This is a genomic window from Lactiplantibacillus paraplantarum (genome assembly GCF_003641145.1).
Classification (GTDB): domain Bacteria; phylum Bacillota; class Bacilli; order Lactobacillales; family Lactobacillaceae; genus Lactiplantibacillus; species Lactiplantibacillus paraplantarum.
Map to the genome: position 1 here is coordinate 2,709,355 of NZ_CP032744.1, position 424,503 is coordinate 3,133,857.

Here is a 424,503-nt window from a genome sequence, read left to right on the forward strand (position 1 = left end):
GCCTTAGCCTGACGATCGACTACCTTAGCCACATCAAGGAAAGTTTGACGCCACGTTACCGTGGTCCCATTTTTGACAACGTAGGTCGGGGCGATTTTATTATATTGCGCATACTTGCCATTGGCAACCGCACTACTCGTGCCCATCAGAATCAAATCTGGTTTGGCCTTGGTTACCGCTTCATATGGCAACGAATAGTCAATTAGCGGCACCCCTTTCAACTGCTTTTTCAAGTAAGCCTGCGTACCACTCCCATTTTTGACTGACCACTGCACGACCGGCTTGATCCCCAGTGCCACCAGATCATCTTCAAGATAACTCGCGACAATCCGCTTGGGGTGCTTAGGAACTTTGACGTGATGTTTCAAATAATCCGTCCGTGTCACCGTAGTACTTGTGGTCTGTTTAGCTCCACACGCCCCCAATAACAAGCTGCCCGTTAAACCTAAAACTAACCCTAACTTTACCATTTGCCACCGTTTTGTCACAACTGTCTCCACCTTTCAAACGCTACCAAAATTATTAGTGAAAACACTATCAATTGTCAACCAAAACATTTAAGATAAGACTATTAATTGCTTACTAATTTATGGTTAGTAACTTTATTTCATTACTAAATCGCCGTTTTCAAAAGTTACATATCGTGCGACTTGATTGTGTACAATTTAACAAATTAATAAAGAACTGAAGATTTCGCAACTTATGACCTGCTAAGCTTCTTGAAAGGACACGTACTCGTGAATACCATTGAAACACAAAATATTAGTATCGGTTATGGCACCAAGGTAATCGTTGACCAATTGTCGATGACGATTCCTCACGGGCAGATCACCACCCTGATTGGTCCTAACGGTAGTGGCAAATCAACCTTGATTCGCGCCATCGCGCACCTGTTGAAACCAACAGCCGGCGTCATTTTACTCGACCACCAAAATATTCAACAAATCAAAAGTAAAACGTTTGCTAAGAAAATCGCCGTCTTGCCACAAACTAATCAAACCGCTAATGACCTTACCGTCGAAGAACTCGTTAGCTTCGGTCGCTTACCCTATCGGCGAGCACTGAGTGGGTTGACTGCCACTGATCATCAAAAGATTGAGTGGGCACTAACCCAGGCTAGTCTGCAAGATTTACGTCAACGGCCCCTCAGCACACTCTCCGGTGGACAACGACAACGGGCGTGGATCGCCATGGCCGTTGCCCAAGATACCGATACGATCATCCTGGATGAGCCCACCACTTACTTGGATCTGACGCATCAATTAGAAGTCATGCAACTCGTCAAACAGCTCAATGAACAGGCCCACCGAACGATTATTATGGCACTACATGATTTGAATCATGCCGCTCGAATCTCCGACCAGCTGATTGCCTTAAAGGATGGCCACGTTTTGGCCCATGGTCCCGTATCAACCGTCATGACAGCTGAAAACTTAAAAACGATTTTTAACATTGACGCGACGCTCGTCGATTATCATGGCACCCCGTTGATTTTAACGTACAACGGCTGTCAGGATGTGGCACCCGTATGAGAGCAACAACTAAATATCTGAGCATTCTCGGTCTCAGTATCGCCATGCTTTTACTAGTAACGTTACTCAGTCTACGGTTCGGGGCTGATCAAATGACAACGACCACCGTCTGGCGTGCTTTGACTAGGGCCCATCCAGCCAATCTGGATCAACAAATCATTCGTCATATTCGCGTCCCCCGTGTGATTGGGGCCGCCTTGATTGGGGCGGCCCTTGCCGGTAGCGGGGCGTTGATGCAAGCCGTAACTCGAAATCCACTGGCCGATTCCGGCCTATTGGGAATCAACGCGGGAGCGGGCCTAATGTTAACCCTGTGTCTCGCTTTTTTTCCGCACCTCTCAACCTTGCAAACAACTGGTTGGGCAATCGTTGGCGCCGCTGCTAGTGCTGGGTTAATTTTCTGCATCAGTACCGCCCGGCACGTCCAACTTGATCCAACCATCTTGGTATTGGCGGGAATTGCAATCAGCAGCTTGCTAACCGCACTTAGTGAAGGGTTAGCCCTCGTCTTGCAACTCAAACAGGACTTGGCTTTTTGGTATTTTGGCGGATTAGGTGCCGTCAGTTGGTCGCAACTGAAATTCCTTGGACCAGGGCTTGCAGTCGGTCTCATCTTGACATTACTACTGGCCCCCCAACTAAACCTCGCCTACCTTACTGATGATAACGCCCAAAGCTTAGGGAAGAGCCTCCCAATACTCCGAGGATTAGCGCTAGCCTGTGCCGTGATTCTATCCGGAATTTCGGTTGCATTAGTCGGTACGATTACCTTCGTTGGCCTGATGATTCCACATATGGCGCACTGGTTAGTTGGGGCCAGTTACCGCTACAGCATGCCATTGACCTTAGTTCTAGGCGCAACTTTGACCGTGGGTGCTGACTTGATTGCGCGTTTGGTCAATCCACCTCACGAGACCCCCTTTGGTATTATCATCTCGCTAATTGGGGTTCCCTGCTTCATCTACTTAGCACGAAAGGAGTCGATGACCGCATGACCATCCACCGACGTGTATGTACTTGGTCCGTCTGCTTAGCAGGTTGTATCCTAGTCCTCGCCCTAATTAATCTCAGTACCGGTACAATGGCAATCGGGTTACCAGCACTCTTCCAAATCATTAGTGGTCACGGCGCTGCTACGGACACACTAGTTCTATTCAACTTTCGGCTTCCGCGTATTATTCTAGCGCTGGTCGTTGGCTGGGCCTTGGCCTTAGCAGGTAACGTCCTACAAACGATTACGAATAACCCGATGGCCGATCCTAGTCTATTAGGGATTAACAACGGTGCTGGTCTCGCGGTGATGCTGCTCATTATTAGTGCCGGTACGAACGCCTCCTTGACGTTTAGTCTACCGATTGTAGCACTGCTTGGCGCGTGGTTGAGTACCGCACTGATTTTTCTATTAGCCAACCAGCCACAGCGGGGGATCTCATCAAAACGGTTATTATTAGTCGGCGTCGCCCTCTCCGGCTGTTTTTCAGCGTTAATGGTCTTGATGACCCTTAAGTTGTCCCCAGATAACTACCAATTCGTCATGAACTGGTTAGCTGGTAGCTTATGGGGCACTGATTGGGCCTATATCGGTTGGGCCTTACCATGGCTCGTGGCCGGTAGTATCATTCTTTTGATTCAATTACCCGTCCTAGATGCATTTACGTTAGGAACGACCACGGCACAAACCTTAGGCCTCAACTTGAAACACCAGCAGCTCGGCCTAATCAGCGTCGCTGCGATGCTCGCGGGCGTCAGCGTTGCCATTAGCGGTGGTATCAGCTTTATCGGTTTGATCACCCCTAACCTAGCCCGCCGAATCGTGGGATCGCGACAACGCTATCAGCTTCCACTAGCAGGGCTACTAGGAAGTACGTTATTACTGGCCGCGGACACTTTAGGCAAACTAATTACCACAACTACAGAATTACCGGCCGGTGTATTAGTCGCGCTAATTGGGGCCCCTTACTTTATTTATTTGTTGGTGCGGGGATAGCCACTTTTCGCTACACACTAACAAACCAACTCATGAGTGCTATTAAGCTTAGTTACTAGTTGGCCGCATTACTTAATCAGACTATCTACGCGGTATTTATTATTATTGGTACCCGAATGTCACAATTCATAATAAAATAACCATCGTCGATCTACCAGTAATCTGATAAGTTGACGGTGGTTATTTTTAAAGTCAAATCACTTTAAGCTGGCTTACCCTGCTGACAGATGCTGGGTCATCACACTTCTTGCTGGGCTGGCCGTACCAACACTTCGCTAATCGCAACGTGCTTAGGCTAGTCAATCGCAAATAAGACAGCGTTGGCGATGTCTTCTGGATTCAAGGCCAATCCTTGACTGTCATCCGCATTCATTAGCTCACTGATGCCCGCCTGAATTTGTGTATTGCCAATCGTATTGACTAACTCAGTTCGCACTGCACCGGGTGACACGATGGTTGACCGAATCCCGTGACCCTTTTCTTCTTGGCGTAAACCCTCCATAATAGCTCGCACCGCATATTTGGTTCCATTATACACAGCCGATGCGGGATAAACGACATGACCGGCTACTGAATCTGTTGCAATAATCAACCCATCGTGTTGTTTTTGCATGATTGGTAAGACTTTTCCGATGCCATTCAAAACCCCCATGATATTGACGTTGAGCATCATCTGCCACTTATCATAATCCCGGTCACTCAAATTACCTTGCGGCATCGTACCAGCGTTGTTGTATAGCACATCGACGCGCCCAAACTTGGCAACGGCTAAGTCAATCAATGCCCGAACTTGTTGGCGATCCGTCACGTCAGTTACTTGATAGAATGCGTTATCGCCAATTGTCTGGCTCAAAGCTTGTAGCCGGTCTTCTCGACGGGCGCCCAAAACGACTTTGGCACCCTTAGCTGCTAGTAACTTAGCGGTTGCCGCGCCAATACCACTAGACGCACCCGTAATAACGACAACTTTATTATCAATACTCATTTGTTAATAACCTCCGTTAACTTGCTTAATCAATTGTTTTAATCACCTTAGCAGGAACTCCCGCCACTACCGTATTTGCAGGCACCGATTTTGTCACGACCGCACCAGCACCCACAACGGCATTTTCACCAACTGTGACCCCGGCTAAGACCTTGGCTCCCGCCCCAATCCAGGCATTTCGCCCAATGTGAATTGGTTGAACTTCAACTGCGTGCCGCTTAGCAGGATCTAACGGGTGATTGACGGATAGTAACATCGCCCCCGGACCAATCAACACGTCATCTGCCAGTTCAATCCCGCCTAGATCAGTAATCTGAACATTGTCATTAATGAAGACGCGGTTACCAATCTTTAAATTACGCCCATAATCCGTCCACAATGGGACGCGAACTTCTACAGAGTCATCAATCGATTGGCCCGTGATTGCGGCTAATAACTGTCGCATTTTACTAGGCTGGTGCGTCGTATTTAATTGTTGAATTCGCTGCTGATTCGCGTCCACGATTGGCTGAATGGCTTGTAAATAAGCCTGATCTAAATACTTTGGTTTGATGATGTCACCCTCCCTCATGAATTAAACTCAGTATACGGGTCTAAAACGAATATGTTAAATACTTATAATTAATAATTATATATAGCGAAAAAGCATAGTTACCCTTTGACTGATTCATAGTGACTCAGGCTCAAAAAAGCGTTCCACAATCTTCTCCAAGATTCCAGAACACTTCATTAGCGTTAATACTTGGCATGGTAACGCCTTTACTAACGATAACCATCGTTATGCGGTTACGCCCATGCCAAGCCTACTTAATCTGATACGACTTGAGTGACTTCTGACAACTCAGCAGCTACCGTATCTTGAACCATTATGCCAGCAGCAATTAACGCTTGAATCTTATCAGCAAATTGTGGTAAATAAGCCTGATGCGCAATCAAGAGTTCATCTAACACTCGCTTGGCAGTTGCACCACTCGGAATTAGTGGATTCATTGTGAAGGCTTGCAGTGCAAGGCCATAGTCACCGGTAACGGCCGCTTCAACGATCACTAACTCCATATTTTTCATTAATTGTAGCCAGCCGCGTTCAGCTGGTTGAAAATGACCAAACGCCATTGGAACAGCCCCAGCAGCACCAATCTGTGCCGAAACTTCCACAACATGATCACTCGGTAAGTCTGGCACGCTCCCTTGATTCAAGGTCGAAACCACCATATGGGTCTTCTTATCTCGGTAAATCGACGCAATCGCCTCACAGGCCGCATCGGAATAGTGCGCACCACCCCGTTCAGCTAATTGCTTAGGTTTATAATCCAATTCAGGATCACGATATAACTCGAACAATTCCTCTTCAATTTGAGTCACTTGTTGTGCTCGCGTCTTATTCTCACGATACTCCGCTAACCCGTGCGCGGTCATTTCTTCCTGTCGGTAATAATAGCGATGATAACCACACGGAATCATCCGCATCGCAGCTAATTGGTCTTTGAAAAATGGCACATCAAAAATATTAGTCGGCAGTCCGGCATCATTATCACCAAATAATTTGTCGATAATCGTCATTGTTACTTCTTGACCCGATTCATCCCAAACGCGGTGCCAATGAAAATGATCAATACCAGCAAATTTATACGTGAGCTGATCTAATGTCTTACCAATCAATTCTGGCTCACTCAACATTGCCATCACTGGGACGTTACATAATCCAATAACCCGGTCCCAATGGCCGTATGTCCTGATTGCTTCTGTAATCATGCCACTAGGATTCGTAAAGTTAATCAGCCAGGCTTGCGGACACAATCTCTTCATATCGGCCACAATGTCTAAGATTACCGGTACCGTCCGAAAAGCTTTAAATATCCCACCAGCCCCATTAGTTTCTTGACCAATCAATCCATAATAATTGGGAATGCGTTCATCTTTAATACGTGCAGGTAACCGCCCTACTCGAAATTGGGTGGAAACAAAGTCTGCGTCCTTCAATGCCGCCTGCCGATCCAAGGTTAAGTGTACCTCCCAATCCAGCCCAGCCGCTTTGACCATCCGTTGAGCCATCGCACCGACAATTTTTAGCTTTTCCATCCCCGCTTCAATATCCACCAACCAAATTTCCTTAATTGGCAATTGCTCGCGCCGTTTAATATAGCCCTCAATCAATTCAGGGGTGTAACTCGACCCACCACCAATGGTAACTAATTTCAATGCATCGTGTGACATAAGCTGACCTCCGTATTAAAGTTATATTGTTTAACACGGTTAGTATAAATTGTGGGAATGTTCCCATGTCAAGTCATAAGTTAACACGAGGATCGAAAAATCAGCCGTGGTGTTAGTTGTTGATACGGCCGACTAGTCTGTTGAATCCGATTAATCAAATAAGTATAGGCGTTTTGTGCTTGACCTTGAAGCTGAGCATCAACCGTTGTAATCGCCATCAATCGTCCAAATTCGCTATTATCAAAACCAAACACTCGGCAATCTTCTGGAACGCGTTTACCATGCAACCGCAATGTTGCAATAAACTCGGCAGCGACATAATCTGCGTACAATACTACGACCTGAGGTGGATTAGGCGTTTGTAACCAAGTTAAAGCCGCTTGCTCACCAGCATGTTGTTGATGTTGGTGTGCTTGTTGCCATTCCTGATCAATTTGAGGATATTTTCGTTTAAAAGCTGCGATTGCGTGCAACCGTGCCTGGGTATTGCTTGCCCGCTTATTGTTTAACACATGGCCAATCCGGGTATATCCTTGGTTGACCAAATAAGTCAGAATTTGAAGATACAAGGGATAATGATCAATGTACGAAGAATAGATTTCATTTGAATCTATTCGCTGCCAAGTGGCAATGGGCCCGTATTTAGTATATGGTTCAATCTTATCCCAACGATTATGGCGTACTGCAATATAAACCGCATCCAATTCATGAGTCATCAATTGATTCAAAACATGTAATTCATCCGCCGCATTGGTTGTTTGATACATGTTAACTCGGTAACCGTCACTTTGAGCAATCTGCGTAAAATAATTAATTAAATCGCCCATCACCGGTGCATATTCATTAACTAAAAAACCAATTGTTTTGGTTCGCTGAGCCTTCAATTGGCGCGCCAATTGGTTGGGAACATAATTAACTTGGTGCATCGCTGCTAACACACGTTTTCGGACCGGTGCGCTAACATAACCGTGCCCACTGACAACTCGTGAAACCGTTGACTTTGATGTTTGGGCAAGCTTCGCAACATCAAAAATAGTCGCCATGCTTCCCACCTCCTCTTAATCCTAGCTTACTCGATTAACACATTAAAATTCAAGCAACTAAGCTGGGTGTCAGCGCTTGTGTTGGGACTGCCCCCCCATGTTATACTCGGTTCAATCGAATACAAGGAGGCTCGTCTCATGAATACCGCCGCATTTTGCCATCACGTTCATACCACTCGTGATACATTACGCTATTATGAACAGATCCACTTATTGGTTCCCAAACGTACCAATAACCGCTACCGTCAATATGATGCCGCTGATCAACAAACATTTCAACTTATTCGCCAGTTGCAACGAGCCGGCCTAACATTGACTGAAATCAAACAAGTGCTATCCTTGCGCCAGCAATCTGTAACACCAAGCTGTCATGATGAAACACTGCTCTTCATTCAACACAAAGCCAGCGAATTCTACCACCAAGCCACATTTTTTCAACAATTGGCCAGCCTGGCTGATCAATTAGCAGATGCACTTGAACATGATGAGTCGCTAAAATTCCAACAATTGTTATCACATTTAGGAGGTACGGATGATCAAACTAATTCATGCTAGTATCCGTTGCTTATTAGAGATGACAACGATTATCCTGTTCTTAATAAGCGGTTTACGGACGGCTAGTTGGCAGCGTATCACCATCTTACTCACCCTTTTACTGCTCATTTTATTTTGGTCACGTTACATGGCGCCACTTTCAGCATCACGATGGCCATCGCACCGGCGATTACTCGTAGAATGTCTGCTCTTCGGTAGTACGATCATCTTAACCTACAGCCTAATTAATCCAATCTGGGCTAGTGTTTATGCTGTCATTGCAATTATCAATACAACTAGTGAACATCTCATTACTACTCCCTCACTTTAAAGCTTAACAAGCCTATTAACACCGGCCAACCTAGCAATGGACAACCAAGCAAAAGCAGCCGCCTTCAAACAGTACCAACAAATTATTCATGGTCGTCTTCAACATTTGAAAGCAATCGATCAGTTATTGGCTACTAAAATCGACTATTTTGAAAATCATTCCACTAATGTTTAAAGTATAAACAAAACGCCTAATATCCTAGTAACAGTATTCTTACCAATACTAGGATGTTAAGCGTTTTTTGTGTGCTATCGTTAGACAAATTCATTACTTCTCATAGTGCTTGCGTTTTAATTCACCAAAGCCCAACAATAACGTCGCTAAGGTTACCCCTAGTATTTCAGTCATCAATTCGGACCGGCGACTTTCACTGGTTTGCGGTAATTGTCTCGACGTAGCTACTCTAGTCTTATTAGTCTGCACCGTTGCTTCGCTTGCCGCTTTAATTATCGGGGTCGCCTTTACAGCGTTAGCACGACTGGTTATTGCCATTTGTGACGGTTCAAGTGCAGATAATTGATTGCTAGTTGTGACGTGATCAGCCTTCACGATTGTCGTTGGCTTTGTTGGTTGCAATAAATGAACTAATTTTGCCGGTGTCGTCGACTGCGCTGGCTTAAGCAAATCATCCGCGCCTGTTGGTTTTGCCGGTTTTACTGGCTTTAATGGCTTTAATGGTTCTACTGGTTTTGTCGGTTCGATTGGCTTTGTCGGTTCTGTCGGTGTTAGGTTATCCAACGCATAGGTTAACGTTTGGACATCATCAACACTATCAGCCGTAATTGTTACAGCCTGCGTAGTTGCTGTCAACGCATAGTACTTCGCAATCGTTGGGGCAGTCAAGGCCGTGAAGTTCAGCACGGTCGGTTCCCAATCGCGATACGTCGCCACGCCAGTCACCGCGTCTTCAATGCCAGAACGTGTAAATGTTAGTGCCCGGATTGTATCGGCTTGAAGCATCTGCCCAGATTGATCCTGATAGTGCACCGTTTGTGTCACCGTTTTAGTGAGTTGATCTTGGTCGGTAATCGCTAGCTTATTATGCGCCAAATACACCGTATATCTCTGAACAACGCCATCTTGATTGAAGACAGCCCCCATTGATGGATAGTCATTACTCATCAAGACGTAACCAGCTTTAACGTATTGTGCAATCACTGACGCTGGTTGATAATCCGCTTGAGTGCCGAACAATCCAGTCAGCGTAACGCTAGCTCCCAGTTGATGCCCCACTGTGACATCGATATAAGTGACCATCGCCGTTTCGATATTCGCTTGGTAAACAACTGTTTGTTGTACATCAGCATCACCAGCCTTGACCGTTATACCATCGACGCGGACAGCACTCGGAGTATAACCTGTAATGACTGGTGAATCGATGGTCGCGTATGCACCCGTCACGATGGATTCAGCTGTATCCCAATCCGTATACGTGACTTTCTTCGTTACTTGGTCAAAGGTCGCCGTTCGATGGAAGATCACCGTTTGCGCCACAGTTGGGGCAGCGTTTTGTCCATCACCATAAACGTAATTGATGATGCGCTTAGAGCGAGTCGTTAGATCCTCAATCCCGGTCCCAACCGGATATTTAGGCCCATCTGGGTTAGTTGGATCAATCGGCTGACCTGGTTTCCCAGGCTTAGTTGGAGTGACGGTCGTCAACTGATGCGTTAGTTTGACCGTATAGACTTTCATCACATCATCCTGGTCAAAGCTAATTCCGGTTATTGGAACATTGTTCGAAGTTAATTGATAGCCTAAGCTTTTATAAGCCGCAATCTGCGAAGCCGGTGAATAGTCACTAACGGTGTCATAATCACCAGTCACCAATCTCGTTGCTAACGTATCGCCACTCGTCACATCAACAAATACAATGGACGCCACCTCTGGTTTAGCTGTATACGTAATCACGACTGGTTGTAGCTCACTTTGGCTAGTGACCGTGATTGCACCAACTTCAGCAGCACTGGCCTGATAGCCAGTAATCGTCGGTGACGTGACCACAGCCAACGATGCAGTCTGACCAGGTGCAACCACCCAATCACTATAGATCAACTGTTTGCCAGTCACCATATCAAAAGTCGCTGTCCGCTCAAAAGTGACCGACTGGTTAACAGCAGCCGCTGCTAACTTGCCAGTCGCATACTGGTACATGATGGTGCGCGTCACCGTTTGCTGCAATGAATCACGGCCGGTATCAGCCGGATATTTAGGTCCACCTGGATAATTAGTATCGATGGGCTGACCGGGCTGTCCCGGATGGTCAACGCTGACCGTTACCCGGCGATGTACTAGTGTAATCCTATAAGTCGGGTCATCCTGATTATATGTCAGCTGATTAGGTAAATCCGAACTGGCTAATTCATAGCCTAACTTTTCATACTTCGCAATATCAGCAGTAGCCGTATAGTTAGCTGAGTCACCATAATTTCCACGAAGCTCAACGGTCGCTAAAACTTGATTGCCGGTGGTTTCATCAATAAATTGAATCTTAATCGTTTCGGGATTGACGGTATAGATCACCGTCTTCGTCATGACTTCACCAACACTAGCGGGCATTGCCGCGGCAACCGTCGCTGTATCTGCCGTGTAACCAGTAATGATTGGCGAAACAACGACTGGATAGCCACCAGTCGCACTCGTTGTCCAGTTACCATATGAAAGCAATGTCCCATCTACCGCATCGACTATTGCCGTACGAGTATACCCCACTGTTTGAATCACATTATCTAATCCAGTTGGTGTTTGGTCGGCATAGACGTAATTAATTATCCGCTGACTAGTGGTCGTTAAGTCACTAACCGTCAAGCTACCTGGATGATCGACCGTGACCGTGGTTGTTCCATGCGTCAAGTACACATAGTAGGTCTGTTCAGTATCTTGATCAAAACGAATCGACGTTGGGACTTGATCCGAAACTAAGACGTAGCCTAATTCTTCATACGCCTCAATGTCATTAGCCGTCGTATAATTTACCGACGTACTAAAGCTACCACTGAGCGGCACCCGCTTTAAAGTCGCGTTATTTTGATCCTGATCGACGTAAACCACAGTGATCTTTTCTGTATTTGCCAGATAGGTGTAAACGACTTGCCCACCAACATCGGTTAAAGTGCCATCCGCTTGATAACCGGTACTTCCTGGTTGCAAGGTATAGCCAATTTTATTGTGAGCAGCCGCGGTATCACTCGTTGTATAGTTCAAATAATCGGTAGCGTTGATATTCACACCGTGCGTCGCAGTTCCGCTGATTGTTGATGTCAGCTTAAAAGTGCCGTCTGCCGCTTGGTACCCATAGTTATAAACAACCGTCACAGCGCCAACCGTCAGCTCACCACTAGCTGGATTGGTTATCTCATAATTATTATTGACCGCCGCACTCGTTAAAGTTACCGTAATCATTTTCGTACCGGGATCCGTTAGCCCCGATGTTAACGTGTAACCGATTGTCTGCCCCGCAACGACACCGGTAATGACTGGTATAATATTCTGCTCCTGACCGTTGGCCCACAGAATCGTATCTGGCAAGGCGATAGTCACTGGCCGTTTAGTAATCGTTAACGTCCCACCAACATTAACATTGCCTGCGATTAGCAAGTTCGGATTAGCGGCAGCTAAAGCAGCCATTCCAGCCGCATTCAGCGTCACCGCGTACGTTCCCACATTTTGATCGATTGTTGTGGTATCGAGATAATTCGTCGAAACATGATACGCCGTTGTGCCACTCACAACCACTGCAGTGTCATCAATGGTCCAATTGCTAGGAGCCACGTATTCTGTGGGCAAGTACACCGTGTAACTACTTGGATCAGTCGTTGCATCGTTGTCATAGACCTTTGAAGCCGGTGCGATGGTTATTCGAGCCGTAGCATCCGTACTGGTAGTAACGTAGCGCTGATAAGTGACCGTGTACACCGTATTCTCATCACCAGAATAGTTCTGCGTTGATGCCACCGTGTTAGTATTCAGATAGTATGTCACACCATCTTGTGTAATTGTCGTTGGCAACTTAGTCATTGGGACATACGTTGCACCACTATCTCCCGTATAGGTCACCGTGCCTAACGCCGCACCATCGTTCCCGACTAACTGATAAGTATCAGTAATAGTCTTAGCTGATAATGTGTAATGATATAAATAATCCGTAAAACCACTACCAATCGTAACCGCATCTGCAATACCTAGGGCATCCGCAACACGATCAATATTAGTATAATTTTGTAAACTTAACGAATAGCTACCATCAGTTTCATTAGGATCATCAGTCACATACACAACTGCCGAGTCAGGACTGGAAACTTGGTTACCAATTAAGCCGCTGGTCACCCCACTACTTTGAACAGCAATGACCGGCAATAGTGTATATTTCAGCGTCGAAAATGAGCCACCATTATAAACACTCGTTTGATCAAAATGAACCTGAAATGTTTGGCGGTCATTATAATCGGTAAGTTGAGTGACCACTAATCCCTGATAAGTCACGTTGTTTTGGGTCATCATCGTTTCAATAGCAGCCGTTAAAGTACTAACCGGATCAGTTGCGACTTGAGCAGCCCCATTACTGGCCGTAGTAGCAACTTTAAAGCCTGATGGCACAATAATATACTCAGTAAGATTGTTCACTGCCGTTTCTGATTGACTGATATTAAGAAGCGGCAAAATCAAGTACAACGCCTGACCATACGATAAATCAATTCCCCTTGTTCGGGCATGAGAAATCGTCAACACTGAAATCGGGGTCTCAACGCTAGCTTGCGCCCCATAATTTGCGGGCGATAAAATGACAGCGGTGCTAGTCTTGACCAACACCACCCCATCACCAACAGTCGTACTATCAAAGGTCGTACTATTAAGATCAGATAAAGTCGTCATCGCAGCATCAGTTAAAGTGATAGTGTATTTACCCACAACGCCAGAATTAACGACTTCTGAATATGTCGTGTATGCAATTGGTACATTATACACAATTGCATCAGTCTGCGTATCATCATAACTAATTGTCCAATCAGCTGGAACTACAAGGGAACGACTATTAATAGTCGCTTGAACGACACTAAGCGTCTTGTTCACCATCACCGTTGTCGCGCCCATTGTAATAAGATCATGGGCAGCAATCACTAACTGACCAGTAATAATCGCATCGGCAGTAATCGCGTCATTCGGATTAGCCTGCTGCAAAGCTACCAGTCCCTGATTTGACAAGGTTAACTGGTAAGTTCCAGATTCCGTTGCTGTGGGAACCACAATATCCCCACTGTCACTGGCTATCATGTACGTATTAGTTGTGCCATCTGTAGCCGAGCTAGCTAGCGTCCACGCACTCGGCACCTTATACTGACTAGGTACCGTGATCGTATACGCACTGGGGGTGGCATCACCATAATTAATACTGGCTGAGCCAATCGTGATTATCGCACTTGGTACCGGAGCCTGCTCAATAGTTAATGTCCCCGTCACCACATTAGCAGCTGTAATATCTGCGCTGTTATTAGCTTCCGATAACTTAGTAATACCAGTTGTCGAAAGTGCGATTGTATATGTCCCGATTTCTGAACTGAACTTAGCCGTATCAACATCTGCTAAGTCCGTCACTGTATAAACATTGGCCGTACTTGTCGCTGCCCAATCTGCAGGCGCCTTAGTTCCATCAGCCAACGTAACCGTATAACGATTTGGTGTATCGGTCTTACCGTCATATGTTTTCGTAGCTGAATTAACTGTTGCAACCGTTGTAACAGCCGCTCGGGACGTGCTTGACGGACTAGCAATTGCGGCCGAAAAACTAGCCACACTGACCGTCTCCGCCACATTAGTTTTAGTCCTTGTTTTGATAAGCGTTGCCGTCGTATCAGGATTTGTCTCACTAATCGCAACACCACTAGTTTTTGTCGAACTACTAGTCGTAGCATCGGCCGCCGTACTGGCTGTTGTTGCTGCACTCGCATTTGCAACACTGGACTTAGTAGCCGTGTTCGCATGACTAGTCGTTGAGCTTGCGTCACCTTCCGCAGCAACAGACACCGAGTTAGCTGAAGTCGTTGCAACGTTATTGTTAGAATCGGTACTCGTTGTTTGCGTTCCATCACTACTATCATTCTGTTTAGTCGCCGTGTCCGATTCAGTACTAGCAGTACTCGTGCTGACCGTAGCTTTAGTTGTTAACGTGGCACTAGTCCCAGTGACTTCTGTCGTTTCGGTCTGACTCGTGGCAGTACTAGTTGTATCCGCCTTCACTTGAAGCTGAGCTAGTCCCGTCCCAATTGTTAGGGTACTGAGCCCAGCAACTAACCACAGCCGTCCCTTCTTATACATTTTATAAGTTCGTTTCTCAACCAAACGAGCTTGTTGCAAGCGCCGTTTCTGCATCTTTAATCACCTCAAAAAGCAGCCATACTTATCACTTTTACGCGTGCCACTAGTTATTATTTAGCATAATTCATAGCGGATTAATGGCCGTAAACCACATTATTTTTATATTAACTAATAATACGTTTTATATTAATAATAAGTATACGCTTTTTATCAATTAGCATTACGCCCTATCTAACTATTTTTAGGTACCAGTATCATACATTTATAGGTTAAACTTCAATTTCATTCCTGAACCCGTTAATCGGATAATACTGAAATAATCGTCTGAGAAGACTGCATATAATCATTAGTCAGTATTTATTCATCATTTTTACTATCTAAACTATACAATGACCGACATGATCCATCATTGTCAGTTACTGCAAACACCATAAAACGACTTCTCAAAACCAGTACTGGTTTTGAAAAGTCGTTTTATTAATCAGAACTATTTATCTTTCTCTGCTAATTGTTTTTCTAATGCTTTGATCTTCTTTTGTTTGCGTCGAATGTACCAAATTACCAGCACCATTAGCAATAGTAGTAATAAGCCAATCCCGATATATAGCCACCAGTTAGGCCCTTGATTCAAGACCGCCGTCTTATTCAAGGTATCGGCCTGCCCCTGCGTAATCACAAAGTTCTGCTTAAACTGCCAGTGTTGCTTCTTGGAAGTGACTTTCACGACCGCTGTGTATTTACCGGCCGCTAGCGCCTTTTCCCCCGTCCGTAATGGCAATTTATAGATTGAATTAGGTGCCATCTGGCCGTTTGCTAACTTTTGATGGTAGACAACTTTACTGCCTCCCCGATGATAAATCTTAATGTTAGTCTGTACTTTATTTAGGTAAGCCGCCGTATGGTTAACCAACGGAAAATTAATGACATTGCGCCCATTAATCTGCTTGACCGCAATCTTATTCATTGTTAGCTGATTGGTTGTTAAATCCTTACTACCATGCAAAATTACGGCTTCAGTATAAGCGTATTGGTTATTGACTGCCACGGCCTTTTTAGTATCAGTTGCCGTGGCCTTTTTCAGGAAAGTTATCCCACCTGCTAAAATACCTTGATAACTTTGGGCCGGCATCTTAATTTGAAACTTGACCGTCTTGATTTGCCCCTTAGCCAGCTTGACTTGTGGTTCATCAGTTGTCACTAATTTGCTAATATCATACGGCAAATTTGCGCTGCGATTATTCGTATGTTTGTATTCCACAACACCATTAATATTTGTCGTGGCCTTAGCGATACCTATATTGATTGTAATGGGCGCACTAGCCGTATTATGAATTTTGACCGCAACGATTTGTGTTTGTCGCGGTTTTAACTTCAAGTCAAAGTAAGAGAGACGCTTATCGACCTGACTGCTAGACTGGACTGGCGTGATTTCAAAGCCGACACCCTGATCAGCGGCCGCTGCTTGTCCCATCATTAATAAACTAACAACACCGGCCAATAATATTCCCAATATACATTGCAATCGTTTCTGCACTTTAACCCCGCCTTTTTCTCAGATTATGTATCGACATTGGCCGTAGCCAACATCGGCTAACTAGTCACCCAGATTAGTTACCTGGTGTGACACTTAAGTTCCAAGTTAACGTAGTGGTATAACCCGTAGCTAACTTAGTCGTTTCTCCAGGAACAACCAACTTAGAATCACTAAATGTCACCGTTGAATCTCCGTTACCAGTACCATTTTTAGCAGAAGCGACGGTCCCCGCTGCACCTGCAGTCTCAGTCGTCCCCGGCACTAACGTAGTACTGCCATTCGTCACTGCCGAATCACTCTCAGTACCAGCAACTGTTAAAGCCGCATTCGTCAAAGCTGATCCAGTCCCATCGGTGGCCGTATTGAATTGTTGCCCCTGAGCAACCGTCAAGGTCCAACCCGCACTAGTCCCACGCAAGTCGCTTACCGTAACCGTTGGGGTAGTCGTAGTATCTAAGGTGGCATTACTTGAGGTAATTGCATTGCTACCGAAAGCCAAATTAGTGGTATCAACGCTCATTGACAGTGTTCCCCCAGTAAACGTTACATCACCTGTCGAAGTATCAGCATTAGCCACAACCGTCGTGGCTCCCAAAAGTCCTGCAGAAATCATTAATCCAAAAACGAATTTTTTCATTACAATACGCTTCCTTTCAAGCTAAGCTGTGTTTTTAACTATGAATCACTAATTAATTATTGGCCACGGTATTATTTAGACTCCACGAAATCGTGCCTTGATATTCGTCGATGGTGGCCGCACCACTCGGAACCTTTAGCAATAGCCCGGCATTATCTGACCAACTACCAGAGATATCGACACCCTCGTGATTAGTCGTTGTTTGTGAATAAACTTGGGCAGCTACTCCCGGCGACAATATTATCTGACTATCACCAGTCTGGTAATACAACGTAGCTCCTAAAGTTCGACCAGTCTCAGTACCGACAAAGCCCGTGCTCCCAAGCTCAGCAGTTAAATTCCATGTCGAATTTAACTTACCATTATTCTGAACTTCCAACAGCTTATCAAGGGTTGGGGCATACGTCTCAGTCGTTCCTGATAACGCATGACTACCAAAATCGAGCGTTGCCGGTGACGAATTAAAGAATAAGTTACCAGCGTAGACGTAAGTTACCGTAATTGCATCGTCACCGTACGTCCCAGTGGCATTATCCGGTGTTACGCTAAGTGTATAACCCGTAATGTCCTCAGAAGTCGTTGTATAATCCTGACCCGCTGTTCCAGATAGCGTTTGCTCAGCCGCAATTTCGGTTCCGTCTTCATCCACATACTTAACAGTCACTGCACCACCAACCTTCGCCCAGTTATAAGTTCCCGCCATTGTGCTACCGTCATAACTTGACATCAAGTCAGCCGAATTATACGTCTTGCCGCTGGTACCTTTTTGCCATTCACCAGTGTAAGGAGCAATACTACTAGGTGATTGCAAAGCCATCGTACTGTCACCATGGAAAGTAAAGTTGCTACCTAGTGTCAGATGCTGAAGCTTAGCATCACCAACAAAGACATTCGTGTACGTGGTTGCCTTACTAGTGTCCCAACTTGATAAATCTAACGTTGTCAGCCCGGTGCAATTCATAAATACTTCCTGCATGTTGGTCACAAGCTTGGTATTCCAACCTGACAAATCCAATTTAGTTAACGCTTTATCATTAGCAAACATATCAGCTACTGTTGTTACGTTACTAGTTTGCCAATTACTTACATTGGCACTCGTCAAGGCAACACAATTATAAAATGTATGATCCATGGTCGTTACCTTACTAGTATTCCAGCTATCAACATCCAATGTGGTTACTTTGCTACAGCCTGTGAAAGTATAAGCTAAGCTAGCCACCGTACCAATATTCCAGCCACTTATGTCGAGATGAGTGAGACTTGAACAATTCTGAAAGGTATTAGCTAGGGTAGTGACGTCGGACGTATCCCAACCACTAAGATTCAGTGTTGTCACCTTAGAACAATTCTGAAAGGTGCTGGCTAAACTAGTAATTACTGGAACAGTCCAATTACTAACATCTAAGGTCGTCACCTTAGAACAATTTTGAAAAGTCCCCGCTAAGGTCGTTACACTTTGAGTAGACCATTTGCTAACATCTAGCGTAGTTACCCCTGAACAGCCACTGAATAAATATGACATATCCGTAACATTGCTAGTATTCCAACCGCTAACATCCAAACTCGTTAGTGCAGCACATCTATAAAATAAATACCGCGCGGAAACTAAGCTATCTGTTTTCCAGGCACTTACATCCACAGTCGCAAGATTCGAACAAGAAATAAACATCGAATTCATGCTGGTCACCTGGCTGACATTCCAACTTTTCGTTCCTACTTTAGTTAAAGCGGTGCAGCTGGCAAACATCCGACTCATATCAGTGACATTTCCCGTCTGCCACTCATCGGTATCACCAATCGATGTCAAGGCTGTACAGCCATCAAACATCCCACTCATATTAGTGACGGTTGAAAAATCAGTTTGACCAAAATCAACTGATGTCAACTTAGCATCCATGTAGAACATCTGTTGGGTACTGGTAACCCCATCCATTGATAGATTACTGAGGCCCGTAATCGTCGTCAAGTTTGTTAAGTTCGAAAACAAATAGGCATAATTTGGCGCTGTTGTAATCGTAATTACGCCCGTTATTTTGATACTCGTAATTGCTGTCGCATAATTCGCCCACGGTGACGCGCTTGCTAGTAAATATTGAAAGCTACCGCCACTTAGCGTTAATACGCCATCACTATCGATGGTCCACGATACCGTTCCCATCGTTCCCGAAGCCGGTAGCTCACCCGTCGTACTCGTTGTATCGTTTGCTGCCGTACTACTGGTTGAGCTAGAACTACTCGAGCCATTGTCAGTCGTACTGCTACTAGAACTGCTTGATACGCTGCTAGTCGTATTGCCACTAGAACTGCTGTCATCAGTCGTGCTCGTCGTATCAGCGCTCACCGCCATCACGTTCGTAGCTGCAACCTTGCTCACAGCAGTGTCGTCAGTCGACGAGGACGAAGCGCTCGTTGGCGTTGTTGTAGCAGCCTGGGTTGCCAATGCAGGCACGATCATACTTAGTGGCGCACTTCCGCCTAAAATAAAACCAACGCTTAAAATCATTAACTTCGAAATTCGCCAACGCACACGATCACCTCCTATTTGGACATTGGTTGTCAGCCCACTTATTCATGTAATACTGAATGCTGATAGCGTTCACATTTATTGCCATAGTATGCCGCCATTAATAATAAAATTAATAGTAATAGTCCCATAATAACTAACAGCCACCGGCAGGCCTGCTCATCTGTTTGTGGTAAGTAGCCTCGCCAAGATGAACCTTGATTAGTTTGACGATCATTTTTCCGATAAGCCCGGCTAGTTCTGGTTGAAATTTTCTTACTATCCGATTGTTTAGTTGCTTTTGTTATGGTGTCATGATGCTTAATCGTTGTTTGCGTATTTGTTGTTGAAGATGAGGTCGTCGTTTGTTGAAACGTCACTTGCGCTGTACTAGTATCATTGGCCCTAGCAATCATTGTTGGGGTAACAATGACACAAATGGCACCTATCATACCAACTAACCATGCTACCCATCGTCTCTTAATAACAATCGCCTCCAAGTAAGGTTTGATTGCTTAATCATTAACCTTTTATGCACAGTTTGGCAAAACACTAACCTGGTATTTTAGCCATTAAGGTTTGCATACAAAAATAGATAACAGCCACTACCATTTCCCCTATTCACTATGTAATTATAGCATTATTATTTTATAATGGTTAATGTTTTTTTAATATTTATTTCAAAAAAATTCACTAGCATAATCAATGCTCAGCACGTCCAAATTGGACATTAGGTTTAGCAGACTGCTGGCCGTTTATTTTCGCCAACTAATTGCTCAATATTACTATGACCAGTCAAGCAATTAAATTGCCACTTATATCTCAGTTTTAAAACTGCTATATCACTACAGCCTATAATGCAAGAAAGTTGCCATCACTAAGAAATGGCAACTGATTTAAGACAAATATTTAATTTGAAGATCACAGCCAACGCTAGTCTTTTTGCCCCCACTTATCCAAGATCAACTGGCCAATTTCCTGCCAATGAGTCTCAAGAACAAAGTGGCCACCATTTAATAAATGAACATCCACATTAGGATCATCCTTAGCAAAGGCTTGCGCCCCTTGATAGACGAAGCTCAGATCATTCTTACCCCACGCCGCAATAATTTCCGGCTGATAAGTACGCACATACTTTTGAAATACAGGATAGTTTTTCACATTATTTTGATAATCAAAGATTAAATCAGACTGGCGCTCCGCATAATCTGGTAAGCTCGTGTAAAAGATGTCCAGGCTGTAGCCATCTGGTGAAACCGAATTCGGTTGCTCGCCACCCTTATATTGTCCAATAATCGTTGCCGGTTTGAAAGCGGCCTGATAACTTTTCCGTAAGGCCGGCGTTGGGTGTTGCCAATAAGCTTCCCGGTCCGCCCACTTAGCACCTAAGCCTTCTTGATAAATATTGCCATTCTGACTCACGATTCCCAAAATTCGTTCGGGGTACTTCACGGCAATGCCAAAACCAATTGGTGCCCCGTAGTCAAAGACATACATATAAAACTTGTCGATATTCATAACGGTTAAGAAAACTTCAACATAGTTAGTCAAATTCTCAAATGTATAATCAAACGTGTCATGCGCCGGTGCAGCCGATTGACCAAAACCAATAAAATCAGGTGCAATCACGTGAAAGTCCTTAGCCAGCATTGGCATCAAATTGCGAAAAAGATGGCTGGCCGTTGGAAAACCATGTAACAACAAGAATACCGGTTTATCTGGTGATCCTGCTTCTCGATAAAACATTTCTAGTCCCTGAACCTTAACCGTTGCAAATTTCATCTTAAGTACCTCGTCTCTTTTATTTAACAAATTCATTGTAAGACCAATTTGACATATAATAAACTACGAGATGACGAAGTTGGCCATCTCAAATCAAGATAGCAAGGAGCTCCTTACCGTGAATACGGATACCCTTAAAATGTTCATCACCATTGCGCAAGCGGGTAGCATTTCAGCTGCTGCTCAGCAACTAGGCTATGCCCAGTCTAATATTTCCACTAAGCTCCAACAACTGGAGCGTGATTTGAATACTCGGCTATTTTACCGTAATAATCGGGGGATCGTCTTAACAGCCACCGGTCAGCAATTACTGCAACGAGCAAGCCAAATCGTGCAGCTAACCGACAGAACCATCACTGACATTCAGCATCCCAATGATGTTCGGGGTAGACTACGATTAGGAACGCTTCAAGCCGCCGCTTCGACCTTTCTTCCCCCAATCTTGTCACACTACCATCAACACTATCCTAAAGTAACCTTGACAATTCAAACAGGTACGACCTTGACTAATACACAAGCAGTCCTAAATTATCAAGTTGATGGTGCAATTATCGGTGGCACCGTCAATGATGACGCCCTAATTTCGATACCATTAATGCAGGAACCACTTTGCCTCATCACTGCTACTTCATCAATGGCTGACATTCACCACACTCCCATCCTCGTCTTTCCAGTCGGGTGTGCTTACCGCAAAACACTGGAACGTTGGCTTGATTCCCAACAGATCACCCTTCATTATCCCGTGGAATTCGACTACTTAAATGCAATCATCGCGAGTGTCAGCGCTGGTCTGGGCATGAGCATTTTACCCACGCGCGTCGTGCAACCGTATGTTGATGCGGGGGTGTTAAATGCCGTGACCTTACCAGCGCCATTTGCAACGCTCCCCGTCACTTTTATTTATCGCCAGGATACCGTGATGAGTGCCCCATTTGACCACTTTATTACTGCAATTAGGCACTACCATGACTAATAATGTGCGCCATTGTGCTAGTGTTTTTAGTCTAAATCATGCCGCATGGTACCAAAACAGTTTTAATTACAGCGTCGAAACCACCGTTACTGGCGGCAACGACAACTTCAATTGATACTCAGTTGACAGCAAGGGGCCTAACGGTTATCCACAGTGGATAACCGTTAGGCCCCTTTAAAGTATTGTGGATAACCCTACCTGTAATCGAGTTCAGCAACCATCCGGCCAACTAATCTTTGACGCCATACTCCAACACCACCATTTCTGCCATCGTAATCTCGTGATAGAGTTGGTTAAAAAGATCCTCACTGATTGCATGGGTCTCATCATATTGTTGCTGCAAATAATCACGTTCGGTTTGAAAGACTTGCCGATAAATTACCATTAGTTCACGCATTTGATTGGCCGTATATTCTGGATGCTGAACCATTCGGCGCCACTCCGCAATGAACTGTCGCATACTCGTATGTCCATTTTGCGACCGCAAGTCAAACGCTACCGCGTCCTTAAATTCTTGTGGTATCGTCATTTGTTGCACTCGGTTAACCCCAGCGTCAATCATCTGTTGACGAATACCAGCTATCCGTACCGTAGCAGTCGGGTCGGTCGGAATACTGGGTAGTAGCCAGCGAAAAATAATGGTTGGTACTAACAAACTTAAAATAATCAATAAACTTTCGGACATCAAAACCAAATTAAAGTCCGCTGTTTTGACTTGCGTTTCGGCGACCGTAAATGCCAAGGCAAAAGTGACAGCTCCATGAATTCCACCCAGCGCAAAAATCCAGGCTTCCCGTCTCGCCAAATGGTGTACTAGCCGAACATAGCCATAACGTGCAAATAAGTTAGCTAAGTACAGCGCTATCCCAATGACGATCCAAATTAACGAGCCGTCATAAGAAACTGAGCGATCTAATGCGGTCCGTAATAGCATGATGCCCAGCACGATAAAGACAATGCTATTCAAAATATCGCTCATCAAGCCAACCAGCTGATGAATATCACTCGCCAGTTGTGGATTAGCTAACGAACTCCGCTCACCCTCAGCATTATGAACTAGTCCAGCGACAACGACCGCAATAATTCCAGAAACGCCTAGTGCCTCAGCACCAAAGTAGAGGACAAACGGGGTCATGACATAAATTATTTTTAATGGCGTCCCATTATTATACGTGTTATTAATAAAATTAAGTCGAGAACGCAGCATTTTCTGCCGAACATAGACAATCAATCCACTGATGGCACCCCCAAAAACGATTCCGCCACCCGCAGCATAGACGAAATCCCACAATGTCTGTGAATAATTAATATACCCATTGACGTACCAGAGCGTTGCCATATTCAACAAGATAATCCCAGAAGCATCATTGAACAGCGACTCCAACTTTAAGCTAGTCTGTTCACGACGTGGTAATATCCTTCCCATCGTGACCGATTCCGTAGCAGTGGCGTCGGTTGGCGTACTAATTGCTGCCAAAATGAATGCGAGCGGCAGTCCCACGCCAGCTAATAACTGCGTTCCAATTCCAGCTGCCACTGCACACAAAACGACCATTCCAACGGTTAAACTAATGATTTCCCGCACATGGCGGCCAACAAGGTTAAGGCGTGTATTTTGGCCCTCAAAATAAAGTAATGGGGCTACAATCAGCCCAATAAAGACTTCCGAATTAAATTGTTCAACTAATCCATTCAAAAATGGCACGACCGCAATCAACGCACCAATTAGCATACTCACGTAATTAACCGAGAGTCGTGGTAACAACTGACGATTGGTCACAATACTGACCAGCGCTGCGACTACCAACACCGCGGTCGAAATAAGTAACGCCATCTTGATTCCCCCTTTTTTAATTAAAATAACTAATATTGATTATTCTCAGTTTAATGCAGTTTGTAAAGCAAGCGCACTTTGCAATGCTCACGGTGATACAGATTCAGTGCAGCATCTGATTAACTTCAATTGTTAATCAACAAGTTTCATCAAGTGATTTTTTCATCATTAACACCATTATCATCTATCTCTCAGGTAGCAGCCACTCGTAGCAAGCGACGCTTTAAACTTCAGTATTAGACCAAACTAGCGCGGCAAGAATGAAAGCTCACATTCTTGCCGCACTAGTTTAATCAATCATTTAAAGCTTGATTCCAACTTTCGACATATTCCAAAACCAAAACTATTTTTCCTGATGATGCCGAAACGCTTCAATCATCGTCCATGTCAAGCTCGTATTCGTATCATTATGCGGAATCTGATCGCGCTGGAACCATTGCGCCTTAGCTAGTTCATCCGTTTCGAGCTCAATAGCCACGTTCTCGTTAAGATCCGCGAAGTACCCCGCCAATAATGAATGCGATGGTGCCCACGGTTGACTACCAAAATACCGAATATTATGAACCTCAAGCCCCACCTCCTCGAAGACTTCCCGCCGAACGGTATCTTCAAAGGTCTCACCAATTTCAGTATAGCCCGAGATCAATGAGAAATGATTATAGCCAGACAAAAACTTGGTCATCAAGATTTTATCACCATTGGTCACCCCGACAATAATTGCCGGCATAATCGTTGGATAGATGGTCTGTCCACATGCCGCACAAACAAGTGAACGTTCAGTCGCCCCCGGATGGAGTGGCTGACCACAATGCCCACAAAATCGTTTCGTATCGTACCACCAAGCCAAATGGGCCGCCGTCGCACTACTGAATGCTAACCAGGCCGGTGTTAGATTACGAAAATCGCGAGTTGTGCCAACCGTATACTGATCCTTAGCCTCGGCCTCAACATCGACCCAGAAAAAGGCTGCTTGGTCTACTGCCAGCAAGTATTGATACTGGTCGGCAGTAAATGCCCAATCTGCGGTGACCGCTTCGTACTTAGGCAAGGTCCCATTGATAAGTAGGACCTGTTGTTGACGCCCAATAAGCACATAGTCGCCAGGACGCGGAGACCGTTGTTGATCATTTTGATTTTTTAAAACGTGTGGTTGAATATCTTGAAACATGTTGGGCCCACTTTCCTGTATAAATTCGTTAAATTAAGAACAATGCTTTCATTATACCGGAAAGCCGCTACTAGGATAATAATTTTATCTCAGCAATAACGCGGCGTACTTTATTAATTAGCACACTCCATAGCCTACTTATACCGATTGATCTAATCCGAAATCAATCAAGGAATGGGCTGTATCAATCACAGTTTCTTCAGGCCGATGCTGTATCCAGCCCAAATCATGTTCAGCCGCTCTAGTAGTATGTCGCGATTGCCGATTAAGCATGGGGACTAATGACCGCATACTTGGTACAAATCGGGCCACTACTTTAGTACCCCAGTTAGGCAACAGTCGAATCTTAATCTTTTTTTCAGGAAATTCATTTTGATAACAACGGGCAACGTCAGCCATCGACATCGTTTGTGAGGCCGCTAAGTAACGCTGATCAATTGCCACATCACTTTCAAATGCTAGCCGGTGTAGATGAGCTAAATCGCGAACATCTGAAATTTCAAGTGGCACATGTGGAATCATTGGTAGGCCATGCAATAATTGGCCTAAGATGCGATCCGAACTAACTGCCCGTGACGACAAAATTGGTCCAAAGATAGCTCCTGGCAAGATGGTGGTTAATGCCAACTGATTAGCCCGTGCATATTGCCATGCGGCCCGCTCAGACTCAACTTTTGAAATGCGATATGGGTCTAAATCTGGATTGTGAATATCTGTCCAGAAACTTTCATCTAATACCGCCGTGCTGCCATGTTCGGGTGTCGACGCGGCCTGCGAGCTTGTCATCACGATTCGTTTCACTCCAGCCTTTTTAGCGGCACGTAATACGGTTAACGCACCGTTTTTAGCAACGCTAACAAGTTCATCAACGGTTTGCGTGCCGTTGCCCATTGGTGAAGCCACGTGGATAACCCCTTGGGCACCACGCATGTTTTCGACCCAACCAGCAGACTGGGTCAAGTCCGCTTCAAAAAAGCTAAGATTAGCCAATTCTTGCGGTGTCACTACTTTTTCAAAAGTCTCAGTTAACTGACTAATTTTACTAGTCGACCGAATACTAGTAGCCACTTGATAACCGGCTTTCAAGAACTCAACAATTACCCAACCTGCAACAAATCCTGTACCGCCCGTAACAATTACTTTTTTCATTGCTATTAATCTCCTAATATTTTTATTTAGACAAATAATACTTTAATCTGTCTAAATAATCAAATATTTGTTATAATTATTTTATGGAGGTATCGACAATGGATCCTAAAAAAGAACTCATCATCAAATTCAACCACATTATTTTAATTCAAGGCTTTACCCGTTTTTCAATGGTCGACCTAGCCAAAATGGCTAATATCAGTCGTGCCAAACTGTACATTTATTTTAAAAATAAAGACGAAATCGTTGCAGCCGTTGTGGAACGTCACTTACGTTTCACCCAAAAGTACCCCGTACCTAGCCAAGCACAAGCTGATAATTTGCTGCCAACAATGCTCAATGCCTGGCTACTGATGGGATCGACCACAACCTTATTCGAACAAGAATTACAACAAACCTATCCCCAACTAGCGCGTCGACTCAACCAAGCCATCACTAAGTACTTTGCCGACGTCCAGCAATACTATCAACAGGCTCAAACGGCTAACCTAATCATCGACACTGTCTCCACAGAATACTTAATGTTCCAAAACAAACTAAATATTCGGGGCATCTTGCAACAAGTTCAATTAGGTGAATTAACACTAGAACAAGGTGAACACTACCTCAAAGAAAGTAGTACCTTTCAATTACAGGCCATGTTCGTTGCGCCAGTTCCACAACCTACACCAGAAGTGTTGGCACTTGAAAAAACGATTATTAATGAATATTACGATACTTATTCACTGACCAACTAACATTGATTAGCCTAATTATTATTGTTGCGCGCCTATAACTAATTGAAATGTCAGTGGCTAGTATTGTCTACGTTATACTTGTACTCAGCATACCGGCGCCATCGTGCATGCACCTTATGATTTTTTACAAGCTCTTTCACCTGCACAACTACAATTAACAAAATAATTTAATTTGCTGACAATCAGTTATCATATCCATCATCAGTAATGATCCAGTGGCAGCCATAAACATACTAAGATTGGGACAAAACTAATTGTGCTCGGCTTTTTGAGAAAAGACCCAAGAAGCCGAGCACAATTTTTCTGTCAATATTGTCGAAACGTGCGCCAAAATTCATCTGTAGTTGGTCATCAAGTCCCAACCAAGCGCATTCCTGCCTGATAACGCACTATTCATTAAACCGATCAAGATGTCATCATTTGGATTAATTGCCGTAATAACAGTGATGACTTAGTTTCATTAAACAATGCCACAATATCATAGCCTTGCTGCACCCCATCCGCAATCGGTAAATAAGCAACCTGCGTATCACTTTCAGGGGACACTAATCCCGCCGGATAAAATGCGAAAGCTTGGTTAAGCGCGACCAACAAGTGCATCTGTTCAGCACTAGCAACCCGTCGGATCTGGTTATAATTGTGAATAAACGGTGTACTTGCTAAAAAGCTCTCCAACAAGAACGTTGAACTTTCTGGACTATAGTATAGGATTGGCAATGTCGTTAACGCTGATGGTGGTAATTCTGCCAACTCACTCAATGGATTTAACCGACTCACCCCGATGACCATCTGATTATGATAAATTGGTACGGCTTTTAACTTAGTTGCAGCCGTAATCGCAGGGCGACCATAACTAATTGATAAAGCCAAATCCAACGCACCATCCGCCACTTGTTGTGTCAAATGTTCATTACTACCTTGGCGAATGATGAGTTGCAATGCCGAATATTTCTTTTTTAATGCGTATAACGCATTCAATAATAGTTATTGCTCAAAGGCCGAGAAATACCCCACCCGTAAAACCTGATTCGTTGGGGTCGCAAATTGATGTAACTCGGTCAAGGCCGTCGTATAATTATTCACAATATCCTGAGCTGAAGCCCAAAACAACCGACCTTGCGGGGTCAACTGAATTTTGTTATGGCCACGTTCAAATAATGTCACTTGTAATTCATTTTCTAATTGTGTCATTTATTTTGACACCGTGCGCTGTGAGCGATACTCATGGGCCGCAACCTGTTGAAAGCTTCCATACTGCACCACTTTTAAAAACGTCTGTAACCGATCAAGATCCATCTCTTCAACTCCATCCGCACGATTGGTTCGCCTGCCGAACCAAATTGTCTGTTTGCTAACCACCAAGCGCTCGTTATGATGAGGGTGTGATAGCGGTTACTTCATTATAATAATGGTGAATTCAACCGTCAAATGCTCAATAGATAACAAATTAGTCTGGAGGAATTGATATGACGCTAACAGAACATACTTCATATGATATTGTCGTTGTCGGTACGGGTGCGGCCGGAACTGCGGCAGCGCTCGAAGCCGCCCAACACGGTGCGACCGTTCTACTACTCGAAAAGGGCCGACATACTGGCGGTAGTAGTAATTATACTGAAGGTTTATTTGCCGTTGATTCATACTTACAGCAAGCTCAAAATATCCACGTCTCAGCGACCGACGTCTTAAAAGAAGAGGTTGACTATTCCAAATATCGCGCTGATTCACGAATTTGGCGACAATATTTAGATGACAGCGCCAATACGGTCCAATGGCTCAAGGACCAGGGAGTAGAATACGAAGGCGTGCAAGCAATGGGTGCTGGTGAAGCCACTTGGCATATTTATAAAGGAATGGGCCAAGCCGTTTTACACGATGCCCTGCAACCTAAAGCACAATCGCTTGGCGTTGAGATGCTCACCTCAACCACGGTCACGGCACTTCATCAAGCCGATGACGGTACAATTACCGGTGTAACGATTCAAGACGCCGGCACTAAGGAGACACAAGCAATTGCAACCAGTGCCGTTATCTTAGCAACTGGTGGTTATTTAAACAATCCAGAAATGATGGCATCACTAACCCACTACGACACTCGCCGACTAATTCCCGTCAGTTCTGGAAAAGGTACCGGTGATGGCTTACAACTAGCTTGGGACGCTGGTGCCCAAAAATATGGGACTGGCATGGCAATGTTATTTGGCGGCTACTTAAAAGATCCCGCTGAGCCTTCCTTCAAATACATGGCATCACAAATGGAAACTGCCGCAGGTCAACAACCGCTACTGTGGCTCAATGAACATGGTGAACGGTTTGTCGACGAAGCGGTCGTCTATAATTTTTCTTATGCCGGCAACGCCCTCTATACTCAAAACCAGGTTTTCAGTATTCTTGACCAAGGGGTAATTGATAGAATGGCGCAAGATGGTAATTTCATGGGCTTAGGTGTCTATGTACGTCGTGGCGAAAAAATGACGAAGCTTCAGTCTGAAATTGATGCAGCCGTCACGGCTAAGAAACCTTTCATTTTCAAAGCCGATACGATTGACGAATTAGCCGCCAAAATGCACCTTCCCGTTGACCAAGTCACAAAATCCGTTCAAACTTACAATCAATATTGTGATAATGGTCAAGATGCTGACTTTGGTAAGAATCCCGACTACCTCGTCAAAGTTGCGACCGGACCATATTATGGCTTTGAGCTGAATGTCGGCGCCTTCTGTACCATGGGTGGCTTAAAAGTCACCACCGCTAATGAGGTGTTAGATACAACTGGTAACACCATTCAAGGCCTTTACGCAGCAGGTAATGATGCGGCCGGCTTAACTGGTGATACTTACGGCCCCAACATGCCTGGGACTTGCGTCGGCTACGCCTTTTATTCTGGTCGTAATTCTGGCCGACACGCGGCGAGCTACGCTAACCACTAGCTAAATATAATGACAAAGCAAAACGACTTTTCTGATAGTACTGATCAGAAAAGTCGTTTTGCTTTATTAACCTAACAGGCCCACCTCTTCACAGCCACTCAAACCAATTACAATCTAGTTTTCTCTTCACTGTTCAATCTTATTGCAACAAGGCGCATCACAATCATCACTTTTTAGTCAAGTTTACCAACTAGCCAGCCTCACCCGCTATGTTTAAAAACCAATCATTTTAGTATGACGACTTAATGTTTCTTAACGACCACCGATGCTGACGCAATCAAGGTCACCTGAAAGCGCCTACAGAAAGCTGCTTTCAGCGTCAATTTTCAAACGCCACCAGTCAAGTTGGGCCACACTAGCAAAAAAACTTCAGTTAAAGCCAACTAGACCAGTTCAAATAATGGTGCTACACTTTAACTAATTTAGTACGTTTATTACTGAATCAATCATAAAAGGAGTATGATTATTTTGAATAAGCAGAAAATCATTACTAATAATCCGCCAAAGTGGCACTTAATCACTGGAATTGCCGCCACGATTCTGGCCGGCGTTATCTTAACCAATCAGCAAGCTTTCGCCGCATCCGAACCATCAACACTAACGATGCCAACCACTAATCAATTGACCACCACTAGTCCACTTTCTGGGCAGCAAGTTGTCTTAGCAACATCGGCCAATAGTCAGCCTACCACAAGTTTGGTTGCTAGCGATGCCCAAGCGACAAGTGCCAGTTCCGACAACCACACTAGTGTGGTTACGGCCGACCAATCAAATCGTCCTACTAGTACGGCTAGCTCAGCCAACAGCACCACTTCAGTCACTACAACAACTGCCAGCAATGCACCGTCTAACGCAACCACTGCAACTGTAGCTGCTGGCAGTAACGCTGGCACAGCCAGTGCTACGACTCACACTAGTGACGGTCCAACTAATATTAGCCCTGACTTGCCTACCACTATCGCAAGTACAGGTCAGAATAGCGATGGTTCAACGGCAAGTCCGTCAACAACGCTAGCCAGTCCTGCCAGCATATCAACTACTAGTTCAACGGTCCCGGCAGCCTCTAGTTCCACTGCCACGGCACCAATTAACGCCACAATATCAACCAGTGTGGCCCCCGCTAGCGGTGCAACGTCCGTCGCTGGTGCCAGTAATGCCGCAATCTCAAGCAGTGCTGCGGCCGACCAACCAGCTAACACCACTAGTATAAGTACAGAACTGGTTAGTGCTGGTAGCGGAACAACGCACCCGGCAACTACCAACACGGCACCCAGTTCGTCAGTACCAGTGACTAGTGCCGTCAATTCTGCCACTAGTTCAGCGATGTCAGCAACCACTAATTTTATCACTAGCGCGGTCAACAGTATTGCCGCCAGCACCGTATCTGAAGTTGCCAGTGCCGCTAGTGCCGAGAGTGCTGCGACAAGTAGTACCAGTGCAACCGCACCAGCTAGCACCGGGACACCAACTACTTTTCAGATTACTAGTGCCGTCAACAGTATCGCTGCCAGCACCTATTCCGAATATGCAGCAGCAGCTAGCGCTGAAGCGGCTTCGGCCGGCACCGTAGCCGAAACACCGGCAACTAGTGTTGGTACCATTATTCCAACAACAGCACCCAGCGAATCAATTGATACTTGGATGCCAAACAAACATCTGCAAACAGCTGTCTTACGCGAATTACAAGCTTTAAAACTCCCCGACCATCAGTTTAATTCCGTCAATGATATTACCAAAGATGATATGCAATTATTAACAAAATTCTATGGCAACGATACTTACATCGATGGTCAAACTGCTTACTCGTTGGAAGGCTTACAATACGCCACTAACTTGACAACGATCTGGCTCAATAATGGTCTCAACGCACTTGGCGGTTACTATAACGGTGATGTTACTGATATTTCACCATTAGCAGGACTGACCAAACTAACCGTTTTAAATATTCAACATAACCGGGTCAGCGACCTATCGCCAATTGCACATCTAACTAATCTAGAAGAGCTAGATGTCGCGTACAACCATATCGCTGATTTATCAATCTTTAAAGACCTGCCAAATCTCAAAACCACGACTTATGTTGGTCAAACTATTTTGGAACCACTGGTCTACGTCGATCAAAATACGGCCAGCGCCACCCTAAAAAATTATTTTTACTTGCCTAATGGTCAACAAGCCACATTTAAATCCCAAGCAGCCATTCTGAAGCCTATCCAACTTACCCCTGACGGTCAGTTTTACTATCGATTCTACTTCAATGGTGCGGGTAAAGCCGTCAATGGCGACTTGAGCAACGTGGTACCTGATGGGCAAGGTGGTTTGACTTTTAATCAATTAGTCCCTCAAATCCCCGGCTTTACGGGTGACGCAAATGGTCAGTTTTCAGTTGGCGGTATTAATGTCAATGTCATGCCAAACGAACGTAATTTCTACTTGGTCGCTCAAGGATTAGACGGGACCGCACCCGTGTTTCACGTCTTTCAGCCATATGTGCTAGCAGCTAAAGCAGCTCCAGTCACCGTCCAACATCTTGACCGCACCGGCGTTGCCTTACGCGAACCGGAGGAATTGACCGGCCTCGTTGGTGAAGATTATCAGAGCACGCCCGCTGATATTCCAAACTACACCCATGTTGATACTCAGGGTGCCCCACAAGGAACTTTCAGCGCAGAGCCTCAAACGGTTGCCTATGTTTACGAAAAGACAGCTGGAGCCCCCGTTACCGTTAGCTATCAAGATGAGCAAGGCCAGACATTGAAACCAGACACGACCTGCAACGGGTTTACAGGTGATGCCTACACCACTGACCCCCTAACAATTGATGGTTATGATCTCGTTAAAACGCCAACCAACGCTACGGGGACTTTCACGAGCGAACCTCAGCACGTTATTTATGTTTATACTAAACAGATTCCACAACCGGTTACGGCTAGTTATCAAGATGAAACTGGACAGACGTTGAAGCCCGACATCACCCATACTGGTGAAATCGGGACAGCTTATCAGACTGAAGCTTTAGTGATTCCCGGTTACGACTTGGTAAAGACTACCGGTGATGCTACGGGGACCTTTACTAAGGAACCTCAACATGTCGTCTACGTTTATACTAAACAAATCCCACAACCGGTTACGGCTAGTTATCAAGATGCAGCTGGACAGACGTTGAAACCCGACATCACCCATACTGGTGAAATCGGGGCAACTTATCAGACTGAAGCTTTAGTGATTCCCGGTTACGACTTGGTAAAGACTACCGGTGATGCTACGGGGACCTTTACTAAGGAACCTCAACATGTCGTCTATGTTTACGCTAAACAGTCAGTACTCCCAGTCACCGTTAGTTATCAAGATGCGGACGGTAAGCCAATCCACGCTGACGTTATTCTAGCTGGCGATTTTGGTCAAAACTATCAAACTGAGCAGCTGGCGATTCCCGGTTACGTTTTCAGTAAGGTCACGGGGCCAATCAGTGGGACTTTTGGCGCAACGGCACAACATGTGATTTACGCCTACACACCTGAACCCAGTGTTCCAGGGACTCCCGCGCCTAAACCGGAACCAGAACCACAGCCAGTACCGGAGCCAATACCACAACCCGGACTAACACCAGTACCAAAACCGCAGCCGAGCCCAGTGCCGGTACCGACTCCTGGTTCAACGTCAAATTCTAGTTCGGCACCACAAGCGAAAACGCCGTTACCACCAGATATCGCTGGTTTACCTGATACTAAGCCGGCTTCGGTTCCAGCAACAACAGCGTCTGAGCCAATCGTTCCAGCAACCGCATCAGCGCAACCGAATGCCAAAACACCCGCCCAGACAAACTCAACGACAGCTGGTCAACTACCACAAACCAACGAACAGTCTGAACACGATGCAACGATCTGGGGCCTACTTGCCGCCTTATTCGCAGGACTAGGCTGGTTGGGACTAGCTGCTAAGTTTAAGAAACACGAATAAACGATATTATTACTGACAAATTACTAAACGACCACTTCAATGGAGTGGCCGTTTTGTTTATGCTTATTACAATTACTGGAAAGTACCAACCCGACGAAAGAATAGTATCCGCTACTTCGCTTTTCTGAATTACAGCTAGCAAGTTTACAATGTATAACGTTTCAGATTAATCAGTATCTAAGCTATAATAAAAGTATTGAAAGGAGATCAATTACTATGAAATATACGAAAACCAAAGAAGTATTAAATCAACTTGTTGCTGATTTGAGTCAAATGTCGATGATTATCCACCAAACGCATTGGTACATGCGCGGGCCTAACTTTTTAAAGTTACATCCATTAATGGACGAATTTATGGCAGAAATCGACAGTCAACTTGACGTTATTTCTGAGCGCCTGATTGCGCTCGACGGTAGCCCCTACTCGACTTTAAAAGAAATGACTGAAAACACTAAGATTCAAGATTGGCCCGGCGAATGGGACAAGACAACGCCGGAACGCCTCGCACATTTAGTTGATGGCTATCGTTACTTGGAAAATCTTTATCAACATGGCATTGAAGTGTCTGATGTTGAGAAAGATTTTAGTACCCAAGATATTTTCATTGGTCTCAAAACTGCGATTGAAAAGAAGATTTGGATGATTCAGGCCGAGCTTGGGGCAGCACCGGAGATTGATAAATAATACCACCGTAAATTCAAAGAGCTTTCTAAGTTTTGACGAAGCAATGTAAAACACCAAGAGTACACCGTAACTATACGGTATACTCTTGGTGTTTTACTACTAAGCTAATCTTTAATTTCAGAAAGTATCAATTGATTAGTCCAAATCCAGCAACAATTCCAGCAACAATAAAAATCAGCCCAAATACAAAACCACTCCACAAAGCCAGCGCTGAAAAGGGAGACGTTTCAGAATTTCCATGTAGTTTTAATTGTCGAAAATATCGGCGTACAGCAATAATTTGAAGCCCACCTAAACCAGTAAATAGCAAGCCAAACACAATTCGTAAAACAATACCCGTCCTCAACGTTATTGCCCCCTTACATTAGCTAGATAACTCCCACTATCACAATTTAAATCAGTAGGTGCTCTAAATCGAAACTTCAAACAAAGCACAACTAAAATAGTACTTATTAGATTATTATAATAACAACTTATTTAGTTCATAAAATAATAGCACTTCAAAATAAACTACTTTACTTTAAATATTAAACCTGGCACATTGAAATTATTACTAACGAACTTCTTCAAAAACAATCATCACATCTAGTTATAAAAAACTGTCAGCACTTATTTTGGCGCAACTTGCTGCCATTCTTACGGACGATAGTCACAACAATCCTAATATTTTAAGATAGTTGCTGTTAATTAGCTTCCGAATAAATTAATGCTAATGAATCACCCGCAGTTTGGTTAGTCGCAAACGCGGCATACGCTGGTGCCATTTGGAATACTTTACCACCATCATTTGACAATGCTATTGAAAATCGATTAACTACCGTATTAGTCATATCTTCGATTGATTCCCCAGTCTGCCAATTTTTTGTAATTTTACGTTCATGGGGCGCAAATAAAACACTCAAATAAACTAATTTAATATGTTCACCCTTGCCGTCATAAGCATTATAATGATAATTTCCATGCATGTTGATGACTAGGCTCTTATCAGGATGGACCATAACTTTGTCAAAATAAAAAATTTGTTGCTTTTGTGGCCCAGTAGTTAGTAACTTCCCAGACGAAAAATCAAGTGAGTAGGTTTGTGTTTCGCTTCCATATTCACCTGAATAAATTGAATATCTTTGATAATTATTAACTACCACCGTTTTTTGTGTATCTTCAGTTGATCTGTGCTCACTAGTAACCGTTTGATTAGTGGAGCTCGTATTTGAATCTTGTCTACTAGTATTTTCCACTGCAGTCGATTGGGAAGACTGGCTCGATCTATCCAATAATGACGTTGCTCGTTTTCCATACCCAATCACTCCGAACAACATGAGAGCTAAGATGATAATCAAAGTAAACAGAATATGACGTTGTCGTTGTGTCCGAGCCTCAAGGTAATCAGCTCGCCAGTTAGGATCATTTCGACGCTGACGATAAAAAGAATAAGTATGTGTTGTACGTGTACGCTGACTAATATATTTTTTCTGTCCCATTATTTAGATTCTCCATTTAATACCCATTTACTTCTATACTAACAATCCAGTTTGCAAATCACCACAGCATGTCGCCACAATCTAGTTACCGCTATTAATAGATGTTGATGATTACATTTTGCGCCATCAACACAAAAACAAGTCATAAATTATCAACAAAAATAATTTATAACTTGTTACTATAGCAGTCATTATTATAAATCGTTAAAAATTCCGATATCAGCTTTTGCAATAGCTACGAATTTACTTTTGACTATCTGCAAAAACTTCTTTAACCACCGTTAACGCGTTCAGCACCTTCGGAAAACCCACGTATGGAATACAATGAATACAAGCTTCCACAATTTCCTTTTGACTAAGTCCAACATTGAGACAACCATTGAGATGCACCCGTAATTGGTCAGCTGTATCGCCCTGCGTTAGTAAGCTAGTAATGGTAATTAACTCCCGTTGTTGCAACGATAGTCCGGAACGCATATAAATATCATTAAACGCAAATTCCAGAATCATCTTGGCCACATCTGGTGCAATTGTATGCAGACTCGCCATTACACTGTCAGCCGCTTCAGCATCCACTCGTTGTAACATCGCTTTACCATCAATTAATCGTTGATTATGTTCCATCATGATCAGCTCCTTCATTTGATTAATCTTAGGTTACAACCTCGGGTACACCCGACATCAAGCTTTATTTTAGGAGGCTTTTACAATGATGCAAATTGGTGAATTTTCACGGAAAACTGACTTAACAATCGACACGCTACGCTACTACGAAGAAGTCGGCCTGATACGCCCAACGCGAACTACTGGCAATCGTCGGCAATATTGTACTGCCGATATAGACTGGGTTAATTTCTTAAAACGTCTAAAAAAGACTGGAATATCAATTCAGCACATGCAACGATATGCACAATTACGCTATGCCGGTAATCAAACGATTCCCGAACGTTTAACTTTACTGCAGGAACAAGAAACACAATTAAATATTATCATGGCAGAAACACAAGGCAACTTGGATTTTCTGCATCGAAAGATGATACTATATCGTGAAATACAAGCAAAATCGTCATCCACTCCTAATCCGCCCAAAAACTAGTTTTTATACAAATATACGCCATCATGATAATAGCTCATAATGGCGTATACTTTTCACTTGTAATTACCTGTCAAGTATATAATAGTGCAGTTATGGTAACACACGTTGAATCTGCATCGCCATCAACATCACTTCTTCATCCGGTAGGGGTGTCTGAAACTTCATATTCAAGTATGCAGCCACCTTTCCAGCAATTGCAAAAGCACGCGGATTTTGACTTCTGACTATGGCTACCATTGCCGGATCTGTATCCTTCAACAACTCTCCTGCAATAGCCCGTTCAACTAAAAATTTCACATGTACCACACATCGCTGATAATTTAAATCATGTTCATTAACTACTCCACCGGCCTGATACTTGATAATATTAATGATCCGTCCAATCAATTGGCCAGCCTTTAATGCATCCTTCCGCTCATCGGTTCCATTTTCTGCATTAATGATGTGTGCAGCAATATTTGCCGCCTCTTGCTCCGAAAATTCAGTTTTAAATGCCCGGTTAACTAATCTAACTGCTAACTGACCAATTTCAAATTCATGGGTATAGTATGTTTTAATTTCCCAATAAACTCGGTTGGTAATGACGATCCCTTTCGCAGCACGTTCAAGGGCAAATTTCAAATGATCCAGCAAAGCAACATATAACGTATCACTTAACTTGCTCCGCAACTGCTCGGTCGCCTCGCTAACGATTGTTTGCGTAATTTCAATCAATTGGGGCGATGATGATGCAATCGTTGCTAGTAATTGTTCTACGTTTGGGTCTGATGATGCTACGAAAACCTGATTAAAATCGCCTTTCATAATCACAGCACCCGGCCTCTTTCCATAACCAATCCCCTTACCTAGCAAGATAAATTCCTGATTATGTTCATCGGTAACCAAGACAACGCTAGAGTTTAACACCTTCTTAATCCGTAGCATTTAATCACCACACCTTCACTAATCTAGATCAATTCCATTTGTCTTGATTACTTTCTGATACCAAGCAAAAGAGTCTTTCCGGTAGCGCTTGAGCGAGCCATTACCTAAATCATCTTCATCCACATAAATAAAGCCATAGCGCTTAGACATCTGTGAGGTTGAAGCACTTACTAAATCAATTGGTGCCCAGCTAGTGTATCCCAACAAATCGACACCCGCGTCCACTGCCTTAATCATTTCTTTGAAATGTGTGCGGAAATATTTAATACGATAATCATCATGGATCTGATGGTCCGCAGTGAGCTCGTCCTTAGCACCCATTCCGTTTTCAACGATCATTAATGGCTTGTGATAGCGATCATATAACTGTAATAATGAAATCCTCAATCCAACTGGATCAACCGTCCATCCCCACTCCGTAACCGGTAGATGTGGATTCTTACCGCCAACAATCGTATTACCGGTCGTCAAGGTCAAGTTATTCTCATCATACGACGAAACCAATGACATGTAATAACTAAAGGTTACAAAATCAACCGTATTTTTTTTCAAAATATCTAAGTCCGCTGAAGTCATATCAATGTGGATTTTCTGTTTCTTGAAGTAATTCAATACTAAGGCCGGATATTCACCAAACACTTGTACATCTGCCGGGAAATAATTCATCGTGTTCTCATTGAATGATGCCAGTACATCCCGCGGATCCGACGAATTTGGATAATCTGTTAATTTTGTCAACATACATCCTACCTGACTACCAGGAATAATCTCGTGACAAGCCTTCGTTACCATAGCAGAAGCCACGAATTGATGATGAAATGCTTGATACTCTACCTGCAACAAATTATCAGTCTGATCAGGAATAATGCCAGCTGAAGTAAACGGATGACGCGTAACACTATCAATCTCATTGAAAGTCAGCCAATACTTCACATCATCCTTGTAAGCCACGAAACAAGTTTTACAGAACCGAACAAATAAATCAATGACTTTGCGATCTTCCCAGCCATTATATTTAGTTGCCAATGCTAGCGGCATTTCATAATGTGATAGTGTCACAATTGGTTCAATCCCTAACTTATGCATCTTATTAAACATTGCCTTATAGTAGTCTAAACCAGCTTGGTTAGGTTCAGATTCCTCACCTGTCGGAAATATTCGTGTCCACGCAATTGACAAACGCAATGTTTTAAATCCCATTTCATGAAACAATTCCAAATCTTCTGGGTAGCGGTGATAAAAATCAATGCCACGTCGTTTAGGGTAATACTTAGTATCTGTATCCTGAATAGCTTGTTCAATGCCAGACATCGTAACGCCAACCTGTTTGCGGTAATCTTTAACATCGACATTAGGCTTATATGTCGCAACATCTGCAACTGATAACCCCTTACCATCAGTATCCCATGCACCCTCTACTTGATTAGCAGCTATCGCGCCGCCCCATAAAAAATCTTTTCGTAATCCCATTAGCTAAACTCCTAACTTTGCAATATTCATAACAGATCGACTATCAAATGTCTCATTTTTTTCGTCCACAGCAACGGCATAACTGTCTTGGTTAGTCACAACCATCATCGTAATAGGGTTATATCCCGCTGCTTTAATCTTAGCTATATCAAAAGTTTCAAGTAACTCACCAGCCTGGACATGTTGACCAACTTGCACGAGGGATTCAAAATACTTACCATTTAATTGAACAGTGTCCAAACCAATATGGAACAACAGCTCTGCGCCATTATCCGTACGCATACCTAATGCGTGTTTGGTCTCATAAACCATCTCAATGGTACCATCTGTGGGTGCAATTAACTTTCCATCACTTGGTTCAACGGCAATTCCTTGACCAATTAATCCTTGTGAAAAGACATCATCAGGAACATCAGATAATGGTAACACCTTGCCAGCAACTGGTGACATTAAGTCCTCAGCAACTACTGCTGTCGCTTTTTCGTCAGTATTGCTTGCAGAACTAGTTTCTTCGTTATTTTTCCAGATAATCAGACTAACGACAAACGAAACAACGAATGAAATTCCAAACCCAATCAAGGCATGAATTAAATTAGATGGATCACTTTTGTCTACAAACATTGGTAGGCTTGCCAATCCGGGACCAACAATCGTAAAACCAGATAAACCAGCAATTCCAACGTAGGCACCTCCAATTACACCACCCGTAATAACACTGATTAGTGCCCGTTTATGTTGTAAGGTAACTCCGTATAACGCAGGTTCAGTAATACCAAATAGTGCTGAAATTCCCGCTGAAAGTGCAACTGCTCGTAATTTGGTATCCTTCGTGCGAAGTGCAATTGCAAAACAAGTCCCACTTTCTGAAATATTGTGTGCCAATGACGCAGGCAAATATAACGACTCTTTACCCACTGTGCTAAACGTTGACACAACATATGGAATCATTGGCTTGTGCATTCCTGTTGCAACCATAAATGGTAGCACACCGGCTAGCAATGCTGTTGCTACCCAACCCAGGTGCGTATTTAAAAATAAAATAACACTAACAAAACCTTCACCAACAACATAACCTAATGGTCCGAGAAACAGTAACGTAATTGGTGCCGTGATCAACATTGACATCATAGGTACAAAGAAGATTCGGATTGGTTTAGGCGAATACTTTGTAAAGAAGCGTTCCATTAATGCATAAAACAAAACACATAAGATTGCGGGAAATACTTGTGAACTATAGGTAACATTAGTAACATGTAATCCAAACAAAGTCGTTCCCTTGGTTAACATTGCTACTAGGTCTGGTAAAATTAACACACCGACCGTTGACACTGCCACCAGCGGATTCACTTTGAGTTTTTGAGCTGTTGTGATTGCCACTAAAATTGGCAATAAGTATAACGGTGCCCCACCAACTAAGTTTAGGACTTGGTAAGTTTGACTCTTATCACTAATCCAGCCAAACATGGCCAACAACATTAATACCGCTTTTAAAATACCACCGCCGGCAATTGCTGGTACTAACGGTTGAAAAACCCCAATAATAAAATCAAGAACAATTTTTCCCCATGATTGCTTAGGTCCCGTAGCAGCACCTTGTTGCGTATTATTGCCCAATAAAATCTGAACCGCATCAAACATCTCAACAACGTCATTACCAATAATCACCTGACATTGACCACCAGCAATTACAGCTCCCAGAACACCATCAATTGTTTTCAATTTTTCCAAATCTACCTTAGCAAAATCATTCAAGGTAAACCGTAACCTAGTCGAACAATGAATCAAAGAATTAATATTTGGGGCTCCACCGACATTTAAAATAATTGCTTGCGCACTATCATTAAAATCCATTTTAATCACTCCTAACGACAAAAAACAGGACCTAAAAAGTTATTCGGACCAAGCCCGTTACTTTTTTAGATCCTGCCTGCATTACCAGTTACATGTCTAATTTATTTATATTTACAAGTAACAATGTAAGCCTTTACATAGCAAAAGTCAAATGTTTTTTCGAAAAATATTACAGCGCTTACAATATAGCCTTATTTTTTCAACATTCAGGTCATCCGAATAATTGACACAATTGAACCCTTCATTAATTTTTTATTTAATTGCTTGTTTTTCGTTTAGCATCGCATAAACTGCTGGCCACCGTTTTTCCATACCGTTATGATTAGCATCAGATTTCAACTAATCACTTGGAGGGATTATTAATGAAAACAGCGGGTATCTGGGGACTGATTATCACAATTATCGTGTTAATTCCAGTTGGCCTTGGTTTCAACTGGTACCACTCAAACTATGGAACCACAGCTTACTACACTCAAATCACAACTAAAGGTGAGCGTAAAACCGGAAAAGATGATTCCGGCAAGGCTTATGTCTACTACCACTACTCACAGCCTGGATACAGTGATAATGGTGCTAAGAAAGATCTTTCTTTTGATAGCGTTCTGCCACGCTCACTAAAGATGGGGGCCTATCTCAAAGTCGGCTATAATGACAAACGCCAACAAGTGATCAACTGGGAAAAAGTTAATCACAAAGACGTCCCGAAAGCGGCCCTCAATAAAATCAATTAATTGTTAAGCCCCAGCAAACTTTAATTTGCTGGGGCTTTATCGTGTTCCGATTATAGTCCAATCACAGATTGCACCGCTAACGGGTCACTTTAATACAGTCAATTTGTATAATACTAATTATCTAGAAATAAGCTATTGATGCCTTAAAATGACATCTGACACCTCATCATTTAGCTACATCAAAGTTGAAAAACAGCTTATAAAGTCTTATTTCAGTTTGAATTTTTCAATAAAACAAGACAATAATTATTTATGTACATTAATGAACAAAATGTGAATTTAATATTAATATTTTGTTAATATTCCCAACTAGTTATGTTATGCTTATTTTCGGCTGTCATAACAACTTACTCGGCCATATAATAAAATTCTACTTATATTCATAATATTTCGCCTAGTATAAGTATTCCAGGAGGAACATCGATGTCCGAAACAAAGTATTGTATTAACTGCGGAAAAGAAATTCCCGTTGACGCGACTTTTTGCCCTTTTTGTGGTGCTACGCAAGGCAAAGCCACTTCCGCTAAAGCTCAGAGTACCAGTGCTCCGGAACAGAACAATGAACCCAATCAGCCGGAACATGTCAATATGTGGATCGCGCTCAAACTAGGCATGCGCCAGACCTTTACTTGGTCACAACGAATCACACGACCCCAGTATTGGTGGCTTTACTTAGATTTAGTGTTAATTACCCTAATTTTAACGATTGTATTTGGCTTTAAAGTATACAGTTACCCAGCATTTATTCTTGATCCATTCCACGTCAATGCTTTACAAACCGTATTATTATTAGTTTACTCGGCACTCATGTCTTGGATCTCAGTGATGCAATTCACAGCTAGCGCCCGGCGTCTCCATGATTCTAATCGCTCAGCGCACTATTTATGGTTCTCGCTGATCCCGCTTGTCGGACCAATTTTAATCATTGTGTTCCTTTGCCAACGCTCTAAAGCTGCTGGTGAACGCTTTGACCGTTCGACCAGCCAACCAAAACACTGGACGCACAAATGGTGGACTTGGTGCCTCCTAGTCTTATTTACATTGGCATACGCTGCACTTGTTAACGTGACAGCTCGTGAAAACGCCATTGATTCTGCTTTGACGACAACTTCCAAGTCAGCTACAACTAGCTCTGATGATAGTTATAGCGATAGTGACAGTGAAGAAGCCAGCGATAGTGATAGCGAAGACTCTGAATCTGACTCTGATTCAGATTCAGACAGTATTACCATTGGTGATGATGACATTGATATTGCCGACCAACAAGCTTATACGGCCTCATTTACTGACAGTAGCTGGGCCGGCTCCACTTTTAAAATCGATAAAGTTACGGTCTACAAAACAGATGGTACTTATACGAGCGGCAGTGGTAGCGACAAACAAGACTTTAACGGAATCGTAAAAGTTCACATGAGCATCCATGCTGGCCGCGACATTTCAGCGTACCCAACCCAAGCTAAACTCAGCACTAACGATGGGCAACAAGTCGATGCTGATGCCGACAGTGATGATTTTGATGGTGATTTAAACAGCGGTACCGATTCTGATGGCAATCTGTATTTCATTTTGCCAAAGCTATCCAGTGTCAAAAACATTACCAGTGTCCGTCTAAAATGGGATGCTAGTTACGATACTGATGACTATGACGATGATAATGACTTTAAAACATTTGACGCTACGCTTAATTTGAACTAGCTTCGAATTAATATCATTTTTATAAGCTATTCCATCCGCAAAAATTAATCACAGGTCGTAACTAAAGCAACGTCAATAAGATTAACATCTAAATTCACCCCCTATCAGACTAGTAAAAATCTAGTTGATCGAGGGTGAATTTATTATTTCTGAAATGTTTAGTACCACTGGAATTACGCTCAATCAACAACTGACATCAATTAACGTCTGAATTGCGCCGCTTTACGCTGTAAAAATCGTGTCACCGCGTCATTAAAGTCAATCCCATTTTCAGTAGCCAAAACACTCAACCACCACACGGATTCACCTATCTTTTCAGTTAACAATTGATGATTTGCATTATCTGGCCAACTACCGGTCTGGGCCATTACCTGACGACCTACTAACGACGCATCTGTCAGAAAGGCCAATGCATCCTGCTCAGTTGTCCAAGAATGCCCATCTTGCTTAATTTCTAACTGATGGTATTGCTCACGAATTTCTGCTGACCGCTGTGCTACTTCTTTAATTTCCAAATCACTGACCTCAATTCATCTTTTCAGTACTTTTAAACTGGTTAGAACCATTGACTTCTCCGTACTTGCTAGCCGTAATTAAGCGATAATTGCCAGCATTCACCGTCAATTCCACCTTCGCTTCGCAACTTCGGATATAATAATTTTTCCCACATCTTTTGACTTCATCCGGCTGTACCAGGATACGATTGACTAGCTCTTTGATTTCAGCTTCACTCAAATTAATAGCTAATTTTTTATTAACACGTTGAAAAACCCGTGGTGTATAACAAATATATGCTCTAATTGAATCAAGTACTACGGATTTTTGGCTCATCTGCCGACCTCCAATATTTAAACATGTGCTCGCTTTTGAGAACATATGTTCGTATAATTAAGGATAACACATTCGATGTCGAAAATATAGCCTTAATCTGTAGGTCACTATGAAGACTGCACTATTTCTAATGCTGGATCAATACGCGGATTGGGAAGGTTCTTACCTGGCTAGCCAAGTAAACCAAAATCCTGACTGGTAAGTTGTCACCCTTACATGTCATTTTACTAATCAACGCGTACTCGTCATCGCTTAAAAAATAGCGGTATCGCTCGGTCCAACGACCTTACGACACCGCTATTATATTCTCCACCAGCTATTGTCAATGTTACGACCATTCATTCAACTTCTTCATATCGCCCTTTAGTGTGCCCCCAAGTGACGGATAGCAGAAATTCAATCGCTTCTCCCAGTTCAACAAAAGGCAATCCATAAACAAATGGCAAGAAATACCAAAAAGCTTCATTAAAGCTAACCATGTTAAACGTTGTTAACAGTAACAGAGTAAAGCACCCTATTAAAAGTAGTAACACCTATACCTTTCGCTTGGCCATCGTCTTAACTGCCAAGGATATTCCGAGTAAGCTTAATAAAACGCCACAAGCCATGTAACCAATCAATTGATTATCATCCAACTTAAAACCAGTATGAACTCCCGTTGAAAAATAGAGTGCCGCTAAATAAGCTATTAAATTAATCCCTGCTATCAACTGAACTCGCCCATATATTTTCATATCAATCCGCTCCCCCTAAAATATCAATACCTAAACCAAACTAAAATACCATTTTATCATTCATAATATTAAACTACCGACCTATTCCTCACTCCGGCAAAAACTGCTTGCCATGCAATTAGCGTTAATAACAACCATGTCATCACAGAGACACCCACTGGTAACCAAATTACTGTCATCATGCTGACCTGTATCCCAACTTGTGTATGCCAAGCAAGGATTGTTAGCACACTGTATAAGGCCATATTAGTAATCAACATCGTTATTAAGAGTGGCATTACTTGGAAACAACTTTCCCAGCTACGCTCGCGTAACAACATGTTAAAACTAAATCCCAATCGCGTTAGCTGTTTAATATCCCGCTGTTGTTGTCGCCCATTTAACATGGCTACAGAAATCACATTAGCAATAACCAATAGTCCCGGTGCTCCGACATAAATAATAAATGAGACAATAACATTTTTGATATCCTGGCCACCAGTTCCACCAAATCCATAAAGTAACATAATGAGTCCATAGATTAATGACTGTAAGACTAATATCGGCACGTTAACACTAGCATTCCCCGTTGAGCGACAACTTGCCACTTTCAGAAGACCAGTTGGTGTCAACTTCATAATCTGTTTAGCACCCCAAGTCATTATTGGGCGCCCCATCTGAATTTGAACCAAAATCAGCCAGAATAGTAGTACTAGGAAAACATTACCATTGTAATCTTCGACCTCATTCATTAGCGCCTGATAATTCGCTATAATCAAACCTACTAACGATATAGCGAATAAAAGGCTCGTCAGGATCCGTCGATGATGGTCCCACAACAACCGTCGCGTATTAATAAAGCCAGATACTACCGCAAGTCCTGTTACGATCAAACTAGTACCTAGTCCCACCTCACCAGATATTCTGAAAGTCACGTTAGGTAGCCAAATATGCCCTATATAAACCTGAAGCAATCCATATAATGGTTTAATGCTCACCACCGCCAAACCGTAGCCAAGCCAACTACTAAAAAAGGCCGTTATCCCTACTTGTACTGCAATTAAAAGTGCCAATTGATGCTGATTAGCTCCCAAAACACCCCATAAACGGTACTCAACTGCTAATTCTTGCAAAATCATTCGAATGATTGTACCTAAAACAAACAGTAACGTTAGCCCACCAAAAACCATCGGCATAATGAAAAGTGGCAATGGATTAATCTGTACATCAAACACCATCTGGTGCAACGCAGCAATTCCTGACAAGCAGAATCCAATCAGCCAGCTTGCAACAATAAAAATAAAGCTTCCCGTCAGCCACGACTTCCAAGAAACTTGAAACTGGCGAGCCCCCAATCTCAACATAATTATTACCCCCTCAAATGATCCATTTGCGTAAACAATTGCTCAACTGATGGTTGCTTCACTTCATTAACAATACAACCGTCACTCAAGATTAGTGCCCGATCCGTTTGGGCCGCCTGTTCAATATCATGAGTCACCATAATGACACAGACACCTTGCTGAGATAGTGCCCTTAATTGGCCAAAAATCACCTGACGCGATAGCGAGTCCAATGCGCCAGTGGGTTCATCTGCAAAAATAATGCGGGCATGCATCATCAGTGCTCGAGCAACAGCAACCTTTTGTTGTTCTCCCCCCGACAATTGACTAGGGACCTGATTCAAATCAGCCTTAAAATTCAATTTTTGGAGTAATTCTGTAATTGCTACTTTACTAGCTCGCTGGTGATTCAAACGCAATGGTAAAACCACATTATCATAAACATTTAATGCTGGTAATAAATTATACGATTGAAAAATCGTACTAATCGAGGTACGCCGTAATTGGGCCAATTTACGTGCCGACAACTTCTGGATGCACTGCCCATCAATATAAACTTCACCAGTTGATGGTTTAACCAGCCCTGACAAACAATTCAACAATGTCGTTTTTCCTGAACCAGAGGGACCAATAATACTGAGGAACTCCCCAGCCTCAGCCGCAATTGTTGTTTCATGCAAAATCTCTACAGACTGATTGGCAAGTTGAATTTGCTTACTGATTTTCTTTGCGATAATCATCATTAGCCCCCCTTGGCACAACCTCATACACAATTGAATTCATATTATACCGATAATAGGCCCTTAAAATACGGCCCATATAACATGTAATCTTCCAAACAATCGGAATAACAACTATCGTAATTCCTAACATGCCACAGCTAATCAATAATCTGCTGACATTAAAACGATGAATACCAACAATAAACTGCCAAATAATTACGAATGGTGCGACCAGACCAGCTCCCAACATTCCCCACAATGTTAGTAGGACTGTTAATAACACAATTGCAATTAGCCAGAAAAATATAAAATTCACAAAAAGACTGCCCACAAAAGCAAAAAAGTTAAACCGGCGCATAATCACTTGATCTTCCCCAAAGAAATAGGCTGTTGGTACGTCAAACAGTTCACTCAGATCCTGAACTGCTTTTACTGGTAACATATGCTTTCCGCTCTCCCACCTAGCAACGGTTTGCTGTGTGACAAATAATTTTTCTGCAACTTGGTTTTGAGTTAACTTCAATTCTAGTCGTTTGGTTTTAATTCGTTGCCCAATTGAATCTTCCATTAGTTCTACCCCCTCTAACTACTTTTATTTACTCACTTTATGAGTTAAATGGCTAACAATTTATTTGATAGGTGTCTCAAAGTACTGATACAATGGTTCTTCTGAACAATAAAAAAACACCAATTCTAATTGAATCAGTGCTTACATTAAAGAATTTCATTGAAATAAATCGTAAGATATTAATCATCTACTTAGCAGGCAAACTTCATCCAATATGGATTGAACGGTTATCTCGCTAGTCAACAAGTCAATTTTAACCAATTCTTGATAGCTATTTTTTTGTCAACGGCATATTGGCAGTTTCTGTGCAATAAAAGTTATACACTGTGGATAATCAAATCTACTCCAGCTCCCTCATTTTCACGATTTATCCTCAGATAATGGTTGCTTTACTCACAACCAAGGTGCTTTATTAACAGCTATTTTCATCAATTTTATCTAATTAACCGCAAACCTGATAACTTATCCACAGACTACGCACCATCGTATCAGGGGGTTAAAAATGATTGCAGCACGCTGAAAAAATAGGCAACTATGCTTGTTTGTCACCATTTTCATGTTGCTGGTAGTCCACCGCAAAGTCCTCCAACGCTTGCAAAACGGGTAAAAATTTTTTCTCCCAGTGCCGTTAGTGAATATTCAACCTTTGGCGGTACCTGTGGATAAACTTTTCGATTCACTAGCCCATATTCCTGTCGTTGGCACCCCCAGTTACTGGTACTTCAAAACAATAAAGAATTCCAATTCTAGTCGAATCAGAGCCTATAGCAATGAGGCTTACTTGAAGTAACTAACAAAATATTAGTTATTTACTAACTAGCTGATTCACATTTGGCATATACTAGCTCAATTGCCATCTATTGATTATTTAATTCTATTTCCACATACTTCTAGAGTACAAATTCAAAGTAGTTTATGTCCAATTATTAATGATTTGATTGTCTAAGAATACCAACGATTGTCTACAAGAAAATCTGTAATGAAAAACGCTTTTAGACGATTGAGGAAGGTATATGAAATACTAAACTTAATATTTCCGAGTCCAGCGAACACACCACTAACGGTTTGATCAATACATTTTTAACTAACCGTTAGTAAATAAACAGGACGAACAACCTAAACCCGGTTGCTCGTCCTGTTTATTTATATTTAGAAGTTATTGTTGGCACAGACCCACCCGAAATTATCGCTTTTTCCAGTTAAGCCTTAACGCTAGTAAGTACTAGCAACTTGGTCAGTAATCATCCACTTACCGGCTTGCTTTTTATAATACATCCGCATTTGCAACGGCCAAGTATTAATGCCGCCACCCCAAATCTTGGCTTGGACCCGGTTTTGACCGATTAGGCTTGCTTTGTCACCGTTGATTTGAATGGCTTTGATAGCTTCTTCTTTGGAAGCAAGGTACTGCATCTCTTCATTCTGAATCTGATCGATCCATTCGAATTTAGGCTGCACGTAGCCAGTCATATGGGTCAGATGCATATCATCGGTCAAAATCTCATTTAGTTTATTGAGATCCTTATTGATCATTGCTTCATTTTCATCACGATATAATTGTACGATTGCTTCTTCATCTGTCATAACTTCCACGTCTCCTTGTTTTGATTACAAAGAAAATGATAACGAAAGTTCCAGATTAAAGCTATTTCACTTTTGCCGACCTTCGATAAGCTCAACTTATGCAAAATTCTGTTTCAACAACTCAGCAAACGTCTCAATATAATAGCCTGAATTATCAGCTTGCCAGTAAGCATAGTAGTTTTGAATCAAATTACGATGCCCCTTGAACAATGGAATCATTTTAACAACATCTTGATCTAACTGGGTTCGCATCCGCTGATTGATGATCAAATACCCTTGATTAGAGGCAACCAACATCTGAGCCTCGTCATAATTTTGGGCACGGACAAACTCACTTTTAACGCCCAAAACATCCCGATAATAAGATTCTTCCGCGGCTTGTTGGCTACCATCAATAATCAATATACAAGGCAGGTCAACTAACGCCGCAATATCGATTTTTTCAGTATCCACTGGTAGCGCATGATTGACAGCAACCATAAATTCACTCGCCGTTAAAAATTCATTTTGGTACTCATTCGACAATGCTCGTCGTTGATCAGATAAGTTTAAATCGATTTGGCCCGTCCTTAATAACTCATAGAGGTCTTCATGGGTCCCACTGCTAATTTTGATTTTAACTTTGGGAAACTCCCGCGTAAACTCAGACACCGTTTGCAAGAACTCAGTGGTTCCAAAGCTTCTTAGATAACCTACCCGTAGTTCAGCTTCATCATTTTTTTCAATCTTAATTGTATTTTCAACGAGTTGCTCAACATCAGCTAAAATATCCTGACTGTGGGTATAAAAGTACTGCCCCGCTTCCGTCACTTCAAAGCTTCGCCCCTGACGCTTGATTAGCTTTAATCCCAGACGGCTTTCTAACTCCTTCATTTGTTGCGAAATCGCGGATTGTGAAATGTGACAATCCACCGCAGCCTGGGTAAAACTATGGTTTTTGACGATTGCGATAAAATACTGCATTTGTTGAAACATTGACTTCACCCTAACCTTTACGTTGCTTTTAACTTATTATGCCACAGAAAAAGGCCACCAGCTGCGCCAATGACCTTAGTATTACTATTTTGAATTTAGACCAACGCTATCGTGTGAATAATAATTGTCATCCGCAATAGCATCCTTCACAAAGTCGGCAATTGAACTGATTGAAACATCGTGACCACCAAAGGGCTCGCCCTTCTTCGTAATCTCATAATCAACGGGTCCCCCAGTGAACCAGCCTGGGCGAATCACGGTGTAGTTCAAATTAGAACCTTCAATAATATCGGCAGCTTCACGGTAAGACCGTAACATTGAATTATGACTTAAATTGCCACTAGCACCAATCGAAGCAGGAATTTCATCATAGATACCCATGGAAGTGATGAACAATAGCCGCGTAACGTGGTTTCGATCCATCGCGGCAACAATGGTTTTAGCAAATCGACCTAAAGCACCACTCAAGGCAACAAAAACAACGTCTTGGCCTGCAATCGCCTTGTCTAGATCGCTATCCTTAGTCACATCGCCAGCGATCACCGTTTCACGCTCAGTAGCGCTTAACCGATTCGCACTTCTAGTAAACAGCGTTAACTGATCATCGGTTTCATTCAAGAGGGTTTGGCGAACGGCACCGCCAATAGTTCCCGTGGCACCAATAATTAAAACTTTTTTCATGGTTTTTCTCCTATCTATCACTGACAACCACCAACGACTTAATTGCAGTCCGTTGATCCATTGCTTCATAAGCTGCTTGAATATCTTCAAGCGCAAACTGTTTCGTAAAGACTTTCCCTGGCTGGATTTTGCCAGTCAAAACGGCATCTAACAACACCTGCTTGTCATCAGTCGTAACCGAAGCGATCCCACCTCGTAATCCAATATTCTTCCAAAAAAGATTATTAGTATTCATTTCGGCCTTTTGTGGCACGCCGACGCGGCCAACAACCGCACCAGGACGGCCAACCTTGATTGCCGTATCAACTGACTGTTCAGTCCCAACACATTCAAGGACAGCATCGGCACCCGTTTTGGTCAGGGCCATCACTTGAGCAACGGCTTCATCGCCCCGTTCAGCGATAATATCTGTGGCACCAAATTCTCTCGCTAGTTTTTGGCGATCTTCATGACGACTCATTGCAATGATACGGTTAGCACCGAGTAGTTTTGCAGAGAGAACCCCGCTCAAACCAACGGCCCCATCGCCCATTACAACGACAGTATCACCTTGTTTGACTTCCGCACTAGTTGCAGCATGGAAGCCTGTTGCCATCACATCGGCTAAGGCTAGGAAGTTATTCAGCATCTCATCGGAATAATCTGCTGGTTGTCCAGGAATCTTAACCAGCGCCCAATTAGCATTGGTAAAGCGCAAGTATTCACCTTGATAACCACCATTACCACCGGCTTCTTGATTCAAGCAATCCCCATCAAAGCCCGCTAAACAAGCGGCACAGTGCCCACAACCGTGAGTAAACGGTGCAATCACAAAATCACCCGCTTGCACATCTTTAACGGCTGAGCCAACAGATTCGACGATCCCGATGGCCTCATGACCAACTGTTGAACCCGCTTGCCGTTGGGAAATACCACGGAACCACCATAGGTCTGACCCACATACACAGGCCCGAAGCACTCTGATAATCGCATCGGTTGGTTTTTGAATGGTTGGTTTTTCGTATTCTTTAACTTCGACTTTTCCTGGTTCAATAAACGTTGCTGCTTTCATAATAAAATCTCCTTAAAAATTTATTTTTGGGCGCCACTGTTACGAACTTCTGCAACGTTGCCATACCAATATTGCGCGGTAATGCCGCCATCAGCCAAAAAGTCACTCCCAGTAATGAAGGCACCGCGACGATCCATTAAGAGTTCCGCCAAATTGGCAATTTCATCGGGCGTCCCTGGACGTTTCGTGACCATTGACTCAAACATCTGTTTGTAACCCGCACCACGGGGACCGTTCAATTCGTCAACCGCTAATGGTGTCATGATGATGCCGGGGCTGATCGTATTGATCCGTGCACCACGGGCTTGCCATTTAACTGATTCGGCAGCGACTCGCAAAACGTTGGTCCGTTTAGCATATTGATAAGCAGCTAACGAATCCTTGATCACGTCTGGTTGTAAGATTGGCAAAGCTAATAATTCTTCCGTCGGTGTCATGGCTAAGGCTTGATTATCTGCTTGTGATAAGGCCGGTAACCGGTGTCCCGATTGTGATGAGATTACGATACCCGCACCACCGGGAGCCATCACTCGACCAAATTCTTCTAGTAAAACGGACGTGCCATAAAGATCCACTTTGAGGACCTGTTCTGGACTAGCCTGTGACGGTGAAACCCCAGCTGCGTTAACCAATCCCATAATACTGCCTAAGGACTGCGCTTTAGCAACGACCGCCTTAATGGAATCTCGCGATGAAAGGTCCGCTTTAATCGTTGCAACGGTAAACCCGGCTTCCATCAAACGTTGTTTCATTTCAACTAATTTAGCTTCATTATAGTCTGCCAATAATAAATTTCTACCGGCAGCGACTCGTCTAACAATGGCTTCGCCGATTGAACCGGCACCAAAAAGCACGATTACTTCGTTATTCATTTATTTACCTCTTCACTTGTTCTGATTTAGCTTACAAGTGATATTTTACAAGCAACCGACCGTTAGACCAATTTCAAATCAAGCACGCATTGATAAGTTTTACTTATGAAAAACAATATCAGCACCCCTGCCATCATGCTGACGACAAGCTTGCTGATATTAACGCTGTTTCTAATCTACTTTCACAAAGGTCAAATGCAAACCGCCATCGGCAAGTTGTTTAACTGCCTTGATTTTGAACGTATCCTGTACCGTGGCACCCAACGTATCAAAGGCCGCCTTTTTCGTGTTATCGCCACTAACGTGTGGTGCAATAACTAAAGAAATCTCATCCACAAAATGCGCTTTTAGAAAGGCTCCGTTGATCACAGCCCCACCACACACGGCCAAGGTGTCAATCTGATAATGTTGTTTTAGTTTCCGCAGCACATCTTCAAAATTAAAATCCGTCTCGCCACTAACAATGTATGGAATCTCTAACGATTGCAAATAGGCTAAGTACGCCTTTTGGACCTGTTTAGTCACAACTTCAATCGTATGCATCCGATGATTATTGTAATCAAAATAATTCACATCCCAGCCATCTTTGCCTTTACGGTCAAAAGCGACGGCCCAAGTCTCTGACTTAATATCAGGTAACCAATCTTGATAATCAATCCCGGTCGTATCGTACTGGCTTAAGTCTGGATGGCCAGTAGCCGCGTACATTTGTATCGTTTCACGACCATTGCCATCAGCATTACTTAAGCGGAATAGTTCGTCTGAATAATATTGGCTCGAATTAGCACTGCCATACGAACCGTCAATTTTTCCATCAATTGAGACGTACATGTGAACAACAACTTTACTACGCTCCATCTTAACTCCGCCCTTTCTTTGGGGAACCTATATCAATAGTTTCATGATATGACTTAAAGCGTGCTTTAAGTCAAGTGCTTTTAAAATGAATAACAGTCCAGCAATTCAGTTAAGTGAACTGCTGGACTGTTATTACCATCTGTCGACTACGGTGTATAAACAAAACTGCTATTTTCCAGCCGGAAAGTCGGTCGATGCTGCCAATTCCTTTTCAGACTTATATTCAGCCAACCGTTTTTCCAAAGTTGCAATCGTATTTTCCAACGCTTGCGACCCTAAGACCATATGCAACGGTGTGTCAGGTTGATCGACGCTTTCAATAATACGGGTAGCCATTTTTTCTGGATCACCAGGTGCTAAGCCATTTGCTGGATCAAGCATCTTCATAAAGGCATGGGCTGGATTTTCATCATAGACCTTCATCAAATTGGCAACGTGGGCACTGCCATACCGGAACTCAGTCCGAGCGCCACCGGGTTCAACAATCGTCATACCAATGTTAAATGGCGCAACCTCTTGGGCGACCGATTCACAGAAGCCTTCAATGCCAAACTTGGCGGCGTGATACATCGAATTACCTGCATAGGCAACTTGACCACCGTAAGACGAAATCTGGATAATTTGACCACGTTGTTGCTCTCGCATGAATGGTAAGATCGAGCGAATCATTTGAATTGACCCCGTCAAATCAGTTGCTAGAATTTTATCAATATCCGTATCATTTAATTCTTCAGCTGCGCCAAAGAGCCCGTAACCAGCGTTGTTAACTAAAACGTCAATTTGGTGTTCGGTCGCAACACGATTAATTAATTCGTGGATTGCCGGCACATCCATGACATCTAAGGTTTCACAAATAAAAGTATTCGGATATTGATCGATTAAATCTTGAACCTTAGTGGTATTTCTAACCGTCCCAATTACCGTATTACCAGCTTCCAATAATTGCGTGGTCATGGCCCGACCAAAACCACTGCTAACACCTGTAATTAACCATGTTTTTTTCGTCATAACTATTTGTCCTCTTTTCATTATTTGTTTTCTGGAATAATTTCATTTAATAAATTCAGCGCGGTTAACGTTCTTGGATAACCAATGAATGGTAACAACACTGTAATCGCAGACAACAATGTCTCTTTATCATTACCCACCGTGACGTTATTGCGTATGTGGCCCTTAACTTGCGGGTCCGCGCCGCCAAGTGAAATCAACATCGCAAAAGTAATCAATTCCCGCGTCTTGGCATCAAGACCGTTACGAGTATAGTAATCGCCGAAGCAATTATCAGCTAGGAACATTGCAAAATGCTTTTCGTTTTCGGGTAAATTTTTCTGCATTTTATCAACAGCATCACCAGCCATCTGTCGAACCGTATCCAAGCCCTTCTCATAACGGGTCGCTGGCGTAGTCGTTGATTGGCCTTCAATCGGTAATGAGATATTTCGTTCTGTAAAGACGGCATTGGTGGCATGCAAGAAATCAAATACCTTCCCCAAACCGACATATGCCGTGGCCTGATAGACGATTTCTTTGACTTCAACGGGTGTCACCCCAACATTCAAAGCGCCATTTAACATGGCCTGATATTCGTTAACGGATTGCATCGCAATTAATGAGGCCAGCGTAATCTTCATTCTCAACTTGAGCTCCAAGTTTTGATGCTGTAGCACTTCATCAAAGTTAAAGTTATCAAAAATTTCAATGAATTCCGGATCAGTGACCTTCAAAGTCGACTTTAAATCTGGAAATAGTTCTTGATGATTTGCCTGTGCGTTTTTACTAATTGCCATAACTGAAGACCCTCTTTTGTTTATATTTGGTTCGTTGCTAATTAACTTACAAGTGCTATCTTACAAGCAAAATGGGGAGGGACCAATTCCAATAACGCCCCTCATTGATAAGTTTTGCTTATCGATGAGAGGCGTTATGACACCGGTTAGCGACTAGCTTCACGGCGACATCGCGACGTTAGTGTTTATCGCAAGCTGTTTAATTACCTTTAGTTAAACTTAGTTATACTTGTTATAACAAGGCTTAGGAGTGCTTAACATCGAGACTACCATCCGTAAAATTACCAACTCTGTCGAGGCGATTATTTCCTGCGAATTAACCGCTAAAGTCGATGTCAAATTTCAGATTATCAAGATTGACGCGATTATTGTCCTGCCCCCTGTTCGTATCACCTTATTCGCACATGCGGCTAATTGGAAGGAACTTCGTGATCGCGTCTCAACCGAATACCAGGATGGGACCAAGTAGACGACTAATGTATTATCCAGCTCAAAGAGACGGGGCGACATTAATTTTAATCCTTCTGGTGGCCACGAAGTTGTTCTCTGATTAACGTTCAGTGAATCGCATACCTTAAACTACTGACCGTTTAGTTATACTTATTTATGATGCCATCCGTACGCACTGCATTGACTTCAAACTAGTCTAGCCCTAGGACCATACTTTTTGAATACCTACCTTGACTTCTTGAGTGATAACGCTTTTAATTAGTGTATAGTTAAAAAATAATTAGAATTTAATTGGCATTCATTCTTGTGATATTAACCTAATACAACAATCTGATTGTCACTTAGATCTATTTCAAACAACGTGGTGAATATAATGGTAAAACGATATGATGATAAAAAAATTGAACAACTGATTTACAATATTTATAAAGGTTACGGCTTTACCGAAGAAGAAAGTCAAGAAGTCGCCCACATGTTGATCTACACCGACTTAATTGGTATTGAGTCCCATGGGGTCCAGCGAATGATCATGTACGATGACTTTATTCGTAATGGTAAGATTCGCGTACATAATCAGCCAGAAGTTGTTAAGGAAACCGATGTTAGTGCGGTCGTTGATGCCCATTTTGGTTTAGGCCAGTTAAACGGCATTTATAGCATGCGCTTAGCTATTGAAAAAGCGAAACAACATGGTATCGGTATGGTTACGACTCGTAACTCCGGTCATTATGGCATTGCGGGTTACTATGCCAACATGGCTGACGAAGAAGGTATGATTGGCCTGTCGTCGTGCAATTCACGTTCAGCGATGTTACCCACTCACGCGACCAAAGCATTAGTCGGCACCAACCCAATTGCCTTTGCCATGCCAGCCAACCCGAACACGTTTATCTTCGATGCGGCCACAACGACGGTGCCACAAGGTAAAATTGAGGTTTATCGTAAATTAGGTAAAGATATGCCCGCATTATGGGTCGCTAAGGATGGCGAAACGCCCGTTAATAGCCATAGCGATACGCAAGACTTAGACGCCCTGCGTGATTTAGATTCCAATGTTGGTTTAGCCCCATTAGGTGGCGTTACCGAAGACACTGGTAGCCACAAGGGCTTCGGTCTCGGCGTCATCGTCGAGGTGTTCACGGCAATCCTTTCAATGGGCAACACCTCTAACGAAATTACTCCGGACGACCTTTCCGTGGGCCCTTGTCAGAGCTTTGTCGCCATTGACCCTTCAATCTTTGGCGATAAGGATGCCATTATTGCTAAGTTTTCAGCTTACTTACAAGCTATTCGCGACCTACCATCCGTTCCTGGCAAACCAGTCATCGTTGCCGGCGATAAGGAAGCGGCCGCGTACCAAGACCGGTCAGCTAACGGTATCGAGATTGATGACAAGACACTCGCAGAAGTTACCGGAATTGCCAAGCGTTTAGGGATCGACTACGCGCAATATGTTGATTAACTAGTTCGATTATTCATCTAATTTAAAAACCAGCAAATACCAATGTCCTGAATCATCAGCGGCGTTGGTATTTGCTGGTTTTTTTTGCGTGGCTTATAACGCGAAAACTCACCAAGCAACCAGTTCGCATTGAACAAGCTCTAATTACCATTGGTTTTATCACTCCACCACCACAAAACATGCGGCGCTTTCTATGGTCACGCGTTGAAGGTGCAAGCAATGGTCGTTAATCCCATTGTGCCTATACGGTCACCGTTTTACTTCCCACAATCACACCACTTGGCGCCCGCCAAAAGGCTGCAACCCTACCTTAATTTGGAAACTTTCCTGACCATGATTTTTCTACACCGTATCGGTCGCAAAAAATCTCACAGTTACCCAAATAAGTCAGTTTACACTCGCTATAATCATCAAGACGAACCCTACTTATAATTATTAATTTAATTTGACGTTTCCAACTCATTGTTATTCGAATAATCAGGTGCTAGGATTCAACTCGTGGAAATAAGCTTGCGGCTGCCGTGATTTTTTCATTTGTCGCACAGAAATTGATCGCTGACTAACAGAATATCTCAAACATTAGTCATACAATTGTCAAATCCCACTTGCGTATCCTGACATAAGTAACCACTCTAGAGTTTGACATTAATACCACCTGGGAAGCCGCTGTAATCAAACGTGGGTTCTAGCAAGCTACGTGCCACTATCGATGCTGTTCTCAAATCCCGGTGCTGGCGTCTTTCGCGATGCAGTACTATTAAGTTAAGGAGTATGAACACGTGCAAACCAAAACAAAGTATATTCTCTATCTAACCTTATCCATTGCCGGAGTAGTACTCCTATTTGGGATTAGAAGTATGATCGTCAATGGCCCCGCTGTTGCAATGACTAGCGCTAAAGCTGCCAGTACTAGTCATATTAATTCAAATCGTTCCAAACTGACAAAGCTTGCTAAAACGCGTAAAAGTAGTACCAGCCATAAAACAGCCGTTGCAATGGCAACCCCGGTTGATTGGCATGGCCCTTCTGAGCCCAACCATCCTTATCCGAATGTTCAAAATTATCCCAACTTGAGGATTGATGTCTCCGTTGCAAAGCAGCGGGTCTACCTGAAAGCTGGCGATAAGCTCCTATACACAATGCTTGCCACTACCGGTAAACCCGGTGTGAATGCGACCCCCAAAGGCGATTTCGTCATCCAACCTGAACGCGGCCTGCATTTTTACAATGCTAGCTTGAACGAAGGTGCTAATTACTGGGTCTCATTTAAGGATCACGGCGTCTACCTCTTTCACTCGGTTCCAGTAGACGCATCCGATCACTATATTGCCAGCAAGGCAGCCTTACTCGGCAAAAAATCCGATTCACATGGCTGCGTCCGCTTATCCATTTCGGATGCTAAGTGGATGTACGAGCATATCCCAGTAAACACACCTGTTCATATCCAGTAATAATGCGAAACATGCCAAACGCGTAACGATTAGCTGAAAACATAATCCCCCCCTGAGTCTGGATTTACTTCAACTCAGGGGGTTACTTTATATAATAGAAATTATGATACAAATCATCCAGAAGTGCTGATAAATAATAAGCATAGAAGAACATTAAAAATGGCGATTTAACTTCAAAGAAAATTTATTTTGCTGTTTGAAATCTTTAACAACTAACTGTCACTGTGAAGATTCGTTCGTTAACCATCTCTTTAAACATTAATGATTGGACTAATATTTCCATCAGCATTAGTGTATGGTAAAACATTTTGGAGGCAATAAAAATGAAATTTAAATTCAAAAAAAATTTTTATCGTAGCTTTAGATTCTGGATTTCTTTACTTCTCTTTATTCCTGTCCTGATGCATTACAGTCATGGCTTTGAATCCACTACCGATATATTTTGGGCCATCTTTATTCTTGGCATCTGCCTTTACGGCATGTTATCAGAACTATTTTTACAGAAAAAGAATGGCTGACATTAGGTACAATCAGATGATCGAGTAAAAAAAATCAGCGCTAATCCAAAGATAAGAATCTCTGGCTGGCACTGATTTTTTAATTATTATTCACACCACGAATTTTATCATAGAAGTATTCAAAATACGTCTTACTACCAGTAATATAATAGACCGTCCCCTGAAGGTCATAACGCAAATTCTTGATTTCAGATTTATTTACTTTAACAACCGAATCGACCTCATAGGCACTCTGATTTTTCAAGCTATCTGTTGCTACACTGATTTCACTTATCTTTCAGTCAACGTAAGCGGCTTTGGGGCTTAGTCATTAATCGATACCTTGTTTCTTGACCCACCTTTACATTAGTTACATCCGTTGACCACCACATAACTTTTTATCGCTTGGACTGACTGCTCAGCTTTGGATATATTTCAGCAATTTTTATTCTTTGAGGAATATATTCTTCTACCATTTTAGGCGGTACTAGTAAATGCAATACACTGTCCTTTTTAACTCGAAAATTATTAACCTTATCATCATTGTCACTAGCATTTATTTTAAGTTTCAAAGTAGCAAGCATCTCTTTTGCTTCAGTTAACTGTTTTTTTGTCGAAGACAATGCGGATGCTCTTAAACTGGCCAACTGTGTCTGACCAACTACTCCTAAATCATCAATGCTCTTTGGTGTTATTAATTGCACCTTCTGACTGTAAGTTTATTATGGACGGTAGCAAAACGTGAAAATGATTTTAACACTGAGACTACCTTTTCTTCCGTCGAACCCCACCTGACCAAGATTCAATCAAAACATAAAAGAAATTCATTTGGACTATCAACACATTCTGCAAAGAAGCCAGCAACCTGTATGTATATCAACTATGATGGTAGATTTTCCTCTTGATAAGTTGATTCTTTAAACTCTACAAGTGGGAATTAAAAAACTCTTTTATTCACATTATTTCTCCAGTTAAACTTACTTAATTTCTTACAGTGAAAAATCATTCGTCAATCTATCGATACCATACTACAGTCATCCCCAACTAATTAGTTTTTAAACATTTAAAATTTTTGCATCGTATTTTTGCTTATTAAACGCACACTCATGATAGACAATGCAACTAGCCCCAAACTACCCGTACAAAAGAGGAAAAGGCCCTGGTAAGAAAAGATTTGAATCATCATCCCACCGATTAGTGGCCCCAAGGCTTTCCCTATTGAAATCCAAGCATTGAGTAGTCCTTGGTACCGGCCCTTAACATTCGCAGGCGTCAGTAAATTGACAATTGCCGGAATTGTTGGAAAAACGGTTATCTCACCCAAAGTTAATATGCCCATTCCCAAAACAAACATGAGATAAGTATGCGACAACATTAAGATTGCAAACGAAAAAATAAACATTAAAACCCCAAAGTACACCAGCCAATAATCATTTGTAATACGACGAGTTAGCCAAGTTATTATTGGTTGAAAAACCATAATCAACACACCATTAATCGTCCATAATAAACTATACTTCATCATCGAAATTCCTTGGCCAGTCATATAAACAGAAAAATTACTCGACCATTGCGAATAAGTCACCCAAATGATTGCAATCGAAATGAATAACATCCAGATACTATAACCATTGTTATTCGGTAATGATGCACGCGGCCCCACCACTTTATGCTTCTCACTTTGTAGTGGCATGGAAGTCAATATAAAGAAGCGCCGGACAATCAGCAAATAAATAAAGTACATTCCAATCGTAATCGCAAATAATATTGAGACTCGATTACCATTGAGCTGATAGAGCGGTCCAGCAACCATTGTTCCAAAAACAACCCCTAAATTATTTGTGAAATAGAGCATATTAAATACGAATCGACTTTTTTGACCCACTAATTGAGTTCCGAAAGCATTTAAAATAGTAATAATCCAACCATTAAAAAAGCCAAATGAAATTAATAATATTGGATAATATGGCCAACTATTATACTTCACTAGAATTCCCATAACACCAATAGCACCAATAAGCCCACCAATCATCATTCGGCGAGGATCATGATGATCAAACCGAATTCCCGCAACATAGCTTCCAAGTACATTGAATCCGGAATACAACATCAAGATAATTCCAGAAATCGTTAGTGATTGATGCAATTGATTATGCATGTAGATGGTTGTTAGCGGCCAGATAAAACTATTTCCAAAACTGCCAAAAAATTCGCCTAACAATAGCCAACGAAGCTTAAGTGTTCTACTCAAAACTTGATTCCCTCTTTCAATAAAAAAAGGGCTGAGAAAAATTTCTCAACCCTTTGGTCTTCTAGCCAACATCAATCGATGTCTGAGAAGCTTGGTTCCAATTTTATAATTTTACCCTATTACCTTAAAATTGCAATCAATTTTCAGAAAAATATTTTTCCGAGTAATCAGTCATACATATTCGACGTCATCTTACTTTATCCACTAGTAGCTTGTATTTAGTTAGTTGTCGTATCTTTATTACTTTGAACTGACGACATGGTCCTCATCCAACATATACTGAAAGGCCACTTCACCAGTCAATAGGTTGGCTTTAAATAGCCCTTGATTCCCATTGTTCTCGTCACCCATGACAACGAAGTACGTAGCACCTTAATCGACGACGTGTTGAAAACTAAGGTAGTTGCCCTTAAACCCTTGCTTCCGGAACAAGCCAATAATTCGAATCATTTCACGTTGTGTTACTTCTGTTGCTTTTTCACTCATATTTAACTATAACTCCAATTCTCTTCTTTAATCTTATTTTGCCGTTTTATTTGTTGGCTTATTGCCAGCGACCACGTAACTATCAGTTAGCGGGGTCGCCCACCAACCGTTAAATCCTAAACTCATTGACTGGGTGATTTGCAAGCCAGCGTCTTGAAAAACCTGACCGTACTCGTTGATATTGCGACCCGTATCAATGATCATGATGTGTCCACCGGGTTTGAGCACCCGAATGGCTTCCTTGACAGCATTGATTCGGGCTTGTTCATTTTTGATATTATGGATGGCAAAGCTGGACGTCACCACGTCAAAACCTGCGTCAGGAAAGTCTAACTTGGTCATATCCCCCGTTACTAAATTAACTCGATTCGTTAATCCTAAATCATCCACGTTCTTTTGTGTTATGGTTATTTTGTTATGTGATTGGTCCCGCGACAACCACAGATCTAATCCGGTTGCTTTGCCAGCTGGTCCCAATTGTTGGGCGATTTTGGTCAACAGTGCTCCCCGACCACAGCCTAAGTCTAAGACCTGACTGTCAGGTGTCAGGTTCAAGTGGCGAATCGCCTCATCAAACAGTCGGTACTTCCCCTGTGCCGTGGTGTGCAAAAATAACAACGCACCCAACAATAATATAATTCCCAGCGTCATTTCGATGCCAATCGGATAGTTCAACCGATTTACGTAGGCATGTAACACTAGCCCCACACCAAAAGCGGTGTAGATCAATAGCGCAAACGGCGCATCGACCCCGTACCTTTTGATATTCATTCAGCTTTATCCCCTTTTAAATCCTCAATTTCCAATCTCCACGTTTGACCGGGAGGATTGGGGGCTTAATTTTACCCGCGTAGCCCCTAATGCTTAATCACTGTTTCATCAAGTAGTGACCAGTTAGCGACCACCACTCTTAATTCATTAATTTAACTGATTAACAATTGCTCGGTCAAGAATCCTCAAACCTTCAAGTGACCATTCACCATCATTGATCATAATTGATTTTATCTAAATATATAAGACCGGTTACTTTCTGAAACAAAAAACTTAGTTTCCATGATGACAACCAGCATCCGTGTTGCCACCAAATACCAACTCAATCCCACGTTATCGGCCCTCAGCGCCCAAAAAAGCACTCCCCTGAGACAGCGGAGTGCTCCAAAAAACTAGTAAATAACTATTAAATTATTTGCCTAACTTTTCCTTACCAAGAACCTTTAACTTTTCATCAAAGTCATAGACAACTGGTTCACCAGTAGCCATTTCAAGGTCCATGATATCATCATCACTGATTTGTTCGATGTACTTGCTTAAGGCACGTAATGAGTTACCGTGGGCAGCAATGATTACATTCTTGCCGTCTAATAACTTAGGTGCGATTTGGTCTTCCCAGAAAGGCGAGGCGGACACCGCCTGCAAGTATTGGTACGTCAACACTTCTAAGTGTTTTCTGAAAACACCGTAGTGTCCACTTTACGTCAACTTCATCTGCCGAAATCTTATGTTAACGGCGTTTCTAGTTAATATTTAGATTTTTAAATATGGTAGATTGTAAAATTTAAGTTGAACATATTAGTGGACAGAAAAACCCATAAAGGTCTTTAATGGTGTCACCACAACATTCCACTAGAAAGAAGGACCTTTATGGGCACCACTATTTTATCATTTGAAGACCGCGTTGTCATCGAAACACTTCATCATGAAAAGCACTCACTTCAATATATTGCTGATTATTTAGGCTTTAGTAAAACCACTATCTTTAATGAGGTTCATCGCTTAGAACCTGTCTAGTATCTGCTGAATCTGGTAGAATTGTGGAAAACCGACTGAGGAGTTTGTCATGCCAGATTATCCAAGCAATATTTCTCGAGCGCAATTTGCGTTAATACAACCTGATTTAGAAAACTTCCGCAAGCATACAAGACCGCGTCGTTATGATCTTTATGACGTATTCAATGCCATCCTTTACTCGCTTACTACAGGGTGTCAATGGCGTGAATTACCGCACGATTTCCCGGAATGGCACACTGTCTACCGCTATTACGATATGTGGCGAGATAAACCAGACCCGACAGCTGATTCGCTATTAGAAAGGCTTTTAAAAAAACTGTTGCATCCTATCGCTTTGCACAGGGCCGATCGGCCCGAACGTCGTTTGTGATTGTTGATGCTCAAAGTGTTAAAACCACTGATTTAACGAAAAATAGTGGCTACGATGGCGGCAAAAAGATTTCAGGGATTAAGCGTCACATGGCGGTTGATATTAATGGTTTACCACAAGCCATTCTCGTGACACGAGCTAATGTATCAGATCGTTCAGGTGCATTGGCTATGTTTAGTTTGGCTAGCCAAAATTTAGAGCTGGTTCAGCATGTCATGGTTGATGGTGGCTACACTGGCAATGACTTTGCGGATCAGGTGAAGCTCATTTTGAATGCTAAAACGACGGTAGCTAAACGCAACGAGTTGCATACGTTCACGGTGTTACCGCAACGATGGATCATTGAACGTTCATGGAGTTGGCTAGACAAATGTCGGCGACTTTGGAAAAACTGTGAACGTGCCCTTAACAGCAGTCTTCAAATGGTTGTATTGGCCTTCCTGAAGATAGTTCTTAAAAGATACTAGACAGGTTCTTAGCTGGTGAGTATCACGCAGTTAAGGCTCAAACTGACCATGAAGTTAAACTTAGTCATCGTGGTCGTAAAACCATCTTAACGACTAACCTAAAGCGATTGATTGAAGAAAAAATCAAGATTCAAAAATGGTCAATTGAACAAGTGGCTCATGTAGTTAGAATTGCCTACAAAACCATCTATAACTGGATTAATCAGGGACTACTGGATATTAATGTGACTGATTTACCTGACCATGGTATTCGTCGCAAACGAGCTAAAGAAAACCGTGGTAGTTTTAGTCATAGACGTTCCATCGAAGATCGTCCAGCTGAAATTTCTGATCGTAATACTTCAGGTCACTTCGAAGCTGATACAGTTTTATCTGGAAAACGTAAAGGTCAAGCAGTAGCTACGTTTGTCGAGCGTAAGAGTCGGCTTACCATCGTTAAACGGCTTAATGGACGAGATAGTACTTCAATGACCAAGGCTATTTTAGAATTGGCTAACCAGTTAGGAGATAATCTCAAGACCCTTACTGTTGACCATGGGAAAGAATTCGCCAACTACAATTTGATTGAAGAACAGACCGGTGTTCAGCTGTACTTTGCGCACGCTTATTCGCCACATGAACGAGGCAGTAATGAAAATCGCAACCGAGTACTACGCCGCTTCATTCCCAAAGGTCAACCGATTGATGAGATTACCGATGATGAATTGATTCAAATTAACTGGTATTTGAATTCCCGACCACTCAAATGTTTAAATTGGCGAACACCGATTGAGATCTTTTTGCGTAATCTGCGTTACTAAATTTGTTCAAGTTATTTCTTGCAATCTGCCTCTTATTTAAAAATTAATTTGAATTTGGCAAATTACAAGTTTAATCCGAACAAGCCCGGAAACTTTCAATGGCAGTTTGTTGATGATGGATTTTTAATGGCCGTTGGTTAATAAGTTCAAGCGCTGCCAGGATTTCATCTGTCGTTACCTGGCCAAAGTTAGTCTTTTTCGGGAAGAACCAACGTAACCGTCGATTGAAATATTCATTGGAACCCCGTTCCCATGGTGAATATGGATGGCAAAAATAAACTTTAATTTGATAGTCTTGTTCTATGGATTGATAATCGGCAAACTCTTTACCATGATCAACAGTTATAGATTTCACTTGGGAACCAAAGGTTCCCATAAACTTTTCAAAGGCGCTATTTAAGGCCTTGGCAGTTCGGTTAGGGGCTTTTATGGCCCATAGAAGTCGCGTCTTACGTTCTACAAAAGTGACCAGGCATGCTCGTGACGCTTTCCGGCCAGAAAGCACTGTATCTACTTCCCAATGACCAAAAGCTAACCGCTGATTAACAATTGTTGGTCGTTGTTCAATCGAAGTCCCACTTGTAAATGTGCCACGGTGTTCATTAACTCGACACTGTCGGATATTTCGATTAGGTAGATCAGCTAATTCGAAAGGTAACCAGCCACGATTAAGCCAATTATAAATTGAAGCGGTACCCAAGTTAAAAGCAGTCGCGACCGCTTCTGGTGACCAGGTTAATCGCAAGTGATTGGTAATTAAAGTCACTAATGATGATGTTAGAATCGAATGGCGACCGCAAGCCCGTCTTTTGCGGTCAGCATCTTGTTGGGCCAATTCAGGGTCATAAGGTTTAACCCGGTTCAATTCATAGTGAATGGTAGATTTGGCAACGCCTAAAGCGTCAGCCATATCTTGGTAAGTATGATGACCTTCACTGACTAGTTGTGCTAGCGCGCCACGTTGAAAACGTGATAAAGTAGAGATACCCAAAGTAATCGCTCCTTATAGTTGGTTGGAATTAGCTACTACCATTGTAAGAGATTGCTTTGGGCTTTTTTTAATTTTTGTTCGGATTAATTATAGAATTTACCATTTAATATTTATTTAAACCATTTTTTAATGATTCCAGACCCTCACTTGCAATAAAATAAACTAGCACTAAAGCAGCAATTGAATCGACCCACCATAAACCAAAGAGAGCAGTTAGAATGGCGCCCAAAAGAACGGTTCCTGCCATGTAGGCGCAAGTAATATTGCACATACCATCCTCAACTAGAGCATCGGAATTAATATTTTTACCTAAAGAACGTTTCTTAAAAGTGAAGAAAGGCATTAGTAGAACTGAAGCAATTGCGATTGAGATACCTGAAATACTGGTATCAGCCGTTTGATGGGTGACCAAATTGAAAATTGATACGGTGATGACGTAAATTGATAGCAGTAATAATACACTACCGACGATCAAAGAAGATTTCTTTTCAGCATTTTCAATTTGTTTGACAGGAGCCTTATTGAATTCTTTTTTTAAACGCCAAATTAGAGTACTTCCAGAAATAATTTCTAAAAAGCTGTCCAAACCGAAAGCAATTAATAGAATTGATCTAGCTTTTATTCCTGAATAGAAACCAACAATAAATTCAAAGGTCATCCAAATTGTTGAAAGATATTCTGTTTGGAGACTCTTTTTAACATAGTCTATTTTATTCTCCATGTTTTTTACCTCGCATAACGTGATCAGCATGTTCCAGAGTTTCATTGATAACATCTAAAATATGAGGATCATCTAATTGATAATAGTTGGCTTTTCCTACTCGATGGGAGCTTACTAGTTGATAATTTTTGAGAAGTGCCAATTGGTGAGAGATGACTGACTGTTCGACTCCTAATAGTTCGACAAGTTCACTGACATTCATTTCTTTTTGCTCTAAAACGTTGAGCATCTGAATTCGAGTTGGATTGCTGAGTAATTTCAGAATTTTTTGTGACTCATTTAAGAGATCAGGAGCAATGATTTTTATTTGTGACATATTCTTTCCTTTACACATGTTATTTTTAACATATTCAAATCATAACATGTGTAAATGGTAGATTGCAAATTTAATCCGAATTTTTTGACAAATTGGTCAGCATGACCTGATAAGGTGTTTGCCAGTCAAGTATTTTAAGTGGTCTCTGATTAATTTCGAGTAAGGTGGTTTTCAAGCCTTGAGCACTAATGTGCTCAAAATAAGTCCCCTTAGGATAAAAATAGCGTAAGTTCCGATTAAATCGTTCATTACTGCCGCGCTCAGCTGGCGTATAAGCATGGCAGTAATAGGTCTTAATACCGTATTGTGCTTCAAGTGATACTAGACCGCTAAACTCAGTGCCACGGTCCACCGTAAAACTATGCACCGGGCCATTAAAAGTTGCTAGAAACTTAGTTAGGGCTTCATTAACAGTTACTGCTGTCCGGTTTTTTAATCGGTAGGCCCAAAGGAAACGTGATTTGCGATCGATTAAGGTTAATAAAACTGCCTTACTATGCCCACGAGGACCAACGACTGTATCTAGTTCAAAATCGCCGATGCGATTACGTTGATTAATCATCATGGGACGCTGTTCAATTGACCGTCCTAATGATTGATTATATTTAGAACGTTGGTCAAGGTTACGCCGTTGGCGCACGCCATGTTCAGGCAAATCATTTAAAGAAAACTCAATTTTCCCTTGATTTAACCAATTATAAATTGATTTAGTCGCTAGTTTAAATTCGTGAGCTATCATTTCTGGTGACCAACTTAGCCGTAAATGGTTTAAAATTATTTGCCTTAATTTGTCATTCAATTTAGTCTTTCGGCCACATCGTGACCGCTTGTATTCGGCATCTGTTTGGGCCACTTCGGCCTGGTAAGGTTCACATCGAGCTAATTCATAAGAAATTGTGGCAGGTGATCGTTTTAGGCGATTGCTCATTTGGATATTGGACAGGCCTAGTTCACAAAAGGTTTCGATTTTAATTCGTTCAGAATAGGTTATACTAGACAAAAGATCAGCTCCTAAAAGATGTGTTTGTGGTAAACACCATTTTAAGGGAAGCTGATTTTTTTTGTCCGAACAGCGTCGGATTAATTTTACAATCTACCATATACCATAAATTACATTTTACTATATTGTCAGCGTTTCGTCGGCAAAAAAAGATAGGTCAGCGACCATTGCTGGCCTATCTTCTCAATCACCCTTCAATCACCTTCAATACTTTTCCAGCTTCAACTTCCACCTGCTCTGGCAACAAGCCAATATAATACTTTTCAGTAATCATCACGCTTGCATGCCCTAGATACCTTGAAACGTACACCATTGAAATATTTTCATTCGCCACCATCAAACTTGCTAGAGTGTGCCTAAACGTATGCGTACTAAACTTGGGTTCCATGCCTAGTCTGATTTGAATTTGATGATACGCAGCGTTGATGCTACTAGCCCTTGGTAGACGACCACGTTTATTCATGAGCATGAACTGATCCGGATTAGCAACACCCTCCCTAAACAAATAACGCCGCTGATAACTCATCCACTGTTCCAAGATGTGCACCACTTGCTTTGGTAAAGGAATAGTCCTCCTAGCATGTTTGGTCTTCGGTTCTTTTAAAATATTATGCTTACTGTCCCACGATTCATCTACGGTGATGGTATTATGCAAACAATCGATGTCTTCATATTTTAGTGCCAAGCATTCCCCAACCCGTAAACCCGATTGTGAAATGATCAGCAAAGCCAACCGGTCAACATCATTAATTCTGTAATGATAGCTTAGCAGAAAGTTCCGGACCCTTTTAAAGTCATGAATCGACATAAATTTCTGATCATCACCTTTCGTGCGGCTAGGGTCCGCCACAATCCTTAAAGTGCCCGCTGCTGGATTATGGGTCAGCACACCGTCACTAACCGCATCACGCAAGCAGCTTCGTAGTTGCATGAGATCCTTCCGAATACTTTCATGGCTTAAGTTCAAACCATTTAAGTACTTCTGAATTCGATTACGAGTCAAATCCTCCAGCCGAACATCGCCTAAGCCTTGTGAAAAATGTTGATAACTGGTCCAGTAAGTGTGCATGGTATTGGCTGAAACAACTGGTTTCTTATACAATTGTACCCACTGCCAATAGTAATCAATAAAGAGCCAACGTGATTTTTCAAAGTCAGTTCCACGGTCAGCCATAATTTCCATTTGGTGAATCCAGATTCTGGCTTCAGTCATATCATTAAAGGTCTTAGTCTTTCTTTTACGCGTAGAACCAGATCCGACACTGACCTCTGCTTTATATTTGCGTCCTTTAAGTGGATTTCGATAAACCCTACTCATTCTTAACCACCCTCATCTTTTCTTCATTAGCAACCACTTTCAATTCAGTATTTACAGGTGACTTCTCTGGCTTAGTTGTATTCTCATCAATAGTAGTCACCGGACCGAACTCCCACGGCGCATCTCTCAACGCCAATGGATGAACCTTCTTACCACCGTCATTCAGTAGCCAAAATAGTTTTCTCTGTTGCTTTTCGGCTTTACATTGATCGATATAATCAGCGAGCCGGACTGTTGCTACTTCATACTTTGTGGATAACGACCCAGTAGCAAGGATCACTTTATCCACATGTTTAGTCGCAGCCATTAATTCTTCAATCCCATCCGGTGCCGAAGCTTCGTCTAAACGCTTATTGCATGGCCACTTAACTTGCGCATTAAATAGGTTTGCAATCACAACACCACCAAAAGTTCCACAATCCACAATCGCATTTCGAATCAAGATACCAGTCAAACTATCCTTCATTACAGAACCGGTCACTGGGTAATTAGCTAATACCATAACTAGTGGTTCATCCTTGTTCCAGACCCACTTCTTCCAGTAGGTGAACTCACCCTTGATCTTTTGTTCCACAGTAACGTTTATTTTCTCCATATGCTTACGGTTCACTTCGGCCATTATTTAATCCCTCCAACTTCATCTAATAACTTAGTGACTGCAACGACTGTTACTTCCAAAGCAACTTTTATCCACATGTTCATTACTTTTCCTCCGATTTTTTTGCACAAAAAATACCAAACAGCTTGTAAACTGTTTGGTATTACATTTGAATATTATTATTTAAGCTATTTCCAACTACCAGTTTCTCCTTCAAATTGCTCAGCTTAGTATTGAGACTCTTTGCACCATTAGTAACTTTTGTCACAGCAGTCACTGTTGTCACAGCTTTTTGAACCTCACCATCTTTAAGCTCAGATTGTGTATCTAAATAAGCCTGGGTCTGGTCACGATAAGCCTTAGCCTTGCTGTCCTTTGGCTTTTGCGTCAATGCATTATCAAAATAAGTTAGTGCCTTATCAAACCTATTTTCAGCAACTGCATTAAGCCCTTTGCTGATAAAGCTATTGTATCCTGAATTCTTATTATCAGCTGACTGTTGGTTACCACATGGCTGCCAGCCCAATCATCATTAATCCAAATAAACTGATAACTCCTACCCTTTTCAAGATTTTCTTCATATTAAGCTTCCCCTTATAGTTAATCATCTGAAGTCAAAGTTAGATCGATTGTCTCACCATCACCTGCAGCCCAAATCCAGTAATCACCTTGCGTATCACCTGATCGTACATCAAAAGTATACTTGCCAGGAAAGAATCCACTGCTTAGCTGTTGCTTAGACACACGTTGATTATCGGCATCCTTCAACTTAATTGTTACCGGACCACCACTACCGGTATAGTCTAAAACTCGGACAGGCGTCCGTCTAGTTGTTAAGTAATAACTGGTAAACATTCCCATTACTTTTTTGCTTTCAACACTGAAATCATACTTAACTTTAGTTCCAGCAACCCGTTGACCATCAACGATAATCCGTCCCGTCTCACCTAACGAATCCCGAGAATGGTTATGAATATCTTTGACAACACTTTTGGCACCGATATCACTAAACTTCAGGTTTTGGTCATCCTTGGAGAATTGCTTCAAGAACAACTTTCCATCCTGGTTCTGTACGGCCTTCGTGATGTTACTTGCAAGTTGGTCGCGTGAGACAACTACTCGCTTTTTCATGAATAAAAATCCGGCCAACACAACCAAAACCAGTAATGCAGCTATGACAATCGTATTATTTCGCGATTTATCCTGTGAACGAGCAGGAACACGCGGCGTTGCTTGCTCTTCTGAATGGACCTTTTCTTCAGTATCAGTTTGGTGATTGACGACTTTCTCCACCTTATGATCAGTTTCACCCTCGTTGTCCGCATTTACCGCATGTCCACAACTAGGACAAAATTTAACCCCCGCTTTCAATTCGTATCCACAATTTGTACAATGTTTCATTTTCTCCCACAACTCCTAAACTTCTTTTGACCCCCGCCAGACCTTTTCAATCCACTGGTCAGAAAAATGATATTGTTGCGCCAACTGATGAATATTGTGACCATCACATTCTCGTTGAACAAGCTCTTTAACCAACTTAACTCCATATAAACGTTTTGGCGCCCACATTTGGCCGCCCCGATATTGATGATAAATCAACAACATCTTTTCAGTACCAATCAATTTATCAAGCTCTTGATAAACAGGATTAAGTACTGACACATCAACATTTTCTTTCAATGGCACACACACCTCAACATCTAATGATGACATCAGAAAAAGTGGTCACTGCTGAAATAGTAATCACCACTTATCCCATCTATTCAAAATCGTGTTGTCCAGTATCACTCTCTACCTGGGCCTTGTTATCAATATGATAACCATTAGCTAGCAATTGATTCTTGAACCAAGTATCAAACATGAAACCATACCAAATAGCGCCTGCGAGATTGATGACCCACGCCAACCCTCTGCCAAGAGTAAGTTCTGCAATAAAGTTGATTAAAATCAGTGCAACAAAAGGAACTGCTGCCTTTTTGAGAAAATCTTTGGTCTTATATTTTTGACTAAACAACGCATAAAAGAACGTGAAAATAAAACCTAGCCAATTAAATGACCCCTTTACTTGTTTAGTGACTGTTCGGCCATCCACTTCTTTCACCAATGTCATATTTTGCTTTACCCGATTATTAAAATCAAACCAATCTGAAAAATCCATGTTTACATTCCTCCAAAATATTTTTTCAAAATCATCTACTGCTTTTCTTTTAAGACCTTCACCACCCAGCGCTGAGAATAACCATACTTATTCGCTAATTCATAGGTGTTTTGACCGTTATACTGCTGCAACACATGGTCAGCGGCTAAATGTCGGTCATACAAGTGAATTGGAATCGTAACCTGCATACCTCGATATTGTTCAAAGACTTTTAACATACCCTCAACGCCAATTAGCTCGCTGATGCCACGATAAAACGAATGCAGTGCTTCCACGTCTACATTTTCATTCATGAATAACCTCCCTTGTTCTACCCAGTTACTCAAATTCTAATGGTGCATGCTTATGATCTTCTTGATATCCATTCTTGATCAGTTGATTATAATACCAAGTATTGAACATTAGCCCAATATAAATGGCTTCAACCAAATTCCATAACCAATCTGAATTATCAAAAAGATACGATAGCCCACAGTTGATCAAAATCAATATAAAAACGTTGACAAACACCTTGGTAACAAATCCTTTAGTCTTATACTTCTTACTGAACATTGCATAAAACACTGTAAAGAAGAACGCCCACCAACAGAAACCACCAAGGACTGTTTTCTCAATCGCCTTGCCATTAACTTGTTTTGACATGATTTTGGTGCCAATAATACGTTTATTAACGGCAAATAAATCTGATAAATCCACTCCAAACTCGCCCCCTATGACATTGCTACCAATTATAATTAATTCGTTAACATTGCCACAGTCACACTTATCATGACAAAGTACATGTCATTCCTACTTATACTTAACACCAGAGATCTCGTTTGCACTGAACTTAATAGCAAATGTACACTTTTCCTCAATGTTCCATATTTCGTAGTATGGCGCGGGTCCATCTCTCTGAATAACCATATAGTCGGGTTAATTCGGCCTGATTTGTACCATCATATCGTTTAACAATTTGCTGCTTTGCGGCCTCACGATTATATAAATGCAATGGTAAAATTACTTGTACACCTCGATAATACTCAAAAATTTTTACCATGTTCTTGCTGCCTACCAACTCATCCAATTGCCGATAGATTGGCTGAAGCGCTTCAATATCCATTGGTTCTACCATTCCACTACCCCCTATTACCGCTAGAAGAATCATTGAGACAAAATGTCCCAAGCCCATAAAGACTTTTTTGCTTCAAATCAACTACTGCATAGCCTGACCAATCTTCAAAAATAAACATGTGCACGATAACCCACTCAGGTAACGTTTCTGGCTCAATGCCTGGGTACTCAATTTCATCCTTGGATAGTCGGATACTCTCAATCCCGACTTGATCAGGTGTCACTGGTTCGCCAAGATTGTCGCTAAACAACTCACAAATCCGACCCAGAATTTCATCAAAAGACACCATTGCTTTGACACCCTTCCTTCCGCTTTTGTACATCATCACCAATTACTATCCGAATACAAAACATTATCATCACCTCACGAATACATAAAAATAGAGATAGCGTTCGGCAACAATTGCCATTACACTATCTCCTCAAGATAATAATATATATTTATAAATCCGGTTAAATCGACTGCATAAATCTACAGAAACAGTATTTACACCCCCATGCCCCCCTAATCCCCCTAAAACAGCAAAAAAGGCACGCCCTCAATGGACGTGCCTACTATTTATAAAGCGATTGTATTTAAAGCAACCGCATCTTCTTTTTGATGTTTGCCAGGAAGCACCCGTAAATAATACCGCTGTGTTATAGCCGGGTTACTATGACCCAGCAACCGAGAAACATAAGTTACGTCAAGTTCAGGTTGTGCTATCAAAAGAGATGCAACCGTGTGGCGTAACGCATGCGGGCTGTGAATAGCCTTTATACCTAGGTGTCTCTGTAATGTATGAAATGCCGAATTAATACTACTAGCCTTAGGCAGACGTTCCTCTTCGTTGGCAAAGACGAAATCGGATTCACATTGCGCATCGTCGTGCCATGAAACGAGCAATCGCAAAACGTCATCGACTAGTGGGATGGTCCGAACAGCACTAACAGTTTTAGTTGTCTTAATCTTTCGTGCTGCCGAATCATAACTTCGTTGAATTTTAATTCGATGCTGGTCAAAATCGATGTCAAACCATTTTAGTCCAATTGCCTCGCCAACTCGAACACCAGTGGCACTAATAACAGCTAAAATTAGGTAATTAGCATCCTTCAATCCATACGATCGGTTGAATAAATGACGTCGAACTTTCAAGAAGTCGTTAATTGATAGGTATTTATCTCTGTCTGTCCGGGAATGCTTTTCGTTACCTGTAATCACAACTCCGTGCATCAAGTTTCGCTGGATCAATCCATCGTACTGAGCATTTGCTAAGCACGCTTTTACTTGGATAGCATGCTTACGACACGTTTCCTTCGAGTACAACTGTCCAAGTTGATTAAACACACTTTGTAACAAGGTCCTATTGAGCTGTACCAGTTTCACAGTTGAAATCAAGGCCTTCATATGCTGATATGTTAACTTATACGTAATCTTAGTGGCCGCTGAAACTATTGGTGCCTTAAAAAGCTTGTACCAAGTCTTAAAATAGTCAACAAAATAACAATTTCGAATCATACGCATATTACCACTACGGTTAGCTTGCTCTTGGTCTAGTAGCCAAGTCTGAGCTAAACGCCTGCTGGTAATAGTCTTAGTATGTCGGATTCTAGATGGTCCACTTCCAGATGTGTATTGAGCACGATACCGGCCATCTAAAAGTTTTTTTATTGTTCCTGCCATTACTCATCACTCCAATCGTCGCTTGGAATTTCTTTATACCAATGAACGGCCTTGTCCTTAAGGTAGGCAAATACGTCTCCTTGTCTAAGCCGTACTTGATGTGAGTTTCCTACTAATATCCGGGGAAACCCCGGGTCTAATAGCCATAGATCAATCGTTTCACGTGCAACCCCTAATAATTTTGCTGTCGCCGGAATCGACATTAATCTATTATATTTAGCAGAATCCATACCAAATACTCGGCAAAGCTCAAGGTATCGATCAATATAAGGCTGTAATTGGCTTAATTCGTTTTGAACGTCTTCAGATATTGCCATTAGGCATCCTCCCGAACTTTATACCCACTTAAACCTTTAACGTGTCCATGAGTATTAACAATCGGGGCTGGTTGTCCCCACAACGACTGAAAGGACTCACTTAACTTTTTAGGAAAGACATGCGAGTTTGTCGTTCCCATATCCGAAATTTCCTCACGTTTCAGCCAATTACCATACTGTTCGCGTAGATATTTAATGGTTAGCGTACTACCAGGTGCTTCTACCAAACAAGCCTTTACAAATCGTTCCACCGGTCGACTATATAGCATGTAGTGCTCCTTAGCCTCACGCATCGAATCTGAAATTGTGAAATTAAAATTATTCTCTCGCAGTTCACTAAGCCCATTCAAAGCCCAGTTAAGAACACCTGGAAGTTCATCAGTCAGCTTATTTTCTAAATCTACATCGATCTTATCTAGCGGGATCTGAACTTGAAATGGTAAAATGTTTAACCGTCGTGAAAATCCATCCGAAGTATCCGTAGTCACTGGCATATTATTAGTCATAAAGATAAATTTAATTTTCAAGATGGTCGTATATTGAGCCTGATTTTTAGCATTGATTGTCACCGCATCCCCGCTGCAAATTGCCTTAATCTCAGCTGTATCAAAACTGACCGCCTGCCCTTCACTGGAAAGGTTGGCACGCTTATTAACCAATGGGGCTAGACCAAAATCAGTTGCCAATGATTCAATTTTACTGCTCGAGATATTTAGTTTACCAAGCAACTTTTTTACTAAATTCAGGTAAACTGACTTACCATTACGACCATCACCCTTGATGACTAGAAACGCATTGGCTTTAAACGATGGTTCCAATAAATACCCAGTGTATTGCTGTAGGAAGGCTTGATCTTTGGGGTCTGGCAAGACATCGTCTAAAAATTGATTAAACAATGGACACGTTGCAGTTGGATCAAATTGAACGTCTGAGTGCATTCGCGTTAACTTCTGAGGGCTAACTGCTCCGCCATCTTGCAAAGTAACCAAGTCAATCAACCGGGTGCCAAACGCAGCGTAATCTACGTCAAATTTATCGCCATCAATTGGTTTTAAGGCACGACTCAATAGTGCGACTAAGTGCGTGTCCAATCCCTGCGACCAGCTATCCGGCACAATCGCGTTAGTAATAACGGTAATAATTTTCCCCAACACTTGATTTTTCTGGGCTTCTTCATAGACACACTTTGTCCAATTATATATGAGCAACGTATTGTCATTAGCAGTCTGCTTTAAATTAAGTGCCCGATTTAAAAACTTGGAAAGTCCCTCACGATTGACTTTTTCTTTGCCTTCATCAAAAATCACATCAGTATTCTCCCGTAATAATTGAACACCAAAACTAGTAACAGTTTGACGCAATGTCATATTGGGCGCATCCTTAACAGTCGCATGTTCGGTTTTCTGATAATTCACCCAGCATTGCCGGATGAACCCACTTAAGAACCCAAATTGTTGCCAGTATGCTTCAATGTTAATATTACTAACCGAAAAACGGGCAATTTTCAACTGATCCCCTAGCCGCTCTGAGCCTTTTAATTTTAATCTGGGGTTAATATAACTTGCCAAGTAAGACAAATTCTGGTTATCTAAGGATAACGTCTGTTTCATTAGTTATCACCGTCCTTATCGAATACACCCTTAAATAAGTCGTCGTCAGGTTCATCTGACCTTTTCTTCACATCTTCTAGCAAGCTTCCCTGACCGGAACCTTGACTTAACTTATCAGTCTGTTTTACTTTTAGTAAGCGTTGCCGGTAAGTTTCTGAGTCCCACTTCCAGTCATGCGTGTGCCAAAACTTACGCTCATTAATTGCATCGTGGGTTAGCCTTACAGAACAAGGCATATTGGACCAAATTTCACTTTCAAGCTTTAAATCGTCTTGAACATTTTGGATAGACGCCACCAATTTTTCGAAACGATCATCTCCATCAACGAAGAAGCGATCTCTGATTTGGTGTCCGTCAATTACAAATTCCGTATCCAGCCATTTCGGATGATCCGGATGATCCTGATCAAATTCAAAATTAATTTTGTTCAAAACAGCATTCGAATAAATGCCCTCTTTTAATGTTTGAAACCGTGATAAATCAATAATTGTCATAATAATTTCCTCCTAATTGTTGTGTTGATAACATGTTTTTTAGTGGTAATGTTAAATCCAACTTATTTGCCGCCATCATAATCGCTACAATGACACATCGGCGGGTTTCATCAACATCACCTTCGTTGCATAAGCATACAAGTTCATCGTGTATAACATTAACAACATTAACCTTATTGCTAAGCTCTACTAACGTTTGTTTCATTAATAGTGCTGTAGCTGATTGGACTGGCAAGTTTTGTTTGGTTGATGATGGCAGCCACTTCGTACCTATTCTTGGCTGAAATTTTGTAGGTTTAAGCCCATAGTATAGAACTCTTCCTTGCCGGAATCGCTGTAATAACGCAGTAACTTCAGGATAAAGTGACTGTAAAATACTCATTGGTTGGCTCCGAACTAGAAGCCCACTCTTAGCCACAATTTTATCTAATCGGCTAACACCGGCTCCATATAGCATGGCATAAATTAATGTCTTAGCCAGTTTACGCATGGCCGGACTAACATTGGACTGGTCGGTCTCAAACAGCTTCGAGGCAAAGTAGCTGTGCAGGTCAATCCCATTCTCAAATTGTTCAATTAGTAGTTTACAATTCGATGCCCCCGCAAGTAGTCTTAGTTCAATCTGATTAGTATCAAAGCTAACATACATTTTTGGAGAACTACGTCTGGATGGAGCAACGAAGTAATTTCTCATGGCCTTTGGTAACGCAGTCATCGCCATATCATGAGCAGTAAACCGCCCTGAATACGATGAGTAAGGATTCCAAGTTCCCGATAACTTTACTATTCCATTGTGATCCTGAAGACTAGCTAAACGATCTCGATACCGTTCTAACAAACTATCCTGATTACGTTTTTTTAGTAGTAACCTAATTACTGGATCATCATGCCGATGTTCCACTAACCAGCTCATACTAAGAGACGCAATGTCAATGCCTTTTAGCCTAGCATAGTTACGAATTTGAACGTTGTTTTCGACTGAGTAAATACCAATCCCTAGGTATTCTTGCAACTCAGATAGAACCATTTGCCGCGTATCTATCCATGGCTTTAAACCATTCTGTAACCAAGCGGCAAAATCTAAGTCTATAGACTTAAATTTTAGCGATCTAATTAATGGCGAAACTCGAAGTTGAACTTCCAATGCCATCCCCATCCCCATTGAATTTAGGTAAGTAGTCCAATCGAATTTACGCTGCTTGGTCATTATCCAACTTTCAGGTAGAAAGGATAGACGCTTCAATTCATCACAAGACACAAAGTCTTCATTCATGTCAATCAGCCCTTTCTTAGGTAACCAATATTTATAAAGATTATGCTTCATGGTATAGACTACAGATAGCCCGACACAAGCTCTATCTTATTCAATTGTAAAAGAACAATTGCAACCCCCAAAATCTGAATATAAATTCAGATCAACTCTTATGGCATTAGGTTGCACCAAATATTACAGTTAGTTATGTTGAATTTAGCATAAGCCCCATTCACCATCCTTTCCATTTGGCCCACGGCACACTCAATACTTTTAATACGTCAACTTATTAATATTACAACCCCTGCTTGAATTGCAAATGGCCTACTAACTTGCTGACGTTTTTTAATATAACTCACACTGGCGACTTTGCCATTCCCTAAAAAAAAGTAAAAAAAACGCGAATCACTCATAACAGTGATTCGCCACATGAAATTTTTATAACTTACTTGATTCATTACCAGAAGTATGACCATAAATGCCAAACATAATAGTACTTAAATCATCCTTATCGTAATCAAAGTCCTTCACTTTTTCTGTTTTTAGCACCATGTTCTCATACTTTTTCACTTTTTTTACTTCACTATCTAACGCATGTTTACGTTTTACCTCAGTGTCTTTAAGTACGCTATCTAACATTTCTGGCACCCCATCACTTTGCACTAGTTCATTTACTTCTAAGTAAATTTGATCTTGTACTCTCTTGTTAGCCTCAAAAAAGTAATCCATATCTTCTCTTAACTTTTCAAGAACCAAAATGGCCACTAAGGGATCAACTTCTATCAGTTTCTTAACTCGCTCAACTAATCTAACTTTAAAATCACATAATATACTACTTGCTAATTTTACTAGTGCAATATGATATGTGCTTTCAAACATTATTTGTGTTATCTCTGGTGACTTCATTTGCATCGGTAATAATCCAACTGTCTTACCATTAATTTTTTTTGATGTGTTTGTTAATTTATGAAGACACTTTATTAGTTCGTCTAACATGTTAGGATTTGTTATAATCTCTTTTTTAGTCTTATTCAAATACTTTTGGTAATCAGTACCTTGAATAGCAAACATGATTGCCAGATATGTTTGTTTATAAACATTCAATTGTGCTTCTTTGTTCATAGTCTTTTCATTTTTACTGTCTTTTACACCACTTCTAGAGAGATCATACATTTTCTTTGTGGTTAACCCAACAAAAGATTCTATTTCAGAGTCAAATTTTTTTATAAAATTAAAAAATTCAGCCTTATTTTTCACTTCACGATCTTGCATTTGCATTTCATTATACGTACTTAATGTTGAATAATATATTTTTTCACTAGCCTTCTTAAGAACTCCATCTTTAGAAATGCGCTTTTCCTTAATATCTATTTCTAAATATTCAGCAAATTGTTGCAAAATTTCGTTTACTTCAACATGTAATCTATTACCTATGCTTTTTTCTTTGATTTTTTTAACAAATGCTTGTTTTGTAACTACCGTCCAGCCTTTACTATTTTCCTGCATATCCATAAATATAGCGAGTACTTTTCTCAGTCTATCTGCATCTGTAGCACCAGCTTTACTCTCATCTGCAAAAATATGCTGTAACAAACTAAGTTTCTCTTTGATGTAATGCGCATTTTTTTCATCTATCATTAACAGGTTATCAAACATTTTCCCACCCTATCTGGTTTCTCAACAATGTAATTCTATCAAACTTTACCTAATAGAGAAGCCATCATCAGTATCCCTCGGCAAGTTATTGTGGCTTAACATGCTATCTAATTATTTACGGTATGATTTTCATCCAACATTTATTGAAAGACAATCTCACCACTTAATAGATCAATTTTAAACAGTCCTTGATTATAATTGTTCCCATCACCCACTACATATTGAAAATTAATATAATTACCCTTAAATCCATGTTTACGGAACTGACTAATAATCCGTATCATCTCACGTTGTGTTATCTCATTAGTTTTTTTTACTCATCATGTCGCCTATTCCTTATACTCGTTTTATATTGATACCCTTACTAATTAATATAAGCTTAACAACCACTGTCGCTTATTCATATTTCCACTTATGGGGGCTGGGGGGTTACGGGGAGATGTTTTCACTTCAGCTAGATTTTTATTTCAACCTACTAAATTTTAAGCAACTCTTCCCAGACAGTGGCCATTTAGCGTCCAAATTGTCACTAATTGCCAACTTGATTTGGCCTTGTCTGATCGTCACGTTAAGTTCTGACCATTTCCATGCAACAGCTAATAAACTAATAGCGCTGACCAATAATATCAACCCGCTACAACTAGTTTGGAAATGCACGGTCAATAATAATTGTGCTAATAACGATAATAGCGTTGGGGAAACCCTTTTAGTGAACACTTTTTTAGGCCGGATTTCAAATTGCCAAAAAGTAGAAGAGGCAACTTTCAAGCTGTGCTAAATAATCATGGACTAGCTTAAACGTGATGCTAAATCATCAATTTTCACAACGTTCACTTGTTTAGCTAAGTCGCCTTTTTCAACTAATCCTGGTCCGCTGACGACACACTGACCTTTCTTCAAAGTTGTCAATTCTTGTTCAAATTTATTCTGCTCAACTCGATCGGAGCTTAGGATTTTTGCAACTGCTTTAGTTTGACTCTCGGGAGGCAAGAAATGAACCTGCTCTGCAGCGTTATAAATTGCATCCACTTCGCCTTTAATACTACTCAAAGACTGTGTCGCAAATAATCCTGAGAACCCAAATTTCCGACCTTCTCGTAGGATCTTAACAGTTGGAGAATCCTTATCAAAGTTTAAATTCTGAACCTCGTCTAAAAAGATTGGATAAATTAACTTTTTGTCAGAATTAAGCTTGGCATAATTAATAAGATCCCATAATAGAAATTCAATCATTGCATTTTGTAATGAAGCTGGATAACCGCTTAGTTGAATAATATTAGTTTTCCCTGTCGTTCCAAAATAATTTGACCAGTCAAAATTCTCTTTGTATGTGAACGGATCTCTCATCAGTAACGCTTGCAGTCTTCCATACAACTTAGTATCAATTGATTCGCCGCTATCCAGAAGCGTCTTTTTCAACGTTGCAAACGTATAGTTAGGATCGCCCTCAAGGCCACTAGTCATGACAGTGACTAATCGACTTTTTTGCTGAATGCCTAGACTAAAGACAAAATCCAAAACCTCAGCAACTCGTTGTGCAATGCCAGATGCGTCCTCCAATTTGTGATAAGTGCCAATATCAAATCGCTGTGGCGCAAATGGGTTAATCGGTAACCCGTCAGCAAGCACAATATGCTGGTTAATTTGATTGACGTTTTCTTTAAATGTCGGGTCTAGTTGATCAGGCATGTAACTATCTGTATAATCAATAACCACTGTATCGATTTTTGCCTTTGAAAACTCTAGCAACAGTGTCTGAATGAAATATGTCTTTCCTTGACCTGATTTACCAGTAATCAGCATATGTCGATTTGCTAGCTTATCACTTCCATACTCCCAGTACACTTTACTAGTAGAACCATCAATTGTTCCAATACGAATACGACGAGTTGCCTCAATTTCTTCTTTCTCATCCAACATATCATTTTCCTCGTCCAATTTATTATATGTGTCTTCGTCCTTAGCAGAAACATGTGATTGATTTTCATTTGGTGACACCTCATTACCCTCAGGTTCGAAGACATCACCAACAGTTTGAAGCGTAGTGTGCTTGCCGGGATAACTAAGCGCTTCTGCTTCTGTCATTTCATTTGCTTCCACTTCTCCATTGTCGGAATCTGGTACTGCTTCATCATTTTCCGTATGCACTTCAGCCTGCTCGGCTTGTATACTTTTAGTTTCAATATCATTAATTAGCATTTCATTTGTTAATAACCGATGTTGATCAAAACCGAAGTGATTATTTTGAATCTCATCAATTATACATTGCGTCTCTTGACCAGCAAATGAAAAGGCATCATCTTCCGGTACTTCAACCGAAGTATAATCGTCCATAATTCGAATTTGCCGGTTCGTATAACCTGTCTTCAATGAGAAGATGAATTTGTTATGGTAGCAACTCAACATTGATTGGTTTACTTCAATGTCTCCTTGGACAATCCGCTGTTTGGCATACATCAGTCCATTAAAACTAGTCAAGTCCATCTCACCGTTGGAGTATAACTTTGCAGCATTTGCAAAGTATAGTTTCATGAAAAAGTCTAAGTAGAACTTTGCTTTAAAATTCTGTTGTTTTACTAATGTCTCATTCAAGACTGCAGCGGTATGCTGAACTTGCTCAATTGCTTTATCAATAACTGTACTGGAATTCACACCAACCTTAACTTCGGTCGGCAAGAACATCACATCATAATGAGCTCCATCTTCCTTTAATCCCATGAATAACAAGTCATCAGATATTTTACCTTTAGCTCCGAGGCTTTTTGCACTAAAGATTGCATCAGAACGACTTTCACCGACAAATGATCCAGAAACACGTAATATTTCTTCTAAGGACAATGGTACCCAGATTACATCATCCCGCTGAAGGATTCCCAACATTTCTTTTGAAACTGCCAGAATGCTCAGTTTTTCTTTGACTGTCGTTTTCTGCTGCCTATGACTGACTAAACGCAATAGCCACTCACCATTGATCATATTAAATGTCTTAATAACATTATCAATATACGAACTACTATTACGTTGCTTGATATTCTGTGGCAAATTCTCAGATAAAATTGTGCGATACTGATCGACTTGCTTTGTTAATGTGATTGACTCATAATTTACTGAATTCGTGTAGTCTGTATAATGAATGACATAAATATCTTGGCTTAACTTATTAAAATAATCCAATTTTACTTCTGGATTTAATACTGTTACCCAATTACTTTTATCAAATTGAGCTTGAAAATCACGACTATCCACTTCTTCAATACTATTCGTCAACGTCATACCATGGGTCATCGCAACATGCTTCTGCGCCGTCGCCACTAATAACTCGTTCCAGGATTCTGCAAAATGAACTACTTGAGCACTATCACCATCATTTAGCCCCTTAGTTCCAAATCCATCTTTTAAACTGTCTTGAATACTGGTGTACTCTGTACCACCAATGACACCATTTAAAGAATAGTTCATCTCTAGATTTGACCTATCGGCACCATCTAATGTTAATTCATTTGCAAATTGATAGAAAGTAATGTGAAAGCCTTCGTCTGGTTCAAAATCATAAAAGACATTGATTTTTTCTTTCATCAGCTCAAGAACTTCTTCATCGGAAACTTCTTTATTTTTCTTCAATGGTTCAGTGAAGAAGTCAGCAAATTCATCTCGGTTACTCAATTGATAAAATCCATTAAAGTCGGAATTAACGGCATCGTGGCTAGCGCGTAACATATAAACATTAACTGGATTGATTTCATTGATAGACTGCCGACGTTTAGTTACTTGTTCAATTTCCGAATACAAATAATCAACTAAACTCTTAATTAACGGCTTTTCATCAGTAACATTAACAAACTTGATATTATAAGTACTCTGAGGATTAATATCAAACAAGTAATTGAAATGCTTCTTAAAATCTTTGAGTCGTTCTGTAATAATCGCTTGCGAAACCCGACTGAACTTTGATCTATTGTTTTCTGAATAGCACAACCACCGTGGCGCATTTTCCGAAGTAAACGCACGATAGTTAAGTTGATTGCGTTTCAAAAACGGTACCAGATGGATTGGGGATAACTTCTGCTCTAAGGTTCTGGAGAGTTTTTCATCATGAACATCGCTTTCCACCTGAAGCTGATAGCTTAATTGCATCGGATTGAGGGGGGAATAACTAACTTCATGGCTACTGTTCCAATGTTCACCGATTCGGCTTATGTTGCGGACTTCTGTCGGTAACTCTACACCGTCTTCAGTATGTGTAATTTCTTGTTCGACTTCAGCCAAAATATCACGTACACTCTCAATGACCTCTTGATCCCAATTAATTAAGCTCATCAATGTCATACGTTTCTTCAAAACACCAAATAAATGCCGATACTTCTCTGTCAATTGCGCTGAAATTTCAGCACCATCTTCAATCAGTGTTTCAGTATTAATTTGTTTCTCTTCTAAATCAAAAAAAGTTTTCTGATTGTTAAAAACACTACTGATTTCACTACCAAAAATGATTCGCTGATTCTGATAATGACCATCATATGAATGTTCGCGACGATAACGTTCAATATCTAGCGCACTTTTAGGCTGAATTTTATTATCATCATTATCAAAGACATTAAAATTGAGTGGAACACTACCTAGTGTTACTGTAAAGCTTTCATTATCATCATCAAGCGATAATTGACTGAGATCGGCCTTTAATTGATCATTTGGACCGAGCATCAGATTATCAAGTTGGCTTGTTTTATCAACATTCAATTTTTTAGATTGAATCCCAGAGCCTAAAATTAGTTCGTCCATATCACTCGGTATCTCTAAGTTAGCCTTTTTCTCCCCTTTAACTTTAACTCTGTAATATGGGCGCAACCCCAATATTTTGTTGTCAGTAAAGGGTAATATCAGTATATTAAAAGTAAAGCCTAGACTACCAATATCATGGTGTCGATATCGTACTTTGACACTTTCAGGTTCATTAGTTTTCAAATCAGAAAAGTCAACCACTAACTGATTCTTATGTGTTCCAACCGTATAGTGCTTATGATTGATTTTGGACTGAGTAATCCATTTATCTTGAACTGTAGCGTCGAAGGGGAATTTAACCGTTAATTTGTTTTGGTGTTTATCATTAAACACGATAATATAACGTGTTCGTTGCCCAGCTTTGCTAGTTCCTTTTGGACGATCCCAAATTAGCATGTCTTCATTGATTCCCTGCATTATTTCTGCATCATACACTAAACTGATTTTCTTATTCTGCTTTAACCGTTCTTTTCCTGCCAAAATTTGCTTATAGTTAACAGATTGCCAATTATTGCCAGATAAATCACTGATGAGCTTCTCACCATCAACAATCTTAGTAATTCGAGAACGTACATCGCCAAAGCCATGTGCCAAGCTAATATTCACGTAATCAGCATGATTTTCCGCTAAGCGTTCTTCCTTAGATGAATATGTGGATAAATCCTGATCTTGAAAATACCCCATTTGAATGTAGTCAGAATCAGACAACTCACCTTTTTCGATGATGCCGTACACATCAGCAAAATCCATTAACGTAAGCTCTTGTTCACCATCATAAATGGTTTTCACCATAAATTTCAGAACATCTTTATCGTCTTTACTGAGTTTTTCACTCTTATCGACAGTAGCTTGCACATTACGTTTAAGCGCGCCCGTATTAAAAGGTCCTCCTTGACGCCCGATGTCCTTAGCACCGCTATTGATACTATCCAAAACTTTATTTGAGACAAACAATAGCGCCGTATTTTCCCAAACACCTTGCTGTTGTCCAATTCTATTTCTCAAATTAACTAAATAATCAGGGGTCACCTCAACTGTGGAAACAACAACTAGTTGCATATGACTATCTGTATCTATGTCAAATGCCAGCGCATTAGGACCAGACTGCTCAGCCATTAACTGAAAATTATGAATGTCATTAAATTCAGATAATACGCTCATAAATTGTCTTACTTGATCATCATTCTCAAAGTTTAAGACATATCTGTCTCCGGCCTGTATAGTGATTGTTTGACTCCAATCAATCAGCCGATTGCCTAAAAATTTATAGTATTCCCTTAACATATTGTGCATCCCCACTATCACTCAGTTTTTCCAAAACATTGACACGTTCAAACAATCTAATGACTCTTTCCCTACTTAAGCGATCAAAATAGACACCGCGTTGTTGCAACTCATTGAAAACATCTTTTAACAACATCTTATGGTTTCCAACTATTGCAGCTGTTAACATCAATACAGTCTGATTACTTAATGAAAAAACGCGCCCTAAACGACCATGCTGCCGAATATATCCTTGTTGCGCAATCTCGTCCAATGACTTAGCGTATCGTGAATCTGGAGCACCCTTTTGTTTTTCCAGGATCATTCTCAGTGTATTAATTGCAGACGGCAAACTTGTATAATTAAACTCGATATCATCTAGCTTTCCCTCTGGAACTTGTTCGCGATATGCTTCTATAAATTGCTTCAAATTATCCATTAGTTCCATACGATATTTGAACGTCTCATCTAAAATTTGTGATTTCCAATAAAAACAATCAGCTGGAATTAACGCATTCAAGTAATTTATAACATCCATATCAACTAATAAATCTTGTCCGTGCTGATAGACTAATTGATAACCTTGCTGAATTGAGAGTCGTGATTGCGACACAGGTTCATTTTCCAACGTAAAGTAGAGCGGTATGATTGTTTCTTGCTCTGTTGCGTCACTAATACGGCTGATTAATTGAATAACATACGTGAAATAATAAAATTCTAGTAGTTCATCGATGTGTTGATAAAAATAGTCTTTGTTCGTTAAGAAATGCTGAATATCTCTAGAAAAACATTTACTAAACCATTCATGATCATAAAAAGTAAAGACCATATCAGTTCCCTGAGTATGTTCATCCGAGTTCGCTAACGATTCGTATAGAATCTTTTCATACAAATTAAACGGTTGCTCGGCCTTAAATGCATTCACAAAGTCTTGGTTATCCTGTAGTTTCAACAGTTGAATCAGAAAAAGGCCTAGCCTAATTTCACCTTTGCTTTGTTGATCCGTTGATAGTGGCTGATACTGTAGTAACTTAGCACTTTGCATTTGTTGATAATTGCTCCGATCAAACAGCTCGGCCACTTTTTCAGTATCGACAGTGGTCTCCAAAGAAGTCGACGTCAGTGCGAAAGGTTTCTGAATCATTTCCACGCTTTCACCATTTAGTTGTCGGGCAATTACTCCTACAATGGCCCCAAACCCTTCAGTGAATTTTACTCGCTCCGGATTTCTTGTATAAAACGGTAGCAACCAAGTACTGATATCATGCTTATACTTCAGTGTTTTATCAAAATTCAGTGCACGGCCAAGCTCAGACACCAAGTTATTCATTAATTCATAGCCTCCATTTCGACTTCAAAGCCATCATCCGTCAGACGATAAAATTCCTTAGTTTCAATATTTCCAATCACAGTTTCCTTGACTGCTCGATTGCTCTTAATAATGTTCTCAATGAAATTAGCAACATTAACAAATTGCCGCTTATCCTTATTCTTCAATAAATACCCCTGATTCACTGTTTCAATCAGCTTGAATAAATCATAATCGACGGACAACGAGTAACTTGTGTTAACATCCGAATTTTTAAGACTCAAAACGACATTATTTCCAACTACTGTAACACCTGTAAAGTTCATATCAAATGGAATTGCAATCCCAAACTTTTTCTCTTCGTTAATAAAAGTATAAACAAAATCACTCTTTGGACTGCCGCACCACTGATAGACAAACGCCTTGATAAGCTTGTATAATTGTCGTACTGACTCAGCCCGTTGTCCATTTTCTCTGGCATCTCTTATAAGTTTCAAATAATCTAGGTAATACTGATCATTAAATGCAGCATCCTGATAATCAACCAAATATTTAATCCGGATCAACAATCCAACTTTTTCACTAAAATCGATTTTTCCACTAGGATCTCCACTTTCCTCACTAATGTAACTCCACAACCATTGGATATTCTGAAGATCATCACGATCTAAAACATCGTGCGCTAAATCACTCAGTTGCCGCTGCGAACTATAGACTTTAGTTGTCAGCCGTTCAATCTGATCATTTTGAAAATCAATTGGATCAAATTCGTTGATTTTCTTAATTAACGGGGAGTCGCCAAAACCTGCAAATAACAAGTATGGTAATGATCCTTCATAATTTATCACTTGATGCTCTTCTAATTTAGCCGGAATCAGGATATCATGAATCAATTCCAATAACGCTCGGGTGGAAATGATCACTTTAGATTCTACTTGCACCTTGATTAATAAGTATTTCAAAGCTTTCTGCGTGTTTTTGTTACTAAAGAATTCATAATTATGGTGTGTCAGATGGACAATGTGTTTTTCTTTATCTTCAAGATATGCATTATAGAATGGATTACTTTCAGACTGCACTGTAACTTTGCTGAATAGCTCATCATAAAAAGCACTGTTGACCCCAGTTTCATCAATTTGAAATACAGGATAAGAACGAAACGACAGTAATTCAAAAAAGTCGTTCTTAGTTATATGGAGACTTGACGATTGTTCTGTAATTCCCGTCTCAGCCAAAAATGACAATAGCTTAGTAAATTGTCCAGATGCTTTCATTCGGTTGATTAGGTTCACCAAAATACCCATATTAATGGCAACGACCCAATTTTCACGATTATTCTCCACATAATTATCAGAAAACGGCTGTAATAATTCCATTAGTGTGTCCATCGCTGTCTTTTGAGGGTCAAAGCTTTCAGTTGCATCGTAATGAATATTTATTTTGTTCAGACTAAAAACATCTGGGTACTGTGACTTCATATACCCAATTAAGTGGGATTTTCCGTCACCCACATTTCCAACCAAAAACGCCAGCTTTCCGCGTTGATTATTGAACTGCATCAATACATCATGAAAATCTTGCTCTAAATTGCCACGGTCCACATGTAAATATTCTTGAACGCGATTTAAATGTTTATCATCAACAATCGCCGTACTTGATTGTCCTGATAACATATTTAAGATATTTTCAAGCTTGCTTTTCTGAAAATAATTTTCATATTTTTTCATTAATTCTTGAATGAATTGGACATCTGCCGAAGTTGCCACATAATTGGGTCGGCAGAGTGGCTCCACACGCTTAGCTAATTCATCTGAATCATACCCTTTAATTTTATCTGAACTTCGAACTCGAATTCGTCCAAAGTTTTGTTCTAACGTACCATTGCTACGTGGAGCATCAAAGGTACTTAATAATATGGAATATAAAGTTTTCAAAGCTCTGCTTAATTGGTCATTCAATAGTTGTTGCTCTCGAGATGGTTCATCATGGGAACCTGATAAAAATTTGTGCTGAACTTTTTTCTCCCCTACAACTGCACGATTATCACTTTCATTTTCTGATTTTGTCGTGCTTACCGTCGTTTCGACAATAGAATTTAATTTTTGTCCACAGTTTGGACAAAAGTTGACCTTATTTGTTATTTTTACACCACAATTTGGACAAAAGTGCATTTTACTTCCCCCGCATTTAATCATTACTAAATATCAATAATTATCGTTCATTATTTACTTATACAAAGTTAATTATATCTTATTTGGAGGTAAAATAACTTACCGGATTTAAAATTGAAGTGCAACATATAAAAAACTAGACCAAAAGGCCATGAAGACCTATTCTTAAATCAACCACGAACTAAGAAAGGAATGTCTTCATGACCCAAAACCAGAATACCACGTCTAGAACTTACCAACAACTCCAACCATGCGAACGAGGCGAAATTATGGCCCTTCACAATGAAAATTGGCCCGCTAGTCAGATCGCCAAAAAGCTTCATCGCGACCGGAGTACTATCACGCGTGAACTCAAGCGTGGCGCCACCCGTCAAATCGGCGCCAACCACAAGCCTACCACCCTTACTACGCCGAGACAGCCCAAATACTTCACGTCGACCGCCGTGCCGCTTGTCATGCGGTTAGCTGGACAGATAAGGCTCCCGAGTTGTTCGATTACTTGACTAGCGAGCTCCATAAAAAGCCTCGGACACAGAGCGTCGACACCTGCGTTCACACGTACAAAATGGCTTGGCCTGATCGTCCTTGCCCGTCAACGCCGACCGTCTATCGCTACATCGATGCTGGACTGCTAGATGTGACGAATAGCGACCTGCCGATGAAGCTTCGACGCCATGTGAAATCAGGTCGCAAAACCCATCAACGTAAGAATAAACGGAGCTTTGGCAAATCCATTGAAGACCGCCCAACTGCCGCTAATGACCGGACTGAAATCGGTCACTGGGAAGGTGACTTGGTCAAGGGGAAAAGGGTTGCCAGTGAACCAGCCCTGTTGACTTTGACGGAGCGTGTTAGCCGTTATGAAATCATTCTCAAGATTTCGAATTATCACGCCGACACTTGTCGCCAAGCTGTTCAAGATGCGATTGATGATTACGGTCCAGAGCACTTTAAAACGCTAACGTTTGACAACGGTGCTGAGTTCGCCGACTTGTCCAAGGTACAAGGGACAACGGTCTATTTTGCACACCCATATTCACCTTGGGAACGAGGGACTAATGAGAATCAAAACCAGTCGATCAGGGAGTTCATCCCTAAGGGCAAGTCAATGAAGTCCCTAACACTCCCGGTAATCCAAGCTATCCAAGATGCACTCAACCAACGACCACGTAAAATCCTAGGTTATAAATCAGCGATGGATATCTTGCCAGACTTTGATTAACTAGACCAATGTTTAGGGATGGGTCAGGTATGTTGCACTTGATTTGACAATTCGGGCAACAATCACATTCTTAAAATGAAATAAGTTTTGATGGTAGATCACAAATTCAACTCGAATTTTTTGCCCAATTAATCACCCTAACCCGATAAGATGTTTAGTCTCCTATGATGTAATTATAATTATTAGAAAATTGTTCAATATAACGTATTAAAAGAGCCGATTAACTCAAAAAACAACGCCCATCATCTAGCCATTTAACTAAGATGATGGGCGTTAATACTAATACTAATCATTACTAACAGCGTGATTCTCATCCAACATATATTGAAAGACAATATCACCACTTAATAAATCAATTTTAAACAGACCTTGATTACTATTATTTTCATCACTCATCACTACAAAATATGATGCTTCTTCGTCTACTACGTGCTGAAAATTAACGTAAGTGCCCTTAAAACCTTGTTTGCGAAACTGGTTAATAATCCGCACCATCTCGCGTTGCGTTACTTCATTAGTTGCTTCACTCATTTTTTACACCTGATCCTTATGCATTATTTATCTGAATACTATTCATGTCTGATATAAAGTTCCAGCCATTGATACAATTAATAAAATGTCAACTGACCTCTCGTATGGGAGCTAAGGGGGGATTGGGGGATAGTAAATTATTTTCTGCTTTTTAATTTCTATTTTCTAGATAGTGTCCATTTAGCGTCCATTTACCACTAAATGCCAACCCTATCCCACGTTATCAGACCTCAGCGCCCAAAAAAGCACTCCCCTGAGACAGCGGAGTGCTCCAAAAAACTAGTAAATAACTATTAAATTATTTGCCTAACTTTTCCTTACCAAGAACCTTTAACTTTTCATCAAAGTCATAGACAACTGGTTCGCCAGTAGCCATTTCAAGGTCCATGATATCATCATCACTGATTTGTTCGATGTACTTGCTTAAGGCACGTAATGAGTTACCGTGGGCAGCAATAATTACATTCTTGCCATCTAATAACTTAGGTGCGATTTGGTCTTCCCAGAAAGGCATAACGCGTTCCAAGGTAACCTTCAAGTTTTCGCCACCAGGGACGATGTTAGGGTCTAAGTCAGCGTAACGACGATCGTTAACAGCTGAGCCTTCATCATCAGCGCTCAATAATGGAGGTAAAACATCATAAGAACGACGCCAGATATGAACTTGGTCGTCACCGTATTTTTCAGCGGTTTCCTTCTTGTTCAAACCTTGTAATGCACCATAATGACGTTCGTTTAAACGCCAAGTCTTGGTTTCTGGAATCCAAAGTTGGTCGGATTCTTCAAGCACATAGTGCAAAGTCTTGATGGCACGAGTCAAAACTGAAGTAAAGGCGTAATCGAATTCTAAGCCTGCTTCTTTAACTTTTTGACCAGCAGCCTTAGCTTCTTCAACACCCTTTTCGCTTAAATCAACGTCAACCCAACCAGTAAATTGGTTAGATAAGTTCCATTCACTTTGACCGTGACGAATCAATACTAATTTTGCCATAGCAGTTAATGACCTCTTTCTTAAGTTATTTACTCACCCTATTTTACACTGAAAAAGCGAAAAATCAAAACAATATCAGCGCTTATTTTCAGAATCCGGGTGGAAAGTAATCGTTTTTTTCAGATTAATGTTAGGCCGTGGCCGGTGAACCGGTTTCACGCCGATAATGTCTAAAATAAAGTTAAAAATCGGCACACCGACGATCAATCCCCAGACACCAAACAGACGCTCACTGACAAGTAACACCACAAACGTATAAAAAATGGGCAGTTCCGTACGACTCGACATAAACTTGGGATTCAGGACGTAAGCTTCTAGGGCGTGCACAACCAAAATCATTAAGAGCATATAGACCACATAGCGCAAGCCACCGACCGAATAAGCAATCAGACTTAGCGGTACGACTGAAATAATCACCCCAGCAACCGGAATCAGACTTAAAATAAAAATCATTAATCCCAAGCTAATCAGTTGAGGCATCTTCAAGATTGCCATAAAAGCCACCGTGATCACCGTATTGACAATCGCAATCAAGAACTGTGCTTCCAAAACAACGCCAAAACTATTCACAAACTTTTTGGCAAAGAACTGAACGTCTTGAAAGAACCACCCAAAGGTACTCGTCAAAAAGCGCTTGGTAAAGACGCGCATTTGATGATCCTCAATGGTAAAGAAGAAGCTTAACACAAACGATAGGAAGAACGTTAACCCCATATTACCGATGTTCGTAATGTATTGAAAGACAACCGAAATGCCACCCTTTAATTGTTTGAGTAAGTCCGATTCTTGGAAATACGACGTGACCCACGTTAACAACTGGTTAGTGTCATGTGACGGATTCTGATAAAAACGATAGACTGATTCAAACGTCAAAAAAGTTTGTTTAATCAGTTGTGGCAAATAAATCGATACGGCAAAGTAAATCCCTAAAATAACTAATGCATAGACGGCAATGACAATGATAGTCGGTGGAATCTTCACCCACCGGCGCACACTACGCACCAATCGTGTCACCAAAAACGTAAAAATAAACGTTAATAAAATAATACTCATCATACTCGAAGCCAAATACAACGTTAAAATGATTAACGCTAACACACAGGCGCGCCGCCAGCGTACATTGTGTATTAACTGTGACCAAAATTCCACAAAATCCACCCCTCTACTATCCCTTCCTTCTATTCTAACGGAAAGCCAGAGTAATAAAAATAAAAAGGGCCGCCGTAATCCAACAAAAAAACACGCGAAATTTATCACTAATCACCTGATAAACTTCACGCGTTCGTTTAGGTTTACACTTAATCGGTTATGAGAATTGCATCTTCAAGCTTTCTAACCCGAGTGCTTGATGAATAATGACCGAAGCCCCACCTAACAAGGCCGCTGATTGCACGTTCTTAGTTGCAATAATTGGTACTTGCCGACTTGGTGACGTTAACTTGCCCGTATTCTCCCGAATATTGGTTAGTAATTGTGGCAAAATCTCCAAAACGGTCGTATTCAAAACAACCACATCGGGTGCAAATGCCGTTGAGACATTGGCAATCACCTTAGATAGGTAGTAGACAAAATCATCAAAGACCTTTGTAACTTCTGGATTGTGGTTAATATAGTCGTGCTTGACGGTTGTTAAATCTAACCGATCAACTTGCTTGATAGCTTTCAACCGTGCCCACAGTGCTGTTTCAGAAGCGTAATCGTTAACTGAGGCTAAGTGGTCTTCAACGTGCCGGTCTTCTAACAAAGCAGTCCCCACTTCGCCTGCTTCACCTTCATGACCGGAGTAAAGCCGTGAGTCAGCTACGATACCAGCATGAATCTGATCTCGAACAACCACCGAAACGACGTTGTCGAAGATTTCATTATCATGGAAGTCACGCTCAAAAACGGCCGTTAAGTTAGCTTTCTTTTCAAGGACGACCGGAATCCGCAGTTTATCACGTAAATACTTCGCTAAGTCAAAGTGAGTTAACCCCTTAATTGGCGTCTTGAGGATCTTATTCTCATAAATAATCCCGTCCAGCGCAATGGCAACCCCCATCAGTCCATGAATCGTGCCATAATCATCAACATTACGTAATTGGTCTTCAATCAAATCAATCACATCCGTCAATGTCATATCACTCGTCTTAAAGCTTTGAAAATGTAAGATTTTACCATTTAACCGTGAATACATCAGCTTAACTGCATCGGCTGACATATCGATACTAGCTACAAAGCCATAATTCACGTTTAACTCTGCCATAACCGGTTTGCGGCCGCCATTTTTCGTGCTGACCCCACACCCAATTTCCTTGATGAATTGAGTTCGCAACAACTGGTTATAAATATCAGAAACGGTGACTTTGTTCAAACTCAAATTCCGTGAAATTTGACTCCGACTAATTGGTCCTTCATTAATAACCTGCTGCAGAACTTGCTTCTCATTCGTACTGCGCATTACATGTTTATTAATAATCATACTGAATTTCGATGCTCACCATTGATGACCAAACTACTTTACCAAATTACATCAACTTGGTCTGCCATTAATTCACTCATCAACGGGCACCTTAACCCCCTAATCTGTTAATATTCTATAGCATCAAACAAAAATAGTACACAAAATAGTCATTTTTATACTCATTTTGACATATCAGCGTTAAAAAAAGGTCAATACCAATATAAAATGACCGCCCCCGTGGATCCAAAATGTTAGGAACGGAAGCTCTCCGTCCTTACTCCTACATTCTATAACAGTTTTTATAAAAAAATCACCGATTGACACCTAAAAGTAGGTGTTTTATCGATGATTGTTAGGTGGGCTTCCATACCACTATTAATTTGCTTATATTACTGTAATGACTTGGCAGCTTGAGCCAGTGACATATGCTGTAAGCTTGCTTGTTGCAAAATGGCTTCAATTTGAGCATCAGTATACTGGTTAGCATTGAAGCCGGCTTGAGCTAATTCGGCACGGGTAGCCTGAATCTGATCAGAACTATAATTCATCGTTTGGGCCGCCTGAGCCAGTGAGAGATGTTGATCAGTCGCACGCTGAAGAATCGCACGAATTTGCGCATCACTATAACTACTGCCATCTAACCCCTGGGCTGTTAATTCTGCACGCGTCGTTTGTACCTGACTATCACTATAACTACTGCTAGCCGCACTGGATGAAGCCGATGAATGATTGGCTGAAGCCGGTGCCGATGATGAAGATGTCGTCGCTTGATTAGTTGCCGGCGTCCGCTGTGTCTGTCGATTGCTACCAGTCATCCCCGTAACAGCTTGTGACGCACTCGGGATGACCGGCGTTGAACCTGTCAGCGTCTTGAGTGACGCCTTGTTTTGTTTCTGTAAATTGAGTACATTTTTCCGAATATCCTGATAGTAACGTTGCTTAAATTGCTTATCCTGCAATAACTTAGCAATCACTACGTTAGAATCTGTAAATTCATTGGCTTTATTCAACTCTGCGGCCTTTTGATATTCCTGCTGATAAACCTTTCGCTTGCGTTGCACTTTTTGAATCAACGTGAGCTGAGCTTGAGCCTGACTAATTAAGGTCGTGGCACCACGTTTCGTATTCTTGACCGTTGTAAAGTTCCGCTTAGCCGCATCAAACTTACGCGCATTCAAGGCTTGTTGCCCATCAACGTAAGTCTGCGTCTGAGTTAGATAACGCTGCGCTTCAGCACTGCTAGCCTTGGTCCGCGTCGCGTGTGTAAAACTCGTTTCCGCTAACGTATAATTGCGCGCTTGCAACGCCTGTTCACCAGTTCGCATTTCAGCCGTGTATGAGTCTTCCTGTAGACGATACCGCGTGTATGAGTAACTACCAACCCCCACAGCGATAATTACCGCAAACACGATCCACATCCATCTTTTCATCACGACACCCCCATCAACTGATTTTGTAATTAGTTTATTATAACATGTTTATGAATCAGGTCGTGATTCGTTGTGCTTACAAAACTGTTTTCATAAGCGTATAATAATTAGTGTATTTTACGAAGAAAGGATCCTTATTGCAATGCTAGAAAAAACCTTTTACCACACCCTTTTAAGCCACTCATTCAATATGCCCGTCACAGTCAACTACTGGGATGGAAGTAGTGAAACTTATGGTGAAGGCACACCAGAAGTCACGGTGACTTTTAAAGAAGCCATTCCCATGCGTGAAATCACTAGGAATGCTTCGATTGCCCTTGGTGAAGCCTACATGGATGGCAAAATTGAAATTGATGGCAGCATTCAAAAGTTAATCGAATCCGCCTATGAATCGGCAGAAAGCTTTTTCAACAATTCCAAGTTCAAGAAGTTTATGCCTAAACAATCGCATTCTGAAAAGAAGAGTCAACAAGACATCCAAAGTCATTACGATGTTGGTAACGACTTCTACAAGATGTGGCTTGATCCAACGATGACCTATTCTTGTGCTTACTTCAAACACGACACTGATACGTTAGAAGAAGCTCAGATTCATAAGGTTCACCACATTATTCAAAAGCTCAATCCACAACCTGGCAAGACTTTGTTAGATATTGGTTGTGGTTGGGGAACATTAATGTTGACCGCCGCTAAGGAATACGGCTTAAAGGTCGTCGGGGTCACCTTATCGCAAGAACAATATAACTTAGTTGCTAAACGCATCCAAGATGAAGGCCTCAGCGACGTTGCTGAAGTCCGGCTACAAGATTACCGTGAACTTGGCGACGAAACATTCGACTACATTACCAGTGTTGGGATGTTCGAACACGTTGGTAAGGACAACTTAGCAATGTACTTTGAACGCGTTAACCACTATCTTAAAGCCGACGGGGTTGCCTTATTACACGGAATCACCCGGCAACAAGGTGGCGCTACTAACGGTTGGTTAGACAAGTACATTTTCCCAGGTGGTTACGTTCCCGGGATGACTGAAAACTTGCAACACATCGTTGATGCTGGCTTACAAGTCGCTGATGTTGAAACCCTCCGTCGTCATTACCAACGGACGACTGAAATCTGGGATGAAAACTTCAATGCCAAGCGCGCTGCCATCGAAGAAAAGATGGGCGTGCGCTTCACTCGCATGTGGGATCTCTACCTACAAGCCTGTGCCGCTTCCTTCCAGTCTGGTAACATTGACGTCATGCAGTACCTCGTAACTAAGGGTGCTTCATCACGGACCTTACCAATGACCCGGAAATACATGTATGCCGATAATCGGATTAATAAAGCTTAACTAACAATAACGAAAACCAACTACTTCAAAGTACGAAGTAGTTGGTTTTTTGTTATTCAGTGACTTAAATTCAACTTTCAGTGGCCGTCGTCCGTACCCAGCTCAAAATCTGCCGGTAAATAAGTAGCGTGCCTAAGAAGAAGGCTGCAGCTAGTCCCGCCGATCGGGGCAGTTTATCAAACATATTCGCTGGTAGCACAAGTGCTAGCAATGGAAAAGCATAGGCCGCCGGTAATTTCAGGTTAAGCATTCGCAGCCAGAGGTACACCAATGGCAGTGCAATAACTGTCGTTAACAGCCATGATGCAAACAATAAGTGGATGCCAACACCAACACTGGCAGCAGCTGACAATGCTAACCATTGTTTAATCGCCATAGTAGCCGAATATTCAGGCTGCTGAGCAGATTCAAAAAAGACAACAATTACGGGTGGAATCGCCGCCATCTGGGGTTGTCCTGCTAACCAAACGAGCCCCACCCAAACGAATACTAAGCTGATAAAACCAAGCATCTGCCAATAATTAACCGCAGTTACCGTCACTTGTCGTAGCTGTTTCGGACGTTGCATCCAAGCCCCCGTCATCAAGCAAAGCGTCCAAAAGAGAATGGCCACGATGAATGACCAGTGCGTCGCGTTAATAATAATTGGCAATAATCCGGTTGCAAAAGCCGGCGCTAAATTTGATTTTAACCCTTTCAATAATAGCAACATCAATAATAGGCCCACCATCACCTTTAACGTGTATGTCCACGACAACTGGTTGACTAAGAAACCAATAATTGCAGTTCCTGATGGCACTAAAAATAGTTTCAATGGTTGCTGGACCCATTCATTTTTGCGATAAACCCACGTTCCGGCGGTCAGCGCCCCAATTTCAGGTAAAATAATCTCCGCATCGTGGCGTAACGTCGCCGTTGCTACCATTAGGAGAATAAAGCTCCACCCAACTAAGTGTCGCCAACCATCGCTTAGTTTCAAATTCATTTCGGCAAAATATTCCTTTCGTACATTAAATTAAATATAATTATATTATCAATCGTCAACGGTTAGCATTGTAACATAAATCCAACGACACCCTCAAATAATCATGAAAATATATCACTGACTTTCATAGTCGCTTTCACCATCTTCCCTTACGCCAAACCACAAATGTAATGAGAATGGAACAAAGGATGGTCTATTTGCAAGCATTAACAGAAATTCGGCGATTATTACGGCACTTGGAATAATTGCTGGAGTTTGATTAGGCGGAGCAAGCAACCTTTTGGCGTAACGTTTCGATAATAAAGACAGAAAAATCGTGCCCAGCTTCTTGAAGTCTTCGCTTAAGAAACTGAACACAATTAGTTTTGTCCCGGACTCGCCACATTTCATAATTTAATGCTTATCTTCTATCTCACAGCCACCAAAATCGTGACTATCAAATTATGCATTTTGCATAAGCCTTTTGCGTACTTAACCGCTATGCTAATTATTGTACTAGCAATTGGTTAACCAGCCTACGTACACTTATCCATCACGGCCCAACACCCAAAATATAAAGATGGCTTCTGCTACTCGTAGCCACCATCGATACCGATGCCAGCGTGATACCGACCAATGACGCTGCAACCACCGATTGGCATAATGCGCAATCAGTGGCGCGCCAATGAGCATAAAACCCGTGACCCAAAAATCAACTCGTGCGTGCCACGTTGTCTGATCAAAACCAGTACTAATCGCCACAATCACGAGCAAACCGTAGAGGCCCCACAACCCGATTTGTAAAATTCGTTTGGCTTGCGGCCACCATTGCTGGACTTGTATTCGCTTAATCACTGATTGATGGTGCGGCCGATAGTGATCATGACCAGGTAATGCAGCTAACATGGCAGTGGCACTTTGATATCGTTGCTGTGGGTCGAGGGCCGTGGCCTTCATAATAATCGGGGCCCATGTTGAATCTTGTGTCAGTGTTGTTGCATCTAACGGCCCGCTCGGCTCTTGACCAGTCAACAAGCAGTTTAGAACAATCCCCAACGAATACAGATCGCTCCGTTGATCCGTTTGGGCGAAGCCATAGTTTTCAGGCGCAGCAAATCCGCTCGTACCTAATAACCGGGTATCACTTTCTTGTTCGGCATGATATTGTCGCGCTGCATTGACGTCAATCAGATAGTAATGGTCCCGATAGTCCATTACGTTACTTAGCTTAAGATCCCGATGCACAATTTGTTGTTGGCCCAACGCCTGTAGCGTTACCAACAATTCTTGCGCGACACGGACCGTCATCTCGGGGGAAAACGGTCCGTGTGCCCGCAATCGATCTGCCAGGGTTTGCCCATTGATCAAAGTCTCGACGCTTACAATGCAATCAGCCGCCGTTAGCAACGCCTCAATGCGGGGCATTCGGGGAATCGGCTGCTGTTTCAAGCGTTGTAAAACCGGGATATTTTCAGGATCTACAAGTTTGGCCACCGAAACGACCTGTTGCTTCTTAACCAGTAACGGAAATTCACGCTGCGCAACTAACGGTCCTAATGGCTCATAGCCGGCCTCGCTTAACAATTGCATGGCTTGAACAATCGGTAACACCCTGCTCCCCCCTTTTTCGAACAAATTATTAACTTTTATCATAACCATACTTTTGGAGGAATTACAATGTCAAAATACGAGAACAATGAAATCACTGTATCCACGTCACGTCCACGAATAGCCGAGTTAGTATTGGGGATCATTGGCGGCATCTTCGGCATTATCGCAGGTCTGTTAGCCATGACCATCGGTGGTATCGGTAGCGCTTTAGAAGCTAGTGGTTCTGCTGGTATTAGTAACCTGGGGATTGGCTGTATTATTGTTTCGATCCTGGCCATTATTTTAAGCATCTTTATTAATCGTAATCATATTTTAATGGGATGGCTAACTATCCTTTGTGGGATTCTCAACTTCGTCTTTGTCGGTTTCTTCGGTATTTTAAGTGGCGTGCTCATTATCATTGCAGGCGGCTTAGCGTTAAGAAAGTAGGTCAATTCATGAAAACAACTAAAGCTTGGTATCAAAAATGGTGGGCCTGGGTTTTAATCATTCTCGGGGCCTTGCTAATTATTGGAATCATTAATACACCCGGAGATACGACGAACACCCAAGCCACTGCCACCAAAAAAGTAGCGAAAAAATCAACAGCGGCTAAGGAATCGGCAACGGCTACCACGTACAAAGTTGGTGAAACAGCCACAATCGACAATGTCCAAGTCACCGTCACAAATGTTAAAACCGCCACCACGCTGAATAGTAATGATCCTAAAACTGGCAATCAGTACTATACGGTCACCGTGTCACTCAAAAATATCGGCAAGGATAAAGTCAGCTATAATCCATTCGACTTTGAAATCAAGGCAGCCGGTAATCAAACTAGCTTAGATGAATTTAACATGGATGAAAACAACCAACTGGATAGTGGCGATTTAACTGCCGGTGGCTCTGTCAGTGGTACTATGACCGGCCAAGCTAAAGCCGATGGTACCGTTGAACTCATTTATAATCCCAGTTATTTTAGCGATCGTCATTTGACCTTTAAATTGCAATAGATTCTGGTACACTAATACTAATCAAATAAGGGTATTAGGGGGCAAACAACCGTGGTAGAACGCGCAACTAGGGAATTGTTTAACGAAATCAAACATGCAAGTGAGGCCGACCAATTTATGACGAATATGGCCAGTAGTTTTATTCGCACCAACCCGGCGGAATATCTCGCCGAACTTATTCAGATCAAGCACGTCACTAAAAGCCAAGTAATTCGGCGCGCCAACCTTACCCCCTCAATCGGCTATCAGTACTTTGATGGCAAGCGCCGCCCAAACCGGGCCCGCATCATCGCCCTCGGATTCGGTTTTCAACTAACCCTAACCGAGCTCAACACGATGCTCAAGCGAACCGGTTACGCCGTCCTTTATGCCAAGGATGAATGGGATGCGCTCATTATCTTCGCACTCAGTCAGCGCTTCACTCTCAATCGAACAGACGAACTGTTATATGAGTATGGTTTAGGGACGATTACCGACGAAGATTAGCAAATTAATTTCAATACTAAACGGGCTTCACAAGATAAAAGTTCTTGTGAAGCCCGTTTAGTATTGAACAACTGTACGAAATGCAGCATCAGCATGAAGTATATGTAGCCTTACCAGTCCATCACAACTAGACCAGTAGGTAATAGCCGCCACTTAGCCCAATGAATAAATAAATTAATCGCCGAACGACCACCATCGGCAACCGTGGTAAAATTCGCGCCGCAATTGCCGTCCCAATCACCGCACCTAACATACCAATCAAAATATGGGGGATCAAGACTGGGGTCAGAATACCGTTTAGTGCCCGGACCGTCGAAATATATATGACATCAATTAAAAAGAAGGTCTGCAAATTACCCAAGTAATCCGCAGTTGTATCAGCAAGTGATAGAAAATATAACGCCATTAATGGCCCCCCGATACCAAACAAACCGTTAAAAAAGCCGGAGACAATCATAAACAGACCAGCTAACCACCACGGATAGCTTTGGGTCGCCGCACGTTTGCTAAAGCTAAAATATAATGCCAATGCTAATAGTAGTGCCCCCAACAAGCGGCGCAACAATTGAACGTCTAGTACCTGACCCAAATGCACCGAATAAGCCGCCACGCTCGCATAAACGATAAATGGGATGATAATTTGCCGCAAATGAATATGGTGCCGATTACGCCAAACGAGAGTCAGGACACTAGCCGCCATAATAACGCCAGCCACCGCCGCACTTTGCGCGATTGGAAAAAGTTGTGGTAAAAAAATCATCATAACGATTGCCGCACCAAACCCGGTCAAACCCTGGACAAGTCCAGCCATTAATCCTGGTAAAAAAACTAGTAACCACGCCATCATTATCCCCCCTTTGGCATAATAAAAAAGAACCGGATCACCCAGTTCCAACTAAAGCTAGATATGAATTAATAACACGAAAACCATCACTGAAACTAAGCCAATCACAACTGACAACGTCATTGAACGGGTTCGATAAGCCACAAACCCAACGAGGATGGCAGAAATAATCATGCCTAAATTACCAGACGTGATCACCGCATACTTACTATCGATAAAGACACTTTTAACAACTAACGCCGTGAATAGCGAGACGGGTACAAACCGCATCCATTCATTAAACCATTCCGGAATTTTGCGCTTCGTAAAGAATAGTAGTGGAAAGAACCTTGGTATAAAGGCCACACACGCACAAAAAATGACCAACCAAAAATGGTCCATACTACTCATTGAGCTGACTGATTGCATAAGAAAAACCCCTCTGTGCCTTACTTGTCAGATTCTTCCATGGCAGCTTGGCCAGTAGGATCGTGAACCTTATAAAGTAAATGACTTTCTGGCTTATGTGCTAACAAGTAACGTTCAATAAAGTAACCGGTCAACGATGCAAGTAACGTTGAGACAACCAGTCCCAATGTACTCTTCATCAAGACCAGAAAACCAATCGTTAGAACACCTGACAACGCGGCAACCAAGATAATCAAGCGACTCTTAGTTTGCATAATTGCCATATAAATGAATAGCGCCGTTAAAGCAAAATCCACTACTTGGAGATTAATCGTCAGTGCACTACCAATCAAGCTACCGATAATATTACTTACCGTCCAAAATAATAACGAATAGTGCTCGACCAATAAGGCTTGCGACGGTTTCCAGTGTTTATCCGTTGCAAACTTCAAGTAATTAACCGCATAATTTTCATCATTCATCGAAAATGCAAACGTAAAAATAAACGGTAACGATTGCCCCTTCAAGTACCGCGATAAGCTGGAACCTAGTAAAGCGTATCGTAACTCCAAGAAAAACATCATCAAAATAATGGTTGTCATCGGTGCGTTAATCGTCAGCATCGATGCAATTAAAAATTGGGCGCCGCCGGAAAAGACCATTACCGAAATTAACGCCGTCAGTAAATGGTTGAACCCGGCCGCATGCAATAGCACCCCACAAGCTAACCCAATGGGAATATAGCTAAGCCCAAGTGGCATTACTGTTCGTAAGACCACTAACCAATTTGGCTCGTTCTTTTTCACCAAGAATGCCTCCAGTACCATACCAGTAAAGAATTCTAGCAACAACAGCAAGCGTCAAACTACTTAGACACTCGACCTCAATTTTAACATGTTTTTTACGGCAATCCTACACTTTGTTAACTTTTTAGCCGTATGTAAGCGGTATCACGGCTATTTTTTAATTGAAATGTTGTCCTAAAATCACTAAATCATTAGGACGACCGCCTAATTCAGCAATCTCAGGCAGAAAGCCCCACTGTTCATAGCCAAATTTTTTGAACAGCTTGATGCTCGGTAAGTTGCTTGAAAAGATGTAAGCAACAATTGTGGTTAATCCCAGTACTGGTAGTTGCTTGGGCACTAATGTCAAAACCTGACTTCCGATTCCTTGGCCCTGCACACTGCGATCCAAGTACACTGAAATCTCGGTAGTCTTTGCATAGGCGGCCCGACCATAGAACGGTGATAAGCTAACCCAACCAACTACTAAGTCATCCTTAATAACGACCCACATTGGATAATGTTCCGGATTATGACTCAAAAACCAGTTGCGCCGCTGATCCACTGTGACCGGTTTAAGATCGGCCGTCACTTGATGACTCGGAATCGTTTGATTATAAATATCCACAATAATTGGTAAGTCTGACATGGTTGCAGTTCGTAATGATACACTCATAGGTGACTTCCACTCCATTCGATTTAACTACTGTTATCAGTCTTATTATACAGTTAATCATTTGAAAACGGGCGCACTTTTCATCTGTTTTTATATAACTCCGGTAAGATCAACAGTCACGGCACAAGTCGAATCGACAATAAACTTATACTTTTTCAAGCACCAATAAAAACCGACAAGGCACTTTTTACCTTTCCTATCAACACAGCCTGGTTCGCTAACTTCCCCACACATCAATATTGCTGCCACAATCGACTGACTAACTTGGTATTTTTACTTTTGCAACTAATTGTTGTAATTGCTGTCGTTCATCAGCCGATAAGTTAGCTAACATTTCTTGATGCACTCGCTGTCGCGTTGCTTTGAACGTCTCAGCAAGCTTTTGCCCATCGTCAGTTACAAAAATATTTTTATTTCGCGAATTATCACTCGGTATTTGACGAATAATCAACCCCTGCTGCTCCATATTTTTAAGCATCACCGATACCGTCGCCGCTTTGCGTCCAATAAGTTCAACAATGTTACGTTGAATAATACCCGGATGGGTAGCAATGTATGTTAAAACCATCAGTTGTTGAGTCGGCACATGGTTGGCCATTTTTTCACGTACCAACACTTCTTCCCCGCGTACGACTTGGTGAAATAATGCAATTGTTGCTTCTATATCTGTCATATTCTCACACTCCATGGTCTTAAGTATACCAAATTTAATTAGTTATTAAAATTGTTTGACAGACTAACTTTAAAGAGTTAGTATTACAAACAGTTAATCAAGCTAACATTAATAAGAAATGAGGTTTTATTATGACCAATGAATCAATCCAATTAACTAATCTCGATCCCCGCATCATCCAATTTCAAAACAATATTCGTGAAAAATATAGCGCTGCTAATCAAACTGCGCTCAAAGGGCAAATTGTCATTACTGGTTCATCGACCGTCGAAATTTTTCCAATCGAAAAACTCCAAACAAAACTGCACCTCAAGCACAAAATCTATAACCGTGGCATCCGCGCAACAACAACTGCTGACGAACTTAACCATATGAATACCTTGATTTTCGATCTCCAGCCCAGTATCCTGTTCCTACAAATCGGTGCCAATGATATGGGCTTCAATCTGTCAGAAAAAACAATGATGCAAAATTACGATCAAATCATGACTCAAGTTGCTAGTAAACTACCGGATACACAGGTCTATATTATGGCTTATTATCCTATCAATACAGTTGCCGACTTTAACACCGCCGATGATCCCCATCCGAATATCGCGCAACATCGGACCAACGCAATGACAAGGGCTGCAAATATTAAAGTTAAAGCCCTGGCTGCAAAGCATAACTTTGACTTCATTGACCTGAATGCCGGACTAGCTGATACTGATGGTAACTTAAAGAAAGAGCTCACTTTTGATGGCCTTCATCCACTACCCGCTGGCTATGACATTATCTTTAATAATATGTCACCTTATTTGAAATAGGTATGCTTAGTTCAGCTGTATGACTTAGCATCAAAAAAAACGCCGCGCTAGAATTACAAGTATCCTAGTACGGCGTTTTTAAACAAGCTTATTCTAATTAATATGATGTGATCAACTTAGCGCTTCGTGCTGTATTCAAATATGGTCGTTTAGTTAAACCAGCTCTTAACCCCACGCCACATCCGAACAAAAATGTTCGCTTTGTCGATCGACTTCTTAGGCGTTACATTAATTGTCAGGTTCTTACTCGTCGTGCCGTCAACTACCTTAATCGCTTTCTTGCTTAGGTTCAAGTTAACGGTACCGACTGTTTTGCCATTCTTAACGGGCGCTTGTAACTTGCCAGCCGTTGTTGCTGACTTCTTCAAGCTGACCTTACCAGTAACAGCACTAGCATCCGTCCCCGTTGGCAAGTAAATCTTAGTCGCACCACTATTTGAAACCAGTTGTGACGTCAACGACTTCCCATCTTGAACGTCAACGGCCTTCACGCCATTGATTTTGCCATTCTTGTTAATGGTCATCGTGGTGTAATTATGATAGACATATGACATAATTTCGGCAGTCTGCGTGAAGCGTTCCGTCCCACTATCATTAGCAGCACCGGCATGCATCACAACGGTAATAATACGGTTACCATTACTGAACTTGACGGTCCCCGTAAAGGCATTCCCAGCCTTAGTGGAAGTCCCCGTCTTTAATCCATCTACTGGCAGTGCTGAATAATGCTTAACCAGCCCTTTCAACATGTAGTTCCGGTTATCCATTTTAGTTGCCGAGCTCGTTCCTTTTTCAAACCAAGCATGGGCAATGCTAGAAGTCTTTAACACTTCTGGATAATCAGATAATAACTTTTGGGCAACAGTGGCCACGTCTTGAGCTGACATTTCATTTTCAGCACTGGCAGCAACGTTACTATAACCAATCGTACTGCCCACTTCTTTGTTGGTTAACCCACTGGCATTAATAATGGTGGCGTCCGTGATGCCCCATGATTTGGCTGTCTTCCGCATCAATTCAACAAACTTATGTGGCGTTCCAGCAACCGCATCACCCAGAGCCGTTACAGCTGCGTTAGCGGAATAAATTTCAGTCGCATTATATAGCTGACGTACCGAATATGTCTTCGTTGATAGTAACGGAACGTTCGCATATTCCGTATTCTGACTCATCTTAGCGACTGCTTTACTGACACTGATCTTCTGATTCCATGATAATTTACCTTCGTGAATGGCCTTGAGAATTAGATAAGTACTCAACATCTTAGTCATCGATGCAATTGCCATTGGTTGACTACTGTTTTTGTCATAAAGAATCTGACCAGTCGACGCGTCTACTGCAATCGCAGCCTTCGCGGAAATCGATGGTGTACTGGCTGCTTGGGCTTGAAGGTCAGCCCCCGCAATTCCCAAACCAGCTGTACTAAACGTAACTGCCGCAACGAGGGCAATCATAACTTTCTTTAACTTTCCCGCAAATCTCATGTCTCAATTATCCCTTTCTTAATTGCTAATGCTAATTTTAGTTTAAATAATTATGTCTGTGGAAACAAGTTAATTTATCATATTCGATTGTTTTTTTGTTAATGGCTGATCATGTTTTACTGGCAAATGAATGACAAAGCTCGTCTGCTCATCATCACTTTGGGCATAAATGTAGCCACCGTGATGCTCAACGATACTTTGTGCGATAGCCAAGCCCAGTCCTGACCCACCAGTCGCCTTAGAACGTGATTCTTCGACCCGGTAAAACCGTTCAAATAAACGACTCAATGATTCAGCCGGAATCCGCTGACCATCATTGGTCACATGAATCACAACTTCTTCACCACGTTGCTCGGCTTGTAACACCACGTTTTTCGCTCCAGTACCATACTTAAACGCATTAGTGATTAGATTACTGAAGACTCGCCCCAGCTTTTCTGCATCCGCTTCAATATAAATCGGCTGCGAGCCACTCTCCACTTCAATCTTCAAATGCTTTTTATTAGCTTCTAATTCAAAACTAGCTGCTAATTGTTCGAGCATCGCCGTCAAGTTCAATCGATTAATGGCTAATGGTGTCTCAGTCTGACGTGACTTTGTATACTCAAACAGGTCTTCAACGAGTGACTTCATTTGGGTCGCCTTCAAATAGGCAATGTGTGCATACTTGACCAAGTCTTCTTCTGACTGGTACTGCTGATTCTCAATTAAACCTAAATACCCGATAATCGAGGTCAATGGCGTGCGGATATCATGACTCACATTCGTGATCAACGCATCCTTAGAACGTTCGATTTCCCGTTCCTCGTCCATTGAGTGGATGGCCGAATCCACTAAGGCGTTAACACTTTCAACGACCCGTTGCGTATCGCCAGTCAGATTAAAGTCAATTCGATGGTCAAAATGCCCCGCGGCAATATAATGCAACTCACTAATAATATGCCGCAACTGCATTTGTTTATAGCGCCGAATCAACCGCCAATATAATACAAAGCCATCCGCAATAAGCATCAGTCCGATAAAGATATTTTCATAGCTCCACAGCTGATAATTATTAGGACCAATCGTAATTGAGCGTTTGATTTGAAAAATACCGCTCTGCAAGCCTGGATTATGGGCAATCGTACTGTTGATCAGTACAACGATCGACAAGTTTAAAAGGAGTAGCAAAATCACCGTCACTACCCCTTCAAAAAACAATTCACTTTTTTCGCGTCCCGTTAATTTCAAAAGCTAGCCCTCACTTTTAACGCGATTCAATCTTATAACCAACGCCCCAAACAGTCTGAATAACCTTTTCACCATCCGTGGCTTCTTCGATTTTATCCCGTAAATGACTCACGTGCACCATCACGGTCTTGGCCGAGACGATACTTTCTTGTTGCCAAACTCGTTCAAAAATATCATCAGCTGAAAAGACCCGGTTAGGATGACTCGCGAGCAGGTACAAAATACCGAACTCTAACGCGGTTAATTGAATATCCTTACCAGTCAACGTCTTCACTTCATGTGAATCCTTATTGATTGTTAGTGGTCCAATGTCCAACACATCTGGTTCCGTGGTGGTCACATTATTTTCAGAACGCCGTAATAATGACTTGACCCGTGCCATAATTTCTAACGGATTAAATGGCTTGGTGACGTAATCATCAGCGCCGGTAATTAATCCTTGAATCTTGTCCATATCGCCCGTTTTTGCAGACAAGACTAAGATTGGCAGTTGTGAATCTTTCCGAACTTCCTTAATTACTTCAATCCCATCCATTTCAGGCATCATGATGTCCAAGATCATTAATGCGATGTCCGGGTTAGTATTTAATTTAGTTAGGGCTTCGCGTCCATTATAAGCGCTAATTGGTTCGTAACCTTCGTTTTTTATATAAATTTCTAATAGTTGTGCAATTTCTTTGTCGTCATCGACTACTAAAATTTTCATAGTGTTTTTCTCCTTAAATAATTCTGTTCTCATTTTACCAAAAAAACGAGTTGACTTGGCAGTTAACCACTGATTTTAGGGAAAACGCAACTATTCCCCACCACCATCGTCATTACGATAAACCAGTAATGACGTATAATAGCCGCCTATTAATTATTTTGAACCGTACGTATGACTTGTGACACGTTTAATAAGTCCATCATAGCGCAACTAGGTCTTAGTACCTAACGAAAACGCGTATCTTAACTCAATGTGAGCTAAGATACGCGTCGATAACCAATTATGATATTCGTCATTCAGTCAATTTGTCATACTTTATGGGTTCTTACTACTCCAACTACCAGATAGCCTCGAAATCAATCGTGTCGGTCTAGTCGTTACGCATTCTTGGCGGTCAAATAATTGCTGAAAGCTGGTACAAAATGTGTATCAACCACCTTAACGTGCGCCGTTTTAAAAAGTGAACGAATTGTAGCAACTTGCACCTGCTTATCCGTCATTCGTTGTTGTTGCAGTTGCGCTCGCAAATAATTTGCCACGGTAACGCGCTTGCCATCATCGTTAGTTACGGTAGCAGCTTTAGATTGCCGACTTATAACTTTAATGATCTCATAGGTTGGCTGGCCTTCCGTATCAGTAGTTGCAACTGCCTTTACCGGTTTCGTGACGTGGTGACCTACTTGCAATTTAGCAGTTGCCTGCACGACTGCTGGCGCCAAAGCTTGAGTATAGCTGTCAAACGGCGCTAACCTTCCAGCAGTGGTGTGTAACTGCCGATTGTGCGCATATTTTTTCACTTGCGAATCAAAGCTGGCACCGGCATTCAGGTCAGCAATAATTTTTTGAGCCTGCTTCTCATTAGTTGTTGCAATATGTTGAACCGTCGTCATCGGCATGTAAGCTGTGCGAGCCTTTTTGAGCTGTGCTTTAGTCACCGGATATTTAGCAGTAATCGCTTTTTCCAGCAATAAATTAGCTTTGATTTGCGTCTTTAAGTGCGCTTCGGTTAGTTGATTGCGCGCTAAGATGGCGTGATAATTTGCCCCGGCCTGCCGTTTGAACGCTTTTAGTTTAGCCGTCACCGCAGCTTGTGAGACATGATAACGTTGATTGAGCACTTTGTTCAGCGTCAGTTCCTGAACTGCCTGCTGCGTCGGTGCTTGATCCTCAATCTGCTTGAACACTTCCGTTTGCGTCACACTACCAGCGTCTGACTTCACTAATGTATTAGCCTTGGCTTGGCACCCCGACAAAATGACCGCCAGCGCTAAACTGGCGCCGATACCTACTAACCGATACTTCATGATATAAATAGCCCCTTCCCTTAAACAGTTAGTACTACGATATCATTAAATTTCTAATAGATTTAATAAGTAACATAATCGTATTCAAAACCAGTATAGGCGTTGTAATCAGCCCAGCAAATAACGGTCAATCTACCTAAACGTTAAGTTCACCCATCTCGTCCCCATCAACACGATGCCACAAAAAAACGTCGAACCCAAGGACAGGTTCAACGCTTACTTGACAATTATGATTAGACCAGATACCAATGGCTAGTCACGCTATTGGTACGGTCAGTTTAACCGTTAACCGAATAGTTAGGCGCATTTTTTGTAATTTGGATTTCATGCGGGTGTGATTCGCGTAAACCGGCACCAGAAATCTCAACAAACTGAGCATTTTCAATCAAAGCTGTAATATCCTTAGCACCTACATAACCCATGCCAGAACGTAAACCACCTAACATTTGGAAGATAATATCATCAACGCTACCCTTGAATGGAACACGTCCTTCAACACCTTCGGGAACTAACTTGTTCGCTTCATTCACGCCACCTTGGAAGTACCGATCAGAAGAACCATGGGCTTGTGACATGGCGCCAACGGAACCCATGCCCCGATAGAACTTGTATTGACGGCCATCGTCAAAGACAACTTCACCAGGTGCTTCGGCCGTTCCAGCTAACATACTACCGAGCATCACGGCATTACCACCGGCAGCTAACGCCTTAACGATATCACCAGAATACTTGATCCCACCATCCGCGATAATCGACTTACCGTATTCTTGAGCAACGCTGGCAGAATCATAAACAGCTGTCAATTGAGGTACACCGACACCAGCAACGATCCGGGTCGTACAGATTGAACCAGGGCCAATCCCAACTTTAACAACATCGACACCAGCTTCAAATAAAGCACGCGTGCCTTCTGCCGTCGCAACGTTACCAGCAATCAGGGTCTGATCAGGGAAGTGAGCCCGAATCTCTTTGATCTTCCGAAGAACACCAGCGGAATGACCATGAGCCGTATCAATCACAATAGCGTCCGCACCAGCGGCAAACAGGGCTTCAGCCCGGTCAAAGGTATCACTAGTGACCCCAACAGCCGCAACGGCCAACAAATGGTTATTGGCATCAACGGCAGCGTGGGGATGATCATCATCCTTAACGACCGCTTTGATCTTCTTAACTTCTTCAGCCTGCGCTTCAATGCTTAAGTTCTTATGGATAACCGCTAAACCACCTTGGTTGGCCATCGCGATTCCCATTGCGGATTCTGAAACAGTATCCATTCCCGCACTAATAATTGGAATATTCAGCTGCAAATTATCGGCAAGTTTAACACCTAAATCGACTTCATTCGGTAAAACATGACTTTCGGCCGGAATTAATAGCACATCATCGAACGTATAACCCTTTTTTCCAAACTTTGTATCCCAATTAGACATTGAACGTTAGCTCCTTATGTTTTTATTTTTATCTGTAAAGGTAACAAAACATCGCGATAAATGCAAGGGGTTACGCCGATTTTCAGGAAGTTCTTATTTTCAGAGTGTGAAGTCCAACCGGGTTGTGGGTGAGGATTAGCGTAGGCGTGTTGCTAGCTAGGTGGTCCTCAACATGTCTGGGCTAACCGGAAGCCTCAGGTCGGCCTGAGCACGTCGCGCCCCTTGCACTTGCGAATTAAGCTATAGCCGCGAGCACGGCTGATCCCCGCCAGTTGACAGGTCAACTGGCGGGGATCAGCCATTCACAACTAGTAGAGAACAAAAAGACAAGCTGACTTAACATCAACTTGTCTTTCAATCCGAACCTAAAACATGCTCGTCGTAATATTAAAGCGCCGCTTCAGCCACATCCGGGCGAAGAAGACAACGACCGCAATAATCAAGTACGCAATTCCTGGTAAGACAGGGTTTAATGGTCCTTGAATCATTGACATCGTGGTAAAGACTAACATCCAGACAATGATGGCCAATACAGACCACAAAATCTTTTTCCACAATGAAACTTTCTTGCCGTCTTTAGCAGGCATCAAGTACTCGAACAGCTTAGCAACCCCTAAACCACCGATAGCCGACGTAATCAAAATAGCTGTGATCCCATTGGCACCAGCCGAATTCTTAGTAGCATTCGTCCCGATAAAGCCCATGATCCCGTACATTAAGCAGAAAATCATGAATAACATCAGACCATTATCCAAGGCCGTAACCCAATAGTTCGCTTTTTGGCGTTCGACAGGAGTCTTCTTCGGATTAACAATTTCTTCGGTCCGTTCTTGAACCGTCCCATATAATTGACGGGCGGTAGTCCCACGACCTTGTTCTGCTAATAACGTAGTCGTCATTTCGTTAAGCACTGCCGTTTTCTTTTCAGCAGTTAATGACGTTCCATCAAGTGACTTGCGCATTTGCCGCATGTATTCGGCATTGCGCTTCGTTAATTCGGTCGCCTCTTGAATGGGCCGTTCTGCAACTTTGGCCTGTTTTGCACCAGCCGCTGCGTTTCTGGGTGTCTTTGAAGTCTCACTTTCACTCACTATACAAATTCTCCTTTCGCCCTAAACGTTGAAGCGGAATTCAACAATGTCACCATCTTGCATGACATAGTCTTTACCTTCCAAACGGAGCTTACCATTTTCTTTAACTTTAGCTTCTGAACCAGCTTCGTCCAATGCATCATAAGACATTACTTCAACCCGAATAAAGCCACGTTCAAAATCAGAGTGAATAATTCCGGCAGCTTGAGGCGCCTTAGTGCCGCGTCTAAACGTCCACGCCCGGGTTTCCTTACCACCAGCCGTGAAGAAGGTTTCAAGGCCTAAGAGCTTATAAGAAGCCCGAATCAGCTTATTCAAACCAGGTTCTTCAACGCCTTCAGCTGCTAAGAAGTCCGCCTTATCATCATCATCTAATTCGGCAATTTCTTCTTCAGTTTCGGCCGCAACACCAATGGCTTGCGCGCCTTCTTGCTTCGCATAGTCCGCAACAACTTGAAAATACTTCGAGTTTTCTGGTTCAGCCATGTCATCTTCGGCAATATTAGCGACATACAGCACCGGTTTTGACGTCAACAAGAATAAGCCCTTGACGATTTGTTGATCATCATCATTGAATTCTAGCGAGCGCACTGGTTTACCAGCTTCAAGGGCAGGCTTGATCTTTTCTAAGACAGCTAATTCAGCTTTAGCTTCCTTATCACTACCCTTGGCAGCTCGTTGTACTTTGGCCAAACGCTTGTCAACAGCTTCTAAGTCAGCCAAACTCAACTCTAAATTAATCGTCTCGATATCGTCTTGCGGATCGACTTTCCCCGTTACGTGGGTGATATTATCATCATCAAAAGCTCGGACCACGTGCACGATAGCATCAACTTGGCGGATATTTTCAAGGAACTTGTTACCAAGTCCTTCACCCTTACTAGCACCCTTGACGATCCCAGCAATATCTGTGAATTCAAAAGTCGTTGGCACGACCTTCTTTGCGGGAATAAGTTCTTGAATCCGGTCTAGTCGTTTATCGGGAACTTCAACCATCCCCACGTTTGGATCAATCGTCGCAAATGGATAATTGGCCATTTCGGCGCCGGCCTTCGTAATCGCGTTAAATAATGTGGATTTACCAACGTTTGGTAACCCAACGATACCTGCTGTAAGTGCCATATCGGTTATTCACTCTTCCTTTTTAATAATTAAGCTTGATCGGCTTTGCTTTCTAATACTTTTTTGAGCTTTTTGTTGAATTCGCGACGCGGCATCATGACCACGTGACCACATCCCGTACATTTAATCTTAATGTCAGCGCCCATTCGGGTAATTTCCCAACGATTAACACCACACGGATGTGCCTTTTTCATCTCGACAATATCACCTAAATCATACATGCGCAACGCCCCTTTATAAATTAATTAATTTAAATCAATGCTGAGAATTTCTAAAATCCGCGTCAAATCTTCATTTGATAAGTACGGAATCTCAATTTTCCCTTGATCAGCCTTATTCGTCTTAGCTTGGATTGAAACCGCTGTTCCAAATTTTTCTTGTAATTGTTCCTCACTTGCACGAATATAGGGCGACTTCTTAGCCACAACTTTTTTAGTAGGTTGCTTCGCTTCACCATTGTAACGCGCCACAATTTGTTCCAACTGACGAACCGTCAAGTTATCCTTAACGACCCGCTTTGCCAAGGGAGCCAATTTGGACTTATCCTTCAAAGACAATAATGTCCGAGCCTGCCCCATTGAAAGTTGACCTTTTTGAATATATTGCTTTACGCCATCTGGTAAGCCTAACAACCGTAAATAGTTCGCAATGTATGGCCGACTCTTACCTAGCCGCTTCGAGACTTCCGCTTGTGTTAGCTTCAGCTTCTTCATCAGCGAATTATAAGCTTCAGCTTCTTCTAGCGGTGTCAAATCTTCTCGCTGCAAGTTTTCGAGAACGGCCACTTCCATCATCTGTTCTTCAGTGACATCCCGAACAATTGCTGGAATCGTTATTTGATGGGCCAACTTAGACGCCCGAAAACGGCGCTCACCAGCAATAATTTCATATTTATTCAACTCGGCATCGGGCTGCCGCACAATGATTGGTTGGAAGACCCCCGACTTTTCAATCGAACTGGCAAGTTCCTTAAGTGCAGTTTGGTCAAATGTCCGCCGTGGTTGGTATGGATTAGCATGGATATCTTGAAGATCGAGATCAACCACAGTCTCTTCACTAGCTGGTTCGTTAACATCGGCAAACAGGGCACCAATACCGCGTCCCAGCGCCTTATTATCTTTATCTTTACTTGCCATGAGCGGCCAACACTTCCTTTGCTAGAGCTAAGTATACTTGTGCACCCTTTGAACGAGCATCGTAATCTACAATTGATAGACCGTGACTAGGCGCTTCAGACAACCGCACATTGCGGGGAATAATTGTCTTGTAGACAGCCTCCTTGAAATATTTACGCACTTCTTCGTTAACTTGTGCGCCAAGATTCGTACGGGCATCATACATGGTCAGTAGCACGCCTTCAATTCGCAACTGTTTATTAAAATGTTTTTGGACAAGCTTGATTGTATTTAATAACTGACTCAACCCTTCCAACGCGTAGTACTCACTTTGGACTGGAATTAAAATCGAATCACAAGCCGTAAACGCATTAATGGTCAGCAAGCCTAACGACGGTGGACAATCGATCAAAATATAATCATAATCATCCTTCACATCATCGATGGCATCACGTAAGCGGGTCTCACGTGCCATCATCGGTGTCAGTTCGATTTCCGCTCCAGAAAGTTGAATTGTAGCCGGAACAATATCTAAGCCCTTATGACTCGTTGGGATAATGGTTTCTTTAATGGGAACGTCATTGATTAAAACGTCATAAATTTCACGTTCGATGGTCGACTTTTGAACCCCTAAACCACTGGTCGCATTCCCTTGCGCATCCGTATCAATTAATAAAACTTTTTGGCCTAATTCGACCAGACTAGCCCCGAGATTAATACTCGTGGTCGTCTTGCCAACGCCACCTTTTTGGTTAGCAAGTGCAATTACGGTTCCCATAATTATTGATCACCCCTTGGTTGTTTTTTTGGAATCTCAATCGTAATCCGATAGCCATCATCCGTATTTTCTTCGTGGGTCTTTACGGGTAAGCCGGCATCGGTCACCATCTTAATTGATTTTTTGATCGTATTCACAGCAATTCGCGTATCACCGGTCAACCCCCGTGCACGTTTGCGTTTGGGCTTCGGCGGCGTTTGGGTCTTCGCCACTAGCTGTTCTGTTTCTTTGACCGTTAATTGATCAGCAAGCACCTGTTTTAAGATTGCTTCCTGCTGGTCAACAGCCAAATTGAGTAACGCCCGACCATGCCGTTCACTAATCTGACGTTGAAGCAACGCCGTTTGAACTGGCTGAGCTAACTTCAGTAATCGCAACTTATTCGCTACTAACGACTGACTTTTCCCCAATTCCTTAGCTAATGCCGATTGCGTTAACTGGTTGAGCTCCATCAATTCTTGATAGGCCCGAGCCTCTTCAATCGCCGTTAAATCTTGTCGCTGCAAATTCTCAATCAACGCCATCGAAGCCGTCTCACCATCGTCCATCTTTTGAATAATCGCGGGCACGTCCGCCCAGTGCAGTGAGGAGATGGCCCGAAAACGCCGTTCACCAGCAATAATCTCGTATTTCTGTGGTTCATATTCCCGTAAGACGATTGGCTGCAACAGGCCATGATCTGCGATGGTGGCCGCTAGTTCAGCAATGCCAGCCTCGTCAAAGACTTGTCGGGGTTGAAACCGATTGGGAATAATAGCAGTGACCGGAATACGGACAATTTGTTGATCCGTTGGTGCTGCAACCGGCTCGGCTTTATGCTTATCACGATTAGAACCAAATAATGAAAATGCCATTGAAATTACCTCCCACCTTACATTGGTGCCGTTAACGGCTGTTTGGCCGGAGTTCCCGGCTTACGTGGATAACGCTTCGGTGACGGCTTCTTCTTATCAATAACAATGATATGACGTAGATCATCGGTAACTGGCAGTGTAAAGGCCTCATCCTGAACGATTTTGCCACCTAATTGCTGAACAGCATAAGTTCCTTCGGCGGTTTCAGTGCGCGCATTAGCAGCCTTCAAGGCAATCATCTGACCGCCAATCTTAGCTAATGGTAGACATAGCTCACTTAAGACTGATAACCGTGCCACCGCGCGAGCCGTCACCACATCGTAACTTTCACGATGCACCGATTTTTTGCCAGCAAAAGTTTCAGCCCGATCATGGAATGTTTGGACACCATCTAATCCCAATTGTTGCACTAGCTCATTCAAAAAGTTGATCCGCTTGTTCAATGAATCAACAATGGTCACCTGTAATTGTGGAAACGCAATTTTCAACGGAATCGACGGGAAGCCGGCACCGGCACCAACATCACAAATCGTGAACGGCTGATCACGTAACGCGGGAACATAAAACGCGGGCGTTAGTGAATCATAAAAATGTTTGAGATAAACTTCTGGTTCGGCCGTAATCGTCGTCAGATTAAACTGCTGATTAGTCGTGACCAACAACTGAAAGTACGTTGCAAACTGTGCCAACTGCTTGGCTGTCAGCGCAATCCCATGTTGGGCCAACGCTTGTTTAAATTCTTCTGGATTCATTAGTAATAGCTCTCCTTAAAAGGGTCACATTCGTCCTCTTTTTGTGAAACAACTCAATGTTTCACGTCACCTCATAACTTTAACGTAAATAGCACTTAAAATCAATGCTCAGCCCCAATGATAAAATCGTAATAATCCTTGAAAAGTCTACCTTTCCGGCTATTGTTGTCCGCATGTTAGTTATCAATTTTTCTGATTACAACTACGCGTCAATTTTGAACTTAGTACTACTAAAAGATTCCTTCAGCATACGTTTTAACTTCATTGTATTGGATCATAAAAAAAGAGGCCAGCCGAATAGCTGACACTCTTACATTTAATTCAAGATAATATTATATCGTCGTCTACCAAACAAATAAGCCAACCACACCAGCTGATAGTAAGGAAACTAAGATACCAGATAATAGCATGTACCCAACGTTCCGTGAAATCAAATCGTTCTTTTCACGATCAACGATTCCCTTGAAGGCCCCAATAATCATCCCAATCGTTGAGAAGTTCGCGAAGGACGTTAAGAAGACCGTTAAGACTGCTCGGAAATGCGGTGCAAAATCGTTAACTTTGCTGGAAACTTCACCCATGACAACGAATTCGTTCGTTACTAATTTCGTCCCCATGTATGACGCCATCTGAAAAGCATCGCTTGGGTTAAAGCCAAGTAACCATGCGAATGGGAACATGACTACCCCAAAGATGTTTTCAAGTGATAAATTACTATTGATCAAGCCTAATAACTTATCAATTAATTTGGCCAACGCCACGAAAGCAATAACGTTAGCAGCAATAATCAAAATCAAGCGACCCGCGCCTAAGATTGAATCACCTAAGAAAGAGAAGAATGGTTCGCGAGCTGGTTTGACTTCCTTAACTTGTTCATTAGCTAATTCTTCAGAGCCACTCGTTTCAGTAGTTGCCGTGGTTTCTTCAACCGCAGCACTACCAGAGATTTTCGCAATGGTATCTTCTTCTGGTTTAACTTCGACCGGATTCAAGATAGCAGCAATAATGGCAGCGTTTAAGACGTTCATTGGTACCGCCGTCAAGATGAATTGCCCAGGCATCATCTTAATATAAGCCCCTAAAATCGACGCCGTCACACAACTCATTGACATCATTGCAATCGTCAAGTTTCGTTGTGCCTTCATCTGCTTCAATTGTAATTGTGAAACAGCGAGGGCTTCCGTGTTGCCTAAGAACATCATTTCAACAACGAAGAATGATTCGAACTTTGGTTGACCCGTAATGTAAGCTAACCCACGGCCAACCCATTTGATAATCCATGGTAATACGCCAATATAAGTTAAAATATCGAATAATGGCACAATCAACAAGATTGGTAATAATGAACTAGTGACGAAGTCCATTGACTTAACGTTAACCCAACTAGCTAACGCAAAGGCGATCCCATCGTATGACACATTGACGAGCCAAGTAAACCCATCGGCCGCCGCTTTGACCGCGTCGACACCAACTTGTGAACCCGTTAAGAACCATGCCAATAAGACTTCTAATACTAACATGACACCAACTGAACGCCAGTTAATGGCGTGCTTTTGCTTGGAGAATAAGTAGGCAATGGCAATAAAAACCACAATCCCAATAATATTAACTACCAAGTTAAAGACCATGTGAATAATCCCTCTTCCCTATGAATGTAAGAAATATGACAAAACTACTTCTATTAATTTACCATTTAATACGCGCTTGCGGTAGCACTTTTTAAAGAAAAGCTTAAGTTCTTAATTAGGCCGTACCAATTTCATAATTGGCTCCGTTCAGATGGTGCTGGTAGCTGCCATAAGTTTAATATCATCAGCCAATTGCATGCCAAGTTTCAGCCGTTTTACCAATTAAAGTTTTAAAAATTAATGCCCGTTTAAATTAACGATCAACTTATTATAACTAGAATTAATTCATTAACTTTCCGGACTAAGTTACCTTTCAACGTTATTTATAACCTTCACAATATAAAAAAAGGGGCCCGACTAATCTGTCGATGCACCCAATTCAACTAAAACTTCAGTTATTAAGAACCCAGCAACTGCTGAGTGCCCCTGCCAAGGAATTCTATTATACCGCGTTTAGTCCGTTTGCGAACTAATTAGTTGACCTGACCATTAAATGGGACTAAACTACGGACAATTAATGAAAGGGGGTGATGCTTTTTGAGTACCATATCTAATCTTAAAGCATCAGTCTCTGCCCTATCTGGAGCACGTGACTGATACCTTTAAGGAGTCCCAGCCAAATATACTTGGCTGGGACTTTTGCTGTCTAAAGACTGTCAGCAGTTGCAAGTTGGCCGCGACTAGCTTACATTAAAAGTGCAGTTTACATTAAAAGCACAGTTTATTTGAAGATATGGAGTAACTGGAATTATGAAAGCAACGACAAAACAAGTATTGACGGGTGCTGCCTGGCTAGCAATTCTACTGGCAATGATCGGTGGCGTAATGCTTTGGCAACATCAAGTTCGTAAAGCTAAACCACTTACCACAGTGACTGTGACTTCGACTGAGCGCATTCCGATGGTGCTCTTACTAGACAGCCACTTAACGCATAATCAAAAACAACAGTTGATCACTAACATTCAGCATACTAGCGCATCACAAAGTATGGTAACCGCTACGATCACCACGACTGGCGCCGTCACGTTTAAGGGCCAACTTCTTAACAGTGACAACCGCCCCTACTTACAAGTCCAATTACCGACCGCTGTGAATGCTGAGCAACAGGCTCAGTTAATCAAACGAGTGCTGACACTCGCGCAACAACATTTTGAATTTCAGCGATTCAACCTTATTGGTTACGGCACCGGTGGCCTGTCAGCCACTAACTATGTTGAGCATACAACGACACACCTAACACCACAACATCTTATACTGATAGCTACACCTTTTAACGGTACTAGTCAACAAAACAATCATCGTCATAAAACAACGCCCGTTGCGTCTAAATCACAAACGACCACACTAGCTAAGTTGATTGCGCACCGCCAGTCCATCAGTCCCAAGCTAAAAGTCCTAATTATCGCGGAAAAAGTGGTCAAAGCTAAGCAATCCTTGCCACTTCAAAGCGCATTAGCTGGCCAATCCGTATTCAAACCAGTCGTAAAGAGCTACCGACAGAAGATCTTGCGTTCATGGCGGACCCAATCTGACTTACTGGACAACCGCCAAATTGGTAATGCGATTCAGTCCTTTACCGATTAATCACTATAACGTCCCACCCATTATTGCTAGTCCACGCCGATTATTCAATAACAGTATCACAACACGTATTGAGTGTTGTGATACTGTTATTTTTTAGTATGACTCATGATTAAAACGTGCCGATTAGGTAGATTACTGTTCGTCAGCAGTTGCGCATCCTATGCCGACCTCCGGGGCTGGGTGCCAATTGCTGGAACGTAGCCGACGTCGATTTGAGCTAACGCCCAACCCGCGTCATCTCAAATACGAGTCTTATTCTAAGCCGGAAGCAGACCACTTCCAGCTAAGAATAATTTGGCTACTGAGCATTGTCACCCAGCCCCTCCAGTCTCAAAAGTGCGAGGGGCCACGGATTGAAGCCGAGCATTGCTACGCCAACGAATTAATGGCACCGAACACGTTTCGGTAAGCCGCTCGAATGTCTAATGAACGACCGCTTAACTTAGTGCAATTAGTTGTTGAATGTCTTGATACTGGAACTTCAATTAAACGTTTAGTTATCATTGACTATTTTTAGACTTCTCAGATAGTTAGTATGGTTATTGAGAAACCTTTAATCTGTCATAATATCAGTGGCAATCTGACAGTCAAACGACAAAATTTCTGTTTGTGAAAAGCAACAATCAGTTTATCAAAAATTGAGTACGCCTATGTCTGCCATTCGAATACTGTCCCGACTGGAAGGCGTTTCTGCCAATGCCAAGTGGTGAAATTCCACTTGGCAAGCGTTTTTGGCTTGGTTAGTGGAAGGCCAGCATTTGAGACGTGCACTTCGGCTCGAATCTGTGCCCACCACGTTCCGGCAATTGGCAGAAATGCCTGGAGGTCGGCCTAGGAAGCACCAACCAAACAGTTCTACGCCAACTAGAACTATTTCCAGCGGGCTTAAGCTGGCCGCTTTTGACCTTAACCAACCGGCACGTTTTAATCATGAGTCATGACAACTGAACTAGTGAAACGCATAATAAACAAACGCCTTCCCTGATAACCAGCACAGTTATCAGGAAAGGTGTTTGTTTTGGTATTTATTTTCTAACTGCTAATGAATCTCTAACTACACAACCTAACATCAGTAAAGCGAAAAACAAGGTATTATTCTTTGAAAATATCATCATATCAATCACCGCTAACACGGTCAGCCCACCCCACCCCCAGATGGAGTTAGTGTAAGCTTTGGCATTATATTTCGGATAGCATTTTTGAATTTGCCACATCAATACATAGACCAGAACCAGGGCGACAATCAAGCCAAATATAAGCTTGCCAGTGAATTTGAATAATGAGCTAAAGACTAAGGGCAACCACCATAAGTTATTGAGCAGACCATACTTGTAGTTGAGCGTCATGCCACCTCATCCTTTCAATCGACGACTTTGATACTAACGTCATGTTGCATCATTGAACGATACTGGGCCTTAGGTTTGTGATTCATGCACATATGTCCATCCTCATCTGTACGCCGAAATTAGGCGCGCAATGAATTGGCAATTTAAAACTACTGTTATCTATCGTCTTACCAATCTTAATTACCACTCACCTTATTCATTGCCACAGCATCTGATCAGGATACTCCTTCGTCAGAAATTGCTTAATAGCACGGATCATCATGGCCGTTGACGGCGCAGTCGCCTGCGTCTTGTTGGCAACCAAAGCAATCTCACGATTATAAGGTTCCGCAAAAGCAAACGTATTAACATCCCCCGTTAGCTTACGTAGTGCCAACTGAGGTAGAATTCCCATTCCTAACCCAGATTCTACCATTGAAATGATGGATTGATCATCGATTGAGAATCGTAAAAAGTTATTGGTAACATGATAATGATCCAATGCCAACTTAGTGTCCCGATCATAGTCACTTTGTTGCAGAATAAAGTTCTTATCGGCAACATCATCAGTCGTGATATACTCGCCATTTTCAGGAATAAAATCAGCGGGGGTCACGCAATAGATTGGATCGTTAATCAAGGAATGCACCAGTAAGTTCTCATTGACCGGCATTGATGTAAACCCAATATCAATTGTGCCAATCTTGGCCCAGTTAGTTATTTCATTAAAGTTACCTTGCATGACTGAAATCTTAATATCAGGATATTGATGATTAAATTCGCGAATGATTCGCGGTAGCCAGTTAATACAAACACTACTAAAACCACCGATTCGTACCGATCCAGAGTGCAATCCTTGGATGTTATCAGCCACCTGTCGCAAGTTACTCTCGGTGTTCAAGATTTCTTGAACATAGGGTAAAACTTGCCGACCATCACTAGTTAATTCAACGCCTGAACGGTTACGAATAAATAATGGAAAGCCTAGTTCTTTCTCTAACTGATTAATTGAATGACTGACTGCACTAGGCGTAACGTTAAGCGTAGCAGCCGCTTGGTAGAATGTATGTTGAGCGACGACCGTTGAAAATACTTCATATGCGAAGTTTGCCATAGTTATTTACCTCTCTTAGATGAACATATTTCACTTATTATTGAAAAAGTTGAGTTTTACTAATCACGAGCTTTATTTTATCATATTAACAATCAAAGAAAACAGTTTAAGTACAAAAACTGAGTGGGGGAAATTATTATGAAAAAATTATTTGCAAATCGCGTGTTGAACAATGACACTTCTGACCTCGATGAAATCTTCAAGAATAGTGCCAACCCGGAAAACATTTCCTTCGCTGGCGGCTTTCCGGATCAGCATTTATTTCCTGATAACGATTTAAAGCAGGCATACCGGGACGCCATTGAACATGATGGCCAAGGTATCTTCCAGTATTCATCAACTCAAGGACTCTTGGCGCTACGTCAAAAGATTGCTGATCGTATGTTGACCCATGCAGATGTCCAAGTTAGTGCCGACAACGTCATGATGACACAAGGGGGCCAGCAGGCTATCGACCTAGTCGCTAAACTATTATTAAATCACGGTGACGCCATGGTCGTTGAAGGACCGACTTACATGGGCGCTTTAGCGGCCTTCGACACTTATGAACCAACTTACTACGAAATTCCAGTTGATGATAATGGCATGAACATTCGTCAACTACGTAAAACACTGAAGGCCCATCCCGAAATCAAGTTAATCTATACGATTCCTGACTTCCATAACCCGACTGGCACCACGATGAGTTCCAAGCGGCGGCAAGCTCTCGTCAGCCTCGCTAATCAATATGACGTTATTATTTTAGAAGACAGTCCTTACCGGGACCTTCGCTATAGTGGTCAAAACATTCCAGCCATCAAGCATTATGATACCGAAGGACGCGTCATCTTCATCTCCAGTTTTTCAAAAATTCTATCCCCAGCTTTACGTACTGGTTGGATTGTGGCTGACGACACCATCATGCACGAATTAATTGGTCTTAAATCCGCAATTGACGTTCAATCACCCAACGTGACACTCGCTGCCATTAACAGCTATCTGGATAGCCACGACATTGACGAACACATCGCTACCATCAGTGCCTCCTACCAGATCAAGCGTGATGCCATGCTAACAGCACTCGACCAATATTTCCCACAAAATGTCCACTACACCCGACCAAACGGTGGCTTCTTCATCTGGGTGACGTTGCCAGAAGGTGTTGATGCTAAAGACTTGCTCAATGACGTTGTTTTACCGCAAGCGCACGTGGCCTACGTTCCGGCAGCTTGCCAATTCGCAAGTCGCAAGGTTAAAAACGGGTTCCGCTTGAACTTTACTAACTTAGACACCGCTACAATTACTGAAGGAATCGAACGGCTCGGCCATATCTTACAACCAGCGCCAATGATCGTTCCAGCAACATCATTTGCACCCCAATTCTAAGTTGATCCAATCAAAAATGCGACTAATGGCAATATTTGCGATTAGTCGCATTTTTTGATTGGATTGGAATTTTTATGCCCATAATAATTATTAATCCCATTAAATTAAGGCCTTTTTTCTGACCTTCAACACATCGCATTTTCCTAACTCAAAAAGGGTTTGACAGCTTCCTTTCAATTCGCTACACTAACGCTATACTAGCCGATTATGAAATAAGCATTGGTCCGTTGGCGACACTCAATGCTTATTTTTTGTTAACAGATTCATTTTCGGATAAACTAGGAGTGTTGTGAAAAATTTCTAGGAGTGTGAATCATGAAGTCATGGATTAAAAAATTAGGCGTTGCGGTTCTCGGGTTAGGTTTAGCAGTTACATTAACCGCCTGTGGTAGTAACACTAGTAGCAGTTCTAAGTCTAACGACCTCGGATTGCAAAAATCGGGGACATTGACAATCGGCTTGGAAGGCACTTTCCAACCTTATAGCTACCGTAAAGACGGCAAGTTAACTGGTTTTGAAGTTGACCTTGGAAAAGCAGTTGCTAAGAAGATGGGATTAAAGGCCAAATTTGTGCCAACGAAGTTTGATTCATTGGTTGCCGGATTGGATACGAATAAATTCGACGTTGTAATGAATAACATGTCCGAAACGGCGGCACGGAAAAAGAAGTATCTCTTCTCGACCCCCTACATCTATTCTAAATCACAATTAGCCGTTAAAAAGAATTCATCGATGAGTAAGATTACTGACATTAAAGGTAAGAAAGTCGCTGAAACGACTACTAGTAACAACGCCACTGATGCTAAACGTTTGGGTGCAACCATCACTCCAACTGACAGTTTCCAACAGTCAATTGATTTAGTCTCACAAGGCCGCGTCGCTGGAACCATTAACTCACGAGAATCCTTCTATGCTTACTTCAAGCAAAATCCGAAGGCTAACATTAAGTTAATTGACTCTGGTGACCATATTGCAGCACAAAAAATTGGCGCCATTGTTACTAAGCAACATCCAAAGATGCAAAAACAAATTTCTAAAGCCATTCAAGAATTACGTAAAGATGGCACGTTAAAGAAATTGTCCAACAAGTATTTTGGTGGTAACGTTACTGATAAGTAAGATACCACTCCCCGCTGTCAAAGCGGGATACATAGCACCAAATTCTAAGCGTTACAGGAGGCTCCTATGGATTCAATCTGGCACATTATTGTCACATCAACGCCGCAAATTGCCGCGGCAGGCTTAAAGTACACCATTCCGATTGCTATCATTTCATTTATTCTTGGCTTGATTCTAGCTATTTTCACGGCACTCGTTAAGATTTCGACCCGCCGTGGCTGGTTTTTAATTCTGAAGGCCATTGCTAACTTCTACGTGTGGCTATTCCGGAGTACCCCATTACTAGTACAACTCTTCATCGTCTACTTTGGACTCCCCTACCTTAAAATCAAGGGAATTTTTCCCAACGGTGTCCAATTAGATCCGTGGACAGCTGGGATTGCCACTTTCTCCTTAAACACTGGGGCTTATTGTGCTGAAACGATTCGAGCAGCGATTCTTTCGATCCCTCAAGGTCAGTGGGAAGCCGCCTACTCTATCGGGATGACTAAATCACAAGTACTTAAACGCATTATTTTGCCGCAAGCAGCCCGAGTATCCTTACCGCCGCTTGCTAACAGCTTCATTAGTTTAGTTAAAGATACATCGTTGGCTGCTTCGATTACCATTATCGAAATGTTTGAAGTTAGTCAACAAATTGCAGCACAAAATTATCAGCCGCTCGTCATGTATTCTTTAGTCGCCGCTCTGTACGCAATCTTATGTACGCTTCTTAGCTGGTTACAAAGCTACTTAGAAAAGCGCACATCCCGTTACTTGCGGCCACTTAATTAGGAGGTTGTCGAATGATCAAATTAGAACACTTAAACAAGACGTTTGGCAATCACCAAGCGTTAACCGATATTAATACTGAATTTAAAGAACACCAGACAACCGTGATCGTTGGGCCGTCTGGTTCTGGCAAATCAACCTTATTACGTTCCCTGAACTTATTAGAGCGTCCCGAAAATGGCCAATACCACTTCAATGACGAGACCATTGACTTTGCCAAACCGTTAACGAACAAGACGATTCTCACCATTCGGCGTAAAACTGGGATGGTCTTTCAAGGTTATAATTTATTTCCCCATCTCAGCGTGGTTAAAAATGTTATGGAGGGGCCGGTACAAGTCTTGAAAAAGGACCCCGCTACTGCTAAAAAAACGGCCTTAGAATTATTAGCGCGGGTCGGTTTGCAAGATAAAGCCGATGCCTATCCTGAACAATTATCTGGTGGTCAACAACAGCGAGTTGCCATCGCGCGCTCATTGGCAATGAATCCCGAATTTATCTTATTAGATGAACCAACTAGCGCGTTAGATCCGGAACTAGAAGCCGGGGTCCTGCGCGTCCTACTCGCACTTGCCCAAGAAGACGACTCCATGATTATCGTCACCCATAACATGGAATTTGCACGCGCCGTAGCTGATAAGATTTTATTTGTTGAGGATGGTAAAATCTTGTTCGATGGCACCCCCGCTGAATTCTTCAAGCAACCAACTCAGCGGATTGCCGACTTCCTAGCCGCAATGACTTTTACAACTATTTCAGATAAAGCCAATCAATAATTGCCGGATTGGGATTACACGGAACAAGCAACCTATTGGCGCACGTTTCGACAATATTGACAAAAAAATTGTGTTCGATTTCTTAAGAAGCAGTCTTTTCTTAAGCGACTGAACACTTTTAATTTGTCCAAATCTCTTATCTCGAACGCTTTGGCGTCAGTTGCTAACGACATTACCGTAACAATTTAATTGTTAGCGGCACTAATAAATCAAAAACGGTTGGCATAAAATGGCTTTTCGATTAACTTAGTATGTGATTTTAGTTTGACAATTTTAATTTAATCTTGTAAACTAGCTTCAATATCTAAACGTTGTGATGAGATGAGTAGTGTGATTGCCACGCATAGCGAGCCGTTGGTTGGTGCAAAACGGTCGGACGGTAACACGAAGATGGTCTCTAAATGGTACTGGCGAGCTCTAGCAAACCAGTGACGTGTCGTACCCGTTAGCGTACCAAGTGAAATTGAGCCAAGCATGGTGCACACGCTTGGAAACTAAGGTGGTACCACGGTCAGCAGTCGTCCTTTTATATTAAGGGACGACTTTTTTTGTCACTAAACACATCTACGGGGGTAATCAATTATGAAGAAATGGATTAAAACATTAAGTTTAGCAATTTTAGGACTCGCACTGACAGTTACATTAACGGCATGTGGTAACTCTAACTCATCAAAAAGTAGTACTTCTAGCGCTAGTAGTCAGCTTGGCCTACAAAAGAGTGGCACGTTGACCATTGGCCTAGAGGGGACTTTTCAGCCTTACAGTTATCGCAAAGACGGTAAGTTGACTGGCTTTGAGGTCGATCTTGGCAAGGCCGTCGCCAAGAAGCTCGGTCTAAAAGCCCAGTTCGTACCAACTAAATTCGATTCACTGATTGCTGGCCTCGATGTTAACAAGTATGACGTCGTGATCAACGATATTGCTGAGACGGCACAACGTAAACAAAAATATTTATTCTCGACCCCTTATATTTACTCTAAATCACAACTAGCTGTTAAAAAATCATCATCAATTAAGAAAATCACCGATATCAAGGGACAAAAAGTGGCCCAAACAACAACTAGCAATAACGCTAACGATGCTAAGCGCTTAGGAGCTACTGTCACCCCCACTGATGGCTTTCAACAGTCAATTGATCTAGTGAATCAGGGCCGCGTTGCCGGCACGATTAACTCGCGGGAAGCTTTCTACGCCTACCTCAAGCAGAACCCCAAGGCGAGCTTAAAATTCATTAGCGGTGGTTCAGAAATCAAGACCCAAAAAATAGGCGCCATTGTCACCAAAAAACACGCCAAACTGCAAAAACAACTTTCTAAGGCCATTCAAGAATTGCGCCAGGATGGCACACTAAAAAAACTATCTATTAAATACTTCGGTGGTAATGTCACTAATAAGTAAGTGATACTTCATCTATGTTCTAAAAAATAGCTTGTTCGCCAAGCTTTATAAAGAAACTACTTACGATTGTTGCAGTCATAACTCGTAACAACATCTGTGCCTCCCAAAGATTTTTTCTACCTTTGGGAGGCTTTTTGGCGCGACAAAAAGCAGTCCACAATCTCTCGTACCAAAATAAGCCCGTTTTATTCCCACCACTATGGAATATGTCTGCCACTAATAATTATGCAAATGTTTAAACGTAACCAGTAACAATCACCCTAACGCTACTATCGGTGCACGTTAGCCTATATTATTTTTTAATATTTATATTTGACAGTCAATTCTTCTTCGCTGTATACTACTCATTGATCAATACTATACGTCGTATAATATAACAGGAGGGATAGTAATGGCCATTCAAATTAGTTCCGAATTGCTTGACGGTTGTGTTTTAGCTTGTCTTAAGCACCAAGACTACTATGGTTATGCGCTGACTCAACGTCTACAAGCCGCCATCTCAGTATCCGAATCAACGCTTTATCCAGTACTTCGGCGACTCAAGAAAAATGACTGGGTCACTACCTATGATCAAGCTTATCAAGGGCGTAACCGCCGCTATTATCAAATTACAGCTAGTGGTTTGACCCAATTAAATACGATTCAGCAAGAGTGGCAGACTTACTACTTGGCCATTAACCAATTACTTCAGGGGGAGGATGAATCATGAACGATTACTTATCCAAATTTGACGCACTACTCGTTCAACTCAACAATGATGAACGCGATGAGGTCGTTGAATTCTATCGCGAATATTTACTTGATGCAGCAATCGATCGTTACGATGATTGTGTCGCCGAACTAGGAACACCTAAGCAGTTGGCACGTAAAGTATTAGCTGACTATTCGATTCGCTTCAATGAAAATCTCAATGCAAATCTATCTAAACGGCAAAAGTCACAGGCCAACGTACGCACAATTTGGCTAATTGTGTTAGCGCTACTATCAACACCAATCACAATTCCTGCACTAATTGCCATTTTAGCCGTTTTCTTTGCCTTAGCTGTTACCGCCTTTGCATTTGTCATCGCGGCAGGCGCCATCTTAGTGGGAGTTACCATTCTCGCATTTGCCATGTTGACAGCCGGCATTGGGGTCTTCAGTCAATCACTATGGGTGGCCCTGTTCTACCTTGGCAGTGGCCTCGCTATTATCGGCGCTGAACTATTAGTATTACCACTATTTATCTGGCTGATCAGTGTTATTCTACAAGGAATTGCAAAAATCGTACAAAATTTATACCACCGATTTGTTAAGAAGAATCGTGCGGAGCGAGGAGGTCGGCACCATGCGAAAGACAATTAGAGTTGGCGTTATCTTATTAGTTCTTGGACTTATTCTGACCATGTTTGGCATTGCAAATAACGGTATTCAGAGTGTCTATTGGGATCAAGGCTTCCATGTCGTTCACCATAAAACCAAGCATTATCATGTTAGCCAAATAAAAGATATCACGATAGCGACTGCTAATAATGTTATTATCAAGCAAGGCACGACCACTAACGTTACCGTCACGGCCGCACGCACCTTACCAACCATTACGACCGACAATGGTCACGTGATCGTTACATCAACATCGCACAACACTAAAACCGTGGGCTTCATGTTCGACAATGTTGGTCAATTTGCTGATACAACAACGATTACGGTTCCTAAAGGGACAACCGTCAATCGAATTACCGCTAAAACGAGTCAAAGCGGCAACATCACGTTACAAAATATCACCGCCAACCATCTACAAAACCTGAGTACCGATAGTAACGTCAGCTTGACTGATGTCAAAATTAATCGTTCATTGACGTTGACCGGTGATAATTTGCGTTTAACACGGACATCAGCACCTAGTCTACAAATCGATGGCGATCCAGACGTCAATATTACTGATAGTCGTTTTACTACGAATGCTTCTAAAATTGTTACTGATGAAGGCGATATTCACCTGAACAATAATCGATTCAAAGCACTTAAAATAACGACTAGTGATGGTGATATTACGCTCAATAATAATCATATTACCGAAAACTTAGCGGCCACAACTAGCGATGGCGATATTCACAGCACCGTATCGCGGACAACCGGTGTCCGAGCAAGTACCGGTGATGGTGATTTACACATCTTTGATCATACCCAATCCGATGGCAGTGGCTATCAAGTTAATCAAGCAGCAGCGGTTCAATACCGCTTGACGACTGCCGATGGTGATATTACTGTCACTAGTAACTAATCTAGCAAACATCCAAAAATCGGTTAATTTCAATCGTCAAGAAAAAAAGAAGCCCTTTAAGAACTCACAATAAGTTCTTAAAGGGCTTCTTTGATCTCGATTATCAACAGGCAACGAAATAATTTACTAGTCACATTTTGAGCTGCTTCACAATTACTCTAGTTCATAACAACGGGTACTAAATCCATTCCTTGAAATTTATCATCAACTGCTTGCATCTGAACTGCATTTGGTCCACCAACATAACTGTAAGTTGTCAACTGAGGCAGGATCTCGCCAAATACTGCACCAGTTAATTGTGCCGTTAGTTCTTCTTGTGAAGCCGCCGTCCCCGTCACGACCAAATATGTGCCACCTGGAAATTCGATGAGTCGGTCAGCAGCAACTTGCTCATTCTTAGGTAAAACGGCCGCATAATGCATCATCTTATTATTAACAACTTCGTTAACTGCATACAAACTACTATCCTTTGCTTGTGACACTAACTTAGCTAACGAGCCATCCGTGTTAATTCGCGTCCAAAAGTCGGTCTTCTCACGATTGATACCTGCAAAATCATTAAATTGACTATTAATCGTCATTTCCAATCCTGCAACAGTAAATTGTTTCTTAGTTTCGATTTGATAAGCTGTCATTATTATTCCTACTTTCTTGGAATTACCTTGGTATTCCGTTTGATTGCTTTTATAATAACGATAAAAGGTTTCAAAAAGTGACACCTTTTGTAAAAAAGAAGGTTACCTGATGAATAAAACAACTAGAATCAACATGATTATGCGCTATATCAACAATCGTTCCCAATTTACACTTAAAGAATTGATGCAAGAATTCAACATCTCACGATCAACCGCTATTCGTTACGTGCGGACAATCGAAGATTTAGGACTACCATTAGTTGCAGAAACGGGCCGCAACGGTGGCTACGCCGTTATGCGTAATCAGGTACTTCCTGCCATCCATTTTACAACTGACGAAATCAAAATGATGTTCATCGCATTTATGGCCACTCGCAACCAGCAGCTCCCCTACCTCACTAGCCGCCGAACGGTGACCGAAAAATTACTCGGTCTCATCCCAATGACTCAACAAGATGATCTGCTCATCCTAAATCAACGAATCATTTTTGATGGCACTCATCCGCAAAATCCCAATTTGCTTGACCGGGCAGACTTGCCGGATCCGCTATTGGAAGCACTCATTCAACAATTGATCATTAACCAGTGTATGCAATTGACAGATAGCCATGAGCATACTTACACCGTGGCTGTTACACATCTCTACCATGAACAAAGTCAATGGTGGCTGGAATTTATTAACTTAGCGACGAACGTTTTAGTGCAATGGCCCTTAACTAAGATTACTCATGTAGAAAACGCTAACGTTAATTTGAATTCCCAGGCCATCGAAGCCAAACTGCAAGCAGCAACCCCAGCGCCAAATGTTGAACTGCACCTAGGTCCTACAGCGGTTAGTCGTTTCAAACGATACCATCCTTTTTCGTTGTCACTATCGTACACTGATCCTTATCAAATGCGTGGTATTTTACGGCACCATTTGCCACTAACCGTTGATGAAATCGCCTTTTTTGGTGATTGGCTGCAATTTCTTGGGCAAGACGTGGTACCTGTTCAGCTACCTGATGAGTTACAAAGATACTTGCGGGAACGATATCAGTAATTTGCAAATAAGGCAGTATTTTATAAATAACTAACCACTGAAAATTGTTCTTAGCCCCACCATTGACCGTACATCGTATAAAAGAAAGTGGGCCAAAAGGTGGTCTTAAATCCGGCGATTATTTCTGGGCTTAAAATAATTACCGGATTTTGGTCAAGCGAAACAAGCAACCTTTTGGCGTACGTTTCGACAATTTTTCTATCCGGCAGCTGATGTTAATCAGTTGGTGAAATATTAGGAGCTAGTATTTCTGGGCGTCCTTGGACTGCAATCAACGCTTTACCAGCTTTAATAGGCTGATTAGGCTCAGACTCAATCTGTTGATAATCTTTACTATTAGTTACAATAACCATAACCGTATCATCTAAATTGGCGGCTGTAATTACTGTTGGATCAAACTCACCTAACAAATCACCCTTTTGAACATTTTGTCCCGGCTTAACCGCAACCTTAAATCCTTGTCCTTTCAGGGACACGGTATCAATGCCAATATGAACTAACAATTCGATTCCACTATCAGTCGTCAAGCCGTAAGCATGTCCCGTATCAGCTACAACATTCATATGACCGCTTTGCGGCGCATAAATTTTAACCGGTTGCTGTTGCTGTGGCTTAATTGCAATACCGTCCCCCATCATCTTAGAAGCAAACACTGGATCATTGACCGTATCCAAAGCGATACTTTCACCAGTAACTGGTGCAAATATCGTATCATCCACAATCGCCGGTTGCACTTGGTCAGCTTTTAAAATATCTTTAGGAATCGCAAACATGTTAGTCGCAACAAAAGCCACAACTACCGTCAGTAATGAGACTATCGTATAGATCAGTAAATCACGGGCATTATAAATATACATCAGGTAAGAGGGTACTACAGCCAACCCATATGAATTGGCAGCAACGCTCAAAATGCTTAGAACGCCGGCACCCAATCCACTAGTTAAAACGGTTACAATCAATGGTTTGAAGTTATAGCGGATTAAGACCCCAAACAAGGTTGGTTCCGAAACCCCAAATAGCTGTGAAGAGAACGCGCCAATAAAATTAGCCTTAGCCTTTTGCGACTTAGCCCGTAAAATCATTGCTAAAGCCACACCTAGATTAGCAAAGCCATACATTGCTTCCAATGTAATTAATGGATTTAGTTTAGTCGCCGCTAATAGTGACGTCTCGATGGCAATCATCATCTGATGGATACCCACTAACACCATCAACGGATAAGCAGCACCAATCAAGAAACCACCAATCCCGAATGGTAGGTTGATCAGGCCTTCCACACCAGCAATCATAATATTTTCAATCCAGTGGACAATCGGCCCTACTCCTAAAATCATAATACCAAAAGTAACCAACATTGTTAAAAAAGGGGTTAATATTTGATCTAGGACGTTAGGCACGTGCTTATGGAAATAACGTTCCAACTTACTTCCTAGAAAGCCAGCAACTAGCGCTGTTAACACGGACCCTTGACTGCCGACAACTGGGATCTTGTCAAATAACATAATTGCTTTAGCCGTCCCACCCGCAACTGAATACGCGTTAGGCAGCGAAGGTGAAACTAGCATTAACCCAATTACAATACCAACAATTGGCGTACCTTTAAAGTAGCGAAATGTTGACCAAACAATTAAAGCTGGTAAAAATGAAAAAACAGTTCCCGTTAAAACTGAAATCACGGTATTGAGACTTGCTGGAATAGCGGCTGAAGAAGTCCCAAACAATTGTAAAACCTGGTCATTAGTCAGTGCACTTTGTAACCCTAGGAAAAGTCCAGTGGCTGCAATCACTGGAATAATCGGAATAAAGATTCCCGAAAGCATCGCCATAAAGCGTTGTAATGCCGTTTTTTGATCATCAGTAGACGTAGTCGTCGTGGCCGCTGTCTCCTGACCATAAATTGCATTAACTAAATGTAGCTTTTCGATTGCATCATACACATCGTTAACGACCCCAGTACCAATAATAATTTGATACTGTCCTGAGCCAAAGAAAACGCCTTTAACTTCATCTAAATCTTCAAGTGCAGCCTTGTCAATCCGCTTAGGGTCTTTAACGACAAACCGCAATCGTGTCTGACAATGGGTGACAGACTCAACATTGTCAACACCAACAATATCGATAATTTGTTTCGCAAGTGCTTGATAGTTTTTACTCATTTGAATTCACCTCAAAAAGAATGGCTTGGTATGGCTCCAACGTATTAGGCTGATAATGGGCGTAATTATTTAATCGTGGTTTGCCATCAGGTAGCGTTAAGCTCAAAAAATCCGTACTTAAATTAACATAAACTTGAACCTTTTGACCACGTTGATAAGCAATCACTTGGTCACAATCACAAGTAATTGGCTGGAAATCACCGACGATTAAATCATGGCTTAAATCCGATACTTGCCGCAACTTAATCAATGATTGATAAAAATGCCAAACTGAATTTGAATCTAATTGTTCGCTTTGCCAATCCACTTTATCATGCAGCTGCTTTGGCGCAATCCACGGTTTGGCCCCCTGATTAAAACCTTGATTGACGGAATCATCCCATGGATATGGCAACCGCGCATTGTCGCGGGAACGAGCATTTACAAAAGCAAGTGCGTCATTCGCTGAGTATCCCTCCTCAATAGCACGATCATAGTTGTCGCGACTACTCAAATCGTTAAACATTGTAATCGAGTCGCGCCGCGCATTCGTAACGCCTAGCTCTTGTCCTTGATAAATAAATGGACAACCCCGTAAGTTGAAATAAAGTAATGCTAACGCTTTGGCACCTATTTCATTACGATATGCTGGTGCCTGGATATATTTATCAATACTACGTGGTTGATCGTGATTTTCAAAAAAGTTGGCTCCCCAACCGACGTTTTGAATCGCCAGTTGACTCTTAAAGATTGCATGTCGCAAATCTGCAGGTGTCCACTTAACACGGCGATACCACTCTGAGCCGGATTCAATATCAATATCTGCATAGTGAAAGTCAAAAATCATTGAAAAGTACCCTGTTTTATCGATGAATTGTCCAAGTTGGTCATAACTAACTCCTGATGCTTCTCCAACTGTCACCGCATTAGCGGGTTTAAAAGTAACAGCATTCAATTCAGTTAAGAATTTTTCAATTCCAGGTCGATTTTCTGATTTACGTTTGACTTTACCTAAACCATCAACACCATCAGGGCTAATGGTGGCAAAATCTTGATCTTTTTTAATGAATGTTATCGCATCAATTCGAAAACCTGCAACCCCCTTGGCCAACCACCAATTAATCATTTGATAAAGTCGTTGTCTTAAAACCGGATTTTCCCAATTTAGGTCCGGTTGTTGTTTAGAAAAGACATGATGATAATACTCGTCGTGACTTCCTGGTAGCAGCGTCCATGACGAGCCTTTACCAAAATTTGAACGCCAATTATTAGGTGGATTACCATGTTGGCCGCGTTTAATAATATAAAAATCACGATACGGACTCGTTGGCGATTTAATTGCGGCTTGGAACCATGCATGTTGGTCAGAAGTATGATTGATGACCAAATCTAAAATCACTTTTAATCCCAAACGTTTAGTTGCCACCATCAATTCATCAAAATCAGCCATCGTTCCAAACCGAGGATCAATAGCTTGATAATCAGAAATATCGTAGCCATTATCGACCATCGGTGATTGGTATATCGGAGACAACCAGATCGTGGTAATTCCCAGCTGCTTCAGCCTAGGTAACATCTGAATAATCCCGCGCAAGTCACCAATACCATCATCATTAGCATCTTTGAATGACGCCGGGTAAATTTGGTAGAAAACTTCTTTTTGCCACCAATTTGTTTGCATTATGAGCACTCCTTATAATTGGAATCGATTCCAAATTTGCTTAAAGAAAAAAGCCTAAGCACTTTTTCTTCTAATTAAATCTAATTTTAAATCAATGGTTAACTCAGGTCGATCTAATCGTCCCAAGTGGTGTAACAGCTGATCGACCGCCATCTTAGCCATCGCCGCTACCGGTTGCCGAACCGTCGTTAACGGAACTTGTGCAACCGCCGCGAAAGGCTGATCATCATATCCCATCACGGCCATATCATCGGGAACCCGAAAATGTTGTCGCTGCAACTCATCGATCACCCCTACAGCCACCTCGTCGGAATTTGTAAATATCGCAGTCGGCCGGTCACTAGGATTTAAGTATGCCAACTGCTTCCCCAATGCCTGTCCATCCGTAATCGTATGTTGTTGTGCAAAAATCCAATCATTATTTACAGCCAGTTGCTGTTCTTCACAAAAATCTAAATAAGCTTGTGTTCGTGAACGTCCATGATGGGTGCTAGGAAAATCCCCACCCGTGGCATAAGCAATTCGCCGATGACCTTGGTGATACAAATATGCCAATGCATCGCTGGTTGCCTGGTAGTGATTTAAACTAATCATTGGAATACCAATGTCAGCCGTTTCCTCATTCAATAACACCATTTGATTAGCATATGTCGCTGCCAACTGCTCTAGTAATCGTTGATTTTCAATAGAAGCTAGAATAACGCCATCAACTTGTTGTTGTTTAAGCTTATCTAGAAAACGCTGTTCTGCCAGCGCATCATCGTGTGTCTGCATTACAATCACTTGAAAACCATACCGGTTTAGTTCCCGTTCCAAAGCATCAAATAGTTGTGCAAAGAACGGGTTGGAAATTCGTGAGACCAGTACACCAATCGTATTGGTACTACGTGCACGTAACTGACTGGCAATGGCATTCGGAGTATAATTTAATTTTTCGATTGCCGCCTGGATCTGCTTTTTCTTAGCAACCGAGACACTAGGCCGATGATTTAAATATCGCGAGACGGTCCCAACGCCTACACCTGCTTCAGCTGCTATTTCACTAATCGTTGTCATTTAAGCACCTCCATTTGGAATCGTTTCCATAATCAATATAACGACCTATTGTTAATTTGTCAAGAAAAATAAATTTATTGGTCTATTAACCGGTTCGCACTAGCACAACGTTTAGCTGAACACACCACCCAACAACCAATTATACCAAGTTGAATAGTCGTTCATCAGCCATCCGAATGCCTTCCTGAAACGCGGCCGGTAAGTTTTCTCAGACTACCTAGAATAAGACACGTATTTGAACTTGCGTAGTAGTTTTATGGAGAATTCAAATACATATCCGCCCTGCTTCCGCCACACTTAGCCCCGGAGATCGGGTTAAGACTGACTGTATTTAATAATTTTAACCATGTTCTATGCTGAGTAATAACTCGTACAATCCAGTAACAACCTAAAAAGATATCCCAAGCCACCATCTAGCTAGCTCAGGATATCTCTAATCAACAATATTGATTATAACGATGCTTGATAAATATCAAACCAGGTCAACAACAACGATACAATCAAGATGCCAACCATCGCTACCGCGTGCCACCACTTATTACGAACGAATATTGCAATATACTCACGAATAATAGCATCCGGCAGAAAGAACCTAGCTGTCCGCGCACCAATACCATCTGCTTTTAGTCCCGCCTGTTTGGCAAACATGCCGGCCCGAAAAGTATGATAATTATTCGTGACAAAAATCGTCCGGGGGTTTTTAACTGGCCCTTGATCAATCAATCGTTTACTAAACTGCATGTTTTGTAAGGTCGTTTTCGACTGCGTTTCCGCCCAGCCATCCTTAACCGGTAAACCATGTGCAATCGCGTATTCCAGCATGGCTTGCCCTTCCGGAACCGTTTCGTCACCACCCTGACCACCAGAAAAAATCATCACGGCTCGATGGTGAGTCTTGCGCTGTTGCTTCTGATAAAAGCGCAATCCACGCATGATACGTTGACCTAGTAATGGTGAGACACGCTTGCCATCCAACAAACCGGCACCCAGCACGATAATATAATCTTGGCGCAGACGTGGCCAATTGAATTGATAAATCGTCAACATCGTCAGGTAGTTATAAAACCAAAAGCCAAGATAAAAAATCACGAGGTTCGGAAAGACCGTCAGAAAATAACTAACTGGTTGCGGGACGTGATTATTTAATAAATTACCTAAAAACGGTAATATCAGAATTGCTAATCCTAAATATAGCGTTAACATATTCGCTAACGTGTGACTTTCATGCCGCCACATAATCCACGCGTTCCATAGTAATAAGAACGCTTGCAACGTGAAGATCAAGCCGATTAATAGTATTAGTAAAACGAACAGCGTCCCACTTACCAATATCAGCCAGTGGATATTACTACCTAAAATCGTTATCGCTAACATTGTTAAAAAAGAATAGAAAAATAGCGAAAACCAAATGCCGTTACCAAGCCGAACCTTATCGCGATGATAACGACAACCAAAAATGACCCCAAACGTGATTGGCACCACCCAGCCCCAGTAAACAATTGCTGGAATTGGCACCCAAACCGCTGAGTTATTCACATCAACACCCCCGCATTAAGTTTTATTCCAGACTCCATCATAAAGGAGTGCCGACTGGACTGCAATCAGGAGCCATTACTTCAACTGTTTTTGTTCATTATAGAAATTGCGATAGGCTAAATAACACGCAATGATGGAACCTAAACTAGTCGCCGACAAGAGCATGAACGTAACCATGATTTGATACTTAATGGCCCGCACCGGATCGACCCCCGCAAAGATCAACCCGGACATCATCCCGGGAAGACTAACTAGGCCCACCGTTTTAGCCGAATCAATCGTTGGCGACATGCCAGTCCGGATTGCCTCACGTACAATTGCAATTGAAGCATCTAGCAACCCAGCACCTAATGCCAGTCGTTCTAGCACACCCTGGCGCTGATCATGAAACTGACTATTGAGACTTCGATAAGCCAATCCAATAGCTACCATTGAGTTGGAAGCAATCATCCCAGAGATTGGAATCATTTGCGATGGTACAAACTTAATCGCTCCCGATAAAACTAGTACGCCCAATGTCACTCCCGTACTAACTAAAATAGCTAGTAGTGAAATTGACAAGGCGTGGTCAATCCCTGGCCCACGTTTTTTCGCATTCCAAGCGGCATTAAAAATAATGAAGCCAATCATCGCTAATGTCAGCCACAAATTATTAACACGGAAAATATATTTTAATAAGTAGCCCACAATAAATAGCTGAACTACGGCCCGAATAACCCCAATCACGATATCCTTGTCTAATCCGAGCTTTTGCCACAAACTAATTCCTAATGCCACCAAAACTAGCATTGCTGCTAAGAATAGCGACGTATTGTTAACCGCTAAATTCATGCGTGCACCTCCAATCGACCCGCAACGACTTTCGCCAATTGATTGGCTGCGGCAATTTCCGTAGCATCATGGGTAATCATAATGGTTGTCACGTGAGCTTGGGTATTTAACTGACGTAACCACCTGTGCACAATTTGTTTATTATCTTCATCCAGACCAGCTGTCACCTCGTCCAGCAACAGCACTTTCGGTAAAAATAAGATATTACGAATCAGGGCGACCCGTTGACGTTCACCACCAGAAAGCTCAGTAATTGGCTGATGGAGTGTCCGTTCTGACAATCCGACGTTATTCAAAGCCGTCACCACCCGTTTCATATCCATCGTTTGTTTGCGAATTTGGTACGGAAAAGCTAAATTATCCGCCACGGTCTCACCAAATAATGTCGGTTGTTGAAAACAATAAGAAACTTGCCGTCGATACATAATCGGATCATAGCTTTCAATGGGCTGGCCATCGAAAATTAAATCGCCACTTGTTTTGGAGATCATCGCCGCAATAATTCGTAATAACGTGCTTTTACCACCACCCGATGGGCCAGTCAACGTAATATGTGCGCCAGTTGGAATCTTCCAATCAATATCATATAAGATATGTTGATCCGCAACTTGATAATTAACCTTTTTGAGTCTAATCAATGAATCCACACGATCCACCCCCCACTGCTAATTTAGAATCATTATAACCTAATAACAAGAAGGCTTTCAACTAATCCTCTCCGGTTATCCTATCAACGACCGCATGCTATAATGGGGGTTAACACAGTTCACAGAAAAACGAGGTCAAAATTAAACTTATGCCACAATCTAATCATTATTCGCACCAATCACGATCACACAATGATCGTCGTCGGCAACCACCGACCGAAAAAGTACAAACGACGGTCACCATTGGTCAACGCTTCCCACTGACTATTCGGCGCCTAGGTATTAACGGTGAAGGTATTGGCTATTACAAACACGTCATTACATTTGTCAAGGGCGCGCTACCCGATGAAGTCGTAGTTGCTGAAGTTACCGCAGTTCACCCACGTTACCTCGAAGCTAATATTCGTAGCATTCGTAAACCTAGCCCCGACCGGGTTGATCCCCGTGATACTTACGCTGGGGAAGTCGGTGGTTTTGAACTCGAACACCTCGACTATCCGGCCCAGTTAGCTTTTAAACAAGATTTGATCAGACAAGCACTTGAAAAGTATCGACCCGCTGGCTACCGCCACTACGATGTCCGCCCAACTATTGGTATGGCTGATCCATATGAATATCGGAATAAAGCCCAATTTCAGGTTCGGATGATCGATGGTCACGTCGCTGCTGGCTTATACAAAGAAAATAGCCATGACCTAGTTGATTTACCAACTTGTTCCGTTCAAATGCCAGCGACCATGACAGTCATGCGCCAAGTCGTTGCTTGGCTTGAAGAACTCCAAGTGCCCATTTATGATGAAGCACATAATTCTGGTATCGTTAAAACAATTGTTGTGCGAGCTGCGGCAGCGACTGGTGAAGTCCAACTTGTCTTCATCACCAATACACCCAAGTTACCAAAGAAACATCAATTATTGATAAAGATTGCTGAAAAATTACCAATGGTCGTCTCAGTCATGCAAAACGTCAACGCAGGTAAAACGTCACTGATTTGGGGTGATCAAACGACCTTGCTGGCTGGCAAGCCAACGATTACAGAGGAACTCGACGGGCTCGTTTTTGACTTATCCGCTCGTGCTTTCTTCCAATTAAACCCGCAACAAACTAAGCAACTCTACCGATTGGCGCGAGAAGCACTAAACTTGGCTCCCAACGAGACACTCGTTGATGCCTATTCCGGTGTTGGAACGATTGGCTTGTCGCTAGCTGATGTTGCCAAAGAAGTCCGAGGGATGGATACGATCCCTGCGGCTGTTGCGGATGCTAATGCCAACGCACAGCGTAATCAGATCACCAATGCCCACTATGAAGTTGGCGAAGCTGAAGTTTTGTTACCACAATGGTTAGCTAGTGGTTTTACACCGGACGCGATGGTCGTTGACCCACCACGGACTGGCCTAGATAACGTCTTGATTGACGCTATCTTGCAAAGCGCACCTGAAAAGCTGGTCTACATCTCATGTAATCCATCGACGCTCGCACAAGATTTACAAGCGTTGACGCGCGGCTATCAGGTGGATTATATCCAGTCAATCGATATGTTTCCACAAACAGCGCGTTGTGAAGCAGTGGTCCGCTTTACCAAACGTCATTAATTATCCATCATCACTGCCAATTAACTTTGAGGGGGAATCATCATGGCAGCTACTGATAGTCAAATTACATTAACAATGACCTTTACTTTACGGCCACCATTTAAGACCCATTTTTTACTTCTAAAAGACTATATTGCAGATGTGCGTATCCCAGCACGTGATGGCATGTTAACCACCATTATTGCCAAAAACATACCATTATCACCGGCACTAGAACAACTCAAAACGATTTTTGATGATGTTCAAAATCCGGTCTACTGGCGACTCCATGATCAGGCAGTGCAAGAATTCTTTAGTGCCCATCCTGATCAGCGGCCCGTTCTCCCAATGGACCTCTTACAGGTCATGCTCAATACTTTGGCCGCCCAGGGATTATCCGATCAACAACTGATGCACATTATGAGGGACGTTTTCGAGCGATTACAAACCAATGACTTTAATGGGCAGGCGGCGCAACGAATCTTAACAGCATTGAAAAACAAATAGATTATATGTGATCTATTTGTTAATATACGGACTCAGGCTATCTCTGAGTGTGCTTTACCTTATTCATACCGAAATACTAAATTAGACGTTTCAGGAATTCAAAGTCACCTCCTGAAGCGTCTATTTTTATCCTATTTAAATCGCCATTCACTTGATTGACAGCAACCATTTTGACCAACCAGTGACATCCAATCTCGTACGACAGGCTATAACAACTTAACTTCTTCATATTATCATCTCAAACCGGCCAACCTACTCCTATTCCCAACGACTTAGAAAGGTTATCATTATTAAATAAAAAACAGTTAACACTGATAGACCCCATCACTGGCTATCAGCGCTAACTGCTGAAATTATTATGCTGAGTTCGCCCGCCTATTTACGCTGACGGAATAATGCGATAGATTTTCTTGGCATTAGCACTTAAAATATTCTCAACAACACTAGTATCAACTTCTAATTGCTTAATCATCTCCGGCCCTGCTGTCATCCATGACGTTTTAACTGGATAGGATGACCCATAAATCACATTGCCTGCTCCCAATACTTTGATGGCTATCTCAAGATTGTCCGTTCCCCACGGTTGGGCATGTGAAACTTCGTAAAAAATATTATGCTCTAAGCGGTGTTTCACACTAACGCTATTTGTTGTATCAAAACGACCATTGCCAGAATCATGTGGTAACAACATGGTCTTATAAGTGAAGAACCCACCACCAAGCATTGAATGGATTAATTGTAATTCAGGTAATTCTACAAATAAATCACTGAAGACCTCACGACCGATTGCCGTTATCTGATCCTCACAACGGCCATATGAGCGCCGTAAATTCTCATAGTCCTTGATTGCACCATATTCCATTGGTACTGGTGAATGGTGGACATAGACTGGGATTTTCTTAGTTGCAACGTATCGGAAAAATTCTCGATAGGCTGGACTATCCAAGTAACCATCCGCATAATGCGTTGATAATTGAATCCCATTCAGCCCAAGTTCATCAATACAATAATCTAGTTCAGCAAGATTAGCAGCAGTAGCATATGGTGGAACAGTAGCCAATGCAACCATCCGCCCCTTACTTTCTTGGACGTGTTTTGCAACTGCACGATTAAAAACTTTGCACAGGTCAAGATCGAGCCATTCCTGACAGCCCGGCAATTTTAAGACGGCCATATCAACTCGACCTTCATCCATATCCTGTAACTGATGCTCAAGCAAATAATCATTTTGAAAATAGTCCAGACTACTTTGGCCAATTGGTTCTTCAATTACGATTTTCTTAGACCCATCAGCGTTAGTGCTAACCGTCGCCTTAGAATCTCGACCATTGTTAACTGCCTGAATAAACTTAGCTTGTAATACTGGATCAGTAAACAACTCATCTGGCAACCAGTAAACATTCGCATCAATAATCATTAAAAATCGCTCCTTATACTATCAATTATTTGTCGCTACCGTGGTACCCGCTTCGACTGAGCTTGATTGTAATTCAACATCTAACACCTTAGTCGCATTGGTTACTGGCCCAAACTGGGTCGGCATGACGCTCTTTAAGTGTTCCGACTTGGTTACAATCATCATTACAGTCGTATCATATCCAGCTGCAGCGATTGCAGCTTCATCAAAATCAACTAATAAATCACCTTTTTTAACTCGCATCCCTTGGGCAACATGCATCTTAAAATGTTCGCCTTCCAGGTTGACTGTGTCAATCCCAATGTGAATCAAGATTTCCTCGCCATCATCACTGGCCAGACCAACTGCATGGCCGGTGGGATAAGCCACCCGAACGATACCACTAACTGGCGCATAGACCTTACCCTCACTTGGCTTAACGGCAATACCGTCACCTAAGACTAACTTTGAGAAAACACCATCATTAACGGTCGTTAGGTCAAAGCTTTCACCTGTAACTGGTGCATAAACATCGCTATGTTCAGCAAGTTGTTGCTTACTTGGTTTCGACTTTGCATCCTTTTTGTCCCCAACGATCAAAGCAGCGATTAGGGCAAAGGCGAAAGCCACGACCCCACTAATACATAGCCCGATAAACCCGGCATCAATCCCCTTTGGATTAATGAAGCATGGTAACCCTAAGATACCGCTGGCACCAAATGAGTAGAGCTTGGAACCTGAGAAACCGGCAATCGCGCCGCCAATCCCAGCAGCTAGAAATGAAGTTAACAGCACCTTTTTCCGTGGAATCAACACACCGTAGAGTGCCGGCTCGTTAATCCCAAAGAAAGCAGAAATGGCAGCAGCCACTGACATACTCTTAACCCGTTCGTCACGCGCTCGAATTGCAATACCGACCGCAGATCCTAACACAGCTAAGCCGCCTGCAAAAATCAACGGATTGATGACGTCATACCCGTAGTGCGCAACGTCAATTGCAAAGAACGGAATAACCGCCCAATGTAGACCGAACATCACTAAGATACTCCAGAAGAAGCCAAGCAAGAACCCTGCAATCCCCTTATTGAGACCAACTAACCATAGTACCGTATCACTCAAAATATTTTGCAAGATCATCGCGATTGGTCCAATGATAATCAAACTAACCACACCAGCAATCAATAGTGTAAAGAACGGTACGAAAACCATTTTTAAAACATCTGGAATCACTTTTTCACAATATTTATAAACGTAACTGGCGAACCAGACAATAATGATGATTGGAATAACCGTACTTGAGTATGACTGTAATGCCACGGGAATCCCTAAAAACGTCATCTTATACTTCAACGCAAAGATGGTCCCTTTAAAAATCGTTGTTACGGCCGTACTACTAGCCGCCGTAACTAGCGTTGGATAGACCAAGAACGCCCCCAACGTGATGCCATAGATTTCTTTCAAACCAAACTTTCGCGCGGCACTCCAACCAATGACGATTGGGAAAAAGTAAAATAGCGTATCACCTAAGGAGGATATACTACCCCTTAGGTACACAGATTAAATAATAAAAAATCTGTGTACCTAAGGGGTTTTTGTATGCGTTCAAATAGAAAGTATTCATTTGATGAAAAGATTAACATTCTTAATCTGATTGATAATAACCATACGGTGCAATCAATTGCCAGGGATCTACAAATAAATAAAAACGTTATTCATCAATGGAAAAGATTGTACGATCTCAATGGAAGTGAAGGCTTAAGGCATCAAAGAAAAAATCGCAGCTATTCTCAAGCATTCAAAGAAAGGATTGTACAGGAACATATCAAAGAAAAGCTGTCTTTTCCAAAATTAGCCACCAAGTATGGTTTGAGTAGCGCCGGGATGGTGTCTAATTGGTTTAGAGATTATACTATTGGAAAGAAAACTTATTCCAATAGAAATCCGAGGAACCGAAAGATGAAAGACGGACGCAAGACAACCCAAATTGAACGCATTGAAATAGCTCAATGGACTATCGCCAACGACTATGCTTACCACGAGGCCGCTAGCCATTTTGAGGTCTCGTATCAACAAGTTTATACCTGGGTCAAGAAGCTAAATAACGGCGGTGTGGACGCTTTAGCCGACCGCCGTGGGAAAAGTAAAGCTACGCCACTTACCGAGTTAGATATCGCTAAACTGAAAATAAAAGAATTAGAAGCTAGAACTAAACATTTGGAAATGGAAAAGGACCTGTCAAAAAAATTGAAAGAGATTCAAAGGAGAGTGAAGTAAGTGGTTGGTCATCAATCGACCGGATCTCAAAATATCAGGCAATTCAAGAACTAGCCGGTAAATATCCCATAAGTTGGTTGTGTCAAGAAGTCGGGATCAAGCGGAGGTCATATTATAAATGGTTGAACCGGACATTAACCGCTAATGAACGACTAAATGATGAGCTAGTTAAATTCATGCTTAAATTAGAAATTAGCCATAATTATATATTTGGTGTTGAAACCTTAGTTATGCACATCAACGAAGAGACTGAGTACCATGTGAATGCCAAACGTATCAGAAGATTAATGCAAGTTAACCATATCAAATCATCGATTCGCATTAGTAAACATGATCGTAAAGCGGAATATAAAGAAATGATGTCAGCCAATATCATCAAGCATGATTTTAATCAGGAAGAATCTAATAAGGTTTGGACAACCGACTGTACTGAATTAAAATACGGTAATCAAAGTCTCAACAAACTACGACTTAGTGCCATCAAGGATTTACACGATCACAGTATCGTTGCCTGGGCGATCGATGATACCGAAACGACAACACTGGTGACAGCAACTGTTAATAAAGCAATGAAAAGTAATGACCTGGCCGCCAACGAATTAATTTTACACACTGACCAAGGTTCGGCCTATACATCATTAGAATTCAATCGGGCCCTTAATAGCTATGGCATTTGCCATAGCATGTCAAGACCGGGGACACCTGGAGACAACGCGCCTATGGAGAGTTTCTGGAGTCATTTAAAAGATGAGGACTTAAGTTTTAAAACCGCATTGACCAAAGAAGAATTACTTCAAAACATTACCAAAGCAATTGACTGGTACAACAACGGTCGACGTCAAAAGTCATTAAAAGGCATGACCCCGACAGAATGTCGAAATCATGCCCTCCGATTTAAAGCATCATAATTTATATTATTTAAACTGTGTACTTGACAGGGTGTAGTGCCTAATGCACTTAAAATAATATAAGTGCCGCTTTTGTCAGTTAATAGTCCTGTCACCGTACATAGTGACAAGATTGCTTTGATCATCCCGGCACCGGACAACAAGCCAAGTACTGGAATAAAAATTGAACTAATCAATCCCAATGCCTTATTTAAAAAGCCTTTTTCCTCAGCATCATCATCCGTTGGTGCAGCTATCTCACCACCATTGACGACATCATCTGGAAAATTAGCGACATCTAAAATGGCATCATACACACTACCCACGCTTGGGCCAATGACGACTTGGTACTGACCACCCTGCTTAACAACATCAAGAACACCGTCGAGATCTTTAACAGCTTCATCGTTGGCTTTTGATTCATCCTTCAAGACGAATCGCACTCTGGTTACACAATGCGTGATACTCTTGACGTTACTCTTGGTCCCAATATTTTTTAGAATGTCTTTGGCAAGCGGTTTATAATCCATGTTTGACAACCCCTTCAATTATTTTCGTTATCGGTTATGACGTAATCGACTTATTCTCAGGGAGTCCCGATTATGACTCGTTGTTAGTTAATGATATTTCTCATAAGTGTCTAAGAGGTGACTGCCGGTCACAAACTTAGCGATAATCTCTTCAAACGTTCCCGCGGGCACCGGATTACCGATTGTTTCAAATGACAGCCCATAGTCTTGTGCTTGCAAAAAGTAGTAATGAAAACCATTGCAATAACCGGCTACCAGCACAGTCTTATCAGTTGAAGCTCGTAAACTTTTCGCCCCTGCCGAAGCGAGCTCGCCGGGAAAGACGAACAGTCTTAGTTCCCCAATATCTAATAACTGGAGACCTAATAAATCGTGAAACTGAGGTTCTTCAAGCTGACTTGTACACTTCTCAATGATGGCATCAATCGGCTGTGAACCAACCGACTTGATTGCACCGCTTTGTAAGTCACCAATCATCGTCCGCAAATCTTGATCATATACTGCTTTATCATTAACGACTTCATGGCTTAACGTCAATGTTCGAATCTTACCAAGCTTTAGCCGTTTAGGGGTCTGAATCTTGGCAATGGCTGTAGCTAATCCCGTACTTGCACGTGCTAATTCCGCAAAATCACGTCCTTGCCGCTCATAACGATTACTAGAATCAGCCGCACAACCAATTAACATTAATGGGAAAAAGCCCCATTCCTCCGCTAGTTTAGTACAAGTGTTACCTGCAAGATCGGCTGTTAAGTATTGATTATCAGGGCCCAAAACTGTCGAATGAACTGCCATATTCACGATTCCCGCAATTGCATGACCATCAGCAATAAACTTAACGACACTAACGGCATTATCTGCCGGTCGATTAGCATGGTTACGATTACTATAAAACCCGAAGATTTCTTGTTGCCCATATTGGACGGTCACATCGGTTAACGTTTCTCGACAATCCTCAAAAGCCTGCACAAAGCTATCTACGAAAAAGTCATAGTAGGACTGACTGAATTCACCAAACTCCCAGGTCCGATGATAATCGCGTACTGAGTGATGATCATGAGTCACGCCAATAATGACATGATCCATGGCAATCCCATATTTACGGCTAATTTTTTGCCGAATATCAGCCGCAACAATATCTTCTAATTCCAATAAGTCGCCAGTTGCCAGAAAGCATTCATTGCCCTGTTCATCATAAAAAAGTAGTGCATTGATAAAGATATGGTCATGAATTCCTTTTGCTGGCTGATTCCTCAGTTCTGTCTTATACCCCAATAAATAAAATGGCTCGGTTGGCGTAATATCTTTTCTAGCATGTCCAACTAACATCTAGCATCCTCCTCACGCATTATTCGTCCAAACCGTACGCAAGCGTCTAACAGGCGTTGATCAGCGGTTTGACCCAACTGCGTATTCATTGATTGATACGTTATTCTGTCGAAATCAAGTTTCTCTGGCAAATACTTGGCAGCGCCATTGACCAATGTTGCAATCATCGTTGTTGCATCACCAGCGATTGCTCGCCGACAACTTTCACCGAACATACTGTTCAACTCTGGTTCAGTTCCCACAGTTCCATACTGGTTGATTCGCACTGCCCACAAATGTAAGGTGGTCATCTGTCCAGTTGGTTCAAACTTATAAGTCTTCGTTGGCTTTATCTCAAACGTACCGTGCTGTTGTACTTGTGTTGGTACCGACACCGGTAATTGGCTACTCCAAAGTCGCTGCAACGGTTGCCAGTCCTGAATTTTCTGAACGGCGCGTTGCAGACTTTCCGTAACAATCACCGCCTGATTAATTAACAAAGTCCTGACAACCGCAAATGACGGCGCTGCTTCACCAGTAAAAAGTGGGCGTTGATCTCCGGCACATCCCGGTATAAAGATTGCTACTTGATCATTCTGCTCATAGCCTTGAATGCCATTCCCCATCAAATCACTGGAAATAACTCGTCGACCACGGTCATCTGTGATGTGATCCATAACACTCTGTTGAATATCATAGTTCACGACTAAATTAACGGTCTGATCTGCCCGTTTGAAAGCTAAGATCCGCAATTGATGATTACTATAGCCTTCAAAGTTCCGCCCTAACCACCAGCCTTGTTCGATCAAAATATTACGGTTGACATTGAGTGGGCAATTAACATTTACTTGTCCAATCTCAACAGTCTGTAAATCTTCCTGCGCTAATTGACAGCTAATCTTCAAGCTTTCAACTAGTTTACGATCAATTAATTGATAGCTCGCCTGCTTAGCCGGTGTCTCAGTCGTACTTGGTAGGTGAGGGGCAGCAAATGTATGGGTCACCGTTACCCACACCTTGCTTGGTGTAATTGCTAATAGCTCGGCAACCAATTCACGATATCGTTTGATTGCAGTCGCTCGTAGCGATGTTAGGTCAAACGAAACGAGTGCCCAATTATCTGGTCCACTAATAAGCAAGACGCGGCAATACAAATCATCTAGTTTAGCTTCAAATTCTCGGATTGGTGCTTCGTCAGGATTAAATTGAATCCTTGCTTTACCAAAACCTGCTTTAAAATTATGCATAACGCTGCCTTCCCTTCTCACAATTAAGAAAGCGTTTTCTATACCCTTATTATGGCTATTTGCCATTTGACACGCAATTCTAAGTCTGACTATACTTATTCCAGAAAAGAATAAAGCGATTTCAATTTTACCAATCAGCAAAACGAGGTGGACTTGCAATGGATTTACAATACTTAAATAATTTCTTAGCACTCGCCCATTACCGGAGTTTTTCCGCAGCCGCAGACGCCTGCTATATCTCGCAATCTTCATTTTCAAAACGAATCATGCGCTTAGAAAGCGACCTCGGTGTAACGCTCTTTGAACGTTCAACCCGTCAAGTATCATTAACCGAATACGGTAAGATTTACTTAAAATACGCGCAACAAATTCACAACTTGTCACAACAAGCAACGGATGAAATCAATCGTCGTCATGCCGAAGATGAAGGAATCGTCATCGGCGGAATTCCGTCTATCAGCGAATACGGCATCTTGGATTTGATTTCTGGATTTATAAAAACAACTCACATCCATTGCCAAGTAAAATCAGCTCCTTCTGAAGACTTAGAACCCATGCTACTCAATCAGACTTTAGATTTTGCCTTTATTAAAGAGGTTCAACATACGAATTTATTTAACCACCTACCATATGCCGAAGATCACTTAGTCGCCGTTCTCCCTATCAGCCACCCATTAGCAAAACAACCCAAAATCAAGCTACAGCAACTAGCAAATGAAGACTTTATTTTCCAACCAGTTAATTCCCGCCCATATGATCTTTGTATGACGATTTGTAAGCAAAGCGGCTTTACGCCTAATGTTATTTATGCCGATCGAATTATTGAGAATATTCTTAACTTTGTAAAAAAAGGACTAGGCATCTCATTGCTCATGAAAAAATTGGTTCCTACAGATACTGATTTAGTTTGTCGTCCAATCCAACCAGCAGTTGTTGCCGATATTAACCTTTGTTATCTAAAAAACGAATCCTTAAATTCATATGGTCAATGTTTTTTAGACTACTTTGCTAGTCAAAACAATGCCCACTGATAAGCAGATGCTAAAACATTTTTAAATCTAGTAAATTTAGATTCGACACAGTTATCTAACACTATTTTCAGCCAGCACATTGACGTAACTTATAAAATCACAAGAAAAAGGAGTAATCATTAATTAATCTAATGATTTTCATATATTATCATTAGTTAATCAACGTTTAAATTATTTTTGCACTAGTCACGCAAAGCATAGTTGTTGACTTTCAAGTTACATGTGTTAAGCTAATCACTGTAATTTTTATTGATACAGCAATTCGAAAGGAAGTCTTCACTATGCAATACGCAATCACTGCCGCTACTGGTAAGTTTGGTCAATCCGCCGTCAATACCCTTAACAACCTGGTTGGTGCTGAAAATGTCATTGTTATCGCACGTAATCAAGAAAAAGCCGCACAGCTTTTTCCCAATAATCAATTTCGAGTCGGCGACTACGATGATCGTGCCTCAATGACTGCCGCTTTTGAGGGTGTGGACCGCGTCCTCTTCGTTTCCTCACAACCTGGTGGTCCCGTTGCTCGTGCTACGGCCCATCAAAACGTTGTTGCTGCACTTCAGACCGCGCACGTTGATTTTGTCGCTTACACTAGCTTTCCTAAAGCTCAAACTTCAATCAGTGCGCTTGCCAGCGACCATCGTGATACAGAAAATGCTATCACCGCAGCCCATATCGCCCACAGTTTCTTGCGCAACAACTGGTATCTTGAAAATGAAATGGGCTTCTTACAAAGCGGTGCTCATAATCAAGAAACATTATATTGGGCCAACAATACCGCTGGTTGGGCGCTAGAACGTGAATATGCTGAAGCTGCCGCCAAGATTCTTGTACTATCTGACCCTAAGGAAATCTATGAATTGGCAGGAGCACCACGCAGCTATGCTGATCTTGGAGCAGCGTTACAACAAGCCACGGATAATCAATTCACAGTGACTCAAGTGAATCAGACGGCATACACGCAATCACTTGAAGCTACGGGCCTAAATCATGATACCGCAGCCTTGTTTGCTTCATTTCAAGCACCAATTAATGACGGTGCTCTGGCTGAAAACACTACGGACTTGACCCACGCCCTAGGACACGAGCCACTGACTGCTAGTGCCGCCATTAAAGAGATTTTGACACGCTAAGCGATTGGTTACTTAAACAACCAATGATAATCTTAGCTGCCTTCTACAATATAAAAAACAGCGAAAGTCCAACGAACATGGCGTTGAACTTTCACTGTTTTGCGTTTTATCACAATCGCTTATTTCATCCGCAATTAACTCGATTTCTCAACTAAAATATCGAGCCAACGTCGCTTGAATCCCATCATGATTATTGTCAGTCGTCACAGTATTAGCTGCATTCTTGACCGCTTGCGGCGCATTTGCCATCGCAATTCCCACACCCACCGTCTGTAACATAGCCACATCATTAAAATTATCACCAAACGCAATCGCTTCGGCAGGCGTGACTTGATCGTCTTGTAATAATTTAATCAGCGCAGCGGCCTTCGTCACACCGGCCGCCACAATTTCTAAATACGTGTCTTTTGACCGGTAAACGGCTAGTTGCTCGAACTCATCTGACATCAGTCGCTGCTCAATTGCTTGAATCACATCCGGATCCGCCATGATCATGATTTTATGCACCGGCGTTGGCGTCCGCTTCAGCCACACAGCCAAATCTGTGACTCGCGGTTGATACCCAATTCCGGCTGCCTCTTGTTGTTCCCATGGGCCATTAGCAGCCACTAACCAGTCATTATTCGTATAAATATTGATTGAGGCGGCCGGCCATTTTTGCGCAATCAAGCTTTGAACAGCCTGGGCCAACGGCGGTTGAATAGCACATTGCTCATAAACCGTCAGTTGATCGTTAACATCAGTGGTCGCTGTTAAGGCGCCGTTGTACGCAATCATCATAGAATTAATGCCAAGTTGTTGTGCAATACCAAACATACCTTTTGGTGAACGAGCAGATGCTAGGACCATCTGGGCACCCTGTGCAACGGCTGCTTGAACACCTTTAATAGTAGCCGGCAGTAACTGGCCCTGATCGTCGACTAAGGTCCCGTCGATGTCGCTTACGATGCGTTTAATTGTTGTCATGTGTTTTTTCCTCCATTAAATTAATCATGACTGTTCCTGGCATAAACCAACTTTGTTCTTCCGTCGTTAATGGTTCATCCGTAATTAACACCTGAATTTGGTCAAGCTGGCCACCACAAAAATGAGCGATCCCAATCTGTCCAAACTTGCGATGCTCACAAACTAACACCCCACATAATGTCTGAGCTAACGCTTGCCTTTTAATAGCTGCATCCCCAGCGTCCACATAGAATATACCACGCTCATTTACTACCGCCGCTCCTAAGAATACTTGATCAAAATAAATTGGTGTCAACTCGGATAGTGTTGCCGATCCTGAAAAGAAACGATTTTCTTGATTAAGTGCCCCACCCAACAAATGCAAATCCACTGCCGGGTTAGTCGCCAAGCTAATTGCATTATCCAATGAGTGTGTGTAAACGGTGGCCTTTTGGGTCATTAACTGTGTTAATTTTAATAGAATAGTCGAGACATCAATAAATAAATACTGGTTAACCTTCATCAAGGGGAGAACCAATTCAGCGAGGCCCGTTTTTACCGCATCAAATTGATGTAAGCGATCCGCATAACTAGGAATTCGGGATCCAAAATTCAGAACTTGCAAACCACCATGTGTTCGTTGTGCCAGCCCCTGATCAGTCAACGCTACAATATCACGACGAGCCGTATCTCGAGAAACACCTAAAGCTGACATGACATCTGCAATACTCATTTGACGTACTTGCTCTAAACGCTGTAATAACTGACGTTGTCGTGTAATCTGATTCATGAAACCGCCTCCTCAGAATACAGTATAGCATATTTTAAGCGTTTTTAAGTATTTAGTCAAAAATAATAAGTGTTTAGTGGTTTATCCAGATCATTAAACAAAATCGACTTAGTATTAGAACTATTATTTCAAGTTCTAATACTAAGTCGACTAAATTAAACTACTATTCATCTGTTTTCGATACCGTTTTTAACTCAAACGTTACCCGGTCCCCCACGAGCTTAGCGTATAACTCCTGATCAGGTTGCGGGTCAAAAGGCCCCAGATCAACTAAAATCTGACCATCGTCCGCCACTTCATATCCTTGATACCGGTCTACTAGCACGTGGTACATCGTTTGCGCCGGTCGCATCCGCTCATCCACCTGAGCCGCAGCCGCTTTTAACGTATAACCGGTTTGTAGCAAGTTACTCATTGCGGCGGCCTTAATAACCATCTTCATGGTATAAATGCGCGCCTGCCCCGGTTCATCCTCATTCTTAGGAATAATGTACCCCTTTTTTTGCCAGTACCGTAACTGTCGTGGTGAGACACCAGTCATTTTACTTAGTTCACTAATACCAATTGTTAATTGTCCCCGATGAAAAAGCTCGCGTAAATCTGCACGCGTCCCGTTTGCCATGCTGGCGCCTCCTTTCCAAAAGTGCTATTTAATGTAAATTATAGCATGGAATTTGGTCACCACCATTAACTCGCATGGAATTTTCCGTGATTAATTAACTTCGTGATAATTTGCCTGTAAGAATGCCGCCAATGATTGTGCAGGATGACCCATAATCGTTTGATAATCATCACTAACCGTTGCTAACAACCCTAAAGCCCCACCTGCATACATCGACGCCAGCATCTGCCCTTCACCATTTTGATCATATAAATCGCCGAACGCTTGCAATGTCACTGGTTGATAACCGATCGATTGACCACTGGCCTGACTCAATACTGCTGCCAACTCGGGCATAGTGTAAGCCTTACTCTGTGTCAGCGTATAAATCCGCCCCGCTTGTAATAACGCGGGAGTTGTTGCAACCTTCGCAAAAGCCGCAGCGCTATCGATCTGACTAATAAAGCTCAGTGCTTGATCACCTACCGGATAGATCACATTATGACGCTCAATCAATTCTGGTAAATAAGGAATCAGTGGATCAGCATACAACGCATTACGCACAATTGTATAATTAATAGTGGTTCCGGCCAATCGCCGTGGCACATAACCATAAAAGGCTGATAGTGCAAACGGGTTGTTGACTTGATCCGCAATAAAGCCCATCACCAAAAAATGCTGGACATTAGCTTGCTGAACCGCTGCCAACACATTTTCAAATTCTTGTACTCGTGAATAACTGTCATGGCTCTTGCTGGGAATATAGATCAACACATCGCTATCTTGAAAAAACGCTCGTAATTGTTCCGGCTGTTGATAATCAATCGCTGCAACGTGCATACCTTGTTGCTGGTAAGCCTGCGCTTTACTAGGCGTATGAACACCTAAGTAAAGTTCCGACGTTTTGACCAACGGCTTCATAGCTGCAACAATTTGTTGCCCTAAATGACCAGTAGCACCCGTAATCGCATATTTCAATTTAATTCGCTCCTTCATGTAACTTTATTAGTTACATTAAACCCGATTTAGATCCACTTGTCAATTAAAGCATCTCCCTAACCGACTTAATCTGCCTTACCAGCAGCTGATTATCCCATCTTTAAAGACCATTTTCGCTATCAAAATGGACGATTCAAGTGATTAAAAATCGCTCGGATCGTCCAAATCAGGGTGTATTTAGTAAATACATCAACACTTATTTAGTTAGCAACCTGCTGACCAAGATGCTTCTTTTCAGGTGCCGTTTTAACATTCTTAACATCATTATCAGAGAACCCAAACATCCAAGTCAACGCGAAAGCGACAATTAAATCCGCTGCTGAAGCAATCAAGAAACCATAGAAGCTAAAGTCGAGCCCCTTAGGATTAAAGAAGGACGTCGCTCCGATCAATGAGCCGGCAAAGCCCCACATATTAACGTTGAAGAGCCCGGTCAAGAAACCACCGACGGCCCCACCAATACTAGCGGTAATAAATGCCCGGCCGTATTTCAAGTTAATCCCGTACATTGCGGGTTCGGTGACCCCACAAAAGGCCGAAATTGTTGCTGGCCAAGCAAGTTCTTTAATATTGGCAACTTTAGACTTCAGTGCAATTGCTAAGACGGCGCCACCTTGAGCGACCATCGTTGCCGAAACAATAGCGTTCAAGTAGCTGTGACCGGTCGTTGTAATATCGTTGACGACAATTGGGATGATTGCCCAGTGTAACCCAAAGATAACCAATACTTGATAGAAGCCACCAATAATCAGGCCAGAAATGGCGGGACTGAGTTTGTAAATAGCGACAATTCCAGCTGCCAATGCTCCTGATAAAGCAGTGATAATCGGGCCTAAAACAATGATGATGACTCCAGAAATAATTACAACTTCAAACAATGGTACGAAAATCATCCGTAAGACTGTTGGAATCACTCGTTTGAGCCACGGCTCCAGCTTACTTGCCAGCCACGCACCCGCAATCATTGGGAAAATCGAATACGTGTAGGAGGCAACGTGGACTGGGATTCCAAAGAAGTTGGCATTGATCGCCATCCCTAACAGATGCCCAGTCACTTTCCCAGTTGTTGCCATACCGACAATTGCTGGATACGTTAGGACCCCACCAATAATCCCCATGATGACCGGATCAGATCCTAACTTCTTAGCCGCGGTAAAACCAACAAAAATCGGTAAGAAGTAAAAGACCGAATCGCCCATCGCATTAATAATGACATAGGTTGGTGTCGTCGCAGATACCAGCTTAAAGTTCGTCAGTAACGACAGAATTCCTTTTAAAATCCCAGAAGCCGCTAACAATCCAATTACTGGAATCATTGAACCGGTAATCACACCAATCAGACTGCTAAAGCCATGTTTAACTTTCTGCCACGGTGTCATCTTCTGCCAAGCTAAGCGGTTAGCTTCTTTTTCTGTGGCAATGGCCGATGCATCCGCATCTCCAAAGCCAGGTCCTAACTGAGCAACGATTGCATCATAGACGTCAGTTACCGCTGGCCCAATCACGACTTGGTATTGACCACCGGCCTTAGCAACGTCAATCACACCTTTAAGGTTTCGAATCCCCTCATCGTTAGCCTGACTTTCATCTTTCAAATAAAACCGAACCCGCGTAATGCAGTGAATTACGCTTTTAATATTTACTGGGCCACCAACTTGAGCAATAATTTGAATTGCTAATTCGGCGTACTTACCACCCTTGCCTTTAACAATCGGTGGCGCATCAACGTGCTCCTTCAATTCAACTACGGCACCCACAACGCCCGCACGAACTTCTCCCACTTCTGGTGTCAATTTAGTGACCATATCCGTAGAATTAGTCACAGCCATAATCACCGTTGTCGCTTTGTTGGCACTGGCAATCGCTGCTAAATCCATCATGGCGATTTTGTCACCAGCCGTAACTGTCTCACCAACTTGCACATTAACTTTAAACGGTGGCTGGTCTGCTAATTCAACCGTATCAATACCAAGATGAACCAACACCTCCAGTCCGTTATCCCCTTTGAAGCCAATGGCATGCAGACTAGCTGCAACCATCGTTACTTTGCCACTGATTGGTGCGACGACCTGGCCATCTGTCGGCTCGATGCCGAATCCTTGCCCCATCATCCCTTGTGAAAACACCGGATCGTGAACCGACGCTAGCGGCACTAACTGCCCTGCAACCGGCGTTAATAAATGCACTTGCTTCATAGCGATTCTCCCCCTTTGACTGAATCAATAATCGCGTTGTTAACAAACTAATTTTGGTCACTGGTTGTTATAAAATTAATAATAATTGCTTTAAACACCCAGTGACTGACCGACAAGTTAACCCAACTCATTAAGCAACGCCCTTAATTATAAAAGCGCTTTCTTTTACAAACATAATAATAGCCGTCCTAATTAGGGCGGTCAATTAAACCCGTTTAATTTAGCCCCATTCACTTCAAATCACAGGCTTGTTTAATTAGTTTGCCGAACCTTGCGAACCAAGTGTTAATCGTTGCGTTGCTAGAAATGATTGTTCAAAGTCAGCCGTTGTTTTAACTTGCTTACCAAAATCAACAACCAATGCATGCCACTCCCAAGCCGTCGTTAAATCATAATGCCACGCTCGCATGACAAGTTGTTGTGCTTGCAAGTAATTGCTCGGTAATGGTTGGTTAAGCCAGCCAAATAGTCGCCGTAAATACGTATCAATAATAATTGTCGGCTGATGAAAAACATACATGCTAAAATAGTCAGCCGTTTCATCGCCAATACCCCGTAACAGCTTTAATTCATGCCGCAATCGTTCGGCCGGTAACGCGCGCATCACTGTTAGGTCGAAATTATATTGCTCACACCAGCCAGCTAAAGCTTTTAATGTCGGAACTTTACGCGTATAGAAGCCCGCGGGTCTAACCAAAGTTGTTAAATCAGCATCACTTAAGGCTAATAATCGTTCGGGTTCAAAAGCAGTTGCCGTTTTTAGATTTGCTAACGCGTAATCCACATTACGCCAGTTGGTATTTTGTACTAGAATGCCACCCCAGAGAATCTCCCATGGTGTCTCAGCAGGTGCCACTCCAGCTTCTAGCCAGTGTCGCGGTCCCATAGCTGTTAGCATTTGTTGATACAGCATTTCAATCGTCATAATAAGTCCCTTCATTTTAATTAATCCTAATAACCAACTATTACAAAAAAATAGCCGTAACGGCAAAAATTCGTTCCGTTACGACTATTGCTTAAGCTTTAATCATCTGCTACTGTACTGCGCTTAACAGCTAACACAATGTCAGCTTGTCGATTTTCAGGTTTGACCTTTTCTTCAAAGTTCAATTCGGCATCTTTAAACAGGTTCTGAATCTCAGTATTGACTAACGACAAGTCGCGCGAATCCCCAGCTTGTTGGCGAATATACACTACGTATTGGTCTGGTAACTCTTCAAGATCATATTCCACATCTTCATCATTTAAAATGACATAAATCAACTTACGTTCTTTATTCATCTGAAATTTCCCCTTATCAATTATTTTTATCCGAATTAGTTGCTAGCAGCTAACTGGTGTGCAAACTTAAGGTAGTCCGCCACACAATGATCCAACCATTCAACCACCTTATCATCCGTAATATCACCAGCCACATTCATCTTATCTTGAACCGTGCTCAATAGGAACTCATCCCCTGGCAAGACTCGTGCACCAATTCCTGGTGAATCTAGGATTTGACGTAAATGGCTTTGTGCACGTACCGTCCCTAGTGGCCCCATGGTAGCACCTAAAATCATGACTGGTTTGCCAATTAGTGGCCGTTCAACACGGGATAACCAATCAATCGCATTCCCTAAGACACCGGGAACGCTATGATTATATTCAGGTGTCACAAAAATGACCCCATCTGCCGCCATAACAGCTTGTTTAAATGCTTGCACATCTGCGGGGGCTTCTAGTTCAATGTCTTGATCATAAAAAGGTAACGCGCCCAAGTCTGGAATGGTAACATCCAGCTGATCAGCATACCGTTTCTGGACAAAGGCTGTCAACTTACGATTATATGAGGAACGCCGAATACTGCCGACGAGTGCGATAATCTTCATCGTGTGAAAAACTCCTTTAAGTTGTAATTACTTTCAGTATACCCCTTTTTCCACAAATAGTCGGAACCGGTTACAAAAAATAGCCTTCTTTCATCAAAAGTTTAGCTTTAATTAATCATAGCGGCATGCTGAGACCATTTTATGCCTTTTATCAGAGTCTAGGAATTTATGCGTATTGCTTTGGCGCCAACTATTATTAACCGCATAAAGCCTCAAAATCAACACGACTAGTCTGAAGCTGTAAAAAAAGGTTGGCATGCAACACGCCGTACTTGTGTGTTGCATGTCATCCCATCCGTACCACATATTATTGCAGCGCTAAAAATTATCATAAATGCTTTTTTAGATCGGAACAGCCAGCGAATATGAATATTGATATTCAGCCAAACAACGAGTTAGCAAGTGGTCGTACGCCCCCCCATTTTTCATCTCACCAATAACCCTCACAATGCGTACCTTAGTCCAAGCAAAGCTTCATCTCAGCTGACAGATATCCACATAATTATTAATTGTCATCAGAATAACGCTCACTGATTGCCGTTGAAAATTAATAAACTTTCACAAATGTTTCTTAACTTTTTTCAAAACCAAACGTCCACTACCATCGCCATCAGTAGAGTCTGCTATACTAAATAATAGAGAAATTGATTGGGGGGTTAATCGTGTATTATCGTGGTGAAGCACTTGACTTTTTGAACATGCTACATACTACTGGCGCCGCGCCATTAATGCGTTCACGGATTGTTTTTTCCAGTCAGATTGATGTCGAACGCTTAAAAGCGGCCGTTCTTGCCTCCGCACAAATCGTGCCCGAGATTTTCGGCCATTACCAAGTTGACCGTAATCGTTTTGTTGTTACTGATCAACCAATCAACCAAGTCATTCAGGAAGTCCAGAGTCCGTACAGTCCTGAAAATACCGATTTTGATTTTACTAATAGTCCGCAACTACGATTATTCGTCATTCATCACGGTGACTATGACGTCCTACAAGCCTTTATGAGTCGACTCCTAACTGACAATCGCGGCTTTAAAGAATATCTTTATTTACTTGCACAGGCATATAATTACGCTGACCTCACGAACTTGCATAACGAACGACGGCTCCGGCCAGTTATTGCCAAACTACAGCGTCAATTCGCTCGTCCGCGGGGCCACACGCCCATCGTTACTGGGATGGTCAAGCTTCCCCATTATCCGGGAATCAACCTACGTCACGGTGGCCATGTCATGCTCAGCAGCACGCAATTCATGCGGGTCCGGCGAGTCGCCAAAGCTCAGGATGTTGGCATTAGTGAAGCAATTCTAGCTGCTTATGCTAAAGCCCTCCAAGTCCTAACTGGACATACCACCGTTACGTTGCCTTGTCCGATTGACTTACGCCGTTTTATGTCCGAAGATGCTAACATTACTCAAGTTGCTAATTTAACAGTTAACGTTTTCTTAACGATCAAAGTTGATATCGATGCTCCTTTTAGTGAACTCGTCAATCAAGTACACGATTTATTAACAGCTGAACGCAACCGGGTCGCTTTCCTATACCGACTCAGTAATTTGCAAAAGATGAACCACACAATGCCTATTACCGTCATGCGTAAAATGACGAATCGCTGGTTACCGCAACCAGCATTACGCTACACCAATTTTGGCGTTGTTGATCAGCAACGGCTGAAATTCCACGATTTGACGGTTGTTAACTGCGTCTTTTCTGGAACTTTTCATCGATCACCCATTATGGAAATCGCCGCTAGCACGTTTGCAGGAACTTGTACATTAAGTTTTAATAGTACTGGCTCAGAGCGTGACTACCAGTTATCCATGAAAATATTGGAGAATATCCAGGCTCAGCTACTTGTTTGGGCACAGGCTGAATCACAGCCGGCTACCACTGATCATTCATCCTTGCGACACCAAGCTTAATCGCCGTAATTCATCACGTTAAAATACACACACTAAAAAACTTTCTCAGCGTAAGTAGCTGAGAAAGTTTTTTAGTATTCTGATCTGATTCAGTCAGAATTACAATCCTCGGATGGCATCCTTAATTACACGCCAATTCAGCGTAATCACCCTAATACTTGCTAGTCATCAGGGTGAGTCGCATGCAAGTACTGGCTTAATTGATAAATCGGCGCTCGTCAGGCTGGTACCGGTGGCAAAATTTGGTCCGACTCTGGACAACTCACTTGTAATTTGGTTGGCGTTTGAATACCATAATTTCGAAAACTAGGCCGAACTGGCACAGTTACCGTTAACGAGCTAATTACACTTTCTAAACTAATGTGAACGGCAATGATGTCAGGCAAAGCTACGCCCGTTAAGTTACTTAAAAAGCCATCATACAGCCGCCATAGCGCCCCTGCTGACGGTACCCACACTGGCTTGCCATTTGGAACTTGTATCATGAATTGCAGCGTAACTTGCCGCCGTGTCACGCTTATTCTGATTGGTTGGACTTTTAAGTGAGCGACAGTTTCTTTAATAGTTGCTACTTGCTTATTTGCGTGCGGAACAGCGTAACTTACCTCAAACACTGGAAACTGATCAGTCAGTGCCTGCTGATCACCTTTACTAGCCACGAGTTGCTGGATAATAGCCATCATTGCTTCTAGTCCCAAAACATAAGCGCGTTCATAGCGGCTACGTTCTAGTGGTAACGCGGGAACAATTAATTGATTCATCTCAGCCACCTCCATGACGATTAACTTAATTATCGTTAGTCTACTCAGGTTAGCCCACCTAGTAAAGCCCTTTCAGCCATTTCGTTAATTAATTTTGTCAAAAGTTTTATTTAGTGACGTTTCTAAATTGGAATCCTTCTAAAAAGTGTGGTTTAATAAGGGTGAATACGATAAAAGGAGGAACCGCGTCGTGGCAGAAGATATGTTAACTCAGGCCTTGCAGCAATTAAAGGACCATAAGATCCGCGTAACACCGCAACGGCAAATTATTCTTAACTACTTAATCACTCATCATAATCATCCATCGGTTGAAACTATCTATCAAGAATTGGCGGCCAAACTGCCTAACCTCAGTCTAGCAACGGTCTACAATACGTTGAAACTCTTTGTTGACTTGGGAATTGTGATCGAATTGCAAAACGGCGATGCCGGGACCCACTATGACTTTTTCGGCCGCCCTCATTACCACGTGGTCTGCGAAAACTGTGGTAAGATTACCGATGTTTTTGAGCCCGACCTCCGTAGTGTTGATGCCAAGGCCGCGGAACTCTCTGGTTACTTGGTCACGGGTCACAATATGGAGGTCTACGGACTATGTCCAGATTGCCAGAAATTACTCAATGTTACTAAAACTACGGATCTGAAACGGTTAAAGTTGACGCATAGTGAATAACGAACAACCAAGAACTTAATACCACTCAATAAGCCATTAAAAAGCACCCGTTTAGCAGCAAACTAATTGCTAAACGGGTGCTTTCTTAACGATTATTTAGGCTTCTAAAGCGCATCCGACACTAATCACATCATTCTCGCACAATAACGGTGGTCATTTTTTTCCAACCACTAATGGCGCGGGATCGTTTCCAGTAGGCCATAAAATTGTGATTTATCAGAATAATCAGCCATGTAAGCACCGTTAAGACCGGCCTTTTGTCCAATACTTCCTAAATCAATCATTAATTTTTCTTCATCATCCGGAAAATGCATACGCCCCTTAATGGCGACGCTGCGAATATAATTTACCAAGCGATTAACTAAGGCTTCTGGATTCTTCACCGTAGCGATTTTCTTATCAACCTGCGTCAAGACGTCCATGATGTCTAACAGTTCCCCGGACTGGTCAGGCCACCCACTTAACCGTACAATTAATCCCCTAATATCCTTTTGCGCCTGTTGTCGCAATTCAACTTCCCGTTTCACAACTAAAATCCCCCTCCATATAACCTAGACTTCAAAATAAGTATCCGTCATTGATTATAATTAATTTTATTCACACTTTTAATTTTACACGTTTCACCTTACCACGACGTATTTTTTCATCAACGCATAAAATCTATTCTTAAACGTCAAAAAAGTCCGGGTTTTCACCCAGACTTACGCTTGTACTTATAACTTTGAGCTACTTATAGCCCTAACGCTGCTGACCAAACGCGAAATACACCCACGGACCAAAGGGCTGAACAAATGCTAATAACAACCAGCCTAGTCGGTGTCCTCGCCGAAATGATTTAGCACGCAAGACATCCGCAACAACAATCGTTGTCGCTGTTAATTCCATCGCCGCAACTGGCAACAACCGCTGCCGTAACCGCCGCTTGGTCTGTAATGGCATTGATCGTGGTGCGTGTTTGTGATGATAAAATAAATGCATGGTCCACGCCTCCTTAATGTTTACTCATATTATAACCCGCCAATTAAGAAAGCGCTATCTTGATTCATATCCTTTGGGCACCCGCTCCACAAAATTCGTGTTCGGAATCGTTAGTTCATCAATAACGGTCTTACCATGCAACAGCTGGCGCGTGGTCACCCCAACTTGGCCACGGTCAATTGTAATGATTTGGTAACTGCTCCCCTCATAAATGTAATGGTGATGCGGATCATGACAGTCAATAGCGTAAGCCGCCGAGCCCGCAACCACATTTAAAATATTGTCGCCGATCAAATAGTTTGATACAAAATGGACGTGTCCGGCAAATACCCCACCCAAATTATGCCCTCGCAACACCGATAATAAGGCTGGCGTATTCTGTAAGATGGCATAGTGCATATTCGTCATCGTCGGCCCATCTAACGGATGATGTAAGAATAGAAATGCCCGCTTAGTTGGTGCTTGACGTAAATGCTTGCCCAGCCACTGGAGTTGAGCTGGCGGCAACCAACCTGCCTCATAGCCACTGACTTTAGAATCCAAGAAATAAAAATCATTATTACCGATCCGCATCCGATTCGCGTAGTACGGTCCTGGATCAGCCGGTAAATAGCCATCATAAAAAGCCGCTCGTCGATCATGATTCCCCAAGAGTACTCTGACATGGCAATCAAATTCTGCTTCCATTGTATGCACAATTGCATGTAACCGCTGGTAATCATCCGTACTGCCATCATGAATCAAATCGCCCGTAAAGACAATCAGATCTGGCGTCGTTGCTAACTGGCGAATATCTTCGATAATATTGGCCAACTTGATCCAAGGATCATACCGTTGTCCATGTACCGGCACTTGCCCCCGCGGTGTAAGATGCAAATCAGAAATCTGAACAACTTGCAATCGTCGCACTTCCATCCCCCCTATACTTTAATCACCACTTGGTTACATCTAATATAGCGAGTCAACGTAAATTTTTATCAAGCTTCGTATAAAGTAACTGTAAAGTTTGTGCTAACATTCCTGATGCTCAGTAAGTTCATGATCAACTAACCTAAATTTCCAGTTGACAAGTTCCCGTTTAGTCGCCACCATAAAGATAAGATTTGATTATATATTGTACTAGTTATTATTTAGTATGAATCATGATTAAAACAGGGCCAGTTAGTTGGATTACTACTCGTCAGTATATGCGCGTTCTATGCCGACCTCCGGGGCCGGGTGCCAATTGCTGGAACAGGGCGGACATCGATTTGAACTCACGCAGAAGCCCGCTGCGCAATTTCAAATACGAGTCTTCTTCTAGCCCGGGAAACTCACCCGGACAAGAAGAACTTCGCCCTTGAGCATTGGCACCCACCCCCTCCAGTCTCAAGTCTGCGCGGAGCCATGAGTTGAGACCGAGCATTGTCTAGCCTACAAATTAATGAGGTTTCCATTAGTCCGTTGGTATGGCATTAGGGCGTGGAAGACCAGTATTTAAGACGTTAACTTCGGCTTAAATCTGGGTCCATCGCGTTCCAGTAATTGGCAGGAACTGCCTGGAGGTCGGCGTAGAAAACACTAATCAAGTGATTTTTCGCTAAATTGCACGCTTTTCAGTGGGATTCAGCTGATAGCTTTTAAACTTAGAAATAGCCATTTTTAATCATGATTCATGACAAATTAACTAGCACAACGCGTAAGATTTGATTAGACAAGTGAGGGATTATTTTGAAAAACATGTTTGTTGGACCCCACGTGGTCCTGGCAGTACCCCAGCCCGAAGATTTCGATGAGATTAGTGACTGGTATACTGATGCCGATTTTGTCCGTAAAATGGATACCGTCGCTGCCAGACCGCTTACTGGCGAAGACCTTGAACGGACTTATCGCAATCTTGATCGTCACACGGAATACTACTTTCATATTCATAGCTTAGAAGACGACCACTTACTCGGGTTCGTCACTCTTTTTAATATTGAGTGGAATAATCAGGTCGCCCAATTAGCAATTGCGATTGGCGATCCAGAAGAACGTGGTCATGGCTACGGCACCGAAGCACTTAACTTGATCTTGAACTATGCTTTTAATGAATTGAACCTCTATAAAGTCTGTTTGGACGTCATCGCAACAAACCCTGCTGCGATCGCTGTTTACCAAAATAGCGGCTTTGAATTTGAAGGTACCAATAAGCGTGCCATCAAGCGTGACGGACAACGGATTGACCTTTACCACATGGGATTATTTGCAGCCGATTTCCAGCCACGCATCACTTTAAACTAATTAATCAGCTCAATTAGTTGCAGCCGATAACTTTTGCAATTATAATAGTCGCAGATTGATAGAAAGTGACCAACTAACTATCGATCCTTAATATTCTTTAGTTTTTTAGATTATTAGGGCGTTGCTGCCATAATGCCTACTAATAATCACTTTCATTCATAGACTCCCCCAAGTCTTATGAATGGGGTTCATCAAAGCCCCCACTTTGATGTTTCCTACTCCTTGACCACTACATCGCTGATGTGGTGGCTTTTTTGTATTCAGTAGCCAAACTAAAAAGCCGCGATGGGAACATCCCACCACGGCTCACTATCACCACATCATAATAGCTAAAATAGGCCAGCTTGCAAACAAACCACCTATTTCAATTAGATCCAACTGGTACCCAATCTACTCGCAAGTAAATTATGTGCCACCAAGATTTAATCTTCCTCAACTTCAATATTAGCATCAGTCCGTCGAGCAATGAACCACTCTTTAACTTGAATCAAAATCCACGCGATGCCAGCTGTAAAGAGCAATAACATCAGCGTTGAAATAATAATCACAATGACGATCTGAACCCCTTCGGCTTTTAACACGTCCAACTTAGTAACCAGCGCGATCCCTGAAGGAATGAAGATCAAACTAATAAATTGGACGAAGAAATTACTAACACCTGCCACCTGTTCTAGCTTAACTACTTTGAACGTTAGCAATAGATATAACATAATCATGCCAATTAATGGTGTTGGCATCGGAAACGCCGGCCAAAGCTTGTTAGCTAAGTTAGCAATTAAACTGCTTGCTAACAAAATCAGACCGTAAATAACAATTTGCTTAATAAATGCGCCTTTTTTCATCGAATCCCTCCCGGACCATCTAACCTAAACCAATCAACTGTGCAAAGCCTGGAACCATGAAATTAACTAAAATACCAGCAATCACAAACGCAATCGCGCCAGTGGCACCAGCGGCTTCGCTGACCTCAATCGCCTTAGTTGCTCCCACCGCATTACCAGCGATGCCAAATCCTAATCCGGCGCCTAGTGGATTCTTGTGTAATTTAAACCAACGGATAAAATGATCACCTAAAGCATAAATCAATACAGAGTTTAGAATCACTGCAAACGCCGCAATAGCTTGATCCCCACCTACTGATTCGGCCACCGGTAAGGCGATCGCCGTCGTGGCTGCTTGCACCAACATGGCACCTAATGCGGCATCCGTCAGTCCGAGTAAACGTGAAACACCGTAAATGCCAAATAATGATAGTCCTAATCCAATGGCTAACGCAATCACGATTACATCCCAATGCTTCTTGAAGATGTCATTTCGCTTATATAGCGGTACTGCAAACGAGACGGTGGCCGGTGCGACAAACCAGAACAGCCAATCACCACCAACCTGGTACGCTTCATATACTTTTTGCACGGGTGCCTTGAGAATCGACGCAATCAATACCAATAAACCAATCCCGAGCAACATTCCAAAGAACAGCGGTTGGAATAGCACAAAGCGATTTGTTTTGTGATACAAATACTCGCCAATCCCATAAACCAAGACCGTCAACCCGATCCCGAAAAACGGATTATTGAGAAGATAACTCACATAAGTTCCTACTTTCTTTTGTTGAAAAAGAGTGACAAAAAAAGGTGCCCCATCCGGGTCTAGTCATCATTAAAATGGTGGTTAGGCTCAGAACAGTGCACCAACACGGTTCTCATTTATTATTAATTAATTATAACACATCAAAGTAATTTTTAATAGTAAGTCTACTTGTCAAATTCAATCAACCGTGTAGAACATCAGGGCATAGGCGCCAACACCAGTATGTGTCGCAATAATTGGACTAGTTCGAGCGACCAGTAGATCTGCCTGCGGAACGACTTTATGAAGTAGCGCTTCTGGAGCGTCCGCAACATTGGGCTCACCAACATACGAAATTCCAGCCGCTTCGACCCGGGTAGCATCCGCTAATTGGTCTAAGATTTGTGCTTGCGCTTTAATCAACGCTTTCTTCCCGCGACCCCGCGTGTAAAGTTTTAATTTGCCATCCACTAATTCAAAGACAAATTTTAATTTAATTAGATTCGTGACCACCCCGGCTAACTTTGGCACCCGACCACCCTTAACCAAATTATCGAGTGTATCAACAAACAAATAAGTCTTAGTGTGTTGTCGAATTACGGCGATTTTAGCTAGAATCGCTGCCATATCAGCACCAGCATGGGCCATTCGGGCGGCCGTTAACACTTGAAAGGCCATGCCACGATCGGCAGCCTGCGTATCAATAACAGTAACGTCACCACTCGCTAACTTAGCTGCTTGCCGGGCGGCGTTAACAGTCCCACTCAACGTCTCCGTCAGGTGTAGTGACAGGACTTGACTACCATCAGCAGTCAAATTATCATAACAACTAACAAAATCGCCAATCGGGGGCTGACTAGTGGTTGGCAAGATTGGACTGACCGCCATTTGTTGATCAAATTCAGCCGCACTAACTGCCGTATCTGCAATTAAGTCACCACCGAACCCCACGAGTAACGGAACAACTTGAATATTATACTGTGTCATTTCGGCCGCCGTTAATTGGACCGAAGAATCGGTGACGATTTTAATTGTCATATTTAGAAAACACCTTTCAATCAATTTGTGCCCAATTATAGCACCTAATAATTTTGAAGCTGCCCAAAGCACTGATACACCGGTGTTTTTTGATTAACTAACGTTTCTGAATACCGTCAATTCATTATAAACTTTGTAAAAATCATCATAATTACACAACTAATATCGCTACTTTTTCGTCAGGAAATCACGCTTTTAAACTTTTCCCGTCATAATTTCTTCATGCGTCGCCGTTATACTATGTTTATAGTCATTAAGGAAATCCCAATCCCTAACGACCCCCTAACTTTAATGATTACTTCCCCAAGTAATGATGTGTGTGTACTTAATTACATTTTACCGATTTACTTCCCTTTTCCTCCGTATTTCCCCGATACGGAGGTTTTTTATTGAGTATTAAATTGCTAAGACGTTTGCAAAGTATTGTCACTGACCGGTTCCTTTCGTTATGCCCATCTTTTTCTACTTATGTCTATCTTAGGGCGCAGCTAATCACCTGACGTGCTTTCACCCAATCCTACCATCATAAAAAACACCCCTCATTCAGAACCGAGTAGATTCCTCATTCGGAGTGCGCTGAGTGCTTTAATTTTATTTCATCTTCTCAAGATCCTCCGGTGCAATAAAAAAGCTGACTTGGCCCGTCTCTAAATCAACATGGGCCTTAACTTCGACCCCTTTCGGGAAAATCCAGCCTTTTCCAGTATCTAACTTTAACGGCATTTCCCCATACGTTTTGGTCCGATACGTCTTTTCCATCAGAAAACTCCTTCACACTTTGCCAATTACAATTAACTGGGTTAATTATATAATCAGCGGATATTTTCCGATAGTAAAGACACTTTTCAATGATTTTCTTCAGTAGGAATGTCCCACCAAATTTGGTAAAATCGGATTAATATCAAATTATATTAGGAGGTCTTGCCCTTGTTTTATTCGTTTTTTGATCCAACTTATCTGTTAGTCATCATCGGTCTGATTATCTCAATGGCTGCTTCTGGCTATGTTAACCGGACTTTCCGGCATTACGATGCCTATCGTAGTCAATCTGGAACAACTGGAACTGATGCCGCCCGTTTCATCTTGAGTCAATCGGGCATTAATAACGTTGGTGTGCAAAAAATCAGCGGTGATCTGACTGATAACTATAACGGTCAGACTAAGATTCTAAGCTTATCAGAAGCGACCGCTGACTCGACCTCCGTTGCCGCCATTGGTGTGGCCGCCCATGAATGTGGCCACGCCGTCCAAGACCACGTTAATTATTGGCCCATGCGTTTACGGACGGCCTTAGTTCCTGCTGCTAATCTCGGCTCGACCTTGTCATTGCCCTTAATTATTGTCGGGGTATTACTCAGTTATAACCAAACATTGATTCACATTGGAATTCTACTATTCTCTCTAGCATTGCTCTTCCAACTCGTGACGCTCCCAGTTGAATTCAACGCATCACGACGCGCTTTGCAGATTTTATCCGATGGGCAAGTCTTAACCCGTGACGAAGTACCAATGGTCCGTAAAGTCCTCGTTGCAGCTGCGCTAACTTATGTTGCAGCCGCATTATCAACATTCTTACAATTGCTTCGACTAATCATTTTATTCGGCGGTAACCGTGACGATAATTAGTGGACCACCATCAAAAACCGCGTGCTGACGCCGTAAAGTCAACCCGTGGTTTTTTTACGTTAAACACTGTTGAATCGCCTATTTGGGAACAATCAGACCAAATTCATAAAATTCTTCATACCTCTTAATAAAGCCTTTCCCTTTTTTTCACGACATTACACATGTTCAGTCACAGATTCTTCACACAACCTCGGTATGATTACATCATAGCAATTGAGGTTAACTCAATCAGCTATAACACAACCTAAAATTTTTCATTTACTCCTCCAAAGTAATGAAATTCATAGTAACATGTGATTCCCCGTCACATGTTTACCCTACTCCTTTTTCCACCGTATTCCCCGATGCGGTGGTTTTTTATTGCGTTTCGCCCCCTAATCACCACGATTAAATCAATTTTGAGCCATAACTTTCGATACTTCTAATGCTAGCAATTAGCTTCTCATAATCATAATTGTTGTACTTTTAACCATCATCATCCAGAATAAAACTAATAACTGACTATGTTATGTAATTATCATTTGTTCAAAAGGGGGAGTTACTGATGAAAACAGTCTCTGTTATTGGCGCCGGCATTGGGGGCTTAGCCGCGGCCGTGCGTCTTCAAAAGTTAGGTTATGACGTAACAATTTATGAACAAGGCGCTCAACCCGGTGGGAAAATGAATCAAATTATCAGTCAAGGATTTACATTCGACGTTGGGCCAACCATTGTCATGATGAAAGATATTTACGAAGAAATTTTTCGATTTTGTGGGGTGGATCCACATGCTTACCTTCCATTTGAAGAAGTCGAACCATTAATGCACCTTGTCTTCGGAGATCAATCCAGTCTGAACCTATCTCGTGACTTACCGACATTGATTGCCGAAATCACACGAGTAGCTCCCGACGATGTCGATGGTATGTTAGGCTTCCTAGCAGATATTTATCATCGCTATGCAATTGCTAAACCCAACTTTTTAGAGCGTTCCTTTCGTAGTTGGCGCGATTTTTATAATCTGCCATCTCTATACGCTGGTTTGCAATTGCGGACATTTAATAACGCTTATCAAAACATCTCCAAGTTCATAAAAAATGAAAATTTGCGAAATTCATTAGCATTTCAAACATTATATATTGGCATTTCACCCTACCAAGGACCGTCGCTATACAATATTATTCCGATGATCGAATTATTTTATGGTGTGCATTTTTTGAAGGGTGGTATGTATACCGTCGTTAAAAGTCTGGTCAAGTTATTTAAAGAACAAGGGGGAACTTTAAAACTAGCCACACCAGTTAAAGAAATTATCATCAAAGATCAAGTCACCATCGGAATTCGGTTAGCTCATCAAACCATTTTAAGTGACTACGTTGTGTGCGATGCTGATTTTCCAACGGCCATGACCACGTTAATTCCTAATGAACAAGCTCGTGGCAAGTACACAGATAAAAAAATTAACCAAATGACTTATTCTTGTTCCTGTTTCGTTCTATACCTTGGACTGAACAAAAAGTATCCAACTGAAGCGCTACACACCATTCACTTTGCTAAAGATTTTAATCAGAACGTGGCCGCCTTATTTGAACAAGGCACTTTACCAGCCGACCCTTCTTATTATGTCTACCTACCGTCAAAGATGGATCCCAAACTAGCACCGGTGAATTGCGAGTCCCTATATATTCTTGTGCCCGTCCCAGAACTCTCAAAATTTAACGATTGGTCCCCAACAACAATCCAGCACTACCGGCAACTCATTATCGACAAGCTAAAACAGACCGCACCATTTAGTGATCTCGAACAACATATTGTGCTTGAAAAACAGTTTACGCCTGTGGATTTCAAAGAACAGTTCGGCGCATATAACGGTGCTACCTTTGGGTTAAGACCGACCTTAAAGCAAAGTAACTATTACCGGCCCCATAATAAATTTGACTATGCCGACCACCTTTATTTCTGCGGCAGCAGTACACACCCCGGCGCTGGTGTTCCAATCGTCATGCAAAGCGCTAAATTAGCCGTTGAGGAGTTGATTAAAGATGATCCAGACCAACCTTAAGTTCGAACAACACCGTGCCGATTTTGATTACTGTCAATCAATTACAAAACAGTCCTCGAATGCATTTTATACCGCTTTTTCAAAATTACCACAGACCCGCGCATGGAGCATTTACGCCGTCTATGCCTTTTGCCGAACAGCGGATGATCTCGTTGATATTCACCACGATATCGCAGGTCTGGTAGCGCTACGGCGATCTCTAACTGACTTTGCCGCTGGCCACATTCCTAATCACCCAATGTGGCGCGCCCTAGCAGTTGTATTTGAGACTTACGATATGAATATCGATGCCTTTTTCGACATGCTTAGCGGTCAAGAACAAGACGCCAACTTTACACAACCGACAACGCAACGAGAACTAGAACGCTATTGTTATTACGTTGCTGGCTCAGTTGGCTTAATGATTCTGCCAATGCTGGCTACTAATCATCAAACCATTACTCAACCAGCTATCCACTTAGGAATCGCCATGCAATTAACGAATATATTGCGAGATATTGGTGAAGATTACCAACATGGCCGCATTTATTTGCCAACTGAATGTCTGCATCATTATCAGCTCCAATCGACAGCTCTAGGGGCACATACTCCTTCCACACACTTTATTGAGCTCTGGGAACATGAAGCACAAATTGCAATGACTAATTATGAATCAGCCTTAACCATGCTGCCGACCATCGATCCCGTCGCTCGGCCATCACTGCTGGCAGCAACGGCCCTTTACCGTGAGTTATTGATAGTTGCTCGTGAACAACAATACCCGGTATTAACACAACGAGTATTCCTAACCACCAACCGAAAAACGCAGGTGCTTCAACAAGTTGCTACCACCATTCAAGCATTAACGATCCACTGATACGCCCCATTCGAAACTAAAATGGTGGTGACAATGGCACATAGTCGTATCGCAATATTGACCACCCACAAGCAATTTTCTGCCTTTTTCTGGACCATGCAGGCGATTTAGTTACCTTTTAACGGTCAAACTACTATACTAAACATATAGTGACTGGACATCTCCTTCAGCCACTTGAACCTTTTTCATTTACTCCTCCAAAGTTAATGAAAAACAAGCTCGCTGGGGATGCCACCTAGCGACCAGTGCAATTCATAGGTCATCGCCCGCCGCGATGGCCTTTTATATTGTCGTGATAAATATTTTCATATTACTTTCAATCGGCGTATCATATTTATGAGAGACTAGGAGTGATATTGAATGAATAGAACACGCATGCTGGCCGGGATTGGTACCCCAGTGGCCATCTTTTCAACTGCCTTATTAGCGAGTGAAAAACTCTATGATTTCGCTTTCAAACGCGTTGATTACGTTCCCGAAACTTCCGCGGATAAGCAAAAATACGCTGATGCCTATTACGCTTATGTCGATTGGCTACATCGGCAGCCCGTACAACAATGGCAATTGAACGTCAATGATGCCGATAACCACCTTGTCGCCCAGTATGTACCGGCCAAAACAGCTAGTGAGCGAACCGTCATTATTTCCCATGGCTACAAGGGTGATGGCGAAACTATGGCTAACTACGCTTACATGTTCCATCAGATGGGTTACAATGTCTTACTTCCTGATGACCGCGGTCACGGTCAAAGCGCTGGTAAATATATTAGTTTTGGCTGGCAAGATCGTCGTGATTATCTTGGCTGGATCGACAAAGTCATCCGTCTTAACGGCGTCCACACTGAAATCATCTTATTTGGCGTCAGCATGGGCGGTGCCACCGTTGAAATGGTCAGCGGCGAACATTTGCCAAACCAAGTTAAGGCAATTATTGCCGACTGTGGTTATACCAGTGTCGAAGAAGAGCTCGCTTACTTATTAAAGCGCCAATTTCACCTACCAAAGTACCCCTTCGTACCGATGGTCAGTTTTATTAATCGTCATCGCATGGGGTATTATCTGAGTGATGTCAGCTCAGTTGAGCAACTCAGGCGCAACCACCGGCCAATCTTTTTCATTCACGGTGAACAGGATATCTACGTCCCCAGTTGGATGCTAAAAAAGAATTACCAAGCAGCTAATGAACCTAAACAAATGTGGCAAGTTCCCAACGCCACTCACGCTGAGAGTTTTTGGATCGATCCCGCTGAATATCAAAACCATATTACAGCATTTTTAGATCACTACGTTCCACACAATTAAACTAATGCAAATCGAAAGTGAGGCAAAGGGTGGTTAAAGGGTGGTTTGCTTGCGAACAACCTTTTGGCGCACGTTTCGACAATATTGACAAAAAAATTGTGCTCGGCTTCTTGAGAAAATACTCAAGAAGCCGAGCACAAATAGTTTTGTTCAGACCCTTGTTTGGTTATCTTAACGGTCAATCTAGTTACTAACTTTATGAGCAACTAATAATCCGTGCTAACCGATCCGCCATCCGTTCAAGATTGGCTGGTCCTTGCGCCATTGCCTGATCTAAAGTCATGACCTGATCGACAATCGGTAATACGGCCGTGACACCTTGCTTAGCAAACGTTTCGTTAGTCCCTTTTTGCCGACCAACTAATAAATAACACGGTTTGCCGGCCGTCTGCGCTAATTGACTGAGCTGTATCGGTACTTTCCCCATAAAACTCTGATCATCCACTTGCCCTTCACCAGAAATAACCAAGTCCGCTTGGGCCACCTTCGTCTTAAGCTGGCTCATTGCAGCCAGTAGTTGAAATCCAGATTGAACTTGGGCGTGTAAAAAGTAGCGCAAAGCAAAACCAATCCCACCAGCGGCCCCATCGCCTTCATGAGCACTTACCGTACCACTTGCGACCGTCATATAATGCGCCAAGGCGCGATCGTGAGTCTGAACGTGATCTGCCGGTAAGCCCTTTTGTGGGCCAAAAATCTTCGCCGCTCCATTCGGCCCTGTTAACGGATTGGTTACGTCCGCCGCACTAATAAATGTCACTCCCGCTAATTGTGGCAAGATATCCTGATCATCAATCCGGGTGATGCGACTTAAATCGGCGCCAGTCATGTCTAATTCCTGACCATCGGCCGCCATAAATCGATACCCGAGGGCCCGCAGTATCCCAGCACCACCGTCAACTGTGCCGCTACCACCTAACCCCAGAATAATTTTACGCGCCCCGCGCTCAATCGCATCCTTGATCAGCATCCCCGTTCCATAAGTATTCGTTACCAACGGGGTTAACGTCGGCGTTACGAACTGAATTCCTGAAGCCGCCGCAACTTCGATCACAGCTATCTTTTCGGCAGCAAAGTAACCGTACATGGCCGTTAATGGTCGTTGTGCCAGATCCACCGTTGACGCTGTGATAGCTTGACCACCAGCATGATTGGCTAACCACGCTGCCACTGTCCCCTCACCACCATCCGCGATGGCTACTTGGGTTGTTGTGATTCCATGAGCTGCGAACCGTTTAGCCACTAGCTGGTTCGCTTGGATGCTAGTGATGGAATTTTTAAATGAATCAATCGCGATTAAAGCGTGCATGTTAACGTCTCCTTATCGACATAATTACTTTTAGTATAGTCATTACGGGTCGTGCCAGCAATTCATATCAGTTGTCAGACTTCATAAAACTCGTTAAGCTTAAGTTATCAAAACTTTAATGGAGGCTGATAAATCATGACAGACAAGTATGATTACGATGTATTATACATTGGTGCGGGCCACGCTACGTTTGATGGGGCTGCGCCGCTCGCTAAAACTGGTGTCCGGGTCGGTGTTATTGAAAGTGATCTAATTGGGGGCACCTGCCCCAACCGCGGGTGTAACGCCAAAATCACCCTTGATGAACCCGTTAAATTAACGCGAGAAGCAGCACGCCTCAATGATATTTTAAGTAGTGCTCCGACCATTAATTGGACGGCCAACGTGGCCCATAAACAAGAGATTATTGATCCCTTACCAACAGGCCTAAAAGCCCGCTTGGAAGATGGTGGCGCAACGATCATCCATGGTCACGCCACGTTCAAGGACACTCACACCGTTGTCATTGATGATCAGCAAACCATTACTGCCGAAAAGATCGTCATTGCGACCGGTCTAAAGCCCCATCGACTGGATATTCCAGGTACCAAACTTGCCCATGACAGTAGTGACTTTATGAATCTCAAGCAGCTGCCACAAAACATCGTGATTATTGGGGCTGGCTATATTGGTATGGAATTCGCTACCATCGCTAATGCAACCGGTGCCAAGGTGACGGTCATGTTACATGGCGACCAGGCCCTCCGTGATTTTTACCAACCATTCGTTGCACAAGTGGTTGCCGATTTAACCGAACGTGGGGTAACCTTCATCAAAAATGCCAACGTACAAGCATTTACCCAGCAGGACAACCAGCTCCAAGTTAGCTATGGTGACCACCAGCAATTGACCACCGATTGGATCTTAGACGCGACTGGTCGGATTCCAAACTTAGATGGTTTAGGCTTAGACCGGATTGGCGTCAAATATGACCGCCACGGCGTTTCTGTCAACGACCACTTGCAAACCAACGTTCCTAACATCTATGCAGCCGGTGATGTCCTTGCCAATGACTTGCCAAAGGTCACACCAGCAGCCTACTTTGAGTCCAAATACTTGATGCGCTTATTCTCCGGCCAAACCAACGACCCGATTGATTATCCAGTAATTCCATCGGTCGTCTTCACTTCGCCACGAATTGCGCAAGCTGGCATGAAAATACCAGCTGCTGAAAAGGCCGGTTTAACCGTCAGTGATAACGACTTAGCTGATTACTGGTATTATCAAGTCTCCAAGGAACCAATTGCCGCTAGCAAACAAGTCCATGATCAGAATGGTCATCTCGTTGGCGTAACTGAAATCAGTGACCAAGCTGAAGATGCCGTCAACGCATTACTTCCGGCCATTGAATACCAGTTAGACCGTGAACAGATCGAACGCCTAATTGGCATTTTCCCAACTATCGGCTACGCAGCTTGGCACCGGGCTTAAACTATAAAATACCACTGTGCCCGACGCTTGATTAATCCTTACTAATAACTGCCGCCAATGAGCAAGATTCATTGGCGGCTCTTTTTATGTCCGTTTCATTACTTTAAAAACCAACTCGAGAGTGCGCGTCAAGCACACTGACCGTGCTATAATTGCGCTTAGCTTAACAATTGAAAGGTTGGCCCTGACAATGGATATGGACGCTCAAAAATTATTTACCTTAGTAGACGCTGCTTATAATCAACCGATTACCAATCAACCATCCGATTCCTACCGCCAAGCGTTACTGGCAGCTGCCATCGACCTGAATAACAACGTTTCGCCACAGCAAGTAACCATCAAGCTATATCAAGCCTATTATCGTAACTATATGGTACCAATGACCCTACCACGCCAGCATCGTGACCTCTACCAATACGTGCATACCCAATTACAGTGCCTCACGCGCACAGAACAGCGCAATATGGCACTTGGTTATGGTCTGATTGCGACGCACCTAACATTTGGCCCCTTAAACTGAGCTTAAAAGAACTTCTTTAACAAACTACCGTCAAGATACTCACACGCCTTCCGATCAAGACGGTATTCAAATGGCAGATATGGACGTACTCAACCTTTAATTGGCTGATCATTATTTGACATATAAAGCGCGTTCTAGCAATTGGCACCCCGCCCCCCTGGAGGTCGGACTAGGATGCGCATTGCCGACGACCAATAATCCATCTGTTTGGCACGTTTTAAATCAGACTTCATGCCAAATTAACTAGTACAATATATCATTACATTTGATTGAATCCTAAAATTCAGAAAAACAAATAATCCGTAAAGCATCACAATTAAAAGCCCCAGCGATTACTCATCGCTGGGGCTTCATCATTTCTAAATTAATCGTCTAATCCTAATCGCTTGAAAATATCGTCAACATGGCGCAGATGGTAATGATAATCAAACGCATCATCAATGGCGGCTTGATCCAAATGCTCACGGATTTCGGCATTACCTTCAACGAGCGGCTTAAATTGCAACTGTTCATCCCACGACTTAGCTGTCAGTGGCTGAACGAGGTCATAAGCACTTTCACGTGACATCCCCGTATCAATCAATTTAAGCAAGACACGCTGACTATAAATCAACCCGTAAGTCGCATCCATGTTTTGCTTCATCCGTTCTGGGAACACCGTCAGGGTCTTAATAATCTTATTGATCCGAGTTAAGATGTAATCCACTAAAATCGTGGTGTCTGGTAAGATGATTCGTTCCGCAGAAGAATGGGAGATGTCCCGTTCATGCCACAATGGCACATCCTCATAAGCCGTCATCATGTGCCCCCGGATGACCCGCGCTAGCCCCGTGACATTTTCAGAACCGATGGGATTTCGTTTATGCGGCATTGCTGACGAACCCTTCTGCCCCTTATTGAAGAATTCTTCCACTTCATGAGTTTCAGATTTTTGCAACCCACGAATTTCGGTTGCAAATACTTCAACGCTGGTAGCAATCAAGGCCAAACTAGCAATGTATTCTGCATGTAAATCACGTGGCAAGACTTGCGTCGAAATTTCTTGTGCCCGTAACCCGAGCTGCTTGCAGACAAATTCTTCAACAAATGGTGGAATATTCGCAAACGTTCCAACAGCACCACTGATCTTGCCAGCTTCAACCCCTGCCGCTGCGTGTTCAAAACGTTCAATATCCCGATTAATTTCAGAATACCACCGGGCAATCTTCAATCCAAACGTGGTTGGTTCAGCGTGGACGCCGTGTGTCCGGCCCATTTCCACCGTATATTTATACTTTTTCGCTTGTTGTGCTAGTGTCGCCCGTAAATCTTGTAAGTCTTGGCGAATAATCGCATTGGCCTGCTTCAACCGGTAGCCTTGCGCCGTATCGACAACATCAGTACTCGTTAAACCATAGTGGACCCACTTACGTTCTGCGCCTAATGATTCAGACACGTCGCGCGTAAAGGCAACTACATCATGATGCGTCACGGCTTCGATCTCCGCGATCCGATCAACATCAAACTTGGCATTCTCTCGAATTTTAGCAACATCACTTGCCGGAATCTTTCCCAATTCAGCCCAAGCCTCATCTGCGGCAATTTCCACTTCTAACCATGCTTGATACTGATTTTCTAGCGACCATACTTTGCCCATCTCGGGACGCGTATAACGATCAATCATTGCTAATCCTCATTTCTATATAGGTATTCACCAACAAAACACGAACATTATTATAGCACACCGGCCTATCGATTAATAGTGACGAATAATGAAAAACAGCAGTGTTTTTTCAGCTAATTTCCATTTAAAACAATTATCAGCATCATTCATTCGGCTAATTATGAACAATTTAATAACCGTAAAACAAGAACATTCGGTTTTACGGTTGCGTTTTCGGTTTAAAATTGCTATACTCATTTCTGTTGGAGTGGTGAACGTTTAACTACTCTTTAGGATTAATTATTCATAATTAAACTATTTAATGAGGTGGAAGAATATGGCATCAGTCGTAGTAGTAGGTAGCCAGTGGGGCGATGAAGGTAAAGGAAAGATCACGGACTTTTTGAGTCAGGAAGCAGATGTGGTATCACGTTACCAAGGCGGCGATAATGCCGGCCACACCATCGTATTTAATGGGCAAACTTTCAAATTACGGCTGATTCCATCAGGGATTTTCTTCCATGATAAGCTAGCCGTCATTGGAAATGGCGTTGTCTTAAATCCCAAGTCATTAGTTGAAGAATTACAATACTTGCGGGATAACGGCGTCAACCCGGATAACCTCCGCATTTCTAATCGGGCCCATGTTATCTTGCCTTACCACATCACGCTAGATGGTGCTCAAGAAAAAGCCAAAGCTGGCGGTAAGATTGGAACGACTAATAAAGGAATCGGCCCGGCTTACATGGATAAGGCGGAACGAATCGGAATTCGCGTAGCCGATCTGCTTGATAAGGACACTTTTGCGGCCTTACTCAAACGCAACTTAGCTGAAAAGAACCAAATCATTACCAAGCTTTATGATTTAGAACCACTTAAATTTGAAGATATTTTTGATGACTATTACGCCTATGGTCAGACCTTGAAACCATTCGTGACCGATACTTCCGTTGTCATTAATGACGCGCTAGATAACGGTCAACGCGTGCTATTCGAAGGTGCTCAAGGTGTTATGTTGGATATTGACCAAGGGACTTACCCTTACGTTACTTCATCTAACCCGGTTGCCGGTGGCGTTACTATTGGGAGCGGCGTTGGCCCATCTAAGATCGACAACTGTGTTGGGGTCTTAAAAGCCTACACTTCCCGCGTTGGTGACGGTCCATTCCCAACTGAACTCTTTGACGAAGTCGGTGATTTCATTCGTGAAACGGCTCATGAATACGGGACCGTTACTAAACGTCCTCGGCGGATTGGTTGGTTCGATAGCGTTGTATTACGACACGCCAAACGGGTCTCTGGGTTTACTCATCTCAGTTTGAACTGCTTAGACGTCTTAACGGGCTTAAAGACCATCAAGGTATGTACCGCTTACGACTTAAACGGCGAAACCATCTATCACTACCCTGCTAGCCTTAAAGAACTAGAAGCTTGCAAACCTATCTACGAAGAACTTCCTGGCTGGGACGAAGACATCACTGGCGTTAAAACCTTTGAGGAGCTACCAACTAACGCTCAGAACTACTTGCGTAAATTGGAGACACTTGTTGGCGTTAAAATTGCCACTTTCTCCGTTGGTCCCGATCGCGAACAAACGAACGTTATCGATCACGATATTTGGGGCTAATTACATCACACACTGTGAATTAACTTAAAGGAGTTTTGTATCATGGGCATGGAAATTTTTGATTACGAAGACATTCAACTAATTCCGAACAAGTGTGTCATTAATAGCCGTTCGGAAGCTGACACGACTGTAGAACTGGGTGGCCGCCGCTTCAAAATTCCGGTGGTACCTGCTAATATGGCGACCGTTATCAATGACGACATTGCCAAGTGGCTCGCTTCTAACGACTACTTCTACATCATGCATCGTTTTGCTCCAGAGACTCGGCGAGCCTTTATCGAGACGATGCACGCTGCTCAATTGTATGCATCAATTTCGGTCGGCGTCAAAGCTAGTGAATACGATTTTATCAACGATCTGGCCGTTAATCAGATTGTACCTGAATACATCACGATTGATATTGCACATGGTCATGCTGACAGTGTCATTGCAATGATCAAGCACATCAAAGACGTCCTTCCAGATAGTTTTGTAATTGCCGGAAATGTGGCCACACCAGCCGCGGTGCGTGACCTTGAGAACGCTGGCGCTGATGCAACCAAAGTTGGCGTTGGTCCAGGTAAAGCTTGCATTACTAAGGTCAAGACCGGCTTTGGGACTGGCGGCTGGCAATTAGCTGCTGTCCGGTGGTGTGCTAAGGCCGCTCGCAAACCAATCATCGCAGATGGTGGCGTGCGGACCAACGGCGACATCGCCAAGTCGATCCGCTTCGGTGCTACCATGGTCATGATTGGTTCAATGTTAGCCGGACACCAAGAATCACCCGGTAACATTTTGAAGATTGATGGTAAAACTTATAAGCAATACTACGGTTCCGCCAGTGAAACCCAAAAAGGTGAACATAAAAACGTGGAGGGCAAGCAAATGCTCGTCCCTTACCGTGGTCGCTTAGTCGATACCTTGAATGAAATGCAAGAAGACTTACAATCATCCATCTCGTATTCAGGCGGCCGGGATTTGAAGGCCATCACCAAGTGCGACTACGTGGTAGTTAAGAACTCGATTTATAATGGGGACTAATTAAGCCTTGATAACACTAAACCACCTTGCTAGCAGTTTTTGCTTGTCAAGGTGGTTTTTATTTAACCATGACATCTCTTCACCCTGACATCAGCAATGAAAGCGATTATAATAAAACTAAATCACTAATCGAGGTAATCACATCATGGAACACAATCGGGTCTTACGATTAGAACATGGCATTAATTTCCGGGAACTGGGTGGCTATGAAAATACCGCTGGTCAGACAATCAAATGGCAAAAACTGCTGCGTTGCGGCGGTATGTCACTACTCACCAACCGCGATCTTACCTACTTAGATGACTACGGTCTCCGTTACGACATTGATCTACGCCAAGCCAATGAAGCTGAGATGTCCCCAGACCGCTATCCTAAGCGCACTAAGTATCTCAATACATCCGTCTATCCATTTACCGACAATCGCCGGTTTGATCGGCGTTTAAAACGGCTCATCAAACGGATGGTCGTCGACGATTCGTTCAATGCCCAAACATACGCACAAATGGTCACGGACAGCCACGCCGTGAAAGTCTGGCAAAACTTGTTTGCGACCCTACTTGCTAATGACCAGCCCGACCAGTCGGTACTCTTTCACTGTGCTGCTGGTAAAGATCGCACGGGCGTGGCAGGAGCCCTTATCATGACCGCCTTGGACGTCCCCCGCGAGACGATTATGCAGGACTACCTACTCACCAACGCCGTCTTCATGGCTGCAGACAGCATGGACACCGCTACGATCATTACAAAGGCCAATGCTGGTGACCTTGCCAGTCAATTCAACGTTGCTATGGCCGTTGAAGCCGACAATATGAAAATGGTCTTTCGGGTTTTCGACGACCTCTACGGCAATGGTATTGGTTATTTACGAGAAGTGCTTGGGTTATCCGTAGCGGATATTAATAATTTGCGCCAATTGTACTTGAACGACTAGGGAACACTAAAAAAACTGATTTTGAAAGTCAATAACTTTTCAAAATCAGTTTTTTTAGCCTCATCTATTCAATTGTTTGATTATAAAATTGGTGATAACAGCCGTGAAAATGTCTGTTTGAACTTCAGCCAGAATGACTGATTCTTAAAGTCTTGAACGGTAATCAAACTACTGATTTTTTGATCTTCTAAGAAAATCCGTTCCAACTCTTGTGCTAAATCAGCATCGTATAAAAAGGCGTTCACTTCGAAGTTCAACTTAAAGCTCCGGAAATCCAAGTTAGCGGAACCAACCGAAGCCACCTGACCATCAATCACGATGGTCTTAGCATGAATAAAGCCATTATTATAATAATAGATTTTCACACCAGCATCTGCCAGTTCCCGAGCATAGTACTGGGTTGCCCGGTAAACAAAGGCATGGTCGGGTTTATCCGGCACCATGATGCGGACATCGACTCCTGACATCGCTGCAATTTTAATTGCGTCGAGTACGGAATCATCCGGGATTAAATATGGTGACTGAATCCATAAGCGGTGTTGGGCCGTCATAATCATTTTAATATAGCCCAACTTAATCTGTTGCGCATCACTGTCAGGGCCGCTCGAGACGATTTGTAACGACGTATTACCTTTAACGCGAATAACTGGGAACATGTTAACGTCTGGTACGATGCGGTGTTCCGCATCAGTGGCGTTCCAGTCCCGAATGAAACGTTCCTGTAATTCGAAAACCCCTGAACCAACGATTCGTAAGTGCGTATCGCGCCAGTAGCCGAACTTCTTACTGCGCCCAAGGTACTGGTCACCAACGTTAAAACCACCGACGTAACCAACCCGACCATCCGTTACTACGATCTTACGGTGATCACGGAAGTTTAGTCGGAAGTCCAAAATCGCCGAATGGGCCCCCAAGAATGGTCGGGCATGCCCACCGAGCTCTTCCAAGTGCTTGAAGAAACTGCGGAACGTGCCCATCGACCCCCACGGATCATAGAGCACACGAACGTCAACACCTTGAGCGGCTTTACGCTCTAATAAGTGTAATAAGTCATTACCGATTTGGTCATTATAAAAAGTATAATATTCGATATGAATATGATTCTTAGCCGCTTCAATATCTTGAAACATCGCATGAAACTTCTCGTGACCATCCGTATAAATCTTGACGCGGTTTTTTCGGCTCAGTAGCGCGCCATCCGAATTCAAGAACAAACTGACCATCCCACGAACCGAACTAGTCACCGCATCAGCTGGCATCAATTCAGTACCTAATGCTTCACGTTGCCGCTGAATCATCTGTTCCAACCGAATTTGCGTCTCCTTACGCAACCGGAACAACCGATTCTTCGGTAATTTCCGGCCAACAAAAGCATACGCAATGAAGCCAACGATTGGCAGTAGAATCAGCACGAGTAACCACGCCCAAGTTGCTGCGATATCCCGATTACGATCCCGGAACACGGTAATGAACGCCGCGGCCGCGTTTAAAATGATAATTGTGTAGACAATTGGCTCAATATATTGCAATGGAGGCACCCACCTAATTTTTAATGATGGTTTTATTTTACCGCAGATAGTAGTGAGATAATAATCTTTTGCGAAGATAATTTTTGCATTTAACCATTAAATAGCTAATAATTATGCGTAAGGAGGGCACGTTCAATGCTTGCAATGCTTGGAATTCACGGTCTCGGACCAATTCGCATGTTTCACTTAACCGAACACTTTGCGGGTTCCCGGGCCGCCGTTGGAATTTTACTAATTATTATTTTATTAGCCGTTGTTTACCGTTATTATCGGCGGCATCGTTAATGAATATACAACCATCCGGGACTGACACTCAGTTGGCAGTCCTTTTTTGGTGTTCAGCCACCCCAGCCTTTATTATTAATTTCATTTTCAAGATAAGTTAACCTTCCGAAAATCTGCTCCAACTTATCGTCATCCGACACACCAGTCACGGCCCTCACCCAGATTTGATAATTAATCACAATTAGTCAAACAACTAACAACAACGACTAACATTAACCATCATTAGACCTCAATGGCCTTGATTTAGCTATTATAGCCAACTCAATTTACGACTTTAGCACTATTAACCATCGTGGCTTTCCTAAAACCGGTTAAACTTAATTCATCACATCGAAATGGGGCGATGATTATGGATTTATCACACACGCGGTTACTTCGCAAAAAAGATATCAATGCCATGTTAGCTAACTATCACAGTCCGCTCAAAAAAGAACTTAAAACATTTGACTTAACGATGTTGGGAATTGGGGCCATCATCGGGACTGGGATTTTCGTTTTAACCGGGACCGGAGCCTTAACAGCCGGTCCCGGGCTCATGATTTCATTCGTATTAGCGGCAATTGCTTGCCTATTTGCTTCACTCTGCTACGCTGAATTTGCAGCCATGGTTCCTGAAAGTGGCTCCGCCTATACGTACGCTTACACAACGCTGGGCGAAATCGTTGCCTTTATTATTGGCTGGAATTTAATGTTGGAATACCTCTTCGCAGTTTCGACCGTGTCCGCTGGTTGGTCAGGCTATTTTCAATCATTTCTAGCAGGCTTCGGGTTAAAACTGCCCACAGTTCTTTCCGCCGCAGCCGGTTCTGTTCCCGGCGTCACGAGTTATTTTAATTTACCAGCCTTCACCATCATTATTTTGATTACGCTCTTACTCTCGCTGGGCGTCAAAGAAACCAAACGCGTCAATAACATCATGGTAATTATTAAATTGGCGGTGGTTCTTTTATTCATCTTTACGGCGGTACGCTTCATCAAGCCTGCAAACTGGAGTCCCTTATTACCTTTCGGCTTCAAAGGGGTCTTCGGTGCAGCCTCTAGCGTCTTCTTCGCCTTCATCGGCTTCGACGCTATTTCTTCCAGTGTTGAAGAAACACTGGAGCCATCTAAGACCCTACCGCGCTCGATGTTACTTTCCCTTGGCATCTGTACCATTCTTTACGTAGCTGTATCTGCTATCATGACTGGTGTGGTTCCCTTTGAAACATTTGCTAAATACATCGATCACCCAATTTCGGCCGTATTAGTCTACTCTGGTCAGAATTGGATGGCTGGCATTGTCGACCTTGGCGCAATTCTCGGTATGACAACGGTTATGTTGGTCTGCCTATACGGTCAAACGCGGATTTCCTTCTCAATGTCACGTGACGGACTACTGCCACACATCTTTAGTGATATTAGTGCTAAGTCGGGTGCGCCGCTCAAATCAACGGTTCTATTTGGTTCAATTGCTGCCATCATGGGGGGCTTTATCCCGCTGGCTGACTTAGCAGAATTGGTTAACATTGGTACTTTGACTGCCTTCACCCTCGTCTCCTTCTCGATTTTACGGCTACGTAAAACACAACCTGATCTCCGGCGACCGTTTAAGACCCCTTGGGTGCCATTTGTTCCCATTATGTCAATCATCAGTTGCGTCTTCTTATTAATTAATTTAAAGCCCGTCACTTGGATTCGGTTTGTTGTTTGGCTGGCAATCGGCATGATTGTTTACTTCGGTTATTCTGTCAAACATTCCCAGTTAAAGACGGATTCCACAACTACGAATAAGTAAAAATCTAGCTTAACTTGATACTATTCACCGCAACGTGTCGGTCGACTGCCAAATATACTAATTGACAGCCGACCGACACGTTTTTATTCGGCTAACTTCAAAAATCATCATCCAACTAATTGCCCCTAATTTAACCTGAAGTAACGTTCAATTAACGAAGCGTACGTTGAAACTTATTAACGTGAACAAGTTTTAGTCTGTCTGGTTACCCTCTTTTCAAAAAAGCTAGTATAGTATGAGTCACAGTTCTAATTGAAGTGGGGGTCAATAACTCATGCGTAAGCAACGGATTCAGGAACGTTCATTGATTGGCATGTTAATTACATTAGGCGTCGTGTACGGGGACATCGGAACGTCACCGCTATACGTTATGAACGCCCTGATCAACGATGCGGGCCAGCTCAAAAATGCAACGCCCGATTATGTTATCGGCAGTGTTTCACTCATTTTCTGGACGTTAATGTTGATTACAACGGTTAAATACGTCCTAATTGCTTTACGTGCTGACAATCATCATGAAGGTGGGATTTTCGCCCTCTATGCGTTAGTTCGTCATCGGGCCAAATGGCTAATTTTTGTCGCCTTAATTGGTGGCGCCGCTTTGTTAGCAGATGGCACCCTAACACCTGCTGTGACAGTCACATCAGCAGTTGAAGGCTTAAAAGGATTGCCCAAACTGGGGGCTTTTTCCCAGTACCCGTGGCTCGTCCCTCTAACCGTTACGGTTATTTTACTGGTTCTCTTTATGATTCAAGGGTTTGGTACTGCCGTCGTTGGTCGGTCATTCGGTCCCATGATGCTACTCTGGTTCACCGTCATTGGCATCTTCGGTCTGATCAACATCAGTCAGGCACCCGTCATTCTCAAAGCCTTCTCACCAGTTGACGCCGTGCAAGTCTTATTCAATCCGGCTAATAAAATGGGAATTTTCATTCTTGGTAGCGTCTTCCTAGCAACCACTGGAGCCGAGGCCTTGTATTCCGATATGGGCCACGTTGGCAAAGCCAACATCGACGCCACTTGGCCATTTGTATACACAACCCTGATTCTTAATTATCTTGGTCAAGGGGCTTGGATGTTAAACCATTATCAAGATGCTGCTTGGCGCGACGCCACTAACGTCAATCCATTCTATGCGATGATTCCTGCCGGTGGTCAGATTGCGATGATTATCTTAGCCACGGTCGCAGCCATCATTGCATCACAAGCCCTGATTACAGGCTCTTACACACTAGTTGACGAAGCAGTTGGGTTAAAATTCTTACCCCGTATGATTATCAAACACCCCAGTAACGTTCGGAGCCAGATTTACATTGGCGCGATTAACTGGTTGCTCTGTCTGGTCACCTTAGGAATCGTTTGGCTCTTTCAAACTTCCGCCCACATGGAAGCGGCGTATGGATTAGCCATCACCTTAACGATGTTGATGACGACCATCTTGCTCAGCCAGTGGATTCAGATGAAGGGCCACCGGGCGCTGGCGCTAGCTTTATTATTCGGCTTTGGTGCCCTGGAGACCGTCTTTTTAACCGCCAGTCTGACCAAGTTTATCCACGGTGGCTATTTGACCTTGGGGCTGACCCTCATCATTTTCTTGATTATGGTCGTTTGGTTCTTTGGTAATCGCCGGCGTTTGCGTTATAACCAGGCAAATGAACAGATTAGTCTGTTGGATTACCGTAATCAACTGATCCAGTTAAGCCATGATGATCACCTGCCAGTATTTGCAACGAACTTAGTCTACTTGGCTAAAGTCGACCATCAGCACCGGGCTAAACGGTCAATTCTGTACTCGATTTTAGATAAGCGGCCTAAACGCGCTAAGGTTTACTGGTTTATTACCATTAATGAAACCAACCGACCTTATGATTGTAGTTACAGCATTGACATGCTAGGCACTCGAAATATCGTGGAGGTTCAACTCAACTTAGGCTTCCGTAAATCACAACACATTAATTTATACTTGCGCCAAATTGTCACGAACTTGATTGCCGATCACAGCATCGATCCTCAATATTCCCGTTACGGAATCACGCAACCCCGTCAAGTTGGCGATTTTAAATTTGTCGTTCAGAATCAGCAGATCATGGACCTTGCTAGCAACCCAACGATGGGCCAGTTCGATCGACTACTAATTGGTGGCCGCGTCCTACTACAAAACATCACGCCATCTCCCGCGATCTGGTACGGCTTAGCGTTTAGCGATGTCTTGGAAGAGACGATTCCATTATTCACGAAACCAGCAACGGACGCCACACTAACGAATTTGACGGTCCACCATGCCCGCACCCCGCAACGGAATTCTTCAAGTCAAAAATAAGCACTAAAAAGGCTGGGACAAAACGTCCTAGCCTTTTTAGTGTTATGGATCAATTGAACTAATAGCCAGTACCACTACTGACTATTCCGATTACCTTTAAGCAATAGATCATCTTGATGATCACGAACATAAGCTTTAAACATTGGATCCGTAAAATGCCATGAGTTTCGATTCTCACTAGTCAAGATGCCTAATTTTTTAAGATCCGTGATTGCTGGACTGAGTGAATTAAGTCCCATCGTACCATTGTTACGCAGTTCATTGACTGCAAAAAGCATCCTAATGTCAAATGATCTACTAGAAGCAGTAAAAAATCATTTCCAACTGTATTTAAGAGAATAGTTATTAGGCTGACATACAGCATATGCCAGGAACCTACCTCATGTTTTGAACTTTTTTACAACTAAACGTATAATCAACTTACTAGTAATGGTTCTTCTCTTAACATTATATTTTATTGTTTTTTCTAGCTATTACTATCGTTGTGTTAACTAATCTAGGTCTCTAAAAGGAAATCGCCAAAAGTCTTAATTAGTCAAAACAAGGGATTACTATGAGGAGAAATAATACAAATGACCAATACTGTTCACTGATAACAATAAATTTATACAATTACAAGCAAGAGAATTATTTACAATATAGGAGGAACAATTCGTTGATAATGATCTTTTTTGCTCTTATTGAAGTTGGATTAATAATATATTCTGTTAGTGTATTAAAAAAAATCAATAGTTTTACACAAGAAAATGAAGTGCGGTTTTGGAGCTTGTATATAAAAAAATCAACCAGCAAAAAAAATCTCAAAAAGATACAAGCCAAAATTCTATTTACTTATGCTCATGATTCTCTACGTAATAAAATTGCTTATTGGACGGAGAGATGCATCATTGATTTTGGATTCTTAGGTGGATCTATTTGGCTTTTCATCGTCATAGGATTTAATCTAGATTTAAAGCTATCAATACCATCTCTTATTTGTTTTATGCTTGTTATTCCGAATTTCATGTTATTATCCAACCAGTTATATCATTTTTGGAAAAATCAACCAATTTGGAAAGAACACTCCATTGAAGAACAACCATTTTTATTACCGAATACAGAAGATCATAAACGACTAAATAAATATTGGTTGCAATTATTTGCAAGTCTATATTTAATCATGGCGGTTGGAACATACTTCGCTTTTTAACAGTAAAGACGGGGCTTTGGCACACCCCCCAAATAGATCCGGTTGAGATGGCCACTCAAAAGCAATCCTGCTGATTGGTTAACGCCGAACCAAATACCATCTTATCGTACGATTTGTTATCTTAAAATCTTCGATGAGTTAGGTGCACCTCCGATAGTTCAACTCAACTAGCCCAGTATCTACGTCAAAATAAATGGTTCTTAGCTATATTTCTTTTTTTGACGGCATAAATATTTTAGCGGACGTGAATAAAGAATTAAGCAAATAGGACAAGAAATCAAAATTCGATTTCTCGTCCTATTTGCTTGTACAGAAACTATTTATATCACAGCCTCTTCTTTATCAGTAAAAATACTATGCACCCGTAGTTAAAAATCTAGTTAATAGTGCAACAATTGCTGCTGCCGCACCGCCAACCGCAACTTCACCTGAGAAAACTCCACCTAAAATAATAATTACAGCCACTGCTGCTGCTTCATACATTGTTGCTTTAAAAGATTCCACAGGATCATAATCTGGCCAATCATCAAAATCATTACTATTAAAACTAACATCTACTTCAATTGTTAGCGTTTCATTTAATGTCCCCTTTTCAATTTGGTAAACGTAATATTTCAATTTAAAACCAAACTCGCCACTGTGATCAGCTCCGATTTCGATTTCAAAATTACCTTTTTTTATTTTTTCTGAAATTCCCCATTCGTTTAAGCCGGTTAAAGTTAAATGTCCTATGCTTTCCGGGATAGCAAACTTTGATGATAACAAAGCAGTAAAATCAGTTTCCGGAAGTTCCCCATTTGAAATAGTAAGGACTGAATTACTATTTTTATTAGCAACTTCCTGAGTTGCATTATAAGTTACTTTAATTGGGCCATAAGCTTTTGTATAACTGCCATCAAGATGCAAATCAGTATTTTTCAGAATATATTCAAGAGCATCATCAGCACTCACACCAGTGGTTGTAAATTCGTTTTTACTTACTCCTTTATCAAGCCCCGATGACGCATCTTGATCAATTCCCACACCTGATCCAGTCGTATATTCAACAAATTGATCAAAACACCAGTTTTTAGGCATCGGAAATCCTAAATTTCCACTCCAACCATATGACATGCTGGCTACAAAAAAGTTACTGATTTCCATGCCTTCTGCAGCATGCCGACAAGTGTTTCTAGTACCATACAAACCAGTCTCATACCCCAAATCCGTTAGTGATGATCGAACAGCTTGAAGATAGGCAATGACGGTTCCATCAATATCACCATCTTGAAGATCTAGATCAGCAGCAAAATAAATGGGCGTCCCATCTGGAAATCCAAGATTTCGGGCAGCATTGGCAGCCAGGTAAGCATCTTTTGTCCCCTGATCTTCTGTAAAATACTCTTGCTTATATCCACCATCTTCATAAATTGGAAAGATTGAAAATCCGGCTGTTGTAAGTTTATCGATTTCATCTAAAGATAAACTTTTATCAATAAAATCATCACCCACAGTCCCGGTTAAATATCTACCAACAATAGAGAAGCCGGAGTTATATAATCTTTGAATCATATTTGAATCGATTAATTGAGTAGCAGTATCAAATGCAACAGAATCTCGTGAAGTGTCACCATTACTTGTCAGTAGGCCTTTAATCACACGCATGTCAGCAATACCAGAATATTTTTTATTATCTAAGCTATCAACGGGCAAAATCATGAATTTTCGAAATTTTTCAACTTCATTTGCAACTACTGAAGAATATACGCCATCGAAATCACCATCTTGATAAAAATTATTAACATATAGGCCATATTGAATTAATTTAACAATAGCGCCATTGTCGCCTACATTAACTGTAGGCGTTAAATTAATTGTCTGATTGCCATAGTTTCCATTCGCCTCACTCGGACTCATTTTTTCAATAGCCTGAAGTGCATAAATCAGCGCTTCATTGGTATCTCGTTGGTAAAGCCCATCACATGGGCGGACACCAATATAGGATTCATAGTTAGCGTTCAACCATTGCTGCATCCGACGAATCTTAGGATCACCATCCACAACTAATACAAAAGCGCTCATATCAAATAATGCAGCCATTAAATTAGTTGTCATCTTTCCATCTGCCGTAATACCAGCATCTGTTTGAAGCTCTTTCACAGCACTGATGGTATCCTCAGTATATTTAGTTGAAAAATCATTTGGTGAAATACCTTTACACCAAAATGCACCCTGAATTAACTTAGCAATATTACCGGAATAATCAACTTTTAGTTTACCAACAATTCCATCACAGGCTGCTCTGGTTAATTCTCCAAACCCCTGTTGAACTGGTGAAACTTTAAGTTCATGTTGTAGCCCTTCTCGTAATCCATAGATGGTGTTCCATCCAGTTTGTCCATTTTCTTTCACATAATCAAATCCAGAAATGTCACTGTAGGTACTGTTTAACCACTTTTGAACTTTTAAAACTTGTTCATCTGCCATACTAAAGCCCTCTTCTATTTAATATTATGCTCATCGTACTTAATACCAAACTCAATGACCATATCTATAATATAAATGGAAAACAGAATACAAATTTGCAAGTTTGTTGCTTTCTAAAAGGCTGTCATTATACCAGTCCCAGTTCCTTTGCCAATAGTTCAAAAAAGTGCATACGATGTCTACTAACTGTCGCTTTATCAGTATGATACTTATTCCCCACTCCTTCTAAATTTAAAAAAGGATGTGATTTTAAATATAGTTCTGTAATTATATTTTTTGTTAATTCATCACTATTACCTAAACAATAATCAATTGCAGTTCTATTCAGTTCAAGTTGTGTTAATCTACGATCAGTATTGATATTTATTGCTATCATGGTGATCATCGTATTTTTATCTTCATTATTGGTAGAGTGCGTTTTATAATTATGATTGAAATATGACAATTGTTTCATTCGATTTTCAATGTACTTATCGGTTCGTGGGTAATCTCGTAAAACTTGTTCTAAATAGTTTTTTATAGTTTTATCCATCATTTATAATCTCCTAATCCTAGCAAATACGGTTTAACCGTATAATTTATTTGAAGCTAGCATACTACGGTTAAAAGCGAAAATCAACAGTACGTTCAAACTCATCTATCAAGAATTTACGGTTTATCCGTTGATAATAATACCTGAACCTACTATAATGAAATAGTCTTAGAATACTCGTATTAAACTATTGAAAAAGGAAAATACTCCCATGAATAATAATGATATCTTTGCCAATAATTTAAAAAAATTATTAGCAGACAATCAAATTAGTCGTAAACAGCTATCTATTGCATTGAATGTGAAGTATACGACTCTCGCCGATTGGCTTAATGCACGTACTTTTCCACGCATAAAATCAATTGAAAAAATTGCTAATTATTTTAGCATTCCAAAATCCTTTTTGATTGAGGACTCTAGCCTTAATTTTATATCCAAAAACGATCACAAAGATATTATTGTTAAGATACCGATAATTGGTAATATTGCAGGTGGATCGCCAATTTTTGCTGAACAAAATATTGATGGTACAGTGGATGAAGTAACTTCTGGATTACCCAGTGGAGAAAATTTTTACTTGCGCCTTGTGGGTCAATCAATGAGTCCTACTATACCCAATGGTTCGCTCGTATTAATACATCGGCAACCTGACGTAGAAGATGGCGAAATTGCGGCCGTTCAAGTAGATAATGATACCCAAGCAACTTTAAAGCGCGTTATTCGTAAGAACGATACAGTAATTCTAAATCCTGATAACCCAGCATACCAGCCAATAGTATTAGATGATTCTCACCCTGGACGTATTATCGGTAAAGCAATCCGATATACTGTACAGTTATAAAGTTAGTATCTACAAACTTTAAAGTGCCTTACAATTCTTGGACAAATGAGTCTAATAATTGTAAGGCGCTTCAAATTTTCTTTACTTTTAAAACTATCTTGATGTTGCCTTTTTACTCGACGTCACCCGCCGCGGCTCAGAATTCTGCACGCCCAAAATATCTAGGAAGAACGAAACGATTGGAATCCCAATGATCAAACCCCAGGCTCCTAATAGACTTTCCATAATAATCAACGTGATGAAAGTGACAAAGACTGGTAAATCAGTCCGGTCCGCCATTAGCCGCGGATGGAGGAAATAAGATTCGAAGGCGTGAATTAGAATGACTAACACGATGATCCAGACAACCCGAATCAAGCCACCCGATGCAAAACCCAGTAAGGTTAGCGGAATCATTGAAATCAATACGCCAGCCACCGGCACTAAGCCTAGGATAAAGACGATGATCGACAACACCATGATACTCGGCATCCCAATAATCATGAATCCAATCGTCATCAGAATCGTGTTGATCGTGCAAATTACCAGTTGTGTTTCAATAATCCGTCCCAGAATCATAACGAATTTATGCGTTAAATAGTAAACGTTCGTGAAGAACTTTTTGAACTTCGACTGCAAGAATTGGCGGCCAAAGACCATCATTCGTCCCCGCGAAACTGCAAAGATAAAACTCAAAAAGATTGCCATTAGGACGTGCGTAAAGCCAGTCCCGACCTCGCTCAGTCCCTTAATACCGGTGACGAGTAACGCCTTCCCGTTTTGAATCAATTCACTACTATGAATGGCTTGGTTAACCCATTTATCAATATTCTTATTCAATACCGGATGATTAGTGATTGCTTTAGCCAACATATCTGGAATGACCTTCAACTGATCGACCAAGGTAGGCGCCGCGTACGATAGCGCACCGATAAATAACGCAATCACGCCAACGTAGACCACGATGACGGCAATCCAATACGGCAAGTGCGTTCGGAGGTTTAACCACCGACTAAGTTTAATGCCCAAATACGCAAAAATCGTCGTTAATAAAACGACCGTCGCAAACCCGCGCATTAAATAGATTATGATGATTAATAACGCCAACGTTAAGTACAAGTCAACGTCATCCCGCTTGAAAAAACGAATGATTCTGTCCATAATTTGCCCCCAATCGCATATTACTTGCATTATAGCATGTCTATAGATTAATCCCGCCCACCGATTCCAGCCTTAAATTAAATTTGACATTTAAAATAATTACCAGTATGATAAGTGTCAATAATTAAAGAACGATTAAAAGATGAGTAATAGGTGTCGCCGTTTAGCGAGTATCGGGTTGGTGAAACGGTACCGGTGTATCCTATGAAGATGGTCTTCGCCCTAGTTCGTTTTGGTGAGTGTCTGGCGAGCAACAAAGTAACCAGCATTAACTAAAGCCGGTTTAACAACCGTTACCCGCGTTAGCAATTGCCAAAAGCTTATGGCAGCTGTATCGAGTAGACTAGTTCACTAGCCTAGAACTCAGGTGGTACCACGGCCCAGCGTCGTCCTGAATAATGATTAACATTATTCAGGACGACGCTTTTTTCGTTCCTAATAAAATTTAAGGAGTTTGATATTTAATGACAACTACAACCACAACTTTAACCGCCCCATTCCGCTTTGATGTCGTCGGTAGCTTATTACGTCCCACTAGTTTGAAAAAGGCTCACGAACAATTAGCCGCTGGCGAAATTACGCGTGACCAAGAAATTGAAATCCAGCATGCTGAAATCAAACGGGTCGTCGCTGAACAAGTTAAACTTGGGCTCAAGGCCGTGACCGATGGCGAATTTTCACGCAGCTGGTGGCACTTAGACTTTCTCTGGGGATTAAATGGCGTTGATAAATACGATTATCACCAAAGCTATAAATTCAAGGGCGACCACACTCGGACAGATAACGCTGAACTTATTGGCAAAGTCGCGTATAATCCCGACCACCCGTTCTTTGCTGCCTTTGAATACTTACAATCAATCGTGCCCGCCGGTGTACTCGCTAAACAAACAATCCCATCACCAACCATGTTATTCCGCGATAATCGGAGTGACAATTGGACCAAATTCTATGATAGCTGGGACGCTTATTTAGATGATCTCGCCCAAGCATACCACGACACGATTCAACATTTTTACGACCTTGGCTGTCGCTACATTCAGTTAGATGATACGACGTGGGCCTTCTTGATCAGCAAACTTAATGACCCTGAAGCTGACCACGCGACCTATACTAAGTGGGCGACCGATGCCGTCAAAGTGATCAACGCAGCCTTAGCTGACCTACCGGACGACTTGACCGTCACGACCCACATCTGCCGGGGTAACTTTAAGTCCACGTACCTCTTCTCGGGCAGTTACGACGTGGTCGCACCCTACCTTGGCCAGCTTAACTATGATGGGCTGTTCTTAGAATATGATAACGAACGGGCGGGTGGCTTCGAAGTCTTAGACCAGATTTGGAATCACGATGATCACAAACGAATCGTTCTTGGCCTGGTCACTTCTAAGTTTCCAGAACTTGAAAAAACCGCTGTGATCAAGGAACGAATTCAAGCTGCAACCACTAAGGTCCCGTTGTCTAACCTCGCGCTATCGACCCAATGTGGCTTTGCCTCAACTGAAGAAGGCAATCAGTTGACTGAAGCCCAACAGTGGGCCAAGCTGGCACTAGTCATTGGTACGGCTAAGGAAGTCTGGCCAGAATCCTAATTGAATAACCAAAAAGATCGCGAATCAAACGATGATTTTCAAGCCTAGTTGCTTTAAAAGTCATCCAGATTCGCGATCTTTTTAATTACCGGTTAAACCGGGTCCGCCACCGTGCCAAGCGCGGCGTCGCAGTAGCCGTTTTAGTCGCCTTAGCAGGCATGTTCAATAGAATCACACCCGTAATAATGGCCATGAATCCCAGCGTCTTCAAACCCGTCAAGATTTCGCCAAACGCCCAAATTCCAATCAAGCCGGTCGCAGCTGTGCCGACCCCGGCCCAGATTGCATAACCAACACTCAGTGGAATCTTACTCAATGCCCGTGAAAAACTAAAAATCGCCAGGCCGTATAGTAACATGCCCACAATCCCAATCAAGGGGTACTTAAATCCAGCTGATAACTTCAACAAGCTGGTCCCCGCAATTTCAACGCCAATCGCAATAACTAATTGAATCCATGCACGCATCATCATTCCCCCTTGATTTAAATGTTTAGTAAAATCGCCCCGACCACGATTGCAATTAAGCCACTCAACCGTGAAAGACTGAGCCGTTCGCGGTAAACGACGACCGCTAAAATAACGGTTGCAAACGTGCCCAGTCCAGCCCACATGGCATACGTCACCCCTAACGGCAGGCGTTGCATTGCAAGCGTTACAAGGACTAACGAACTAAAATACCCAACCAACACCATTATCGTTGGTATTAAGTTCCGAAAACCGTTTGCGCGCTTTAAGAAAAAGCTCCCTAAAACTTCCATGAAAATGCCACCAAATAATAACCCGTATGCCATCTTAATCACCTCACTAAAAATTTCGTTGTCCTACTATTCTACGGAAGTTTATTTAAAAAGGCAATCAAAAGATACGCCTGGCTGATTACAGTTTGATGACAAAAATAAAGCCTGTTCTGCACTAGGCTACTGCGAGCTAGCCAGTTAATTTCAAAACTTTTGTTAGCTTAGCGGCGGTGACTAGTTCAGATAAAAAATTGTACGTACTAGCTACCATTCGGATACCCGCCTACTTTGGAAACCTTTTCGCCATTACCACATCAAATTGTAGAGAACTGTATTTAAAGCGTTACCTGTGAATTAAATACGGTTCTCTCCCCCACATCTATAGCAAAAAAGGACCAGCTCGTCAGCCAGTCCCCACAGTCATCCTTAAATATATAAATAAATTGAGAAAAACATCAACGTCGTCCCCACCATCACGAATAGATGCCAAATAACGTGCAAATATTTAATCCGTGGGAAACTATATAGTAAGGCGCCCAAGGTAAAGGCGACGCCCCCAGCAACTAATAACCAAAAGCCCGTGACGCCTAAATGGTCCCATAACTGCCGACCACCGGCCAAACACATCCACCCCATCAGCACATAAATGACTGTTTCGACCTTTTTCAGGCGTCCCGGCCACACGGCATTAACCGTAATCCCAGCAATCGCCAAAGTCCAAATCGTTAACAAGATCGTCCAGCCCAACCAACCTTTGATCGCCAGTAAACTATACGGTGTGTAGGTTCCGGCAATCAGTACGTACACACCACTGTGATCGAAGATGCGAAAAACTTCGCGGGCGCGCGTAAAATATAACCCGTGGAATAACGTCGAACACGTATACAATACAAATAGTGAGCAGCCATAAATAATAAACGCCGCCCATTCTAGAGGCTGACCATCCGCATATGCCTTGAGCATCAAGAAGACAAATGCAACGATACTTAAAATAATCCCAATCCCATGTGTCACTGAGTTGAGGACTTCATTTGTTATTTGATATTGTCGTGCCGACTGTGCCATGTTAATCACCTCAGATTTATTATTGACACTAGCATACCATCACATAGTGTAAATATCAATACATCTAGTTTACGAAACTAGGTAATTAATAAAAACATAACTAGTTCAAAAATAGCACCACGAAATTAGCCATTTCTTGGTGCCATACTAAACACAATCCTATATTCAAAGTCATCTCATCGTGCGGTCCTCCAGGCCATGGGTGTCTAAATCCTACCCGATCGCCCACGCGGCACTTACCACTCATCATAACTGATCCGTGGTAACACCTATTCGACCTAATTATCGGCTTCTTCAGCGTGAGCTGCGACCTGCTGAAAAATACTAATGATATGTTTATCGGCCAACTGGTAGTGCACGTTACGGCCACTACGCGTCCCCACAACTAATTTTAATTGTTTGAGGACCGTTAACTGATGAGACACATTCGACTGCGTCAGGGCTAATCCTGTCGCCAATTCACCCACACTCAGCTTAGATACGGCCAGTGCGTAGATGATTCTGGCGCGGGTTGGATCACCCAACGCCTTAAAAATCGCGGTGATCCGATTGAGCTCAGCAGTCGGTGGCATCAGCTCGGCCAACCGTTCGACGATCATTTCATGGTCCATTTCATTTTCCATCATAAACTCCAATTTCTAATTGAGATTGTCATGTAAGCGTGTTACAATACACATGAACAGACATTCATATGCTTGTTCATTCATATTTAAATTATAGCCATAACAAGGATAAATTCAACTAAGAAGTAGGTGATTCATATGGCACACAGCCATCAAATACAACAACAGACCAGTGCCTTCAAGATTGGCGTCGCGTTAAATACCGCCTTCATTGTTTTAGAAGCCGGCTACGGTTTTGCGAGCGGCTCATTGGCCTTGGTCGCCGATGCGGGACATAATCTCAGTGACGTCCTCGGTTTACTGATCTCCTGGCTGGCAATCTGGCTTGGACAAAAAAGCGCCAACGACAAGTACACATATGGGTACAAAAGCTCATCAATCTTGGCCGCCCTCTTCAATGCCGTCTTTTTGTTAGTCGCCATTGGGGCCATTTCAGTCGAAGCCATCCAACGCCTCAGTAATCCCGGCCCCGTTGCAGAATGGGACGTCATCATCGTCGCCGCTGTCGGAGTTGTTATTAACGGTTTTACTGCATTGCTCTTTATGAAGGGGCAAAAACACGATCTTAATATTAAGGGCGCGTTTCTCCACATGGCCGCCGACGCCGGGGTTTCAGTCGGTGTGGTGATTGCCGGCTTCGTTATTTTGAAGACTGGCTGGTTCTGGCTTGATCCTGTCGTTTCCCTGATTATTGCGGTTGTCATCTTAATCGGTACTTGGGGCTTATTACGAGATGCGATGAATTATTCACTGGAAGCTGTACCGAACAATGTTGACCGCCAAGCAATTGCTGACTACTTGACTAGCCAACCCACGGTCAACCAGATTCACGATTTGCACATTTGGGGTATGAGCACTACTGAAACGGCCATGACCGTCCATCTCTGTCGCTCAACATTAGCTGACAATAATGCTTTTTTGGAGCAATTGAATAAGGACCTGAGTGCCCGATTCCCGTTGACTCACATCACGATTCAGATTGAACTTGGTAAGGTGGACTATGAGACGACAGATAGTTCGATTTAGTCTAGCAAAAAATGAATAAGGATACACTAAAAATAACAATGTTTCGGTGATGATACCGACATTGTTATTTTTGTTTTCCCGTAATGTCTGAATTTACTAGGCAATTACTTTTGCTGGCTTTGCAAATAACAGTTTATTCATTAAATGCATAAAAATTTATTTTTATCGAAATATATTGCATTAATAGTCACTGACAACTATACTAAATGTAATTCAAAGGTGTGGAGGAACTCAGTTATGAAATTTTTAGGGCATTGGGGATTATTTAGTATTATATTATTATTCGGGTGTTTAACATACGGACGTCCCGTCCATGCGGATACCGATGCATCTCTAGCCCACGTTCAAGCCAAGGGCACCCTAGTTATGGGCACTTCACCTAACTATCCACCCTACGAATTTCAAATTAATAAACACGGCAAGTCCCAAATTGTCGGAATGGATATTGAAATTGGCAAACAAATTGCCAAGGATCTCGGTGTGAAGCTTGTGGTTAAGAAATTATCATTCGATTCATTACTACCTGCCTTAACAACCGGCAAGGTCGACATCATTTTATCAGGGATGAGTCCGACCCCCGCCAGACGTAAAAGCGTTAATTTTACCAACATCTATTACACAGAAGGCGAATCTATCTTACTTAATAAAACTGAACACAACAAATATCCAACAAAATCGGCATTCAATGGTCAAAAAGTTGCCGCTGAAACGGGCACATTGCAGTACAACTTAATCAAACAACAGATGCCGAATGCCAAACTAATTGGTATGAGTAGTGCAGCTAATCTGATTCTTGCGCTTAAGACTCACAAAGTTGCTGCTGTCGTCAAAGGAACAGCATCCGCCACGGCCTATGCTAAAAACGATCCTAATTTGGTTGCCGTTAATGGCCATTTTAAGACTAGTAGTGCCCAGGCCGGCAATGCGATTGCACTTCCGAAGGGCGCTCAAAGTTTGACCGCCGCAATCAATCAGTCCTTGGCAAAAATTAAACACCAGCACCTCATTCAACGGCAATACCTGAAAACTGCCGGTAAATACTTAAAAGTCAACACAGCAGACACTTCAATGTGGCACTACCGACACTATTTTCTCCGAGGATTGGAATATACGCTACTGATTGCACTAATCGGAATTATTGGCGGCAGTATTCTTGGATTGTGCTTGGCACTATTGCGCTTTAATCGCTTGCTCCCTCTACGCTGGTTTGCAACAGCCTACGTAGAATTTGTCCGTGGTACCCCACTCATGGTCCAAATTATGTTTGTCTACTTTGGGATCGGAATGCTGGTCGATGTTTCAGCACTCACTGCTGGGATAATTGCAATTGTCTTAAACAGCGCTGCCTATCTAAGTGAAATTATTCGGGGTGGCATTCAGGCCGTTGATGTTGGTCAATCTGAAGCCGCTGCGAGCTTAGGACTTTCAAAAAATGCTAATATGCGGTATGTCGTTTTACCACAAGCCGTAAAAATTATTTGGCCCGCGCTCGGTAATCAGTTTATCAACTTAATCAAGGACACTTCAATGGTTTCAATCATTGGGATCACCGAATTAATCTATCAAGTCGGGATTGTACAAGCAGACACTTACCGCGGCGTAGCTCCCATTGGTATTGCCATGATTATCTATTTCATTATTTGTTGGCTACTAACACGTTTGTTACATTATTATGAACAACACCTTAATTACGAATAAACGAGATAAACATTACTATCTTCACCTACCCAACGATACCGCAACCTCAGCGGCATCGTTTTTTATGATATTCAATAATATTCGACGTTCGTACGTTAAATTAAGACATTAACGCACATTTTGGCACATATCACACCATTCATTATATAATTTAAGTAATATTTATTAATTCAGATAAACGGTTCACTTAATTCTCAGCTAACCTACTAGGAGGCGCTCACATGACCATCATCAATCGCGTTATCGGCATCATTATCTCGCTTATCTTGTTATGCCAATGGCTAGTTGGCTATCAATTACCAGCTGCAATGGGGTTCTTCTTAGTGGCTTGGCTGATTGGCCTGGTGACGATGTGGCTGTTACCAGACACGACAGCTGCCAACTAATAGTCATGTCGCAGATAACAAAATCAAATCACCCTACAACACGTTGCAAGATCGTTACTTACTCTTGCGACGTGTTTTTGCTATTTTCACCAGCACTTAGAAAACGTTGAGACTAGTTCTAGGTTCGATACGCCATCATCACCAATTATTCAAACTTTTTCTTTACACCTTACGCTCAATTGCAAACTTGCTCTTCGTATTGCCGCTGCATGGTAATATGCCGAATAACGAGCCGATGAAACTAATAACCACTCCGGATTAAAACGGCCACCTTGCATGTATTCACACTCCGAATATTCCTACTCACAAAAATACACAGGGATAGACGATCAAACAAAAAAGGCTAGCATCCGCCAGCCTAATTCTGACTAATTCAGTTTAATCAATCCCGCCGCCAACAAAAACATGTGGGTGACGACTGGACCGACAAAGGTAAAACCATGCCGATGTAAATCCTTCGCAACCCGGGCACCGAGGGGCGAGCGCGTCGGTAATTCATCATCGGGGGCCGGCATAATGACCGGCGTCGCATCGACAAACGCCCACAGGTAGTTACTAAAGCTACCATACTCGGCCTGTAACTGTTGAATGGCACGCGCATCCTGAATAATTGCACGTAACTTACGCCCATTGTGCATCACTTTGGGCGTAATCATCAACCGTTCAAAATCCGGCTCATCCATGGCAGCGACAGCATCCACACGTAATCCCGCCATGTGTTGTCGCAACACTGGTAACTGACTGGCGGCGACTCGCCAGCCCAAGCCGACTTGCAAGATACCGACCACTAATAATTCAAATAAGACGTGGTCATCATGCGTAGGCGTACCAAAGTAAGCATCATAATCTACGACCCCGTTAGCCGTAATATCGTTAAAATCATCTGGGCTAATCATTATTAGATAACCAATAGCCATTCTCAATCCGCCCTAACAGCGTGATCAATTGTTTGGTTTCAGCCACATCATGGACCCGAATGATTCGGCCACCCTTAAGCATCATTGCCGCTTCGGTCACCAACGTCATCGGTAACCGATCTTCCTTCTTCAATCCTAGCAACAAACCTAAGTAGCCTTTCCGCGAAATAGCTACCATCATTGGGCGTCGCAAATAATTAAACTCGTCAATATTTCGCATCATCACGTAATCCTGCTCACCATGTGCAACTTGTGAATAGCCAATCCCTTGATCCAAAGCAATCCGTTCAATATCAATTCCATGGCTTGTGAGCGTTGCCAGATTCTGCTCAAAAAAGTCCCGCATACTGCTCGTCAAATCAGTATACTCCTGCTCACGACTACTATGCATTGTTAGCAAACCAACATGACTGTCAGCCAACAGCTTGAGCTTCCGGGGATCATCCGTAAAGGCATTCACATCATTAATAATGCTGACACCCGCTTCCAAGACGGCTTGCATGACATCGTACTTATAAGTGTCGACTGCTAACACTGCTTCTGGGAATCGTTCCTTGATTGCCCGAATATATGGCAATGTCCGCTCTAATTCGACTTCTGGTGTGACTTCAGTAAAACCAGGCCGCGTCGTTTGTCCGTTCACCTCAATCACATCGGCACCCGCCTGTAACATCTCATCCACGTGGTTGAGCACATCATCCTTAGTCTTGTACTGACCACCATCAAAAAAGGAGTCGGGTGTGATATTCATGATGCCATAAATCATCGGCTTTTTCGTGAGGTTAAAACGATGCTCACCGGCCTGCCAGAAAACATCATATTGTTTCATAATTTGAGTCAATTGAATTTGAACGATTGCTTGATCCGTAAAGACCAGCGACCACTGGTGAGCCAGCTGGCGGCCGGCCGCCTGATTCAATAAAACTGTTAACTGTTCAGGACTAGCCTGAACAACCCCATCTAATTGCTGACAGAGTTGGGTTAATCGGAGTTGCTGCTCCCGATTATAATCACTAAAACGCAAAACTAATTGTTGTTGTCGCTGAACTTGGGCATTCAACGCCTGACTCGCAAAATCCGTTGCTTGTGCTAATGAACTGGTGACATCTTGTACTAACATCTACTCCACCGATCCTTCCAATTTTTAAAGTTTTGTGATTAATTTTAAGGCGGCTTGTCCCCGGTGCGTCAGTGGGATACGCCACGTTGTTGGTAATTCGGCCAGGGTCTTGCCATAGCGTGATAACCAAAAGATGTGATCGAATCCGCCAGAATAGCGACCAATTTGGGATTGCGCGATATAACCAGCGACGGCCGCTTGTACGACCACGATCCGACCATCTGGCCAAGCAGCCGCTAACGTTGCACGCATCACGGCACGCCGCTGAGCACTAGGAACATCGCGTAGCGCCGCTAAAATCGCTTGATTACGATCAGAACCGCCGACTGCCACGCCTAAGTCCCGTGCCGTTGTTACCCCTAATAAATCTGGTAATGCCGGGATTTCTAAGCCACTGTCATCCGCAATGACCGGCACACCTAGTTGTTGCGCGCCAAAACGGGCCTTAGCCACGGCATTGTCACTGTAACTAGTCGTCGTTTCAGTCGGAAAGGTTAGGCGGGGATACCTGGATAAGTACTGGCGAGCGGTTAAGCCGTAGTAATCTAAACAGGCAATCAAATCGCGACTTTTCCCCTCATTATTAGAGGCAATCAACCAAGTATTCATCATTGGCCCAACCCCGGCCAGCCAGCCTGTTGTAACTCACGAATAACGTAAAATGACCCTGTCACAATAATTGCGCTATTAGCTGTCGCTTGTTGCTTTGCTTGGGCCAGTGCGTCCGTAATCGTTGTGGCCGTCAGAATAGTTGGTAGTTGCGCCAAATTGGTCGCCGCCATAAATGCTGGTGTCAACAAGTTCGTGGCCGTTTGCGCCAACTTAGTAGCAGATAACGCTCGCTCGGGATTCGCCGGAGTATTCGTAATGAGGATCTCAGCTGCTGGTAATATTTTAGCAAGCATTTTAGGATAGGCTTTATCTTGCAAGACCCCTACGACCCAAATCAACTGACGATCAGCTAGCAATTGTTTAATACTGGTGACTAGCGCTGTTATACCATCCGGATTATGCGCACCATCGGCAATAATTAATGGCTGTTCCTGCAACACGGTCAGTCGGCCCGGTAAGTTGACATGTTGCAGCCCACGACGAATCGCACCGTTTGTCAAGTTAACTTGTTGCTGTTGCAACACCGCAACCACTGTCAGAACCAGTCGCAAATTTTGTAACTGATAGGTACCGCTCAGCCCGACCGTTAACTGAGTCCAATCAAAGAGCTGACTATGGGCATCAACGACCGTCTGCGTGAGCGTTTGCTCAGTCACCGTCAGTTGCGCGTGTTTAGCGGTCACTAGCCGGACACCTTGATTGAGCGCTTCGGTCTGTAAGACGGCCAGGGCTTCTGAGTATTGGTCATTCAACGTGACAACCGTTGTGTGGGGTTTAATGATCTTAGACTTGTTCTGCGCAATCGCAGTAATCGTGGGCCCAAGAATGGCGGTGTGATCGAGGGCAATCTTAGTAAACACCGTTAGTTGGGGACTAGCTAAAGCGTTAGTCGCATCGTACAAGCCGCCCAAGCCGGCTTCTATGACCGCCCATTGCACGTCTTGATTGCGAAACCAAACGACACTAATGAGAAAAAACCATTCAAAAATAGACACGTCATTAGCATCCAGTCCCATATTTTGCAATACTGGTAAAATCTCATCATACGTATCAATAAATTCTGCCGGGCTAATCCAAGTTCCATTACATTGCAGTTGTTCACGTGCATCATTAATCGCGGGGCTACTAAAGCGCCCAACTTGGTAGCCTTGCGCCCACAAAATACTAGCCAACATGGCTCCCGTAGACCCCTTACCATTAGTTCCCGCAATATGAATGACGTGATAGTAATGGTCGGGGTGACCAAGATGGGCCATGATTCGCCGTAGTAACGGAACGCGCTGATGATTATTAGCAAGCATTGCCTGGTTCAGCTGGGACAATAAGTCTTGATATCGTTGTTCAATTGCCGCTGCGTCCACTCCATCACCTACTTTGCAATTCGTTGTAAAAATTCTCGTTTCAAGTCTAAATCCGTCTTGAATTGGCCACTATAATAGCTACTTTCCGTATGCACACCCGGTTTGCTGACACCCCGCATCTCCATGCACATATGCCGGGCCGTGATTGAGACTGCAATTCCAGCCGGATCAAGAATCCGTTGTAATTCCGTCGCAATCGAAACTGTCAAGCGTTCCTGAACATTGGGCTGTTGACTGCAATAATCGATCAACCGGGGAATTTTGCTTAACCCAATGACCTGTTCATGTTGTGGCACATAAGCAACTTGAACCGTTCCAAAGAACGGCAACAGATGATGCTCACACATTGAATAGAACGGAATATCTTTAAGTAACACCATTTCGGTCGGATTCTCAACCTTGAACAGCTTATAATTGTCAAATGGTGCGGCGGTCTTAGTCGCAAAGACTTCCGCATACATCCGTGCAACTCGTGCTGGTGTTTCGACCAATCCTGGTCGGTCAGGATCTTCACCGACCGCACTTAAAATTTCGCGTACCGCGTGTTCAATCTTTGCTTGGTTCTTCTCATCAATCATCTAACTCACTCACATTTCTTACTTTTTTAATCCAACTCTGATCCTGATTGGCCGCAATCAATTGGGCCACTTGGGGCCCTACCAGTGGATCCGCTCTCGCAATTTCAGCGGTTGGCAGTAACACAAAGTTACGCTTAGCCGCCTGCGCATGCGGAATCGTCAGCACTGGTGTGTTGATTTGCTGATCACCCCAGAAAATAATATCTAAATCAATTGTGCGCGGTCCCCAATGAATCAAGCGCTGGCGGTGACCAGCTTGCTCAATTGTATGTAATTCATCCAATAGTTCGTCCGGGGTTAAGCTAGTTGTCAAGGCCACCGAGACATTGTAAAAGTTCGCTTGATCACGATTACCCCATGGCTGTGTCTCATACCAATGAGATTCAGCAATCACGTTGACGCCATTGACCGCCCGTAATCGACTAAGGGCCTGCTGAATATTTTGGACGCGGGGATGAATATTGGACCCAACACTCAAATAAACTCGTTCTTCACTACTTACCATCCGGCGTCCCCTCCACCTCAATTTCCACATTATCAAAAATTCCGGGCATGGGAACACTGTATTTACGAATCTTAATATTGATCGCATCCACCGTTGGAAAACTCGTTAGTAATGCTTGTAATAAGTGATTTGCTAGCGATTCAATCAACTTGTATGAATGAGTCGTTACAAAGTCATCGACCACGTTGCGCACGACCGCATAATTAATCGTCTCATGGACGTCATCATGTTGAACCTTTGTTTCGATAGGATATTTAATGGCAATATCTAGCCCTAGTTGTTGACCGTTACGACGTTCTTCCGGGAGTACCCCGTTAAACGTGTGAAACCGTAAGTTATTAATTCGAATCATGCCCATAAGTATCCCAGCCTCTTTCTTGCTCATTTTTACTTACAATCATAGCATGAAGGACGATCAATATGATAGTAATCAGCCAAATAACGCCATAAAAACTAGTAATCGTTCGGGAACCGAAAAAAGTGCTGCGTCAAGTATTCAAACCATCAAAAAAAGACGTTTCTGGACTAAAAGCCAGCTACGCCTCCATCTTGATTTACATTTGAATTAAAACCGTGCTTTCCTTTAAGAATCCGCGGTCGTTCCATCATTAAATTTAATCAAATTACTGAGATAATGACTAGTCAAACCAGGAGTCTGCTTAACAATATATGTGGCTAGTGGTGAATGCGCCATTTGCGTCTGAATAAAGTTAGTATTAACTAAATTAGCCAACGATAACGCCACAAAGATAACTAAATAGGTCACAACAAACGACACGACGCCACCCGCAACACTATTGACTTGCTTGATGACTGGCAGCCATGTAATACTCCGTGAAACCCGACCCAGTAAACGAATGACCGACCAGCCTAACGAAATTAACACAAAGAAGGCCACCAAGTTAATAATCAGGGTACTAACAACTGAAGCGTCAATTAAATGTAAATTTGCCAAAAAATTACTAATCATCGTTCCAAAAGGCTGATAAAGTAGTCGCGCAAATAATAATACTACCACAGTACCAATCAAATGCAGCATCTCAATCACAAATCCACGGTGAAACCCGCGAAAAATTGCGCTTGCTAGTAAAATTAAAATCACAATCGTAAATATCATCTGCGTTCCCCGCCTTCCGTTTTTCAGGTACGCTTATTCTACCAGCTTTTTACTACAAGCGGTTAGTTTTAACCTAGTCTAAACCATATCTTAAAGACTTGACGACTGCGGCTTCTTTCGGTAAAGTTAACAGTAATGGTTACGATTTAAAGAAAATGGGGTTACAAAACATGGTTAACCGACGGATATGGATTTATTTGGCATTACTACTAGGAATCGGTGGACTATTGGCCGGTTGTCAAAGTACGTCAGCTCCTAGTAAAGCGACTAATAACAAAATTAATATTATGGCTAGCCTCGACTTTTACGGTCAGACAGCTAAAGCAGTAGCAGGAAAGTATGGTCAAGTGACATCAATTATTGATCGACCGAGTGTTGACCCACACGATTACGAGCCAACCGTCAGTACAGCCAAACAAGCTAGTAGCGCGCAACTGATTATTTACAATGGTCTCGGCTATGACGATTGGATGGAAAAACTCACTGTCAATAAAGCTAAGGGTGCGCGGGTAATCACGGTTGGCACGGCCATCGCTAATAAAGCTGATGGCGCTAATGAACACGTTTGGTATGACCCAGCGATCATGCCAAAGTTGGCGACTAAAATTGCAGCTGATCTCAGCAAGATTCAGCCCCAACACAAGCATTATTTTTACCAACAAGCTAAGAAATATCAAGCAAATGCTAAAGCCATAACAACCACTATTAACCAGCTAAAACAGCGAGCAAATAATCAGCGGGTCGCAGTCAGTGAACCAGTCTTTGATTATTCGCTGAAGGCCATTGGGTACCGCATCAGTAATACCCATTTCGCACACGCAATTGAAGAGGGCTCGGACCCATCACCTAAGGATATTCAGCAGATGCAACAAGACATTAAGCACCATCGGATTGCCTTGTTTGTTGAAAATACTCAGACCGATAGTAACTTAGTAACCAATATGGTCAAACTCGCTAAACAATACCACGTTCCAGTACTTAAAGTCACCGAAACGTTACCAGCCAACCAGACTTATCAAAGCTGGATGCTAAGTCAGTATCGCCAATTGGCAAAGATTCAAAAAGCAGCAGAATAAGGCAGATTTTAACTGACGCGCACCGACGTTTCTTATCAAAACACAAATTACTATCGCATCACTTGGATACCAAAGAGAGGGTACTAAAAGGTGGTCTGTTTGCCAACAGACCACCTTTTAGTACCCATTTCAACAATATTGATAGAAAAGTTGTGGTTAGTTTTTGGAGAATGAAGTCTTTTCTTAAGAAACTGAACCCAATTAGTTGTGTCTCGCTCTTTTTACTACTGCGACTAACCACTAGTTTGGACACCGCCTTATTCAGGTTGAATGCCTGATATTGCCAATATGGTACACTTTGGTGCCTAAATTCACTTATCCTAATGGGTCTGTTTACGACCATCACGTAAGAGTAACGCTAAGATCAGTCCAATTATTTCAATACCTAACATCATCCAAAAGACTGTGTGGTAGCCGCGCAAATTGGCAACCATAGTTGATACACCCGCTTGTTTCTGCGCAAGCGTCACATTAGACAAGACCAAGGTTGCCACTGCCACACCAGCCGAACCAAGAATCTGACGAACCGTCGTAATTACAGCCGTCCCATGGGAAATTAACTCGTCAGGCAACGAATTAGCGCCCAGTGTCACGGCCGGCATCATGACGAAGGCATTTCCGCCTTCAATTAAAGCGGCGAGTAAAATCATCGTTAAGAGGTTCAATTCCGTATTGATCAGCGCTAAGATCAGCCAGCCAACAACAATCATACTCATTCCTAGAAGCATAATTTGTTTGTAGCCAATCTTCTCAGCCAGTTTACCAGTAAGTGGGTTCAAGATGCTTAGTAACACCGCTCCAGGTACTAGTGACATACCAGACACGAACGGTGAAACCTTCAAGATACCTTGATAGTACAACGGGAAAATAATCGTTACAACGATCAAAGCCACGTATGAAATAGCTGTTAGGAAAATGGCTAAGTCATAGTTAAATGTCTTCAATACGCGTAATTCCAGTAACGGTGTCTCCAAATGAAACTGGCGATAGGCAAAGTAAGCCACGGCGAATATTGAAATCACTAATAGTAACCAGCCGAACGTCCAATTAACGTTCGGTTTGCCAATCTCATTAACTACGTATAAAATCCCAGCAAAGCCTAGTAATGTCACAATTGAGAGCAAGTCTAACTTAGATGGCTTATTAACCATCACATCCTTAATTGTCACAAAACTGATTAAGATTAATAAAGTTGCTACGGTAATGAATACGGCGAATAGACCATGCCAATCCGTGAATTTCAAGACAACACCAGAAATAATCGGGCCAGAAGCTAACGCTGACCCCATTACTAGACCGGCCACGCCCATCGTACTGCCCCGCTTTTCTTCGGGCGTTATCGTTAATAGAATGGATTGGTATGAAGGAAATAAGACCCCCACGGCCGCTGCTTTGATTAAGCGACCAACCATCATCACACCAAAACTGGGTGCAAAATAAATAATAATCGAGCCGACGTCGAACAGAACCAGGACGGCTAAAAATAATTTCTTAAAACCAATATTATTCAGCAACCATGGGCTAATTGGCATCATCACGACCATGGTTAACATAAAACCAGTTGTTAGCCATTGAACTGTCGATGCGGAGATACCAAAGTCCCGCATAAACGTTGGGTATACCGTCGACAAGGAAGACTGGCTAATTGACATTGTCCAGGTTCCAAGCAACAGGGTAAAAATAAACCAAAAGCGGCGATACCCCGTTAACGTTATATTTTGATCAGCTGTTTGCATCAAAAACTCCTCCTTACTTTAGAACAGTTATTAACTGCTAACATCTATTGTACCATTCCAATTATTGATGTACAGAGCAAGCGTCTAATTGCCAACAAAAAAGTTTGCTAGCCCAAACAAAACGATGTGTACAATTAATTAGTGCTGCTTACCAAGTAAGGATTATTAGCAAAAAAAAACGCCGTACTGGAATTATACGACGTTGAGCATTATTAATTATTCAGCGAGCATGGCAGCACTAACGGCCTGTAACTGTTTCGCTTCACCAGCAGTTGGTTTAGCGAGTTTCATCTTCTTCAAGGCAATTACCGCCCGATATTGAAGTTCGGCCACGTTGATATCATCCCGTAAATCATAATGGGTAATTGTGACGAAGGCGGAGTTCTCATAAACTTTTTCAACTTTAGCATAAAAATCATAATCGGTATTGCCATTCTTCTGACATTTAACCCGATCCCCCACAGTAATCTGAGCCATAACTATCACTCCACTTCATAAAATATGCTAATAACATAGCACGTAACCGCTAGAATAACAATTATTGCCCCCGAATTTACAGGATTTTTACATGGTTGCGACGGATACCGTCCAAATTAAATAACATTAAACCTGATCTATAAATAAATTGTTGGTTAGCTCTATAGTTGAATGTAAAATCAATCAATATGCCCTTAATAATGCCTATGAGCACTATAAAAACATCGGTTTGGCTGTTAGACTAAATAATAAATAAATATTTTTATTAACACGGAGGAACTTCCAGTATGAAGGATCATCAAGAAATCCAAATCAGAGTGGTACTCGCATCAATTTTAACAAACGACCAACGAATAATTAGCTTTCACACTACCAGAAAAAGTGAATCGGCCTATGTTCTGTTAGGCAATAATCAGGGCGAATTTCTAGCAATCCGTCTTAGTACCCATAAAGCATTTAGCGTATTTATGTCAATTCCCACGATTGACTATACCGACAAGGTCCAATTAACAGAAAAGCTCAGGGACTTTCTCCGCCGAGCAAGCTGGCTTCAATTTAATTACCATGATTATTTTGCACTTTCAATGATTGTTTTCGCTAAACAACATGGAACAGAATTTCAAATTGACGATTCCTATACGATTTTTTCAGAAGCAAGCCAGGGAATGGTCTTTTATCAGCTATTAGGGCGTCCGCGGGGAAAACAAGTCGTGTTACACGCTTTTGAAGAAGATTATAACCGAGTCCTTCGCCGACTATACGCACAAGCACTAATTGCTAGCCATTCCACAGATAACACCTTCAAATTATATGTAACAGAGGCTGGTATCCATTTACTGGATTGGTTCTCAACAACCTACATTGAAACTTTCGCTAATGATTATCTTAATGTTAACTGGTTTGACCTCAAGCTACCCAAACAATCTGCTGACGAAATAAGCAAATGAAAAAACCTATAGGCTGAATACAGCTTATAGGTTTTTCAATGAGCTAAATGGATATTAAAAATAATATTTACAGCTTACTTTCAATAGATCATCTTATTAAGAACATACGTTACTTGAACGATATCTGGTTGTTTAGCAATCCAAAACAATCCTTTAGCCAAATTCTATCGTTTTGTGTGACAGCCGCAGAGAAGCAAGGCAATGGTTTGCTATTGGCTAACTTCGACCTAAATCATTTAATGTTTTTTTGCAACAAAAAAAAGGAATCGAATTAACGATTCCTTAGGTTGCATGGCAACGTCCTACCCTCGCAGGGAGCGATCCCCCAACTACTCTCGGCGCTAAGAAGCTTAACTTCTGTGTTCGACATGGGAACAGGTGTATCCTTCTCGCCATCGTCACCACACTATTGAGAAACTTGTGCTCTCAAAACTAGCTAATATCAAATATTTTCATATGAACCGGAACACCAATTACTTGGTTAAGTCCTCGACCGATTAGTATTAGTCCGCTTCATGCGTCACCGCACTGCCACTTCTAACCTATCTACCTGATCATCTTTCAGGGGTCTTACTTCCATAAAGGAATGGGAAATCTCATCTCGAGGTGTGTTTCACACTTAGATGCTTTCAGCGTTTATCACATCCATACGTAGCTACCCAGCGATGCGCCTGGCGGCACAACTGGTACACCAGAGGTATGTCCATCCCGGTCCTCTCGTACTAAGGACAGGTCCTCTCAAATTTCCTACGCCCGCGACGGATAGGGACCGAACTGTCTCACGACGTTCTGAACCCAGCTCGCGTACCGCTTTAATGGGCGAACAGCCCAACCCTTGGGACCGACTACAGCCCCAGGATGCGATGAGCCGACATCGAGGTGCCAAACCTCCCCGTCGATGTGGACTCTTGGGGGAGATAAGCCTGTTATCCCCAGGGTAGCTTTTATCCGTTGAGCGATGGCCCTTCCATACGGTACCACCGGATCACTAAGCCCGACTTTCGTCCCTGCTCGACCTGTCTGTCTCGCAGTCAAGCTCCCTTGTGCCTTTACACTCTGCGAATGATTTCCAACCATTCTGAGGGAACCTTTGGGCGCCTCCGTTACTTTTTAGGAGGCGACCGCCCCAGTCAAACTGCCCACCTGACACTGTCTCCCACCACGATTAGTGGTGCGGGTTAGAGTGGTCATACAGCGAGGGTAGTATCCCACCAACGCCTCCACCGAAACTAGCGTTCCGGTTTCTATGGCTCCTACCTATCCTGTACAAGCTGTACAAACACTCAATATCAAGCTACAGTAAAGCTCCATGGGGTCTTTCCGTCCTGTCGCGGGTAGTCCGCATCTTCACGGACAATATAATTTCACCGAGTCTCTCGTTGAGACAGTGCCCAGATCGTTACGCCTTTCGTGCGGGTCGGAACTTACCCGACAAGGAATTTCGCTACCTTAGGACCGTTATAGTTACGGCCGCCGTTTACTGGGGCTTCAATTCTGAGCTTCGCCGAAGCTAACCCATCCTTTTAACCTTCCAGCACCGGGCAGGCGTCAGCCCCTATACGTCATCTTACGATTTTGCAGAGACCTGTGTTTTTGATAAACAGTCGCCTGGGCCTATTCACTGCGGCTGATCTTGCGATCAGCACCCCTTCTCCCGAAGTTACGGGGTCATTTTGCCGAGTTCCTTAACGAGAGTTCACTCGCTCACCTTAGGATTCTCTCCTCGACTACCTGTGTCGGTTTGCGGTACGGGTAGTTAAGTACTCACTAGAAGCTTTTCTCGGCAGTGTGACATCAGACGCTTCGCTACTAAATTTCGCTCCCCATCACAGCTTGTCCTTAAAGTGAAAAGCATTTGACTCTTCACAAGACTTACTGCTTGGACATTCTAATCCAACAGAATGCACATCTTAGCCTCCTGCGTCCCTCCATTGCTCAAACGCACTTAACTAGTACAGGAATCTCAACCTGTTATCCATCGTCTACGCCTCTCGGCCTCGACTTAGGTCCCGACTAACCCTGGGAGGACGAGCCTTCCCCAGGAAACCTTAGTCATTCGGTGGATAGGATTCTCACCTATCTTTCGCTACTCATACCGGCATTCTCACTTCTAAGCGCTCCACAAGTCCTCACGATCTTGCTTCACCGCCCTTAGAACGCTCTCCTATCACGCGACCTAATGGTCGCATCCATGGTTTCGGTAGTATGCTTAGCCCCGGTACATTTTCGGCGCAGAATCACTCGACTAGTGAGCTATTACGCACTCTTTAAATGGTGGCTGCTTCTGAGCCAACATCCTAGTTGTCTATGCAACTCCACATCCTTTTCCACTTAGCATACATTTAGGGACCTTAACTGATGGTCTGGGCTGTTCCCCTTTCGACGGTGGATCTTATCACTCATCGTCTGACTCCCGGATATGAATCAATGGCATTCGGAGTTTATCTGAATTCAGTAACCCAAGACGGGCCCCTAGTCCAAATAGTGCTCTACCTCCATGATCCTAATTCCGAGGCTAGCCCTAAAGCTATTTCGGAGAGAACCAGCTATCTCCAAGTTCGTTTGGAATTTCACCGCTATCCACACCTCATCCCAGCAATTTTCAACTTACACGGGTTCGGTCCTCCAGTGCGTTTTACCGCACCTTCAACCTGGACATGGATAGGTCACCTGGTTTCGGGTCTACAACCTCGTACTCAAAACGCCCATTTCAGACTCGCTTTCGCTACGGCTCCGACTTTTTAGTCTTAACCTTGCACGGGATCATAACTCGCCGGTTCATTCTACAAAAGGCACGCCATCACGCATTAACGCGCTCTGACTTATTGTAGGCACATGGTTTCAGGAACTATTTCACTCCCCTTCCGGGGTGCTTTTCACCTTTCCCTCACGGTACTGGTTCACTATCGGTCACTAGGTAGTATTTAGCCTTGGGAGATGGTCCTCCCGGATTCCGACGGAATTTCACGTGTTCCGCCGTACTCAGGATCCTGAACTGAGAGAACTTGATTTAATCTACTGGGCTATCACCATCTATGGCGGATTTTCCCAAATCCTTCGACTATCAAATTCTTTGGTAACTCAAATGTTCAGTCCTACAACCCCAAAGTGCAAGCACTTTGGTTTGGGCTGTTCCCCGTTCGCTCGCCGCTACTTAGGGAATCGAAATTTCTTTATATTCCTGCTGCTAATGAGATGTTTCAGTTCACAGCGTTTACCTCCAACTAGACTATGAATTCATCTAGTGGTAACAGTTGATTAAAACTGCTGGGTTGCCCCATTCGGAAATCTCCGGATCATAGCTTACGTACAGCTCTCCGAAGCATATCGGTGTTAGTCCCGTCCTTCATCGGCTCCTAGTGCCAAGGCATTCACCATGCGCCCTTGTTAACTTAACCTCATTTACCTAACGGTAAATGCGATTAATGAGTTTAGCGATAATTAAACTTCAATAAAAAACTCAAAAAACGCGGTGTTCTCGGTTTCATTATGAAAAAATATATTTGATATTATCTAGTTTTCAAAGAACAAGTTTTGAGAGTTAAATCTCTCAAAACTAAACAAAGTTTCGACGCGTGTGTAGGTTTCCGTAATATTCCTTAGAAAGGAGGTGATCCAGCCGCAGGTTCTCCTACGGCTACCTTGTTACGACTTCACCCTAATCATCTGTCCCACCTTAGGCGGCTGGTTCCTAAAAGGTTACCCCACCGACTTTGGGTGTTACAAACTCTCATGGTGTGACGGGCGGTGTGTACAAGGCCCGGGAACGTATTCACCGCGGCATGCTGATCCGCGATTACTAGCGATTCCGACTTCATGTAGGCGAGTTGCAGCCTACAATCCGAACTGAGAATGGCTTTAAGAGATTAGCTTACTCTCGCGAGTTCGCAACTCGTTGTACCATCCATTGTAGCACGTGTGTAGCCCAGGTCATAAGGGGCATGATGATTTGACGTCATCCCCACCTTCCTCCGGTTTGTCACCGGCAGTCTCACCAGAGTGCCCAACTTAATGCTGGCAACTGATAATAAGGGTTGCGCTCGTTGCGGGACTTAACCCAACATCTCACGACACGAGCTGACGACAACCATGCACCACCTGTATCCATGTCCCCGAAGGGAACGTCTAATCTCTTAGATTTGCATAGTATGTCAAGACCTGGTAAGGTTCTTCGCGTAGCTTCGAATTAAACCACATGCTCCACCGCTTGTGCGGGCCCCCGTCAATTCCTTTGAGTTTCAGCCTTGCGGCCGTACTCCCCAGGCGGAATGCTTAATGCGTTAGCTGCAGCACTGAAGGGCGGAAACCCTCCAACACTTAGCATTCATCGTTTACGGTATGGACTACCAGGGTATCTAATCCTGTTTGCTACCCATACTTTCGAGCCTCAGCGTCAGTTACAGACCAGACAGCCGCCTTCGCCACTGGTGTTCTTCCATATATCTACGCATTTCACCGCTACACATGGAGTTCCACTGTCCTCTTCTGCACTCAAGTTTCCCAGTTTCCGATGCACTTCTTCGGTTGAGCCGAAGGCTTTCACATCAGACTTAAAAAACCGCCTGCGCTCGCTTTACGCCCAATAAATCCGGACAACGCTTGCCACCTACGTATTACCGCGGCTGCTGGCACGTAGTTAGCCGTGGCTTTCTGGTTAAATACCGTCAATACCTGAACAGTTACTCTCAGATATGTTCTTCTTTAACAACAGAGTTTTACGAGCCGAAACCCTTCTTCACTCACGCGGCGTTGCTCCATCAGACTTTCGTCCATTGTGGAAGATTCCCTACTGCTGCCTCCCGTAGGAGTTTGGGCCGTGTCTCAGTCCCAATGTGGCCGATTACCCTCTCAGGTCGGCTACGTATCATTGCCATGGTGAGCCGTTACCTCACCATCTAGCTAATACGCCGCGGGACCATCCAAAAGTGATAGCCGAAGCCATCTTTCAAACTCGGACCATGCGGTCCAAGTTGTTATGCGGTATTAGCATCTGTTTCCAGGTGTTATCCCCCGCTTCTGGGCAGGTTTCCCACGTGTTACTCACCAGTTCGCCACTCACTCAAATGTAATTCATGATGTAAGCACCAATCATTACCAGAGTTCGTTCGACTTGCATGTATTAGGCACGCCGCCAGCGTTCGTCCTGAGCCAGGATCAAACTCTCAAATTAATGATGAGTTCTAAAAAGCTCATTTAAAGTTGTACTAAAATTTATTTGCTAGCGAATTGACTTCGCAAATGTTTTTGCTCTTGATTCAAAATCAAGAGACCCTACACATTTGATTCGTCGAAACTTTGTTCAGTTTTCAAAGATCTAATTCCGTGTGTTAATCGCTTAACACAACTTAATCATCATAACATCTTAATCAATATCTTGTCAACAACTTTTTTTAAGAAGTAACTTGATTAATTTGCCGTGGTTGCCTTTGCGACAACAGAAACTATCTTACCAATTACTGAAGAAGTTGTCAACAACTAATTTCAATAATTATTTGATGGTGAGAAGCATCTGCCGTAGCAGCAACGTTTACTAATATACCAATTGAAACAAAAAGTGTCAACACTTTTCCTGAATTTATTTTTATAAATGGTCAAATGTCCTTTTCTTCTCTATACTATTTAAATAAAAGGAGCGACTAAATATGCTAGCTTGGCTACCATTCTTACTTATCTCAGTACTGTTCATTGTTCTATTATATGCCTGCGCGCGTTCGGCAAGCACTAATATCCAACGGTTTAAGCAGCTCAGCTTGATTGCTTTTCTCTGGATATTAACTGCTTTTTGCTACACACCTACGAGTTACAACTTCGGTACTCAACTTGTGATTCAATATATTCAATGGGGTCCTGTCAAATTGAATGTGATCCCCTTCCAACAATTAGACATTGAGTTTTGGCTCAACGTCCTTCTTACCGTTCCGTTAGGCGGCTTGTTGGCGTGGAACTTTCCCGACTTACCCTGGCGTCGATTTATTTGGTTAGGTTTACTCACCGGCCTGACACTCGAACTAGGTCAATTCATTCTGGACTGGTTGGTTAATATCAAGCGTTGGGTCGATATCGACGATGTTATTACTAACTGGGCTGGCGTCATTCTTGGCGCAGCCAGTTATAAAATTGTGCGTCACATTCCCGGACTACGATGGTTGCAAAAGTAGCCTATATGTTGCAAAAGTAGCCTATATATAGAAGTAAAAATTAAAGAGCCCTACTTCCACGTTCAACCACCGATTAATTTCTTGCAAGTAACCCGACAAACTGGCCATGATAACCTCACAATTAAATAAGGCGCCGCAGCCGTGAATGACGGTTGCGACGCCTTATTTAATTTCAGGATCAATATTTATCTTTAAGATTCAAAAAATAAATCAAAGACTTGTTTACGATCTCGATTCCAAACTTGATTATCACTCGTTGGGTAGACTCGGTTTGTTAAAACAACTAGCCCCACCTGTCGATCCAAATCGAAAGCGATGGCTGGTCCTGTAAAACCAGTGTGGAAATATTGATGACGCCCCGCGCGTCGTTCCCAACCTAGTGTTCGACCACTTTCATCATATTCGCCCAACCAATCAAAGACGTTTTCATCAAGTACCCGCTTTCCCTGATACTCGCCAAAATTCAGCATCATTTCAACAAACACCGATAAATCGGTCAATGTCGAGAACAAGCCCGCATGGCCACTCTCACCATTTAGCAAGAATGCTTTATAATCATGAACCTGCCCTTGAATTTGTCCTCTTAACGGATCAAACTCCGTTGGCACAAAACGAACCTTGGGCCGATTTAAATTATAGCCCGTATTGGTCATAGCCAATGGATAGCAGACATGATCCTGAATGCTTCGTGCCAACGATCCGTCAACTGCTCGAATAATCCAGCCCAGCAAAATGAATCCTAAGTCTGAATAGACGTACGTTGTTCCCGGAGCAGTAACTAGTGGCGCATCATAGACCGCTTTAATTAAATCCTCGCGCTGCATCTTATCCAGATTATCAATATCTGCTGGTAAACCACTATTATGAAGTAACAAGTTTTTAATGGTAATTTCAGGATGCGTAAACCCAGGTAAAAATCGAGCTACCGAGTCTGTTAAATGGACCGTGTGATCCGATAGCAACTGAAAGATTCTTGTCGTGGTCCCCACAACTTTAGTTACCGATGCCAAATCATAGATCATGGCTGGATCCAAGCCGATGGCAAATTCATCACGACCCTGCTTGCCATGATAATATTGACTAATACCTTTAGGGGTGATCAAGCTAAACGACGCCCCGTAAATATCACCAGCTTCAATACAACTGTCAATATATTGTTCAATTTTTTCGAGCATCTGCATTACGCCCACCTTTCGTGACATACATTACTTTTTTCATCTGCTTATCTTCTTTATGATAACGAACTTCCTCATAAAATCAACGGCAAACGTTTTGCAAATCTATCACACACTAGCTCACTTTTCATTAACTAACTAGTTGAACACTTGTTATATTATAGACAATATTCCACTTATATATCAAAGCAAGCATGAATTTTGGCTGTTTTTTGAATATAATTAAGTGAATTGTCAATGCACAACTACGGCAACAAACACTGTCATGCCAGCATTCAAATTCCAAAACACCTTCATAGATTATAAAAAATTGACCTAAACGTGAAATAAATCACCTGGAAGCGGTTACAAATTCGCAAAAAAATGTTATGATTCAAATATAGAATTTTATCAATCATTTGATTGGATTCAAATTATGGAGGCGAGAAAATGATTACATCAGAAAAGACAACAAAGCCCGCAGCTTGGAAAGGTTTCAAGGGAGGGCACTGGCAGGAAGAAATCAACATTCGTGATTTTATTCAAAATAACTTCACACAATACAATGGCGATGAAAGCTTCTTAGCTGGCCCCACCGCTGCCACCAAGACTTTAAATGACAAGGTCTTAGCATTAAAGAAGCAAGAACGTGAAGCTGGCGGTGTGTTGGACGCTGATACTAAAGTTGTTGCAACGATTACTTCCCATGGCCCTGGCTATATTCAAAAAGATCTCGAAAAGATTGTTGGTCTCCAAACCGACAAGCCTTTGAAGCGAGCCTTTATGCCATATGGTGGTATTCGGATGGCCGATGACGCCTTAGAATCTTACGGCTACACTCCTGATAAAGAAAACGATAAAATCTTCACAGAATATCGCAAGACTCATAATCAAGGTGTCTTCGATGTTTACACCCCTGACATGCGGAAAGCACGTCACTACAAGATCATCACTGGTCTACCAGATGCTTATGCACGTGGCCGCCTTGTTCCAGACTTACCACGGGTTGCTGTTTATGGGATCGATCGTTTGATGGAAGACAAAGCTAATGACTTTGCTCACATTGGCGATGGCGAATTAACCGATGATGTTATCCGTCTCCGTGAAGAAGTTCAAGATCAATACCGGGCTTTAGCTGACATGAAGAAGATGGCTGCTAGTTATGGTTACGATATTAGCAAGCCTGCAACTAACGCACAAGAAGCCATTCAATGGATTTACTTCGCTTACTTAGCTGCCATCAAGACTCAAAACGGTGCCGCAATGTCTGTTGGCCGGATTGATACAACAATGGATATCTTCATTCAACGCGATTTAGAAAATGGCGTTATCGATGAAGACCAAGCCCAAGAATTAATTGACCAATTCGTTATGAAATTACGGATGGTTCGGTTTATCCGTACTGAAGAATACAATTCACTCTTCTCCGGCGACCCAATCTGGGCAACCTTATCAATGTGTGGCTTAGGCGTTGATGGGCAACATCACGTTACTAAGACAGCCTTCCGGATCTTAAAGACCTTGGATAACATGGGCGCCGCACCAGAACCAAACATCACGATTCTATGGTCAGACCGCTTACCAGAAGACTTCAAGCGTTACGCAACGCAAGTCTCCATTGACAGTTCAACCATTCAATACGAAAACGATGATTTGATGCGGGTACAATGGGGTACCGACTACTATGGGATTGCTTGCTGTGTTTCAGCACAACCAATTGCTGACGGCATCCAATACTTCGGTGCTCGGGCAAACTTAGCCAAAGCTATTCTTTACGCCATCAATGGTGGTCGTGATGAAATTGCTGGTGACCAAGTTGGCCCTGCCTACGAACCAATTACTTCAGAATACATCGACTATGACGAATTCATGAAGAAATTAGACAAACAAATGGATTGGTTAGCTGACACTTACGTTAACTCCCTCAATGCCATTCACTACATGCATGACAAGTATTACTACGAAGCTGCCCAATTAGCTTTGAAGAATACTGACCTTGACCGGACCTTCGCAACTGGGATTTCTGGTTTATCACATGCTGCTGATTCGATTTCAGCAATCAAGTATGGTCACGTTAAAGTTATTCGTAACGAAGATGGAATCGCCGTTGACTTCAAGGCTGACAACGACTTCCCTCGCTACGGGAATAATGATGACCGTGCTGATGACATTGCTAAATGGTTAGTCAAGGAACTATACAGTAAGATGAATACGCATCACCTCTATCGGAATGCAAAACTTTCAACTTCTGTCTTGACGATTACCTCAAACGTTGTTTATGGTAAGAACACTGGTACCACACCAAATGGCCGTCAAAAAGGCGAACCATTCTCACCAGGTGCTAACCCAGCATACGGTGCTGAAAAGAGCGGTGCGTTAGCTTCACTTCTTTCAACTGCCAAATTACCATACCGTTATGCAACTGACGGGATTTCCAATACGTTCGGCGTTACGCCTAACACGTTAGGCCATGACCTCGAATCACGGAAAGATACGTTAGTAAATATGTTAGACGGTTACATGAAGAACGATGGGATGCATCTGAACATCAATGTCTTCAATAAAGACACCTTAATTGATGCCCAGAAGCACCCTGAAGAATACCCAACATTAACGGTTCGGGTTTCTGGCTACTGTGTCTACTTCGCAGATTTAACCAAGGAACAACAAGATGACGTTATCTCACGGACATTCTTCGAATCAATGTAACATTTAATCTTTAATAGTTAAGAAGGCGAAAGGCTCATGGAAAACAAACAAGTTTCAACAACGCAAACGGCGGCAAAGGAGCCTTTGATAGGCTACGTTCACTCCATCGAAACGTTTGGCTCTGTTGACGGACCTGGTATCCGTTACGTGGCGTTCCTACAAGGGTGCCATATGCGTTGCCAATACTGTCACAACCCTGATACTTGGAAACTCAACGTTGGCGACCAAATGACGGCTGACGAAATTTTGGAAGATGCGGCTAAATACCGAGCTTTCTGGGGCAAGACGGGTGGCATCACAGTCAGTGGTGGTGAATCACTGGTACAAATCGACTTCATCTTAGACTTATTTGAAAAAGCCAAGGCGATGAATATCAGTACTTGTCTGGATACTTCCGGGCAGCCTTTTACCCGAGAACAACCTTTCTTCGACAAGTTTGAGCGTTTAATGAAGGTCACCGATATTTCACTGGTCGACATTAAACATATCGATTCTGCCAAACACAAGCAATTGACCCAGTATGGCAACGAAAACATTTTGGATATGATTCAGTATATGGCCCAGCACCACGATGATATGTGGATTCGCCACGTACTGGTTCCCCAACGAACGGATTACGATGACGATTTGAAGAAACTCGGCGACTATATTGCCAAGATTCCAAATGACGTCGTTCAAAAAGTTGAAGTGCTTCCCTACCACACACTGGGCGTTAAAAAGTATCATGAAATGAAGATCAAATATCGTCTTGAAGGTATCGAGTCTCCTACCCAAGATCGCGTCGCTAACGCTGAAAAGTTATTACACACGGCCGATTACAATGGTTACAAGACCTGGATGCCGCTACCAAAACTTTAACTCAACATTTCTAGGTTAACTAAGGCACCAGTGCATCAATCATCTAACGGATGGTTGATGCACTGGTGCTTTTTCAATCAGCCTTACTATTTTTTCTGCTTACCGACTGTTCTTCAAATTAGGTTTATATCCAGTCTCAATTATGGTTAAAACGTGCCAAAACGTTAAATTCAAAAGCAGCCAGCTGAGGCCCGCTGGAAATAGGTGCGAGTTGGTGTAAACCTTCCTGGTTAAATGCGTCCTACACCGACTTCCAGGCATTTCTGCCAATTGCCGGAACGTGGTGGGCACAGATTTGAGCCGAAAAATCACGTCTCAAATACTGGCCTTTCACTAACCAAGCACAAGACGCTTACTAAGTGAAATTTCACCACTAGGCATTGTCAGAAACACCTTCCAGACGGGAAAGTATTCGAATGGCGGACATGTATGTGTCCAACCTTTGATGGACTTGTTATTATTTTTCATAAACGGTAATGATTGTTAATCAACTGTCAGACCGAAAATGATATTGTGATAGTTCACTATTCCCAAATCACTGTAGCAATAGTTGAATGTCTCGACAAAGTGGTTAACCCAACCCTAACGTTTCGTTTAAAGTTTCAGTATAAAACAGTCAGCGACTAGTTGTGCCAAGTTAGGTGGCTGCTCATCCGCTATTCGAGCGGTTCCCGAACACTCTTTTAGACTGGAGGGGCTGGGTGACAATGCTCAGTAGCCAAATTATTCTTAGCTGGAAGTGACCTTCTTCCGGCTTAGAATAAGACTCGTATTTGAGACCGGGCGGGTTGTGCACGGGCTCAAATCGATGTCGGCTACGTTCCAACAATTGGCACCCAGCCCCGGAGGTCGGACTAGGACGCGCACGTGCGAACGAATAGTAATATAGAACCGGCACGTTTTAACCATGATTGAGGCTAGCTAAAACAACAGCACAACGCGTATGTTTAAGTAATAAAATAGTCGCTGTCAGCATTAACAACTGCTGGCAGCGGCTATCTTCATTAATCATCAAAAATCATACCGATTAGATCATATCACTCAGCTTGATTGCTGTTGCTCAAACTCCCCGCTAAAAGTGACTGCTTGCTTAACTGTGAATACCAAGCTCCATCCGGGCTTCACGCGACATCATACTTTCATTCCAAGCTGGTTCCCACACGATTTCAATTTCGATATTTTTGACTTCCGGTAACTTTATAAGTTCATCATGAATATCTTTGGCTAACCATTCCGTCAATGGACACCCAGCGATAGTCAAGGTCATCGTAATCTCAGCGGTCCCCTCCGCCGTAAGTTGTGCATCATAAATCAATCCTAAATTAACTAGATCAATTCCTAATTCGGGGTCAATCACACGTCCCAGCGCCTCGAAGGCCCGGTCTTTAAACGTTGTTGTCATTGTATCTCGTCCCTTCATCTCAGTTCGAACGCATTAATCAATTACATCACCTTTTAAAGTGTCACTATAACTGACACTTTAAAGGTAACTATGCGGTTCATAAAGCGCTTTCTTGTCTATTTCTATTGTACCGATATCAGCACGCATATTCAATCAATTATTAGCCTAATCAGCCGACTCTCCAAATAGTTGGCAACAGTCATCATAGCGCGCGCTATTTTAAAATCCATCCGTTTGAAAGCCCGCTAATTCAGCGTTTTGGTGCCATTAAAAGATTTATCAAAACTAGCGGTTGTTTTTGTTGTAACCGCTTACCATCTGTGCTATTATACTAAGTGAGGAAAGGAATTAATCCTCGATTAGCAAAGCTTCTCAAATGAGTTTGGCTGTCGCTGTAATGTTAGACAGCTAGTCCTACAGTTTGGGTCGTTATCGAAACCGTTTTAAGCGCCGTAAAGCGTTATCGGTCTAACGAGTGTCGTGAGATTGCGTTGGATGACTGAACGTTGACCCTTGGATAAACGATAACTATCATGAATTAATTGGCATTAGAATGATGTACAGATTTTAACTAAGTTTTAGTTGGAAACAGGTGTCTCCGATGACCAGTTGTTAGTTCCAAATTACCAGTTCCATTTGTAGACTCAGGTATTACAAAGTTTAAACGGAGGTGTATGTCTGTTACGAAGACATTCCTAAGTTTTAAACGCGAGTTTGACTTTCGTTAAAACCCGTCTAACGAGTCGCAATCAAGTAACAACCTTACTTTAGATCGACTATAGCAGATAGTTACAATAAATACGGGTTAGTCCGTTAGAAGTTGGACACGCGTAAAATTGAATAGCATGAAGGTGTATCATATTAACACTGAACAATTTTTCATTGCTAATCAGGATTATTCCTCATAAGTAGAACTCAAGTAGAGAAGCCTTGGGTTCTATTTTTTTGTTTTCAAAATTAATAGTCACCCTACCCCGCCATCATACTTAAATGCCTGGTTGTTATTCGATACCGACAAAATTGGACTGAGACGTATACACGCTGACAATTGTGACACACTACCTACTTTACCATTTTTTCTAAATCTAACGACTAATACTGGACTGCTCACGAGAGCGGCACAAGCAACCTTTTGGCGCCCGTTTCAACAATTGCGACCAGTTTGTTGAGAAAAGACTAGTTTTGGTCCAAACTCTATGTCTTAAAATTCGTAACCGTTTACACGAACTAGCAAAAAACGTATACTGAATTTAAATCAGATTCAAAATTGAGGAGGCTTCTAATCTTGGAAAAGATTAATTTAGGTTACAGTAACATTCAAGCATCTTCCGTAGCACTCGGTATCATGCGTATGGATGCTCTTGATGTTGCGCAGGCTACTAAGGTTCTTGATACCGCGGTTAATTTAGGTATTAATTACATCGATTCAGCTGATATTTATGGCGGTGGTCAATCATCGACCATCTTCGGTCAAGCACTCAAACAAGCTCATGTGACCCGGGATCAGCTTTATATACAGTCTAAGGGTGGTATCGTCCCCGGCAAACGTTACGACTTCTCTAAACAACACTTGCTAGAAGCCGTCGATGGCGAGCTTCAACGTTTAGGTGTCGATTATCTCGATACTTTCCTACTCCATCGCCCAGACACCTTGATGGAACCCGAAGAAATCGCAACTGCCTTTGATGAATTACAAACTAGTGGCAAAGTTCGTCACTTTGGGGTATCTAACTTTAACCCGATGCAAGTAGCAATGCTCCAGGCAGCCTTAAACCAACGACTCATTATTAATCAACTACAGTTTGGTATCATGCATACTGGTGCCATTGACTTTGGCCTGCATACCAACATGCACGATGAACGTAGTATTAACCATGATGGCGAAATCATTGAATACTCGCGGCTTCATAAGATGACGATTCAGGCTTGGTCACCTTATCAATATGGCAACTTTGCAGGTATTTTCTTAGATAATCCAAAGTTCCCAGAACTTAATGCCGCAATGCAAGCCCTCGCTGACGAAAAGCAGGTTACCAAATCAGCTATCGCCACTGCATGGATTCTCCGCCACCCAGCAAACTTCCAAGTTATTCTCGGTACCATGAATCCAGATCACTTGGCTCAAAATGCCGCCGGCGCAGATATCAAGCTTACTCGACAAGAATGGTATGATATTTACTTCGCAGCGGGGAATGATTTACCTTAATCACAATCGGCCTATCAGCCTTAAATACTAGTTCCACTAGCTCAAGCGACTGCCTGAGAATCGAATGGATTCTCAGGCAGTCGCTTTTAATCTTATGAATTTCAGGATTACCGTTAAAACCCATGTGTGCTAGCTACCGGTAGCGTTATACTAAACCTATTAAGACTCAGGAGGCGATCAATTGACATCCGCGTGTACTATTTGTGACCGCATTAAGCTGATTCAAGCGCATCAGAATCCCTATTTCGTTCGCGAGCTCACGACCGGCTACGTCGTACTTGCTGATAGCCAGTACTTTGAGGGCTACACACTATTTTTAGCCAAATATCACGTCACCGAATTGCATTATTTACCGCGGCGTGAAGAATTACTTTACCTTGAAGAGATGAGTATTGTCCAAGAAGCCTGCGCACAGGCCTTTCATGCTGATAAAATGAACGTTGAATTACTCGGTAATGGCGATGCTCACGTTCACTGGCACTTGTTTCCTCGCCATAACAACGACACACCCAAACCTGGGCCAGTCTGGTGGACTCCATTAGAAACGATGTATGGTGACGACGTTAGTCGCGATGCTCCTCGTCTAAGCCGTCTAAAGTACGCGCTCAACACAGCAATTGATGTCTCGCTTAATGCTCGGCAAGCTGAATTACAAGCCTTACAGGGGCTAACAGGGCTAGTTAATCACGAAAATTGACGTTGACTAGATCAAATCAGGGCGCAAACACATATTGATAATTGTGCTTACGCCCTGATTATGTCTGAAAATTGTTTTTTTCATACTAATCAAGCGACTCGAATGAATAAAGTTCGTTTATTTATTGGGCCGACTATCATAAGCCCGTTTGGATTTATACCCCGCCTGAAAGACTGTTTTCATGACTTCAATATGCCGCTGCTTAGTTGCGGGTGCCTTAGCTCCAAAAATAAAACGAGCCCATTCACGCTGATAACCCGGTGTTAAGTCAGCAAAAAACGCACTTAGATCGGCATCCGTCGCTAACAACGCGGCTACTGCTGGAATATCTTTTTCAAATGAACTGAGGGGTGCTGTACTCATAACTGAACCTCCGATTGATTTTAATTAAGTTTACCGTAAGAAAGGGAAAATCCCTAATTTTCAAGTTTTTATATTTCGAATTTTTATGAAATTGCGCTATCATTATAGTATAAGTATTATTATTTGACTAATAAAATCAAATGCGATCAACCATACTGCTATTCACCAAGGGGAGCCCTGCTATGCCAAAATTTGATATTACTCTCATCAGCGCCGAACGCGCTAAAGCAATGCTGACTGAGTATAAAGAACAACGGAAAAATTCCGTGCCACATCTGGCCCATCCCGGCCGCTACATCTTGCCAGATTACAAATTAACCCGTCGCCGGGCCGCATTCAAAATTGTTAAGCATACCTTTTTAACACCTCATTACAAGTCTTACGTTGCCATGGACTCTGACAATGGTCACACCCTCTGGTTTCATAATTTCGGCTCACTAACCGAGGCACTATTCTGGTTAGAGACTGGCCTTAAAATTAGTGATACAGACTCACATTCCAATTACAAGGAATGGATGGTTAAACATACTGATGAGATTGAAACGTTTAAAGACTTGCTTCGCGAACAAAAGCATAAGCAAGGGGCCAAGGCTAAGAAAAAAGCTAAGTAGCTCATTTTGACACCCAGATTCAGATAAGTGAGTCTGGGACCAAATTAATTGTGTTCAGTTTCCTAAGAAAAGACTTCTTAAGAAACTGAACACAATTTTTCTATATAGTATTGTCGAAATGTGCGCCAAAAGGTTGCTTGTGAGCAGACTACTTCTAGCGCATTCTTACTTTTACTTACAAGCAAATATGCCATTGCTGACCACCAACCTAAAAGTGACTATCCAAAAACGACTGCAGCTTGCGTGCAATCACGCGATGACCAGCATTGTTCGGATGCAAAGTGTCCACCGAATAAATAGCTGCCTGGGCAGGGATGGCAAATGTCATTCCCGCATCATGATACAGGCTTAAATGTGGGACGCCATAGTCCGCAGTCATCTGAGCAATCGCTGCTTCATAATCTGCCTGGCGATACCCGAGACCGTTAGTCACCGCACTAAAACTGCCGCCAAAATCAGAACCAATATGAATCGCCGAAATAAATAACTTCGGCACGGTCGGCCAATTCGTCTGTAATCCCGTCAGTAACACCGCCAATGCGCCATAAAATGTCGTCATATCATGATCGCCGTATTGCCCTAACGGCTGATCCCGACCGTAGTCATTGACACCCCCATAGACAGCAATAAAATCAGCATCCTTAGGAATAGCCTGATAGCGAGCTGACATCGAATCATAGCGACTTCCAATCGTTGAACCAGAGATTCCCAAATTGTCGCTCCGCTCGACGTCCCAATCAGCCGCCAAAATATCATGATAATGCACCGTCGCCAATCCATTATTCGCCGTAATCGAATCTCCTAACCACGCCGGCCGCTTAAAACTAACATGCCCATTGTTAAGTTCCATAGCCAATCCTCCCTTTACTACATCACTATTATTCTAATCCATCTTACCTAAATTATGGTAGAAAGATGCCTTTTAGGGTTGGTTTTCTGTTCGTCAGCCGGTGAGCGTCCTATTCCGACCTCCGGGGCTGGGTGACAATTGCTGGAACGCAGCCGACATCGATTTGAGCTAACGCATAACCCGCGTCATCTCAAATACGAGTCTTATTCTAAGCCGGAAGGAAATCACTTCCGACTAAGAATAATTTGGCTACTGAGCATTGTCACCCAGCCCCTCCAGTCTCAAGCCACGGGTTGAAGCCGAGCATTGTCTAGCCAACGGATTAATGCGGTTTGGGCATTTGTCCGTTGGCTATTTTGATACCGGAACTTTAAACGAGACGTTAGGGTTACCCTAACCACTTTGTTGAGGTGTTCTATTATTACTATAGTAATTCCGAAATAGCGAGCTATCCCAATATCTTTTCGACCTAACAGTTGATTAACAAAATTACTGTTTATGAAGAACAATGACAAATTCATCAAAAGTTGGGTACATCTTCGTCCGCCATTCGAATACTGTCCCGACTGGAAGGCGTTTCGGCCAATGCTCAGCATTGCAAGAGTGTGAGGTTCAGACGGGTTGAGACTGAGGATTAGCCTAGCTAGGGCGGTTAAGCGGTGAATTTCCGCTTGGCGTCATAGCGTAGCTAACCGGAAGTCTCAGTCTGACCCGAACACGTTTCACCAATATGGCATTAAGCCGTGGAAGACCAGTATTTAAGACGTGGGTTGCGGCTTAAATCTGTGTCCACCGCGTTCCAGCAATTGGCAGAAATGCCTGGAGGTCGGCGTAGGACGAACGAACTAAGCAGTTTTACGCTAACCCGAACTGTTTCCAGCGGGCCTAAGCTGGTGGCTGTTGACTTTAAATAAAGGCATCTTTTTACCATTATTTCAAACAGGTGGGCCAATCTTAAAAGGCTCGTATTATGGAAATCCATAATACGAGCCTAGTTTAATTGATATATTTAGTTCAACTGAGTAGCACTAATCGGCTTCCGTCTCACGTTTCCGAGCAGCTCGCCGTTCACGTGCGTAGTCAGTCTTAGTTGTGATTTCAACGTCACGCGCTAACCGTTTCCGACGCGCTAATTCAGCAGCTTTGGCATTGGCTTTCGCAGCTTCCTTGACTGGATTGGTCGTTAAGTCGTGATGGATCGAGTACAGTAAGACGAGCGCGACAATCGTTAATGGGAAGCCAGACATCGCACAGATGGACTGAATCGATTCAAAGCCACCGACCGTGACAAGCCCCAATGAGAAGACTAGGAAGATAACGACCCAGCTCATCCGATTGAAACGACTTGGTTGTTCCCCCGCGGCCAACTTTTTACTAGTAAATGACGAGGTGATAAAGGCAAACGATGAAACCGTCGTTGCCAAGAAAATAAAGCATGATAGACAGTACAAAGCTAACATAATCATCTTCAACGGTAAGGTCGACAATACCGCTGCAATCACGGCGGCTTGCCCTTGCGTATTCAAGATATGAACTAAGTTAACGATGCCCATCCGTTGTAAGTACAAGGCATAACCACCCAAGATGGCGTAGAAACTGACACAGCCTAATGAGCCCCATAGCAACATGCCACCGAGCACTTGGCGAATTGTCCGGCCCCGTGAGATTCGAGCAATAAATAAGCCCATGACCGGCATGAAGGATAACCACCAGCCCCAGTAGAAAATCGTCTGGCGTTGCATGGCCGTAGCGTACCCATTTGGTGCCGTATTAGTACTTAAAGTAATGAATTTATTAACAAACAAGCCAATACTATTAGTTTCTGAGTTTAAAATATATAAGGTTGGACCAACGATCAAGACAACAATTAAGAAGCCAATCGCTAACCAGACATGCGCGGCACTTAACCGGCCAATCCCCTTCTTTAAACCATTGAAAACGGCCATAGCGAAGATCACAAACAGTAAAGCAAAGAGACCCAATTTCAGTGTCATCGTATCAGCAATCCCGGTTACGGCACTTAAAACTTTTGAAATAACGGGAATTTCCATCCCAACTGAAGTCCCGACACCACCCATAATCCCAATAATAACGAGAAAATCAATCGTGTTACGGGCAATCTGCTTACCCTTACCCGGGCCTTGTAGTACTGAAATCGCGGCACTGAGCCGCTGAACCTTGACGTGTTTAACATACATCGCATAGGCAATTGCAATCGTGGCTGGCGCAAACATCATCCACGCCATTGGTCCCCAGTTAAATTGTCCTAGCATGTGCGCATAATTATATGCAGAAGTTGAAAACGGCTTGACGCCGAATGAAGGGCTTTGCAGGTACCGTAATGGATCAACCATGCTCAACATTAAAATGCTGGCATCGATCCCAGTCGCATATACCATGCTACCCCAGTGATACGTTGAAAATTCCGGTTTGTCATCGGGATCACCAAGTTTGGTCTTCCCTAACTTACTAAACCCTAAGTAAATGAAAAAGATAAAGGTGATCACATATACCGACATGTAGAGCCAGCTCATGTTATTTGTGAGCCAGTCCAAGATGCCACTTAAACTTGTCTCTAGCGAATGCCCTCCCATTAATAAAACAACGGAGGCCGCCGCAAAGAGGCCAATTGTTGGTAAATAGACCCACCAATCAATATTCTTACTTTTTAAAATAATAAACCTGCTACTGAGCATATACTCTCTATATTTAGATCAAATTCGTGGTTCTTCCTACCATGAAGGTAGTCCCCACGCGTAAATTTCCGACTAGCAATCGGTACACCCCTCCGAGTTAATTCTCGAAGCACTCAGCACCCTGACTGAATCAGGTTTAGCCGGCATTGTCATCCGCATTCTGTTTGTGCTAACTCAAAATCAGTAGCAGAATTTCCTTCTTTCCGTTGGTTGAATCCGGATAACGCCATACTGACAAATGATTTTTAATTGCTTAATCGACGTTGGTGTTCATCTTGTTTAGCTAGTGTTTCTATTACCATCGTGCCTTCAGCACACGACCGTCGTCACACCACGTAACGATTAATGGTTACACTGCTCTTGCTAATAGATAACCCCCTTGGATCACCAGATAAGCTCACCACACAATTGTTAGATTAATTGTTTGATGCACCAAAAAAGCGCTTAGTACCGGGTAACAAGTTACCACCTGCACAGCGCGCGTTGGCTTATACAAATGCTGATTTCAGTATTTTCTGATATCTAATGTCCATCTATAAGTATACTAGTATTAAATCAGAAGTAAAATCAACCGTTTTAGGACGCCTAGCCCTTGCTTATCAAGGGTCATACCGATTTTTACGGTCTAATTTTTCTGAAACTATTCAAAAGTTTTCGTAATAATTAGTTTTTAGTTTAGAATCATTCTTATCTGTTTCAATTAAATCGATTTCATGTTATTCTTGTAACAAGTAAAAAACGCCATCATCCAAAAGGAGGGAACTGCATGCGACACTACTATAAATTGATATTAACAGTCAGCGTCGGTATCATTGCGGTTGTTTTACAGTTTGGGCTCCACTATCAATTAGCAGCGCAAATCATCATTACATTAATGGGGTCATTAATGGCACTGTCAATGTTAGTTGAGATGATCAAAACCCTGCGTTCAGGCAAATATGGAGTTGATCTATTAGCGATTACGGCCATTGTTGCAACGTTAGCCGTTGGTGAATATTGGGCTAGCCTAGTCGTTCTAATTATGCTTACTGGGGGGGACTCATTAGAAGACTATGCGGCCAAACGGGCTAATACAGAATTGAAAGCCTTGCTCGATAATTCACCACGCGTTGCGCACCGCTTAGTTGCCGGCCAATTAACCGACATTGCCGTTGAGGATGCTCAAATCGGCGACCAACTAGTCGTCAAGCCTGGTGAGCTAGTCCCAGTAGACGGACACCTCATTCAAGGAACGGCACTCTTTGATGAATCATCATTGACGGGTGAATCTAAGCCAGTCGATAAACACGTCGGTGATGACATTATGTCCGGGGCGGTCAACGGCGACAGTGCCGTCACGATGGTTGTCGATAAATTAGCCATTGACAGTCAATACCAACAATTAGTTAAATTGGTCAAAGAATCCGAATCACGGCCAGCAAAATTCGTACGACTAGCTGATCGGTATGCTGTCCCATTCACTTTAGTCGCATACATCATCGCTGGAGTGGCTTGGGCATTTAGTGGTGATCCCCACCGCTTTGCTGAAGTCTTGGTCGTGGCTTCACCCTGTCCATTGATCCTTGCCGCACCGGTTGCGCTCGTCTCAGGAATGAGTCGGACGAGTCGTAATGGGATCGTCGTCAAAACTGGTGATATGCTAGAAAAATTATCCACGGCCAAGTCTGCCGCATTTGATAAAACCGGCACAATTACCAGTGGTCAATTAACAGTTAATCAAATCGTGCCTCAGCCTGGTTTTACTGCCGAACAAATCCTACACCTCGCAGCTAGCGCTGAACAAAACTCAAGTCATATTCTGGCTCGCTCACTTGTCAAGTATGCGCATGCCATTAGTCTTAGCCCGGCAACACAATTAGAAGAAGTCACGGGCAACGGGGTCACGGCAACGATCGACCAGCAACAAGTCAAAGTAGGCAAACTTAAATTCGTTGCCCCCGCCACGACTGATAAACCACTTGCTACCACCACTATCTATGTTGGCATTGATGATCAATACGCGGGCTATATCACATTTATCGATAACGTTCGCCCCGAAGCAGCTGCCACTCTACAAGCACTTCACACTGAAGGCGTTCAAAACGTCATGATGCTCACTGGTGACCAACAGGCTATTGCTGATCATATTGCAGAAAGCGTCGGGATCGATACCGTTGCCGCCGACCTGTTACCAGCAGACAAGATTGCGCATTTAAAAGCCGTGCTAGCGAGCGAACGTCCCGTTATCATGGTTGGTGATGGCGTTAACGATGCTCCGTCCCTAGCCGTAGCCGACGTTGGGATCGCTATGGGGGCCCATGGTTCAACTGCTGCTAGTGAATCAGCCGATGTCGTCATTTTAAAAGATGATCTCAGTCGCGTCGTCACGGCAGTTCGTATTGCTAAGGACACCATGCAAGTGGCCAAACAAGCCGTTTGGATTGGTATTGCCATCTGTACAATTCTAATGCTCATTGCTAGTACCGGCATCATCCCAGCACTCTTTGGGGCTATGCTTCAAGAAGTAGTTGATACGGTCTCGATTCTTTGGGCGCTACGTGCATTACGGGATCGGCCACAACCAGTCATCACACCAACTAAGCCCATGACAAAGGATGTGAATTAGACTATGCCAGAATGGCTTTTACGGTGGGCACAATCAGCACTGACGTTTGTTGTCGTTTTGACGTTTGTTTCGGTCGTTTTACTCAACGTACCATTAAAAGAAGCAATTCTCGTTGATTTTGCTTACATGCTATTAACACTGACCATTGATTGGTACCGCAGCCGCCACCACGCATCACAATAGACCAGTCACCAGCAACTAGTCGAGTCAACATTTAGGCATCCACGTCCAGCTCTCAGTAATTATCTCAGCCGGAAATTGATGTGGGAAAAAGATTGACACTAAATAATTTTTCAGCGAGACTCGGCTGACTTTTTAACTTTAAAGCGGCATGTTAATTTTCGGTTCAACCTCATAACTACGGTAGCTTATTTCACTTATCATTCAGAGCTGGGGCCAAACCTAAAAACGCGTAAATTACTCAAAGCCAACCGAGTAATTTACGCGTTTTATTTTTCATGTCAATGGTGGCAAAAACATGCACCAAAAATCGTTCAGTTTATCCCACACTCAAATTGTTAATACTGAAATTTAAGGATAGGTCGTCCATTCTCATACAGCTCTGCACGCAAAACTTACTTGGCCAGCGCATAACTATCCCGGACTCGTTCCATAATTGTGGCAAGTGGCACAGTATCATCAAGCACAATTGAATACCAATGTTTTTTATTCATATGATAACCTGGCAAATAATGTTGGCCATCAATCAGCGTCACCAAGTCATTTGGTCGTGCCCGTAAGTCTAGTACTGTCACAGTATGTGTCGCTCCTGGCAATGCTAGCTTATCGGTAGTAACCGTCAATAACGCACCGTACCATTTATGCGTATCGGCGCGCCGCCAAACTGCATTCTGTGGGAATTTAGACCACAAGAATTCAAGTTCATCACCATATAAATCCTTAATCTGAGTAATCAGATTTCGCTCTTGAGACGACTTAAAAACATCGTTGTCGTAACAGTCCTGTTCGACCTTATGCAAGACATCCTGATAAGCCTGCACGACTTGACCGACAAACTGACCTTGAGCGCGGGGTGCCAGATGTAAAACGTACGCTTCACCGGTCGAAGTATCGGTTAATTCCGTATTAAGACCATCATCGACATTCAACGTCAGCGTTAGCTCAAACTGACCTTGCATGATTAGTGTCCGAAATTGATAACGGCCACCCTGATTGGGTTCAAAACCAAACTGACTGAGTTTACTCATATTGACACGTTTATTTTCAAACTTAACCGTTGCCATCACTGTGCCTCCAACTTCATCTTCCCTTGATATTAATTTAATTTTACCAAAGAAAATCGTTGTCTGCAGTCATGACTTAAATTGGTCTTAGTGCCAACTGTGAGCCCGACCACTCGCTATTTATGGGCGACCGTTGGCGTCGCTGATTGGGCAACCGTAATAAAATCAAAGGTCGCGTAATCGAATAAGCCTCGTGCCGTTAGTTTTAACGTTGGAATCACTGGTAACGTCAAAAACGAAAGCGTAATGAACGGATCAAAGCTGAGCGGCTGTTCACTGATGACCTCATAAGCCTGCTTAAGCCCTGCCAACTGTTTAGCAGCCATTTGATAAGATGCCGTCGACAATAGGCCACCAATGGCAAGTGGCATAGTCGCTAACACTTGCTGATCATCAACGACCGCAATCCCACCGTTATCGCGTGTAATCTGCTCAACAGCCCGTAAAATCGCCTTATCTGATGTTCCAACCGCGACAATATTGTGAGCATCATGAGCCACCGTACCAGCAATTGCACCGTGCTTCAGGCCAAAACCGTGAACCAGACCGACACCCACCTTGCCCGTATTATGATGACGCTCGATAACAACCATTTTTAAGACGTCGCGTTGACAATCTGCTTCAAAATTCTGAGTAGCAACAACTGGGAACGTTAGATGATCCGTTTCAATGTGATTCGGTTGGATTCCAATCACATTAGCAGCCCCCATCGGTAGTGGTAACTGAAGGTCAGTCACACTTGCATGTTGCTGAACACGCGTCGCTGTAAACGGCAATGGCTTCGTATCATCTGGTAATGCCCACTGACCACGTTTCATCGTCCGCGCGATTCTGACGTGTTCAATATCATCTAAGACTACCAGGTCAGCCAATTGTCCGGCCACTAGACTGCCGCGATCGCTTAACCGGTGAGCAGTCGCCCCATTCAAGCTAGCCAGGGTATAAGCTAGTTCAGGACGCATGCCACTTTGAATCGCTAGACGCACGTTAGCGTCAATCGATCCTTCCGTAATCAGGTCACTGATCGTCTTATCATCCGTACAAAAAGCAAACCGGCTCGCATTAGCTTCGGTCACTGCCCCAATCGTCGGCAAGACGTCACGTTCAACCGTCCCCTCGCGTAAAAAGACGTACATCCCAGCCTTAACGCGATCTAATGCTTCCGTCTCTGTCATACATTCGTGATCAGTATCCAAGCCCGCATTGCGCATCACATTGAGCTGATGCGCATCCAAACCGGCGGCGTGCCCATCTGCATGATAGCCATGGGCATACGCATCGCTAATTTTGGCTAAAGTATCAACATCACCACGCGCAACGGCCCCATAATCCATCACTTCTGCTAAGCCGCGCACTTCTGGCTGTTGATAAAGAGGATGTAAATCAGTAGCGTGCAAGGTCGCCCCATTGTCATCAAAGGGAACGCATGGCACCGATGACGGTAACATGAAACAGACATCTAGTGGCGTTTGCCGCGCATCATCAATTAGGTACTGAATACCAGCAACGCCAGCAACATTAGCGAGCTCATGGGGGTCAGTCGCAATCGTCGTGACACCGTGCTGTAACAAGACTTTTCCCAACTCGCTAGGTGCCACCATTGAACTCTCCATATGCACATGTGCATCGATCATACCGGGAACGATCCACTGACCAGTCGCATCTACCCGCTGGTCTGCCAAGTACGGTTCGTCACGTAAATTACTAATAATTCGACCATGGTCGATCCACAAACTAGTTGCTTCAAATTCACGAGTATAAACATTTAACACCTGCGCACCGGTAATCACTAATTCAACTGTCTTCGTCATCGTTATTTTCTCCTCACTAGTCATGCCTACGGAGAAAGCAAACGGGCCCACACGGCAAATTAAGCAGTGTGGACCCGTCGACTCAATTCGCTTATAGTCCAGTATTTACGGTACTGGGTAGAAACTCGCCATCCATATCATGGCATTATATAGGCAATTTGTTATGTTGATAAATTGTTCTTTACTTTACCAGCCTTTCAACCCGGATGCAAGTTTCAATAATCAGCAATTCTTGGATGTCGACGTAAGACGTGCTGACTAAGCTTAATCTGAACTTTTGCCAGTATTTTATCACTGGCTACTTTTAATCTGATGCATTGGCCTGTTTTAATCACCGTTCATGCCAGATTAATTAGCATAATATATCGGTTGAATGCATTGTGCTAGTTATTATTTAGTATAAATCATGATTAAAAACGTGCCATTTCTAAGTTTAAAAGGCTACTGGCTGAGTCCCACTGAAAAAAGTGCAATTTAGCGAAAAATTACTTGATTAGGGCCTCCTACACCGGCTTCCAAGCATTCCTGCCAATTGCTGGAACGTGGTGGACACAGATTTGAGCCGAAGCCCACGTCTCAAATACTGGTCTTCCACGCCCTAATGCCATATTGACGAAACGTGTTCGGGTCAGACCAGGACTTTCGGTTAGGGACGCTATGACGCCAAGCGGAAGCCCGTCGCTTAACGCCCTAGCTAGGCTAATCCTCAGTTCCAACCCGTCTGAACCGCACACTCTTAAATCACTGATCATTGTCAAAAATACCTTCCAGTCGGAATTGTATTTGAATGGCAGTTATTGATGGGATCAACTTTGGTTAAATTAGTCGTTGTTTCATAGCACAGCAGCTTAAAATGCAATTATTTGGATTGGCAGTAACTGCAATCATCTATTCGATTGGCCTACCGAAACGTGCTCGTTTTCAACCCGTGGCCCCTCACAGGCTTTCAGACTGGAGGGGCTGGGTGACAATGCTCAGTAGCCAAATTATTCTTAGCTGGAAGTGAATTTCTTCCGGCTTAGAATAAGACTCGCATTTGAGATGACGCGGGTTGGGCGTTAGCTCAAATCGACGTCGGCTACGTTCCAGCAATTGGCACCCAGCCCCGGAAGTCGGCATAGGACGCGCATTGCTGACGAACAGTAATCCAACTAATTGACACGTTTTAATCATGATTCATGACAAATTAACTAGCGCAATGCGTATCAGTTGATATCCTGCGTGTGCCGCTAAAGACCAACCGCGGATGAACTTTACGCCTCACATTACTGCTTTTAAGCATTATTTTACTGACTATCAGTTCATTTACGTTTACAATAAAACTAGCTTAACCTACATAACCATTTTAAGGAGCTGATTATTTTGATGATGATGAACAATCCGACAATGTTATCTTACATTCGTCGTGAGCAACCAGTTTTAGAGCGCTTGTTGTCAAGTTATCCACGCCAAATCACTGACGCTTTGGCAGACACACCCCAACATCCACAGCATTGGCTGATACTCGCAACTGGTTCTAGAATTAATGCAGCCAATACCGCCCGCCTGTATATGCAAAAAACGGCCGCCTTACAAGTGACCGTCGCCGCTGCCGATTTCTACCTTACTTATGAGGAAGCCGATCCAAGCGTTGATGTCATCATCGGTATCTCGTTGACAGCAAACGACCCCACCATGCTAGCAGCTATTAAAAAAGCGCGTACTAACAGTAATGCACATACTATCATAATTACTGATCAGAAAGATACAGCGCTTACAGAGATTGCTGATGCAACTTGCGATTTACTAACTGGTAAAGAAACTGTTCCGTACATCACATTAAGTTTTCAAGCAATCGTTCTAACACTTATGTTATTAGCCGTTAGGAGTGCTACGGATCGTAACATACTAACCGAATTAGCCGCCAACCAAGAATTAGACGAATTCAGCTTTTTGATTGAAAACATGAATCTCACTGTCCAGCGAGCCAACGATTTCTATCGCAAGTTTACAATCGACTTCACCAATGCCCCACAATTTACTAGCATCGGTGCCAATGTTTTAGCTGGGACACTCGCTGAAATGCAAGCTAAGTTTACCGAAATCTTACGCGTACCAACACATGGTTACTCGCTCGCATCATTCACCCATGGTGGCTTTATGGGCACCCATGAAAATCATTGTCAGTTTTATATTGAGATTAATACGGACCCTGCCGTGATGGCCCAATTACAAGCTGTTAAAAAGTACGAAGCACGATTAACACCGCATATTTATACTATCAGTCTCACTGGTGATCAACCAACCGTTAATGATGATCAAACTTTGCAACTTGAAGCTGTCACTGATCCCTATAAAGCACCGCTACTCGCTATTATCCCATTCCAAGTCTTGGCCTGGTTTATTGCCAAATCACGAGGAATCAACCTCAATCATCCGATGTACGAGGACTTTCAAACGGCAATTAACTTGCTATAGTGCACCATTCAATAAAATCATAAATGACCAGTATCGACATTCATCGATGCTGGTCATTTTATTAGGACACACTGTTGCCTTATCCTGATTAGTCAACGCCGGCTCCACCCGCTTTCATAGCTGAGTAGTAGCAAATCTTTTTATGCTGCCTTCGGGCGTATTTGATTTCTTGTTTGGTCTGTTCGCCAATGTAGCCGTGCACGTCAATAACCAGTATTGCATCCGCCAAGTCAATTTTTTTAAAATGCGTTCGCCGTAAGCCTTGGATAGTTGCCGTTGTTGCAATATCAACACTAAAAACTGGCGCTAATACGATGATTCCTCGTTTACTCAAAGTGCGTGCCACAGTTTTAAACACACCCGCATATTTTCTAGACCCGCACAAAGTCACGATTTCAGCTGCCATCAAGCGCCTCCTTTTGAGCCAATCATTATGCCACAGTACCTAGGCTTCCGTGGCCGTAACATGGTTAGCCTTGACTGCAGATTGCTGATTCAAATGTGCCATTCCAATACCAGTGAAACCACTGATTATCGAAATGATAGGACATAGTAGACTGAAGAAAACAAATGGTAAGTATTGAACAGTCGGTACCCCCAGTGTCGTGGTTAAAAAGACACCACCAACGCCCCACGGTACCAAGTAATTGATAACCGTACCACCATCTTCAAGTACCCGGCCAAGCGCATTGCCAGCGAGGCCACCGTCATTAAACGCTTTGCGAAAAGCCCGGCCTGGCAAAATAATCGAGAGAAACTGTTCACCAACAAATACGTTCACACCAATGCAAGTTAACACACCCGCCAACACTAACTTACCATCACTATTCAAATGTTTGGCGACCGGTGTCATAATTTGATTAATCAACCCAAATTTGACCAATAAGCCACCTAAGGATAAGGTAACAACAATCAGGGCCACCATGCTCATCATACTAACGATGCCCCCCCGTGAAAGTAACGTGTCAACACTGGTATTCCCAGTCTTCGAAACAAAGCCCGTATTAATAATAGCCGTTAACTTCGCCATTGACAGTTGTGGTTGTTCAAACAAGATTAATCCAGCTGAAACAAAGATGTTTAATAACATCGTTGGAATGGCCGGCATTTTAAACCCGGCACAAACAAAGACTAGGACAATTGGTAAGAGTGCCAACGCTGAAATACTGAAATGACCATTTAGAATTGCGACTGTCTGATTAATCTTGGCCAAGCTTGTCCCAGTATTACTATGTCCAAGCATGGCGAATAATCCGAGTGAAATTAGGCCAGCCGGTAATGTACTCCATAAAATGTGCTTAATGTGCGTAAAAAGATCAGTATCAACTACTGCGGAAGCCAGATTATTCGTTTCTGATAGTGGCGATAGTTTATCTCCAAAAATGCCACCACTGATAATCGCCCCAGCAACCAAAGCTGGGTTTAAATTCATGGTGACGCCCATACCGAAGAAGGCAATTCCCACAGTTGACGTTACCGTAAAGGCACTCCCAACAGCTGCTCCAACCAGTGTGCAAACAATGAAGACTGATGGCAAAAACCATTGAATATTAATGATTTTAAACCCAATCACCATCAGGGTTGGTATCGTCCCTGCCGCAATCCAAGTTGAAATCATCGCGCCAATTAGAATAAAAATAAAAATTGGGACGATACCTTTGTCAATACCTTCTTTGATGCCGGCATTAACAGCTGACCACGGGAACCCGCGAAGCATGGCCCAAGCAGTAACAACACCCATGGCTAGTAATACTGGCACTTGGGGTGATAACCCCCAGCCAATCACGCCCGCACTCATAATTCCCAAAACAACTAATAAGACGATTACAGCTTCTACTGTACTAATTTGTGGTGCTTTCGTTTTATTCATGATTCATAACCCCTTCGATTCATAAAATTTCAGTGACAAGCGCGCATCATTAAAATTTCAATATCGTGCAATCCCACCACAACGCTGATTAGTCATTATCTTCATCCTCTTCATCAAAAAAAATCGTCCCCATTGTTCATATGAACAACAGGGACGATTAGACTAGTCGCGGTACCACCCAGGTTGCAGATTATTAAATCATTAATCCACCACTCACTAGAAGATAACGGTTCTAGTTATTACCCGTTCGATCGAAACTCGGTTACCGTATTTCAACCATAGCAGCTGACCGGTTCGCAGCAACCACCGGCTTCCTGACACCCACAACTATGTTTACTTGATGTAACGTTAGCGTACTTTTATTAACTTGTGATTAACAATACCACCATCGCTTCTCACCGTCAAGTCATTTTCTAATCATTTTCTCACCATCGCTATCTAGCTAACGCCCGTAACCGTGCTTGGTGTGCAAAAGTGACACCACCAAATATTAATGTCCAAATAATTGCCCCGATGGCCCCCACAATGTCAGCCTGAATGAAGAACAGACTAGCAAAAATGAGGACAAAAAACGCAATTGTTAACGGACTCGTAATGCGATAAGCCGGCATTTTAAATCCGTCAGCTAGATAGTCGTCAGACAACCGATACTTGCGGTGAGCCAGCATCGCCAACGTGTAGACGATCAAGTACATATCACTAGAAATCCCTGTAACTACTGTGAAAACTGCCGTGGTTGCGGCACTCAAACTCATAATTGGTGTTACTAACACTAGCACGGCGGATAACAAGATAGCTGGTGCTGGTACGCCACTCTTAGAAATCTTGCCGAAAATTTGATGCATATGGCTCGTCGCCGGCATTTCAGTGGCTAATTGATAAAAATGTCGCCCCGCTGAGAATAAACAACTATTTAATGACGATGCAGCGGAAGTCAAGACGACAAAATTGATAATCGCCGCCGCAGCCGGATACCCTGCCAACTTGAAAACTTGCACAAAGGGACTACTATCCGGTGACAACGACGTCCACGGAATAATTCCCATAATCACAATCAACGCACCAATGTAAAACAGCAAAATCCGTAACAATGTTTCATTAACCGCTTTTTTAATGACCCGGTGAGGATTCTTGGCTTCACCAATTGTAATGCTAACAAATTCAATCCCTTGAAAAGCAAAGAAGACCATTGGAAATGCTGAGATAAAATTGGTTAATCCATGGGGGAAGACTTGATAATTATGAAATAAATTACCAATTGACGCTTGTCCTAAAGGTGTCAGGTGATGACCGACCATCATGAAAATACCGGTAACGATCAGCGCAACAATCGCAACAATCTTAATCATCGCAAACCAGAATTCAGCCTCTCCAAATAACCGAGCAGCCGTCAAATTGATTCCTGCAAGAATTAACAAAAAGCCAATTTCTATCAGCCACGCTGGTACATTCGGCAACCAAAATTTAACATAAGTGGCCGTTGCAGTCAGTTCAGCCATACAAACAAAAATCAAACCGATCCAATAGGTCCACCCCGTGAAATGACCAACACTTGGCCCTAAATATCGGGAAATAAACGCGACAAACGTATGTTGTGTCGGGTCTGAATAAAACATCTCACCGATTGCCCGCATCATCAAAAAGAAGAAAAATCCTAACACTAAGTACACCCACATGACTGACGGTCCCGTCTTTGAAATCGTACTACCTGAACCAAGAAATAATCCTGTCCCAATCGTGCCACCAATTGCAATCATCTGGACATGCCGGTTGCTAAGCGCCCGGACCGTACCATCAGCGTTAGTTATTTTCATAAGATCCCTCCACAATTTCTAATGGCTTTGTTTCTAAATCTTAATGTTTTGCTATTATAGCACGACCTTAGCTTTCACTTAGTTGGTGTTTTTAACTACTAGATACCGATTCAAACACAATCTAGGTCACTATACTTTGTTTTCTAAAGCGCACTAAGACGCTGTAATCGCTATCATAGCTGTAATTGTAGTGTTATTTTGCATGTTCCAGGTAAAATAATGGGCTTCGATTGGTCATTGTTTGAGTATCGCTAATAATAATTACTTTTTATGTTTGAGGCTTTAATTCCTAATAGACCTTTAGTATTCTTACTCATAAAGGATATTGTCACTTTTTTTATATACCATGATTAGAACACATGCCAAAAACCGGCTCAGGTCTATTACCTGAACCGGTTCTCATCTAACCACCATTACTGATCCTTACCATAGAAAAGCAATCATCTTACGTGCCACAGTCGGATTTTGATTCAATGCACAGTGCGCAGCCTGATTGCCACTATAGAAAGCTTCTTGATACTGCGCTAACTTTCCACGTAATAAATAGCGAATGGAGCGTGCTGAAGCGACCCCTACAAACCCATCGTTATTATAGCCCGTATTCGTATCACCGTAGACGTTCAACAGCTTAACGTCGTTGGGGAAATTATGTCGATACTTTAGCATTTCCGCAAAGTGCTTCGTAAATCGACTGGGTTTGACTGCCAAACGTCGAACCTGAGCTTCAGTCTGTGTATTCAAAAAGCCCGTTAGCCCGTCAAATGGCCCACCAATTGTCACGATTTTATTCAGGGTCGGCACTCGTTGATCATGCCCATACTTCAATGCTTGATTAACAATATCATTAGCACCAAGAGAATGACCAACCGCATTGTAAGCCTTTACGCCATACTTCGACTTTAATTGCACCAAAACTTGATGTAACCAGTAGATTTGGACTTTTTGTGAGGCGTGGTTGTCTTGGAAAACAACTTGAACCATCGGGTTTTTAATTGATTTTCGCCAGTAGCCTTTAAAAGCCATCACGCCATTCTTATAGACATGCACGACTAATGCCTTTTGTGCTGCCCCGGCTTTTTCAGCCTTATGAATCAGATAGTTCGTCGAATACGCACCACCGTTGTACCCATGTAAAAAAACGGTCGCTGTCTTTGATTGCTGATACTGATTTCTTAATACTCGTGCAGAATCTGGTCGCAACTGACTCGTCACTTTCGTAATCTTGGTATCATTATTACGGGCACCGATTAAAACCCCAGTCACACCAATAACAAAAGCAATCAATAACAATTGAACCACCGTTCGCCAACGTTTCACCAAAGTTATCGTACCCTTCATTAATGTTTACCCGTTTTATTTTACGCGTTTGAATTGAAATAACCAACAATCCATTTCATAATTTACCAGCCATAATAGTTCCCATTGCAACCAAATAATATTCTTTCCACACCAATCTCGTTATAATAGATTTATTGGGTTAAATAACTAACCTAATCAAATTGTTCATTCTTGGAGGATCATTATGGAAAAACCAACGTTTAAATATCCTGACAAGGCCGCGTATGAATTTGTCATTCAGGCCTTAGCCGCAAAGGGAATTACTTATCATGAAATTGCCCACATCACCTATAATTTACAAACAAAGTATGTTCCTAACCTAACCATTGAAGAGTGTGAAAGGGAAACTCAAGAAGTCTTGCACAAGCGCGAACTGCTGAACAATGCAATGGTTGCATTAGAACTAGATCGACTGGCAACTGATGGGCAATTAAGCGAGCCGCTCCAATCAATTATTGCTAGCGATGCAGGCGTTTTCGGTGTTGATGAAGGGTTAGCGCTCAATATGGCTAATATCTACGGTACAATTGGCGTCACTAACTACGGGTATGTTGATAAAGTTAAGGAAGGGGTTATTAAAAAGCTCGATACTGATAAGTCGGGGGTTGTTAACACATTTATCGATGACTTAGTTGGTGCGATTGCAGCAGCCGTCGCAGCTAAAATTGCCCATAAGTATGCCTAATAAATTATTTTTTCACTATTACTAAGAATAATTAAATTAATGATAGCAAAAGACGTCGCTTACCTGTACACATCAGTTTTTGATGACAGGTAGCGACGTCTTTTCTATTATGGTTCACCCAAAAGCTACGGCAGCCACTCATAAGCCGGTAACTTTAAGCCATTTGATGTTGTGACATTGCTTGCATTTTTAGAATCCGTTGATCACGTGGAATAAACATCCGAATCTCATCTTGGTTAAAACCGCATAACAGCCGGTGATCGTCAAAGATAATTGGGCGCCGCAATAATTGCGGTGTTTGGCTTAGTACTCGAACAGCTTCACTTAACGGCATATCTTCAATCGGTGTCGTCTTACTCAGCTGGTGATAAGCATTGGATTTAGTACTAATCAAATCATCAATGCCATTGTACGTGTACTGTAGTAGATGCTTAATCTCAGTTTCCGTTAACGGCTGGGCATTCATATTCCGTTCATGAAACGGAATCCGATGCTCAAGTAGCCAACGATGGGCCTTGCGACAACTTGCGGTACTTGGTAACACACATAAGTTTATCATAAAATTATCCCCAATCTTGCTTGCCTAACAATGCAGCCCCCATTATTGTGCACTGTAATAGTTGACGTCATTAATTAACAACACAATCATAGCAAAATTCAACGGTAATTGCTAGCGTTTTCAAAAAATAATTAAAATAATTTGATAAGCGCAGTTTATTACAAGGATTATTCACATTTAGCCTATACCAATATTTAAAATTTTATATTAAATCGTTGGTAATTTACCGCTAGCAATCAGGTATTCCCGCAGTACCACTGCCTGGTTATGCTGTTCGTCCTTAGCTCCAAACAATAAAATCACATTTGTTTTGGTAAGTTGTTCGGCAACTTGGCTAATAAAGCTGGCTGTCAGCGGATTTGCATCTAGTTCCGCCTGATAGCGAGCCACAAATTCTGGATACTTGGCCGACTCATGATTGAACCACTTGCGAAGCGTCGTGGACGGCCCGATTTCTTTAACCCAATCGTCCAACTGAGCATTGACCTTTGAAATACCACGGGGCCACAACCGATCTACTAGTAATCGATAACCATCCGTATCGACTGGCTTCGTATAAATCCGTTCCAATTTCAATTGCATTAAAACACCCTCCACTTGTTCGTTATAGTTGCCGATTCATGATCATCGACAATAACATATCATGCTACTTGACCATAAGCTAACTTTATTATAACGCAGGTATTAAGAACGTTAAATCTGACCAACCATTTCCAGCAACCACATTGCGGCTAAATCAAACATAGTCTTCACCATCACATTAAAACAAAAAATTTCAGGTCCGTGACGGCCCCTGAAATTTGTCTCCGTAGCTCAACTAGCCACCATATTATCGATACAGACGTGTTAACCTTCGCCAATTACAACCTCAACCTGCCCACGCTTAGGGACGAAGTTGATATTATAAATAGGCTCACGTAATACTTTTTCGTATTCTTCTAAAACATCTTGTGGCAACGGTGTGTGTGCGGCCAACGCTTGCATTAAATCATCGACCGAATACACGTCCTCCATGTTAATAAAAATCCGCATATTACCCACTACATCATTCAGTAGTTCCGTTAAAATCGCATTTGGTTTGCCATTACCATCCGTAACAACTACTTGATTACTGTCAACTTCTTTATGGTCTATCTTTGTTAACTTAACGATATCAAATACATTTAGCATGCGCGACCCTCCGTCACAATATTAATTTGGCTATATTCTACCACAACCATAGCATATCTGAAGGATGAAAAGTATTTAATATTGACTGAATTAATCAGTCTCATAATGGGCAAAAATCTTCTCTTGAACCTTAGGCATCGGGAGTCGTTGCCGCTCGGATAGTGAAAATGTCTGACCTGCAAAGTATGCTAAGTCACTTAACATAACTTGGCCACCCAAGCCTTGAATCGTCCACTTCTGATGTGTAAATGTGTGGATTACTGGACGACCAGCAAGGTATTGGGCCGTTAATTGCAGCTGGTATTCCCGCTTAAAATAAGTCTCTACCGCGGTCACTAAGTCCGTTGGTTGGTAATCATCGTCCAGTCCTAAATCGGCAATTGGGATCAGTGGAACTGTCCACAAATTAGCAAGCATCCCGTTACTAGGTCGTTTGGTCATCAGCCAACGATCTTGCATCTTGGCCAACACCGCCACATAAGCGACTGGCTTAGGCCGGGGTTTCTTGGTCTTGACCGGATAGGCAAGTTCATCACCATCCAAATAAGCTTGATTAAACCGTTTTACTGGTGAATGAGCCGTGTCCGGTTGTCGAGCAGTCATGTAGCTTGACCCTAAATCCATAATGGCCTGGTTGAAATCTCCTGGACGCTCATGTGAAATAATCTGACTAATTACATGTTCAAACAAGGCCCGCGTCTGGGGTTTAGCAATATCAGCATCAATCTTAAGTAAGCGACTAAAGACGCGGTAAGCATTACCATCCACGGCCGGAACGGGTTCATTGAACGCAATACTGGCAATGGCCCCCGCCGTATACGGTCCAATCCCGATTAATTCCGTTAGCTCAGCAGCAGTTTGCGGCCACTGACCATCATAATCTGTTAACAATTGTTTCGCACACCGCTGCATATTACGGACCCGTGAATAATAACCCAAGCCTTCCCAAGCTTTTAATAATTGTGATTCTGGTGCAGCAGCCAAATCAGCAACCGTTGGAAAAAGCTTCATAAACCGTTGATAATATGGAATCACCGTCTGTACCTGTGTCTGCTGTAACATGATTTCAGAGACCCAGACATGGTAAGGCTCATGATCATGTCGCCAGGGCAAGTCTCGGCCTTCCTGGTCAAACCAGTCTAATAACGTGGTCTGAAAGTCTTTAATTGTTGCCGCATCCCATTCAATCATCTTAATCCTCCAAAAAAGGCCACGATTCTTCGTTACTTCGAAGTTCGTGGCCGCCTGTTTACTAATTTTTAGTCTAAAGTATTTGCCAGATCTACCAGCGTCTTTTCATAGTGATCAGTAACACTCTCATCCTGAAAATCGGCGTTAAAAACCGCCAACGTTAAATACTCCGGATATTTTAAAATGACCGTAGCTAATTGATTATTAATTTCTGGGTACTTTTGATCCTCGTTGTTTAAAATATCAAGACTCGCTTGATAACAAACATTGGCAAGAAACAAATAATCAACAAAATAATTAAATCCTGGTTCATTCTTCAATTCAAAATGCGCCTTAACATCCACCGTTTCCGAAATATTAGTCAAATACTTCGTTACAATTTCTTGATACTGACGTAACAACTCCGTCTTAGCTTTTGCATGTACCGTCGCCATAAAAATATCCCCACCTATTTTAATCTCTGTGAAGATTATAGCATACGGCGTAACCCCTGCTGAATATTAGCTGCTAATCCAGCTAACTGATCGTACTGCCATTGCCGCTCAGCCGTAACTGCCGCAGCATTATTCGGTTGCGTTAAATTAATCAATTTAATCGCTTGATCCGAAGCCCGCAGCGCATTTTCATCCGCATCGGCCGACGCTACCGCCCACCGGACACAATCCAACGCAGCAGCACCAATTGAACTTGTTGTCGTCGCACTTAACTTAGTTAGTCGTGCCAAAGCTTGGCGCACCTGGTAACCACTAACCAGATTAACTTGCCACAATTCATTAGCATCAATTGCGAGTCGCAACTGCCGATCATATTTCTGTTGATTATCAACATACTGCAAGGCTTTCTTAGCGATTATTAACGCCCATTTAGCCAATTGTTGTTGTGAGAGTTCACCAGTCAAAGCTTCGATTTGGCCCCGTATTCCAGGGTCATCGTCAATCTCAATCTTAGGGTGACTCGGTCTAAAACCTTCCGTCATCACGCATTCCTACTTTCTTACAAATCCGACAACCATACTAACCTAATTATGATCAATATTTAGGCCTATCGACATATCGATAGGTTTAAATTGTACCAGAAATCGAGCCAACATGTGAGTATCTGCTTCCAGATTTCATAAAAAATTTACATTCTTTTGTAACCGTTTCATGGTTGATAATAACAACCAAAAACGGCCCACCATTTAATCACTGGCAAGTCGTCTTGAAGACCATTATTGAATTTCAATATGATGAGTATCAGCTGCAGCCTTCTTGGGTAACGTTAACTGCAACACGCCATTTTCATAACGCGCTTCGATCTTATCAACATCGATATCTGGTAAGGCGTACTGCCGGCCAAAACGTCCGGTTTGCCGTTCACTAGCAATAATATTGCCATCCTTATCGCTCTCATCGCTGATACTATCACGTTTCACAGCAATCGATAATGTCCCATCACGATACTTCAAGGCAATGTCTTGCTTATCGATTCCGGGAACGTCAACTTTCATAGTATACTGGTCGTCATTTTCTTTAATATCAGTCTTTAGTACCGACCCATGACTACCAGCGTTTAGAATGGTTCGTCCTAAACCATTTACTAAATCATCCATCTTAGTCCAATCATTCAACCGATCAAATAAATCATTGTGCCAATTCATCATATCGTTAGCCATTATGCAATCACCCTTTCAATTTGTTTACATCATTAATAATAAGCACTTTTAGCAAGATTGCAACGATTTAGCACTCGTTACAAGTGAGTGCTAAATCAATTCACCCGGTAAGCCTGCATGTCAACTGGAATCACTCTGACCATCTTGCGTGGCGTAATTGTTAATGCTTGAGTTGTCGCCTTAGTGGGCCAACGTGACTGGGGACGATCGGCCAATTCCAGTCCGACTAACATCCGAATCCGATCTAAAATATCCGGCACCCCAAATGCATTATCCCCCTGATTGAGCGAAGTCTGTAACATATTAATGGCAACATGTAAGTGTTGCTCATGAAAGCTAAAGGTTACTGGCACATAAACTAAGTCTGTGGACGGTAGCTGTTCCTGCGCCAATACTGTATCAAGCTGTGCCATGAACGCTGTGAATTGATCCATTTGCGTCACCCCCATCATTAATTACCGCTATTATACTGCAAGACTTATCAGACAGCTATTTAAATGGACAGCCCTTGTTACCTGCCTAAAGCACTGTGCCAATTATTATTTAATATTAACTATCCGCGTTGTGTTAGTTACTGTTTGGGATAAATCATGATTAAAGCAGGCCGGTTGGTTAATTTGATGTTCGTCAGCGTGTGTACGTTTTATACCGACTTTCGGGACTGGGTACCAATGGTTTGAACAGAGCCGACATGATTCGAACTCACGTAGAAACTCGCTGCGCAATTGCAAATACAAGTCTTCTCCTAGTCTGGGAAATCCCCTTACGTCAGTATAAAGTGTCTGTTTGAAACACTCACTATCAATGTCGTAACTGAAAACTAAATAAATCGTTGCAGTTACTATCAATCCTATAATCAAATCTCAAAACCATTGCTGTATGTAAAATAACGACTAGTTTAACTAATTCGTTTATTAATTACGAGCCTTTCAGTGGCGAGGCGTCACAACTAACTTTTTAGGCAAAACAAAAAGGACGAAACCAATGTCTCGCCCTAACTGAAGAATCACGCTAAATTATTAGCTATTAGATAACTTTTTAGCATCTTCGTCGATCGTTTCGAAACCGGAAACGCCGCTCTTCTTCTTTGGATGCTTTGCACGTTCTTCTTCGGCTTTTTGAATCATAGCCTTTTTTTGTTCCTTGCTAAGCTTTTGTGCCATGATTATCGCCTCTTTTATCTTGGCCAACGAAGTAAAACTTCGCTACAAGTTCATTATAGGTCTAAATTCAAAAAGTAGCACAAATTTAATCGATTTTTTTTGAAACTGCTTACTTGCATTCTGTAATTATTAAGTTTACAGTTAGGGTGTTCAGGAGGGGATTACATGACAAAAGTATTAATCTTAGGGGCAGCGGGCCAAATCGCCCGACTAGCCGAACAACAATTTTTAGCCAACACATCCGATAATTTGACACTTTACTTACGTAACAGCAGTCGAGTCGCGGACCTACAATCCGATCGGGTAACGATTATCGATGGTGATACAACTGATGAAGCTAAATTAACATTGGCAATGGCTGACCAAGACGTCGTTTATGCCAATCTTGCTGGTCAAAATATCAAACAGCAGGCCCAAACCGTCTTAAAGGCTATGCATGCAAGTGGTCTCAAGCGGCTCATTTGGATTTCAACGTTAGGTATTTACAATGAAGTCCCTGGTAAATTCGGCCAGTGGAACAATGCAACATTAGGGAGCTACTTGACCCGGTACTATGACGCAGCTGAAGTTTTGGAAAACTCCGATCTTGATTACACCATTATTCGGCCCGCATGGTTAACTGATAAAGACGAAATCGACTACGAGACAACCCAGCGTAACGAACCTTTCAAAGGTACTGAAGTTTCACGAAAAAGTATTGCGGCACTCGTTGTCAAGTTAGCTCAAGATTCGACAAGCGGTATTCGTACATCTTTGGGTGTTAATAAACCTAATACCGATGGCGACAAACCAGCTTGGTATTAATTCATTACAATAACCCTAAGCTTAAATAACTAACACCACTGCCGAGCCCTTGTCGCCAGTGGTGTTTTTGGCCAATTATAACAAGTAAAATACTCGTTCATCGGCCATTCGAGGGGCTTACCAAAACGTGCTCTGTGCCACTGAAGCCTGTGCTTGCTACGCCTATCCATATTAATTATGAGAAAGATGATAATATCCAGATAGTAAGCTAACGATAGCTAGGTATTAATCTACTAATTTCGTGGTATGGCAGACAATTCAATCTCATGATTCTTTCATTCTGATAAGGCCTTCTCATCCCCGTCAAATCGCGGGTCTTTGCAGTTGACGTCCTAAAATTCAGATGTTAAATTATAGACTCAATTTGAAAACAACTGGCGCTTGGGACGCCAGTTTTCAAGGAGGCCTTCACTTGAACTTAAAATGGTATGTTAAACAATTTACTGGTCTAACCACCACTCAACTTCATGATATCTATCAGCTACGCGCTAAGACCTTTGTCAAAGAACAAGTTCGATCTTACCAAGATCCTGATGATACCGATTTAGATGCCCGGCATATTTTCGCTTATGATCAAGGTCAACTGGTCGCCTACGCGCGGATCTATGAACATGCGGGCGTCGTTTCTTTCGGTCGTATTACGACTGATAGCCGTTATCGTGGCACTGGACTTGGCAAACAACTCATGAATCACGTCATGGCTATTCTTAAAGTCCATTACAGTACAGCTACCATTGAAATTGATGCTCAGACGCATGTTCAAAAATTCTATGAAAAATTCGGACTAATTGCTGAAGGTCAACCTTATACCGATCTTGGTGCCGAGGTAATCAAAATGCACGCCCCGGCCCGAAAATTGGTGTTAGCGTAGCACTACTCCTAAGTATTGTCTCAACTCAATAATCAAAATAACAGCGATGAACTCAAAATATCATCTAAAAAAATGAGTTTCAGAAATTCTCGTTTCTGAAACTCATTTTTCATCTCACAATAATCGCTATAGTCCCGTATTACCAAGTGGAACCAGTAAATGATCCGTAAGTTGTGCCAGTTCACTGTCTAATAATGGCGCACTCACATTGCTGGACTGATTGCCGTCCAAAGCTTTGCTGCTTTAATGTTAACAACGTTGCCATTATTTTCCCTCCCTTAATACTTTTATTCTAACAAAAACGTTCAGTGACGATATCTAATAGACATTGCCACTGAACGTTAAATTTTAATCACTAGCTGGATCGCTTCGATACTGTTGCAAGATATAAATGGCGACAATCACCAACACTGAGCCGAGAATTTCGACCCAGGTCACTGTTAAACCCAAGAAGATGATACTCAGAACAAATGTCACCACCGGCTGAACCGCATCAACGATACTAACAACTGCAGACGGCGCATACTGTAAACTATGCAACAAGGATAGAAAAGCGAAGATGGTCCCAATTAAAACAATCGCCCCGATCGAAGTCACTAGCGTTGGTGTAATCTTGGGTGCCCCTACCCAAATTGGATGATAGAGATTAAACAAGACGCCGGCAATCAGTGTTCCCCACCCGAGAATCACAACCGGTGAGTTTTCCGCAACAATTTTTCGTGGCAAGACCACATATAAGGCCGCCGTCACCCCAGAAAGGATTCCCCAAACTAAGGCATCCATTGGAATAGCTAATTCATGAATATTCCCCTTAGTAATTGCTAAGAATACCCCTAACAAAGAAATTCCAAATGCAATCAAGTCAGTTCGTAAGGGAAGTTCCCGTTTAAACAACAACGTTCCTAATACGATGAACAGTGGGCTTAAGTATTGCAGAATCGTAGCGGCAGCAGCCGTTCCCCTTTCAATACTGATATAAAAAGTATACATATTTGCCATTAAGCCAACCGTTGCGTACGCGACTAATTGCCCAATTGAAGCCCATGATTTAAAAACCTTAAAAATCTTGGTGCCTTGTTGAACAAATCCGATAGCTAACAGAATAACGCCTGCCGATAGGGTTCTCACTGACAAGAACCAATCGGCTGGAATGGCTTGATTTTGTGATACAAACTGCATCACTGTACCCGAGATCCCCCACAGGGTCGAAGCCAGCATCGCCCACATAATGCCCTTCATATAACGGTTAGTTGTCATATTTTTCAATTTCGCTCTACCTCAATTTAATTAATGGCAATATTATACCGGGACTTAATTAAAACTCACTGAAAATCAAGCTTTGTTTTTTAGGAAGTTTCAGTAATCTTTATCATAATTAACGTTTATGCTAACTGATAATCACAGAATCCGAATCTTTTCGCTTCAACGTAGTGTCAACGCTCGGAAATCAATACTAACTAAAGCTGGCGCGGTTAACCATGTTGTTGTTAACCGCGCCAGCTTTAATTAAGATTAAATTCGTGGCTACCTAAAACGCACTTCTAAGAGCCAAACGATGTAAATAAAATCGATTTTTGCTAATATCTTTAACCTGCATTCTAACACTTTTTATATTCATAACAGCCGCTTGTCATTGGAAATTTAAAAGAGTGTCCCCACGTAATAGTGAATGAACATCGTTACAATTCCAACTAAGACATTACGAATTACCGCCGTTTTAACGTTACCTTTACCTAGTACGGCGGATAAGTATCCTGTTAAGGCGACGGCAACCGATACTGCGATAATCGTCGCTGGCCATTGCCAATGTGCTGGTGCAAATGTCATCGCAACTAATGGAAAGACGCCCCCCGCTGACGCCGAAAATAATGATGCAAACGCCGCATCCCACGGATTCATATAGTGGCCCAATTGCATATCATATTTAATGCTGACCAACGTGGCCAACGGCTTTTTGGATAATAAATCTTGAGCAATGGCCATCGCCGTGTCTTCCTTTACACCAAGCGTCATATAATGGCGTTGAACAGCGTGTAATTCACCCTCAAAATCAGTTTTTAGTAGTTGCCGTTCTTTTTCCACAACGGCCTTTTCAGTGTCCTTTTGTGTACTGACCGATGCATATTCTCCCGATGCCATTGAAAAAGCACATGCTAATAAATCAGACAACCCAGCAATAAAGATTGTAAACTGATTAGTCGTTGCCGCCGCTACACTAAACAGCACCCCAACAACTGTTAAAATACCATCATTTGAGCCCAAGACACCCGCACGTAATGAATTTAACTTCTCATCCATCGTTTGTTTAGTCTTCTCAGATTTTGTTTTTGTCAGTTGCATAAACTCGCTCCCCTTGACCCATTAATTAAGCAAACAAGTGACCAATAAAGTACGTTACGACCATCGTTAATAGTCCAGCAATCACATTACGAGCCATTCCACGCCGACGATTAGCATTGCCAAGCATGGCCGCCACGTAACCTGTAATCATTAATGCGATTCCAACAGCAATCACTGTCGCTAAAACCTTTACCCGTGGCGGGAAAAAGGTAATTGAAACTAACGGTAGAATCGAGCCCGTAGGAAAAGCAATCATAGAGGCAATTCCCGCAGCATAAGGACTGATAAACTGATTGGGATTAAAGCCATAGCGCTCACGAACTGTGGTTGTCAATGCATCTTCTGCCATCATTTCCTGCGTTGCTTGACGCGCTAACGGTTCGCTGATTCCTTGATCAACATACTTCTGTACGACTAGTGTCGCCTGAGCTTCATAATTATCAATTAACGCGGCCTTCTGCTTAGTAATCGCCATTTTCTGCGAATCTTTTTGCGTATTCACGGAGACATATTCGCCCATGGCCATTGAAATCGTTCCGGCTAACATCCCGGCTAGTCCAGAAATGAGAATGGAAAAACTATTAGTTGTCGCCCCCGCAACACCTACAACAATACCAGCAACGGATAAAATACCATCATTTGCACCCATGACACTTGCTCGTAAAATATTGACTCGCTGTGCCAAGGACATTTTCTTTTTCATGATTGCCGCCTCCATGAATACTTTATAATCATTATTACCTAGTAAATGTTATATCTTTTAAGAAACAATTGCAAGTCTTATTTGTAATCATTATTAAGTATAAGTTATGCGCACCTAAACTATAATATAGTTTACCACTATTTTATTCTTAAGGCTTATCTTGATTATCCTTACCATGCGGTTAAAATCACTATCAATTTCATGAGCCAGCAAAAAAGCAGTACCGTTAGCTTGATTGCTAACGGTACTGCTCTCACTTCAAAGTAAACTACCATTCCAACTTACTTAGTTTGCCAAATTAAATTGTTGTGTCGCGTTTAATTCAAATTCAGTTGGTTGTGCGGCCGTCATTAGTGCTGGCGTCAACGCAACCCGCGTAATCGTCTGGTCCGCGTATGGTTGCATGTAAAATGCTGGTTCATTCATACTCATGTAGGCGCGATACTGGGTATAATCTGGCGTCCCGTTAGCCTGCATCTTAACGCCCTTAGGGATTTCAACTGAATTCAGCATGTGTGATAACGCATTTACAGCTTCCGCATCAGTTGCCACTTTATCAGTATGCTGACGCATAAAGACCGTTCGAACGAAACGCGCAACTGACGTATAATCACCCGGCATTCCCAGTGCCCCAGTTCCGGGACCAAAAGCGTTGACGGTCAGATCACCGTACTGCCGACTGGGATGCGGATCAGGCTGTAAGTTAACATAGTTGCTCAAATTTTTGAGATGCCATTCAAAATCTGGGGTGTTTGTCATAACCCCCACCGGATTTTTCATATAGTGAACACCGTCATCTTCTAACTCTAAAACATAGGTCGAACCACTCTTATCACTAATAATCCAATGTAATGGCACCACAATGTTCAATAGCGGTGCGGCAGCTTCCATCACATTCAAGTCAGCTAACCGTTCACCCAATTCAGCAGTACTCTTAACATTGCCTAAAATCCACATCAATACTTCATGGGGAGCCAAATTAACCTTGTCAGTCTTGGTCTGCTGAGCAAAGTGGGCCTGCCCTGAGAAGTACAGCGCTGCAGCACTAACCCCATGTTCATTGACCCCATCGACGAAGATATAACCGTTTAAATCACGGCCCGTCCCGACGAAACTATAGGGGCTATCAAAACCATTCGCATTGGTAACACTATCAAAATGATGATTCCGTGGCATAACCACTGGCCGACCACCGAGTTCAAAAGCAAAGTCCATGGTGCGTGCTAAAAACTGATCACCCGCCGTGGTTTGAATTGTTAAACTAGTACACATGGGTTTCACATCCTTGATTTAAATACTATTATTCTAGCATCTAAATCTATCAGAAACACACATTTGCACGAATTATTTTACGCTAATCAGTTTATTTCAATCTTTTAACCGTAATGTCATGGCATTAATCGCCACAATAATCGTACTTAATGACATGACTACTGCACCAAACATTGGGTTTAGAATAAAACCGATCGGCGCTAGAATACCGGCTGCCAATGGAATCGTAATCACATTATAACCAGCACCCCACCATAAGTTTTGCGCCATCTTCCGCGTTGTTTGCCGTGCTAAGGCTAAGAAATCCACCACATCGTTAGGATTACTCTTAACGAGAACGATATCAGCTGAATCAATAGCAACGTCAGTCCCAGAACCAATTGCAACCCCGATATCAGCGCGTGCAAGACTAGGCGCGTCGTTAACACCATCACCAATCATCATGACATGACTACCGTCAGCTTGATATTGCTGAACTAACTTCGCTTTATCTTCAGGCAATAGGCCCGCGTGAACCTCAGTAATTCCAAGTTGCTTGGCAACTACTTGCGCACTTTGCGGGTTATCGCCAGTTAACATCACCGGTGTAATATGTTGGGCCCTTAGACTATCGATTAAGTTCTTGGCTTCCGGTTTAATTTGATCACCTTGAGCAACAAATCCCAGAACCGTCTGATCCTGAATCAAGAAGCTGACCGAATTACCCGCACTCGCCAACTTATCAAACGTTTGTTGGTCATAAGCTAAGTTTTGTTTGTCAAGATAAGCAGCTGAAATGATTTCATACGTCTGACCATCAATCGTGCCACTTAGTCCAACACCAGTAATTTGATGAACATCTTTACTACTCTTTGGCGTCAGCTGGTGTTCCTTAGCTGCAGCAATAATACCAACGGCTAAGGGGTGACTGGAACCATTTTCCAAGCCAGCCATCATTGCCAAGACGTCTTCCGCAGTAAATTGGTCAACATCACTTTGAAAATCTGCAACCTTGAAGTTACCGGCCGTCAATGTCCCAGTCTTGTCCATCAAAGCGTAGTTCAATTTTTTAACCTGTTCCATTGCGTCACGATTACGAATCAATAATCCATGACTAGCCGCAATCGCAGTGCTGCGCGCAACTACTAATGGAATGGCTAATCCTAAAGCATGTGGACAAGCAATTACGAGAACCGTCACTGCAATCGATAGCGCTAACGCCAAATTACCAACAAGTAACCAGACGATAAAGGCAACAATTGCCACGGTCAACGCAGCATAGAATAGTAGTCCTGCCACTTTGTCTGCCATGTTCTCCTGCGAAGATTTGGCCGCCTGAGCGTCACTGACCAACTTCATAACTTGCGCCAAATAGCCTGATTCACCAGTTCCTGTGACTTGCATCTCAAAAGTGCCATCACCATTAACTGACCCACCCACGACTTGATCCTTAACTCGTTTTTCAACTAACTTAGCTTCACCAGTGACCATCGCTTCATTAACACTAGTTGTCCCACTTAAAACTGTACCATCAGCAGGAATTTGTTCACCAGCGCGGACTTGAACCTGATCACCATTGGCCAAATCAGCAATCGCTACGTCCTGGATTTGCCCATCAACTAACTTATGCGCTGTACTTGGTAGCAATTTTGCCAGCTTGTCCACCGCTGACCCTGCATTCATCACCGTATTCATTTCAATCCAATGACCCAACAACATAATGACAATTAAAGTCGCTAGTTCCCAGAAGAAATCGGTCACCATTGGTTTGGCATTTAACAAGTCATTAGCTATCACGGCATAAATACTATAAACATACGCAACGCTAATTCCCATCGTAATCAGCGTCATCATTGCTGGTTTATGGTTCTTCACTTCCGCTTTGGCGCCACTGAAAAATGGTTGTCCACCGTAGAGGAACAAAATCGTGCCTAAAATCGCAACGATATAATCAGACCACGGCCGAAAAACGATTTGAAATGGTAAATTAACCCCCATCATGGGGCTCATAATAACGATTGGAATTGTCAGAACTAACGCCACCCAAAATTTCAGCTTAAGATTCCCCATGTGCATCATCTCACCGTTACCCATATCCATATCACCCATATCATTGTTATCATGGTGATTCATGTGTTGCATATCCATGTCTTTCATAGTAACGACCTCCCCTAGCCAGATTGTCTACATCTGTAATTTGTGACTAAAGTTTACAATTGTAGACGATAAAAGTCAAGAAAAACACTTTTTAAAATCAGACGAACATTAACTACGCTTATTTAACTTAACAGTACTCATACCATCAATACTAATTAAACCCGCTAGTACTGACATTCACGCACAAGTATCCTCAAGCATGTTCTCACTCTCAGTTAACCAGATCACTTTAAAATCATTGTAACCAAAAAGATGCCATACTCAGATTTAAGTCCAAGCATAACATCTAATAGTAATTCAATAATTTTTAATACTTTAATTAGCACCGCGTTCCAGGAACACAATCACAGTCCACCATTGCTGGTGCATGCTTCGCTTTTTCGGTCAATACTGCCTGTAAGGTTGCAATATCAGTTCGGCTTAATTCTGTTTGGTTAACTAAATCAACCAACGTTTGACCAACGCGCATCTGACACAAGTGACCAAATAATGTTCCAACAGCTTCATCCATGGATGGCTGTTCTTCGACCATTGGGTAATAGTTAAATGCCCGACCATTCTTTTCAGCACGCAACGCACCCTTTTTGACAAGTCTTCCCAGTAGCGTCTTAACGGTCGCCGTCTTCCAACCCATCTTATCTGCCATAATTTCGGCAACTTGACTACTTGTCACATTGCCCAATGTCCAAGCAACTCGCATGACTTCCCATTCAGCATCACTGATTTCGATTTCTGTCTGTGCTTCCAATGGCTTAACCACCCTTCCGAATTAAGTTAACTGTAGTTTACAACCGTAAACACAAAAAAGCAATGATTAGCTTTCTCGCATACTCATAATCAGCATAGCGCAACTTGCTTTTTAATATCAATATTGACCACCATTAACTAGCCCCAAGACAAAAGCCAGTTAGGTTAGACACTAAACAAACTAAAAAGCAGCCCGATTACTGAGCCGCGACAAATCGATCTAACAATAATGAGAGCGCTGCCACACTATCTGGATAACGACTTGGATGTTGTAATAAATAACTCTTGATTTTTCCATGATATAACACCGTCGTGGCGACCTGGCCACCAGTCTGTAGTAGGCTTCGCCGAAATTCATTCAATAATTGTTGTAGACCGTTTTGAGCATCATCTTGTCGATCGAGCATCAACGCTGCTCGGCTAATTGCATCGAGCACTTGCGTTTGCGTAATTTGTGATTGTGTTGACATGTTTTTCCCTCTGTTTACTATAATATGCATAAGTATACACCGTTAACAGCCCGAATAGGTATTATTTATCTAGTAAAAAACTATGTTATGCTACCAATATCAATTATTTTTAGTGACGGGGGTTCAGGACTTGAAACCAAATTCAAAACTATTACAACGCCTACAATTATGGATGCGTGGTCGGTATGGTCAAAACGATACGTTAAACCGCTTTTTAAATAATTTGGCGCTATTACTAATTATTATCAGTCTCTTTATCCGCTCCGGCTGGTTGGTCTTAGTGGCAGTACTACTAATTATCATCAGTTACTGGCGCTTATTTTCTAAACAGATTTATCGCCAAGTTGCAATTAATCGTGGCTTTCAACGCCTATGGTTGCCAATTGTTCAACCATTCAGTCAGTTAAGCTACCAAGTAAAACAGCATCGGCAGTATCGCTTTTTCCGTTGTTCACAATGTCACCAACGTATTCGCATTCCACGCCACCACGGTCACGTTCGGATAACTTGTCCCCAATGTGGTCATCAATTCGAGGCTAAGGTATAGCGTTCCTATCTGGAGAGTTTTTAGATAACCTGAAATCGTTGCGAATACCACTACATTCCTAACTAAGTCAGTGCCTATAACTCAATGTAGCGCCGAGAGAGTGGATCAAAAGGTGGTCTGTTTGCAAGCATTAATGTAAATTCGGTGATTATCCCTGGACGATAGTCACCGAATTGGGGTTAAGTGGAACAAGCAACCTTTTGGCGCCCGTTTCGACAATATTGACAGAAAAATTGTGTTCGGTTTCTTGAGAAGCAGTCTTTTCTTAAGCGACTGAACACTTTTAGTTTTGTCCAAATCTCTTCATGTCTAACCATAATAGGTCATAGGACTAACTGCTGAGCCACCAATCAGTCAATATTTTTTATTTACCGTAAATTAATGATCACCTTTCAGAAAAAACACTTACGAAAAAATTAATTTTCTGGTATGCTAACCCATTGTATTCAGGAAAGTGAGTGTGAACAATATGATGGATTCAGCACAAAGTAACTCGCAGGCTAAACAACAGGCCCGGGTTCCCGTTACCCATCCAATGCTAGCTATGATGGGAATGTTAATTGGTGGTTTTGTCGGAATGTTTAGTGAAACATCACTGAACATCGCGTTACCTCAATTGATGACACAGTTACACGTCTCAACAGCAACTGTGCAGTGGTTAGTAACCGGTTACATGCTAATGATTGGGATCGTCCTCCCATTATCTAGCTTAATCACTAAATGGTTTACAACCCGTCAAGTGATTTTATTTGCCTTGATTGACTTCGCGGTTGGCGCCATCATTTCAGCTTCAGCACCAGGCTTTGGCGTCTTATTATTCGGCCGGATGATTCAAGGTATCGCAACTGGCCTGATCTTACCGCTCATGTTTACGGTGGCTATGCAGATTTTTCCACCTTACAAATTAGGGGCAGCTATGGGGATGGTCGGTTTAGTTATCATGTTCGCACCGGCCGTTGGTCCAACAATTGCCGGAGCCATCTTAGGCTTATCATCATGGCGGTGGATTTTTTGGCTCTTCATCCCATTCTTGATTATCGCATTTATCTTTGCCGTCACTTCACTTAAAAACATTGCAAAAGTAACACGACCTAAAGTGGACTTTTTATCCATTCTACTTTCAATGGTCGGCTTTGGTAGTCTCGTTGTTGGGGTCAGCCTTGCTAGTGATCAAGGGTGGGGATCACCAGCGGTACTAGGTGCTTTAATTCTGGGCCTCGTTATTTTGGCTTGGTACGCGCATCGGCAGCTTACCATGGAAGCGCCAATTCTGAACCTCAAGACATTCGCCATCCCTGGCTTTCGGGTCGGTGCCTGCCTAGTTATGATCAACTTTGGGATTATCTTATCAGCGATGTACTTACTCCCGATGTACATTCAAAAGGGATTGCTAATTCCCGTTGCATTGACTGGGGTCATTATGTTACCCGGTGGCTTGATGAATGCAATCGTCTCAGCCGTTTCTGGGCGTTTATACGACTCGATTGGAGCCCGTACACCAGCAATGTTAGGCTTTTTGATTTCCATGGTGGGGGCATTGATGCTAGCCCTAACAACGACTAGCAGCGCCACCTGGTACGTTATTTTAGCTCACGTTATCTTAATGATTGGGGCACCGCTAGCAATGTCTCCTTCACAAACGCATGGTTTAAATTCTTTAACGGGACCCATCGCAGCCGATGGTAGTACCATTATGAATACGTTACAACAGGTCGTTGGTGCTATCTCAACCGCAATTGCAACTAGCCTCTTAGGTATTGGTCAAGCTTCTTACTATGCTAATGGTGGTCACCAAGCCGCCAGTGCCTTCGTCAACGGTGCCCATTACGGGTTCTACTTTACGTTTATTTTAGCCCTTGCTGGTTTGTTGCTTGCGACCCGCTTGTCTAAAAAAACAACTAAATAACTGGCATTAATAAAAACTAGTCTTGCTGACAAGTGTCTAAGCAGACTAGTTTTTACTTTATCTAAATGCTTACCAAAATAACCATCACCACCCATTATTTTATATGCTAGTAATCCTGATAAATAATTGCACTTTACCGTAGTTTAATGCACAATTAAAATGATAAGCATGAGGAGTCGAACATAATTTATGGAATTAACAATTGGTTTAATTATTGGCACTAGCATTATTCTGGCCTTACTATGTGGAATACTTAGTGTCTACTATTATCGGCACGCTAAAAAGTTGTCAGGTATGATCTGGGGGCTGATCGGTGTAGCCCTACTTTGCCTGGCGGGCTTCTTTATTTGGGTCGTTTGGTTTGGTTTATAGTCTTAGTTGTACAGATATGAGGAGGAACCGTTAATGAATCCAGAAGACATGTTTCAGCGTTATCTCAATAAATATCAGATTACGTATCAACACCCTGAGCACGGCCTGGTCATGTTGACCTCCCCCATCTGGCCGCAACATCCTGAACTACAACAATCAATTCAACGGACTTTTCAAGGCTTAGATGGCGTCACTAGTATCACAATTAATAGTCCTGAACAATTAGTCATGCGCTATCAGTCCGATAAGCTACGACGACTAAGCCCGCTAACTTTGCTCAGTTTAGAGCGCCAATTAAGTAAGCAATATCATCAGGCTGGGTATTAAATCACCATCGTACAAAAAAGACTGACTATCCTGATTAAACGTGGATAGTCAGCCTTTTTTGCTTCAATTAATTACTTAAAATGTTACAGCCGCCATAATTTTGCCTTCATCACCGCTGAAATCGATGATGTGACGTTTTAAGTTCGCAGTCCAAGCTTGACATCCGGCCTGGGCAAATTGCTTAACAGCGTCTGCTAACGCTAATTGTCCAGTGATATATTGCTTAGCAATCTGTTCAACTGCCGCGGCATCTTCTTCACGGGCAACCCGAGTTGCTAAGCCATTGGTCCGTCGTTCAACGAGATAACCGTTCTCACCAAAATACGTTGTGGCACCAGTCGCGACATCATATTGAAAATGCTGAACACCTAAGTCAGACTCTTTCTTGGCAATTGTGGCAAAGTCCGCGTGGTCACCTAAGTTATTTAATACGTCATCAATCTCAGTTAATTTAAACATCATGACACCCCTCATTCTAATTTCGTTTACTTATTCATTGTAATCCAATTAGACCTGTTTGGCAGGTAACGGGTAGAAAATTCGCATTAAAACAACATAAATAATCCCTATCAGGGCCATATCAATAAAGGTTGCCCCAGTCACCGTGGCAATCCAAGCAACGTGCTTTAATAATAAGAAAATGACAACTCCGAGTACCCAGCATAACAGTGCAATCCAGTTCACCCCATGATGATACCAGTACTGCCCCTTAGAACTAGCTAATTCGTTAATATCATAGTGCTGCCGATGCCGCCAATAGTAATCAACTAACATCACACTGATCATGGGTCCAAGCACCATTCCAATATAATCCAAAAACGCCGTAAATGCGGCTAAAAAGCTCCCCATAACTAATGGAATCAGCGTGACCAACGTGGCAATAATCGTTACCGCCCATAGTGCTGGTCGTAACCGAATTCGTGGAAAGATATTGGATAGCGCCGAACCAGCTGCTAACAAGTTCACCGCGTTCGCCGTCATACTCGTCAGTACGATTACTAATAACGCCAGTACCCCCAAACCCAGCCGACTCGCAATGGTACTAGGATCAGAATTATTGGGATCGTATGTCCCTGAAGTAATGGCAATACTGATGGTTGCGGCTAGACCAATGAAGGCAAACCAGAACAAGCCTGTGAAGGCCCCTAAAAATGGCATCCCAGTGGCGCCGCTCTTTTTACGCGTAAAACGAGTAAAATCTGCGCCCGCTGTCACCCATGACAAGTTGAATGCCGCTAACGTGTCCATCCCAGCACCCGCCGTCATATGTAGATGTGCTGGGGCACGCCATGTTAATAACTCGTGCATTGAAACCGTCTTGAACACTACCACGGTTTCCCACAAAACAAATAATATTACGAGGATAATCCCTAAGCGTTCAATCATCTGAACTGAGCGTTGACCGACCGAAACGCTTAATAAATGTAAAATACTCATGACAATAATTCCGAGAATCAGTCCTTTAGCCCCACCGGGTTGACCATAGACTGGCCACCCAACTAAGTCATGTAATAAGTAACTGACGGAAGTTGCCGCGATAAACGTGTTCACCGCGGTCCAACCAATATACTGGGTCAGATTCACAAATGAGGGAACGTAACTTCCTCGTACACCAAAGGAACCTCGAATCAAACTCATCGTCGCCGCCCCGGTCTTATAACCCATAAAACCAACTAGCGATAAACATAAATATGATAGCGTGGACGATGCCACAATCACTTTGAGGGCCGTTAATAAACCACACGCAGCCAATACACCACCAACGTACCACGTGCCATTATTGGCATTAGCGCCGATCCACGTTGCAAACATATCCCAATTGGACATGTGTCGGTGCTTAGGTGCCACCACTTCTATTTGATACTTTGACTCTTGCTGCACATCGTTCACCCTTTCTACAATGTTTTCCATTGTAGTTTTTTTAGTGACGCTTGGTCAAGTCTATTTAACTAAGTTAGTTAATTGCACAAAACTTAAATTCGCATTAAAATAATCTTAATAAGTTAATTAAGGAAGTGACAGATTGTGAAGGGCGCATTAACAGGCTGGCGTCGGAATCTCGCGGTTCTCTGGTTAGGAACATTTATTGCCGGAATGGGATTTTCTGAGGTCATGCCATTCTTATCATTATATGTTGGTCAAATGGGTAATTTCTCCAAAAATGAACTCACGATGTATAGCGGTATTACATATGCGGTGACTTTTTTCGTTGTCGCCGTTGTCTCACCATTGTGGGGTAAATTAGCTGACCGACGTGGGCGTAAAATCATGTTGCTACGCTCCTCACTTGGCATGGCCTTCGTTATTGGTGCGATGGGCTTCGTGCATAATATTTGGATGCTCATTTTTCTGCGTTTCTTACAAGGCTTATGTGCCGGTTACATTCCCAATGCCAGTGCCTTGATTGCTACGGAAACGCCTAAGGAAAGCAGTGGCACCGCAATTGGTATCTTAACGACCGGCTACGTTTCCGGTAATTTGATTGGGCCGATTCTCGGCGGCGTACTCGCCCAGGTCTTCTCCATTCGATTGACGTTCATCATCACGGGAATTCTACTACTAATTGTCTTCGTACTAAGCCTGACGTTGGTTCACGAAAGCTTTAAACCGAGTGATGCACCGGTTGCCAAACGCGAAGGCAGTATGCTTAGCCAATTCAAGAACCCAACGTTAATTATCACACTGCTTGTTTCCACCATGATTATTCAAATGGGCAATAACTCTATCACCCCTATTATTAGTCTATACGTTCAGGATCTGATGCATAACGTCGGTCCAATCACCGTCGTTGCCGGCATAATTGCCGCCTTACCCGGTATTTCGACCTTGTTATCAGCCCCACGACTCGGTCGGCTTGGTGACCATCGGGGCGCTGACCGCATTCTCGTCTTTGGTTTCGTCTTTGCCATTCTGATGTACTTTCCACAAGGATTCGTCTCCAGCGTATGGACACTAGGTCTCTTACGCTTCATGATTGGGATTTCTGATGGGGCCCTCTTCCCAACGGTGCAAACATTACTCTCCAAAAATACGCCCCGCGAGTTAACAGGAACCATTTTCAGTTGGAACCAATCCTTCCAAGCGGCCGGCAGTATGCTCGGTTCACTACTTGGTGGCGCAGTCTCCGGTTGGTTTAATTACAATGGTGTCTTCATCTTTACTGCTTTATCCTTATTGCTTAACTTCATCGGTGTACTGATCTTTATTCCAAGTATGCGGCACCCATTTGCAAAACACTCAATTGATTAGCCGTGCTAGTCAACCCGTTTTGAATCATAATTAAAACGTGCCAATTTTTTGAATTGCTGTTCGGCAGTAATGCGCGCCCTAATCCGACCTCCCGGGCTGAGTGACAATTGCTGAAACGCGCCGACATCGATTTGAGCTCATGCAACAACTCATTGCGCAATCTCAAATACGAGTTTTATTCTAAGCTGGCTACTTCTTAACTTAAGGAATAGCATATTTTAAGGCCACCAATCAGCTATTGTTGATTGGTGGCCTTCATTAGTTATTCTATTGCGTTAGCCCTCACTTCAAATACTTCGCCATGAACTGACTCACTTTTTGTTGATACAGTTGCGGATAGCGCGTGTATGATTCTGCATGACTGGCTCCCGGAACCACCCATAGTTGCTTAGCTTTTACCGTTGTAGCTCGGTAGTTCTGATACACCATCTTCGTGGGTACAAAAGTATCCTTAGCACCGTGAATAAAGAAAATCGGTAGCTTGTTCTTCTTAAGCTGGTTCACTGAACTAGCCGTCATAAAGTTGAAGTGGGCCTTAGCTTGGGCGACCCAGTTAGCCGTATACAGTAGTGGAAACTTCGGTAAGTGGTACAACTGATTTAACTCGTAGCCCAATTCATCACCGACACTGGTGTAACCACAATCTTCAATAATTGCTTTCACTTGTGAAGGGAGCTGCTCCCCACTCATCATCATGACGGTAGCACCACCCATTGAAACGCCAAAGAGCCCAATCTGACTATTTTGTCCCACGCGTCGAATCACCTGCCGTGTCCACTTCAGATAATCTAACCGATCAGGCCAACCAAAGCCATAGTAGTTGCCCGCGCTCTGTCCATTGCCGCGATCATCCGGTGCCAGCACATTATACCCCTGGCGATGCCACAGCCGAATATAGCTAGCCATCTGTTCTTTGTTGCCCATATAACCATGTGCGACAATAATCGTCTTAGTAGTCGGATGAGCTGCTGGCACATAATCCGCGACCAACTTTAAGTCATCCGTTGCTGAAGTTTCATGCCAAGTTTGTTTGTTCACACGTTTAAGCCACGCCTGATTCTGCTTTAACGTGCTTTTACTCTTACTAGAACTATGGTTCAAAACTTTCGGGGTTGGTTCAAACGCAAAGTGATATAAGTAAAAACTACCGCCAGCGACACCAATGACAATAACGGTCAGCAATGCAATAATCGCCAATGTCCATTTTTTGCGCGTTGTCATATTCTCGTTTCCCTCTTTCATGCCTTACAAAATAATCTAAATTACTACTTTTATCAGCTTTTTAATTTCGCTATGACTAGATCATAGCGTTCTTCATAAAACGCTATCCTTAATCATCACATCCATAGCAATAATTTCTAGCTCACTCACCTAGCTTATCAAGCGCCCTGATTGTTAATAAATGCGCCGCCACAGTTTGGGCCGCCAGTTGAATGGCACGCGTTACCGCATCATTATTTACCACTACAATTGGTTGATTATTGAGTGTTTGTTCGAAAGCTTCTCGAAATTGCTGATAACGCCATTCAATCTGTCGTGAATCACGAATTTGTAAAATAGCTTTACTAATGACTGGTAATGAAAAGTCAACTTTCAAAATTGAAACAACTAATACCGCCACAATGTGGTTACGAGTGTAGCGATGACCGGTTGGCCGGCTGAAAAAATGCTGTTTAACATAACTATTAATCATGGTCTTGGTCACGGCAGGCAATCCCAACGGTTGAATCGTTTGGTTAACGATTGCTAGCAGCTGTTCCATATAAACGGGTACTGTGGGCAATGCTTCCCATGAAAGTAAATAATTGCTTGGTGATGTGGATGACAACATAATAACCCCCTCCTCGTTACCCTATTTAATTTAGCTCAATTTAGGTTTTAATTCAACAACATCTAATCAACACGCTATTATAAGTAGATTTCCAATCTATATATAAATTATACTAATTTTCAATTGCACCCAAATTGTTAAAACATGCCAATCTTCACAAATTAAAAGTGGTCAGCTTTACTCTACTGAAAGCGGGCAACTTGTTGAGTTAGGTAGCCATTTATCTACCATTCGAGCGGTTAACTGAAACATGCTTGGTGCCACTAAAGCCTGTGTTGGCTCTACAACGATTGTTGCCCGATCCTAAAAGTCAGCATCGGACGAGTACACCGCTGACAAACAACAATCGATATAATTAGTACTGCTTAACAATTGAATCATCACAAATCAAGGCTTGAAAGCTACCCCATTTTTCAGCTAAAATAAGCTTATCCAAATTTTGTTGTCTAGAAAGGAAATCATTATGAATAACGTTTACCTAGCTGCACCGTTTTTTGACGAGGCTCAAAAGGAACGCATCCAACAAGTGAAGACGGCGCTACTAGCCAATCCGACCATTAACCCAGATGGTATCTTCATTCCAGAAGAACATCAATTTGAAGAAGAACCATTTGGCAGTCGTGCTTGGCAACAATACGTCTATGCATCCGATATGCGACAAGTTCACCGGGCTGACGTGGTAGTTGCCATCCTCGATTTTGATATGACAAGTGCAACTAATGAACCTGATTCCGGTACCATGTTTGAAATCGGTGCCGCCGTTGCCGAAAAAACGCCGGTGCTCGTTGTTCAATTCGACGCGGATAAAGAACTTAATTTAATGATTGCCCAAGGATTAACAGCTTACTTTGATGCTAGCAAAGACGGGCTCCAGGAACTGGCAGCCTATAATTGTGACGACTTACGCTCAAAGCCAGCCCATCGACCAGTATTTTAGACCAACTTCTTAATGACAATTAAAAATGCTGTCTGCAAACGTCATTCGTCTGCAGACAGTATTTTGATTTAGCTTGTTACAATTATTCAGCAACATTCGCAACCAAGCGTGATTGTCGCCAAGCTTGCCAGCGCTTATTCAGTTCTAGAACAAATGTTGGTATCAGCGTTGCCACTAGCACCACACCCCAACTTAATAATGGTAATGTTGTGAGGCTAAAGAAGTTTCGCAGCGGTGGCAAGATTGCAATTGCAACAACAACTAGAATTCCTAATAACAGGCCTCGATTCAACATTACGTTACGCGTAAAGGTTTCCCGACTAAGTGGCCGACGATCCTTAATTGCATAGATGTCAATCATTGACCCTAAGGCTAGCACAAGGAAGACCATTGTCATCCCCACTGGTGCTTGCCCATTCGTTAAACCAAAGCGACCCAACGCATAGATTCCTAGCGTCAATACAGTGAAGGTTGCCGCCCGAACAAACAGCCGCTGTCCAAGTCCTCGTGCCAAAATACTTTCATCATTAGCAACTGGTGGTTGCTGCATTGCTTGCGGCTCGCCCGGCTCCTGACTAATAAAGAAACCTGGAATTCCATCAGCTAGTACGTTAATAATCAACAACTGTTCTGCCAATAATGGTGCTCCCCAGCCGAAGAGGACTGCACCAACCATTAAGAAGATTTGCGCAAAGTTGACACCGACCAAGAATTCAACTGCTTTGATGATGTTCTGATAAACCGTCCGACCTTCTTTAACAGCCGCCATGATCGTCGCAAAATTATCATCCGTTAACACCATGTCAGCAGCTTCCTTAGACACTTCGGTGCCAGTGATTCCCATCGCAATGCCGACATCCGCCGCCTTTAGTGCCGGTGCATCATTGACACCGTCACCAGTCATCGCCACCGTCTTACCAAGGCTTTGCCATGCCTGAACAATTCGAATCTTATCACTCGGCGAAACCCGGGCGTACACCGCAATCTGGTCAATCCGAGCCGTCAATTCTTCATCGCTCAATTGGCGAAGATCATCGCCGCTAATTGCTTGCAGCTCAGGGGTCAAAATGCCAATTTCCTCAGCGATAGCCTTCGCAGTAACCAAATGATCCCCCGTGATCATAACTGGAAAAATACCCGCTTGTTTGGCAGCTCGAATGGCCGGAATCACTTCTGGTCGTGGTGGATCAATCAAACCAATCAATCCTGCCAATTGGAGGTCAGCTGTCAGGTCGTCCCAGTCAGTAGTTTGGACATCCGCGGGAATGATGCGATAGCCAACAGCTAAAACGCGCAGCGCCGCCTGCCCAAATTCATCATGGGCCACTTGTCCAGCAGCTAGGCTAGCTTGGTCAGGTTTCAAAGGTAGCCGGTCCCAAGCCCCTTTAACGATAACTAGCCGTTGACCATCTTCTAATTCATGCACCGTTGTCATCATCTTCTTAGTCGAGTCAAACGGATCTTCCGCAATTCGAGGTGCCTGCTCTTCTAAGACGGACCGGTCTAAATCATGCTGAGCCAGCCAACGAATAACGGCTAATTCCGTCGCATCCCCAATGGCCTGCTCTTCACCATCAACACGATTAATTTCAGCATTCGTCGCTAAGCCTAGGTAACGCATCAACGTCTGTCCGGCTGAGGTCAAGGGTTGTTCGGTGGTCATGATCCCCGTAGTTGGTGTCCAATATTTCGTGATTGTCATTCGATTTTGTGTCAAGGTTCCGGTCTTGTCGGACGCGATCACATCGACACTCCCAATTGTTTCAACGGCACTGACTCGGCGCATGATGGCATTTCTGTCTGCCATCCGTCGAACACCGTGTGAAAGACTGATGGTCACGATGATTGGCAGAGTCTCTGGCACGGCCGCGACCGCTAATGAGACCCCAATCATCAAGCTATCGGCCAAACCTTGGTTTTGCACCCAGACGCTCAGTGCAAAAATGGTGATTCCACCTAACACGGCAAATGTGGTTAACCAGCTTGATAGCCGATTAAGCCGTCCCTGTAATGGCGTGGCCCGTTGTTTTGTTTTGTTCAACAAGCCTGCAATTTGACCTAACTCTGTGGCCATCCCGGTCGTTAAGACCTGAATCAACGCGGTACCGGCTGTGACAGCCGTTCCGGCATACACTTGACAGTCATCGTCTAATTCACCGGTGTCTTGATAAACACTTTTTTCAACAGCTTCACTTTCACCCGTCAGAACTGCTTCATCAACGGCTAAGTTCGTGGCCTCTAACACGACTGCATCAGCTGGTACTTGGTCACCTGCTTTCAACAGGACTAAGTCGCCGGGAACAATTTCTGGGGCCGCAATGGATTGTACCGTCCCATCCCGCCGAACATTAGCTGTGGGTAAACTCATTGACTTCAATGCCGCCAATGACTTCTCCGCCGATGCTTCTTGGTACAGGCCAATACAGACGTTGATGACCAAAATTGCGCCAATCACAATGGTCTTCGTCCAGCCCCCATTCTGGGCAAGGGCCAAGTACGTGGCTAGACCAACTGCAAATAATAGCACTAGCGATGAAACGTCGCTCATATGTTGCCAAATTTTACGCCACAAAGGTACGGGTCGCGCAGCTACTAATTCATTTTTACCGAATTTAGTTAGCTGGGCCGTCACCACAGTGGTCGTTAAACCGGACTCGGGAGTAGGTTTGAATGGTGCATTCTGATAATTCTGCATCGTTTATTCCTCCGTAATTCGATTATCGTTATCATTCGTCATTATTAATGATAACGGAAACATTTTGTCGTTTTACGTGTAAAATGTGAAAAAGTCGTGAAGATTGGTTCGTGTAATTGTAACAGCTATTAAACATTAACCACGGGTAATCATCAAAAAACTGTTCAATTTATGACTAAAATCAAGTTACCAGTCATGAATATTGTTATAATAGAACACAAATATTCCTTGGAGGCACGTTATGAAAATCAAATTAATCTCAACTAGTGATGTGCACGGTTACCTCGCGCCAACTGATTACAGTCGCCGCGATAACGTCGCACCGTTTAGCCTTAGTCGTGCCGCTACTGTTATTCATCAATTGACACGTGAAGATACGGCCGATGTCTGGCCAATCGTGATTGATAATGGCGATTATGTGCAAGGCTCACCGTTGACTTATTTCATTGCGCGCCACCATCAAGAAGCTGCACCGTTATACTCGCGCCTTGCAAATTGCAACCACGTTCAAGCTGGTATTTTCGGTAACCATGAATTCAACTACGGGCTCGACTACCTCGACCTGTGTGAATCGAGTCGCCAATACCCGATGCTGGCTGCTAATATTCATGATGACTTGCAGCGAACGTTGTTTTCTAAACCATACACGATTCTGGAACGCGCCGGAGTTAAGGTGGCCATTTTAGGGCTAACAACCCAATTTGTCGCTCACTGGGAGCAGCCGCATCACATTGCTGGCCTACACTTCGATGACGTGGTCGCAACTGCTAAACATTGGGTGCCCAAATTGCGCCAACTGGCTGACATCGTTGTCATCGCCTACCATGGCGGCCTTGAACGTGATCCCCAAACTGACCGTCCAACCGAACGCATGAATGGCGAAAACCGGGGTTCCGCACTATTAGCTGAAGTGCCTGGCATTGATGCCATGATTACCGGCCACCAACACCGACAATTAGCCGTTACGGTTCACGGTGTTCCCGTAACGCAACCTGGTATGAAGGGTACTAATGTTGCTATGATTACCCTTGAACTCGACCGCAATCATCAAGTGACGACCAGTCATCCGGAAATCTATCCGGTCGCAGATGCCACCCCCAATACCCAGGTAATGCAACTAGTTGGACCAATCAATGACCAGATGGAAGACTGGTTAGACACCCCACTTGGCCAAATTAACGGCAATATGCTCGTACACGATCATCTTCAAGCACGGCTGCATAATCATCCTTACATCGATTTTATCAATCGCGTTGAAATGGCCGCGACCGGCACCGACATTGCCGCAACGGCGTTATTTAATGACGACGTTCCAGGGCTCAAACAACACGTGACGATGCGGGAAGTCATGAACAGTTATGTCTATCCAAACAAACTTGCCGTTGAAGCCATTACTGGTGCTGATTTACGAGCAGCACTAGAACGCTGTGCCAGCTATTTTCTCTTGCAGGACGGCCACGTGCGGGTCAACCCCGAGTTCATGCACCCCAAGTTGCGCCACTATGTCTATGATATTTACAGTGGCATCGACTATACTTTTGACCTTACCAAACCCTTTGGTCAACGTGTCGTTCAACTCGATTATCATGGGGCCCCAGTCACCGCTGACCAAAAATTAACGGTCACTCTGAATCATTACCGCGCTGGTGGCGGTGGCAATTATCCAATGTACCAAACCACTAAGATCATTCGGCGCTTACCTACTGATATGACCGTATTAATTGCCGACTACTTTGCGCAACATCCCGTCGTCAACGCCACGCAACCGACTAATTTTCAAGTTCACTATTAAGAATAACGATTATGCTAAAAACGCTCAGGACTAATATTCTGGGCGTTTTTTTGAATACTAACTAACAACTAGCACAACACGTATTTCAGATAGATAGTTAATTGCAATGTTCACGCAAAATGTAAAGTAATACGATTGATAAATTCAGCGACGAGAAAGCCAATCGCAATCACACCGGCAATAATGACGACTTGCACAAAATACTGATAGGCCAAGTCAGGATGACCAGTGACCAAGTTACGAACGACCCGATAAGACTGGCCACCAGGAACCAGTGGGACCAGACTAGGGATATTAAAGATGATCATCGGCATCCGCTTGTAACGCGCGGCCATACCGCTGGCGACACCAATCACGATAGCTGCGACGAGGTTACCAATCGCAAGTTTGGCGTCGATTCCTAATGGCAGGACGTGATAGAGGACTTCATACGTAAACCAGCCAGCAGCACCGACCCAACCACTGAGGTTAACGGCGCGACGCGGAATATTGAGAAGCACCCCAAAGCCAGCCGTGGCTAAGTAAGCTAAGATAATTTGAAATAAACCGGTTGTTAAGAGCCAATGTAGCATGTCACGCCTCCTTTAGTAGAAAAATGAAGTCAGTGCGATACCGACACCAATCGCACACGCCGATAAAACGGCTTCTACAGCGCGGGCAGGGCCGCTCAGTAAGTTACCCGTCATCGTATCACGGACGGCATTAGTGATAGCGACACCCGGCACTAATGGCATCACAGCGCCAATAATGATGGCGTCGGGATGATAATGACCGTTAGTGAGATAAAAGCCGAGTAAAGTAATTAGGCCAATAATCAAAGCACCCATAAATTCGCTGAGAAACCGAATTGACCCCAGCCGATTGATCCAATAAAAGGCCGCAAAACCAGCCAACCCGGCTAGTCCACAAGTAATCAAGTCGGCAGGGGTTGTCCGCCCAGTAAAGGCGACCATCAACGGCACACTAACGACAACAGCCGCTAGACATAACCAGCTGAATGGGAAGGTCGGTACGGCTTGATTGACCCGTTCGAGAGCTACGGCAAATTCAGTTAAATCAATATCGTGATTAGCAAACTGCCGTGACAGGCTGTTGACCTGATCCACTTTTTCTAGGTCCATACCCCGATTATGGATTGCCCGTACTTCACTAGTGGCATTTTCTGGCAAGGAGACGGTGATTCCTGTTAGCAAAACAAAAATCTGTGCGTCAGGATAACCAGCGTTGGCTGCGATTCGTTGCATGGTGTCTTCAACCCGCTTGATTTCAGCCCCATTTTCTATCAAAATGGCGCCGGCCAACAACGTGGTTCTTAACATAACTGCCGTGTCACTCATTAAAACGCCTCCCACATCAGAATGTTTATATTTTCTCACGAATTTTGCGTATCGTCATTAGTTAGGAACAGAATGTTTGCCGGAAGTGGTCGCTTATGGGTAAAATTATACTAGTAAATAAAATTTTGGAGGCATTTTCGATGACAGCATTGACCAAACTCACCGATACGTACACGTTAAATAACGGCACTAAGATTCCAATTGTTGGTTTCGGAACTTGGCAAACTCCTGATGGCCAAGTTGCTTATGATTCCGTATTAGCAGCATTAAAGGCCGGTTACCGGCACATTGATACAGCAGCTGCTTACGGCAATGAGGAAAGTGTCGGCAAGGCCATTGCCGATAGCGGTGTGGCACGTGAAGACTTGTTCGTCACGACGAAATTATGGAATGCCGACCATGGCTATGACGCTGCTAAGAAGGCCCTTGATACTTCACTAGCAAAGCTAGGTCTGGATTACGTTGATTTATACTTGATCCACTGGCCAAACCCAGCTGCAATGCGTGACAACTGGGAACAATTGAACGCCGATACCTGGCGAGCAATGGAAGAAGCTTACACGGCCCGTAAAGCGAGGGCTATCGGAGTTTCTAACTTCCGTCCTAAGCATTTGGATGCACTGCTTAAGACGGCTAAAGTGGTTCCAGCCGTTAACCAAATCTTCCTCAACCCTAGTGATATGGAAGATGAAGTGGTGGCCTACAACCGTGAACATGATATTTTATCAGAAGCTTACAGCCCATTAGGTACTGGTAAGATCTTCAGTATCCCAGAATTAAAGACGTTGGCTGATAAATATGATAAGAGCGTCGCCCAAGTTGTGTTACGCTGGTCATTGCAACACGACTTCTTACCATTACCAAAGTCAGTCCATGCGGATCGAATTGAACAAAATACGGAATTATTTGATTTCGAACTCAGCGATGATGATATGAAAGTCATTGATGGTTTCCACGGCGTTGCCGGGTTAGCCAATGATCCTGACCAAGTTAATTTCTAAATTCCATCGTTATTAAGGATGCAGCCATTGGCATGCATCCTTTTTCTACGTCTTGTCAATGGGAATGTTATTTGTTTGGCTAATAACTTAATTGTAAAGACAATCCAGTCAAACTAGGAAATTAGTTGTTATCATAACAGGTACAGTCTAGTTGATTAACAATGTGATGTTTAATCGCGAACAGACTAACGAAACATCATAATATACACCATTTGGAGCCCGTAACCTTGCTATCACAACAACTGAATTATGGTACACTCAGTTAATTATTAAGACTGGGGGTACTGTAATGCTACTTATATTAGCAATTTTACCAATTGTTGTAACAGTGGGATTAGGCGTGTTTGCGGGACTACGGCATCAATTTGCGCCAACGACCAGTGATGTTTTGATTCAGTTAGTCATGCATTATGCCTTGCCGTTAAGCCTCTTCGGAGGAATCTTGTCATTAAAGCGCGTTACCATTATTCAAAACTATTCGGTCGCGATGTGGCTGGCGCTGGGCATGCTAGGTGGCATGGCCAGCGTTATTGTGAGCCAGTACTGTTTCCACCAGCAACTAGAAACAGCCACATTACGAGCACTAGTAATCGCGAGCCCCTCAATTCCGTTCATGGGCGTTTCCGTACTACTCGTTGTTTTCGGTAAAATTAGTATTTTATTAGTTGCGCTAGGCGGCCTGTACATGAATTTAGTACAAGTTCCTATGAGCGTGTTACTTCTAACATTGGCGGGCGATTCGGTTCCTGAACAACGTTGGCATGCTGGTTGGCAAAAATTATGTAGTGCAATTCGGCAACCAGTCGTGTGGGCACCAATTAGTGCCTTTATCCTAAACCTGGCTGGATTACGTTTGCCCAGTGCTTGGCTAACGAATTTTACAGAGTTAGGACAAGCAGCTGGTGGGGTAGCGTTGTTCGCTCTGGGGCTTTTGTTAACGACAAGGCCATGGCGACTGACACGGATGGTCGTCTTAAACGTTATCCTAAAAAATTTAGGTTTACCGTTAATCATCTGGGGAATCATGGCTAGTTTGCATGTGTCGTTAAGTAACCAACAATTAGTCGTCCTGACGCTCGCAATTCCCACTGCAACCATTGCGACCATGTTGGCCGTCCAAAACCACTTGGCACCGGATGAATACGTGGCCACGCAAATGTTAAGTACGATCATTGCGCCGCTAACTATGGGCTTTTTAATGTGGGGGTTGCAGCTCGTATAGTTAACCGTTCTCGGCCTTGAAATGCAGTAAATTTCAACAAGATCTCATGCAAATAATAATCGAATACTATGTCTCAAAACATAAAAAAGCAGCCATCAACTAACAAGACAAAATACCATGTTAGTGGATAGCTGCTTTTTTAGTATTTTAATGAATCAACGTAAAGTAGCCAATCACAAGTACCCCCAGGACAATTCGGTACCAACCGAACGCCTTGAAGTCGTTTTTCTTGATGTAATCCAACAAGAAACGAATCGACAAGTAAGCGACTACGAAGGACACAATCACCCCAACGGCTAAGACTGCTCCTTGCAAACCAGCTAAAGAACCACCGTGAGCAAAGAATTTCACAAGCTTCAATAATGATGCCCCAAACATTGTTGGAATTGCCATGAAGAATGAAAACTCAGTTGCGACGTAGCGTGAAGTTCCAATCAAGATAGCCCCCAAAATGGTTGCACCGGAACGTGAAGTCCCTGGAATCAATGAGAGCAACTGGAAACACCCAATGAACAATGCCGTCGTATAAGGTAACGTTTGTAGATTAGCGAAGCGGGGTGTTAAGCGCTTATTATGATTTTCAATCACAATGAATAGGACCCCATAAATAATCAACGTGGCAGAAACGACCGCCCAATTCATTAAATGTTCGTCCATCCAATCATTTAACGGTAATCCCACAATCACCGATGGAATGACCGCTAATAAAACCTTACTCCAGAGAACCCAAGTATTTCGCTTTTCCGTGGTATCCTTGCGTGGTGACAACGGATTTAGTTTATGGAAATACAGGACAACGACCGCCATGATCGCCCCTAATTGAATCACGACGTTGAACATATCCGTAAACTGCGTGGACTGTTGCATCTTGATAAATTCGTCAACCAGGACTAAATGCCCCGTTGAACTAATTGGTAAGAATTCAGTAATCCCTTCAACAATCCCCAAGATTACTGCTTTAAAAATATCTAACACAATGGATTCCTTTCTTGTTGGCAATGATTATCGCTTGATAATCCCAATACATAAAGATTTACGACCATCCCCGATGGCCGGTATATCAACATTATAGCAAGCGGCTACTCAAGATAGTAGCGTCCATGTGTATTTTTTTGGTAAAGATTAATTTGTCAGCGCTACCAACGCCGTACTAAATGCATTTTGCGTTTGGTCATCAAAACAAACAATCGTGATCGTCTGAACCGTGTGGGCCGTTGTCTGCGCGGTTGCTTGTAACGTTTTTAACGCTAACGGCGCCGCAATCGATAGCGGAAAGTGATAGACGCCGGTACTGATAGACGGAAAAGCAACCGTTGGACAATGATTCTCAGCGGCCAAATTCAGACTGTTGCGATAACTGTTCGCTAACAATTGTAATTCGTCATGCTGTCCACCTTGCCAAACGGGGCCCGGCGTGTGAATCACATACTTCGCCGGTAGTCGAAAGCCCGGCGTAATTTTGGCTTCACCAGTTGCACAACCGTGTAATGGGCGACAGGCAGCCAGCAATGCTGGCCCAGCTGCCCGATGAATGGCACCATCGACGCCGCCACCACCAAGCAAACTCGTATTGGCCGCATTAACAATTGCATCAACGGTCATTTTGGTAATATCACCGTGAATGACTTTAATCTCAACCATCTTAAACTGCCCCCATAATCAGATTAACACTCATTTGGGCCTGTTGTTTTAGCTGGGCCCCACTAGGATCCTGTTTAGCCAATAACTGAATGCCGCTGCGAACCTGCATTAAACTTGCTGCAGTCTCAGCGACCGTGGTCGGTAAGGTTTTAGCCTGAGGTGAAAGTAAACCGACGAGTCGGGTCTGTAAATCAGCATAGATCGTTTGCAATTGGGCCATCAAGGACGCATCCTGCGACCCAATTTCAGCCATCAGGTTCACCATCAGACATCCTGCTGGCCACCGTTCACTCTGAAATGGTAGTCGCAAACAAGCCGCAGTTAAAGCGGGCAATGGTGTTTGCCGCGCCCGCTCACGTTGAATCAATTGATCAAGTTGTTCATCTAACGTTATTTGATAGCGTTCAAGTGAACGGCGTAACGCAACCCGCTTACTGTGATACTGGCGATAAAACTGCGTTCGTGACAACTGGCTAACGGTGAGCAAGTCGTCAACTGTCGTTTGATAATAACCACGCTGCCAAAATTGAATCATCATTGCTGTTTCAACTACTGATGCGTCCTTAACAACCATGCTAAAACCTCCTGAGCCTAACGCTACTACATTAATCAGCAATTAAATACTGAATGCCACGAATAATCGACCATAAGTAGCTAGCCACAGCGACCACTCCAAATACCGCTAAAAGAACCACGGCCAACCAGCCACTATTAACGATACTGTCCATATAAATACCGCTAACGCCTAAAATAACGAGCAATGTAATTCCTAAAATTGTCGGCAACAAATGTAACCAAAAAGCCCGTCCTGCAACCCGATGCGCTTCTGGATTAGTACTCGTCAGCAACCAAACAATTAATGGAAATAAAACTGGTAAGAATAAAATACTTAAATAGCTCAACGCGTTAATCACCCGATTTTGTGTCATTGTCATAACCTCCCCCGATATTTATTTCGAGTATAGCGAAAGTCTGGGACTTCGGCAAATAATAAACAAATTGTTAAAATACTTAGGACTCTCCCAAGGTTACGCGCCGAATGTTAACTTACGACTACGGTCTGCTATAATAATGACATAACCTAACCTTGCAATCGTTAGTTGCCACTGTACAACCCGGGAGCGAACGGTTCATGTTAGGATTTAGGTGCATTAGTTAAGATGCGGAGGAAAAGAAAATGACGAAACGAATGAGTTTCAAATTTAAATGGGTTGCCCTCGTTGCCACCCTGATCGTTGGGCTTGGTAGCTGGCAAGTCCTTGCGCACGCTGACAGTAGCAGCGACGAACCAATTGTCACATTGGGCAGTAGCCTGACTAGCAGTCAAAAGACTGGGACGATCAACACGTTAACGGCTAGCTTGAACGGTGCCGATTATCAGACTTTAACCGTTAACGGTGATACCTTGGTCAAGTATCTCAACCCGGCTGGGGAAAGCTTCACGAGCACTTCCGGCGTTTGGTCCAGTGCCATGATTCAAAAAACAAGTTCTGGTTCAGGAATCAATGTTAAAATTCTAGATTATAACGGTAGCAACAACATCACGACCATTACGGCCAACCAGTATAAAAATGCTGCGTTAACGGCTGGGATCACCGATGCAAACATTTACGTGACGTCAGCCACTCCCATTGACGGTTCTGGTGCGCTAGCCGGTGTCTATGCCGCTTATGCCAAGTCTGGCAATAGTTTAAATACCAAGCAAGTGACGGCCGCTCAAGATGAATTGAGTACGCTAAGCGGTATCACTCAGGCCAACAAAGACAAAGATGGCTACACAGACTCACAATTGAACAATGCCGTAGCGGGTGCTAAAAAAGAAATGGCCCAAAAGGGTAGTAGCGTCACTAAAAACGAAATCACGACCATCGTGAACCAACAAATTACCAATAACAATTTAACGAACGTCATTACTAATAATCAAAAGACTGAAATTATTAATTTGTTGGTCAAGATTCGTGATTCTGGCGCGTTAGATTCTTCAAGCTTCAAGACCCAAGCTAATTCGTTGATGAAAAATATTCAATCTAACGCTAAGGGTGTCTTCAGTAAGCTTAACACCAAGGAAAATCAAAACTTGCTCCAAAAGATGTGGGATGGGATCGTTAACTTCTTCAGTTCCATTTTTAAATCCATCTTCGGCTAATTATTAATCCGGCATACTCAAAATCGGACGACCAAACTGCAATCAGTTTGGTCGTCCGATTCTTTTTAAACCTTAAAACATAGCATGTTAGACCATTAAATAACGGTCACTGGCTCGGCAAGCTATTCAATTGCCAAGTAATAGTTCCAGAATAATTTTTAGCCATCACACGACCACCTTGGACGTGCAACGCAACATTATTAACATTCCAAATTTGCTGATTAGTACCGACGCCCTGTTGCCCAGTCGTACCAGCAATTAGCGTCTGTTGGGTAGCACCTGGGGTCAACTTAATCATGGCTGGTAACGTTGCCTGATTTTGGTCGGCTGACGTAACCCATTTATTAGTGCTAGCATTCAAATACTGGGCTATTCCTGATGTCAACGTTACATAACTACCCGTCATGGTCGTCCCATCATTAGCTGTCAACGCTGATAATTGGGCTGTCAATTGCCAACCACTTGGGGTATCCCGTGTATCAGTCACTTGTGTATACACACTATCCTGCCCATTTTTCTGACCACCAACTGTTGCATACTTCTGCCCATCAGTAGCAGTAGCCAATTGGTCTTCAGCGGCTGACGGTGCCAACAATGGGTACGCTGTATCCATTGTCGGAATACTGTGCTGGCCAAAGTTCAGATGTGTTGGTACAGCATCCAGCGATAATGGACCTAAATTGTTCGTTCCACCGGTCCCCGGCTTGCTAGGATCATCGGGATCAATCGGATTAACAATTAAATCCTTAGCTACTGTAAATATTGGTGCTGGTTGAAAGGTTGCATCATGGTACTGCTGCCCATTTGGATAACTATTCGGATCAGGATTACGATTGCCTAGACTATCAGCCATGTAAATAATAATCTTGTCACCAATTTTTAACGATAGTCCGGTTAAGTCCAGTGACCAAGTCCCGTTGGCATTGACAACCGTTTTGACATTCGTTTGAATCTGTCCATTCAATGCTAACGTGACCTGCGCGCCAGGTTCGCCATTCTGCCCACTGACCGTTCCCGAAGAAACTCTAATCGGGTCTGGTACGACCTTAGTCGCTGGATTAGGCGGCGTCACATCTACTACCGTTTCTGTAGCCGTTACCATCGTACCGCTGGCATTATCAGTGCTGGCCGTAACCGTGGTTCCCGCTTTTAAAAAGGCCCCTAAGTTCGCTGTCGCGTAGCCATTACTATCAGTCGGGGCCGTGACGGTCTTCCCATTGACCTGATAACTAACCGTTAGCTGTCCAGCACTAGCATACTGTGGAATATAATGGACTTTGCCATCATCCTGAACCCCGTTAGTATCTGGGACCATCGCCACAATGACGCGCGTGCGCAATTTTTGATCCGCATCAGTCAATCTAGTCGTCCCATCATACGGGTTATTGAAGCTCAGTTGGGGCTTTTGATTGATGGCACTAATTCGTCGCATCTTGGAAGATAAGTAATTACTTTGCAAATTACTATTAGTAGCCGACACCGTTGTCCCCTGTTGCTGTAATTGTGCCACACTATTATATGAATAATCAGCACCACCAGTTATCGATGAAGCTAAGCGCCATAAACTAATATTACTATCCTGAATTTCAAAAGTACCAACGTTGTCTTGATTGATTGAACTAGTTGCCGCAGCCGCTCCCGTGGAACTATTCCGCAAGTCTAAGTTATTAGGTTTGATAAACCGAACGGTGGCTAAGCGCGCATAGTTTCCTGAAATCAAAGGTGCACCCGTCGCTGCAATGACATAAACATTAGCACCACTACTGCTTTGAATCGTCGAAGTCGCATTGTTAGAAAACGAAATTGGCGATTGACTTCTAGCTAAAGACGTTAAATTAACCGTACTGCCGGTATCCGCATAAAGATCGCGATGGTATTGTGAACCCGAGAAATACAGATTGGAATACGCATTACCTGGAATACTAGCATTAAACGTGGCATTTTTTCCAATATTAATACTTTCATACGCATCAAAAACAACTGGATACGTTGTATAGGCCGTTGAATTGGGATCAACCGGTCGGCGAATACAGTTTAAGGTAGCGTCTTCTTCAACGTTGACTTTGCGATCACCCGTTCCTTGCTGATCATAAACAAACCAAATAAAGGAATTATTATCACCAGTTGCTAATTTTGATCCCGTAAATGTCTGCCCAGCAGCGACATTGAGACCTCCACATAAAATATTTTCTCGATAGGTGACTACCTGACAGTTCCCTGTCACATTGACCTGGTTTCCTTCAGCACTAACAAAACGGCGACTCGTATCAGAATTTCTGGTCCCACTAGGAACTGTGATGTTACTAACATTAAACGTCCAATTTAAAGCGGCATTACCACCGTCACCACCAGTAGTAGACCCGATTAACCCAGCATCATTACCAAAAGATCCAGTTAATGGTGCAAAATTCATAAAGGTTGCCGTATACAACGTATCTCTAGTCGCACTGTTATACCGAGTATGGAATCCGGCTCGGCCGAGGTTCACACTGTGGCCGTTCCCATTCACAATAATATTACCCGACAAACGTGAATCTAATGCTCCTGAAGGTGCTGAGGCATTGCTAATATCAGTAGTAATGTTGATTTCATCCACACTAGCATTCTTCCAAGCACCTACCAGTTGATCCCACGTGCTAACATTGGCAACATTCGTACTCAGTTGTGTCAAACGCGTCACTGGAATCAGTGGATTAGACCAAGAACTTGCTGATGCCTGCTTGCCATTCGATGACGACAGCGCTTGCCGATTCTTTTCATTAGAAGTCGACGGGGTCGCCGATGAGGCACTCGACACACCCATAGCGGGTGCCAGTGACGATGACTGACTAGTGGATAATGATGATGAATCGCTAGTACCCGTCAGTGATTCATCGGCTGATTGACCGTTTAATACTGATGACGCTGTTGAATGTCCCACACTCGTTTGTGCAGTCGTACTCGTTTGACTTTGGCTACTCGATGTCGTCGTAGTTGTGCTTGATGACGATGCTGTCGTTGATGAATGCTCTAAACGTGAACTAGACTGACTTGCTTGGGTTTTTGGTGCCTTAATATCAACGTTCAAAGCTGGCCCCTTTTGACCATCTGCGACAGCCACCAAGGCTAATTGACCTGCTTTAACAGCTGTTAATCTAATCGGTACCTTTACTTGCGGATATTCATCTGACCATTGAACCGTTATCCTGCGCTTATCAGGATTGTACGCAACTGTTAGCTGTTTAGCCGTAACCGTAAAGGCCCCATTATCCCCCGATGTGTAGTGACTATCTTTGAAAACCTTTTTTATTTGCTTAAACTCCTCTGGCCCATCTAAATTAACATCGTTCGGCAAATCAATCGTATTCGTTTTTGATGCCGTATTACTGACTTGTAGTTCTACATCAAAATGTTGGTTCGTTAAAATATTATCGCTAGCCGTTGACTTGGCAAAAGTTAGCTGTGGTAACGTATCTGCTTGAGCGGTCATACCAGTACCTAAGCTTACCGTTGCACCAGCAGCCATGACTTGTAACAATACCATCAATATGACAACAATCGTTCTTAACTTTTTGATAGTATCACCCCTTAGCGCTTATTTTGACGCCGCTTGATCACCCAGAATATTATTAAGGCAACGAGTAATAATACGAGTAACACGATGCCAATCAACCACCCCCAAGTGGCCGGGGCCGTAACGTTAACAGCATCCGTAGCGCCAACCACAAAATCTTGCTTTAGCGACCAGACATGCGGCTTAGCGAACTTTTCGTCCGTAGTTCGATACTTGACGTATAAAGTGTAGGTCCCAGGTAAAATAATTCCCCGATTAGCACGCCACTTCAAAGGTAAGTTAAAGTTAGAATTAGGCGCCATTGAACTACTTTTCAAATCAGCCACCGCCAGCTTTTTAGTCTGTCCGGCTTTGCGAACGTATGCAGTGACAGTCCCTTGACCTAAAATTGAGGCGTGATAATTCTGAATATTACCGATAACTGTCTTGATGCCACTACGTTTCTTTAATTGAACATCAGCCAAACGTAATTTGGGTAGTGGATCACGATTTGACGTTAATTTAATCCCCACATTGTAAGCATATTCGCTAGTTAACGTTGCCCCTTTAGTTTTAAGGTGCTGATCCGCAATTTTAACTTGCCAGCTTCCTAAAATAACACCCTTTTTCAATTGTGCTGGCGTTTTCAATTGCGCCCGCACAATCCGTGATTTATTAGCTGGAATCGTCGTTTCCTCATTCGGTACGGTGATAATATCAGCTAGTTTTACTTTTAAACTAGTGTCATCATTCAGATTAGCAGCGCCATAATCAATAACACCCTTCGCATTAGTATACGATTGTAAGAATTGATTCTTGACCTTAATTTCATGATTTGAGCGATTATTAACACGCATCGCCAATGAATATGTTTTTTGCGGTTGAATTTTAAAATCCCAATAATACGCATCCTTTGATAATTGCTGCTTTTCATTAAGCATTGGCTGAACATCAAAAGTCACCGCATTATTGGCTGTATCAGCAGCGTGACTGATTACCGTCATACTACCAAACAAAGTCATTATTAGAGTTAATAATCCTAATAATAGCTTCTTATTCCAGCCACTCATAAAAAGGGCCTCCCTTCAAAAAAAACGAGTTAACTATTCAACATAGCCACTCGTTTTCGCTCATTAAACCGTTGGTGTAGAGTCCAATGTCCAAACAATATTACCTGAGTAATTCTTAGCGGCGGCGTGCCCACCTTTAACATGTAATTGCACGTTATTGATGTTCCAGTATTGTTGGTTAACACCCATCCCTTGGCCTTCACCAACTTTAGATCCAGCCGTTGCAGTTGCAACATCCGTTGTCGCTGAAGCACCTGCAGTGAGCACAATTGGTGTTGAAACGGTTGCTTGGTTAGCATCTGCTGCAGTGACCCAAGATTGTTGATTGGCTTCCCCTGTAAGGTATTGCGGTGTCCCATTGGCCAAAACAACTGAAGCGTTCGTTAACACTTGCCCATCAGAAGCCGTAATATCAGAAAGTTGTGCTTTCAATTGCCAACCAGCACCAGTCCCACGTGAGTCAGAAACCTGCGTGTAGATAATATCATTACCATCTTTTTTACCACTAGTCGTCACGTTCTGAGTTTTATCATCGTTAGCTGTGGCAAGCTTTTCCTGACTAGCATCTTTCGATAATAACGTGTAAGCCGTATCAACAGTCGGCTGCGTGTGTGTCCCGAAATTAAGATAAGTTGGTACTGCGTCCAATGAAAGTGGTCCCTTGTTGCCGGTACCACCGCCACCAGGATTATCCGGGTTCCCAGGATCGACCGGATCAGTTGTACCCCCATTAGATGTGAACGATACATCAGCCTGTGACTTCCCAGTTGAAGGCAGAGTATCAGCGGAAGCTCCTAAATTATTGAACGATAAACAAGCAACACTGACTGCTGAAACCATCATAGCCGCTTTAAGCATATGTGACTTCTTCATAAGACAATTCCCCCTAAAAATTTAATCAACATATTTATGCCCTCCATCAATAGCGCGCACTGCTTGTTTGTACAAATTGGCATTCGATAAAATCAATTAGAACCAATCCAGTTTTATAAACAAAATTGTAGCAAACTAATTGACGAAGGATATTTATATGTCTATACTGGATAACTTAAATCGGTCATTATCCTTAAACCAATTAAAACATACCAATTAAAGTTAATCAAGTACACTATTATGTACGTTTACTATTTGTATAAAAACTATTACTTTTGTAATTTTGCAAGGAGGCATTGTCCATTGATATTTTCAGAACTCGAACTTTCTCAAGTAGAACGCAATTTCACGTTTGATTTTGCCATTTTAGAACATGATTTAAGCTATTTTTTTGAAAAACGTTGTTTAAATTATGCCTTAGAGCACATCCATCGATTTGATGATCGTATTAAAGATAATTTATATAATATTCGCCCAGTAATTTTAAAAGAATCTCTAATCGCATTAACCTGCGATCTAGCAAGTGTTAGTTTCTATCGTTACTTAAACATGATTACTTTTGTCAACCTGAGAAAAGACATTCTTCATTATCTCATGACGGCAACATTGACGAACGATGACTTTTTGCCACTTTTAGAGACAATTGTTAATAACTATTTTAGCAACCTTGATACCCTTGACATTCCGATCGATAGTAAGCGACTCTCTAAACAGGTTGCCTTAGTCGTCTACTACATCGACAATCACTGTGATGAACCGCTTAAAACAAATACAATCTTAAAGGAATTGACCTTAGATCCTGAGTACACGAAACGTAAATTTCGTAAAGAGTTAGGCTTTACAATTAATTTTTATATCCGTCACGCTAAGTTACAGCGGGCAAAACAATTATTAATCAATACTCATCTTCCCATAGGTGAAATTGCCGATAAAATCAAATTTTATAATAGCGCTGAGTTTGCTCGTCAATTCCAAAAAGAATTTGACGTCACACCTAGCCGATATCGCGAGTTAAATCAGATTTTTTACAAAAAAGAATCATAGTTCTCTCTTTGCTTGTACAATAAAATCTTTTTTTGTATTTTAAATTAATCATATAAGTTTTAACAGTCAAAAATTGATTTCTTTCGTTTTATATCAACTAATATTGTAGCCAAATCAGTTTAGTCTTTAACGTTGAAAGAAAATGCGACTCATTATGACTAAAAATTAGTACTCATTAACACGACTGACCACGGCTGATTTTTCATATTTACTGGATAAACCAATTTTTCTGACTGTTATACAAGTTGTTAACATAGCTTTGCCAATCAATATAAATTGATTGGCATTTTTTTAGTACACACACGGATTGCATTTGATAGCGTATCCATTCACTAATATTATTGATAAATACTGGTCAAATAATATTATGACTTTTATAAAAGCTATAAATTGCCCAAAGGCTCTCAACAGTATGAAACATCAATATAATTATAAAAAAATAACATCACTAAAATTAAAATTTTAGTGATGTTATTTAAATCATTTTCAGTGTACTAACAATTATGCTTCAGCACGCTTTACATCCACATACGTGGTCTTTTTAGTCTGCTTGCTAGCATCTTCATTAACAAACTTGTCCATAAATTCTTCAACTAAATTCAAAGTTTGGTATTGTTTAGCTAAACTAAAGCTTTGACGCCATTCTCGATTACGTTGAATTAATTCAGTGAAGACTTCGTGTTCGATCCGTGCACCCTCTGGCGTTAATTTTAGAACTTTGTTCCGCCGATCATGGTCTTCAGCCTCTTGGTATAAATAGTCCTTACGTAATAAGCGACCAATTAACCGAGAAATTGCTGAGCGGGTCACACCGTGGCTTTCAGCAATATCCATCAACCGAATTTTGCCCTTAGCTTCAGCAATATCATACAAGATATAAAATTCATCTAATGTAATGCCGTGTTCCGTTGCTGGTTCAGCAAACATATCCGATAAATTTTTAAACCCATGTAAGTACATATGGCTAAAACGATTAAAAAATTCCATATCTTCATTCATTGTTCAAGTCTCCCTTTCACTAGTCGAATTATCATTAAACTCCCAATCATAATTCGCCCCATGCTTTTTCATAAATTAGTAAGCGTCTTTTATCATTTCCCCGCTTTAAAGTGTACTAGTATATTTTACGAAATACAAGTAATTTAGATTACTTTAATATTAAATTTTTATTTCAGTACTCAAATCAATCGTGGCATGTCTATGAAGGTGGGTAATAAACTGTTGATAATAATAATCAGTATTATATTTGGCTGTACTTAAATAGATTTGGTCAATTTTCTCAGTATTTTCACCTAATAACAAGTAAAACGCTTGGTCAATATTCTCTGAAATCATGCCAACACTAGCTCTTAGAATCTTGCGTTTAAAGAAGACCGCCATTCCACCAGATAATGCAAAATTAAGCGCATATCTAATCATGGCCGCCTCACCTTCAACGCCAATGGCTTCTAACCAATCTAATGTCACTAGCACCATCTCAGTCGTTAACTCGGGACTTTCAAATATATCTTGTATGAAGTGTTCCATCGTCGGGTTTTCATCCAGCATGCGCAATACAAAACTCATTTGAATCATTGTTCGTTGATGGGCCGACAGCATAGTTAGCTGTTCATTACTATAAATAAACGCGCTAAGTGTTAACTCATTCAGCATTGTACTTAGCAAAACAATTTTCTTGGGAAAATAATGCTGAAGTAACGACTTACTGATGTCACAAGCAACCGCGATATCTTTCATCTGTACATTTGCATAGCCTTGCTCTGCAAACAAGCGAAACGCAGTATTAACTATTTCCATTCGTCGTTGGGTATTTCTTCTTCTTGGCACTAGGTAGCCCCCTCACAAATTTGCGCATCATTCTCTTTAAATAAACTATACTAATATAGCTTTAAACGCAAGTTATAATTTAATCGGAAGGTTAATCGATAACCGCTTAAACTATTAATATGATTATAATCTATCAAATGGTCAATCCAGTTATCTAGCAAGCTTAACTACTAACTAGCAAAAATTTGAGACTAAGTATTTGCAAACGAAAATGTTTTTCGGCATACAAGAAAGCGCTTTCTTATACGCCTGTTTGTGCTAAAATGAACTTAACAACTAACAGGGAGGCTACAACATGAGCACTAAAAATTCTTATCAATTAGCCGATATTGGTCGTAATAATCCAATTTTTTCACAAATTCGTTCTACCGTCGAAACGGCCTTTTACGGTAACAATATGCACCACGTTGATGATGTCGCTGCCGCTTACCACCTTGCCACGAAGGACCCCGGAACCGTTATTACGGACCTCCCAATCTATCGGGCCAGTGATTTAGGCCTGCCAGCTGACGCTAAGATGTTAATTGCAAATACTGGCAAAGTCGTTGGTCGGACTGCGCAAGCTCGCCGGATTTTAGGTAATCCTGGTGTTAGTGAAACTGATATGGCCGGCCGACTTCGCCAGGCATTATTTGCGAGCGCTCACAAAGATTTTATCAAAACAGATGTTTTAGTTGGGCTGAATGAGGATTTCATTGTCCGGGCACACTTAGCCATTCCTGACGGTTTTGCAAATAATTTACTCTCCTATATGCTTAACTTTCAGCCAATCACTAAAGCTTATCAAGAAATGTTCGACCAGTCCGTAGCCTACCCAGAAGGTGACATTTATATTTATGCCGACCCAACTTATCATGATCCTGATTATCCAGATGGACTCGCAATCTTTGATCCCCAACATAACACAGCCGCGATTTTAGGGATGCCATATTTTGGCGAGTTAAAGAAATCAACTCTGACTTTAGCTTGGTCAATTGCTCATCGGCACGGTTTCGTTGCCTGTCATGGTGGCTTAAAGGCTTTCCACTTCAAGGATAAGCAAGATCAAGTCTTCGCTATGTTTGGATTATCAGGTTCCGGAAAATCCACACTGACTCATGCCAAACACGGTTATAAGTACGATATCACCGTACTGCACGACGATGCTTTTGTCATTAATCGTAAGGATGGTAGTTCCGTAGCACTCGAACCTTCCTACTTCGATAAAACTAACGACTACCCGATGACATCTGATGAGACCAAGTACTTTATGACCATTCAAAATGTTGGGGTAACTTTGGACGATCAGGGTCGCAAAGTTCTCGTTACTGAGGACCTTCGCAATGGTAACGGTCGAACAATCAAATCTCGGTATGCCTCAACTAATCGTGTTGATAAAGAGGCCGCACCGATCAATGCAATTTTCTGGATTATGAAGGATGACAGTTTACCACCCGTTATCAAAGTTGATGATCCCGTATTAGCCGCCACATTCGGTGCCACCTTAGCAACCAAGCGCAGCTCAGCTGAAAATATTATTGGTGACGTCGATCGAAATGCCTTAGTCATTGAACCATTTGCTAACCCATTTAGAGTCTATCCATTATCAGAAGACTATCATGATTTCAAAGCACTCTTTGAAGAACGTCATCTGGATTGTTATTTATTGAACACCGGTTTCTTTGGTGACAAGAAGATCCCTAAAGAAATCACCTTGGGTGCATTAGAAGCAATTGTCAACAACACGACCGAATGGGAATCATTCGCTGGTTTAGACCACATGCAAAACCTAAAATTGGCTGATTTTCCAGTCGATTATCGTAATACCGACTACCGCAACCTGGTCGCGACACGTCTGGGCATCCGAGCTAACTTCGTTGATCACTATCAACATGATAATGATGATCGCTTGCCACACGAGATCAATGACATTCTAGTTCACTTACAAGATCAATTAAAACAACCAATAAAAAAATAGGGTGGCTTTCGTTCCCCGTTTCAAACCAATTAAGGTTATAATAAAAGTATCAGGTATGTGGCACTGAACTTTTACGAATTCTGAAAATCGGGGTGAGGAGCATGGAACTACCATTAAGTCAATTATCAGAAAAACTCATCAGTTTTGAACGCGAGCATCATCTTACAGATAACGACCTTGCATTTGGCAGCCAACTATCAGTTGAACGGATTCATAATATTAAATCTGGTGAAGCAACGCCAACTCAAGAAGAACTGCAACTGTTGAAGAAATTCATGAATAGCAAAACCAAAGCCTAACTGTTAGTTCAGCGATAAAACCTAATCGGGACAACGGTCCTCACAAAAACTGGTCGTCAATTCGACCAGTTTTTTGTTGGTCACGAAAGAAGAATTGCATTTTAATTTACCTGATGACCACCCCCATGCTATACTCGGCACAACTTATAGAGATAAGGGTGACTAACATGGCAATGTTATATGGTAAACATAATCATGAAGCTGAAGAATATTTGGAGCCAGTCTTTGGTGCCCCTTCCGAACAACACGATCTTCCCAAGTATCGCTTACCAAAGCATTCACTAGCACCAAGGGAAGCTGACCGCTTAGTTCGTGATGAGTTATTAGACGAAGGCAATTCGCGACTAAACCTGGCAACTTTTTGTCAGACCTATATGGAACCTGAAGCCGTTGAATTAATGAAAGATACGCTAGCTAAGAATGCCATCGACAAATCAGAGTATCCCCGTACGGCTGAAATCGAAAATCGTTGCGTCAATATTATTGCTAATCTGTGGCATGCCCCTAGTGATGAACACTTCACGGGCACCTCCACGATTGGTTCCTCCGAAGCCTGTATGTTAGGCGGCTTAGCCATGAAATTCGCCTGGCGTAAACGCGCTCAGGCGGCGGGATTAGATTTGAACGCACAACGACCAAATCTCGTTATTTCGGCCGGTTACCAAGTTTGTTGGGAAAAATTCTGTGTCTATTGGGATATTGATATGCACGTCGTTCCAATGGACGAACAACATATGGCCCTTGATGTTGACCACGTCTTAGACTATGTTGACGAATACACGATTGGCATCGTCGGTATTATGGGTATCACGTACACTGGCCAATATGATGACTTAGTAGCTCTTGATAAAGTTGTTTCTCACTATAATAACCACCATCCTAAACTCCCCGTCTATATCCACGTTGACGCCGCATCCGGGGGCTTCTACACGCCCTTCATTGAGCCACAACTCACTTGGGATTTCAGATTGGCGAACGTTGTGTCAATCAACGCTTCCGGTCACAAATATGGCTTAGTCTATCCAGGCGTTGGTTGGATTATCTGGCGTGACCGCCAATTCTTACCACCAGAATTAGTCTTCAAAGTCAGTTATCTAGGTGGAGAACTACCCACAATGGCCATCAACTTTTCCCACAGTGCTGCCCAACTGATTGGCCAATACTATAATTTTATCCGGTTCGGCATGGATGGTTACCGTGAAATCCAAACCAAGACTCACGATGTCGCTCGATACCTCGCAACTGCGCTGGACAAATTAGGTGAATTCGAGATGATTAATGACGGCCATCAGTTGCCCCTGATCTGCTATCAATTAGCACCCCGTAACAGTCGTGAATGGACACTCTACGACCTATCGGACCGCTTATTAATGAATGGCTGGCAAGTACCAACTTACCCCTTACCTGCTAATTTAGAGCAACAAGTCATTCAACGTATCGTCGTCCGAGCCGACTTTGGTATGAATATGGCTCACGATTTTATCGATGATTTGACTAAAGCCGTTCACAATTTGAACCAAGCTCACATTGTCTACCATCGTGATGAAGCACCAAAAAGGTACGGCTTTACGCACTGAATCACCGCACTATTTCTAAAATCAACTGATTTGATTTTAGAAATAACTAATATAGTTCTTGTATATAAAAAATAGCATTATCCTAATTTCAGTGAACTAGGATAATGCTATTTGTCCATTTAAGGAACGTTAATTACATGTGGATAGCAAAGCTTGGTGTGTAGTAAGCAGTGCTCTTGATTGAGACAGATTCACCATAAGTTGGTGAAGCGATGTATTGGCCACCGCCTAAGTAAATCCCAACGTGGTAAGGTGCTGAATTAGAACCCCAGAAGACCAAGTCGCCAGCTTGCGCTTGGCTGAATGATACGTGAGTACCAATCGTTGCTTGGGTATAAGTAGTCCGACCGATTGAACGACCAACCTTAGCAAAGGCAGCTTGCGTGAATGCAGAGCAATCCATTTGTTCGTAAGGTGTGCCAATGAAAGTCTTAGCAGCAGCAATTACTGAGCTGTATGATGCAGTTGCAGTAGTCGTTGATGCACTGTAGGCCGTTGCCTTAACAGTCGCTGATGAGCTGTTCGTAGTTGTGTTACTTGCAGTTGAGCTTGCTTGTGAGCTCGTTGAAGTAGCAGCAGATTGCGTGCTAGTTGCAGTCGTGCTAGTAGATGATGCTACTGAAGTTGAGCTTTGTGAAGCTGAACTTTGACTAGCAGAGCTTTGTGAAGTTGCTGAACTAGTTACAGCACTTGAGCTTGCTTGTGAAGCTACTGAACTCGTTGAAGCACTTGAAGTTACACTGCTTGCACTAGCAGTTGAAGTGCTACTTGATTGAGCAGCTACTGAGCTACTTGATACTGCTTGGCTCGTACTACTTGCACTAGTAGTTGATGAGCTAGTTGCAGCTGCACTAGTCGTTGAACTAGCAGCTTGTGAACTTGTTGAAGTTGCGGCACTAGTTGACTTAGTACTGCTTGCACTAGCAGTCGTCGTCTTAGTCGTAACCTTTTCACCAGTCTTAACACCAGGAATATTGATGGTCTTACCAGCAATAATCATATTAGGATTGCTTAAGCCGTTAGCTTCAGCAATCTTGTCAACTGAGAGATTGTACTTTTGTGCGTATGCCCAAACAGTGTCCCCTGCTTTGATCGTCATTGTATCGGCATTGGCAACTGCTTGACTAGTAACTAACATACCAGCTAAAGCAGCCGTCCCTAACATTACTTGTTTAATATTTACTTTCACTTTAATAATGATCACTCCAAAAAGAATGTCACGTATGTACTTCAAGCCAACGTCTATACTACTCAATTTGTGTTACATACCAATACCAACAAAATAACAATATGTTACGAAAGTTACAAAACCGTAACAATAATTAGCCATCGTAACATTTCCACTCTGAAATCCTATTATACCGGCATCTTTTTATTACTAAAATTCACTCTTGATTCATAGTTTTTTCAAAAAAAGTTATTCTTTATTTTAAAAAACCGAATTTCCATTTACAATTCATGGAAATTCGGCTAAATTTCAATTAAATTACGACCAAACGTTCGGTTAATTGGAACTATTTTGGTAGTCGTTGTCGATGATGCGTCCGCGGTAGTCCCAAAAGCCACCGAATATCATTACCAGTAAAATTCAGCTTCAAAAATTCACCATTTTGACCTTGCTGATACATGATCAACAAAACTTGATCTTGCAACTTAATGACTTGTCGGGCGATTTCCTCATCAAATAAATATTGCCTAGTCGCAGTAGCAATTTCACCTACTGCAAAGATCTGTGCAGCGTTGGCAAATACCTGCTCTTTGCCCAGCGCCAACTGGGCTTGTTTAAATTGAGTGTACGACTGATCCAAGACTTGGCCTGCTTGATCTTCCAATGCGGTTACTGTGGTCATGATTGCGCACCTCCTAAATTTATTCCTATTGTAACCGCCACCGCTGACTTTGACCACGCTAAACCGTTCTTTTTAAATAAAATTTGCTATACTAAAATGACAAAGGGGAAATTAACTTGACGAATACCGACGATTGCTATTATCAACCAACCGACATCAAAGATGCGCTTCAAACAATTCAAAAATTATTTAATACTTATACCGACGCCCCATTAACACCAGAATTAATGGCTTATCATCAAAAATTAGTTAATCAGTTAGCCACTAATTTATTGCCACTAGCACAACAGCAGCACGACAAATTACGGATCACCCAGATTAATTCAATGATGGCCGTCATGCAAGATTGGCTGAAATTAAGACTGAATGGCCAAGTCTTCGGCGGCAAAATGCAACACTTCAAGTTTGCCAGCAACCAAAAAGCGCAGTACAAGCGACGAGTGCATAAAATTCGCGGCAATCAAAATCATCGTGCTAGTCGTCATTGATGACCAAACGAGACTTGCACGACTAGTATTTTGCGGTATACTAAAAGTGTATTGGGCCCTTAGCTCAGTTGGGAGAGCGCCTGCTTCGCATGCAGGAGGTCGTCGGTTCAAATCCGGTAGGGTCCATTAGTATGATAAAAACACTAGGCGCGTTGTGATCAGAAATGATTACAACGCGCCTTTTTTGACCGTAATTTATTTGTATTTATTAAAGTAACAGTATGTTGCTTTAATTTTTCCACTTCTGATCAAACACATTAAAGGTGCTTATTTCTGTTACAAATTGCCTTTTTCATTCGCTAATAATTAGCTACCCACTATCCTGACAGAGATAGCCCGCTAATTTCAATCTAGACAACACTCAAGCTCGCAACCACGCGGCTGTTTCCGCGTACAATCGCGCAACTTCTTCAGGTCGATCCGTCCCTAATAAGTCCTGACTAATTTGACCACCGGCGGCTTGTCGGACATAGGCCAGAAATTGATATGAAGGCCGTAAGCCGCTAAAATCCTGTGATGCCACGTGTAAATCCTGTCCCGCAATGACTGGTCGTAAATTATCACTTTCGTTAATTGAGGTCAATCGACTAATCTTCCACTTAGTGTCACGGCGTTCGACACGGTAAATTAGTCGCCGATATGATTCTAACTCCGCTAAAGTACCATTGACCATCATGCGCATATGCGTCGTGGTTGGTAGTTCCACGTATGCCTTATCGCCATTCAGATGAACGACAGGCGTACTGACGCTTCCCACAATAACAAAGCGCGGATCAACTTCCTTCGATGCTGCGCCAATAAATGTACTTAGTGGTCCTTGTTGCCAACTAGTTGCCACAGTCGCGTCCGCGTAATAGCAATCGCGGATTTCGGAGTTATGCCGGGTACGAAATAAACGCTCGCGGGCCACTAGTTCACTAATTAACGCAATATCAGTTCCATTACTCATTTGATGATTTCCTCCAACCATTTTAGCAATCACCGATTGACATTTCACGACGATCAATGACAGTGCTATTCAAAAACCAATGACGATGCCAGTCACCACTTAATGCCGTAAATGGTACCGGGATCTTTCCTGCTGCCGCCACCTTTTCAATCAAATAATTGCGTAAAATCCACGGATCGTTCAAAGATTGTTGGGTTAAGTCAAATAAGTGATCGAGCTTAGTTGAACTAATCGCTAAATCATCAGCTACCTGGGCTTTCGTAAGACCAGTCAACGCAAAGTTAGCTTGTAATTCATCCCGGGTTGCCTGCATTTGTTGTGCGTTTAATGACATTATTTCGTTCCTCCTATAATTTAAATAACGTGGTTGCCGTGCCAAACGCGATTTGAGCCCGTTGTTCATCGGTCAAGTCGGCGGTATCCAAGAAACTTTCACTCGTTTTCGGCTGCTTATACGGGTAATCAAGCGAATACATCAGGTGATCCGCTCCCATCTCCGCTAACATAAATTGCAACTGGGGCGCACTTAAAATACCACTTGGCGTCACGTACACATTCTGACGGTAATAAGTACTAAACGGGTACTGCAAGTCCGTATATGTTGTTAACTCATCATCCAAACGTTCTAAAAACAGCGGGACTAGTTCGCCCCAGTGTCCTGAAATGAGTTTCAAACCAGGCAACTTATCAAAAATACCACTAGCAATCATCCGTATCACTTGAATGCCAACATCCATATGCCAACCATAACCGGCAGATGATAAGATCCCCGTGACAACGTCAGACCATTGGTTGCTTTCAAAATAATGATTCGTCACCGCTTGCGGAATAAATGAGGGATGAAAATACACGGGGACATCAAGCCTCGCAGCTGCTTCAAAGATTGGTAAGAAGAATGGTTCATCAAAAAATTTATTCTGATAATTGCCTTTCAGCAACACGCCCCGTAATCCCAGCGTTGTTACCGCTCGATTTAATTCAGCGACCGCGGCTTGCGGATCACCGACGGGTAGAACGGCCAACCCAGCATAACGATCAGGATGAGCTGCCACCACTTTCGCTAATTCATCATTAGCTAATTGTGAGAGTGGAACTGCTTGTTCCGGCGATAAATTCTGTGGTGATGAATTACCATAAGATAACACCTGCATATCAATGCCATATTGAGCCATAAATGCCAGGCGTTCATGCTGGGTGTCTTGCATAATTGCAGGACTCGGTAAATTGTCCCGCATGTACTGGCGTAGCGCTGGACTAACTGTTGGTAACGCAGCGTTACCAACAGCTTGACGCATCGCGCCAGTCACAGCTGCCGATTCAAAATGCTCTTCAACGGTAATTAATTTCATTAGTCCACAATCTCCTTAATTGGTCAGCTATGTCTAACTGTGACAGCTATTATAGACGCTTTCGTAGACTAAAAAAGGGACGTTTTGAGACATATTGTACATTGGTGTATCATTAACATATGACAAAATTAATTATGAACAATCAATTGCATATTGATCAGCGAACTCATCAAACTCATCGCAAATTGATCACTGCCTTGCAAGCAAATTTTAAAGCGCAAAAGTCCTTCAACGAGTTGACTGTCAAACAACTTTGTCTGGATGCCCATGTTGGACGCGCCACTTTTTATCGTCATCACCAAGATATTGAAGATATCATTGTGATTGAATACTTAATTGCCTTACAACAGTTAGGACAAGCGTTGAATGACTTAACGACACCATCTTACGCGACCATTGCTGGTGCGATCGTCACGACGATTCGCACACATCTGGACCTCCCTCTACTCGTGACATGGGCCCAGTGTCGCGAGCGGGTCATCCCATTAGAGGTTGGTTTTGCCCAACAGCTGCTAACTAGCTTAGCCATCCATCCTAAGCAACGACATTTTATGGCAACCTATCTCGGCAACTGTCTTCACCAGTTAGCTTGGCAACTTGCGACCACGCAGCCAACACTCAGCAGAATTGAGACTTACCGGCTATTTATTCAATTAATTCCTAACGTCTTACAAGCACCAACAATTCCAACTGACTAATCCGTTTAGTTATCAGGATACACATCACGTTAGTTTGGCTGCCTGCCCCCGATGCTGGCGAATGTTGGCATTATTCACACTCGCCGTTTGCCTTTATTTGACGCTACCCGTACCACCATGTACGCTAACAATATCAAACAATTTATGGAGGAAATATACCATGCCAATCAATCCCAATCGCGCCCAAGATGTCTGGAAGGATGTCGGTGAACACGTTCAATTTACCGTTCTTCAATTAAATCGTCAGGATCAGCAACACGACCGTGAAGTCTTTCAAGAATTTGCAGATCGGTCACAAGCCATCATTCGCTCATTACGTATCCGGGACGCCAAACCTGAAACTGGCACCCAGTTAAAAGTTAGCATCGGCATCAGCAGCGCCGCTTGGGATTACCTGTTTCCTGGCGCTCCCAAGCCTAAAGAATTAGAAACCTATACCACTTTGAGTGGACCCAAATACACCATGCCAGCAACACCCGGCGACCTCTTCTTCCACATTCGCGCAAGCAACGAAGCGGTCGTCTACGAATGCCAGACGCAATTCCAGCGGGTCTTAGCGCCAATCACGACCGTCCTCGATGAGACGAAGGGCTTTCGTTACTTCGAGGGCCGGGCCATCATTGGCTTTATCGACGGGACGGAAGCGCCGGCCGTAGAAGATGCCGCTGATTATGCCTTAGTTGGTGACGAAGATCCCCAGTTCATCAACGGTTCTTACGCCTTTGCACAAAAATGGCAACATGATATGCCCGTGTGGGAACATATGCATACCGAAGATCAGGAAAAAGCCGTTGGCCGTGAAAAATTCAGCGACTTCGAGTTAGAAGACGAAGATAAGTTTAAGAATGCTCACAACGTTGCTTCAAAATTGGAAATTGATGGTGTCGAACAAAAAATCGTTCGGATGAATGTCCCGTACTCCAATCCAGCCGCTGGTAATACGGGGACGTACTTCATTGGTTATGCCCGCCACTGGACGGTTACCAAAGGCATGCTGCAAAACATGGTCGACCAAAGTGACTTTTTACTAACTTTCTCAACTTTACTATCCGGGCAAGCGTTCTTCATCCCATCACGTGACCTGTTCGCTCAAATTGCAGATGATGATTTTTAAGCTATTGCTAGCGTACTCGTTTTGACGTTAAGGCTTCGATTAGGAACACGCTGTCAAAAAAGGCAGTCTTGATTGGTACTTAATACATACCGATCGAGACTGCCTTTATGTTGTTCTAACTTTAGTTTAACGGTTTATTCGCGAACAATATTAACAGCGGCGAAATCAATATCGTGGCTTTATATTGATTATCATTCCTTTTCACGGTAACTGACAACCAACATCTGCTATAGTGGTAAGTAAAGTAACTATCAGGAGGTACCACTTATGGCAAATCGCTACTTACATAACGTCCAGGGATTATTCGACACCATTGCGCCGAACTATGACCGCATGAACAACATTATCAGTCTCGGAACGCATCGTCATTGGCGCAAGCAAACGATGGCCCAAATTCATTTAACGCCTAACGCCCATGTTCTCGACCTCTGTTGTGGTACGGGTGATTGGACGATCGCACTGGCTAAAGAATTACAGGCACCCGGTGAAGTCATCGGGTTAGACTTTTCAGCCCCAATGTTAAAACTGGCCCAACAAAAAGTGGCCCAGCAACAGGTTGCCGATCGGGTCTGGTTACGCCGCGGCAATGCGATGCATCTTCCGTTTAAGGACAACACCTTTGACCTCGTCACGATTGGCTTCGGACTCCGCAACTTGCCTGATAAAGCCCAAGCTTTAACTGAAATTTATCGCGTACTAAAACCGGGGGCTCGCTTGGTCTGCTTAGAGACGTCCCAACCCGATCAGCCATTGATCAAACCAGTTTGGCAGTGGTATTTCACAAAAGTAGTCCCGTTATTCGGACGTCTATTCGCCCATCAATATCAGGAATATTCCTATTTACAGGAAACCACTCGTCACTTTGCAAGCTACCAACAATTAGCAACGATGTTTCAGCAAGCCGGCTTTCAAAATGTTCACTTCCAACGGTTCAACTTTGGAGCCGCAGCGGCTCACTTTGGGACTAAGGAGGCCAAGTAATTGGATGAACTGACTGCTTTCAATCAATGTCTGGCGTGGTTGACACACACCACCACCCTACCTGAGCACCTCGATGGCCTGGTCCTTTGTGGCAACAGCCTCCCAGCAACAGCCACTGCAGCGGGCCAGTTAGCCCAAGACTATCAATTACCACTACTCATTATTGCGGGCGGCGTCGGCCACGCCACTAAGTATTTACGGCAAAACTTAAACTTGCCAAAATCTCAAGCTAGTGAGGCTGAGTTGATGGCAACACTTGTCCGCCAGACCGGTTATCAAGGCAGCATCCGCCTCGACAAGACTTCTACCAATACCGGTAGCAATGCCACGCATGCCCGCGCGTTAGCCCCCACCGATTGGCGTCACGTCCTACTCGTACAAGACCCGTTACTCGCGCGGCGGACTACCCTAACGTTCTCAGCTAATTGGTCCCATGCCAACTTTATTCGCTATGCGCCAGCGACCTTGCAATTAAACCAGCTACAACCAATGCAATTTACACCAAACACAATATTAGCTGGCTGGCAACCCGCTTACTTTACTGAACTCTTACTCGGTGAATTTCAACGCCTAGTGGATACCCCCACCGGTTATGGTCCCCGTGGTCAGGGCTTCATCGCCCATGTGGATATTCCCGAAGAAGTGCTCGCTGCGGTCCGGTATTTACAGTCGCAATCACTACACCGTCAGCGTTAACGTTTATTTTTAAAATCTAGTAGTGCCACCCAAAAATCCCGTTTCACTGTAGCGATGTTCTGCTGCAATGAAACGGGATTTTTAAAAGATTGGTTGATCACGATTTAAAAACATCTGGATACTGTGTTCGCAACGCTTGTGCTGTTAATTCGCCCGCCATCCGGGAGCCGGCTAAATCTAAATGCACCCCGTCCGTGGTACTGAGTTGCCAAGTAGCCGTTTCAATGAATTGCCATTGCATAAACTCGGCCACGACCGCACGAATAATCGACGCAAAATTCTGATTAAACGGGATCATTACAGCAAGCCGGCTATTCGGGTAAAGCGTCTGCACCTGATTAAGGAAGCGGCGCAAAACTACCGTGAACGTCGTATCGTCTGCTTGTCGATCATTAGTACCAACATTAATCACAACTAAATCCGTGGGTACTGGTTGCCACGTTGTTTTACTATCCACGGCTGTTAAAACCTCCGGCAGCACCGGCACGCCACCAGTTCCTGGTTTGCTGAGTCCACCGGCACTATAAGCAATGCGGACATTCCGTGCATTCAACAAGTCACTCGCAACAGCTGCATAATTAGCTTCTGCGCGATAATCTTCAGCGGGTTGCTTACCCATGACCCAGCAACCGGCCGTCAGCGAATCCCCAATCCACGTCACGCTGTGTCGGCCTAACTGGACTGGCTGTAACTCCCCATCTGTCGTCAGGGCTTTTACTGCAAAACCTTGATTGCCATCCCACACACGGTCCTCATCAGTATTACCACTCAAAACTACCCGTACCACGTGGAGCCGACCATCCAGTGTCAACCACAGGGGGGCATTCGTCACCGCCTGCCGTTGAAAAGGCAAGCCATCAATCTGAATCGCCACCCAACTCGGTAGCTCATAGGCCAACGGCAAGAATGTCAACCGCACAAAACTAGCATCAGTGACTTGAAAATCGATTTCAGCACCCAAATTAGTGCTATACATCACGTCTCGATCCGCAATTTGCTTGACCGCCCAACGCCCCTGAAAGTATGCCGGCATCAAGGGTTGATTGGCCTGCGTTATTTGATAATCCACGTTTTTCCCTCCTATACCTCTTGTTTACTCAAACTTGATCATCCTATTTATTCTTCCGTTAACTTGTCATGAAACATGATTAAAACGTGCTATTTAGTTGGCTTACTGTTCGTCAGCCGGTGTGCGTCCTATGCCGACCTCCGGGGCTGGGTGACAATTGCTGGAACGTAAGCCGACGTCGATTTGAGCCCGTGCACAACCCGCCCGATCTCAAATACGAGTCTTATTCTAAGCCGGAAGCAACCCACTTCCAGCTAAGAATAATTTGGCTACTGAGCATTGTCACCCATCCCCTCCAGTCTCAAGCCTGTGAGGAGCCACGGGTTGAAGCCGAGGGATTAATGCGGTTTTGGCATTAGTCCGTTGGCGTAGCAAGCACAGGCTTCAGTGGCACCGAGCACGTTTCGGTAAGCCGCTCGAATGGCTGATGAACGGTCACTTAATTCGGTATAATTTGTCGTTGAATATTTTGATACGAGAACTTTGAGTGAAACATCAGAGTGAAACATCAGAATGTATTCTCTACTTTGTCGAAACGTTCAATTATTATGACTGGTAACTCAGAAATAGTGAGCTATCACAATATCTTTTTCAGTCTGACAGTTGATTGATAAAATTATTGTTTATGAAAAACAATGACAAATTCATCAAAAGTTGGGTACATCTTCGTCCGCCATTCGAATACTGTCCCGACTGGAAGGCGTTTCTGCCAATGCTCAGCGGTGCAAGAGTGTGAGGTTCAGACGGGTTCAGACGGGTTGAGACTGAGGATTAGCCTAGCTATGACGTTAAGCGGTGAATTTCCGCTTGGCATCATAGCGTAGCTAACCGGAAGTCTCAGTCTGACCTGAACACATTTCACCAATATGGATTAAGGCGTGGAAGACCAGTATTTAAGACGTGGTCTTCGGCTTAAATCTGTGTCCACCGCGTTCCAGCAATTGGCAGAAATGCCTGGAAGTCGGTTTAGGACGCACCTACCAAAAAGGTTTACACTCTAACCCGAACTGTTTCCAGCGGGTCTAAGCTAGCTGCTTTTGAATTTAAAAAATAGCACGTTTTAATCATAATCACTGCCAGCAATAATCAGCCCGTCCGAAATTAATACTACTATTTTGCAAAACTTGACGCCTATCAAGTTGCCATCAAGTCAAACTCACTATACTAGGGTCATCAAATCAAATAAGGAGTTGCAAATTATGAAATTCCAACTATTTCTCACTAAACATACAAATCAGATTACCTTAGTCACAGGGGTTTTAATTGTCTTAGGGATGCTCAGCAAATATCTCTTACAGTTCACCCTCGGCTACCAGGTCACCTTGGCAGTTGCCTCCATCATTGCCGTTGTTCCAATCGCAATTCGTGCTTGGAGTGCGCTACGCAATAGAGTCTTCAGTATTGAACTATTAGTCAGTATCGCCGTTATTGGCGCCTTCATTATTGGTGAATTCAACGAATCCGCAATCGTTACTTTCCTCTTCTTGTTTGGCTCCTATCTCGAAAGCAAGACTTTGCAGAAGACGCGGACCGCAATCAAAGGCTTGACTGACATGTCACCAACTACCGCAACTTTAGTTACTGATAACGGCACCGAAGAAGTCGACGTCGATGATGTGGACGAAGGCGACGTTGTTCTAGTTAAAACTGGGAGTCAGGTTCCCGTTGACGGGGTTGTGGTTGAAGGTAACGGCTATCTTAATGAAGCCTCAATTACTGGCGAAGCTCGTCAAATCAACAAGCAACTCGACGACTCGGTTTACTCAGGAACAATGGTTGAAAATGGCTATCTGAAGATCAAAGCGACTCAGGTTGGCGACGATACAACTTTTGCCAAAATTATTGAATTGGTTGAAGAAGCTCAAGATACCAAGTCCAAAGCTGAAAAGTTCATCGACCGCTTTGCCCAATATTATACGCCTGCCGTCCTCGTTTTAGCAGTCTTAGTCTTCGCCTTCTCCCGTGACTTTCGCTTAGCCATCACGGTGCTGGTTCTCGGTTGCCCAGGTGCCTTAGTTATCGGCGCCCCAGTGTCAAACGTTGCCGGAATCGGGAATGGTGCCAAGCGTGGTATCCTGATCAAGGGTGGCGAAGTCGTCGATACTTTTGCCAAAGTCGATACCCTGGTCTTCGATAAGACTGGTACTTTAACGGAAGGTAATACTGCCGTTACAACCATGCACACTTACACCAACAATACTGACAATCAATTAGCTTTAGCAGCCGCCATCGAAGGTGTTTCTGACCACCCGTTAGGCCAAGCCATTGTGACCTATGCCGCGCAAAAATCAGCCAGCGTTGCACCTGTACTGGACGATACCGAAACCGTTAAAGGGCAAGGCATCTGCGCAAAAGTCAGTCAACAAGAAATTGTTATCGGTAACCAGAAGATGTTAACTGCTCATCATATTAAACTAAACCCAGCCCAACTCAAGGACCTCAACGACTTACAAGCTGGTGGTCAATCGACCGTTATCATGGCGGTCGACGGTCAAGTCCAACTCATCTTTGGGATTGCCGATACAATTCGGCCAGGTGTTAAAGATTCACTCGCAGCACTGAAAGCCCAAGGAATCAAAAAGCTCGTTATGCTAACTGGTGACAACCAATTAACGGCTCAGGCCGTCGCGGACGAATTGAATTTAGACGAAGTTCACGCGAACCTGTTGCCAGAAGAGAAGGTCGAATATGTCAAGCAGCTTAAAGAAGCTGGCAATACGGTTGCCTTTATCGGTGATGGCATCAATGACAGTCCTTCTATCGCTAACGCTGACATTGGGATTGCAATGGGTAGCGGGACCGATGTTGCCATCGACACATCCGATGTCGTCTTAATGCAATCAAGCTTTCCCGCATTAGTTCACGCCCACGGCTTAGCAAAGAAAACGGTCTTGAACACTCGCGAGAACATCTTTATCGCCATTGCGACCGTGGCCTTCCTACTAATCGGTTTAATCTTTGGCTACATCTACATGGCTAGCGGTATGTTCATCCATGAAGCCAGTATTCTAGTCGTCATCTTCAACGCCATGCGCTTGATCAACTTCCAGACCAAGTTCGACAAACAACAACCAGCCAAAGCGGTTCAAGCAGCAACCGCCTAATTCAGATTTACCCTCACACCACTTATTGACCAAAACGGCACTCCGACTAGTCTTCCCCAACTAGTCGGAGTGCCGTTTACCATCCTGTATTTAAAAACGATCAAGCGATAATAATTTCAAATTATCATGACGCCGTATACGACTGGCTGGTGACCAAACCAGTTGGATTTCCACTAAACTGAGATGCCACCGAATAGCGACCCTGAAAATTTCAGCACACATCTATAATGACTTTAGTACTGAGCAGTTCGGCCTACCTTTGCTTGTACTTAAAAATGACGACCGCGAGTCCTAAAATGCCAAGCATTATTGGAACCTTGATTGCGGTAAATGGCAATCCAAATTGCGCTAAAAATGTAAATGAAGCATCCGATTAATAAAACACCACCATATCGCTTAAAGAAAACAATAATTGAATTATTTGGATACCGCCTTTTTAAATACAGTAATAGCAATATAAAGCTGACATAAAGTGCAGTACGCGTCAAAATACTGAGCGACATATACAACCTAATCATCCAATGATACTTTGAAACTAACCGCGTCAGCACGCGGCTGTGTGCTGGAAATTGTGTGTTGTCCCAGTCGTGCAGTAGCTGTCGTTCTTATTGATTGAACATCAGCATTGGCACTTGCTTTAAGAGTTGCGCCCAAAACGGTTGATACTAATAAAGTGGTTGCTAAAGCAACATAAATAACCGAACCTTTTAACATAAGCAGCACCATCCTCTCAAATTCAACGTTAATAACAAGCAACACGTTACACATTTATATTAACAACAGCTTTGCCTTATCGTCATCAATTTTCGGTAAATATTATGTATTGTTTCTGAAAACACATCAACCAATAACGGCCTGCCGAATAGTCTTTCCCAGCTAGTCAGCAGGTCGTTTTGGCATGTTGCGATAAAAATGATAGACCAATAATAATTTCATAAATACGCTCGGTTAATTAATTGCGATTATAAACCAAAAAAGATCTTATAAATCCAAATTCCAATAACAGCACCAACAATTGGGGCAACCACGGGAACCCAACTATATTCCCAGTGAGAACTGCCTTTGTTCGGCACCGGTAATAGCGCGTGTACTAACCGTGGTCCCAAGTCACGGGCCGGATTTAGGGCCGGACCGGTTGGACCTCCTAACGAAATAACCATGGCAGCAATCAAAAGTCCAACGCCAATATTGGCGATATCGATATTTTGATGAAAAAACATCCCACGATATAATCCCATGGCACCAAAAATCAGGACTGCGGTTCCAACCATTTCCGTAACAAAACCGTTTAACTGACTGTTCGCATGATCACTAGTTGCAAACGTCCCTAAGACCGCCTCATTATCAGTCGTTTGCCGATAATGGGGCCAGTACAGTGCTAAAATCAAGCATTGGCCTGCGATTGCTCCTAGAAATTGCCAGATTAAGTAAGGCGCGACGTGCGCCCAGGGAAAGATTCCAATCACGGCCTGCCCAATCGTAATCGCGGGGTTTAAATGATTACCAGAAATCGAGCCAAACATCATGGCTGGAAGCATGACCCCCAGTCCATATCCCGATGCAACCAGGAGCCATCCTCCATTGGCGAGTCCTGGATCATCGTTACCAGTCGTGTTCTTCAGGAATGCATTAGCGACAGCACCATTACCTAGTAATACTAGGATCAGCGTGCCAAAAAATTCAGCGGCGTAGCGTGCTTCCCATGAACCTGTCATCTGTAAATCCTCCTCGTATGGTACCGAGCATCTATGATAATTTGAAGATACCAGATAAAGCTATTTATGTAAACGCTTTATTTTGCTTAAATAAGCGGTTTCTAATAATTCACCATAAACCTACCAGATACCCTGGGCTGTATAATTATGAATCGTTAGTATAACACGCTCACGTCAACATGAGATCTTCTACGTTAATGCTCGCGATCACAACTAGAAGATTCTCAGGTGACGCTAGCTTCCACAACGAATCGTTAGTATCTAATCACCCAATACATCAGTCCTTTTTAAATCTCTCCACGTCCAGAAACAAAATACTTGCTTGCATATACCTATGGGGGTATATTATTTAGTGACAAATACTTACTAAGGAGTCAGCTAAAATGATTAAAGAAATACATGACCAAGATTTTGCCAAAGAAACCGATACTGGTATCGCCGTTATTGATTTTCGCGCGGATTGGTGCCCACCCTGTCGCATGATGGACCCAATCCTTACGTCCCTTTCTGAAGACCCCGCTTACAAGGATCAGGTCAACTTCGTTTCATTGAACATTGACCATGACCAAACTACGGCCAGTCAGTTCCAAGTTCAAGGAATTCCAACCTTCCTGATCAAGAAAGACGGCCAAGTCGTCAGTCACATGGTCGGGGCACGTCCCAAGCCTGATTTTGAAGCCGAGCTCAAAAAAGCACTCGCTTAATTACAAAGGGGGGCTATTATGGCAACTACTGAAGAATATGTCACTAGTAAGCAGATCAAGACCCGGCTGAAACGCTCGGCTGGTCAACTGGACGGCGTTTTACGCATGATGGACGAAAATCGCCCTTGCGAAGATGTCTTGGTTCAGCTTTCAGCAGTGAAATCAAGTATCGACAAGGCTATGAAACTCGTCATCGCCCGTAATATTAATAATTGTGTAGATGCGATGACCACGACTGATGTTCAGAATCTTGAACACTCCTTGGATCTACTGCTAAAAACCAAATAACGCCAAAAAAGACGGTGTCACCAATCTCAGTTGGTTACACCGTCTTTTTAGTACCTATTGACTCAGTTAAGCATCGTATCCATCAGTTTGATTATCAGGTCAATCTTTCCAATCGCCTTTTTTCCAGTCATCATGGTTCCAATCATCTTTTTTCCAGTCATCGTCGTCATCACTGTGGGACTGCTCGGTATCCTTGGGCGCTCGTTTAGCTCGCTTCAACAGTACCGCCGTTGAAACCACCGTTACGAACCCAGTCGCAATAATAAAGACAAATGTCCACATCACAATATCGCTAATCGACATCTCGGGGCCCTCCCATTAATTTAATTGTCGTTAGTATAGCGCAGGCCCGTCGTAATAGCAAAAGCGCCCTGGATAGCTTGCCCACACAATCGCTATCCAGAGCGTTTAATTCTTCAGCGACACCGACCTAATCGTCGTCATCCTCATCTTCTTCATCTAAACCAGTTCGAGCATCGTTACCAAGATAAGCTTGTAATTCCCGAATATTGCGATTGTTACTGCCACGATAAGCAACTAACCAAGCCGCCAGTGCCGGCCGGGTTTCCTTTTCAGCAAGCTTGATAGCCCGGTCAACGAATAGGTTTTCCGTATCAAAATCCTTAATTGTTGCAGCCACGAGCTCATCAGCGGATCGATACTTGAAAGCCCCATTTTCTTCCAACATTGAATACTTGGTTAATTCAGCCGTTGTGGAAGATGGCTTTTGGTTTTCATCTAGGAGTAATTCGCCTAATTCAGCAAACTGACGGATGTTTTGAGCTAACAAGCGTTGATATGCCGTCCGCAATGCCAATGATTGTGGGCCTTTAACGTACCACTTCACTTGGGTCAACTTAACGTAAGCCACCATTAAGTTAGATAAAATGTGATTCGTCATTGCGCCCGCTGTTGGGACATGGTGATCAATGTCACTCTGTTTTAATTCCGCTGCGTATTGTTCGTCGATCGTTAGTTCACTCATCGTTTATTCCTCCTACTTAACCTTGACGTTTTCAACTTCGTAGCCAAGTCCGGTAACGACTTGTGCCAAGTCATCGGCATTCGTCACTTCCGGATCAAAGTTAGCCTTGACCTTGCTAGCATTGAATAGCACCTTAACATTCTCAACGCCGTCATGGTTAGCAACGGCCTTTTCGATCTTAGTCATGCATGATGGGCAAGTTAACGTTCCTAATTGCATAATAATTTTCATAATCAATTACCTCCGTGTTGTTCATTTGATGGTTCTATCATAACCGGATTTGATTGATCAGAACTTGACGGCCGTCAAGAAATTCAAAATAGTTTTACGCTACAATATAGTTATTAAAACAGCAGGAAACTTAAAACGTCAAACCCTATCTACCAATCAAAATCTGTTATAGTTAGGGTGAATTTACCCAGGAGGTGGGCCTTATGGCAGAACATGAATGCGTGCAGTTAGTCCCAATTTTTAGCGAACTCGGTAACGAACAATTAGACACCATCGAATCGATTGTTCGTCATCACCATTATCCAGCCGGCAGCACTTTATTTGGCGCTGATGATCCACTGGATTCACTGATGATTGTTGCCAATGGGCAGGTTAAAGTCTATCAGCTAGCTGCCAATGGTCGCGAACAACTATTATACCTATTGCAAACTGGTGATATCGATGGCGAAGCTGCCTTGTTTGAAAACCAACGGCGGACCTCGTTTGGCGAAGCCTTAGTACCAACTGATGTTTGCAGCATTCGCCGCTCAGATTTTCAGGACTTGATGCAAAAATATCCAAGTATCAGCATCAATGTCTTAAACGTCTTTGGTAAACGTCTCAGTCAGCTCGAACGGCAAACGACAAGTACGGCCACCGAATCAGTCGAAGCGCGGTTAGCCAACTATATCACCGAAACGGCAGCAGCTCTGAAATCGGATACGTTTAAACTGCCATTAAAGAAAAAGGATCTGGCGACGTTCCTCGGTACCACCCCTGAAAGCATCAGCCGTAAACTCGCATTGTTCGAGCATCAAGGTCTAATTACGCAAAAGCCTGGCAAAGTCATCGAAATTAACGATGCCGATCAGTTATTATTAACTGAATAATGACTAATAATTAAATTACCCTTAATTCCCCGAATAACTAATGGTTCCACCGTTAGTCGTCCGGGGAATTTTCTATCAAGCATTGTCGACAGCCATCACGACCTTAAACAGTGATTTACAAGCATTAACGATTCACTCATACCAATAATTTGGAAGTAATTTTGGCTTCTATAATTAATATTCACTGTCTGATTGCCATTGATTCGGAACTATTAAGATGATTAGTATCATTTTTTGCTAAGTCAGTGCCTGATGATACCACTCAGAATAATCTAAGGTATAATTAACCTAGTATTAGATAATTTATTAGGGAGTGGATTTAATGGCAACCATTAATCAAGCAGCAGTAAAACAAGATCTCTACGACGCCGTCAACGGCGAGTGGCTTAAAACCGCCGTCATTCCGGATGACCATGCTTCAACCGGGGGCTTTATGGACTTAGTTGATGCCATTGAAAAAACATTAATGCATGATTTCGATGCAATGGCTGCGGGGACCGTTGAACCTGACAATCCGCAGCTGGCAGAATTCATCAAGTTTTACCGTTTAGCTAAAGATTTCGAACAGCGTAATGCCAACGGTGCAGCACCAATCCTACCGTGCCTCAAGCAAATTGATAGTTTAAGCGACTTTGCTGACTTACAACAACGGATGCCCGATTGGATCTACGACGGTCTCCCACTACCATTCAGCTTAGATGTTGATGCTGACATGAAGAACACTAAGATCAACGCCCTATTTGCCCAAGCACCTGGCACCATCCTACCCGACAAGACGTACTATGACGAAGGCAACCAATCCGGCCCTAAGTTACTAGCCATTTACGCTAAGATGATGACTGAACTGTTACAAAAAACCGGTTATGATGCGGATGAAGCTCAAAAAATCGTCGATGACACCTTGCAATTTGACCGCTTGATCGTCCCGTGGGTCAAGTCCGCTGAAGAATCTGCTGATTACAGTAAGATGTATAACCCCCGCAAATTTAACGATTTCGTCAATACTAGTCGTTACTTAGACTTAGCAGCCATTACCTATTCAGTCATTGATGGTAATCCTGATCAAGTTATCTTGCCAGAACCCGCCTTCTTTGATCACTTCAACGAAGTAGTCAATCCCGACAATTTTGGTCTAATGAAGAATTGGATGAAGGCCAAGTTAGTCCAACGTTACAGTGGCTACCTCAGTGATGACATGCGGGTCTTAGCAACAACTTACTCTCGGGCATTATCTGGGCAAAAGGAACCCCGGAACCAAGCTAAAAGTGCCTACTATCTAGCTACCGGGACCTTCGATCAGGTCGTTGGCCTCTATTATGGTCACAAATATTTTGGTGAAGCCGCTAAAGCGGATGTCCACCAGATGGTTGAAAAAATGATTGCGGTTTACAAACGACGCTTGCAATCGAACACTTGGCTCAGTGCAGATACCCGGACCAAAGCGATTACTAAGCTTGACAAACTCGGCATTCAAGTGGGCTACCCTGATAAATTAGAAACGATTTACACAAAATTCAAAACCCATACACCAGAACAAGGCGGTAACGTTTTAAGTAACGTGCTGCACTTTAACCGTTTAGCTCGCCAAGACATGTTCTCTAAGTGGGGCAAAGCCACTGACCGGACCCGCTGGGAAATGAGTGCGGACACCGTTAACGCTTACTATCATCCATTTATGAATATCATTGTCTTTCCAGCCGCTATTTTACAAGCCCCATTCTACAGCCTAGAACAGCTTTCCAGCGCCAACTATGGTGGTATTGGTGCCGTTATCGCTCATGAAATCTCCCACGCTTTTGATAATAACGGCGCCTTATTCGATGAGTTCGGCAATCTACACAACTGGTGGACTGAGGAAGACTCCGCACACTTCAAGGAGCTCGCCAAGTCAATGATTAGTGAATTTGACGGCCTTGATTTTGCTGGTGCGAAAGTTAATGGTACGCTAACCGTGTCCGAAAACATCGCTGATGCTGGCGGCTTAAGTTGTGCGGAAGAAGCCGCTAAAGGCGAAGATGATGTTGATCTGAGTGCCTTCTTTACCAACTGGGCAATGGTGTGGCGGATGAAAGCCACGACCGAATACATGCAACTCTTACTTTCAATCGATGTGCACGCTCCTGCTAAACTACGTGCCAACGTTCAACCTAAGAACTTGGATGACTTCTACACCACATTTGACATTCAGCCTGACGATGCTATGTATTTGGCACCGGATAAGCGGGTCAAAATTTGGTAAGCTTGCTTGATTAACAACATGTAAAAAGACTGGCTAGCAGAGTTGTCAAAAACTCGCTAGCCAGTTTTCTTATTTTCATCAGAGCACCATCAGCGCAAGTTAGCGTCAGTTATATTACAATAGTATCAAGTGTTTTTACGTCGGCTTTAAAGGAGAAAATATGTCACAGTTTGAAAAGTATCACCCAATTCTAACCCCCCACTACACGTTTGACTGGTTGACCAAGGCTCGGGTCATTGACGTTTTTAATCTATATCAAACTAGCACCCCCACAGCGACCATGGAAACAACGGCCACGCAGATCAACCACATCATGCGTGAAATCTTTCATGATCGGCAACTTATCTGGGGCGTGACTGATCGCACCACTACTAAATTTGTGGGTCAGGTTGGCTTTACGCCCATTGACACTGCCAACCATACGGGAACGCTCATCATTAATCTCAGGCCAGCTTATCAGCAAGCCACCACGCTAACTGAGATTTTGGAACGATTGGTGGCATTCGGAACCGTTGAATTAAAGTTACAGCAACTCACTTTAAACCTACCACAACAAAATTCAATCATAGAAAAGATTTTGCATAACTTGAACTTTGTCACCCAGGATCATCTAACGTTTAATTATCAGCCATAAGCAAATAGGACGAGCAACCGAAAGTTGGTTACTCGTCCTATTTTAAATTATTTATTCAGTTACTGCTTCAGCTGCGTGTGCAATGGCTGCTTGACCAAGTAAGTTCAAGTAGTTAAATGGCCGATCGTAAATTGGTTGGAAGAACATATCCACAAAGCCAAGGTCATCAATGGTATTGTGATTTTGAATCATCACAGAAATTACGTTGGCTGATTGTGAAACGTCATGTTCACTCATGAATTGCGCACCTAAAATTTCACGCGTCTCCGGATTGTAAACCAATTGCATCAGAACTGGTTTGGTCGTTGGCATAAATTCGGGCCGATAGTTGTCTTCAAAAGTGACAGCCGCTGCTGGCACCTTCTCAGCCTGAGCATGTTCTAAGGTCATTCCAGAAGAAACGATCGTCTGACCAAACAACATTAAGCCAGAAGTGGACTGTGTTCCCATGTATTTACGAGTTGGCTTAAAGATGTTTAAACCAACTAATGTCCCTTGGCGAACTGCATTGGTAGCTAACGGAATATAAGCATCCTTTTGAGTTGGATTGTAGTGAACGGCTACCGAGTCACCGGCACCATAAATATCAGGATCAGAAGTTTGCATGTAATCATTGGTCTTAATTGAACCATTGGCGTTCATGTCAACCTTCCCCTTCAACAAACCAGTATTCGGCCGGAACCCAACACACAGAATGGCCATATCAGCAGTATAACTCCCCTTATCAGTCTTAACAGTCACTTCTTTACCATCATCGCTAAAGCCTTGGACCATTTGATTTAGAGCCATCTTAATTCCATGATCAACAAAGTTTTGTTCAACGCGGTCGGTAAATTCTTTGTCTAAATATTTATTTAAAATTCGTGGTAAGCCATCAATCAAAGTCACTTCTTTGCCTTGCTTTTGGTAGGCTTCTACTAATTCAGTCCCAATGTAGCCCCCACCAATAACGATGACCCGCTTAGCAGGCTTGGCCGCTTCCCATAAATTTTGGGCATGCGTCCAATTCTTACAAAGATAAACATTTGGGCTATCAATACCATCAATTGGTGGAATAACTGGCCACGAACCGGTTGTAACGACTAATTTATCATAATGATCCGTCTTAGATGCGCCAGTCTTTAAATCAGTAACGGTAATTTCATGGTTTTCAGTATCAACATCGGTTACATCATGTTGCATATGAACAGTCGCACCTAACTCAGCTAACTGTTCAGGACTAGAATAAAACAGACCTTGAGGATCGGCAACTTGGCCACCGAGGTACAGGGCAATCCCACAGGATAGGAACGAAACATTGTCATTTCTCTCATAAATCGTTACTTCAGTATCTGGGTTTGACGCTAAAATCTGATTAACGGCAGCAGTGCCAGCATGGGTACAACCAATTACGATAACTTTCATATTTAAACGCGCTCCTTAAATGTGTTTATATTCACAATCATGTTTGTGAAACAAGTATTTGGTGACAATTACATTGTACTAAACTAAAAAGAAAACGCAACCAAAAACACGTTAAAAGTTGCCTTTTTTCATTAATCATTCGATAAGTTAACGCCTTGACTACAGTGTTTATAAGTCGTCAACCCGTTTTGACGTTTAGTTAACTAAGGTCATCAATAAGTCGACTGTCAGCTAAGTACTAATCTAACTTTCATCAAAAAAAAGCTCTCACAAGCATTCACTTGTAAGAGCCATTCTTACTCTTCTCAATACCAACCAGCTAGCACTACTTAGGTGCATCCGTTAACGTCCACGTAATATCACCAGTATAAGAACCAGGCGTAGCACCCGCATTACTCTGATACAAAATACCAGACTTACTTGTCCAAGTGGCTAAAACATCATAATCATCATTATCACTAGTAGTTGTGTGACTATCAATTACGGTGCCAACCGAATTAAGCGTGGTCGTTTTATCACCTTGACGAAAGATCACATCGCCAGGCAATGTTTTGCCACCAGTAGTTTTAAAATTAGTCGCACTAGCTTGTAATTGCCAATTGGAACCTTTCCCACGATTATCACGAACGACCAGTTGCCAATCATCTTCTCGATCCGTTGTTTTAGCTGAACCGTCTAACATTATTGACTTAAAAGTGCTATTCGCGGCCACCGACTTAAACCCTAGATTCCCTCCTGTAACGGTAATCTTAGCCGTTCCGACCGGTGATTCATTTTCATACGGATCTGAGGCCCAAATTTCCAGCCTGTTATCATCGCCAACGTGTAATTGGTCCGCCTTAATCTTGTAATAGAAATACCCTTGTTCATCATCATTGGACATTTGAACCGCCGGCATTTCTTTGCCGTTGACCGTTGGATAAAGTGTCACTTGGTCATTTGACAATTGTTCCGAATCTTCGGCAAATACAATTCCTTTAACCGTGACATCATCACCATTAGCCACCGTATATGGATTATTGAGGATTAAAATACCAATCGGCTGATCAACAGTAATTGTATAATTTGGTGCTTCAGTCGTTGTTTCAAAAATCTTATTCTTAAACGTTGCTGTTGTGGCCGTTGTTTCCTCGTTGACCACCACATTATCAGCAGTTCCACTAAGCGTAATCGTTGCCGTTGCTTGACTAGTCGATAATGCTTTGTCTAGTGTGTAATCCACTTTGGTAGCACCAGCTGTCGGGGCTGTTAACGTTTGTTCACTACCATCTGCGTACGTCACCTTAGCACTGTTAAAGGTAATGTGCTTTGGCAAGTTCAGTTCAGCAGTAATGTTATCCCAATCAAGTTGTCCGCCTTTATAGTTCAGCTGATAATCATACTGAACCTTGCGCTTGGCCTTAACTTGGCTACCTGTCGTGACCTCGCGATTCTTAGTTTTGTCCGTCACCTTAACGGCCGCCTGAGCATCAACTAGATTCGGTGCACTTTCAATTACGACCATATTATTACCAGTATTACTACCAGTGGCTCCCATGAACCCCCAACGAACCAAGCCATCACTACTATTAAATTGGCTAGTATCAAGGCCCACACTCTGAGTAACGCCGCTACCCGTTGCTGATCCATCGGGATTGAGGTCATCAAACGTGTACGTCATCGTTTTGCTGGCCGCCTCCCACTTCATAACCAAATGATGCCACTTACTGTCACCCAACGTCACATTGGTCATTAAATTACCATGGTTCTGCGTAAAGTAATACCGTGTTGTCCAAATCAACCCAGTTAAATCCCAACTTCTAACTGATTGATTAATATACTGGCTAGCTGCACCTGGATAGCCAGTCGCAATATGTTGCTTCTTAATCCCATTATCAAATGCATCACCCTTACCAGCATCACTATAACCCGTTGATGTATTGGTATAGGTATCAAACTCTAAGGCCCAACTATTTTGGATTGCTGTTTTTGCAAATTCCTGTGTATCTTGTAATTTATTGTTGGTGTCAACGCCCCACACACCTAATGTTTCACCAATAATATTTGATGAGCTGACCTTTGCCGAAGCTGATGTTCCACTAGGATCATTTTGTAAGACAAAGGCCATTCCATCACCGGCCTTGCTAGTACTAGTAGATGTTCCCAAATACACCCACATCTTAAAGGTGGCGTCTTTATTTAAATCAAACCGGTTGGCATCATTGGACCAAAAGCCACCTAATTGTTTCTTACCATTAATAATTTGCACAGCTTGAGTATTTGGCGAGCTCGTATTGGTCACATTAGCAATGCTCGCACTGTTAGTGGCCCCGCCACTAAATGTCGCTGGTAACGTAAAGAGTTTGTCCAACTGATTCAAGCCAGATGGTGCCGCTGCCAACGACGCTTCGTCAGCGGCCTGAATGTGGGCGGTCCCGACCCATAACCCCGTTAATGCCATTATTGCAACCAGTATTTGTTTCGGTCCCTTCCACATATTGAAAACTCCTCTCGCTAGTTAATCCTGACGACGGCGATTTTTCAGCAACAACCAGACAATTGCAGCCAGCAAACCAATGATGACAATGCCTAACGCAACAAACCACCAGAAATAGTTTGTTTGTTTTTCCGTAACAGCCGTATCGTTTAATGTCTCAGCTTCTTTGTTCGTAATCGTAAAGTTCTTAGTGAACTGCCATTTGCCCTTATCGGCGGTTGCCGTCAAGTGTAATGTGTATTTACCAGGCTTTAGTTGCTGAGTACCATCACCAATGGCAAAATCGAAATTACTATTAGGAGCCATTGACATATTTTCCTTAGTTGCTGTCAAGACCTTCTTGGATGAACCAGCCTTCGTCACATAACTCTTAATTTTTAGTCCATGCATGATCACTGGCTGAGTATTTTGTAAATTAGCCGTCACGTAATTGCGATAATTACGTTGTTTAGCCTTAACCTGATGCAACTTCATATCAGGTTTAATATTTGTCGGATCTGATTCTTGCAACTGTAAGCCAAGCACATAAGCGTATTGATTATTGATAGCCATCCCACTACTGGACTGTTTGGCCTTAGTACTCAATTCCTGAATAATATTAATCCCACCAAGTGCAATTCCCTTAAACGTCTTTTCTGGAACTGTTAATTTAACCGTCACCTTTTTAGTCGTTTTAGCGGGCACCGTCACCGTCTGAACATCAGACAATGCCGTTTTAATGTTAAACTTCAATGAACGATCCGCTTTCGCCTTAGCCTGACTATAATCAATGATTCCATTCTCATTTGTCACTGCTAGATTGGGAGAAACCGTATAACGATGCTCCTTACTATCATTATTTTTAATATTTAACGTTAAGTTTTGTGTTTGTCCCGGTGTGACTTTTAAATCAAAATATGACACTTTTTGATTGATCTGGTTATCAGGTAGATTAGCCTGAACCGTATAATTTAAATCATCGGCCCTTGCCGTCATCATCAAACCGGCCATAATCATACCCACTACTGCTAACAACTGCCAAAACATTTTTTTCATATGCTTTACCCTTCCTTTTTTCAACGGTAAGTAACGTGCTATGTATGATTGAAGCTGCCATTCTTTACGAGTAGCAGCTTCAGTCAAACCATTCAACTAGGGGCATTCATCAACGACCAAGCTAACGTGCCCGTATAATCGCCGGCAGTCAGTTGGCGATCATAAATCTGAAGTTGTGTTAGTTCACGACCCCGATTCAAAACTACTAACCAAGTTCCTAGACCAGTGTTAGCCTTGGCGGTCACCACATTGTTAGCAACCCCAGCAACTAGTTCATCAGTATTAACAACACTAGGTGCTGTACTAACGTTCCCAGTCCCCGGCCGTAATTGAACGGTCCCCAACTTCAAAGACGTCGTTAATGACTGCTGGTTACTTTGTAACGGGCTGGGCGTTACTTGTAAAGTCCAACCAGCTGCCGATGCGCGCCGATCTGTTATTTGAATCATCGCCCGTTCATTTTGAGCCGTCGTACTGACCGGACCACCGGCAGTTGTAATCGCATTAAATCTAAGATTACTAACAAAATCAATGGTTAAGTTACCCTGCGAACCCGTACCGACTACGTTGCCGTCATCAACCGAATCACCAGGATATGGTTTACTAGGATCATCAGGATCAACCGGGGAAACGGCATTGTCATCATCCGAAGGCGTTAACTTTACTTGCACCTGTGACTGTGTCGTTGCAGCGTGTGTCACCGTCATCCAGCACCAGTTGCTAACGATGAGACAACTGGCTGCCGTCATTAGTAACCGCCCCGTTACCAACAATCCCATTTTCATCGGTCACACCTCAGTTCTCCTCTGACGCATTAATCTAACTTAGATTAACTAGGGGCGTTGCCTAATGTCCATGTCAAGGTTGACTTGTATGCACCAGCCGCGTTACCGGCAGGAATCAAGAGGGAAACTTTGTCAGTCGCATACTTACTAGTAAACTTACCGATCCCTTCGTTAGCCGTAGCAGCCATGATAGCTTGATCACTTTCATTAATCGTTACTTCATTAGCAGTTGCTTTTGACTGGTTACCAGTGTCATCAGCTGTGGCATCGACTTTAGCGAAGGTTAACGTAGCTCCCCGTAGTTCACGCTGGTCAGCCATGAATTTCGTTCCTCGAACTTGCACTGACCAACCGTCCGTGTTCCCCGGGTTAGTTACTTTTAAGTCATTAGTCACAGTGGTCGCATCATAAGTTTTACTGTCATTAATTATTTTCTGTGTTCCAAAGTTGACAGCCGGTATTTCATCTAAGGTAATATCTTTGTTTTCTGGATCTTGCTCCAAAGTAACTGTCGCTTCAGTCGTTTTATCAGCAGCTTGCCCTACTAGCGGGAATCCTGCCATGAGTGTCATGCCTGCAACGAGTGTTCCGATATACTTTTTCATTTTGGTTGCTCCTTTATTGTTTGACGGTTGCGCCACCAGATTAGAATCAATAACATTAATAAACTAAGTCCACATATGCCAATACCGAATAGAAGCCACTGCTGGGTTTCATTCATTTGTGGTAATACACCTTGTAGTGGTCCCCCGATTGTATCAGCTGCTGCATTTGAATTAGACGTGACCGTTAAATGGTAAGTACCAGCTTGTGTATCAGCAGCTACCGGTAACCCGATTATCCGACTAATTCCTAAGGTTAAAAATGTGCTTGCCCAATTAATATGACCACGTCCTTTCCAGAAATCGACTTAAGCTTATCATCGGTTATTAAGTCTTGCTACTAATAGTGAATCGTTGTGAGTAACCCTATCAGCAACGAAAATATATCATGCTTTTGGAATCGCTGTCAATTGATGACGCCCCTTAACCATTAATTAAAATCGCTATTTTAACAGACTTATGAGCCATTTTTAATATTATAGCCAATACAAATATTTTTATATAAACTACTGAAATCAGTTTAACAGCAAGCTTTCCCGCGTTTAACATTCATCGAATTATGGTCGAATGGTTGTTATCCTCAACTAAATAAGTCGTTAACATTATATTATCGTTAAACTTTAATGAGGACTAACATTAGTTAAAAATATTAATAATTATAAATATTAAATCACTATATAAAATCAGAATATCACTGTAACAACGGGCTATTACATTAACTTCTCTTTGTTTTATAAAATTATGTAATCGATTTAATGCTGATATTTTTTACTGGCTTCAAAACTTTAAAATTCTAACTAGGGACTGTCTGAAAACTAAAAATTCAGGTATAATCTGAGGAAAAACGAATCGAGGCATTCCGATGACAACACCTAAACGATACGAACTGGAAGATGCTCAGTGGGACCGAATCAAAGGATACTTCCCGCCATACCGGACTGGCCGTCCATCAAGCCTAGACAACCGTACCGCCCTCAACGCTATCCTCTGGCTCATGCGCAGCGGGGCTCCTTGGCGTGATCTACCTGAACGCTATGGCTCTTGGAAAACGGTGTATAGTCGCTTCCGAGCCTGGGTAAGTTCAGGCTTGTTCGAACAGGTTTTTCTCGAATTGATTGACGATCCCGACATGGAAAACTTGAGCTTAGATTCAACGATCGTTCGAGCGCATCAAAAGGCCACTGGGGCAAAAAAAATGCCGAATGTATGGTCGAAAATCAAGCTATTGGATTAAGTCGAGGTGGCCGAACGACCAAGATTCACGCACTCGTTGACGGATTAGGGAATCCCTTGGGTTTTCGCCTAACAGGTGGTCAAGTACATGATAGCCAAGTTGCCAGTGAGTTGCTGGAAGGCTTCGATATTTCTCAATCAAATATTATCGCGGATAAAGCCTATGGCACCGCGAAACTTCGCCAGTATATTGAAGATAAAGCAGGCGTCTATACCATTCCGCCAAAGGAAAATACCAAAGACAAGTGGACCTATGATTACCACGTTTATTGTGAGCGCCATTTGATTGAGAACTTCTTCAATCAGTTGAAGAACTTTCGTAGGATTGCAACGCGTTATGATAAGCTCGCTCATGTTTATCTGGCTACGGTCTACATTGCCTCAATTTGCATCTTACTTAAGTAGTTTTAAGACGGACCCTAATTAAAATCAGCTTTCAAAACAGTAACAGTCCCCTGATTAAATCGTTTTATCGGTTAATATGCATTTACTAAGTGCTACATTACGCTATGGTATACTTAAAGTACTCATTTTAACCAGAAAGGCGGTTCTAATTTTGCCCGCTAAAAAAACATTCCAAGATGATCAAGTTATCGAAAAAATAATGCATTTATTTTGGCAACAAGGCTATTACCACACATCCATGGACGAAATTGTAACGGTTAGTGGCGTCAAAAAGCAAAGCTTATATAACGCTATTGGGGACAAGCACACCCTTTATTTGCGCAGCCTACAACGATATCACCAACAAACTTTAATGCGTTGTACGCAAGCCATGCAACGTTTAGAACAAGATGGCGCTGCACCTCTGACCATTCTCAGTATGCTATTCAGTCGTGATCTAACGGCGACCGACCAACCAGCAGGTGACCTTATGGCCAACGCGGTCGCAGAATTCGGCACTACTGATGCAGATGTTCAACGGGCGACCAACTGGTTTTATGATGATTACCTGACCTTAATGGCCGCGGTCATCTTAAAGGGTCAAGCTAACAATCAAATCACTGATGAACAATCCAGCATGAGCCTAGCACAGTCGTTACTAGAAGCACGGATTGGCCTACAAACACGCCTCCGTCAAGGTAGCCAGCCTGACATTCAACAACGTCAACAAGCTTGGCTAACTTTTTTAGCTCGACACTAATTGCATCGTTTAAGTCATAAAAACAAGCAAGTTTCTCCAACACCCATGGAGAAACTTGCTTGTTTTTGATTTGATTTGAATTTCAAACGCGGCCGACCAACGTTACAAATACTTTTGTACCAACCATTTTTGCGCCGCGCCAGTGAGATGACTACCATAGTGTTGCCGCAAATGCTGAACGCCCGCATAATGTTCAAACTCAAACGGGCTAGTCAATAATTCACTGGCTAACAACGCTTTCGCAAACCGTAAATCGTCAATGGTAATTTGCTGCCGATAAGCCAGTTCTTCATCCGCCATGATCCGTTGCCATTGATCCGTTAAAATCGCACTAGCCCGTTGATAGCGTCGATCGTGGGTCAGTAAGGATTGCATATCATCCGGTTTAAGTGGCATGCCCATATTGTTCATCTCCTAAATTCAAATTAATCACGCGACCGACAACCGGTCGGACAGATAGCTGATCATCCGTTCGGGATAAAAGCCAAATCACGTTCGTAAATCGATGCGTATCAATATGGCGCTCGCCGCGGCCATCCGTCAAAATCACCACTAAGGTCGTCGCATTAGTCTTATGTTGCGCTGCTAAATCATCAAAGATACTTTGATAAATCGTTCCACCACCACCACGACGCGTAAACCGAATATGCTGTGGGAGCGTCACTTGATAAGTTTGTCCAGGTTGCACGATCGCATCAAACGGCTTGACGGTAATTGTCGTTGAGCACATCCGGGTTAAGGCCGCCACCTGAGCCAGTAATTGTTGGAGCGTCGCATCACTAATAGAGCCTGAATTATCCACATAAACTTGCAAATCTAGCCGCGTATCCCCAATCTGTCCAGGCAATTCCATCCGGGCTGGCTGACGCCGATTGAAACGTGCATGTGACGGCTTCTTGCCACTGGGAATTCGTCCAAGCCCCCGTACCAATAATTGACGCCAATCAATTTGTGCTGGCTGCGCAATTACGGCTAACTGGGATTGGACATTTCCTGCCACTAAACCGCGGCCAGCCTCATTAGTTTGCTGCCAAGCTTCCTCCGCCAACTGTTGCAAGCGAGCCGTTGCCAAATTGGGATTCGTTAATTGCCCTGGGGCCGACCAACTACCTGAATCGTCAATCAATCCCGTTGTCGTTTGCTGGTCGCGCCCTTGAGTAAGCCGTCGTTGCGGCTTATTCGACGTTGACTGCGGTGTCGTCTGCCCCGGTTGTTGACGCTGCTGTGAACGTGATTGTTGCTGTAATAATTTTAAATAACGGCCCGAATCCGCTCGCCGTGGCAATCTTTCTTTAACTAAGGACTGGATGGTCGCTAAACTGACCGCATCCTTAGGCAGTCCGTCGACGTATTGATTAACGGCCAGATCAGTCGCTAGTGTTACCAAACGTGGCTGCTGTTTGACTTGTTCACGATAGCGTAATGGGTGTTGCCAAACAACGTGTAACGCCACGTGCTTTAAACCGGCCTGCAAATAATCAAAACGGACAAATACTTGAGCAATCGCACTGGGTGCGTATTGCAAGACCAGACGGTTATCGAGCCAGGTCAATGCAAACGGTGTCGTTAACGTGGCATTCAATTGTCTTGGTAGGCGGGTCAATAGTTCACCATAAAACTGATCAGTTGCTAGTAATTCAATGACGGCTCGACTGACCATCGTCGTACCGCTTTGGGATAAATCAGCTGCAGGAGCCACCAACATCGCTTGCCGCCACTGTGCGTACTCATTGGCATTGTTAACCATAGCTGTTCACCACCCTTTTACTGATTTGACCAGCTCGCTACTTGCTGCAAGTATTGATATAAAGCCGTAACGTATGGGCTCTGTTTAGCCACATTCGCTGTATATAGTTGTTTCAATAAGTCCCGTTTATGGCCAATCTGTTGAACCAACGCGAACTGACCATCCTGACTAAGCGTTTGTAGTAATTGCATAAAGCGGCCAGCATGCTGGTCATCCGTCAACGGATACGTTGTAGTTAATGCCAAACAACTAGCCAAGACTGTTCGCTTTTGAATCTCATTCATGGCCGTAAATTGCTTGAGAATAGGTGCCGGCACCACTGATCCCACTGGTTGACTGTCATAAATCATTGCTGGTGTTAGATGAATCGCCTGTTGTTCCAAGAATTGCTCGAACACGAGTCCTAGTTCGGTCCCAACATCACCTTGAAAGATATCCAACGCCACAGTTGTCTGTTGATCCGCAGGCAGTTGTTCGATTTCATATAGATTGGCCGAAACACGCGCCCACGCACGTGGTGTTGCTGTTAAATCAGCTTGCATATCAGCTTGATTGAGTCGCGTCACGTCTTCACTAATGAACTGCTGGACTAGTGGATGAATGTTCGGTCGATTCATGCGTTCATCAAGTTGTTGTGCCCAAGCAAGCCAATCCGCCACATCAGCCCGCATAACTAGACGCACGGTTCGATCTTTAATAGCCGCATCGCCAGCAGTCACGCCATAAGTACTACTTTCAAATCCAGTCATACTAGCATCGGGATTTTCGGCAATAATCAACTGTACTTGCTCTGGTAATTTCAACGTATTGATCGTCCGTTGTAATACCAAATTCATTAGTTCACTTTGAACAGCCTGTGTCCCACGGTTGAATTCGTCTAGAAACCATAAAATCGGTTGCTTAGGATGCTGCTCAGCATACTGAATAATTTCAATCAGTGTATGCGCGTAACCAAATTGAACATCCGCTAACTGACCATAACGTTTCGTCTGAATAAATGAATCGCTAGTCAATGGCGGGACTGGAATCGCTAAGTCCCCCTTTTCAGATAAACTGACGACCGTCGTATATAATTGAGCACCCATCTGTTTCGCCACTTCGGCAACTAAGGCCGACTTACCAATGCCGGCTTCCCCGACAATATTCGGCACATTGCCAGCTTTTAAAACAACTGGAACCGCCGTCAACAAAGCTTGATATGATAACGCCATTAATTAAACCTTCCTTCACTGTTTCACGTGAAACAAAATTATTTTGTTTTCAAAACATCAACTTGCTTACCCTAACCATTATAGAACAGAACTCATGATTACTCGCAATCCACGTTTGTCACAACGTTAGGTTACTCGCCAATCATATCAGCCCCTAGTAATAACCACCTATCGAAAACAATTTTTTTATTAGATAAAATATAATCCGCTTTCAATCGTTTTGAAACACTTATATGACAGCATTTATAACGGTAAGCATCAATTAAAATAATTATAAAATTCTTATGAGAAACATTCACAAATCAAGCAAATTCCGCCGTTTTTCCAGTCAGGTATTGTAAAATAGGCTAAGTTAGCAATTATTCAAAAGGGAGTGTGCAACTATGCGCAAGTATCTCGCCGAATTTCTCGGCACATTTATGTTAGTTTTCTTGGGGACTGCAACCGTCGTGATTGCTAAGGGTGACGTCCTCGCTATTGGGTTAGCCTTCGGGTTAGCAATTACCGTTTCCGCCTATGCCTTTGGTGGTATTTCAGGTGGCCACTTTAACCCCGCCGTAACGACTGCGATGTTAATCAACCGTCGCATCGATGCCGCCGATGCCATTGGCTACATCATTGCTCAAATCGTTGGGGCCATCGTTGCTTCCGCAGCGGTCAAATCATTTGTGAGTGCGTTAGGCCTATCCGCAACGTCACTTGGTCAAACTGATTTTCCCAAAATCAGCAGTGGCATGGCCTTCTTTGTCGAAGCATTAGTCACGTTCTTGTTCTTAATGGTTATTTTAAACGTCACTAGTAACGACCACGGTAATGCAGACTTTGCCGGCTTAACGATTGGGGTTACCTTGGCGTTTCTGATCATTGTCGCCCTCAACTTAACGGGTGGTTCTTTGAACCCAGCCCGTTCGATTGGTCCCGCTATCTTTGCCGGTGGTAGTGCTTTATCACACCTCTGGGTCTACATCTTAGCACCAGAAGTCGGCGCGATTTTGGCTGCATTCTGTGCCCGGGTTATGGGTTCAGAAGACTAACTAGCAATAATAATTGCTCTATCAATTCAATAACGGTACATGGTAACAAAAACAGCGCTACGGTGATGATTTGGATATACGGATATACTACCCCTTAGGTACACAGATTAAATAATAAAAAATCTGTGTACCTAAGGGGTTTTTGTATGCGTTCAAATAGAAAGTATTCATTTGATGAAAAGATTAACATTCTTAATCTGATTGATAATAACCATACGGTGCAATCAATTGCCAGGGATCTACAAATAAATAAAAACGTTATTCATCAATGGAAAAGATTGTACGATCTCAATGGAAGTGAAGGCTTAAGGCATCAAAGAAAAAATCGCAGCTATTCTCAAGCATTCAAAGAAAGGATTGTACAGGAACATATCAAAGAAAAGCTGTCTTTTCCAAAATTAGCCACCAAGTATGGTTTGAGTAGCGCCGGGATGGTGTCTAATTGGTTTAGAGATTATACTATTGGAAAGAAAACTTATTCCAATAGAAATCCGAGGAACCGAAAGATGAAAGACGGACGCAAGACAACCCAAATTGAACGCATTGAAATAGCTCAATGGACTATCGCCAACGACTATGCTTACCACGAGGCCGCTAGCCATTTTGAGGTCTCGTATCAACAAGTTTATACCTGGGTCAAGAAGCTAAATAACGGCGGTGTGGACGCTTTAGCCGACCGCCGTGGGAAAAGTAAAGCTACGCCACTTACCGAGTTAGATATCGCTAAACTGAAAATAAAAGAATTAGAAGCTAGAACTAAACATTTGGAAATGGAAAAGGACCTGTCAAAAAAATTGAAAGAGATTCAAAGGAGAGTGAAGTAAGTGGTTGGTCATCAATCGACCGGATCTCAAAATATCAGGCAATTCAAGAACTAGCCGGTAAATATCCCATAAGTTGGTTGTGTCAAGAAGTCGGGATCAAGCGGAGGTCATATTATAAATGGTTGAACCGGACATTAACCGCTAATGAACGACTAAATGATGAGCTAGTTAAATTCATGCTTAAATTAGAAATTAGCCATAATTATATATTTGGTGTTGAAACCTTAGTTATGCACATCAACGAAGAGACTGAGTACCATGTGAATGCCAAACGTATCAGAAGATTAATGCAAGTTAACCATATCAAATCATCGATTCGCATTAGTAAACATGATCGTAAAGCGGAATATAAAGAAATGATGTCAGCCAATATCATCAAGCATGATTTTAATCAGGAAGAATCTAATAAGGTTTGGACAACCGACTGTACTGAATTAAAATACGGTAATCAAAGTCTCAACAAACTACGACTTAGTGCCATCAAGGATTTACACGATCACAGTATCGTTGCCTGGGCGATCGATGATACCGAAACGACAACACTGGTGACAGCAACTGTTAATAAAGCAATGAAAAGTAATGACCTGGCCGCCAACGAATTAATTTTACACACTGACCAAGGTTCGGCCTATACATCATTAGAATTCAATCGGGCCCTTAATAGCTATGGCATTTGCCATAGCATGTCAAGACCGGGGACACCTGGAGACAACGCGCCTATGGAGAGTTTCTGGAGTCATTTAAAAGATGAGGACTTAAGTTTTAAAACCGCATTGACCAAAGAAGAATTACTTCAAAACATTACCAAAGCAATTGACTGGTACAACAACGGTCGACGTCAAAAGTCATTAAAAGGCATGACCCCGACAGAATGTCGAAATCATGCCCTCCGATTTAAAGCATCATAATTTATATTATTTAAACTGTGTACTTGACAGGGTGTAGTGCCATTTTATGGCTTGGAATCATCACCGTAGCGCTGTTTTTTGTGTGTATTTAGCCGTATAGAAGCCCTGCTGCTTGTTAAAATTTTCGCAACGCATAAGCTTATAAGCAGGTCCAAGTTCGCCAAACTAAGCCGTTAACTAACGGTCATTTTCGCCGCCAATGCGTGTACCAAGAATGGAGCGTTCCAATCAACAGTCCAATAATGACGACGACCGCTGAAACGTAGCCAAAGATACCAATATTCGTAATCCAACTGTTATCAGGATGGCTCTGAACTAGTAGTGACGATCCGACAATCAAAGCTGCCAAAATAACGGACAGCACGACCTTATTGACCATCGAATCAATGCGGTCAATAAACATCTTCCGGTGCGCAAAGACAAGGTTGACCCGCGTCTGACCATTTTCAAACGTGTCCAGGGCCGACAACAAGCGTGATGGAATCTTCGGTGCATCACGCAAACTTTGAAGACTGGCCAACATTCCATCTTCCAGTTCGTTGCGCCAATTAAAATTCTCGCGAATATACTTACGAGCAAACGGTCGCGCCACATCCATCATTGATAGCGTTGGATCAAGCGTCTCCACAATTCCTTCAATCGTTCCAAAGGCTTTACCCAACATGGTAACCGCCGGATTCATTTGAATATTATTACTCCGACAGACCTTGACCATTTCAAACAATAAGCCTTGAAAATCAATGTCACCAAGCCCCGAATTATAATACTGACTTAAGAATGGCGCTAGCTCACTAAAAAACGCTTCTTCATCAACCATTCCGGTCCGATTAGAAATCGCTAAGATAGCTTTACCAACTTGGTGTGTATCTTCAGTTGTCACTGCCACCACTACATTGGCAATACCTGACATCAAAGCTGGGCTAATTTCACCCATCATGCCAAAATCTAAATACACTAAGCGATATGGTGGTAACTGTCGCTTACCAATCTTCCCGCCATGCTTAGGAACTGTATCACGATACCCAATATCATCTGGCTGCAACTCCCGCAACAGGATATTACCTGGATGGGGGTCGGCATGGAAAAAGCCGTCTTCAAAAACTTGTTTCAAAAAGTTCTGCACTAAGACGTGGGCTAAATAGCGACGTTCTTCATCATACTGATGATCCCCCGCTTCATCGGCCGCAAGCATTTGCGCCATAAAATGTTGAATCGTCGTTCCCGGCATATACTGGTTAACGAGTACTTTTTGTGTACTATACTTCGCATAAACCCGAGGGACCCGGATAATATCATCCGCATTATTTAATCGATAAAATCGCGAACCATTCTTCACTTCAATGCTGGTATCCAATTCATTGAATAGCGATCGCTTAATTTCACCAACCATCTCTTGCAAATCAACAACCGATGATTCAGGGATATAACGTAACAGTGGTAGCGCTCGCTCAAATAACGAAATATCTAACGCCACCTCAGCATCAATTCCTGGGTGCTGGACCTTCACGACGACTTTTTGCCCATTTAACAACGTGGCATGGTGCGTCTGGCCCATCGACGCTGATGCAAATGGTTGTTCGTCAAATTGAGCGAACATCTCGTTGATTGGTTTACCCGTCTGCCGTTCAATGGTTTGCTTAACCACGCTAAAGTCGTCAGCCCGGACATTATTCTGTAATTTTTTAAACTCGTTAGCAAATTCTGGCTTAACGATATCCGTCCGTGAAGAGAGAATCTGACCAATCTTAATAAACGTTGGTCCCAGTTCTTCAAACGCCGCACGCACCTGGTCCGGATTTTTCTGACGCGCCAAGTTACTCAAAACGTTATAGCGCCGCAAGACACTGACAATCGTCCGAAAACGGGTATGGCGATTCTGATTCACTTGCCATTGGGGCTTTTCCTCATTGTTGTTGGTCATCAGCGAACCCTCCTCACAAATTTTCTTAATACAGCTATTATCCATCTTTATTTACTAATCCGCACTAGCTAACTAACTTTTTTTGAAAAAAGATTGACAAATTCTCATCACGGTTGTAAATTAGAATCACATTAAAAATCGATTAACAAACACATCGATGAACAAAGTAAATCTTCTGGGAATGCTTAGAGAGTGTCAGTTTGGTGCAATGACATCATGACCAGATCGTTGAAAATCAGTTCTGAGTGGCAGTGACGATCTTGACGTTAGTTGCTGTTGGTTGCTCCCATTATTGAGCCGAAGTATCACAAGTGGCCGGCCACTTGCCGTACTTTTTGAGGTGATTCGTCGTAAGACGGTCACAAAGCTAAGGTGGTAACACGTGTTCAAACGTCCTGGTTTCTGAGTCTAACTCAGATATCAGGACGTTTTTTGTTAATCGGAACTTTTATTTAATTACTATTGGATCCATCATAATGAGGAGTGTTGATGATATGTTAAATCGAGTTCAAAAGCGAAACTTAACCAAGCGTGATTATGTCACCTTAAGTTCCATGATCTTTGCCTTATTCTTCGGGGCCGGCAACCTTATCTTCCCACTACACTTAGGCCAGTTAGCGGGCGGCCATTGGGGCACTGCTGCGGTCGGTTTTCTAGTCACGGCGGTCTTATTGCCCTTACTATCTGTTCTAGCTGTCTGTGTCACTAAGTCCAAGGGAGTTTATGACATTGGGAAGCCATTAGGTGCAACTTTCGCCGTTGTCTTTATGGTTCTCATTCATTTTACGATTGGCCCCTTCTTTGGGACACCCCGGACGGCCACCGTATCATTCACCGTTGGTCTGGCACCGTTTTTCCCAGCCAAGTATCAATCACTCGCATTACTGCTATTTTCCGCCGCATTTTTCGGACTCGCCTACTACTTGTCTGTTGAGCAGAGCAAAATTATGGCGCGGGTCGGCAAATTATTAAATCCATTATTTTTGCTATTATTAGTCGCCATCTTCGCCGTAGCTTTCAGCAGTCCGTTAGCTCATGCTGGTAGCACCAGTGCAACTGCTGCCTATCAGACCGCGGGCTTTACCAATGGTTTCTTACAAGGCTACAACACGATGGACGCTTTAGCTGGGTTGGCGTTAGGTGTCACTATCGTTACTGCCGTTAACTTCATGGGCCAAACTGATCCCAACAAGGCCGCTTGGGTGACCGCCCGCGCTGGTTTCTTTTCAATGTCCTTCGAAGGTTTGATTTACGTGCTCTTAATCTTGTTAGGCGCGCAATCGTTAGGTCAATTCAAATTATCCGATAACGGCGGGGTCGCCTTTGATCAAATCGTTAATCACTACATGGGTAGTGTCGGACAAGCCATTTTAGCCGTGTTGATCATTACCACTTGTTTGACCACTGCGATTGGCCTAGTTGCTGCTTTTGCCCAGGACTTTCACAAACACTTCGGCTTCTTGAGTTACAAGGCTTGGTTAAGAATCACATGCTTGGCCTCATTTTTAACCGCTAATGTGGGCTTAAACCAAATCATCGCTTGGTCGACCCCTGTCCTGATGTTCCTTTACCCGTTAGCTATGGCGCTAATCTTCTTATCGATCCTTTCGCCACTCTTCCACAAGTCAAGTATCGTCTACGTTTGGGTCGTTGTCTTCACCGTCGTCCCCGCCGTCTTCGACATGGTTGCTGCTTTCCCCGCCGTTGTTAGCCAAAGTACTTTCGGTCAGGCAATGGCACATGTCCAAAGCTTCTTACCACTTGCCAGCAGCGGGATGGATTGGTTAGTCCCTGCGCTAGTTGGTGCCGTCTTTGGCACAGCCCACTACTTGTTGTTACAGCGGGCAAAGACCAGTACTGGCGTGGAAGTACCGATGAAACGCTAACCGGTATCGTACTTTTTAAACAATTTAATGAATGCTAAATAAGCACTGCCCACTATTTTGTGAGCAGTGCTTATTTGGTACCTCACGTCTAACACGAGCAATTATCGCAATGAGTCGGCGTTGTCATGACCGACAACTCTAATCTATTTGAACGTTACTTTCATTGCTGATTGACCATGCTGTACTTCTGTTGACCAATCTTCAGTGTGCGCTGTAACGCGACCAGGCTGAGTAAAGAAAGTAACAACCACATCGTCATAACCACTCTGTTTGATCAGATCACGATCAAAGGTCATCAGTAAATCACCAGCGTGTACGACTTGCCCATCTTGATAATAGGTCGTAAAGCCAGCACCACGGAGGTTAACCGTCCCAATTCCCACGTGAATAATTGTTTCAAGACCGTCAGCTGACACGATTCCTAACGTATGTTTAGTTGAGAACGTAAACCGAATCGTCCCATCGAATGGCGCATAAAGGCGACCATCACTTGGCCGGATGGCAAAACCAACTCCCGGTAGGCCTTGTGGTTGTGCAGCACTTTTGACATCCGCCAATGCGAGCGGTTGACCGCTTACTGGTGCTAGGATTTCAGTGGTCAGTGTGCCCGTTACAGGCGTTACTGCAACGTCTGCTGTTTCCCCTGTTGCCAATTTGGCCTGTAGCTCTTCAACAATTTCGGCATGTTTCTTTTCGGTAATGGTTACCTTGAAAGTAAAGACTAACAACGACAAGATTGCACATGCTAACGGCAAGTAGAATGCTAAGAGTTCAAACGTATGAATATTACTTGCGGTCATATCGGCAGCCGTTGCACTACCAGTCATACCAGCGATTAACGCAATGGCACCAACGATTCCGTTTGAAAAGGCGCCAGTAATCTTATCTAACATTGGCCGAACAGCTAATACAACCGCTTCATTACGATTACCATTCTTCAATTGGCCATATTCAATAGCGTCCGTCATTGATAACACTGTAACCAACTGTGCAAAGTTAATATTGAAAAGGACTAAGCCGATAATTAACAAGGTCAAATTCGTCTGCGCTACAATAAAAATAATGTAGGCCAGAATCATTGAGCATTGACCGAGTGCAAAGAGCACCTTCCGTGGAATAAAACGATTCAAGATTGGGTATAATGGTGAAGTCACAAAGCCGATTACAGTTGCGACCGCCCCAGCAATCCAAAATTCACCAGGTTTACCAATCACGAATTTAAAAAGATAGAATAGAACCCCGTTGGTTGTCACGTATGCTAATGAATAGAACAAGTAACCCAGACTGACCCACATGATCTGATCATTTTTAATGATGCCCATAAAGACACCTTTAATCGTTGTCTTTTGCTTGGCTGCTTCTCGAATCGCATTATGTTTTTCATTAGTACCAAATGCCACAAACAATGCAGAAATAACCGCTACGATTCCAACAATGATTGAAAATGCTAGCCATCCTTGAGGTCCCTGCGTATGTTTACCAGTTGCGATAAAGGTAAAGTAGGTCGTAATTGGTACAACGACCATTGTCAGGCCGTTCCAGCCAATCGTCCCAGTAAAACTGCCAAGGGCTGTGAAAATCCCCCGGGCATGACTATCTTCACTAATCGCTGGCACCATGCCCCAATATGACACATCGGTCAACGAATAGAAGATATCTAAAATAACAAATAAAATCACGAACACAATTGCAAATAAGATCCAGTTTACCTTTGCTAATCCAAAAATTCCTGAGAAAATAACGACTAACAAGACCGAACTGATAATACTCCCAATGACTTGCCAAGGCTTAAACTTACCCCAACGTGTCTCCGTATTATCAACAATATTGCCTAAGATTGGATCGACAACGACTTCCGCTAAGCGAATTACAACCACCAGTCCTGTGATTAAACCAATCAACCGGTTAGCGATAGCTGGTGCAACACCACTAAACATCCCGCTAGTGACAAAGACGATAAAGTAAGTACTCAACGCACCATAGAATGCCGAGTGACCTAGGTTACCCAAACCAAAGGCAACGCCTTCATTAATTTGATGCCATGATAGCTTTCTCTTGGTTACTGGCTGTTGTTCAACATTTTGTGCCATTAATTTCACCCCACTTAATTATTTATTCATCATATAGACTTGAACACCATAACTGGCCAAAGCTTGCTTGCCACTGACCACTTGATTCTCAAAGATCTGCTGTAGCGGCACTTCAAGTGTCACCGTCGTTGGTCGATGACTAAAATTGATCACGAAGTAATAGCGCGTCGTCGCATTCTCTCTAACTTGAATACTTACCTTGGCATTCGCTTTGATCACCGGCAAGGCCGGTTTAAGTGCCAAACTTGTGGCAAGCCGTTCATAGAAAGCATCCAAGAAGTCAGTATCGGTCCGCGCAGCCAAATAATACGCCGCTCCCTGGCCCAATTGATTGACTGTTACAGCCGGCGTTCCAGCATAAAAGTCTTTTTGATACGTGCCGAGGACTTGTGCCGTTGTCGTCTCAACTACATCACAATAATCATTCACTTGATACGCTTGGTGATAAGCAGTCAACGCATTATGTTGTTGCGGATATAATGTGTCAGTTTCCTGAACTTTAATCCCGTAAGTTGCTTCTAAATCAGCTAAACCATCACCTTGATAGGCTAAAAAGTCATGATCAACGACGCCCGTAATATAGGTGCCAATCAGATGGCCACCCTGTTGCACATATGCTTTAAGCTTAGTCGCAAACTGGGCGCTCATCATGAAGTGCATCGGATCAATCACCAAATCATAGGCCGTCAAATCATCAGTAGTCGCAATAATTTCAACTGGAATATCATGTTTCCAGAAATACTGGTAATGTTCTTGAATCGTGCGCCAATACTTTTTAGTTTCGTTAGCGTAGTTGCGGGCATCATCTAACCCCCACATGTTGTCATAATCAAAGACAATAGCGACTTTAGCTGCAGTTCTGGTTGTTCCATGCGCGGCCTGTAAGCTTTGTAAGTCCTGACCGACTTTTTGAACGTCCTTAAATGCCCGCGTGTTTGAGCCACGATGGTTAGCAATGACGGCGCCATGAAACACTTCAGAAGCTCCTAATGATTGATGTAGTTGGAAATATAAAACTGAGTCGGCCCCATGGGCAACCTGTTGCAAGCTCCCCATTTCGTGCATGCCTGGTCGTTTGGCACGATTATATGGGTGCCAATTAACCTGTGACGGTGTACTTTCCATAATCAAGTAGTTATCATGCTTGAGGCTCCGCATCACGTCATTCATCAAAGCAGTTTTCATTGCCAAGTGGGCCGTACTTTCGTAACCATTACTCCAATTAGGATATGAATCCCAACTCACAATATCGACATGCTTCGCAAACTTCTGATAGTCTAAATCATAAAAGACGTGTGATTCTGATGGGTTGCCACCCATAAAATTGGCTGTCACAGGGATGTCAGGTGTCAGCGCTCGTAACGGTTTGATCTCATTATCAAAAAAGTCAATCGTCCGGTCAGTTACAAAACGATGCCAATCCAGGTTAAGTCCCATTACATTCGTATCACCCAGTGGCGACGGTGCCTGAACCTGATCCCAACTTGTATAATCATGACTCCAAAAAGCACCACAGTAAGCATGGTTCAAATTGGCTAACGTTTGATACTTCTTTTGAACCCATTGACGAAAGGCCTGCTGGCACAAATCACAGTAACAAGCACCGCCATATTCATTAGAGATATGCCATAGCAGCAAGCTTGGTCGTTGACCGTAACGTTCCGCCAACTTCTGGTTAATCATTTGAACCTTTTCTCGATAAACTGGCGATGTGTAACAGTGATTATGTCGCTCGCCGAATTGGTTTCGCTGTCCGTGTGCATTGACACGTAACACTTCTGGATATTTCTCAGCCAACCATCGTGGGCGAGCCCCGCTTGGCGTCGATAAAATGATCTTAGTGCCTTGAGCTTCGGCACGATCGAAAATTTCATCTAACCAGCTAAAATCATACTGCCCCTCAGCAGGCTCTAACTTGTCCCAAGCAAAGATTCCCAACGTCACCGTGTTTAACTTAGCAGTCTTAAACGCTTTAAAATCCTGCTTAATCACCTCGGGCTGGCCAAGCCACTGGTCTGGATTATAATCACCACCATGCAAAAATTCTGTTGTCTTTAATGGATTGGACATTCAAACGCACCCTCACTTCTATCAACTTAATTACACTTTAACAGCTCTTATGATAAGCGCTTTCATTAACGAATGTAACCCGTTTTACTAAAATAATTACTAAATATTGGTAAACAAAATTTATGTTTTGTTTATTCTCATTACTGCTTTAACTACTGAGAACGAAAGCGTATTATTATGAGTGAAGCTAATTAGAACTAGTAATGATTTGTTTATCAATAAATGTTTCGAAAGGAGTCCCTGATTATGCCAACCATCCGTGAAATTGCCGCTAAGGCGGGTTACTCCCCAGCAACTGTATCACGGCTACTAAATAACGATCCCTCATTTTCAATCTCGGATCACGCCCGCAAAAAAATATTGCAAACTGCGCAAAACTTAAATTATGAACAGCCCAACACGACTCACGGACTTGCTTATCAAGTTGCCACGATCTTCGCTGTTCAACCGAAACAAGAACTTGAAGATATTTACTTCAGCAATTTACGTCAGAGCCTCGTTGAGCACGGAAAGCAGGCCAACCTAAAGCTCACCTTTTACCCAGACATTGACCATATTCCTAGAGACATAGATGGTGTGATGGCGGTAGGCGAATTCAATCATGACGCGCTCCAAAAGTTATGCGCACTGACACCGCATAGAATCTTCGTTGATTCCAACCCCGATCCACATCACTTCAACTCGGTGCAACCCAATCTCCAAGCCATCACTGAAAATGCCATCGACCAACTGATTGCTGCGGGCGACACCCCCATTGGCCTCATTAACGGCGGCTACTGGAATAAAGATCAACAAGTCATTCATCAACAAGATCCGCGCCAAAAATACTTTGAAAGTCGGCTACGCGAGTTACAACTATTTGATTCGCGGTTCCTATTCATCGGTGGCGAATTCTCCGTTGCCAGCGGCTATCGCTTGGGACAACAAGTCGTACAATCGTTGAGTAAACAAGCATTGCCCAAAGGGTTCTTAGTCGGTTCAGATCCGTTGGCCGTGGGTGTCTTACAGGCTTTCAATGAAAACAAAATCACAGTCCCCACCGATACCGCAATTATTAGTATTAACGATATCGACATTGCACGCTACGTTTCACCACCATTGACGACTTTCCACATTGATACAGACGACTTAGCCGCACAGGCCATCACAACATTGAAAGATACGATTATTTTTGACCGTCCACAGAAGCGAATGGTATTAGTTGACGCTAAATTAGTTTACCGAAAAAGTTTTGTGAAACCGGCGGGTAAATCATAATAGTCCTCACACTCAGTTAAAAATACGTTCTAAACTAAATCTCTGCCTAAAAAATCAGATAGATGACTGAGACATATCCTAGTCATCTATCTGATTTTTGAGTTAAATTCAACTTGTCCTATCACAACTGTTTTTATTTACTCTTTTGTTTCAAAATATCCATAAACACCTGTGCCATCATTTCAGCATCATCCTGAATTGACGCTTGCATGTAAGCGTCCTGCTGTGCCTGGGTATAGTTGATGCCAAAACCATGCTGCCAAGCCAAGACCTCAGTAAACAGCCGCGTTGTGCGACCATTACCTTCCCGAAACGGATGAAACATGTTGATTTCGGTGACAACTTGTCCCAACGCCTGTGCAAGCTGTTCCCGGTCATTCGGTAACATCGCAAAATTATCGAGTTGGCGTTGAATATCCATTTCAGCATTACCAAATAAAGACACCGGGTGGAAAAACGTCACCACGCCATTCGCAGTCTTGTTGAAATCAACTTCGCGATAGTGACCCGCCCAGTCGTAAATTTCGCCGAGCAAAAATGCATTAATCAGTTTCAATTCTCCAATTTGACGTCCCGTCAATTGCCGAGAGTCTGGTAGAAGATAGTGATTGCGAGCTAATTGCTGTTGTCGTTGCGTACTCACTTTGTACTCGATTTTCTGCAAAGTAGTCGCTTCAGTAATGCCCAAGCGATTTTTCAGAGTTCCATTTGGTTGTAGGTAATCCGCCCATACTTTTTTCATTCAACTTTCCTATTGGTCGAAGTACGTATCTTTGCCAACATCTCTTGTGCACTAATCGGGCCTTCGTCATAGAAACGACGAGCATCTTGGACATCTTCCTTAGTCGGTTCAAAACCTTCATACATGTTACTGATAATTGCATTCATGGTCGCCCGGTATTCCTCTTGATTCCGAAACTGCACACCCATGATAGTGAACTTCTGATCATCGTGTTCTAAATACATAATCGTATTCTCCTCCTCGAGGTTTGTCAGCGCGGTATACACCGCATCGTCCGTAGCCAAAATCTGAATCAAGCGTACCGCGGTGCCACTTGGTTGGTAGTCCGCTTGTTCCCAGTGCTGCACCGTTCTAACCGAGGTGTTGAGTAACTTTGCCAGCTTTGCCTGACTAATTTGGTAATGTTGCCGAATCTCCTTAAGGATTGTGGCGGTTGTTTTCATCTTCATCACCTCACTCACAATTATACCCTTGAAGGGTACAATTGTCGTTATTACGGCCTCACACCTTAGCAAAACAGACCAACTAATCAGAAAGCGACAGTATGACCCATCAACCCATTCACGCGCGCTATTCAATACTAACCCGTGCTCCATCAAAATCATGCAGCGCTTTTTTAACAATCCGAGTGGCACATTACTAATTACGATATTTTTTGCCAAATCTCACGAACACCCGATCACTTCATTTGGTGCTTTCACGTTCTACCAACGTCGTTCCCAGTTCAATGCGCTGGGCTGCTTGACGATCATCTTGGAACCAGCTCACCAACAAATCGATGGCCGTCTTGCCCATCAGTTCAGTCTCAACATTGACCGAGCTAATCTCTGGATACACATATTCGGCTAGTGTCGTATTATTGAAGCTAAACAACTTGACCCGCTGCGGCACAGCAATATCAGCTTGCTGTAACGCTTTGAGTGCACCGGCTGCCATCGGATCATTAGCGATAAAGAAAGCGTGTGGTAAGCGGTCACCTAACATCGCAATGGCCCGTTTCATCATCAGATAACCAGATTGACTAGTGTAATCACCAGCTAATACATACTCAGCATGATAGGCATGATGCCGCTGCAACGCCTGTTCAAAGCTTTGCTGACGTTGATTGGGAATCTCCACCTGCTGATCAGTGGACCACTCTTGGCCATAAATCATGCCGATATCCTGGATACCACGCCGCCAAAAATAATCAACGACGCGGTTAGTAGCAAACGTAAAATCAGTCACCACACTGCTGAATCCCTGAGCAAACTGATCGTCATCAACAAAGACAAGTTGTTTCGACAAACGACTCAACTGCTGCACTTGCGTCGGACTAAACTTGCCCACCGCCACAACCGCATCAATATCATCCCCGACCTGATCTAAATTATTCTGAAAGATACTAGTCGTCGTAAACCCGCACACTTGGGCTTGATGTTCAATTCCCTTACGAATCGCTAAATAATATAAGTCATCATGTTCTTGAGTCTTAGAATACCACTGAATCACAGCGATATTTTTCCGCATTAGCGCCTTTATATGCTGACGTTTACGCTTACTGTACCGCAGCTCGCCAGCAATCGTAAACACGCGCTTACGGGTCCGATCACTGACCGATAGTGTCTTGTCATAATTTAAGACCCGCGATACCGTCGCTAGTGAGACATCTGCTCGTTGCGCAATATCTTTTAACGTCACGGTCATCGTCATTCCTCTTTTCTCTTAATTAACACCAAATAACAAACGTGGGGCAACTGGGCGTAACACCATTTACCGCATAACTCAAACTCATCGGTAAATCGCGTCTGCAACACCCCGTTGCCCCACGTCTTTATTTGATTAACAACTTACTCGTGCATTGCTGTGACAAAACGATCAAAGGCTGCCTCACCAGTAGCGTCCCACTTAAAGACCCCAGCATCGGCCAGAACCCGGGCAAAGACGTTGCCGACCGCCGTATCAATGACAGTCGTCACGTTGTCAGCGGTGATGTCATTAGTGGCCTTCAATTGATCGGCCCAAGCTTGATGCATCGCGACCATTTGATTAGGCTGATCCAACAAGTATTTGCTGACTTCAGCCAATTCGGTCTTCAATCGCGCTGGTAAAATGGCTCGGCCCATCACTTCGATTAAGCCAATGTTTTCCTTCTTGATATGTTGGACATCCTGATGCGGATGGAAGATGCCATCTGGAAATTCAGCAGACGTCTGATTATCACGCAAAACGATATCTAATACGTAGTCATCGCCAACTTTGCGCGCAATCGGCGTCGTTGTATGATGACGTATGCCATCCGTATAAGCACGAACATCAACACTCTCGTCCGAATAATTCATCCACGTCTCATGAATCTTCACAGCGGCATCCGTTAACGCTACCAAGTCCTGACTCGTCAGCCGAATCGTCGACATTGGCCATTTAACAATTCCAGCCTTAACACCCGCGATACCTAACTCAATCGTACGTGCAATTGGCGCCTTCATCATTGGAAATTCGTGCCGACCACCTTGGTAATGTTCATGTGACAACATTGAACCCCCAACAATTGGCAAGTCCGCATTACTGCCCACAAAGTAATGTGGAAATTGCTGAACAATTTCAAGTAAGTTGGTAAAGGTTTGCCGGTTAATGACCATTGGCCGGTGCTCTTGATCCAAGAAAATCGAGTGTTCATTAAAGTAAGCATATGGAGAATATTGGAAGCCCCAAGTATTGCCGCCAAGTGTTAACCGAATAATCCGGTGATTACTCCGTGCTGGGTAACCGAGCCGGCCTAGATAGCCTTCATTCTGCATACATAGTTGGCAGAGTGGATAGCCATCTTGTGGTTGGTTACGTGCTGCCGCAATCGCTTTAGGGTCCTTTTCAGGCTTTGATAAGTTGATGGTAATCTCCAAATCACCAAACGGCGTTTTTGCTGGAAAGACCACATTTTTCGCAATGGCCCGCGTCTTGATATAATCATTAGCTTTGCTTAAGTTAAAGAAATAGTCGGTTGCCGCTTGCGGACTAACCTGATACTTATCCCAAAAACGTTGGTTCAATACGGATGGTAACGGGGTCACAAGATCCATCAATTGATCTGCTAAGATGTCCTCATCCGATTGAGTCGCTTCAATTTTACTATTTTGAATCGCCGTCTTAACTAGGGCGTCCGTTAAACTCGTTAATTGGTCATCAGTCGTTACAACTGGCTCGCCTTCACCAACCAAACCGAGGATCCGATTATGCACATAGATCCGGTCTAATTCAGTATATTGCGAAGGCGACGCGATCACCGCCGTGACAAATTGATCTAAACTCGTCATTATGCTCGGCCTCCCCGATCATCGTAGCCAGCCGGATGACTTTCTTTCCAAGTCCAGGCCGTCTTAATAATTTCTTTCACATCATCATATTGAGGTGCCCAGCCTAAAACAGTACGGGCCTTGTCACTAGCAGCAACTAACGTACTTGGGTCACCAGCGCGGCGTGGCGCCATAACGGCTGGAATTGGCTTACCAGTCACTTCACGCGCAGCATCCAACATTTGTTTGTTGGAGAAGCCGGTTGAAGAACCTAAGTTAAACGCATCGCTATCATGCCCTTGCTTCAAGTATTCCAAAGCCAAGATATGCGCATCGGCTAAGTCGACAACGTGCACATAGTCGCGAACATTGGTCCCATCAGGGGTTGGATAGTCGTCACCAAAAATCTGTAACTGATCACGTTCACCAGCTGCTACTTGTAAAATGATTGGGACGAGATGCGTTTCTGGTGCATGATCTTCGCCGATGCTACCATCAGGCTTAGCCCCCGCCACGTTGAAGTAACGTAAGGCCACGAACTTAATCCCGTAAGCCACATCTGACCAGTGCATGATCTTTTCCATCGCTAATTTACTTTCGCCGTATGGATTAGTTGGCACTTGTGGATCCGATTCCTTGATTGGCACCTGCTTAGGTTCACCATAAGTTGCTGCAGTCGACGAGAAGACGATTTTCTTCACATTGTGCTTAGCCATCACTTCGAGTAACTTAACCATCCCTGCCGTGTTGTTATCAAAGTACTTGAGCGGATCTTTCATTGATTCAGGAACAACTGAGAAAGCTGCGAAATGAATGACACCTTCAACGTTTTCTTGGTCAAACACGGTATTCATGAACGCCGTATCCCGGACATCACCTTCATAAAAACGCGCGTGTTCATTGACTGCTGCCCGGTGCCCCGTGACTAGGTTATCAACAACCGCCACGTCATACCCCTTTGCAACCAACCGATCAACTGCGTGTGAACCGATGTAGCCGGCACCACCTAAAACTAAAACTGCCATTCTAATTCCTCCTCAATATTTCTCAATGCTTACTGCTAATTTATATTTTAAATCAATGTTTTTATTAAAGTTCCTTAGGGCCGTCTGCGATTTCAGCAATGTAGAAATCAGCGTCGTAACCAATCGTGTCGCGATAAACTTTACCGACGTTTTCCTTAAAGGCATCAACTTGGTCCTTATCAACGATAGCAATACCACAGCCACCGAATCCAGCACCAGTCATCCGCGCACCAAGCACGCCTGGTTGTTTCCACGCTGTTTCGGCCAACGTATCCAATTCTTTCCCAGTCACTTCATAGTCAAAGTGTAGTGAAACGTGGGAAGCTGTCACTAATTCGCCAAAGGTCGTTAAATCATCGTCAGCCAAGGCCTTAGTTGCGCGAATGGCTCGTTGATTTTCGAAAACGGCATGGCGGGCGCGTTTGATCAAAGTCTCATCGTTGATTAAGTAAGCTGCTTCGTCAAACTGGTCGTTGGTTAAATCGCCAAGTGATTTGATGTCCAACTTAGTTTGTAGCCGGCGTAGTGCTTCTTCACATTCGGAACGACGTTCATTATATTTTGAATCCGCCAATTCGCGCCGTTTGTTCGTATTCATGATAACGATCACGTTGTTGCCTAATTTTACGGGTGCGTAAGAATAGTCCATGGTGTTGGTATCAAGTAAAATTGCTTGATCTTTTTTACCCATTCCAACAGCAAATTGATCCATGATCCCGGAGTTAACACCAACATAGTTGTTTTCACACTTTTGACCGATCTTAACAAGATCTAATTGGCTAATGCCGAGATTAAAGCCGGTGTTCAACATGATTCCAGTTAATAATTCAATTGATGCAGATGATGATAATCCAGCACCATCAGGCATGTTGCCATGAACGTAGAAATCAAAACCATGATCGAATTTAGCGCCGGTCTTAACAATTTCATCCATCATACCTTTGGGATAATTCGTCCAACCAGCGGCTTTGTCATATGACAGGTCGTTGACGTCAAACGTGACGATCCCAGCATCTGGAATATTAGCTGAGTACATCCGTACCGTCGTATCTGTCCGGGGTGCATAAACACCATATGTCCCGATTGTGATCGCACATGGGAAAACATGGCCCCCGTTATAATCAGTATGTTCACCAATCAAGTTGATCCGACCAGGTGAGAAAAAGACCCGTTCTGGTTTGGTATCAAAGGCTTCAGTAAACTCCTGTTTTAAGTCGCTAGTATTCATGAAAAATCCCTCCGTAATTTGTTTTACTAAAATTTTATTAATTTGACTATAATGCTTTTAACGGCAGTTGTCAACATCTCATTAACCCTTTAATATCAAATTTGGTAACGCTTTATAAATTTATGGAATTGTCACTTATAATTCTCACGCGGCCCCTTGCTGTTTTCAAAAGGCATCGTCATTTAGTTAAAATTTAACTAAAACGACATATACAAATTTAATATTTTGTTTTATGATAATTGTAAGCGTTTTTATTTTTGTAACTTTGAAAGGAGCTTCCTCATGCAAGCTAATCTTCAATGGTTAGATGACCCAGAAGTCTTCCGGGTCAACCAATTACCTGCACATAGTGATCACCGTTATTATCACGACACAGCAGAATTCAAAACGGGTAGTCGCTTCGTTAAGAGTCTCAACGGCGCTTGGCGCTTTAACTTCGCCAAGACCCCCGCTGAACGTCCCATTGATTTTTATCAACCCGATTTCGACGCGACCGACTTTGATACAATTCAAGTTCCCGGCCATATTGAACTGGCTGGCTACGGACAAATCCAATACATTAACACGCTATACCCATGGGAAGGTAAAATTTACCGTCGCCCACCGTATACCCTCAATCAAGATCAATTAACACCAGGCCTATTCAGCGACGCTACGGACAACACCGTCGGCTCGTACCTCAAAACATTCGATCTCGACGATGCTTTTAAAGGGCAACGTATTATCATTCAGTTCCAAGGGGTAGAAGAAGCCCTGTACGTCTGGTTAAATGGTCACTTTATTGGCTACGCTGAAGATAGTTTCACCCCTTCAGAATTTGATCTGACGCCGTATATTCAGGACCAAGGTAATGTTTTAGCGGTTCGGGTCTACAAACGCAGTACTGCTGCCTTTATCGAAGACCAAGATATGTTCCGCTTCTCTGGTATTTTCCGTGACGTTAATTTACTGGCAGAACCCACTAGCCATATTACCGATTTGGACATCCGCCCAGTTCCGAATGCTAATCTCAAAAGTGGCGAACTCAACGTCACTACTAAAGTAACTGGCGAATCAGCCACTTTAGCACTGACCGTTAAAGACCATGACGGGCGAGTCCTGACAGCCCAAACACAGACTGGTAGTGACAGTATCACCTTTGATACCATGTTATTTGACCAACTGCACTTGTGGTCACCATCAACACCGTATCTCTATCAATTGACAATTGAAGTTTACGATGCCGATCACCAACTCTTGGAAGTCGTCCCGTATCAATTTGGGTTCCGGACGGTCGAGCTGCGCGATGACAAAGTCATTTACGTCAATAATAAGCGGTTGGTGATCAACGGTGTTAACCGGCACGAATGGAACGCCCACACGGGTCGCGTTATCAGTATGGCCGATATGCGCGCTGATATCCAAACCATGTTAGCTAACAATATCAATGCCGATCGGACCTGCCATTATCCTGATCAATTACCTTGGTATCAATTATGTGACGAGGCCGGTATTTACCTAATGGCCGAAAACAACCTCGAATCGCACGGGTCATGGCAAAAGATGGGCGCTATCGAGCCTTCTTACAATGTTCCTGGCGATAATCCACACTGGTTAGCAGCGGTGATCGACCGAGCCCGTTCGAACTACGAATGGTTTAAAAACCACCCATCGATCATTTTCTGGTCACTTGGCAATGAATCATATGCCGGCGAAGATATCGCGGCGATGCAGGCTTTCTATAAAGAACACGATGATTCACGACTCGTCCACTACGAAGGTGTCGTCCACACACCAGAATTAAAAGATCGCATTTCTGATGTTGAAAGTCGGATGTACGAAAAGCCCGAAAATATTGCAGCTTACCTGGAGGATAATCCGGCCAAGCCATTCCTCGATTGTGAATATATGCATGACATGGGGAATTCTCTGGGCGGCATGCAATCATATAATGATTTGATCGACAAGTATCCGATGTATCAAGGTGGCTTTATTTGGGACTTTATTGATCAAGCGCTCTTCGTTCATGACCCAATTACCGACCAAGACGTGCTCCGATATGGCGGTGATTTCGATGAACGCCACTCCGATTACGAATTCTCCGGTGACGGCTTAATGTTTGCCGACCGGACGCCAAAACCAGCAATGCAAGAGGTGAAATATTACTATGGCTTACACAAATAATCAATTACACGTTATTTACGGCGATGGGAGTTTAGGGCTACAAGGGGCTAATTTCCACTATCTCTTTAGCTACGAACGTGGCGGACTTGAATCACTCGTCGTCAACGATAAAGAGTGGCTCTATCGCACACCCACGCCCATCTTTTGGCGGGCAACAACCGATAATGATCACGGTAGCGGCTTTTCAGTCAAATCCGCACAGTGGTACGCGGCCGATAAGTTCTCAACTTGTCAAGATATCGAATTGACGGTTGACGACCAACCAGTCACACCGTTACCAATCGCGCCACTCAATAACAAATACACGGATCACGAAATCGCCACGAAAGTTTCACTGGCTTACCACTTCGTTACCACGACCGTTCCTAGTACCATCGTCACAGTGACTTATACGGTGACGGCAGACGGTAAGATCAATATCGCCACCCATTATAGCGGTCAGTCTGGTCTGCCAGAGCTACCCGCATTTGGTCTGCGGTTTATCATGCCAACTACCGCGACTGGCTTTGACTATACCGGTTTGTCCGGCGAGACTTATCCTGACCGGCTGGCCGGCGCAACGCACGGACAATTTCACGTTGACAGTCTACCAGTCACACCATACTTGGTCCCACAAGAATGCGGTATGCACATGCAAACTGAACAAGTGACAGTAACGCGATCAACAACACAAAATAACGCTGATCATGACAACACACCGTTCAGTTTGACATTTAGCCAAGCCGATGCACCATTCGCTTTCAGCTGCCTCCCCTATACCGCCGCTGAGCTAGAAAACGCAACACACTTGGAAGAATTACCATTAGCGCGGCGAACGGTCTTATCAATCTACGGTGCCGTTCGTGGGGTCGGTGGCATTGATAGTTGGGGGACAGACGTGGAGTCGCCGTATCATATCCCCGCCAATCAAGACATTGACTTCAGCTTTAACATTCATTTCTAAACATTCATTTGATTCTAAAAGAACGCTCCGGCAAGTTATTTGCCAGAGCGTTCTTTTAGATTAGCGATAATCAAATTTCAATGTAACTAACGGCTTAGTCCTTAGCCTTGAAGTAATGTACCTGCGCGGTGAAATCACTGGTTTGAACGGGAGTCGTGTAAAGTCCTAGTTGCATCAGTTCATCGCCACCATACATTTTGTTTGTATCGGTCTCAACGTAGGTCTGCTGAGGATCTAATCCCGCTAGCTTCGTAATATGCGGTTCTGGTTGAACTGCACCTAAAATAACGAAGGTGAATAGCAAGGCTTCTTTCTGATCCGGACTAACAAACATCCACGCGACCGTATTAGATTCAAACGGGCTCTCTAATCGATAGAAGGTCCCGTATTGAACTAACTCACGGTGCTGCTTATAGAAGACGACCTGTGCTTTAACGGCTTGTTTGTCCGCATCACTTAGTTGGGCCGCGTCCAGTTCATAGCCCAAGGTACCACTCATTGCCACAGCACCACGCATCTTCATCGACGTCGACCGTCCTAACAATTCATCCGGGCTCGTCCCGACATGGGCAGTAATTGCAGAAATTGGATAAACGAGTGAAGTCCCATATTGAATTTTGAGCCGTTCAATCGGGTCATTATTATCTGATGGCCAACTCTGTGGCATGTAATACATTAAACCAGCATCAAAGCGGCCACCACCGCCAGAGCAGCCTTCAAATAAGATCTGTGGATAGCGTTTTGTTAAACGCTCCATCAAGTCATATACACCTAAGATAAAGCGGTGGCTAGTCTCACCTTCATGAGCTGAATCGCTATGTGGCGAATAGACTTCCGTTAAATTGCGGTTCATATCCCACTTGATATAGTCAATAGGCACCTTATCAAGAACGGCAGTCATCTGTTCAAAAATATTGTCGACAACATCCGACTGGCTGAAATCAAGCACGTATTCGTTCCGTGACAACGTCCGACCGCGATCTGGTACGCCTAGCACCCAGTCAGGATGGGCCCGGTAAAGTTCGGAATCAGCTGAAATATTTTCTGGTTCGAACCAAAGACCGAACCGCATCCCTTTATCATGAGTTCGTTTACTAATATCCGCCAAGCCTTCTGGTAACTTGTTCCGATTAACAAACCAATCACCCAGCGAACTATTATCATCATTCCGATGACCGAACCAACCATCGTCAAGCACAAACATTTCAATACCCAGTGGTGCCGCCGCATCTAAGATTGATTGGACCTTATTCGCATCAAAATCAAAGTAAGTTGCTTCCCAATTGTTAATCAAGATTGGCCGGGGTTCGCGCTTGTAGCGACTACGCGCAACCCGATCACGTAATAAATCATGATAGGCTTGCGACATCCCGTTAAGTCCAGTTGTCGAGTACACCATTGCAACCTCGGGCGTTTGGAAACTATCACCGGCCGCCAATCGCCAGTCGAAGTTATATTCATTGATTCCCATGGTCAAGCGCGTCTGACCAATTGGGTCCCGTTCTAAACTAATCTGATGGTTACCTGAATAAATCAGCAGGGCACCAAGGACATTACCTTGAAATTCATTGGTATTCGGAGCTGCTAGCGCCACGAAGGGATTCATGTGATGAGAACTAGCACCCCGGCGACTTTCAAACTGGGTTACACCCCGGTTAAGCCGCTCACGACTAAGCTGACGTTCACGCGCATAACTTCCGGGTAATGAAATGGCATCTAAGGGCTGCGTTGGTAGGTCCATCTGCATCGAAGCCACTTTTTCTAAGTCAACAGCTTGTTCACTCTGATTAATCAAGCGGGCACTACGCGTGATGACCGGCCGCTCCCGATAAATCGTGTAAGCTAATTCGAGTGTTATTCCTAATGTGGCATCTCGCAACGTCACAATCAAAGTTTGGGCTTCATCCTCATCTTCGACATAGGTTTGTGGCAAACCCTTAAGGTCTGGCTTACCTGCTTCGAGTCGGCAGTCTTGATAACGGAAATCAACCGTTCGCGCACCATTAGCCGCACGAATAATCGCGGCCGGTTGCCGATAATCACCGGTGTTATTACCACCGTACTCCTGCGGTAGATCATCCTTGGAATACGTCCGATCCGTTGTATCTGGCAAATTTCCTGAAAACCCACGATCAATTCGTGGATACTGACGCTCGCCATGATAACCACGTACTCGTGGACCAAAGTACAAATGGGCCAACACGTTACCTGTCTCTACACCTAGAATGTACGAGATTTGATCATTATGCAGGTGAAAGACAAGTTGTTGTTCATCAATGTCAATTAGAGTTTGTTGCAACGTCACTGCCATAGTAAAATCTTCCTTTCGATATTAGCTTTTTCTAGTTCGCAAAAAGAGCTATTAATGGCTCGCGTCATTAATAGCTCTCCTCGTAAAGAAACTATGCTTGATCCGGTAAGCCGACATTCGATAATTGTAAGACATCTTCATCATCTTGTACGGTGGTTCCTGAATCTTTAAGATACGTAAATTCGGGCATATCTTTATAGTTTGTAATAACGACCATAACGGTATCATCCAAGCCAGCTTTTTCAATTGCTGGTTGCCAGAATTCAATTAATTCTTGACCTTGTGTGACATGGTCGCCCTTTTCAACATACTGAACAAAACCAGTTCCGCGCATCTTAACGGTACCAATCCCAATATGAATCAAGGTTAAAATACCCGTGTCAGAACGTAAGCCAATCGCATGGCGTGTTGGGAAGGTTGCAACAACTTCACCATCAAATGGCGCTAAGACACGACCATCTGTTGGTTTGATAGCAAACCCTTTACCCATACTACCGTTAGCAAAAGCTTCATCCGCAACATCATTCAAACTGATCAATTCACCAGCAACAGGATCCTGGTAAACTGTCGTCTTAGTATCAGCTTCTGCTTCAACTTCGGCAGGGGTTTCATCAGTTTCCAAATGAGTTGACCAAGTCTTTTCGAGTTCATCAACGATTTGCGCATGCATCTTTTCATCCAACTTAACTTTCTTAAAGAAGATGAATGTCCCAATCAAAATCATAGCAGCAGGTACACCGAACATCATTAACTTGAAGATGGCAGCACCATGGCTAGTCACATCACCAGCAGTAGCACCAGCCGTCATCCCGGCCCAAACAGCAGTTAAACCAACGACACCGTTAGAAATCGCACCGCCTAATTTATCAAGTAAAGGCCGAACGGATAAGGTCAAAGATTCGTCACGGTGACCAAACTTTAATTGCCCATATTCAACAGAATCACTCAAAACCATCAAGACAACTAAGAAAATTAATGGTTGTGGAATGTAGAATAATACGGCTGCTGTCAAGATCATTGGTAATGATTGACCAGCAAAGGCAAACATGATCAACGAGATCATCATAATAACAATTGCCAAGAAGAACACTTTACGACGACTAAACTTCTTTGCTAATGGTGGGAAAGCCAAAACGGCGAAAATCCCGATTAATGCATTCAATGATCCTAAGAGTGTAAATTTCGATGCATCACCCAAGATATAAGTAAAATAGTAAAGTTCTAGTGAGTTAGTGATGGCAATGCCTGCCGTGTAAATCCCATACATCAATGATAACCACATCAATTGATCATTACGTGCTAACACTTTAAAAACTTCTTTGAAAGTTGTTTTTTCAGTGTTCTTACGCAATTCAGAATCATTTTCTTTAGTCCCAAGTGCAACGACTAAGGCGGAAATCAATGCAATCGCCGCAATAATAATCCCAAAGGCCATCCAACCACGGTTATCACCTTGGCCGCTGTTGGCTTTAACTGAGAATGTCAAAACAATTGGCATAACAACGATCCCAACAATGTTAGCGCCAATGTTAGAACCAACCCGGGCATATGTCGCCGTCTTTTCACGTTCTGCGGAGTCAAATGAAATCGCAGGTATCATTGACCAGAACCCAACATCCTTAAATGAATAGAAGATATCCATTGTAATATATAAAATTGCAAAAATAATTAGGTATAGAATTGGGTTAGACGTATTCAAACCGCCTAAGCTAGTGAACAATAACGCTAAAACAACGGAACCAATAATCCCACCAGTAACAATCCATGGTTTAAAGTGACCCCACCGGGAATTAGTGTTATCAATTGCATTCCCAATTAACGGGTCAATCGCGAGTTCCACGAACCGTAGACCTGCAATGATCATAGTAATGTACGCGATCATCTTAGTCCCTTGTGCTCCACTGCTCTTATCGAACAGATGGGAGGTCACAAACATAATAAAATAAGTTGATAATGTTGCGTAGAAGGCATCGTGCCCAAACGCCCCAAATGAATAAGCAAGTCGCGACGTTATTTTACGACTCTTACTCTGCTTTGTCTCTGCATCCATAATCTCGCCTCACATCTTTCTTGAATAATTTACAAGTTTAAATGTAATCGTTTTCAGAAGTAATGTCAATGATTTTTAGTAAAATTTGTTCAATAGTTTTATCTATACCGATTTTTATTATGGCGCTCCTTGTCCTTAATATCTCCATATCAAGCCACCGTAACGTCATACACTACTAGCATTAAATGAGTTTTGTCCTTTATTAACGACACCGCCAGTCCTAAAAAGAGCACTTTACTAAACAATGTAAACACTGTTTAAAGCGTCCCATTTCAATAAAAAAGTGTTAGGCTTACAAACTGCCTAACACAATAGCAAATCTTAATTTAATCGTTCATATTGATACCGAATCGTATGGGTCACTGGTTGCCCGGGACGCAAAACAATATCACCAAAGTCCGCATGGTTAATGGCATCCGGCAAAGTCTGGGCTTCCGTCGCTAACGCATTATATTGATGTGCGTCTTCCTTATCAGCATCAAATGGATTAGCCGTGAAGATAATAAGACTATTGCGATCCGAGTAAAGTTTAACCTGCCGTTTACCGTCAACATCGCCAACGATGGCAATTGGTTCCGTGGCGCTAGGTATCACTTCATAGGCATCGTCGAATTCAATGCCACCATTTTCGGCCTTTAATTGGGCCAGCGCTTTTTCAACTGGTTGCGCCTGGTTAAAGTCGTACGCCGTCCCCTTAACCGCTAATTTCTTACCAGTCGGTACTTTCTCACCATCAAACTCAAGATGAGCCGCACTCGTAATCTGCAATTTTTGTTGTGCTAAACTAGTTCGATCATCGGTCGTATTCCAATAAACGTGATTAGTTGGGTTGAAGAGTGTCGCAGCATCCGTATCACCAGTAAACGCAATCGATACTTGATCTTGATTATCCAACGTAAACTTGATGGCCACGTCCATATTTCCCGGGTAATTATCATCACTAGCCTTAATGTGTTTCGTTAAAGTCACACTGACACTATCATCAGTCTGACTAAAAGCACCATCAAAGTTGAGCGTGTTAAAGCCATGGTTACCGCCATGCAACGAATGTGTTTGTTCATTCATTTCAACTTGATAAGTTTGATCATCAATATTGAACTTAGCACCACCAATTCGGCCAGCAACCCGACCAATTGATTGACACAAGCAGTAACCCACTCGTTGATAGTCAGCCATGTTATCAAGGCCCCAGATCAAAGGCTGCTCAACACCGTCTTCATTGACAACAAATTCTTGCCACGTACCACCGTAACTCAATACTGAAATGCGAGTCTGACGGTCGTTAACTAACGTATAACGCATTACGTCTTGACCATCCAGCTGGTCAAATACTGTTTTTTTAGTTTCCAAAATCATGCCACCTCCGTGTTATTTAAACCGCTTTCATTATGTAGTATACCAGAATTTCAGCCATCTGAGTAAAACTTTTAGTTAAATAGTAAAAGGGGCGTCTGATTTCCAGCCGTCCCTTTTACTATTTAGTACTGGCTCGTTCAACTAAGTTGGTGCCCAATTCGACGCGTTGCGTTGTTGTCCGTCCCGCCAAGCGCGTCATTACTAAATTAACAGCAGTCGCCCCCATCAATTCAGTATCAACATTAACGGCACTTAATTCGGGATAAACAAAAGTTGCCAACGACGTATTGTTAAAACTAAATAGTTTTACTCGTTCTGGCACTTGAATACCGCTAGCCTGCAATGCCTTGAGCGCACCGGCCGCCATCGGATCGTTCGCCACAAAAAAGGCCCCTGGTAACTGATCGCCCAACTTACGAATGGCTTTTTGCATCATTTTAAAACCAGACTCGCTTGTGTAATCGCCCTTGAAGACAAACTTGGGATCAAACGCATGCCGCCGTTCCATTGCAGCTCGAAAACCTAACATCCGCCGATCAACTACCGCTAATTGGTGGTCAGTCGTCATTTCTTGACCGTGAATAAACCCAATACGATGGAAGTTACGTTGCCAGAAGTAATCGACAACTTTTTCGGTTGCTAACCGAAAATCAGTAATAACACTATCGAAACCAGCATCGAACTGATCATCATCTACAAAGACTAGATTATCAGTCACCGCAGCCAAGTCCGCTACTTGTGGCTGACTAAACTTACCAACGGCGATAACCGCATCCACGTCCGGTCCCAGTTCTTGTAAATTATTCTGAAAAATACGCGTTACCTCAAACTGATTATCCTGTCCGCGTCGTTCAATCCCCATGCGCACTGACATATAATACAAGTCATCTTGTTCCTTGGATTCTGAATACCATTGAACAATGGCAAGCCGTTTACGGGCAGTCGCGACAGTATGCCGTTTATTTTTTGAATACTGTAATGCTTCCGCTGCATCTAAGATTCGCTGACGCGTCGTATCACTAACAGACAATGACTGATCTTTGTTTAGCACGCGCGATACAGTTGCTAATGATACACCAACTTTATTCGCAATATCTTTTAGCGTTGCCGCCATGGATTGGCCCCCTTAAATTCAAACTAATTCTCACTACCATCTAAAGTCGCTATCGCATGATTTATTTGCAAATTATTTTAATTTTCAAGTATTGTGTCAAAAATCGACACATAATCGTGATAACCATCATGTAAAACTTTATCATTAAATGTGAAAATTGGCGAATTTAAACACTAATTTATTTAGTAAAGATTATTCTGAACGTGCAAATCACTCAAATTGTGTTATTATTAATTTAACTATTAGGTACAGAAAGGGCCATATCTTCGGATATGGCCCTTTCTTTTACACGTTATAATATGCTATATAGCGAAGCACTCAAACGCTATGACCGACCAGCACTCCAATCAATCACTGGTTGTTCAGCAAGAATTTGTTCAATCGTTGCTAATTCTGCTACACTAAATTCCAATTTTCCTAGTGCTGCAACGTTATTGATCACTTGTTCTGGCCGGCTAGCACCAATTAAAACGCTAGCCAAGGCCGGCTGACGTAAATTCCAAGCCAAGGCCATTTGAGCTAAGCTTTGACCACGTTGTTGTGCAACCTCATTCAAGCGTTTCACCGTCGTTAGTGTTTGCTCAACCTGGACTGGACTCAAAAAAGGAATTGTCTGCTTATTGGCCCGTGAATCAGTCGCAATCCCATGCAAATACTTATCCGTTAACAATCCCTGTGACAGTGAGCTAAAACCCACTGCCGCCTTGTGAGTCGCTTGCAGGACAGGAAACAAGTCCTGTTCTGCCTGTCGATTAAACATATTGTAACGCGGTTGATGAATAATATATGGCGTTCTTAACGCTTCAAATATCTTGGTCATGGCAGCCGTCTGCTTACCATTATAATTTGAAAGCCCAATATATAACGCCTTGCCCTGCCGTACTAGTTGATCAAGCGCAGCGGCTGTCTCTTCCATTGGTGTCTCGGGATCAGGACGGTGACTATAGAAAATATCAAAGTAGTCTAAACCAGTTCGCTGCAAACTCTGATCAGCACTCGCAATGATACTTTTCCGTGAACCCCAATTACCATAAGGTCCCGGCCACATCACATAGCCTGCCTTACTGGCAATGACCATTTCGTCACGGTATGGCCGCATATCGGTAGCCATAATACGGCTAAAATTAGTTTCTGCACTGCCGGGCTCCGGGCCATAGTTATTGGCTAAATCATAGTAAGTAATTCCTAGATCAAAAGCTTGATGAATGATTGCCTTTTGATTAGCGATCGGATCAACGCTTCCAAAATTATTCCACAGACCTAGCCCGATTGATGACAACTTCAGGCCACTATTACCTACTCGATTATAAATCATATGGTCATAGCGGCTCTGACTTGCTTGATACATATTAAACACCCTCTCGTTATTAGTTCCTAGCTAAAGTTACCGCTTTCATTAGTAAAAAGCAACGCCTGGTTTTACCATGATACCTCCGCTAAGATTATTGAGACATCGAACGCTCTTGCTTGATAATTTATATATATCAACTACAATATATTATGAGAATATAAACGTGAAGGAGTACTTATTATGGACCCTAAATTTATTGAAGTTATCAAAGACACGACCCCCGCAACCATCGTCACGGTCAACGCCGCACCAGCGCACGTCGTCAACACCTGGAGTCATTATATGCAGCTTATCGATGATCATACCCTATTGATCCCATCGGCTGGCATGCACTCAATTGAGACCGATTTTGCTAACGACAACCACATTACAATTGCTGTCGGTAGTTACAAGGTTCCCGGCACAACTGGCACTGGCTGTGGTTTCCACATTCATGGTACCGGCAAGTTTGAAACTAGTGGCGCTTACTTCGATCAAATGCACGCCAAGTTCGATTGGATTCGTGCAACCTTGGTTGTAACCATTGATGATGTGGAACAAAAGATTTAGCGACTAAAAGAACGTACACGAGTTGTGTACGTTCTTTTAGTCTGGCTTAGCCGTTAATTCATTACTGTCTTCTTAGATGCTAATTCAAGCCCCTCTAAAAAGTGCCCAAAGCACTGCTTCAAGAAGTGTTCGCTACCATCATCATTCAGATGGTCGTTCTCATCAAACTTATTGCCGGCTTGTGGTAACATGAACTCGTTACCAGGCATAACTTTGGCATCCACACCTGGTGAGTCCAAAATCTGTCGTAAGTTCATCTGAGCACGCACCGTACCTTGAATACCTAACGAAGTCCCGACAATCATCACTGGTTTGTCTTTGAATGGATGTTCTGCACAGGACAGCCATTCGATGGCACTCTTCAAGGCAGCTGGAATCGAATGATCATATTCTGGTACCCCGAAGACAACGCCATCAGCGGCTTCGATCTTAGCAGCCAGCTCCTTCACAACAGCCGGTTCCTGATCCATATCATCTTCATTGAATAGCGGTAAATCTTTAATTTCACAAATTTCAAAATTAACTTGCGTTTCAAATAATTCTTTCATGGCGTACAACAACTTACGGTTATATGACTTTGAAGCGTTAGTCCCCACAATGGCCACGATATTAGCTTCGTCATCGCCCGCGGTTGCTTGCCGCTGAGCGTTTTCACTAGCCGCGGCGCCGGCAACGTAACCCGACGAAATACCCCAAGTATTCATCATACTTGGCATTGAATCATGTCCGTTAGCGCCGCCGATGATTTCCCCAGCACCAAAGTAATTAGCTACCGGTGCATCTTTAGTCGTTACCAATTGCAAGTTATCAGCATCGACACTATAGCCACCTAAAGTCGTCGCAAAGCGATCACGTTGTTCAATGATGTAGAATGTCTCACCTTCAAATTGGTGCAAGTACTTCGGATCACGGCCGAAATCATGGTCGTGACCATCTTGAACATAGCCTTGATAGTTTTTGACCGTTTGGACTAATTCATCAACCGCAATTCCGGCCTGCTCAGCAGCACTTTCCAAAGAACCCTTAACGAATACTGGCCGCTTGCCCTTATTCTCAAAGAAGCTCTTAATTTCTTCTGGTGTGAAATCATGCAAGATCAGCAGATCGTAAACTTTCTTCCAAGTCCGTTCATCCATGACTAGGTAAGCAACTTTATCCGCTTGTTTAAGAATGGCATTCCGGAAAGTCGTATAAACATTTGATTCATTAACGATCCGATCACCCTTAGAGTTAACGTAAATTGCCCCCATATCAGTCGCCTGTTTTGACGCGTACGTAGTCAACTTAGCAACGCCTGGTTCCACTTCAACACCGTGTGGATACAGCTTGTACCAACCTAAATCGTGCGTTTGCAAATCCAAATCACCATTAAATTGATAAGCATCCCCAGTGGAAGTCATTGGACCATAATAATCAATGCCTTCGCTTTCAGTCCCACGCATCTTTTGGTTAGCGCCATGACCACCCGCAGCAAGCACAACTGAGTGCGCCTTGATGTTGACTGTTTGGTCCTTTTGAGCAGCGATCACACCGCGCAACTTTTTATCGTTGTCTAACATAAGCTTTTCGACTCGGGTATCCAACATAATTTGACCACCCGCAGCAGCGAACGCCTTGGAAACTTTTTGAATGAATTCATAGCTACTTGCTGAAGGCAATTCAATCTGACGGTTAATCGAATGTTCTGGTGTTTGCGTCTGTGCTTTTTGATAATGTAGATCTGCAAACTTACTAATAAAATCAATGGCTGGACCAATATTATGCACCATTAGGTCGGTCAAGGCTGGATAGTTCGTCTCCAAGCTTTCACGAGCAACATCTTGTGCCAACATTTCTGGCGTATCATGATTATTATCAAAAATTTGCGCAGCAACATCGGAACCCGTTCCGACCACGTTAGAACCATTCAAAATGGTGGCACCGCCCAGATAGCCGTTCTTTTCAACTAAGATAACCTTCTGGCCCATTGTCAGCGCCCGGCAACCAGCAACTAAGCCCGCTTCACCACCGCCGATAATTAACACGTCAGTCCGTAAGTTCTGCGTCTTTGGGGCCTTTTTCTTAGGAACTGGCTGTACGTCAACCCCAGCATCCGTTACGGCCTGATCTGCCGACTTCAATAATGCCTGGGTCATCACCGTCGCACCACTAATCGTATCAACGTTAAACGACTGTTCCGTAATAATATTTTCCTTTAACTTATCAATGACTTGATTAAAGATCCCCGACGTTTCGGAATGCTTTAGTATTTTCAAATCCTCAATTTTGTTATCTTGTACGTCAACTTCATAATTGATAATACCGTTATGGCCCATTGCTTGGCCGGTAATTTGTTTTTTACTCAATAGTAAACACTCCTTTGCGTCGCGGCGTTAAGCCACTGGTAACTGTTACCTGCTGTTCATGATCAATAAAAATTGCTTCCGTATGTGGTAATTGTTCGATTAGCCGGCGACCACGGCCTGGCCCTTCAAAGTAAGCCACCGTTGATAACACCTCGGCTAATTCTGACCGTTCAGTTATAATCGATACCTGATCAACTTGATTTTCAACCGGATAGCCGGTTCTAGGATCCAGAATGTGATGATAACGGTGATTGCCAATCTTAAAATATCGTTCAAAGATGCCTGACGTCACTACCGTTCTGGCAGGCATTTCGACCTGTAGCGCTGGATAACCACGTGGCGCTTCAGGTGCCTGAATGCCAACTTGCCAACGCTGATTATCGGTTAGCGGATTGATGCCTAATAACTTAACATTGCCACCAAGGTTAACAATGGCACTAGTAATGCCAGCCTGCTGCAACTGCTTAACGACCTGATCGGCAAAATACCCCTTGGCAATCGCACCAAGATCTAATTGCATGCCAGGTTGACGCAAGTAGATACTCGATTGAGCTTCATCTAGGATAACTTCGTGCGTATCTAATAAGGCTAATCGTTGTCTAATTTCCTTGGCCGCTGGTACTTGATGCCCACCAAAACCAATCTTCCACAGTTTAACCAATGGTCCAATTAGCACATTAAAACTACCAGAATATTGCTTTGTGTACTTAATGGCATCCGATACTAGTTGAAAGCATTCAGTGCTAACCAAGACTGGATGAATACCGGCATATTGATTGATCGCAGCCAATTCTGAATCAGCACGATTAACCGAAAAGACGCCATCCATCCGTTGCAAATAATCATAGACCGCCTCGACCGCTACCTGGTTGGGCTCAAATAATGTCAGCGAGATGACGGTTCCCATCATCGTAAATTGTGAAACATACTTTTTTTGTGTCCCAATCATCACTCTGACCTCACGATTTCTTTCAGCTATGCCTTAATTTAACTTCAGATCTTCCAATTCCGGCCGTAAATTTTCAAGTGCAATTTGCCCAGGTGCCGAAGCCGCCCCGACCGTTGCAAATGATAAACAAGAGCCGAACACTTCACCAGCAAGCCGTGACACTTTTCCTAAGTCACCCATCGACATTGTGATTACTGGCTGTGGTAGTGTTTGGCGTGCAATATTAGTCGCTGTCAGTAACGTTAAGACATCCTCCACCGATTGTGGCATCACAGCCATCTTAGCAACGTCAGCACCATAATCGACCATACTAGTCAGTCGCTTAACGATCTCAGCAACCGCCGGCGTTTTATCAAAATCATGATTACTCATGATCACAACTACTTGATGCTCATGAGCTGCTGCAACAATTTGCTTAACAGCTTGTTCGTCATGGTAACGTTCAACATCTAATGCATCCGTGAACCCACCATCTAAGACCGTCTCACATAGTTTAAAATATTCAGCATCTGATAATGCTAATTCGCCGCCCTCACCTTTAGTTCGAAAGGTGGTTAATAAGGCAATATCACCTAAAGCCTGGCGAAGTTGCTGACCGGCTGACTTCAACTGTTCAGGATTAGTTACATCCTTGAAGAAATCAATTCGCCATTCAACGACATCTGGCTGTGCAGCTAAGATCGGTGTCGTCGCTGCTAAAATATCATTAATCGTCGTTCCTGTAATAGGCACTGCCAACTTAGGCCGACCGCTACCAAGTTCAATGTTTCGTAGCTTTATCACTGGTTGCATCTTAACTTGCCTCCTGTCATCAATTATTTGTCCTGATCATCACTAAACAGAATCTGATGAATATAATCAACTGGCATATCTTCACCAGTCCACAGCTTAAAGGCTGCTGCACCTTGTTCAAGCATCATACCTAAACCATTATAAACATGCTTCAACCCTGCTTGACGAGCCACCTTCATTAATTTAGTTGTTCGTGGTGCATATACTGTATCAAAGACAATTTGGTCTGAGCTGAACCAACTAGGATCGTCCACAAGCGTCTTATCCTCAAGTGGCTTCATTCCGACACCCGTCGAATCAGTATAAATATAAGAGCTTTGGATTTCCCGTTTAAAATCATCACGATCTTCTAATGAGTGTAAAGTGGCGTGACAGTCCGTCTGCTCATTAATTAGTTTAACGTTCCGTTCGGCATTTGCCCATGTTGCATCGTGCATATTAAAAATAGATATTTCTTTGACACCATCCAACGCAGCCTGAACTGCAATCGCAGTCCCGGCACCACCAGCACCAGCTAGCGTCATTTTATGTCCACGAATATCCAAGCCTTCATCCGCGAGCGCTTTCATAAATCCGATGCCATCAGTTGTATAACCTGTTAAAACACCATCATCATTAACAATTGTATTAACCGCACCCACCATTTTGGCTGCTGGATCAAGTTTATCAAGCAATGGGATCACTTTTTGCTTGTTTGGCATTGAAATATTGGAGCCACGCATATCAAGTGTTCTGATTGACTCAATTGCGCTTGGCAGCGTTTCATTCGTCACTTCAAATGCTAAGTAAGCGTAATTCAGTCCTAATTTAGCAAAAGCATTGTTATGCATAGTTGGGGACATTGAATGACGAATTGGATACGCCATTAAACCAATCAATAAAGTATGCCCATCAATTCGTTCTGCCATCAAAAACCACTCCTAAATATTATTTTTATCTGTTTGTTACTCAATTCACTTGTTATGTTAGCAAATTAGTTTAATATAATAAATATAGATGAGTTGTTTAAATCATCAAAGTTATCTATGAGTAAAGGAGCATTCCTCATGAATTTAAGACATTTAGTTTTTTTCAAAGAGCTAGCTCGAACACAACATATGGCAAAGGCTGCCGAAAACTTAGGTATCTCACAGCCTTCGTTGAGTTATGCCATCAAAAAGCTCGAACACGAATTGGGGGTTCCACTTTTTGAAGCAGATGGCCGTAATATCAAGTTAACATCAATTGGCGGTGTTTATTTGAAATACGTCACTGCTACTTTAAATGATTTATCACAAGGCAACGAACTCGTCAAACAACTTATGGATCCAGATACCGGGCACGTTAAATTAGGATTTACCTACACCCTTGGACAGCAACTAGTTCCCGAATTACTGTCCCACTTTAAGAATCAAACTGAAAACCAAGCAATTACTTTTGAACTTGGTCAGGGAAATTCTGGCGTACTCCTGCAAGCACTAGCCGATGAAAAATACGACATCGTGCTAGCTTCTAACGTCGATAAACTAGGTGAGCAACTAACTGCTCATCTCTTTGACTTTATCCCGCTAGTTCAACAAGAAATCGTTGCGGTTGTTCCAAATGATCACCCCATGGTACAAAAGAATCCGCTACACGTTGAAGACCTAGCACCCTATCCAATGATCTTATTTTCACAGAACAGCGGCTTACGACCATTAATCGACCAAATCTTGTCAGCAGCCCACGTTCAGCCCAAGGTAGCTTATGAAGTGGAAGAGGATCATACTATGGCTGGATTTGTTCGTTACAATATGGGTGTCGCGTTAATGCCCTACCTACCACTTTTAAATCCCGAGCGTGTTCAAATCAAACACTTAGCTGATCAGCCATTACAACATCAAATTTACTTAGTCGTTCGTCGCAGTGGTTTTATTACACCTGCTGTTCATCGTTTCCAAGAATTTATCCGCAGTTACTGTTGGCAACATTACACTAATCAAGAACGATCAATCTAAAAATTGCGCCTTTATTGAAGGCGCAATTTTTAATTAACTTTCAACACCGGAAGCAGCCGACGTATGTGTTGACCGACCACCATGTTTCACAATCAATGCTAAACCAACCCCAATTAAAGTAATCACAATGTTCATTAGAATTATCATCCGTGGCGCATCAGCACCGGTAACTTTCGTCAGGTATGCAGCAGCCGATAATACGGCATAATTAGCAACACTTGAGGCAATCATTACAAGCGATGTCACTAAGCCTTTGCTATCTGGAAAGAAACCAATAGTCGTGGAAGTTGCTAACTGTAGCACACCACCAGCGGCAGCGTAACCAATAACAAAACTACCGATGTAGAGAATAACTGGGCTATTAATGAAATAGCACAACAACAACATCACAATTGAAATACTTGGATATAAGACTAATACAGTCGTCTCTTTTAGGCCCATATGAATAAATTGCGCCGTCAACAAGACCGCTACCGTTGCACCAACTGCATAAAACGATTGTAAGATGCTGGGATCTTTGATACCGTAACTCGTGCCCAATTCTTGATTACAATTTAGCCAAATCATAAATGTGGCTGAACTAGTAAAACCGATTAAGATTGACGCAATTGAGGCCGGTGTAAAACGATGCTTTGGCTTGTCAGTAGTCGCTTTAGCCTCAACAGTTGCTTTATCCTGCTTAGGAAATGGCAGAAACAAAACTAAGATTGCATCGGCAATCATTAAAATACCACATCCAATAAAAATAACCTGATATGACATTTGAGCGCTGGCAACTAAACCAATAACAAATGGTAGTACAAACTGGGCCACCGTGATTGCAAATTTCGTAAACAAATTGGCAATTGAGGCTGATTTAGGAAAAATTTCCATCACACTCGGTGACACGCAAGTATCCAAAAATGAATTTGCAATCCCGTTAACAATACCAATTGCATACGCCCACCACATACTGTGAACACTGATCATGCCAAAGAAGAATGCGGCATATAACGCAATTCCAATAAAGCCACTAATGCGGCGCCCAATTCTATCAGATACCGGTCCGGCAAATGGATACGCAATCAATCGTCCCAACCCGTATGCAGCAATGACAGAAACCACCATACTAACATCAATCGTTCCATTAGCTAGCGTCGATGCACCCCAGGCTTTGGCAAACTCAGTCTTGTATTGCCCCATTATGGAAGAAGCAATTCCTAAAATAAAATAGGCAAAATATAATGCTAGCGCTGTTACATAATATTTTCGATTTGAATTTGTATTACTTGTTGTGTTACTTGTCATCTTAACGTCCCCCATCATCTGAGAAGAAGCGTTGTGTTACTTCCTCAACGGGCATCTCCTGGCCCGTATACAGTTTAAACGCTGCGGCACCTTGCCAAACCAGCATCCCCTTACCGCCAATCGTTTTACTTCCATGTTCAGCTGCATCTGATAACATCTTAGTAGTAGCAGGGTTATAAACAGTATCTGTCACAACTAAATCAGAACGAAAAACGGTCATATCCTTAATATTAGTTTGTTCAACATTTGGTGCCATGCCAGCCTTAGTCGCGTTAGCCAAAATATCACTTTGTGCGATTGCTTGTATCAAGGCTTCTTGATCATTAATATCACCTACAGTAACTTGACATGCCGGAACTTTGCGCATGATTTTTTGGGCTGTCAACTCAGCATTTTTATAAAACGCATCTTTAGGATTAAAGATATGAATCGCTTGAGCACCATCTAATGCCATTTGAACAGCAATTGCTGTCGCAGCACCACCAGCACCTAATACTGTCAGTCGCTTTCCTTGTGGGTCAACACCATGATGGCGTAAATTTTCAACATAACCCGCACCATCCGTATTATGGCCAACTAATACACCATCATTGTTGACAATCGTGTTTACGGCACCAATTAATTCTGCAGCAGATGATAACTCATCAACCAATTCAGCCGCAACTTTTTTACAAGGCATTGTTACATTAGCACCACGCATATTTAAAACACGTATTTTAGTTAACGCACTTGCCATCTTATCAGCCTGAATATCAAAAGCTAGGTATGCATCATTAATTCCGGCCTTTTCGAAACTATAGTTATACATTGCCGGTGAACCCGAGTGTCCCACTGGCGAACCAAAAAGACCTAACATAGTTGTATGACCATCAATTCGTGCTTCCATCTGTTTATTGCCCCTTTCTAATGCTGTTCAGCCGCTTGACGAGCCTCGTAAGCTTGATATTCAGCCGTTGGCATTGCCTTGCCCGTAAAGAGGGTATACGCTGCATCACCTTGCCACAATAACATGCCCTTACCAGGCGCTACCGTGCATCCTAAGGCTTCCGCATCCTCAATCAACTTTGTCTTTAGTGGATTGTAAACAGTATCCGCAACGACCAAATCTGAACGTAAATAACTTGGATCAACTAATGATTGACCATCTAGCGGCTTCATACCAACAATGGTAGCGTTAACCAAAATATCGGCCTTTTCAATTTCAGCCTTTAACTTGTCCTGATCTTCCAGATGATAGACGTTAACATCGATTTCTGGCTTGGCTTCCTTAATCTTCTTTTGAGTGCTTTCGGCATTCGCATAAAAATCATCATCACGGTTAAAAATAGCTAATGACTTAGCGCCATCTAATGCACATTGAACTTGTAACGCCGTAGCAGCACCACCGGCACCGATCACGACTAACTTTTTATCAGCAATATCTACGCCATTTTCCTTCAGATTGCGAACGAAGCCAATGCCATCCGTAATATGGCCTGTCAACTTGCCATTATCGTTAACAATGACATTAATGGCTCCCACAATCTTGGCGGCCGGTGAGAGCTCGTCAACAAGCGTTGCGGCAACGCCCTTACATGGCATCGTTACGTTGCTACCGCGAACCTTAAATAATCGTAATGCATCAATCGCTTCTGGCATTTGTGCTTTTTTAACATCAAAAGCTAAATATGCATAGTCTAATCCTTGCTCTTGAAAGCTAAAGTTATACATTGCCGGTGAACCTGAATGACCTACTGGAGAGCCGAGTAAGGTAAATAAACCAGTGGTACCTGAAATTCGTTTTTCCATAATTGTTATCTCCTCTTAATTAATAAAGAAAGAGACCGAGACAGTCGTCCCAGTCTCATCCACGAGTTCATGTAACTGAATTAATTTCTATTTTTTCGCTGGTTGATGATGATCAATCGCGTATTGACGCCGACCACCTGGCTTTGGAATCATGTCAGAAATCATCATATTTAAACCACCATCAACGGTCACTTCGCCACCATTAGTGTAATCAGAACGATCACTAGCCATGAACAGAACCGTATTAGCAATATCATCCAAAGTCCCAATACGACGACTAGCAACTAGGCGTTCACGACCCTCTTCAACTTTAGGATCACTATAGAAATTCTTAGACAAAGGTGTTTTGACTAAACAAGGTAAAACGCAGTTACTCCGAACGCCATATTGGCCCCATTCAGCAGCCATTTGCTTAGACATCATGTTAACCGCGGCCTTGGTCGTACTATAAGCACCACTGTAAGTTTCTGGGTAACGTGATGCCACCGTTGAGATGTGTACCATTGCACCGTGCTTTTGTTGAATCATAACACGTCCAAAACGTTGTGACATTAAGAAGTATCCCGTCAAATTAACGTTCAAGGCTGCTTGCCATTCATCAAGTCGTAAATCTTCAAATGGCGAGAAGCGTAAGATGGCAGCAGTATTAACCAGCACATCAATTTCACCAAATTTATCTGTAACTGCTTTAACTGCAGCATCTACCTCTTCTTCATTAGTTGTATTGCACTTAACCGCAAGCGTCTCAACACCATACTTGTCTGTCAATTCCTTAGCGTATGTCTCAGTTTTATCTGCAATCATATCAATTAAAACGATCTTGGCACCCTGTTTTGCAAATTCTTCACAAAATTTCGTACCCATACCACCAACGGCACCCGTAATTGCAACTACTTTATCTGTTAATCCTAACCAATTGTTATTCATCAATACTCGCTCCTTCTAATCAATACTTAGGCTTGAACTGGTTCTTTTAAAATTTCTGGCCAAGCTTGCTTTAAAACTGAAACAGTCTGCTTATAAGTGTAATCAGCAACGTAATCAATACCTTTAGCCATATATTGGTCTGAAATCACTTCAACACCAATCACCTTAGGGTCAACACCTGCATCCTTGATCATCTTCACGAATCCGGCAGTATCCAAATCGCCAGCACCAGGTGCCAAACGATCATGCATGGATTCATCCCGCAAAATGGAATCCGCGTAAGGCCGGGTATAAGCATCATCAATTTGTATTGAGATTACTCGCTTTGCTTGTTCCTTAGTCAGTAGATCGTATGATTGGTTGGCTCGTACCCAATGCCACATATCTAGTAACATATAGACATTGTCACAGTTAGCCTTTTGCATAATCTTCCAAGTCTTATCTAAGTTAGGTAAGCCACTGTATGGCATTGGTTCCAACGCAATAATCAAGTCACCAGCCCGTGCTGCTAGTTCTTGTAATTTCCTTGCAGTATAGTCAATGTCGTAGTCTTCCATTAAGCCGGTATTAATGTGCTTTACACCAAATAGTTCACACATATGGAAGCAAGCTTGTTCTTTATATTTCTGTTCATATGTGCGAGTTGCTTCACACCACTGAACAATATACTCAACTTCAGTACACCGAATATTGTATTTGTCCAAAATTGCAAGAATATCATTATCCGTTAAGCCTTCGTTCAGGGCATCCACGTAGGTTTCAGCGCGTAACCCAATACCGTCATAGCCAGCGGCACTAGCAGCCTTGCAACGATCTTCAAATGTACACTGATCACCAAGTGTCCAGGAACTAATTGTAATTGGATGTGCTTTTGTCATAATAACTTCCTCCAAGGATAGTGGATTCGTAACATGCATGTTTTGTGATTCACATAATTTATTTTACAAGTTAAATGTAACCGCTGTCAGGTCTAGCGTCCAATTGCTTTTAGGTGTTGCTAGCCATAGCCAAAAGTTATCAATTCTGGTATATTAGCCGTAGTAACTAGCTCTAGCCAACAGTTATCACCTTGCCAAAAGCAAACTTTAGGAGGTCAGTTGTCTCATGAATTTAGATCACTTGCGTTATTTCGCCGCTTTATCGAGGACTGAAAACTATACACAAACTGCCAAGCTGTTACATATTACACAACCTAGCCTAACCAAAGCTATTCACTCCTTAGAGTCAGAGTTAAATATCGATCTCTTTCAAAAATCCGGACGCAGTGTACAACTAACGCCAGCTGGAAAAGTCTTTGCTAGTGATATCGAATCCGTACTACTACAATTAGATAAAAGTGTGACGAATGTTAAACGCTTCAATCAGCAAAAAGCGCCCATTCGTATTGCTGCACTTCGCACATTGAGTATTAAGTGGCTTCCAGATATAGCCCAACGATTCCTTCAATTGAGCCCGCACGCTGCCGTGCAATTTCAGTTCAATACGGATACCGGCCTATCCCCAGATATCCTAAACGGTCTTCGAAACGACAAGTATGATGTAACGTTTTGTTCAAAGATGGATCATTTTAGCGATATTGAATTCTTCCCAGTTGCTGAACAAACAATGGTCTGTATCACGCCAATGACTCATCCACTGGCCAATCGTTCTAGCATCAACTTAGCAGAAACACTCGCCTACCCTCAAATCACTTTTTCGCAACGCAGTGGTCTCCATCCAATCATGCAAAAATTATTTAATGATTGCGGCGGTCAACCAATTAGTGCTTACGCTGTAGAGGAGGACCAAGCAATTGCTGGATTGGTCGCCAGTGGTTTTGGTATCGCCGTTGTGCCAAATATGTCCATCCTACAAAATATGCCGGTAAAGATCATTCCTTTATCGTTCCCAACTTGGCAGCGAATCTTATACATGGGTACACTTAAACACCATACGTCCCAACCAGCACTTGAAGAATTTATTAGCTTTGTTCGTGACCAAAGTAAGACACTTTCAATTAATAATATTTAAGCACAACAAAATCACATGCAATCAATAACCTGAGGCTATTGATTGCATGTGATTTTGTTATTAGACACTTTCTGAAGTCGTGTTAAAATTTGAATTGAATCAATGATTGTGAATTATATATCAATAAAATGGATAAATTATAAACAATCGCTTACATTACTGTTATTTATAGCTATCAAGGTGTTCATTAGCACTTCATAAAAGCGCTGTATATACATTGATTTACTGGACTTTGTGAAATTAAGAATTTGCGGGTGATACTATGGAACTCAAAGAAAAGCAGGGCATGACTATGAAACATAAAACATACTTACCATTAGCTGCTGGGATTTATTTGAATTATGCTATTTTAGGAATGGCAACCATTATCGTGTCCCAATACGGGACCCAATTTCAAGCATTGTGGCATACTGATGTTAAGGGCCTCTCAACCGTTATTGCAATGATTGGAATTGGCCGACTATTGACGATTCTAGTTGCGGGTTATCTTTCTGATCGTTTAGGCCGTAAAGGAACCATGCTAATCGGCATGATTGCACAAATCATATTTCTGATGGGACTGTTCTTCAGTACCAGTTTAATCAGTGCTTGTATTGCCGCGCTCTTTATGGGCGCAACTAATTCTTTTGGTGACACAGCTAGTTACCCAGCACTAACTGATGCTTTTCAAGAGCAAGCAGCAAGTATGAATTCATTAGTAAAGGCAGCCATGTCACTTGCACAGTTTGTTCTGCCATTCATTGTCGCTGCTCAGCCTAATGCTCAGGTTACGCTAGTCATCATGGTTATTGTCATGGTTCTAGATATCATTCTAATTGGATTGGCCAGTTTTGCACCACAAACGCTAACTCAAAAACACACTAAAAATACTGACACGTCCAAAAATAATGTTCAGCCCAACGGCGCCAAACCTTCGATGCTAATCGACGGTAGTTTGCTAATCATTGTGGGCTTTACACTCTCATTCACGTTTTACATTTTTTCACAGTACGCGCCAAACTTTGGTAGTAGCGTCTTAAAGTTAGGCTTAAACAGCGCTAAATCACTGATTTCATGGTATGCAATGGCATCGCTAGTATCTGTCTTCATTACATCCTCTTTAGTCACCCGTGTTAAACCGATCAAGTTGATTTTTGCTTATACACTGATTTCATTTCTTGCATTACTGCAAATGGTCGTCATTCCTAGTGCTGATGGTGCTCGGTTAACTGCCATCGCAATTGGGTTCTTCGCTGCCGGCGGTATCTGGCAGCTAGGCCTAACCTTACTAAGCCAATATTTCCCTGCCGAAAAAGGCAAAGTAACGGGTTACTACAGTTTCGCCACTGCCCTGACCTTCTTCGTGGGTCCGTTAGTCTCCAGTTTTATCATTGACGATACGGCTACCAGCGTTCTCCATGTTTTCGAAATTGATACTGGGGTCACGTTGCTCAGTCTTGTAATCGTTATCATTCTAATGATCAGAAACCGAAAATTTTCTGTTTAAGTACAGCTGTGAATCAATAATACGAATCAATAAATAGGCCTAGGTTACGCCAGCATTGCTCAACCTAAGCCTATTTATTATTTAAATTGAAGACTTCCAAAATTGACTTTCTTATAGCACTAAAACGCGCTACCTTTCACCCTCTGACACTCACCAATATCTGTACCACCACCATCAAGGTCGCCAAAACATCTAGCACCCAACTACTCCACACATAGTAGTTTTCCATTGGTCGATATTTTTGACGCGTCACTTTAAGATTTTTCTCGTATAACCGATTGAAGAAAATAAATAGCCAGATAAAGAACCACAAAATCAGACAAAAGACTGGATAAATAAAAATATTGCTCTTGATTCCCCACGGTGTCAGACTCGTGACGGCGGTTGGCACGTAGACACGATCAGGTAATAGTGGGTATGCGATAATTGCCAATAATAGCGGTAATAACGCTAATCCCGTCTGCCGCCACAAATTATAGTGGCCGTGCTCATCTTTAACATTAAACATTGCGCCAACCTCCCTTAATTAACCAGTGCATTGCAAATGGTAACTGATGATTCCAGAGCCGCCAATCATGGTGACCATGCTGTAACTGCCATTCAAATCGGTCTTTAAATACGTCCGCCAACTGTGGCTTGAAGGCTTCGTCCATTGACCGTAACATATCTTGATCACCCGTCGCCATTAGAACACGTAGCGTCCCCCAGTTTGTCGGTTGCTGTACCAAGTAAGACAAATCTGCTGGCGTCCCTTGCATCTGTGCTGGTGAGAAAGCCAGCTCAAGGTCTGGCATAATTGCCGATTGTTCCACGTGAAACCTTTTGAGATTCGTCACTGGTGATAGTGCCGCGACAGCCGCAAACCGGTGTGGATAGGTAAAGGCATAACGTAATGCCCCGTAGCCCCCCATGGAGTTCCCCAACAAATAATTATCTTCCGGTCGTGCCGACAACGGGAAGATATAACGCATTCGTGTCGGTAACTCGTGGGTCAAATAATCCCAATAGCGTGGACCATGGACCATATTCGTATAAAATCCCCGCCCCGTTTCCGGCATGACAACCGCTACTCGGTATTGCGTCGCCAGTAGTTCGATTTCCGTTCGCCGCAACCATGACGTTGCGTCCCCGCCTAAGCCATGCAACAGCCACACAGTGGGCAGACGGTGATCCCCACTCGTATATTCCGGTAGAATCTGTCCAGCCGCGTTCACTGGTTCCGGCAAGATGACTTGGACTTGAACTGACTGTCGTAATACGTTGGAATACAAATTATTACTGTGAATTGACATTGTGTGACACTCCTCTCGTTACCCACCAATCAACGAATTCGATTGGTCGTTACTGACTTGGAATCACTAGTCAGTGCCAGGCCAAAATAGTTAGGTAGCATATAACTAACAGTGTATTCCAACGGTTGCTCTCCCTGAAATACCCAACGCTCGATCTTAATCACCGTTGTCTCCATACCAACGTGCAAATAATCTGCTATTCGTTGGCTGGGAACGCAGGTCGCCGCATATTCTTGCTCAAACGGTTGTCGTGATAAATCAAGTTGCGCGTATTTTCGAATCACTGCATAAATTGAATGTACTTCCCTCAACTTTTTCATAGCTGTATCAGGAATCAGCGAAGCTAAATACCATGATTGTGAAAATTCAAATGGCGCCCGTTTGATTTCACGCAACCGTTCTAAATACCAGATTGCTGTACCGGCTTCAAATTTAGCTCGTGTTGGTAAAGCCATCTCCTGATCAGCAACTAGAATGGCAACCTGCTCCTCGTCAACATCATACGTATGGGTATCCGTAATCCGAACAGCTGTCCCACGATTGAACTTAGAAACAAAGCTGCCTTTTCCTTGAACACGGTAAATATAGCCCTGGTCAGCTAACATATTTAGCACTCGTACCACTGTCGTAGAACTTACCTGATACTTTTTGCGCAACTCACTTTCACTATGGCAAATTCTATAATTAATCCGAACAGAAATTAAAAAGCCCAAAGCAATCACTTACAATGGTAGTAGCTAATTCCAACCAATATAGGGAGTGATTACTTTGGGTACATCTACTTTATCACGTTTTCAACGTGGCGCACTAGCACAACTGGTCAATGAGGGGAATAAATCTTACCAAGTAATGGCTGACGCCTTAGGCGTCGCCAAAGCTACGATTAGCTATGAGTTGGACCGGGTTAAACCTTATGATCCAGAATTAGCTCAGCAAGATGCAGATCGCAAAAGGCGGAATTGCGGTCGTCGTTCGATGCTGACGGCAGCATTAGCGACTTTAATTACCAATCACTTACGATTAACCTGGTCACCAGAAACCATTGCGGCCGCTTATAACTTGAGCACTGCGTCAATTTATAATTGGCTTAATCGTGGCTGGCTCCCCTTCAAATTGACTGATCTACCCAATCGGAATGTCCGCCAGCACCGAGTGAGCGAAAATCGGGGGAAATTTACAAGTGGGACTTCCATCGAACAACGGCCAACAACTGTTAATCAACGGTTAGCTTTTGGTCATTGGGAAGTAGATACGGTGCTTTCTAGTCGAGGTGAGTCACGATCATGTCTGGTTACATTCGTAGAACGTAAGACCCGACTTCTATGGGCCATCAAAGCCCCTAATAGAACGGCTAAGGCTCTAAACACCGCCTTTGGCAAGTTTATGGGGGCCTTCGGTCCCCAAGTAAAATCCATTACTGTTGATCATGGTAAAGAGTTTGCCAATTATCAGGCCTTAGAACAGGATTATCAGATCAAAGTTTATTTTTGCCATCCATATTCACCATGGGAGCGAGGTTCCAATGAATATTTTAATAGACGGTTACGCTGGTTCTTCCCGAAAAAGACCAATTTTAGCCAAGTAACGACTGATGAGATCCTAGCAGCACTTGAACTAATTAATCAACGACCATTAAAAATACATCATCAACAGACTGCCATTGAAAGATTCCGGGCTTGTTCGGATTAAACTTGTAATTTGCCCTATAAAAAGGATCATTTTTACGAAAATGATTAGCATTTAATTCCAACACTAGCGCACTTAAAATAGTTTGATAAATTGGTTCCTTTCGACTCATAAACACCACCATCCAATCCTCAATAACTTAATGCATTAAATGTCTATACTTAATCGAATTTTGTTAATATCGAATAATTAACCACGATGAAAGCGTTAACTATACTGCTATATTATGCTATACTCACTCATGAAATCAAGTTAATGTGTTAACTTAAATTAAATTCAAGGGGGAATTTATTTTACGATTAATCGCACCAACTAACTTTTAAGGAGATGAGTCAATCATGGATAATTCACGTACATGGAAAGATAAAACCATTGATGTCATGAGTAAAATTGCCGCCAACCGCTACCTACGGGCAATTCGGGACGGAATGGCTGTTATCATCCCAGTAACGATTGTTGGATCGTTCTTCACAATCGTTACACAATTGCCAATTCCTGCTTGGACAAGTTTTATTAAGCCCTATGCCGCTGGTTTAGCTATTCCAATCAATTTTTCAATGGGGTTTATGGCCATTTATGCCGCGTTTGCCATTGCGGGCCGTCTAGCTGAAGGCTATCATTTTGACCATATTTCAACCGGAGTCGTTTCTGTTATGGTCTTTTTACTACTTGCTGTTAAACCAATTACCACTACGCCAGCTGCATTTAAAGCATTGGGATTAAAAGCTGCTGCAACCGTTGTTCCATTGACTAATTTCGGTGCGGCTGGTTTATTTACAGCCATGTTAGCCGGAATTTTAACCGCCGAAGTGACTCGCATCTGTCGTGACCATCACCTAGTGATCACATTACCAGACGGGGTGCCCCCGGCTGTTGCGGCATCTTTCTCAGCATTAATTCCGGCGACTTTTTTGATTGTCGGCGCTTGGGTCATTCACGTTGGACTGAACTTTGACGTTAATACTTTCTTACAATGGGTCTTCAGCCCGTTAGCTTATTTTGGCCGTGACAACTTGCTTTCTGTTATTGTGCCAATTCTGTTAACCGATATCGTTTGGCTCTTCGGGATTCATGGGGCGGCCTTAGCAACACCAATCTTTTGGCCACTATGGTATCCAAATCTGAACGACAATTTAGCTGCTATTTCTAAAGGCACTACCGCTGCAACGGTACCTCACTTTATGACTGAACAGTTCTTCCAGTGGTTTGTCTATGTCGGCGGTGCTGGGGCTACTCTGTCATTATGTATTCTATTAGCCTTCTTCTCAAAATCAGCTTACGGTAAGACTATCGGGAAAGTTACAATTATTCCGGGAATCTTCAATATTAATGAACCCGTTATTTTCGGTGTTCCAATTGTGATGAACCCTTACTTTGCAATTCCATTCGTACTCGCACCATTAACGATGGGGATTATCACTTGGGCTGCAACTGTCTTACACTTAGTTAGTCGGACCGTTGCATTAGTACCATGGACATTGCCAGGACCAATCGGAGCTTTAATGACTACTGCCTGGGACTGGCGAGCAGCCGTTCTATGTATTATTAATATTATCGTTGCAACCTTCATCTACTACCCATTCTTCAAGATTTGGGATCGTAATCAATTGAAGGCTGAACGCGAAGCAGCTCAAGCTGACGCTGAAAAAGCGGCTCAAACAACCGTTACTGAATAACGACTAACATAATGATGTCACATCAGCTTATAATTACGGTATGATTAACTTAATTGTAACTTTCAATGAGTATGTCACTTATTTCATAACGGTCATCTTGGCTTTATCACCAACCGTAATTGATCATTGTTATCATTATTTCGGGAGGACTGCTGCATTTGCCGCAGTCCTCTTTGTACATATTCTAAGAAACGAGGAGAAACTATTGAAATCAGATATTAATCAACTCACTACTGAGAGCCGGAACCCTGCCAGCAGCCATTTAGATGAAATGTCGATCCTGGCAATTACCCAGTTAATGAATCAAGAAGACGCCAAAGTTAGTCAATGCATCACATCTGAACTACCAAAGATTGCGGATGCCATTGCCCTTATCGTGACTGCCTTTAAAGCTGACGGACGTTTAATTTATATGGGTGCCGGTACTAGTGGCCGTCTCGGCGTTTTAGACGCAGCCGAATGCGTGCCAACATTCGGTACTGACCCAGAAATGGTTCAGGGCTTAATTGCTGGTGGGCCACAAGCTATGACAGTCGCTGTTGAAGGCGCTGAGGACCATCCTAATTTAGGCGCACAAGATTTAAAGGATCTGACTTTAACAGCTAATGACGCCGTTGTTGGCCTGGCAGCTAGCGGACGCACACCTTATGTTATCGGCGCACTCGACTACGCACAGCACATTGGTGCGGCGACGATTAGTCTAGCCTGCAATCATCATGCTCAAATCAGTCAACACGCCCAAGTTGCCATTGAAGTTGCCCCGGGCCCTGAAGTGCTCTCTGGCTCGACGCGTTTAAAAGCCGGGACAGCGGAAAAAATGGTGCTTAACATGCTATCAACGATTTCGATGGTTAAGATTGGCAAAGTCTACCATAACTTGATGGTTGATGTGAAACCTACTAACGAAAAGCTCGTGATTCGAGCTAAACACATGATTGAATTGGCCACTGGGGTCTCTGCCGATAAAGCCAGCGAGCTGTTTATCGCCGCTCATCAAAACGTTAAAACCGCGATTGTCATGAACTTAGCTAATGTTCCCGCTAGCAATGCCGAACAACGCTTACGGCGCGCGCACGGTATTGTTCGTGATGCCCTGCAATGAGGAGGAGTACTAAATGACATACTTAATTGGCGTAGATTGTGGTGGGACGCACATCGTTGGTCAAAGTTGGACAACGTCTCCCGAACACCTTGTTCAAAGCGTTACGGGCGGTCCCGGTAACGTTGTCTTAGACTACCCTGCTGCAGTCACTAATTTAACAGCCGTCTTAGACCAGATAACCGCTACAATTCCAACTGATCAAATTGGGTTGATTTTAATCGGAATTGCTGGAATTGAAACTGCTGGCCGGGCTGATCAGGTCCAAAAAACCATCACCCAACGTTACCACGCTAATACCCAGGTCATAAGCGATGCAAAACTGGCCCTACTGAACGGTCTTGCAGGAGCAGACGGCGCCTTAGTGATTGCCGGCACGGGCTCGGTCGTTTATGGCCGCCAAGCCGGAAAATTTCTGCGCGTTGGCGGCTGGGGTTACGTTTTAGGTGACGAAGGCAGTGCCTACGACATTAGCAAGCGGGCACTTAAACAGGTTCTGACCCAGACTGATAACGGTCAAACTAGTCAACTAACAGCTCCCCTATTGGCACAACTTAAAGTTACCGATATTGCTGCCGCCGTCCAGAAATTTTACGCTCAAGATCGACAAACTAACGCTCAATTAGCACAGTTAATCGCCAAACTGGCCGAGCAACAAAATTCTGAAGCCATCACGGTATTAGTCACATCAGCCCAAGCACTGGCACAACAAGTCGTTACCTTATATCAGCGGTTTGCAGAGCCTCGGCCACAACGGGTCGCCCTCTCTGGTTCCGTTTTACAACACAATCGCCTGGTCCGCGACACGTTAACGACGACAGTGCACCAGTCAATACCAACAATTGCATTTAACGATATTACAACTAACAACGCCCACGCCGTCATCTATTGGCACCGGTGGACTCAGGAGGAAATTAATTCATGACAATGCATCAACTAGGTTTATCCATTTACCCCGATCATAGCAACTTTGAAGAAAACGCCGCTTACCTCCAATTAGGCCAACACTACGGCTTCACTCGAATTTTTATGAGCATGCTAGAAGTATCTGGTACGGTCGCCGAAACCAAAGCTAAGTACCAGAAAATTATTGATGTTGGGAATCAATTGGGTTACCAAACGATTTTGGACGTTTCACCACGGATTTTTAAACAACTAGGGATTTCCTATAAAGATCTAAAGTTCTTCGCTGATTTACACGTCGCCGGTATTCGACTAGATGAGGGTTTCGATGGCGCAACCGAGGCGCTACTCTCGTATAATCCGTACGGCTTGATCATCGAACTTAATATGAGTAATGACGTCGATTATCTGAATAATATTCTCAGCTACCAAGCAAACATCCCATTTATTTATGGCTGCCATAATTTCTATCCCCAAGTTGGAACCGCACTACCTTACAACTTTTTCGTTAAGTGTAGCGAACGTTTTCGTAAGTTTGGCATTCATTCCGCCGCTTTCGTGGCCAGTCAGGTTGGTACGATGGGGCCATGGAACGTCAACGATGGTCTACCAACATTGGAAGCCGATCGGCACTTACCAATCGCCGTCCAGGCCAAGCATCTCTTCGCTTCCGGACTAATCGACGATGTGATTATCGGTAACGCTTATGCGAGTGAAGCCGAACTGGCCGCATTATCAGCAATCAATCGGTACCAAGTACAATTTCACATTGAATTTGAAGCTCAGACGAATGCGATCGAAAGAACCATTGCCTTGACCCCACAACATTTTCGCCGTGGCGATATTAACCCAAATGTCATCCGTTCAACCATGCCCCGTGTGACCTACAAGGAAACGCCCAACAGTCCACACGATAATGATGTGGAATTTCAGCGTGGCGACGTATTAGTAGGCAACGACAACTTCGGCATTTATAAAAATGAATTGCAAATCGTCTTACAACCCCACTGTGAACCCCGAAAGAATCGGATTGGTCGGATTGCACCCGAGGAACTGTTACTGCTTGACTTTATTAAGCCTTGGAGTAAATTCCGGTTTGTGGATTGAATATAGTAAAAAATATGTTACTGATTATAAAAAAGTCTATCTCGAAATTTTAACAATTTCGAGATAGACTTTTTTAGTTTAATCCAACTTATTCAAAGCAAATTTCTGCAATTCACATGCTATTTTAAACTGGGTGGATGCTAACAGTATCATTTCCCATCAGTTGATCACACCAGCGGCAAGTCAGTTCTTATACCACGTAAATCCACCGTCATTAACCAATTAAGCTAGATCTTCACCATTAGATTTAATGACCTTCTGGTACCAGTAAAATGAATCTTTCTTATAACGTTTCAGACTTCCTTTGCCGGCATCATCCTGATCAACATAAATAAAACCATATCGCTTGGACATCTCTGAGGTAGAAAAACTAATCAAATCGATTGGCCCCCACATCGTATAGCCCATTAGCTGTACGCCGTCCTGAACTGCAGCTTTCATTTGTGCAATATGTTTACGTAAATAGTCAATTCGATACGTATCATGCACTTGTTGATCAGTTGTTAATTGATCTAGAGCGCCTAGCCCATTTTCAACAACAAATAATGGCTTACGATAGCGATCCCACATCTCATTCAGTGTCACTCGCAACCCCACCGGATCAATTTGCCAACCCCAATCGGATTCCTCAAGGTAAGGATTGCGACCACCAGTAGCCATATTACCGTTCACTTGTTCAGGCGCATCAGCTTGAGTTACCGTTGTCATATAGTAACTAAAACTAATAAAGTCAACCGGATACTTCGCTAAAATCGCCTGATCATCCGGTGCCATTTGAAGTTGAATATCATTCTCTGCAAAAAAACGGTTCATGAATTCTGGATATTCCCCCCGAGCTTGAACATCCGTGAAGAATAAGTTCTTATCGTCTTCCACTTGAGCAGCCTGAACATCTGCAGGATTAGGTGTCGCTGGGTAAGTTTGCATTCTTGCCAGCATTGACCCAATCTTAGCATCCGGGTCAATAGCATGTAATTGTTTGGTAGCCAGTGCACTAGCGATAAATTGATGGTGCAGCGCTTGGTAACGTAACTGCATCTGATCATGCGCCGAATTCTCAGTATCAACAGCTCCAGTGGCATGAAACCCCCAAGTTCCGGTATTAATTTCATTAAAAGTTAAATAATACGGAACGCGACCTTTAAAATGTTTAAAAACGACTTCAGTAAACCGATTAAAATCGGCAATGGTTGCCCGGCTGGCCCACCCATTTTGCTTAAGCGTTAATCCAATGGGCATTTCATAATGTGACAGTGTAACTAATGGTTGAATGTGATAGCGTTGTAATTCATCAATGACTCGATCATAGAAAGCAAGTCCATCTGAATTTGGCTCGAGTTCATCACCTTTTGGAAATAATCGCGACCAAGCAATAGAGAAACGATAAACTTTAAATCCCATCTCAGCAAATAGTTTGATATCTTCTTTGTAATGATGATAAAAATCAACACCTCGACGCTTAGGATACATTGTATCAGTTTGATCATCTAGCGCCGTTTGAATTGAAGATATCGTTACATCATCCATTGACATATGCTTGCGATCCGTCGTTTTTTTCACTACTTCTGCCGTTGTCAGGCCTTTACCTGCTTCATTCCAGGCACCTTCAACTTGATTAGCTGCTGTCGCTCCGCCCCACAAAAAGTCTTTAGGGAACGTTTTAGGATAAGTTGGTTTATACATTAGCTGGTGCTCCTTCCATGATCTCCTTAGGTTGTAATTCTAAAATCCAATTATCACTAGCCTCCGTCGCATCAGTTGGCTTGACCATTTGATAGTCAGCCGTATTCGTAATAATGACCATGACAGTTGTATCGTAACCAGCCGTTTTGATCTTATCCACATCAAATTTAGTTAATAAATCACCACGTTTGACTACTTGGTTTTGCTTAACCATTGTTTCGAAGTATTGACCATTTAATTGAACCGTATTAATACCAATGTGAATCAGAATTTCAGCACCACTATTGGCCGTAATTCCAATCGCATGACCAGTGGGATATACTGCCGTGATTGTCCCATCAACGGGCGCTGTGACCGTCCCTTTATTTGGAACAATGGCTAATCCTTTGCCCATTGCTTCAGACGCAAATACTTCGTCATGAACGCTAGTCAATGGAATAATTGTCCCTTCAACCGGAGCCATTACCGTGTTATCACTTTGATCACTTACTACTGAGTGATCAGCCTGCTGTTGACGAGCGAATCCAAAGAAGTACGTTAAGATCGCACCACCTAAGAATGCTACAATCAATCCAATGACTTCACCCATAAACCCATGCCCTAGAAAAGTTGGTACCGCTAATAAGCTAGGGAGTGTAAATGAGCTAGCGTGCGTACCAGCGGCGCCAATAATTGCACCACCAAGGGCACCACCCACAACGGCACAATAGAATGGTCGTTTTAACTTAAGCGTTACCCCGTAAATCGTCGGTTCGGTAATTCCAAACAATGCTGTGACAAAAGAAGACCCTGCTAATGCTTTCATTTTTTGATCTCGTGACTTCAAAAAAACGGCTAATGCAGCACCAGCCTGTGATAATACGGCCGCACTAAGAATTGGTAACAACGGGTCATAACCCATCTTAGCAATATTGTTCATCATCAATGGTACGAACGTCCAATGTACACCAAAGATAACAAAGACTTGCCAGAAAGCACCCATGATAACACCAGCACCAATTGGCATGAAGTTATAAATTGCCATAACACCACTCGCTAATCCATTACCAATAAGTCCCCCAATTGGACCGACAACTAACAGCGTCAATGGCACCATGATAATTAATGAAAAGAGGGGCGTGAAAATATTCCGAATTGCCGCTGGAAATAGCTTGTCCAGTACTGGCTCTAAATACGACAATACCCAAACTGCCAGTAGAATTGGGATAACCGTTGACGTGTATGTTGTTGGAACCACCGGAATACCAAAGAAATGTAGTGTTGTTGAATTCGTCATAACAGTTACTAAAGTTGGGTATAGCAGGGCTGCACCAAGTGACACCGCTACAAATTGGTTAACCTTCAACTGCTTAGCAGCAGTAAATGCTAGAAAGACAGGTAAAAAGTAAAAAATAGCATCACCAGCAGAATACCAAATCTTGTAAGCCCCACTAGTCGTTGACATCCAATTAAAAGCAACCGCTAAAGCTAGCAACCCTTTCAAAATACCGGCACCAGCCAAAGCACCTAAAAATGGCGTAAAGATTCCGGAAATAAAAGCAATAAACCGATTAATGATGTTTTGCTTTTCACCCGCATCTTCCGTTGTAGTAGCTGCATCAGCCGCCGTATCTGGATTTGCTAATCCTGCTAGATCTGCTAAAGCGGCAAAGACCTGCGCCACAGCATTACCAATAACAACTTGATATTGGCCTGCGCTTTGAACAACCGTAATGACCCCATCTAAGTTTTCAATCGCCTCAGTGTTCGCTTTGTCCGTTGACTTTAAGTTGAAACGCAGTCTGGTCGCACAGTGCCATGCTTTGCTAATATTATCTTTTCCACCAATATTGGTAAGAATTGATTGTGCTAATTCTGAATAATCCATACACTTTTTCCTCCCTAATAAAACGACAAAAACCCAAGTAGGCCCGTTATCAACACTAAAAATATAGGTTGACTGGTTGCTACTTGGGTTTTGCCTAATCGAATAGTTACAATCCCAAAAATATTATTGATTCTCGTTCAACATCCGTTGAATGTGCATGATTAAGTAAATACGCTCATTCACCGAAACAGTCTGTTCCGTCGACTTCTTCACAAAAACAGCGATTTTTTGGACACAGGCAAAGGCTCGCGGATATTGCTTAGATAAATGTTCAAATAAGAAATCATCATCTGCCCCTTGTGATTGATCAGGTCGTTTCAGCGTTAAGCGCTCCGCAAAAAAGCGTAGATGAACTAAAAATCGTTGCAAACTAACACTCTCATCTGGCATCGTTAATGACAGCTGATACTTAACAATATTCAAAATATCATTAATCAACTTAGTCATTGCAAGTGTTTGATCAGTGTTAGAGTCAGCCATACTATTCTCAACAAACTTCATTGCAATAAATCCAGCTTCATCTTCCAACAACGTCACATCAAAATGCTTTTTAATCAGTGCCAATGCTTGCATACCGACTTGAAACTCACGGTGATAAATTCGCTTAGTTTCCCACAAGATTTCATTATGAATATCCATCTGATGGTGGTGCCGATAGACAGCAAAGTGAATATGGTCAGTCAATGAAATCAACAAATAAACGTTAAAAGTCGTTTGCAATTGTTGTTCTGCCAACTCAATAATTTGCGAAGCAACTTCAAAATATTCCGGTTCAATATCTACCATCAAGCTTTGGAAATTACTAATCCAATTATCTCCTTCTGGCGTATAAATCTTAGTAATCTGTTGTTGCTCAACATCGTCACCAGTATGCTTTTTGAACCCGATTCCTTTACCAATTAAGACAACTTCCCGTCCATTTTTTTCAGCCAATAGGACGTTATTATTAAAAACCTTTTTGATTCGCATGCGCACGCTCCTCGACTCTCATACCTAAATAAAGAAAAAAACCTAATAACCCACTGCATCCGTGCTATCAATCACGAATACAATCGATTAATTAGGTTTTGCCCACTAGCTAATGTTAGCGGTAACAATCCTTATTTACAATTAGCTAGTATAGCGGTTTCGGAAAACGATTGCAAGCGTTAAATGCCAATTTATATCATCTCAGCAATGATATATCGCTGTTAGATATCACTAATTGCATTTCAACTATTCAGATTTCTCCGCTAACCCATTATGCTTAATCACATCTTGATACCAGTAGAACGACTTCTTGGGATAGCGAGCTAACGTCCCGTGGCCCTGATCATCTAGGTCCACGTAAATAAAGCCATACCGCTTACTCATCTCGCCAGTTGATGCACTAACAAGGTCGATACAACCCCATGGTGTGTAGCCCATCAAATCGACGCCATCATCAATCGCACCAGCCATCGCTTCAATATGTTGTTTCAAATAATCAATGCGATAATCATCTTCAACATAGAAATTCTTATCAGGTTTATCAATCGCACCTAGGCCATTTTCAACCACAAACAACGGTTTCTGATAGCGATCATATAGCTCATTTAACGCAATCCGTAACCCGATTGGGTCAATCTGCCAACCCCAGTCACTCGCCTTCAAGAATGGGTTCTTGACGCCGCCCATCAGGTTGCCAGCAACAGTATCGGTTACACTACCCGTGGTTTCCACCGCGCTCGACATGTAATAACTGAACCCAATATAATCAACTGGATATTGTTGTAGTAATGCCAAGTCGCCATCCGTAGTCTCCAGATCATCAAAGGTCAGAGCATATTCAGCCAGCAGTCGCTTAGTATAGGTCGGATAAGCCCCACGCACTTGAACATCCGCACAGAAGAAGTTGAAATCTTGATTATGCTGCAAATTAGCCAGCTGATTAACTGGATTCGAATCATAAGCATAACTAGTAGCATAGAGGATCATGCAGCCAACCTGAATATCCTTCCGTAATTCGTGCGCAATTTTAACAGCCTTAGCGCTGGCAACAAATTGGTTGTGCCAAGCCTGAAAAACGTTCTTTTTATCATTGGCACCGGTCGATGGAACTAAGCCTTGTCCCATCACTGGAAAATGTGCCGCGCTATTGATTTCATTGAAGGTCATCCAGTACTTAACCTTTGAAGCATAACGCGTTAGAATGGCCCGCGCAAAAGTTTCGTAGAATTCAATCAAGTACCGGTTCTTCCAGCCACCATACCGTTTGGCCAAGTTCAATGGCAATTCATAATGTGAGATTGTAATCACTGGTTCAATGTTATTAGCCAAGCATTCGTCAATCACATCATCATAAAACTTTAATCCGGCTTCGTTAGGTTGCGTTTCATCACCGTTTGGAAAAATTCGTGACCATGCAATTGAGAAACGGTAACACTTGAAACCCATTTCGGCAAACAGTGCAATATCTTCTTTATAATGATGATAGAAATCAATACCTTCATGGTTTGGATAGGTGTACTTATCTGTATCGATCGTCCAGTCAAAATCTGGTTGACTCACGATTTTAAATCGATCTTTGCCACCTGGTAAAGCATCCGCAATCGATAAGCCACGACCACCTTCTTGGTAGCCACCTTCTAATTGATTGGCAGCAGTCGCGCCGCCCCATAGAAATCCTTCTGGGAACTCTGACATTTAATCAACACCCTTTCTAGTTAGCTAGTAATGATAGCCCTTACACCTAGTATAAACAATCATTGGTCTGAATATCAATTATTACTAACTATCCCAAATCTTCCCCATTCGAGGCAATTACTTTCTGATACCAGTCAAATGAATCTTTCTTCATCCGCTTCAAACTACCATTACCTTCATCATCTTGATCGACATAGATGAAGCCATACCGCTTAGACATTTCGGAAGTACCGGCACTAATGACATCAATGCAACCCCAGGTCGTGTAGCCCATCAAATCAACACCATCCTTGACCGCTTCTTTCATCTGTTCAATATGTTGACGTAAGTAGTCAATCCGATAATCATCATGAATCTTACCATCGGCGCTGATTTCATCTTCGGCACCCAAGCCGTTCTCAACAACGAATAATGGTACCCGATAGCGATCCCAGAACTCGTTCAAGGTAATCCGTAAACCAACTGGGTCAATCTGCCAGCCCCAGGCACTGGATTTCAAGTATGGATTTTTACCACCCATTGATAAGTTACCACTAGCTTGTTCAACATCGTCAGTCGCCGAAGTAATCGTCGTCATATAGTAACTAAAACTTAAGTAATCGACCTTGCCTTCAGCTAACAATTGTTCATCGCCAGCTTCCATCGTTAATTCAATCCCGTTTTCTGCAAAGTACCGGTTCATATATTCTGGATATTCACCACGTACCTGTACGTCAGTAAAGAATAGATTCAATTGATCTTGCAATTGGGCTGCCCGAACATCAGCTGGATTAGGCGTATTGGCATAAGTTTGCATCCGCGCAAGCATTGAGCCAATTTGGGCCTCAGGATCAATCTCGTGACACTGCTTAACTGCAATTGCACTCGCAACAAATTCATGATGTAGCGCTTGGTAGCGTAATTGCATTTGATCATGTAAGCTTAGATCACTATCAATTGCACCAGTACCAGTAAACCCCCAAGTTGAAGCGTTAATTTCATTGAAAGTTAGCCAGTACTTCACAACACCTTTATAGCGTTTGAATAGCACTTCAGTATAGCGAGTGAAATCTGCAATTGTCTTGCGACTTGCCCAGCCATTATTCGTTAATGTTAGGTTTAATGGCATCTCATAGTGGGAAATGGTCACTAAGGGCTCAATACCATACTTGTGACATTCAGCAAAAACATTGTCATAAAACTTCAAACCAGCTTCATTCGGTTCAGTTTCATCACCTTTCGGAAAGATCCGAGCCCATGCTAAGGATAGGCGGTATACCTTGAAGCCCATTTCCGCGAATAGCTTAATGTCTTCCTTATAGTGATGATAGAAGTCGACGCCACGGCGCTTAGGATAAAGCTTATCCGTTTGATCATCAATGGCAGCTTGGACACTCTCTTTAGTAACCTCGTTCATCGACATTACTTTGCGGTCAGTAGCCTTCTGAACAACTTCAGCAGTTGTTAGGCCCTTCCCATCAACGTTCCAACCCCCTTCAACTTGGTTGGCAGCAGTCGCACCGCCCCACAAAAAGTTCTTTGGAAAGCCAGTTGGCATTGTTTTTGAATACATAATTGAAAACTCCCTTTTAATTAGTCTAATTGTAATAATGGTTCAGTGGCATTAACTTCCGTAGCAGCTGGAAAGGCCAGTTTGACGTCATGATAGTTCTTAGAATTAGTCACAACCATTGGTGTCGTAACGGGATACCCGGCCGCCTTAATCGCTTCAATATCAAACTTCACTAGCGGCTGACCAGCTTTGACCGTCTCGCCCTTTTGAACTAGCGTTTCAAAACCTTTGCCCTCTAATTCAACAGTATCCATTCCGATATGCATCAAGATTTCAGCACCATCTGTTGTGTTTAAACCAACGGCATGTCCAGTTGGGAACACGAGTGCTACTTCGCCGTCAGCTGGAGCGTATAAGACACCATCAGTTGGTTCGATGGCAACACCTTTGCCCATTGCACCTGATGAGAAGACCTCATCCTTAACTTCACTTAGTGGGATGATTTGGCCCGTTTCGGGGCTACTTAACTTAGTGGCCGCATTGTAAGTGACGTTTGGTTCTACTTTAGTTGCTGCACCAGTTGGTGTCGTTTCTACTGAAACACCACCGACCATGACTGGATCAGCAGTTGCCGCAGTTTCTACGACCTTAGTTTGCTTGTCATTACTATCAACACTCTTGTAACCAAATAACATTTGTAGGGCAAAACCAAGGACTGCAGCAATGGCCATCGCAATAATTAAGCCATATACAGAGCCGTCTACCCCAGTTTTAGAATTAATCGCAGCTGGGATTGAGAATAATCCCATACCGCCCATCATATACATTTTTGTACCTGCAAAACCAATAATACCGCCACCGATTGAAGCGGCCACACAACTCAGAATAAATGGCCGTTTCCGTGGCAATGTTAACCCGTAGATGGCAGGCTCCGTAACACCGAAAATACCGGAGATAAAGGCTGGTAAAGCAATACCGCGTGTCTTTTGATTTTTTGTTTGTAATAGAATACCTAACACAACTCCAGTTTGGGCAAACGAAGCGGCTAATGATAATCCTAAAATAGGGTCAAAGCCTTGTGAGGCTAGGTTGGCCATCATAACAGCTACGAACCCCCAGTGAACACCAAAGATAACGAAAACTTGCCAGAAAGCACCCATCACAAGCCCAGCAACGATCGGACTGAAGTTATAGATTGCAACACACACTGTTGAAATACCATCACTTAACCAACTTGCAACTGGTCCAATAATTAAAAAGGTAATCGGCACTGCAATTAATAACGTAATAAATGGCACTAAGAACGTCTTAACTACCGTTGGCACGATTCGTTTTGCAAATGTCTGAACTTTAGAGGCAAACCAAACGGCCAAGATAATTGGAATTACTGAAGAAGTATAGCTCATCATCACAACCGGAATACCTAAGAAAGTCGCGTGAATCTGTGATTCAAAGATACTACCACTGAACAACGTGCTTAATACTGTCTTACTGCTGTTCAAAGCGACGATACTTGGATAACAAAGCGCCATCCCAATCGCCATTCCGACAAATTGATCAACATGGAACTTTTTGGCTGCTGTCAATCCCAAAACAATTGGAAGGAAATAGAAGAAACCATCACCAATCGAGTAGAGAATCTTGTATGTTCCTGAATTTTCTGACAACCAATTGAACGCGACAAACATCGCAACGAACCCTTTGATCATCCCAGCCGCACACAAAACACCTAACATCGGGGTAAAAATACCAGAAATCAAATCGATGAACCGATCAAAGATACTCATCTTTTCCCCGTCTTCATAATCGTCAGGCACACTACCACCATCGGCAAAACCACCGACGCGAATGAGCGTTTCATAAACGTCTGCGACTTCATTTCCAATGACTACTTGGTACTGACCACCGGACTGAACAACTGTAATAACACCATCTGTATCTTTTAATTCATCGGTATGGGCAGCGCTTTCATCTTTGAGTTTAAAACGCAACCGGGTGGTGCAGTGAACCACGCTCTTAACATTATCCTTACCGCCAACTCCGGCGATAATCTTTTTACTTAAATCTTCATAAGCCATCATTGTTCCTCCTCATTTATCTATAAATCAATAATTGCAATTTGAGTAAACAAAAACCCAAATGTCCTTTCTTCAAACCACGCCACTAGGGCCCTAGTGACTGCTGCTCTCAAGAAAAGATATTTGGGTTAATGCCTGCATAACCAGTAACACACCGTTAATAATCTTATTTATTCACTTTTTTGTCGGTGGGTGACGCGCCAGATGTGAAGAGTCAAATAGACCTTGTCGTCCGGCTCTAGTCGCCAGCCAGCCTTACTTTGTAAAAATGTATCGATCCGCTCCACTGTTGCATAGGCGTGCGCATATTTTACTTGCATCAACTGCAGTAATGACTGATCTAATTCACTCCCAGTTCCATTACTGCGGCTGACGCGTTGCACCATCAGTGCCCGTAAATGCGCAATGAAACGATTGTAATTGAAGGACTCTGGATCCAGATGCATCTGGTATTGATATTGCACGATATCAATGATGCCACTGATCAATTTCGTAATTTTAATCGTTTCCTGCAACTTGGAACCATCTGAACCGGCATTGATGAAGTGATAAGTCATAAAAACCACTTCACTTTTTGGGAGTGTAACATCGGCAGTCGAATTGATTAGGTCAACTGACTGGGTCGCTGCTTGGAATTCTTTTGGAAATAACTTTTTCACTTCCCAGCGGACCGTACCATTATCAACATCAATCCCATCATTGGCCCGCTTCAACGCAAAATCAATGTGGTCTGCAAGCACAAAGTACTGATAGTCACTAAAACTAACTTTTAGCAATGGCTCAACTAGGTGAACTACTTGCGTCGTAATCACAAACGACTGGGGTTTCAAATCTTGAAAAGCATCAATATCAACATTTTGTTTCAGCGTCGCCACAAAGCGCCGTTGAATCTTGCGTTCATCAATTTGGTCCCCCTGATGCTTGCCAAAACCCACGCCATTACCAACTACAATCCATTCAACATCCTGATCATCCACCACTAAAGCGGCATTATTGTTGAAGTTCTTTAGAAATTTCACCACTCACGCCTCCTGGATTTCAAACAAAAAACCTACTTAAAGAGTATCACATCTCACTAAAGAGACTATGAATACCGGTATGAGTAGGTTTATGCCTGATCGAATCAGTAACACGCTTTTATTTATGCTGTTTATATTAGCAACAATTGTAAGCGGTGTCAATATCTGTTTGATATTTTTTTAAATCCATTTCGCTATGAGCTTTTACTATTCGCTACGCTTTCTAGCGCGATTTCTCTTTGTTGCCCATCAACCACCATTGTAAGTGGGCGCCCTGTTATAATCTGAACCTTAGTGCAGCCTTGCTGCAATTGAACTTCCATCACTCGACCACGAAAACGCAACCGATAACTAAGATGCGTTATCTGAGTTGGTAAATGATTGGTAATGTGCAACTTGCCGTCAGCGACATACATCCCGGCAAATCCATACGTTAATCCCAACCAACTGCCGCCCAGATTTGCTTCATGAAGCCCATCTTTGGCATTGCCTTGTAGATCAACCAAATCCATTAACGACGTATCCATATAATAACTAAACGCCTTATCACGATCATCTAACCGACTAGCTAAAATACTGAAGATCGATCGTGATAAAGAGGAATCATGCGTAGTAATTGGTTCATAGTACTCGTAATCTCGCCGTAATTGTTCCAGTGATTGATCTTCTGGAAACAACATTTCTGCTAGTAACGTATCTGCCTGCTTGTTGACCCGGTGACGATAGATCATGAGCGGGTGATAATGTAACAACAGTGGATATTGCGTCGCTGCCGTCGTCGCAAAGGGCCATACCGGCATCTTTGGTGAATTATCATCTTGTGCAGTGACTTGTTGTTCTTGATCATACGGTAGGTACATGTTCGTACTTGCCTTTGTGAACTGTGCTTGCTCATCAGCATCGCCGTCAATATAATGATTTTCAAGTAACCAAGCTGCAAAAGCCATATTTTCCTTAGCCATCCGATTCGTGTAGTAATTATTATCTACCAAGGCGGTATATTCATCCGGCCCCGTCACCTTGTATAAGCAGAATTGCGACCGGCCATCACGCTGTTGCCAGCTACCAAACTGTAACCAGAAACGTGCGGTTTCCAGGACAACCGCTGCGCCCTGTTCCCGCAAGAAGTTCTGATCATTAGTGACATCAAAGTATAACTTAACCGTATGTGCAATGTCCGCATTGATGTGATATTGCGCAGTGCCAGCAGGAAAATAGGCACTGGCTTCTTCACCATTGATCGTTCGCCATGCGTACAATGCGCCCCGGGTCACGCCCAAGCTCCGGGCCCGCTTTCGAGCTTGTGGCAAGATACTAAACCGATAATGCAACAGTTGCTTGGCAATTTGTGGCTGCGTGTAAATGAAGAACGGTAACATATACATCTCAGTGTCCCAGAAATAATGGCCCTCATAGCCCGGTCCAGTAATCCCTTTAGCTGCAATGTTCGTTAACCCGTTACGACCAGCTGATTGAAATAACTGGAACAAGTTATATTGAATCCCAGCTTGCAACTTTTGATCACTAATTTGCACTTGCGACTGTTGCCAAAAGTTCGTTAAAATCTGCCGATTACGATCCACAATATCGTTGGTCCAACTCGTTATCGTATCCGGCAGCGCTTGATTAATTTCACTGATTTGACGCGTAAACGACCAGCTCAGCGTTGTCTGTACTTCGATGGTACCACTGCCATGAAAACCGGCATGATCGCCATATACTTCAAAGCCTGTCGGAAAGCTGGTCAACCAATCCCGTTGCGTTATTTGTTGGTGTGTTGAAGCTACCAACGTCTGCCACTCTATTTGCTGCTGACGATCAGCTGGTATAAATTGGTTGGTTAACCCAGATTGTCGTTGCGCTACTCGCGGATCGTCCGCGTCCGCCGTCGTCGCAGTCACATCATGAATAATTGGCCGCGTGAACCGCAACGTCCCCGTATAATCAAGCGAAGTCAGTTCGTAGTTCAAGAATAGTTGATGCGAATTATCCAACGCAATCATTGATTTAACGACCAGTTCAAAATGATGGTGGTCGGAGGTAACAATCTGAAACTTTTCCGTTAATACGCCCGTATCAAAATCAAGCACGGCATCGTCGACCGTCATATCCCAGTCACCAGGAATCTCAGAACTTGTCTTCTCAGTTGCAAAGTCTAAGTACCGCGGACTTGTTAATGAAATAATCGTTTGATGATTTTTCGCATATCCATAGGCACTTTCTCCATATGTGATTGGGTTCGTCGCATAATAGCCATTGATGAGCATCACTGGTAGTGTTGCTTGTTGATTACCTGTAAACGGTACTGAGTCTCGAACACCCATGTGACCATCACCCAAGGCAAAAATCGTCTCCAGATACTGCCGATTCGTCGTTGCCACATCTTTTAATGTTAACTTATCAATTTGCATAGTCTCCCCCACTTTCGACTTCATTTGCTGTAGTATAACATCCGAAATAAAGCGGTTTCATCGATTTGAGAATCACTTTGCTGCTTTTCGCATAAAACAATCGCTTAGTACCGACAATATACTAACGTTATGGCGGAAACGTATGCCAAATTATTAGGGACTCGCAAAAGGGCCTGAATCATATAACAATTCAAGCCCTTTTCTCTATTTTGAATATAATATTAATTGTTAATTCTAGTCAACCGTTGCTCCGACTGCATCCGGTGTTAAAAAGTCTTCATTGGCTTTCAAGTCAAACCGCTTGATTAAGTCACGGAAATCTTTGTCGGTCAACGATTGCAAGACTTCTCCACCTTGTGCACGAATCGTCGTGTAGATTAATGCTGACTTTTCAACTGTTTCAACTAACCCATAAGTTTCATCTAGAGAGTCACCAGCTGCGAAGACGCCATGGTGTGGCCATACAACTACCCGGTAGTCGGCCATTTTAGCGGCCGTCTTTTCACCGATTTCATTAGTTCCTGGGCACATATATGGGATAACGCCTACGCCTTCTGGGAAGACAACGATTGATTCTGGATGCATCTTCCATAGCGTCCGACTGAACCGCTTAGATGACAACGGAATCGTAAAGGTCATTGCAACCAAGTTAGTTGGGTGGCAATGCATGATAACCCGTTGATCAGGATCTTGCTTCAACCGAGCAATGTGGCTCATTAAGTGTGATGGAAATTCGCTAGTTGGTTCACCACCATCATTGAAGCCCCACATTAAATCAACACTGTTGCCGACTTCGCTGATTCGAATCAAGCCCATGTCACGTTCAGGAAATTCGACCATATTCTTAAAGTACCGGCCAGTTCCCGTAACTAAGTAATACTTGCCCGCTAATTCACTGGCATCAAATTTAATTGGAATCTGACGTAAAACTTTATCCGTACCAGCATAGGCTTCAACTTCCTCTTTAGTCAGTCGTAGACTCACGTTGCCGCCGTTCCGTTCGTCCCAGCCATGCCGATATAAATTTTCCGTTGTTTGTGCCATATCACGTACATATGGTGAATCAATAAAGTCTGTCATAATCATTGCCAACCTTTTCTTGTTAATTTTTGTTGTAACTAACCGTCGTTATTCCGTAACTACTTTTTTGTCCCGAGGGAATTGGACTTTCTGTTCATAGTTATGAATTTCATCAAGCCAATCAGTTCCTACTGGTGTATTGTTCTTCAAGCAGAATTCATCCCAAACAGCGCCAAATGGGAAGGACTTCAATTCTTCAGTAACCGCCAACCGCTTCGTAAAGTCGTAGTTTAATTCAGCTTTCTTCAAATCATCAATTGGTGCTAACATCGCTTGTAATAAGGCTTTTTGCGTTGCCCGCGCACCGATAACCCATGCAGATACTCGGTTGATCGTAGCATCAAAGAAGTCTAAACCGATGTTAGTCCGTTCCAATTCGTTATCACGAACCAATGACCGAGTAATCCGTTGTAAGGCTTCGTCGAAGATTACAACATGGTCACTGTCCCAACGAACTGGACGTGAAACGTGTAACATTAATCCTTTGCCAAACGGCATGAAAGCAGAGAACTTATCCGAAACATCTTCCGTTGGGTGCCAGTGCCCAGCATCAATCGTCCAGAGTTTGCCCCGGCTGATGGCATAGTTGTTATAGAACAGATGGGAGCCAACCGTATAAGATTCAATCCCCGTACCGAACAGCTTACCTTCGACAGCTTCAATCGTATTCTTTTCATCGTACTTCTTGGCAAAGACTTCATCTAGGGACTCAATCAACCGCTCCCGTGGTGCTTGTTTATCAATTGGGTTATCTTTAAAACCATCTGGAATCCAGAAGTTATTAACCGATTGTTGGCCTAATTCTTGCCCAAAGTAATTTGCGATTTCCCGCGATTTCTTACCAACTTCAATCCAGTAGTCTCGTACTGACTTTTCAGGACTAGCTAACGTAAAGTTATGCTTAACCATTGGATGGGAGAAGAAGGTTGGATTCATATCTAAGCCAATACCTTCTTGTTTAGCCCAATCTACCCAATATTTGAAGTCTTCCGGACCAACTTCGTTAAAATCTTTTTTCTTATCTGTAACCGCATACAAAGTATGCAATGCCACTTTATGACTCCCTGGAATTAATGACAATGCTTCGTGCAGATCACCTGTTAATTGGTCAGGTGTCCGTGCAACACCAGGATAATCACCCGAAACACCAATCCCACCAGTTAATTCTTGATCAGGGTTCAAGAAACCATGAATATCATCACCTTGCCAACAATGAACAGACAGCTTGACCTTCTTTAGCGCTTCCATGACTTTTTCAGTATCGACACCGATTTCGGCGTAACGTTCTTTTGCAACTTGATAAGCTTTTTCAACTTCGCCAGTTTTAACCATAATACTAACCCCCATTAATCTAAATGAAATACTTCTGTCAAATCCGTCGTAACTGGACTATTATCTTCATTCGTATCCATAAGTGGTTCCATATATTGCCACCATTTCTTACAAATATCAGTCTCAGCAATTTTGTTATAAGTCATAATATCCGGAACCTCTAGGTAAGCAAAAGTCTGTCCATTTAACTTATTCAAGAAGATTGAATAATTGGTAGCCCCATATTGCTTCAATGCCGCTTTCATTTCTGGCCACAATTCAGCATGTCGCTTTTCGTACTCCACATAAGCATCCTTATGGAGATACATAACCTGTCCCATTCGAATCATCTATACCAACTCCTTGCTATGTCCATTCAGAAAATCTTGATATCGTTGTAAAACGCCATCATATAAACCAGTCTCAGGTACAAAACATTTCAATTCAAACGAACGACCTATCATCTTCCGTCCCAACTTAATATTTTCTACTTCACCTGTACTAATCATCTGAACCAGTGCATTACCAATAGCTGTGGCTTCATTAGGACCAGCTACAACTTGAATGTTAGCCAAGGTACTAGTCATTTGATTCAACAGTGCAATATTACTACCACCACCAACAATATTTAAGGTCTTAAGATGACACGACAAGATACTGTTCAATTGTTGCACTTCATTAGCATAGAACAGTGCTAAATTAGCATAAATCGCCATCATCACCTGACCTGGTGTTTCCGGCACAATCTGCTGAGTATCTTGACAGTAATGTTGAATTTCCTCAATCATATTGTTTGGATTAACAAAACGATCATCATTCACATCAATAAATTGCTGAAACGGTTGCTCTTTAGCGGCCAATGAGGCTAGAACACTAAAGTTATATTGATTACCATAACAACGCTTGACACATTGAGCCATCCACAGTCCCATAATATTTTTCAAAAAACGATATGTCCCATACGCACCCCATTCATTCGTGTAGTTATTTTGAAAAGCTAATTGACCATTTTCTGGCGTATTAAGCTCTTTCCCTAGTAGTGACCAAGTCCCTGAGCTTAAGAAAGCCCAATCGTCCCCCTCACCCGGCGTTCCAACTACTGCAGACGCCGTATCATGAGTTGCTACAGTAATAACTTCTGTAACTGGCAAATCGAAGTTTTCCATCCAATTTTCACTAACGAATCCTAACAAGGTCCCAGCCTCAACCAAATCAGCAAACTGGTCATCGTTTACATTAACTTTAGTTAGCAAATCATGATCAAACAAACCAGCGCGTAAATTTAACATTTGCGTTGTTGAGGCATTAGTTACTTCTGTTACAACCTTACCTGTTAATACGTAGCCAATATAATCGGGTATCATCATAATCTTGTCAGTGTTTTTCAGCAACTGATGATCCTCTTCATATAATTGATAAAGTGTATTGAAGTCTAAAAACTGAATGCCCGTTTTTTTATATAATTCATCTTTAGATAAATCACTTGTTAGATTATTAATTGCATTTGATGTTCGACCATCCCGATAACTAATCGGATTGCTTAACTTGTTGCCATCTTTGCCGACCAAGACATAATCCACCGCCCATGTATCAATTCCTAGATAAACTTTAGCATACCCGGCTGCCTTGACCTTCTCAAGTCCAGTTAGAATTTCATGAATCAAATAGTCAATATTCCATCGATCATGACCATCGGTTTTTTTAAAACCATTTTTAAACCGGTGAATTTCTTCAAGCTGTATCTGTTGATTGCTATTAACTTTTGCTAACATAAGTCGCCCACTAGAGGCTCCAATATCAACTGCGACGTATACATTTTTCACTCGTCATTCCACCTCACCTAGCCCTATCAGTAACACAAAATTTGTTGGATTGTAATCTTTTCACAATCATATGATTATCCCATCGGCGTGTTGCTCGGCCTCAATTACAAGTCTAATTGTATGCGCTATCACAAGTTATCACAATGTCACAAAATACGAGAATAAGTATCATATTTACATTCCTAATTCTTCCTGCTATGAGGAAATTATCAATTGTATCTATTTTTACCCTTTTCAACTGAAATAAAAAATCATGAGCTAAGGTGCTCATGACTCACGTATAACTTTATTTGTTATTTCGAGTTTCTGTCGGTAAGTGCCCGTACTTTTCCTGATACTTACTATAGAAATAATTTTTATTTGAAAAACCCACTTGTCGAATAATCTGTGATATCGGCAATTTTGTAGAAGTGATTAACAACTGTGCTTGAAGTAGCTTTTGCTGATTTAACAGTTCTGTAAACGTGCTCCCTGTTTTTTTCTTAATTAAGTTACTCAGATAATACCGATTATAGTTTAATTCCTTGGCAACCGATTGGAGTGACACCGTTGCATAACCTTTTTCTATATCTTTCAAAACCGTTAGCATTACTGGATCATTTAATCGTTGCTTGGACTTATTAATAATTTCGCTTTGATAGTCCCTCACTAAAGTAATAAGTAAGATCGGTAAGTAACTGCTGATTATCTGATTTGAGAATTTTCTAGAAAAGAAATACTCCGATAATACTGTGTTAATTATATGGGTAACATCTGAATTACCATGCTTCTTGAACAAAATGTATAATGGTTCAGTTTGATTTCGCGTAGTTGTATTCATCAAAAAGTTAAACAACACACTATCTGAATCATACAATTTGTCTAGCAAATCTAGATGAATCGATTTATTACGAAAAAGGATGTTAATTAAAATATCGTTATCTCCAAGCGCCTCCAAACTATGTGAGCTTCCTTTATTCAGCAAAACGACATCCCCAGAGTTCAACGTGACTTGTTTGCCATCAATATATTGAACACAGTGTCCCGAATACATATAATTAAGTTCCAAAAATTGATGCGTGTGCAACGGATACCTAGCATAACGATTGTGCTTACTAACATAAATATCCTTATTTCTAAAAAAATGTCGATTATTTAAGTGAATATAGTCATCGCTACTGGCATCTATCGTATCATCTGGTAAGTCTTGAACATACTCATGTGTCTGTTGTTGAATTTTCTCAACATCTGTTAATTGATGTAATAACTCATCTAATTGTTTATCCAAAATAGCACCCCTGTAAATTCAATACAAATAAATTGAAATACCATATTGTAAATATAATTGTATCATTGTTTAATGATTAATGAAAACGGTATCAAACGTTATCGTTATCATCCTTTATTAAACGATTAATCATCAATGAAAACAATACTTTAGGAGGGTTTTTTATGCAAATTGGTATTCGAGCACATGATATTCATATTTTTGATAACCCAGAGAAACTAGCAATCAGCCTTAAAGAACACGATTTTCATTATGTTCAATTCGCACCTCGTGTCTCACTTTCCGAGCTTACCCACGGTGGTACCAAAATCAATTTTGGCTTAGGAAATCGAGTGAAGCAAGCATTCGATAAGCAAGGCATTAAAATTGCAGTCTTGGGCTGTTATATTAACATTATTGATCCGGACTTAACTAAACGCGAACAGGTACTCACTCAATTCAAAAAGTATCTCTCATTAGCTCACTCTTTTGGTACCGAATTAGTCGCCACAGAAACCGGTAGTGTCGATCCAACTTTTCGTAAAACGCCGAACAATTTTACACCAATCAAAATTTCAGAGACTATCAATGTGATTCATGATTTAGTTACCACCGCAGAGAAAACTGGCACATTAATCGGTATTGAACCTGGCGTTAACCACCCCATCTATTCACTTGAAGTCACTAAAGAATTACTTCAAGCAATTCCGTCACCTAATCTTCAAATCATTTTAGATCCTGGCTCACTTATCATGAACCCTGATGATGACCCAGTCCAAATTCTAAAGCGAGGGATTCACGACTTCGGTGAAAGAATTTATGCTTATCATATTAAGGACTATATCTATCATGATAACCACATTGAAATCACGCCCATTGGTGCTGGCCAAGCTAACATCGAAAGTATGTTACAAACTATCAATGCGGAGCAACCCAATGCATATGTAATTGCTGACGAACTGTCTGCAAATAAAATTGAGGTATCGTTAACACGACTACAAACAATGGCACAAAGAATTTAATATCCGAGAGGTGACAGTTATGACTCATTCCAATCCGCTGAATGGAAAATTACTATATGCTTTTGGCTCTAGTATTGTAAATGGGCACTTAGCCAACACTGGCTTCGTGGAAGATATCGCCCTTGATAACCATATGTCATATCGCAAATTTGCAGTGAATGGTGCAACTACTCGTACAAGCGATCCCAATAATATCTTAAAACAAATCAAAAACGCACCTAGCATTATCCCTGACTTTATTATTTTTGATTCTTGGGCTAATGATGCTTATGCTGAAATTGCCAACGATCCTAATCAATTTGGTGAAATAGCGACTGGCTTTGATTCAGTATTGCATTCAACAACGTATTGCGGCGGCCTGGAAACAATTTGCAAAACATTAATATCCAAATACCCAGGCACACAATTTATTTTACTAGCAACGCATAAAACGCCTGCGCGTAAATTAGATGTTCAAGAAAAAATGTACCAAGCTGCCTTACAAATTTGCCACAAATGGTCATTTAATTTGATTGACCTATACAACTCAGGTAGCTTTAACACTTTCATCAAAGAGTATCAGTATAACTATTCATATGATGTCGTTGACAGCAATGGGGGCAATCACGCATATGGTGGCTCTGGTACTCACCCAAATGCAGATGGTTATCGAACTTTTTACGACCCAATCATTACTAATAAATTGTTATCGCTCTGTAGTCAATCAAATTGACAGGATGGGAAATAACACAGTTCACAACTAAATAGTGTCATTAATCAACGATAGTGGTCATTGTAACTTACTACAATGACCACTATCGTTTTTAATATACAACTTATAAGTGAGTCATCACACTTGCTTAGTTTATAAAAGGTAAGCAGTAAATAATCGACCGTATTTCCCGTGGCCGCCATATGGATTATGATTACCTCATCAAATAAATTGGTGAGGTGTTTTTGATGGATAAACAACCAGATATTGTTCAAGTAAGAGTCGGTCGGACTCCAGAAACCCCAGCTCTTGGAGCGGCTAAAGCATTGCAAATCAGAGTCGACAGCAATAAATCAGTCATTGTTTACAATCACATCAACGGATATATTCTTGATGCTTTAATGAAGGCGGTGTTCCCACATGATCATTGATACCAGCCAAATCAGCCAAATCTACCTGGTTTGTGGCAAGACAGATTTGCGCAAAGGTATTGATGGACTCGCGGGAATCGTTCAGGAACAATATGACTTAGACCCATACTCGCATGCACTATATCTCTTTTGTGGCACACGCAAAGACCGCTTCAAAGCCCTGTATTGGGATGGTGATGGCTTCCTATTACTGTACAAGCGGTTAGAAAATGGCCATTTACAATGGCCAACCAATCAACTCGCGATTCGCAGATTAGATCCACGGCAGCTAGTTCGCTTGTTGAGTGGTTGGGCGTTAGATGCGACTGTTCATAAAGTATGCCCTCCAGGGCATTGAAAGTGCTTTCTAGTTCGTCAAATGAGTGGTAAACTCAATGATAATAACGATACATCAAGGAGGTGACACCTATGGCAGAATCAGAAAAAGATCAAAGAATCCATGAACTTGAAGCGGAAATTGCGACTCTTAAGGAACAGCTGGCTTACCTCACTCGAAAAATATATGCGAGTAAATCCGAAACAATAGATCCCAATCAAACGTCACTATTTGATAAGGAAGATCGTGTTTTTACCGAACCAGAGCAAACTGGAGACCAAAGCAGCGCCGCATCAAATCAAGTACAGCCAAAGAAATCGAAGAAAAAGACGCGGCAAGAAAAAATAGATGCCAAGGTACCGGTACGCGTAACCATCATTGAACCAGCTGATGGTAAATGTCCAGCAGGACATTCAGGCATCACGCCGATTGGAAAAAATATGTGCGAGAAGAATTGCATGTCGTTCCAGCGTACGCATATCTGGAAAAGATCTACGAACAAACTTATAAGTGTGAACAGTGTGCTGAGAATACAGCAACATCTGGCTTGTGGAAGTCGCTGGTGCCACCGGCCTTGTTTCCGCATAGTTTGGCTTCTGTCTCCTTAGTAGCGGAAGTTATCTATAAAAAGTTTGTCTTGGGTGTACCATTATATCGTCAGCTATCTGAGATTAGCCGTTTAGGCTACCATACGTCTGAAGCGACCTTGACTAATTGGGTTATCAAAGCCGCCCAACAACTAACACCACTCTACGAGGAATTTCATCGGCAATTGTGCTCGGCTCATCACCTGCAAGGTGATGAAACTCCAATCGAAGTTCTGAGAGAGCCCGGCAAGGCTGCGACATCGAAGTCTTACATGTGGGTGGCACGTACGCCAATTAAACAGCCAAATCCCACCGTCTATTATGCATATGGTGCCACCCGTTCAGGCGCCTTTGCCCAATCCGTATATGAAGGATATCAGGGCGTTTTACAATGTGACGGATATAGTGGCTACAACTTACTAGGTACGGGTGTGCACCGAATGGGTTGTTGGGCCCACGTTCGACGCAAGTTCTATGACGCGAATCAAGCGCATATCAAGGGAGCCCAAGAACTACTTCATTTGATTGACGAGATGTTCACTCGAGAACGAGAATGGCAGGCCTATTCACCACGAGTACGCCGGCGACGACGCCGTAGTAGCTTGAGGAAAATTCTCAAGCGTTTTTGGCGCATTGTGGATCATACCGAGGTATTATCACAATCTCGGCTGGGAAAGGCGATCACTTACGCTCAAAGTCAACGGCCATATCTTGACCGGATTATTAGTGATGGCGTTATTGATTGGAGTAATAATGCTTCTGAGCGTAATATGAAGAGTCTGGTGATTGGGCGTAAGAACTGGTTGTTTAGTACCAGTACGCAAGGTGCCGAGTCAACCGCTATTTGGATGACATTTATTGAAAGCGCCAAGGCCAATCATATCGATCCACGTCAATATTTGACGGATTTATTAAAAGCTTCGACAGTCCTACCAGCATTTCCGAAACCGGAAGAGTTGGCGGTTTATTTGCCATGGAATTATCGAAAACATCAAAATGTGGACCAACGGACAGACGTTAACGAGTCTCCGGCGACAACGTTCGCCGCATAGACAAAAAGAAAGTTCCTACGCTTCTCAGAACCGAGAAGTGTGGGAACTTTCTTTTTGTATTCACGATAACCTGTAGAGAATAAGGCAATACGGTCAGTTATTTACTGCTTACTATAAAAGCATTGGTTTCCCTTACCAAATCTCTCAGACATGGATACATTCGAATTGATACTGAGAAAAACATCTACAATTTATGTTCTCATTTCACAAATCAAAGTTAACAAAAAGCGACGTGTCTCCTAATAACTAGGAAACACGCCGCCAAGCTAGCTAACGCAATGTAATCGCATCAATACCTGATGCTAGCAAACTAAAATCCATTCCTTTAGCAGCTTCAAATTGCCGATCTTCTAACGTATTAAACCGTTCGGCCATATAGTAAGCTGTCAAATACCGCTTCAAAATTGCTTTTGAAGCCTTGAGATCATCAATCTCATCTGGATGATAATTGCTAACAACCGCGTATGCAAATTTTTCTTAATTCAATTTGATTTTATCTTTTGCCATAATAAACACTCTCCATTTTTATGAATTCATACCATTATTAGACCAGTAGCACCACATAAGAGAACAATTAGTCCAATAAGTGTCTTTTTAAACTGACCTTTTACAAATTCGTGTAAGATAAATCCACCTAATATGGTTGCTACCACAACATTCAACTGTGAAAGAATAAATGCATTTACCATTCCATTTAGCGTTAGCGAAATAAGATATGTTGCAGCTGCTACTGAGAATATTACACCCGTTGAAATATTATTCACTGTAGACTTGCGCCAAACATCAGCTAAGTTAGGACCACTAATGACAATTGACGCAACTAGCATGCCCAACGCTTGTGGCAAAAAGCCATTCAGATTAGAAGTTATTTGTGCAAAGTGGGGTAGCGCAGAATAACCCCAATAGCCAATTGTAGTTATTCCTAAGATTACATATGACCGGTTCATACAAGAATGAACGTTCCCACCCTCACTTGTTAGATGAATTCCTGCTAACACAACCACTAACATAATTAAGCTCAACAAAACATCTTTACTGCCATGCCACTCATGGAATACAATGCCACCAATAATACTATTACCAATTATCTGCAATGCCGTTGACAAAGGCATTGTCGCACTGACGCCTAAGTGCTCATAACAATAATATTGTCCAACTTGACCAATACTCCAGCAAAAACCTGACAAGAAAAAAATTAATCCATTCTGCCAATTCATAGTAAGATGTAAGGAAATTGTTAACAATAATGCAACGACTGTAATGCCGATGGTTGTTCCAAGCAATTGATTACATAAGTCACCACCAGTAATCTTCCGGATCCAAATTGGTAAAATTCCCCAGAATAATGCTGGTATTAGTCCAACTGTAATTACCCACATAATTATATATCCTACCTTTAAAACAAACGGTGCCCTAAGTTAGAGCACCGTTTGTTTTAAAAAAATTTGGCTCAATTAATCTTCAAGTTCTGCTTCTTTAGCACGGCGCGCTGCCAATTCAGCATCAACCGCATCAATCTTCTTCTTGCTTAATGGATACCAGAAAATCAAGATAATGGCACCAATAGCTAAACAAGTAGCTGGAATCAGATTAGCAATTGCATAAATCCGGTTAACAACAGTAGTTGATTGTGTTGCACCACCAGTTGTAGATGAAATGTAGCCAATAGCAGTAAGCATGAAGCCTCCGATAAAGCCTCCAATTGCTTGTGCAACCTTACGAGCAAATGAGTTAACACCATAAACCGTACCGTCTTCACGGAAACCGGTCAAATATTGATGATAATCGATAACATCAGTAATAAATGCCCAAACCATCAAGTTAAACATCCCTGAACCAAGTGTAGCTAAGAATAAAAGAACTAAATATAACCATGGATTAGTGATATGCATAAAGTACATCAAGAGATACATTGCAGTACCAAATAGTAAACATACAATCGAAGCTTCACGCTTACCAAAGTTTTTAATCAGCTTAGTTGCAAACGGGGCTAATACGACAACGGTCCCATAGGTAAACAATAGTGCAATCGATAAAGCTTGTTTATTTTTGAAATAGTCAGTAAAGAGGTAAGTTGCTAAAGTACCTGATAAGTTTTGGTTGATAACAATGAATAAATCGCAGACAACTAATGACATTAAGGCGCGGTTAGTGAATAAGCCTTTGATTAGCTTCCCAGCGCTGACCTTCTCAGTTTTTTCAACCTGAACACGTTCAGTCGTCAAACGATACGTGACATTATATGCGATGAAGGCAATAATCGCACATAGCATTGAAACCATGAAGAACCGGTTGGTTGAAACAACCTGTTGCCCATTAGCCAAAGTCTTATATACGGATATACTACCCCTTAGGTACACAGATTAAATAATAAAAAATCTGTGTACCTAAGGGGTTTTTGTATGCGTTCAAATAGAAAGTATTCATTTGATGAAAAGATTAACATTCTTAATCTGATTGATAATAACCATACGGTGCAATCAATTGCCAGGGATCTACAAATAAATAAAAACGTTATTCATCAATGGAAAAGATTGTACGATCTCAATGGAAGTGAAGGCTTAAGGCATCAAAGAAAAAATCGCAGCTATTCTCAAGCATTCAAAGAAAGGATTGTACAGGAACATATCAAAGAAAAGCTGTCTTTTCCAAAATTAGCCACCAAGTATGGTTTGAGTAGCGCCGGGATGGTGTCTAATTGGTTTAGAGATTATACTATTGGAAAGAAAACTTATTCCAATAGAAATCCGAGGAACCGAAAGATGAAAGACGGACGCAAGACAACCCAAATTGAACGCATTGAAATAGCTCAATGGACTATCGCCAACGACTATGCTTACCACGAGGCCGCTAGCCATTTTGAGGTCTCGTATCAACAAGTTTATACCTGGGTCAAGAAGCTAAATAACGGCGGTGTGGACGCTTTAGCCGACCGCCGTGGGAAAAGTAAAGCTACGCCACTTACCGAGTTAGATATCGCTAAACTGAAAATAAAAGAATTAGAAGCTAGAACTAAACATTTGGAAATGGAAAAGGACCTGTCAAAAAAATTGAAAGAGATTCAAAGGAGAGTGAAGTAAGTGGTTGGTCATCAATCGACCGGATCTCAAAATATCAGGCAATTCAAGAACTAGCCGGTAAATATCCCATAAGTTGGTTGTGTCAAGAAGTCGGGATCAAGCGGAGGTCATATTATAAATGGTTGAACCGGACATTAACCGCTAATGAACGACTAAATGATGAGCTAGTTAAATTCATGCTTAAATTAGAAATTAGCCATAATTATATATTTGGTGTTGAAACCTTAGTTATGCACATCAACGAAGAGACTGAGTACCATGTGAATGCCAAACGTATCAGAAGATTAATGCAAGTTAACCATATCAAATCATCGATTCGCATTAGTAAACATGATCGTAAAGCGGAATATAAAGAAATGATGTCAGCCAATATCATCAAGCATGATTTTAATCAGGAAGAATCTAATAAGGTTTGGACAACCGACTGTACTGAATTAAAATACGGTAATCAAAGTCTCAACAAACTACGACTTAGTGCCATCAAGGATTTACACGATCACAGTATCGTTGCCTGGGCGATCGATGATACCGAAACGACAACACTGGTGACAGCAACTGTTAATAAAGCAATGAAAAGTAATGACCTGGCCGCCAACGAATTAATTTTACACACTGACCAAGGTTCGGCCTATACATCATTAGAATTCAATCGGGCCCTTAATAGCTATGGCATTTGCCATAGCATGTCAAGACCGGGGACACCTGGAGACAACGCGCCTATGGAGAGTTTCTGGAGTCATTTAAAAGATGAGGACTTAAGTTTTAAAACCGCATTGACCAAAGAAGAATTACTTCAAAACATTACCAAAGCAATTGACTGGTACAACAACGGTCGACGTCAAAAGTCATTAAAAGGCATGACCCCGACAGAATGTCGAAATCATGCCCTCCGATTTAAAGCATCATAATTTATATTATTTAAACTGTGTACTTGACAGGGTGTAGTGCCCAACGCTACAGCTATTTGTCATTTTAAATTCAACTAGTCACACCATCGGTCACTGGCAGTAATTACCATGTTAACGATACCGGTCTCGTTAACGAACCACGATGACTGAAATCGGCGCCTTGCGTGCTAACCGCGGACCAATGGCACCAGCAATCTTAGAATGTGCGAATTCAGTGTCCGCTCCTGTTACTAACAGGTCTGGTTTAAATTCTGGAATGACTTGTTCCAAGATCACATCATCAACATCCCCACCTTCATAAACTAGGGGTTCGATTTGCTTAACGCCGCGTTGTTCAGCAAGCTGAACATATTCGGCGACTACTTCTTCTACGTGTTTACGTTTGGCCTGAATTTTGGACGGTGTTAACGAATCAAAAATATTGATATCTTCACTTTCAAGCACCGAACAAATACCCAACGGAACATCATAATCGCGGGCCAAAGTCGTGGCATACCGAAAGGCACGTTCTGAAGAGGTATTATCGTCTTCGTCAACAGTCAGCAAAATGCGCCGATAAACGAGTGGCTCTTGCATTTTTTGATTTTCCATAGTTAGTTAATCTCCTCATTGAATTGAATTGATATTGACCACTGTCATTATACCAGTTTCAAGTCTTAAACGGGACCATTTATCATTACTTGCAAGGCAGTGATAACCACCTCGCCAGCTTGCTTAACACCGTTATTTAACCGCCACCGCCATTTTCTCATTGCAAGGACATGCTTCCGACTAAGATCACGTTTATTAACCACTAAACTATAACCGGCCTACTTCTTTGGTAATGCACGCAAAGTCTGTTTAAGCCAATTTACATAGTAGTCCTCACGACCAATTGCGTGCTGCAAAATCAAGTAATGTCCATAATGTTGCTTAGCCATGGCTGGTTGGGGAAAGACAGTCGCCAAACGTTGCTGTAAGTGTGTCAGCTTAGCAGTATGCAGTGCAAGTTGTTCATGTAACATCGCAAGTAGCCGCGGATCATGGTTAGTCTGAATAAAATATAATTTCAAAATAAATTCATCTTTGGTTGCAGTTAAATCGGGCGTTCCGATACTAATCCATTCATGTAATAACTGGCTACCGCTAGTCGTAATATGATAAAGTTTTTTTTCTAATTTTTCGCCACTGATCGTAATTTCATGGGTGACATAGCCCTGTTCTTCTAACCGTTTTAGTTGCGGATAGATCTGACTGTGTTGGGCCTGCCAAAATTCACCAATTTCGTCGTCAAAAGCCTTGGTTAGATCATAGCCAGTTAACGGTTGCTGGTTTAACAGTCCTAGAATAATAAATTGTAACTTATTTTTTTGCGCCATTGGAAATTCCTCCTTGACGATTCTTTGATAACAGTATACACTAACCTTGTCGTTTTAATCATGTAATAAATTACATGATTAAAACGACATAATCAATTTAAAGAAGGTAATTTTAATGACTAAAACTTTTAAAACACTTGATGACTTCCTGGGAACTCACTTCATTTACACTTACGACAATGGCTGGGAATATGAATGGTACGCAAAGAACGATCACACCGTTGACTACCGAATCCACGGTGGGATGGTTGCCGGTCGCTGGGTGACTGATCAGGCAGCCGACATCGTCATGTTAACTGAAGGGATTTACAAAATTTCTTGGACTGAACCAACCGGGACTGACGTTGCACTAGACTTCATGCCAAACGAGAAAAAATTACACGGTACCATCTTCTTCCCAAAGTGGGTTGAAGAACATCCTGAAATCACCGTTACTTACCAAAACGAACACATCGATTTAATGGAACAATCTCGTGAGAAGTACGCAACTTATCCAAAATTAGTTGTGCCTGAATTTGCTAATATTACTTACATGGGTGAAGCCGGCCAAAACAATGAAGATGTGATCAGCGAAGCACCTTACAAGGAAATGCCCAACGATATTCGTAACGGCAAGTACTTTGACGAAAACTATCACCGTTTAAACAAATAATGTTTCACGTGAAACATTATGACACTCAAAAAATATTACAAGCGTTTTTTCACCTTGCACTGTTTTAATTATCTAAGATAATATATCTTAGCATTCATAAAAAAGGCCTTCATAAATGCAATTAATTTATGAAGGCCTTTATTTTAATTTTTTAGCTCATTTATGATTCGGTTACATTTAATGCCACCTGTCCCAGTCCGGCATCAAAATCAGCCCGCCAGTGTCCCACTGTCAAATGTGGCGGCAACACAAACGTTCCCGATGAGACTCGCTGGCCAGCCGTTAGTGTTTTTCCTTGAGCTGCAAGCTTGCCAACTAACCACTGCAATGACTTAAGGGGATTCCCCAACACTTCACTCGCTTGACCAGTCTTAACCGTCTTACCATCATGAACCAACGTACACTTAGGCGCCGCAACTGCGTCAACTGAAGCAAATAGCTTATCAGTCGCCTGTTCGGTTCCATACACCACTAGACCACCGACCGCAGCATCAGCAACTACTAGATTCTTGGGCAAATCCGGAAACCAATCGGTGAACCGTGAATCTGGCAATTCAAGTCCTGGTGCAACAGTTGTTTTGTGCCATAAATCTGTCAATGAATCGGTCGCCAGCAGATCTTCCCTAGCCTTAAAGACCAGTTCAACTTCGACTAACGGATCCATTAACTGTCCCCGGCGAACCGTTGCCGGGGCCGCTAAGAAGTGATCAGCAACCTGGGCACCATATAGTGGCGTGTGTGCATCAAACATCTTTTGGGTCTCTGCACTAGTCAACGAAACTTTGTACCCACCGACCGTTTCTTGTTTTAAAGCCGTTAACGCAGCTTGGACTCGGTACGCAGCATCTTCGTCAGCGACACTACTCGTGAAATCAGTCATTTTTAACGCGTGGTGGGTCTGATAAGCCGTAAATAGTTGTTGTGCAACTTGTGTTTCTGTTTCTGTGGTGGTAGTTGTCATAATAAAACCTCCAATATGTGTTTGTGCCTGGATATCATACTTATATGTGTTTATGATGACGGATAAGCGATACAGCACTATATTCATCCGTCACCATTAATCTAGCCGTAACTTCATTATCTGATAGGTACTACATCGCGTGATGATGTACCGGATATGTTTGCCTAAATTGACGAGTCGGTATGACCACTACTGCTTGTATACTATGTGTCATCAAAATTGACGAATTGATCATCAACGGAAGGATGTGTTGTTTCATTTGGTAAAGCCTGCCCGTATCTATCAATGTTGCTATGTGTTTTTGTCATGCCTTACTTATTCTATGTGTTACTCGAGGAGCAGCTCCCCGTGCGACTAGCTACCACTGCCCACACTTGTTGGTAACTAGCCACCTGAATGTCCGATTTCATACTCCTCACCACCTTTAAATAACAAAAAACGCCCTTTAATCAACTCTTCTAATGAGTTAATTAAAGGACGTCCAAAACGGGTTACCACCTTTATTCGCGACTACCTCACAATAGTCACCTTAGTACGTACAGCAATTGCGATACGCCGGTACATTAATGGGTACCATCCAACGCCTTCTCCAACTTATTTCGGGGCGCAACTCCAAGGTGATCTATGTTAAATGGTATTGACTGCCTTGCACCAATCCACAGCTCGCTAACTAACCAGTTTAACACCGTTCCTTATCACGGTTTTTAATCTAAATTTAATTAATGATTAGATTTTAGCGCCAGTTTATCACAATGTCAACCGTTAAATTAAAAATTAATTAGATTAATCTGCTGATGGCGTATCCTTCGTCAAATCGACTAATGCCACGTACTGCTCAGTGTGCGTATCTCGTAACGTGTAATTTGGTGGTAGTGCGTCCGCATCCGCCTTAACAATTTGAAAGCCTACTTGCGCATAAAATTGCAACGCATTTTCATTAGCCATTACACACTTTAACGTTAGTGGCGCTGTCGCATATTGCCGCATTTCAGCTAATAATCGCTCACCTACTTTTAAATGGCGAAAGGCCGGTGCTACAAAAAGCAAATGAATAAAATTAGCTAGCCGGTATAAGGAACAAAAACCGGCGCGTTGGCCATCAATCCACGCAACTAACACAAATTCACCACGGCTGTCATCGATAAAATCTTGTAATTTAGGATTGACGACCCATGGAAAATCCTGCTGCCGATCCACTAAATAAATTTCGGCTAACGCCGCTTGATCCGCAGCCGTTGCCGGTTTTATCTCAATTCGTTTGGTCATCCTGCGACCCCTCTCCAATTTGATTGTTCTCATTATGACGTTAGTTGACTGCAATTACAAACAATCGTTAACCTAATGTAACTGATAGTGGTAGCTTTCCCCCACTGACTAGCGGTATAATATTAGCCAATACTTTCACTATAATGAAAGCGGGGAAAAAATGAAAACCGCAATTGTAACGGATAGCGCAAGCTACCTATCAGCGGCCGACGTTGAAAAGTATCATATTCACGTCGTCCCAATTACTGTTATTTTTGGTAAACAAACCTACTTGGAAAACGTTGAAATAACTTCTAAGCAATTTTACGAGCGCATGCGTACTACCCCTGAACTGCCGACGACCACTCAAATCACGCTGGGACAGATGCAAACAACTTATGACCAACTGGCAGCTGAGGGTTATGATGCTGTCATTAGTATTCATCTATCCTCAGGGATTACCAGTTTCATTACCAACCTTGAAAGTTACTTACCGAACGTGACGAACATCAAGGTTTATCCTTTTGATTCGTTAATTACGGCAGCCGGTGAGGGTTATATGGTTCTTCTAGCAGCCAAATTAATCGCTGAAGGATATGCACCCGAACAAGTACTTGCCCAACTGACAAAGATTCGTGAGACAACCGGGGTTTACTTCGTCGTCGACAATCTTAGCCATCTTGTTCGAACCGGTCGCCTATCCAACGCATCGGGTCTTGTGGGCAACTTACTACGGATTAAACCCGTTTTAACGTTCCAAGATGGTAAGATCGTTGCAATTCAGAAAGAACGCACGATGCGCCGCGCCTATAGTGCTATTAAGGCCAAATTAGCTGCTGCCATTCAAGCAGCTGACTACCCCTTACGAGTCACCATCGAAACCGGCAACAATCCCGAGTTACAAGCTGAATGGACTGCTGATTTAAAAGCTAGTTTTCCGGATCTTACCATTGACGAAGGTGAGATTGGTCCCGTCGTCGGTGTCCACGTTGGCGAAGGCGTAATGGGCTTAATCTGGGCGCGCGATTGGGAAAAATGGACAGTTTAACGATTACTTAATTTTTGCTCATTAATTAGTATCTATCTAAAACAACTTTTGCCGATCATCGAATGCTGATCGGCAAAAGTTGTTTTTTTTACGGCTATTAGTTAGGCAAGCAATGTTTATGACTTGCGCTTTTTGCCTTTTTTCTTCTTCTTACCCTTTTTACGCTTCGAGCCTGATGATGTCTGTGACTTCGCCAATAACTTCTGGGCTTTCTTAATCAGCTTGGCCTGCTGATCAGGTTCTAGCTGTTCCCACAACGTAACTAACTTCGGGTCAACTGCCGGGGTTGGGGTCACAGCCACCGGAATTGGTGCAGCTTTTGGCACTGATGCGGTGGCGATGTCCGTCGTACCTAATAACCAATCCGGTGAAACATTCAATACCGTAGCTAATGCTGTCACCTTATCATGCTTAGCCACGTATTTATTGCTTAACCACTGACTAATTGAAGAACGTCCAATGCCCGTTTGTTTAGCTAACTGAGCAGATGTCAGGTTAGCTTGTTGCATTGCTTCTTTTAATCGATCCGCAAATATTCCCATCACATTAACCTCCTAGTGTAACGGATCCCAAGCGGGTAACCGTTGTGCACGTTCATTAAGTAATACTTGAAATTCCGGTGCTAAGAAACGCTTGTGAACCACCACTTCGTAGACGTACTCATCGAACCAGTCTTGGCTCATGACGAAGTAACCTTGATTGCCGACCTGATCACCCCAACTATTTTCAACTTTCCACTTAGTCGGTGTATCCGCAACGAGGTCAACCCCTGTTAAAGTCATAGCGTGGCTCACCTCACCTTCACCCGTCAATAAGCGTTGCGCCTTGGTCAGATGGTCGTTGACGCCAAATAGCTTACCAGTTTCAAACAAATGAGCATCCAAGTAACCCGTCTTGCGGTCCATTTGACGCAAGACGTCATTACCAAACCAAACCGTCTCGCCGGCCTGTAGTTGTTGAACAGCAACGTCCGTCAACACCCCCATATCAAGATTCAAAAATTCAATCGGCTTGCCACCGATAATATTATCTTCACCTGGCAAACTGTACAGCCGATTAAAAGGCTTATCTGGTGAATTAGTGACGACCACGTAATCATCCAAATCAGTTTCAAAGTAATCTTGATAAAACTGTTGTGGCGTTAAATTTGATATCCGGTGATACTGCCGCTCATCATCACGATATTCTAAATCAAAACTAGTCGGTGGTTCGCCAAATGAGTAAGCCGTCATTCGGTACACCGCTTGTAACATTGATTTTTCTAATGATTGTAGCTCGGCTTCACCTGCACCATCCATCACGAGCTGTCGAAGTTTTAGCCCATCTTTACGGAGTTGCCGTGATAAGCTAGCCTGAAACGCCGTCGTATTTTCAGTATTGAACGACTCTGGCATGACACTAGCAGGGACAACACCGTACTTTTGCACCAAGCTAGCTGCCATTGCCCACTGACCACCATCTTCACCAGGATTAGTAAACAAAAACTGAACTAAGCGGTCATCAATTGGCTGACGGGCCGTTTGCTCAACATTCCGATAAAAAGTGTTGGCCCGCTCGATCTTATCCCAGAAAAACAAATAGCTTTGCGATAATTCAAAATCTTTAACGTGGTAACGGGTCGCAAATTTATGGCGCAATGTATTTAATAACGAAAACTCCCAACACCGGCCACTGTGTTTTTGATTGCTAACTTTCCCTGTGGGTACTTCAACAGAAAAAGTCCGCTCCAGACGACTAGCCGCTTGATAATCAAAGCTGGCTGCTTCAGTCCCATTCTTAGTAATCGTCCGCGTCAATACTGATGCCCTTTGATCCTGCGCATGCGTTGTCCGTAAAGCGGCAAGTGCATCCGATGTTAATTCAATTGCCATATTTACCAGCCTCCATCGTGATACTTGCCATTATTCTAGGCTTATTGGTCAGCAAATTCAATTTAGATGCTAATATTTGTTTATTTTTCTGAACAAAACTAGTCAATTCAACTATCTCCATGATTTTCCATGTGACAGATGACTAAATAATTGCCAATATTAGTAGCGTCCCACACTCGTACGGCTACTGCTACCACCACTTATCTTCGACCGTTGACCAATAAAAAGCGCGACCCTCATGATGAGTCGCGCTTACTGCTATGTTCAATAACTAATTGAATTAATGTTGTGTCGTTTGGCCTTACTAGAATCCCAAAATGGTACTTTAACCACGCCAATTACCTTGTTAGCTGGGACAAAGCCCCAGTAACGACTGTCATTGGATACTGATCGATGATCACCTAATACAAAATACGAATTCTTAGGGACTTTAGTGGTCTTTAAATTCCAACTATAGCGATTTTCTAACCCACTTAGGTCCCAATTCGACGTCCCCTGAGTCCGTTCATACTGACTGATAAATTTTTGTGGAACTAGCTTACCATTAACGTAAAGCCTACCATCCTGGGCCTTGACTGTATCTCCAGGCATCCCAATCACACGTTTGACATATTTAACCGTCTTGGAGCGCGCATCTGGATCAACATGGTACGCATTAAAGACAATGACACTAAGGTGACGAATCTTAGCTGTTTTCACGACCGCTACTCGCTCATTATTATCTAAGTTGGGTTCCATTGATGGTCCGTCCACCCGAACCATCGTAAAAATAAAGTGCCTGATTACCATGGCAACTAGTAGTCCGACCACCACCGGCAAAATCCAGCTCATAATGCTCTTAAAAGTTTTCATCAAACGTTCTCCCTTACCCCACTCTAACTTCCAATCATTATAATCCAATCAGTACAGCTTGTCTGGTATTGATAAACTGTTTTTACAAATTCGTAAGTAAAGTTATCATGGGAGACACTAAAATGACGACTACCCTAACCGCAATAGTCGTCATTATTCAGTGCACTTTTATACCAATAATTTATCCCAGCCTAAGATACCTAAGCTTGGGGTGTATCTTGTAAACTCCAATTAATCTTGCCATGGTAGTCACCTGTGTACATCCCGGGTTGTACATCCAAAAAGATGCCACGCCGTTCCTGCCACTGCTTTGCAACATCCGTGACCACTGATTTTCCCTTCGAATGTGTGCAAGCGCCTACCAACGTCATTTGATTCGTCATGATTTGCCGCTTGCCTGCTGAATTAACATAGACTAAGTCACCATTCAGACGATGATTTTCAGTCGCAAGCTCAGTAGCTGTTGCATAGACATACCATGCTGAGCCGCCTGAACGAGCATCTTTAACGGCTACTTGCCACTGATTCATTGCCGGTATCAATGTTTCTTTAGTCGGAATTTGCTGACTCGTAAAGCGAATTTGCGACACAATATGTTCAAAGCTCAGGCCACCAGCGACAGTCACTTTTAACGTATCAATGTTAGATTGTTGACCATTTGGACTCGTAACCCATATTTTAATTTCATTGATACCACGTTGTAATTTTTCAGCTGGTAATTTTAAGTGAAAGAACCCCGCTTTATGTGGTTCATCTTCAGTTCCATTTGCCCGATAACTCATGATTGGTGTTCCATCCGCATGTGCAAAATGAATCGTCAAATCCTGATTATTCAGTTTAACATCTCGTTGTAAATCTGACGGATCCGTTCCAACAACCATTCCCTTAATTAGGACAGCTTGGTCCTTAGTTGTCGAGAAGTTCCGACCACCCGTTAAAAACAAATTGAGTTTGATTTTTGATTTCGTTCTTGGCACCCCATTATTAACGATCGCCGTTGTCTGTCCCGGAACGTCATCATAATCATTCGTTTCCGTCACTGTAACCTTACCACTCCCCTGCAATTCTTTTCCCCAATCAATTCGCCAATGACCGTCATGCGTTACTCGCGCGGTCTGAACTTGACGACCAAACTTGGCAGTGATCAAATCGCCAACTTGAGTCCCAGTGCCTTGCATACTGTGGGCACCTGAATCAAATGTCGTAATATGTGGCACCAACTTAATTTGACTAGCAACTTGGTAATATTGCTTCGTTTTCATATAAGTCAACGTTGTCTTATAGGATTCATGGCTAGAATTAGTACTACTTTTATTACCGATCCACACTTTCTTACCGGCTTTAAATCGCCGGGATTGACTGATTTTAAAAACATCCGTACGTTGAGGATGCCATAACAACTTATTGACATTATAAATTAAAAATTTTCCTCCAAATTCCCAGCCTTTGTCATCTGTAACTATATCCCACATGTTGTATAACACCTGACCATTAGGCGAGCGAACATCCCCTTTTAAGGTAATACTCATCTGATCAGTGCGATGCGTCACATGACCATCGCGCACATAATTCGCTTTAATTTTTGTAATAGGCCATGGCAACTCACCAATCACTTGCTTCGTAAAACCACTCGTAATATCTTGCATCTCACTAGTCGGCTCACTGATGACACTTGCATCACCATCCATGACCATCACAGTCCATGCACATAATCCTCCCAATAACATCAGTACTGTCTGATTGAACACTCTTCTAAGTTTCAAGCTGTCCCTCCTCACTTAAAGATGTCTCGCCGATTATGCCGATAGGCCGCTAACACCACTAATAACGCTAATCCCATCATTCCCATAGACCACAGTACTGGCCGCTCACTAGTTTGTGGTAACCGTGGCAGCTTACGATGAGCCTGCACACTAACAACGTGGTATGGTTTTATCCCATTGGGAATATTAAGTTGTTGATCATCGACTTGTTGTCTAGTATGTTGTCCAGCATAAAAATCAACTGCAACGGTTGATCGCCCCCCAACGGCGCCCAAACCAAATACCGGTAACATAATTAAAACCATAAAAGCTGTTATAATCGCTATGCTGATTTGTCGCACCAGCAACCACCCCCATCACCTAATCCTTCGACCGTCGTCGCCATAACCACACCAAGCTAACAATTCCTAGTCCTACTAGTAATGTTGCAACGACCCCAATACCAATTAAAATCCACATGCTCATGCCATGATTATCAACTGCTTCATGATTATACTGTTGAGCAGCAGCCATACTTATATGAAACGTCCGCTTAAATTGCCAGCGATGCTCGTGATTGCTGACCGTCATGCTCAGCTCATAAGTTCCTGGTTGTAACGATTGCACTTTTAATGGTAAGGCGTTTTTAAAAATCGTATTCGGCGCCATCATGATTCCTTTTTTAGTACTACGAATAACGGCTTGTCGTGTATGTTGATTAACAATGACCGTTCGCACTTTTAAATTAGGAACAATGACCGCCGTCGGATTACGTAATGCCGCAATAATACTACGATGATAATTACTCAGTCCGGCTTTGACCGTTCCTAACACTAACTTGGGCGTTGGCACAGTTCCAGAGGTCAATTTCAAACCAATTACATAGGAATATTCATTGGTTACATTAATATTCTGCTCAACCGTCCCCGTCGACTTATCAGTGATCCGTTTAAAGTACCAGCCACCAAGTAATACGCCGTTAATGGGATGCGCAGGCATCCTAACTTTAATTGATACGACTTTGGTCCCCTTAGCTGGTACACTGACTGTTTGCGCCCCTTGAACCTTTGCTAAATGACTAATCTGATTTTTTAACGAACGATCAAACGTTGCGGCAGGATTAATGTATTCAATCACACCATTTCCATTCGTGTAGGCCGTATGAATGGCTGTTTGTACTTTAATATCACGATTAGTAACGTTATAGATGGTCGTTTTAAGCGTTTGCTGCTGCCCAGTAGTCATTTTCAAATCAAAAAAAGTATGCTCTTTATGAATCTGATTTTTAGGGAGCTGTGCAGCAACACTAAACCCGACATCATTTTGTTGCGTTGTCTGATGATGCCTAGCTGCCAATCCTGGTTGTACTACACTAACACCAACAATTAAGCTTAAAACTATTAGTCCCATAAAACGTATAACGCTTTTCACTGTAATCTCACCCCGATATACTCAATATTTATCCAGTAAAAAGGGAAGCTACCTAAACCTGGTTCAGCGATTAATAATTAGTCTTAATCGTTGCTATCACCACGGTTTCAACTTCCCCCTTCACAATCTACGATTAACTTGCTGGTGTATCAGTGAGACTCCAGTTCAACGTTGTTTGATAACCTTGCGCTTTAGCCGTGTTGGCTGGGATGGTTAACTTAACGTTACTTGGATCAATTTGGTCAACCGTGACACCGGCGCCCTTATCCTTAGCAGCGGACAACACGGTTGCCGAATTGCCGTCCAATACATTCGGGGCATCTACTGACGTAGCACCATTACTTTCAGAACCAGAATTAGTCACGGCCCCTTTCGGTAATTGCAAGGTAGCACCCTTAATCGTTGAACCATCCTTTCCGGTCAATGGATTGCCAGCAACCGCCAATGACCAACCTGCGTTAGTTCCCCGCACGTCGGAAACTTCTGCAACCGCCTTTTTATTCCATAAACCTGACAAATCCGAATCGGTTTCCGCAGCCGTATATGTTTCTGGGTTCAAGACATCAATTTCATGGCTACCGAAATCTAATTTGTTGGACACATAGATGAGTGACAACCCACCACCAGCCTTACCACCATTACTACTATCACCGCCATTATCCGGTGTATTCGGGTGATCTGGATTAACTGGTGACACTGGGCTATGACTACCTTTAAACATAGCTTGAACATCAGTTACCCCGGTTGTATTAGCTGTACTGTCCGTACTAGGTCCATCAGGCGTATCAGCGTGTGCAATCATTCCTGAGCTCACTACTAAACTACCTGCCATTAAAATTCCACTGACCAACTTACTAACTCTTATCAAAAATAACTCCCCCTTTAATTTTGTAAACACTGTAAACAATGTTCACTAGTTTTGAAGTGTAGCACCTTAATCTAATTTGGCTATCATTAATTAAAGTGTTGTTGTTTTTTAATAAAACGTGTACAAAATTAAAAACAAGCCAACGAAAAAAGCACAATCACCAATTGGGATTGTGCTTTAGTGTCTTATATATGGATTTGCTTTTTTACTTACCGGCTAACACCTATGCTTTAGAATACTTGTCGGCTAAATAAGTGATTTTATTGAACTTTCGCGATACGGCCTTGTTGAATATAAACGCTTAGAATCGCAATGTCAGCGGGATTGACACCGCTAATCCGTGAAGCTTGCGCAATCGTTGTTGGTTGAATTTTCTTCAGCTTCTGGTGCGCTTCAGTTGCCAGCCCGTCGATTGCATCGTAATCAATTCGGTCTGGAATCTTTTTGGCTTCCATCTTCTTCAGCCGCGCTACTCGTTCTTCCGCTTTTTGAATGTAACCAGCATACTTAATTTGGATCTCAACTTGTTCAATAATATGCCGTTCCAATGGCTCTGGTGCCGCGGGAATGAATTGCATCAAATCGGCGTACTGTACTTCTGGCCGCTTCAGAAAATCTACTGCTAATACACCATCCTTAAGTTCACCAGAATTATGGGCTCGTAAGAAGGCATTAACATCATCATTAGGCTTGATTCTGATTTTGCCTAAACGGTCAAGTTCGCTTTTAATTGCTTGTCGTTTAGCCTCAAATACCGCATACCGGTCATCATCGATCAACCCTAACTCGCGCCCCTTATCAGTCAAACGTAAGTCCGCATTATCATGCCGCAAAATCAACCGATATTCGGCCCGACTCGTTAATAATCGATATGGTTCATTCGTGCCCTTAGTTACTAAGTCATCGATCATAACGCCAATGTAAGCATCGCTGCGCTTCAAGGTGAATTGGCCACGATCAAGTGCTCGCAAGCCAGCATTAATTCCGGCCATCAACCCTTGACCAGCAGCTTCTTCATACCCGGAAGTCCCGTTAGTTTGACCAGCTGTATATAAGTTCTTAATCAGCTTAGTTTCCAAAGTTGCTTTCAACTGGTAAGGCGCTACCACGTCATATTCAATCGCATAGCCCGGCCGCATCATTTCCGCGTCCTCCAGCCCTTTGATTGAATGTAAAATTCGTTGCTGTACTTCTTCTGGCATTGACGTTGATAGTCCTTGAACATACCATTCATCGGTATTGCGACCTTCTGGTTCCAAGAAGAGTTGGTGACGCTTCTTATCCGCAAAACGCACAATTTTATCTTCGATCGATGGGCAGTAACGAGGACCGACACCCTCGATCACACCAGTAAACATCGGCGCACGATCAAGGTTTTCTCGAATAATCTTATGCGTTGTTTCATTCGTGTATGTTAACCAGCAAGACAACTGATGCTTTAAATCAATATAGTCAGCATCCTTCGTTTCAAAGCTAAAATGGTGCGGCTCTGGATCGCCAGGCTGTTCTTCTGTAACACTATAATCGATCGTATTACCATCAACTCGTGGTGGTGTCCCAGTCTTAAATCGTTCCAGCTTGAATCCTAGTCGTTCAAGATCACCGGATAACTTCATTGCTGGTTGCGAGTTATTAGGACCGGAAGAATACATTAATTCACCAATGATAATCTTTCCACGCGCAGCTGTCCCAGTCGTCAAAACAACACTCTTAGCACTGTAATGGGCACCCGTATTCGTTATGACACCTTTACAAACACCATCTTCAACGATCAAACCATCGACAATCCCTTGACGTAACGTTAGATTAGGTTCCCGTTCAATCGTGTGTTTCATTTCAGCATGATAGGCGTGCTTATCGGCCTGAGCCCGTAACGCACGAACAGCTGGACCCTTTCCGGTATTAAGCATCCGCATCTGAACATACGTCTTATCAATATTCCGGCCCATTTCACCACCAAGGGCGTCAATTTCACGGACAACAATCCCCTTAGCAGGACCCCCAACGGAAGGATTACATGGCATAAAGGCCACCATGTCAAGATTAATCGTCATTAAGAGCGTCCGGTTACCCATCCGAGCAGCGGCTAAAGCCGCTTCGGAGCCGGCATGACCAGCACCAACGACAATCACATCATAGTCGCGGCCCTGATACTGCTTTACTTCTGTCATTACAATTTCCTCCTACCACTACTTACCCAGACAGAACTGACTAAATAGCTGGTCTAATAATTCGTCTTCATAGCTATCTCCGGTAATTTGACCGAGAAATTCCCAACAACGGGTCATATCAATTTGCACTAAATCGACCGGCATACCGGCTGCGAGTCCCGTTTGCACATCCTGAAGAGCTTGCTTAGCTTGATTCAATAACCCGATATGACGCGCGTTGGTCACCATCACATTATTTTGACTACTTTCAATACCTTCATTAAAGAACATCTTAGCAATCCGTTGTTCAAGCTGTGTAACACCGCTCTGCTCCAGAACTGACATGCTTAAAACATCCTGCAAGTCGACTAATTGTGCTAACTCATCTTGGTCAAGTTGAGCAGGTAAATCGGTCTTATTCAAGATAACGATACGTTTGGATTGAGCTGTTTCTTGTAATAGTTCTCGATCTTCAGCCGTCAAGGGCTGGCTATTATCGAGCACTAATAAGACCAAGTCAGCGGCACCGATTGCTTTGCGACTCCGCTCGACCCCAATCTTTTCAACTTTGTCTTCGGTATCTCGAATCCCCGCCGTATCAACAAGTTTCAATGGTACACCACGTACATTAACGTATTCTTCGATCACATCACGGGTCGTCCCGGCAACATCGGTCACGATTGCTTTATCTTCATGTAAAAGATGGTTAAGCAGACTGGATTTACCCACGTTAGGACGGCCAATAATAGCCGTTGCTAGCCCCTCACGTAGGACTTTACCTTGTCTAGCCGTTGCTAACAGTTGATCAATACTTTGGGCGACTTCGGTTGCTTTTTCCTTTAATATTTTGGTCGTCATGGTTTCAACCGCATCATACTCAGGATAATCAATATTGACTTCAACTTGAGCTAACACGTCCAAAATATCTTGCCGTAAATGGCGAATTAACTTAGATAAATCACCATCTAATTGATTTAAGGCGACCTTCATGGATTTATCCGTCTTAGCACGAATCAAATCCATAACCGCTTCCGCTTGTGATAAGTCCAAACGGCCGTTCAAGAATGCCCGTTTGGTAAATTCACCAGGTTCCGCCATCCGCGCACCATGACTCAGTATCAATTGTAAAATTTCATTCGTCGCCACGAGTCCCCCGTGACAATTGATTTCGACCACGTCTTCACGAGTATAGGTTTTTGGCGCCCGCATCACGGTTGCCATGACTTCATCGACTTCCTGATGCGTGTCAGGATCAATTATATGGCCATAGTTAATGGTGTGTGATTGCACCCGACTGAGATCCTTACCTTTAAAAATCTGGGTTACCACGTTAAACGTCTGGTCCCCGCTAATCCGAATAATTGAAATACCACCTTCGCCAGGCGGCGTTGAAATTGCCGCGATCGTATCAAATTCTGTGGTCGTTGGCATACCATCATGTCCTTTCTTGTCAGCGTTTCATCGCCTAATACCATACCAAATTTACTTACAATTAGTTAATAATATGTCCTAAAATGCAGAAAAAAAGCGCCTAGTCCACGCCACCTTAAAGCGTGGATAAAGCACTTTGACTACTTTATCTAAAAGATAAGAATGATTAACACCTACTATAATAGCTCACTCGGAGTTTGTCAAACGCCTGTTTGCGTTCTTATAAATGAACTATTTGCGAATTGCCACAACTACGGCACGGTGTGGATCACGACCTTCCGAGAATGTCGTAACATGCCGATTATTCGCTAGTTCAGCGTGAATTAATTTACGTTCAAATGATGGCATTGGATCCAAAAAGACTTGTTTGCCCGTTGCAATTACTTCTCTAGCCGTACTCTCCGCTAATCGCTTGAGCGTTGCAGCCCGACGCTCACGATAATCATCGACATCCAGCACCACATTGACGTGCGACGCACCGTGATGATTCATATAAACTTGCGCTAAATCTTGCAATGCATTAATCGTTCGACCATGTTTTCCAATCAACAAGCCCTGCTTAGCCGTATCAAAATTTAAAGTGGCATAGCGGTTACCAAAATCAACATCAAGATCAGCCGTGACCCCCAGTGCCTTAACCACTGTAAGCAAGTAGTCGCACAAAGCGCGCACCGCAGTTTCGTTAGCCGCTTGGCGAGCAGCAATTTCAGCTGGTGTCCGGGGTGACTGACCGTCATTAGCTGAAGCAACTTTAGTCTTATCGGTAGCTACTGGTTGGTCTTCATCACCAGCCACAACGGGGCCCATAGTATCCGCGACCGAGGCTGGCTTGGTCACTGTTTTAGTGTGGGTAGCAGTGCTAGTCGCTGGCTTGGCTGAGTCAGTAGTGGCCTGGCTGGTCGGCATTGATGTTGCTGATCCAACAGTTGACCCAGACACTGATGATGTCGTCGATTCAACGGACATTGCCTGTTTCGACATAGTCATCGTGGAAGCCGACGTCGCTGTTTCAGGCGTTTCAGCAGGTGACACCACCGTTAACCGTACTTGGGCGGGTTGCTTACCCAGTCCTAAAAACCCTTTTTTGGCTTTAGCGATAACTTCAACTTCAACTTGATCACGTGTCCGGTGCAATTGTTTTAGACCAGCCGCAATCGCGGCCGCGACGGTATTACCTTCAAATACTGTCATGCTTGAATCCTCCTCGTTAAAAATCCTGCTTTCATTATAGCATTACCATTCACCATGCGAACATCTGAGTATGAACACTTAATGAACCCTTACAACGATATAGCAGCATTTATGACATCTGACGATTTTGACTAATTAGTAAATTTCACACCATTCATAAATAGTCAGCTACAAAAAAAGACCCACCACACATGGCAGGTCTACTTGTATTTAACGTTTATGATTACGAATCGCGCGTTTTCTAGCTTTTTCAAGTGTCCGCTTACGATCACGTTCTGCTTGCTTCTTTGCTTCCCGTTCGCGATTAATCTTGAATGGGTTTTGCAATAGCAAGGTCTGTCCAACTTGGAACGCGTTGGAAATCACCCAGTACAAGGATAAGGCCGATGGGACGTTAATGGCAGTAATTAAAATAATTACGGGCATTAAGTACGTCATCGAAGTCGTCATCCCATTTTGTTCTGGTTGCGACTTCATCGCTAACCAGGAACTAGCAAACGTAAATAACGCCGCTAGAATTGGCAAAACGTAGTAGGGGTCCTTGCTACCTAATTGAAGCCATAAGAACGAACCAGACTTCAAGACTTGTGTCCGCCAGATTGCTTGGTACAACGCAATCAAGATTGGCAACTGAACTAGCATTGGCAACATGCTGGCCATTGGATGTACACCATGTTTGGCATACAGTTTCTTCATTTCCGCTTGGAGCTTCTGCTGAGTTTCCATATCGCGTGATGAATACTTCTTTTGCAAAGCCTTCATCTGCGGTTGAACTTCTTGCATCGCAACCATATTACGGGTCTGGAAGATCATCAATGGCAAGATGATAACCCGGATGATCAACGTAAAGACGATGATCCCAAGGCCATAACTATGACCAAACAAGTTTGATAACCAAATAATCGCCCGTGAGAAGTTCAAGATGATTAAGCCATCCCAAAATCCGGTGCTCTTATCCGTGATTGGGGTATTACTACACCCACTCAAAACTAGTACGATCGCTAGTACGGCCAGCATTGCCAGTATTTTTCTGTACTTTTTCAAACGAATGTCCTCACTTTAATCATTGTCCAGCAGGTGCGCTAGCTTTAGCGCATGGCTTAGATAAGCTTTGGTTTCGGCTTGCGACTTACCAGCAACGGTTGGTCGGGCAATGACGAGAAAGTCTGCATCTTGCTTAAGCTGCGGCTTTAGCTCGGTGATTGATTGCCGAATCCGGCGTTTGACCCAGTTACGCGCAACGGCGTTCCCGATCTTCTTACCGACCGAAATACCGACGCGGAAATGGGGTTGCCCCGGTTTTTCCAAAACGTAAATGACAAATTGACGATTGGCATACGAGTTGCGGGTCTCAAAAACTTGTTGGAACTCAGTTTCTTTTTTTACCCGATATGATTTTCGCATAATCCATCTCCATGTGTGCGCTCAAGCTCTTGAGCGAATTGCTACACAACTTTACAGCCCTAAACACCTGGTCTAGGACTGTAAAGAAAAAGCCACTGATTATCAGTGGCCTATGCAGACAATACTTTTCTGCCTCGTTGGCGTCGACGGGCTAACACTTTACGGCCATTGCTGGTGCTCATCCGTTTGCGGAAACCATGTACGCGTTGACGATGGCGCTTCTTTGGTTGGTAAGTTCTCTTCATCATGACACCTCCTTCTCCATAATGACATGAATCAATTCGATTAAGTCGTTATTTTCAAAACGCAGTTTACATCTAAACGCATTTCCTGACTACTATAGCATATTTTTATTTATTTGAAAACCAGTAAATTAAATTTCTCGACACTATTTAAGCGACTAAAAAATATTTAATTGCGAATTTCTTTGTGGATTGTCACTAGCTAACTTTCCGTTATTCGCAATTTAATCACAGGATTATTGACAAATTAACGG

Annotated in this window: 386 protein-coding genes, 1 tRNA gene, 3 rRNA genes, 9 pseudogenes, 1 riboswitch and 2 other annotated features (1 of these 402 only partly in view); of the genes and pseudogenes, 132 read left to right on the top strand and 267 right to left on the bottom strand. The window is 42.9% G+C overall.

Features of this window, described 5'->3' with window-relative positions:
- Positions 1-470, bottom strand: the 5' portion of a protein-coding gene (locus LP667_RS13315) for an ABC transporter substrate-binding protein (RefSeq protein WP_033609158.1). 442 nt of this gene lie to the left of the window's left edge; the window shows 470 of its 912 coding nt (coding positions 1-470); its start codon is at positions 468-470; its stop codon lies beyond the left edge, outside the window.
- A gap of 267 nt (positions 471-737) precedes the next feature.
- Here LP667_RS13315 and LP667_RS13320 point away from each other — a divergent pair, with 267 nt between their 5' ends.
- Genes LP667_RS13320 through LP667_RS13330 form a run of 3 tightly spaced genes read left to right on the top strand, consistent with a single transcriptional unit; the run spans position 738 to position 3,519 of the window.
- A complete protein-coding gene (locus LP667_RS13320; protein WP_021729972.1) occupies positions 738-1,532 on the top strand; it encodes an ABC transporter ATP-binding protein in 795 nt (264 codons plus the stop codon).
- Positions 1,529-2,527 carry a FecCD family ABC transporter permease gene (locus tag LP667_RS13325; protein WP_021729971.1) on the top strand — a complete coding sequence of 333 codons (999 nt, stop codon included), beginning with the start codon at positions 1,529-1,531 and terminating at the stop codon, positions 2,525-2,527. The genes LP667_RS13320 and LP667_RS13325 overlap by 4 nt, the downstream gene beginning before the upstream one ends.
- Entirely contained in the window at positions 2,524-3,519 is a 996-nt protein-coding gene (locus LP667_RS13330) for a FecCD family ABC transporter permease (RefSeq protein ID WP_021729970.1), read from the top strand. Before LP667_RS13325 ends, LP667_RS13330 begins: the two co-directional genes overlap by 4 nt.
- A gap of 295 nt (positions 3,520-3,814) precedes the next feature.
- Here the strand turns inward: LP667_RS13330 and LP667_RS13335 are convergent, their stop codons facing one another.
- From LP667_RS13335 to LP667_RS13350, 4 genes are all read right to left on the bottom strand, one after another.
- Positions 3,815-4,504, bottom strand: coding sequence for an SDR family oxidoreductase (locus LP667_RS13335; RefSeq protein ID WP_021729969.1), 690 nt, complete (start codon positions 4,502-4,504; stop codon positions 3,815-3,817).
- 25 nt (positions 4,505-4,529) lie between these two features.
- Positions 4,530-5,075 carry a DapH/DapD/GlmU-related protein gene (locus LP667_RS13340; protein WP_021729968.1) on the bottom strand — a complete coding sequence of 182 codons (546 nt, stop codon included), beginning with the start codon at positions 5,073-5,075 and terminating at the stop codon, positions 4,530-4,532.
- A gap of 236 nt (positions 5,076-5,311) precedes the next feature.
- Positions 5,312-6,718: a 6-phospho-beta-glucosidase gene (locus tag LP667_RS13345; RefSeq protein ID WP_021729967.1), complete on the bottom strand. Its 1,407-nt coding sequence runs from the start codon at positions 6,716-6,718 to the stop codon at positions 5,312-5,314.
- Between the two features lie 80 nt (positions 6,719-6,798).
- Complete coding sequence (locus tag LP667_RS13350) at positions 6,799-7,761, bottom strand: LacI family DNA-binding transcriptional regulator (protein ID WP_021729966.1); 963 nt, start codon at positions 7,759-7,761, stop codon at positions 6,799-6,801.
- A gap of 138 nt (positions 7,762-7,899) precedes the next feature.
- On the opposite strand from LP667_RS13350, the gene LP667_RS13355 reads away from it, so the two are divergent.
- From LP667_RS13355 to LP667_RS13365, 3 genes are read left to right on the top strand one after another with little or no spacing between them, the layout of a single operon-like run.
- The gene (locus LP667_RS13355) at positions 7,900-8,316 is read left to right on the top strand and encodes a MerR family transcriptional regulator (RefSeq protein WP_021729965.1); all 417 of its coding nucleotides are present in this window, start codon (positions 7,900-7,902) and stop codon (positions 8,314-8,316) included.
- Complete coding sequence (locus LP667_RS13360) at positions 8,294-8,626, top strand: YrdB family protein (RefSeq protein ID WP_021729964.1); 333 nt, start codon at positions 8,294-8,296, stop codon at positions 8,624-8,626. Before LP667_RS13355 ends, LP667_RS13360 begins: the two co-directional genes overlap by 23 nt.
- A 36-nt stretch (positions 8,627-8,662) precedes the next feature.
- Positions 8,663-8,800: a hypothetical protein gene (locus LP667_RS13365; protein ID WP_021729963.1), complete on the top strand. Its 138-nt coding sequence runs from the start codon at positions 8,663-8,665 to the stop codon at positions 8,798-8,800.
- Between the two features lie 93 nt (positions 8,801-8,893).
- Here LP667_RS13365 and LP667_RS13370 read toward each other — a convergent pair whose 3' ends face one another.
- From LP667_RS13370 to LP667_RS13395, 6 genes are all read right to left on the bottom strand, one after another.
- Positions 8,894-14,992: a mucin-binding protein gene (locus LP667_RS13370; protein WP_021729962.1), complete on the bottom strand. Its 6,099-nt coding sequence runs from the start codon at positions 14,990-14,992 to the stop codon at positions 8,894-8,896.
- Positions 14,993-15,425: 433 nt separating this feature from the next.
- Complete coding sequence (locus LP667_RS13375; protein ID WP_056988347.1) at positions 15,426-16,472, bottom strand: WxLIP family cell surface protein; 1,047 nt, start codon at positions 16,470-16,472, stop codon at positions 15,426-15,428.
- A 73-nt stretch (positions 16,473-16,545) separates the two neighbouring features.
- Entirely contained in the window at positions 16,546-17,109 is a 564-nt protein-coding gene (locus LP667_RS13380; protein ID WP_021729960.1) for a WxL domain-containing protein, read from the bottom strand.
- A 52-nt stretch (positions 17,110-17,161) separates the two neighbouring features.
- Entirely contained in the window at positions 17,162-19,636 is a 2,475-nt protein-coding gene (locus LP667_RS13385; RefSeq protein WP_021729959.1) for a BspA family leucine-rich repeat surface protein, read from the bottom strand.
- 38 nt (positions 19,637-19,674) lie between these two features.
- On the bottom strand, positions 19,675-20,112 hold the full coding sequence (locus LP667_RS16880; RefSeq protein ID WP_191988598.1) for a hypothetical protein: 438 nt from the start codon (positions 20,110-20,112) through the stop codon (positions 19,675-19,677).
- A 433-nt stretch (positions 20,113-20,545) separates the two neighbouring features.
- A complete protein-coding gene (locus LP667_RS13395) occupies positions 20,546-21,394 on the bottom strand; it encodes an alpha/beta fold hydrolase (RefSeq protein ID WP_021729957.1) in 849 nt (282 codons plus the stop codon).
- A 118-nt stretch (positions 21,395-21,512) separates the two neighbouring features.
- Between LP667_RS13395 and LP667_RS13400 the strand changes: the two genes are divergently transcribed.
- Positions 21,513-22,367, top strand: coding sequence for a LysR family transcriptional regulator (locus LP667_RS13400; RefSeq protein WP_021729956.1), 855 nt, complete (start codon positions 21,513-21,515; stop codon positions 22,365-22,367).
- 229 nt (positions 22,368-22,596) lie between these two features.
- On the opposite strand, the gene LP667_RS13405 is transcribed toward LP667_RS13400, so the two are convergent.
- The 3 genes from LP667_RS13405 to LP667_RS13415 all read right to left on the bottom strand — a co-directional run bounded on the left by LP667_RS13405 (position 22,597) and on the right by LP667_RS13415 (position 26,518).
- Positions 22,597-24,201, bottom strand: coding sequence for a cation:proton antiporter (locus LP667_RS13405; RefSeq protein WP_021729954.1), 1,605 nt, complete (start codon positions 24,199-24,201; stop codon positions 22,597-22,599).
- 343 nt (positions 24,202-24,544) lie between these two features.
- A complete protein-coding gene (nudC, locus tag LP667_RS13410) occupies positions 24,545-25,369 on the bottom strand; it encodes an NAD(+) diphosphatase (protein WP_021729953.1) in 825 nt (274 codons plus the stop codon).
- Positions 25,370-25,507: 138 nt separating this feature from the next.
- The gene (locus LP667_RS13415; RefSeq protein ID WP_021729952.1) at positions 25,508-26,518 is read right to left on the bottom strand and encodes an NAD-dependent epimerase/dehydratase family protein; all 1,011 of its coding nucleotides are present in this window, start codon (positions 26,516-26,518) and stop codon (positions 25,508-25,510) included.
- 98 nt (positions 26,519-26,616) lie between these two features.
- Here LP667_RS13415 and LP667_RS13420 point away from each other — a divergent pair, with 98 nt between their 5' ends.
- Positions 26,617-27,255: a TetR/AcrR family transcriptional regulator gene (locus LP667_RS13420; protein WP_021729951.1), complete on the top strand. Its 639-nt coding sequence runs from the start codon at positions 26,617-26,619 to the stop codon at positions 27,253-27,255.
- Positions 27,256-27,660: 405 nt separating this feature from the next.
- Here the strand turns inward: LP667_RS13420 and LP667_RS17135 are convergent, their stop codons facing one another.
- The 3 genes from LP667_RS17135 to LP667_RS17145 are packed head-to-tail and all read right to left on the bottom strand — an operon-like array spanning position 27,661 to position 28,551.
- Complete coding sequence (locus tag LP667_RS17135) at positions 27,661-28,233, bottom strand: substrate-binding domain-containing protein (protein WP_225366514.1); 573 nt, start codon at positions 28,231-28,233, stop codon at positions 27,661-27,663.
- A gap of 6 nt (positions 28,234-28,239) precedes the next feature.
- Positions 28,240-28,446 carry a hypothetical protein gene (locus LP667_RS17140; RefSeq protein WP_225366515.1) on the bottom strand — a complete coding sequence of 69 codons (207 nt, stop codon included), beginning with the start codon at positions 28,444-28,446 and terminating at the stop codon, positions 28,240-28,242.
- Positions 28,447-28,551, bottom strand: coding sequence for a LysR family transcriptional regulator (locus tag LP667_RS17145; RefSeq protein WP_225366516.1), 105 nt, complete (start codon positions 28,549-28,551; stop codon positions 28,447-28,449). It abuts the gene before it with no gap.
- Between the two features lie 170 nt (positions 28,552-28,721).
- On the opposite strand from LP667_RS17145, the gene LP667_RS13430 reads away from it, so the two are divergent.
- The 3 genes from LP667_RS13430 (at position 28,722) to LP667_RS13440 (ending at position 34,829) form a co-directional block, all read left to right on the top strand.
- Positions 28,722-30,185 carry a vinyl phenol reductase gene (locus LP667_RS13430; RefSeq protein WP_021729948.1) on the top strand — a complete coding sequence of 488 codons (1,464 nt, stop codon included), beginning with the start codon at positions 28,722-28,724 and terminating at the stop codon, positions 30,183-30,185.
- Positions 30,186-30,653: 468 nt separating this feature from the next.
- Positions 30,654-34,145 (top strand): MucBP domain-containing protein, encoded by a 3,492-nt coding sequence (locus LP667_RS13435; RefSeq protein ID WP_021729947.1) that lies wholly within the window; start codon positions 30,654-30,656, stop codon positions 34,143-34,145.
- A 216-nt stretch (positions 34,146-34,361) separates the two neighbouring features.
- Positions 34,362-34,829 (top strand): Dps family protein, encoded by a 468-nt coding sequence (locus LP667_RS13440; RefSeq protein ID WP_021729946.1) that lies wholly within the window; start codon positions 34,362-34,364, stop codon positions 34,827-34,829.
- A 127-nt stretch (positions 34,830-34,956) separates the two neighbouring features.
- Here LP667_RS13440 and LP667_RS13445 read toward each other — a convergent pair whose 3' ends face one another.
- The 3 genes from LP667_RS13445 to LP667_RS13455 form a co-directional block, all read right to left on the bottom strand.
- Positions 34,957-35,175, bottom strand: a complete 219-nt coding sequence (locus LP667_RS13445; protein ID WP_021729945.1) for a hypothetical protein — start codon at positions 35,173-35,175, stop codon at positions 34,957-34,959.
- Positions 35,176-35,512: 337 nt separating this feature from the next.
- Positions 35,513-36,307, bottom strand: a complete 795-nt coding sequence (locus tag LP667_RS13450) for a hypothetical protein (RefSeq protein WP_021729944.1) — start codon at positions 36,305-36,307, stop codon at positions 35,513-35,515.
- Between the two features lie 243 nt (positions 36,308-36,550).
- Entirely contained in the window at positions 36,551-36,931 is a 381-nt protein-coding gene (locus tag LP667_RS13455; protein ID WP_033609148.1) for a carboxymuconolactone decarboxylase family protein, read from the bottom strand.
- Between the two features lie 85 nt (positions 36,932-37,016).
- Between LP667_RS13455 and LP667_RS13460 the strand changes: the two genes are divergently transcribed.
- Complete coding sequence (locus LP667_RS13460; RefSeq protein WP_021729942.1) at positions 37,017-37,403, top strand: MerR family transcriptional regulator; 387 nt, start codon at positions 37,017-37,019, stop codon at positions 37,401-37,403.
- 90 nt (positions 37,404-37,493) lie between these two features.
- Here the strand turns inward: LP667_RS13460 and LP667_RS13465 are convergent, their stop codons facing one another.
- From LP667_RS13465 to LP667_RS13475, 3 genes are read right to left on the bottom strand one after another with little or no spacing between them, the layout of a single operon-like run.
- A complete protein-coding gene (locus tag LP667_RS13465) occupies positions 37,494-38,327 on the bottom strand; it encodes a PRD domain-containing protein (RefSeq protein ID WP_021729941.1) in 834 nt (277 codons plus the stop codon).
- A gap of 18 nt (positions 38,328-38,345) precedes the next feature.
- Positions 38,346-39,797, bottom strand: coding sequence for a glycoside hydrolase family 1 protein (locus LP667_RS13470; RefSeq protein ID WP_021729940.1), 1,452 nt, complete (start codon positions 39,795-39,797; stop codon positions 38,346-38,348).
- A 3-nt stretch (positions 39,798-39,800) separates the two neighbouring features.
- Positions 39,801-41,648 carry a PTS beta-glucoside transporter subunit IIBCA gene (locus tag LP667_RS13475; protein ID WP_021729939.1) on the bottom strand — a complete coding sequence of 616 codons (1,848 nt, stop codon included), beginning with the start codon at positions 41,646-41,648 and terminating at the stop codon, positions 39,801-39,803.
- A gap of 362 nt (positions 41,649-42,010) precedes the next feature.
- Here LP667_RS13475 and LP667_RS13480 point away from each other — a divergent pair, with 362 nt between their 5' ends.
- Both LP667_RS13480 and LP667_RS13485 read left to right on the top strand, forming a co-directional pair.
- Entirely contained in the window at positions 42,011-42,379 is a 369-nt protein-coding gene (locus tag LP667_RS13480) for a YxeA family protein (protein ID WP_021729938.1), read from the top strand.
- A gap of 423 nt (positions 42,380-42,802) precedes the next feature.
- Positions 42,803-44,074 (top strand): DUF805 domain-containing protein, encoded by a 1,272-nt coding sequence (locus LP667_RS13485; protein ID WP_021729937.1) that lies wholly within the window; start codon positions 42,803-42,805, stop codon positions 44,072-44,074.
- 200 nt (positions 44,075-44,274) lie between these two features.
- Here LP667_RS13485 and LP667_RS13490 read toward each other — a convergent pair whose 3' ends face one another.
- A complete protein-coding gene (locus LP667_RS13490; RefSeq protein ID WP_021729936.1) occupies positions 44,275-44,589 on the bottom strand; it encodes a nucleoside triphosphate pyrophosphohydrolase family protein in 315 nt (104 codons plus the stop codon).
- 10 nt (positions 44,590-44,599) lie between these two features.
- The gene (locus LP667_RS13495) at positions 44,600-44,905 is read right to left on the bottom strand and encodes a DUF3781 domain-containing protein (protein WP_021729935.1); all 306 of its coding nucleotides are present in this window, start codon (positions 44,903-44,905) and stop codon (positions 44,600-44,602) included.
- A 109-nt stretch (positions 44,906-45,014) separates the two neighbouring features.
- Here LP667_RS13495 and LP667_RS17150 point away from each other — a divergent pair.
- Positions 45,015-45,104, top strand: a pseudogene (locus LP667_RS17150) (glutamine amidotransferase); the annotation flags it as partial.
- 139 nt (positions 45,105-45,243) lie between these two features.
- Here the strand turns inward: LP667_RS17150 and LP667_RS17155 are convergent.
- The 14 genes and pseudogenes from LP667_RS17155 to LP667_RS13565 all read right to left on the bottom strand — a co-directional run bounded on the left by LP667_RS17155 (position 45,244) and on the right by LP667_RS13565 (position 56,059).
- Positions 45,244-45,384 carry a hypothetical protein gene (locus LP667_RS17155; protein WP_021730765.1) on the bottom strand — a complete coding sequence of 47 codons (141 nt, stop codon included), beginning with the start codon at positions 45,382-45,384 and terminating at the stop codon, positions 45,244-45,246.
- Positions 45,385-45,438: 54 nt separating this feature from the next.
- Positions 45,439-45,639 carry a hypothetical protein gene (locus tag LP667_RS17160; protein ID WP_021730764.1) on the bottom strand — a complete coding sequence of 67 codons (201 nt, stop codon included), beginning with the start codon at positions 45,637-45,639 and terminating at the stop codon, positions 45,439-45,441.
- A 68-nt stretch (positions 45,640-45,707) separates the two neighbouring features.
- Positions 45,708-46,982: a hypothetical protein gene (locus LP667_RS13510; RefSeq protein WP_021730763.1), complete on the bottom strand. Its 1,275-nt coding sequence runs from the start codon at positions 46,980-46,982 to the stop codon at positions 45,708-45,710.
- A 5-nt stretch (positions 46,983-46,987) separates the two neighbouring features.
- Positions 46,988-47,701 (bottom strand): ABC transporter ATP-binding protein, encoded by a 714-nt coding sequence (locus tag LP667_RS13515; protein WP_056988349.1) that lies wholly within the window; start codon positions 47,699-47,701, stop codon positions 46,988-46,990.
- Positions 47,676-48,251, bottom strand: coding sequence for a helix-turn-helix domain-containing protein (locus tag LP667_RS13520; protein WP_021730761.1), 576 nt, complete (start codon positions 48,249-48,251; stop codon positions 47,676-47,678). Before LP667_RS13520 ends, LP667_RS13515 begins: the two co-directional genes overlap by 26 nt.
- Before the next feature lie 532 nt (positions 48,252-48,783).
- Positions 48,784-48,940: pseudogene (locus LP667_RS17320) on the bottom strand (winged helix-turn-helix transcriptional regulator); the annotation flags it as partial.
- Between the two features lie 523 nt (positions 48,941-49,463).
- On the bottom strand, positions 49,464-49,835 hold the full coding sequence (locus LP667_RS13530; RefSeq protein WP_021730760.1) for a nuclear transport factor 2 family protein: 372 nt from the start codon (positions 49,833-49,835) through the stop codon (positions 49,464-49,466).
- 96 nt (positions 49,836-49,931) lie between these two features.
- Positions 49,932-50,810 (bottom strand): LysR family transcriptional regulator, encoded by an 879-nt coding sequence (locus LP667_RS13535; RefSeq protein ID WP_021730759.1) that lies wholly within the window; start codon positions 50,808-50,810, stop codon positions 49,932-49,934.
- Between the two features lie 84 nt (positions 50,811-50,894).
- Entirely contained in the window at positions 50,895-51,491 is a 597-nt protein-coding gene (locus LP667_RS13540) for an NAD(P)H-binding protein (RefSeq protein WP_021730758.1), read from the bottom strand.
- A 10-nt stretch (positions 51,492-51,501) separates the two neighbouring features.
- The gene (locus LP667_RS13545) at positions 51,502-52,542 is read right to left on the bottom strand and encodes a zinc-dependent alcohol dehydrogenase family protein (RefSeq protein ID WP_021730757.1); all 1,041 of its coding nucleotides are present in this window, start codon (positions 52,540-52,542) and stop codon (positions 51,502-51,504) included.
- Between the two features lie 20 nt (positions 52,543-52,562).
- Positions 52,563-53,414, bottom strand: coding sequence for an SDR family oxidoreductase (locus tag LP667_RS13550; protein ID WP_021730756.1), 852 nt, complete (start codon positions 53,412-53,414; stop codon positions 52,563-52,565).
- A gap of 171 nt (positions 53,415-53,585) precedes the next feature.
- Positions 53,586-54,272: a dihydrofolate reductase family protein gene (locus LP667_RS13555; protein WP_056988350.1), complete on the bottom strand. Its 687-nt coding sequence runs from the start codon at positions 54,270-54,272 to the stop codon at positions 53,586-53,588.
- A 168-nt stretch (positions 54,273-54,440) separates the two neighbouring features.
- Positions 54,441-55,280: an SDR family oxidoreductase gene (locus LP667_RS13560; RefSeq protein WP_021731138.1), complete on the bottom strand. Its 840-nt coding sequence runs from the start codon at positions 55,278-55,280 to the stop codon at positions 54,441-54,443.
- A 20-nt stretch (positions 55,281-55,300) separates the two neighbouring features.
- Positions 55,301-56,059 carry a carboxymuconolactone decarboxylase family protein gene (locus LP667_RS13565; protein ID WP_021731137.1) on the bottom strand — a complete coding sequence of 253 codons (759 nt, stop codon included), beginning with the start codon at positions 56,057-56,059 and terminating at the stop codon, positions 55,301-55,303.
- A 250-nt stretch (positions 56,060-56,309) separates the two neighbouring features.
- On the opposite strand from LP667_RS13565, the gene LP667_RS13570 reads away from it, so the two are divergent.
- The 3 genes from LP667_RS13570 to LP667_RS13580 all read left to right on the top strand — a co-directional run bounded on the left by LP667_RS13570 (position 56,310) and on the right by LP667_RS13580 (position 59,422).
- Positions 56,310-56,528: a hypothetical protein gene (locus LP667_RS13570; protein WP_033609392.1), complete on the top strand. Its 219-nt coding sequence runs from the start codon at positions 56,310-56,312 to the stop codon at positions 56,526-56,528.
- A 354-nt stretch (positions 56,529-56,882) separates the two neighbouring features.
- The gene (locus LP667_RS13575) at positions 56,883-57,971 is read left to right on the top strand and encodes an Ldh family oxidoreductase (RefSeq protein ID WP_021731136.1); all 1,089 of its coding nucleotides are present in this window, start codon (positions 56,883-56,885) and stop codon (positions 57,969-57,971) included.
- Positions 57,972-58,750: 779 nt separating this feature from the next.
- Positions 58,751-59,422 carry a L,D-transpeptidase gene (locus tag LP667_RS13580; RefSeq protein ID WP_021731134.1) on the top strand — a complete coding sequence of 224 codons (672 nt, stop codon included), beginning with the start codon at positions 58,751-58,753 and terminating at the stop codon, positions 59,420-59,422.
- Between the two features lie 597 nt (positions 59,423-60,019).
- On the opposite strand, the gene LP667_RS16800 is transcribed toward LP667_RS13580, so the two are convergent.
- The 6 genes and pseudogenes from LP667_RS16800 to LP667_RS13610 all read right to left on the bottom strand — a co-directional run.
- Complete coding sequence (locus LP667_RS16800) at positions 60,020-60,214, bottom strand: hypothetical protein (protein WP_474551312.1); 195 nt, start codon at positions 60,212-60,214, stop codon at positions 60,020-60,022.
- Positions 60,215-60,317: 103 nt separating this feature from the next.
- On the bottom strand, positions 60,318-60,623 hold the full coding sequence (locus tag LP667_RS13590) for a hypothetical protein (RefSeq protein WP_131505618.1): 306 nt from the start codon (positions 60,621-60,623) through the stop codon (positions 60,318-60,320).
- Between the two features lie 359 nt (positions 60,624-60,982).
- A complete protein-coding gene (locus tag LP667_RS13595; RefSeq protein ID WP_021731131.1) occupies positions 60,983-62,170 on the bottom strand; it encodes an MDR family MFS transporter in 1,188 nt (395 codons plus the stop codon).
- A gap of 240 nt (positions 62,171-62,410) precedes the next feature.
- A pseudogene (locus LP667_RS17350) lies at positions 62,411-62,656 on the bottom strand (hypothetical protein).
- 33 nt (positions 62,657-62,689) lie between these two features.
- Positions 62,690-63,427, bottom strand: coding sequence for a class I SAM-dependent methyltransferase (locus LP667_RS13605; protein ID WP_021731129.1), 738 nt, complete (start codon positions 63,425-63,427; stop codon positions 62,690-62,692).
- Positions 63,428-63,838: 411 nt separating this feature from the next.
- Positions 63,839-64,051: pseudogene (locus LP667_RS13610) on the bottom strand (2,3-bisphosphoglycerate-dependent phosphoglycerate mutase); the annotation flags it as partial.
- A 246-nt stretch (positions 64,052-64,297) separates the two neighbouring features.
- Between LP667_RS13610 and LP667_RS13615 the strand changes: the two are divergent.
- From LP667_RS13615 to LP667_RS13625, 3 genes and pseudogenes are all read left to right on the top strand, one after another.
- Positions 64,298-64,432, top strand: a pseudogene (locus LP667_RS13615) (helix-turn-helix domain-containing protein); the annotation flags it as partial.
- Between the two features lie 61 nt (positions 64,433-64,493).
- Positions 64,494-65,281 (top strand): IS5 family transposase gene (locus LP667_RS13620; RefSeq protein ID WP_103152732.1). Its coding sequence is split into 2 segments (ribosomal slippage): positions 64,494-64,761 and positions 64,761-65,281, totalling 789 coding nucleotides; the frame shifts between segments, so codons are not numbered across the junction.
- Positions 65,282-65,289: 8 nt separating this feature from the next.
- A pseudogene (locus tag LP667_RS13625) lies at positions 65,290-66,081 on the top strand (IS30 family transposase); the annotation flags it as partial.
- 70 nt (positions 66,082-66,151) lie between these two features.
- On the opposite strand, the gene LP667_RS13630 reads toward LP667_RS13625, so the two are convergent.
- From LP667_RS13630 to dptF, 23 genes are all read right to left on the bottom strand, one after another.
- Positions 66,152-67,072 carry an IS30 family transposase gene (locus LP667_RS13630; protein WP_016511843.1) on the bottom strand — a complete coding sequence of 307 codons (921 nt, stop codon included), beginning with the start codon at positions 67,070-67,072 and terminating at the stop codon, positions 66,152-66,154.
- A gap of 103 nt (positions 67,073-67,175) precedes the next feature.
- Positions 67,176-67,793 carry a cation efflux transmembrane domain-containing protein gene (locus tag LP667_RS13635; protein ID WP_056988860.1) on the bottom strand — a complete coding sequence of 206 codons (618 nt, stop codon included), beginning with the start codon at positions 67,791-67,793 and terminating at the stop codon, positions 67,176-67,178.
- Complete coding sequence (locus tag LP667_RS13640; RefSeq protein WP_025086031.1) at positions 67,783-68,109, bottom strand: ArsR/SmtB family transcription factor; 327 nt, start codon at positions 68,107-68,109, stop codon at positions 67,783-67,785. The genes LP667_RS13635 and LP667_RS13640 overlap by 11 nt, the downstream gene beginning before the upstream one ends.
- Before the next feature lie 70 nt (positions 68,110-68,179).
- A complete protein-coding gene (locus LP667_RS13645) occupies positions 68,180-69,109 on the bottom strand; it encodes an IS30 family transposase (protein WP_114648719.1) in 930 nt (309 codons plus the stop codon).
- Between the two features lie 187 nt (positions 69,110-69,296).
- Positions 69,297-70,427 carry a tyrosine-type recombinase/integrase gene (locus LP667_RS13655; RefSeq protein ID WP_056988559.1) on the bottom strand — a complete coding sequence of 377 codons (1,131 nt, stop codon included), beginning with the start codon at positions 70,425-70,427 and terminating at the stop codon, positions 69,297-69,299.
- Positions 70,420-71,046 (bottom strand): DUF1643 domain-containing protein, encoded by a 627-nt coding sequence (locus LP667_RS13660; protein WP_056988560.1) that lies wholly within the window; start codon positions 71,044-71,046, stop codon positions 70,420-70,422. The genes LP667_RS13655 and LP667_RS13660 overlap by 8 nt, the downstream gene beginning before the upstream one ends.
- 142 nt (positions 71,047-71,188) lie before the next feature.
- Positions 71,189-71,551 carry a hypothetical protein gene (locus LP667_RS13665; RefSeq protein ID WP_056988561.1) on the bottom strand — a complete coding sequence of 121 codons (363 nt, stop codon included), beginning with the start codon at positions 71,549-71,551 and terminating at the stop codon, positions 71,189-71,191.
- 74 nt (positions 71,552-71,625) lie between these two features.
- Positions 71,626-72,426 carry a zinc-ribbon domain-containing protein gene (locus LP667_RS13670; protein WP_121018933.1) on the bottom strand — a complete coding sequence of 267 codons (801 nt, stop codon included), beginning with the start codon at positions 72,424-72,426 and terminating at the stop codon, positions 71,626-71,628.
- Between the two features lie 15 nt (positions 72,427-72,441).
- A complete protein-coding gene (locus LP667_RS13675) occupies positions 72,442-72,705 on the bottom strand; it encodes a Mor transcription activator family protein (protein ID WP_056988562.1) in 264 nt (87 codons plus the stop codon).
- Positions 72,706-72,784: 79 nt separating this feature from the next.
- On the bottom strand, positions 72,785-73,183 hold the full coding sequence (locus LP667_RS13680) for a hypothetical protein (protein WP_056988563.1): 399 nt from the start codon (positions 73,181-73,183) through the stop codon (positions 72,785-72,787).
- Between the two features lie 35 nt (positions 73,184-73,218).
- Positions 73,219-73,476, bottom strand: coding sequence for a Mor transcription activator family protein (locus tag LP667_RS13685; protein ID WP_027821705.1), 258 nt, complete (start codon positions 73,474-73,476; stop codon positions 73,219-73,221).
- 25 nt (positions 73,477-73,501) lie between these two features.
- Complete coding sequence (locus tag LP667_RS13690; RefSeq protein WP_056988564.1) at positions 73,502-73,879, bottom strand: hypothetical protein; 378 nt, start codon at positions 73,877-73,879, stop codon at positions 73,502-73,504.
- Positions 73,880-74,036: 157 nt separating this feature from the next.
- Positions 74,037-74,297: a Mor transcription activator family protein gene (locus tag LP667_RS13695; protein ID WP_056988565.1), complete on the bottom strand. Its 261-nt coding sequence runs from the start codon at positions 74,295-74,297 to the stop codon at positions 74,037-74,039.
- A gap of 4 nt (positions 74,298-74,301) precedes the next feature.
- Complete coding sequence (locus LP667_RS16805; RefSeq protein ID WP_056988566.1) at positions 74,302-74,586, bottom strand: hypothetical protein; 285 nt, start codon at positions 74,584-74,586, stop codon at positions 74,302-74,304.
- Between the two features lie 269 nt (positions 74,587-74,855).
- Positions 74,856-75,959 carry a tyrosine-type recombinase/integrase gene (locus tag LP667_RS13700; protein ID WP_056988567.1) on the bottom strand — a complete coding sequence of 368 codons (1,104 nt, stop codon included), beginning with the start codon at positions 75,957-75,959 and terminating at the stop codon, positions 74,856-74,858.
- Positions 75,959-76,276, bottom strand: coding sequence for a helix-turn-helix transcriptional regulator (locus LP667_RS13705; RefSeq protein ID WP_056988568.1), 318 nt, complete (start codon positions 76,274-76,276; stop codon positions 75,959-75,961). The genes LP667_RS13700 and LP667_RS13705 overlap by 1 nt, the downstream gene beginning before the upstream one ends.
- The gene (locus tag LP667_RS13710; RefSeq protein WP_056988569.1) at positions 76,276-77,886 is read right to left on the bottom strand and encodes a DNA primase family protein; all 1,611 of its coding nucleotides are present in this window, start codon (positions 77,884-77,886) and stop codon (positions 76,276-76,278) included. The genes LP667_RS13705 and LP667_RS13710 overlap by 1 nt, the downstream gene beginning before the upstream one ends.
- A complete protein-coding gene (locus LP667_RS13715; protein WP_056988570.1) occupies positions 77,886-78,380 on the bottom strand; it encodes a hypothetical protein in 495 nt (164 codons plus the stop codon). Before LP667_RS13715 ends, LP667_RS13710 begins: the two co-directional genes overlap by 1 nt.
- Positions 78,367-79,704 (bottom strand): DNA polymerase, encoded by a 1,338-nt coding sequence (locus tag LP667_RS13720; RefSeq protein WP_056988571.1) that lies wholly within the window; start codon positions 79,702-79,704, stop codon positions 78,367-78,369. Before LP667_RS13720 ends, LP667_RS13715 begins: the two co-directional genes overlap by 14 nt.
- A gap of 366 nt (positions 79,705-80,070) precedes the next feature.
- Entirely contained in the window at positions 80,071-81,270 is a 1,200-nt protein-coding gene (locus LP667_RS13725; protein ID WP_156648183.1) for a hypothetical protein, read from the bottom strand.
- An 807-nt stretch (positions 81,271-82,077) separates the two neighbouring features.
- Positions 82,078-87,351, bottom strand: a complete 5,274-nt coding sequence (locus LP667_RS13735; protein WP_056988574.1) for a helicase HerA domain-containing protein — start codon at positions 87,349-87,351, stop codon at positions 82,078-82,080.
- Complete coding sequence (gene dptG, locus LP667_RS13740; protein WP_027821700.1) at positions 87,332-88,660, bottom strand: DNA phosphorothioation-dependent restriction protein DptG; 1,329 nt, start codon at positions 88,658-88,660, stop codon at positions 87,332-87,334. Before dptG ends, LP667_RS13735 begins: the two co-directional genes overlap by 20 nt.
- Positions 88,660-90,810: a DNA phosphorothioation-dependent restriction protein DptF gene (dptF, locus tag LP667_RS16900; RefSeq protein ID WP_056988575.1), complete on the bottom strand. Its 2,151-nt coding sequence runs from the start codon at positions 90,808-90,810 to the stop codon at positions 88,660-88,662. The genes dptG and dptF overlap by 1 nt, the downstream gene beginning before the upstream one ends.
- Positions 90,811-91,010: 200 nt before the next feature.
- Between dptF and LP667_RS13750 the strand changes: the two are divergent.
- Positions 91,011-92,032, top strand: a pseudogene (locus LP667_RS13750) (IS30 family transposase).
- Between the two features lie 285 nt (positions 92,033-92,317).
- On the opposite strand, the gene LP667_RS13755 reads toward LP667_RS13750, so the two are convergent.
- The 5 genes from LP667_RS13755 to LP667_RS13775 all read right to left on the bottom strand — a co-directional run bounded on the left by LP667_RS13755 (position 92,318) and on the right by LP667_RS13775 (position 97,427).
- On the bottom strand, positions 92,318-92,563 hold the full coding sequence (locus LP667_RS13755; RefSeq protein ID WP_056988576.1) for a hypothetical protein: 246 nt from the start codon (positions 92,561-92,563) through the stop codon (positions 92,318-92,320).
- Positions 92,564-92,861: 298 nt separating this feature from the next.
- A complete protein-coding gene (locus LP667_RS13760) occupies positions 92,862-93,554 on the bottom strand; it encodes a 2,3-diphosphoglycerate-dependent phosphoglycerate mutase (RefSeq protein ID WP_003642405.1) in 693 nt (230 codons plus the stop codon).
- A gap of 75 nt (positions 93,555-93,629) precedes the next feature.
- Positions 93,630-94,703 carry an AI-2E family transporter gene (locus LP667_RS13765; RefSeq protein WP_021731128.1) on the bottom strand — a complete coding sequence of 358 codons (1,074 nt, stop codon included), beginning with the start codon at positions 94,701-94,703 and terminating at the stop codon, positions 93,630-93,632.
- Positions 94,704-94,860: 157 nt separating this feature from the next.
- Positions 94,861-96,015 carry an ROK family protein gene (locus LP667_RS13770; protein ID WP_033609389.1) on the bottom strand — a complete coding sequence of 385 codons (1,155 nt, stop codon included), beginning with the start codon at positions 96,013-96,015 and terminating at the stop codon, positions 94,861-94,863.
- A 371-nt stretch (positions 96,016-96,386) separates the two neighbouring features.
- Positions 96,387-97,427, bottom strand: a complete 1,041-nt coding sequence (locus LP667_RS13775; protein ID WP_021731126.1) for a hypothetical protein — start codon at positions 97,425-97,427, stop codon at positions 96,387-96,389.
- Positions 97,428-97,569: 142 nt separating this feature from the next.
- Here LP667_RS13775 and LP667_RS13780 point away from each other — a divergent pair, with 142 nt between their 5' ends.
- Positions 97,570-98,763 (top strand): SAM-dependent methyltransferase, encoded by a 1,194-nt coding sequence (locus tag LP667_RS13780; RefSeq protein WP_021731125.1) that lies wholly within the window; start codon positions 97,570-97,572, stop codon positions 98,761-98,763.
- Positions 98,764-98,833: 70 nt separating this feature from the next.
- Here the strand turns inward: LP667_RS13780 and LP667_RS13785 are convergent, their stop codons facing one another.
- Positions 98,834-99,748 carry a hypothetical protein gene (locus LP667_RS13785; protein ID WP_021731124.1) on the bottom strand — a complete coding sequence of 305 codons (915 nt, stop codon included), beginning with the start codon at positions 99,746-99,748 and terminating at the stop codon, positions 98,834-98,836.
- A 525-nt stretch (positions 99,749-100,273) separates the two neighbouring features.
- Positions 100,274-101,380, bottom strand: a complete 1,107-nt coding sequence (locus tag LP667_RS13795; RefSeq protein ID WP_033609387.1) for a protein kinase domain-containing protein — start codon at positions 101,378-101,380, stop codon at positions 100,274-100,276.
- A 24-nt stretch (positions 101,381-101,404) separates the two neighbouring features.
- Here LP667_RS13795 and LP667_RS13800 point away from each other — a divergent pair, with 24 nt between their 5' ends.
- From LP667_RS13800 to LP667_RS13810, 3 genes are read left to right on the top strand one after another with little or no spacing between them, the layout of a single operon-like run.
- Positions 101,405-101,767, top strand: coding sequence for a DUF4064 domain-containing protein (locus tag LP667_RS13800; RefSeq protein WP_021731122.1), 363 nt, complete (start codon positions 101,405-101,407; stop codon positions 101,765-101,767).
- An 8-nt stretch (positions 101,768-101,775) separates the two neighbouring features.
- Positions 101,776-102,330 carry a DUF4352 domain-containing protein gene (locus LP667_RS13805; protein WP_021731121.1) on the top strand — a complete coding sequence of 185 codons (555 nt, stop codon included), beginning with the start codon at positions 101,776-101,778 and terminating at the stop codon, positions 102,328-102,330.
- A gap of 51 nt (positions 102,331-102,381) precedes the next feature.
- Positions 102,382-102,816, top strand: a complete 435-nt coding sequence (locus LP667_RS13810) for a hypothetical protein (protein ID WP_021731120.1) — start codon at positions 102,382-102,384, stop codon at positions 102,814-102,816.
- 127 nt (positions 102,817-102,943) lie between these two features.
- On the opposite strand, the gene LP667_RS13815 is transcribed toward LP667_RS13810, so the two are convergent.
- From LP667_RS13815 to LP667_RS13835, 5 genes are all read right to left on the bottom strand, one after another.
- Positions 102,944-103,660 carry a sulfite exporter TauE/SafE family protein gene (locus LP667_RS13815; protein ID WP_033609385.1) on the bottom strand — a complete coding sequence of 239 codons (717 nt, stop codon included), beginning with the start codon at positions 103,658-103,660 and terminating at the stop codon, positions 102,944-102,946.
- Positions 103,661-103,717: 57 nt separating this feature from the next.
- Positions 103,718-104,068, bottom strand: a complete 351-nt coding sequence (locus tag LP667_RS13820; RefSeq protein WP_003639819.1) for an AzlD domain-containing protein — start codon at positions 104,066-104,068, stop codon at positions 103,718-103,720.
- Positions 104,069-104,088: 20 nt separating this feature from the next.
- Positions 104,089-104,874, bottom strand: a complete 786-nt coding sequence (locus LP667_RS13825) for an AzlC family ABC transporter permease (RefSeq protein WP_033609395.1) — start codon at positions 104,872-104,874, stop codon at positions 104,089-104,091.
- 136 nt (positions 104,875-105,010) lie between these two features.
- The gene (locus tag LP667_RS13830) at positions 105,011-105,508 is read right to left on the bottom strand and encodes a GNAT family N-acetyltransferase (RefSeq protein ID WP_021731117.1); all 498 of its coding nucleotides are present in this window, start codon (positions 105,506-105,508) and stop codon (positions 105,011-105,013) included.
- Between the two features lie 259 nt (positions 105,509-105,767).
- Positions 105,768-106,181, bottom strand: a complete 414-nt coding sequence (locus LP667_RS13835; protein WP_021731116.1) for a MarR family winged helix-turn-helix transcriptional regulator — start codon at positions 106,179-106,181, stop codon at positions 105,768-105,770.
- Positions 106,182-106,312: 131 nt separating this feature from the next.
- Here LP667_RS13835 and LP667_RS13840 point away from each other — a divergent pair, with 131 nt between their 5' ends.
- A complete protein-coding gene (locus tag LP667_RS13840) occupies positions 106,313-106,987 on the top strand; it encodes a GDSL-type esterase/lipase family protein (RefSeq protein ID WP_021731115.1) in 675 nt (224 codons plus the stop codon).
- A 149-nt stretch (positions 106,988-107,136) separates the two neighbouring features.
- Here the strand turns inward: LP667_RS13840 and LP667_RS13845 are convergent, their stop codons facing one another.
- The 13 genes from LP667_RS13845 to LP667_RS13905 all read right to left on the bottom strand — a co-directional run bounded on the left by LP667_RS13845 (position 107,137) and on the right by LP667_RS13905 (position 120,481).
- Positions 107,137-108,471, bottom strand: coding sequence for a D-alanyl-D-alanine carboxypeptidase family protein (locus LP667_RS13845; protein WP_021731114.1), 1,335 nt, complete (start codon positions 108,469-108,471; stop codon positions 107,137-107,139).
- A 69-nt stretch (positions 108,472-108,540) separates the two neighbouring features.
- Positions 108,541-109,701: a sensor histidine kinase gene (locus tag LP667_RS13850; protein WP_021731113.1), complete on the bottom strand. Its 1,161-nt coding sequence runs from the start codon at positions 109,699-109,701 to the stop codon at positions 108,541-108,543.
- 16 nt (positions 109,702-109,717) lie between these two features.
- Complete coding sequence (croR, locus tag LP667_RS13855; protein WP_021731112.1) at positions 109,718-110,407, bottom strand: response regulator transcription factor CroR; 690 nt, start codon at positions 110,405-110,407, stop codon at positions 109,718-109,720.
- Between the two features lie 377 nt (positions 110,408-110,784).
- Positions 110,785-111,711, bottom strand: a complete 927-nt coding sequence (locus tag LP667_RS13860; protein WP_021731111.1) for a peptidylprolyl isomerase — start codon at positions 111,709-111,711, stop codon at positions 110,785-110,787.
- A gap of 278 nt (positions 111,712-111,989) precedes the next feature.
- Positions 111,990-113,141 (bottom strand): IMP dehydrogenase, encoded by a 1,152-nt coding sequence (gene guaB / locus LP667_RS13865; protein ID WP_021731110.1) that lies wholly within the window; start codon positions 113,139-113,141, stop codon positions 111,990-111,992.
- A gap of 365 nt (positions 113,142-113,506) precedes the next feature.
- Positions 113,507-114,232: a DUF1129 domain-containing protein gene (locus tag LP667_RS13870; protein ID WP_021731109.1), complete on the bottom strand. Its 726-nt coding sequence runs from the start codon at positions 114,230-114,232 to the stop codon at positions 113,507-113,509.
- Between the two features lie 21 nt (positions 114,233-114,253).
- Entirely contained in the window at positions 114,254-115,354 is a 1,101-nt protein-coding gene (gene ychF / locus LP667_RS13875; protein WP_021731108.1) for a redox-regulated ATPase YchF, read from the bottom strand.
- 29 nt (positions 115,355-115,383) lie between these two features.
- Complete coding sequence (locus LP667_RS13880) at positions 115,384-115,575, bottom strand: DUF951 domain-containing protein (protein ID WP_003639829.1); 192 nt, start codon at positions 115,573-115,575, stop codon at positions 115,384-115,386.
- A gap of 24 nt (positions 115,576-115,599) precedes the next feature.
- Positions 115,600-116,490 (bottom strand): ParB/RepB/Spo0J family partition protein, encoded by an 891-nt coding sequence (locus tag LP667_RS13885; protein WP_021731107.1) that lies wholly within the window; start codon positions 116,488-116,490, stop codon positions 115,600-115,602.
- A complete protein-coding gene (locus LP667_RS13890) occupies positions 116,480-117,247 on the bottom strand; it encodes a ParA family protein (RefSeq protein WP_021731106.1) in 768 nt (255 codons plus the stop codon). Before LP667_RS13890 ends, LP667_RS13885 begins: the two co-directional genes overlap by 11 nt.
- Before the next feature lie 2 nt (positions 117,248-117,249).
- Positions 117,250-118,101 (bottom strand): nucleoid occlusion protein, encoded by an 852-nt coding sequence (gene noc, locus LP667_RS13895; RefSeq protein ID WP_021731105.1) that lies wholly within the window; start codon positions 118,099-118,101, stop codon positions 117,250-117,252.
- Between the two features lie 17 nt (positions 118,102-118,118).
- Entirely contained in the window at positions 118,119-118,853 is a 735-nt protein-coding gene (gene rsmG, locus LP667_RS13900) for a 16S rRNA (guanine(527)-N(7))-methyltransferase RsmG (RefSeq protein WP_021731104.1), read from the bottom strand.
- A gap of 344 nt (positions 118,854-119,197) precedes the next feature.
- A complete protein-coding gene (locus LP667_RS13905) occupies positions 119,198-120,481 on the bottom strand; it encodes a NupC/NupG family nucleoside CNT transporter (RefSeq protein ID WP_021731103.1) in 1,284 nt (427 codons plus the stop codon).
- Positions 120,482-121,231: 750 nt separating this feature from the next.
- Between LP667_RS13905 and LP667_RS13910 the strand changes: the two genes are divergently transcribed.
- Positions 121,232-122,065, top strand: coding sequence for an alpha/beta hydrolase (locus LP667_RS13910; RefSeq protein ID WP_021731102.1), 834 nt, complete (start codon positions 121,232-121,234; stop codon positions 122,063-122,065).
- Positions 122,066-123,090: 1,025 nt separating this feature from the next.
- On the opposite strand, the gene LP667_RS13925 is transcribed toward LP667_RS13910, so the two are convergent.
- Together LP667_RS13925 and LP667_RS13930 are read right to left on the bottom strand one after the other, a co-directional pair.
- Positions 123,091-123,411, bottom strand: coding sequence for a hypothetical protein (locus LP667_RS13925; protein ID WP_021731100.1), 321 nt, complete (start codon positions 123,409-123,411; stop codon positions 123,091-123,093).
- Between the two features lie 196 nt (positions 123,412-123,607).
- The gene (locus LP667_RS13930) at positions 123,608-124,504 is read right to left on the bottom strand and encodes a LysR family transcriptional regulator (protein ID WP_021731099.1); all 897 of its coding nucleotides are present in this window, start codon (positions 124,502-124,504) and stop codon (positions 123,608-123,610) included.
- 138 nt (positions 124,505-124,642) lie between these two features.
- Between LP667_RS13930 and LP667_RS13935 the strand changes: the two genes are divergently transcribed.
- The 8 genes from LP667_RS13935 to LP667_RS13970 all read left to right on the top strand — a co-directional run bounded on the left by LP667_RS13935 (position 124,643) and on the right by LP667_RS13970 (position 132,196).
- Positions 124,643-125,869 carry an aminotransferase-like domain-containing protein gene (locus tag LP667_RS13935; RefSeq protein ID WP_021731098.1) on the top strand — a complete coding sequence of 409 codons (1,227 nt, stop codon included), beginning with the start codon at positions 124,643-124,645 and terminating at the stop codon, positions 125,867-125,869.
- 315 nt (positions 125,870-126,184) lie between these two features.
- Entirely contained in the window at positions 126,185-126,988 is an 804-nt protein-coding gene (locus LP667_RS13940) for a transporter substrate-binding domain-containing protein (protein ID WP_021731097.1), read from the top strand.
- 66 nt (positions 126,989-127,054) lie between these two features.
- Positions 127,055-127,762 carry an amino acid ABC transporter permease gene (locus LP667_RS13945; protein ID WP_021731096.1) on the top strand — a complete coding sequence of 236 codons (708 nt, stop codon included), beginning with the start codon at positions 127,055-127,057 and terminating at the stop codon, positions 127,760-127,762.
- Positions 127,763-127,773: 11 nt separating this feature from the next.
- Positions 127,774-128,535: an amino acid ABC transporter ATP-binding protein gene (locus LP667_RS13950; protein ID WP_021731095.1), complete on the top strand. Its 762-nt coding sequence runs from the start codon at positions 127,774-127,776 to the stop codon at positions 128,533-128,535.
- A gap of 304 nt (positions 128,536-128,839) precedes the next feature.
- Positions 128,840-129,064, top strand: a binding site (T-box leader).
- Positions 129,065-129,117: 53 nt separating this feature from the next.
- A complete protein-coding gene (locus LP667_RS13955; RefSeq protein ID WP_021731093.1) occupies positions 129,118-129,933 on the top strand; it encodes a transporter substrate-binding domain-containing protein in 816 nt (271 codons plus the stop codon).
- Positions 129,934-130,324: 391 nt separating this feature from the next.
- Complete coding sequence (locus LP667_RS13960) at positions 130,325-130,642, top strand: PadR family transcriptional regulator (protein WP_021731092.1); 318 nt, start codon at positions 130,325-130,327, stop codon at positions 130,640-130,642.
- The gene (locus tag LP667_RS13965; protein ID WP_021731091.1) at positions 130,639-131,277 is read left to right on the top strand and encodes a DUF1700 domain-containing protein; all 639 of its coding nucleotides are present in this window, start codon (positions 130,639-130,641) and stop codon (positions 131,275-131,277) included. The genes LP667_RS13960 and LP667_RS13965 overlap by 4 nt, the downstream gene beginning before the upstream one ends.
- A complete protein-coding gene (locus tag LP667_RS13970) occupies positions 131,261-132,196 on the top strand; it encodes a DUF4097 family beta strand repeat-containing protein (protein WP_021731090.1) in 936 nt (311 codons plus the stop codon). The genes LP667_RS13965 and LP667_RS13970 overlap by 17 nt, the downstream gene beginning before the upstream one ends.
- A gap of 158 nt (positions 132,197-132,354) precedes the next feature.
- Here the strand turns inward: LP667_RS13970 and LP667_RS13975 are convergent, their stop codons facing one another.
- Positions 132,355-132,831, bottom strand: a complete 477-nt coding sequence (locus tag LP667_RS13975; RefSeq protein WP_056988558.1) for a GyrI-like domain-containing protein — start codon at positions 132,829-132,831, stop codon at positions 132,355-132,357.
- A 109-nt stretch (positions 132,832-132,940) separates the two neighbouring features.
- Here LP667_RS13975 and LP667_RS13980 point away from each other — a divergent pair, with 109 nt between their 5' ends.
- Positions 132,941-133,873: a helix-turn-helix transcriptional regulator gene (locus tag LP667_RS13980; RefSeq protein ID WP_021731088.1), complete on the top strand. Its 933-nt coding sequence runs from the start codon at positions 132,941-132,943 to the stop codon at positions 133,871-133,873.
- A gap of 215 nt (positions 133,874-134,088) precedes the next feature.
- Here the strand turns inward: LP667_RS13980 and LP667_RS13985 are convergent, their stop codons facing one another.
- From LP667_RS13985 to LP667_RS14010, 6 genes are all read right to left on the bottom strand, one after another.
- A complete protein-coding gene (locus LP667_RS13985) occupies positions 134,089-136,029 on the bottom strand; it encodes a sucrose-specific PTS transporter subunit IIBC (protein ID WP_021731086.1) in 1,941 nt (646 codons plus the stop codon).
- The gene (locus tag LP667_RS13990; RefSeq protein ID WP_021731085.1) at positions 136,022-137,689 is read right to left on the bottom strand and encodes an alpha-glucosidase; all 1,668 of its coding nucleotides are present in this window, start codon (positions 137,687-137,689) and stop codon (positions 136,022-136,024) included. Before LP667_RS13990 ends, LP667_RS13985 begins: the two co-directional genes overlap by 8 nt.
- 54 nt (positions 137,690-137,743) lie before the next feature.
- A complete protein-coding gene (locus LP667_RS13995) occupies positions 137,744-138,745 on the bottom strand; it encodes a LacI family DNA-binding transcriptional regulator (protein ID WP_021731084.1) in 1,002 nt (333 codons plus the stop codon).
- Between the two features lie 450 nt (positions 138,746-139,195).
- Complete coding sequence (locus LP667_RS14000; protein WP_021731083.1) at positions 139,196-140,281, bottom strand: YdcF family protein; 1,086 nt, start codon at positions 140,279-140,281, stop codon at positions 139,196-139,198.
- Between the two features lie 75 nt (positions 140,282-140,356).
- Positions 140,357-141,112, bottom strand: coding sequence for an ABC transporter permease (locus tag LP667_RS14005; protein ID WP_021731082.1), 756 nt, complete (start codon positions 141,110-141,112; stop codon positions 140,357-140,359).
- Complete coding sequence (locus LP667_RS14010) at positions 141,109-141,759, bottom strand: ABC transporter ATP-binding protein (RefSeq protein WP_021731081.1); 651 nt, start codon at positions 141,757-141,759, stop codon at positions 141,109-141,111. Before LP667_RS14010 ends, LP667_RS14005 begins: the two co-directional genes overlap by 4 nt.
- 149 nt (positions 141,760-141,908) lie before the next feature.
- On the opposite strand from LP667_RS14010, the gene rlmD reads away from it, so the two are divergent.
- Positions 141,909-143,354 (top strand): 23S rRNA (uracil(1939)-C(5))-methyltransferase RlmD, encoded by a 1,446-nt coding sequence (gene rlmD / locus LP667_RS14015; protein ID WP_021731080.1) that lies wholly within the window; start codon positions 141,909-141,911, stop codon positions 143,352-143,354.
- Between the two features lie 42 nt (positions 143,355-143,396).
- Complete coding sequence (locus tag LP667_RS14020; RefSeq protein WP_021731079.1) at positions 143,397-143,840, top strand: hypothetical protein; 444 nt, start codon at positions 143,397-143,399, stop codon at positions 143,838-143,840.
- A gap of 379 nt (positions 143,841-144,219) precedes the next feature.
- Here the strand turns inward: LP667_RS14020 and LP667_RS14025 are convergent, their stop codons facing one another.
- Positions 144,220-145,257: an amidohydrolase family protein gene (locus LP667_RS14025; RefSeq protein ID WP_021731078.1), complete on the bottom strand. Its 1,038-nt coding sequence runs from the start codon at positions 145,255-145,257 to the stop codon at positions 144,220-144,222.
- A 21-nt stretch (positions 145,258-145,278) separates the two neighbouring features.
- Entirely contained in the window at positions 145,279-146,790 is a 1,512-nt protein-coding gene (locus tag LP667_RS14030; protein WP_235806622.1) for a glucose PTS transporter subunit IIA, read from the bottom strand.
- Between the two features lie 42 nt (positions 146,791-146,832).
- On the opposite strand from LP667_RS14030, the gene LP667_RS14035 reads away from it, so the two are divergent.
- Both LP667_RS14035 and LP667_RS14040 read left to right on the top strand, forming a co-directional pair.
- The gene (locus LP667_RS14035; RefSeq protein ID WP_021730107.1) at positions 146,833-147,510 is read left to right on the top strand and encodes a helix-turn-helix domain-containing protein; all 678 of its coding nucleotides are present in this window, start codon (positions 146,833-146,835) and stop codon (positions 147,508-147,510) included.
- A gap of 23 nt (positions 147,511-147,533) precedes the next feature.
- Positions 147,534-148,418, top strand: coding sequence for an IS3 family transposase (locus tag LP667_RS14040; protein ID WP_120770892.1), 885 nt, complete (start codon positions 147,534-147,536; stop codon positions 148,416-148,418).
- A gap of 32 nt (positions 148,419-148,450) precedes the next feature.
- Here the strand turns inward: LP667_RS14040 and LP667_RS14045 are convergent.
- From LP667_RS14045 to LP667_RS14055, 3 genes and pseudogenes are all read right to left on the bottom strand, one after another.
- Positions 148,451-148,927: pseudogene (locus tag LP667_RS14045) on the bottom strand (PTS transporter subunit EIIB); the annotation flags it as partial.
- 87 nt (positions 148,928-149,014) lie between these two features.
- Positions 149,015-150,256, bottom strand: coding sequence for a neutral/alkaline non-lysosomal ceramidase N-terminal domain-containing protein (locus tag LP667_RS14050; RefSeq protein WP_056988458.1), 1,242 nt, complete (start codon positions 150,254-150,256; stop codon positions 149,015-149,017).
- Positions 150,250-151,482, bottom strand: coding sequence for a hypothetical protein (locus LP667_RS14055; protein WP_056988459.1), 1,233 nt, complete (start codon positions 151,480-151,482; stop codon positions 150,250-150,252). The genes LP667_RS14050 and LP667_RS14055 overlap by 7 nt, the downstream gene beginning before the upstream one ends.
- A gap of 158 nt (positions 151,483-151,640) precedes the next feature.
- Between LP667_RS14055 and LP667_RS14060 the strand changes: the two genes are divergently transcribed.
- Both LP667_RS14060 and LP667_RS14065 read left to right on the top strand, forming a co-directional pair.
- Positions 151,641-152,513, top strand: a complete 873-nt coding sequence (locus tag LP667_RS14060; RefSeq protein ID WP_056988460.1) for a LysR family transcriptional regulator — start codon at positions 151,641-151,643, stop codon at positions 152,511-152,513.
- A 281-nt stretch (positions 152,514-152,794) separates the two neighbouring features.
- Positions 152,795-153,646 (top strand): NAD(P)H-binding protein, encoded by an 852-nt coding sequence (locus LP667_RS14065; protein ID WP_056988461.1) that lies wholly within the window; start codon positions 152,795-152,797, stop codon positions 153,644-153,646.
- A 147-nt stretch (positions 153,647-153,793) separates the two neighbouring features.
- Here LP667_RS14065 and LP667_RS14070 read toward each other — a convergent pair whose 3' ends face one another.
- From LP667_RS14070 to LP667_RS14105, 8 genes are all read right to left on the bottom strand, one after another.
- Positions 153,794-154,612: a Cof-type HAD-IIB family hydrolase gene (locus tag LP667_RS14070; RefSeq protein ID WP_021731009.1), complete on the bottom strand. Its 819-nt coding sequence runs from the start codon at positions 154,610-154,612 to the stop codon at positions 153,794-153,796.
- Positions 154,599-155,381, bottom strand: a complete 783-nt coding sequence (locus tag LP667_RS14075) for a DeoR/GlpR family DNA-binding transcription regulator (protein ID WP_021731010.1) — start codon at positions 155,379-155,381, stop codon at positions 154,599-154,601. Before LP667_RS14075 ends, LP667_RS14070 begins: the two co-directional genes overlap by 14 nt.
- Before the next feature lie 163 nt (positions 155,382-155,544).
- Positions 155,545-156,003, bottom strand: a complete 459-nt coding sequence (locus tag LP667_RS14080) for a MerR family transcriptional regulator (protein ID WP_021731011.1) — start codon at positions 156,001-156,003, stop codon at positions 155,545-155,547.
- 90 nt (positions 156,004-156,093) lie between these two features.
- Positions 156,094-156,960, bottom strand: a complete 867-nt coding sequence (locus LP667_RS14085; protein WP_021731012.1) for an SDR family oxidoreductase — start codon at positions 156,958-156,960, stop codon at positions 156,094-156,096.
- A 221-nt stretch (positions 156,961-157,181) separates the two neighbouring features.
- Positions 157,182-159,176 (bottom strand): PTS sugar transporter subunit IIABC, encoded by a 1,995-nt coding sequence (locus tag LP667_RS14090; protein ID WP_021731013.1) that lies wholly within the window; start codon positions 159,174-159,176, stop codon positions 157,182-157,184.
- A gap of 256 nt (positions 159,177-159,432) precedes the next feature.
- Positions 159,433-160,116: an endonuclease III domain-containing protein gene (locus tag LP667_RS14095; protein ID WP_021731014.1), complete on the bottom strand. Its 684-nt coding sequence runs from the start codon at positions 160,114-160,116 to the stop codon at positions 159,433-159,435.
- 83 nt (positions 160,117-160,199) lie between these two features.
- Positions 160,200-160,457, bottom strand: a complete 258-nt coding sequence (locus LP667_RS14100) for a hypothetical protein (RefSeq protein ID WP_021730754.1) — start codon at positions 160,455-160,457, stop codon at positions 160,200-160,202.
- Between the two features lie 35 nt (positions 160,458-160,492).
- Positions 160,493-161,044, bottom strand: a complete 552-nt coding sequence (locus LP667_RS14105; protein ID WP_021730753.1) for an NADPH-dependent FMN reductase — start codon at positions 161,042-161,044, stop codon at positions 160,493-160,495.
- Positions 161,045-161,688: 644 nt separating this feature from the next.
- Here LP667_RS14105 and LP667_RS14110 point away from each other — a divergent pair.
- Complete coding sequence (locus LP667_RS14110) at positions 161,689-162,963, top strand: hypothetical protein (protein WP_033609307.1); 1,275 nt, start codon at positions 161,689-161,691, stop codon at positions 162,961-162,963.
- 218 nt (positions 162,964-163,181) lie between these two features.
- Here LP667_RS14110 and LP667_RS14115 read toward each other — a convergent pair whose 3' ends face one another.
- The gene (locus LP667_RS14115) at positions 163,182-163,724 is read right to left on the bottom strand and encodes a hypothetical protein (RefSeq protein ID WP_056988462.1); all 543 of its coding nucleotides are present in this window, start codon (positions 163,722-163,724) and stop codon (positions 163,182-163,184) included.
- Positions 163,725-163,914: 190 nt separating this feature from the next.
- Here LP667_RS14115 and LP667_RS14120 point away from each other — a divergent pair, with 190 nt between their 5' ends.
- Positions 163,915-164,397 (top strand): Fur family transcriptional regulator, encoded by a 483-nt coding sequence (locus tag LP667_RS14120; RefSeq protein ID WP_021730750.1) that lies wholly within the window; start codon positions 163,915-163,917, stop codon positions 164,395-164,397.
- 170 nt (positions 164,398-164,567) lie between these two features.
- Here LP667_RS14120 and LP667_RS14125 read toward each other — a convergent pair whose 3' ends face one another.
- The 3 genes from LP667_RS14125 to LP667_RS14135 all read right to left on the bottom strand — a co-directional run bounded on the left by LP667_RS14125 (position 164,568) and on the right by LP667_RS14135 (position 166,284).
- Entirely contained in the window at positions 164,568-164,924 is a 357-nt protein-coding gene (locus tag LP667_RS14125) for a bacteriocin immunity protein (protein WP_021730749.1), read from the bottom strand.
- Between the two features lie 211 nt (positions 164,925-165,135).
- Positions 165,136-165,375 (bottom strand): PLDc N-terminal domain-containing protein, encoded by a 240-nt coding sequence (locus tag LP667_RS14130; protein ID WP_021730748.1) that lies wholly within the window; start codon positions 165,373-165,375, stop codon positions 165,136-165,138.
- A gap of 54 nt (positions 165,376-165,429) precedes the next feature.
- Positions 165,430-166,284 (bottom strand): metallophosphoesterase family protein, encoded by an 855-nt coding sequence (locus LP667_RS14135; protein ID WP_021730747.1) that lies wholly within the window; start codon positions 166,282-166,284, stop codon positions 165,430-165,432.
- Positions 166,285-167,094: 810 nt separating this feature from the next.
- Here LP667_RS14135 and LP667_RS14140 point away from each other — a divergent pair.
- On the top strand, positions 167,095-167,637 hold the full coding sequence (locus LP667_RS14140; RefSeq protein WP_033609315.1) for a GNAT family N-acetyltransferase: 543 nt from the start codon (positions 167,095-167,097) through the stop codon (positions 167,635-167,637).
- 422 nt (positions 167,638-168,059) lie between these two features.
- Here LP667_RS14140 and LP667_RS14145 read toward each other — a convergent pair whose 3' ends face one another.
- From LP667_RS14145 to LP667_RS14160, 4 genes are all read right to left on the bottom strand, one after another.
- Positions 168,060-168,479 carry a CidA/LrgA family protein gene (locus LP667_RS14145; RefSeq protein WP_021730745.1) on the bottom strand — a complete coding sequence of 140 codons (420 nt, stop codon included), beginning with the start codon at positions 168,477-168,479 and terminating at the stop codon, positions 168,060-168,062.
- A gap of 19 nt (positions 168,480-168,498) precedes the next feature.
- A complete protein-coding gene (locus LP667_RS14150) occupies positions 168,499-169,227 on the bottom strand; it encodes an LrgB family protein (RefSeq protein ID WP_021730744.1) in 729 nt (242 codons plus the stop codon).
- A 177-nt stretch (positions 169,228-169,404) separates the two neighbouring features.
- On the bottom strand, positions 169,405-170,244 hold the full coding sequence (locus LP667_RS14155; RefSeq protein ID WP_021730743.1) for a DegV family protein: 840 nt from the start codon (positions 170,242-170,244) through the stop codon (positions 169,405-169,407).
- 591 nt (positions 170,245-170,835) lie between these two features.
- Positions 170,836-171,003: a hypothetical protein gene (locus LP667_RS14160; protein ID WP_003639876.1), complete on the bottom strand. Its 168-nt coding sequence runs from the start codon at positions 171,001-171,003 to the stop codon at positions 170,836-170,838.
- Positions 171,004-171,171: 168 nt separating this feature from the next.
- On the opposite strand from LP667_RS14160, the gene LP667_RS14165 reads away from it, so the two are divergent.
- From LP667_RS14165 to LP667_RS14180, 4 genes are all read left to right on the top strand, one after another.
- Positions 171,172-171,870, top strand: coding sequence for a zinc metallopeptidase (locus LP667_RS14165; RefSeq protein WP_021730742.1), 699 nt, complete (start codon positions 171,172-171,174; stop codon positions 171,868-171,870).
- A 544-nt stretch (positions 171,871-172,414) separates the two neighbouring features.
- Positions 172,415-173,911 carry a phytoene desaturase family protein gene (locus tag LP667_RS14170; protein WP_021730741.1) on the top strand — a complete coding sequence of 499 codons (1,497 nt, stop codon included), beginning with the start codon at positions 172,415-172,417 and terminating at the stop codon, positions 173,909-173,911.
- Complete coding sequence (locus tag LP667_RS14175; protein ID WP_021730740.1) at positions 173,892-174,767, top strand: phytoene/squalene synthase family protein; 876 nt, start codon at positions 173,892-173,894, stop codon at positions 174,765-174,767. Before LP667_RS14170 ends, LP667_RS14175 begins: the two co-directional genes overlap by 20 nt.
- A gap of 360 nt (positions 174,768-175,127) precedes the next feature.
- On the top strand, positions 175,128-176,069 hold the full coding sequence (locus LP667_RS14180; RefSeq protein WP_021730739.1) for an alpha/beta hydrolase: 942 nt from the start codon (positions 175,128-175,130) through the stop codon (positions 176,067-176,069).
- Between the two features lie 196 nt (positions 176,070-176,265).
- Here the strand turns inward: LP667_RS14180 and LP667_RS14185 are convergent, their stop codons facing one another.
- Positions 176,266-177,378: a glycerate kinase gene (locus LP667_RS14185; RefSeq protein WP_021730738.1), complete on the bottom strand. Its 1,113-nt coding sequence runs from the start codon at positions 177,376-177,378 to the stop codon at positions 176,266-176,268.
- Positions 177,379-177,513: 135 nt separating this feature from the next.
- Here LP667_RS14185 and LP667_RS14190 point away from each other — a divergent pair, with 135 nt between their 5' ends.
- Complete coding sequence (locus tag LP667_RS14190; protein ID WP_021730737.1) at positions 177,514-178,848, top strand: dihydrolipoyl dehydrogenase family protein; 1,335 nt, start codon at positions 177,514-177,516, stop codon at positions 178,846-178,848.
- 190 nt (positions 178,849-179,038) lie between these two features.
- Positions 179,039-179,368 (top strand): bacteriocin immunity protein, encoded by a 330-nt coding sequence (locus LP667_RS14195; protein ID WP_021730736.1) that lies wholly within the window; start codon positions 179,039-179,041, stop codon positions 179,366-179,368.
- Positions 179,369-179,732: 364 nt separating this feature from the next.
- Here the strand turns inward: LP667_RS14195 and purB are convergent, their stop codons facing one another.
- Complete coding sequence (gene purB, locus LP667_RS14200) at positions 179,733-181,031, bottom strand: adenylosuccinate lyase (protein WP_021730735.1); 1,299 nt, start codon at positions 181,029-181,031, stop codon at positions 179,733-179,735.
- 316 nt (positions 181,032-181,347) lie between these two features.
- Here purB and LP667_RS14205 point away from each other — a divergent pair, with 316 nt between their 5' ends.
- From LP667_RS14205 to LP667_RS14215, 3 genes are all read left to right on the top strand, one after another.
- On the top strand, positions 181,348-182,637 hold the full coding sequence (locus LP667_RS14205) for an adenylosuccinate synthase (protein ID WP_021730734.1): 1,290 nt from the start codon (positions 181,348-181,350) through the stop codon (positions 182,635-182,637).
- A gap of 48 nt (positions 182,638-182,685) precedes the next feature.
- Positions 182,686-183,657, top strand: a complete 972-nt coding sequence (locus LP667_RS14210) for a GMP reductase (protein WP_033609313.1) — start codon at positions 182,686-182,688, stop codon at positions 183,655-183,657.
- A 145-nt stretch (positions 183,658-183,802) separates the two neighbouring features.
- A complete protein-coding gene (locus LP667_RS14215) occupies positions 183,803-184,588 on the top strand; it encodes a tyrosine-protein phosphatase (protein WP_021730732.1) in 786 nt (261 codons plus the stop codon).
- Between the two features lie 80 nt (positions 184,589-184,668).
- Here LP667_RS14215 and cls read toward each other — a convergent pair whose 3' ends face one another.
- On the bottom strand, positions 184,669-186,117 hold the full coding sequence (gene cls / locus LP667_RS14220; protein WP_021730731.1) for a cardiolipin synthase: 1,449 nt from the start codon (positions 186,115-186,117) through the stop codon (positions 184,669-184,671).
- A 135-nt stretch (positions 186,118-186,252) separates the two neighbouring features.
- Between cls and LP667_RS16810 the strand changes: the two genes are divergently transcribed.
- The 3 genes from LP667_RS16810 (at position 186,253) to LP667_RS14230 (ending at position 190,496) form a co-directional block, all read left to right on the top strand.
- Positions 186,253-186,402: a hypothetical protein gene (locus tag LP667_RS16810; RefSeq protein ID WP_021730730.1), complete on the top strand. Its 150-nt coding sequence runs from the start codon at positions 186,253-186,255 to the stop codon at positions 186,400-186,402.
- 349 nt (positions 186,403-186,751) lie between these two features.
- On the top strand, positions 186,752-188,176 hold the full coding sequence (locus tag LP667_RS14225) for a branched-chain amino acid transporter BcaP (protein ID WP_021730728.1): 1,425 nt from the start codon (positions 186,752-186,754) through the stop codon (positions 188,174-188,176).
- A gap of 274 nt (positions 188,177-188,450) precedes the next feature.
- On the top strand, positions 188,451-190,496 hold the full coding sequence (locus LP667_RS14230) for a KUP/HAK/KT family potassium transporter (protein WP_021730727.1): 2,046 nt from the start codon (positions 188,451-188,453) through the stop codon (positions 190,494-190,496).
- A 74-nt stretch (positions 190,497-190,570) separates the two neighbouring features.
- Here the strand turns inward: LP667_RS14230 and LP667_RS14235 are convergent, their stop codons facing one another.
- A complete protein-coding gene (locus tag LP667_RS14235) occupies positions 190,571-190,735 on the bottom strand; it encodes a hypothetical protein (protein WP_154815510.1) in 165 nt (54 codons plus the stop codon).
- A gap of 416 nt (positions 190,736-191,151) precedes the next feature.
- On the opposite strand from LP667_RS14235, the gene LP667_RS14240 reads away from it, so the two are divergent.
- A complete protein-coding gene (locus LP667_RS14240) occupies positions 191,152-191,685 on the top strand; it encodes a hypothetical protein (protein WP_021730725.1) in 534 nt (177 codons plus the stop codon).
- Positions 191,686-192,039: 354 nt separating this feature from the next.
- Here LP667_RS14240 and LP667_RS14245 read toward each other — a convergent pair whose 3' ends face one another.
- Positions 192,040-194,151, bottom strand: coding sequence for a glycoside hydrolase domain-containing protein (locus tag LP667_RS14245; protein WP_021730724.1), 2,112 nt, complete (start codon positions 194,149-194,151; stop codon positions 192,040-192,042).
- 127 nt (positions 194,152-194,278) lie between these two features.
- Complete coding sequence (locus tag LP667_RS14250) at positions 194,279-194,686, bottom strand: hypothetical protein (protein ID WP_050584248.1); 408 nt, start codon at positions 194,684-194,686, stop codon at positions 194,279-194,281.
- Between the two features lie 187 nt (positions 194,687-194,873).
- Between LP667_RS14250 and LP667_RS14255 the strand changes: the two genes are divergently transcribed.
- On the top strand, positions 194,874-195,524 hold the full coding sequence (locus LP667_RS14255; protein WP_244926162.1) for a LexA family protein: 651 nt from the start codon (positions 194,874-194,876) through the stop codon (positions 195,522-195,524).
- Positions 195,525-195,617: 93 nt separating this feature from the next.
- On the opposite strand, the gene LP667_RS14260 is transcribed toward LP667_RS14255, so the two are convergent.
- The gene (locus tag LP667_RS14260; protein ID WP_021730722.1) at positions 195,618-196,664 is read right to left on the bottom strand and encodes an AI-2E family transporter; all 1,047 of its coding nucleotides are present in this window, start codon (positions 196,662-196,664) and stop codon (positions 195,618-195,620) included.
- A 464-nt stretch (positions 196,665-197,128) separates the two neighbouring features.
- Here LP667_RS14260 and LP667_RS14265 point away from each other — a divergent pair, with 464 nt between their 5' ends.
- On the top strand, positions 197,129-198,253 hold the full coding sequence (locus LP667_RS14265; RefSeq protein WP_021730720.1) for a vitamin B12 independent methionine synthase: 1,125 nt from the start codon (positions 197,129-197,131) through the stop codon (positions 198,251-198,253).
- 85 nt (positions 198,254-198,338) lie between these two features.
- Here the strand turns inward: LP667_RS14265 and LP667_RS14270 are convergent, their stop codons facing one another.
- From LP667_RS14270 to LP667_RS14285, 4 genes are all read right to left on the bottom strand, one after another.
- Positions 198,339-198,722, bottom strand: a complete 384-nt coding sequence (locus LP667_RS14270) for a DMT family transporter (RefSeq protein WP_021730719.1) — start codon at positions 198,720-198,722, stop codon at positions 198,339-198,341.
- A 14-nt stretch (positions 198,723-198,736) separates the two neighbouring features.
- Positions 198,737-199,045, bottom strand: a complete 309-nt coding sequence (locus LP667_RS14275) for a DMT family transporter (protein ID WP_003642504.1) — start codon at positions 199,043-199,045, stop codon at positions 198,737-198,739.
- 372 nt (positions 199,046-199,417) lie between these two features.
- Positions 199,418-200,056: a PAQR family membrane homeostasis protein TrhA gene (gene trhA / locus LP667_RS14280; protein ID WP_021730718.1), complete on the bottom strand. Its 639-nt coding sequence runs from the start codon at positions 200,054-200,056 to the stop codon at positions 199,418-199,420.
- Positions 200,057-200,334: 278 nt separating this feature from the next.
- Positions 200,335-200,679, bottom strand: a complete 345-nt coding sequence (locus LP667_RS14285; protein WP_021730717.1) for an ArsR/SmtB family transcription factor — start codon at positions 200,677-200,679, stop codon at positions 200,335-200,337.
- 138 nt (positions 200,680-200,817) lie between these two features.
- Between LP667_RS14285 and LP667_RS14290 the strand changes: the two genes are divergently transcribed.
- The 3 genes from LP667_RS14290 (at position 200,818) to LP667_RS14300 (ending at position 203,789) form a co-directional block, all read left to right on the top strand.
- Entirely contained in the window at positions 200,818-201,705 is an 888-nt protein-coding gene (locus tag LP667_RS14290) for a cation diffusion facilitator family transporter (protein ID WP_021730716.1), read from the top strand.
- Positions 201,706-201,942: 237 nt separating this feature from the next.
- Positions 201,943-203,403: an ABC transporter substrate-binding protein/permease gene (locus LP667_RS14295; RefSeq protein ID WP_056988463.1), complete on the top strand. Its 1,461-nt coding sequence runs from the start codon at positions 201,943-201,945 to the stop codon at positions 203,401-203,403.
- A gap of 221 nt (positions 203,404-203,624) precedes the next feature.
- A complete protein-coding gene (locus LP667_RS14300) occupies positions 203,625-203,789 on the top strand; it encodes a hypothetical protein (protein WP_021730714.1) in 165 nt (54 codons plus the stop codon).
- Between the two features lie 368 nt (positions 203,790-204,157).
- Here the strand turns inward: LP667_RS14300 and LP667_RS14305 are convergent, their stop codons facing one another.
- The 8 genes from LP667_RS14305 to LP667_RS14340 form a co-directional block, all read right to left on the bottom strand.
- Positions 204,158-204,706 carry a DNA-3-methyladenine glycosylase I gene (locus tag LP667_RS14305; RefSeq protein WP_021730713.1) on the bottom strand — a complete coding sequence of 183 codons (549 nt, stop codon included), beginning with the start codon at positions 204,704-204,706 and terminating at the stop codon, positions 204,158-204,160.
- Positions 204,678-205,826 carry a dihydropteroate synthase gene (folP, locus tag LP667_RS14310; protein ID WP_033609987.1) on the bottom strand — a complete coding sequence of 383 codons (1,149 nt, stop codon included), beginning with the start codon at positions 205,824-205,826 and terminating at the stop codon, positions 204,678-204,680. The genes LP667_RS14305 and folP overlap by 29 nt, the downstream gene beginning before the upstream one ends.
- Positions 205,827-205,850: 24 nt before the next feature.
- Positions 205,851-206,438, bottom strand: a complete 588-nt coding sequence (locus LP667_RS14315; protein WP_056988464.1) for a non-canonical purine NTP pyrophosphatase — start codon at positions 206,436-206,438, stop codon at positions 205,851-205,853.
- A complete protein-coding gene (locus tag LP667_RS14320; RefSeq protein ID WP_021730710.1) occupies positions 206,435-207,799 on the bottom strand; it encodes a bifunctional folylpolyglutamate synthase/dihydrofolate synthase in 1,365 nt (454 codons plus the stop codon). The genes LP667_RS14315 and LP667_RS14320 overlap by 4 nt, the downstream gene beginning before the upstream one ends.
- 8 nt (positions 207,800-207,807) lie before the next feature.
- Positions 207,808-208,377: a GTP cyclohydrolase I FolE gene (gene folE / locus LP667_RS14325; protein WP_021730709.1), complete on the bottom strand. Its 570-nt coding sequence runs from the start codon at positions 208,375-208,377 to the stop codon at positions 207,808-207,810.
- Entirely contained in the window at positions 208,370-208,882 is a 513-nt protein-coding gene (gene folK, locus LP667_RS14330; protein WP_021730708.1) for a 2-amino-4-hydroxy-6-hydroxymethyldihydropteridine diphosphokinase, read from the bottom strand. Before folK ends, folE begins: the two co-directional genes overlap by 8 nt.
- A complete protein-coding gene (gene folB, locus LP667_RS14335) occupies positions 208,872-209,240 on the bottom strand; it encodes a dihydroneopterin aldolase (RefSeq protein ID WP_021730707.1) in 369 nt (122 codons plus the stop codon). Before folB ends, folK begins: the two co-directional genes overlap by 11 nt.
- Positions 209,241-209,465: 225 nt before the next feature.
- A complete protein-coding gene (locus LP667_RS14340) occupies positions 209,466-209,999 on the bottom strand; it encodes a CvpA family protein (RefSeq protein ID WP_021730706.1) in 534 nt (177 codons plus the stop codon).
- A 170-nt stretch (positions 210,000-210,169) separates the two neighbouring features.
- Here LP667_RS14340 and LP667_RS14345 point away from each other — a divergent pair, with 170 nt between their 5' ends.
- Positions 210,170-211,075: a metal ABC transporter solute-binding protein, Zn/Mn family gene (locus LP667_RS14345; protein WP_033609305.1), complete on the top strand. Its 906-nt coding sequence runs from the start codon at positions 210,170-210,172 to the stop codon at positions 211,073-211,075.
- Positions 211,076-211,395: 320 nt separating this feature from the next.
- On the opposite strand, the gene LP667_RS14350 is transcribed toward LP667_RS14345, so the two are convergent.
- Complete coding sequence (locus tag LP667_RS14350) at positions 211,396-212,811, bottom strand: MFS transporter (protein ID WP_021730704.1); 1,416 nt, start codon at positions 212,809-212,811, stop codon at positions 211,396-211,398.
- A gap of 216 nt (positions 212,812-213,027) precedes the next feature.
- On the bottom strand, positions 213,028-213,288 hold the full coding sequence (locus LP667_RS14355) for a DUF2187 domain-containing protein (protein WP_021730703.1): 261 nt from the start codon (positions 213,286-213,288) through the stop codon (positions 213,028-213,030).
- Between the two features lie 287 nt (positions 213,289-213,575).
- Here LP667_RS14355 and LP667_RS14360 point away from each other — a divergent pair, with 287 nt between their 5' ends.
- Complete coding sequence (locus LP667_RS14360; RefSeq protein WP_021730702.1) at positions 213,576-214,235, top strand: hypothetical protein; 660 nt, start codon at positions 213,576-213,578, stop codon at positions 214,233-214,235.
- A gap of 289 nt (positions 214,236-214,524) precedes the next feature.
- Here the strand turns inward: LP667_RS14360 and rrf are convergent.
- The 3 genes from rrf to LP667_RS14375 all read right to left on the bottom strand — a co-directional run bounded on the left by rrf (position 214,525) and on the right by LP667_RS14375 (position 219,405).
- Positions 214,525-214,641: ribosomal RNA gene (gene rrf, locus LP667_RS14365) — 5S ribosomal RNA — on the bottom strand.
- 71 nt (positions 214,642-214,712) lie between these two features.
- Positions 214,713-217,633, bottom strand: a 23S ribosomal RNA gene (locus tag LP667_RS14370).
- A gap of 205 nt (positions 217,634-217,838) precedes the next feature.
- Positions 217,839-219,405, bottom strand: a 16S ribosomal RNA gene (locus LP667_RS14375).
- Together the 16S, 23S and 5S rRNA genes form the textbook arrangement of a ribosomal RNA operon.
- Before the next feature lie 472 nt (positions 219,406-219,877).
- Here LP667_RS14375 and LP667_RS14380 point away from each other — a divergent pair.
- Entirely contained in the window at positions 219,878-220,393 is a 516-nt protein-coding gene (locus LP667_RS14380; protein WP_033609377.1) for a VanZ family protein, read from the top strand.
- Between the two features lie 191 nt (positions 220,394-220,584).
- Here LP667_RS14380 and LP667_RS14385 read toward each other — a convergent pair whose 3' ends face one another.
- The gene (locus LP667_RS14385) at positions 220,585-221,574 is read right to left on the bottom strand and encodes a serine hydrolase domain-containing protein (RefSeq protein WP_021731066.1); all 990 of its coding nucleotides are present in this window, start codon (positions 221,572-221,574) and stop codon (positions 220,585-220,587) included.
- A 423-nt stretch (positions 221,575-221,997) separates the two neighbouring features.
- On the opposite strand from LP667_RS14385, the gene pflB reads away from it, so the two are divergent.
- Positions 221,998-224,256, top strand: coding sequence for a formate C-acetyltransferase (gene pflB, locus LP667_RS14390; protein WP_021731067.1), 2,259 nt, complete (start codon positions 221,998-222,000; stop codon positions 224,254-224,256).
- A 36-nt stretch (positions 224,257-224,292) separates the two neighbouring features.
- Positions 224,293-225,114 (top strand): pyruvate formate-lyase-activating protein, encoded by an 822-nt coding sequence (gene pflA, locus LP667_RS14395; RefSeq protein WP_021731068.1) that lies wholly within the window; start codon positions 224,293-224,295, stop codon positions 225,112-225,114.
- Positions 225,115-226,204: 1,090 nt separating this feature from the next.
- On the opposite strand, the gene LP667_RS14410 is transcribed toward pflA, so the two are convergent.
- A complete protein-coding gene (locus LP667_RS14410) occupies positions 226,205-226,516 on the bottom strand; it encodes a metal-sulfur cluster assembly factor (protein WP_021731070.1) in 312 nt (103 codons plus the stop codon).
- A 1,285-nt stretch (positions 226,517-227,801) separates the two neighbouring features.
- Between LP667_RS14410 and LP667_RS14415 the strand changes: the two genes are divergently transcribed.
- Positions 227,802-228,722, top strand: a complete 921-nt coding sequence (locus tag LP667_RS14415; protein ID WP_021731071.1) for an aldo/keto reductase — start codon at positions 227,802-227,804, stop codon at positions 228,720-228,722.
- Positions 228,723-228,903: 181 nt separating this feature from the next.
- Positions 228,904-229,419, top strand: a complete 516-nt coding sequence (locus LP667_RS14420) for an HIT family protein (protein ID WP_021731072.1) — start codon at positions 228,904-228,906, stop codon at positions 229,417-229,419.
- 117 nt (positions 229,420-229,536) lie between these two features.
- Here the strand turns inward: LP667_RS14420 and LP667_RS14425 are convergent, their stop codons facing one another.
- Entirely contained in the window at positions 229,537-229,782 is a 246-nt protein-coding gene (locus tag LP667_RS14425) for a YdeI/OmpD-associated family protein (RefSeq protein ID WP_056988607.1), read from the bottom strand.
- Positions 229,783-229,964: 182 nt separating this feature from the next.
- On the opposite strand from LP667_RS14425, the gene LP667_RS14430 reads away from it, so the two are divergent.
- Entirely contained in the window at positions 229,965-230,393 is a 429-nt protein-coding gene (locus LP667_RS14430; protein ID WP_021731074.1) for a hypothetical protein, read from the top strand.
- 208 nt (positions 230,394-230,601) lie between these two features.
- Here LP667_RS14430 and LP667_RS14435 read toward each other — a convergent pair whose 3' ends face one another.
- Both LP667_RS14435 and LP667_RS14440 read right to left on the bottom strand, forming a co-directional pair.
- Positions 230,602-231,243: an SGNH/GDSL hydrolase family protein gene (locus tag LP667_RS14435; protein WP_021731075.1), complete on the bottom strand. Its 642-nt coding sequence runs from the start codon at positions 231,241-231,243 to the stop codon at positions 230,602-230,604.
- Between the two features lie 1,028 nt (positions 231,244-232,271).
- Complete coding sequence (locus tag LP667_RS14440) at positions 232,272-233,939, bottom strand: BCCT family transporter (RefSeq protein WP_056988450.1); 1,668 nt, start codon at positions 233,937-233,939, stop codon at positions 232,272-232,274.
- A gap of 766 nt (positions 233,940-234,705) precedes the next feature.
- On the opposite strand from LP667_RS14440, the gene LP667_RS14445 reads away from it, so the two are divergent.
- A complete protein-coding gene (locus LP667_RS14445) occupies positions 234,706-236,544 on the top strand; it encodes a heavy metal translocating P-type ATPase (RefSeq protein ID WP_021732156.1) in 1,839 nt (612 codons plus the stop codon).
- Positions 236,545-236,547: 3 nt separating this feature from the next.
- Entirely contained in the window at positions 236,548-236,727 is a 180-nt protein-coding gene (locus LP667_RS14450) for a hypothetical protein (protein ID WP_021732157.1), read from the top strand.
- A gap of 392 nt (positions 236,728-237,119) precedes the next feature.
- Here the strand turns inward: LP667_RS14450 and LP667_RS14455 are convergent, their stop codons facing one another.
- Together LP667_RS14455 and ade are read right to left on the bottom strand one after the other, a co-directional pair.
- Positions 237,120-237,788: an MmcQ/YjbR family DNA-binding protein gene (locus LP667_RS14455; RefSeq protein ID WP_021732158.1), complete on the bottom strand. Its 669-nt coding sequence runs from the start codon at positions 237,786-237,788 to the stop codon at positions 237,120-237,122.
- Between the two features lie 116 nt (positions 237,789-237,904).
- Positions 237,905-239,599 carry an adenine deaminase gene (gene ade / locus LP667_RS14460; protein ID WP_021732159.1) on the bottom strand — a complete coding sequence of 565 codons (1,695 nt, stop codon included), beginning with the start codon at positions 239,597-239,599 and terminating at the stop codon, positions 237,905-237,907.
- 74 nt (positions 239,600-239,673) lie between these two features.
- Positions 239,674-239,772, bottom strand: a riboswitch (purine riboswitch).
- Between the two features lie 1,183 nt (positions 239,773-240,955).
- Between ade and LP667_RS14465 the strand changes: the two genes are divergently transcribed.
- Positions 240,956-242,056: an SIS domain-containing protein gene (locus tag LP667_RS14465; RefSeq protein ID WP_056988451.1), complete on the top strand. Its 1,101-nt coding sequence runs from the start codon at positions 240,956-240,958 to the stop codon at positions 242,054-242,056.
- An 88-nt stretch (positions 242,057-242,144) separates the two neighbouring features.
- Here LP667_RS14465 and LP667_RS14470 read toward each other — a convergent pair whose 3' ends face one another.
- From LP667_RS14470 to LP667_RS14485, 4 genes are all read right to left on the bottom strand, one after another.
- Complete coding sequence (locus tag LP667_RS14470) at positions 242,145-242,462, bottom strand: hypothetical protein (RefSeq protein ID WP_021732161.1); 318 nt, start codon at positions 242,460-242,462, stop codon at positions 242,145-242,147.
- Between the two features lie 39 nt (positions 242,463-242,501).
- On the bottom strand, positions 242,502-243,926 hold the full coding sequence (nhaC, locus tag LP667_RS14475) for a Na+/H+ antiporter NhaC (protein ID WP_021732162.1): 1,425 nt from the start codon (positions 243,924-243,926) through the stop codon (positions 242,502-242,504).
- 434 nt (positions 243,927-244,360) lie between these two features.
- A complete protein-coding gene (locus LP667_RS14480) occupies positions 244,361-245,740 on the bottom strand; it encodes an amino acid permease (protein WP_021732163.1) in 1,380 nt (459 codons plus the stop codon).
- 423 nt (positions 245,741-246,163) lie between these two features.
- Positions 246,164-247,078 carry an alpha/beta hydrolase gene (locus LP667_RS14485; RefSeq protein WP_021732164.1) on the bottom strand — a complete coding sequence of 305 codons (915 nt, stop codon included), beginning with the start codon at positions 247,076-247,078 and terminating at the stop codon, positions 246,164-246,166.
- Between the two features lie 184 nt (positions 247,079-247,262).
- Here LP667_RS14485 and LP667_RS14490 point away from each other — a divergent pair, with 184 nt between their 5' ends.
- Complete coding sequence (locus tag LP667_RS14490; protein ID WP_056988452.1) at positions 247,263-247,763, top strand: phosphatidylglycerophosphatase A family protein; 501 nt, start codon at positions 247,263-247,265, stop codon at positions 247,761-247,763.
- Between the two features lie 154 nt (positions 247,764-247,917).
- Here the strand turns inward: LP667_RS14490 and LP667_RS14495 are convergent, their stop codons facing one another.
- The 9 genes from LP667_RS14495 to LP667_RS16815 all read right to left on the bottom strand — a co-directional run bounded on the left by LP667_RS14495 (position 247,918) and on the right by LP667_RS16815 (position 253,500).
- A complete protein-coding gene (locus LP667_RS14495) occupies positions 247,918-248,322 on the bottom strand; it encodes a Spx/MgsR family RNA polymerase-binding regulatory protein (RefSeq protein WP_033609559.1) in 405 nt (134 codons plus the stop codon).
- 207 nt (positions 248,323-248,529) lie between these two features.
- Positions 248,530-248,904 (bottom strand): DUF488 domain-containing protein, encoded by a 375-nt coding sequence (locus LP667_RS14500; RefSeq protein WP_021732167.1) that lies wholly within the window; start codon positions 248,902-248,904, stop codon positions 248,530-248,532.
- Between the two features lie 264 nt (positions 248,905-249,168).
- Positions 249,169-249,492 (bottom strand): hypothetical protein, encoded by a 324-nt coding sequence (locus tag LP667_RS14505; protein ID WP_021732168.1) that lies wholly within the window; start codon positions 249,490-249,492, stop codon positions 249,169-249,171.
- 90 nt (positions 249,493-249,582) lie between these two features.
- A complete protein-coding gene (gene mutY / locus LP667_RS14510) occupies positions 249,583-250,683 on the bottom strand; it encodes an A/G-specific adenine glycosylase (protein WP_021732169.1) in 1,101 nt (366 codons plus the stop codon).
- A gap of 68 nt (positions 250,684-250,751) precedes the next feature.
- Positions 250,752-251,117, bottom strand: coding sequence for a hypothetical protein (locus LP667_RS14515; RefSeq protein WP_021732170.1), 366 nt, complete (start codon positions 251,115-251,117; stop codon positions 250,752-250,754).
- 35 nt (positions 251,118-251,152) lie between these two features.
- On the bottom strand, positions 251,153-251,659 hold the full coding sequence (locus LP667_RS14520; RefSeq protein WP_021732171.1) for a putative immunity protein: 507 nt from the start codon (positions 251,657-251,659) through the stop codon (positions 251,153-251,155).
- Positions 251,660-251,893: 234 nt separating this feature from the next.
- Positions 251,894-252,337 (bottom strand): Hsp20/alpha crystallin family protein, encoded by a 444-nt coding sequence (locus LP667_RS14525; RefSeq protein ID WP_021732172.1) that lies wholly within the window; start codon positions 252,335-252,337, stop codon positions 251,894-251,896.
- Positions 252,338-252,432: 95 nt separating this feature from the next.
- A complete protein-coding gene (locus LP667_RS14530; protein ID WP_033609560.1) occupies positions 252,433-252,789 on the bottom strand; it encodes a hypothetical protein in 357 nt (118 codons plus the stop codon).
- 567 nt (positions 252,790-253,356) lie between these two features.
- Positions 253,357-253,500, bottom strand: coding sequence for a hypothetical protein (locus LP667_RS16815; protein WP_003639947.1), 144 nt, complete (start codon positions 253,498-253,500; stop codon positions 253,357-253,359).
- A gap of 165 nt (positions 253,501-253,665) precedes the next feature.
- Here LP667_RS16815 and LP667_RS14535 point away from each other — a divergent pair, with 165 nt between their 5' ends.
- Entirely contained in the window at positions 253,666-254,304 is a 639-nt protein-coding gene (locus tag LP667_RS14535; protein WP_021732174.1) for an SDR family oxidoreductase, read from the top strand.
- A gap of 412 nt (positions 254,305-254,716) precedes the next feature.
- The gene (locus tag LP667_RS14540; protein ID WP_021732175.1) at positions 254,717-255,175 is read left to right on the top strand and encodes a GNAT family N-acetyltransferase; all 459 of its coding nucleotides are present in this window, start codon (positions 254,717-254,719) and stop codon (positions 255,173-255,175) included.
- 348 nt (positions 255,176-255,523) lie between these two features.
- On the opposite strand, the gene LP667_RS14545 is transcribed toward LP667_RS14540, so the two are convergent.
- From LP667_RS14545 to LP667_RS14575, 7 genes are all read right to left on the bottom strand, one after another.
- Positions 255,524-256,432, bottom strand: coding sequence for a DMT family transporter (locus LP667_RS14545; RefSeq protein WP_033609569.1), 909 nt, complete (start codon positions 256,430-256,432; stop codon positions 255,524-255,526).
- 384 nt (positions 256,433-256,816) lie between these two features.
- Positions 256,817-257,515, bottom strand: coding sequence for a VIT1/CCC1 transporter family protein (locus LP667_RS14550; RefSeq protein WP_021732177.1), 699 nt, complete (start codon positions 257,513-257,515; stop codon positions 256,817-256,819).
- Between the two features lie 25 nt (positions 257,516-257,540).
- Positions 257,541-258,218 (bottom strand): VIT1/CCC1 transporter family protein, encoded by a 678-nt coding sequence (locus LP667_RS14555; protein WP_021732178.1) that lies wholly within the window; start codon positions 258,216-258,218, stop codon positions 257,541-257,543.
- Positions 258,219-258,503: 285 nt separating this feature from the next.
- Positions 258,504-259,490, bottom strand: a complete 987-nt coding sequence (locus tag LP667_RS14560) for a choloylglycine hydrolase family protein (RefSeq protein WP_021732179.1) — start codon at positions 259,488-259,490, stop codon at positions 258,504-258,506.
- 96 nt (positions 259,491-259,586) lie between these two features.
- Positions 259,587-261,626 carry a heavy metal translocating P-type ATPase gene (locus tag LP667_RS14565; protein ID WP_021732180.1) on the bottom strand — a complete coding sequence of 680 codons (2,040 nt, stop codon included), beginning with the start codon at positions 261,624-261,626 and terminating at the stop codon, positions 259,587-259,589.
- Positions 261,627-261,945: 319 nt separating this feature from the next.
- Positions 261,946-262,374, bottom strand: a complete 429-nt coding sequence (locus tag LP667_RS14570; RefSeq protein WP_021732182.1) for a CopY/TcrY family copper transport repressor — start codon at positions 262,372-262,374, stop codon at positions 261,946-261,948.
- 196 nt (positions 262,375-262,570) lie between these two features.
- Positions 262,571-262,843 (bottom strand): hypothetical protein, encoded by a 273-nt coding sequence (locus tag LP667_RS14575; RefSeq protein ID WP_021732183.1) that lies wholly within the window; start codon positions 262,841-262,843, stop codon positions 262,571-262,573.
- Positions 262,844-262,973: 130 nt separating this feature from the next.
- On the opposite strand from LP667_RS14575, the gene LP667_RS14580 reads away from it, so the two are divergent.
- The 4 genes from LP667_RS14580 (at position 262,974) to LP667_RS14595 (ending at position 265,995) form a co-directional block, all read left to right on the top strand.
- Entirely contained in the window at positions 262,974-263,390 is a 417-nt protein-coding gene (locus tag LP667_RS14580; protein WP_033609562.1) for a Zn-Finger Containing protein, read from the top strand.
- A gap of 472 nt (positions 263,391-263,862) precedes the next feature.
- Complete coding sequence (locus tag LP667_RS14585; protein ID WP_033609570.1) at positions 263,863-265,296, top strand: DHA2 family efflux MFS transporter permease subunit; 1,434 nt, start codon at positions 263,863-263,865, stop codon at positions 265,294-265,296.
- A gap of 189 nt (positions 265,297-265,485) precedes the next feature.
- Positions 265,486-265,668: a hypothetical protein gene (locus LP667_RS14590; protein WP_021732186.1), complete on the top strand. Its 183-nt coding sequence runs from the start codon at positions 265,486-265,488 to the stop codon at positions 265,666-265,668.
- A 33-nt stretch (positions 265,669-265,701) separates the two neighbouring features.
- On the top strand, positions 265,702-265,995 hold the full coding sequence (locus tag LP667_RS14595) for a hypothetical protein (RefSeq protein WP_021732187.1): 294 nt from the start codon (positions 265,702-265,704) through the stop codon (positions 265,993-265,995).
- Between the two features lie 75 nt (positions 265,996-266,070).
- Here the strand turns inward: LP667_RS14595 and LP667_RS14600 are convergent, their stop codons facing one another.
- Positions 266,071-266,454 carry a DUF1398 family protein gene (locus LP667_RS14600; RefSeq protein WP_033609563.1) on the bottom strand — a complete coding sequence of 128 codons (384 nt, stop codon included), beginning with the start codon at positions 266,452-266,454 and terminating at the stop codon, positions 266,071-266,073.
- Positions 266,455-266,502: 48 nt separating this feature from the next.
- Positions 266,503-267,876, bottom strand: coding sequence for a cytosine permease (locus LP667_RS14605; protein ID WP_021732189.1), 1,374 nt, complete (start codon positions 267,874-267,876; stop codon positions 266,503-266,505).
- A 144-nt stretch (positions 267,877-268,020) separates the two neighbouring features.
- Between LP667_RS14605 and LP667_RS14610 the strand changes: the two genes are divergently transcribed.
- Complete coding sequence (locus tag LP667_RS14610; protein WP_021732190.1) at positions 268,021-269,244, top strand: MFS transporter; 1,224 nt, start codon at positions 268,021-268,023, stop codon at positions 269,242-269,244.
- Between the two features lie 282 nt (positions 269,245-269,526).
- Here LP667_RS14610 and LP667_RS14615 read toward each other — a convergent pair whose 3' ends face one another.
- A complete protein-coding gene (locus tag LP667_RS14615) occupies positions 269,527-270,465 on the bottom strand; it encodes an alpha/beta hydrolase (RefSeq protein ID WP_021732192.1) in 939 nt (312 codons plus the stop codon).
- 142 nt (positions 270,466-270,607) lie between these two features.
- A complete protein-coding gene (locus LP667_RS14620; protein ID WP_021732193.1) occupies positions 270,608-271,075 on the bottom strand; it encodes a DUF1836 domain-containing protein in 468 nt (155 codons plus the stop codon).
- Positions 271,076-271,538: 463 nt separating this feature from the next.
- On the opposite strand from LP667_RS14620, the gene LP667_RS14625 reads away from it, so the two are divergent.
- Entirely contained in the window at positions 271,539-272,012 is a 474-nt protein-coding gene (locus LP667_RS14625) for a nucleoside 2-deoxyribosyltransferase (RefSeq protein ID WP_021732194.1), read from the top strand.
- Positions 272,013-272,094: 82 nt separating this feature from the next.
- Here the strand turns inward: LP667_RS14625 and LP667_RS14630 are convergent, their stop codons facing one another.
- On the bottom strand, positions 272,095-274,707 hold the full coding sequence (locus tag LP667_RS14630) for a cation-translocating P-type ATPase (protein ID WP_021732195.1): 2,613 nt from the start codon (positions 274,705-274,707) through the stop codon (positions 272,095-272,097).
- 241 nt (positions 274,708-274,948) lie between these two features.
- Here LP667_RS14630 and LP667_RS14635 point away from each other — a divergent pair, with 241 nt between their 5' ends.
- Positions 274,949-276,499 carry a bifunctional metallophosphatase/5'-nucleotidase gene (locus LP667_RS14635; RefSeq protein ID WP_021732196.1) on the top strand — a complete coding sequence of 517 codons (1,551 nt, stop codon included), beginning with the start codon at positions 274,949-274,951 and terminating at the stop codon, positions 276,497-276,499.
- A gap of 110 nt (positions 276,500-276,609) precedes the next feature.
- Here the strand turns inward: LP667_RS14635 and LP667_RS14640 are convergent, their stop codons facing one another.
- Both LP667_RS14640 and LP667_RS14645 read right to left on the bottom strand, forming a co-directional pair.
- Positions 276,610-277,071, bottom strand: coding sequence for a threonine/serine exporter family protein (locus tag LP667_RS14640; RefSeq protein ID WP_021732197.1), 462 nt, complete (start codon positions 277,069-277,071; stop codon positions 276,610-276,612).
- Between the two features lie 12 nt (positions 277,072-277,083).
- Complete coding sequence (locus tag LP667_RS14645) at positions 277,084-277,836, bottom strand: threonine/serine exporter family protein (RefSeq protein WP_021732198.1); 753 nt, start codon at positions 277,834-277,836, stop codon at positions 277,084-277,086.
- A 140-nt stretch (positions 277,837-277,976) separates the two neighbouring features.
- Here LP667_RS14645 and LP667_RS14650 point away from each other — a divergent pair, with 140 nt between their 5' ends.
- Positions 277,977-278,837 (top strand): aldo/keto reductase, encoded by an 861-nt coding sequence (locus LP667_RS14650; RefSeq protein ID WP_021732199.1) that lies wholly within the window; start codon positions 277,977-277,979, stop codon positions 278,835-278,837.
- A 289-nt stretch (positions 278,838-279,126) separates the two neighbouring features.
- A complete protein-coding gene (locus LP667_RS14655; protein WP_021732200.1) occupies positions 279,127-280,059 on the top strand; it encodes an AEC family transporter in 933 nt (310 codons plus the stop codon).
- Positions 280,060-280,206: 147 nt separating this feature from the next.
- On the opposite strand, the gene LP667_RS14660 is transcribed toward LP667_RS14655, so the two are convergent.
- The 4 genes from LP667_RS14660 to LP667_RS14675 all read right to left on the bottom strand — a co-directional run bounded on the left by LP667_RS14660 (position 280,207) and on the right by LP667_RS14675 (position 282,629).
- Positions 280,207-281,034, bottom strand: a complete 828-nt coding sequence (locus LP667_RS14660) for an undecaprenyl-diphosphate phosphatase (protein WP_003645539.1) — start codon at positions 281,032-281,034, stop codon at positions 280,207-280,209.
- Between the two features lie 147 nt (positions 281,035-281,181).
- Positions 281,182-281,700 carry an O-acetyl-ADP-ribose deacetylase gene (locus LP667_RS14665; RefSeq protein WP_021732202.1) on the bottom strand — a complete coding sequence of 173 codons (519 nt, stop codon included), beginning with the start codon at positions 281,698-281,700 and terminating at the stop codon, positions 281,182-281,184.
- A gap of 1 nt (position 281,701) precedes the next feature.
- On the bottom strand, positions 281,702-282,274 hold the full coding sequence (locus tag LP667_RS14670; RefSeq protein WP_021732203.1) for a TetR/AcrR family transcriptional regulator: 573 nt from the start codon (positions 282,272-282,274) through the stop codon (positions 281,702-281,704).
- Positions 282,275-282,305: 31 nt separating this feature from the next.
- A complete protein-coding gene (locus tag LP667_RS14675; RefSeq protein WP_021732204.1) occupies positions 282,306-282,629 on the bottom strand; it encodes a hypothetical protein in 324 nt (107 codons plus the stop codon).
- A 248-nt stretch (positions 282,630-282,877) separates the two neighbouring features.
- On the opposite strand from LP667_RS14675, the gene LP667_RS14680 reads away from it, so the two are divergent.
- A complete protein-coding gene (locus tag LP667_RS14680; RefSeq protein WP_021732205.1) occupies positions 282,878-283,846 on the top strand; it encodes a DUF1002 domain-containing protein in 969 nt (322 codons plus the stop codon).
- A gap of 106 nt (positions 283,847-283,952) precedes the next feature.
- Here LP667_RS14680 and LP667_RS14685 read toward each other — a convergent pair whose 3' ends face one another.
- From LP667_RS14685 to LP667_RS14695, 3 genes are all read right to left on the bottom strand, one after another.
- Positions 283,953-287,369 carry a WxL domain-containing protein gene (locus tag LP667_RS14685; protein ID WP_021732206.1) on the bottom strand — a complete coding sequence of 1,139 codons (3,417 nt, stop codon included), beginning with the start codon at positions 287,367-287,369 and terminating at the stop codon, positions 283,953-283,955.
- Positions 287,370-287,413: 44 nt separating this feature from the next.
- A complete protein-coding gene (locus LP667_RS14690) occupies positions 287,414-288,448 on the bottom strand; it encodes a WxLIP family cell surface protein (RefSeq protein ID WP_021732207.1) in 1,035 nt (344 codons plus the stop codon).
- Between the two features lie 63 nt (positions 288,449-288,511).
- A complete protein-coding gene (locus tag LP667_RS14695) occupies positions 288,512-289,321 on the bottom strand; it encodes a WxL domain-containing protein (protein WP_021732208.1) in 810 nt (269 codons plus the stop codon).
- Positions 289,322-289,624: 303 nt separating this feature from the next.
- Between LP667_RS14695 and LP667_RS14700 the strand changes: the two genes are divergently transcribed.
- Positions 289,625-290,365 (top strand): helix-turn-helix transcriptional regulator, encoded by a 741-nt coding sequence (locus LP667_RS14700; RefSeq protein WP_021732209.1) that lies wholly within the window; start codon positions 289,625-289,627, stop codon positions 290,363-290,365.
- A 501-nt stretch (positions 290,366-290,866) separates the two neighbouring features.
- Here the strand turns inward: LP667_RS14700 and LP667_RS14705 are convergent.
- Both LP667_RS14705 and LP667_RS14710 read right to left on the bottom strand, forming a co-directional pair.
- Positions 290,867-291,364 (bottom strand): MarR family winged helix-turn-helix transcriptional regulator, encoded by a 498-nt coding sequence (locus tag LP667_RS14705; protein ID WP_021732210.1) that lies wholly within the window; start codon positions 291,362-291,364, stop codon positions 290,867-290,869.
- A gap of 159 nt (positions 291,365-291,523) precedes the next feature.
- Complete coding sequence (locus LP667_RS14710) at positions 291,524-292,162, bottom strand: TetR/AcrR family transcriptional regulator (RefSeq protein WP_050584281.1); 639 nt, start codon at positions 292,160-292,162, stop codon at positions 291,524-291,526.
- Positions 292,163-292,487: 325 nt separating this feature from the next.
- Here LP667_RS14710 and LP667_RS14715 point away from each other — a divergent pair, with 325 nt between their 5' ends.
- The 3 genes from LP667_RS14715 to gad all read left to right on the top strand — a co-directional run bounded on the left by LP667_RS14715 (position 292,488) and on the right by gad (position 296,025).
- On the top strand, positions 292,488-294,149 hold the full coding sequence (locus LP667_RS14715; RefSeq protein WP_021732212.1) for a phosphoenolpyruvate carboxykinase (ATP): 1,662 nt from the start codon (positions 292,488-292,490) through the stop codon (positions 294,147-294,149).
- Positions 294,150-294,250: 101 nt separating this feature from the next.
- On the top strand, positions 294,251-294,448 hold the full coding sequence (locus tag LP667_RS14720) for an LBP_cg2779 family protein (RefSeq protein WP_021732213.1): 198 nt from the start codon (positions 294,251-294,253) through the stop codon (positions 294,446-294,448).
- Between the two features lie 173 nt (positions 294,449-294,621).
- Positions 294,622-296,025: a glutamate decarboxylase gene (gene gad / locus LP667_RS14725; protein WP_033609572.1), complete on the top strand. Its 1,404-nt coding sequence runs from the start codon at positions 294,622-294,624 to the stop codon at positions 296,023-296,025.
- Between the two features lie 133 nt (positions 296,026-296,158).
- Here the strand turns inward: gad and LP667_RS14730 are convergent, their stop codons facing one another.
- Positions 296,159-297,214 carry a C40 family peptidase gene (locus LP667_RS14730; protein ID WP_056988453.1) on the bottom strand — a complete coding sequence of 352 codons (1,056 nt, stop codon included), beginning with the start codon at positions 297,212-297,214 and terminating at the stop codon, positions 296,159-296,161.
- A 325-nt stretch (positions 297,215-297,539) separates the two neighbouring features.
- Entirely contained in the window at positions 297,540-297,875 is a 336-nt protein-coding gene (locus tag LP667_RS14735) for a hypothetical protein (RefSeq protein WP_021732216.1), read from the bottom strand.
- A 116-nt stretch (positions 297,876-297,991) separates the two neighbouring features.
- Between LP667_RS14735 and LP667_RS14740 the strand changes: the two genes are divergently transcribed.
- Both LP667_RS14740 and LP667_RS14745 read left to right on the top strand, forming a co-directional pair.
- On the top strand, positions 297,992-298,363 hold the full coding sequence (locus tag LP667_RS14740) for a hypothetical protein (protein WP_056988454.1): 372 nt from the start codon (positions 297,992-297,994) through the stop codon (positions 298,361-298,363).
- Between the two features lie 53 nt (positions 298,364-298,416).
- Positions 298,417-298,489 (top strand) — tRNA-Ala (locus LP667_RS14745).
- 235 nt (positions 298,490-298,724) lie between these two features.
- Here LP667_RS14745 and LP667_RS14750 read toward each other — a convergent pair.
- From LP667_RS14750 to LP667_RS14760, 3 genes are read right to left on the bottom strand one after another with little or no spacing between them, the layout of a single operon-like run.
- Positions 298,725-299,312: a nuclear transport factor 2 family protein gene (locus tag LP667_RS14750; RefSeq protein ID WP_021732218.1), complete on the bottom strand. Its 588-nt coding sequence runs from the start codon at positions 299,310-299,312 to the stop codon at positions 298,725-298,727.
- 22 nt (positions 299,313-299,334) lie between these two features.
- Positions 299,335-299,646 (bottom strand): DUF2316 family protein, encoded by a 312-nt coding sequence (locus tag LP667_RS14755; RefSeq protein WP_021732219.1) that lies wholly within the window; start codon positions 299,644-299,646, stop codon positions 299,335-299,337.
- Positions 299,647-299,659: 13 nt separating this feature from the next.
- Positions 299,660-300,661, bottom strand: coding sequence for an amidohydrolase family protein (locus LP667_RS14760; protein ID WP_021732220.1), 1,002 nt, complete (start codon positions 300,659-300,661; stop codon positions 299,660-299,662).
- A gap of 119 nt (positions 300,662-300,780) precedes the next feature.
- Between LP667_RS14760 and LP667_RS14765 the strand changes: the two genes are divergently transcribed.
- The 4 genes from LP667_RS14765 to LP667_RS14780 all read left to right on the top strand — a co-directional run bounded on the left by LP667_RS14765 (position 300,781) and on the right by LP667_RS14780 (position 304,150).
- Entirely contained in the window at positions 300,781-301,359 is a 579-nt protein-coding gene (locus LP667_RS14765) for a TetR/AcrR family transcriptional regulator (RefSeq protein ID WP_021732221.1), read from the top strand.
- A gap of 160 nt (positions 301,360-301,519) precedes the next feature.
- Positions 301,520-302,473 carry a Dyp-type peroxidase gene (locus LP667_RS14770; RefSeq protein ID WP_021356134.1) on the top strand — a complete coding sequence of 318 codons (954 nt, stop codon included), beginning with the start codon at positions 301,520-301,522 and terminating at the stop codon, positions 302,471-302,473.
- Positions 302,474-302,740: 267 nt separating this feature from the next.
- Positions 302,741-303,454, top strand: a complete 714-nt coding sequence (locus tag LP667_RS14775) for a demethylmenaquinone methyltransferase (RefSeq protein WP_021732222.1) — start codon at positions 302,741-302,743, stop codon at positions 303,452-303,454.
- A complete protein-coding gene (locus tag LP667_RS14780; RefSeq protein WP_021732223.1) occupies positions 303,455-304,150 on the top strand; it encodes a YdcF family protein in 696 nt (231 codons plus the stop codon).
- Positions 304,151-304,247: 97 nt separating this feature from the next.
- Here LP667_RS14780 and LP667_RS14785 read toward each other — a convergent pair whose 3' ends face one another.
- A complete protein-coding gene (locus tag LP667_RS14785; protein ID WP_021732224.1) occupies positions 304,248-305,219 on the bottom strand; it encodes an SGNH/GDSL hydrolase family protein in 972 nt (323 codons plus the stop codon).
- A gap of 1,199 nt (positions 305,220-306,418) precedes the next feature.
- Here LP667_RS14785 and LP667_RS14795 point away from each other — a divergent pair.
- Entirely contained in the window at positions 306,419-308,323 is a 1,905-nt protein-coding gene (locus LP667_RS14795) for a heavy metal translocating P-type ATPase (RefSeq protein ID WP_056988590.1), read from the top strand.
- Between the two features lie 510 nt (positions 308,324-308,833).
- Here LP667_RS14795 and LP667_RS14805 read toward each other — a convergent pair.
- On the bottom strand, positions 308,834-309,037 hold the full coding sequence (locus tag LP667_RS14805) for a hypothetical protein (RefSeq protein WP_021732227.1): 204 nt from the start codon (positions 309,035-309,037) through the stop codon (positions 308,834-308,836).
- 248 nt (positions 309,038-309,285) lie between these two features.
- Positions 309,286-310,038: an MIP/aquaporin family protein gene (locus LP667_RS14810; protein WP_003645580.1), complete on the bottom strand. Its 753-nt coding sequence runs from the start codon at positions 310,036-310,038 to the stop codon at positions 309,286-309,288.
- Positions 310,039-310,421: 383 nt separating this feature from the next.
- Between LP667_RS14810 and LP667_RS14815 the strand changes: the two genes are divergently transcribed.
- The gene (locus LP667_RS14815; protein ID WP_021732228.1) at positions 310,422-310,742 is read left to right on the top strand and encodes a thioredoxin family protein; all 321 of its coding nucleotides are present in this window, start codon (positions 310,422-310,424) and stop codon (positions 310,740-310,742) included.
- An 18-nt stretch (positions 310,743-310,760) separates the two neighbouring features.
- A complete protein-coding gene (locus LP667_RS14820; RefSeq protein WP_021732229.1) occupies positions 310,761-311,030 on the top strand; it encodes a metal-sensitive transcriptional regulator in 270 nt (89 codons plus the stop codon).
- Positions 311,031-311,129: 99 nt separating this feature from the next.
- Here LP667_RS14820 and LP667_RS14825 read toward each other — a convergent pair whose 3' ends face one another.
- The 3 genes from LP667_RS14825 to LP667_RS14835 all read right to left on the bottom strand — a co-directional run bounded on the left by LP667_RS14825 (position 311,130) and on the right by LP667_RS14835 (position 312,249).
- Positions 311,130-311,333: a hypothetical protein gene (locus LP667_RS14825; RefSeq protein WP_021732230.1), complete on the bottom strand. Its 204-nt coding sequence runs from the start codon at positions 311,331-311,333 to the stop codon at positions 311,130-311,132.
- 127 nt (positions 311,334-311,460) lie between these two features.
- Positions 311,461-312,015: a Dps family protein gene (locus LP667_RS14830; protein ID WP_021732231.1), complete on the bottom strand. Its 555-nt coding sequence runs from the start codon at positions 312,013-312,015 to the stop codon at positions 311,461-311,463.
- Positions 312,016-312,027: 12 nt separating this feature from the next.
- Entirely contained in the window at positions 312,028-312,249 is a 222-nt protein-coding gene (locus LP667_RS14835) for a heavy-metal-associated domain-containing protein (protein WP_024272221.1), read from the bottom strand.
- A gap of 200 nt (positions 312,250-312,449) precedes the next feature.
- Between LP667_RS14835 and LP667_RS14840 the strand changes: the two genes are divergently transcribed.
- From LP667_RS14840 to LP667_RS14850, 3 genes are all read left to right on the top strand, one after another.
- Positions 312,450-313,115 (top strand): Crp/Fnr family transcriptional regulator, encoded by a 666-nt coding sequence (locus tag LP667_RS14840; RefSeq protein ID WP_021732232.1) that lies wholly within the window; start codon positions 312,450-312,452, stop codon positions 313,113-313,115.
- A 322-nt stretch (positions 313,116-313,437) separates the two neighbouring features.
- The gene (locus tag LP667_RS14845; RefSeq protein ID WP_021732233.1) at positions 313,438-315,354 is read left to right on the top strand and encodes a M13 family metallopeptidase; all 1,917 of its coding nucleotides are present in this window, start codon (positions 313,438-313,440) and stop codon (positions 315,352-315,354) included.
- Between the two features lie 160 nt (positions 315,355-315,514).
- Positions 315,515-315,988: a GNAT family N-acetyltransferase gene (locus LP667_RS14850; protein ID WP_021732234.1), complete on the top strand. Its 474-nt coding sequence runs from the start codon at positions 315,515-315,517 to the stop codon at positions 315,986-315,988.
- A gap of 51 nt (positions 315,989-316,039) precedes the next feature.
- Here the strand turns inward: LP667_RS14850 and LP667_RS14855 are convergent, their stop codons facing one another.
- The 5 genes from LP667_RS14855 to LP667_RS14875 form a co-directional block, all read right to left on the bottom strand.
- Positions 316,040-317,392, bottom strand: coding sequence for an FAD-dependent oxidoreductase (locus LP667_RS14855; protein ID WP_021732235.1), 1,353 nt, complete (start codon positions 317,390-317,392; stop codon positions 316,040-316,042).
- A 325-nt stretch (positions 317,393-317,717) separates the two neighbouring features.
- Positions 317,718-319,868, bottom strand: a complete 2,151-nt coding sequence (locus LP667_RS14860; protein ID WP_021732236.1) for a lectin-like domain-containing protein — start codon at positions 319,866-319,868, stop codon at positions 317,718-317,720.
- A gap of 21 nt (positions 319,869-319,889) precedes the next feature.
- Positions 319,890-320,903, bottom strand: coding sequence for a WxLIP family cell surface protein (locus LP667_RS14865; RefSeq protein WP_021732237.1), 1,014 nt, complete (start codon positions 320,901-320,903; stop codon positions 319,890-319,892).
- Between the two features lie 92 nt (positions 320,904-320,995).
- The gene (locus tag LP667_RS14870) at positions 320,996-321,688 is read right to left on the bottom strand and encodes a WxL domain-containing protein (RefSeq protein ID WP_021732238.1); all 693 of its coding nucleotides are present in this window, start codon (positions 321,686-321,688) and stop codon (positions 320,996-320,998) included.
- 44 nt (positions 321,689-321,732) lie between these two features.
- Positions 321,733-322,293 (bottom strand): WxL domain-containing protein, encoded by a 561-nt coding sequence (locus tag LP667_RS14875; RefSeq protein WP_021732239.1) that lies wholly within the window; start codon positions 322,291-322,293, stop codon positions 321,733-321,735.
- Between the two features lie 859 nt (positions 322,294-323,152).
- Here LP667_RS14875 and LP667_RS14885 point away from each other — a divergent pair.
- Positions 323,153-323,928, top strand: a protein-coding gene (locus tag LP667_RS14885) for an IS5-like element ISLpl3 family transposase (protein ID WP_121018932.1) whose coding sequence is annotated in 2 segments (ribosomal slippage) — positions 323,153-323,477 and positions 323,477-323,928 — 777 coding nt in all. Because the reading frame shifts where the segments join, the coding sequence is not laid out codon by codon here.
- Between the two features lie 151 nt (positions 323,929-324,079).
- On the top strand, positions 324,080-324,667 hold the full coding sequence (locus LP667_RS14890; protein WP_021732240.1) for a TetR/AcrR family transcriptional regulator: 588 nt from the start codon (positions 324,080-324,082) through the stop codon (positions 324,665-324,667).
- A 102-nt stretch (positions 324,668-324,769) separates the two neighbouring features.
- Here the strand turns inward: LP667_RS14890 and LP667_RS14895 are convergent, their stop codons facing one another.
- The 3 genes from LP667_RS14895 to LP667_RS14905 are packed head-to-tail and all read right to left on the bottom strand — an operon-like array spanning position 324,770 to position 327,625.
- Positions 324,770-325,063, bottom strand: coding sequence for a hypothetical protein (locus LP667_RS14895; protein ID WP_244282786.1), 294 nt, complete (start codon positions 325,061-325,063; stop codon positions 324,770-324,772).
- On the bottom strand, positions 325,053-326,414 hold the full coding sequence (locus LP667_RS14900; RefSeq protein WP_021732242.1) for a vWA domain-containing protein: 1,362 nt from the start codon (positions 326,412-326,414) through the stop codon (positions 325,053-325,055). The genes LP667_RS14895 and LP667_RS14900 overlap by 11 nt, the downstream gene beginning before the upstream one ends.
- Positions 326,415-326,431: 17 nt before the next feature.
- A complete protein-coding gene (locus tag LP667_RS14905; RefSeq protein ID WP_021732243.1) occupies positions 326,432-327,625 on the bottom strand; it encodes an ATP-binding protein in 1,194 nt (397 codons plus the stop codon).
- A gap of 383 nt (positions 327,626-328,008) precedes the next feature.
- Between LP667_RS14905 and LP667_RS14910 the strand changes: the two genes are divergently transcribed.
- From LP667_RS14910 to LP667_RS14920, 3 genes are all read left to right on the top strand, one after another.
- Entirely contained in the window at positions 328,009-328,659 is a 651-nt protein-coding gene (locus tag LP667_RS14910; RefSeq protein ID WP_021732244.1) for an MIP/aquaporin family protein, read from the top strand.
- Between the two features lie 146 nt (positions 328,660-328,805).
- A complete protein-coding gene (locus tag LP667_RS14915) occupies positions 328,806-329,483 on the top strand; it encodes a helix-turn-helix domain-containing protein (protein WP_021730107.1) in 678 nt (225 codons plus the stop codon).
- A gap of 23 nt (positions 329,484-329,506) precedes the next feature.
- Positions 329,507-330,391: an IS3 family transposase gene (locus LP667_RS14920; RefSeq protein ID WP_120770892.1), complete on the top strand. Its 885-nt coding sequence runs from the start codon at positions 329,507-329,509 to the stop codon at positions 330,389-330,391.
- A 184-nt stretch (positions 330,392-330,575) separates the two neighbouring features.
- Here the strand turns inward: LP667_RS14920 and LP667_RS14925 are convergent, their stop codons facing one another.
- Positions 330,576-332,312 carry an ABC1 kinase family protein gene (locus tag LP667_RS14925; protein ID WP_021730065.1) on the bottom strand — a complete coding sequence of 579 codons (1,737 nt, stop codon included), beginning with the start codon at positions 332,310-332,312 and terminating at the stop codon, positions 330,576-330,578.
- A 145-nt stretch (positions 332,313-332,457) separates the two neighbouring features.
- Positions 332,458-332,713: a binding site (T-box leader), on the top strand.
- Positions 332,714-332,806: 93 nt separating this feature from the next.
- Between LP667_RS14925 and brnQ the strand changes: the two genes are divergently transcribed.
- The gene (gene brnQ, locus LP667_RS14930) at positions 332,807-334,198 is read left to right on the top strand and encodes a branched-chain amino acid transport system II carrier protein (RefSeq protein WP_021730066.1); all 1,392 of its coding nucleotides are present in this window, start codon (positions 332,807-332,809) and stop codon (positions 334,196-334,198) included.
- 143 nt (positions 334,199-334,341) lie between these two features.
- Here brnQ and LP667_RS14935 read toward each other — a convergent pair whose 3' ends face one another.
- Positions 334,342-336,288: a sugar MFS transporter gene (locus LP667_RS14935; RefSeq protein WP_021730067.1), complete on the bottom strand. Its 1,947-nt coding sequence runs from the start codon at positions 336,286-336,288 to the stop codon at positions 334,342-334,344.
- Between the two features lie 18 nt (positions 336,289-336,306).
- On the bottom strand, positions 336,307-338,358 hold the full coding sequence (locus LP667_RS14940; RefSeq protein ID WP_021730068.1) for a beta-galactosidase: 2,052 nt from the start codon (positions 338,356-338,358) through the stop codon (positions 336,307-336,309).
- A gap of 246 nt (positions 338,359-338,604) precedes the next feature.
- On the opposite strand from LP667_RS14940, the gene LP667_RS14945 reads away from it, so the two are divergent.
- The gene (locus LP667_RS14945) at positions 338,605-339,615 is read left to right on the top strand and encodes a LacI family DNA-binding transcriptional regulator (protein ID WP_021730069.1); all 1,011 of its coding nucleotides are present in this window, start codon (positions 338,605-338,607) and stop codon (positions 339,613-339,615) included.
- Positions 339,616-339,748: 133 nt separating this feature from the next.
- Here the strand turns inward: LP667_RS14945 and LP667_RS14950 are convergent, their stop codons facing one another.
- The 6 genes from LP667_RS14950 to LP667_RS14975 form a co-directional block, all read right to left on the bottom strand.
- Positions 339,749-340,357, bottom strand: a complete 609-nt coding sequence (locus LP667_RS14950) for a Fic/DOC family protein (protein WP_021730070.1) — start codon at positions 340,355-340,357, stop codon at positions 339,749-339,751.
- Positions 340,354-340,800 (bottom strand): helix-turn-helix domain-containing protein, encoded by a 447-nt coding sequence (locus LP667_RS14955; RefSeq protein ID WP_021730071.1) that lies wholly within the window; start codon positions 340,798-340,800, stop codon positions 340,354-340,356. The genes LP667_RS14950 and LP667_RS14955 overlap by 4 nt, the downstream gene beginning before the upstream one ends.
- A gap of 241 nt (positions 340,801-341,041) precedes the next feature.
- Complete coding sequence (locus LP667_RS14960; protein WP_080235531.1) at positions 341,042-342,049, bottom strand: LacI family DNA-binding transcriptional regulator; 1,008 nt, start codon at positions 342,047-342,049, stop codon at positions 341,042-341,044.
- A 137-nt stretch (positions 342,050-342,186) separates the two neighbouring features.
- Positions 342,187-343,650, bottom strand: a complete 1,464-nt coding sequence (locus LP667_RS14965) for a UDP-glucose--hexose-1-phosphate uridylyltransferase (RefSeq protein ID WP_021730073.1) — start codon at positions 343,648-343,650, stop codon at positions 342,187-342,189.
- Entirely contained in the window at positions 343,650-344,654 is a 1,005-nt protein-coding gene (gene galE, locus LP667_RS14970) for a UDP-glucose 4-epimerase GalE (protein ID WP_021730074.1), read from the bottom strand. Before galE ends, LP667_RS14965 begins: the two co-directional genes overlap by 1 nt.
- A gap of 64 nt (positions 344,655-344,718) precedes the next feature.
- Positions 344,719-345,882 carry a galactokinase gene (locus LP667_RS14975; protein WP_021730075.1) on the bottom strand — a complete coding sequence of 388 codons (1,164 nt, stop codon included), beginning with the start codon at positions 345,880-345,882 and terminating at the stop codon, positions 344,719-344,721.
- Between the two features lie 282 nt (positions 345,883-346,164).
- Here LP667_RS14975 and LP667_RS14980 point away from each other — a divergent pair, with 282 nt between their 5' ends.
- Complete coding sequence (locus LP667_RS14980; protein ID WP_021730076.1) at positions 346,165-348,045, top strand: glycoside hydrolase family 2 TIM barrel-domain containing protein; 1,881 nt, start codon at positions 346,165-346,167, stop codon at positions 348,043-348,045.
- Positions 348,029-348,988, top strand: a complete 960-nt coding sequence (locus tag LP667_RS14985) for a beta-galactosidase small subunit (protein WP_021730077.1) — start codon at positions 348,029-348,031, stop codon at positions 348,986-348,988. Before LP667_RS14980 ends, LP667_RS14985 begins: the two co-directional genes overlap by 17 nt.
- Before the next feature lie 94 nt (positions 348,989-349,082).
- Here LP667_RS14985 and LP667_RS14990 read toward each other — a convergent pair whose 3' ends face one another.
- The 5 genes from LP667_RS14990 to LP667_RS15010 all read right to left on the bottom strand — a co-directional run bounded on the left by LP667_RS14990 (position 349,083) and on the right by LP667_RS15010 (position 357,167).
- Positions 349,083-351,299 (bottom strand): alpha-galactosidase, encoded by a 2,217-nt coding sequence (locus LP667_RS14990; RefSeq protein ID WP_021730078.1) that lies wholly within the window; start codon positions 351,297-351,299, stop codon positions 349,083-349,085.
- Positions 351,300-351,390: 91 nt separating this feature from the next.
- Positions 351,391-353,349 carry a sugar MFS transporter gene (locus LP667_RS14995; RefSeq protein WP_021730079.1) on the bottom strand — a complete coding sequence of 653 codons (1,959 nt, stop codon included), beginning with the start codon at positions 353,347-353,349 and terminating at the stop codon, positions 351,391-351,393.
- Positions 353,350-353,670: 321 nt separating this feature from the next.
- On the bottom strand, positions 353,671-354,705 hold the full coding sequence (locus tag LP667_RS15000; protein WP_021730080.1) for an aldose epimerase family protein: 1,035 nt from the start codon (positions 354,703-354,705) through the stop codon (positions 353,671-353,673).
- 118 nt (positions 354,706-354,823) lie between these two features.
- Positions 354,824-355,819, bottom strand: a complete 996-nt coding sequence (locus tag LP667_RS15005) for a LacI family DNA-binding transcriptional regulator (protein ID WP_021730081.1) — start codon at positions 355,817-355,819, stop codon at positions 354,824-354,826.
- A 325-nt stretch (positions 355,820-356,144) separates the two neighbouring features.
- On the bottom strand, positions 356,145-357,167 hold the full coding sequence (locus tag LP667_RS15010; protein ID WP_021730082.1) for an aldo/keto reductase: 1,023 nt from the start codon (positions 357,165-357,167) through the stop codon (positions 356,145-356,147).
- Positions 357,168-357,350: 183 nt separating this feature from the next.
- Between LP667_RS15010 and LP667_RS15015 the strand changes: the two genes are divergently transcribed.
- Positions 357,351-357,719, top strand: a complete 369-nt coding sequence (locus LP667_RS15015) for a pyridoxamine 5'-phosphate oxidase family protein (RefSeq protein ID WP_021730083.1) — start codon at positions 357,351-357,353, stop codon at positions 357,717-357,719.
- A 53-nt stretch (positions 357,720-357,772) separates the two neighbouring features.
- Here the strand turns inward: LP667_RS15015 and LP667_RS15020 are convergent, their stop codons facing one another.
- From LP667_RS15020 to LP667_RS15035, 4 genes are read right to left on the bottom strand one after another with little or no spacing between them, the layout of a single operon-like run.
- Positions 357,773-360,064 (bottom strand): FAD-dependent oxidoreductase, encoded by a 2,292-nt coding sequence (locus tag LP667_RS15020; protein WP_021730084.1) that lies wholly within the window; start codon positions 360,062-360,064, stop codon positions 357,773-357,775.
- On the bottom strand, positions 360,057-361,013 hold the full coding sequence (locus LP667_RS15025; protein WP_021730085.1) for an FAD:protein FMN transferase: 957 nt from the start codon (positions 361,011-361,013) through the stop codon (positions 360,057-360,059). The genes LP667_RS15020 and LP667_RS15025 overlap by 8 nt, the downstream gene beginning before the upstream one ends.
- 33 nt (positions 361,014-361,046) lie before the next feature.
- Positions 361,047-361,805 carry a type I 3-dehydroquinate dehydratase gene (aroD, locus tag LP667_RS15030; protein WP_021730086.1) on the bottom strand — a complete coding sequence of 253 codons (759 nt, stop codon included), beginning with the start codon at positions 361,803-361,805 and terminating at the stop codon, positions 361,047-361,049.
- A gap of 23 nt (positions 361,806-361,828) precedes the next feature.
- The gene (locus LP667_RS15035; protein WP_021730087.1) at positions 361,829-362,713 is read right to left on the bottom strand and encodes a shikimate dehydrogenase; all 885 of its coding nucleotides are present in this window, start codon (positions 362,711-362,713) and stop codon (positions 361,829-361,831) included.
- A gap of 138 nt (positions 362,714-362,851) precedes the next feature.
- On the opposite strand from LP667_RS15035, the gene LP667_RS15040 reads away from it, so the two are divergent.
- Positions 362,852-363,781: a LysR family transcriptional regulator gene (locus tag LP667_RS15040; RefSeq protein ID WP_021730088.1), complete on the top strand. Its 930-nt coding sequence runs from the start codon at positions 362,852-362,854 to the stop codon at positions 363,779-363,781.
- Positions 363,782-363,814: 33 nt separating this feature from the next.
- On the opposite strand, the gene LP667_RS15045 is transcribed toward LP667_RS15040, so the two are convergent.
- The 5 genes from LP667_RS15045 to LP667_RS15065 all read right to left on the bottom strand — a co-directional run bounded on the left by LP667_RS15045 (position 363,815) and on the right by LP667_RS15065 (position 368,661).
- Positions 363,815-365,068, bottom strand: a complete 1,254-nt coding sequence (locus tag LP667_RS15045) for an MFS transporter (RefSeq protein ID WP_056988508.1) — start codon at positions 365,066-365,068, stop codon at positions 363,815-363,817.
- A gap of 1 nt (position 365,069) precedes the next feature.
- The gene (aroE, locus tag LP667_RS15050; protein WP_056988509.1) at positions 365,070-365,954 is read right to left on the bottom strand and encodes a shikimate dehydrogenase; all 885 of its coding nucleotides are present in this window, start codon (positions 365,952-365,954) and stop codon (positions 365,070-365,072) included.
- Positions 365,955-365,971: 17 nt separating this feature from the next.
- A complete protein-coding gene (locus tag LP667_RS15055) occupies positions 365,972-366,856 on the bottom strand; it encodes a shikimate dehydrogenase (RefSeq protein ID WP_021729925.1) in 885 nt (294 codons plus the stop codon).
- A gap of 87 nt (positions 366,857-366,943) precedes the next feature.
- Positions 366,944-367,783 carry an SDR family NAD(P)-dependent oxidoreductase gene (locus LP667_RS15060; protein ID WP_021729924.1) on the bottom strand — a complete coding sequence of 280 codons (840 nt, stop codon included), beginning with the start codon at positions 367,781-367,783 and terminating at the stop codon, positions 366,944-366,946.
- A 26-nt stretch (positions 367,784-367,809) separates the two neighbouring features.
- Complete coding sequence (locus tag LP667_RS15065) at positions 367,810-368,661, bottom strand: sugar phosphate isomerase/epimerase family protein (RefSeq protein ID WP_021729923.1); 852 nt, start codon at positions 368,659-368,661, stop codon at positions 367,810-367,812.
- A 226-nt stretch (positions 368,662-368,887) separates the two neighbouring features.
- Here LP667_RS15065 and LP667_RS15070 point away from each other — a divergent pair, with 226 nt between their 5' ends.
- Positions 368,888-369,793, top strand: coding sequence for a LysR family transcriptional regulator (locus LP667_RS15070; protein WP_021729922.1), 906 nt, complete (start codon positions 368,888-368,890; stop codon positions 369,791-369,793).
- Positions 369,794-370,085: 292 nt separating this feature from the next.
- Positions 370,086-371,279 carry an MFS transporter gene (locus tag LP667_RS15075; protein ID WP_033609139.1) on the top strand — a complete coding sequence of 398 codons (1,194 nt, stop codon included), beginning with the start codon at positions 370,086-370,088 and terminating at the stop codon, positions 371,277-371,279.
- A gap of 136 nt (positions 371,280-371,415) precedes the next feature.
- Here LP667_RS15075 and LP667_RS15080 read toward each other — a convergent pair whose 3' ends face one another.
- The 3 genes from LP667_RS15080 to LP667_RS15090 are packed head-to-tail and all read right to left on the bottom strand — an operon-like array spanning position 371,416 to position 373,227.
- Positions 371,416-371,787 (bottom strand): hypothetical protein, encoded by a 372-nt coding sequence (locus LP667_RS15080; RefSeq protein ID WP_021729920.1) that lies wholly within the window; start codon positions 371,785-371,787, stop codon positions 371,416-371,418.
- Positions 371,780-372,571, bottom strand: a complete 792-nt coding sequence (locus LP667_RS15085; RefSeq protein ID WP_021729919.1) for an alpha/beta hydrolase — start codon at positions 372,569-372,571, stop codon at positions 371,780-371,782. The genes LP667_RS15080 and LP667_RS15085 overlap by 8 nt, the downstream gene beginning before the upstream one ends.
- Before the next feature lie 29 nt (positions 372,572-372,600).
- Positions 372,601-373,227 carry a GntR family transcriptional regulator gene (locus LP667_RS15090; protein ID WP_244926164.1) on the bottom strand — a complete coding sequence of 209 codons (627 nt, stop codon included), beginning with the start codon at positions 373,225-373,227 and terminating at the stop codon, positions 372,601-372,603.
- Between the two features lie 112 nt (positions 373,228-373,339).
- On the opposite strand from LP667_RS15090, the gene LP667_RS15095 reads away from it, so the two are divergent.
- The 5 genes from LP667_RS15095 to LP667_RS15120 all read left to right on the top strand — a co-directional run bounded on the left by LP667_RS15095 (position 373,340) and on the right by LP667_RS15120 (position 379,042).
- The gene (locus LP667_RS15095) at positions 373,340-374,260 is read left to right on the top strand and encodes an IS30-like element ISLsa1 family transposase (protein WP_057717442.1); all 921 of its coding nucleotides are present in this window, start codon (positions 373,340-373,342) and stop codon (positions 374,258-374,260) included.
- A gap of 335 nt (positions 374,261-374,595) precedes the next feature.
- On the top strand, positions 374,596-375,933 hold the full coding sequence (locus tag LP667_RS15105; protein WP_021729917.1) for a PTS sugar transporter subunit IIC: 1,338 nt from the start codon (positions 374,596-374,598) through the stop codon (positions 375,931-375,933).
- A 205-nt stretch (positions 375,934-376,138) separates the two neighbouring features.
- Positions 376,139-377,035, top strand: coding sequence for an N-acetylmuramic acid 6-phosphate etherase (gene murQ, locus LP667_RS15110; RefSeq protein ID WP_056988551.1), 897 nt, complete (start codon positions 376,139-376,141; stop codon positions 377,033-377,035).
- Positions 377,036-377,048: 13 nt separating this feature from the next.
- Positions 377,049-377,957 carry an N-acetylglucosamine kinase gene (locus LP667_RS15115; RefSeq protein WP_021729915.1) on the top strand — a complete coding sequence of 303 codons (909 nt, stop codon included), beginning with the start codon at positions 377,049-377,051 and terminating at the stop codon, positions 377,955-377,957.
- Entirely contained in the window at positions 377,954-379,042 is a 1,089-nt protein-coding gene (locus LP667_RS15120) for a DUF871 domain-containing protein (RefSeq protein WP_021729914.1), read from the top strand. Before LP667_RS15115 ends, LP667_RS15120 begins: the two co-directional genes overlap by 4 nt.
- A 222-nt stretch (positions 379,043-379,264) precedes the next feature.
- Here the strand turns inward: LP667_RS15120 and LP667_RS15125 are convergent, their stop codons facing one another.
- The 13 genes from LP667_RS15125 to LP667_RS15185 form a co-directional block, all read right to left on the bottom strand.
- Positions 379,265-380,725 (bottom strand): glycoside hydrolase family 1 protein, encoded by a 1,461-nt coding sequence (locus tag LP667_RS15125; RefSeq protein ID WP_021729913.1) that lies wholly within the window; start codon positions 380,723-380,725, stop codon positions 379,265-379,267.
- Positions 380,718-382,592: a beta-glucoside-specific PTS transporter subunit IIABC gene (locus tag LP667_RS15130; RefSeq protein WP_021729912.1), complete on the bottom strand. Its 1,875-nt coding sequence runs from the start codon at positions 382,590-382,592 to the stop codon at positions 380,718-380,720. The genes LP667_RS15125 and LP667_RS15130 overlap by 8 nt, the downstream gene beginning before the upstream one ends.
- A gap of 123 nt (positions 382,593-382,715) precedes the next feature.
- The gene (locus LP667_RS15135; RefSeq protein ID WP_021729911.1) at positions 382,716-383,561 is read right to left on the bottom strand and encodes a PRD domain-containing protein; all 846 of its coding nucleotides are present in this window, start codon (positions 383,559-383,561) and stop codon (positions 382,716-382,718) included.
- Positions 383,562-383,807: 246 nt separating this feature from the next.
- Positions 383,808-385,256, bottom strand: a complete 1,449-nt coding sequence (locus LP667_RS15140) for a glycoside hydrolase family 1 protein (RefSeq protein ID WP_021729910.1) — start codon at positions 385,254-385,256, stop codon at positions 383,808-383,810.
- 88 nt (positions 385,257-385,344) lie between these two features.
- Positions 385,345-386,808, bottom strand: coding sequence for a glycoside hydrolase family 1 protein (locus tag LP667_RS15145; RefSeq protein ID WP_021729909.1), 1,464 nt, complete (start codon positions 386,806-386,808; stop codon positions 385,345-385,347).
- A gap of 20 nt (positions 386,809-386,828) precedes the next feature.
- The gene (locus LP667_RS15150) at positions 386,829-388,826 is read right to left on the bottom strand and encodes a beta-glucoside-specific PTS transporter subunit IIABC (protein WP_033609121.1); all 1,998 of its coding nucleotides are present in this window, start codon (positions 388,824-388,826) and stop codon (positions 386,829-386,831) included.
- A 170-nt stretch (positions 388,827-388,996) separates the two neighbouring features.
- Positions 388,997-389,845 (bottom strand): PRD domain-containing protein, encoded by an 849-nt coding sequence (locus tag LP667_RS15155; RefSeq protein WP_021729907.1) that lies wholly within the window; start codon positions 389,843-389,845, stop codon positions 388,997-388,999.
- 194 nt (positions 389,846-390,039) lie between these two features.
- On the bottom strand, positions 390,040-392,256 hold the full coding sequence (locus tag LP667_RS15160; protein WP_021729906.1) for a glycoside hydrolase family 65 protein: 2,217 nt from the start codon (positions 392,254-392,256) through the stop codon (positions 390,040-390,042).
- A 234-nt stretch (positions 392,257-392,490) separates the two neighbouring features.
- Positions 392,491-393,342, bottom strand: coding sequence for a rhamnulose-1-phosphate aldolase (gene rhaD, locus LP667_RS15165; RefSeq protein WP_021729905.1), 852 nt, complete (start codon positions 393,340-393,342; stop codon positions 392,491-392,493).
- A 42-nt stretch (positions 393,343-393,384) separates the two neighbouring features.
- Positions 393,385-394,668 carry an L-rhamnose isomerase gene (locus tag LP667_RS15170; protein ID WP_021729904.1) on the bottom strand — a complete coding sequence of 428 codons (1,284 nt, stop codon included), beginning with the start codon at positions 394,666-394,668 and terminating at the stop codon, positions 393,385-393,387.
- Between the two features lie 14 nt (positions 394,669-394,682).
- The gene (rhaM, locus tag LP667_RS15175; protein ID WP_021729903.1) at positions 394,683-394,997 is read right to left on the bottom strand and encodes an L-rhamnose mutarotase; all 315 of its coding nucleotides are present in this window, start codon (positions 394,995-394,997) and stop codon (positions 394,683-394,685) included.
- Positions 394,998-396,470: a rhamnulokinase gene (rhaB, locus tag LP667_RS15180; protein WP_033609120.1), complete on the bottom strand. Its 1,473-nt coding sequence runs from the start codon at positions 396,468-396,470 to the stop codon at positions 394,998-395,000. It lies immediately after the preceding gene.
- A 286-nt stretch (positions 396,471-396,756) separates the two neighbouring features.
- The gene (locus tag LP667_RS15185; RefSeq protein WP_021729901.1) at positions 396,757-397,737 is read right to left on the bottom strand and encodes a helix-turn-helix domain-containing protein; all 981 of its coding nucleotides are present in this window, start codon (positions 397,735-397,737) and stop codon (positions 396,757-396,759) included.
- A 164-nt stretch (positions 397,738-397,901) separates the two neighbouring features.
- Here LP667_RS15185 and LP667_RS15190 point away from each other — a divergent pair, with 164 nt between their 5' ends.
- From LP667_RS15190 to tnpC, 6 genes are all read left to right on the top strand, one after another.
- Positions 397,902-398,738 carry a sugar phosphate isomerase/epimerase family protein gene (locus LP667_RS15190; RefSeq protein WP_021729900.1) on the top strand — a complete coding sequence of 279 codons (837 nt, stop codon included), beginning with the start codon at positions 397,902-397,904 and terminating at the stop codon, positions 398,736-398,738.
- 19 nt (positions 398,739-398,757) lie between these two features.
- Entirely contained in the window at positions 398,758-399,450 is a 693-nt protein-coding gene (locus LP667_RS15195; RefSeq protein ID WP_021729899.1) for an SGNH/GDSL hydrolase family protein, read from the top strand.
- A gap of 227 nt (positions 399,451-399,677) precedes the next feature.
- The gene (locus LP667_RS15200) at positions 399,678-399,860 is read left to right on the top strand and encodes a hypothetical protein (RefSeq protein WP_033609119.1); all 183 of its coding nucleotides are present in this window, start codon (positions 399,678-399,680) and stop codon (positions 399,858-399,860) included.
- Positions 399,850-400,197 carry an IS66 family insertion sequence element accessory protein TnpB gene (tnpB, locus tag LP667_RS15205; RefSeq protein ID WP_021729898.1) on the top strand — a complete coding sequence of 116 codons (348 nt, stop codon included), beginning with the start codon at positions 399,850-399,852 and terminating at the stop codon, positions 400,195-400,197. The genes LP667_RS15200 and tnpB overlap by 11 nt, the downstream gene beginning before the upstream one ends.
- Before the next feature lie 71 nt (positions 400,198-400,268).
- Positions 400,269-400,784, top strand: a complete 516-nt coding sequence (locus LP667_RS17165) for a transposase (RefSeq protein ID WP_225366496.1) — start codon at positions 400,269-400,271, stop codon at positions 400,782-400,784.
- Positions 400,667-401,815 (top strand): IS66 family transposase, encoded by a 1,149-nt coding sequence (tnpC, locus tag LP667_RS15210; RefSeq protein ID WP_225366497.1) that lies wholly within the window; start codon positions 400,667-400,669, stop codon positions 401,813-401,815. The genes LP667_RS17165 and tnpC overlap by 118 nt, the downstream gene beginning before the upstream one ends.
- Before the next feature lie 533 nt (positions 401,816-402,348).
- On the opposite strand, the gene LP667_RS15220 is transcribed toward tnpC, so the two are convergent.
- Positions 402,349-403,194 (bottom strand): GRP family sugar transporter, encoded by an 846-nt coding sequence (locus LP667_RS15220; protein WP_021729895.1) that lies wholly within the window; start codon positions 403,192-403,194, stop codon positions 402,349-402,351.
- 75 nt (positions 403,195-403,269) lie between these two features.
- Positions 403,270-404,133 (bottom strand): annotated as a pseudogene (locus LP667_RS15225) (MFS transporter); the annotation flags it as partial.
- Positions 404,134-404,217: 84 nt separating this feature from the next.
- On the opposite strand from LP667_RS15225, the gene LP667_RS15230 reads away from it, so the two are divergent.
- Together LP667_RS15230 and LP667_RS15235 are read left to right on the top strand one after the other, a co-directional pair.
- Positions 404,218-404,895, top strand: a complete 678-nt coding sequence (locus tag LP667_RS15230; RefSeq protein ID WP_021730107.1) for a helix-turn-helix domain-containing protein — start codon at positions 404,218-404,220, stop codon at positions 404,893-404,895.
- 23 nt (positions 404,896-404,918) lie between these two features.
- Complete coding sequence (locus LP667_RS15235; protein ID WP_120770892.1) at positions 404,919-405,803, top strand: IS3 family transposase; 885 nt, start codon at positions 404,919-404,921, stop codon at positions 405,801-405,803.
- A 129-nt stretch (positions 405,804-405,932) separates the two neighbouring features.
- Here the strand turns inward: LP667_RS15235 and LP667_RS15240 are convergent, their stop codons facing one another.
- Positions 405,933-406,394 carry a universal stress protein gene (locus tag LP667_RS15240; protein ID WP_021731151.1) on the bottom strand — a complete coding sequence of 154 codons (462 nt, stop codon included), beginning with the start codon at positions 406,392-406,394 and terminating at the stop codon, positions 405,933-405,935.
- A 218-nt stretch (positions 406,395-406,612) separates the two neighbouring features.
- Entirely contained in the window at positions 406,613-407,161 is a 549-nt protein-coding gene (locus LP667_RS15245) for a PadR family transcriptional regulator (RefSeq protein WP_021731149.1), read from the bottom strand.
- Positions 407,162-407,276: 115 nt separating this feature from the next.
- Here LP667_RS15245 and LP667_RS15250 point away from each other — a divergent pair, with 115 nt between their 5' ends.
- The gene (locus tag LP667_RS15250) at positions 407,277-407,813 is read left to right on the top strand and encodes a phenolic acid decarboxylase (RefSeq protein WP_021731148.1); all 537 of its coding nucleotides are present in this window, start codon (positions 407,277-407,279) and stop codon (positions 407,811-407,813) included.
- 160 nt (positions 407,814-407,973) lie between these two features.
- On the opposite strand, the gene LP667_RS15255 is transcribed toward LP667_RS15250, so the two are convergent.
- Positions 407,974-408,774 carry a 2-keto-4-pentenoate hydratase gene (locus LP667_RS15255; RefSeq protein WP_033611541.1) on the bottom strand — a complete coding sequence of 267 codons (801 nt, stop codon included), beginning with the start codon at positions 408,772-408,774 and terminating at the stop codon, positions 407,974-407,976.
- Positions 408,775-409,557: 783 nt separating this feature from the next.
- Positions 409,558-410,040: a GNAT family N-acetyltransferase gene (locus tag LP667_RS15260; protein ID WP_021730317.1), complete on the bottom strand. Its 483-nt coding sequence runs from the start codon at positions 410,038-410,040 to the stop codon at positions 409,558-409,560.
- A 160-nt stretch (positions 410,041-410,200) separates the two neighbouring features.
- On the opposite strand from LP667_RS15260, the gene LP667_RS15265 reads away from it, so the two are divergent.
- Complete coding sequence (locus LP667_RS15265) at positions 410,201-411,067, top strand: DegV family protein (RefSeq protein ID WP_021730318.1); 867 nt, start codon at positions 410,201-410,203, stop codon at positions 411,065-411,067.
- 116 nt (positions 411,068-411,183) lie between these two features.
- Here the strand turns inward: LP667_RS15265 and LP667_RS15270 are convergent, their stop codons facing one another.
- From LP667_RS15270 to rpmH, 13 genes are all read right to left on the bottom strand, one after another.
- Complete coding sequence (locus LP667_RS15270; protein WP_021730319.1) at positions 411,184-411,609, bottom strand: helix-turn-helix domain-containing protein; 426 nt, start codon at positions 411,607-411,609, stop codon at positions 411,184-411,186.
- A 12-nt stretch (positions 411,610-411,621) separates the two neighbouring features.
- Positions 411,622-412,938 (bottom strand): C1 family peptidase, encoded by a 1,317-nt coding sequence (locus LP667_RS15275; protein ID WP_056988457.1) that lies wholly within the window; start codon positions 412,936-412,938, stop codon positions 411,622-411,624.
- A 264-nt stretch (positions 412,939-413,202) separates the two neighbouring features.
- A complete protein-coding gene (gene lepB / locus LP667_RS15280; protein ID WP_021730321.1) occupies positions 413,203-413,790 on the bottom strand; it encodes a signal peptidase I in 588 nt (195 codons plus the stop codon).
- Between the two features lie 200 nt (positions 413,791-413,990).
- Positions 413,991-415,553, bottom strand: coding sequence for a hypothetical protein (locus LP667_RS15285; protein WP_021730322.1), 1,563 nt, complete (start codon positions 415,551-415,553; stop codon positions 413,991-413,993).
- Between the two features lie 11 nt (positions 415,554-415,564).
- Positions 415,565-415,858: a hypothetical protein gene (locus LP667_RS15290; protein ID WP_021730323.1), complete on the bottom strand. Its 294-nt coding sequence runs from the start codon at positions 415,856-415,858 to the stop codon at positions 415,565-415,567.
- 55 nt (positions 415,859-415,913) lie between these two features.
- Positions 415,914-416,942 (bottom strand): WxLIP family cell surface protein, encoded by a 1,029-nt coding sequence (locus LP667_RS15295; protein WP_021730324.1) that lies wholly within the window; start codon positions 416,940-416,942, stop codon positions 415,914-415,916.
- A 154-nt stretch (positions 416,943-417,096) separates the two neighbouring features.
- Positions 417,097-417,795, bottom strand: coding sequence for a WxL domain-containing protein (locus LP667_RS15300; protein WP_021730325.1), 699 nt, complete (start codon positions 417,793-417,795; stop codon positions 417,097-417,099).
- A 296-nt stretch (positions 417,796-418,091) separates the two neighbouring features.
- Positions 418,092-420,002 carry a tRNA uridine-5-carboxymethylaminomethyl(34) synthesis enzyme MnmG gene (gene mnmG, locus LP667_RS15305; protein ID WP_021730326.1) on the bottom strand — a complete coding sequence of 637 codons (1,911 nt, stop codon included), beginning with the start codon at positions 420,000-420,002 and terminating at the stop codon, positions 418,092-418,094.
- 18 nt (positions 420,003-420,020) lie between these two features.
- Entirely contained in the window at positions 420,021-421,412 is a 1,392-nt protein-coding gene (gene mnmE / locus LP667_RS15310; protein ID WP_021730327.1) for a tRNA uridine-5-carboxymethylaminomethyl(34) synthesis GTPase MnmE, read from the bottom strand.
- A gap of 231 nt (positions 421,413-421,643) precedes the next feature.
- Positions 421,644-422,603, bottom strand: a complete 960-nt coding sequence (jag, locus tag LP667_RS15315) for an RNA-binding cell elongation regulator Jag/EloR (protein WP_021730328.1) — start codon at positions 422,601-422,603, stop codon at positions 421,644-421,646.
- A 210-nt stretch (positions 422,604-422,813) separates the two neighbouring features.
- Complete coding sequence (gene yidC, locus LP667_RS15320; protein ID WP_021730329.1) at positions 422,814-423,647, bottom strand: membrane protein insertase YidC; 834 nt, start codon at positions 423,645-423,647, stop codon at positions 422,814-422,816.
- Positions 423,648-423,662: 15 nt separating this feature from the next.
- Complete coding sequence (gene rnpA, locus LP667_RS15325; protein ID WP_003640224.1) at positions 423,663-424,007, bottom strand: ribonuclease P protein component; 345 nt, start codon at positions 424,005-424,007, stop codon at positions 423,663-423,665.
- A gap of 110 nt (positions 424,008-424,117) precedes the next feature.
- Positions 424,118-424,252, bottom strand: a complete 135-nt coding sequence (gene rpmH / locus LP667_RS15330; RefSeq protein ID WP_003640225.1) for a 50S ribosomal protein L34 — start codon at positions 424,250-424,252, stop codon at positions 424,118-424,120.
- Between the last annotated feature and the right edge of the window lie 251 nt (positions 424,253-424,503).

Coding starts and splice junctions, on each gene's coding strand:
- LP667_RS13325 (WP_021729971.1), top strand. CDS start 1,529: ATGAGAGCAACAACTAAATATCTGAGCATTCTCGGTCTCAGTATCGCC.
- LP667_RS13330 (WP_021729970.1), top strand. CDS start 2,524: ATGACCATCCACCGACGTGTATGTACTTGGTCCGTCTGCTTAGCAGGT.
- LP667_RS13335 (WP_021729969.1), bottom strand. CDS start 4,504: ATGAGTATTGATAATAAAGTTGTCGTTATTACGGGTGCGTCTAGTGGT.
- LP667_RS13340 (WP_021729968.1), bottom strand. CDS start 5,075: ATGAGGGAGGGTGACATCATCAAACCAAAGTATTTAGATCAGGCTTAT.
- LP667_RS13345 (WP_021729967.1), bottom strand. CDS start 6,718: ATGTCACACGATGCATTGAAATTAGTTACCATTGGTGGTGGGTCGAGT.
- LP667_RS13350 (WP_021729966.1), bottom strand. CDS start 7,761: ATGGCGACTATTTTTGATGTTGCGAAGCTTGCCCAAACATCAAAGTCA.
- LP667_RS13355 (WP_021729965.1), top strand. CDS start 7,900: ATGAATACCGCCGCATTTTGCCATCACGTTCATACCACTCGTGATACA.
- LP667_RS13360 (WP_021729964.1), top strand. CDS start 8,294: ATGATCAAACTAATTCATGCTAGTATCCGTTGCTTATTAGAGATGACA.
- LP667_RS13365 (WP_021729963.1), top strand. CDS start 8,663: ATGGACAACCAAGCAAAAGCAGCCGCCTTCAAACAGTACCAACAAATT.
- LP667_RS13370 (WP_021729962.1), bottom strand. CDS start 14,992: ATGCAGAAACGGCGCTTGCAACAAGCTCGTTTGGTTGAGAAACGAACT.
- LP667_RS13380 (WP_021729960.1), bottom strand. CDS start 17,109: ATGAAAAAATTCGTTTTTGGATTAATGATTTCTGCAGGACTTTTGGGA.
- LP667_RS13395 (WP_021729957.1), bottom strand. CDS start 21,394: ATGAAATTTGCAACGGTTAAGGTTCAGGGACTAGAAATGTTTTATCGA.
- LP667_RS13405 (WP_021729954.1), bottom strand. CDS start 24,201: ATGGCGTTACTTATTTCGACCGCGGTGTTGGTAGTCGCAGCGCTGGTC.
- nudC (WP_021729953.1), bottom strand. CDS start 25,369: ATGTTTCAAGATATTCAACCACACGTTTTAAAAAATCAAAATGATCAA.
- LP667_RS13415 (WP_021729952.1), bottom strand. CDS start 26,518: ATGAAAAAAGTAATTGTTACGGGCGGTACAGGATTTGTTGCAGGTTGG.
- LP667_RS13420 (WP_021729951.1), top strand. CDS start 26,617: ATGGATCCTAAAAAAGAACTCATCATCAAATTCAACCACATTATTTTA.
- LP667_RS17140 (WP_225366515.1), bottom strand. CDS start 28,446: ATGACACAATTAGAAAATGAATTACAAGTGACATTATTTGAACGTGGC.
- LP667_RS17145 (WP_225366516.1), bottom strand. CDS start 28,551: ATGGATCTTGATCGGTTACAGACGTTTTTAAAAGTGGTGCAGTATGGA.
- LP667_RS13430 (WP_021729948.1), top strand. CDS start 28,722: ATGACGCTAACAGAACATACTTCATATGATATTGTCGTTGTCGGTACG.
- LP667_RS13440 (WP_021729946.1), top strand. CDS start 34,362: ATGAAATATACGAAAACCAAAGAAGTATTAAATCAACTTGTTGCTGAT.
- LP667_RS13450 (WP_021729944.1), bottom strand. CDS start 36,307: ATGGGACAGAAAAAATATATTAGTCAGCGTACACGTACAACACATACT.
- LP667_RS13455 (WP_033609148.1), bottom strand. CDS start 36,931: ATGGAACATAATCAACGATTAATTGATGGTAAAGCGATGTTACAACGA.
- LP667_RS13460 (WP_021729942.1), top strand. CDS start 37,017: ATGATGCAAATTGGTGAATTTTCACGGAAAACTGACTTAACAATCGAC.
- LP667_RS13465 (WP_021729941.1), bottom strand. CDS start 38,327: ATGCTACGGATTAAGAAGGTGTTAAACTCTAGCGTTGTCTTGGTTACC.
- LP667_RS13470 (WP_021729940.1), bottom strand. CDS start 39,797: ATGGGATTACGAAAAGATTTTTTATGGGGCGGCGCGATAGCTGCTAAT.
- LP667_RS13475 (WP_021729939.1), bottom strand. CDS start 41,648: ATGGATTTTAATGATAGTGCGCAAGCAATTATTTTAAATGTCGGTGGA.
- LP667_RS13480 (WP_021729938.1), top strand. CDS start 42,011: ATGAAAACAGCGGGTATCTGGGGACTGATTATCACAATTATCGTGTTA.
- LP667_RS13485 (WP_021729937.1), top strand. CDS start 42,803: ATGTCCGAAACAAAGTATTGTATTAACTGCGGAAAAGAAATTCCCGTT.
- LP667_RS13495 (WP_021729935.1), bottom strand. CDS start 44,905: ATGAGCCAAAAATCCGTAGTACTTGATTCAATTAGAGCATATATTTGT.
- LP667_RS17155 (WP_021730765.1), bottom strand. CDS start 45,384: ATGGTTAGCTTTAATGAAGCTTTTTGGTATTTCTTGCCATTTGTTTAT.
- LP667_RS17160 (WP_021730764.1), bottom strand. CDS start 45,639: ATGAAAATATATGGGCGAGTTCAGTTGATAGCAGGGATTAATTTAATA.
- LP667_RS13510 (WP_021730763.1), bottom strand. CDS start 46,982: ATGTTGAGATTGGGGGCTCGCCAGTTTCAAGTTTCTTGGAAGTCGTGG.
- LP667_RS13515 (WP_056988349.1), bottom strand. CDS start 47,701: ATGATTATCGCAAAGAAAATCAGTAAGCAAATTCAACTTGCCAATCAG.
- LP667_RS13520 (WP_021730761.1), bottom strand. CDS start 48,251: ATGGAAGATTCAATTGGGCAACGAATTAAAACCAAACGACTAGAATTG.
- LP667_RS13530 (WP_021730760.1), bottom strand. CDS start 49,835: ATGACAGATGAAGAAGCAATCGTACAATTATATCGTGATGAAAATGAA.
- LP667_RS13535 (WP_021730759.1), bottom strand. CDS start 50,810: ATGTTTCAACAAATGCAGTATTTTATCGCAATCGTCAAAAACCATAGT.
- LP667_RS13540 (WP_021730758.1), bottom strand. CDS start 51,491: ATGAAAAAAGTTTTAATTATTGGTGCCACGGGAACTATTGGCGGTGCC.
- LP667_RS13545 (WP_021730757.1), bottom strand. CDS start 52,542: ATGAAAGCAGCAACGTTTATTGAACCAGGAAAAGTCGAAGTTAAAGAA.
- LP667_RS13550 (WP_021730756.1), bottom strand. CDS start 53,414: ATGAATAACGAAGTAATCGTGCTTTTTGGTGCCGGTTCAATCGGCGAA.
- LP667_RS13555 (WP_056988350.1), bottom strand. CDS start 54,272: ATGGAGCGTAGTAAAGTTGTTGTTCACATGTACGTCTCAATTGATGGA.
- LP667_RS13560 (WP_021731138.1), bottom strand. CDS start 55,280: ATGACGAAAAAAACATGGTTAATTACAGGTGTTAGCAGTGGTTTTGGT.
- LP667_RS13565 (WP_021731137.1), bottom strand. CDS start 56,059: ATGGCAATTAGTAAAAACGCACAGGCAAATCATCAAGAACTATTTCCA.
- LP667_RS13575 (WP_021731136.1), top strand. CDS start 56,883: ATGGTAAAACGATATGATGATAAAAAAATTGAACAACTGATTTACAAT.
- LP667_RS13605 (WP_021731129.1), bottom strand. CDS start 63,427: ATGAATATCAAAAGGTACGGGGTCGATGCGCCGTTTGCGCTATTGATC.
- LP667_RS13635 (WP_056988860.1), bottom strand. CDS start 67,793: ATGGAGAATAAAATAGACTATGTTAAAAAGAGTCTCCAAACAGAATAT.
- LP667_RS13640 (WP_025086031.1), bottom strand. CDS start 68,109: ATGTCACAAATAAAAATCATTGCTCCTGATCTCTTAAATGAGTCACAA.
- LP667_RS13655 (WP_056988559.1), bottom strand. CDS start 70,427: ATGAGTAGGGTTTATCGAAATCCACTTAAAGGACGCAAATATAAAGCA.
- LP667_RS13660 (WP_056988560.1), bottom strand. CDS start 71,046: ATGGCCGAAGTGAACCGTAAGCATATGGAGAAAATAAACGTTACTGTG.
- LP667_RS13670 (WP_121018933.1), bottom strand. CDS start 72,426: ATGAAACATTGTACAAATTGTGGATACGAATTGAAAGCGGGGGTTAAA.
- LP667_RS13680 (WP_056988563.1), bottom strand. CDS start 73,183: ATGGATTTTTCAGATTGGTTTGATTTTAATAATCGGGTAAAGCAAAAT.
- LP667_RS13685 (WP_027821705.1), bottom strand. CDS start 73,476: ATGAATGAAAATGTAGACGTGGAAGCACTGCATTCGTTTTATCGTGGC.
- LP667_RS13695 (WP_056988565.1), bottom strand. CDS start 74,297: ATGGTAGAACCAATGGATATTGAAGCGCTTCAGCCAATCTATCGGCAA.
- LP667_RS16805 (WP_056988566.1), bottom strand. CDS start 74,586: ATGGTGTCTTTTGATGAAATTCTGGGTCGGATTTGTGAGTTGTTTAGC.
- LP667_RS13700 (WP_056988567.1), bottom strand. CDS start 75,959: ATGGCAGGAACAATAAAAAAACTTTTAGATGGCCGGTATCGTGCTCAA.
- LP667_RS13705 (WP_056988568.1), bottom strand. CDS start 76,276: ATGGCAATATCTGAAGACGTTCAAAACGAATTAAGCCAATTACAGCCT.
- LP667_RS13710 (WP_056988569.1), bottom strand. CDS start 77,886: ATGAAACAGACGTTATCCTTAGATAACCAGAATTTGTCTTACTTGGCA.
- LP667_RS13715 (WP_056988570.1), bottom strand. CDS start 78,380: ATGACAATTATTGATTTATCACGGTTTCAAACATTAAAAGAGGGCATT.
- LP667_RS13720 (WP_056988571.1), bottom strand. CDS start 79,704: ATGAAGCATAATCTTTATAAATATTGGTTACCTAAGAAAGGGCTGATT.
- LP667_RS13725 (WP_156648183.1), bottom strand. CDS start 81,270: ATGATAGATGAAAAAAATGCGCATTACATCAAAGAGAAACTTAGTTTG.
- LP667_RS13735 (WP_056988574.1), bottom strand. CDS start 87,351: ATGTTAAGGGAATACTATAAATTTTTAGGCAATCGGCTGATTGATTGG.
- dptG (WP_027821700.1), bottom strand. CDS start 88,660: ATGAATAACTTGGTGTCTGAGCTTGGCCGTGCACTGAATTTTGATAAA.
- dptF (WP_056988575.1), bottom strand. CDS start 90,810: ATGCACTTTTGTCCAAATTGTGGTGTAAAAATAACAAATAAGGTCAAC.
- LP667_RS13755 (WP_056988576.1), bottom strand. CDS start 92,563: ATGAGTGAAGCAACTAATGAAGTAACGCAACGCGAGATGGTGCGGATT.
- LP667_RS13760 (WP_003642405.1), bottom strand. CDS start 93,554: ATGGCAAAATTAGTATTGATTCGTCACGGTCAAAGTGAATGGAACTTA.
- LP667_RS13770 (WP_033609389.1), bottom strand. CDS start 96,015: ATGATTATTAATAAACATGTAATGCGCAGTACGAATGAGAAGCAAGTT.
- LP667_RS13775 (WP_021731126.1), bottom strand. CDS start 97,427: ATGAAAAGATGGATGTGGATCGTGTTTGCGGTAATTATCGCTGTGGGG.
- LP667_RS13780 (WP_021731125.1), top strand. CDS start 97,570: ATGCTAGAAAAAACCTTTTACCACACCCTTTTAAGCCACTCATTCAAT.
- LP667_RS13785 (WP_021731124.1), bottom strand. CDS start 99,748: ATGAATTTGAAACTAAGCGATGGTTGGCGACACTTAGTTGGGTGGAGC.
- LP667_RS13795 (WP_033609387.1), bottom strand. CDS start 101,380: ATGATAAAAGTTAATAATTTGTTCGAAAAAGGGGGGAGCAGGGTGTTA.
- LP667_RS13800 (WP_021731122.1), top strand. CDS start 101,405: ATGTCAAAATACGAGAACAATGAAATCACTGTATCCACGTCACGTCCA.
- LP667_RS13805 (WP_021731121.1), top strand. CDS start 101,776: ATGAAAACAACTAAAGCTTGGTATCAAAAATGGTGGGCCTGGGTTTTA.
- LP667_RS13815 (WP_033609385.1), bottom strand. CDS start 103,660: ATGGCGTGGTTACTAGTTTTTTTACCAGGATTAATGGCTGGACTTGTC.
- LP667_RS13820 (WP_003639819.1), bottom strand. CDS start 104,068: ATGCAATCAGTCAGCTCAATGAGTAGTATGGACCATTTTTGGTTGGTC.
- LP667_RS13825 (WP_033609395.1), bottom strand. CDS start 104,874: ATGGTACTGGAGGCATTCTTGGTGAAAAAGAACGAGCCAAATTGGTTA.
- LP667_RS13830 (WP_021731117.1), bottom strand. CDS start 105,508: ATGAGTGTATCATTACGAACTGCAACCATGTCAGACTTACCAATTATT.
- LP667_RS13835 (WP_021731116.1), bottom strand. CDS start 106,181: ATGACAGATATAGAAGCAACAATTGCATTATTTCACCAAGTCGTACGC.
- LP667_RS13840 (WP_021731115.1), top strand. CDS start 106,313: ATGACCAATGAATCAATCCAATTAACTAATCTCGATCCCCGCATCATC.
- LP667_RS13845 (WP_021731114.1), bottom strand. CDS start 108,471: ATGAGATTTGCGGGAAAGTTAAAGAAAGTTATGATTGCCCTCGTTGCG.
- croR (WP_021731112.1), bottom strand. CDS start 110,407: ATGAAAATTTTAGTAGTCGATGACGACAAAGAAATTGCACAACTATTA.
- LP667_RS13860 (WP_021731111.1), bottom strand. CDS start 111,711: ATGAAGTATCGGTTAGTAGGTATCGGCGCCAGTTTAGCGCTGGCGGTC.
- guaB (WP_021731110.1), bottom strand. CDS start 113,141: ATGTCTAATTGGGATACAAAGTTTGGAAAAAAGGGTTATACGTTCGAT.
- ychF (WP_021731108.1), bottom strand. CDS start 115,354: ATGGCACTTACAGCAGGTATCGTTGGGTTACCAAACGTTGGTAAATCC.
- LP667_RS13880 (WP_003639829.1), bottom strand. CDS start 115,575: ATGTATGATTTAGGTGATATTGTCGAGATGAAAAAGGCACATCCGTGT.
- LP667_RS13885 (WP_021731107.1), bottom strand. CDS start 116,490: ATGGCAAGTAAAGATAAAGATAATAAGGCGCTGGGACGCGGTATTGGT.
- LP667_RS13890 (WP_021731106.1), bottom strand. CDS start 117,247: ATGGGAACCGTAATTGCACTTGCTAACCAAAAAGGTGGCGTTGGCAAG.
- noc (WP_021731105.1), bottom strand. CDS start 118,101: ATGGCATTTTCATTATTTGGTTCTAATCGTGATAAGCATAAAGCCGAG.
- rsmG (WP_021731104.1), bottom strand. CDS start 118,853: ATGAATCCAGAAGAATTTAAACAAGCGTTGGCCCAACATGGGATTGCG.
- LP667_RS13905 (WP_021731103.1), bottom strand. CDS start 120,481: ATGGTCTTTAACTTGGTAGTTAATATTATTGGGATTGTGGTTTTTATT.
- LP667_RS13910 (WP_021731102.1), top strand. CDS start 121,232: ATGAAAGCAACGACAAAACAAGTATTGACGGGTGCTGCCTGGCTAGCA.
- LP667_RS13925 (WP_021731100.1), bottom strand. CDS start 123,411: ATGACGCTCAACTACAAGTATGGTCTGCTCAATAACTTATGGTGGTTG.
- LP667_RS13930 (WP_021731099.1), bottom strand. CDS start 124,504: ATGGCAAACTTCGCATATGAAGTATTTTCAACGGTCGTCGCTCAACAT.
- LP667_RS13935 (WP_021731098.1), top strand. CDS start 124,643: ATGAAAAAATTATTTGCAAATCGCGTGTTGAACAATGACACTTCTGAC.
- LP667_RS13940 (WP_021731097.1), top strand. CDS start 126,185: ATGAAGTCATGGATTAAAAAATTAGGCGTTGCGGTTCTCGGGTTAGGT.
- LP667_RS13945 (WP_021731096.1), top strand. CDS start 127,055: ATGGATTCAATCTGGCACATTATTGTCACATCAACGCCGCAAATTGCC.
- LP667_RS13950 (WP_021731095.1), top strand. CDS start 127,774: ATGATCAAATTAGAACACTTAAACAAGACGTTTGGCAATCACCAAGCG.
- LP667_RS13955 (WP_021731093.1), top strand. CDS start 129,118: ATGAAGAAATGGATTAAAACATTAAGTTTAGCAATTTTAGGACTCGCA.
- LP667_RS13960 (WP_021731092.1), top strand. CDS start 130,325: ATGGCCATTCAAATTAGTTCCGAATTGCTTGACGGTTGTGTTTTAGCT.
- LP667_RS13965 (WP_021731091.1), top strand. CDS start 130,639: ATGAACGATTACTTATCCAAATTTGACGCACTACTCGTTCAACTCAAC.
- LP667_RS13970 (WP_021731090.1), top strand. CDS start 131,261: ATGCGAAAGACAATTAGAGTTGGCGTTATCTTATTAGTTCTTGGACTT.
- LP667_RS13975 (WP_056988558.1), bottom strand. CDS start 132,831: ATGACAGCTTATCAAATCGAAACTAAGAAACAATTTACTGTTGCAGGA.
- LP667_RS13980 (WP_021731088.1), top strand. CDS start 132,941: ATGAATAAAACAACTAGAATCAACATGATTATGCGCTATATCAACAAT.
- LP667_RS13985 (WP_021731086.1), bottom strand. CDS start 136,029: ATGAGTAAAAACTATCAAGCACTTGCGAAACAAATTATCGATATTGTT.
- LP667_RS13990 (WP_021731085.1), bottom strand. CDS start 137,689: ATGCAAACAAATTGGTGGCAAAAAGAAGTTTTCTACCAAATTTACCCG.
- LP667_RS13995 (WP_021731084.1), bottom strand. CDS start 138,745: ATGACAACGATTAGTGAAATAGCAGCTGAAGCAGGTGTAGGCGTTGGG.
- LP667_RS14005 (WP_021731082.1), bottom strand. CDS start 141,112: ATGAATTTAGCGGTTAACAATACGTCGCTATTCTTAGCAGCAATGCTA.
- rlmD (WP_021731080.1), top strand. CDS start 141,909: ATGCCACAATCTAATCATTATTCGCACCAATCACGATCACACAATGAT.
- LP667_RS14020 (WP_021731079.1), top strand. CDS start 143,397: ATGGCAGCTACTGATAGTCAAATTACATTAACAATGACCTTTACTTTA.
- LP667_RS14025 (WP_021731078.1), bottom strand. CDS start 145,257: ATGATTATTGATGCGAATGTTTACTGGTTGCCAGATGAGTTGTTTACT.
- LP667_RS14035 (WP_021730107.1), top strand. CDS start 146,833: ATGCGTTCAAATAGAAAGTATTCATTTGATGAAAAGATTAACATTCTT.
- LP667_RS14050 (WP_056988458.1), bottom strand. CDS start 150,256: ATGTTAGTTGGACATGCTAGAAAAGATATTACGCCAACCGAGCCATTT.
- LP667_RS14055 (WP_056988459.1), bottom strand. CDS start 151,482: ATGCATAATTTTAAAGCAGGTTTTGGTAAAGCAAGGATTCAATTTAAT.
- LP667_RS14060 (WP_056988460.1), top strand. CDS start 151,641: ATGGATTTACAATACTTAAATAATTTCTTAGCACTCGCCCATTACCGG.
- LP667_RS14065 (WP_056988461.1), top strand. CDS start 152,795: ATGCAATACGCAATCACTGCCGCTACTGGTAAGTTTGGTCAATCCGCC.
- LP667_RS14070 (WP_021731009.1), bottom strand. CDS start 154,612: ATGACAACAATTAAACGCATCGTAAGCGACATCGACGGGACCTTAGTC.
- LP667_RS14075 (WP_021731010.1), bottom strand. CDS start 155,381: ATGAATCAGATTACACGACAACGTCAGTTATTACAGCGTTTAGAGCAA.
- LP667_RS14080 (WP_021731011.1), bottom strand. CDS start 156,003: ATGGCAAACGGGACGCGTGCAGATTTACGCGAGCTTTTTCATCGGGGA.
- LP667_RS14090 (WP_021731013.1), bottom strand. CDS start 159,176: ATGAAGCAAGTGCATTTATTAACGCCGGTTGCAGGGCAGTTAGTGCCG.
- LP667_RS14095 (WP_021731014.1), bottom strand. CDS start 160,116: ATGAAGGGACTTATTATGACGATTGAAATGCTGTATCAACAAATGCTA.
- LP667_RS14100 (WP_021730754.1), bottom strand. CDS start 160,457: ATGAATAAAGAACGTAAGTTGATTTATGTCATTTTAAATGATGAAGAT.
- LP667_RS14105 (WP_021730753.1), bottom strand. CDS start 161,044: ATGAAGATTATCGCACTCGTCGGCAGTATTCGGCGTTCCTCATATAAT.
- LP667_RS14115 (WP_056988462.1), bottom strand. CDS start 163,724: ATGAATCAATTAATTGTTCCCGCGTTACCACTAGAACGTAGCCGCTAT.
- LP667_RS14130 (WP_021730748.1), bottom strand. CDS start 165,375: ATGCATTTATTTTATCATCACAAACACGCACCACGATCAATGCCATTA.
- LP667_RS14140 (WP_033609315.1), top strand. CDS start 167,095: ATGTTTGTTGGACCCCACGTGGTCCTGGCAGTACCCCAGCCCGAAGAT.
- LP667_RS14145 (WP_021730745.1), bottom strand. CDS start 168,479: ATGAAAAAAGGCGCATTTATTAAGCAAATTGTTATTTACGGTCTGATT.
- LP667_RS14155 (WP_021730743.1), bottom strand. CDS start 170,244: ATGACAATTAAAATCGTCACCGATTCTTCGGTCCAATTAACGGCGGCC.
- LP667_RS14160 (WP_003639876.1), bottom strand. CDS start 171,003: ATGGAAAAGACGTATCGGACCAAAACGTATGGGGAAATGCCGTTAAAG.
- LP667_RS14170 (WP_021730741.1), top strand. CDS start 172,415: ATGAAAACAGTCTCTGTTATTGGCGCCGGCATTGGGGGCTTAGCCGCG.
- LP667_RS14175 (WP_021730740.1), top strand. CDS start 173,892: ATGATCCAGACCAACCTTAAGTTCGAACAACACCGTGCCGATTTTGAT.
- LP667_RS14180 (WP_021730739.1), top strand. CDS start 175,128: ATGAATAGAACACGCATGCTGGCCGGGATTGGTACCCCAGTGGCCATC.
- LP667_RS14185 (WP_021730738.1), bottom strand. CDS start 177,378: ATGCACGCTTTAATCGCGATTGATTCATTTAAAAATTCCATCACTAGC.
- LP667_RS14190 (WP_021730737.1), top strand. CDS start 177,514: ATGACAGACAAGTATGATTACGATGTATTATACATTGGTGCGGGCCAC.
- LP667_RS14195 (WP_021730736.1), top strand. CDS start 179,039: ATGGATATGGACGCTCAAAAATTATTTACCTTAGTAGACGCTGCTTAT.
- purB (WP_021730735.1), bottom strand. CDS start 181,031: ATGATTGATCGTTATACGCGTCCCGAGATGGGCAAAGTATGGTCGCTA.
- LP667_RS14205 (WP_021730734.1), top strand. CDS start 181,348: ATGGCATCAGTCGTAGTAGTAGGTAGCCAGTGGGGCGATGAAGGTAAA.
- LP667_RS14210 (WP_033609313.1), top strand. CDS start 182,686: ATGGAAATTTTTGATTACGAAGACATTCAACTAATTCCGAACAAGTGT.
- LP667_RS14215 (WP_021730732.1), top strand. CDS start 183,803: ATGGAACACAATCGGGTCTTACGATTAGAACATGGCATTAATTTCCGG.
- LP667_RS16810 (WP_021730730.1), top strand. CDS start 186,253: ATGCTTGCAATGCTTGGAATTCACGGTCTCGGACCAATTCGCATGTTT.
- LP667_RS14225 (WP_021730728.1), top strand. CDS start 186,752: ATGGATTTATCACACACGCGGTTACTTCGCAAAAAAGATATCAATGCC.
- LP667_RS14230 (WP_021730727.1), top strand. CDS start 188,451: ATGCGTAAGCAACGGATTCAGGAACGTTCATTGATTGGCATGTTAATT.
- LP667_RS14235 (WP_154815510.1), bottom strand. CDS start 190,735: ATGGGACTTAATTCACTCAGTCCAGCAATCACGGATCTTAAAAAATTA.
- LP667_RS14245 (WP_021730724.1), bottom strand. CDS start 194,151: ATGGCAGATGAACAAGTTTTAAAAGTTCAAAAGTGGTTAAACAGTACC.
- LP667_RS14250 (WP_050584248.1), bottom strand. CDS start 194,686: ATGATGGATAAAACTATAAAAAACTATTTAGAACAAGTTTTACGAGAT.
- LP667_RS14260 (WP_021730722.1), bottom strand. CDS start 196,664: ATGGACAGAATCATTCGTTTTTTCAAGCGGGATGACGTTGACTTGTAC.
- LP667_RS14265 (WP_021730720.1), top strand. CDS start 197,129: ATGACAACTACAACCACAACTTTAACCGCCCCATTCCGCTTTGATGTC.
- LP667_RS14270 (WP_021730719.1), bottom strand. CDS start 198,722: ATGATGCGTGCATGGATTCAATTAGTTATTGCGATTGGCGTTGAAATT.
- LP667_RS14275 (WP_003642504.1), bottom strand. CDS start 199,045: ATGGCATACGGGTTATTATTTGGTGGCATTTTCATGGAAGTTTTAGGG.
- trhA (WP_021730718.1), bottom strand. CDS start 200,056: ATGGCACAGTCGGCACGACAATATCAAATAACAAATGAAGTCCTCAAC.
- LP667_RS14285 (WP_021730717.1), bottom strand. CDS start 200,679: ATGGAAAATGAAATGGACCATGAAATGATCGTCGAACGGTTGGCCGAG.
- LP667_RS14290 (WP_021730716.1), top strand. CDS start 200,818: ATGGCACACAGCCATCAAATACAACAACAGACCAGTGCCTTCAAGATT.
- LP667_RS14295 (WP_056988463.1), top strand. CDS start 201,943: ATGAAATTTTTAGGGCATTGGGGATTATTTAGTATTATATTATTATTC.
- LP667_RS14300 (WP_021730714.1), top strand. CDS start 203,625: ATGACCATCATCAATCGCGTTATCGGCATCATTATCTCGCTTATCTTG.
- LP667_RS14305 (WP_021730713.1), bottom strand. CDS start 204,706: ATGGCTATTGGTTATCTAATAATGATTAGCCCAGATGATTTTAACGAT.
- folP (WP_033609987.1), bottom strand. CDS start 205,826: ATGTTAGTACAAGATGTCACCAGTTCATTAGCACAAGCAACGGATTTT.
- LP667_RS14315 (WP_056988464.1), bottom strand. CDS start 206,438: ATGATGAATACTTGGTTGATTGCCTCTAATAATGAGGGGAAAAGTCGC.
- folE (WP_021730709.1), bottom strand. CDS start 208,377: ATGATTGATGAGAAGAACCAAGCAAAGATTGAACACGCGGTACGCGAA.
- folK (WP_021730708.1), bottom strand. CDS start 208,882: ATGGTAAGTAGTGAAGAACGAGTTTATTTGAGTGTTGGGTCCAATATT.
- folB (WP_021730707.1), bottom strand. CDS start 209,240: ATGGGCATGATTCGAATTAATAACTTACGGTTTCACACGTTTAACGGG.
- LP667_RS14340 (WP_021730706.1), bottom strand. CDS start 209,999: ATGATATTTACGATTGTGATTTTAATTTTACTAGCAAGCGCAATTTTT.
- LP667_RS14345 (WP_033609305.1), top strand. CDS start 210,170: ATGGTTAACCGACGGATATGGATTTATTTGGCATTACTACTAGGAATC.
- LP667_RS14350 (WP_021730704.1), bottom strand. CDS start 212,811: ATGCAAACAGCTGATCAAAATATAACGTTAACGGGGTATCGCCGCTTT.
- LP667_RS14355 (WP_021730703.1), bottom strand. CDS start 213,288: ATGGCTCAGATTACTGTGGGGGATCGGGTTAAATGTCAGAAGAATGGC.
- LP667_RS14360 (WP_021730702.1), top strand. CDS start 213,576: ATGAAGGATCATCAAGAAATCCAAATCAGAGTGGTACTCGCATCAATT.
- LP667_RS14380 (WP_033609377.1), top strand. CDS start 219,878: ATGCTAGCTTGGCTACCATTCTTACTTATCTCAGTACTGTTCATTGTT.
- LP667_RS14385 (WP_021731066.1), bottom strand. CDS start 221,574: ATGCAGATGCTCGAAAAAATTGAACAATATATTGACAGTTGTATTGAA.
- pflB (WP_021731067.1), top strand. CDS start 221,998: ATGATTACATCAGAAAAGACAACAAAGCCCGCAGCTTGGAAAGGTTTC.
- pflA (WP_021731068.1), top strand. CDS start 224,293: ATGGAAAACAAACAAGTTTCAACAACGCAAACGGCGGCAAAGGAGCCT.
- LP667_RS14410 (WP_021731070.1), bottom strand. CDS start 226,516: ATGACAACAACGTTTAAAGACCGGGCCTTCGAGGCGCTGGGACGTGTG.
- LP667_RS14425 (WP_056988607.1), bottom strand. CDS start 229,782: ATGAGTACAGCACCCCTCAGTTCATTTGAAAAAGATATTCCAGCAGTA.
- LP667_RS14430 (WP_021731074.1), top strand. CDS start 229,965: ATGCCAAAATTTGATATTACTCTCATCAGCGCCGAACGCGCTAAAGCA.
- LP667_RS14435 (WP_021731075.1), bottom strand. CDS start 231,243: ATGGAACTTAACAATGGGCATGTTAGTTTTAAGCGGCCGGCGTGGTTA.
- LP667_RS14440 (WP_056988450.1), bottom strand. CDS start 233,939: ATGCTCAGTAGCAGGTTTATTATTTTAAAAAGTAAGAATATTGATTGG.
- LP667_RS14445 (WP_021732156.1), top strand. CDS start 234,706: ATGCGACACTACTATAAATTGATATTAACAGTCAGCGTCGGTATCATT.
- LP667_RS14450 (WP_021732157.1), top strand. CDS start 236,548: ATGCCAGAATGGCTTTTACGGTGGGCACAATCAGCACTGACGTTTGTT.
- LP667_RS14455 (WP_021732158.1), bottom strand. CDS start 237,788: ATGGCAACGGTTAAGTTTGAAAATAAACGTGTCAATATGAGTAAACTC.
- ade (WP_021732159.1), bottom strand. CDS start 239,599: ATGACGAAGACAGTTGAATTAGTGATTACCGGTGCGCAGGTGTTAAAT.
- LP667_RS14470 (WP_021732161.1), bottom strand. CDS start 242,462: ATGGCAGCTGAAATCGTGACTTTGTGCGGGTCTAGAAAATATGCGGGT.
- nhaC (WP_021732162.1), bottom strand. CDS start 243,926: ATGAATAAAACGAAAGCACCACAAATTAGTACAGTAGAAGCTGTAATC.
- LP667_RS14480 (WP_021732163.1), bottom strand. CDS start 245,740: ATGAAAATAACTAACGCTGATGGTACGGTCCGGGCGCTTAGCAACCGG.
- LP667_RS14485 (WP_021732164.1), bottom strand. CDS start 247,078: ATGAAGGGTACGATAACTTTGGTGAAACGTTGGCGAACGGTGGTTCAA.
- LP667_RS14490 (WP_056988452.1), top strand. CDS start 247,263: ATGGAAAAACCAACGTTTAAATATCCTGACAAGGCCGCGTATGAATTT.
- LP667_RS14495 (WP_033609559.1), bottom strand. CDS start 248,322: ATGATAAACTTATGTGTGTTACCAAGTACCGCAAGTTGTCGCAAGGCC.
- LP667_RS14500 (WP_021732167.1), bottom strand. CDS start 248,904: ATGCAATTGAAATTGGAACGGATTTATACGAAGCCAGTCGATACGGAT.
- LP667_RS14505 (WP_021732168.1), bottom strand. CDS start 249,492: ATGCTAAATGTATTTGATATCGTTAAGTTAACAAAGATAGACCATAAA.
- mutY (WP_021732169.1), bottom strand. CDS start 250,683: ATGATTGAATGGGATGCGGCAACAATTAAAGACTTTCAGACCACGTTA.
- LP667_RS14515 (WP_021732170.1), bottom strand. CDS start 251,117: ATGGCGACGGTACATGCAAAAGCTAAGACGGAGTTGTTACGTCAGTAT.
- LP667_RS14520 (WP_021732171.1), bottom strand. CDS start 251,659: ATGACGGAAGGTTTTAGACCGAGTCACCCTAAGATTGAGATTGACGAT.
- LP667_RS14525 (WP_021732172.1), bottom strand. CDS start 252,337: ATGGCTAACGATATGATGAATTGGCACAATGATTTATTTGATCGGTTG.
- LP667_RS14530 (WP_033609560.1), bottom strand. CDS start 252,789: ATGATGGGGGTGACGCAAATGGATCAATTCACAGCGTTCATGGCACAG.
- LP667_RS16815 (WP_003639947.1), bottom strand. CDS start 253,500: ATGGCACAAAAGCTTAGCAAGGAACAAAAAAAGGCTATGATTCAAAAA.
- LP667_RS14535 (WP_021732174.1), top strand. CDS start 253,666: ATGACAAAAGTATTAATCTTAGGGGCAGCGGGCCAAATCGCCCGACTA.
- LP667_RS14545 (WP_033609569.1), bottom strand. CDS start 256,432: ATGACAACTAACCGTTATATGAAGGGCATTATGTGGGCGATGCTGGCT.
- LP667_RS14550 (WP_021732177.1), bottom strand. CDS start 257,515: ATGCAACTGACAAAAACAAAATCTGAGAAGACTAAACAAACGATGGAT.
- LP667_RS14555 (WP_021732178.1), bottom strand. CDS start 258,218: ATGAAAAAGAAAATGTCCTTGGCACAGCGAGTCAATATTTTACGAGCA.
- LP667_RS14560 (WP_021732179.1), bottom strand. CDS start 259,490: ATGTGTACTAGTTTAACAATTCAAACCACGGCGGGTGATCAGTTTTTA.
- LP667_RS14565 (WP_021732180.1), bottom strand. CDS start 261,626: ATGAAAGACATGGATATGCAACACATGAATCACCATGATAACAATGAT.
- LP667_RS14575 (WP_021732183.1), bottom strand. CDS start 262,843: ATGTCAACACAATCACAAATTACGCAAACGCAAGTGCTCGATGCAATT.
- LP667_RS14585 (WP_033609570.1), top strand. CDS start 263,863: ATGGATTCAGCACAAAGTAACTCGCAGGCTAAACAACAGGCCCGGGTT.
- LP667_RS14590 (WP_021732186.1), top strand. CDS start 265,486: ATGGAATTAACAATTGGTTTAATTATTGGCACTAGCATTATTCTGGCC.
- LP667_RS14595 (WP_021732187.1), top strand. CDS start 265,702: ATGAATCCAGAAGACATGTTTCAGCGTTATCTCAATAAATATCAGATT.
- LP667_RS14600 (WP_033609563.1), bottom strand. CDS start 266,454: ATGTTTAAATTAACTGAGATTGATGACGTATTAAATAACTTAGGTGAC.
- LP667_RS14615 (WP_021732192.1), bottom strand. CDS start 270,465: ATGACAACGCGCAAAAAATGGACATTGGCGATTATTGCATTGCTGACC.
- LP667_RS14620 (WP_021732193.1), bottom strand. CDS start 271,075: ATGTTGTCATCCACATCACCAAGCAATTATTTACTTTCATGGGAAGCA.
- LP667_RS14625 (WP_021732194.1), top strand. CDS start 271,539: ATGAATAACGTTTACCTAGCTGCACCGTTTTTTGACGAGGCTCAAAAG.
- LP667_RS14630 (WP_021732195.1), bottom strand. CDS start 274,707: ATGCAGAATTATCAGAATGCACCATTCAAACCTACTCCCGAGTCCGGT.
- LP667_RS14635 (WP_021732196.1), top strand. CDS start 274,949: ATGAAAATCAAATTAATCTCAACTAGTGATGTGCACGGTTACCTCGCG.
- LP667_RS14640 (WP_021732197.1), bottom strand. CDS start 277,071: ATGCTACATTGGCTCTTAACAACCGGTTTATTTCAAATTATCTTAGCT.
- LP667_RS14645 (WP_021732198.1), bottom strand. CDS start 277,836: ATGAGTGACACGGCAGTTATGTTAAGAACCACGTTGTTGGCCGGCGCC.
- LP667_RS14650 (WP_021732199.1), top strand. CDS start 277,977: ATGACAGCATTGACCAAACTCACCGATACGTACACGTTAAATAACGGC.
- LP667_RS14655 (WP_021732200.1), top strand. CDS start 279,127: ATGCTACTTATATTAGCAATTTTACCAATTGTTGTAACAGTGGGATTA.
- LP667_RS14665 (WP_021732202.1), bottom strand. CDS start 281,700: ATGGTTGAGATTAAAGTCATTCACGGTGATATTACCAAAATGACCGTT.
- LP667_RS14670 (WP_021732203.1), bottom strand. CDS start 282,274: ATGGTTGTTAAGGACGCATCAGTAGTTGAAACAGCAATGATGATTCAA.
- LP667_RS14675 (WP_021732204.1), bottom strand. CDS start 282,629: ATGACACAAAATCGGGTGATTAACGCGTTGAGCTATTTAAGTATTTTA.
- LP667_RS14680 (WP_021732205.1), top strand. CDS start 282,878: ATGACGAAACGAATGAGTTTCAAATTTAAATGGGTTGCCCTCGTTGCC.
- LP667_RS14685 (WP_021732206.1), bottom strand. CDS start 287,369: ATGGTATTGTTACAAGTCATGGCTGCTGGTGCAACGGTAAGCTTAGGT.
- LP667_RS14690 (WP_021732207.1), bottom strand. CDS start 288,448: ATGAGTGGCTGGAATAAGAAGCTATTATTAGGATTATTAACTCTAATA.
- LP667_RS14695 (WP_021732208.1), bottom strand. CDS start 289,321: ATGAAGAAGTCACATATGCTTAAAGCGGCTATGATGGTTTCAGCAGTC.
- LP667_RS14705 (WP_021732210.1), bottom strand. CDS start 291,364: ATGAATGAAGATATGGAATTTTTTAATCGTTTTAGCCATATGTACTTA.
- LP667_RS14710 (WP_050584281.1), bottom strand. CDS start 292,162: ATGGAAATAGTTAATACTGCGTTTCGCTTGTTTGCAGAGCAAGGCTAT.
- LP667_RS14715 (WP_021732212.1), top strand. CDS start 292,488: ATGAGCACTAAAAATTCTTATCAATTAGCCGATATTGGTCGTAATAAT.
- LP667_RS14720 (WP_021732213.1), top strand. CDS start 294,251: ATGGAACTACCATTAAGTCAATTATCAGAAAAACTCATCAGTTTTGAA.
- gad (WP_033609572.1), top strand. CDS start 294,622: ATGTTATATGGTAAACATAATCATGAAGCTGAAGAATATTTGGAGCCA.
- LP667_RS14735 (WP_021732216.1), bottom strand. CDS start 297,875: ATGACCACAGTAACCGCATTGGAAGATCAAGCAGGCCAAGTCTTGGAT.
- LP667_RS14750 (WP_021732218.1), bottom strand. CDS start 299,312: ATGAGTAATGGAACTGATATTGCGTTAATTAGTGAACTAGTGGCCCGC.
- LP667_RS14755 (WP_021732219.1), bottom strand. CDS start 299,646: ATGTCATTAAACGCACAACAAATGCAGGCAACCCGGGATGAATTACAA.
- LP667_RS14760 (WP_021732220.1), bottom strand. CDS start 300,661: ATGAAATTAATTACCGTTGAAGAGCATTTTGAATCGGCAGCTGTGACT.
- LP667_RS14765 (WP_021732221.1), top strand. CDS start 300,781: ATGACAAAATTAATTATGAACAATCAATTGCATATTGATCAGCGAACT.
- LP667_RS14770 (WP_021356134.1), top strand. CDS start 301,520: ATGCCAATCAATCCCAATCGCGCCCAAGATGTCTGGAAGGATGTCGGT.
- LP667_RS14775 (WP_021732222.1), top strand. CDS start 302,741: ATGGCAAATCGCTACTTACATAACGTCCAGGGATTATTCGACACCATT.
- LP667_RS14795 (WP_056988590.1), top strand. CDS start 306,419: ATGAAATTCCAACTATTTCTCACTAAACATACAAATCAGATTACCTTA.
- LP667_RS14805 (WP_021732227.1), bottom strand. CDS start 309,037: ATGTTAAAAGGTTCGGTTATTTATGTTGCTTTAGCAACCACTTTATTA.
- LP667_RS14810 (WP_003645580.1), bottom strand. CDS start 310,038: ATGACAGGTTCATGGGAAGCACGCTACGCCGCTGAATTTTTTGGCACG.
- LP667_RS14815 (WP_021732228.1), top strand. CDS start 310,422: ATGATTAAAGAAATACATGACCAAGATTTTGCCAAAGAAACCGATACT.
- LP667_RS14820 (WP_021732229.1), top strand. CDS start 310,761: ATGGCAACTACTGAAGAATATGTCACTAGTAAGCAGATCAAGACCCGG.
- LP667_RS14825 (WP_021732230.1), bottom strand. CDS start 311,333: ATGTCGATTAGCGATATTGTGATGTGGACATTTGTCTTTATTATTGCG.
- LP667_RS14830 (WP_021732231.1), bottom strand. CDS start 312,015: ATGAGTGAACTAACGATCGACGAACAATACGCAGCGGAATTAAAACAG.
- LP667_RS14840 (WP_021732232.1), top strand. CDS start 312,450: ATGGCAGAACATGAATGCGTGCAGTTAGTCCCAATTTTTAGCGAACTC.
- LP667_RS14845 (WP_021732233.1), top strand. CDS start 313,438: ATGGCAACCATTAATCAAGCAGCAGTAAAACAAGATCTCTACGACGCC.
- LP667_RS14850 (WP_021732234.1), top strand. CDS start 315,515: ATGTCACAGTTTGAAAAGTATCACCCAATTCTAACCCCCCACTACACG.
- LP667_RS14855 (WP_021732235.1), bottom strand. CDS start 317,392: ATGAAAGTTATCGTAATTGGTTGTACCCATGCTGGCACTGCTGCCGTT.
- LP667_RS14860 (WP_021732236.1), bottom strand. CDS start 319,868: ATGTGGAAGGGACCGAAACAAATACTGGTTGCAATAATGGCATTAACG.
- LP667_RS14865 (WP_021732237.1), bottom strand. CDS start 320,903: ATGAAAAAAATGTTTTGGCAGTTGTTAGCAGTAGTGGGTATGATTATG.
- LP667_RS14870 (WP_021732238.1), bottom strand. CDS start 321,688: ATGAAAATGGGATTGTTGGTAACGGGGCGGTTACTAATGACGGCAGCC.
- LP667_RS14875 (WP_021732239.1), bottom strand. CDS start 322,293: ATGAAAAAGTATATCGGAACACTCGTTGCAGGCATGACACTCATGGCA.
- LP667_RS14895 (WP_244282786.1), bottom strand. CDS start 325,063: ATGCCACTTAAACCGGATGATATGCAATCCTTACTGACCCACGATCGA.
- LP667_RS14900 (WP_021732242.1), bottom strand. CDS start 326,414: ATGGTTAACAATGCCAATGAGTACGCACAGTGGCGGCAAGCGATGTTG.
- LP667_RS14905 (WP_021732243.1), bottom strand. CDS start 327,625: ATGGCGTTATCATATCAAGCTTTGTTGACGGCGGTTCCAGTTGTTTTA.
- LP667_RS14910 (WP_021732244.1), top strand. CDS start 328,009: ATGCGCAAGTATCTCGCCGAATTTCTCGGCACATTTATGTTAGTTTTC.
- LP667_RS14915 (WP_021730107.1), top strand. CDS start 328,806: ATGCGTTCAAATAGAAAGTATTCATTTGATGAAAAGATTAACATTCTT.
- LP667_RS14925 (WP_021730065.1), bottom strand. CDS start 332,312: ATGACCAACAACAATGAGGAAAAGCCCCAATGGCAAGTGAATCAGAAT.
- brnQ (WP_021730066.1), top strand. CDS start 332,807: ATGTTAAATCGAGTTCAAAAGCGAAACTTAACCAAGCGTGATTATGTC.
- LP667_RS14935 (WP_021730067.1), bottom strand. CDS start 336,288: ATGGCACAAAATGTTGAACAACAGCCAGTAACCAAGAGAAAGCTATCA.
- LP667_RS14940 (WP_021730068.1), bottom strand. CDS start 338,358: ATGTCCAATCCATTAAAGACAACAGAATTTTTGCATGGTGGTGATTAT.
- LP667_RS14945 (WP_021730069.1), top strand. CDS start 338,605: ATGCCAACCATCCGTGAAATTGCCGCTAAGGCGGGTTACTCCCCAGCA.
- LP667_RS14950 (WP_021730070.1), bottom strand. CDS start 340,357: ATGAAAAAAGTATGGGCGGATTACCTACAACCAAATGGAACTCTGAAA.
- LP667_RS14955 (WP_021730071.1), bottom strand. CDS start 340,800: ATGAAAACAACCGCCACAATCCTTAAGGAGATTCGGCAACATTACCAA.
- LP667_RS14960 (WP_080235531.1), bottom strand. CDS start 342,049: ATGACGATGACCGTGACGTTAAAAGATATTGCGCAACGAGCAGATGTC.
- LP667_RS14965 (WP_021730073.1), bottom strand. CDS start 343,650: ATGACGAGTTTAGATCAATTTGTCACGGCGGTGATCGCGTCGCCTTCG.
- galE (WP_021730074.1), bottom strand. CDS start 344,654: ATGGCAGTTTTAGTTTTAGGTGGTGCCGGCTACATCGGTTCACACGCA.
- LP667_RS14975 (WP_021730075.1), bottom strand. CDS start 345,882: ATGAATACTAGCGACTTAAAACAGGAGTTTACTGAAGCCTTTGATACC.
- LP667_RS14980 (WP_021730076.1), top strand. CDS start 346,165: ATGCAAGCTAATCTTCAATGGTTAGATGACCCAGAAGTCTTCCGGGTC.
- LP667_RS14985 (WP_021730077.1), top strand. CDS start 348,029: ATGGCTTACACAAATAATCAATTACACGTTATTTACGGCGATGGGAGT.
- LP667_RS14990 (WP_021730078.1), bottom strand. CDS start 351,299: ATGGCAGTGACGTTGCAACAAACTCTAATTGACATTGATGAACAACAA.
- LP667_RS14995 (WP_021730079.1), bottom strand. CDS start 353,349: ATGGATGCAGAGACAAAGCAGAGTAAGAGTCGTAAAATAACGTCGCGA.
- LP667_RS15000 (WP_021730080.1), bottom strand. CDS start 354,705: ATGATTTTGGAAACTAAAAAAACAGTATTTGACCAGCTGGATGGTCAA.
- LP667_RS15005 (WP_021730081.1), bottom strand. CDS start 355,819: ATGGCGGCAACGCTAAAAGATATTGCGAATAAAGTTGGTGTATCATTA.
- LP667_RS15010 (WP_021730082.1), bottom strand. CDS start 357,167: ATGTATCAAGCAAGTCAGAGCCGCTATGACCATATGATTTATAATCGA.
- LP667_RS15015 (WP_021730083.1), top strand. CDS start 357,351: ATGGACCCTAAATTTATTGAAGTTATCAAAGACACGACCCCCGCAACC.
- LP667_RS15025 (WP_021730085.1), bottom strand. CDS start 361,013: ATGATTGGGACACAAAAAAAGTATGTTTCACAATTTACGATGATGGGA.
- aroD (WP_021730086.1), bottom strand. CDS start 361,805: ATGCAACCAGTGATAAAGCTACGAAACATTGAACTTGGTAGCGGTCGG.
- LP667_RS15035 (WP_021730087.1), bottom strand. CDS start 362,713: ATGGCAGAACGAATTGATGGGCATACTTTATTGATTGGTTTAATGGCG.
- LP667_RS15040 (WP_021730088.1), top strand. CDS start 362,852: ATGAATTTAAGACATTTAGTTTTTTTCAAAGAGCTAGCTCGAACACAA.
- LP667_RS15045 (WP_056988508.1), bottom strand. CDS start 365,068: ATGACAAGTAACACAACAAGTAATACAAATTCAAATCGAAAATATTAT.
- aroE (WP_056988509.1), bottom strand. CDS start 365,954: ATGGAAGCACGAATTGATGGTCATACAACTATGTTAGGTCTTTTTGGT.
- LP667_RS15055 (WP_021729925.1), bottom strand. CDS start 366,856: ATGGAAAAACGAATTTCAGGTACCACTGGTTTATTTACCTTACTCGGC.
- LP667_RS15060 (WP_021729924.1), bottom strand. CDS start 367,783: ATGAATAACAATTGGTTAGGATTAACAGATAAAGTAGTTGCAATTACG.
- LP667_RS15065 (WP_021729923.1), bottom strand. CDS start 368,661: ATGACAAAAGCACATCCAATTACAATTAGTTCCTGGACACTTGGTGAT.
- LP667_RS15070 (WP_021729922.1), top strand. CDS start 368,888: ATGAATTTAGATCACTTGCGTTATTTCGCCGCTTTATCGAGGACTGAA.
- LP667_RS15075 (WP_033609139.1), top strand. CDS start 370,086: ATGAAACATAAAACATACTTACCATTAGCTGCTGGGATTTATTTGAAT.
- LP667_RS15080 (WP_021729920.1), bottom strand. CDS start 371,787: ATGTTTAATGTTAAAGATGAGCACGGCCACTATAATTTGTGGCGGCAG.
- LP667_RS15085 (WP_021729919.1), bottom strand. CDS start 372,571: ATGTCAATTCACAGTAATAATTTGTATTCCAACGTATTACGACAGTCA.
- LP667_RS15105 (WP_021729917.1), top strand. CDS start 374,596: ATGGATAATTCACGTACATGGAAAGATAAAACCATTGATGTCATGAGT.
- LP667_RS15115 (WP_021729915.1), top strand. CDS start 377,049: ATGACATACTTAATTGGCGTAGATTGTGGTGGGACGCACATCGTTGGT.
- LP667_RS15120 (WP_021729914.1), top strand. CDS start 377,954: ATGACAATGCATCAACTAGGTTTATCCATTTACCCCGATCATAGCAAC.
- LP667_RS15125 (WP_021729913.1), bottom strand. CDS start 380,725: ATGTATAAACCAACTTATCCTAAAACGTTCCCTAAAGACTTTTTGTGG.
- LP667_RS15130 (WP_021729912.1), bottom strand. CDS start 382,592: ATGGATTATTCAGAATTAGCACAATCAATTCTTACCAATATTGGTGGA.
- LP667_RS15135 (WP_021729911.1), bottom strand. CDS start 383,561: ATGCGAATCAAAAAGGTTTTTAATAATAACGTCCTATTGGCTGAAAAA.
- LP667_RS15140 (WP_021729910.1), bottom strand. CDS start 385,256: ATGTCAGAGTTCCCAGAAGGATTTCTATGGGGCGGCGCGACTGCTGCC.
- LP667_RS15145 (WP_021729909.1), bottom strand. CDS start 386,808: ATGTATTCAAAAACAATGCCAACTGGCTTTCCAAAGAACTTTTTGTGG.
- LP667_RS15150 (WP_033609121.1), bottom strand. CDS start 388,826: ATGGCTTATGAAGATTTAAGTAAAAAGATTATCGCCGGAGTTGGCGGT.
- LP667_RS15160 (WP_021729906.1), bottom strand. CDS start 392,256: ATGCAAATTGATAAGTTAACATTAAAAGATGTGGCAACGACGAATCGG.
- rhaD (WP_021729905.1), bottom strand. CDS start 393,342: ATGATTATGACAGACTTTATTGATTCACCATATGTACGTGATATGGCA.
- LP667_RS15170 (WP_021729904.1), bottom strand. CDS start 394,668: ATGGTTAAAACTGGCGAAGTTGAAAAAGCTTATCAAGTTGCAAAAGAA.
- rhaM (WP_021729903.1), bottom strand. CDS start 394,997: ATGATTCGAATGGGACAGGTTATGTATCTCCATAAGGATGCTTATGTG.
- LP667_RS15190 (WP_021729900.1), top strand. CDS start 397,902: ATGCAAATTGGTATTCGAGCACATGATATTCATATTTTTGATAACCCA.
- LP667_RS15195 (WP_021729899.1), top strand. CDS start 398,758: ATGACTCATTCCAATCCGCTGAATGGAAAATTACTATATGCTTTTGGC.
- LP667_RS15200 (WP_033609119.1), top strand. CDS start 399,678: ATGGATAAACAACCAGATATTGTTCAAGTAAGAGTCGGTCGGACTCCA.
- tnpB (WP_021729898.1), top strand. CDS start 399,850: ATGATCATTGATACCAGCCAAATCAGCCAAATCTACCTGGTTTGTGGC.
- LP667_RS17165 (WP_225366496.1), top strand. CDS start 400,269: ATGGCAGAATCAGAAAAAGATCAAAGAATCCATGAACTTGAAGCGGAA.
- LP667_RS15220 (WP_021729895.1), bottom strand. CDS start 403,194: ATGTGGGTAATTACAGTTGGACTAATACCAGCATTATTCTGGGGAATT.
- LP667_RS15230 (WP_021730107.1), top strand. CDS start 404,218: ATGCGTTCAAATAGAAAGTATTCATTTGATGAAAAGATTAACATTCTT.
- LP667_RS15240 (WP_021731151.1), bottom strand. CDS start 406,394: ATGGAAAATCAAAAAATGCAAGAGCCACTCGTTTATCGGCGCATTTTG.
- LP667_RS15245 (WP_021731149.1), bottom strand. CDS start 407,161: ATGGCGCAAAAAAATAAGTTACAATTTATTATTCTAGGACTGTTAAAC.
- LP667_RS15250 (WP_021731148.1), top strand. CDS start 407,277: ATGACTAAAACTTTTAAAACACTTGATGACTTCCTGGGAACTCACTTC.
- LP667_RS15255 (WP_033611541.1), bottom strand. CDS start 408,774: ATGACAACTACCACCACAGAAACAGAAACACAAGTTGCACAACAACTA.
- LP667_RS15260 (WP_021730317.1), bottom strand. CDS start 410,040: ATGACCAAACGAATTGAGATAAAACCGGCAACGGCTGCGGATCAAGCG.
- LP667_RS15265 (WP_021730318.1), top strand. CDS start 410,201: ATGAAAACCGCAATTGTAACGGATAGCGCAAGCTACCTATCAGCGGCC.
- LP667_RS15270 (WP_021730319.1), bottom strand. CDS start 411,609: ATGGGAATATTTGCGGATCGATTAAAAGAAGCAATGCAACAAGCTAAC.
- LP667_RS15275 (WP_056988457.1), bottom strand. CDS start 412,938: ATGGCAATTGAATTAACATCGGATGCACTTGCCGCTTTACGGACAACG.
- lepB (WP_021730321.1), bottom strand. CDS start 413,790: ATGAAAACTTTTAAGAGCATTATGAGCTGGATTTTGCCGGTGGTGGTC.
- LP667_RS15290 (WP_021730323.1), bottom strand. CDS start 415,858: ATGGTTTTAATTATGTTACCGGTATTTGGTTTGGGCGCCGTTGGGGGG.
- LP667_RS15295 (WP_021730324.1), bottom strand. CDS start 416,942: ATGGGACTAATAGTTTTAAGCTTAATTGTTGGTGTTAGTGTAGTACAA.
- LP667_RS15300 (WP_021730325.1), bottom strand. CDS start 417,795: ATGGCAGGTAGTTTAGTAGTGAGCTCAGGAATGATTGCACACGCTGAT.
- mnmG (WP_021730326.1), bottom strand. CDS start 420,002: ATGACAGAAGTAAAGCAGTATCAGGGCCGCGACTATGATGTGATTGTC.
- mnmE (WP_021730327.1), bottom strand. CDS start 421,412: ATGCCAACGACCACAGAATTTGATACGATCGCGGCAATTTCAACGCCG.
- jag (WP_021730328.1), bottom strand. CDS start 422,603: ATGACAGTATTTGAAGGTAATACCGTCGCGGCCGCGATTGCGGCTGGT.
- rnpA (WP_003640224.1), bottom strand. CDS start 424,007: ATGCGAAAATCATATCGGGTAAAAAAAGAAACTGAGTTCCAACAAGTT.
- rpmH (WP_003640225.1), bottom strand. CDS start 424,252: ATGAAGAGAACTTACCAACCAAAGAAGCGCCATCGTCAACGCGTACAT.